Genomic DNA, 457,298 nt, shown 5'->3' with positions numbered 1-457,298 from the left:
GCGATCGGCGCGCGGATGTTGGTGAATTCCAGGTTGAGCTTGGCGTCGTTGACCGCCGCCTGGTTGGTCTTGACCGTACCCTGGTACTGCCCCACCAGCGCCGCGGCGGTGTCCAGGGTCTGTTTGGCGATGCTGTCCTGGGCGTACAGCCCGCGGTAACGCTCAAGGTCGACCTGGGCGTTCTTCAACTGGGCCTGGTTCTGCAGCAAGGTGCCTTCGGCCTGGAGCAAGGCGTTCTGGTACGGACGCGGATCGATCTGTGCCAGCAGGTCGCCGGCCTTGACCATCTGCCCTTCCTCGAAATTGACCTTGACCAGTTCTCCCGCCACTCGGCTGCGCACGTTGATGGTGTTCAGTGCCGTCACCGTGCCCAGGGCCTTGTAGTACACCGCGAAATCCCCCTGGGTCACCGGTGACACCCGCACCGGGATCGGCCCGCTGGCGCCGCCGAAACCGGGACGCACGCTGCCACTGCGCCCGGTATGCCCGGTCGCGGCTTTCTGCCCGGCGGCCTCCTGGTGGGTACTGGCCGGCCAGAATTTCCAGCACAGGCCAACGACCAGCAGCAGGACGAACAGGCCGAACAGCCAGCGACGGGAGTTGCGGGGAGCAGAGGATTGCATGGAGTGATCAACCATTGGGCGCGTGGGAGGCTTCTTTGAGAAGGCTGAAAGATAAGCACTGGAACCGTTTTAGCAAAGCGCCTTTACCGGCAATTTACCTTTGACTGACGTTTCAAGGAGCGGTGCTAAGCCACTGAAGCACAAATAAAAACGGCCTGGACAGAGCCAGGCCGTGAATAATTGTAAAACCTGTTACTTGAGCACGGCCAGGGCCGCGTCGTAGTTCGGCTCTTCGGCGATTTCCTTGACCAGCTCGCTGTGCAGCACCTTGTCGTTTTCATCCAGCACCACCACGGCGCGGGCAGTCAGGCCGGCCAGCGGGCCGTCGGCGATGGCCACGCCGTAGTTCTCGATGAACTCGCGGCCACGCAGGGTCGACAGGTTCTGCACGTTTTCCAGGCCTTCGGCGCCGCAGAAGCGTGCCTGGGCGAATGGCAGGTCGGCAGAGATGCACAGCACCACGGTGTTGGCCAGCTCGTTGGCCTGGGCGTTGAACTTGCGCACCGAGGTGGCGCAGGTCGGGGTGTCGACGCTTGGGAAGATGTTCAGCACCTTGCGCTTGCCGGCGAGGCTGCTCAGGGAAACATCGGCCAGGCCTGCGCCCACCAGGGTGAACGCTGGGGCTTTGGAACCGACTTGCGGCAATTGGCCGTTAACCTGCACCGGGTTGCCTTTGAGAGTGACTTGAGCCATGAACGGAGTCCTTATTGAACAGTGATGATGGAACAGCAATGAGAAATTCCTGAGAGGCCGAAGTTAAGCATGAAACGGCCCGGGCACCTATGCCCCACGGGCAAATTGTCCAACAACCCACCCCGACACCGGCATTACCGGATGCAGGGGCTGGCTTGCCAGCGAAAGCGATTTCGAGACTTGAGCAAGCCTCAAGGGCCCCTTCGCCGGCAAGCCGGCTCCTACAGGGGCGAATTTGGGTGTTTCGGTGTAGGAGCTGGCTTGCCAGCGAAAGCGATTTCGAGACTTGCGCAAGCCTCAAGGCCGCCTTCGCCGGCAAGCCGGCTCCTACGGTTATTTGTTGAGGTGCGCCAGGAGCAGATCGGCCACCGGGCCGCCGGACGCCGGGTTCTGCCCGGTGATCACCCGCTGATCCTCCACCGCGAACGGCGCCCAGGGTGCAGCGGCCTTCTGGTAAAGGGCACCGCGCTTGACCAGTTCGGTTTCCGTCAGGTAGGGCACGTACTGGTCCAGTTCGGCGAGTTTCTCCTCTTCATTGGAGAAACCGGTGACCTGCTTGCCGGCGATCAGCAGCCTACCGTCGCCCAGCTTGATGTTGAGCAAGCCCACCGCGCCATGGCACACCGAGCTGACATAGCCCCCCTGCTCATAGATCTCCCGGCTCAGGGCCTGCAGCTCCGGGTTGTCGGGAAAATCCCAGACCACGCCGTGGCCACCGGCGTAATAGATCGCCACATAATCCCCGGCCCTGACCTGGGAAGGCTTGAGGGTCGAGCCCAGGCGGCTCATGAAGGCGCTGTCCTGGTACCACTGCCAGTCGGTGTCGTCTGCCATGGCCAGGCTATGGGGGTCGATGGGTACGTAGCCCCCTTGGGGCTGACGTAGTCCACCTCGAAGCCCGCCGCCTCGACCTTCTTCACGAAATGCACCGCCTCACCCAGCCACAGGCCAGTGGCGCGGGCCAGGTTGGGGTATTTGGCCACGCTGGTCAGGACCACCAGTATCTTCTTGCTCATGGGCATGCTCCTTGGCATTGGAAAACAGGGCAAGGCACGGCAATCAACCGAGCAACCGCAGCATGTTGCGGTGCCGGGCATCGAAAATCCGCGCCATGTAGGCGTTGACCATCAACCACTCCAAAGGTGCACCACCGATGGCCCTGTAGGTCACCCGGTCGGTGTACAGGGTGCCCCCTTCGGCGGCCTCGACCCGGTGCTCATGACGAAAGGCCCGCAGCGGCCCCTTGAGCATCTCGTCGACAAAATGCCGATCGCCGACCTCACGTATAACCACCGTCCATTTCGCCGGTATGACACCGAACATCCAGTGCAGGAAGCTGAACTGGCGCCCGACACTGATGCGCAGGTCATTGATATCGAGGCCCCCCAAGGGCGTGACACGCTCGGGGAAAATCTTCGGAAAGTTGGCGCCTTCGAGGCAGAAATCCAGCACCTGCTGCGGGCTGTATCCGGCCAGGAAAGTCGTGCGTTCGACCACGGGCATTCTGGTTCATCCTTGCTGATTCTGTTGAGAGGGCACCCACACAAACCTACAAACCACTTCATTAAAAACAAATAACTCATTGTTTTTAATAGATTTTATACACATAAAAAATCAATCACCATAACCCTACAAACAACATAGAAATAATCACAAAACACTTTAAGAAAGATTCGCCAACGCTCACCTTCAAAGGGCCGCCCGCCACGCACTGACTGTCCACCGCCCGGCAGTGATCCTGTGCACAAAAACCAACGAATTAATCCTTTCGACTGGCTAAGCGAAAGTTAGCTGCTAGCGTCATCAGACAATTCCTACGGGTATTAGAGAGAAACACTATCAGTTGACCCACGGCTCAAGAAGTGCCGCTCGGTGACCGTTCGCAAAAGGATTGAACCTGCATGTCCAGAGCATTTTTTGCGCCCGCCGTCTGGGCCGTAGTCGCCCTGAGCTCATCGCTGCCGGCCCTGGCCGACAACGCGGAAACCGCCAACAAAAGCAACAACCCGCTGAACCTTGCACCCGGCCTCAACCTGCAGGATTACTACACCCCGCGCCTGTACGACAGCAACGCCCACACCAACGACACCCTGCTGCGGGGCACCCTGCCCATCGCCCCCTCGGATTTCATCGGCGTCCCCCAGCTGCTGCGTGCCACCCTGCCGGTCAGTACCCGCCCCGATCCGCACCACGGCTACAGCACCGGCATCGGCGACCTCAACCTGTTCGATATCTTCCTGCTCAAGACCGACGGCGTGCAACTGGGCATCGGCCCACAGATCACCGCACCCACCGCCGAACAGGACGAACTGGGCACCGGCAAATGGCAGGCCGGGCTGGCCGCAGTGGCCATCGATGCCTCGCCCCGGGGCCTGCTGGGGGCCCTGGTGCAGTACCAGAGTTCATTTGCCGGCGACCATGACCGCGCCCATGTCGAAAGCGCCACCCTGCAGCCCTTCATCATCCACAACCTGCCCCGGGGCTGGTACCTGCGCTCCACCGGCACCTGGACCTTCGACCTGAAGAACAACACCCACTACATCCCCATTGGCCTGGGGGTGGGCAAGGCCTGGAAAGCCGGTGACAACATTCTCAACGCCTTCGTCGAGCCGCAGTGGACCGTGGAGCGCAAAGGCGACGGCTTGCCCCAGTTCACCCTGTTCGCCGGGATCAATGTCACTTTCGGAAAATAAGGACGCGCCATGCAGCCACTACTGCGCACTGCCGGTTTCAGCCTGTTGCTCCTGGCCGCCAGTTGCGGGGTCGGCGCCCAGCCCGAGCCGCAGAACAGCCGCCTGACGGCGATCAAGATGGATGGCGAACTGCCGGCCCGGGCCGCCATTGCCGGGCTGTTTGCCGAGCTGGACTTCCAGCAGGCCACGCAAAGCTACCTGTGGGCCCTGCCGCTGGTGTCCTACGCCCAGTGGCAGGGGGAATTTCGCGACAAGCTGCACGCCGGCAATGGCGACCTGATGGTCCTGGAAAGCTACGAAGACAAGCTCGGGGTGATCACCGCCAACGCCACCACGCCCTACATCCTGGGTTTTGTCGACCTCAACCAGACCGGGCCGATGGTCGTCGAGCTGCCCCCCGGCCCCACCGCCGGTGGAGTCGGCGACTTCTGGCAACGGGCGATCACCGACATGGGCCAGACCGGCCCGGACCAGGGCAAGGGCGGCAAGTACCTGGTGCTGCCGCCGGGCCATCCGGAACCTTCCGACGCCGACCAGTACTACCTGGCCAAGTCGCAAACCATGAACGTGCTGGTGGGCTTTCGCGTGCTCGACCCGGACCCGGCCAAGGGCAAGGCGCTGGTGCAGCAATTCAAGATGTACCCCTACGCCCAGCGCGCGACGCCGCCGGCGACCCGCCTGCTGTCCCCCGGCGGCAAGCCCTGGTCCGGCACCCAGCCGCGGGGCATGGCCTACTGGGAGCGCCTGCACCAGATCATCCAGCAGGAGCCGGTCAACGAGCGCGACCGCTTCTACATGGCCATGCTCGCCAGCCTCGGCATCGAGAAGGACAAGCCCTTCAACCCCAACGAGCACCAGCGCCAAGCCCTGGAACAGGGCGCGCGCATGGGTGAGCTGATCGCCCAGGCCAATACCTTCGCCAAGCGCTTCGCCGATGCCCAGTACTGGCCAGACCGGCAATGGGACAAGGTGCTGAACATCGCCGACCCGTCCCAGCGCGTGGCCTATTACGACCAGTTGTGGGAACGCAGCGCCTGGTTCTACGAAGCGGTCACCAACACCAAGGGCATGGTGTCCAAGACCCCGGGCCTGGGCCAGACCTACCTCGGCGCCTACACCGACCACAACGGCCAGTGGCTGGACGGCGGCAAGCACTATCGCCTGCACCTGGGCAGCAACCCGCCGGCCAGGCAGTTCTGGTCGCTGACCGTCTACGACAGCGCCAGCCGCTGCCTGATCGACAACCCGCAGCGCAAGGCCGATCTGTCCTCGCGCCAGGACCTGAAGAAAAACCCCGACGGCTCCCTGGACCTGTATTTCGGCCCCAGCGCTCCCAAGGGCCTGGAAAGCAACTGGGTGCAGACCCTGCCGGGCAAGCACTGGTTCAGCTACTTCCGGCTCTACGCCCCCACCGAGGCCTACTTCGACAAGCGCTGGAAACTCGATGACATCACCCTGGTGCAGTAACGCCTGCCCCCCTGACTTTGGCGCAAGGATTCGAACGATGATCATCAAGGCTGTGATGCCCAGCTTGCTCGGGGTCTTGACGCTGGCCCTCAGCGGCCCGTCCCTGGGCGCCTTCAGCGCGACCGCGGAGCAGGCCCGGGGTATCGCCAAGCAGGCCTACCTCTACGGCTTTCCGGTGGTGGAGATGTACAAGACCCTCTACACCCAGGCCGTGGATCAGGGGGGCCCAACTTCAAGGCACCGTTCAACCGCATCGGCGGTACCGCCCAGGTCTTCAGCCCCAAGGACACGGCCTTCGTCACCCCCAACTCGGACACCCCCTACTCCTTCGCCTGGCTCGACCTGCGGGCCGAACCCCAGGTACTGAGCCTGCCGGCCATCGATGCCCAGCGCTACTACTCGGTGCAGTTGATCGACCTCTACACCCAGAACTTCGACTACCTGGGCACCCGCAGCACCGGCAACCAGGGCGGCCACTACCTGATCGCCGGGCCTGACTGGCAAGGCCCCACGCCAGCCGGTATCGACAAGGTGCTGCACAGTGAAAGCAACATCGCCTACGCCCTGTACCGCACCCAATTGTTCGATGAAAAAGACCTGGAGCAGGTGCAGAAGATCCAGCAGAGCTACCAGGTCCAGGCGCTGAGCCAGTTCCTCGGCCGGCCGCCGCCCCCGGCACCGCCAGCGATCCACTGGCCCCCGCCCACCGCCACCATGAGCGACAGCCCGGAACTGTTCGGCTACCTGAACTTCATGCTGGCCTTCGCCCAGCCCCAGCCCGAGGAAAAGGACCTGCTGGCACGCCTGGCCAGTATCGGCATCATTCCCGGCCAGCCCTTCCCCCTCAAAGAGCTGGGCAGCGCGCAAAAGCAGGCCCTGGAAGACGGCATCAGCGACGGCAAGGCCGAATTCGCCGCCTTCAAGAAAGAACAGGTCGATACCCACAAGATCACCAGTGGCGACCTGTTCGGCAGCCGCCAGCACCTGCAGGACAATTACCTGTACCGCTACGCCGGGGCCAACATGGGGATCTTCGGCAACTCCGCCGAAGAGGCCAGCTATATCGGCTACTTCGTCGATGACCAGGGCCAGCCGCTCAACGCCGGCCAGCACCGCTACCGCCTGCACTTCGCCAAGGGCCAGTTGCCCCCGGCCAATGCCTTCTGGTCGCTGACGATGTACGACGGCAAGAGCAAGCTGCTGGTGGCCAACCCGCTGCAACGCTACCTGATCAACTCACGCATGCTGCCCTCGCTGAAAACCGACGCCGACGGCGGCCTGACCCTCCATGTGCAGCACCAGCCGCCGGCCAAGGAGCTGCAAAGCAACTGGTTGCCGGCCCCCGACGGCCCCTTCTACGGGGTGCTGCGGATCTACCTGCCCAAACCCGACGTCAGCAACGGCCAGTGGAAGATGCCGCCGCTGACGCCGGTCGCCCCTGAACAACAATAAGCGGAGCCCGTCATGCCCAGCCCTTCGCCCCTGCGTTCATCCCTGGCCCTTTGCCTGCTGGCGGCCAGCCCCTTGCTGCATGCCGCCGAAGGCGGGGTCGGCCGGCCCATCACCGGCCAGCAGATCTACTCCAATGCCGGGATCATCCCCCCGGAACCGGGCTGGGTGATGTCCCTGACCAGCATCTACTACGACGGCGAGCTCAAGGGCAGCGGCCAGGTGCCGATCATCGGCGATCTCAGCTCGGGGCTGAAAATGAAGGTGTCCTACACCATGGGCAACTTCACCCGGGTCTGGGACACCGGCAAGGGCCGCTGGAACTACGCCTCGGCCATCGGCGTGCCGGTGCAGTACACCGACATCCAGGCCAGCCTCACCGGCCCCCGCGGGCGCACGGTGGGCACCCAGGACAGCGGCACCCAGTTCGCCGACCTGCTGGTCACGCCGATCGCCGCCGGCTACCACATCAACGAGCGCGACCATATCGCCCTGTCGCTGCCGATCTACGTGCCCACCGGGGCCTACAACGACAACCGCCTGGCCAACCCCGGGCAGAACAACTACACCTTCATGCCGACCATCGCCTTCACCCATCTGGACGGCAAGGGCGGCGAATTCAGCCTGATGGGCGCCCTGGAGTTCTACACCCGCAACGACGCCGCCGACTACCGCAACGGCGACATCCTGCGCCTCGATGGCTTGTGGACCCACGGCTTCGGCAGCGGCTGGAACGCCGGGCTGGTGGTCGGTTACATCCAGCAGATCAGCGACGACCAGGGCCCCACCGCAGACAAACTCAACGGCTATCGCGGGCGCTCCGTGGGCGCCGGGCCAACCCTGGGCTGGAGCGGCAAGTTCGCCGACGCCCAGGCCAACATCAGCGCGCGCTGGATCCCCGAGTTCGACACCAAGAACCGCCCCGAGGGCAACGGCGTCAGCGTCAACCTGACCCTGGCCTTTTTCTGACAGGAGTGCGCCATGCCGCCTTATCCAAGGGTCCTTGTCGCCCTGCTCGGCCTGCTCTGGGCCGGTACCCCGCTGCACGCCGCCGATGAGCTGGAACCTCGTGCCCTCGGCGCCCTGCAGCAGATGGGCAGCTACCTGCGCAGCCTGCGCCAGTTCGCGATCCAGGCCGACAGCGTCACCGACCAGTTGCTGGAAAGCGGCCAGGCCGTGGAGTTTCGCCACCACACCGAACTACTGGCCCAGCGACCCGACAGGCTGCGGGTCAGTGTCGAAAGCCAGGGCGCGCGGCGCAGCCTGTACTACGACGGCGAAGCCTTCACCCTCTACGACAGCCGCGGCCCCTACTATGCCCGAGCCCCGGCGCCCGCCAGCATCGACGCTCTGGTACAGCGCCTGAGCGACAGCTACGGCATCGAACTGCCCCTGGCGGACCTGTTCCGCTGGGACGCCGACACCGCGCAGAAGGTCGGCCTGACGTCGGCGCTGTACATCGCCAGCGAGACCCTGGGCGACCAGCGTTGCGCCCACTACGCCTTCCGCCAGAGCGACATCGACTGGCAGCTGTGGCTGCGCGAAGGGCCCCGGCCCTTGCCCTGCCGCCTGGTCATCAGCCGCCGCGACAGCCCCGAGCAGCCGCGCCACAGTGTCGATTACCGCTGGCAACTCAAGTCGGCGCCAAGTGCCGCAAGCTTCGCCTTCAAGCCCCCGGCCGGCGCCACGCAGGTGCCATTGCGGCGCCTGGAGCGCAGCGCAGCACAGGGGGAGGTACAGCCATGAAGCGCAATCACTGGTTGCTGTACAGCGTCCTGACCCTTGGCCTGCTGCAAGTGTCCGCGGCCCAGGCCTGGCAATTGCGCGGCGGTGGCGGCGGTGCCCGCACCTTCGTCGTGCCCCACGGTGGGGGCGGCCCGGCGCCGAGGCCCATGCCCCAGCCGCGGCCGATGCCGCACCCCATGCCCCAGCCACCGCAACCGGCGCCGCATCCCGAGCCCCATCCCTATCCGCAGCCCCATCCCGGGCCAGGACCAGGGCCCGGCCCGCATCCTTATCCCGGCCCGGGCCCTGAGCCACACCCCTATCCAGGGCCAGGGCCCCAGCCTTATCCGGGGCCGCCCGGGCCACCGCCACCACCCCCCGATCACGGCGACGACTGGTACCACCCCTGGGCCGCAGCGGCGGTGGTCGGCGCCACCACCGCCGCGGCATTCGCCATCGGCACCCAGGTCGACAACGTGCCGCCGGACTGCGTTTCGGTAGTGGCCAGCGGCGTGGCCTACCAACACTGCGGCAACACCTGGTACCAGCCGCAATACATCGGCGGCAGCCTGCGCTACGTGGTCGTGGCGGCCCCCTGGTAATGGCTATGCACAAGGAACCGAGCATGAGCACACGTAACGATATACAGGCCCTGCAAGCCAGCATCAGCGAAGCGGTGCTGGGCCAGGAAGCGGTGATCCGGCAGATCGTCATCGGCCTGCTGGGCAACGGCCACCTGCTGCTGGAAAGCCTGCCCGGGCTGGCCAAGACCCGCACGGTCAAGGCCCTGGCCCGGCACCTGGAGGCCAGCATGCGGCGCATCCAGTTCACCCCCGACCTGCTGCCCTCGGACATCACCGGCGCCGAAGTGCTGCACCAGGAACAGGGGCAGAACCAGATCCGCTTCCAGCCCGGGCCGCTGTTCGGCAATCTGATCCTGGCGGACGAGATCAACCGCGCTCCGGCCAAGGTCCAGGCAGCGCTGCTGGAAGCCATGGAGGAACGGCAGATCACCGTGGCCGGCACCAGCCATGCCCTGCCCGAGCTGTTCATCGTCCTGGCGACCCAGAACCCCATCGAGCAGGAAGGCACCTACCCCCTGCCGGAAGCGCAGATGGACCGCTTCCTGATGAAGGTGCTGCTGGACTACCCCCAGCCCGAGGACGAAAGCCAGGTGCTGCGCCTGCTGCGCGCCGAGGAACAGGCCCTGGGCAGCGCCACGCCCGGGGTGCCGGGCTTTGCCTTGTCCCAGCAGGTGATCTTCGATGCCCGCCGCGAAGTCGGCGCGGTGGCCGTGGCCCCGGCCATCGACCGCTACCTGATCGACCTGGTCAACGCCACCCGCCACCCCGCCGACTATCACCCGGACCTGGGGCGCTGGATCGCCATCGGCGCCAGCCCCCGGGGCGGCATCGGCCTGGATCGCTGCGCCCGCGCCGATGCCTGGCTGCAGGGCGAGGATTTCGTCAGCCCGGACAACGTGCGCAGGGTGCTGCACCCGGTGCTGCGCCACCGCCTGCAACTGAGCTACGACGCGGTGGCCGACGGCGTCGGCGCCGACCAGGTGCTGGACCTGCTGCTCGACAGCGTGGCCATCCCGGCCTGAGGAGAACCGCCATGGCAACGCCACTGCACGAAGCCGACGGGCAGGTCTATGTCGCCCTGAGCCAGCTGATGGCCCTGGAGTTCCAGGCCCGTTCCCTGAGTTTTGTCGCCCGCCAGCCACAAGCCAGCATCCTCGCCGGCAACCACGCCTCGCGCCTGCGCGGGCGCGGCCTGAACTTCGACGAACTGCGCCGCTACCAGCCCGGCGACGATCTGCGTCACCTGGACTGGCGCGCCACCTTGCGCACCGGCAAGGCGGTGGTGCGTACCTTCACCGAAGAGCGCGACCGCCCGGCGCTGATCCTGGTGGACCAGCGCATGTCGATGTTCTTCGGCTCGCGGCGGGCCTTCAAGTCGGCCCTGGCCGCAGAACTGGCGGCGCTGGCGGCGTGGATGGTGTTCCAGGCCGGTGACCGGGTCGGCGGCCTGGTGTTCAACGACCAGGGCATCGACAGCCTCGCCCCGCTGCGTAGCCGCAAGCGGGTGGAAGCCCTGTGCAGCCGGATCGTCCAGCACAACCAGCAACTGCACGCCGGCAACCCCGACCATGAGGGCGACGCGCAGTTGGACCGGGTGCTGCAGCAATGCCTGAACCTCGCCGCCCACGACCATCTGGTCTGTATCGTCAGCGACTTCGCCGGCACCAGCCCGCGCACCCTGCAGTACCTGCGCCAACTGGCCCGGCACAACGACGTGATCGCCCTGCAGGTCTATGACCCCCTGGCCCTGGAACTGCCGCACAACGGCCGGCTGCTGGTGACCCAGGGCCAACTGCAAGTGGAACTGGCGGTGGAGCAGCGCCAGGTGCGCCGGCCCCTGGGGGACTTCCTCAGTGGCCGGCTCAAGGACGTGGCCAGCCTGCTGCGCCGCAGCCAGGTGCCGCTGATGATGTTCAGCACGGCCCAGGAGGCCCTGGGACAACTGCGCAGCGAGCTGGGCAGGCTGGGAACGCCGCGGCGATGAACCCGACCCTCCCCAGCATCGACCAGTTGCAGGAAATGCCCCTGCCACCACCGCCCGCCTACCTGCCGCAGACCTGGGGCTGGGCCGTGCTGCTGGCCCTGCTGCTGCTCGGCGCCCTGGCCTGGGGCGCCCGGCGCTACTGGCGCTGGCGCCGGGATGCCTATCGGCGCGAAGCGCTGGCACAACTGGCCCGGCTGCAAGCCAGCGACGAGCGCATCCATGCCCTGCGCGCCTTGCCCGAACTGCTCAAGCGCGTGGCCCTGTCCATGCCCCCCGCCCCCCACACATCCCGTGGGCGCCGGCTTGCCGGGGAAGCCCTTGCCACAGCCACCCGCGCTTTCACGGGCAAGCCAGCGCCTGCAGGCCCGCGGGGGGTGGCGGGGCTGCGAGGGGCGGATTGGCAGGCCTTTCTGCAACAGCATTGCCCGCTACCGCTGCCCGATGATTTCAGCCAGCAACTGGCCCTGCTGGCCTACGCCCCCCAGGCGCAATTGCAGGCCCTGTCGCCCGCCCAGCAACAACAGCTGTTCGAGCAGTGCCGCACCTGGGTGGAGCAGCATCATGTGGCAGCTTGACTCTCCCTGGCTGTTGCTCCTGCTGCCGCTGCCCTGGTTCGGCTACCGCTGGCTGCCCGCCTACCGCGAGGCCCGCAGCGCGGTGCGGGTGCCGTTCTTCGCCGCCATGAGCCGCGCGGTCGGCCAGGCGCCGCAACTGTCCGGCAGCCGCCGCAACCGCGGGCAGTTGCTGCTCAACCTGCTGGTCTGGGCCCTGCTGGTGCTGGCGGTGGCGCGGCCGGTGTGGGTCGAGCCCCCCCTCGAACAGCAGCGGCCGGTACGCGACCTGATGCTCGCCATCGACCTCTCGCAATCGATGCAGACCCAGGATTTCAACGACGCCAACGGCCAGCGGGTCGACCGTCTGAGCGCAGTGAAAGAAGTGGTCCAGGGCTTTATCCAGCGGCGCAAGGACGATCGCCTGGGGCTGATCGTGTTCGGCAGCGGCGCCTTTGCCCAGGCGCCCCTGACCCTGGACCACGCCAGCCTGAGCCTGTTGCTCGAAGACAGCGGGATCGGCATGGCCGGGCCCAACACCGCGATTGGCGACGCCATCGGCCTGGCGCTCAAGCTGCTGGAACAGGCCAATGAACCAGAAAAAGTGCTGATCCTGCTCACCGACGGCAACGACACCAGCAGCGCCATCACCCCACAACACGCCGCCGCCATGGCCGCAGCCAGAGGCGTAGTGATCCATACCATCGGCATCGGGGACCCCAGCGCCGAAGGTGAAGCCAAGGTCGACCTGTCGGCCCTGGAGCAGATCGCCCGGACCACCGGTGGCCGTTACTTCCGCGCCGAGGACCGCAGCGCCCTGGACCAGGTCTACGCCACCCTCGACCGCCTCACCCCCCATCAAGTGCAGACCCTGCGCCACCAGCCCAAGCGCGATTTGTTCCATTGGCCCCTGGGCGCGGCCCTGGGCCTGCTGGTGCTGTATCACCTGCTGGCCTGGCTGGCGCCGCGCCTGCGCCCGAACCGGGTTCGCCCGCCGCAGGAGGCCTGAAATGCAGATCAACCTCAGCGACCTGCACCTCCTGCGCCCACTGTGGCTGCTGCTGATCATTCCCGGGGCCTTGCTGCCCTGGCTCTGGCAGCGCCGGCATGACCTGCAGGCCCGCCTGCGGGGCACCATTGCCCCACACCTGCTGACGCACCTGCTGGTCACCCCGCAGGACTCCCAGCGCCTGCGGCCGGTGCATCTGCTCAGCGCGCTGCTGGTGCTGGGCGCCCTGGCCGCTGCCGGCCCCACCTGGGAACAGGACCGCCCGGATTTCCTGCACAACCGCGCACCGCTGATCATCGCCCTCGACCTGTCCCCCTCGATGAACGCCAGCGACCTGCCGCCCAGCCGCCTGGAGGCCGCCAAGCACAAGCTGCAGCAACTGGTGCAGCAACGCCGTGGCGCCCGCACCGGGCTGATCGCCTACGCCGGCAGCGCCCACCTGGTACTGCCGGCCAGCGACGACCCGGCCTTGCTCGACAGCTTCATCCAGGCCCTGGGCAGCGAGCTGATCCAGCGCCCGGGCAAGGATGTGCTGGGGGTGATCCGGCAAGCCCAGCGCCTGCTCCAGGCCGAGCACAGCCCCGGCAGCCTGCTGCTGATCAGCGACGGCGCCGACACCTCGCAATTGGCGGCGATCAAACAGCAACTGGCCGACAGCCCCTTGCAGGTACTGATCCTCGCGGCCGGCAGCAGCGACGGCGGGATCATCCGCGACGCCAACGGCCAGCCGCTCACCGACAGTGACGGCCGCCCGCAACTGGGGCGTTTCGACAGCGCCGCGCTCAAGCAACTGGCCGCCGCCAGCGACGCGCCCCTGGGCAGCCTGACCCTGAATGACGACGACCTGGACTGGGTGCAGTTGCATGCCCAGCAGCATTTCACCGCGGCCAGCGCCCCCGACCGGCAACTGCAATGGAAAGACGCCGGCTACTGGCTGTGCTGGCCACTGCTGCTGTTGGCGTTCTGCTGCGTGCGCCGCGGCTGGAGCCTGAACTGGCTGGGTGCCCTGCTGCTGGGCCTGGGCTTGAGCCTGCAAGCGCCGACGGCCCGGGCCAATACCTTGGTCGACGCCTTCTTCAGCGCCGACCAGCAAGGCCGCTGGGCCTTCGAACACGGCCACTACCCGGCCGCCGCCGCGCTGTTCACCGACCCCTACTGGAAAGGCATCGCGGCTTATAAAGCGGCGGACTTCGACCTGGCCCTGGCCAGCTTCGCCCGCCTGGACAGCGCCGCGGCGTATTTCTACCTGGGCAATATCCATGTGCGGCGCTTCAAGTTCGACGAGGCCATCGCCGCCTATCAGCAAGCCCTGAAGTTGCAGCCCCGGTTTGCCGAGGCCCGCGCCAACCTGGCCCTGGCCCAGGCGCTGAAAAAAGACACCGAGAGCGCGCAGCAGAACGCCCCCGAGGTCAAGCCCGATGCCATCAAGTTCGACAAGCCTGCGGGCAAGGGCCAGAGCAAGAAGGTCGAGACCCAGCAGGCCGCCAGCGACGAGCTTTGGCTGCAGAACCTCAGCACCTCCCCGGCGGCGTTCCTGCGGCAGAAGTTCAGCCTGCAGGACCTCGACAACACCACGCCGCAGGTGACGCCATGAACCCTGTAGCGTTGAGAGGTCTGTGGGCAGTGGCGCTTGGGCTGATGCTCTGGGGCTGGCAGGCGCTGGCGGCAGAGCCGCAGTTGCGGGTGCAGGCCCAGTTGCAGCCCGATACCTCGGTGATGGTCGGGCAAACCCTGCAGTTGCAGGTCGATGTGCTGACCAATACCTGGTTCACCCAGGCCGCGACCCTGCCGGAGCTGCAACTGCCCGGGGCCCTGGTGCTGGCACCCGACGGAGAAGCCGAGCACTTGAACCAGACCCTCGACGGGCAGCCGTTCTTCGGCATGCGCTACCGCTACCGGATCACCCCGCAACAGGCCCGCTCGTTCCAGATCCCGCCCCTAGTGGTGCGCGCCACCCCGGCCCAGGCCAGCGCCGAACAGTCGGCGCAGACCCCGCCCCTGGCCTTCAGCGCCAGCCAGCCGCCGGGCTTCGCCCCGAGGGAAACGGTGCTGGTGGCCGATGATCTGCGCCTGACCCAAACCCTGCGCTTGTCCACGACACCAGCGGCGGTGGGCGACACCCTGGTCCGCGAACTGACCCTGCAGGCCGACGGCCCGCCGGGGTTGTCCCTGCCGCCGCCGCAAACGGCCGCCGTGGCCGGCCTGGAGGCCTACCCGGTGGCCCCGCGCATCAGCAACCTGGATGACGGTCGCGGGCATATCAGCGGTGGCCAGCGCATCGATCGCCTGAGTTACAGGATCCAGCGCCCCGGGCACTACCAACTGCCGGCGCTGCGGATCAAATGGTGGAACAGCCAGGCGCATCGGGCCCAGGTCAGCGAGTTGCCGGCCTTGAGTTTCGAGGCCACGGCCGCCAGCCGCTATCAACCGGTGTTTTCCATCCGCGACGATCTCCAGGCCCTGGGCCGGCAAAACCCCTGGCGCATTTCCCAGTACCTGGTCGGCCTGGCCCTGCTGCTGGCGCTGGGCGTTGTGGCGCTGTACCTGGGCCGCCCCTGGTGGCAACGCGGGCAGCAGGCCTGGCAACACTGGCGGGCCGCCCGCCAGGCCGCCTGGGAGCGCTCCGCCGCCTGGGCCTGGGAAGAGGTGCCGGGCCAGCTCAAGCAGCAGCCGCCGCAACTGGGTGCCCTGTACCTGTGGTGTCGGCGCAGCAGCGGCCGCCTCGATCTGGCCAGCCTGGGCCCGCGCCTGCGCGCCCTGCTGCAGGCCTGCTATGGCCCGGCGCCCCACGCCGGTGCGGCGCTGGAGCAACTGCGCCAGGCGCTGCCGGCGCTGCACGCCGAAGGTACGCCGCAAGCCCCTCCTCAAGGCCACGGCCTGCGCCCCCTCAACCCCCGTCACGAGAAGGATTTCCCATGACACTTCCAGCCCCCTGGCGCGTGCGCCACCTGCCCCTCCTGCTGCTGTTGCTGGCCGCCCCGCTGCTGGCCCTGGCCAACAGCGACCCCTTGCCCTCGTGGAAGGACGGCCCGAGCAAGCAGGGCATTCTCGCCTTCGTCCAGGCCGTGACCACCCAGGGCGGCCCGGACTACGTGAAACCCGCCGAGCGCATTGCCGTGTTCGACAACGACGGCACCCTGTGGAGCGAGCAGCCGGCCTATTTCGAGGTGCTGTTCGCCTTCGACGAAATCAAGCGCCTGGCGCCCCAGCACCCCGAGTGGAAGACCCGCCAGCCGTTCCAGGCCGTGCTCGAAGGTGATCACCAGGCCCTGGCCGCCAGCGGCATGCACGGCCTGCTGCAGATCATCGGCGCCACCCATACCGGCATCAGCAGCGAGGCCTTTATCGACAATGCCCGGCGCTGGCTGGCCGAGGCCCGCCACCCGAAGACCGGGCGGCCGTTCAACCAGATGATCTACCAGCCCATGCTGGAAATGCTCGACTACCTGCGCAGCCAGGATTTCAAGACCTACATCGTCTCCGGCGGCGACACCGCCTTCATGCGCGCCTTCGCCGAAAGCGCCTACGGCATCCCGCCGGAACAGGTGATCGGCAGCAACTTCGTCACCCAGTGGCAGTTCCAGGACGGCCAGCCGTCGATCCTGCGCACCGCCAAGCTGGCCCACAACGACGACGGCCCGGGCAAGCCGGAAAGCATCGACGGGATCATCGGCCGGCGCCCGCTGCTGGCCTTCGGCAACTCCGACGGCGACCTGCAGATGCTGCAGTGGACCGCCGCCGGCAGTGGCAAGCGGTTCATGGCCCTGGTGCACCACACCGACGCAGCGCGCGAGTGGGCCTACGACCGCAAGTCCCAGGTCGGGCGCCTGGACCAGGCCCTGGATCAAGCACAGCAGCACGGCTGGACGCTGGTGGACATGGCCGCCGAATGGCGGCGGATCTACCCCTTCGAGCCCCTGGCACCCGAGCAAGCGCAATGACCACAGGAGAAGCAACAACAGACGCAAGGCAGGACAGCACTCAACGTGGCTCGCCCCAGGCGAGCGAACCCGAAAAAGGAGCAAGTCAGATGACTCGCATACGCAAGTGGCTACCCAAGGCCGCCCTGGTGGCGACCGCGGTGATGGCGTTCTCGGCAACTGCCGGGGCGGCAGAGAAACCCAATATCCTGGTGATCTTCGGCGACGATATCGGCCAGACCAATATCAGCGCCTATTCCATGGGCGTGGTCGGCTACAAGACACCGAACATCGACCGCATCGCCAAGGAAGGCATGCTGTTCACCGACTACTACGCGGAGAACAGCTGCACCGCCGGGCGCTCTTCCTTTATTACCGGGCAGACGCCGCTGCGCACCGGGCTGTCCAAGGTGGGCATCCCCGGGCCCCGGTGGGCCTGCAAAAACGCGACATCACCATCGCCCAGGCGCTGAAGTCCCAGGGCTACGCCACCGGCCAGTTCGGCAAGAACCACCTGGGCGACCGGGATGAGTACCTGCCCACCGCCCACGGTTTCGACGAGTTCTTCGGCAACCTCTACCACCTCAACGCCGAAGAGGAGCCCGAGCGCCCCTACTGGCCCAAGGACGACCCGGACTTCGTCAAGGCCAACTCGCCACGCGGGGTGATCCACAGTTTTGCCGACGGCAAGATCGAGGACACCGGCGCCCTGACCAAGAAACGCATGGAGACCATCGACGACGAAACCACCGCCGCCGCCCAGGCCTTCATCGAGAAGCAGGCCAAGGCCGACAAGCCGTTCTTCGTCTGGATGAACACCACGCGCATGCACGTGTTCACCCATGTGCGCGAGTCCATGGCGGGCCAGAGCGGCATGCCCGGCAACGAATACGCCGACGGCATGGTCGAGCACGACAACGATGTGGGCAAACTGCTCAAGACCCTCGACGACCTGAAGATTGCCGACAACACCATCGTCGTCTACACCACCGACAACGGGCCCAACCAGTTCTCCTGGCCGGATGCAGCGACCACGCCATTTCGCAACGAGAAGAACTCCAACTGGGAAGGCGCCTACCGGGTGCCGGCGATGGTTCGCTGGCCGGGCAAGGTCAAGGCCGGGGAAGTCTCCAACGAGATGTTCTCGGGGCTCGACTGGTTCCCCACCCTGCTGGCGGCGGCCGGCGACAGCGGGGTCAAGGACAAGCTGCTCAAGGGCTGGGCCCCCACCACTGGTGGCGCCAGCTTCAAGGTGCACCTGGACGGCTTCAACCAGTTGCCCTACCTGACCGGCCAGCAGCCCAAGGGGAACGCCACGAGTTCTACTACTTCAACGATGACGGGGTGCTGGTGTCGATGCGCTTCGACAACTGGAAAGTGGTGTTCTGCGAACAGCGCCAGCCCGGCGGGTTCAGGGTCTGGAGCGAGCCGTTCGTATGCCTGCGGGTGCCGAAGATCCTCAACTTGCGGATGGACCCCTACGAGCGGGCGGACGTGGTGTCCGACCAGTTCTATGACTGGAACACCAAGAACGTCTACCTGGCCGGGGTGGCGGTGACCAAGTCGGCGAAGTTCCTCGAGACCTTCATCGAATACCCACCGAGCCAGAAACCGGCGAGCTTCAGCATCGACCAGATCCGCGCCGCGGTGGATGCCAAGATCGCCGAGAAAATGAAGGCTCAACCGGCCCAATGACCCGACGCCGCCTGGCCCACCGGGCGGCCTCTCCCCCCCACACAGCAGGCGTCGGCTTGCCGACGAAGAGGCCCGCAAGCCCTGCGTCATCCTCGCCAACGCCTTCGCTGGCAAGCCAGCTCCTACGGGCGGGTACGCATATTCCCTGTAGGAGTCGGCTTGCCGACGAAGACGTCCGCCAGTCTTGTACTACGCTTGAGTCCGCATTCGCCGGGACTCCGGCACCTGCCCATCCGTAGGGCATTTCGATTTCTGCATAAGGCCATGGAACATGAGTTCTCCCCTCTCGCGGCCACACCTTGCCAGCCACAGCCTCGATACCCGCGCGCAGTGGTTTCCGGCACTGCTGTTATTTGTCTCCGGCGCTGCGGCGCTGATCTTCCAGGTGCTGTGGATCAAGCAACTGTCCCTGGTGGTGGGGGTCGAGGTCTATGCCATCACCACTGGTATCAGCGCCTTCTTCGCCGGGCTGGCCCTGGGCGGCTGGCTGTTCGGCCGCCTGGCCGACCGGGTGGCCAATCCCTGGCGCCTGTACGCGCTGCTGGAATTGCTGGTGGCGCTGACGGCCGTGGGCGCGACCCTGGCCCTGGCCGGCGCCGCCGCACCCTTCGCTGAACTGGCCCTGCACCTGGGCCTGCTGGCCTGGGGCCTGCCACTGCTGCTGGTGGGCGCACCGGCGGTGCTGATGGGCGGCACCCTGCCGGTGCTGGTGCGAGCCCTGGCGACCGACCCGGGGCAACTGGGCCGCGCCGGTGGCAGGCTGTACGCAGCCAACACCGCCGGGGCAATTGCCGGCACCCTGCTCAGCGCCTTTGTGCTGATTGCCACCCTCGGCGTGCGCGGCAGCGCCCTGGCCGCCGCGCTGCTGAACCTGCTGGCGGCCCTCGGTGCCCTGGCCCTGCAACAACAGCAGGCCCTGCCCGCCAGCGCGCCGGTAAAGCTGGCCCGCAACCCGCGGCCGGCACGCCTGGCCCTGCTGCTGTACAGCCTCGCCGGCGGCGTGGCCCTGGGCTACGAGGTGGTCTGGTCGCAGTCCATCGTGCCGTTCATGAGCACCCGCACCTACGCCTTTGCGGTAGTCCTGGCCACCTACCTGGGCGGGCTGTTCCTGGGCAGTAGCCTGATGGCCCCGCGGGCCGACCGGGTGCGGGACCCCTGGGGCCTGTTCGGCCTGCTGATTGCCGGTGCCGGGCTGCTGGCCCTGCTGGAAATGGCGCTGCTGGGGCGCTGGCTGATCCTCGCCCAGACCCAGGTCGAAGCCCTCATCCTCAGCCTGGGGGGCAGCCCGCTGCTGGGCATGAGCGGGCGCTTTGCCGTGGCCGCGCTGTGCATCGTGTTCGTGCCCACCCTGCTGCTGGGGGCGGCCTTCCCCCTGGCCCTGCGCCTGTGCTGTGACGGCCGCGCAGTGGGCCGCGACGTTGGCGCCGTGCTGGCCTGCAACACCCTGGGCGGGATCATTGGCGTGGCCCTGTGCGGCTTCGTGCTGATCCCCTGGCTGGGGCTGGTGCGCACCCTGGGGCTGCTGGCGCTGATCGCAGCGCTGGTGGGCCTGCTTGCCGTGCGCCAGGGCCCCGGGGTGAACAAGGGCCGGCGCCAGGGGGTGGTTGCCCTGGGGCTGCTGTCCCTGGCCGTGGCCCTGCTGACCCCGCCCCAGCGCCTGGCGCAACTCCTGCCCGGGGCCCGCCACGCCGAACTGAGTTTCTACCAGGAAGGCCGCGGCGCCACGGTGGCGGTGGTGACCCAGGGCCAGCCCGAGCGGCGCTTCCATCGCCTGTATATCCAGGGCGTGTCGAACACCGGCGATGCCATGCCGTCACTGCGCTACATGCGCATCCAGGCCCTGCTGCCGCTGCTGATCCACAACGGCGAGCCGCGCTCGGCGCTGGTGATCGGCTTCGGCACCGGGATCACCGCCGGGGCCCTGCTGCGCTACCCGGGGCTGGAACAGCGGGTGGTGGCGGAATTGCTACCGGCGGTACTGGACGCCGCGCCGCTGTTCCAGGGCAACTTCAATGCCGCCAGCGACCCGGGCATTCAGATCCGCCTGCAGGACGGGCGCCAGGAACTGCTGCGCAGCCCGCAGAACTATGACCTGATCACCCTGGAACCGCCGCCGCCCTCCGCTGCCGGGGTGGTCAACCTGTACTCCCGGGACTTCTACCAACTGGCCGCGCGGCGCCTCAACACCCAGGGCCTGGTGGCCCAGTGGCTGCCCCTGCCGACCCAGAACACCGAAGACTCCCGCGCCCTGGTGCAGAGCTTCCTCGAGGTCTTCCCCTACGCCACCCTGTGGACCAGCGAGTTCCACGAGATGCTGCTGGTGGGTTCCCCGGACCCCATCGAGCTGGATGCGGCCAGGATCGAGCGGCGCTTTGCCCAGGACAACGTGCGCAGCGCCCTGGGGGAAGTCGGAGTCAATTCCGCCCAGGCGCTGCTGGCCACCTGGGTCAGCGACCGCGACGGCCTGCAGCGCTTTGCCGGCGATGCCCCGGCGGTCACCGATGACCGGCCGCGCATCGAGTACGCACCCTGGGTGCGGCCACGGGAGATCAACCGGGTTCTGCCGGAGCTGCTGAACCTGCGCCATCCACCGGTGCTGGTGAATGTCAGCCCCGAGTTTCGCCAGCGGATGAACCAGGAAAGCCGCAACCTGATGCAGTTCTACCGCGCAAGCCTGCACGCCTATGATGGCGACCGCGAAGCCTGGGCCCGGGAGATCCGCGAACTGCTCCAGGTGGATGGCGGCAACCCCTACTACCGCTGGTTCGTCGGCCAGTGAGCTGAAGCGCCCATCCCGGGCCGTTGCATGCGGCCTGGGACTTTTTTTCAGGAAACCGGTAGGGTGCGCAGTTTCAGCGCGCCACTGCCCGGGCGCGGCGGTCTTTCATGGAGTCGTACCGCCCAATGAGTTGCTGGACCCTGCTCGGCCTGCCGGCCACCGCCGATACCCGCACCATCAAACGCCACTACGCCAGGCTGCTCAAGCAGACCCGCCCGGATGAAGACCCGGTGGCGTTCCAGCGCCTGCGCGAAGCCTATGAATCGGCGCTGGAGCAAGCCCGGTGGCTGGGCATGCAGGAGCAGGATCTACATTCGGACGAAGATCCGGTGCCGCTGGCCGGGCAGGCGCCGCAGGGCCCAAAGCCGCTGTCGCCGGCGCAGCGAGTCGCCCCCTTGCTGGAGGGCATCCGCATCGAGCAACTGGACCTGCGCTATCAGCAGGCGATCCAGAGCGACTGCCTGCTGGAGTTCGAGCTGGGCCTGTTGCGCCACTGCGTGGAACGCCCGGACCAATCGCAACAGCTGCTGGCCTGGGCCTTTGCCACGTTCCACTGGCTCAGCGCCTGGCAGCGCCTGGAACTGCCGGAATACCTGATCGATGCATTGCTGGAACAGTGCCAGGAAAAGCTCTTGCAGCCCCTGCAGGAAGCCCTGGCCCAGCGCGACGACCAGGCTCTGCTCCAGGCCTACGCGCAACGCCAGCAGCAGCCCTGGCTGAACAGCCTGGACCAGGGCCAGTGGTTCAACCTGCAACTGGTGGAGCTGCTGCTCAACAGCCCCTACTGGTCCAGCCAGGGGTTCGCCGCGGTGTGTGCCGGCCAGGGCTGGCACAACGGTGCGGACAACGCCTGTCCGGCGCTGGAATGGGAGCGCCTCAAAGCCCGTGACGAAGCACCGGTATTCATTGCCCGCCAGCAGGCCCTGGCCACCCAGGCGCCGGCCAGCCCGCAACAGCGCGCCGCCTACCTGCTGCTGGCGCCCATCAGTTTCACCCGCCGGCGCAACTTCGCCCGGCGCCTGCGCCCCGATGACTGGGCCTGCTGCCGCCAACTGAGCTCGCGGCTGCACGCCAATCACCCCGAGGTATCGGCCGGCATGCCCGGCGGCACGCCGTTCTTCTGGCGCGACTGGGAGTTCGCCTTCAACGCCTGGCCCATGTACCTGGGCATTGTCCTCGCCTGTCTGGCGGGGGCCGTGGCCCGCTATGCGCCGCAAGCCGGCAGCCTGGGGGAAATCATCGGCGTGACGCTGTTCTGGAGCACCTGTTTTGCCGGCGCCGGGGCCCTGCTGGGGTGGCTCTGGCAGCCTCTGGCTCACCGCCTCTGGGTACGCGACCAGGCACTCGGCGCACGCCTGCCGCACTGGCTCGACCCGGACCGTGAGGTGCTGGTCCTGCGCGACCTGCTGCCGGCCCTGCTGATCAGCGGTGCCCTGGGATATTTCTGCGGCCCGGTCAGCGCCGCCACTTACCTGGCCGTGCTGCTGGGGGTGGCGAGCCTGCGGCGCCGCGAACTCAAGGCCCAGGCTTCCTGGGAAAAACCCGCTCCCTGGCGCCGGCGGCTGTTGATCGGCCTGGGCTGCATGGTGCTGGTGGCAGGCCTGGGCAGCCTCCAGCTGTTCACCAGCCAGCGCACGCTCAACCCCAACCAGGGCCTGCAGCAATGGAGCGAACGCCTGTGCGCGCGCATGCCCGCCAATGCCGAGGGCTGCGCGGCCCCGGCCACCGCCCGCCAGTGGTACGGCCAGGAGGGGCAGCCATGAACCCCAATTGGTTGCTGCCCATCAGCCTGGTTCTGGGGTTGACGCTGGTCGGCCTGGCCGGGGCCAGCAAGCCCCTGGGGCGCCTCGACCTGTGGCTGGACCACCAGGACAGCCCGAGCACCGCCCAGGCCAATGCCCTGGCGCCGATCGTCAATTGCATGAACCAGGTGGATGTGCCCTGGCGCCTGGCCCACCAGGCCTTCATGACCGAGGGTGCGCCCCGGGCCAAGGCGCCCGAAGCCTACGACCTGTATGCCTACAGCCACCAGGACATCGACGCACTGTACCGCCTCAACTGCCCCGGCAGGATCACCGACAAGTTGCAGGTCCTGGCGCCGGACAGCCCTTTGCTCCCCGCCACCGTGCGCTATCTGCAAGTGCTCGGGCCCTTCGCGGCCCTGACCAAGGATTCCTTCATGCGCAAAATGGGCATCGGGCGGCCCCTGACCGAGGCGCAACTGGATGAGTTTGCCCGCCAACTGGCGCAACAGAGCGAGGCTTACCTGGAAGCTTCCAATGCCGTGCGCCGGCTGCTCCCGGCCCTGGATATCGAACCGCGCAGCCAGCAACTGCTGCGCCTGGAGCAACGCCTGGGGCGCAATGCCCATTGGGCATTGCTCGATTACATGATCCAGGCCCGCAGCACCGTGGAATTTGTCGAGGCAGGCGTACGCCAGCAAAGCCTGACCCCGGACCAACTGGCGCAGGTCACCCGGCAGTTGCGCCAGACCTGGGACGCTCGGCAGCAGTACCTGAAAACAGGCCAGCCGGACAAGAACACCGAGCAGGTGCTGTACCTCTGGCAACTGATCGCCCAGCCCGGCGAACAGTACCTCAAGGCGCTGGACACCCTGCACCGCGACTGGCAGCAACATGCCGAGCCGCAACGCCTGAGCGACGACTACCACGCAGTGACCCAGGGTTACGACCAGATGCTCTACCACTACAACAAACTGGCGCGCAGCCAGTACTGAAACCGAACGATGGCCGCGGCACCTTTCAAGATGCCGCGGCCATCAACGGTCCGTCACTTTTTCTTCAGTTGCAGGTAGGACTGGTGCATGTCATAGGCCCAGCCGTCGATGACGTTCTTCACGTCGCTGGCCTGCATCACCTGGGTGTCGTTTTCCAGGGGCTTGCCGGTGCCTTTGCGGACCACTTCGGCAATCACCGCGTGGGTGCTGCCATCCAGGAACGCCGCCTCGGTGGCCAGGGTGGTTTCCTGGTCGCGGATGCCACTGGCGGTGCTCACCGCCGCCGCCACCAGGGCCACGGGAATGATTTCATAGGGCTTCAGGCCCTCGGTCTTGCTGGTGACTGCGGTAATCGCCGCGCGCACCACGATCACTCCCGGGCCCGGGCCGGTGGCCAGTGGCAGGGATTTGCTCACCTCGCGCTGCAGTGCCTGGTCGTAGTAACGGGTGATGGCGGTCAGGGTGCTCTGGGGGATCTTCGCCGTCGGCTGCGGCTGCGGGTAGAACTGGGTCGGTTCGATGTACACGCTGCTGTAGTTGCTCAGCTTGAGCTTGGGATCGATCCAGCGCATCACCTCCACGCCGGAGGGTGACTTGGCTTCCTTGAGCTGGCTGTAGTCGCTGAGAAACCCGGAGTACTCGTCAGGCTGGGGCACTTTGCTGGAACAGCCCACCATCCCGAGGGTGGCAAGGCACAGCGTGCTGAGGGTCAGAGCAAGCTTCATGTGTAACTCCTGTAGGTGCAGCAGCCAGGGACTGGCTAGGGGAAATTAAGGTATAGCCAAAAGCCGGCGCTTTGCCCCGCCGGCGCGGGTTGTTTGTCACGGCTTGCGGGCTGATTCACAGCCCGGATTTGACAGACCGGCAGCTGCCGTCAAAGCTCCATCGAGCCTGAGAGTGCCGATCAAGGCACCGCATTCTGGATACGGACGTCGCAATGCCCAAGCCGAAGAAGAATAACCCACGCCCGACACCCCCTGCTTCAACTGCACCTTCGCCCCACCGCTACCTGTTCCCCTTCGGCGCCCTGCTGTTGCTGCTGGTGCTCGGCGGGCTCGCCTGGTTCCTGCTGGCCGAACCGCCCCGGCTGGCGGCGCCGCAGGTGGCTGCGGCCCCGCCCCCCGCCCAGCCCAAGGCCGTGCCGGCGCTACCAGCCGCCCAGTACGTCGATGAGCAGGCCTGCCAGGGCTGCCACCAGGCCCAGGCCAGGGACTGGCAAGGCTCGCACCATCAACTGGCAATGCAAGAGGCCAACCCGCAGACGGTGCTGGGCAATTTCAATGAACAGCGTTTCAAGGCCGAAGGCGAAAGCACCCGGTTGTTTCGCCGCGGGGCCGAGTTCTGGGTCAACACCCCCGGCGCCGACGGCAGGCCCGCGGACTTCAAGGTGGCCTACACCTTCGGCATTGAGCCCTTGCAGCAATACCTGATCGAGGTCGGCCAGGGGCGCCTGCAAGCCCTGGGCGTGGCCTGGGATACCCGCAAGCAGCAGTGGTTCCACCTGTATCCGGGCCAGGGCGTTAACTTCAAGAACCCGCTGCACTGGAGCAAGCCCAGCCAGAACGCCAACTTCATGTGTGTGGAATGCCACACCACCGGCTACCAGCGCAATTTCAGCGCCAGCCAGGAACGTTTCGACAGCCACTGGAACAGCCTCGGCGTTGGCTGCCAGGCCTGTCACGGCCCGGCCTCCAACCACCTGCAGGCCACGGCCAGCAAGGCCACCCTGGCCAACGCCGGCTTCGCCGTGGACCTCAAGGCCGCAAGCGCCACCCAGGAGATTGAGACCTGCGCCCGCTGCCACGCGCGGCGCGCGCCCCTGGGCGACGGCTACCACGTCGGCCAGCGCCTGATGGATGACTACCTGCCCAGCGCCCTGACCCGGGAGCTGTACGCCCTGGACGGCAAGATCAAGGACGAGGTGTTCGAATACGGCTCCTTCGCCCAGAGCAAGATGTTCGACAAGGGGGTGCGCTGCAGCAATTGCCACAACCCCCACAGCACCCAGCTCAGGGCCCCGGGCAACGCCGTATGCCTGCAATGCCACAACCCCGCCGGCACGAGCGCGGCAGCCGGCATCGACGGACGCGGGTTGCAGGCCAAGGATTACGATTCCCCCGACCATCACCGGCACACCCCCGGCCAGCCCGGTGCGCAATGCGTGGACTGCCACATGCCGGGCAAGGTCTACATGGGCAATGACTATCGCCATGACCACAGCTTCAGCCTGCCCAACCCGCTGCGGGCGCAGAAGCTTGGCACGGCCGATGCCTGCCTGAGCTGCCACCAGGGGCAACAGGCCGGCGAACGCATCAGCCGGCAGTTCCAGTTATGGACCGCCAACAGCCCACCCCAGCCACCGCGCTACGACGACAGCCTGTGGTTGATCCGCGGCGGCCACCCAGGGGCAGCCCAGGCGTTGCAGGAACAACTGCAGCGCAGCGATCTGCCACCGATCCGGCGTGCCACCCTGCTGGCCGAGCTGGCCAACTATCCCAATGCCCAGGCACTGCAACTGGCTACCCAGGCCCTCGGGCATGCGGACCCCCAGGTGCGCGAAAGCGCGGTGCGAGCCACCAGCGCCCTGGTGCCGCCAGCCGAACGTGGCCCGCTGCTGGTGCCCCTGCTGCAAGACCCGGTCAAGGCCGTGCGGATCACCGCGGCTCGCGATCTGCTGGGCGCCGCGCGCAGTGGCCTGGGCCCGGTTCAAGGGGCCTGGGACAAAGCCCTTGGCGAATATGAAGCGGTGCAGTTGAGCCTCGTGGAGCGGGCCGAAGCCAACCTCAACCTGGCCATGCTCTACCAGGCCAGCGGGCGCGGTGCCGAGGTCGAACCCTACCTGCGCGCAGCCTTGCGCCGCGACAGCGACTTCTTCCCGGCCCTGGTAACCCTGGGACAGTGGCTGGAAGCCAATGGCCGCAGCCAGGAGGCGCAGCAACTGCTGGCCCAGGCCCTGCAACAGCACCCGGAGTCGGCGCTGCTGCAACACACCCGGGGCCTGAGCCTGATTCGTGGGGGCGACACTGCCCGGGCCATGGCCGCCTTGAAAAAGGCCGCCGAGCTGGAACCGCAGAATGCTCAGTACGCCTATGTGCTGGCAGTGGCCCTGCACGACAGTGGCCAGCAGGACGCTGCCAACCGTCAGTTGCAAGCCCTGCTGCAGCGCCAGCCGACCCAGCGCAATGCGCGCCTGAGCCTGATCCAGTACTACTTGGAGAGCGGCCAGGAACCCAAGGCCCAGGCACTGATGCAGCAATGGAAGCAGCTCAACCCCGGGGACCCGGCGTTGCAATAGGTAGGGTGGCAAGGAAGGCTCGGTTACCCGAGCCCCCTAAAACCAATCAAACAAGATTAACTATCAATTTTAATCTATTGATTTTAAACGACTATTTATTCTAGAAATTACATTAACCAGCGCAACCGCGCGCCACCTTCAGCGCCGACGAAACAGCGGCCGCGGCTCGATCACCGAGCGGCCATACAGCACGCTCATCCCCGCCAACCCTTTGAGTGCGTCCAGCGCGCACTTGTCTTCACGCACGGCAAAGCTGTCGAAACCGCATTGGCGCATATGGCTCAACTGGTCGCGCAGCACATCGCCAATCGCTCGCAATTCGCCCATCCAGCCCAGGCGAGTGCGCAGCAGGTAGGCCTGGCTGTAACCCCGGCCATCACGAAAGCTGGGGAAGTCCACGGCAATCAGCGGGATCAGCTTGAGCCAGGGCTTGAGGCTTTCCACTTCGTCATCCGGGCCTATCCATACGCCGTCCCGGGCCGGGTGATGCTCGATGCGGCGCATCAGCCACAGGGCCAGGGGCAGAATCAGCGGCCCGTCCGGCAATGCGTCGTCGACCCCGCGCACCAGGCTCCAGGCATCGTCTTCCACCAGTTGGGCTTCGCCTTCGTGCAAACGCAGCAGGTTGTTCATGCCAGCGCCTCCACGGCCTTGGGATAGACCCGCTCCTTGAACGGCTCCAGGCCGATGCGCTGCAGGGTCTCGACGAAGGGTTCGTCGCTTTCCCGGTAGCGTACGAAGGTGGCGATGATGCGTTCGATCACTTCGGGGATTTCCTCGGCGCTGAAGGACGGGCCTATCACCTTGCCCAGGGCGCTGTCACGGCCCTTGGCCCCGCCCAGGGTGACCTGGAACCACTCACTGCCGTTCTTGTCGACGCCGAGGATGCCGATATTGCCGATGTGGTGATGGCCGCAGGCGTTCATGCAGCCGGAAATGTTCAGGCTGATGTCCCCCAGGTCGTGGAGGTAGTCCAGGTCGTCGAAGCGCTGCTGGATGGCCAGGGTAATCGGCAGCGACCGGGCGTTGGCCAGGGCGCAGAAGTCACCGCCCGGGCAGGCGATGATGTCGGTCAGCAAGCCCGCGTTGGCGGTGCCCAGACCGTGTTCGCTGGCACACTGCCAAAGCTCGAACAGCTGCGACTTGGGCACATCCGGCAGGACAATGTTCTGTTCATGGGCAATACGGATTTCGCCAAAGCCGAAGCGCTCGGACCAGTCGGCCACCGCGTCCATCTGCTGACCGGTGACGTCCCCCGGCGGCGAGCTTGGCCCCGGTTTGGTGGACAGCACCACGCAGGTATAACCCGGCACCTTGTGCGGGTGCACATTGCGCGCCACCCAGCGGGCGAAGGCCGGGGACTCGGCCAGGTGGCTGCCGTAATCCAGATCGGTGTCCGCCAGGCGCTCGTAGATCGGCGGCACAAAGGCGCTGGCCACCCGCTGGAATTCGTCCTCGGTGAGCTGCGCCGGGCCATCCTTGAGGTGCTGCCACTCCTCCTCCACTTCCTTGGCGAAGGCCTCGATGCCCAGGGCCTTGACCAGGATCTTGATCCGCGCCTTGTACTTGTTGTCACGCCGGCCGTAGCGGTTGTAGACCCGCAGCACCGCCTCGACGTAGGACAGCAGGTGCTGCCAGGGCAATCCGTCGCGAATCTGCAGGCCAAGGATCGGCGTGCGCCCCAGGCCCCCGCCGACGATCACGCGCAGGAGCATTTCGCCGCTGCGGGCGCGGTAAAGATAGAGGCCGATGTCATGCATCATGATCGCCGCGCGGTCCTGCTTGGCCGAGCAGATGGCGATCTTGAACTTGCGTGGCAGGAACAGGAATTCCGGGTTGATGGTGGACCACTGGCGCAGGATCTCCGCCAGGGGACGCGGGTCCAGGTACTCATCGGCGGCGACCCCGGCAAAGGCCTCGGTGGTGATGTTGCGCACACAGTTGCCGGAGGTCTGGATGGCATGCATCTCCACCTCGGCCAGGCGCTGCAGGATGTCCGGCACCTGGGCCAGCTCGATCCAGTTGAACTGCAGGTTCTGCCGGGTGGTGAAGTGGCCGTAGCCGCGGTCGAAGTCCCGGGCGATGCTGGCCAGGGTACGCATCTGCCGGGCGCTGAGGGTGCCGTAGGGAATCGCCACCCGCAGCATGTAGGCGTGCTTCTGCATATACAGGCCGTTCTGCAGGCGCAGGGGCAGGAACTCCTCCTCGCTCAGTTGGCCGCCCATGAAGCGCTCGACCTGGTCGCGAAACTGCGCCACCCGCTCAAGCACCAGGGCCCGGTCATAGTCGTCGTACTGATACATGTCCCTACCTCATCGAAGCTGATCGTGCTCTAAACGGCGCGTGTTGTGAGGGGGCGACTATGCGCGTACGGCGCAGAGCGTTACAGATTCAGGTAAAAACTAAAAAACCATATCAGCCAAGGCTGCACCACCGTAGGCATGAGGAAAATCTGATCCGTATTAATGTGGTTTTTCTGAGCCTGTTTTGTTTCCCCGCTGATTCCTACAGTGCACCCCGTGCCAGACCGGGTGGCCTGGCAAGACTTTGCAACCGTGGAAGCATTGACCATGAACTCAGCAACAATCGGACAGGCCTACAACTACAAGGTGGTTCGCCAATTCGTCGTCGCAACAGTGGTATGGGGCGTGATCGGCATGGCCATGGGGGTGTGGATTGCCTCGCAGCTGGTGTGGCCGGAGATGAACCTCGACCTGCCCTGGAGCACCTTCGGCCGGCTGCGGCCGCTGCACACCAGCCTTGTGATCTTCGGTTTCGCCGGCAGCGCGCAGTTCGCCGCCAGCTACTACGCGGTCCAGCGCACCTGCCAGGTGCGGCTGTACTCCGACACCCTGGCCGCCTTCACCTTCTGGGGCTGGCAGTCGGTGATCGTGATCATGCTGATCACCCTGCCCCTGGGCTACACCACCACCAAGGAATACGCCGAGATCGAATTCGCCGGCGCGGTGTGGATGGCGGTGGTCTGGGTCGCCTACGCGATTGTGTTCTTCACCACCGTGGTGCGGCGCAAGAGCCAGCACATCTACGTCGGCAACTGGTTCTTCGGCGCCTTCATCCTGGTGATCGCCATGCTCCACGTGGTCAACCACCTGTCGATCCCGGTGGACTGGTTCAAGTCCTACCCGGTGTATTCCGGGGCCACCGACGCGATGGTCCAGTGGTGGTATGGGCACAACGCCGTAGGCTTTTTCCTGACCACGGGCTTTCTCGGGATGATGTACTACTTCGTGCCCAAGCAAGTCGGGCGCCCGGTGTACTCCTATCGCCTGTCCATCGTGCACTTCTGGGCGCTGATCACCCTGTACATCTGGGCCGGCCCGCACCACCTGCACTACACCGCGCTGCCGGACTGGGCCCAGTCCCTGGGCATGGCCATGTCGCTGATCCTCCTGGCCCCGAGCTGGGGCGGCATGATCAACGGCATGATGACCCTCTCCGGGGCCTGGCATAAGCTGCGCACCGACCCGATCCTGCGCTTCCTGGTGCTGTCCCTGGCGTTCTACGGCATGTCCACCTTCGAGGGCCCGATGATGGCGATCAAGACCGTCAACGCCCTGTCCCACTACACCGACTGGACCATCGGCCACGTACACGCCGGTGCCCTGGGCTGGGTGGCGATGATCACCTTCGGGGCCATCTACCACATGGTGCCCAAGGTCTTCGGCCGCGAGCAGATGTACAGCGTGCCGCTGATCAACCTGCACTTCTGGCTCGCCACCATCGGCACCGTGCTGTACATCGCCTCGATGTGGGTCAATGGCATCACCCAGGGCCTGATGTGGCGCGCGGTGAACGAAGACGGCACCCTCACCTACTCCTTCGTCGAGGCCCTGGTGGCCAGCCATCCGGGGTTCGTGGTGCGTTTCGCCGGCGGCGTGTTCTTCCTCAGCGGCATGCTGCTGATGGCCTACAACACCTGGCGCACCGTGCGCGTTGCCGATGAGCGCCTGGCGCTGAGCGACGCCCGGATCGCCTGACCCACCTGCCCCACGCCGGCCCCCGTGGCCGGCGTGTTGCGTTTCAGGGAGCCTGAAAACCCATGGATATACTGCTCAACCTGCTGGGGGTGGCGTTTCTCTACCTCTGCATCGAGTACTGCCTGCGTCACCAGAGTGCCAAGAGCCTGGACGACGCCAGCCTGATCCCCTTCGCCGACGACCCCGACGTAGCCCGCCGGGTGGAGCTGGCCACGGGCAAGAAAATCAACGCCGTGGCGCCGGAGGAAGCCAAGCCGGGTTGGATAAACCTGGATATGTAGAGCGCTTTGGCTGGCAAGCCAGCTCCTACAGTGGGGGTATTGGCCGGGTCAGGCGCGCTCGCGGGGGATCAGGCTCTGCAACTGAGCGGCGAGGAAATTGCCGTCAAAGGCAAAGACGTCAGGGTCCTTCAAGCCGTTGGTCTTGCGCCATTGCCAGCCGCCCGAAGCCTCGCCGACCAGGGACACGCTGCCCAGCCGCGCCGCAGTCAGGCCGATCACCGCCAGGGAAATCTGCCCTTGGGGGCCCATCACATCCGGCACGAACTCCACCGGTTTGCCGGCGATATGGATGGTCAGCTTCTCGCTCTTGAAGGTCGAGACCTCCAGCGGCACCGCCGGGCTGAAGGCCACATAGGGCTCGCGTTGCAACGCCAGCAGGTCCGGCAGCAATACCGGCGCCAGCCAGTCTTCGATCTGCCCGAACAATTGATGAATGCGACGCGCCCAGACCACCGACTGGCTGTCGAACAGCTGCTTCTTGTGGGCTTCACTGGCCGCGTAGTGGCGCAGCATCTCGCCCAGTTGCTGGATATCGTCCATTGTGCTGTGTCCCTGGCTTCGACCTTTGAGAACAGCAGGTCGCCGGCCCTGAGCATGGCAGATGCCGGTGTCGGGCGTTGAGTTGTTTGCCCGCCGGCTCGCCGAGCCCTGTAGCTGCGCCCACCGATGATGATCCTGCGGGCCGCTGGCGACGATCACTGGCGAGGCGTTACCAGGGTATCCGCCGCTCGGCGCTGAAACTGCAGCCGGTACTGACGCGGCGTCAGGCCGATGGCTTGGCGCAAGGCGCTGCCCAGGTGGGACTGATGGGCAAAACCACAGTCCTGGGCAACCGCCGCCAGGGGCAGGTCCGTGTGCTCCAGCAGCCGCCGGGCCGCTTGCAGCCGCACCTCGGTGATCCAGGCATGGGGCGTGATGCCTACAGCACGACGAAAGTCGCGCAGCAGGCGCAGTTCGTTGTGGCCGTAGGTCAGGGCCAGTTGCGCCAGTGACAGGGGCCGGGCGTATTCATCGGCCATCTGTTGCAGCACCTGCCCCAGCTCCGGGGCCCGGGCTGGCGCTGCCCGCCCGGGCTGGGCCAGCCCCAGAAACGCCAGCGCGCATTGCTCAAGAGCCAGCTCATCGGCCTCGGGCGCCAGCAGCAGGCGCCTGGCTTCGCGCCCCAGGGCCAGGGCGCGGGCATGCCCCGGGCTCTGCATCCGGCGCTGGCCAGGAACCAGCGGCGTCGCGCCCTGCCAGCGCAGCAGCAGGTATTCGCCGCCCATGGCGGATTCGGAAAACACCTCAATGCCTGCGGGCGTCAGGGCCAGGGTGCCGGGCCAGGTATCGAAATCCTCGCGGCGGTCGGAGTCGATGGCATGCACCCCGCGCTGGCGTTCCAGGGTCACCCCCAAGGTCTGCCACTGGGCCGGATCGCGGGCGCTGTAGGCCGCGGCCGGCAGCAGTTGCAGCAGCAGGCGGCCGTCCAGCAGGCGATGTTCGAGCACCTGGGGCATGTGAAATTTCCTGATAGATCGCCACCCGTGGCGGCGTGAAACTGAGGCTTACCCAACCGCACCACAGAGGAGTTGCCCATGCGCACCATCGGCCTGATCGGCGGCATGAGCTGGGAGTCCAGCGCCGAATACTATCGCCTGATCAATCAGCAGGTTCGCGATCGACTGGGGCCGCTGCGTTCAGCGCGGCTGTTAATGTACAGCGTCGACTTCGGGCCTGTCGAACAGGCCCAGCATGCCGGGCGCTGGGACGACGCGGCGGCGATCCTGGTGGAGGCAGCCCGGCGCCTGGAAGCCGGCGGCGCCGAATGCGTGGTGCTCTGCACCAACACCATGCACAAGGTCGCCGGGCAAATAGAGGCCGCCATTGGAGTGCCCTTTGTGCATATTGCCGACCCCGTGGTGCAGGCCGCCCAGGCAGCCGGCACCCTGAGCGTGGGGCTGCTGGGCACAGCCTTCACCATGGAGCAGGCGTTCCTCAAAGGCCGCCTGGAAGACCAGGGCCTGAAGGTGCTGGTGCCCGATGCAGCGCAGCGCCAGGCGGTGCACCGCATCATCTATGAGGAGCTGTGCGTGGGCGTTGTCAGCGAGAGCTCGCGGCGGCTGTACCAACACGTGATCGACGGGCTCCAGGCCCGTGGTGCCGAGGCGATCATCCTCGGCTGCACGGAAATCGGCCTGCTGCTCAAGCCCGAGCACAGCGCCCTGCCCCTGTTGGACACCACCGAATTGCATGCCCGGGCGGCGGTGGATTTCGCTTTGCTGGAGTGAACGTCAAGGCCCGCAGGGCCTTGCAGGGCGATCGCCTGCCAAACCTCGGGCGGCCACAGGATCCCTGCCTCTGCTGCGGAGCCGGTCTCAGCCTGCGGCAGCGGCTACACGAACCCGGTCTCAACGACGCAAGCGCGCCATGCTCAGCACATCGACATAACCGCCGTCGCGTACGGCGTAGTCGCGCAACTGGCCTTCGGTTTCGAAGCCGAACTTGCGGTACAGGCCGATGGCGGCCTGGTTGTCGGCATACACCGTCAACTCCACCCGGCGCAGGTTCATCCAGTTGTCGGCCACCTCCAGCACGGCCGCCAGCAGGCGGCTGCCGATGCCCTGGCGTTGCCAGGCCGGGGATACGCCCATGCCGATATCGGCGCAATGGGCCCGGCGCACCCGCGCCACCTGCAGCAGGCTGCAACTGCCGATCACCGCACCCTGGTGCAGGGCAACCAGGGGCACCAGCCCCTCGTTTTCCTGCCCCAGCCCGACGCGCTTGCGCCACAACTCGCGGGACTGGTAAGGCAGTTGCAGGGTCTGGGCCGCCACACTGGGTTCGCTGTACAGCGCCGTCAGGCCGTCGATATGAGCTTCGTTGCACCGCTCGATGACGATGGTGGGATGGGCGTTGGGCATGGCGAGGTCATCCTTGAAGTCGAAGTGGCCATCGAGTGTACGGGCATGCGCCTCTGGATGACGAGGGCAATGGTGCTCGTTCGCCGCCAAGGAACCGTCGCGCAGGCACACCCGTAGGAGCTGGCTTGCCAGCGAAGGCGTATCTGAAACCGGCGCAGGGTTTGCGGGCCCCTTCGCCGGCAAGCCGGCTCCTACATGAAATAGCGGTGGGTGCCCCTGGTAGGAGCTGGCTTGCCAGCGAAGGCGTTTCCGGAACCGGCGCAGGGCTTGCGGGCCCTTTCGCCGGCAAGCCGGCTCCTACATGGAATAGCGGTGGGTGCCCCTGGTAGGAGCTGGCTTGCCAGCGAAGGCGTTTCCGGAACCGGCGCAGGATTTGCGGGCCCTTCGCCGGCAAGCCGGCTCCTACATGTAATAGCGGTGGGTGCCCGCTCGTGGGCGCGGGGGTGAATCTCTGCAAGAGCGGGCGGGTCCGTTCAGACGAACCAGTCCTGGCGTTCGCTGAAGGTGTTGAGGATCAGTTCCACCAGTTGCTGTACCTGCTCTTCATGCTCCACCTGGGCATTGACCGCCAGCCAGGCGCGGCGTTGCATGCTTTCCTCGAACAGGCCCGGCAAGGCGGTGAGGCCGCGGTCGAAGCGGCTCATGTACTGCGGCAGCAGGCCAATGCAGGCGCTGCAGCGGATCATCTCCAGCATCAGTTCATAGGAATGCACCTGCACCACCCCGGCCAGGCGCTGTTCCACCAGGTTGTTCCAGGGCCGGAACGGCTCGATATGACGGTCGTGCTGCCACTGCACCAGCATGTAGTCCGCCAGGTCGTCCAGGCTGTCGGGGCGGGCCGCGACCCGGGAGTAGCGCTTGGCGATGTGCGGCAGGTAGTCGATGCGCGCCAGGGGCATGGGTTCGCGGGTGGCGAAGCTGGGGCCCGGCAGGGGTGAATCCTCGGCCGCCAGCCACAGCACCAGGTCGGCGCTCAGGGCCTGCAGGGACAGGTCGCTGTCGATGGAGATGATTTCCAGCCGGGCGCTGGCGTTGCGCCGCAGCAAGGCGATCAGGTCACGGCCAAGGATGTCGTGGAGGATGGTTTCCGCCACGGCCACGCGGATCAGGGGTTGCTCGATCACCGGCAGCCGCCGCTGGTGGGCCAGGGCAATCAGCTGGGCCTGCAGTTGCAGGCCTTCGCGGCTCAGGCTCAAGGCATTGCCCTGGTAGCAGAACAGCGAACGACGCAGGTGCTCCTCCAACTGCGCCAGTTGCTTGCGCAGCAGCGTGGCCTTGATATTCAGGCTGCGGGCCGCCTGCATGAAGCAGCCGCAACGGGCGCTGACCAGAAAATACTGGGCCACCGCAGGTTCGATGCCGGCGGCCAGGGCCAGCCAGGCTTCCCGGGGTTCCTGGGGCGCGGTGTATGGCGCAAAGCCCTGGAGTGGAGCGGGTTCGAGAAATGACATTGATGACTCCCTGTCTTGTTGAGTGTTGCTTCCTTGGCGGGCGGACGGCGGGGCCGTGGGATCGCCTTCGCTGGCAAGCCAGCTCCTACAGCTTGTCCTCCAGGACCTGGTTCAACACCGCGCCATCGATGCTCAGGGTCGCAGTGTTGAGCATGCCTTCCAGGTAGGCCTTGGCGATCTGCTCCTGGCGCTGGGCGCGCAGGGCCTGGGTCAGGCGATCACGCAGTTCGTCCAGGCTGGCGGTCCGTGCCGGCTGCTGTTCGGTGAGCTTGAGCACGTGGAAACCCGCCGCGCTCTGCACCACCTCGGACACCCCGCCCACCTTGAGCCGGGCCACCGCGCTGCGCACCTCCGGCAGCAGTTGCTGCAAGGGCTGCAGGCCGGAGTCGCCACCGCGCTGGGCGCTGTCCCGGTCCTGGGAGTACTGCGCCGCCAAGGCGGCAAACTCCCCCGGCGCGGCCTGGGCCTTGCGGCTCAGCTCCTGCGCCTGGCGGCGTACCTGCTCGGCCGCCTGGGGCTCGGCGACCCCGAGGAAGATCTGGCTGACCCGGTACAACGGCGGTGTCATCCACGCCGACTTGCCGCTGTCATAGGCCTGCTGCAACTCCGCCGGGCTGGGGTAGTCCGCCGGCACCTGGCTGACCGACTGCAGATAGTCGCGAAACACGATCTGTTCGGTGGCGGCGCGGGTCTGCTGCTCCACCTCCGGGCGCTGGCGCCAGCCCTGGGCATCGGCCTGCTCCAGCACGGCCTTTTCCGCCAGCCGTGAACGAATCCAGGCTTCCAGCGCCGGGCGATTGCCGCGCAATTGCCCCCGGGATTCCTCGGGCAGGCTGGCGAACAGGCGCTTGAGCTCCTCGGCCGCCACCTGCTGATTGCCCAGGCGCGCCACGGCGGGCGTAGACGCCACTTGTTGTTGCAGCAGGGTCGGGGCCGGCTGCTGCGCCGCCACCGGGTCGTTGCCCGGGCGCAGGGCCAGGCCCAGCGCCAGGCCGAGCAAGGTCAGTGCCCCGGCACCGACCACCAGGGTGGGCTTTTTCACAGGGTGGCCGCCTCTTCCCGGGGTTGGCTTTGCGCCGCCTGGGGCGCTTCGGCCTGGGCCTGCAACTGGGCCGCCTGCTGGCTGTATTCGCGCAGGTAGACGATGAACTCCTGCAGCAACCGATCCCACAGCTCCAGCTGGCTGCGCAGGTGGGTCTCGCCGACGCCGGCCACCACCACGTCCATCTCCATCACCAGGAATTCGCCCTGCAGCGACAGCCGGGCAAAGCGCCGTGAGGCGTTCCACAGTTCCGCCAGCCCGGCCGGCAATTCGCCCTGCACCCGCAGCGCGCAGCTGTAGGTGAAGTCCACGTAGTGCCCGGCTTCGCTGCCCGGGTTACCGAAGCGCACGGCGTAGCCGATGCCCTGGCTGGCGCTGAGCAGTTGCACGATGCCGTTCTGTTCGGTCTGGTTGACCCGGTAGCCGGCGCCTTGCAGCAGGTCGGTGAGGCTTTCGGTGGTGACGCTGTTAATCAAGGTCATGGTCATCTCTTCCCTGGTGATCAGTGGGTGCTCGCCGCCCGCGGGGCGTCGAACTGGGTCTGGTAAAGCTCGTCGCCAAAGCCCTGGGCCAGTTCCTCGAACTTGACCCGGGCGCTGCCGGCGAAGGGCTGGCGGATTTTCACCACCTCGGCCACGTCGATGTTTTCGTAGGCCGCCAGGATCTGCTTGGCGATGCCGTACATCTGCTGATTCTTGACCGCACATTGCTGCACTTGTGTGTCACGCTCGCTCAATTGCGCCTGCAACCTGGCCCGTTCGGCTTCCTTGCCCCGGGCCAGCACCAGCAGGTCCTCATAGGCCTTCTTGAACTTGCCCAGTTGCTCGCTGCTGGCGGCCGCCTGGGCCTGGGCCTGGTTGTGCAGGTTCTGCTGCTGGCCGGCCAACTGCTCTGCCACACCGCGGGTCTTGGCCAGCTCGGCCGTCAGTTGCTTGACCTGGGCCTGGGCCTCCCTGGCCGCGTTCTCGGCGGCAACCCGCGCCGCCGCGGCCTGGGCCTGTTCGCTTTGCAGGGCCTGCAGCTGCTGGGTGGTGCTGCGCAACTGGGTGCGCAGGCGCTCCTCCATGCCTTCGGCACTGGCGCCGACACTGGCCAGCACGCCCCAGACCAGCAACAGGCTCGCCGCCCCTGCCCTCGCTCGGCTGTTCATAACCTTCCTCCTGACGCTTAGAAGCGCGTGTTGAGTTCAAGCTGCATCACGTCCACCTCGTAGCGCGGCCCGTAGACTTCCGAGGCGCTCATGTAGCGGGCCGTGGCGTAGATGTTCTTGTCGATGCCATAGTTGCCGCCCAGGAAATAACCCTTGGCGTTGGTGCCCCCCAGGTGGAACGAGGAGTCGTTGAAGCCGTCGGGCAAGGCGTCGGGCTGGATGTACTTGTAGCCGGCCAGCAGGTTCCAGTCCCCGGCCTTCTTCATTTCCAGGGCATTGCCTAGGGTGAACTGCACCATCAGCGCGTTGCCGCCGCTTTCGAACTGGCCCTGGCTGTTGATGTTGTTGACGATCTCGCCTTCGCTGCGCTTGAGCATCTCGCCCTTGTCGTAGGCCAGGTTGCGAATGAAGTTGGTCTGGCTGCGCAGGCGCAGGTCGTCCGGCAATTCGGTGTCCCAGGCCAGGTTCAGGTCGAGCACGTCGAACTTCGAGGCCAGGCCCACGAACTGCGGCTGCGGGGTCAGGCCCGGCGTGGCCGGGTTGTGGGTGATGTCGCGCAGCAGGAACACGCTGTTGCCCTTCTGCATGAAGGCGACCCGCGAACCATCGGTGTCGCAGCCCGGGGCCCCGGCCCAGGGCGCGCAAGGGCTGGAGCGCTGGCCCTCGATGTCGTCGAAGCGGTAGTAGGCCAGGGCACCCTTGAGGCTGTTGCTGCGGTTGATCTTCCAGTTGGCGCCGACCTGCCCGCCGAACAGCCACTTGGTGTCGCTCTCGTTCTTGTCGAAACCGTTGCTGGTGGCGGTGTCGTTGGTGTACTCCACCGGGAACACCCCGAGGGTGCCGAACAGGCCCCAGTTGCTGCTCAGCTTGTGGTTGAAGATCGCCGCCACGCCGTCGAAATTGAGGTCGTTGGAGTACAGCATGTCGGTTGCATAGAACGGGTTGGCGATCCGCCCGCCGGTCAGGGTCAGGTCCTGGGTGGCCTTCCAGGTCAGGTAGCCCTGGTCGAGCCAGATGTCCTTCTTGCCGAAGCCGCCGCCCAGGGTCTGGGTGGTGGACACCGGATTGTTGTCCGAGCCGGTGCCGATGCGGATGCCGGCGGTCCATTCCGGCGAGATCACCGCCTTCATCCCCAGGCGCGCGCGCAGGCGGAACAGGTTGTCGCGGTCCTCGCGGGTGTTGAGCAGCGGCGGCAGCTTGCTGTTGGTGTCCTTGTTGACGTCGTAGGGCCCACTGTCGTTGAGCTTGGCGTAGTCGACGACCTCGTTGCTGTTGTTGTCGGCGAAGAACCGCGACTCGTCGCGCAGGCGGATGTCGCCGTCGAAGCTGATGCGCGAGATCCAGTCCGGGAAGGTGTTGGGCTGGGCCCAGTTTTCCTGCTTGGCGGTGGCCATGACCTCGGCCTTGACCTGATCGCGGATCTGGTCGCGGACGATGGCCGGCACGTATTGCACTCGCACATCACCGGGCGCCGCAGCCGGGCCGGTTGCCGCCACGGCGGTGGCCGCGCGGGCCTGCTGGGCTTCTTTCTCGGCCTGGGCGATCAGCCCGTCGGCCTGCTCCTGCTTCAATACCCCCTGCTGCACCAACAGACGGATCAGGTTGATCGTGGCGTTCTCCGAGGGCGCGGCCGCGGCGGCCGTGGCCTGTCCGGCCAGGGTCAGGGCGACCATGCCGAGCGCCAGGGTCAATCGATTCACGGTGGAAATCATCTGCACACAACTCCTGTAGAAACTGCAAATAGGGGTTCGCTCATTCCGGTCGCCGGCCCTTGAGGGACAGGCGCACCGGCAAGGTCAGGGAGGCCGGCATGCGCTCTTTCAGGCGCGGCGTGGCCCGCAGCGCCGCCAGCACCTGCTGGTCGGTCTCGGGGTTGCCACTGGAGCCGGCCAGCTCGGCGCGGGTCACCTGCCCGTCGGCGCCCAGCCACAGGTCCACCTGCAAGGCATAGGCTTTCTTGCGCAACTCCGGGTCTTCGCGCAGCGCGCGCTGGAAGGTCGCCGCCAGGTACTGCTTGTAGGTGCCGGTGCCCAGCCCGCCGCCACCGGCGCCGGCCATGCCGCCGCCCTTGCCGGCACCGACGTTGAAGCCGTCGTTGCCGGACTGGGCGTCGCCATCGATCTGCATCGGGTTGGCCAGATCGTCCGCCGGCGATGGTGGTGCTTCCTCCTCCGGCTTGACCTCCTCCGGGGTGGGCGTGGGTTCGGGCTCCGGGATCTTTTCTTCCACCGGCTCCGGCTCCTTGGGTTTCTCCGGCGGCGGTGGGGGTGGAGGCGGCGGAGGCGGCAGCGGGATGATGGTCGGCACCTTCGGCGCTTCCCGGCGCACCCCGGCCATGTCATTGGCCCACTGCCACAGCAGCCAGGCCGCCACGGCACCCAGCAGCAGCCCCGCGCCCCACTTGAGCAGGCGCAGGGCGCGCGGCTTGTTCTGTACCGGCGGCAGCTCGAACGGTTGATGTGCGCTCATGGCTCAGCCCTGGCTCGGTTTGCCGGTGACCAGGCCGACCTGGGACAACTCCAGGCGGCGCAGCAGGTCGAGGACTTCGATGACCTTCTGGTACTGCACCGTGGCATCGCCGCGGACGATGATCGGGAAGTCCGGGTTCTGCGCTTTCTCGATGCGCAGGCGCTCTTCCAGCTCGCCCAGGGTCACCGGGTAGGCGTCGAGGAACACCTGGCCGCCATCGTTCACCGAAATGGCCTTGGTCTTGGCCTCGGAGAGCGACACCGAGGCACTGGCCTTGGGCAAGTGGATCTGGATGCCCGAGACCTGGGCGGTGGCGGTGAGGATGAACATCACCAGCACCACCATCAGCACGTCCACCAGGGGCGTGATGTTGATGCTGTCGACGGCGGCATCGTCTTCGTCGTCATGGGAGGCATTCACGGAAGCCATGGCAGTTCTCCTCAGGCCGGAACCGACGCGTTGCTGTGGCTGACCCGCCAGTGGGCGTTCTCGCTGTGCTGGCTCTCGCCATGCAGCTCCGCCAGCCGGGTGATGAACTCGTCGACGAACACCCGCATGTCGGCGCCGACTTCCTTGTTGCGGGTGATCAGGCGGTTGTAGCCAAACAGCGCCGGAATCGCGACGAACAGGCCCATGGCGGTGGCCAGCAGGGCCGCGGCCATGCCCGGGGCGATGGCGTTGATGTTGACGTCACCGGCCATGGCGGTGCCGAGGAACACCACCATGATCCCCAGCACCGTGCCCAACAGGCCGATGTAGGGGCCGCCGGCAATGGCGTTGGACAGGGTCGAGAGCTTGGAACTCAGCTGCTGGTTTTCCCGGGTGCGCACGCCATCCATGGAGCAGCGGATGGCTTCGATGGTGGCCGCCGACACCGACGAGGTATCGGCGCCCTGCTCGCGCCGGGTGCGAATTTCTTTCACCGCCACCAGGTACAGGCGCCACAGCGAGGAATGCTCCAGGCGGCTGGCCAGCACCTGGTCGTCGGCGAACATCTCCAGGCGGGTGCCGACCTTGGCGAACTGCTCGCGAAACAGCGCATTGGCAGCGCTGACCCGGCTGACCATGCGGTTCTTGCGCAGCATGATCACCCAGGACTGGATCATCATCCCCACCAGCACCAGGATGATCACCCAGGCATCCACCGGCACCGCCTTGAGCAGGAAGCCCAGGCTGCCGAAACCAAAACCCGACTGTTCTTCATCGACGCCATAGGCCACCAGCTTCGACTCCGCGCCCTGGGCGCTGGCATCGGCCAGGATCAGCGCCGCCGGACGCGCCACCTTGGACAGGCGCAGCTCGTCCAGGGCCCCGGTGAACGGCTGGAAGCGGCTGGCCTCGACCCCGGCGGCCGGCGGCAAATCGGCACCGATGGCCAATGGCGAATTGAAGGTGGGAATGGCTTGGGCCAGGCTCGCGGTTTCGCGGCCGTTGACGTACAACCCCAGCCGGCTGCCCTCGCCGCTCAGGGCCAGGTGCTGCCACTGCCCCGGGTTCAGCGGCTGGGTGGAGGCGGCGCGCTGGCCGTCCACTTCGACGAAGGGCATGCCCTGGTTGATGCCGATCAGCAGGCTGCCGGCGCCTTCGCGGCGGGCCAGCAGCAGTTGTTCGCCGCTGGCCTGATCCAGGCGCACCCAGGCGCTGAAGGTGAAGGCGCCGCCGGCGTTGTGCTGCAGCGACGGGCTGGCCGGCAGCAACAGCGGCTGGCCGCTGAACTGCAAGGCCCGGCCGATGACCCCGTCAATCGCCGCGCCGGTGGCGTTCTGCGTGGTGTTGCCGTAGGCCGTGGTGTCTTTGGCCGGAGTGCCGTTGCTGCCGTCGAAGTGGTAGATCGCGGTGTAACTGGGGTCGAAGGTCAACTGGCCGTTGGCAGTGCTCGGGGCCTTCTGGTTGCCGTAGTACATCCAGATGTCCTGGCGCTGGCCGCCTTCGACCTTGGGCACATCGACCCAGATCAGCGCCATGCCCATCAGCGGGTCGAAGCTTTCGATCTGGTGATTGAGCAGGGTCTTGTCATCGGCGGCGACAAAGCGCAGGTCGGCGCCGTCTTCCTTGACCCCGTCGAAGGTGAAGTTGCCGGTGTGCAGGCGCACCAGCAACGCGGTGCGGCCCAGAGCTTCATTGATGGCGGCGCCTTGCGGGGTGGTGTCCACACTGATCTGCTTGCGGTAATGCCAGTCGTCCTGCCACCAGGCATGGGCCGTGGCCGGGAGCACGAAGCCCAGGCAGATCAACAGGCTCAGGAATAAGCGTTGCATGTGAAGGGTCTCCGTAAAGTCAGAACGTCGCTTGCACACTGAAGTGCAGGCGCGGGTCGTATTTCTGGGTGTTGGGGCCGTCTTTGAGCGGGTAGCCCCAGTCGAGGCTGCCGGACAGCCACTTGCTCAAACTGGCGCGGGTGCCCAGGCCGACGCTGGCCAGGCTGTATTCGTCCTCCTGCTCGGGCAGCGGGTCGTGCAGCGACAGGTGCGCGCCTTCAGCAAAGGCATAGAAACGCCACTCCTGCACGTAGCTGCCGAGGAACTTGGCCAAAGACGGCGTGCGCAGCTCCTGGGAAAACAGGTAGCCCTCGTCCCCGGTGCGCTCGGCGGCCAGGTAGCCGCGCACCGAGGTGGCGCCGCCGGCGGAATACTGCTCGTTGGACACCAGCGGCCCCGAGGCCAGCTGGAACGCCGCCTTGGACGCCGACTGCCAGTCGTTGGCGAAGGTGTAGGTGAAATTCAGATCGCCCTTGAGCACCGAGAAACTGGCGCTGGCTTCGTCGCGCTTGTAGTGAAACTCCTCGGCGTCGCTGCCGTAGCCGAAGAAGCGCCGGGTGCCGACGATCAGGTTCAGGCCCAGGCCCAGCTGGGCTTTCTCGCTGTAGCGATAGCCGTTGTAGCCAAAGGTCATGGGGGCGTACTTCAGCGGAATCTGGTCGCTGCTGCGGCCAAAGCGCATCTCTTCGTCGAAGTCCTTGAAGTCCACCCCCACCGACAGCGAGTTGGCCCAGTTGCCGGCCGCGGGCAAGGTGTAGATCGCCGACACCCCGTAGGAATGGCCCTTGCCCAGCACGTTGCTGCCGCCGATGGTGGCGATGTTGCTGTCGGACTGGTAGCCGGAGAACTGCAGGGCCCAGCGATCGCTCAGCGGCGCGGTGTAGGAACCAGACCAGACCTTGGCGTTGTCGGTGTCCTGGGGCGCGGTGAAATAGGTCAGGGAAATGCTGTGGCCCAACTGCCAGAGGTTGTCGTAGCCGACGTTGACCACAGTGCGCAGCTTCTCGGTGTCGGCGCTGTAGTCGTTGTTCAGGCCGACGCTGGCGTGCCAGGGGTTCTGGTCTTCCACTTGCAGGTCCACGTCCATGGTCCCCGGGCGCTGGCCTTCACGCACCAGCGGCATGACCTGGCGCCCGGCGCCGCGATTGAGCCCGGCCAGCTGGCTTTGCACCGTGGCAAAGTCCGGTACCTCGCCTTCTTTCAGCGCCGGCACCTGGTCGCGGATCTCCACCGGCGAATAATGCTTGGCCCCCACCACCCGCACCCGACCGACCTTGGTTTCACTGACCTGCAGATAAACGATACCGTCCTCGACCTTCTGCTCCGGCAGCTCGACGAACACCGACTGGTAGCCGCGCTCCTGATAGACCTTCTGCAGCGCATCCCGGGCGCCTTCGATATCGGCCAGGGCCTTCTGCGGGCCAAGGAAGGGATACACCGCCTCCTCGATGGCCCGGGCATCGAGCACCGTATTGCCGCGCACGAAGTACTCATTGACGTCCACCAACCGCGCCGCAGCCGTGGCCTCGACCGGAACCGGTTCACCCTCCTCGGCCTGCACCGCCGGCACCAGCGCCGCCAGCGTCAACCAGCCGCACAACGGCCACCAGCGCCCGCCACTGCCGGGTCGCCCTGATTTGCCCAGATGCTCCACACCGCCCCCTAAAAAACTGAAAATTGGCGCGCGTACGCGCATTGCCGTCGCCGTCTGCACAGCGTTTGGCCGCTTCAATTGCTGCTGATCGAGGTGTTTTCGTGGCGCGCCAGCCAGGTGTGCAACAGCGCAAAATTCAGCGAGAACTCGGGCATTTGCAGCAGAGCGCCGCAAAACACTTCACCGATGATTTTCTGGATCAACTGCACCGCCCGCGGGTTGTTCAACAGCGTGGCGATATCGCGACTGAGGACACTGAAGCTCCAGACCTTCTGGTTCAGATCGAGACCGACGAACCAACGGAACAACAGGTTGTAACTGAGCTGTTCATAGAGCTGCTGCTCGCTGGGCACCGAATACAGCAACTGCAGCAACAGAATGTGCATCACCGTACGCGGCGCGATCAGCATGCCGGGCTCGGCATTGAGGCCCTGGAGCAGATCGCGGTGCTGATCCAGCAACTCATCGATCTGCGGGCGCAGCAGCACCAGCGAATGCCCCGGCGGGATATAGCTGGCCACCTCCTTCAAGGCGCCCTGCCAGTCATCCTGGGAGACGATCCAGACCCACGGCGCGCCGTAGCGATAGACCGACACCGGCTTCTTGCGCGCGGCCTCGACAATCTTCGACAGCCGTTGATCCAGCTCCTGCATGCCCACTTTCGAGTAGCGTTCCATAGTCCCCATAGCCTCACTCCCGGCGTCCCGCCTCGGCTTAAAAAAGTGGCCTGGCGGCCCCCTCAAGCGCGTTACATACCCAAGACGTGCGTGGCCATGTGCTACCGAACTTTTGTCATAAAAGCTTCATTCACAAGAGGAACGCGCGAACGTTGTAGGAGCCGGCTTGCCGGCGAAGACAGCCGACCGGACAACGCTGAACTGTCTTTATTCCGCGCACGACCAGACCGCCCTCTTCGCCGGCAAGCCGACTCCTACGAGAGGGAATTGTTGTGCTGGGGAAGGCATTGAAAATGCGCCGCCCGGACGGGGGCTCTGTTTCATAAGCAAGACCGCACCATTGGACGTGCTACATGCCAAGGGTGCGGCACCTTTACTGGCCATGACTCAACTGCTGGAAAGCCTCTCCCGCGCAGAGCCGGGGAATGCTGACGACGCCAATCTGCAACAGATCTCCAACGCAGCGGCAATCGTGCTGCGTGACAGTTGCGCCCTGTTGGGTGTGATGGGCCGGCGGCTGCAAGCCTGATGCGTTGCGCTCCGTACTGCTGGGCGGCGCGGAGCGCTTCAAATGGGGACGGTGATTTGTTTTTTAGAGGGAAAGAAGTTTTAAAAAGTGGTTGAAAACGGCCAATAGCGGATGTTGGATCAAATCCGATCTTACAAATTGTGGACAGTTGCCTGCCTTACTCAGTCTGCCTTCTATTAAACCTGGTTTCGCGATGTGAAAAAGGCCATCACTGCCGCGAGTACCAGCAAGACAGAGCTTGCGAGAAATGTCGTGCGATAACCGCTGCCGTCGAACAGCAGCCCACCGAGGGTAGAGCCCAGCGCAATGGATAGCTGAATGACTGCCACCATCAAGCCGCCACCGGCTTCAGCATCCTTGGGCAGCGCCTTGGCCAACCACGACCACCACCCCACAGGTGCCGCCGTCGCGATCAGGCCCCACAGCCCAAGCAGTACAAAAGCTGCCACGACTTTGCCGCCAAGGACAATCAAAGAAAGTGCAATCGCGGCCATCAAGAGTGGAATGCAGACCAGGACGCGGTACATTCCGGTTTTCAGGAAAGTGCCGATCAGAACGGTCCCGACAAAACCCGCCACGCCGATGACCAGCAGGACCATCGACAACAGGGATACATCTGCACCTGTGACGGTTTCCAGGAACGGGCGCAGATAGGTGAACAATACAAACTGCCCCATGAAGAAAATGCCCACACTCAACATGCCGAAACTGACCAATGGGCTCTTAAACAATCGGAAGACATTGCCAGCGCCCGGTTTGCGCGGCGCCGGCGCCATGGCTGGCAGGCTGATCCACTGCCAGATCAACGCGATAATCGCTACCGGAATAAGGCAGAAAAAAGCACCCCGCCAACCGATGACACTCCCCAGATAGCTTCCCAGCGGAGCGGCCACTACGGTTGCCAAAGCATTGCCGCCGTTGAAGATTGCCAGAGCCTTGGTCACGCTATGGGCAGGTACCAGGCGCATGGCCATTGCCGCCGACATCGACCAGAATCCACCGATCACCACGCCGATCAGCGCACGACCAATCATGTACACCGTATAGTTCGGCGCCAGACCGACCACCAGCCCCGACACACACATAATCCCGGTCAGTACAAGCAACAGCGTCTTGCGGTCCATTGAACCCACTAGCCTGGAAATCGCAAGGCTTGTCAGCACCGCGAAGGCGCCGGAGATGGCGATCCCATACCCGGCCAGTCCTTCACTGATTTGCAGATCCGATGCAATCGGCGTGAGCAAACTGACAGGCATGAACTCCGAGGCGATCAACGCGAATACGCACAGTGTCATCGCAAAGATGCCACTCCAGTAAGCCGGCAGTTCACCAGTCTCCGGCGTGCCGAGGGCCTCACCTGCCGGGGTGTCGAATACTTGAGCCGTCATTCAAAAACCTCTCATCAAACAATTGCAGGCGTTTTAGCGTTTCTATCCAGATTTTTGGGCGTTACAAGATTGCCCACAATTTGAAGACTGTATGAGCTCTTGAAGGTCACCTTTTGCACAGTGACCTTGTCACTTTTGTAAAAATTGTTGGCGCCTTCCGACACGCTCACAGCGCTTTTCGAGTCAGTTGCTAAGGCAGCACTGCCTGCGACTGAAAGGACGCCCAGGGCCGCAATCCTGACGCCGCTGGCCTTTACGAATGCGCGCCGATCAAGCCCTGGAGAGTTCAAGGCTTCTGCAGCTTCGAGGAGGGTTACAGGTGTCTCGCTCATCATCAGTACTCCGTTCCAGATATGTGACAGAGCTTGACGGATTAGAAATATCTTGATTAGTAGGCGTAATCTTCATGTGGTTTTGAGAAAAACTCAGCAATGGCCAGTACTAAAGTCAACGATCTCCAAGCTTTTCTTGCGGTGGCGCGAGATCAAAGCTTTACGAAAGCCGCCGCTAAACTGGGCATTACTCCCTCTGCGCTGAGTCATACGATCCGGGCACTTGAACAAAGACTGGGGATACGACTGCTGGCCCGCACGACACGCAATGTGTCGCCCACAGAGGCGGGAGAAAGATTGATGCGCTCGATCGCTCCGCTTTTTGATCAGATCACCGCCGAGCTTGAAGCGCTGGGCGAGCTGCGGGACAAGCCCAGTGGCACGATTCGTATTTCCTGTACTGATGATCAGATTGAGTTGTGCATTCGGCCGATGCTTGCAAGCTTCCTGAAGAGCTACCCGGATATCACACTGGAGTTCTACGTCGACTATGGATTCACCAACGTGGTCGAGGAGCGATTCGATGCTGGCATTCGCATGGGCGAATCGATCAGCAAAGACATGATCGCCGTTCGCATAGGCCCAGATTGGCGGTTGGCTGTGGTGGGCTCTCCAGAATATTTCGAACGCAACCCGGCACCAACAACCCCCATGAGCTGACCGGGCATGACTGCGTGAATATCCGACACAGACCATCAGGGGCGATCTACGCATGGGAATTTGAAAGTAATGGCCAGGCTTTTACCGTCAAGGCAGATGGACAACTTGTTTTCAACAGCATCATGCACGTACTCAATGCCGCGGTTGATGGCGTTGGCTTGGCCTACGTACCAGAGGAATTGGTAGCACCCTATCTGGCTGACGGCCGGCTCAAAGAAGTCTTGGCCGACTGGTGCCCTGAGTTTCAGGGTTACCATTTGTATTACCCGAACAGGCGACAAGCGTCTCCCGCCTTTTCTGCATTGGTGGAGGCGCTGAAATATAGAAACTGAGCCCTCTGCATTCGACGCGCGACAACGTCTGCTATGGATCGATTGCGGCCGATCGTGACAGGCAACAATCGGCCAGGAGCTGCCGCTCGTAAGCGGCAGTTTCCGCAGTCAGTCAACCGTCGATCAATCCTGCAGAGCTTGGACAGTCGCACTTCCCATACTCGCGAGAAAAATGCCGATATCCCGATTAGACCGCAGACAAACCACGCGGCAAGCTGATGGCGCTGTTGCCACAAGTTGCTGCATTTTTTCTCGCGCTGATTTTTTCGTCCGCCACATGAATCTAAAAAACTCCGGCAGGTTCGCCAGCAGTTCGGGGCAGTTCTCCGGCAAGTCGGGCCGAGACTGACCGCGTTGGAGCAGCGTTCTGCGCAGTACGCGCAAGAATCGAAGCGTCGCCGAACGATCAATCCATATCAAAAGATCGGCACGGGCCACCCGGTTGTCCCAAGTGGCTGAATGGCCACCTTCGAATATCCAGCGATCTCGAGCCTCTACATCGAGACAAAGCCGCGTCTTCTCGTCCGGGCTTCGTTCGATCCACCCTGGCTGCCAGTGGATAGTGTCGATATGAACGACCGGCAAGCCCGTGCGCTGACCAAGCTCACGCGCCAAAGTGCTTTTGCCTGATCCAGGTTGACCAACAATCATCACCCGTTGCATCGAAGCTCCTTCTCGCTATGCAAGCTGATTTTTTGGGGCGGCGATTTTACGTCAATGCTTACCTCGGTCAACAACAGGCGCTCATCACGACAGGCAACTTCTGACCGAAAGCGGTCAGCCCAAACGACAAAGCATCGACACAGGTGAGTCCAAACGGTTAGCCGCCAAGGGCCACAGATACTTAGGTCAGGCCCCGACCAAGGGATAGAGCATTGGCCCTCTCCGTCGATCTAGAAGCATCTCAACTGGCATTGTTCGAGCAGCGCCCGTTCACGCAGTCAAACGCCCTTTCAGCGAAGATCGCTGGCCTGGCCGTTGCTTTCGATAGCGCCACCTCCCCTACCCCAACTGCAAAAAGAACCGACCAATCCCCGCGCCTATCCGCTCTGAAAAATCCTCATCCAGAAACAGATACCCCATGCCATCCGAGAGCACGCCTTTGTGCTCAGGCAGCGCTCTATCCAGATCACCCCCATAAATGGATACCCTTCTGCGCCCTGCCTCCGCTGAAACAGGCGCCTGCAGCCAAGCGTCCACGCCATCCAGCTTCGAGGCCAGGTTCTCGTCATCGTCCACGTCGCAGTTCACCCCCAGCCGTACCGCCCCGCGATCTGAAATCGGCTGAGCCGCCTCATTCCGCTCGGAACCGGCTCGAACATAGCCCATGACAACCGCTTGCGAGCGTCCCTGGATGGCACGCAACTTTCGATAGTGGCCGACTTCGCCCGGCAAGTACGGCACAAAAACCGAAACCCAATAACTCCTGTCGATCAGGGCCTCTGAAAACCAATGTCCAGGAAAGGCCATCAGGTGTGTCAGCGGTACTCCATCAGGCGAACAGGGCCAAGCCAGCTCTGTGGGCAGGCAGGCCCCACCACCGACATAGGCATCCTCTTTTGCAGGCGTTTCACCGGTAAATATCAGCTCGTCAAACATCCGTTTCTCTCCACTCCATCACAGGTTGCCGCATTCGTTAACAGCCTCTGGCCAATACTTGGGTCAAGACTTCACGCCACGCACCGCACGTCCACAATCCACCATCAGTTCCTCCAGAAAGGGGCGCAACTGCGCCTCGCCCACCGCCAGCACCCGCTTGTACTCATCCTGCCCGTACCATTCCCAGACAGTGGTGGAAAACCCCATGTTTTCGGCTCCGAAATTTGTCCGGGCGAATATACCGATATCAACGTACTGGCGCGCATCCAGCACACTCGCCGCTTGTATCGCGCCGCAATCTCTGAAATCTTCTGCCCCCTTGCCCACGATGCCAATGCCCATGAACCCGCACCTCGCCCATCTTGTTTCCGACTACCAAGCCAGCATCCGCATGGCTGTCGAACTGATGCAACAATCCGCCATTCCCCTCCCTGCCAGCAACGCCGATTGGGTGGGAACCGATATCCCGGATCAAGGAGAACTGGCTGGCGGTATTCGCTACTTCAAGCACGGCTATGGCTGCGCCGTTCACCTGCCAACGGCAACGGTGAGCTTTGACTTTGGCGAGCAGGGCGAAATCGACGGAATAACCCTATCGAGGCTGGCCGGCTTTGCCGAGAATAGACTCGTGGAATACGGCTTTACGGATGAGGATGAACTAAAGCAGTGCTTTGACCAAGAAGTGGCAGCAGGCTCGCTGGTGTATTCGGGCTATATCCTTTATTACGTCGCAACCGTTAGATCCCAAGCGCGCACGCTCGAAGATAGCGACAGTCCTTCACCCCCCGAGCACCCCGGAAGCCCATCATGAAGTTCACCTCAGCCGGCCAAATCATCGACCCACGAACCGTCGGCTATCGCAGCCTGGGCTTCGGCGAGGCACTGACGATCCCGGTAACGCCCTATGAACTGCGCATCCACCACGGCGATCTGCCGCAACGCTTTCTTGACTGCGCGGACACCTTTGCCGCCGAATGCAAAACCGACGATATCGACCAGGGTTTTGTCGACATCCCGGAACTTGCAGAGCTGGGCTACCCAAGCTTCAGGACGCTGTTGAAGGACCATCCCGATCAGGCCGCGCGCCTGGTCCAGGACTACCTGTATTTCGAGTTGCTGTTTTCGCTGTTCCCGCATTCAAGCGGCCTTAAAGTCGTGATCAACAGCATCACCCGCGTCTGCTCAAAAGAAGGTGTCATCCTGCTGACGGGCCAGACCTACGCGGCCAGACACTCATGAGAAAGCCCTGGCGTCAGGACCGAGGCCTGGGATCAGGCCACTGATGGCAACCGACGATTCACTATCGAGTGTGGTCCGGGCCTTCTCCCTGGCGGCTTGATGCGCGTTCAGGGCAATGGCGTATCAGCCGCAACACAGGCAACCGCTGATCAGCGGTTGATCGGGGTCGTTTTCAAGAAATGCGACTTTGACCTCCACACCGGGTCGCAGCGGCGTCACTTCACAGCGCCAATTGGCAGTACCGGCCAGCCAACAACTGCTCTTGTCGTCGAACCGACCTTCGCGGTCCCAGGGAAACTTGACCTTGACCCTTTCGAAGCGCTGACCACGCGAGTTCGCCTGGTCTTCCAGGGCGATGACCAGCGCCGTCTGGTTGCCTGGCGCCAGAGGCTTCTCATGAGCCAAAGGCGGGCGATAGCAAAGGTCCAACGCAAGCGCGGTGAAACGGTTGCGATAACCCTGGCGCAGTTGAACCTGGTTGTCAGTGTTGACATTGGCGACGCTCTCACCCGCAACCTGTGGTTGCTTGCCCTCATGAATGACCTGAGTCAGTAGCCAGAGGTCGCTGCCCTGGCCCGAGGTTTCCAGGACATGACCACTGAGCAGCCCGCTCTGCGTACCTTGCCCTTCAACCTGGCGCGACTCCCTGGCACGCAGGCTTGTCGGCGTGCCGTGACCGATCGGTAACAGGGTGGTGAGCCCATCGTGCCCGGGGGCAAAAGCCGTGGTCGGCCCGATCGCGGGGAATACTGCCTGCTGATCGCCAAAGACCAGCACGTGGCCTTGAGCGCTGTGCTGGAAGTGGAAGTGAATTCCCTCTTCCTCGCACAGACGCTGAATAAAATGCAGATCGGTTTCATCGTACTGGGTGCAGCAGTCACGCTCGGGGTAACTCGCCCCGAGCTCAAAGCGGTAGGCATCCCCCAGAATCCCATGCTCCTCCAGGACCAGGGCGACGATAGCGGGCACCGAGAACTGCTGATAGATCCTCTTGTTGATACGGTGACGCAAGTAGGACAGGTGCGGCACCAGGGCCAGGTTGTAGTGCGTCAAGCCTTGAGCGTCCGGGCCTCGCGCAATGTGATAGATGCGCCCATGAATGCCATTGCCCCAAGTGTCGAATGCCAGAAAAGCCGACACATCGAAGAGGCATTGCAGGTCCAGATCCGGTCGCTCGCTCACACACTCCACATTGAAGAAATAGGGCTTGCTGATCGCCTCTTCTCCGGTGAACGCGCGCACCTTGAAGTCGTGCGCAAAACCGTCGATTGTCAGGCTGAACCGGGGTGCATTGGCTGGGCTTAACATCCACTGTTCTCTTATTGCATAACCTGTTGAATGGGCACGGTCGTGCAGCGCCTTGCGCAAAAGTTCATCTTGCACAAGACGCGTACATGTCTCCGAGTGTTTGAACAATGCGCTCACACACAATGAAGATGTGCATGAAGCAGCAAGCGAAGAGTCAACTCAGATCAGATACTGCTCTTCACCTTGGTCCAGACCCGAGTACGGATTCTTTCCAGTTTCAAAGGCAGCGGCTCAAGCGGAACCAATGTGGCGATGGTCTGCTTGTCTGGATAAATCCAGGGGTTATCGCGCAACTTCTGCTCAACGAACTCGGTGGCATCTTTATTGCCATTAGGATAAAGCGTGTGATTCGAGGTCTTGGCAATCACTTCCGGGCGCAACATATAGTTGATGAAGGCCAGCCCTTCCTTGGGGTGAGGAGCATCTTTCAACAGCACCAGGTTTTCCGACCAGACCAGCGCACCTTCACGAGGAAGGCTGTAGTTGATCCTGCGCCCGGTATTGGCGCTTTCATTGGCAGCCTGCGCAGCCAGGGCGCCATTGGCCCAGCCCACAACGACACAGATGTTGCCGCCCGCCAAGTCGGTGTCGATTCTGGAGGAGTCGAAATAAAGGATATAGGGGCGAATCTTCAACAGCAGCGCTTGAGCTTTCTGGTAATCATCCGGGTTCTTGCTATTGCTGGGCAGCCCGAGGTAATTCAAGGCAATCGAGATGATCTCGCTGGGAGAGTCGAGCATGGCCACACCACAAGACTGCAGCTTGCTGATGTTCTCTTCCTTGAAGATCAGGTCCCAACTGTTGACCGGGGCATTGTCGCCCAGGGCTGCCTTGACTTTATCGACGTCATAACCAATGCCGGTGGTACCCCACAAGTAGGGCACGGCGTAGCGATTGCCCGGGTCATTGACCGCCAGTTGCGCCAGGATGGCGGGATCGACATGGGACAGGTTACTTAGTTGACCTGAATCAAGTGGCTGCAGGACTCCGGCCTGGATCAGGCTGGGCAGTACATTGGAGGTCGCCACCACCACGTCATACCCCGTGCGCCCGGCCATGACCTTGCTCTGCATGATATCGGCGCTGTCGAAGGCATCCATGTGGATACGGGTGCCGGTGGCCTGTTCGAACTCCTTTGGAGTCTCTGGTGCGAGCAGCCCGAACCAGTTGTAGAGGTACATGGCAGGCTCTGCGGCACCCGCCGTTGTGCTTATTCCGGCATAGAGAAACGCAGCCGAAAAAATGGTTCGCAAACGTGACTTTCTCATGCAACATCCTTGTCCAGACGACGTGCCCTCATGGCGGTCGTAAACCTGTGCCAGCGAATATACCGGGCATCAGCCAATAGTAAATACCTACGATTACTTAGCTCCGGCCGACCATTCCCTAACCCTAAAGGGGTAGAAAATGCCACTCGATCTTCATAGCCTGGCCTGGCACCGTTCGATTGGAAAACTGATTCTGCAGTTGAATCGCCCAGAGTTCTGGAGCTCACTTATCCGCACACTCAATGAATATGTGCAGATTGATAACTGGGTGGTTTTGATCTTCAGCAATCAACAAGTGCAAGTTGTCAGCCTGCCCGAGGTGGCAGATGCAGAAGAAGTGGATGCGTTCATTCACCTCTATGTAAAAGGCCTGTATTTGCTGGACCCCTTCTATATCGCCAATCGAGAAAACCCGCAGAGCGGCTTCTTTCATCTACTGGATATAGCGCCGGAGTACTTTGTTGAAACCGAGTACTACCACAAGTACTTTGCACAATATATTTGCGTAGATGAAGTGCAATACAACATCCAGCTCGATGCTGACAGAACACTGTGCATTTCCATTGGCAGCAACGCCCATTTCAGCCAGGAACACATCACCATGCTGGACATCATCAAGCCGTGGGTCACGGCACTCATGCATCAACGCATGTGCTTCGAAGTCGATGTGGAAAAAAGCCTCAGCGAACCGCCGCAATGGCCGGAGACGATCACCCAGTTTGGTACCCAGATAACCACGCGGGAAAGTGATGTGCTCAGGCTGCTGCTCAGTGGCTTTTCCAACAAGGAAATCGCAGGAAAGCTCTCCCTCTCCACAGAGACGATCAAAGTGCACCGCCGCAACATCTACGCCAAGTTGAACATCAAGTCACAGTCCGAACTCTTTGCACGCTTCTTCATGCCCAGGCAGGATGTGCTCTCTTTAAGCTAGGCCCCGGGCCTGGAATGAACTCACAGGCCTGGCACGAACAGCGAGAGCACCAGCAGGCTCACGTACGTTCGACCAAGCGTTGCTCATTCGCCTGAACACCCACATGGAGCCGGTAGCCATTCGATGGATATCCAATTTCGCGGTAACGCAATGCCTGGCAACCCCGCCGCTGGCACCTGCGATGAATACAGCCTGAGCGCCATTTCCAGCCTGGATGAGCTGATCGACGCCTACCGCAAGATCGCGGGCGACCACCCGGGTTTCCAGCCCCTTCTCTCGCTGGATGATCTGCCCCAGGCCCGCTACACCTCCGGGCATGCCCGCAACAACCTGGGGCTGGACGATGCCTCGGAGCAGGAGATCGCCCTGCTACCTGCAGAGTGCTTCGAACAGGGTGAATACCTGGGCTACCCCACCACCAAGGCCGAGTTCGCGATCTGCTTGCGCAACTTCACTGACCTGGTGGCAGGCAGCTCGTTCGAAGACGCTTGCGCCCACGGCCTGACCCTTGATGCGCCAGCCCTGCGCGAATGGGTGGACTATCAGCAAAACCCTGTATCACTGCTCGACCAGCCCCTCTCGGCACTCCTGGTGCCCGTCGAGCAGTCCTATCAGGCGCTCGCCGCTTTTCCCAACGGCTACTTCAGTTGCGACCTGGGCCCCGCGCAAAACTTTGCGGTGGCCCGCCACTTCGCCCAGGCCCATGGCTATGAGTTGATCGGGGTGGGCGCGTCCTACCTCGGCTTCCTGCGTGCAGAGCCTGCCGACCTTTGCGTCGCCAGCGCGGTGGCGAGCGATTTTTGTGCGCTCTACAACACCCCCGAGGAGGACCGACAAGCCGTGGTTTCAACGGTTGTCGAGGCTGTTCGCGGTCGCACCCATTTGTGGCTGCGCTACGTGGAATGACGCTCGGAGAAAAGACGATTGAGGTTGGCTGAGCAAGGATCTAGGCATGTCAGACATGTGCGGTATATGTGGTCGAAAACTGGGCCTCAAAGACGATCCGCTTTCGGTCGATTGTGGCGGTGACTGTTGGGGTTGCATTGGCCCCATTGAGGCTGATCTTGGAAATGCCGAATCGTCAGTCAAGGTGAAGGAAGAATTTGACACTGGTGTGCGCCCAGGCAGATCCGAGACACGTTTCAAATCATAATTGACGCCGACGTGCGCTCAACGACCGCAAGCGCACAACCCTGGCATGCCCCCCTTTATGCCGGCTTGCCTTTATCAACCGGCAACGAAGCAAACATCTCAGCGCGGCACACCTCAAGAATCTCATCCGCCAGCGCGGAATCATCCGGGCAGGCACGCGACAACATAATCGCACCCACCGCACGGGACAGCAGGTCGATCATTTTCCGTCTGCCCTCCTCCGGAGCGGCATCCGGCCGGGTCGGGTATTTGTCCCCCAGGGTTTGCAGGGTGTGCTCGACCCCTTCGGCAAACGTCGCTTTCACATCATCCGATTGGCGCGCCGCATCGCCACACAACGCGGCCATGATGCAACCGCTGCCACGTCCGTCGCGATGTTCTCTGGTCACATAGACGTCGATGAAGCCAGGCACATCCAGCGCCTGCACGCCTGCCAGCGACTTGGCAAGGCTGCAGGCTGAGGCCTCGGCCATGAGGTCGGCCTTCGAGCCGAAATGCTTGTAAAAGCCGCCGTGGGTGAAACCGGCCGCCGCCATGAGATCCGACACACCCACACCGTCGAAGCCGCGCTCACGGAACAACTCTGAGGCCGTTTCAACGATGTGCTCTCGATTGGCCTGCGCCTGGGCCTTGCTCACTCTCACGTGCAATACCTCCTGTTCATTGGGAAATCATCGGCCCAATCATACATAGATGTCGACCATAATCAAAACCGTTGACAGTTTAGATTTCGATCATCATCCTAATTGCACGCACCACCGACCTCCACCCACGGGCACGGAAGAGACACCAGATGACCGATCAGAATCTGTTCACCCCTTACACCCTTGGCGCCCTCGCGCTGGCGAACCGCATCGTCCTCGCGCCACTGACCCGCAACCGCGCGGGCGCAGGCTTTGTTCCCAGCGAATTCGCCGCCACCTATTACAGCCAACGCGCTAGCGCAGGCTTGCTGATCAGCGAAGCCACGCAGATTTCCCAGCAGGGCCAGGGCTATCAGGACACCCCCGGGATCTACACCCAGGCGCAGATTGATGGCTGGCGCACGGTGACCGACGCGGTCCACGCCCAGGGCGCAAAGATCTTTGTGCAACTGTGGCATGTCGGCCGCGTGTCCCACGTTGATCTGCAAGAAAACGGCGCCGCCCCCGTGGCCCCTTCCGCGCTGCGTGCGGCCACCCAGGTGTTCGTCAATAACCGCTTTGAAGACGCCTGCGAGCCCCGCGCACTGGACATCAACGAACTGCCGGGGATCGTCGCCGATTTCCGCCAGGCCGCGGCAAACGCTATCGCTGCCGGGTTCGATGGCGTGGAAATTCACGGCGCGAACGGCTATTTGCTGGATCAGTTCCTCAAGGACAGCGCCAACGTACGCACCGATGCTTACGGCGGCTCGATTGAAAATCGTGCGCGTCTGTTGCTCGAAGTCACCGCTGCCGTGGTCAATGAAATCGGCGCGGATCGCACCGGGGTGCGCTTGTCGCCGGTGTCGCCGGCCAACGGTGTCTCCAGCAGCAATCCGCAGGCGCAATTCAATTACGTCGTCGATCAACTCGACGCCCTCGACGTCGTTTACCTGCACATGGTCGAAGGCGCGACCGGTGGCCCGCGTGACGTGGCGCCATTGGATTTCGCCGCCCTGCGCCAGCGCTTCAAAAACACCTACATCGCCAACAACGGCTATGACCTGGAGCTGGCGACCTCGCGGCTTGCCGAAGACCAGGCCGACCTGATCGCGTTCGGTCGCCCGTTCATCGGCAACCCGGATCTGGTGGAGCGTCTCAAGACCGGCGCCGCCTTGTCCGCATTCAATCCCGCCACCCTCTACGGCGGCGGCGCGGCAGGCTACATCGACTACCCGACGCTGGTTGATTCGAGCGCCAGCGCAAGCTGAGCAAGCAGAAACCGAGCTGTCCGTTTTCACCCATTCTGAAAGAGAGATGATTCCATGAACACTCGCTCTACCGTTCTCATCACTGGCGCCTCCACTGGCATCGGCGCCATCTACGCCGAGCGCTTCGCGCAACGTGGCCACGATCTGGTCCTGGTCGCCCGCGACCGGGCACGCCTGGACGCACTTGCCGCCCGCTTGCACAGCGAACACGGGGTCGCCGTCGATGTCATGACGGCGGACTTGACCCAACTCAGCGATCTGACAACCGTTGAAAGCCGCCTGCGCGACGACGCCCGTATCGGCATCCTCATCAATAACGCCGGCGCCGCGCTGTCCGGCAACTTCATCGAGCAAAGCACCGACAGCGTTGCGCAACTGGTTGCCCTCAACACCACGGCACTGGTGCGGCTGGCCAGTGCCATTGCCCCGCGCCTGGCCAAAGCCGGTGACGGCGCGATCATCAACATCGGTTCGGTGGTGGGCCTGGCGCCGGAGTTCGGCATGACGGTCTATGGTGCAACCAAGGCTTTCGTGCTGTTCCTGTCCCAGGGCCTGAGCCTGGAACTGTCGCCCCGGGGCGTGTACGTGCAGGCCGTGCTGCCGGCCGCCACCCGCACGGAAATCTGGGACCGCTCCGGCGTCGACATCAATACCCTGGACGAAATCATGGAAGTGGGCGATCTGGTGGATGCCGCACTGGTCGGTTTCGATCGGCGCGAACCGGTGACCATCCCGCCACTGCAACAGGCTGAACCCTGGGATGACCTGCAGAGCGCACGTCAGGGCCTGCTGGGGCACATCCGTCAATCCGAGGTTGCCCAGCGTTACCAGACCCAAGAGTGATCTTCAGGTAGCGAGCATTCGCGGCGGATTCGCGGCAGGCACTGCGACGAATCCGGTCCGCTGTTCGGAGTAGCAATGAATCCAACGCAGACAACCTTCCCCCCGGCTTTGCAGACGTCGTTCATCAACGCGGCGAACCAGTCGATCATGGTCAGGGGCATTCCCTTCGCCTATCGCGATACCGGTCCCGCGGGCGGCGTGCCCCTGGTGCTGTTTAACCACTGGGGCGCGGTGCTGGACAACTTCGACCCGGCAATCATCGATGGGCTGGCACAGACCCGGCGAGTCATCACCACCGACTATCGCGGCATCGGCGGCTCGGGTGGAACCGCCCCGCTGACGGTCGGCGAAATGGCAGAAGACGCCATTGGGCTGATACAGGCCCTGGGGTTCAAGAGCGTCGATGTGCTGGGCTTTTCACTCGGCGGCTTCGTCGCTCAGGACATCGCCCTGCAAGCCCCCCAATTGGTGCACCGCTTGATTCTCACCGGCACCGGACCGGCCGGCGGCATCGGTATCGACAAGGTCGGCTCGGTGACCTGGCCCTTGATGCTCAAAGGCTTGCTGACCTTGCGCGATCCCAAGTACTACCTGTTCTTTACCTCGACGCCCAATGGTCGTCGAGCCGCCTCGGAATATCTGCAACGCCTGAAAGCCCGCAGCAAGCATCGCGACAAGGGCCCAACGCCCGGCGCCTTCCTGCGCCAGCTGCAAGCCATCACCGCGTGGGGCAGACAGGCGCCGCAGGATCTCGGGCGCTTGCGGGCGCCGACGCTGATCGTCAATGGCGACAACGACATCATGGTGCCCAGCATCAACTCTCATGCCCTGGCCAAGCGTGTCCCCAACGCACAGCTAGTGATGTATGAGGACGCCGGGCACGGCGGCATTTTCCAGTACCACGCGGACTTCTTGGCCAAGGTCCGGGCGTTCCTTGACGACTGAGCCCCCATGACAGCAACCCCACCCAAGCACCGCCCACACCTATTCCAACCGACAAGAGCCGCACCACGATGAAAGCCTTTCTAATTGATCGCTATGGCAAGAACAGTGGGCGCATGGGCGAAGCGCCCACGCCCACGCTGGGTGCCCACGACGTGTTGATCGAGGTCCACGCCAGCAGCGTCAACGTGCTGGACTCGAAGATCCGCAACGGCGAATTCAAGCTGATCCTGCCCTATGCATTGCCGCTGATACTGGGCAACGACCTGGCGGGCGTCGTGGTTGAGGTTGGCCCCCAAGTGCAACGCTTCAAGCCGGGAGACGAAGTCTACGCGCGCCCGCCTGAAACAAGGATCGGGACGTTCGCCCAGTGGATCGCCGTGAACGAAAACGCAATCGCCCTGAAACCTGCCAACACCAGCATGACCGAGGCCGCGTCGATCCCCTTGGTCGCACTCACCGCCTGGCAAGTGCTGGTGGAAACCGCCCAACTGAAAAAGGGCCAGAAAGTGCTGATCCACGCAGGCGCAGGCGGTGTCGGCACCCTTGCCATCCAGCTGGCCAAACACCTCGGCGCTTTCGTCGCGACCACCACCAGCACGGCGAATGTCGAATGGGTCAAAGCCCTGGGCGCCGATCAGGTGATCGACTACAAGCAGCAGAACTTCGAAAGCCTCTTGCATGGCTACGACCTGGTGTTGAACAGCCTGGGCAGCGACGTACTGGAAAAGTCCCTCAAGGTCCTCAAGCCCGGCGGACAGCTGATTTCCATCTCCGGGCCACCCACGGTGCAATTCGCCCAGGAGCAAGGGCTGGCCTGGCCGTTGCAGCAGGTCATGCGCCTCTTGAGCTTCGGTATCCGGCGCAAGGCGCGCCAGCGGGACGTCCGCTACGCCTTTGTGTTCATGCGGGCCGATGGCGCCCAGCTGCAACAGATCACCGCGCTGATCGAGGCCGGAATCATCAAGCCTGTGGTTGACCGCAGCTTCAGTTTCGAATCGACGGCAGAGGCCTTGCAGTACGTCGAGCAGGGACGAACCAAGGGCAAGGTGGTGGTCAGGATCAAATGACCCCATCGCCGACCGATGACCCGACCGAGTCGACAAGAGCGCCTGGGCCCCGCGAGGCAACGTCAGCCCAGGCGCCGGAGAGGCCGGAGCCGCAAGCGCCAGCCGATGCTGTCGCGCTGCCACAGATCCTTTGGCGCCGCTTGATGCTGGAGCCGTAGCGAAACCGCGTGAGTTCGCCGGCGGTTCTGGCCGCGACCCAGGCCGGCTAAACCTCGGCCGACGCCCCCTCATCGGCTTCGCGCAGAATCCGTTCAAGCGCCGGCCGCGTCCACTTTTCCCAAGGCAACTCATCCTGCCCATCCCCCGGGTGACGATACTCTCCCGCATCAAACGCGAGGTAGATGGAATAGGCCGGCTCGGGCATGTCAGCGTTCAAGGACACATCAACAATGTCACTGAACAAGGTATTCATGACCGCATCACCGTAATGAAAGTCGCGCTGCCCCTCGATAAAGAGCCGGGCCACCGCCTTGGCGACTTGATTGAAAAGAGCACACCGGTCTATCTGCATCCCGTCATACAGACGATTCAGGTCATGGCAGGAGTCGCTTTGAATCGCTTCCAGCACCTTGTGAAGCTCGGCTTCACTCAACATCCTCTGCATCCACTGGCCCACCGTTTGTCCGGGAGGCGCAGATTAACATCCGCCAAACGCCCTGTTCATCGGATCAAGGCCACCGAGGAGGACCGGCAAGCCGTGGTTTCAACGGTTGTCGAGGCTGTTCGCGGTCGCACCCATTTTTTCCTGCGCTACATGGAATGAGCCCCCCGGGTGTTGGCGACAACAGAGCGGTGCTGGAACACGGGGGTACAAGGGCCTCTCTCAGCAGCGCCATTGCCCCAGCCTCACCTGGGTGCTGAAAGCCGCGGCAAAGACACCTACACCGCACGAACCACGGTGTAAGTGAGGGTGGCGGAAAACAGCGCCAGAACGACGGCGGTGCCCCGGGAAAACAGCGGTCCAGAAACCCGCCCCAGGTATTGGGCTCGAATGCCCGCCCCCAGCGAGACCCAGAGCAAGGCTATTGGCGCCAGTGCCAGGAAGAAAGCGCTCAATGACGGCAGGAAATCCCCCAGGCTGGCGAATGAGCTGGCCGGGAAGATCACACTGGCGAAGATCAGCCCCTTGGGGTTGAGCAAGGTCGCAATCAACAGGTGCCGTGGCCAGCTCTCAAAGCGCTCGGTGTGCTGGGCTCCGGTGGTGGAGGTCTTCCAGGTCTTCAAGGCCAGCGCCGCTATGTACAAGGCGCACAGCAGCTTGATCAGGTGGATCAGCCACGGGTAGTCGTGGGACAGCAGCACAAGCCCCCAGCCCCAGGTGCAGATCGAAACGGTGTAGCCGAGCATTTCGATCAACACCAGTGGCAGCGAGCGCAACACGCCGAACTTGAAGCCCGAGGCCAGCAGCAAGGTGTTTGAGGGCCCCGGCACTACCAGTATCAGGGACGAAAAAAGCGCGATCTTGTAGAGGTCATCCATTTGCATGGCTTCCTATTCCGTTAGGAAAGTGGGTCTGGGGGGAGTGCTGCCAGAGGCAGCGTTTCAGGGGCTCAGGTGGAATGCCCACCCATGGATTTGTAAATGCTGATCAGGTGAGTACGCAGTTGACTGTCGCTATTGACCAGGTCGCGCTGCGCCTCCAGCACGGTGCGCTGCGCTTCCAGTTCCTCCAGGTAGCTGGCCTCCCCGGCCGCGTACCGGACGCGGGTCCACTCATAGGTGCGGGCCTTGCTGTCATAGCTGTCCTTGAGGTGCGCGGCACGCTGGTATTCGTTGTGGTAGCGGCTCATCGCATCGTCCACTTCCTGCCAGGCTGCCAGTACGGTCTGGTGAAATGCCACGGCCGCCTCTTGCTGTTCGAGTGTGCGCAGGACCACGGTCTTGCTGCGCCGCCCACGGTCGAACAGCGGCAGGTCCAGGCGCGGCCCTACCGACCAGGTGCGGCTGCTCCAGTCGGCAAACTGGCCGCTCTTGTAGGATTCGAAGCCGAAGTCGGCCCCCAGCATCACGCTCGGGTACAGTTCGGCCTCGGCCACTCCGATGCCCGCCGTCGCCCGGTGCAAGCGGGCCTGGGCCGCGCGGATGTCCGGACGCTCCCGGGCCAGGTCGCCAGGCAGGCCCAACTGCAGGTTGGGCAGCGGGCGGCTCAAGGCATTATCAGGCCGCTCCGCGAGCAAGGTTTCCAGGGCTCCGGGATGCTCCCCCAGCAACAGCGCAATACGGTTGCCCGCCTGGGTGTGCAGCGCCTTCCAACCCGGTATCTGTGCATGCAGCGAGGCCAGCCGTGCCTCTTGGCGTTCCACCGCGAACCCATCTTCCTCGCCCTCCCGGGCCTGGACGGCAACCACTTGCAGGTGCGCGGCCAGGATCTGTGCCTCCTGCTCCAGAAGACGGGTCTGGCGCTGTGCGGTACGCACTTCGAAGTAGTTTCGCGCCAGCTCGCTGGAGACACTGAGCAACACGTCGTCCAGGGTCGCGGCCGCACCATCGACCTCGGCCTGGGCGGCTTCACCCAGGCGTGACACCCGCCCCCAGAGATCCAGCTCCCATGAAACGTCGAACCCGGCCTGGTACAGGCTATAAGGGTCGGTAAGCACCTTTTCCAGGGCATCACTGTCGCTGCCCAAGGCTTCAAGCATTCGATTGTTCGGCGCATACCGGCTTTGCCGGTTTCGCGAAGCCGCCGCGGAAAAGGACACTTCGGGCGTTTCCAGGGAAGCGACTATCTGGCGTTGCAACCGCACCTGGGCAAACCGCAGCAAGGCCGTGTGCAGGTCCGGGCTGCCTTCGCGCACCTGGGCCTGCAGCTGGTCCAGCACCGGGTCGCCAAACACCTGCCACCAGTTGCCGTCTGCGGTTTGCGAGGTGGTCGCCGGGGCTTTGCCCGGCACCGAAGACGCTGGCGGACCACTGTGCCAATCCGTCCAGCGTTCCGGGCTGGGAACTGCCGGGGCCTTGAAATCGGGCCCGACGGTGCAGGCGGTGATGGCCAGCAGCATGGCCAGCGTCAGCCCATTACGCAGGTATCCAGAGTGAGTAGTTTTCATGACGTTCCTTATCACACCAATCGATTGCGAAACAGCCACGCAGCCAGCGGCAGGGTCACCAGCGCAACGGCAAACATGGGCACCAGGTTCCAGGACACATCCGCCAGCGTTGCCCCCTCCAGGTAGATCCTCCTGACCAGGTCGATGGCAAAGCGCAGCGGATCGAGATAGGTCAGCAGTTGCAGGGCCTCGGGCATGCTGTGCACCGGGGTGATCAGGCCGGAGAGCAGGATCAGCGGCATCATCAGCACGAAGGTGTACACCATGGCCTGCTGCATGTTGGCCGACAGCGCCGAGATCGACAGCCCGATGCCCACGCAGGCGCTGGTGAAGACGAACAGCCCCAGGTACAGGTCCAGCACGGAGCCGATCATGGGGATCTTGAACCAGAACAGGCCGATGAGGAGGATCAGGCTGGACTGCAAAAGACCGATCAGTACCGACGGCAGGGCCTTGCCCAGCAGGATCACGAAAGGCGTCAGCGGAGTCACCAGCAGTTGGTCGAAGGTGCCCTGCTCGCGCTCCCTGGCTACCGACAACGCCGCCAGCATCAGGGTCTGGATCATGCTCAGCGCGGCGATCAGGCCCGGCACTATGTTCCAGCGGGTTTGCAGGTTGGGGTTGAACCAGGCACGGGTCTCCAGGCGTACCGGCGCGTTGTCCACCGCCAGGAACTGCTGGTTGAAGTCAGCCACCAGGTTGGCGATATGCCCGGCCGCCATTCCCGCGGTCGTCGAGTTGCGCCCATCCAGGATCAACTGCAAGCCGGCGTTTTCATGCCGGCTCAGGCGCTCGTCGAAGTCTGCGGCGATATGCAGCACCAGCAAGGCACTGCCCCGGTCGATTACCGGGGCGATCTCATCGACGCTGGTCAGGGTCGACACTCGGGCAAATACCCCGGAGGCATCGAAGCGTGCCAAAAGCTCTGTCGAAGCGCGCCCCTGGCTCTGATCCAGCACGGCATAAGGCACGTAGTTCAGGTCGTAGGTGGCGCCGTAGCCGAACAGCAATGACTGGACGATCGCAGGGGCAATCAGGATCACCCGGTTGGCCGGGTCCTTGACGATGGCCAGGAACTCCTTCTGAAACAGGAACAGCAACTCGCGTAGGAAATTCATCAGCTTGTCCATGGCTTCAATCCAGCTTCTTGCGGGTGCACAGGCGTGCAGCGTTCAACAGGAACACGGCGTAGGCCGCGAGGATTGCGAGGTTCTTGGCGATCAATGGCCAGTTGTTGCCAGCCAGGAACAGGGTCTTGACCAGTTCCATGAAGTAAGTCGCCGGCAGGATCGAGCCCACCACGCGGATGAACGTCGGCACATTGCGCAGATCGAAGAGGAACCCCGAGAGCATCAGCGCCGGCAGGAAGCTGAAGATGATCGCGATCTGGCTGGCCAGGAACTGGTTGCGTGTCTTCGCCGAAATCAGCAGGCCAATGCCCAGGGTGACCAGCAGGTAGAGCATGGAGCTCAACAGCAGGAGCACCAGCGAACCCTGGATCGGTACCTCGAACAGCAACCGCGCCGAAACCAGGCACATCACCAGGCCCAGCAGGCCCACCAGGAAATAGGGAATGATCTTGGCCAGGAGTATTTCGATCGACCTGACCGGGGTGACGAACAGTGATTCGAGCGTGCCCCGCTCCCACTCCCGGGCCAGTACCAGAGAGGTCAGGAAGGCACCCACCAGGGTCATGATCAGGGCGATGAGCCCGGGCACCAGGTACCAGGTACTGCTGTTGGCAGAGTTGAACCACATGCGTTCGACGACCAGCACCCGACCGGCCGACTGGGGCTGCCGGGAGCGGTCGAACTGCTGCTGTTGCCAGACATTCAGCGCGCCCCTGACATAGCGTCCAAGGGTCGCCGCGCTGTTGGCATCGGCGCCATGCAGGAGCAATTGCAAGCGCGCATCCTGCTGTTCGAGGCGCCTGGAAAAATCCGCCGGCACGCGCACGATGCCGTCGACCCGACGCTTGTCCATCAGCGCTTGGGCCTCGGCCATGCTGGTCACCTGGACCACCGAGAAGTAGTCCGAACTCGCAAGCTTCGCCACCACGCTGCGGGCGCTGGGGGAGCTGTCTTCCAGGACCACGGCCAGCGGCGTGTTGCGAATGTCCAGGGACAGGCCGTAGCCAAATATCAGGATCAGTACGATGGGCAGGACAATGCCTATCGCCAGGTTGCTCTTGTCACGCATCAATTGGCGCAACTCCTTTCGGGTGAGCGCAATGAGCCTGCGCCTGAACCCTGAGGCGGATCGATTGGAGTCAGTCATGGTCATTCCTCACTGCACCGGGGCGCTGGCCTGGGCCCGAGCACGCTCGACCACGGCAATGAAGGCGCTGTTCATGTCGGCAAGCGACTCGCTGCCCTGGTGGCGTACCTGTTCCGGAGTGCCCAGGGCCAGCAGCCGTCCGGCATCCTGGATGACGATACGGTCGCAGTACTCGGCCTCTTCCATGAAGTGGGTGGTGATCACGATCGTCGTGCCGCTTTGCGCCAGGGCGGTGATACGGCGCCAGAACGCCCGACGGGCCAAGGGGTCGATACCGCTGGTGGGTTCGTCGAGAAACAGGATCTGCGGCTCGTGCAGCAGCGCGACCGCCATGGCCAGGCGCTGCTTGTAGCCACCGGGCAGCTCGCCGCTGCGCAGGTGCTTGTGTTCGTCGAGGTCGAACTGTTCGAGCATCAACGCCACCCGCGCTTTCAGCTTCGCGCCGTGCAGGCCATAGGCGCCGCCGAAGAAGCGCAGGTTCTCCAGGGCCGACAGGTTCGCGTACAGGGCGAACTTCTGCGAGACGTAGCCGATCTTGCGCCGCGCCGCCGCCCGTGCGGTGCGCAGGTTGACGCCGGCCACCTCAAGGTGCCCGCTGGAGGCGGGAAGCAAACCGCAAAGCATGCGAAACGTGGTGGTCTTGCCGGCTCCGTTGGGGCCCAGCAAGCCGAATATCTCGCCCTTCAACACCTCGAACGAGGTGCTGGCAACCGCGGTGAAGTCCCCGAACTTGCGCACCAGGTCGCGGACCTCGATGACCACCGCACGCCCAGAGGCAGCGTCGCCCTGGCCGTCGCTGGCGGGCGCCTGCGCCGGCTCGTCCAGGCTTGCAACACTGCCAACCTGTTGCCGGAGCAACACCATGAAGCCATCTTCGAGGCGGGCCTCCAGCGCCTGGGGAGAGGCCTGGCCAGCCAGGGATGGAATGGCCTGCAGAGGCACCTGGGCGCTGCGGATAAAGCGAACCATGCCGCCTTCGGGCACGGCATCGATGATGTGTTCATTGTCGTCAAGCAAGCGCGCCTGCAACAGCCTGGCCGGGGTGCCGGCCTCGGGGCCGACGCCATAGCACAGGCCCTGCGCCAGATGGCACAACTGCGCCGGTGGCCCCTGGGCGATCAGCCGCCCCTGGTACAGCACAAAGACCTGGGCGCAACGCTGGGCCTCGTCCATGTAGGCAGTGCTGATCAGCACCGTGAGGTTTTCCTGCTCGATCAGTTGTTCGATGATGCTCCACAGTTCCCGCCGCGACAGCGGATCCACCCCCACGGTGGGCTCGTCCAGCAGCAACAGTTGCGGTGAACGGACCAGAGTACAGGCCAGCCCCAGTTTCTGTTTCATGCCGCCGGAAAGCTGTCCGGCCAGCCGGTCGCGAAAACGCGTCAGGTCCATCATCTGCAGCAACCGGGAAAAGCGCTCCTCGCGCTGCTGGGCGCGCACGCCATGCAGGTCGGCGTAGAGTTCGAGGTTTTCCTGGATCGTCAGGTCTTCGTACAGGCCGAACTTCTGGGGCATGTAGCTGATGAGGTCCTGCACCTGCTGCGGATCTGCGGCGACGTCCAGCCCCAGCACCTTCAACAGCCCTTCGTCGGCCTTGAGCAAGCCGGCAATCATCCGCAACAGGGTGGTTTTTCCGGCCCCGTCCGGCCCCACCAGGGCACTCAACTTGCCACTAGGCACCTCCAGAGAAACCTGCTCTAGAGCCAACTGTTCTCGCGTTCCACTGCGAAAGCGCTTGACCAGTTCAACAGCCTGAACCGTTACCGCTGGCGCACTCATGGCGTGGCCCCGGCCACCGGTGCCTGGTCAAGGTAGACGGTCGCCGGCATACCGAGCCGCAGGCGATCGTCAGGGTCCTTGACCAGCACCCGGATCTCGTAGACCAGGCTGGTGCGCAGGTCTTCCGTTTCCACCGACTTGGGGGTGAATTCGGCAACCGAGGAGATGTAGCCGACTTTGCCGTCGATGGCCTGGTCAGGAAAGCTGTCGGTGTAGACCCGCGCCATCTGGTCCGCACGTATGTGGCCCAACTGGCGCTCGTTGACATAGGCCCGTACCCACTTGGGGTCGGTCAGGGCCAGGGCAAACACCGGGCGCTGCGGCGAGGCCATATCCCCCGGCTCCAGCAGGCGCGTGCGGATCCGGGCCTGGGTCGGCGCCTTGAGCTGAGCGCGCGCCAGGTAATGTTCCAGCAGGTCCAGGTCGGCCCTGGAGGCTTGCAGGTCGGCCGTGGCCTGGGCGATGTCTTCATTGCGTGGGCCGATCTTGGCCAGGGTCCAGGATTCGCGCTGCTCCTGCGACTGGGCCTTGGCCACTTGCAAGCGGGCGGCTGCCTGGTCCAGGCGTTGCTGGCTGACGCCCTTGCCCTGGGTGTCGTCGGCGATCCTGCGCAGGCGCTGCATGTGCAGTTGAGCCAGCTGCATTTGCGCCTGGGCGGCATCAAAACGTGCCTTGGACTGCTCGACCTCTTGAGGCCGTGTGCCATTTTTCAAGCGCAGCAGCGCCTGTTCCTGGGCGCCGATCCTGGCCTTGGAGCGATTTATTTCCAGGCGCAGTGTGCGTGTGTCGAGTTCCGCCAGGACCTGGCCTGGCTGCACCAGGTCGCCCTCTTCGGCATACAGCGCGGCGATTCGCTCACTGCCGTCGAACGCCAGTGACACCTGGCGAATGTCGACGTTGCCATGGAGCTTGAGGTGGTCGTTCTGCTTCTCGGGGCGAAGGAGAAACCAGGAAACACCCGCTGTGGCCACCAGCAGTACGGCAACCCCTACAATCAACTGCTTCTTCATCCATGAGTCCTTTGTTTGCCAAGGCCTAATTAAAATTCAATTTGAATTTAAATTAGAAAATAACAGATACTGGCCATGAAGCAACCCCCCGCTCAGACCACGAGGAACATCATGAACACGCGACGCAGAACCAGCAGAAGCGACGGCGAACACACTAAAATCCGCATTCTCGAAGTGGCTGCCCGCCTGTTTGCCCAGCATGGCTATGCCAACACCGCGAGCAAGCTCATCTGTGAAGAAGCCGGCGCCGACCTCGCCGCCATCAACTACCACTTCGGTAGCCGGGAAGCCCTGTACAAGGCGGTGCTGATCGAGGGACACAAGCAGCTGGTGAGCTTCGAAGCCCTGTCGCAGCTGGCGCAAAGCGAAGAGCCGGCGCTGATCAAGCTCGATAGCTTCATCGATGCCATCGTCACCCGGGTGCTCGATGAGCAGAGCTGGCAAAGCAAAGTCTGTGCACGGGAAATACTGGCGCCCACTGTCCATTTCACCAGCCTTGTGCAAGAAGAAGTGATGCCCAAATTCCGTCTGCTGGAAGCGCTCATCAGCGAGATCACCGGCTTTCCGATCGGTGACCCGGCGCTGGCGCGTTGCACCATCAGCATCATCGCGCCCTGCCTGATGCTGGCGGTGATAGATCGCCAGCAGCCCAGCCCGCTGCAAGCCGTCCTGCAACACGACGCCAACGCCCTGAAAGCCCACTTCAAGCTGTTCGCCAGGTCCGGCCTCGCGGCCATTGCCCAATAGTCGGCTCACACCGCCAGACTGCCAGGCTGATTGTGCAGGGCGCTGCCCAGCACTGTTTTGACCCGCGACATGACCTGGGTGTCGAGAAAGAAATGGCCACCGGCAAACACGAACTGCTCGAAGCCGCCCAGGGTGTAGCGCCGCCACTGCTGCATCTGCGCAGGCGGCGCAATCAGGTCCTGGGCGCCGCTCAGGCAGATCATGCGGGTGTCCAGCGGCTGCGGCTGGGCACCGGCGTAGGAGTAGACCATCTGTATGTCGGCCTGAATGATAGGCAGGTACATCTGCATCAGGTCCTCCTCGGCCAGCACCACCGCCGGCACGCCCCCCATGGCCTGCAGCGCGGCGATGGCCTGCTCTGCCGGCAGCTGGTGCAGCGGTGCTACCCGTTGCCGCACATGGGGCGCAACCATGCCCGAGAGCATCAGTTGCTGCGGCATCGGCAACCGCCGCTCCTGCAGCACACCGGCGACCGCAAAGGCCAGCAAGGCGCCCATGCTGTGGCCGAAGAAACAGCAGGGGATGTCATCGCCAAACTGCTCCAGGCAGTCGGCCACGTCATTGGCCGCCGCCTGCATGTCGCTGTAGCAGGCCTCCTGGCTGCGACCCTCGCGGCCCGGCAACTGCAAGGCATACAGGTCGACCTGGTCGTACAGGGGCAGGAACCAGCGATGAAAGACCGAGGCCCCGCTCCCGGCATAGGGAAAGGTGAACAGGCGCATCTTGCCCCGAGGCCGGCTGGCATAGGGAAACCAGGCGTCCTTGGCCACGCGTGATGGAGTTCCCATGGGTCAGCCCTCCACCTGCCTGGCCAGGGCGAAGCGATCGACCTTGCCATTGGCGTTGCGTGGCAGTGCGTCCAGGCACAGCACCTTGTCGATGATCATGTAGCGAGGCAGGCGCTGGGCGCAGTGGCGCTTGAGGTCGATCAGCGAAAGAGCGTCCCGGGTGTGAGCGACCAGCACGCCCCACAACTGCGCGTTCATCCCCTCCCCGACCACCAGCACGGCGGCCTCGCTGACCTGGGGATGGGCCAGCAGCGCGGCTTCGACTTCCCCGCGCTCGATCCGGTTGCCACGCACCTTGAGCATGTCGTCACGACGCCCCAGGTATTCGTAGTTGCCGTCAGGCCGCTGCCTGACCATATCGCCGGTCTTGTAGGGCCCCTCCTGAGCCGGCTTGGCGAAATAGCCCAGCATGACCGTAGGCCCCTGCACCACCAGCTCACCTTCTTCACCCACTGCGCAGCGGCTGCCATCAGGCTTTTGCGCCCACACCTGGTTGCCGGAGGCGGCCGTGCCGATGGGCACCGGGAGCACGCGCTCGGGATCGATGGCGCCGACCTCGAATGCGGTGCACACATTGGTTTCCGTGGGGCCGAAGAGATTGGCCAGACGCACATCGGCATAGGCCGCGCGCAGGTCACGCAGGTGCTTGATCGGAAAAGGCTCGCCGGCGAACAACAGTACCCGCAGGGTGTCCTGAATATCGCTGAGCAAGTCGCCGTCTTGCATCATCATCATGAGTACCGAGGGCACCGAGTACCAGATGCTGATTTCGTGCTGGCGGATGAAGTCGGTCAGCAGCCGCGGCGAGAACGCGATCGACTCGGGAACCAGGCACACCGTCGCGCCCACATTGAGCGCGCAGTAGATGTCCAGGACCGACAGGTCGAAATGCAGGGGGGCATGGTTGGCGAAACGCTCGCCAGGCTGGAAGCAATAGCGCTCGCACGCCCAGTCGACGAAGGCCAGGGCATTGCCGTGGCTGAGCGCAACCCCTTTGGGCACGCCGGTGGACCCGGAGGTGTAGAGGATGTAGGCCAGATCGTCCGGCTGGATGCGCAGCGTAGGCACTACGCTGGAGCCGGTATCGATGTTGCGCCAGTAGCCGGCGCTGGCCGGGTCGTCCAGGACCACGCTGCGCACCTGGGCAAGCGCGGAGCCGGCGAGTTCTTCCAGGCGTGCCGCGGTGCAGAGGACCAGCACGGCCTGGGAATCCCCGGCGATCTTTTCCAGGCGCGACACCGGGCTCAGTGGGTCCACCGGCACATACACCACCCCAGCCGCAGGGCCGCCTGCATGACCGCCACCAGGTCCACCGACTTGTGCGCCCAGAGCAGGATCCGCTGCCCCTGGCCGACCCCCAGGGCACAGAGCATTGCCACGAATTCCCGGGTCCTGAGCTCCAGCGCCTCGTAGCTCAAGGCATCCTGCTCATCCACCACCGCCGTCTGCCGCGGGTAGCGGGCAAGGCTGTGCATCATCCGTTCATGGAGCAGCTTCATAGCTTCAGCTCCCGGGCAATGATCTCGTGCTGCATGTCGCTGGTGCCGGAAAAGATCGTAGTGCCGATGGAATCGCGCAGCATCGCCTCGATCCCGAAAGACTCCAGGCAGCCCCGGCCGCCGAAAATCCTCACCGCATCGATGCTCGATGCCAGCGCCCCTTCACTGATGGCCAGTTTCGACAGGGCAATGTTGAGCTGCCCCGGATCGCCCTGGTCCATGCCCCAGCACGCCCGGAACAGCAGCAACCGCGCCGACTCCAGGCGCAGCTTCATTTGCGCGATACGGTGCGAAACCGCCTGGTTGTCGCCAATCGGCTTGCCAAACTGGCGCCGGGTGCGCGCATGCTCGATGGTCTGTTCCAGTTGCCGCTCCATCATCCCCAGGAACGCTGCGAACAGGCAGGCACGCTCCCAGCCCATGGAGCTCTGGAACACCTGCCGGCCCTGCCCCTCCTCACCCAGGCGGTTGACCTCAGGAACCCTGCAATCGTCAAAGAACACTTCACCCGCGGGGCAGCTTCTCAGGCATACCTTGTCCAGGGGCTCACTGACCCTGAGCCCCGCACTGCTGCGGTGGACGATAAAACCGCTGCCCCCCAGGGCACCGTACTCGGGCTGGGTGGTGGCATAGGTCACGAAGATGTCGGCAATCGGCGCATTGCCGGCAAAGCTCTTGTGGCCGTCAAGGCGATAACTGCCATCGGCCTGGGGCCAGGCACGGCTCTTCAAATTGCTGGAGTCGGAGCCGGCCTCGGGTTCGGTGATCGCGTTGGAGCCGATGAATTCACCGCTGGCGAGTTTGGGCAACACATCGCGTTTGGTTTCCGCTGTTGCGAACTCGACGATCGGCATCGCACAGGCAAACTGGTGGGCCGCCGCCGCGAACACCAGGCCCATGTCTGTGCAACCCAGGCCAAAGGCGTGCATGGCAATGGCCGTCGACAGTGCACCCAGGCCCTGGCCACCGTATTCCCGGGGAATCGACAGCCCCAGCAATCCGGCCTCGCCGCAGATCGCCCATTGCCGGGCGGTGAAATACCGCGAGTGTTCATTGCCACAGGCCGCCAGTTGCTCGGCACACACCTGGGCGATCATGGCCGCATGTTTTTTCTGGGTATCGTCGTAGTTGAAGTCCATTTCAACTCTCCTTGCGCAGGGAAGGTTTTCTGAAGGATCGATAGAAAATCAGCCGCCCGACCTCTGAGGGCACTTGCATCAGGCCCCACCAGAGCGCCTTGAGCTTTCTCAAGGTGGTCAGTTGATAGACACGAGCGTGAGGATTAGCAAAATCAAAAATAGGCGGAACAAAACTGGCGTTGGCAAGCTCCGCAAAGATGCTGCTCGCCGCGTGCGCAGCAGAGACCTTGGCGCTTTTGACGTCATCACAAAGGCCCAGCGTAGTGTTGAGAATATCCTTGTACCCCTGATACAGAGGCATCCAGAAACCGTCCTCTGCGAGCTGGTCGATTTCATCGAACACTTGCGGGTCCAGGTCCTTGGCAAAGGCATCGTTGATCTTGCGCGCGGTGATGGTGGCGGCAATCGACTGCAGCAGCCAGACACGGGCGAAGGCATTCCACAACTCGGGGTCGCGAAACGACACATAGGCCGCTGAGGCGATCCGGTCACTCAAGCTGATGATGCTGTCCTGGGTCAGGACAAAATCATTCAGGGCCGGGCTGCGGTAGTCACCGCTGTGCGCCGCCTTGATCAGCCGGTGCGCCAGGGCCAGAACCAGTTCCGCAGCATTGGACAGCTTGCGCGAGAACAACAGATCGTTGCTCGCGGCGCCCTCGTCGAACATCAGGCAGCGGCGTTCGAGCGCCGTGCGATAGACCTGCCGGGGCGGCTGGCGCAGCGCCCACTCGCGAACCCGCCGGGCGCCGGACAGGTGCCGCCCCAGGCCGGGGTACAACTCGATCAGGCCGGCCAGGACCTGGTCGCCGTCCATGCTCGGGCAGAGGTCCTCACGCAGTGAAACCAGCACGCTGACCAAAGGGTTGCGCGAGTGCTGATGGTTGTTGAACGGGATGACCCCCACCCAGCCCCCATCGAACACGTGATGCAGAGTGCCGCCATGCCACTGGCCGGGAAAATCGCCCTGCACGCACTCATCGAACGGCACCACCCCGAGCATATGAGTGGAGAATTCCAGGGTCCGGGTCTTCTGCGTCGAAGCCTGGCTGACCAGGCCAGCCTGCCGCGCCAGCACCTGGCCGCCCTGGCTGCCATCAACCATGAAATCGGCAGTGACCCAGCGCCCCAGTGCCGTAGCTACCTTGACCCCGCTGTCCTCAACCAGCACCTCTGGGCTGTTGTCGATCTCCACCAGCTGCGCGCCATAACCGATGGCCGCCGCCAGCAGATAGGCATCGATATCGGGCCTGAACAGATGGTTCTCGCCATGCTCGGAGGGCACGTTGAATTGCAGCGCCTGGCCCAGGTCCACCGCCCGGCTGCGCTGGTGATAGATGAACCCGAGGTTCTTCTTGACCCCGGAAGACGGCATCACCTTCTGCTGGATATCCCGGGTGCGGGCGATATTCTTTATTTCCGGCACGCCATAGCGGTCGGCAATCAGCTCGAAAATCATCGAGGTATAGGGAATCGTCGCCTCACCGGTAAGGTCGGGGGCATCTGCCGGTTGCGCAACAAACCGACCCGGACCTTGTTCCGGGCCAGGCAGGCGGCGAGCATGATCACGCTGATGCTGTTGCCCGCCAAGAGAATGTCGTAATGCTCTGGCGCCTTGCCAGACTGCACATCGTTCATAACCACCTCAATCACAGATCATGGGTCTGGGTTGCACTGCCCGCGGCCCGTCAGGCCTCGGCCACGCAGCCCTGTTCCTTTATCGAACGGGCCAGGAAGTCCGGCCACATCAGGCCCGGACACTCAAGAAACTCGCGGGCCTTGATCTCCAGCTTCAGATCGCGCCGGCAGCGGGCGACCATGTCCATCACCAGCAGCGAGTCCAGGCCGTAGTCCATCAGGCTGCCGCCATCCTCGAGCTTGGCCCGCACCTGTTCGGTCTTGACCCCGAGCAACTGCGCGTACTGCTCCCACACGTAGTCATCCAGCAATGCCAGGGCAGTGGCTTCGTCGGCGCCCGCCAGTTGCTGCAGGATCTCCACGTTGCTGCTGTCGCCGGCCCTGGCGGTCGGAGCCTGGCTGCGGATGTACTGCAGCAGCGGTTGCGGGCCGCGGGATTCGAGCAGTGGCTTGAAGCGATTCCAGTCCACCCCTGACACCACCATCTGGGGCAGCTCGCTGGCCAGAATCCGCGACAGCAGGCCGACGTTCTGTACCGGGGCGATCTGTTTCAAGCCAACGCTGGTGAGGAAATTCAGCACCTGCTCGTCGAACAGGTGACTGCCGCCGGCCCACAGCCCCCAGTCGATCACCAGGGCACTCAGGCCCATGGCCCGACGCTGCCACGCCAGGCTGTCGAGGAACTGATTGGCGGCTGCGTAGCTGGCGACATGCTGCGAACCCCAGACACTGGCGATGCTCGAACACAGGACAAAGAAGTCCAGGTCCAGCCCCAGGGACAGTTCGTGCAACAACCAGGTGCCCTCGACCTTGGGCCGCATCACCTGGTCGAAACTGTCACGGTCGACGTCCTTGAGATCCTGCGGAATTGAAATTCCGGCGGCATGGAAGATGCCCTTCAGGCTCGCGCCCGACGCCTCCAGACCGCAGAACAGCCGCTGCATGTCCTGGGGCGAGGTGATGTCGGCCTGGACGTAACTCACCCGCGATGCCGCAGCGCCGAAGCGCTCCAGGCCCGTGGCGACATCCTCCAGTGGCCGCCGGCCGGTGATCAGCACAGCGCCAGCGCCTTTATCCAGAAGCCACTGGGCCATGGCCAGGCCAATTCCACCCATGCCGCCGGTAATCAGGTAACTGCCCTGCGGGCAAGGTGCATAGGCCTGTGCTGGCAACTGCGCAGTGCTGAAATGGTTCAGGCGCTGGACATAACGCTTGCCCGGGCGCAGGCAGATCTTGTCCTCGCCATCGGGGTCACTGACTTCTTCGGCCAGCGCCCTTGCCCAGTGAGGATCGTCGGGGGCCAGGTCGATCAGCCCGCGCCAGTGTTCGGGGTGCTCCAGGGCGAGCGTCTTGCCCAGCCCCCACAACGGCCCGGTCGCCACTTGCAGGGGCTGGTCGCGATCCAGGCCAACGGCGTTTGCCCCTTGGGTCACCAGCCACAACCGGCCACCGCGCGGGCCCAGTTCGATGAGCGCCTGGACCATCTCCAGCAACGGGTGGAACAGCGTCGCCTGCAGGCTCGACAGGCTCTGCAGCGTGGTCGAGCCGGCATCCTCGATGTCTTTGCCATCGAGCACGATGATATCGGCGGCCAAGGCCTCGCCTTCATCGGTCAATGCCTGGCTCGGGTCCTGGGCCAGCACCCTCCGCGCGCTATCGAGCAACTGCTGCGGGCACAGGACCCGGGCACGATGCCCGCCACGCTGCAGGTGTTCGACCAGGGGAGCGGCGGTCTCCGGCGAGCGGCTGACCAGGGTGAACAAGCGGCCCTGCTGCGGCACTTCGGCGCGCTGGCGAGGGCGTTCGAGCCAATCCAGGCTGTAGAGCACGTCGGGCTGGTAAAGCATGCCACGCAGCGCCTCCTCACTCGGGGCGGCAGCCAGGGTCAGCCCTTCCAGGCTGCCTACACACTGGCCGTGCGCATCGTACAAGGCGCAGTCGAACTGCTGCGGATGTGCCTGGCTCGTGGCAATCACCAGGCTTTGTGCCCGGGGCGAAGCGGACCGGCTGGCGACCCAGCGGCGGATGCCGCTTATCGAGCCCGGCGCATCGCCCGGCACCGCCTGCCCCAGGTACTCGAGGACCTGCCCAAGGTGATTGCCGTGCGGATCGGGTTCTGCCGGCAACTGCATGTGGTAGACAAAGCCTGCGTCCTGGGTGGCGGCATGGCCCGGGTCCGGCAGGCCGCCCCGGACAGCCGCCGGCAGGCCTTCCAGGGTCAGCGACAGGACCGGCTGCCAATCGGCACCGGCAACCTTGGCCGCTGCGCTCAGGGCCGAACAGTTGACCTCCCAGGCCGCCCCGGACAGCGGCTTGAGTTCGGTGAACAGATGCAACTGGTCATCGACATGGAACGCCAGGGCCGGGGTGATGCTGGCGAGGCTCACCCCATAGGTGTCCAGCTGCAAGTGGCCGGCCAGCTCATCGCTCAGGGCTGCCAGCAACCGGTCAGGACGCAGCAGCGCCAGGTCATCGCGGATCTCGCCGCCCACGGCCTGCAGGAGCCCGCTATCGAGCGTCGACTCGAATGCCGGAGTGGGTGCATTGACCGAATGCCCCAGCAGCCGGCCGACCGCTCCCGCAGTGACCTGTTGCAGGGGCGAGCCGCTGGCGTTGTCGAACCAGTAGCGCTGGCGCTGAAACGCATACCCGGGCAAGGCCTGGCGCAAGGCCCCGTCATGCTCGTGCAGCCGGGCCCAGTCGAGGTTATGGCCGCCCACGTAGAGCTGCGCGGCGGCCAGGCGCAGGTCCCTGGACGGATCGCCGGCCCGGCGCAGGCTGGCCAGGACCAGGCTGTCGTCCGCCAGGGGGTGACGGCCGATCAGCGGCGTCAACACAGCATCGGAGGCCACTTCAAGGAAGGTTTTCACCCCCAGCTCTGCGATCAGGGTGTTGACCCCTTCGCTGAACCTCACGGCCTGGCGGGTGTGCGTACACCAGTAATCGGGCGAGCTCAGGCTGGAGAGCGTATGCACCCGGCCAGTGACACTGCTGATGACCGGCAAGCGCGGCTCGCTGAAGGTGATCTGCGCCACCGTCTGGCGGAACGCTTCAAGCATCGGCTCGGTGGCTGCGGTATGGAAAGCATGGGAAACCGCAAGCTTCTTGACCTTGCAACCGCTGGCGAGCGCCGCTTCGGCCAGCGCCTGGACCTCGGCTTGCGGCCCGGCCACCACCACGTCCTGCGGGCTGTTGACCGCCGCCAGTTCGATCGCGCTGCCGGGCCGGTCCTTGAGCAGCTCCAGCAGTTGCGCCTCGCTCATGCCCAGTGCGTACATCGCGCCGCCGGCCGTCATCAGTTGCTGGGCCAGGCGCCCACGCGCCTCCACCATACGCAGCGCGTCAGCCAGGGATACCGCCCCGGCCACACAGATTGCACCGATCTCGCCGAAACTGTGTCCGAACAGCGCATCGGCAGCGACCCCCCAATGCATCCACAACCGCGCCAGGGCATATTCGACCGCGAATATCGCCGGCTGGGCATAGCGGGTCTGTTGCAGGTAGCTGTCACTGGCCGCTCCCGCGTCCAGCACCAGGGTCAGCAGGTCCACGTCCATCAGCGGCTGCAACAGGGCGCGGCATTCATCGATCTGCGCCTTGAAGAATGGTTCGCTGTCATACAGTGCCTGGGCCATCGCCCGGTACTGGCAGCCCTGCCCCGGAAAGAGCATCACCAGCGGCGCCGCCGCTCCCTGGCAGCGCCCTTCGAATACATGCCCCACCACCTTGCGTGACGCATAGGCTGCCAGTTGCTCGCGCAGCCCCTCACGGCTATCGGCCACGGCCGCGAAACGATGGCCAAAGTGCGCCCGCCCGACGTTCGCCGTGTAGCACAGGTCCTTGAGTTCGAGCTGGCTGTTGTCGGCGATAAAACGTTCATAGCGTCCGGCAATCTGGCGCCGGGGCGTCTCGCCCTTGGCCGACAGAGTGATCAGCTGCCAGGGGTTGTCGCGCCCCTGGGCACGTTCGCGCAGCGGCGCGTCGCCCACTAGCACATGGGCGTTGGTGCCGGTGACACCAAACGAACTGACACCGGCGTGCCGCGCCTTGCCCTGGCGTGGCCAGGGCGTGGATTCGGTGACCACCTTCAGGGCCAGGCGATCCCATTCGATCCGCGGGTTGGGCGTGTTGAAGTGCACCTGGGGCACCAGGGCCTCTTGTTGCAGGCACAGCAGGACCTTGGCCAGCCCGGTCACCCCGGCGACCGGTTCGAGATGCCCCATGTTGGCCTTGATCGAGCCCACCAGCAGCGGCGTATCCACGGGCCGCTGCTTGCCCAGTACCGCATGCAGGGCGTGCAGTTCGATCGGGTCGCCCAGCGCGGTGCCGGTGCCATGGGCCTCGACATAGTCGACCTCGCTGCCCTGGAGCCCGGCCTGGCCGAGCGCCAGCCTGATCACCTCTTCCTGGGCGTGGATGTTGGGCACGGTGATGCCGCTGCTGGCGCCGTCGTTGTTGACCGCACTACCCTCGATCACGGCCAGCACCGGGTCCTGGTCGCGTACCGCATCGCTCAGCCGCTTGAGCGCAAGGATCACGCAGCCTTCGGCGCGCCCGTAGCCATCGGCCGCCGCGTCGAAGGTCTTGCAGCGGCCATCGGGGGCCACGGCCCGCAGCTTGCTGACCAGGATGAAACCGTAGGGCGACAGGATCAGGTTGACCCCACCGGCCAGCGCCAGCTCGCTCTCGCGGCTGCGCAGGCTGTTGCAGGCCTGGTGCAGGGCCACCAGGGATGAGGAGCAGGAGGTGTCGAGCACCACCGCCGGGCCCCTGGAGCCCAGGGTGTAGGCAATGCGCCCGGCCACGAAGCTGGTTTCGCCATAGAACTGGTAGGCGTTGACGTCCTCGACCGCGCCCAACTGCTGGCGCAGGCGCACGTAATCATTGGTACTGACCCCCATGAACACGCCGAGCTTCTTGCCATGCAGGCTGTCGGGGGCGATCGCGGCGTTCTCCAGGGCCTCCCAGGCAACCTCCAGGGCCAAGCGCTGCTGGGGGTCCATGCCTTCGGCTTCCTTGGGCGAAATGCCGAAGAAGCCCGGGTCGAACTGATCCACCCCCTCGATGAAGCCACCGCGCATGACGTAGGCCTTGCCGGGTGCCTGGGGATCAGGATGGTAATAGTCGGTGCCGTACAGACGGTCGCTGGGCATGTCGCCCACCGCATCGGTGGCATGTTTCAGCAGGCTCCACAGCCGCTTCGGTGTGTCGGCACTGCCCGGCAGCCGGCACCCCAGGCCCACTACGGCGATCGGTTCGACAGGCGCCGAGCTCTTGCCGGCCACCTTTTCCTTGAGCGCACGGATGGTGGTGATTGCCTGAGCAAGACTCTCTTGCAGCTGTTCCTTGCTTACATCGCGGACATCGTTATCCATAAAGGCCTCGATCAGTGATTCTCTGGCAGTTGTCATCCAGCCCCAGGGCTAGTAATTGGCGATATCGCGCAGCTCGTCTTCGAGAGCACCAATCAGCTCGGCCCGTGACAGTTCATGCAGGTCCTGATGCCGCGACGCTGGCGACACAGGTTCGGGCGCCGCCACCGGCTCCCGGGTTTCAGGCGCCAGGAGCTGGCCCATGAGGTAGTCCGTGACCTGTTCGATGGAGGTGTATTCGAAGCCGAAGGTCGAAGGCAGGTCGATGCTCAACGCCCGGCCCAGCCGTGAGCGCAGGTCCAGCGACATGACCGAGGACATGCCCATGTCGAAGAAGCCCTTCCTGACATCGAGCTCCAGGCCATCGGCAACGCCGAACACCTGCCCCACTACCTCGCAGACCAGCGCCTGCATGGCCCGGCGCTGCTGCAGCGGTGGCAGGCCAATCAGCTCGGCCAGACGCTGATCCGCTGCGCTATCCGCTGCACCCAGGTGTTCGAGCAAGGGCCAGGGCAGCACGCTCAGGTACAGCCCTTTGAGTTGTTGCCAGTCGACATTGAGCAGCCCGCACTGGCCCTGGCCACCCAGCACGCGGGCTATGGCCTGCACTATCTGCGAGCGCTGCAAAGGCTGCAGGCCGCTGCCTTGCATGGCCGTGCGGGCTGCGGCGTCCTGCTCAAGCTCCTGTTCGCTCTGCGTCAGGTGCAGCAGCTGGCAGTTCAACCCCTGGCGCCGGCGCTGTGCATGCACCCACAAGGCATATGCATCGGCAATCGCCGAGCGGGCGAAGCCGGCCCCGCCAAGCAGGGAAGACACGCTGCCCAGGATCAGGAAGAACGCTTCAGGGTCATCGATCAGCTGGTGAACCTGCTGCAAGACCTCAAGCGGCCGAACGCCTTCCTGCATTCGCACGACAAACTCTGGCTCCTTGAGCGCAACCGTGCGCCAGTCAAGATCGTGGTGGATAAAGCCGGCGATGCGGTCTTGCGCTCGCAGCGTCGCGAAGGTGTCAGCCAGGTTTTCCCGGCTCAGGTCCGAGAGGCTGCTGATCGCCATCGCTTCGGGCATCCGCTCAGGCATGTGCAGTTGCCCGGGGCCTCGCAGAGCAGCAGCACACGCTGCACACCCCGCTGCCCGAGCGCCGTCAGCACAGGCTCCAGGTCAGATCCCGGGACGGCATGCAGCACAACGGTTCCGTTCAGCGCCGGCGGCTCCAGGCGCTGTAGCGGGTCGGCTTGATCCTCCACCAGGTATTGCACCTCGACCCGGGCGCCGCTGATCGCAAAGTGATCATGGCCAGGTTGGCCGTGCAACAGCCGGCAGAGGCTGGCGTAGCTTCTTCTGTCGCTGCCCTGCAAAGTCACCAGACCGCCCCACCAGGCAGGCTGCTCCAGGGCGAAGATATGTGCGGCGCCCTGCCAGGTGGCCTGGACAGCGGCCATGGCCGGCGACGCAGCATCACTGGCATGAAGGGCGAACCAGACCGGCTTTGCCGGTGTTCCGACGCTGCCGATCGCACCGGCGAAGGCCTGTACCAGCGCCGCAGAGGCCACCAGGGATATACCGAGGCCGTCGGCCTCCTGAGCCTCAACGCCGGCAACGATCACCCCCAGGCAGGACGGATCGGCCACTGCCCCGCGCAACGCCGAGGACAGTTTGCGGGCCAGAGGTTGTTGCCCGGCGTGCAGCTCGATGACTTCGACCGGACGCTGTTCAGCCGCAAACGCCGCAGCCAGTGGCTGGACCTCGGCAGTGCTCCAGGCCAGCACCATCCAGTAGCCCTCGCGTTGCCGAGCGCCCTCGCCCGGCATCGGATAGTCCTGCCATTGGCGAGCGATCATCGGCAGGTCGAGGGGTGCAGTCTGGAGGTCGGGCAAGTACCACGAACCAGGATGGCCAAACTGCGGACCTTCGAACAGCGCCAGCTGGCAACCCCGGGCATCCACTACCTGCAGGCTGTCGGGTTTGTCGGCGTCATGGCCGGCCAGCACAATCCATACCTGCGCCGGCAGGTCTGCCCATACCTGGAGCCCGGAGAACCCGACCAGCGCGGCGGCGTGGGCGCCTTCAAACAGCTCGACCACACTGGCCAGCAACTGGGTCTGGCGCTCGGCCGCCGTCAGGGAGTGGGCAAAGCGGTACAAGGCCCGCTGCCCGCCCGTGGCCGCACACCCGGACCATGGGCACAGGCCAACGTCCGGCGCCGGCGGTGAAGGCTCATCGAGCATCGACACCCCGCACAGGGTTTCCTCCTGCAACTGCGCTGCACAGTCAACCAGGGTTCCGCTCATGCAGACCTGGCGGCGCTCGTCGCCGGCCCCTTGCAAGGCCAGTTCGAAGCAGGCGTCAGGCGCCTGGGTGAGGTGGATGCTCAGGTGCGAAGTGAGGTGCTGTTCGCCGTGCAGGCGCAGCTGGGCAATCTGCAAGTCGCGGATCTGCTGCACGCCCCGTGGTGTTTCCCGCACCGCCTGGAGCACGGCATCCAGCAACAGGTGAGTCTTGACCCTGTACCCCTGTTCGCCCAGCGGGTCGTAATGCCCGGCCTGGGGAGCGAGAGCCCCCGACCAGTACCAGAGCTGCGCGGCCGGCCGTACCAGCCCCTGCAGGCAAGGATGGCCCGAGGCTGCCCGGGCGGGCTGCACCGCCGTAGCCGGCTGGCCAGCATCGATCCAGTAGTCGTTGAGCTGCCAGGGATAGGTGGGCAACCCGATGGCCTGACAGCCGTCCGGCAAGCGCTCGGGGCCCGGCGGCTGGGCGCCGCGGCCAAAGGCCTCGGCCAGGGTTGCCCAGGGTTCGCCGGCCGCGGGTTTGCGGTCATTGGCGATGGGGCTGCCGGCCAGCCAGGCCTGTAGTGCCTGAGCCAGCTCGCGGCAATCCTGGCCGTGGACGACCAGGCGTTCCTTGAACGCCGTGCGCCGCATCAGCGCGTTGTAGCAGATGGTCTGTGGGCAGTGCTCGGTAGCGCCCAGGAAGGACACATAGCGCTGGGCCAGCTCCGCCAATGCCGCCGGGGTGGCCGCGGACAGGCACAAGGCCACTGGTGCTGTGGCGGGTGGCAAAGGCGCTGTCGCGGGCGCCGTATAGCCCTTGAGCAGCACATGCACGTTAGTCCCGGTGAAACCAAAGGCACTCACCCCGACCACCCGCGACTCCGGCCGGCCCGGCCAGTCCATGGCCTGATGCGCCAGCTTGAGGTTCATGGTCGCCCAGTCGACACGGGTGTTGGCCCGCTGCAGATGGGCTTGCGGGGCAATCCGGCCGTGCTCCACCACCAGGCAGGCCTTGATCAGCGAAGCGATGCCCGCTGCCGCCTCGAGGTGCCCGATATTGGCCTTGACCGAGGCCACCGTCAGCGGCGGACTGTCGGGGCTGGCCTGGCGATAGGCGTTGTGCAGGGCGTTGAGCTCGATGGGGTCACCCAGCACCGTGCCGGTGCCATGGGCCTCGACGTAGCTGACTTGCCCCGGATGCACGCCGGCGTTGGCCAGTGCTTCGCTGATCAGCGCCTCTTGCGCCGGACCATTGGGCACTGTCAGCCCGGCACAGGCACCGTCGTGATTGACCGCCGAACCGAGAATCGTCGCGACAATCGGGTCACGCTCCCGCTCGGCCTGGGCCTGGCGCTTGAGAATGACCACGCCGCAGCCCTCCCCTCGACCGTAACCGTCGGCACTGTCGTCGAAGGCCTTGCTGATGCCGTCCGGGGCCAATGCGCCGGCCTGCCCCATGGATTGAAAGATCGACGCCGAGGCGATGACATTCACCCCACCCACAATCGCGATGTCGCACTCCGCGGCACGCAAGCTGTTGCACGCCAGATGGATGGCCGTGAGCGATGACGAGCATGCGGTGTCCACCGTCAGGCTCGGCCCACGCACGCCGAGAAAATGCGAGAGGCGCCCGCAGATCGCCGAAAACGAACTGCCAGTGCCGTAGTGGGCATCCACGCCTTGCGCGCTACCCAGGACCCGGGTTTCGTAGTCGTGGGAGTTGGCCCCGACAAATACCCCGACCCTCTGTTCCAGCAGCTTCTCCTGAGGGATACCGGCCCGTTCCAGAGCCTCCCAGGCCACCATCAGCAACAGCCGTTGCTGGGGGTCCATGCTCCGGGCTTCCTTGGGGGAAATGCGGAAGAACGCTTCGTCGAACCCTTCGGGGCGCTGGATAAGGCTGGCAAACCGCGGGAAGGTTTCCTCCGGCTTGGCGCCGGCGAGCCGGGACGGCGGTACCGGCCCCACGGTGTCCGTCTGTTCCAGCATCAGCTTCCAGAGTGCCTCGGGGCTGTCGGCCTGGGGAAACCGGCACGCCATGGCCACCACGGCGACGCTCCCCGCGGCGTCGGTCGCCCCGGCATCGACCGTTATCGGGGTGCTGGCCGGCTCCCGGGACAGCAGCCCTTCCAGGTACTGGCCCAGCCGGTTGATGGTGGGATAGTCGAAGCCCACGGTCGCCGACAGCTTGAGGGCGAACTGGCGCTCCAGCATGCGCTTGAATTCAACCAGGGAAATCGAGCTCAGGCCCAGTTCGAAGAAGCCTCGATCCGGGTCCGGGTCGGCACAGGCCACGCCGATGATCTGCGTCAGCAGTGCACCAATCTGCGCCCGCACATCCCCCACCGGCTGCGCCGCTGCGGGCACCTTGGCCGGTGCCGGCACAGCGGCCTGTGCCAGCTGCGGCACGCTCAGCGCCACATCGTTGGCCTGGGCGCAGAGATTGCCCTGGGCGTCATACACCAGTACCTGCGCCCGCAGCTGGGACACGAGCCCTGCCGGCTGCGGCCGCGGCGCCGGGGCAAACCAGAAACGCTCCTGCTGCCAGGGATAGGCCGGCAGCTCCAGCGCCGCCTCCCTGGGTTGGAAGGCTTGCCAGTCGGGACCTGCGCCCCACTCGTACAGGCGGGCAACAATACTGGCCAGCTCCAGGGCGGCGTCGCCCTGCTTATGCAAGGCGCCGCACACCAGCCCCTGGGTTCCCTTATCGGCCAGGGCCTGGTTGATCGACGCCGCCAGCACGGTGTGCGGGCCGATCTCGACGAACAGCCGGTGCCCCTGCTCGATCAACTGTTCGATGGCGCGATCGAAGCGCACGATGCCACGGGCATTCCTCGCCCAGTAGTCGGCATCTGCCAGGATCGGTTCCTCGGGCATCGCGCTGGTGGAAATCCAGGGCGTGTGCGCGGCAACCACCGGCAAATCCTCCAGCCCCGCGCGGATCTGCGTCAGGCACTCATCCATCTGGCAGGAGTGGAAGGCATATTCCGCCGGCATCAGGTAAGTGAAGATGCCTTCGTCATGCAGTTGCTGATCCAGAGCCTGTACAGCCTGCGGGCTGCCGGACACCACACAGCTGTTTCGACTGTTGACCACCGACAGTTCCAGTTGCGGGTTGTTCGCCAGACGCGACTGGAGCGTCGGCGCGGGCAAGCCCACCACCAGCATCCGCCCCTGCCCCAGGGTGTCCTTCATGGCCTGGGCCCGATGGTGGATGACCCGCACCGCCGACTCCAGGTCCAGTGCTCCGGCGCAATAGGCCGCGGCCACTTCCCCCATGGAGTGGCCGACCACCGCCGCCGGGATCACACCCCACTGGCGCAGGCATTCACTGATCGCCACCTGGATGGCAAAGATGCAGGGCTGGGCAAATTCGGTCAGGTGCAGGCGGGACCCACTGGCGTCGCTGCGCAGCTCGGCCTCCACCGACCAGCTTGCCCACTGGGCCAGCGCCTGGTCGCAACGCCGGATCATCGCCAGGAAGGCCGGCTCCCGTTCAAGCAGGTCGCGGCCCATTCCCACCCACTGGGCGCCCTGCCCGGTAAACACCAGCACGGGCCCGCGCCGATCCTCTTCGTCCGTCGTGCAGGCCAAGGTCGGGGCCGGCAACTGCTCCAGCTGGCTCTTCAATTGCGCGGCGTTCGCACCCACCACGGCCGACCGGTAGGGAAAGTGATCACGACGATGAATGGCGCTGGCGACAAAGGCTTGCAATTGCCCATCGTCCTGCTGCGGCAGATGAACGGCATAGGCCCTGGCCTGCTCCACCACGGCCTGCGCGGACCTGGCCGATACCGGCAGGACCCAGGGCCGGCCCTGTGCCGATCGTTCCTGCTGCGGCTGTGCCTGCCGATAGGCGCTGGCATCTTCGAGAATCATGTGGACGTTGGTGCCACTGAGCCCGAAACCACTGATTCCAGCCAGGCGCGGCCGGTCGGGCAACGACTCGATCGCCGTGGGCACCGCCAGCCGGGAACGCTTCCAGTCCACCAGTGGGTTCAACTGTGCAAGATGCAGTTGCGCAGGCACCTCGGCGTGCTTGAGAACCATCATGGTCTTGATCACGCTGGCCATTCCGGCGGCCGCATCCAGATGGCCCATGTTGGCCTTGACCGAGCCCACCCACAGCGGCCGCTCACGCCCCTGGAAGGCACTGTCCAGCGAAGAGAGTTCGATCGGATCGCCCAGGGGCGTACCGGTGCCGTGGGCCTCGACATAGTCGATGTCGTCCACGCTCAAGCCGGCCACTTTCAGGGCCTGGCTGATCACCGCAGCCTGGGCATTGGCGTTGGGCACGGTCTGGCCGGCACTGGCGCCATCCTGGTTGATCGCCGAGCCCCTGATCACCGCCTGGATCGGGTCGCCATCGCGCAGGGCATCTGCCAGGCGCTTGAGCACCGTGACCCCGCAGCCCTCGCCCCGGACGATCCCGTCGGCCGCCGCATCGAATACCCGGCAGCGGCCACTGGGCGAGATCGCCCTGATCTGGCTCATGTAGATCGTCAGGTCCGGCGCCAGCATCAGGTTCACCCCTCCGGCCAGGGCCATGTCCGCCTCCCCTGCCTGCAAGGCGCGACAGGCCAGGTGCATGGCCACCAGGGAAGAAGAGCATGCAGTGGTCACGGTCATTGCCGGCCCATGAACACCCAGGTGGTAGGCAATACGCCCGGCGGCGAAGCTGAATTCCTTGCCGGCGGCATAGTAGGGGTTGATCTGTTCGATGCCGGCCTCGCGGGAGTGCAGTGCCAGGTAATCCATGCCCAGCATGCCGACATAGACCGCGGTCCTGCTGCCTTTGAGCTGCTCGCGGGTCAGGCCGGCACGGGCCACGCTTTCACAGGCGACCTCCAGCAGCAGGCGCTGCTGGGGGTCCATTTCCTTGGCTTCAGAGGCCGAGATGCCAAAGTAATGCGCATCGAAGCGGTCGATGTGCTCGAGGAACGCCCCCACCTTGCTGTAGGTCGTACCGGTTTCAGCAGCGCTCTCATCGTAGATCGCCGCTGTGTCCCAGCGCTCTGCGGGAACCGGTCCGACAAAATCGGTCCCAGCACGAAGGAGCTCCCAGAATGCCTCGGGGGTCGATGCACCTTTGGCAAAGCGGCATCCACTCCCGATGATTGCAATGGGTTCAAAATCCATGGGCGCACGAGCATCCATTCAGTCATCTCCTTCGACTGGGTGTTTAGTGTTTAGAACGCGGGTTTGGCGGTAGGAACCTGCATGTCGCCCAGGTACTTGTGCCAGAGGTGTTCCGGGTCGCTTTCAACCGCAGCGATGATTTCGCGCATCTTGTCCAGCACTTCCAGGCGCTTGCCGCTGTAGACGTCCCCTTGCAGCAATTGCAGGATGTCCAGGCGGTAGCGTGGGTCTTGAACGAACGCGGTGAAGAGGATGTTCAGGCGGTAATAGAGCGTGATGAACTCATACCAGTTCTTGATGCCATTCCTGATCATGCCTTCGTAGTGAGTGAAACTGGACTTGCTAAAGTCGTTGTTCTTCACCGCCTCGATGATGTCGCCGCTGGCGATGCGCGCACTATTGAGTGCAACGCTGACGCCGCTGGAGAAGATCGGGTCGACGAACCGTGCGGCATCGCCGATCAGCACGAAGCTGTCGCCACAGACTTCTTTCATGCCGTAGCTGTAGTCCGCCTCTTTCTTGAACGGGCGGACCTGCTCCGATGCCTTCAGCGCGTCATGCAGGTTTTCCCGGGTCTTCACCGCTTCCCAGAAGAACTCTTCATAGGTGAGGTCGGAGTTGGTGTAGTTCTGCTTCTGCGTAACCACGCCCACGCTGGTAATGGTTTCGGTGATCGGGATCTGCCAGACCCAGGTATTGGTCATCGGCAGGAAGTGAATGAAGATGTAGTCGACCTTGTCCGGGCTTTGCGTCGCCGACTTGCGGTCGAAGTTGTCGAACCAGGAGTGAATCGCGAACTGGTTGAAGACCGGGTCCTTTTCTCTCAAGCCCAGCCGGCGGCCCAGCAGCACGTTGCGACCGCTGGCATCCACCACCATCTTCGCCTTGATCTCCACGCTGCGCTTGCCCAGCTTGGCATTGACAATGACATTGCCCGGGCTGAGAAACTCGACGTCAGCGATCTCCACGCCCTGGAAGACCTTGGCCCCCAGCGAACCTGCGTGCTCCAGAAGAATGCGGTCGAACTTGCCGCGGTCGACGTGGAACGTGAAGTCGCGATCGACCCCTTCCTGCTTGCGCTCGTTGAAGAGGATTTCCGCCGAACGGAAATCGTGGTCCAGCCCCTGGAAGCCCATCTTGTCTTCGGGGCCGGAATCTGCCGAGGTCCAGGCAGCGCCGAACTTCTTCGGGAAGTTGGCTTTCTCGATCTTTTCCATCACCCCGATTTCCAGCAGCACCGGAGTGGTGGCCGGTACCAGCGACTCGCCAACATGCTCGCGCTCGAACAGTTCTTTTTCGAACACCGCGCATTTGACACCGGCTTTTGCCAGGTAGGAGGCCATGGTCGAACCCGCCGGCCCGCCACCGATAATCACTACATCATAATCATGATCGCTCATTGCCCACTCCCTGTTAGGCGCACTCGGCCTTTAGTTGCTCGACAGTCCTGGATATTGCATTCAGGTCTTTAAAATATTTGCCGGTGATATGGGTACTTGGAATCAAGACACCCATTTCATCCCTGATGTAGACCATGAGCTTGACGATATTCATCGAGTTGAGAATGCCCCACTCCAGTAGTGGAGTCTGGTCATCAAGCTCATCTTCCTTTGCACTTGGCCCGATCAAATCTTCCATGATGTAGCGACGAATCTTTTCTTTAACTTCCTCTCCGTCCATAGACGTACGCTCCTGCATTCGACAATCGTGGGTTGGGAAAACCCGTCTACAATCCTCAATAAGAATGCACTTGTGAATAGCCGTTTTTGCAAAAGGCCTTTGCATATCCGCAAAGGCAAAACAGCCCCGACAACATCGAAGCCAACACAACTTAACGATGTTCCACAGGCCTATATGACAGCCTTCAGAAAGTCATCTTCGAGCGCCCAAGCATAGTTTTGGCGTTCTGCGCAATTAGCCACTAGAACTATTTTTGTATCCAGATAGTGCAAACCAAGCCTTGCACTTGGACGGTGTTCCGCTCTGCGCCGGGTAGAGCTGTGGCGCCTGAAATGTTATGAATCAATTTTTCCAAAGCCAACTAATCATGGCCCCAGCACTGCTTGACAAACAAAAAGCCTAGTCGTACTAAGGAGGCTGTCATGATCTATTTGTAATTTGCCTTTACAAAAATAAGACACTAAAAATTCTAAAAGGATTTAGGAATGAAGGCGCTAGGCGTTGTCAATGACATAGACCTTTATATATCCGTAACTAAAACGGGTAGTTTCTCCGAAACAGGAAGACTACTTGGCATCCCACCTTCTTCGGTGATGCGCAGAATCAATAGCCTCGAAAAAGAACTTGAAACCTGTCTATTCAATCGATCGACAAAATGCTTGATACTTACCGAAACAGGCCTGCTCTTTCTCGAACATGCAAAGAACATCTCGAGATGCATTGGGCATGCTAGATCAGAAGTAAAAGAACACACTGCATCGACCCTAGGCGTTCTCAAGGTTTCAGCACCCGTGGCCTTTGGACGGCGCCATGTAGCGCCTTTATTGAGCAGAATACTGAACCATCATCCCGGTTTGAAAATTGAATTCTCGCTTAACGACAAAGCTCTCGACCCCAGCATCGATAACGTCGATATCTGTATCAAGCTGGGCATATTGCCGGACAGCAATCTGATTCCAACGAAACTTGCGGATATGCGGCGCGTGCTCTGCGCAAGCCCGGAATACATCCGGCAACACGGCTGTCCGCAAACTCTTGAAGACCTGTACCAACATGCCTGCCTGATCCACAGCACCTGCAGCAACTTCTCACTGACCTGGCAATTCAAGGTCGATGGCCTGCTCAAGAAGCTCATGCCCAGCAGCCGGCTATCGGTCAACAGTTCCGAGTTGCTGGTGGACGGCGCCCTTCAGGGCATAGGAATCATCCACGCGCCCACCTGGCTGGTGCATGAACAGATCGCCAGCGGCCAACTGGTGTCGCTGCTCGACGAATATTGCGAGGCCGATCCGCAACAGGGAGCGATCTACGCACTGAGGGCACGCAGCAGCGTTGTCCCGGCCAAGACCCGCCTGTTCATCAATGAGTTGAAACGCTCGATCGGCAGCACGCCTTACTGGGACTTGCCGTTTGAAAAGGAAATACCGCAGACCCTGGCCACCCTGCATTTCGATACCGCAATGCATTCAGCGCTTTCCAGAGCGACCACCTTGCAAGACAAGAGCCAGACATCATGAATCAGTACGACGTCATTATCATCGGTAGTGGTATCGCCGGCGCGCTGACCGGCGCCGTCCTCGCGAAGTCCGGGCTGAACGTTCTGATCCTCGACTCGGCCCAGCACCCACGATTCTCCGTCGGCGAAGCGGCGACACCGGAAAGCGGTTTTCTGCTGCGTTTGCTCTCAAAGCGCTTCGACATCCCTGAAATCGCCTACCTCTCGCACCCCGACAAGATCATCCAGCACGTCGGTTCGAGCGCCTGCGGGATCAAGCTGGGCTTCAGTTTTGCCTGGCATCAAGAGAACGCGCCGTCGTCCCCCGACCACCTTGTGGCCCCGCCGCTGAAGGTGCCGGAAGCCCATCTTTTCCGGCAGGACATCGACTATTTCGCCCTGATGATTGCCCTGAAACACGGCGCCGAATCCAGACAGAACATCAAGATCGAGTCGATCAGCCTCAACGACGACGGGGTCGAGGTGGCATTGTCCAACGCCGCCCCCGTCAAGGCCGCGTTCATCATTGACGCTGCTGCCCAGGGCTCTCCGCTTTCCCGCCAACTTGGCTTGCGCACCACCGAAGGGCTGGCGACCGACACCTGCTCATTCTTCACCCACATGCTCAATGTGAAGAGCTACGAAGATGCCCTGGCTCCGTTGTCCCGCACTCGTTCCCCCATCGAACTGTTCAAGAGCACCTTGCACCACATCTTCGAAGAGGGCTGGTTGTGGGTCATCCCCTTCAACAACCACCCGCAGGGCACCAATCAGTTGTGCAGCATCGGCTTCCAGTTCAACAACGCCAAGTACCGTCCCACCGAGGCGCCGGAGATCGAGTTTCGCAAACTGCTGAAAAAGTACCCGGCCATCGGCGAACACTTCAAGGATGCGGTCAATGCCCGGGAGTGGATCTACGCGCCGCGCATCAACTACCGCAGCGTGCAAAATGTCGGGGATCGCTTCTGCCTCCTGCCGCAAGCCACAGGGTTTATCGACCCGCTGTTCTCCAGGGGGTTGATCACCACCTTCGAGTCCATCCTCAGGCTGGCCCCCAAGGTGCTGGACGCCGCCCGCAGCAACCGCTGGCAACGGGAACAGTTCATCGAAGTCGAGCGCCATTGCCTGAACGCGGTGGCGACCAATGACCAGTTGGTCTCCTGCTCCTATGAAGCCTTCAGCGACTTTCACCTGTGGAACGTGTGGCATCGGGTCTGGCTCAGCGGCTCCAACCTGGGCAGTGCCTTTCTGCAAAAGCTGCTGCACGACCTGGAACACAGTGGCGACGCCCGCCAGTTCGATGCAGCGCTTGAGGCGGTGCGCTTCCCTGGCTGCCTGTCCCTGGACTCGCCCGCCTACGAAAGCCTATTCAGGCAGTCGTGCCAGGTCATGCAACAGGCCAGGGAGCAAGCCAGGCCGGTGGCCGAAACCGCCAACGCGCTGCATGAGCTGATCAAGGAGCACGAAGCCGAGTTGTTGCCCCTGGGCTATTCACGGATATCCAATCGTTTCATCCTCAAAGTCTGAATGCCTGAGTGATGCCCGGGGCCGGGTGCCGGTGTCTGTGACCGGCAGCCAGCCCTGGCGATCCACCCGTCCGCCGAAAACCACAACACTTCCCGCGCAAAAACCCGGATAATGCCCGCCATTTTTTGCTTTGTGATGCCGGTGCCCCCCATGGAAATCAAGGTCAACTTTCTCGACAACCTTCGACTTGAAGCCAAGTTCGACGACTTCACGGTGGTGGCCGACCAACCTATCCGCTACAAGGGCGATGGTTCGGCGCCGGGTCCGTTCGATTATTTCCTGGCTTCTTCGGCGCTGTGCGCGGCGTACTTCGTCAAGCTGTACTGCCAGACCCGCAATATCCCCACCGACAATATCCGCCTGTCGCAGAACAACATTGTCGATCCGGAAAACCGCTACAACCAGATCTTCAAGATCCAGGTCGAGCTGCCGGCGGACATCAGCGACAAGGACCGCCAGGGCATCCTGCGTTCCATCGACCGTTGCACGGTGAAGAAGGTGGTGCAGACCGGCCCCGAATTCATCATCGAGGAAGTGGAAAACCTCGACGCCGATGCCCAGGCGCTGTTGATGCCGCAATCGGGCTCCAGCGAAGGCACCTACATTGCCGGCAAGGACCTGCCCCTGGAGCAGACCATCGCCAACATGTCCGGGATCCTCGCGGGCCTGGGGATGAAGATCGAAATCGCTTCGTGGCGCAATATCGTGCCCAACGTCTGGTCGCTGCATATCCGCGATGCGCAGTCGCCGATGTGCTTCACCAACGGCAAGGGCGCCACCAAGGAAAGCGCACTGGCGTCGGCCCTGGGCGAGTTCATCGAGCGCCTGAACTGCAACTTCTTCTACAACGATCAGTTCTGGGGCGAAGAGATCGCCAACGCCGAGTTCGTGCATTACCCGGACGAGCGCTGGTTCCAGCCGGGGCGCAAGGATGAGCTGCCCAAGGAGATCCTCGACGAGCACTGCCTGGCCATCTACAACCCGGATGGCGAGCTGCGCGGCTCGCATCTGTACGACACCAACTCGGGCAATATCGAGCGCGGTATCTGCTGCCTGCCCTATGTGCGCCAGTCCGACGGCGAGGTGGTGTATTTCCCCTCCAACCTGATCGAGAACCTGTACCTGAGCAACGGCATGAGCGCCGGCAACACCCTGGCCGAAGCCCAGGTGCAGTGCCTGTCGGAGATCTTCGAGCGGGCGGTCAAGCGCCAGATTCTCGAAGGCGAGATGGCCCTGCCGGATGTGCCTCAGGAAGTGCTGGCCAAGTACCCGAGCATTCTGGCCGGCATCCAGGGCCTGGAAGAACAAGGCTTTCCGGTGCTGGTCAAGGATGCGTCCCTGGGCGGTGAGTTCCCGGTGATGTGCGTGACCCTGATGAACCCGCGCACCGGCGGCGTGTTCGCCTCGTTCGGCGCCCACCCAAGCTTGGAGGTGGCGCTGGAGCGCAGCCTCACCGAACTGCTCCAGGGCCGCAGTTTCGAAGGCTTGAACGACCTGCCGCAGCCGACCTTCGAAAGCCAGGCGCTGATGGAGCCGAACAACTTCGTCGAGCACTTCATCGACTCCAGCGGCGTGGTGTCGTGGCGTTTCTTCAGTGCCAAGGCGGATTTCGAATTCGTCGAGTGGGACTTCACCAGCCAGGGCAGCAGCGGTGAAAGAGCGGCGGCCAACGCCGAGGAGGCCGCGACCCTGTTCGGCATCCTCGAGGGCCTGGGCAAGGAAGTCTACATGGCGGTGTACGAACACCTGGGGGCCACGGCCTGCCGCATCCTGGTGCCGGACTACTCGGAAATCTACCCGGTGGACGACCTGATCTGGGACAACACCAACAAGGCGCTGTTCTTCCGTGAAGACATCCTCAACCTGCACAGCCTGGACGAAGACGGCCTGCGCTCGCTGGTGGAGCGCCTGGAAGAAAGCGAACTGGACGACTACACCGACATCACCACCCTGATCGGCATCGAGTTCGACGACAACACCGCCTGGGGCCAGTTGACCATCCTGGAGCTGAAGCTGCTGATCCACGTGGCCCTGGGGCAGTTCGACCCGGCCAAGGAACTGGTGGAGATGTTCCTGCAATACAACGACAACACCGTCGAGCGCGGGCTGTTCTACCAGGCCCTGAACGCGGTACTGGAAGTGGAGCTGGACGACGAGCTGGAACTGGGCGACTACGAGGCCAACTTGCGGCGCATGTTCGGCAACGAACGGATGGACGCGGTGATCGGCTCGGTGCAAGGCAGCGTGCGCTTCTACGGCCTGACCCCGACCAACCTGCAGCTCGAAGGCCTGGACCGCCACCTGCGGCTGATCGACAGCTACAAGAAGCTGCACGCAGCGCGAGCCAAGTGGAGCGCAGCAAACCGCTGATCAACAGCCCCTTGTAGGAGCGAGCTTGCTCGCGAAGCACTCAAGCACGCCGCGCGCCCCCAGTGAACGCGGCGTTTTTCGTTAACGAGCATCGCGAGCAAGCTCGCTCCTACAATTGGCCAGCCAGTATCCGGGCAAGCTGCTGGCGCAATGGGCCGTGCTCGGCCTCGACATAGGGCGGCGCGGTCTTCCAGTCGTAGAACCACACCGGCATCCGGCGCTTGCCTTCCGGCTCCGAGGCGTAGCGGGGAAAGATATGGCAATGCAACTCAGGCTCCGAGTTGCCGAGGATTTCATAGTTGATGCGCAGCGCTCCGGTGGCCTCGAGCAGCGCATCGCCGATGCGGGCCATGTCCAGCAGGTAGGTGGCCCGGGCCTGGGCATCCAGGTCGTTCAAGCTGGCCACCACCGGGTCCGGCAACAACAGGCAATAGCCCTCAAGAAACTGCACATCGCCCATCACCGCCCAGCCCGAAGCCATGCGGCAAATCACCTTGTCGTTGGCACCCTGGCGGGCCAGTTCTACACGTTGCGAAATCAGCGACATTCATAATCCTTGATGAGGGGGTTCGTCGTTTCGAAGCCATAGTGCCCGAGGCTTGTATCCAGCCGTCGAAAAACCTAGGCCACGCCGGCTGGCCAGGGCTTGCTGTCGTCCCGGTCGGGCGGGCCGTACAGCTCCTGCTCCCAGTCCTCGAACGCCGGCCGTGCCTGGTAGCCCGGATCGCAATACTGGCGGATGTACTGCGCCGCCCGGTGCTCGGCGTACTTGGCATTCACCGGTACGCCCTGCTCGTCCAGCTCCAGCACATTGGCAAAAATGGCATAGGCCATCTCCAGCATGCTCGGCTCGTCCCCGAGGCAACTGCGGTAGTCGACGCCTTCCAGCAACGGATAGCCCAAGGTGCCGTTGGCGACCCAGAAACTGAAGGTTCTCAGTGCCCCGGAAAACTCCGGACTTAGCTTCTTCGGGTAAGACATGCTGATCACTTTCCTTGATAGCGGACCGGGGCGGATTCTCGGGCAGCCACACCGGTAAGGCAAGGCTTCGTGCAACTTGCATCCGTCGGTTTCCATGGGCACGGCAAACCCGTCACAATGTGCCCCCTCTTTCTACCCCTGTGCTGTGCGCCTTGTGCAACGCACTTGCCCCGCAAGGATCGCCCGATGAATTTCCTGGAAAAACTGCTCAGCGTGTTCAAAAAGCCGGCGCCACAAAAGGCCGAGCCCACCCTGCCCGCCGGCGAGCCGGCCGCCGCAGAGGAGCCCTACGCCCAGTACCAGCCAACCCAAGCAGAGCTGGCCGGCATTGCCCTGATGGAGGCCGGTGCCGCCTGCCTCGATCGCCACTGGCAAGCGGTCGGCCACTGTGAGCAAGACGTCCTGGGCTTCGCCATCAGCCCCAGTTTCATGGGCGGCTCGCACTGGCCCTCCACGCGCCAGGCCTATCGCATCGTGCGTCGCAACAACGGCATCATTCTCGCCACCGAGGGCCTGTCCGACCCGTTCGATGGGGTCACAGGTGATGATCTGGGCAATGGTTTCGAGATGGAACTGTTCGTCGAAACCCCGGACATCCCACCCCATGCCCAGGGCGCGGTGGGTGATGTCTATCCGTTCGCCGATAGCTGGGCTTTCGAACTGCTGCGCTGCGTGGCCAACACCACGGCCGATGCCGGTGGCCTCACTGCCCGCCTGCAGCGCTACGGGGTGCTGTCCCTGGAACTGCCCGGCGTCAGCCAGTCCCGCGCCATGAGCGAGCAACTGCCAGCGCATTTCATCAGCGCCGACGACTGCGCCGGGGTACTGGTGGGCGGCCCGGCCCCGGACTTCCCGACACGCCTGGAAGACATGCCGCTGTCCCCCGTGACCCTGGTGCCGGTGGTGCTGATCACCGCCGCGGAGCTGGAGTACGTGCGCAGCGGCGGGGCCCAGGCCCGGGAAGACCTGGCCGCACGCTTGAGCGCCGCCGGCCATGGTCATGTCAGCCATTTGCAGCGCGCCAGCCTGATCTGAACCAAGGAGCCTAGCCGTCCATGTCAGAAGCCGATGCCTACTTTCCTTTCTACCTGTTCGCTGCCCGCTTCCCGAACCAGGCAGAGGCCGAACGGTTTGCCTTCGAACAGTGGGAGCCCGAACCCGCGGCCGACGCCAGCGACGCCGAGTTCAGCGCCTGGGAAGCACGCAACCCCAGCTGGCGCCTCAAACAGGAGCTGGGTTACTACATGGACTCCGATTTCGTCGAGCTGATCGGCAGTGAAGACTGCCCGCAATACCTGGAGTCGCTGACCCGCAGCGACGCCGGAAAACAGCAGCTGCGCACGCGCATCGACTCCGGCTACAGCCATTTCATCATCGTTGGCTGCGAGTCGATTTACGGTGACCACAAATCGATCTCCGGCGGCGCCAATCAACGCCAGCCCGCAAGCACGGCAACCCTGGACTACCTTGGCGAGTTCAACGTGGAGCCCGCATGAGCGAGCTCTTGCAATCAGCGATTGCATTCAGCAGCCCGTAAGGAAGGTGGCTAGATGGACCTCGATTTTGACGATGAAGAAGCGCAGTTCAACGAGTACTACGCTGACTGCACCCCTGCCCTGTATGCCTGGCTCTATATCGCCATCGACATCCGCGACATGGGCCTGACAAAGATCGGGCTGACCACCAAGCGAACTCCGCAGCAACGGATTGCCGAAGGCAAGACCTACAATCCTTTCCTTACCCTGTTCACGGTCTATGAACTGTCCAAGTGCTCCAACGGGACTTCGCGCCGGGAGCTGTCCGACATCGAGCGTTACATCCATTCAAGATCCGTCTTTGGAGAGCCGATCAAGCACTTGGACACCGGCCGTGACTCTGAATGGTTCCCCATACATCCCGAGGAGGCAGAGGCTCAAGTCGACTGGATTCTGGCTCGCCGCGGGTTCTCGGTCGGTGGAAAGAATCTCTACAGCCACTATGAGCGAGATCAAAAATTCAACGGCATCGATGTGCAGCGAATGCGCCAGATCAAGAAAATCTTTCGTCCCAATCCACGGGATCTCCACGATCGGGCTGACAAGGCCGGCATGGACTTCCATGACTATCGTGACTACCACGCTTTCCTGCAGCAGTTTCACGCAAGGGACGCCGAGGGAAAGATCTACCTCTAGCCCGCAGGCCCTGGCGCAGCTGGCCTGAAGCAATAATCCATCAAGCCGATTCCTCTGCCCCGCACTAGATGCTAAAAAGGCCCCCAGCGTTCCCATGCCACCCTTGTCGTGCCAGCCGTACCACGAGAACCACCATGCACAGCCAATACCCGAAAACCCGCGCTCCGTTGCGCCCTCTGCACCTCATCACCCACCAGCCAACGGCGGTAGCAGCATGATCGAAGTCACCGAAGTCTCCATTGCCCACCTGCGCGCCGCCCTGGAATCCGGGCAGACCACCTCGGTGGAACTGGTCCAGGCCTATCTGGCGCGGATCGAGGCCTATGACGGCCCGAACACCGCCACCGCCCTCAACGCCGTGGTGGTGCGCAACCCCGAGGCGCTGAACGAGGCGCGGGCCGCCGATGAACGCCGCGCCAAGGGCCAGACCCTGGGCCCGCTGGACGGCATTCCCTACACCGCCAAGGACAGCTACCTGGTCAAGGGCCTGACGGCTGCTTCCGGCAGCCCGGCCTTCGCCGAGCTGGTGGCCTACCGCGACGCCTTCACCATTGAGCGCCTGCGGGCTGCCGGGGCCATCTGCCTGGGCAAGACCAACATGCCGCCCATGGCCAACGGCGGTATGCAGCGTGGCGTGTATGGCCGCGCCGAAAGCCCCTATAACGCCGCTTACCTGACCGCGCCCTTCGCCTCGGGCTCGTCCAATGGCGCCGGCACCGCCACCGCCGCCAGCTTCGCCGCCTTCGGCCTGGCCGAGGAAACCTGGTCCAGCGGCCGTGGCCCGGCCTCCAACAACGGGCTGTGCGCCTACACCCCGTCGCGCGGGGTGATCTCGGTGCGCGGCAACTGGCCGCTGACCCCGACCATGGACGTGGTGGTGCCTTTTGCCCGGACCATGGCCGACCTCCTGGAAGTGCTGGACGTGGTGGTGGCCGAAGACCCGGACACCCGCGGCGACCTGTGGCGCCTGCAGCCCTGGGTGCCGATCCCCAGCGTCGCTTCGGTGCGCCCGGCCTCCTACCCGCAACTGGCGGCCGGCGCCGCGGCGCTCAAGGGCAAGCGCCTTGGCGTGCCGCGCATGTACATCAATGCCGACCCTGAGGCCGGCACCAGCGAGAAACCGGGCATCGGCGGCCCCACCGGCCAGCGCATCCATACCCGGCCCTCGGTGATCAGCCTCTGGGAACAGGCGCGCCAGGCCCTGGAGGCCGCCGGCGCGCAAGTGCTGGAAGTGGACTTCCCCCTGGTGTCCAACTGCGAGGGCGACCGCCCCGGCGCGCCGACCGTGTACAACCGCGGCCTGGTCAGCAAGGAGTTCCTCCACGACGAGCTGTGGGAGCTCTCGGGCTGGGCCTTCGACGACTTCCTGCGGGCCAACGACGACCCCAAGCTCAACCGCCTGGCGAATGTCGACGGGCCGCAGATCTTCCCCCACGACCCCGGCACCCTGCCCAACCGCGAAGACGACCTGGCCGCCGGCATGGACGAATACGTGAACATGGCCAAGCGCGGGCTCAAGACCTGGGACCAGATCGCCACCCTGGCCGACGGCCTGCGCGGCCTGGAACAGACCCGGCGCATCGACCTGGAAGACTGGATGGACCGCCTGGGGCTGGACGCCGTGCTGTTCCCCACCGTGGCCGACGTTGGCCCGGCCGACGCAGATATCAACCCCGAGTCGGCAGACATCGCCTGGAGCAACGGCGTGTGGGTGGCCAACGGCAACCTCGCCATCCGCCACCTGGGGGTGCCCACCGTTACTGTGCCCATGGGAGTGATGGCGGACATCGGCATGCCGGTGGGGCTGACCTTCGCCGGGCGCGCCTATGACGACTCGAGCCTGCTGCGCCTGGCTTCGGCCTTCGAGGCCACCGGCAGCAAGCGCCTGATTCCACCGCGCACGCCGGCCTTGCATAGCGGCCAGTGACAAACCGGGACCGGGGCCGCAACGGCCCCGATTCACGCCGCGGGTAATCCACTTGCCATTTGACTTGCCTGCACCAGGCTCAGACAACCACCTGACTCTCAACGGCCACCTGGAGCCTATGGAGCAGGTCTTCCAGCGCTGCATCGGCCAGCCGATTCAAGCCTGATCCGGGCGTTTCAAACGCCCCTCATGCAGGCTCCGGCCCAGGGTCTGCAAACCCTGGACTTAACCTCACTCCCTCACTGCTCATCCTCTGGCCGCAATGGCGAGTGCTGCCAATCGAAGTGGGTGAGCAACTGCCGGCACAGGTCATCCAGCTGCGGGTGGTAGTGGTGGGTATGGGGCACGGGCAACTGCGGCTCGCCATGGCCGAAGCCCAGTGCGCGCAGGGCCGTGGCGTAGTCTTCCAGCGGCCCGTAGCCATAGATCAGGTTGTGCCGGTCCCAGACCACGGTGGCCTGTTGCTCGGGCGAGTGGACCCACAGGTCGAAACGGCTGTCGCCACAGAGCAGTGGCTTGAAGTCGTAGATGAAATCCTGAACGTCCTCACGCGACAGCTGCGGGCTCCAGTAGCGTCCGGCTTGCGATTCGTCCCGGGGCGTGTGCAGCACGAACAGCAGCACCAGCGGTTCGGCCAGGCAGCCCAGCAGGCTGAGCAGGACCTGCGGGTCCGAGCCTGGAACGCCCGCCACCACGCGCTGCCCCTCGCCAACGGGGGCCACCACGAATACCGGCGGATAACTGTGCTCGACCCACTGGTTGTCTATCATGTGCCCAAGTCTGTACATAGCCAGCCTGATCCTCCTGATCAATTCCTAGGTTTAGCCAAAACGGCCGCGCATTATGCCGTACCCTGTAGGGCCGCTCACGGCCTGATTGACCCAACAGCCCGCGGCAACACAGCCCATCAAGGACATCCCCTCCGTGCTTCATGCCCTGATCCACAACGGCCAACCACTGGCCCCACAGCAACCCCAGCCACTGGTGCCCTGGTGGAGCTTCACCAAGACCGTGCTTTGCGCAGCGGCCCTGACCCTGGTGCGCGACGGCCTGCTGGGGCTGGATGAGCCGCTGCCCCAGGGCCCCTTCACCCTGCGCCAGTTGCTGCGGCATCAGGCCGGGCTGGCGGACTACAGCGAGCTGAGCGACTACCACGACGCGGTTTTGCGCAACGAGGATGCATGGCCCGGTGCACAGATGCTGCAGCGCCTGGACGCCAGCCGCCTGCGCTACGCCCCCGGCAGCCAGTGGCGCTACTCCAATGTGGGCTACCTGTTCGTGGCGCAGCTGATCCAGCAGGCGACGGACCTGCCCCTGCACCTTGCCCTGCAACAACGGGTACTGGCGCCCCTGGGCCTGTCCCGCACGCGCCTCGCCGTGACCCGCGAAGACCTGCGGGATGTGGACCTGGGCCAGTTGGGCGACTACCACCCCGGCTGGGTCTACCACGGCCTGCTGGTGGGGCCCCTGGCGGAGGCGGTGCTGCTGCTGGATCGGCTGTTGAGCGGCGCGCTATTGCCCCCGGCACTGCTGGCAGGCATGCAGCAGGCCCAGGTTCTGGGCGGGCCGATGGCCGGCCGGCCCTGGGTCGCTCCCGGCTATGCCATGGGCCTGATGGTGGGCAGTGTCGAGTCTGGGCTGACGCTCTACGGCCACACCGGCAGCGGCCCCGGCAGCACGCTGGCGGTCTATCGCGCCAACGTCGCCGGCACCAGTGCCTGCTGCGCGGTCTTCAATCCGGGGAGCGACCAGGGCCAGGTCGAAACCCGGGCCCTGGCGCATCTGCGCCACGCACTGGCGAACTAGCCACAGGGCACGGCCACAGTCACAGTCACAGGACAGCTCGCATGCTGGCATGACTGACCGGGCGCCACGGGCCCTGCCGTTTCGCACAGCGGCTGACGTACAATCCCCAGCCTTCAGGGACAGCCATCACCAGGACGACAATGACCACACACAGCATTACCCTTGCCAACGGCTGGACTGCCGAATATACCGAGCAGGGCGAGTTCCGCATGGGCGCCGTCGGCTGGAACCTGCAGTTGCGCGGCCCCGAGCAACAGGCCATCCGCTATTTCGAAAGCCAGATCGTGCTGGTCAACGATGAGGATGGGGTACAGGCACGAAAAGCCATCAGCCTCTCCGAGGATGGGGTCTACGGCTACCTGGGCAGCGACATGAGCCATGGCTGGGTGATCGACTTCTCCCGCTGCATGATCGCGCCCCATCGGGTGACGATTTCCCACTACCACTACGCCTATGACGAATACATCTCGCTGCTGGAACAGCCGGCGTACAAGCGGGTGCGGGAGTACATCAGTGTCAGCGGTCGGACTTACTACCTGACCTTCCCCCTGACCCGGGACGAGGATTTCCCCAAGGTCTGGGAGGAGTACCTGGTGATACGCCGGCGGCAGCTGGACGAGCTGTATTTTCGCAACTGAGCCTGGGCCGGGCGGCACAGTGATGCGCATGGGCCATTAGCACATTCGGGCTAATAGTGCCGGGGGCAGCACGGGCCTATAGTCCGCAGCAGCCCCCCTTCAGGACGGCGCCTACAAGAACGTGCGGATTCATAACAAGGAGTTTTCCCATGTCGCTCAAGAAAATCGTCTATGCCTCGGCCATCGCCCTGGCCCTCACCGCCTCCAACGCCCACGCCTTTGCCAGCGACTGCGGCGACTCGCTGTGGAAGTTCAGCGCCATCGAAGCGCTGACCTGCGTGTTCTCGGGCCAGTGGTAAATCACTGCCGCCCGGGCTGACACCGCCCGGCATGAACCAGGTGCCCGCTGCTGCGGGCACTTTCATTGGCGGGTGTCGGCTCGCTCGCGGCCCTGCTTTCAGCGCAGGCTCCAGGACACCCCCAGGTACACCCCCAACCCTTCCCCCGGCGTTGAACGCGCCGCGTCCAGCCCCTTGTCGTCATAACCCGGGGTCACGGTGGCGGCGTAGCGCTTGTCGGTCAGGTTGCGCACATCGACCCAGGTCTGCCAGTCGTTCTTCGGCGCGTTGTAGCCCAGGGTGGCGCCGAATAGCGCATAGGGATCGGCGTGGTAGCTGTTGGCGTAATCCACCGCCACCTTGGACACCAGCTGGGTATTGACCGCGGCGAAGAAGCCCAGGGGCCAGTCGTAGCGCAGCTCGCCCTGGTAGTAGTGCATGGGCAGGCCCGGCAGGCGGTTGTCGGCGAAACGCTGATCGTCGCGGTAGTGGAAATCACTGAAGGTATAGGCCTGGCGCAGGCTCAGGCGGCCGACGCCCGGGCGCGACCACAGCTCGCTCTGCAGGCTGGCCTCCACGCCCTGGTGCACGGTGGGGCTGGCGTTGAGTTCGTAAGGCGTGATGGCGTTGGCATCCGGCAGCACCGAAAGCAGTTCGTGGCGCACCTGGGCGTAGTACCAGGCCAGGCTCCACTGGCCCAGGCTGCTGTCGCCACGCCCGCCCAGTTCCAGGGTGGTAGCGGTCTGATTGCGCAGCTTGACCGGATTGCTTTGAGCACCGTAAGCGACGCCGCTGGTTTTCGGAAAACGCAGGTTCGAGCTATAGATCAGCGACCAGGGGTGTGGCGCTTCCACCGAGCGGCTGAGGTTGGCGAACAGTTGCAGATCCGGGTTCAACTGGTAGCGCAGGCCCAGGCGCGGCGCGTAGTCCCAGTCGCCAAGGCTGGTCTTGCCGCCGCCCTCGGGGTAGGTCACCGCGCTTTCGCGGCGGGTGTAGATGGCCGCCAGCCCGGTGGTCAGCCACAGGTCGTCGGCGATCTCCAGGTCATTGCCAACGTGCAGGACGGTGTCCGAGCCCTGGTAAGTGAAGTTGCGGATCCGCGTGCCCGGCGCGTAGTTCGCGGTATTGCCGGTGGGAATCCGCACGAACTCGCTGGCACCGTCATTGGGCAGGTGCTTGGTCACCCGCAGGCCCAGGGTGCTGCGGCTTTCCAGGCCCCAGAGGCTGTAGCGGCGCTTGTAGTCCAGGGTGCCGCTGACGTCGCTGTAGGCCACCTTCAGGCGGTTGGGGCCTTCGCGCAGGTCCATGGGGTAGTCGTGGTACACCAGCCCGGCCTGGATACTCGAATCGTCGTCCAGGTAATAGGTGGTCTTGTTGCCGACAAAGGTACTGCCCGGCTGCTTGCGCCGGTCGTCGCGGCTGACGTAGGCCGGGTTGGCCGCCCGCGGGTCGTGTTCGATGGAGCGCTTGGTCACGCGCCCGGCCAGATCGTTGTCGGTCTCGCGGTAGCGCAGGTAGAAGCGGGTTTCCAGGTTCGGGTTGAAGCGGTAGCCGAAGTTGCCGATCAGCCCCTTGCTCTGGCTGCGGGTGTGATCCTGGTAGCCGTCGGCATTGGAGTCGGTCAGTGACACGTAATAGTCGAAATCCCCCAGCACTTGCCCGGAACTGACCTGACGCTGCTGATAACCGTGGCTACCGGTGGCGTAGCGTACCTGCAACAGCGGTGCGTCATAGCCGGTGTGGCTGACGTAATCGATGGCGCCACCCAGGGCCAGGGCGCCACGGTCGAACCCGTTGGCGCCGCGCAGCACTTCCACGTGGTCGACCCACAAGGGCTCCAGCAATTCATAGGGCGTGCCACCGGGGCCGGTCAGGGGCAAGCCGTCGAGCATCGTATACAGCCCCGAGGCATGGGCACCCGGCGCGCGGTTGATGCCCGAGCCGCGGATCGAGATCTTCACCCCTTCGTTGCCCGCCGACTGGGCATAGACCCCGGGCTGGTAGGCCAGCACATCCTGGTTGCTGGCCACCCGGCCCTGCAGCGGGCGGCGCATGTCCACCACATTGGTGCCGCCGGGCACCTGGGCCAGCCGCGCCGAGGCCTCCTGCGCCGGCTGCCCCTCACCGCCCTGTTCCTGCCCCAGGACCTGCGCCGGAGCCAGCTCCACGGCACGGGTTTCGGCAAATGCCGGGCAGGCCAGGGCCAGGCCCAACAGGGCCGTGGGCAAGGATCTTGGCGAAGACATCGAGAAAACTCCGACAGGCAGAAAGAGGGCAATGCAAGGTGCGACGTAGGAAAGAACGAAGAGAACACAGGGGAATTTGGCTTTTTTCGCCAGGAAAGCGGATGTCGGCAGTCAGGCTTTCACTGGCGAAGAATGGCGCCCCGGGGACTAGCGGCCCTTGCTGGCCGCCAGGAAGTGCGCCACCAGGGCATTGGCGTGGCCATGGCCCATGCCGTGTTCGGTCTTGAGCCAGGCCACCAGCTCCATATGCTTTTTGCCGTCGACCGTTGCCAGCAGCTCCAGCCAGTGCCCGATGGGCTGGCCGTAGTGCCTTTCAATGGAGGGGAAGTACGACGCCGGCCCTTTGCTCTGTTCACTCATGGCTGATTCTCCGTCTTCTGGCTGCCCTTGATGTTGTCGATCAGGTCCACCACGTAGTTCTGGTTGAACCCCGCGACAAAGGACCAGAACAATAGCTTGGCGTAGGCGGCATAGCCACCGGCGTGCTGGCAGAAGATCACATAGAAGCTGTTCTCGCTGTAGCGACAGGTTTCATCGGCGACGATCTTTGGAAACAGCTCCCCTTGCACCACCCCGGAAATGAACAGGATATACAGCAGCCCCGCGAGGATGCCGCCGATGAATGACGGCAGCACCAGGCTGAACCAGGAACTGCACAGCCCGATGATTTCCTCCTCGCTGAGGCTGGAAAGCTGGCGGTGAAAACCGACATAGCCGCCGATGTTGCCGGCAATGAACACCACCGAGGGAATGGTGTAGCCATCGGCCATGGCCACCGACACCAGGGATGCCGCCAATAGCAGCACAAAGATGAGGAACAGTCGCTTCCACAGGATGTTCAGCGCTTCCTGGCGGTTCATGCTCGTCTCGCAGGCGTGGGGGGTCGAAGGGGCCCTGCCCCTTGATCACGATAGATCAGCCCTGGCGCCTGGAAGAACTTTTTATCCCGCAGAGGTTCGCCCCCCCTGCCGGCCGCTGGCCGGCGCTTTCACTAAGCCGGGTAACCGGTAATCTCGCGAATGCTCTGGTACAGCGGCTTGAGCTGGCGGTACATGCGCAGGTAGACCTCGCTGTACAGCCGCTGGTACATCTGCTGCGCCTGGGGCTGGGGCTCGAACACTGCGCCAACCCGGGTCATGGCGCTGATGGCCGTGGCGAAGTCCGGGTACAGCCCCAGGCCCACCGCGCAGGCGATCACCGCACCCAGCCCCGAGGCTTCATAGACATGGGGCCGCTCCACCGGCAGGCCGAAGATGTCCGCCGTCAGTTGCATGGCCGCGTCGCTCTGGGAGCCGCCGCCGGCCACCCGCAGGCGGCTGATCTTCAGCCTGGAGCGCTTTTCGATGCGCTCCATGCCCTGGCGCAGGGCATAAGCCAGGCCTTCGAGAATGGCCCGGTAGATGTGCGCCCGGGTGTGCACGTCGCCAAAGCCGATCATCGCCCCCTTGGCTTCCATGCCCGGCTCGCGGATGCCCGGCGACCAGTAGGGTTGCAGGGTCAGGCCCATGGACCCGGGCGGCACCGCCTGGACCAGGGCGTCGAACAGCTGCTCCGGCTCCAGCCCCTGCTCCGCCGCCTGCTGCACTTCGCGCAGGCCGAACTGCTGCTTGAACCAGCTGACCATCCAGTAGCCGCGAAAGATCATCACCTCGCAGTTGTAGTGGTCCGGCACCGCCGCCGGGTACGGCGGTATCAAAGGCACTACCTCCAGGTAGCGCGAACGGGTGGTGGTGATGGTGGCCGTGGTGCCGTAGGACAGGCAGGCGGTGGTGGAGTCCTGGACGCCCGAGCCCAGCACTTCGCAGGCCTTATCGGCACCCGCGGCAATCAGCGGCAGGCCTTCGGGTATGCCGGTATGGCGGCTGGCCTCGGCGGTGATCCGGCCCAGGGTTTCCCCGGGCTTGAGCAGGGTCGGCAACTGCTCCTGGCGCACCGCCAGGGCCTGCCACTTCCAGTCACTGGGGGCGGCCCAGCGCAGGCGTTTGTAGTCGAACGGCAGGTAGGCCACGCAACAGCCCACCGAGTCGACGAAATTGCCGGTCAGGCGATGGGTGAGAAAGCCCGAGAGCAACAGGAACTTGTCGGTGGCGGCCCACACTTCGGGCTGCTCCTGAGCCACCCAGTTGGCCTCGGCCTGGGCGCGAAAATAATCCACCGTGGCCTCGGCGCCGATCAACTTGAACAACCAGCCCCAGGGCCCCTTGATCTTGCCTTCGACCTCGGCCTGGCGCTGGTCGAGCCAGAGGATCGCCGGGCGCAGCGCGCGGCCCTGGGCATCGACGTTGATCAGGGTGCCGCGCTGGGTGGTCAGGGACACGCCGCGGATCTGCGAACGGTCGATGCCGGTCTGCTGCCAGAGCAGTTGGCAGGCTTCGCCGAGCTTGGCCCAGTAGTAGTCCGGGTGCTGTTCGGCCCAGCCGGGCCGGCTGGAAAAATAGGCTTCAAGCTCCACCTTGCCCTTGCCCAGCAGGTTGCCTTTGAGATCGAACAGCAGCGCACGAACGCTCTGGGTGCCGTTGTCGATGGCCAGCAGGTAGTCCTGCTTATTGTTGTTGTGGTTATCCATGGGGCTCTCTTGGTTGAGCATCGTTAGGCGAGTGGCGGCAGGCTGTGATGGCGTTGCCACAGGGCCCGGTAGCGCTGTTCCTCGGCCTGCCAGCGCTCGTCGTCCCAGCCCAGCTGCGGCTGGCACAGGCGGCGGATGGCCGGCAGGTACTGGACGGCGCCCTCGGCCAGCAGCAAGCCGATGCGGGTGCGGCGCAGCAGCAGGTCGTCCAGGTGCAGGACCATTTCCGCCTCGGCGGCAAACGCCAGCTCGGCCCACAGGGTGTCGCTGGCGCCGACGCAATCGCCGCCCAGGGTCGCCACCCACTGCGCCAGCCGCGGCAGATGGCGGCCGTGGCGGCCAGCCAGGCGCCGCACCTGGGCGCCGCTCAGGCCGGGGATATCCAGGGGCGCCACAGGCGTGAAGACCGGGGCGCCGTCGTCCACCACTTCACGCCCGAGCATCGCTCCGCAGGCCTGCAGCACTTCGATGGCCTGGGGCCGGAAGGTGGTGAGCTTGCCGCCGGCCAGGGTCACGCAGCCGGGTTCCTGCCACAGCACATGCTCGCGGGTTTCATTGGAAGGCTTGCCCTGCTGGCCGTCGCTGCTGGCCACCACCGGGCGCACCCCGGCCCAGGTCGACAGCACGTCGCCGGCAGTGATCAGGGCCTGGGGAAACTGCTGGGCGCAGGCGGCCAGCAGGTACTCAAGCTCTTCCTGGCTGATGCTGGCGCTCTGGTCCAGGTCATCGCGGTGATCCAGGTCGGTGGTGCCGACCACGGTGGCGCCCTCCCAGGGGAAGACGAACACCGGCCGGCCATCCTCGGCATGCATGAAGCTGAAGGCCTGGGCCACCGGCAAGCGCCAGCCCGGCAGCAGCAGATGGCTGCCGCGCAAGGGCCGCAGCTGGCGCACGCGGTCCGCCGGGCGCAGGCGCTCGGCCCAGGCGCCGGTAGCGACCGCCAGGGCCGCGCAGCGCACCTGCTGCGGCTGCCCGCCTTCGCTGTCCTCGATCTGCACCCCGCAGACCCGCCCGTTCTCGCGCAAAAGGCGGGTGACCCGAACGCCGTTGAACACTTGGGCGCCATCGGCCCGGGCCTCGGCCAGCACCCGCATCACCAGCCGCGCATCGTCGGTCAGGGCGTCGAGAAAACTGGTCCCCCCAACAGCCCCGACTCCTTGACCCCGGGGGCCAGGAAAGCCAGCTGCCGGGCATCGTGAAAGCGATGATTGCGCCGCCCGGCCAGGGCGTCATACACACTCAGCAGGCCGCCGAACACCCTGGGCCCGGGAAACTTGCCGCGGTAATGGGGCATCAGGAAGCTCATGGGCTCCACCAGCCCCGGGGCCTCCTGCAACAGGCGCTGGCGCTCGCGCACCGAATCCCGGGTCAGGCGCCACTGGCCCTTGGCGATATAGCGCAAGCCGCCATGGACCATCTTCGAGGAGCGGCTGGAGGTGCCCCAGGCAAAGTCTCGCTGTTCCAGCAGCAGGCAGCGCCAGCCGCGCCGCGCCGCTTCGCGCAGGATGCCGGCGCCGCTGATGCCGCCGCCGATCACGATCAGGTCCCAGGCTTGCGCCGCCAGCCCGGGCAGCGCCTGTTGGCGCCATTGGGCATTCCAGTCCTGGCTCATGGTTCACGGCTCCAGCAGGGTGCCGGGGTTGAGGCGCCCGGCCGGGTCGAAGTGGCGGCTCAGGGCCTGCAGCGCATCGATGGCCAGCGGGCCCTTCTCCCGCAGCAGGTACGGCGCATGGTCCTTGCCCACGCCGTGCTGGTGGCTGATGGTGCCGCGGTGGTTGACGATGGTCTGGCTGGCAGCGTGCTTGAGCGCCTGCCAACGGGCCAGGGTCGCCGGGTACTGGGCATCCGGGCGGAACACGTAGGTGGTGTAGATGCTCGACCCTTCGCCATAGACATGGGACAGGTGGGTGAACACATGCACCTGCTCGCCCTCGGCGGCCAGGCCGTCACGCAGGCTCTGCTCGATGCGTTGCAGCAGGCGGTCGACATTGCTCCAGTCAGTGGCGGTCTCCAGGGTGTCCACCAGGTAGCCGGCGTTCCACAGGCTTTCGCGCAGGTAGGGAAAGCGAAAGCGGTTCTGCGCCCATTTCTTGCCCAGCAGGGTGCCGGTGAACACCCCGCCGAAAGCCTTCAGGTGCTGGCGCGCCTGGCGCAGGGACAGGGCATTCTGCCGGCGGTTGCCGGTCACGCCGAAGGTCAACAGGCACTTGCCCGCCCCGGCGCCGCGCAAGGCCAGGTACTTTTCCAGCCAGGCGATCTGCGTCGGGTGGCCGGCCAGGGCCAGCTGGGTTTCGGTCTCCAGGGCATTGGACAGGCGCAGCATCGACAGCGGCACCCGGGCCTGGGCCAGGGCGCGCACCGCCTGCAGGGCCTGCTGCCAGTCGGGCAGGAACACCCCGTAGAAACGTTCGTCATCGGGCAGGCGGCTGACCCGCACCTTGACCTCGGAAATGATCCCGAAGCGCCCTTCGCTGCCCAGCACCACCTCGCGCAGGTCCGGCCCGGCGGCGGACGCCGGAAAGGTGGCGATGGGCATTGGCCCGGCAAAGGTTTCCAGGGTGCCGCCGGCGAACAGCTGCTCGATGCGCCCGTAGCGCAACGACTGCTGGCCGCTGGAACGGCTGGCGACCCAGCCGCCCAGGGTCGACAGCTCCCAGGACTGGGGAAAGTGCCCCAGGGTGTAGCCCCGGGCCCGCAGCTGGCTTTCCACCTGAGGGCCGCTGGCCCCGGGACCGAAGGTCGCCAGCAGGCTGTCTTCGTCCAGGTCCAGCAGGCGGCTCATGCGCGCCAGGGACACCGTCAGCACCGGCCGCTGGGACCCGCCGGGGTTGATGTGCCCGGCCACCGAAGTGCCCCCGCCGTAGGGAATCAGGCACAGGTCGCGGTCCTCGGCCAGGGCCAGCAGCTGGCGGATCTGTTCGGCGGTTTCCGGGAACGCCACGGCGTCCGGGTAGGCCCCCAGCTCGCCCTCGCGCAGCGCCAGCCAGTCCGCCAGGCTCTGGCCGCGGGCGTGCAGCAGCCGGTCCTCGGCACTGATGCTGTACAAGTCATGGGCTTGCAGGCGCGATGCCGGCACCCGGGCCAGGGCCTGCTCCAGGGTCGCCTCCGGCAACCTGTGTCCCGGCCCCAGGCGCTCGGCGAGAAACCCCGCGCCCTGGGCCGGCAATTCGACCACCGTGGATGCATCCCCCCAGCCGTTCCAGCGTCGCATGCGTGTGTGTCCTTCTGCTGTTCTTATAGGTCTTGCCCAAGGCTCCCTATACTAGTGCGCGGCAGCGGGCTGTCACGGTCACATTGAGCCAGCGGATGTAGCCGATTGAGTCAGACAGAGGTGACATCCGGCGCCAGTTACCGAAGAATCCTCCCCTTCCCCATCACAGGCTCGCGTCCATGCCGGCACCCCTGAGAACCTGCACCCCCCTGTTCTGGTCCACCGACCTTGGCATCGACTACGGCGCGCCGACCTTGCAGCTGCGCGACCTGCTGCCAGTGGTGGGCGAGCAAAGCTCGGCCTTCTTCCAACGCCAGGACGGCATCGTGCTCGGTGAAACCCTGCAACTGATCTGGTGCCCGCCGCTGGCGGACCTCAATGGCTGGAACGAGCAACCCTCGGAAATCGCCCTGAGCCACCTGCTGCACGTGCGGATCACCGGCCCGGCCGCCGAGCCGCCCGCGCCACGGCATGCCAACCACCACGGCAGGCTCAGGTACCGCTTCCAGGTGCTGTCCTGCCAGCCGCTACCGGAGGCCCTGCGCGCCCAACCGCTCGCACCGAACGCCTGGCACCTGCCGCTGATCAGTGGCGAACAGGGCAGTTGCCTGACCTGGGATGACATTCACGAGTGCGAGCGCGCCGAGGTCCAGGGGCTGATCTACCTGTGCGCCTACGGCCGTTACGAAAGCTATATGGAAATGTTCATCGAAGCAGTGGGCGAGCAGCTGTTCGGGCTGCTTTCGGTGCACCTGGGCCCGGGGGGCGACGACTATCAATTTGGCCGGCGCGCCCTTGAAGGGGCGGAGTTGCGGGCCATCCGCCGCGCACTGGACATGGCCCGGCCGCTGAAGGATTCACAGCCCGGCTACCTGGTCCCTTGAACCCCGGGACGGATAAAATCGCCCTGAAAAAGACTAAGCAGCTGTTTTCAAACTCATTTTTTTCACCAGGGGGCTTCCCAGCCCGCCGATAAGTTGATAAATTTGCGCCCGTTCTTGCAGCGGCCCTCCCCGGGCCGGCAGTTCAGGCAAGTAACGTCGCAACAGCTACAGGGGCGTCGCCAAGCGGTAAGGCAGCAGGTTTTGATCCTGCCATGCGTTGGTTCGAATCCAGCCGCCCCTGCCATTTTTTCTCATCGTTATCCCCGCAGATTCCGTTCCAGCATCTCCAGCAATGCACTGACCTTGGGCAACCCCTGCCGGCTTTTCAGCCACAGCAGATGGATCGCCTGCCCTTCGCTGGCCCATTGCGGCAGCACCTCCACCAGACTTCCGTCCTCCAACTGGCGCTTGACCAGCCAGGAAGGCAATTGCGCAATGCCGTAGCCTTGCTGCACCGCCATCAACAGCCCCTCGCCATCGCCCACCACGCAACTGGCGGACATCACCCGGCGCTCACTCTCGCCCGGGCGGCCGCTGGCGAAGTTCCAGGGGCTGACCCGGCCATCCACCCAGCCATAGGCAATGCACTGATGGCGCTCAAGGTCCTGGTCGGTCAGCGGCACGCCATGGCTGCGCAGGTAGTCGGGCGAGGCGCAGAACAGGTGCCATTCGCGGCCCAGGCAGCGGTGCCCCAGCGCCGCCGGCCACTGCCCCGAGCCGCCAAGGCGCACGGCGATGTCCGCACCGGCTTCAAGCGGCTCGACACCGGGATCGGAAAAGGTGATGTGCGGCTGCAAGCCCGGATGCTCCCGGGCAAAGCGCAGGACGGCGCCCAGCACCTGGGAGCGGCCGAAGGTCCCGGGCAGGTCGATGCGCACCCGCCCCCGCAGCTCGGAATTTTCCGCGTTCAGCGCCAGCTCGGCCTCTTCCAGGTCTGCCAGCACCCCGCTGCAGGTGCGGTAGAAGGCCGTGCCCGCGTCGGTCAGCGCCAGGCTGCGGGTGGTGCGCTGGAACAGCCGCGCCTGCAGGCGCCCTTCCAGCCGGGCGATGGCCTTGCTGACGGCGGAAGCCGTAAGGTTGAGCCGTTCGGCGGCGGCCTTGAAGCTGCCGCAGTCGGCCACGCAGACAAATACATCGATCCCCTTCAAGCGTTCGGAAGAAAACATCGGCGCCTCTTATTCATGAATCTGATTCCATTCACTGGGTAAAAAACATCATAAAACAGAACCAGATTCCCCAGTAAGCTGGCTGCCATTCTCAAAAACGCCGTTACAGACCGATGAGGCACGGATGCTGCGCACCCTGAAAAGCTACCCGAAAGCAATCAACCTGCTGCTGGCCGGCACCCTGGTGCTGACCCTGGCCCGGGCAATCACCCTGCCCTACCTGGTGATCTACTTGAGCAGTGCTTTCGGCCTGCAAGTGAGCGACATCGGGCTGGTGATCGGCAGCAGCATGATCCTCGGCTCGCTGCTGAGCCTCTACGGTGGTTTCCTGGTGGACCGCACGCCCAGCTACCGGCTGATCCTGGCCTGCTGCGCGCTGTTCACCCTGGGCTTCATCGGCGCCTTCAGTGCCCGCCAGCTGTGGCTGTTCTACCTGTGCCTGGTGCTGGTCAACCTGGCCTATGCGGTGATCGACATCGCGATCAAGGCCGGCTTTGCCCAGCGCCTGTCGGTGGAACAGCGCAGCGAAGCCTTCTCGATCAAATACACCCTGACCAATATCGGCTACGCCGTGGGCCCGTTCCTCGGCGCCGGGCTGGCGCGCCTGGACATCAGCCTGCCGTTCCTGATCTCCGCCGCCCTGGGCGCCGGGTTCCTGGCGATCCATATGCGCTGGGGCGACAGACAGCTGAGCGCCGCCGGCCCGACACCAGCGCCGCTATCCTTCGCGGCCCTGGGCAAACAGCTGCTACGGGATTACCGCCTGGTGTGCTTCACCCTGGGCGGCCTGCTCAGCGCCGTGGTCTTTGGCCAGTTCTCGGCGTACCTGTCGCAGTACCTGGTGGTCACCACCTCGGCCGAGGCCACCTACCGCATCATCAGCACCTTGGTGGCGACCAATGCGCTGCTGGTGATCGCCCTGCAATACGCCATCGGCCGCAGGATTACCCAGCGCCACCTGAGCCGCTGGCTGGCACTGGGGCTGGGCCTGTTCCTGCTGGGGGTCAGCGGCTTCGGCCTGGCCACCAGCCTGGCGCTGTGGGTGCTGTCGATGGTGGTGTTCACCCTGGGGGAAATCATCGTGTTTCCCGCCGAGTACATGTTCATCGACCTGATCGCCCCCGAACACCTGCGAGGCCTGTATTACGGCGCGCAGAACCTCTCCAACCTCGGCGGCGCACTGGGCCCGATACTCTGCGGCATGCTCCTGGCCAGCCACCCGGCGCACTGGATCTTCTACATGCTGGGAGCGTTCATAGTCGCCGGCGGGCTGTTCTACTGGCTGGGCGCGGCCAACCTGGAACAGGCCAGGAGCAGGACCGGCGCGTGATCATTGATGCCCAGGCGCGCGGCAATCTGCGCCTGGGCTGCCCGACAGGGGGGCGAGGCCGCCAGTGGCGGCACATTGCTCATGCACAGCAGATGCTCAAAGGCGATACCGGCCTCGCGGGCTGGCCCGGCATGCGGCGACACTCCATGAGTGATGACCTTGTGGAACTTGCCGGCCTGAAGGCGTGCCAGGCATGTTCGAGCGGCCCCTCAGCGACTCTTGCGGCTCAGCCAGGCGCCCCAGAACAGGCTGCTGAAGAAACGTGTTCCCGCGCTGAAACCGCCCTCTTCGAGCAACCGTTGCACCGCCGCCTCGGAATGGGGCGGGTCGGCGCCCTGAAGGATTTTCCCCAGCTTGGCTTGTACCTCATCCGCCGTCGCGCCCTGCTGGCGCCAGCGTTGCCCCCAGGCCGCCAGCAGCAGGGGCTGGCTGGCGTAGGCGTAGTGATTGCCGGCGACGATCAGCGGCGCGCCGGGTTTGAGGCGCCGGGCGATGGCCCGCAGCAATTGCCGCTTGGCTTCATCACCGGGCAGATGGTGCAGCACGCCGATCAGCGTGGCCCCGTCGAAGGGTTCGTCCGCCGCCAGTTCGTCCACCGTGGCCAGACGCACTTCGGTCCTCTCCAGCAAACCCTGCGCCTGCAACTGCTGGCGCGCTGTCTCCAGCATCGGTGCCGAGGGGTCTACAGCGGTAAAGCGCCAGCCCGGTTCCAGGGAAGCCATGGCGATAATCTCCTGGGCCGTGCCACCGGCCCCACGGCCAGGATGTGGGCCGCACGCCCCTCACCCAGGCTGGCCGCCAACATGCAGGCGGCAAGGTCATGGCAGGCGTCGTAGCCCGCCAGGGCGATACGGCTCTGGCGGGCGTATTCGTCGGCCCGCGAGCGGTCGAATTTTTCAGCCGGGTTTACCGAGGATGAGGTCATGGCAGGGCTCCATTCAAAGGATCGGGACAGGCTAGGCCCTGCGGTTTGATAATTAAAATTCATTGCTTTTATTCATTGCATTCCCACCTGGAATAGCACCTCCCCTGCTTCAAAAAAAAGGGGCGATCGACGATCGCCCCCAAGCCTTGCTACCACGAGAGAACCTACAGCGTCAGTTGCCCGCGCTCCTCGTCGGTCAAACGCGCCCGGGCCTGGTCGCTCAAGGGCCCGGCGCCCAGCACCTGCACCGGGCTGTCGGGGTTGTAGCCCGGGGCGCGGCTGGCGTCTTCACGGGGGCGTTGCACCGGTTCGCTACCAAAGCCCAGCACTTCCACGGTGACGATGGACGCCCGGCCCTGCTTGGCCGCCGCCTGCTGGTTGCGGGCCGCATCTTCCGCGGCCTGGGACGCGGCGGAGCCGGCGGCGCTGGCCGAGGTCATGGCGCCGGTGTTGACCGCCGCCGTGACCGGCACCCCGCTGGACTTGCCCTGGGTCTGGATGTTCGCCGCGTTGACCACCCGCAGAGCGGCGATGTTGACGTTGCCCGAGACCCGGATCCCCGCCTCGCCGGCATCGATGGTGCCCAGGGGCGCGATCAGGTCGATGTCGCCGGCCGCCACTTCCGGTATCGGGTTGAGAGTGGCGATCCCCGCCCCGGTGCTGGGCACCGACGGGGACAGGCTGACGTTGCCCCAGTTGTCGTAGACCCGCTTGGGCGGTGTATAGACCACGGTGGTCTTGGAACCGCGGCCTGCGTTGATGTCGCCCGCCGCCGACCAGCCCATGATCGAGCCGCCGAAGGTGGTCATGATCCGGCTCTGGCCCAGCAGGATGCTGCCCAGGGAGTACAGCTGGATGTCCCCCGCGCCCTGGGTGATGATCCCCGCCGAGGCCGGTGGCGCCGTGCCCTCGATGCCGAAGGTCTGGTTGCCGCCGGGGGTCAGCATCTGGATGTTGCCGCCAAAGTCGGTGTGCACCCCGGCACCGCCGAACAGGGTGATATCGCCCTGGTAGGTGATCGGGTTGCCCGCCACGTCGGTGCTCGGGAACAGCCCGGCAATCGCCGCCCGGCCCCGGGCATAGCTGCCCTGGCGCATGCCGCCTTCCTCGGTGTACTCGCGGCCGGCGGCCTTGAGCTCGGCAAAATACACATTCCGGGCAAACACCCGCTGTTGTTCCGCGGGCAGGGCCGCGTAATAGGCCCGGGCCTGGGCGCTGTCGCCGACAAAGCCGAAGCGCTCGGCCAGCCAGTCCAGCAGTTCGCCCTCGTAGGTCTTGGCCACCCGGGCGCCCGACAGGCTTTCGCCCGGCTGGGCGAGGTTGGCCGGGTCCAGGTAAGCCTCGACGAAGCGCCGGTAGTCCGGGCCGTTGGGGCCGAACCCGGCCTGCATCACGATGCTCGCCCCAGGCCGGCGGTCCCCCGGCGCCACGGCGCCGATGCTGGTGACGCTGACCTTGTCCTCCATGAGGATGTTGCGCCCCGCGGTCAGTTCCAGGGTGCCGGGGCCGGCGACGTTGAAGTTGCTGTAGAGGATGTCGCGCCCGGCGCTGACGACGGAGATGTCGCTGGGGTTGTTGTGCACGAACAGGTTGCCCTGGGAGGTCGAGCCATTGACCGGGTCCTCGACGCCGAAGGTCCGGCCACTGCTGACGATATCGCGCCCGGCCATCATCCACACCGGGCGGCTGCCCTCGTACCAGGTCTGCCCCGAGTGCAACTGGGAGGCCGCCTGGCCGAAGGTGATGATCCGGCCGCTGTTGACCCCCATCAGGTCGCCGTTCACCGCATAGAAACGCGCCGGATCGGCCGGGCCGGCAACCAGCCCGGAGACGCTGCCGGAACCGAAGGCGAACAACGGCAGGATCGAGCCGATGACCGGGTTGCCGTTGACCGACAGGTTGCTGGCCACCACTTCACCCTCGATGCTGCCGATAAATGCCGGACGCCAGGGCGTGGCCACCGAAGCGGCCGCGGCGCCCGACTGGCTGACGGTGAAACCGCCCGCGTAGATCGAGTCCTGGGCCAGGAACTGCAACTGCCCTGCGGCGCCCGGCGCCAGGAACAGCGGCACCCGGTAGTTGAGGTCGCCGACTTGCGCGCTGGCGGCCTTGCCATAGTAAAGGCTGCCGCTGGCTGCCACGGCCCTGAGGATCGACGGATAGACCACCGCCAGATCGGTGCTGCCAGGGCTGGTGAGCGGGGTCAGGTTGCCGCCCAGGGACATCAGGTCGATGGCGGTACGCTCGGTCCACAGGGTGAACCAGCTCCGGCCGCTGCCTTGCTGGCTGCCACGGCTGAAGAGCGCGGTGTTGAACTGGCGGACCCGGCCCGGGTCCTCGACGTTCTGCACCACCAGGTCGCCGCGGCTCTGCAGGTTGAAGGTGGCATCGCCGGGCACCAGGGTCAGGCCGCCCTGGGCCAGGCCACGGGTGGCGCGCAACGGGTCGAAGGCCCGGGCTTCGCTGGGGTTGTGGTCAACGGCGGTGCCGCCATAGTGCAGGTCGATGCTGCCCAGGGAGGCACTCTGCAAATGGCTGCTGCCACGCAGGTTGACCACGACCCCGTTGCGATGCTCGATGACCAGGTTGCTGGCCGGGTTCAAGGCGCCCGCAATGTTCACCCGCAGGTCGCCACCGCCGGTCAGTTGCAGGCTGCCATCGCTGGCGACCCGGCCGGTACTGCCCACGGCCAGCACCAGCCCCTGGCTGCGGGGCGCCACGGTGGAGGCGCCGGCGCTGTCCGTCAGGCGCTGGAGGATGCCCGCGTCACCGCCGACATTCAGCTCCAGGTTGCCGCCGCCCAGGGTGCCGAACCCGGTAAAGCCCAGCATCCGGTCGGCGCTGCCGTTGGCCGCATAGGTGCCGAAGTTGATCCACCAGGCACCGGGTTGCGCCGAACCGCCGGTGGCGACATCGCCGCTGCCCTGGCGCCACAGCCAGTTGCCCACTTCGGCCGAGTCCTGGCCGTTGTCCTTGGGGTTGGGCCAGGCACGGCTGTCGTTGGCGGTACTGCTGATATTGCCGGTCAGGTCGCCACCGGCACTGACCCGCAGGTTGCCCCCCGCCTCCGGGTACCAGGCGCGGTACAGGCTGGTGCCGCTGCCATTGACGAACTGCTCGAAGTAACTGCCCGGGTCATTGAGCACCGTGGCTCCCGTTCCCAGGGCCCGTGGCTGGTTGTAGGGATCGCCGGCCGTCGTCGCCGTGGAGGAAGTACCGGCGGTATAGACCCCGTACAGCGAGTCCATGCTCAGGTTGCCGGCGCTGAGCAGTTCAAGGTCGCCGGTGCCGGTGCGGATCACGCTGAAGCGGCTGCTGGACGGCGTTGCGCCATAGGTCTTGCTGTCCAGGGCCATGCAGAAGGCGGGCGACTCTTCACAGAAGGCCGCGACGGACGACTGCCCCAGGTCCAGCAGGAGTTGCTCATCGATCGGATCGCCGGCCTTGACCACCACCCCGGCGCCCGCCAGCTCGTCCACCGCCAGCTGGGTCCAGGCGTAGCTGGCCTTGATCGCGCAATAGGCCGGGCTGTCGGCACAGAACTGCTCGATCGAGGTCTGCCCCAGATCCACCAGCAGTTGTTCGTCGATCGGATCACCGGCCTTGACCACTATCCCTACGCCGGCCAGGTCATCCACCGCCACCTGGGTCCAGGTCCGCACCACCTGGCTGGGCAGTTCCTTGGCGAACATCCCGTAATGGCTGTCCGCCAGATGCAAGTCACCGCTGCGTGGGTTGGCCTGCACGATGCGGCTGTCGGCTGCGCTGGTATCGGCCCCGGCCACCAGGCGCAGGGACCAGGATTGCGAGCCTTCGGCAAGCATCGGCGCAATGGCCCAGAGCTTGCCCTGGCGCCCGACGTCTTCGGGCCGCAACTGCACCGAGTCGACGCCGCTCGGCAGCTTGACGTTGGTGCCGGCCGGGATCAGCCCGCCCTTGGGCAGGGCCTTACTGCCGTCGAGCATGACGATGTTGTTGTTCACATTGGCCAGGTGTACTTGCGGCAGCGGCACGCCCTTGGGCCAGGTCATGGACCGCAGCTGGGTGCCCTGGGTCAACAGCGTCCCGGCCTCCAGACGGGTGCCGGCGACCAGGGTCCGGGGCTCGCCGAGCAGGGTGCCGGCGGCGAACAGCAGGTTGCCCGAGGCATCGCGAATCGCCGCCGCCAGTACCGTACCCGCCGGCAGTACCAGGGTCTGGTCCAGGGTCGCCGTGACCGGCAGGCGCGTGCCCGCGGCCACGGTCAGCCCCTTGATCGGCAGGTCGTAGTTGAGGGTGCTGCCCGCCGGGAAGGCGGTGCCGTCGGCGATGGTCACGCCGTTGCCCGGCACGATGATAGTGCCGCCGGTGAAGTCCACGCCCGGCAGCAGCACCCAGCCCTTGTCGTCCACGGTGGCAGGCGGCGGCGCGAAGCCGTCGTTGATGCTGCCATAGACATTCAGGTCGCCCCCGGCGCGCAGGGTCAGGCTGCCGACCTCGCCGGAACCGTAGACCGAGGTCTTCTGGCTGTGGGGGTTGAGGCTGGCATAGCGATAGCCCGACAGGTCCAGGTCGCCCTGCACCACCAGGTCGCCGTCTGCGCTCTTGCTGACGATCTCGACCCCGGGCCGCAGATGGAAGGCGTCGGCATAGCCGGCGTTGTTCAGGCCGGCCAGCTTTTTCTGCAGCAGGTCGCTGTTTTGCAGGGCCGCGTTGATAAAGGCCGTGCTCTGGGCATGCTTGGCATCCAGGTAGGCCTGGGTGATTTCCTGGTAAGGGCGGCCGCTGGCGGTGGCGTCGGTTTTTTCCGGAGCATCGTCGTAGCGCAGCATGCCGTTGACCGCAATCGAGCGCGCGCCCTGGATATCCAGCGGGCCGCGGGCATCGATGTCGATGTCGTTGCTGCTCTGGTCCGCCTGGACGAGGCGCGGCGCGTTCAGCTCCAGGGTGCCGCGGCTGCGACCGTCGTTCTGCCCCGCCGCGCTGCCCACAGCAACGTCGGTGCCGTGGCGCAGGTCGATGCGCGCACCGTCGGCCAGGGTCAGGCGGCCCTGGCCCGAGCTGAGCACCACGCTGGCGCGGTTCGGTGAGTCGATGATCTTGCCGTAGCTGTCCACCCGCAGCTTGCTGCCGTGGGCATCGAGCACCGCGCTGCCGTCCAGAGTCAGGCCCTTGCCGGCCGCCAGGTTGATACTGCCGACCCGTTCGCCGCTGGCGTCCACTCGCCCGGTAACCCGCAGGCTGCCGTTGTCCACCGAGACGTTGACGGTGCTGGCCCTGACCCCGTCGCCGATGGTCAGGTCGCCCTGCTTGAGCTGGAAGCTGCGTGCGCCAAAGACCTGGCCCTGGTTCAGGCGCTGGTTGAGGGCGGCGAACTGCTCGTCCAGGGTGCCGCTGCTGCCCAGGTGCTGGGCCTGGATTTCCACCGTGGCGCCGAGGAACGGCACCAGGGTGCCGCCGGCATCGTAGTAGCCGCTGCTGCCGCCAAGGACCTTGCCCGCCAGGTCTACCCGGCCGGCCACACTGTCCAGCGCCACCGCCCGCAGTTTGCCGGCCTGGTTGTGGGTGGCCGAAAGGTCGATGGTCGAGCCCGTGGCCTGCAGCACATTGCCGGTAGCACTCTGCAGCAGCACTTCGCCGCCGGCGCCGTATTTGCTCAGGTCATTGAAGGCGATGGTGCGGCCGGCCACATCGATCAGCGCCGCATCGGTCAGGCTGACATCACCCCGGGCCCCCAGGGTCACCTTGCCGCTGGGCAGCACCACGGCACTGGCCAGGCGGATGCTGTCGCCCTGCAGAGACAGTTCCGCGCCCTGGCCATTGGCCTGGCCACGAGGGCCGGCCGAGGCGCCGATATCCATGGCGCCGCCAGCAGTGATGCGGTTCACCGAGCCGGCCTCGCCGGTCATCAGTGGGGTGAGGATATTCAGGTTGCCGCCGCTGTAGGCAAACCCCTTGAGCGGATCGAAGGCGCCCTGGCTCTGGTAGACCGACAGGCTGCCCTTGTGGTTGGCGGTAATGCGCTGGCTGGCATTGAGGTCGACGTTGGCAAAACCCAGGGCCAGGCGGTCGAAACTCTTGGTGGTGCTGGGCTGGGCAAAGGCCCCGTAGCCGAACTCGATGCGTTCGGCATTGATTTGCAGGCGGCCGCTGCCGGTTCCGGCACCGCCGGCCACCACCGCGCCTGCCGGGGTCTCGGAACCCTGCCAGATCAGGTTGGCGGTGTGGATGCTGGCCACATCATTGGCGCCCCCGGCACCGTAGATCGCCGGGGTGGAGAGCATCAGGTTGCTCAGCAGCGACTTGCCGGTCGCCGGGTCGTAGGTGTCCAGGCTGGCGCTGCCGTAGAAGTTGAAGCCGTCCCGGGCCGAGAGCTGCAAGGTCTCCAGGGCCGGGGCGCCGAACTGGGTATCGCCGCGCAGCAGGCGGTCGAGCAGTTGCTGGGTCAGGGTCATGCCGCTGGGCAGGCGATTGCCCGCCGCCGCTGCCGCCAGCGCCTCCGGGCTGCCGACGTTGATGTTGTTCAGGCCCAGGTTCAGGTGGCGGGTGCCGTAGCGCACCTGGTCACCCAGCTCGAAGGCGTTGTCGGTCAGGGCAACGAGGCTGCCATCGGAATACAGTGCGGTCTGCCCGCTGCACGGCGCGCTGGCGCACACCCCGAGCCGGATGCCGCCGCTGGTCTGTCCGCCGGCCTGGGCCTTGCTGATCACGTTGAGCAGGCCGTTGGACACCGCCAGCATATTGGCCACCTGGTAGGTGAAACCGTCACGGGCGTCATAGCTGGCCTTGCCTCGGCCCAGGGTATTGATCGACGCGCCCTGCTCCAGGACGATCTCGCCGGTGTTGCTCACCAGGAACACTTCCGGCGCGGCCAGGGTGGCGCCCTCGCGCAAGGTGATCGAGCCCTTGGGCGTGTTCACGCCTTCGGCCACGGTGATGTAGTTGCCGCCCTGGCCGTACTTGACCAGCGTCAGGCCGCCCAGCATCAGGCGCGCTGCGCCCATGGCGTTGAGGCTGTCGGCATCCAGGGTAACGCCGTTGAAACCCTGGGTGGCCGACTTGCCGGCCGCCACCACTTCGATGTTGCCACTGCCCATGTTCAACACCGCGACGGTGCCGCCATAGCCCCCCGCAGCGGCATCGAAACGGCCAATGCCCTTGAACGAGAAGGCATCCGCACCGGCCCCCGGCTCCAGGGCCAGCTTCAGGGTCTTGGCGTCCACCGGCAGCATCGGCCGTGGCACCCCGAGCTTGGCGGCATCGGCCCGGGCGAACTGGGCATAGCCGGTTTCGTTGTACTGGGAATAGCGGCGCAGGGTGTCGGCCGAGGTCAGGATCAACTGGCTGGCGACGCTGTTGCTGATCCCGGTATGGGCAATCGACAGGCGCCCGGCGGTGGACCAGGAGCCATTGCGCAACGGCTGGGTCGCGCCTTCGGTGCCGAGCCCGGCCAGGCCGTTGATCTCGACGCGAAAGGCCCCCGGCATCAGCGCATAGGTGGACGGCATCAGGGTGTAGGTGCCCGCCGCCAGCCCCGGAACCCCGGCGCCAATGGTGATCTGCTGGCCGATCAGCGGGTCCACCGCGCCGCCCTCCGGTGCCACCGGCGCATAGCCCGGCTGCACCCCGGGCACTATGGCGTAGATCGGGTTGCTGCCCAGGCCCGGGAGGATGAAGCTGCCGTTGGCGCCGATCTGCACCAGCGGGCTGTAGCGCGCATCGGTGGAGCCGCCGCGCCCGGAAATGAACCCGGCGCCCAGCAGTTCGCCACCACCGGACAGGTCCACGGTGGCATCGGGCTGTACCTGCACCGACTTGCCGCCCAGGATCACCCCGACGCTCAGGTCGCTGTTCTCATTCACCAGGGCGCCCTGGCCGAGGAAGGTCACGGTCTTGCCGTTGTACTTGTAGACCTGGCCATCGACGGTGCCGCCGTAAGGCAGTACCAGGCCCTTGCCGCTGACCGAAGTCAGGCTGCCGGGCAGCAGCTCGACCTTGCTCGCGCCCAGGTTGCCGATCTCGATCAGCCCCAGGGGCGCACGGACCACCCCGCCCTGCTGGATGTTGGCCGCGCCCAGCTGCAAGCGGCCGAAGGCCGAATACGGCACAGGCGCCTCGCCATGGCCGGTGCGGCCGATGGCCAGGGTGCGCGTGGGGTCGAAGTTGATGCTGGTGCCGGAAATATCGTTGAGGTAGCCGGCAATCACCCGGGCCCCGACCTCGGTACCCGGGTACAACTGCGCGGCCCGCAGGGTCATGTCGCCCTGGGTCAGCAACTGGGTGCTGATGCCCTTGGCGATCACATCGGCCCCGGCCCCGGCGAGAAAGCGCAGGTCGCCCTGGCTGGTCAGTTGCACATGGTCGAACCCGCGGCGCTCGACGCTCAGCAGGCTGTTGTCGGCCTGGCGCAACGTGCCCTTGCTGCCGAACACCACGTTGCCACGCACATCGATCAGGTTGCCGCTGGCATTGAACTGCGCCTGGGTGGCCTGTTGCGACGGCGTGCCGGTGGAGACCGGACGCACGTACTGGTCCTTGGCTTCCAGCGGCGCGAGGATGCCCGCCAGCAGCAGGTAGGGTGCCGACAGGTCGACCCGGCTATTGGCCGCGGCGCTTTCGCTGAGGTTCAGGGCACCGCTGTACAGGCGCAGGCTCTGGCCCATGTTCAGCGACACATCGCCATCGAAGCTCAACAGGCCGTTGCTCAGCAGTGCCAGGTTGTCGAAGCCGCCGGCGGTGACCTGATCCACCCCGAGACGGCCGTGGCCATACTCCAGGCTGGCGGCCGCGGCGTCGGCGCTCGCGGGCAGCGCACTGCCCTGGTGGGTCTGGCTGAGCACCAGCTCCCGGGCCTTGAGCACCCGGTCGTTGACCGCGTTCTTGATGTAGTACGGGCTTTCCAGGGCCAGCGACAAGGTGCCCCCTGCAGCGCCAGCGCCTCCGGCCCGGGCGACGAAGCTGCCGTCCAGGTACAGGCCGTTGTTGGACGCGAAGCTGATGCTGCCACCGTTGCTGGCCACCTGCACCCGGCCCTGGCCGGGAATGTCCAGGGCCGCCTGGGCGCCGGAAGCGTCGAGACGCGCACCCTCGCGCACCACCACAAACAGGTCGCTGGCCTTGGCGATACCGGTGGCCAGGTCGATCTCGCCGCCGATGGCGATCTTGCCGCCATTGCGCACCTGGCCGTAACGGCGGCCACGGTTGTCCACGGCGCTCACCGCCCGCGCCGCCACATCAATCACCGCCTGCTCGCCGACCCAGATCGAGCGCCCGTGACCGGCGGCATTGGCGGCCTCGGAACTGGCCACCGTCAGGCCGCCCAGACTGACGCTGCCGCCCCAGGCATTGAGCGTGCCGTTCAGGGTCAACTGGCCGACGCTGCGCAGGTTGATGGCCTGCCCCGGGTCGACACTGATCACCGCGCCCTGCCCCACGCTCAGCGCCGTGGTGGCCAACTGGGCGGCCGTGGAGTACTGGTTGCCGGCGCTCAGGGTCAGGCCGGCGCCACGGCGCTGGGTCAGCACGCCCCTGGTTGCATCCTGCTGGTACAGCTGCGGCAACCAGCGCTCCAGCACCGTGGCCGGGTCGCTGCCAGTGGCACTGCTGCTGGCCTGGGCCCCGAAGCGGTAGACCGGCATGTTGACCTCGACCTGCGCGCCCTCGGCCACGGTCAGCCCTTCGTTGCCGGTGATGTCGTAGGCGCCGAAGCCCTTGTTGAAGAAGTCCCCCGCCAATTGCAGGGTGCCGGCCTCGGGGGCCGGATCATGGGCGCCAATCAGCACCTTGTGCGCCTGCAGGGCCAGGGTGCCGCCACCGTTGACCCCATACCCGCGTAGCTCGCCATTGAGGTCGAGCTTGCCGTCGGCGGCCAGGGTCACGTCGCCGCCCTTGCCACCGCTGGTCTTGCCGTCATAGGCAATGCTGGCGCCGGAGCTGGCATCCACCAGGGTGCCGTTGGCCAGGTTGAGGTCGCCGCTGCTGCGCAGCGACACCTTGCCCCCGTTGATAAAGGCCAGGCCGCTGCTGTCCGAGGGGTCCAGGGCCAGGTTGTTCCAGCGCCCGCTGGCATCCAGCTTGACCCCGCTGGCTACATCGACCCGGGCCTGGGCGCCGCCGGTGGGCGCGAGGATCACATCGCCGACCACGAAGTTGCGGTTCACATCCACCTGGTTCAGCACGTTGCCGGCGTTGATGCTGCCACCGTGGGCGGTGAGGTTGGCGTTGATCTTGACCTCTGGCCCGAACAGGGTGATGTCGCCGCCATCGGCTACCTTCAGCGCGCCGTTGACCTGGACCTGCTGCCTGGCGCCGACCTTGATCGCCCCCAGCTGGAAGCCGTTGAGCTGGTCGCTGTCCAGCACCAGCTGGCCCTGGCGGTTGGCCGGCAGGGCTGTGGCGAGGTCCAGGCCGTCGGCGATCTTCTGCTGGTTGGTCTCGATCAGCACCTTGTCCACGCTGGGGCTCAGGGCGTAGCGCAGGGTGCCGCTGGTCTTGTTGTAGATCGGCGTGTAGTTGCCAATGATCAGTTGCGCGCGCTGGGCCGCGGCCTTGTGCGATTGCTGGTAGCCGTCGAGGTTGATGTTCGGCGCCTGGGTCTGGCGGTCGCCCTTGAACACTTCGCTCACCAGCTGGCCTTCGAGCACGGCGTTGCTGGTGCCGATTACCAGCTTGCCGGCGTCGCGGCCGACGCTGTAGCCGGCCTCGTAGCGGCGCTGCTGGGCGATCAGCGGGTTGTAGTAGTAATCGGTGCGGCCCCAGCGCGGGCTGCTGTCCACATAGCCCTTGTAGATGCCGGTGTAGAGCAGGTCCCCCGGCGCCCTGGAGAGCTCGTACAAGCGCCCGTCGGCGCCCTTGAGCCAGGTCTGCTGGATGTAGCCGCCCTGCACATCGACGGTGCCGCCGGAGAGGTTCAACTGGGCGCCGGACTGGGTCACCACGTCCTTGCCGGTGAAGGTCAGGGTACCGCCCTGGGCCATCCACTCGCCGATGTTGTGGCCCTGGGTGCCCAGGTAGCCGCCCACTTCCAGCAGGCCGCCGGCGGTGTACCAGCGATCGGTGGCGTAGCCGTTGGTGCCCGCCGGGACGAACACCAGCTCGCGCAGGTCGACCCAGACGTCGTTGTTGATCAACTGGCCGCTGTCGCGGTTGCCCGCCGAATCGCGCTGCTCGTTGCCCTGGACGTTGATCTTGATGTTGTTGGACTCCATCGCCACCTTGACCCCGACGGCGCCGGCCACATCGATCACCGCGCCATCGCGCACCAGGCTGCGCTGCCCGGCACTGACCGCCACCTGGCCACCGGTGGCCAGGGTGATGGAGCCGTCCTGGAAATCCACGGTGCCGCCGCTGACGATCTCCACCCGGGACTGGTCGCTGCGGTCGGCCACGCTGCTGAGGTTGTTGAACTGGCCGGTGATCAGGTTGGTCGGGGTGCCGTCGAGGTTGATCAGGCCGTTGTTGCGCTGGCTGTCCAGAGCGCTGCTGCCACTGCTGTCCAGAAGGATTGCGGTGGTGCTGCCCTGCCCCAGGGTCACGCTGCCGGTGCTGTCGCTGGCGGAGTTGAGCAAATGGATGGTGCCGCGGGTGTCCACCGAAGTGCTGGCCAGGGCCACGCCGTTCTGCGCCACCTGGTGCCCGGTGAGGGTGATGTCGCCCGTGGAGGCCATGATCAGGCCGCTGTTGCTGACCTTGCCGGCGCTGCTGCCGGCCTTCAGCGAAGTGGCAACTTCATTGCCCCGGGTGGTGGAGTGCTGGTTGCCGCTGGTGCCGACCCCGCGGCGGATGTAGAAGCTGTCGCCGGCCGCCAGGGTGGTCTGGCCCTTGGCAGTGACGATGGTGCCGGCGTTCTCCACTTCCGAGCCCAGCAGCAAGGCATAGCCGCCGGATTCGGTGGAGGTGGCCGCCGGGTGGGTCTGGATCAGCGCGCCACGCTGCACCTGGACCTTGCCCAGGGCATCGCTGAAGGTCGGCTGGGTGCCGTTGGCGTCCACATAGAGCCCGCGCTGGGTGAACTGCTCGTCGCTGATGGTGGCTGCGGCCGCCACCAGGTTGCGCACATTGACCTGGCTGGTGCCGGTAAAGATCACCCCGTTGCGGTTCATGATCATCACCGTACCGGCGCCCTTGATCTGGCCCTGGATTTCACTGGGCCGTCCATTGGGGTCGTTGACCTTGTTCAACAGCGCCCAGTTGGACTGCTGCTGGAAGTCGACGGTGGTGTTGCGCCCGACGTTGAAGGTCTCCCAGTTGAGAATGGCCTTGTCGGCGGTCTGCTCGATGGTCACCGTGGTCTTGCCGCCGGACTGGCTCTGCACCGGCCCTTTGGCATTGAGCCAACCCTGGGTCAGGCTGTTGTCGACCTTCAGCCCGCCTTCGCCGAGGCCATCGGGAATGGTGCTCACCGTGCCGAATGCGGCCTGGCGTGCGGCAGCCTGGGCCGCTTGCTGGGCGGCGATGGCGGCAACGCTGGAATTGAGGTTGCTCAGGGAGCGCTGCAACTGCTGGTTGGCGCGGGTCTGCTGGGACAGCGGCGGGATCCCCGGAACCTGGCCGTTGGTGCGCGCGGCGGTGGCGGCCTGGGACGCGCCCTTGTCGGCGAACCAGCCGGAACTGAAGGCCGTGGCGCCATGGGCACTGCCCGCCACCATCAGCAGGGCGATGGCCTGGGCCAGGGGCTTGAGCCGCAGGATCGGCAACTCGCCATCAGGGCGCAGCGCGGGGGATTTGACCGGTGGTTTGCAGCGAACCATTACTACTCATCCTTTGTTATGACGCCCACGGGAGCGCGACGCTTGTAGGGCCCAGGGCGCGCGTCACTGCTTTAGGGGATAGGCCGTTGGCGCGAGGCGCGACCGAACGGATGTCACGGAAAATTCATCTTTGGGGTGCAGGGTGTCGCCCCTGCCCCTGCGTGCCACGGCGGCAGGCAGGGGCAAGCGGCGCTGGCCGGCTAGAAAGGTCGGCCAATGGCGTTGCAGATATTGGGGTTGCCGATACTGCGCAGGCTGGCGGGCGTCACGAAGGCGTTCCGTATCGCGGCCTTCCAGATCGCCGGCAAGGGTTGCAGGTTGTTGTTGAGCAGTGCCGCATCGTTAGTGACCAGCGAACCGTACTGGCGGGCAAAGAACGCCCGCACCTGGGCGGTTTGCGTCGCATCGGCGTAGCACTGGCTGAAAATCGCGGTGCTAAAGCCCAGGATCGGATAACCGACGCTGGGAAATGGCACCACCGAGGGGTCATTGCCATCGAACGAAGCGGCGAACACCGGTACCCACCTGATGGGGTCGCTGAACGGGCCGGTCGATAGGTTCGCCGTCGGCGGGCTGATCAGGCTGATGGCGTTGACGATGTTCGCCGGTGTCGGGGCTATCCCCCCTACCCGCGCTACCTTGCTGCCATCTTCCAGCCCGGCAAGGGTGCTGGATGCGTGGCTCGAACCGATGAAGGTCACACTCCCCGGGGTTGCATTGAGCACTTCCATGATCTGGGGGCTGCCCTGCGCGCTCTTGGCGGTCTGTGGCACCGAGGCTGGATAAGCGTTGGCGAAGAACCGGGTCACCGCGAAAGGCCCGGCCGGTTCAGAGCACTTGGCATTGAGAAAACGGGTAAACAGCTCGGTGGTGCCACTGGGCCCTTGCGGGTAGACCACCGTCAGTGGTCCGTAAGTGCCTGCACCGCTCGACAGGTACTCCCAACGGTCCAGCCGGCCCGAGAAGATCCCGCACACGTCATTGACGCTCAGGTCCAGGTTGCCAATGCCGGCCTTGTTGAAGCGGATCGCCACCGCCGTGGCGGCGACGGGCACCTGGATCAACGGCCCCCAGCTCGCGCCATGGGCCATGGAGTAGCCGTCGAGCTCGCTGCCTCTCAACTTCGATTCAGTGGCCACCCAGTGCACGTTCCGGGCAGGGGCGCCCGGAATCAGGCGGTTGTAGTCGTTGTTCAGAAAGGCTTCCTTGTCCCCGAGATCAGAGCCGATGTAGGGCGCAAAACCCGCCGTCAGTACGCCGGGCGCCAGGTAGTACGACTGCGGCAGCGTCGACCCGCCACCGTTGATATCCGCCAGGGCCAACTGGGCACATAGGGCGCTGCCCACCAGTGACGTGGCTAACCAATGCATTTTGAACATGACATGACTCCTGTCGTATCAGGACGGGCGAGCACTCGTGCCGGACCGTTGTGCCGAGCATGAAAAAAATCAGCAACGGTCGAAACCGTTGCTGATCCGGGTGCTGCAGGTATCGGACGCGAAAGTTACAGCGGACGGCCGATGGCGTTGCAGACGCTGGCGTTACCGATGCTCAGGCCGCTGGAGGCAGTGACGAACGAGTCACGTACTGCGGTTTTCCAGGCAGCTGGCAGAGGCACGAAGCGGTTGTTGTTGATGGCGGTGTCGTTGTTCACCAGGGCACCGTAGTGACGGCTGAAGAAAGCCCGTACTTGCGAAGTCTGGTTAGCGTCGGCGTAGCACTGGCTGAAGATCAGGTTGGTGAAGCCCAGGATTGGGTAACCGCTGGTTGGGTACAGGCGCAGGCTCTTGTCGCTTGGGTTGGCGTCGATGTTGGCCTGGGAAGTGAAGACAGGAACCCACAGGTTCTGGTCGCCACGAACAGTGGTATCAGGCACGGCAACCGCGGCGATAGCCGAGGAAACGTTGGCAGGCGCCGGGGAAACGCCAGCCACCTTGGCCACCTTGGTAGCGTCGTCCAGGCCGGCCAGGGTCGGCGCGGCGTAGTCCGGGCTCATGTAGGTGATGCGACCGTCGCCAGCGTTCAGCGCGTCCATGACGCCTTGGCTGGTAACAGCGGCAACCGCACCGGCAGGCAGGCCGCCCGAGTAGCTGGAAGCGAAGTTGGTGGTCACGGCGAAGGTGCCGGTCTCGGCGCACTTGGCGTTCAGGAAGCGGGTGAACAGCTCGGTGGTGCCGCTGCTTTCATTGCGGTAAACCACGGTGATGGCGCCGGTACGGCCCGAAGTCGGAAGCTGCTCCCACTTGGAAACGCGCCCCGAGAACACGCCGCACAGGTCATTGACGCTCAGGTCAACGGCGGTGGAACCCGCCTTGTTGAATGGAACGGCAACCGAAGTGGCCACCGAAGGCACCTGGATCAGCTTGCCCCAGGCCGCTTGGTGATTGTCTTCATAACCTTTGAGCTCTGCTGCGCTGAGCTTGGAATCGCTACCGGCCCAGTGCACGTTCTTGCCGGTGGTGCCGGCCACGAACTTGGTGTAGTCGTTGTTCAGGAAGGCAGCCTTGCCGTTGCCGCTGCCTACGCCGATGTAGGGAGCGAAGCCGGCGGTCAGTACGCCAGCGGTCTGGTACAGCGGTTGTGGCAGGGTTGCGCCACCGCCGTTGATATCAGCCATTGCAGCCTGTGCCGAGCACAGGGCAGCCAGGGTCAGGGATGCCGCGAGAACGTTGCGCTTAAACATGAAGAATCTCCTTTCGTCGTGTTCGTACGTTGGGTGAATAGCTCTTGCATGACGCCATGGCACTCGGGCCAGAAGCCTTGATCCAGACGGCTTGATGGGTGAGGCCATGGGGAGAGAAGTTCGCAGTTTCCGGTGACAGATAAAGGAAAAAACCTCGGGAGAAAGCGGCTGTTTTTGCAAAAGATTCTCGGGTGTTTGTCGGAGGTTTTCGCGCCTTTCCCGGGAAAATGACCGCCAGGTTGCCGGGGCTGGAAGCGGCATTGCCCTGCAAGCGCCGAGGGGGCTGGCCACCGGGTCTGAACATGACAGAACGAGGAACCCGAGGTTGGCGGCTTGCCCGGTCGGGAGTGAGGCACGCGGCGCGAAATTTTATGGCTGCCCTGCCCTGTGCTTCGCACCACCGCTTCGCTCTCGTAGGAGCCGGCTTGCCGGCGAAGAGGCCCGCCAGCCCTGCATCGCCGCTGCCGACGCCTTCACTGGCAAGCCAGCTCCTACGGACCGGGCCGGACGGGGTCAGGTCAGGTCGGGTCGTGCGGTTCAGGTGACCAGCTGGTTGATCTCGATGATCGGCAGCAGTACCGCCATCACGATCACCAGCACCACACCGCCCATCACCACGATCATCAAGGGTTCGAGCAAGGCGGTCATGCCCATGGCCCGGCGCTCGATATCCCGCGACAGGGTCTGCGCCGCCCGTTCCAGCATCGGCGGCAAGGCGCCAGTCTTCTCGCCGCTGGCGATCAGGTGGATCAGCACCGGCGGAAAGACTTTTTCCACCCGCAGCGCCGCCGCCAGGTTGGCGCCTTCGCGCACCTTGGCCGTGGCCTCGATCACGCTCTGGCTCAGGCGGTCGTTGGACAGGGTCTGGCGCGCCGCTTCCAGGGCCCGCAACAAAGGCACCCCGGCGCTGCCGAGGATCGCCAGGGTCGAGGCAAAACGCGCGGTGTTCAGCCCCAGGACAAAGCGCCCGATCAGCGGCAGGCGCAGGATCCGGCTGTGCCAGTTCAAGCGCGCCCGGGGGTTGCGCAGGTACACCCGCCAGCCCCAGAACCCGGCGACCATGGAGGCAAAGCACAGGCCGCCCCAGGCACGGATGAAATCACTGGCATTGAGCATGGCCAGGGTCAGCCCCGGCAGGTCCTGGCGCGCCTGGGAGAAGGCACTGACCACCTGAGGCACCACATAGCTGAGCAGGAAGATCACGATGCCGATGGACACCAGCCCCACCACCCCCGGGTAGATAAAGGCGGTGAGGATCTTGCCCCGCAGGCCGTTGCGCTCTTCGATGTAGTCCGCCAGCCGCTCCATGACCTGGGCCAGGTCGCCGGACTCTTCGCCGGCGGCGATCAGCGCCCGGTAGATCTCCGGAAAATCCCTGGGCCGCGCCGCCAGGGCCTCGGCCAGGCGCATGCCGCTGCGCACATCCGCGCGCACCGCGCTCAGGGTCTGGGCGATGTGCTTGCGCTCGGCCTGCTCCACCGTGGCGCTCAGCGCGGCCTCCAGCGGCAGGCTGGCCCCCAGCAGGCTGGCCAGCTGGCGGGTGGCCCAGGCCAGGTCGTTGTCCGAGAGCCTGGGGCGCAGCAGCCCCCCTGCTCCGCCGTCGCCGCCGTTGCCATCGAGCTGCACCAGCAAGGCGGTCAGGCCGCGGCTGCGCAGGCTGGCGAAGGCCGCACCCTGGCTGTCGGCTTCCAGGTGCCCGGATTCGATCTTGCCGAGGGCGTCGGCGGCTTCATAGCGATAGCGATTCATCAGGCGTCCCGTGTCACACGCAGGATTTCTTCCGGCGCGGTGGCGCCGCTGCGCACCCAGCGTTCACCGTCCTCGCGCATGCTGAACATCCCGGCCCGGCGCGCGGCGGCACGCAGGGCCTGCTCCTCGGCGCCCTGGTGGATCAGGCTGCGCACATCGTCATCGATGCAGAACAGCTCATGGATCCCGGTTCGCCCGCTGTAGCCGATGTGGTTGCAGGCCGGGCAGCCCACCGGGCGCCAGGTGCCGGGGTTGGCCGGGTCCTGCTCCTTGCACTGGCTGCACAGGCGCCGCACCAGGCGCTGGGCCAGCACCCCGAGCATCGACGAGGCCAGGAGAAACGGCTCCACCCCCATGTCGATCAGGCGGTTGACCGCCGATACCGCGTCGTTGGTGTGCAGGGTCGCCAGCACCAGGTGCCCGGTGAGCGAGGCCTGGACCGCGATCTGCGCGGTCTCCAGGTCGCGGATCTCGCCGATCATGATGATGTCCGGGTCCTGGCGCAGGATCGCCCGCAGGGCCAGGGCGAAGGTCATGTCGATCTTGGCGTTGACCTGGATCTGGCTGATGCCCGGCAGGTCGTATTCCACCGGGTCCTCGACGGTGAGGATATTGCTGGTGCTGGCATCCAGCCGGGCCAGGGCCGCGTAGAGGCTGGTGGTCTTGCCGCTGCCGGTGGGCCCGGTGACCAGGACGATGCCGTGGGGCTGGCGGATCAGGGTATCCAGGCGCGCCAGCAGGTCCGGGTCCATGCCCAGGGTCTCCAGTTGCAGGCGCCCGGCCTGCTTGTCCAGCAGGCGCATCACCACCCGCTCGCCATGCCCGGTGGGCACCGTGGACACACGGATATCGATGGGCCGCCCGGCCACCCGCAGGGCGATGCGCCCGTCCTGGGGCAGGCGTTTTTCGGCGATGTCCAGCTGGGCCATGATCTTGATCCGCGACACCAGCGCGCCGTGCAGCGCCTTGCGTGGCGACACCACGTCGCGCAGGGTGCCGTCGACCCGGTAGCGCACCACCGAATAGGTCTCGAAGGGTTCGATATGGATATCGCTGGCCTCGTCCCGCGCGGCCTGGGTGAGCAAGGCGTTGATCATGCGGATTACCGGGGCGCCGTCCTGGGTGTCCAGCAGGTCGGTGATTTCCGGCATGTCCTGCATCAGGCGGTCCAGGTCCACCTCGTTCTCCGCCGCCCCGACCACCGCTGCTGCGCTGCCGGTGTCGGCGTAGGCGGTGGCCAGCAGGCCGTCGAGTTCCTCGTCGCGAATCCGCTCCAGGCGCGCCGGGCCGAACTGGCGGCGGGCTTCGCTGATGGACCAGCCAGGCGTCGAGGGGCACACCAGCAGCACCGCGCCCTGCTCGGTGTGGCGCAGGAGGATGCGCTGGGACTTGGCCCAGGCGTAGGGCAACTGGGTGGTCATGGCTGTGGCTCCTTGTGGGGTGCGGCGCCATTGCGTGGGCTGCCACGGTGAAACCCGCGATGCCCGACGGCCTGGAAATGAATGGGGGCATCCCCCATAAGGCGCCGGCTTGCCAGCGCAGGCGCCAGCAAGATCAGCGCCCGATCCACGGGCCTCATCGCCGGCAAGCCGGTGCCTACGAAGGGCTTGGCAGCCCGGATTTGGGACCCCTTTGCCCCGTTCATTGCACCGGCACCGCGCGAATCGGCGCCCGCGGCGTCTGCGGTACGCCCTGCAGGGACACCGGCACTGCCCCGGGGATCGCCTTGCTCGCCGCCGGCAGTTGCGGCGCCTGGATATCCGGCATCACCCAACTGCGCTCCGGCTGCAACTGGCCCTGTACCCGGCGCATGAAGTCATAGCGATTGAGGGTAATGCTGCGCCCCGCGCCACTGTCGCGAATGATGTAGGGCCGCAGGAACACCATCAGGTTGGTCTTGGTCACGCTGCGCTTGTCGTTGCGAAACAGCACCCCGAGCCCGGGGATGTTCGACAGCCACGGCACTGCGTCGTTGCTCTGGCTGTAGCCGTCCTGCAGCAGGCCGCCGAGCACCATGATCTGCCCGTCATCCAGCAGGATGCTGGTGTCGATCGCCCGCTTGTTGGTCACGGTGCCGGCGTCCACCGAAGCCCGCTGGTCGACGCTGCTGACCTCCTGGTAGATATCCAGCTTCACCGTGCCGCCTTCGGAGATCTGCGGCCGCACATTGAGCTTCAGGCCCACTTCTTCACGCTGCACGGTCTGGAACGGGTTGTTGCTGGTGCCGCCACCGCCGGTCACATAGCTGCCGGTGACAAAGGGAATGGTCTGGCCGACGAAGATGCTCGCCGCCTCGTTGTCCAGGGTCAACAGGTTGGGCGTCGACAACACGTTGGTGCCGCCCTTGCTCTTCAATGCCCGGGCCAGGACCTTGAGGTCCAGCACCTTGCCGATCCCCGGGATGTCCACCGTGCCGTTGACCACGCCGACGTTCAGGCCCTTGGGCAACACGTCGATGCTGGTCTTGCTCGCCGGCGTGCCCACCAGCCCGCTGCCGCCGAGGTTGACCCCGCCAAAGCCGCCGCGCCCGGCGAGATTGCCGGCCTGCCACTGCACGCCGAACTCGCTGGCATCGTCTTCGCTGACTTCGACGATCAGGCTCTCGATCACCACCTGGGCGCGACGCTGGTCGAGCTGGTCGATGACCTCCCGCAGGTTGCGGTACAGCGGGTCCGGCGCCGAGATCAGCAAGGTGTTGGTGGTGGCATCGGCCTGGATGGTCACGCCACCGGCACTGAAGGCGGTGTTCTGGTCATTCTGCTGGCCCGTGCCGCCCTGGCCGGCGCTGCTGCCCTGGCCGTAGGCACCACTGCCGCTGCTGCTGTTGTTGAGGTTGCCACTGGCGGTGGGCGTGCCGCTGCTGTTCTGGCTCGCTCCCTGGGCGCCCTGGCTGTTGCCGCCCATGCCGCTGAGCATGGCCCGGGCGCCGTCGCTGCCGGCGCTGTCGCTTTCCCCGGTGAGCAGCCCGCGTAGGGCCTGGGCCAGCTTGCCGGCCTGGGCGTTGCGCAGGTACACCACGTGCAGGTTGCTGGGGTTGCTCTGGGCGTTGTCCAGTTTGTAGATCAGGTTGCGCGCCAGTTCGGTGCGCTCCGGGCTGCCGGCGCGGATGATGATGGAGTTGGAGCGCGGGTCGCCGATCACGCTGATCTTCTGGGTCTGGTCGGCGCCCTGGGTTTCCAGCAGTTCGGCGACCATGGTGGCGATGTCCACGGCGATGCCGTTCTGCACCGCCACCACATCGGTGTCGATGGCGCTCGGGGTGTCGATGCCGTTGATGATCTGCGCCACCCGCTGCAGGTTCTCCGCGTAGTCGGTGACCACGATGGTGTTGTTGCCCGGGTAGGCATTGATCGGGTTGTTCGGCGAGACGATGGGCCGCAGCACCGGAATCAGGTTCACCGCATTTTCATATTGCAGGCGGAAGGTGCGGGTCAGCATGCCGTTGCCCGCCGGCTTGTCGGCGCTGTAGATCGGCCCGCCCAGCAGCTTGGCGTCGGCTTCGGGCACCACCTGGGCCACCCCGCCCACGTCCACCACGGAGAAACCCTGCATGCGCAGGGCCGCCAGCAGCATGTCGTAGGCCTGGTGCGCCGGCACCTGGCCTTCGCTGACCAGGGTCAGGTTGCCCTTGACCCGTGGGTCCACCAGGAACTGCTGGCCGGTGGAACGGGACAGCGCGCGCACCACCGCCTGGATATCGGCGTCGACGAAGTTCAACTGCACCGGCTGATCCCCCAGAGGATTGCGCGGCACGCTGGTGCTGCGCGACGTGCCCTGGGCGCGGCTGCTGCTGGTCACCGGGTGCAGGACTTTCGGCCGTTGCGCCTGTTGCGCCTGCAAGCGCTCGCGGTCCGCCAGCAGATCGCCGCTGCGCCGGGTGTCGGCCAGGGGCTGGCCCAGCTCGCTGTCCACCAGCAAGGGCGGCGGCGTGGTGGAGGTGGTGTTGCTGCAAGCCCCCAGCGCCAGCAGCAGAAAAGGTGCGGCCTTGCGACACTGGCGCACGTAGTTGGAACCTGACCACTTCATGAAGCTTCCTTAGCGCCCTGCGCCTGATCCATGCGAACGGTCCCGGACAGTGTGCCTGCCGAGTCTTGGGCGGCGGCCGCGTCTGCGCGTTGCAGACGAGCCTCCACCACCTGCAGTGAAAACTGCCGGGGAGCCCCCAGCAGCCAGCCGACCACGGCATCCGCCGGGGCCTGCTCAAAGGTCAACCGCCAGCTCTCGGGGCCGGCTTGATCCGCGTGTTGCAACTGGTAGCGGCCCTGGAGCCCGGCCGCATCCAGGGCCTGGCGCAGGGCCTGTTCCAGGCTTTCGCCCGGGGCATTGCGAGGGCCCGCCGCGACCTCGTGCAGCAGCACTTCCAGGGCCTCGGCCTGGGAGCGCAGCTTGGGTGTCTCGGCTTGCCAGTAGTCGATCTTCTTCAGCGGCGGCTGGATCAGCAGCAACCACAGCAACAGCCCCAGCAACCCCAGGGCAGTGGCCCCCAGCAAGCGCTTTTCCCGCAGGGCCAGGCCGTTCCAGTGGCCCAGGGCCTGGGCCCGCAGGCGCGACCAGCGCGCCCGATACGGCGCCAGCATGGCCTTATTCATTGTCTTCTCCCGTTGCCTCGGCTGTGCTCTCTTCGGCTGGAGCCTGCCCCGGGGCCAGGCTCCAGCCATTGCCCTGGGCCTGGACGCTGTAGCCGGCCTGGATCAGGGCCCCCTGCCAGGCGCTGTCGGCGGTTTTCGGGGTGTCTGGCAACAATTGGAGCTGCAAGCGCTGCCCGGAAAACTCCAGGCTTTGCACGCTGCCCACCATGAACGGCATGGCCAGCCCCGCCTGGGCCAGCAGGTGGGCGAAGCCCTGGCTCGGGTCCGCCGCAGCGCCGCTCTGGCGCGCCGCCAGTTGCTGGCGAGCCTGTTGCAACGGATTGAGCACCACCGGCAATTCGGGGAATACCTGCTTCACCCGCTGGCTCATCTGCGCCTTGAGCCGCTGCCCCTGCTCTGCCTCGCGGGCGGCGTACAGGTTCAGGCCCAGCACCCAGACCGCCACCGCCAGGGCGCAGCAGCCCAGGGCCCGGCCCCAGCCCTGGGGGGCGCGGGTGCCGGCCAGCGCGCCGCTGTGCAGGCCCCAGGAAGGCGGCGTGCCGCTCCAGCGCAATTGCGCCGGCAGGGGTTGTGGCGCTGGCAATGGTTGCCCCGGCAGCGCTGGCACTTCGCCGATCCAGCACAGCTCGCTGGCGCTGGCGCGCAACTGCTCCAGGGTCTCGGCCACCAGGGGCTGCACGCTGCCCTGGGTGGCGCTCTGGCGCACCAGCAACTGCTCGTCCAGCAGGCACAGGTTGATCTGCCCCGGGGGCGGCACCGGCAAGGCGTAGGGCGCCGGGTACAGGCCGGCGAGCTTCAACCCGGCCTGCTCCAGCAGCCGCCCCAGGGCCTGCAGGCGTTCCCGGGGCAGCCAGCTCAGCGCCACCTGACCCTCTGCATCGCGGGGGCCGTGGGCCACATGCATCTGTTCACTGGGGCCGAGGATCAGCGCCTGGGCAGCGCAGGCCACCGCGGCCTTGATCCGCGCAGCGGGCAATTGCGGCAATGGGATCTGGGTCAGCAGGCTGTCCAGTGGGTGCAGGAAACACTCCACTGCGGGCGGCTTGTCCCCCTTGCCCGGCAACCCCAGCTGGCCCAGGGCACAGCAACCGGTATCCGTGACCCGCCCGCCGCGATCGAGCCTTGCAAAATCCACCCGGCACTGCTGCGGCTGCTCGGTGCCGAGCAACAAATCCAGGGGCGGCAGGCCGATGCGCAGGCGGCTCATGCGCCCACCCGCGACCAGATCACCTGGGGCATGCGGTCCTCGGGACGGTGCAGCAGCGCTTGCAGGCTGACCCGGCGCTGATCACGGCGGGCCTGGCCCTGAAGCAGGAACCACTCGCTGGTGATGCCGACCTTGATCTGGTCCACCTGCAACTGCGGCAGGCGCAGGCGATTGACGAAATCGCCACGGTTGATGAACCAGTGCCCGGCGTCACGCTCGGCCACCAGGGCCCGGGCCCGGGACAGATCCAGGCCTGGCACCGCCGCCACCAGCACCTCGGCGCTGGCGGTGTTGCCGTTGATCCAGGTATTGCCCGGCAGGATGCTCACGTACGGCTCCAGGCGCGCCAGCAGTTCCGGGGTCACGCCCTCAAGGCCCAGCAAGTCGTCCAGGCTGCGCAGCATCGGCTGCCTGGGCGCCAGGGTCTGCGCCGCAGCGCCTGCCGAGGTCTGGCGACCGCTGTTGAAACTGCCATGGCTGCTGGTGGCGGCTGGCGCCTGCAGGCGCTGGGGGTAGGAAGCGATCACCCGCTGGCTGATGCGCCGGCCCAGGGCGCCGTCGATGCCGATCAGTTGGCACAACTGCTGGAAGCTCTGCAGTTGCCCCGCATCCACCTGCTGGTTGAACACCAGGTTGCGCAGGTTGAACTTGCCCTGCAGGTCTTGCAGGTGGCCCTGGAACCCGGCGTTGAATCCACCCAGGGCCTGGTCGCCGATGGGCCGCGCCCAGGCCTGGTCGAGGCGTGTCAACACATCACGCTGGCGCGCGTCCCAGAGCAGTTGCCGGCTGTATTCCAGGCCGCCCTGAAGCACCCCGGCAGCGACGATCCGCGCCTGTTCGGCTTCCACCGCACGGGTGAAAGAGGTTTGCCGGGTAAGCATGCCCCCGGCGATCACCGCCACCACCGCGGCGATCAGCAAGGCGCTGATGATGGCCATGCCACGCTGCTTCGCCGCACTGGGCGAATGGGCTTTCACGACCGGCCCTATAGTTGCCAGGAGCCGATATCGGCATTCACGCCGTCGCCGTCGGGCTGGCCATCGGCGCCGAGGGAAAACACATCCACTTCGCCGTTGGCACCGGGGTTGAGGTAGTGATACGGGCGGCCCCAGGGGTCATTGGGCAGACGTTCCAGGTAGGAGCGCCAGTTGCTGTCCTTGGCATTGGCCGGGCGCTCCACCAGCACCTTCAGGCCCTGGTTCATGTTCGGGTAGCTGCCGTGGTCCAGGCGATAGAGCTTGAGGGCCTGCATGAGCCCGGCGATGTCCTGTCTGGCCGCCGTGGCCCGTGCCTGGTCCGGGCGATCCAGGACTTTGGGCACCACCATGGCTGCCAGGATCCCGAGGATCACCACCACGACCATGATCTCGATCAGGGTGAAGCCACGCTGGCCGCGCAGGCCTCGGGGCGGGGATGTTACAGGCGCGATATCCATCTCGACATTCCTTGGCGTAAGTTCGATTCGTCGCGCAGTGTTGCAAGAAGATATGTCAGTGGTATTGAAAAACCTCGGGAGTTTCGGTCGCCATTCGGTCAAGCCCGCAGGCTAGTCTGCGAGGCTGTTTCCCGGTCTCGAGCGGCCCATGCAAGCCCTGCGCAAACAAGCTGGTTTCACCCTGATCGAAGTGCTGGTGGCCCTGGCCATCATTGCCGTGGCGATGGCTGCGGCGGTGCGCGTGGCGGGCCTGATGACCCAGAGCAACGGCCTGCTGCGGGACAAATCCCTGGCCTTGCTGGCGGCCCAGAGCCGGGTCGCCGAAGTGCGCCTGGAAGGCCGCCTTAACAGCGGCGTGAAGAACCTCGACTGCGACCAGGGACGGCTCAAGCTGCGCTGCGAAACCCGCATCGCCCCGGGCAGTGCGCCGGGGCTGGTGCGGGTGCAGGTGCAAGTCAGCGACCGCAGCCGCGAGGCGCCGCCGCTTGCGCGCCTGGAAACCCTGGTCAGCCGGCCGCAGGTACAACGCCAGTGAGGCCTAGCGGGTCAACCGCGGCAGCTCCGGTGAGTCCGGCAGCTTGCTGACCTTGATCCGCGACTGCTCGGCGCCGCGCTCGATCAGCACGCCGTCGGCCTCGATCGCAGCCAGGCGCACACCCTGGGTCAGGGTTTCCCCGGCCAGGAAGCTGCGCGGCGGGCCATCGTTCAGATGCAGGATCGCCACTGCGCCACGGGCCCCGGCCATGACCCCGGACACCTTGATCTGCACCTGGGCCGGCTGGTTGGCAAACCACTGCAGGGCCGGGTTGTCGGAACGCGCGGCCAGCACCTGGGGCGCCACCGCCGGGGTCTGGGATTCGGCCGGGGTCAGCAGCAGCGACGACCAGGTGGCGACCCCACCCAGGGCCGCCAGCAAGGCCGCGTACTGCAGCAGTCGAGGGGCATCAAGGCGCGGGGCGAATGACATGGCACGTAGCATCGGGGGGACCTCCTGTTTGTCCGTGCCCCCAGCCTACCGCTCAATTCTCACGGTTTTATTTCACCGGACGATCATCTGCGTCTGGCAGGCTGGCCCGAGGGCCAAGGAGTGCAATCCGATGCAGGCAGGCAAGCAACAAGGCTTCACCCTGATCGAGCTGATGGTGGTACTGGTGATCATCGGCATTGCCAGCGCGGCCGTGGGCCTGAGCATCAAGCCCGACCCGCTGCAACTGCTGCGCAAGGACGCCGAGCGCCTGGCGCAACTGCTGCAAGTGGCCCAGGCCGAAGCCCGCGCCGATGGTCGGCCGATCACCTGGCGAGCCACGGCCAAGGGCTTTGCCTTCAGCCGCCACAGCGAATCCGGAGGCGGCATCGATGACTTGCGTGACGACCCCCAACTGCGCCCCCGGGCCTGGGAAACCCCGGCGCTGCAAGTGCGCATCGAACCCAGGCAGCGCCTGGTATTGAACGCCGAATGGATCAACCCGCCGCTGCGCCTGGTGTTGTCCGACGGCCAGCACAGCCTGAGCCTGGAACGCAGCGCCGCCGGCCAACTGCGGGTGGTGACCCAGCCATGAAGCGTCGGCAGCAGGGGTTCACCCTGATCGAAGTGATGGTGGCGATCATGCTGATGGCGGTGGTCAGCCTGATTGCCTGGCGCGGCCTGGACAGCGTCACCCGGGCCGACAGCCATCTCAAGGCCAGCACCGAACAGACCGAAGAACTGCTGCGCACCCTCAACCAGCTGGAACGTGACGTGGCCCTGCGTGCTGGCACCCAGCTGCGCGAGCCGGCCCTGGGCGACAGCGAAGAAGCCGAGCCCGACAGCCCGGCCCCACTGAGCGTGCGCAGCTCCGACAGCAAGGGCTTTCGCCTGGAGGTGATACGCAGCGCCGCCACCCCGGGGGAAGGCTTGCAACGGGTGCGCTGGTGGCTCAAGGGCGACACCCTGTACCGCGCCGTGGCCGAGCCCCGCGACCGCTACCCTTTGCCCGCGCCGCGCGACGGCGTGGCGGTGCTGAACCGGGTCAGCGACCTGCAAGTACGGGTCTGGGATGCCGACAAAGGCTGGCGCCAGCTCAGCGGCAACCGCCAGGACAGCCCCCTGGGCCTGGAGATCCGCCTGGTGCGCCAGACGCCCCAGGGCGAAGAGCGCTACCGGCAAGTGCTGGGGCCGTTGCAATAACCCTCTCCCGTAGGAGCCGGCTTGCCGGCGAACCGCGTAGCGGCCAGGCCCTGAGAATTCGGCAAATAGCGCCGGCCCCTTCGCTGGCAAGCCAGCTCCTACAGGGGGCTGTTGGTGTTTCGCGGATCAGCTCAGGAGCACCACGCCGCCGGGCAATTCGGTGCACTTGGCACCGTAGGCGTCGCGGATCAGCAAGGCCACGCCAGCCAGCTGGTTGAGGTTGAAACGCGCCTGGACCTTGCGCTTGCCCAGTTCGGCATTGAGCAGCACCAGCATTCCCGGGCGGTAGCGATTGATCTCGCTGATCACCGTGTTGAGGCTGGCGTTGTCGAACACCAGGACCTGCTCGCGCCAGGCAATCACGCTGTGGATGTCCACCACCTGGGGCTCGCCGATGCTGCGCGGGTCGTAGGTCAGCTGGCGGCCGCTGTCCAGGCCAATGCTGCGCCCGGCCACGTCCACTTGCAGGCTGCCTTCGATGCAGGTGACGCACACCTGGTGGTCGGTGTTGCGCAGGTTGAAGCGCGCCTGGCGCGCGCTGAGCCAGCCCTCGCCGGCCTGGACCTTGAGCGGCTGCAGGCGCTGGCTGAAGACTTCCACTTCGCCTTCCAGCAGTTCGATGCCCTGCTCGCCCGCGCCCAGGTCACGCCGGCTGATGCGGGTCTGGGTGTTGAGCTCCAGGCTCACGCCCTCGGCCAGATCCACCCGGCGCTGTTCGCCGACTTCGGTGGCAAAGTCGGCGGTCAATCCGGCAAAGCCGCCCGGCACCGTGAGCCGCACCATGAACAGCGCCGCCGAGGCCGCCAGGGCGCCGCCAAGAAAGGCCCGACGGCCAAAGTGCCGCGGCCGCGCTTGCTGTTCCAGCAGCGCCGCGGCCGGTTGCAGGCAATGCCACAGGGCCTTGGTCTGCTCGAAGGCGGCCGCGTGCTGCGGGCTTTGCCCACACCATTGGCGCAGCGCCCGGGCATCGGCGGCGGTGGCCTGCCCCGACGTCAGAAGGACCAGCCAGTCCCGGGCTTCGCTCAGCAACTGCTGGTCCGCCGAGGCCTGGGAGGTGGAGATGCTAAAAATGTTCAAGCGCGCAGGTACTCACGGATTGATCAGGGCTCTTTGTCTAGGACGGTTTTCCGGCCCCGGGACCGAACCGCTGAATGACTTTTCTTTCCAGGCGCAGGGCGCAATGGCCGAGGGCCGCCTTGAGTTCCTTCTCCACCATCCGTGTGGAAATGCCGAAGCGCTGGGAAATTTCCAGGTGCGGCGCCTCTTCCAGGCGCGCGGCAATGAAGATCTTGCGGCGCCGCGCCGGGAGTTCGTAGAGGGCCTTGAGCAGGGTCTGGATTTCCTTCTGGCCACCCACCACCCGCGAGGGGTCCTGGGCTTCGTCGGCGATCTGCAACAGCTCCTCGACCTCATCGCCGGTGAGCAGGCGGGCATCGGACTGGCGCCGGTCGGCGGCAATGTTCAGCGCCATGCGGTACAGGTAGGCATTGGGTTGCGCCAGGTTCGGCGGCTCTTCCATGCGGTCGACCCGCAGGTAGGTTTCGTGCAGGACGTCGTTGGCCAGGTCCTCGGACCCCAGGCGCCTGCGCAAGCGCACCCGAAAATCCTCGTAGGACGTCAGGAACAGCCTGACCATCGCACTGTGTCCGGTATTTTTCATACCCCGGAAGCTCCTTCCCATTCCTTGCAGTCCATGCGTTTCCCTGTCGTGTCCGGTATCAAGAGTAAGGTCAGCGGCTGGCGCAACGAGCTCGGTGCCTGGCGCTCGACCCGAGTCTGGGCCAGGCGCTGCACCAGCGCCTCATCCCGTTGCAGGTCGCCGGTGGAACTCACCAGGCGGCTGTGTTGCACCGCTCCGTCGCCGCCGATCCACAGTTGCAGCAAGGCGCGAAAGCTCCCCGGCCGAGTCAGCGCCGAGCCGCACAGGCTGCGTTCCACCGCCCGTTGCAGGGCGCTGGCGTAGCTGCTGTTGAGCCGCGCCGCACGACTGCCCGCCGCGCCGGGCTGCACGGCCGGCTGTGTGGCCTGCGGCACCTGCAGGGTGAAAGCATCGCTGCGGGCGTAGCGGGCCATCAGGCCACTGCCGGCCAACAACCGGCTCAGGCCTTCCCGGGCGCTGTAGTGACCGTTGATCCCCACCGAGCGCCGGCCCCGGGTCAGTTCCCGGTCCACCAGCACCGCCATCCCGGTGGCGCGGCTGAACAGCTCCAGGGCATCCGCCAGGTTCTGCGCCGGTATCTCCAGTGCCAGCAGGGCCTGTGAATCCACCCGCGGCGGCCCGCCGGGAGGGCCCTGGGCCCAGCCCGCCGGCATCCACAGCAGCAGCCCGAGCGCCACCACACAGGTCGCCAAGCCCCCGTGCAATGAAGTCCATCGCCCGACCTGCGCTCTGCGTCGCTGCACTGCGGTCCAATCCCTGAAAAGCGTCATCCTGAGGCCAGTTTATGAATCTGGTGTTACGGCCACGGCAAAAAAACCATCACTTTTTCAGGCCGGGCTTTGCACTACACTCGGCCGGCATCGAAGCCCGATTCCCCGGGCCAGCCAGGAGGCCAGGATGAAACGATTAAGCCGATACAGCGCAGCCCTGTGGCTGCTCAGCGCCCTGCCCTGGACGCTGCATGCCGAAGAAGCCAGCGAGGGCTGTGTGGAAGTCAGCGTCGGCGGCTACAAGGCACCCGACTACAACTGCCTGAGCAAACAGATGGGCAACAACCCGGACGCAGTGAAGGCGGCCCAGGCCAACCAGCAGGCCCTGGAGGACCCGGTGAACAAGCGCCCACCGAACCAGGTCGGGCTCTCGACGCCGGCGGCCACCGGCGTGCGCATGGGCAACACCTTCGGCACCTCGGTCAAGCCGCAACGGCCCTGAACGGCGCCGCGGGCGGCCGATTGCCGGGCCGCTACCCGCCACCCGGCCCGTCCCAGGGCCCGCCTGGACAGCGGCGAAGGCAGCGGGCGACGGTCGCCCCGTGGCCAATCGCGCACTGCGCCGCGCCCCCTTGATCAGCCCCTGCCCGTATACCGGGCGTTAACCCCGGGCGCGCTAGATTGCCGAGCCTTGAACCCCGGTGCCGGCAACGGCCCCGAACACGGCGCGTGGATGGCGTTCGCCTGCCGGCCACCCTATCATTGGTGTTTTTTTTGCGTGTTGGACGCATGGAAGACTATAAAAAGCTGATCCTGCAGCGCCCCTGCCAAAGCATTTTCCTGATTGCCCTCGCGCTGTTCATGGCGCTGCAGTACAAACCGGCAGTCCTCAACTACACCACGCGCTTCGTCGACTTTGCCGACTACATGCTGCAGCACGGCATGACGCTGTTCCCCATTGCCGACGATCTGCAGCCCTACCCCGACTACACCATTGCCAACACGGTGCTGGTCTATCTGGCGTCGCTGCCCTTCGGCCAGCTGTCCGTGCTGTCGATGGGCCTGCCCTTCTGCATCGCTGCGTCGCTGATGCTGGTGTTCATCTACAAGCTGGGGGCCCTGCATGAGCGCAAATGGGGCCTGTGCGGCGTGCTCTTTGCGCTGTTCACCTGGGCCTTCGTGGATAGCGTCAACTCCCTGGCCCTGGACATCTACCCCGCCCTGATCACCGCGGGCTGCTTCTACCTGGCCTACTCCGCCGACCTCAAGCAGCAGCGCGGACGCCTGGCGCTGGTGTTCCTCGGCCTGATCCTGGGCTTTGCCCTGCGCGGCCCGATCGGCATGATCGGCCCAGCACTGGTGGTCGGCAGCTATTACCTGCTGAGCCGGCAGTGGCGAACCCTGGTCGGATTCTCGCTGGTGAGCGGCCTGCTGTTCGCCGCCGGGGTCGCGCTACTGGCCTGGGCCGCCCACGTGCAGGGCGGCGATGCCTTCATGCAGCAAGTGCTGGAGATGCAGGGCCTGGGCCGGATCGCCAGCGATCACTCGCCGCGCTACTACTTCTACTTCAGCGCCGGGCTGATCACCTACAGCTTCACGGCGTTCTACGCCCTCTGCGTGATGGCCAGGAGCGGCCGCCAGTGGCTCGGCGCCCCGTCGCTGTCGGCGCCGCGCCTGCTGCTGCACCTGGGCGCCTGGTTCGTGGTGCTGATTGTGTTCTTCACCATCCCCAACTCGAAGAAGGCGCGTTACGTGCTGTCCATCACCCCGGCCATTTCCCTGCTGGCGGCCTACATCTTCATCGACCCCAACGGCCTGTTCAGCGCCACCCGCAGACGCCTGCTGCGCCTGTGCCTGAACCTGCCGGCCATCGGCGCGCTCCTGGCGCTGCTGGTGCTGGGCTACAACAGCTTTGCCGCCCGCCCCCTGCAGCCCGACTTCGCCGGGGTGTTTTCAAGCTTTGCCCTGCTCAGCGGCGTGCGCTACTGGATCGGCCGGCAGTACACCGGGCACCGGCATTACGAGGTCATCGTCCTGGCATTCGGCGTGGCGGCCTTTCTTTTGCTGGATGGGTTCTTCTTCAACGCCATCACCTATCATCTGGAACTGGCCAAAGAACCCACTCCCAAATTCCTGCCTTACTGGTTCTGGTAAGGCGGGCGTCCACACCTGGCCCGCAGCGCCCGGCCGGAAGCAGGCAACGGCGCTCACCGGCAGCGTGCAAGATTTGGTAACACTCCCGGGCACCCCCGGCGATGAAACCGAACTGGCACAGTGCTGTCACATCGCAATCGGTAACGGCGGAGGTCGCCCTGCGGCGGCTTGCGGCCCACGCAGCACTGGCCCGACGACCTCACCGCCACAGGTTACCGGCCTGGGCCTGCCCCCCATGCGGCAGGCCATACTCCATCAAGGCTGAAAGAGCGAACCATGAAGCAAAACATCCTCCTCGTATCCGTCTGTGCCGCCCTGCTCCAGGCCTGCACCCCGGCTTCCACCACCCCTGAAGGATCTTCTTCCATGCCCGCCAGTACTGCCTCCGTCAGCGCCCAGCCTGCGCTGTCCGCCTACTACTGGCAGCTGGTTGCGGCCCGCGATGCGGCGGGCAAGCCCGTCGCCGCCCTGGACAAGGGCATCGAGCGCCAGCTGCGCCTGACCTTCGCCGGGCAGAACCTGAGCATCAGCGGCGGCTGCAACCGCCAGTTCGGCGGCTTCCAGCATGAAAATGGCGTGCTCAAGGTACAGCCACTGGCCGCCACCCTGATGGCCTGCGAGCCGAAACTGATGGCCCTGGACGCACAAATCGCCAACCTGCTCAAGGGCGACCTGCGCACCACCTTCGGCGGCGACCAGTCGACCCCGACCCTGCAACTGGCCACCCAGGACGGCACCCTGCTCACGTTCGAAGGCCAGCCCACCCCGCAAACCCGCTACGGCAGCCAGGGCCAGACCCGCTTCCTGGAAGTGGCGGCCAAGACCGTCAAGTGCAGCCACCCGCTGATCCCCGACTTCCAGTGCCTGCAAGTGCGTGAGCGCCGCTACGACGACGCCGGCCTGCAACTGCCGACCCAGGACACCTGGCACCCGCTGTACCAGTCCATCGAGGGCTACGAGCACCAGGACGGCGTGCGCAATGTGCTGCGGGTCAAGCAGTACGAGTGGAAGAATGCACCCGCCGATGCCCCGTCCAGCGTCTATGTGCTGGACATGGTGGTCGAGCAGGACGCCTCGGCGGCCCACTGAGCCGAGCCACCCGCCAACCGGTACAAACCGGCAGGCAATAAAAAAGCCCCGTATCGCAAGATACGGGGCTTTTTTGGTTCTGGGCGGGGTCAGGCCGTTACAGCACCGACTGACCGCTCATGGCCAGGTCCAGCAACTCGCGGTTGGCCACCGCATACATGGCGTAGTCGGTGCCGCTGGCGGCACGGATTTCCACCATCATGGCGCGCCAGCGATCGGCCATGCTCGCGTTCTGCTCCAGCCACAGGGCCACGCGGGCCTCCATGTCGTCCGGCGCATCGGCCATCTGCAGGACCTTGATGGTGATCGCCCGCTGCTGCCAGTCCACGTCATCGCGGAAGGCTTCGCGCGCCGCCGCCTGCCAGTTGTTGGCCACCGGCAGATCGCTGATCTGCTGCAGGTACCACGGCAGGTCGAGGGCACTGCCCACGGCGAAGTAGGCCTTGGCCACTTCCGCCGCATCGTGGCCGGTCACATCAGCGGCCTCGATGATCGGCAGCAGGGTGTACAGGTGGGTAGTGCCTGCAACCATGCGCGCCAGCAACTCCGGCACACCGGCTTCGACATAGGCGGTGTAACGGGCTTGCCAGCCCTCGCGGGTCGGGCCTTCGAGCAGCTCGTCGAGCTTCAGGCCCAGCGCCGCCAGGTGCGGACCGAAGTGCGCAACGTCACGCGCCGCATCCTGCTCGTTGCGCCGGCTGCGCAGGAACCAGCGGGTGGCACGACGGCCCAGGCGCATCAGCTCGTCCATCAACGCCAGTTGCACTTCAGCCGAAACCTGGTGGTCCAGGGCTTCGATCTGACGGAACCAGTGCGGGAGGTGGAAGATGTCCCGCACGATCACATAGGCACCGGCGACGTTCGCCGGGCTCATGCCGGTGGACTCCTTCAGACGCTGCACGAAGGTGATGCCCATGTGGTTGACCAGGTCGTTGGCGATCTGGGTGCTGACGATCTCGCGCTTGAGACGATGGCGACGCATGGCCTCGGAGAACTTGGCCACCAGGCTTGGCGGGAACGCGGTCTCCATGTCGCGGGTCAGGTAGTCGTCATCCGGTACCAGGGACTTGAGCAGGGCTTCCTTGAGGTCGATCTTGCTGTAGGAAATCAGCACCGACAGTTCCGGACGGGTCAGGCCCTTGCCGGTGGCGGCGCGCTCGGTGAGCTGCTCCTCGGTCGGCAGGTACTCGATGGCGCGGTCCAGCTTGCCACGGCCTTCCAGGTCGCTCATCAGGCGCTTGTACTCGGCGGCACGCTCGTAGGCACGGCGCGCAGCCAGGGACAAGGCCTGGGTCTGCTTGTAGTTGTTGCCCAGCACCAGGCCGCCGACTTCGTCGGTCATGCTCGCCAGCAGCTGGTTGCGCTGCTTGTCGGTCATGTCACCGGCCTGCACCACTTCGTTGAGCAGGATCTTGATGTTCACTTCGTGGTCGGAGCAGTCCACGCCACCGGCGTTGTCGATGAAGTCGGTGTTGGAACCGCCGCCATTGAGGCCGAACTCCACACGACCCAGCTGGGTCATGCCCAGGTTGCCGCCCTCGCCCACCACCTTGCAGCGCAGCTCGTTGCCATTGACGCGCAGGGCGTCGTTGGCCTTGTCGCCGACATCGGCGTGGCTCTCGGTGCTGGCCTTGACGTAGGTGCCGATACCACCGTTCCACAGCAGGTCCACCGGCGCCTTGAGCAAGGCGTTGAGCAGCTCGGTCGGGGTCAGCTTGTCGGCCTGGATGTCGAAGCGCTCTTTCATCTGCGGCGAGATGGCGATGCTCTTGGCGCTACGCGAGAAGATACCGCCGCCTTCGGACATGATGCTGGTGTCGTAGTCGCTCCAGGCCGAACGCGGCAGCGCGAACATGCGCTGGCGCTCGACGAAGCTGGTGGCCGGATCCGGGTTCGGGTCGATGAAGATGTGCAGGTGGTTGAACGCCGCCACCAGTTGCAGCTTGTCGGACATCAGCAAGCCGTTGCCGAACACGTCGCCGGCCATGTCGCCGACGCCGACCACGGTGATGCTGTCTTCCTGGACATTGATGCCGCGCTCGCGGAAGTGGCGCTGCACGCCAACCCACGCGCCCTTGGCGGTGATGCCCATCTTCTTGTGGTCGTAACCGGCCGAACCACCGGAGGCGAATGCATCACCCAGCCAGAAGCCGTAGTCGATGGCAATGCCGTTGGCGATGTCGGAGAAGGTCGCAGTGCCCTTGTCCGCCGCGACCACCAGGTAGGGGTCATCGTCGTCATGGCGCACGACGTTGGCCGGCGGCACCAGGGCGCCGTCCTTCAGGTTGTCGGTGATGTCCAGCAGGCCGGAGATGAAGATGCGGTAGCAGGCGATGCCCTCGGCCGCGATCTCGTCCCGGCTGCCGCCCAGTGGCAGGCGACGGGGCAGGAAGCCGCCCTTGGCGCCCACCGGCACGATCACCGAGTTCTTCACTTGCTGGGCTTTGACCAGGCCCAGGACTTCGGTGCGGAAGTCTTCTTCACGGTCGGACCAGCGCAGGCCGCCACGGGCAACGTTGCCGAAGCGCAGGTGCACGCCTTCGACCCGTGGCGAGTAGACGAAGATTTCGAACTTGGGCACCGGCTTGGGCAGCTCGGGGATCAGGTGCGGGTTGAACTTGAAGCTGAAGTACGACTTGTTCTGGCCGTTGGCGTCGGTCTGGTAGAAGTTGGTGCGCAGGGTGGCCTTGATCAGGTCCAGGTAGCGCCGCAGGATGCGGTCTTCGTTGAGCACCTGGACGTCGTCCAGGGCGGTGAGGATCGCCTGCTCCAGACGCTGCTGCTTGTCTTCCAGGTCGTCGCTGGTGAGCTTGCGCGCCAGGTAGAAGCGGGTCTTGAACAACCGGGTCAACTCGCGGGCGATGTCGGTGTGGTTGTTCAGGGTGCTGGCGATGTAGCCCAGGTCGAAGCCCAGGCGGATCTGCTTCAGGTAGCGGGCGTAGGCACGCAGCAGCGCCACGTCGCGCCATGGCAGGCCGGCGGTCAGCACCAGGCGGTTGAAGGCATCGTTCTCGGCATCGCCGCGCACGATATGGACGAAGGCGTCCTGCAGCGTGTCGTTGAGCTGCTGGATATCCAGGTCCAGGCCTTCGGCGGCGGTGAAGGCGAAGTCGTGGATCCAGAACTCACGGCCATTGTTGTGACGCAGGCGGTACGGGAATTCGCCCAGCACGCGCAGGCCGAGGTTTTCCAGGATCGGCAGCACGTCGGACAGCGCCAGCGGGGTGTCGGCGTGGTACAGCTTGCAGTGCAGCTCGCGCTGGCCGGAGACCTGGCCCAGGGGCTGGTAGAAGCTCATCACCAGCGGGTTGGCTTCGGTGAGGCTCAGCAGGTGCTGCATGTCCACCACCGCCGAATGGGCAGCGAAGCGCTCGCGGTAGCCGGCCGGGAAGCCTTTGGGGAAGTCCGCCAGCACATTGGTGCCGTGGGCTTCGCCGAAGCTTTCCACCACCAGGCTGGCGTAGTCGTCCTGCCAGCTGCGGCAGGCCTGCACCACTTCTTTTTCCAGCAGCAGCGGATCGATGTCGATGCGCTGTTTGGGGTCCACCCGCAGGATCAACTGCACACGGGCCAGTACCGACTCGGAGAAGAAGGTCCAGAACTCGCAGTCGGTGGCTTGCAGGCGATCCATCAGCACTTGCTGGATCTTCTGCCGCACTTCGGTGGAATAGATGTCGCGCGGCACGTAGGCCAGGCAGTAGCAGAAGCGGCCGTAGGGGTCTTTGCGCAGGAACACGCGGATCTTGTTGCGTTCCTGGATCTGCACGATGGACATCACGGTGCTGAACAGCTCGTCCACCGGGGTCTGGAACAGATCGTCCCGGGGCAGCACTTCCAGGACCTGGGCCAGTTCCTTGCCCAGGTGCGCCTTGGCCTGGAAGCCCGAGCGCTGCTCGATGGCTTCGACCTTGCGGCGGATGTAAGGAATCACCCGCACGCTCTCGCCGTACACCGAAGAGGTGTACAGGCCCATGAAGCGGCATTCCTTGATGACCTTGCCGTCGGCATCGATCTGGCGGATCGAGACGAAATCCGGGTAGGCCGGACGGTGCACACGGCTCGGGTGCGCGGCCTTGGCGAAGGACAGCGGCGTCGGTTCGCGCAGGTAGTTGACGGCGTAGTCTTCGATGCGCAGGTCGTCGCTGGTCAGGCCGGCGCGCAGCAGCTTGGCCAGGCCGAGGAAGGAGTTCGGGTCATATTCGATATGCCCGCCGTCCTGGTCGGCGCCGACCACGAATTCTTCATAGCCGAGGAAGGTAAAGTGGTTGCCCACCAGCCATTCGAGGAAGCTCTTGATCTCGGTCTTTTCTTCGGCAGCGATCGGGAACTGGCTGTTGTCGATGCTCTGGATCAGTTCCTGGACCTTGGCCTTCATCGGCTCGAAGTCGGCCACGGCGACCCGCACTTCGCCCAGTACCTGTTCCAGCTCCTTGCCCAGCACGCTGAGTTCGGCGGCGTTGGCGCAACGGTCGATCTCCAGGTACATCAGCGACTCTTGCTGGATGCCTTCGCCCTGGGTGCCCTTGGGCAGGATTTCCAGCAGCTCGCCCTTGCTGCCACGGCGTACGCTGAGCACGGTGGTCTGCAGGGTGTGGATGCTGTAGCCGCGACGGTTGAGCTCGGTGCGTACCGAGTCCACCAAAAACGGCAGGTCGTGGTGCAGGACTTCCACAGCAGTGTGGGTCGACTGCCAGCCATGGCGTTCGTAATCGGGGTTGTAGACGCGGACCTGCGGTTGCCCGTGGTCGAAGCGCTCAAGCAGGCGCCAGGCAGAAAGGGTGCAGCCCGCCAGGTCGGACATGCGACGCTGGGTGAGTTCGTCCAGGGAAATGATGCCGAAGAATTGTTCAGCGAACAGCGCCACTTGTGGCAGTGCCTGTTCACTGATGTGCTGCGCCAGTGCCGCTTGCAGTTGGTGCTGGAAGTCGGCTTTGCTGGCTGCGGTGAAGAACGCCATCTGTGGTACTCCGCTTGGGCTTGTTATTGATGGAAGCGTCGCGTGCAAACCCCTCGCGGGGCGGTGCTGCATCCTGCTCCTGGTCTCGGGCAGAGGTAGCAGGATGACAGGTGGGTGAAGCTGGACGAGACGCACAGGTCACATTCACCTTCCGGGGATGGGCATCTGCAAAAACGACTGACGCTTGCCGGGAAACCGAGCGCAATGCCTTTACAGGTGACCATCGCAAATCAGACGCAACCTATTGCACTAAGAACAAATTGTCCGCTGCGCAGCTTAACGAGTGCGATGTGACAGCTGCTTGCGATGCTGCGACATATTCGGTCAACGGCACGCAGCAGAACGCTCACGCTTTGAGCAACACTAGCAGCCGCGGTGGAAAAACCGGTTTTTTTCCCCGGATTCACGGTACTTGCGTACCAAAAGTGACTGCCGCAGCGATTGTGTTCACGACCTGTTCTCTGACAGACAAGCCAGCAGAAATTCCATCGGGCTGGCAGAATTGTTTCCTTTCTGCCCGCCCGGCCACTCTCTCAGGAATGCCCCCATGCACATGACCACCGCCCACCTGATCGCGAACCCCTGCGACGACGAAGAAGACAACATGGCCATGCTCTGCTGCCACAGCACCCAGGGCGAGATGTTCCTGATGAGCCGCTACCCGGACGAGGACGAACTGGAAATCACCCTCGACGGCGAGCCCTCGACCCTCGATGGCGTCAAGGTGACCCTGAGCCCCACCACCCTGCTGATCGAAATCGCCGCGGCCGACGCCGACGCCCTGAACGGCGCCGACCACCTGGAGATCCGCCACACCACTGCTGCCTCGGACCTGGCCGAAGTGGAGGAAACCCTGCAGAACATCCTCAAGGGCACCGGCACCTACATCAGCCAGTTGTCCTGACCCGCCGCCCTTCCCGGTAGGAGCTGGCTTGCCAGCGAAGGCGTCTTCGGCCCCGCCGCAAACCTTGCCGGCCTCTTCGCCGGCAAGCCGGCTTCTACCGGGGGTGCGCGTGGTGCTGAATAAAACACGGATTTTTTTCGACTAATTCGCCAAATCAGGTTTTCCCCGTTAGTCGCCGACCCCCGCTATGGATTAAAGTATCGCCCCCAGCCCCGACGTTCCCTCAACGCCCGGGGCGCACCCTCTCCAGGAACAGTCACCGATGGAACATCGTGAAGCGCTTTTGGCGCTGCGAACCTTTCTTTCAACGCAGATTCTCGGCCAGGAAAAACTCATCGAGCGCTTGCTCATCGCCCTGCTCGCCGACGGCCACATGCTGGTCGAGGGCGCTCCGGGGCTGGCCAAGACCAAGGCCATCAAGGAGTTGGCCGAAGGCATTGAAGCGCAATTCCATCGGATCCAGTTCACCCCCGACCTGCTGCCCGCCGACATCACCGGCACCGAGATCTATCGCCCGGAAACCGGCAGCTTCGTGTTCCAGCAAGGCCCGATCTTCCACAACCTGGTGCTGGCGGACGAAATCAACCGCGCCCCGGCCAAGGTCCAGTCGGCCCTGCTCGAAGCCATGGCCGAGCGCCAGGTCAGCGTCGGGCGCAGCACCTATGAACTGTCGCCGCTGTTCCTGGTGATGGCGACCCAGAACCCCATCGAGCAGGAAGGCACCTACCCGCTGCCCGAAGCCCAGCTCGACCGCTTCCTGATGCACGTCAAGATCGGCTTCCCGGACGCCGCCGTGGAGCGGCGGATCCTCCAGCAGGCCCGCGGCGAAGCCCTGAACGGCGAGACCAAGCCCGAGCGCCGGGTCAGCCAGCAGGCGATCTTCGCCGCACGCAAGGAAATCCTCGGCCTGTACATGGCCGATGCGGTGGAGGAATACCTGGTGCAACTGGTGATGGCCACCCGCACCCCGGCCAAGTTCGACCCGGAGATGGCCGAGTGGATCGCCTACGGCGCCAGCCCCCGCGGTTCCATCGCCCTGGACCGCTGCGCCCGGGCCCACGCCTGGCTCGCCGGCCGCGACTTCGTCAGCCCCGAAGACATCCAGGCCGTGCTGTTCGACGTACTGCGCCACCGCATCATCCTGTCCTTCGAGGCTGAAGCGGCCGGTATCGACCAGGACCGTGTGGTACAGCGCATCCTCGACGTCGTTGCCGTCGCCTGAAGCCCATGACCCAGCCCGTTGCCGAACCCGGCATTCGCATCACCCTCGGCGAGCTGATCGAGATGCGCCATCGCGTGCGCGAGGTGCAGCTGTTCTCCACCCCCAGCCAGCGCAGCCCGCTGATCGGCCTGCACCACTCCAAGCTGCGCGGGCGCGGCGTGGACTTCGACCAGGTGCGGGTCTACCAGGCCGGCGACGACGTGCGCACCATCGACTGGCGGGTTACCGCGCGCACCCAGGAACCGCACACCAAGCTGTTCCACGAAGAGCGCGAGCGGCCGATCTTCATCATGGTGGAACAGAGCCGCCAGCTGTTCTTCGGCTCGGGGCTGATGTTCAAGTCGGTGCTCGCCGCCCAGGCCGCGAGCCTGATCGGCTGGGCCGCCCTGGGCCATAACGACCGGGTCGGCGGGCTGGTCTACGGCGACGACGAGCACTACGAGATCAAGCCGCGGCGCAGCAAGCAGAGCCTGTTGCAGCTGCTCAACCGCCTGGTGCGGGTCAACCAGTCGCTGCACAGCGAAGCCCGGCCCCAGCGCGACGCCCTGGGCACCGCGCTGCTGCGCGGGCGCGAAGTCCTGCGCCCCGGCAGCCTGGTGATCGTGATCTGCGACGAACGCGCCCTGAGCGACGCCGCCGAGCAGCAACTGAGCCTGCTGTCGCGCCATTGCGACCTGCTGTTGATGCCCCTTTCCGACCCTCTGGACCACGCCCTGCCCGCCGCCGGCCTGCTGCGCTTTGCCGAACGCGGCGCCCAGCTGGAGCTGGACACCCTGAACTACGACCTGCGCCAGGCCTACCGCGCCATGAGCGAAGCGCGCATCGCCCGCTGGGAACGCCTGGCGCAAAAGCTGCGGGTGCTGCTGATGCCCCTGAGCACCCAGAGCGAGATGGTCGAGCAGCTGCGCGAGTACCTCAACCCGCAGCGCCCCGGAGCCGGCCGATGAGCAGCCTGGAACAACTGCAACCGCTGCTGCCGCCGCCCGCGGTGAGCCTGTGGCCACCAGCCCCGGGCTGGTGGCTGCTGGCGATCCTGCTGCCGCTGCTGGGCCTGGCCCTCTGGCACTGGCGCCACCTGTGGCCGCGCAAGGCCGTGCGCGCCCGCAGCGAGCAGCCCCTGGACCCGGTGCGCCTGGCCGCCCTGGCAGAACTGGCGCTGCTGCCCAAGCCCTATGACGGTGCCCCCGCCGGCGCCTGGCTGCAGGCCTTGAATGCCCTGCTCAAGCGCCTGTGCCGCAACCATTACCCCTACAGCCAGAGCCACACCCTGAACGGGCGCAAATGGCTGGCGTTCCTCGACAACCGTTGCCCGGCCGCCGGCCTGACCCGCTGGATGGTGCTGGTGGAAGGCGCCTACAAGCCCGAGTGCAAGCTCGACGACAAAGCCATCGCCGGCCTGACCCAGGCGGTGGACACCTGGATTCGCAAGCATGTTTGAGTTCGCCTGGCCGTGGGTCTTCGTCCTGCTGCCGCTGCCCTGGCTGCTGCGCCTGGTGCTGCCGGTGGCCGACAGTGGCGAGCCGGCGCTGAAAGTCAGTTTTCTCAGTGACCTGGAAGGCCTGTCCAAGCGCCGGGCCCGCGCCCACCTCCCGGCCTGGCGCCAGCAGGTACGTTTCATCCTGCTCTGGCTCCTGCTGCTGTTGGCCGCCGCGCGCCCGCAATGGCTGGGCGACCCCTTGCCGGTGGCCGCCAGCGGCCGCGACCTGCTGGTGGCGGTGGACGTTTCCGGCTCCATGGATTTCCCCGACATGCAATGGCAGGACGAGGACGTCAGCCGCCTGAACCTGGTCAAGCACCTGCTGGGGGACTTTCTCGAACACCGCGAAGGCGATCGGGTGGGCCTGATCCTGTTCGGCAGCAAGGCCTACCTGCAGGCACCCCTGACCTTCGACCGGCACACGGTGCGGGTCTGGCTGGATGAAGCGAAGATCGGCATCGCCGGCAAGAACACCGCCATCGGCGATGCCATCGGCCTGGCCCTCAAGCGCCTGCGCCAGCGCCCGGCCCAGAGCCGGGTGCTGATCCTGGTCACCGACGGCGCCAACAACGGCGGCGAGATCGCCCCCATCACCGCCGCCCGGCTGGCCGCCGAGGAAGGGGTGAAGATCTACCCCATCGGCATCGGCGCCGACCCGGAACAGAGCGCCACCCTCGGCGTGCTGGGCATCAACCCGAGCCTGGACCTGGACGAACCGGCCCTCAAGGAGCTGGCGCAAGTCACTGGCGGGCGCTATTTCCGCGCCCGGGACGGCCAGGAGCTGCAAGCGATCAAGCAAACCCTCGACCAACTGGAACCGGTGGCCCAGCAACCGACCCAGGCACGCCCGGCCCAGGCCCTGTACCACTGGCCCCTGGCCACGGCGTTGCTGCTCAGCGTGCTGCTGGTGCTGCGCGAGCGCTGGCCGCAGAACCCGCTGCAACGCTTCTTCACCCAGTCGAACTTCCTGCTGCCTGCCCATGACTGGCGCCAGCGGCTCAAGCGCCTGCGCTTGCGGAGGCGTCGATGATCAGCCTCTGGCCCCATTGGTTCCGCCCCGGCTGGTTGCTGGTACTGCCCCTGCTGGCGCTGCTGCTGTGGAAGCTCTGGCACCGGCAGAAACGCGCCGGGCGCTGGCAGATGATCCTGCCCCCGGCCTTTCACGCCGCCCTGCTCAGCGGCGGCAATGGCCGCGAAAGCAAGCTGCCCTGGGTGGCCCTGGGCCTGGCCTGGCTGCTGGCGGTGCTGGCCCTGCTGGGCCCCAGCTGGCAGCGGGTGGAACAGACCAGCCAGAAACCCGCCGACCCGCTGGTGGTGCTGCTGGAGCTGACCCCGCAGATGCTCGCCAACGACGTGCCGCCCGATCGCCTGGAGCAGGCCCGGCACAAGCTGCTGGACCTGTTGCAACTGCGCAGCGACGCGCAGACCGCCATCGTGGTCTACGCCGGCAGCGCCCACACCCTGGTGCCGCTGTCCGATGACCTGGCCACCAGCCGCAACCTGCTGGACGCCCTCAAGCCGTCGATCATGCCCCAGGCCGGCCAGCGCGCCGACCTGGCCCTGCTCAAGGCCCTGAAGCTGCTGGACCAGGGGGCCCTGGGCCAGGGCCGGGTGCTACTGATGGCCTCCTCCCTCAACGAAGAGGAACGCCAGGGCATCCGCCAGGCGCTCAAGGGCGACGCCCCGCAGTTGCTGATGCTCGGCTTCGGCAGCCGCGACGGCGCCCCGGTGGCCCAGGAAGACGGCAGCTACCTCAAGGACGACCAGGGCGCGATCCTGGTATCGCGCCTGGACAGCCCGGACCTCAAGCACTTCATCGGCGACGTGGGCGGGCGCTACCGCCAGGCGCGCCTGGACGACAGCGACCTGCGCGGCCTGGGCCTGCTGGGCGGCCCGCAAGGCCTGCGCAGCGACGGCCAGACCCTGCGCCTGGATACCTGGGCCGACCAGGGCTACTGGCTGCTGCTGCCGCTGTTGCTGCTGGCCGCCTGCGCCGGGCGCCGGGGCTGGCTGTTCTGCCTGCCCCTGCTGCTGTTCGCCGTGCCGCAACCGAGCTACGCCTTCGACTTCAATGACCTGTGGCTGCGCCCCGACCAGCAGGGCCAGCGGCTTCTGCAACAGCAGCGCCCGGCGGAGGCCGCGCGGCATTTCCAGGACCCGCAATGGCAAGGCGTGGCCTTGTACGAAGCCGGCAACTACACTGCCGCCGCCGAGCGTTTCGCCGAGGGCAACGACGCCCGCGCCCACTACAATCGCGGTAACGCCCTGGCCCGCAGCGGCGAGCTGGAAGCCGCCATCGACGCCTACGAGCAGGCCCTGGAACGCCAGCCGGATCTGCAACCGGCGTTGCAGAACAAGGCCCTGGTGGAAAGCCTGCTGCAACAGCAACAGGCCCAGGCGCAAACACCGCCACCGGCGAAGAAGCCGGACACCCCCGAAGGCGACGACACCCGCCCGGGCCCCAGCGGTGCAGCCACCCAGCAACCACCGGGCAGCGATGGCCCGCAGGACCCGGCGCAGACGCCGGCCAACGAAGGTGACACGCCGCCGCCGGATCCACAGGCCGCCGGCCACAGTGAAGTGCCCGGCAGCGAGCTGGACGACCAGCACACCACCACCCCGCTGCGCCCGGTGGAGGACAGCCTGGACGCTGAACACCAGCAGGCGCTGGAACAATGGCTGCGCAAGATCCCCGACGACCCGGGTGAATTGCTCAGGCGCAAATTCTGGTACGAACAGCAACAACATCAGGATCAGGGAAAAACTCGATGACCCGCTGCACCGCCCTACTGCTTGCCCTCGCGTTCTGCACTGGCCAGTCCCAGGCTGCCGGCCTGCTCGCCAGCCTGGACCGCAGCCAGGTCAATTCCGGGGAAACCGTCGAGCTGACCCTGGAGTCCACCGATGTCACCCAGTTCGGCAAGCCGGACCTGGCGCCCCTGGAGGCACAATTCGAGGTGCGCGGCACACGCCAGGTCAACCAGCTCAACGGCCTGGGGGACAACCACGCCAGTACCCGCTGGATCGTCACCCTGCTGCCGCGCCACACCGGCACCCTGGAAATCGCCCCGCTGCAACTGGGCAGCCTGCAGAGCCAGCCCCTGAGCCTGCAGGTCAACACCAGCCCGGCCCAGGACCAGAACGCCCGCCTGGAACCGGTGTTCATCGAAGCCGAGCTCGACCAGCCCAGCGTCTATGTCCAGGCCCAGGCCCTGCTGACCCTGCACATCTACCACTCGGTGCCGCTGTTCGACGACAGCAGCCTGAGCCCGCTGCTGCTGAGCGACACCCGGGTGGAACAGCTGGGCGAGCCGCGCACCTACGAAAAGCTCATCAATGGCGTGCGCCACGGGGTGATCGAGATGCGCTACGCGCTCTATCCCCAGCGCAGCGGGCCGTTGCAGATTCCCGCGCTGACCTTCAGCGCCACCCTGGCCAACCCGGACCCGGGCCAGGAAACCAGCTCGCAGACGCCCCGGGCCGGCAAGCTGATCCACGTCAGCTCCAGTGACATCAGCCTGCAGGTCAAGGCCAAGCCCGCCACCTACCCGGCCGACGCGCCCTGGCTGCCGGCCCGCAGCCTGAGCCTGAGCGAAAGCTGGAGCCCGGAGCCCGAGCACCCTCAGGTCGGAGACTCCCTGACCCGCAGCCTGACCCTGCGCGCCGAAGGCCTGTCCAGCGCCCAGTTGCCGCCGCTGCCCCTGGCCGACGTCAATGGCCTGCGCAGCTACCCGGACCAGCCGCAGTTGAGCAACCAGCACGTTGAACAGGGCCTTCTGGGCATTCGCGAAGACCGCCAGGCGCTGGTGCCCACCCGCCCCGGCAACGTCGAACTGCCCGCCATTGAAGTGACCTGGTGGAACACCGTCGAAGACCGCCTGGAAAGCACCAGCCTGCCGGCGCGGGCCCTGCAGGTGGCGAACAACCCCAGCCTGGTGGTGGACACCCCGGCAGGCAACGCCTCGGCCGCGCCCGACAGCGGCAACCTGTGGCTGTGGCAACTGAGCACCCTGCTGCTGGCTTGCACCACCCTGCTGGGCTTCGGCCTGTGGTGGCGCGCCCGCTGGCAGCCGGCGGTGCTGCGCGCCACCCAGACCGGCCCCAGCCCGCGCTCGCTGCTGGACGACCTCAAGCGTGCCTGCCAGGCCAACGACCCCCAGGCCACCCGCCAGGCCCTGGACGCCTGGGCCCGGCAACAGCCCGAAACCCTGGCCGAAATGGCCGCGCGCTTCGTGCCGCTGTCCGACGCCCTGGACGGCCTCAACGGCGCGCTCTACAGCGAGACCGGCCAGTACTGGCAGGGCGAGGAACTGTGGCGAGCGATACGCGCCATCCCGATCGACGAACGGGTCCAGGACCCGGTGGCGGACACCACCAGCCTGCCGCCGCTGTACCCCAAGTGACAGCAGCCGCGCAGCCCCCTGCCACGTAGGAGCCGGCTTGCCGGCGAAGAGGCCCGTAAGTCATGCAGCGCCCGGGCGGGCCCTTTCGCTGGCAAGCCAGCTCCTACAGCCACCTACCTGGAGCCAAGCCGTTGGGCCAATCTCGCCTGCATTTACCGCAGCGCCGGGCATGAACACGCATTTGCCAGTAAACTCTCTGCCCTTTCGCCGCGGTCACCCTTATGTGCGGCCAAGCCTTTTGCATGCGGAGCCTGCCTTGCGTCTGTTTCACACCTCCGACTGGCACCTGGGCCAGAACCTCCACGGCCAGGAACGCGACTTCGAACACGCCTGTTTCCTGGAGTGGCTGCTGCGCCAGCTCAAGCACGAACAGCCCGATGTGCTGCTGATCGCCGGCGATATCTTCGACACCGTCAACCCGCCGGTCAGCGCCCAGGAGCGGCTCTACGACTTCATCGTCAGCGCCCACGAGCAGCAGCCGGCCCTGACCGTCGTGATGATCGCCGGCAACCACGACTCCGGCTCGCGCATCGAGCTGCCGGCGCCCTTGATGCGCCGCCTGCGCACCCACGCCCTGGGCCGGGTGCTGTGGCTGGATGACGGCCAGCTGGATGCCGAACGCCTGCTGCTGCCCTTGCCCGACGCCAGCGGAGCGATTGCCGGCTGGTGCCTGGCCCTGCCCTTTCTGCGCCCGGCGGAAGTCACCGGCCCGCACCTGGGAGACGACTACCTCAAGGGCATCGCCCAGGTCCATGAATGGCTGATCGCCGCGGCCAATGCCAAGCGCCAGCCGGGGCAGGCCCTGATCGCCGTGAGCCATGCGCACATGGCCGGTGGCTCGGTGTCCGAAGACTCCGAGCGCAGCCTGATCATCGGCAATGCCGAGGCCCTGCCCGCCAGCCTGTTCGGTGCGGACGTCAGCTACGTGGCCCTGGGGCACCTGCACAAGCCGCAGAAGGTCAATGGCGAGGAGCGCATCCGCTACAGCGGCTCGCCGATTCCCCTGTCGTTTTCCGAGATCAACTATCAGCACCAGATCCTCGACGTGCGCCTGGACGGCGAGACCCTGGTCAGCGTCGAACCGCGGCTGATTCCCCGGGCGGTCAACCTGCAACGCCTGGGCCCGGCCCCCCTGGGGGACATCCTGGCCCAGCTCGGCGAGCTGCCGGACATCGACCTGCTGGCCGAAGAACAGCGCCAGCCCTGGCTGGAAGTGCGGGTGCGCCTGGACGAGCCCCAGCCGGACCTGCGCCAGCAAGTGGAAAGCGCCCTGCAAGGCAAGGCCGTGCGCCTGGTGCGGATCGCCGCCGAATACGCCGGCAAGGGCGCAGGTGACGGTGAAGAGGCCAGTGCCGAGCTGATCGAGCTGGACCAGCTGACCCCCGAAGAGCTGTTCCGCCGCGCCTGGCGCGACGCTTACGCCAACGAGGTGGACGAAGCCACCCTCAAGGATTTCGCCCTGCTGTTGCAGGACGTCCAGCAAGAAGGTGAACAGCCATGAAGATCCTGGCCATCCGCCTGAAGAACCTGGCCTCCCTGGCCGGCCCCTTCGAGATCGACTTCACCGCCGAGCCCCTGGCCAGCGCCGGGCTGTTCGCCATTACCGGGCCCACCGGCGCCGGCAAGAGCACCCTGCTGGATGCCCTGTGCCTGGCGCTGTTCGGCGCGGTGCCGCGGCTGAACAACATCGGCCGCGAGACCAAGGTCCCCGAGGTCGACAGCGAGATCCTCACCAGCGACCCGCGCACCCTGCTGCGCCGCGGCACCGGCAGCGGCTATGCCGAGGTGGATTTTGTCGGCATCGACGGCCGTCGCTACCGCGCCCGCTGGGAAGCCAACCGCGCCCGCGACAAAGCCACCGGCAAGCTGCAAGGCAGCCGGCAGAACCTCACCGACCTGGACAGCGAACAGCTGCTGAGCAACCAGAGCAAGAGCGAATACAAGCAACTGATCGAGGCCCGCCTGGGGCTCAACTTCGAACAGTTCACCCGGGCGGTGATGCTGGCCCAGAGCGAGTTCAGCGCCTTTCTCAAGGCCGACGACAAGGAACGCAGCGAGCTGCTGGAAAAGCTCACCAACACTGCGGTCTACAGCCAGTTGGGGCGCCGCGCCTACAGCAAGAGCAAGGAGGCCGAAGACGCCCACAAGGAGCTCAAGGCCCAGGCCAGCGGCATCAGCCCGCTGGAGCCCGAGGCCCGGGCCGAGCTTGAACAGCAGTTGAGCCAGGCCCAGCAACAGCTCAAGGAGCAACAGGCCCAGCTCAGGCAGTTGGAAGCCCAGCACGTCTGGCTCAAGGAACTACGCCAGTGGCAGGAAGCCCGGCAGAGCGCCGCCGAACAACTGCAAGCGGCCGAACAGGACGCCCAGGCCCTGGCCCCGGAGCGCCTGCGCCTGCAACGCCTGGAACAACTGGCGCCGCAGCGGCACCAGTTCCTGCGCCAGGCAGAGCTGGGCGCCAGCCTGCTGCCGTTGCGCCAGCAGATCCAGCAGCAGGTCGAACAGCAAGGCGCCCTGCAACAACAGCAGGAACGCCTGCAACAGCAACTGCAGGACGCCGGCACGGCCCTGTCCCAGGCCCAGGAACAGCACAGCACCAGCGCCCCGTTGCTGCGCGAAGCCTTTGCCGAACAGGCCAACCTGGAGCGCCTGGGGCAGAGCCTGGCCCAGGCCGAGGCCCAACGCAGCCGCGCCGAGCAGGCCAGCACCGAGGGCCAGCAAGGCATCCAGCAACTGCTGGAAAAACAGCGCCTGGTGGGCGAACGCCTGGAGCGGATCGCCGGGCAACTGGCCCACAGCGTCGCCCTCGCCCCCTTGAGCGACGCCTGGAACGCCTACCGCGAACGCCTGCAACAGCTGATGCTGATCGGCAATCGCCTGCACCAGGGCCAGGCCGAACTGCCGGCCCTGGAACAGCGCGCCAGCAGCGCCGCCCAGCAACTGAGCGAGCAACGCACGCAGCTCGAACTGCTCTACAGCGAAGCCGGGGCCGAGCCCCAGGCGGTGGCCGAGCAGATCCAGTTGCTCGGCACCCTGCTCCAGGACAACCGCAAGCAGCAGCGCGCCGTCGAAGAGCTGGCCCGGCTCTGGGCCCAGCAACGCGAACTGGACCAGCGCGGCCAGGCCCTGCAGGACAGGCAGCAGGCGGTGGCCGCCCAGCGCGAGGAGCTGAACAAGGTCGGCCTGCAGGCGAAGGCCGAGCTGGTGGTGGCCGAGCAGACCCTGAGCGTCACCCAGGCCCTGCTGGAGCGCCAGCGGCTGGCCCGCAGCGCCAGTGTCGAGGAACTGCGCGCCCAATTGCAGAGCGACCAGCCGTGCCCGGTGTGCGGCAGCGTCGAGCACCCCTACCACCAGCCTGAAGCCTTGCTGCAGAGCCTCGGGCGCCACGACGAGAACGAGGAAGCCAGCGCCCGCAAGACGGTGGACAGCCTCAAGGAACAGCTCAACGAACTGCGGGCCCAGGTCCAGGGGCTGATCGCCCAGCAGAAGGAATTCCTCCAGCAGCAGGAACAACTGGCGAGCCAGCAGCAAGCCCTGGCCCCAAGCCTGCAAGCCCACCCCTTGAGCGCCAGCCTCCTGGACCAGGACCCGCCCAAGCGCGACGCCTGGCTGCAACAGCAACTCGACCAGCTGCAGCAGAGCATCACCCAGGACGAAAACCGCCAGGGCGCCCTGCTGACCCTGCAAAAAGATGCCGCGCGCCTGCAAAACCAGCTGCAGGCGGCAATCGACGCCAGCCAGCAGGCCGCCCAGCACCTGGACAAGCAACAGCAGCAACTGAGCGCCGACCGCCAGCGCCTGGACGAGGAACTGGCCAGCTTCAGCCACCTGCTGCCGGCAGAGGTCCTCGACGGCCTGCGCCGCGACCCGGCCAGCACCTTCATGCAGCTCGACCAGCAGGTGCTGCAACGCATCGAGCAACTGCGCGAGCAGCAGGAAGAGGCCGAAGAACAGCAACAGCGCCAGCTGACCCTGGAAAAGGAACAGGACCGCCAGTTGACCCGCCAGCAGCAACTGGCCGAGGCCCAACAGCAGTTCGACACCCTGCACCAGCAGCAACAGGCCTGCCAGCACAGGCTCGCCGAACTGCTGGGCCAGCAGCCCAGCGCCGAGCACTGGCAGCAGCACCTGGAGCAAGCCGTGGACCAGGCCCGCAGCGCCCAGGCCCTGGCCCAGCAACAGCAGCAGGCACTGCACCAGCAAGCGATCGAGTTGGGCGCCGAGCTCAAGGCCCGGGAAGAACGCCTGCAAGCCCTGGAAAGCGAACAACAGCAGCTGGCCGCCAGCATCGAGCAGTGGCGCGCCGGGCACCCGGAACTGGATGACGCCGGCCTGCAACAGTTGCTGGAGCTGGACGAAGAACAGGTGCAGCAACTGCGCCAGCGCCTGCAAGACAACGACAAGGCCATCGAGCAGGCCAAGGTCCTGCTGCAGGAACGCCAGCAGCGCCTGGAACAGCATCAGGCCCAGCACAACGGCAACCTGGAGACCGAACAACTGGCCCAGGCCCTGGAACAGCTGCAGCAACAGGCCCAGGCCAGCGAACAACAGGTGGCGGACCTGCGTGCACGGCAAAGCGAGGACCAGCGCCGCCAGGCCGCCAACCAGGCCCTCAACCAACGCCTTGAACAGGCCTACGCCCAGTGGCAGCGCTGGGCCCGGCTCAGCGCCCTGATCGGCTCGGCCGAAGGCGACAAGTTCCGCAAGATCGCCCAGGCCTACAACCTCGACCTGCTGGTGCACCACGCCAATGCCCAACTGCGCCAACTGGTGCGCCGCTACCGCCTCAAGCGTGGTGGCAGCATGCTCGGCCTGCTGGTGCTGGACACCGAAATGGGCGACGAACTGCGCTCGGTGCACTCGCTGTCCGGCGGCGAAACCTTCCTGGTGTCCCTGGCCCTGGCCCTGGGGCTGGCCTCCATGGCTTCCAGCACCCTGAAGATCGAATCGCTGTTCATCGACGAAGGCTTCGGCAGCCTCGACCCCGAGTCCCTGCAACTGGCCATGGATGCCCTCGACGGCCTGCAGGCCCAGGGCCGCAAGGTGGCGGTGATCTCCCACGTACAGGAAATGCACGAACGGATTCCGGTACAGATCAAGGTCAGCCGCCAGGGCAATGGCCTGAGCACCCTGGAGGTGAAATGAGCACGCTGCAAACGCCGGGGGCGACCCTCTACTCCTTCCGCCGCTGCCCCTACGCCATGCGTGCGCGGCTGGCCCTGCGCTATGCCGGGGTGCCAATGCGGATTGTCGAAGTCAGCCTCAAGGCCAAGCCGGCCGAGATGCTCGCGCTGTCGGCCAAGGGTACGGTGCCGGTGCTGGCACTGGAGGATCGGGTGATCGATGAAAGCCTGGAGATCATGCACTGGGCCCTGGCCCAGCATGACCCCGAGGATTGGCGGCTCACGGCGGACCCGACGGCCCAGGCGCAGATGGCGGCGCTGATTGCCGAGAATGACCAGGTGTTCAAGGTGCACCTCAATCGCTACAAGTACGCCGAGCGCTACCCCGAGGCGCCCATGGAGCACTACCGGGCCCAGGGCGAGGCGTTTCTGGCGCGCCTCGATAGCCTGTTGCAGCAGCGCCGCTATCTGCTGGCGGCGCATCCGAGCCTGGCGGACATGGCGCTGCTGCCGTTTGTTCGCCAGTTTGCCCATGTGGACCGGGAGTGGTTTGCCCAGACGCCTTATCGCTCCTTGCAGGAGTGGTTGCAGGAGCAACTCGCATCAGAGTTGTTCCTGGCAGTCATGGCCAAACAATAACTTTCACAAGATGCGCGCATCGGCAGCCTCAAATAGATTGAGCTGCCGAAATAACCGGCTTTCAGAATTTTCCTAAAGACTTCATCCGCAACTAATAACTAAACTAATTCGACACACAAAGTTCATATCCAACACAGCGATTAGTTAAACACCCAGTTACTACCCGCATGTAAGCAAGACAACTTCGACTCACGCCATCGCGCCCCGCCCGGCCCCAAACCCCAAGCCATCCGGGCATCACGCCCTCATCACTGCGTAAACCAAGCCTTTACCTCGGCAGTAGCCTGCTCGCCCATAAAAAACTTCCATTACTCAGGCCGCTGTAATCATTTCCTTTTTCGCCAGGTTCATTACATTGAAATCGCCTTTTGCAACAGCCGCACTAACACTGATCTATGGAATGATTTATTCAGCACAGTCCTGTGCCGACACTACTATCGACCTGAGTTCTTTGGGCGCTGATGGCTCGGTAGCCTATGGCGTATCGGCTGACGGCCATTTCATCGTCGGCACTGCGTTCGCGAACGGCAATCAATATGCGTTCAAGTACAGCGATGCGACCGGCATGGTCAATCTGGGCACACTGGGTGGCGTTCAATCCTATGCCAAGGCCGCATCCGCTGATGGCAAGGTGGTCGTGGGGTTCGCCGGCGTCTCCAGTAACAACCCTCACGCCTTCAAGCACACCGACGCCACCGGCATGATCGACCTGGGCACCTTGGGAGGACTTACCTCACAGGCCACGGGCGTGTCCGCTGACGGCTCCGTTGTCGTAGGCGATTCGACTACCACCAAGGGCGACTATCGTGCGTTCAAGCACACCGATGCGATGGGCATGATCGATCTGGGCACCCTGGATGCGGGCAACAGCGGCTACTCCTTTGCCACCGCCGTGTCCGCGGACGGCAGCATCGTCGTGGGATACGCTGATATCGATGCCAGCACAGACACGCAACACGCCTTCAAGCACACCGACGCGAACGGCATGATCGATCTGGGCACCCTGGGAGGGCAGACCTCACAGGCATTCGGCATCTCCGCTGACGGCCATGTTGTCGTGGGAATGGCCCAGACAGCTACAGGCGGCACTCAAGCGTTCAAGCACACTGACACTGCCGGCATGGTCGGCCTGGACTCCTGGGGTGGCGATTCCTTCGCTTATGGCACTTCCTCCGACGGTAGCGTCATCGTAGGTGTAGCCGCGACGGCCACTGGCTATGTCCATGCATTCCGGCACACCGATGCCAGCGGCATGGTCGACCTGGGCACCCTGGGCGGTGAAACGTCAGCGGCGACCGGCGTCTCCGCTGACGGCAATGTTGTCGTGGGCCTCAGCCTTACGGGTGAAGGAGCCATGCACGCCGCGCTATGGAAAATCACCGAAACAGGTTCCCACCTTGTCGACCTGGACAACACCCGCACCGCCATGGCCAGGAACGCCAATCGGGCCTGGGGGATGCTCGATTTGCGCAGCGAACAACTGGCTCGATTGATGAGCCAGGAATGCCAGATCGACAGTGGCTCGTTCTGTATCGGTGTGGGCCCAAGCTACAGCCGCAACGGCGTGGCCAGGCAGACCAGCATGAGCCTGACCCTGGGGGTTCGTCCCACCGAGCATCTGCGCCTTGGCGTGACCCTGGATCAGGACCTCGATCGGCAACTGCCGGACAACTACGCCAAGGCAGGCTCGGCAGCACCGGCGGTCGCCCTCTTCGCCGCCGTTGATGAAACAGGCCACGGGCTGGGTTGGCAGGGCCGTGTGGCCGCAGCCTATGTGTCTTCCAAGGTCGATATCACACGCGAACAACTGGCTTACACCGAGGCCGGCCAAGGGCGTTCGAGCCTACGCGGCAAGTCCTTGAGCATCGAAGGCGCCTACGGCGTGATGCTCAATGCAATGACCCTGACGCCGTATCTGGGCCTCAGCCAGACTCAGGTCAGCCGCCAGGGCTATCGTGAAAACAGCGGCGCGGTGTTTGCGGCCAGCTACGCGAAAATGGGCCGCACGACCACCAGCCTGAACCTCGGTGTGCGGGGCGCCAAAAAGCTCACCCGGCAGCTGGAACTCAGTGCCAACCTGGAGCTGACCCAGGACCTGCGCAACAAGCGCGATGCCTTTCACGCCCAAATGGAGTACCTGGGGCGCTACACCTACCAGGCCGGAAAACAGCACGACGCTCGCCTGGGGGCCGGCACGGGAGTGAGCTATGCCCTGAACGAACACAGCGCCGTGCATACGGGCGTGTTCTGGGCGCAGCAACCAGGTGGCAATGATGTGACCGGCATTCAGACAGCCTTTACTTACCAGTTCTGATAGCAGCCTGCCCCGCCGGCCTGAGTTCGAGGCCGGCCGGGGACGCGGATGCACGTTCGCCATTCCGTGATTCGGGCAGGCCCGGGAGCCAGGCGCCATGCTAAGGTTTGGCCACTTCCACTCTCGCGAAAATGCCCATGTCCGTCGTCATCCGCACCCACCCCCGCTTGACCATCGGCGTCCTGATCGGCTGCGCCATTGGTCTGCTCGCTCCTGCCCAGAGCCTGACCGGCAAGATCCTCATTGGCTGGAACGCCGCTGTCTGGAGCTACCTGGCACTGATGTTCTGGCTCACCGTTCGGGCTCGCGCCGATGAGGTCAGGCGCATCGCCGAAGCCGAGGATGAAAACGCCGGCCTGGTGCTGTTGATCGTCTGTGTGGCGGCCATTGCCAGCCTGGTGGCGATCACCCTGGAGCTGGTGGGCAGCAAGAACCTGGACAGCACCCAGCGCCTGGTCCACTACGGCTTCACCGGGCTGACGGTGATCGGCTCGTGGCTACTGGTGGGGGTGATCTTCAGCCTGCACTACGCGCGCCTGTACTACACCTGGGACGGCAAGGAACCGGCGCTGCGCTTTGCCGAAGGCCCGACCAACCCGGACTACTGGGACTTCCTGTATTTCTCCTTCACCATCGGCGTGGCGGTGCAAACCTCGGACGTCGGCGTGGCCACCCGCGAGCTGCGCAAGATCGTCCTCGCCCAATCGCTGATCGGCTTTCTGTTCAACACCGCGATCCTCGGTTTCTCGATCAATATCGCCGCCGGGCTGTTCAGTTGAGGCTGCACAAAACTTCTAGACCCCAGCCCTGGCACCGGCGTTAACTGCCAGGGTTGCCGCCACGCCCCACGGACCGCCCCATGACCACGCCCAACTGGATCGACCTGGCCCAGGATGCCGACACCGGCATCGAGACCCTGCGGGCCCATTTCACCGGCCACGCCTATGACCCGCACTGGCACGACAGCTACCTGGTGGGCGTCACCGAGCAAGGGGTGCAGCAGTTCAACTGCCGCCGGGCCCGGCACCAGAGCACGCCGGGCAAGGTGTTCCTGCTGGAACCGGGGGAAATCCACGACGGCGAGGCCCCCACCGAGGGCGGCTTTACCTACCGCATGCTGTACCTCGACCCGCAGTGGCTGGAGCGCGAACTGGGGGCGCTGTTCGCCGAGGCGCCGGCCAATGCCCAACTGGCATTCGGCAGTACCCTGGCCAGCGATCCGCGCCTGGCCCGGGCCACCAGCGCGGCCTTTCACAGCCTGCACCATGGCGAGTTGCGCATCGTCCGCCAGAGCGCCCTGGACCAGTTGCTGGAACAACTGACCGGGCACTTGCACTGGCGCCGGCGCTACGCCCAGGACCCGCGCCTGCCGCTGGTGGCGCAACGGGCCCGGGACTACCTGCATGCGCACCTGGCCCAGGACCTGAGCCTGGAAGCCCTGAGCCAGGCCTGCGGGGTCGACCGCTTTCGCCTCAGCCGCGCCTTCAAGGCCGCCTTCGGCCTGCCACCCCATGCCTACCTGGTGCAACTGCGCCTGAGCCGGGCACGCCGCCTGCTGGCCGGAGGCGCAGCGCCGGCCGAGGTCGCCACGGCCCTGGGCTTTGCCGACCAGAGCCACCTGGGGCGCTGGTTCATGCGTGCCTACGGGCTGAGCCCGGCGTTGTATCGCAAGCGCTGCACAAAGCTTCCAGACGCCTGAAAGCACCTGGGCCAGGATCAACTGCCGATCACTTCCCAAAGTTGCCCGCCATGCCCCTGTCTCTCTCGACCCTGCTGCCCTTTGTGCTGTTTGCCTTTGTCGCCTCCATCACCCCGGGGCCGACCAATATCCTGGTGCTGAACAACAGCGCCCGCCATGGCCTGCGGGCGGCGCCGCCGATCATCCTCGGCGCAGCGCTGGCCGCGGCCGGGATCGTGCTGCTGGTGGGCGCCGGCCTGGGCGACTGGCTCGCCGGCAGGCCCAAGGTGCAGCAGGCCATGCAGTGGCTCGGGCTGCTGTGGCTCAGCTACCTGGCCTGGCAGATCTGGCAGGCCCCGGCCAGCGCCCTGGATGCCAGTGCCGGGCAGCCGCGCCGCCTGGGGCTGGCCGGCGCCGCCGCGTTGCAACTGGTGAACCCCAAGACCTGGATGATGGCCCTGGCGGTGGTCAGCGTGTTCGCCGGTACCGAGGCCGACCGACAGTGGCGGGCGCTGTGGCTGTCCCTGGTGTTTTTCCTCATCGCCCTGCCGTGCCTGGGCGCCTGGGCACTGCTGGGGGCCGGTTCGGCGCGCTGGCTACGCTCGCCCCAGGCGCTGAAGGCATTCAATCGGGGCATGGCCCTGCTGTTGCTGGCATCCACCTGGATGAGCCTGTGGGCCTGAGGTCGCCACAGTGCAACGGGCGGTCGCTCCAGTGCCTTTGGCTCGGCACCGGGGCGCTGTAGGGTGGCGCACACGGCGCAACAAGACGCCGCCCCGAACAAAAACCACTGCCCCACGAGAGCCTCCGATGAAAACACCGTTCAAGCGTTGTTTCCTGGCCTGTTGCGCCAGCGCCCTGCTGAGTGCCCCGACCTGGGCCGCCGAGCCCGCCGCCTGCAAGACCGTGCGCATGGGCGTGGTCAACTGGACCGACGTGATCGCCACCAGCGCCATGGCCGACGTGCTGCTCGGCGGCCTGGGCTACGACAGCAAGCAGACCAGCGCGGTGCAGCAGATCATCTTCGCCGGCATTCGCGACCGGCGCCTGGACATCTTCCTCGGCTACTGGAAACCGGCCATGGACCAGAACATCGCGCCCTTCCTGGCCGCCGGGCAGGTCAGGGTCATGGCCCAGCCCAGCCTGGCCGATGCCCAGGCGACCCTGGCAGTGCCGGACTACGTGGCGCAAGCGGGCCTGAAGACCTTCGCCGACATCGCCCGCTTCAAGGAGCAGCTGGGGGGCAAGATCTACGGCATCGAACCCGGCAGCGGCGCCAATACCACGATCAAGACCATGATCGACACCGACCATTTCGGCCTCAAGGGCTTCAAGCTGATCGAGTCCGGCGAGGCCGGGATGCTGGCGGCGGTGCAGCGGGCGATCAACCGCAAGGAGTTCGTGGTGTTCGTCGGCTGGACCCCGCACCCGATGAACATCAACCTGCCCATCACCTACCTCACCGGCAGCGAGGACGTGTACGGGCCCAACGAAGGCGCGGCCACGGTGTCCACGGTGACCGCCCCGGACTATGCCGAGCGCTGCCCCAACGTCGACCGGCTGCTGAAGAACCTGAGCTTCACCGCAGCCCAGGAAAGCCAGCTGATGGTGCCCATCATGCAGCGCCAATCGCCCCAGGAGGTGGCCCGGCAATGGTTGCGCGAGCATCCCGAGGACCTGCAGCGCTGGCTGGCGGGGGTGACCACCTTCGACGGCCGCGATGGCGTGGCAGCGGTCAAAGCGAGCCTGTAGCCCCCTCTGCAGGAACCGGCTTGCCGGCGCAGGCGGTCTCACGGGCCCTTCGCCGGCAAGCTGGCTCCCACACTCCAGGACTGTCCATGAACCATTACCCGCTTTCTGCCGAGCTGGCGGCCTTTGTCCAGCGAACCCTGAGCTACACCAGCGTCGACAGCAGCTTCCAGGGCCTGCGCGACAGCTACGAGCGCATGTGCCGGGCCTTCACCCCGCCTCGCCCTGCCGGGCTGGCGGTACAGGAGCTGCAACTTTCCGGGGTGCCACTGCGCCTGTATCACCCCGAGCGCCCGGCTGCGCCTTCGGGCTGGCCCTGGCTGTTGTACCTGCACGGCGGCGGCTGGGTGCTGGGGGCCTGGACTCCCACGAGTTCATCACCGCCCGCTTGGCCAGCGAGCTGGGAATACTGGTGATCGCCGTGGACTACCGGCTGGCCCCGGAGCACCCGTTCCCCGCCGCCTTCGACGATTGCCTGGGGGTCTGGCGGGCCCTGGAACAAGGGCTGCTGCCCCTGCCACTGGACCCGCAGCGCCGGGTGCTGATGGGCGACAGCGCCGGCGGCAACCTGGCGGCGGCGCTGTGCCTGGCCCTGCGCGATGCCGGCGAACCCGGGCCGGCGGCCCAGGTGCTGGTCTACCCCGGCCTGGGTGGCGCCGCCAACCTGCCCTCGCGCAGCCAGTGCGCCGACGCGCCCTTGCTCAGCAGCAGCGACCTGGACTGTTTCCAGGCCCTGTACCTGCCCGGCCCGCAGCAGCGCTCGGCCTATGCCCGGCCGCTACTGGCGCAACAGTTCGCCGGCCTGCCCGCGGCCTTTATCGCCCTGGCACAGTTCGACCCGCTGCGCGATGACGGCGAGCGTTATCACCAGCACTTGCTCGCAGCCGGTGGGCAAAGCCAGCTCTACCCGGGCCTGGGGCTGGTGCACGGTTGCCTGCGCGCCAGGGGCCTGGCCCCTGAAGTGGACGCCCTGTACAGCGCCCTGCTGGCCTACCTGGAACAGCACCTGGGCCGCCCCTGAACGCGACCGTTGGTCAGCCACCGACCTGCGTGGATGCTATTTCCTGCCTCTGCACTATTGACGGCCGAAGCGCTTTTGCGGTTTCCTGAAACCGGTTTCATCGCAACTGGAACCCATAATTCCAAAAACAAGGTCGTCGCCCGTGAATCAGTTTTCCGCCGCCCAGCGCAGCCGCGTCACCATGCTCGATGTCGCCCGCCGCGCCGGGGTCTCCAAGGCCAGCGTGTCGCGCTTTATCGGCGAGGACCGGGCCCTGCTCTCCGATGCCATTGCCCTGCGCATCGATCAGGCCATCAGCGAACTGGGCTACCGCCCGAACCAGATGGCCCGCGGCCTCAAGCGCGGGCGCACCCGCCTGATCGGCATGCTGGTGGCCGATATCCGCAACCCCTATTCGATTGCCGTGATGCATGGCGTGGAAACCGCCTGCCGCCAGCACGGCTACAGCCTGGTGGTGTGCAACACCGACCGCGACGACGAACAGGAAGCCCGGCACCTGGCCAACCTGCGGGCCTACAACATCGAAGGCCTGATCGTGAACACCCTGGGCCACCACCTGGAACAGTTGCAGCAATTGCAGGAAGAGATGCCCATGGTCCTGGTGGACCGCAAGCTCTCGCAGTTGCAGGCCGACCTGGTGGGCCTGGACAACCCGGCGGCGGTGCGCAGCGCCCTCGACCACCTGCAACAGCAGGGTTATCGCGACCTGCTGCTGGTCAGCGAACCCCATGACGGCACCAGCTCGCGGTTGGAGCGCAGCACCAGTTTCCAGGCCGAGATCGAGCGCCGTCCGGCCTTGCGCGGCCAACTGCTGGAAACCGGCAGCCACCTGACCAGCCAGTTGCAAGCCTTTCTCGCCGCCCCCGGCCCCGGGCCCAAGGCGCTGTTCTGCGCCAACGGCGTGGCGACCCTGGCCGCCACCCGCGCCCTGCGTGAGCTGGAGTGCCCGCTGTTCGAAGGCGTGGGCCTGATCGCCCTTGACGACCTGGACTGGTACCCCCTGGTGGGCAATGGCATCACGGCCCTGGACCAGCCCACCGAAGCCATAGGCACCAGTGCCTTCGAATGCCTGCTCAAGCGCCTGCGGGGCGACGATGCCCCGGCGCGGGTGGTGGATTTTCCGGCGCAGTTGATCGTGCGCGGCTCCACCCGGTTGTAACGGTGAGGGCAAGACCCACCACTTTTTTCTCGAACAAAAATGAAACCGGTTTCAGAGGTCAGGAACATGCAGCAATCCCCCGTCTCCATCAGTTTGTCCAGCTACGGCGCAGACCTTGTGCGCGCACAGGGTCAGGCGCATTTCATTCCCCTGGTGGCCGCCGCCGGCGCGTCCTGCATCGAATGGCGCGAAGAACTGCTGACCCATGAGCAGCCTGCCGAGCTGGCCCGCAGCGCTGCGGAGCACGGCCTGGAAAGCGTGTTTTCCTCGCCCCTGGAGTTGTGGCAGGCCGAGCGCAGCGAGCCCAACCCGCAACTGAGCGCCACCCTGCAACGGGCCCGGGAGTTCGGCGCCAAGCGGCTCAAGGTGTCCCTCGGGCACTTTCGCGAACACCACGACCTGCGCAGCCTGGCCAGCCTGCTGTTTCGCCAGCCCCTGGCCCTGCTGGTGGAGAACGACCAGACCGCCCACGGCGGGCGCATCGAGCCGTTCCAGCGCTTTTTCAGCGCGGTAGAGGCGCTGAACCTGCCGCTGCGCATGACCTTCGACATCGGCAACTGGCAATGGCAGGAGCAATCGGCGCTCAACGCCGCGCGCCTGCTGGGCCGGCACGTGGCCTACGTGCACTGCAAGGCGGTGCGCCTGCGGGTCGACGGCAAGCTGGTGGCCATACCGCCCGGCGCCCCGGAGCTGCATCAATGGGAACAACTGCTGCGGCACATGACTCAAGGTATTACCCGGGCCGTGGAATACCCCTTGCAAGGCACCGACCTGCTGCAAGTGACCACCGAGCAGGTCAGCCTGCTGGCCCACCTTGGCCAATCGCGCCTGGAGCATGCAGATGCCTGATATCGATATCCTCTCGTTCGGCGAAACCATGGCGATGTTCGTTGCCGAACACGGCGGCGACCTGGCCCAGGTCCAGCACTTCCACAAGCGCATCGCCGGGGCCGACAGCAACGTGGCCATCGGCCTGGCACGCCTGGGCTTCAAGGTGGCCTGGCTGAGCCGGGTAGGCAACGACTCCCTGGGGCGCTTCGTGCTCGACACCCTGCGTGCCGAAGGCCTGGACTGCCGTTTCGTGCGCTGCGACCCGATCCATCCCACCGGCTTTCAGCTCAAGTCCCGGGAAGACGGCGGCGACGACCCGCGGGTCGAGTATTTCCGCCGCGGTTCGGCGGCCAGCCACCTGGCCATCAGCGACCTCGACCCGGCCCTGCTGCGGGCCCGCCACTTGCACGCCACCGGCATTCCCCCGGCGCTCTCGGACTCGGCCCGAGAGCTGTCCGGCCACCTGATGCACACCCAGCGCAGCGCCGGGCACAGCGTGTCGTTCGACCCCAACCTGCGCCCCGCCCTGTGGCCCAGCGAAGCGCTGATGATCCGCGAGATCAACCGGCTGGCGGCGCTGGCCCATTGGGTACTGCCGGGGCTCGCCGAAGGCCGCCTGCTCACCGGCCGCGACGACCCGGCGGACATCGCCGCCTTCTACCTGGACCAGGGCGCCGAAGCCGTGGTGATCAAGCTCGGCGCCCATGGCGCCTACTACCGCACCCAGCTGGATGCCGGCTTCGTCGACGGCGTGCCGGTGGCCCAGGTGGTGGACACCGTAGGCGCCGGCGACGGCTTTGCCGTGGGCCTGATCAGCGCCCTGCTGGAAAGCCGCGGCATCCTCGAAGCGGTGCAGCGGGCCAACTGGATCGGCAGCCGCGCGGTGCAGAGCCGTGGCGACATGGAAGGCCTGCCCTTGCGCCACGAACTACCGGAGCACACGCCCAGCCTGAAAACCGCCAGCGCCCTGTAGGCGCTGGCTTGCCAGCGAAGACGCCCGCCCGGCGACACACGCCCCAAGGGCCCCTTCGCCGGCCAGCCGGCTCCTGCAGTGACCGAACACCACGAACCACCTGCTGCGACAAAAACAACAAGCTCAGGAGAACTTTCATGGACACGCTCAAACTCGCCACCCGCCGCTGGTGGTACATCATGCCCATCGTCTTCATCACCTACAGCCTGGCCTACCTGGACCGCGCCAACTACGGTTTCGCCGCGGCCTCGGGCATGGCCGATGACCTGCAGATCACCCCCGGCCTGTCCTCGCTGCTGGGGGCGCTGTTCTTCCTCGGCTATTTCTTCTTCCAGGTGCCCGGGGCGATCTACGCGCAAAAGCGCAGCGTGAAGAAGCTGATCTTCGTCAGCCTGATCCTCTGGGGCGGCCTGGCCACCCTCACCGGGATAGTCGCCAACGCCTACATGCTGATCGGCATCCGCTTCCTGCTGGGGGTGGTAGAGGCCGCGGTGATGCCGGCGATGCTGGTGTACCTGTGCCACTGGTTCACCCGCGCCGAACGCTCCCGGGCCAACACCTTCCTGATCCTCGGCAACCCGGTGACCATGCTCTGGATGTCGGTGGTCTCCGGCTACCTGGTGCAGCACTTCAGCTGGCGCTGGATGTTCATCATCGAAGGCCTGCCGGCGGTGATCTGGGCCTTTATCTGGTGGCGCCTGGCCGATGACCGGCCCAGCCAGGCGCAGTGGCTGAGCCAGGACGAAAAACGCGACCTGGAAAGTGCCCTGGCCGCCGAACAGCAAGGGATCAAGGCGGTGAAGAACTACGCCGAGGCGTTCCGCTCGCCCAGGGTGATCATCCTCGCCCTGCAATTCTTCTGCTGGAGCATCGGGGTCTACGGCTTTGTCCTGTGGCTGCCGTCGATCCTCAAGCACGGCGCGCAGATGGACATGGTGGAAGCCGGCTGGCTCTCGGCCCTGCCTTACCTGGCGGCGGTGATTGCCATGCTGGCGGTGTCCTGGGGCTCGGACCGCACCCAGAAGCGCAAGCGCTTCGTCTGGCCGCCGCTGCTGGTGGCGGCCATCGCTTTCTACGGTTCCTACCTGCTGGGGGCCGAGCACTTCTGGTGGTCCTACAGCCTGCTGGTGATCGCCGGGGCCTGCATGTACGCGCCCTACGGGCCATTCTTCGCCATCGTCCCGGAGATCCTTCCGGCCAATGTCGCCGGTGGCGCCATGGCCCTGATCAACAGCATGGGCGCCCTGGGCTCTTTCGGCGGCTCCTACCTGGTGGGCTACCTGAACAGCGCCACCGGCTCCCCCGGCGCCTCCTACCTGCTGATGAGCGGCGCGCTGCTGCTCTCGGTACTGCTGACCCTGTTGCTCAAACCCGGTGCCGACCAGCCGCAGGCCAAGGCCCTGCCCCTGCGCCGGCGCCTGGCCCACCCTTGAAACGGTCTAGAGAACCCCATGAAAAAACACCTGGTGCTGTACAAGAAACTCTCCCCAACGCTGATGGCCCGCCTGCAGGAGCAGGCGCAGGTGACCCTGATCGAAACCCTCGACGCGGCGGGGCTGAATGCCCTGCGCCAGGCGCTGCCGAGCGCCGACGGGCTGCTGGGTGCCAGCCTGCGCCTGGACGCCGAACTGCTGGACCTGGCGCCCCGGTTGCGGGCGGTGGCCAGCGTTTCGGTGGGGGTCGACAACTATGACATCGACTACCTGACCCAGCGCCGCATCCTGCTCAGCAACACCCCCGACGTGCTCACCGAGACCACCGCCGACACCGGCTTCGCGCTGATCCTGGCGACCGCCCGGCGGGTGGTGGAACTGGCCAACCTGGTGCGCGCCGGGCAATGGCAGCGCAACATCGGGCCGGCGCACTTTGGCACGGATGTCCACGGCAAGACCCTGGGCATCATCGGCATGGGGCGCATCGGCGAAGCCCTGGCCCAGCGCGGGCATTTCGGCTTCGGCATGCCGCTGATCTACCACAGCACCCGGCCCAAGCCCGCGGTGGAGCAACGCTTCAATGCCCAGTACCGGAGCCTGGAGCAACTGCTTGAGGAAGCCGACTTCATCTGCCTGACCCTGCCCCTGACCGAACGCACCCAGGGCCTGATCGGCGCCCGGGAGTTCGCCCTGATGCGCCCCGAAAGCATCTTCATCAATATTTCCCGGGGCAAGGTGGTGGATGAAGCGGCGCTGATAGAAGCCCTGCAACAACGGCGGATTCGCGGCGCCGGGCTGGACGTCTTCGAACGCGAGCCGCTGGAACACGACTCCCCACTGCTGCAACTGCCCAACGTCGTGGCCACCCCGCACATCGGCTCGGCCACCCACGAAACCCGCGAAGCCATGGCCCGCTGCGCGGTGGACAACCTGCTGGCGGCCCTGGCCGGCCAGCGCCCGCCGAACCTGGTCAACCCCGCGGCGTGGACCGGCCCGCGCCCCTAACGGCCAGCCTGCGCAGCGCCCCCGAAGAACTCCCTATCGCCGGGAATGCTCGTGTAGGAGCTGGCTTGCCAGCGAAGGCGGCCACAAGAGCAGCGCAAGGCTCAAGGCCCTGTTCGCCGACAAGCCGGCTCCTACGGAGGAGGGCGTATCGGCGCGGATGCTCATGTAGGAGCTGGCTTGCCAGCGAAGGCGGCCGCAAGAGCAGCACACGGCTCAAGGGCCTGTTCGCCGGCAAGCCGGCTCCTACGGAGGAAGGCGTATCGCCGCGGACGCTCGTGTAGGAGCTGGCTTGCCAGCGAAGGCGGCCGCAAGAGCAGCACAAGGCTCAAGGGCCTCTTCGCCGGCAAGCCGGCTCCTACCGAGGAAGGCGTATCGCCGCGGACGCTCATGTAGGAGCTGGCTTGCCAGCGAAGGCGGCCGCAAGAGCAGCACAAGGCTCAAGGGCCTGTTCGCCGGCAAGCCGGCTCCTACGGAGGAAGGCATATCGCCGCGGACGCTCGTGTAGGAGCTGGCTTGCCAGCGAAGGCGGCCGCAAGAGCAGCACAAGGCTCAAGGGCCTGTTCGCCGGCAAGCCGGCTCCTACGGAGGAAGGCGTATCGGCGGTGGGGATTTCAGACCGGCAAGGGGTACAGGGCTTCGTCGAACTGGTCCAGGCGCGGGAAGACCAGGGGCTGGTCGTCCGCCAGGTGCTGCAGGCGCTGGCGGTAGCTATGCAGGAAGGCTTCGCGAGCCTCCTGGCTGATGTAGGGCACGTGCCAGGCCACGAACGGTTCCAGTACGTCACAGCCCACATAGGCCAAAGTGCCCCGCAGCAACGGGCGCAACATCTCTTCGAGCGGTCCATGGATCGCACCCTCGCCAAACATGTGCTCGCGCCCGCCCAGGGTCAGGGTCACCAGGGCTTTCTTGCCCGCCAGCCCGCCCTGGTCATAGAACCGCTTGCCGCCATAACACACCCCCGACACCAGCACCCGGTCGATCCAGCCCTTGAGCATGGCCGGCACCGAGAACCAGAACACCGGGAAGTTGAGGATCAACAGGTCGGCCCACAGCAGCTTGTCCAGCTCGGCCTGGATATCCGCGGCAATGCTCTGGTTCTTCACCCCCAGGCGCTGTTCCAGGGCATACACCAGGTAGTCCGGGTTGTCCCGGGAGGCAAAATCCGCGGCGCTGGCCACCGGGTTCCAGTTCATCGCGTACAAGTCACTGACCTGCACCTGGTGCCCCTGGGCCTCCAGGGTGCTGCGGGCCTGGTCGCGCAAGGCGGCGGTGAAGGATTGCGGCTCGGGGTGGGCGTGAACGATCAGTACCTTCATGAAGACTCCTCAAACAGTAGGCAAAGTGGCGGGGGCAACGCGGCGGCTCAGGCAGTGCTCGGCGCACAGGGCAATGCGCCGGCAGGCTTCGCGCAAGTCATCCGGCTGCAGCACCAGCCCCAGGCGGATATGCCCAGCGGCGCTGGGGCCGAAGGCTTCGCCGGCCAGCACCGAGACGCCCTGCTCGTCCAACAGGCGCTCGCTGAAGGCCTGGGCGCTGAGCCCGGTGGCGCGGATGTCGACCATGACGAACATGCCGCCATCGGGTTTCAACGGCCGGGCACCGGGGCAATCGGCCAGGCAGTCGCACACCAGATCCCGCCGCTGGCGATAGGCCTCGGCCATCTCCCGCAACTGCGGCAAGGGTTGCTCCAGGGCCACCACGGCGGCGTCCTGGATGAATTCCGGCGAGCCATAGAGCATGCACAGGGCGAGGTTTTCCAGGTGCGCGGCCAGGGCCGTCGGCGCCACCACCCAGCCCAGGCGCCAGCCGGTCATGGCATGGGACTTGGAGAGGCTGTTGAGGGTCGCGGTGCGCTCGGCCATGCCCGGCAGGCTGGCCGGGCTGACATGCTCGCCCTCGTACAGCAGTTCGCTGTAGACCTCGTCGCAGATCAGCCACAGGTCATGTTCGATGCACAACGCCGCCAGGGCCTCCCAGGTGGCCCGGGGAATGCTGGCGCCGGTGGGGTTGTGCGGGCTGTTGAGCACCAGGGCCCGGGTCTTGCCGGTGATGCGCGCGGCCACCGCCTCGGGCTGTACCCGAAAGCCGTCTTCGGCCCGCACCGGCAGCGGCACCACCCGGGCGTTGCAGGCACCGAACACTGCTTCATAGGTGACGTACATCGGCTCAGCCACTATCACTTCGTCACCCGGGTCCAGCAGGCACTGGGCCACGCTGTACAGGGCGCACTGGGCACCGGCCAGCACCACCACTTGCTCGGCATCCACCACTTGCCCGCTACGCTGCTGATGGCGGCGGGCGATGGCCTCGCGCAAGGCGCGCTTGCCGCGCACATCGGCGTAATGGGTGTGGCCGGCCTGCAGGCTGTCGATGGCCGCCTGGACGATGGGCTGGGGGGTGTCGAAATCCGGGTCGCCCACCGACAGCAACCAGACTTGCTCGCCGCGTTCGCGCTTGGCCAGGGCCCGGTAATGAATGTCCCAGGCGGCGGCGCCGTCTCCGGCAATACGTTGGGTCAGTCGAGAAAAGCGCATGCACAAGCTCCAGGAAAAAGGGATGGTCAGCGCGCGCAGGCGTGCTTGAGTTCGATCAGGGTCACGCCATTGCGGGCAAAGCCCTCGCGCAGTTCCTGTTGCAACTCATCGAGGCTGGCGGGCTGGCTGACGCTGCAACCAAAGGCCCGGGCCAGGGCGGCAAAATCCGGATTGCGCGGCAGCACGCCGATCGGTTCGATGTTCAGATCCAGCATGTCATCGCGGATCTGCCCCAGGGCATCGTTGTTCCACAGCAGCACCACCAGCGGGCTGCGCAGTTCCTCCACCGCCGTGGCCAACTCCTGCAGCGTGTAGAGAAAACCGCCGTCGCCCACCAGCACCAGCCCGGGACGCTCGGGGGCGCCGAGCTTGGCGCCGATGCCCGCCGGCAAGCCGTAGCCGAGGGTGCCGTAGCCGGTGGGGTGCAGCCAGCTGCGGGTGGCCCGGGTCGGGTACAGGTAGTTGCCGCTGTAGGCCAGCTGGGTCATGTCGCTGGCGATAAAGCCGTGCTCCGGCAGCTCGGCGGCAATGCGCTGCAGGATCGAGCGGTGAATCTGCTGCAAGGGCCCCTGCCCGTTCTGCACCGCCTGGCGCAGATCGGCCACCGCATGAATCGCCGCCCCCGCTTCGGCCGGTGTGGGTGGCAAGGCCTGGAGCAAGGCGTCCAGGGTGGCCCGGGCATCGCCGTGCAAGGCCACCGAGCACGGGTAGAAGTCATTGAACTTGCGCGGGTCGATATCCAGGCGCAGCAGCTCGCCGTTCAGCGGCAGGCGCTCGCGCCAGTAGTCGGTGTCGGCCATCTCGGTGCCCACCGCCAGCACCACATCGGCCTGACTGATCAGCTGCCAGCCGGGCTCCACGCACAAGGTCGCCCCGGCGTTCAGCGGCGCTTCATCCGGCAGCAGGCCCTTGCCGGCGACGCTGCTGAAGAACACCGCCCCCAGGCGCGTGCTCAGGGCCCGCAGTTGCTCGGCGGCATGCAACGCGCCGCCGCCGGCAATGATCATCGGCCGCTTGGCGCGGCGCAGTGTGTCCGCCGCCTGCCGGATATCCGCCGCCGCGGCCGGGCCACGCCCGGGCGGCGCACCACCTCGCCGGTCCAGTCCCGGGCGACCTTGGCCGCCAGCACATCCAGGGGCACGCTGATGTGCACCGGGCGCGGGCGCTCGCTGTCGAACACGGCAAAGGCCCGGGCGATCAGCTCCGGCAAATCTTCCGGGCTCAGGGCCAGGGCCGAAAAGGCGGTGATAGGCGCGGTAATGGCGCGCTGGTCCTGGGTTTCGTGCAGCGAGCCGCAGCCCTTGCCCAGGCTGGCGCTGTGGTTGACGCTGGAAATCACCAGCAGCGGGATCGAGTCGGCATAGGCCTGGCCAATCGGCGTGGCGACGTTGGTCACCCCCGGGCCACTGATGACGAAACACACCCCGGGCTTGCCACTGACCCGGGCGTAACCGTCGGCCATGAAGCCCGCGCCCTGCTCGTGACGGGTCAGCACATGGCGGATGCCGCTGCCGGGCAGCCCGCGGTACAGCTCCAGGGTGTGCACCCCGGGAATGCCGAACACCGTGTCGACGCCGTAGCCGGCCAGCAGGCGCACCAGGGCCTGGCCACCGGTCAAGGTCTGATCGTGCATGTCTCTCTCCTCAAGCCTGGCCAAGGCGAATCAACGCATCGACCGCGACGGTACCCTGGGCACCGACCAACAATGGGTTCACATCCAGTTCCAGCAGTTGCCCGGCGTGTTCGCAAGCGTAGTCCGCCACCGCGCCGATGGCCGCCACCAGGGCTTCAAGATCAGCCGTCGGGCGCCCGCGAAAACCTTGCAGCAAGGCGGCGCTGCGCAGGCTCAGCAAGGCCTGGCGGATCGCCCCTTCGGTGGTGGGCAGCAGCAGGCTGCGACTGTCCTTGAGCAGTTCCACCAGCACCCCGCCGGCACCGATCACCAGGGCCAGAGCGAAGTCGTTCTCACGCTTGATGCCGACAATCAGCTCCGCCAGGGGCGGCGCGGCCATGGGTTCCAGCAGCACCCGCTCAAAAGCCACCCCGGGCGCATGCTCGGCGATCCGCGTGTGCATCAGGCGCAGGGCCGCGCTCAGGGCTTCAGGGTCCTTAAGACTCAGGGCCACCGCCCCGGCCTCGGTCTTGTGCGGCAGCTCGGCGCTCACCGCCTTGAGCACCAGCGGGTAGCCAATGCCCGCCGCCGCGCTCAGGGCCTGCCCGGGGGTGGTCAACACGCCTTCCGGGGTGCAAAGGCCAAAGGCGCGCAGGGCCTGCTTGGACTGCCACTCGTCCAGCAGCACAGCGCTACAGTCCAGAGCCTGCGGGCACAGCGGCACCAGGGCCGACTCCCCCAGGGCCAGCAACGCCGGACGCCGCTGTTGATAGGCGACGATCCGCCCCCAGGCCGCCAGGCCGTCCTCCACGCCTTGCAAGGCGGGAATGCCATGGCCGTGCAAACGCTCGCGGGCACTGGCCGGCAGCAGTTCGGGAAAGGCCGAAGTGACAAAACCGCGCTTGCCGTGGCGTTGCAGCGCCGCGCAGAACAGCTCCAGCAGCAGGTCGCATTCCTTGCGCTCGCCGGTAAACTCGGCCGGGTAATCCAGCACCAGCATGGCGCTGTCGGCCTCGGTACGCAGGGCCGTGTCGAGCATGGCTTGCAGGGCCTGGGCGTCGCCCCAGATGGCGGTGGTGAAATCCAGCGGGTTCACCAGGTTGGCGTAGCCCGGCAGCACCTGGGCCAGCTCGGCGCATTGCCCGGCATCCAGCTTGGGCAACTGCAGGCCGTTGCGCTCGGCGTAGTCGGCGATCAGCCCGGCATCGCCCCCGGAACAGGCCAGGGCCATCAGCTGCGGGCCAGCCGGCAACTGCCCGCAGGAGGCGGCCTTCAAGGTTTCGACAAAACTCACCGGGCCGCTGACCCGGATCACCCCCAGGCGCTGGAACAGCGCGTCGTACAGCGCGTCCGATCCCGACAGCGAACTGGTGTGACTCAAGGCCAGCTCGGCGCCGATCTGCGACACCCCGGTCTTCAGGGCAATGATGGGTATGCCCTTCTCCAGGGCTTTATGCGCCGCCCGGGCAAACCCCGGCACGTTCTTCAGGCCTTCCAGGTGCAGACCGATGGCGGTCACCCGCGGCTCGTCCAGCAGCACGTCCATCAGTTCGGCAATGCCCAGCTGCGCCTGATTGCCCACCGACGCCATGTAGGCCACCGGCAGCGAGCGGTCGCTCATGGACAGGTTGTAGGCAAAGTTGCCGCTCTGGGTCAGCACTGCCACACCGCGTTCCACGGGTTGACCGCCATGGGCCACCGGCCACAGCGCGGCGCTGTGCAGGTAGTCCAGCAGGCCGTAGCAGTTGGGGCCCAACAGCGCCATGTCGCCGGCGGCCTGCAGCAGTTGCTGTTGCAGGGCCTGGCCCTCGGCGCCGGTTTCGGCAAAGCCCGAGGCGTAACAGATAGCCCCGCCGGCGCCCTTGGCCGCCAGCGCCGCGACGCAGGTCAGGGTCAGCTCGCGGTTGGTGGCGACGAACACCGCATCCGGGCCGCAGGGCAGCTGTTCGATGCTGGCCACGCACGGCACGCCATCGAGCTCGGCATGCTGCGGGTTGACCAACCACATGGGCCCGGCAAACCCGCCTTCGGCGCAGCGCCTGAGGGCCCGGGCCATGCTACGCCCGCCCACGAAAGCCAGGTGCCGCGGGGCCAGCAGGCGCTTGAGATTGTCACGCAAAGTCTGGGACATGACGGCAATTCTCCAGGGCGCTCAGCGCATCAGCGGCCGCAGCAGTTCACGGGAAATAATGTGGCGCTGGATCTCCGAAGTGCCTTCCCAGATGCGCTCGATCCGCGCGTTGCGCCAGATGCGCTCCACCGGGCCTTCGTCCATCAGGCCCATGCCGCCGTAGATCTGCACCGCCTCGTCGGCCACCCGGCCCAGCACTTCACTGGCGAACAGCTTGGCCATGCCGGCCTCGCCATCGGTCATGCTGCCCTGGTCCATCTTCCAGGCGGTATGCAGGGTCAACAGCTCGGCGGCGCGGATCTGCGTGGCCATGTCCGCCAGCTTGAACGACACCCCCTGGTAACTGCCGATGGCCTGGCCGAACTGCTTGCGGTCCGCGGCCCATTGCAAGGAGGCATCCAGGGCGCGCTGGGCCTGCCCGACGCAGTTGGCGGCGACCATCACCCGCCCGGCGGTGAGCCAGGCGTTGGCCACTTCCCAGCCCTTGCCCACCTCCCCCAGCACCTTGGAAGCCGGTACCCGGCAGTCATCGAAGAACATCTCGAAGGTGTGGTAGCCGCGGTTGCTCACGCACTTGGGGCCACGGCGGATGGTCAGGCCCGGGGTGTCGCGATCCACCAGGAACGAAGTCACCGCGTTGCGCTGGCGGCCGTTGTGCTCATAGGTGCCGGTGACCGCAAAGACAATGGCGAAATCCGCATGCCCGGCGTGGCTGATGAAGTGCTTGCTGCCGTTGAGCACGAAGTCGCCGCCGTCGCGCACGGCGCGGGTCTTGATCGCATTGGCGTCGGAGCCGGCCCCGGGTTCGGTCAGGGCGAAGCAGTCGACCTTGCGCCCCTGCACGCAGGGCAGCAGGTAGTCGCCGATCTGCGAGCCGGTGCAGGCCATGAGGATTTTCGACGGCCGGGCAACGAACACATGCAGGGCCCAGGAACACTTGGCCAGCTCGCGCTCGATCAGCGCCTGGGACAGGTAGTCCAGGCCGCCACCACCCACTTCTTCCGGCATGTTGAAGGCATAGAAGCCAGCGGCGATGGCCTTGCTGCGGATCTCCCCGGCGAGGTCGGCGCTGACCTCATCGGCGCGGTCCACCGCCTCTTCGTGGGGCAGCAACTCCTTGCTGACAAAACTGCGAACCGCGTCCACCAACATTTCTTGTTCTTGGCTGAGTTGGAAATTCATGGCGCTACCTGTGAGTGATTGACGGTGCAAAAAAACCAGTGATCTGGCAGGACGATCTGGCGAAAAACACCTTCCCGTAGGAGCCAGCTTGCTGGCGAACAGGCCCTTGAATCAGGCGCTGTTCTTGCGGGCGCCTTCGCCGGCAAGCCGGCTCCTACAAAATGGGCGCATGGCCCAGGGGCCCTTTCGCCGGCAAGCGGAACGCCGCCCGACCGCCCCTACAACCCTTGGAAACGTGGCGGGCGTTTTTCGCTGACGGCACGCAGGGCTTCGGCGCCGTCGGCGCTGCGCCCGCACAGCAGGCCTGCGGCCAGTTCGGCGGCCAGTTGCTGCGCCAGGCTGCGGTCGGCGCCCTGGCGGATCAGCTTCTTGGTCTGGGCAAAGGCGAAGGTCGGGCCCGTGGCCAGGCGCGCCGCCAGCTCGCTGACGCTGCCGATCAGTTGCTCGTCGGCGCACACCTCGCCGACCAAACCGGCGGCCAGGGCGCGTTCGGCGCTCCACAACTCATCGAGGAACAGCAGGCGCTTGGCCTGTTCGCTGCCGATCAAGCGCGGCAGGTGCCAGCTGGCCCCGGCGTCCGGCGAGTAGGCCATGCTGGTGTAGCCGGCCTTGAAGCGCGCCGACTGCCCCGCCACCCGCAGGTCGCAGCACAGCGCCAGGTCCATGCCACCGCCCACCGCCGTGCCGTTGATGGCGGCGATGGTGGGTTTGTCCAGGCTGTGCAGGCAGGTCATCAAGGCGTGGGCGGTTTCGGTCCAGCCGTAGCTTTCCAGGGCGCCGCGGGCCTCGGCTTCGGCCCATTCCGCCAGATCGGCCCCGGCGCAGAAACTGCGGCCGCTGCCGGTCAGCACCAGCACCCGTACCGCCGGGTCGCTGTTGCAGTGCTCCAGCAAGGCATGCAGTTGCTTGAGGGTGTGGATGTCCAGGGCGTTGCGTTGCTCCGGGCGGTTGAGGGTGATCCAGGCTACGCCGGCTTCGACCCGGCTGAGCAGCGACGATGAAGGGGTCATGTGCGTCCTCGAATTATTGTGGTTGGCGTGAGGGAGGTGACGTGAGGGCCATACTAAACGAGTGTTCAACAAGGCGGCAATTGGTTGATCGAGGCCTGTCCTCATTCTGGCAAACACACATAACTCATTGTTTTAAATAGATATTAATCAGAATCAATCGTTGCTTCGGGCGCCGCTGTTACAACTTCGAACAACCGCCTACAACCTCCCGCGCGGGCTCTGTAGCCGCTGCCGAGCCTGCGAGGCTGCGCAAAGGACCGCAGGGCCTTGCTTGGCGGTCCTCAGGCAGACCCTGGGCGCCTTCAAGACCGCCACGTCTCCTGCGTCGGCATGCCGCCCAAGCCGCTCGCAGCCTGCGGCAGCGGCTACAGGGAAATGTAGGAGCTGGCTTGCCAGCGAAGGCGTCCGACCAGGCGATGCAAGGCTTGCGGGCCCCTTCGCCGGCAAGCCGGCTCCTACGGGGTGGGGCTGTGGGATGTGCCTGCTTGCTGTAGGAGCTGGCTTGCCAGCGAAGGCGTCCGCCCAGGCGATACAAGGCTTCAAGGGCCGCTTCGCCGGCAAGCCGGCTCCTACACGGCGGCTGCAGGTTGCAGTTGGCGTTTGCGCTGCATCAGGTAGTAGGCGCCGTAGCACAGGGCGATAAAGCCCGAGCCCCAGTACAGCGACGGACGCTGGGTTTCATCCAGGGCCAGGAACACGAACAGCGAACTGCACAGGACGATGCACAGCAGCGGCACCAGGGGGAACCAGGGCGCGCGGTACTTGAGCTGCTCCAGTTGCCCGCCTTCGCGCAGGAACTGGCGACGGAAGCGGTACTGGGCCAGGGCGATGACGATCCAGGTCACGGTGCCGGCCATGCCGCTCACCGCCATCAGCACCATGAACAGGGTGTCGGCAGCGATGAAGCTGGTCATCAGCGAGATCAGGGCAAAGCACAGGGTGATGAACAGGGCGCGCAGGGGGACGCCTTGTTTGCTCAGGGGCGACAGGGCCTTGGGCGCCATGCCGGATTTGGACATGGCCCAGAGGATGCGCGTGGAGGCATACAGCCCGGAGTTGCCCACCGAGAGGATCGCCGTGAGGATCACGAAGTTCATCAGGTCGGCGGCGTAGGGAATGCCCACCATGTCGAACACCTGGACGAAGGGGCTTTCCACCAGCCCGGCCTGCTGCCAGGGAATGATCGCCGCCAGCACCATCACTGCCAGCACGTAGAAGATCAGCACGCGAAACACCACGTTGCGTACTGCACGGGGGATGCTTTTTTCCGGCTGGTCGGTTTCACCGGCGGCCACGCCCATGATCTCGCAGCCCTGGAAGGCGTAGACCACGGTCATCATCACCGCGAACACCGCCGGCAGGCCGTTGGGGAACAGTGAGTCGCCCTTGAGGTTGTCGAACATCGGCGCCGGGGCACCGCTGGGCAAGTCGATGACGCCGAAGATCACCAGCGCGCCCACCACGATAAAGCTCAGGATCGCCAGCACCTTGATCCCGGCGAACCAGTATTCGGCCTCGCCAAAGGCGCGGGTGGCCAGGGCGTTGATGCCAAACAGCAAGGCCACGAACAGCGCCGACCAGTACCAGATCGGCACGTCGGGGAACCAGCGCTGCATCAGCATGCCGGCCGCGGTGAACTCCAGGCCCACGGTGGTGGCCCAGCTCATCCAGTAGACCCAGCCGATCATGAAGCCGGTGGCCGGGCCAATGTACTTGGTGGCGTGGGCCTGGAACGAGCCGGACACCGGCATCTGCACCGACAGCTCGCCCAGGCAGACCATCACCAGGTACATCAGGAACCCGGCCACCAGGTAAGAGAGGATCGCCCCCCAGGGCCCGCCCTGGTTGATGGTGACCCCGGAGCCCATGAACAGCCCGGTGCCGATCACGCCGCCCAGGGACAGCATGAAAATGTGCCGGCTCTTCAGCGAGCGCGTCAGTTGGATGCCTTTACGTTCAGTGGTGGTTGTCATGGCGCACCTCAGCAGTCGGTGAGGCGCAGGGCGCGGGGCGAAGGGGTGTGGCGGAAGGCGGAAGCAGCTTGCAGGCAGTTCATTATTATTATCTCCAATAAGCTTCGAAGACCGCGGCGGGCGCGGTTCAAGCGATTATTGGAAAGCCATGTAAGTTCGGATTGAACGCCAGGATCGAAGATGTAAAAAGTCGTAAGGATTTTGTACGTCAGGCCGCCAACAGCTGTTGCAGCAAAGCCCGGGACTGCTGCCAGGACGCTTGCAAATTCGCCCCCAGGGCCGCCAGCGCCGGGCGATCGGCCTGCTCTGCCGCACCTTCCAACTCCCGCAGCACTCGGGCCAGGGCACAGAAGCCCAGGGAGTCGGCGCTGCCCGCCAGGCGATGGGCCAGGTGCAGGACTTCGGTGCAGTCCTCGGCGGCCAGGGCATCGGTCAACAGGGGCCGTTGCTGATCCAGGGCGTCGGCCAGCACCTGGAGCAAGCCCTGCAACTTCTGTTCGCCCAGCAGGCTGCGATGGGTGTCCAGCAAACCCTGGTCGAGCAAACCCTCCTCAGTGTCGGCCTGCGGCATCTGCACCTGCCCGGCCAGCACCTGACGCAGGCTCTCCAGCTGCAACGGCTTGCCAAGAATGCCCTGCATCCCGGCCTGCAGATAACCACGCACCACGGACGGCTGGACGCTGGCGGTGAGAGCGACAATGCGCACCTGCCGGTTGGGCCCGGGACGCTGGCGGATCTCGCGGCACAGCTCGACCCCGCTGATGCCCGGCAAGTGCACATCCAGCAGCAACAGGTCGAAGGCTTGCTGCTGACACAAGGCCAGAGCCGACTCGCCGTCTTCAGCCAGCCAAACTTGATGGCCGTCACGCTGCAGCAGGCCGCTGGCCACTTCGCGGTTCAGGGCCACGTCTTCCACCACCAGGATCTTCAAACCCTGCGCCGGCACCTGCAGCTGTGGCGACGGCAACGATTCTTGAGCCATTCCCAGCAGCAGTTCGAACCAGAAACAACTGCCCTGCCCCAGCTCGCTGTCGACGCCAATGTGTCCGTCCAGTTGCTGCAGCAGGTGCTTGCAGATGGCCAATCCCAGGCCGGTGCCGCCATAGCGCCGGGTCACCTCGTCACTGGCCTGGACGAAACGCTCGAAGATCTTTTCGCGCATCGACGCGGCAATGCCGATGCCGTTGTCGCGCACGCAGCAGCGCAGGCGCTGGCCACCGGCGGCGCTGTGCAGCACCTGCACCTCGACCCGCACCCAGCCGTCTTCGGTAAAACGAATGGCGTTGGCCAGCAGGTTGCTCAGCACTTGGCGCAGGTACTGCTCGGCGCCCTGCTGGCGCGGTGCCAGTTGTTCGTCGATGTGCAATTCCAGGCGGGTGCGGTTGGCCTCGGCCCGGGGCTGCAACAGGGTGGTGACTTCTTCCAGCAACTGACGCAGGGAGAAGTCCCGCACTTCCGGGCGGCTTTCGCCCTCCTCCAACCGGGCAAAGGACAGCACTTCGTTGAGGATGCTCAGTAGTCCCTCCCCGGCCTGGTGCAAGGCCTGCAAGCGCTGGCGATCCTGGCTGCCCAGGGGCGCCGAACGCAGCAGTTCGGCCATGCCGAGGATGCCATTCAAGGGGGTGCGCAGTTCATGGCTCATGGTCGCCAGAAAGCGCGACTTGGCGAGGTTCGCGGCTTCGGCCTCGTCCTTGGCGTGCATCAGGCTGGCGGTGCGGCGCTGGACCATTTTCTGCAATTCATCGCGCTTGTCCTGCAGGGCCAGACGGTCGGCTTCGCGGCGCTGCACATCGTCGAGCACCGCCCGGCGCATGTCGTCCAGGGCTCGGGCTACGGTGTCGATCTCGTCGCCATCCGGGCGCTGACGCTTGTCCAGGTGCAGGGGCTCGTGCAGCTCGCCGGCCGCCACGCGCCGGGCGAAATCGGCCATCACTTGCAGGTGCCGGGTCACCAGGCGGTAGAACAGCCCGGACAAGGCCACCGCCAGCCCGCAGAGAAACACGCTCATCCACAACAGGCTGGCCAGCCCGGTGGCGTACAGGCGCCGGTACACCGCCCCCAGATCGGTGCTGACCTGCAACTCGCCGAGCTCGCGCAGCGGCCCGGACGGCGGCTGGTAGCTCAGGGGGAAACGCTCGACCCGCAGCGGCCCGATCAGCTCGGCACTGCCCTGCTGCAAGTCGAAGTCGTTGCTGATCAGGTGCACCCGGGCCACATCGGAAAAGTCCACCAGCCCCTGCAACTGCACGGTCAGCTGCTCCTGGTTGAGGTCCCACAGGTTGCGTTCCAGGCTGCCCAGGTAACCGGCGCGGATCAGCTCCATGCGGCTGTCGATGTCGCGCATTTCCCGGCGGTATTCGAAGTACAGCTGCACGCTGCTGGCGAGCACGGTGAAGCACAGGCTGAACAGCAGGATAAACAGCAGCAGGCGGCGCAACAGGCCGCTGGGCCGCAGCGCAATCATGGCCGACCCTCCACCTGGGCCTTGAGCATGGCGCGGTAGTCGTCCTGGCTTTGCCCAAGCCAGCGCTGCACCGCGCCGCTGTCCACCTGGCGCTGCAACTGCGCGTCGATCTCGGCCATGCGCGGCGCCAGGGGCGAATGGCGCGACACCGCCAGGCGCAGGTAGTCGACGCTCACCGCCTGGGGCAAGGCGATGATGTCTTCGGCCCCCGGCAACTGCTCGATAAACAGCTGCCCAGTGCGGCGTTCATGGGGAATGAAATCGATGCGCCGGCGGATCAGCTTGCCGAAGTTCTGCTGGCTGCTGGAGACCCATTCGATGTTGCCGTGCTGCACCACTTCGCGGTCGAAATCCTGGCCGTAGCTCTCGCCGAACAGCAGGCCGCCGCGATAGGCCCGCAAGTCCTGCAAGTGCGCAAAGCGCGGCAGGCTGCGGCGGTTGACGAACAGCGCGACTTCTTCGCGCAGCACCGGCACCCGGGAAAACAGCAGGTCCTGCTGGCGCTGGCTGGTGCTGTAGGCCAGCACCACATCCACCCGGCCCGCGGCGGCGTCCAGCAGGCAGCGCTTCCAGTTGCCCAGTACCACAACCTGCACCTGATAACCCAGGTCACCGAGCACCTGACGCACCAAGGTCGGCGCCAGCCCGCGCACTTGCTGGCCGTCGCTCCAGGAAATCGGTGGGTACACCGGGTAGTCGCAATAACGCAGCACGGGCTGGGGCTCGGCCCAGGTCGCGCCGGCCAGCGGGGTCAGGCACAGGCCCAGGCACAGCACCAGCGCGCGACGCAGCAATTCAGGTCGCCACGCTGGCGGTGAACAGGTAACCGGCGCCGTGGATGGTGATGATCAGCTCCGGCTCGGCCGGATCGTCGTGCAGCTTGCGCCGCAGGCGGCCCACCAGCACGTCGATGGAACGGTCGCTGGGCACCCATTCGCGGTTGCGGATCTGGTCCATCAACTGGTCGCGGCTCAGGGTATGGCCGCTGTTGCGCAGGAACACGCTGAGCAATTGGTATTCGCCGTGGGTCAGTAGGGTTTCAGCGCCCCGCGGGTCGATCAGCCGGCGGCGGTCGGTGTCCAGGGCCCAGTCGGCGAACTGCTTGACCGGGCTCGGGCTGTTGGCCGGGGCCTGGGGCGGGCTGGCCTGGCGCACCCGACGGATCAGGTTCTTGGCCCGGGACACCAGCTCGCGGGGGTTGAGGGGTTTGATCACGTAGTCGTCGGCGCCGCATTCCAGGCCGACGATGCGGTCGATGTCGTCGTTGCGCCCGGTGATCAGGATGATCCCCACCTCCGAACGCACCCGCAGCTCCCGGGTCAGGGTCAGGCCGTCCTTGCCCGGCAGGCGGATATCCAGCATCAGCAGATCCACCGTGTGCTGGCCGAGAAAGCTCTCCGCCTGCTCCGCGGTGGCGGCGCAATGCACGTCGTAGCCTTCCTGAGAGAGATAAGCCTGAAGCAGCTCGCGAATCAGCGGATCGTCGTCGACGATCAATACCCGAGGAGTCATCGCCTGTGTTCCTGATTATTTTTATTAGAGAAACCACCTACAGCGCAGCAGCCTAGCCATTACTGAACAACCGATCAACAGCCCTATGTCGGCACAGCGAAACCTCGCCCGCCGCTGGCCAGCAGCCCCTCGACCCAGGCCTCGCAGATCTGCACGCCCTGCTGCGGGCTGAAGGTCCCCGGGTTGAGCCCGGATTCCAGCCACAGGCCGTCGAGCAAGGCGCTGAGACTGATGGCCGCCAGATCGGCGTCGAAGCCTTTCCAGCCCTGAATGCCGGCCAACTGGCCCAGCAGGCCGGCCAGCTCGTTACGGTATTCACCATAGGAATGTTCGTGGGCCAGGTTGATCGCGTCGGCGGTCTTCACCGCGCCCCAGAAGGCCAGCCAGGCATCCAGCAGCCGCGGGTCCAGCAGTTCGGCGCAGAACGAGGCGCGAAAGAACGCCGACAGCCGCTGCCGGGGGTCGGGCGCGGCCTGCTCCATGGCCTCGCGCAGCAGGGTCATGACCCGCCCGGTGATGGCGCGATAGGCCTCGGCCACCAGCTCGTCCTTGCCGGAGTAGTGATGGCTGATCAGCCCCACCGAGACCCCGGCCTCGGCGGAGATCTTGCGGATCGAAGCGCCCTGGAAACCGTGGAGCTTGAGGCAGGTCAGCGTCGCCTCGATCAGCTCGGCCTTGCGCAGGTCGGGTTCCAGGCGGGAAAAGCGCGCTTCCTGGCTCATGGGGCGGGTTCCTTGGACAGTGGCGGGAAGTTGAAACTGAACGACTGTACAACAGGCCTTCCGTGGCTATCCAGCGTTTGTGTGGCCGCCCAAGCCGCACCGCTTCCTGTGGCCGCTGCCGAAGGCTGCGAACGGGCTGGGCGGCATTCCGTCGTAGGGACGCAACGATCTTCAAGGCGACACAGGTTCGGCTGGAGATCGTCAAGCAAGGCCCTGCGGGCCTTTTCGCAGCCTCGCCATGGCTCGGCAGCGGCTACATGTGGTCAGGCGCGGTAGTCGGGGGCGATGCGCTCCAGCAAGCGCAACAGCGCCGCCCAAGCCAGCTGCATGGCGTCCGGGTCGTTGAGTTCACCTTCCTGCAGCGGCCGCCCCGGGTCGTTGAACTGGCGTTCGGTGTGGGCGCAGACCGCGTCCGGCGGTAGCACGATCTCCCCTGCTGCCTGGGCCGCCAGCTGGATCTCGCAGGCCTTCTCCAGGTAGTACATGCGCAGAAACGCCTGGCTCACGGTTTCGCCCACGGTGAGCAGGCCATGGTTGCGCAGCATCAGCACACTTTTGTCGCCCAGGTCGGCCACCAGCCGTTGCTGCTCGCCCAGGTCCAGGGCCACGCCTTCGTAGTCGTGGTAGGCCACGCGGCCATAGAACTCCATGGAAATCTGGTTCACCGGCAGCAAGCCGCATTTGAGCGCCGCCACCGCGCAACCGGCCTTGGTGTGGGTGTGCAGCACGCACTGGGCGTCTTCCCGGGCGCCGTGAATGGCGCTGTGGATCACGAACCCCGCCGGGTTCACCGGGTACGGCGACGGCTCCACGGCTTCGCCATTGAGGTCGATCTTTACCAGGTTGGAGGCGGTGATTTCATCGAACATCAGGCCGTAGGGGTTGATCAGAAAATGATGCTCGGGCCCGGGCAGGCGCACCGAGATATGGGTGAAGATCAGGTCGGTCATGCGAAAGTGCGCGATCAGCCGGTAGCAGGCCGCCAGCTCTTCGCGCAGGCGCTGTTCGGTGGCGCTGCGCTCGGTCAGGGCGTGGGGGCTGGGAGCGATATTGTTCATTGTTGGAGTCCTCCAGGCAGGTGGGCGGGCAAACGGGGCCGGTAAAAAGAGCCGGCAAACAATAGGACCGGACGCCCGCAGGCGTCCAGCCCGTTGCGCTTACTTGCTGGCCCAGGCGTTGAAGCGCTCTTCCAGCTCTTCGCCATGATCGACCCAGAACCCGACGTCCATCGCCAGTGCCCCCTTGAGGTTCTGTTCCGAGGTCGGCACCCACTGCGCCAGCGCCGGGTCGAGCTTGGCTGCGGCCAGGGTGTTGGTGGGGCCATAGGGGATCTGCTTGACGTAGTTGACCTGGGCTTCAGGGGTGTTGGCGAAGGCGATGAAACGCTTGGCCTGATCCACGTGTTTCGAGCCCTTGATGATCGCCCAGTAGTCCATGCCGTAGAGGCTGCCGGGCCAGACCACCGCCAGCGGCGCGCCGGCCTGGGCGGCCACGGCGATGCGGCCGCTGTAGGTCGAGGTCATCACCACATCACCGGCGGCCAGCCACTGCCCCGGCTGGGCGCCGGCTTCCCACCACTGAATGTAAGGCTTGAGCTCGGTCAGCTTGGCAAAGGCCCGGTCCACCCCCTCGGGCGTGGCCAGGACCTTGTACACGTCCTCGACCTTGACCCCGTCGGCCATCAGGGCGAATTCCAGGTTGTACACCGCGCGCTTGCGCAGGCCGCGCTTGCCGGGGAACTGCTTGACGTCCCAGAAATCCGCCCAGGATGTCGGGGCCTTGGCCAGCTTGTTGCGGTCGTAGGCAATGGCCACGCTCCACACCAGCACCGCCGAACCGCAGGGCTGGGCGGCATCGGGAATCAGCTGCTCGGCACGGCCCAGGGCCTTCCAGTCCAGGGGCTCGTACATGCCTTCGTCGCAGCCGCGCATCAGGTCCGGGCCTTCGATCTGCACCACGTCCCAGTCGACGTTGCCGGTGTCGACCATGACCTTGATGCGGGCCATTTCGCCGTTGTATTCGCTCTGGATCAGCTTGCTGCCATCGGCCTTGCTGAAGGGTTGGAACAACGCCACATCCTGGGCTTTTTGTCCGGCTCCGCCGTACGCCACGACCACCATGTCGGGGGCTGCCTGGGCCTTGTTCTGAATCAGCGGCTGGCCCAGGGTCAGACCCAAGGCCAGGCTCAGGGCCAGGAAAGAACAACCGTGCTTGCGGGTGAGCGCTTTCATTCTGTGAATCCTCGTCGCGGTGCCACACCGGCAGGCGCCGGCACAGCCCTTTTTTATTGTTGTGAGGTTCGCGCCAAAAGCGGGCGCAGGTCGAAGCTACTGCAAGCCTTAGTAAAAAAACAAGTTGATTTTTTACTGGAGGTAAATTTTGATAGGCCAACAATAACAACGCCAAGGCTGCGCCCCCTGCCCTTGGCCCGCCTGGAGTCACCGCAATGACCAGCGCCTTCCCGCACCTGTTCGCACCCTTGCAGATCCGTGGCAAACGCCTGAAGAACCGCATCATGTCCAGCGGCCACGACACCTCGATGCCCACCGACAACCTGGTCAACGAACAGCTGATTGCCTACCACCGCGCCCGGGCCGAAGGCGGCGTCGGCCTGATCGTGCTGCAGGTGGCCGGGGTCCACGACAGTGCGCGCTACACCAGCCACGTGCTGATGGCCACCGACGACGCCTGCATCGACGGCTACCGGCGCCTGGCCGAAACCTGCCACGCCCACGGCACCGTGGTGCTGTCGCAGATCTTCCACCCGGGGCGGGAAATCATGGAGTCCGCCGATGGCCTGCTGGCCGTGGCCTACGCCCCTTCGGCGGTGCCCAACGAACGCTTCCGGGTCATGCCCCGGGCCCTGGACCAGGACATGATCGACGAGATCATCCAGGGCTACGCCGATGCCGCCCGGCGCCTGCATCAGGCCGGGCTGGACGGCGTGGAACTGGTGGCCAGCCACGGCTACCTGCCGGCACAGTTCATCAACCCGCGAGTCAACCGCCGCACCGACGGCTACAACGGCGAGCTGGAACAGCGCCTGCGCTTTATCCGGGAAATCCTCGACGCCATGCGCGCCAGCACCGATGCCGAGTTCATCATCGGCCTGCGCATTTCCGCCGATGAACGCGACCCCGAAGGCCTCACCGAAGACGAATCCCTGGCCGCCGTACAGATGCTGCAAGGGCAACTGGACTACGTGCACATCGTCGCCGGCACCTCCGCCTCCCTCGGCGGCGCCGTGCACATCGTCCCGCCCATGGCGGTGGAAGCGGCTTATCTGGCCCGGGAAGCCGGCACCTTCAAGGCAGGGCTGTCGATCCCGCTGTTCGTCACCGGGCGCATCAACCAGCCCCAGGAAGCCGAGGCGATCATCGCCAAGGGCCAGGCCGATGTGTGCGGCATGACCCGCGCGCTGATCTGCGACCCGCAAATGCCCAACAAGAGCGATAGCGGCCGCGCCGAGGACGTGCGCGCCTGCATCGCCTGCAACCAGGCGTGCATCGGCCACTTCCACAAGGGCCTGCCGATCTCCTGCATCCAGCACCCGGAAACCGGCCGCGAACTGCTCTACGGCCAGCCCAAGCCCAGCGCCCGCGGCAAACGCATCCTGGTGGTTGGCGGCGGCCCGGCCGGGATGAAAGCCGCTGCGGTGGCCGCCCAACGCGGCCACCGCGTGACCCTCTACGAAGCCAGCGCGCAACTGGGCGGCCAGATCCAACTGGCGCAACTGCTGCCCCGGCGCAGCGAATTCGGTGGCGCCAGCACCAACCTGCAACGGGAAATGCAACTGGCCGGCGTCGAAGTGGTGCGCAACACCCGAGTCGACCGCGCCCTGATCGAGCGCGAAAACCCCGACCACGTGATCATCGCCACCGGCGCCCAACCCTACTGGCCAAACTTCGAACGCGGCGGCGACCTGCAAGTGGTGGACGCCTGGCAAGTACTGCGCGACGAAGTGCAACTGGGCCGCAGCGTAGTGGTGGCCGACTGGCGCTGCGACTGGATCGGCCCCGGCATCGCCGAGCGCTTGGTGCGCGCCGGGCACCAAGTGCAACTGACGGTCAACGGCACCCACTGCGGCGAAAGCCTGCCGCTGTACGTGCGCGACCAGATGGCCGGCGAACTGCACAAACTGGCGGTCCCGATCATTCCCTACGCCCGCCTCTACGGCTGCGACGACAGCACCGTCTACCTGCAACACACCGCCAGCGGCGAACCCATGCTGCTGGAAAACGTCGACAGCCTCGTCCTGTGCCAAGGCCACCAATCCGTGGACGACCTCGGCCAGCAACTCAAAGGCCTGGTGCCCTTCCAACGCATCGGCGACTGCCTGGCACCGCGCACCGTGGAAGAAGCCATCCACGAAGGCTTGAAAGTCGCCTGGGCGCTTTGAGGCTGCTTTATACTCCAGGGCTTTTGCAGGACGGGCGCCCGGACGCGCCCGCCTTCCAGGCCTGGAGCCCGCCATGAACCAAAGCAGCAAGACGCCGCCTGCGAGCGCCCCGCCCGAGCCCGGCACCGACAACCAAGCCCCTGGCGGCCCACAGTTTCTTGGCACCCGCATCCGCGGCCTGCGCAAACGCCGCGGCCTGACCCTGAGCGAACTGGCCCAGCAGAGCGAACTCACCGCCGGCTACATCAGCCAACTGGAACGCAACCTCGCCTCCCCCTCCATCCCCGCCCTGTTCAACATCGCCCGCAGCCTGGGCGTGACCATTCAGTGGTTCTTCGCCAGCGAAACCCAGACCGCGCCCGAGGATCAGGGGTACGTGGTGCGCAAGAAACAGCGGCTGCAGGTGAATTATGAGAACGGAATTATCGATCAGCTGCTGACGCCACAGCCGACCCGGCAGCTGGAGTTTTTGCACTCGCGCTTTCCGCCGGGGACCTACAGCAAGGAGAGTTATAGCCATGAGGGCGAGGAAGCCGGGTATGTGCTGTCGGGGCGTTTTGAGCTGTGGGTGGGGGAACGGTATTTTCAGTTGAGTGAGGGGGATAGCTTTAGCTTTTCCAGCCAGGAGCCGCATAAGTATGGGAACCCAGGGGAGGAGGATGCGGTGGTGTTGTGGGTGATTACGCCGCCGACGTTTTGAGCGAGCGATGCTGAGCGGCAGCGTCGCGTACCGCTCTTTTGCTTGCTGATAATCAGCTGTTACCGGCTGGGAAGTAGAACTGCTGCCGTAACCACTCGCTGAACTGGGCCTCGGTCAGCGGAGCGCGTTGCTCGCCCATCTCATTCCAGGCTCGGTTAATCATGTGTTCCCAGCCTCTGGCGACGTCCACTAGTGGCGCTGCTGCTCCCCAGAAGTGTCCGGCCTCCAATGTTGCCCTGACTCGGCCGTTTAGCTCCGCGAGAGCGGCGGTGCCTTCCAGATAGCGTCGCCCAGCTTCTAGCAATTTTCTGAACTCGATGATTTCAACGGTCATTTCTGGTCCCTTAAACAGAGCGTTTGGATAAGCCGTCTTTAGGTTGATGCAGAGGACGTCTGATCTTCTATTATGACTTCACCCGGGGCTAGCATATTCGTAGGCAATACCAGAGTCTGCTTCCGGTCGATTCTGTTGAAAAAGTCAGCTTGCCCAAAACGCTCGAATATTGATGGATGAAAACACCTCCTTTGCAAGCTGCTACGTGAAATACGAATCCTGAACCTTCTGCGCAAAACTCAGATTTCTATCTCAGGCGCGTACTTTCCTGCCGTGGAATTCGAAGCCAACTTTTTCAACAGAATTGGCCAATAGCAGAAATTGCATCCGCTTCGCTTTTGGCCCAATGCTTCAGTTCACGCCGGGAGAACTGAAGGCTCTAGAGGAGACTACTCCGGGAGGGTACGCGTCAGGGACATAAGCTTTTGACAAACGGTATACATTTTGTCAGGAGGCTCATGGTGGGATTGCTGAACCAGCGGAACTTTTCAATACTTGACGCTTGTGACGAGCGTGTCAAAAAAACTGGAGTTTCTCCGAGTTTTATTTGCGATGCCTCCAGAGCTACGTGCACCAATGGGCTGCATCCTAATCGATTAGGTTCTGGAAAAATTACGATTCGTGTGCTTAGCAGACAAGGACTACCTAGATGTCTTCAGTATCCAACACTGTCACCTATAGACTTTAATTGAAAAATTCGATTTCTCTGGTAGATTGCCGCCGTTCGCAAGCTAGCTGAGAAAGAAAAACTCCGGATGTCGACACACGAATTGACTGATAACGATACTCAGTATGCTCTAGTTGCCGCTGAGATGGAGAGGCATCGAGAAGATACCGAAACCTCAAAACTAGGTCATTGGGCTGCTGCCGCGACATACGAAAGGCGGCATAAGGTTTACCTAGGATTTCCCGCAACGCTTGGTTCCTTGCTTCTGACGTGGTTGCTTTCCTCGGATGTCAAAAAAATATTCGAGGGTTCTGGGCATGATTGGATTATCGGTATGGTGCCAGTGGGACTCAGTCTCGTTGTTTCTCTCTTAACGGGAGCCGGCGCTTTTCTGAATTTCAGTGAGATGGCGATCAAGCATCGAAGCGCTGCGGAGAGTTTACATGCACTCTGGCGTGACTGTCTTAATTGGAAAACGGATTTCCCGAACTCAACAAAGGCTGCTGAAGCGGTCTTGGCGGTTCAACGCTATCGTCAACGTCTCAATGACATCAATCGAGACGCTCCTCAAATTCCATACTGGGCCTACAAAAAAGGCAACCGACAGAAAGCACAAGGCTCTACTCGCTACACTGAAAAAAACTCGGCTGTCAATAAAGTTCCCGAGACATTCGTTGAATAGATTGCTGTAGTGCTTTATATCCAGCGGGTAGCTTTTTCCTGATATCAGCCAGGAATGTTGTTGTATCGAGTAACACACCTGTGTGCTTAAGTGAACTAAACAAAGAGTTCTGATGCTCTCGGTCAAATGACTGGACCTACACTGAAGCTTGCTACCACATGCCTTCATGATTGCCTGATTCAAACAGGCGCGCGAATGATGCTTTTCCAATTGACTACTTACAATCGAGTAGCTTTGCGAGTAGCCGTGCCAAGTTCCGAGCGTCATCGGATGCTCTGTGATAAGAACCACTCCAAGCGATCCCCATCGATTCCGTAGCCTCCTTCAAACTAGGTGCAGGGATGCAAAAAGCATGACTGTAGAGCTCATCGATACTCAGATGTTCCAGACCTGTCAGTGATGAGGAGAGGTCGAGCTTTATAGAGTCTTGTTTCAGTTGATCTGCATCGTAGCGCCCCCAAGAACACCAGACAGCGCCTTCTATGAGATAAGGTTCTATAAATGCATTGAGTTCTTGATTGATAATAGGAAATGTCATTGCTATATCTACATCTTGCTGTTTGATACCTGTCAGTGTCATGCAAAAGCGTGTCAATATAGGATGAGTGGTCGGACGAACTAGGCGGGAAAACTCCGCTATTGTCGAAAAATCACTCAAGCAGTCTAAGACGATCACACCGACTTCGATGATCTCCATGTCTTTCTGCTGAATAGAAAGCTTTTTGGAAGTTTCTTGGGCGCCGGCCATGACATCATCGCAAGTCGCTTCCAAGTCCACGCACAAAACATAGCGAAACCTTTTGAGGCGACTCTTGATGAGGGTGATAGCCTGTGGGTAGATGAGTTGCATTCTTAATAACCTCATTCACTTCCATTGGATTTCCTAGCATTTGCAAGCTTTTAGCTGTAACGGATGAGCGCTTCCTACATACTCAGATGACTGCGTGAACACCGAATGGTTCGGATGTTGAGAAGAAGTATCGAACGATTTACACTCGTTATGATTTATCGTAGCCCTGAAAGGACATCGTCGATTTGGCGCCAATAGTCCGCCAGAAAATGCTACCCGCTTCACGCACACTGAGACGTAGACACACTCGCACAGGCCGCAGTGGATACCATGGTGTATCCATAATCAACGAACAAGGATCGAGAAATTGAGCATCGCGGAAAAATTTCAGACTTTTCTTTCGAATATAAAAATCGACAATGATGAGCAGATTAGCTCTCGATATGGCGACATAACGGCATGCCTGAATAAGTATTTCCGCGACACTTCCTCACCTACTGCAAACAACTTACAGGTTGGATCGTATGGACGCTGGACAGCTATTCGTGGCGTTTCAGACCTAGATATGATCTACATCATGCCTGCAAGTAAATGGGAAAACTATAATGTTGGCGGCGGCCAAGCCAAATTATTGTCGGACACTAAGGATGCGCTGAAAGCTCGGTATCCGAGAACTGACATTTATGTCGATAGCCCTGTCGTTCGCGTCTTGTATACGAATTTTCACGTAGAGGTTCAGCCAGCGTTCGAACAAGACGACGGAAGCTTCAAATTTCCCGACACCCGTAATGGAGGAAGTTGGAAAATAACAAAGCCTCGGGATGAGATCGAGGCAATGAAGGACACCAATATTGAGAAGAATCGAAACTTGCGTCGCCTCTGCAAAATGGTTCGAGCATGGAAAAATAAGCACGGCGTTGCAATGGGCGGACTGTTAATCGATACGCTAGCCTATAACTTTTTGAAGTCAACAGATGCATACGATACCAAGAGTTACTTGTATTATGATTGGATGAGCCGAGATTTCTTCAACTATCTGGCGAATGAGCCAGAGAAGGAAAGATACGCAGCGCTGGGTAGCGGTCAGCATGTAAAAGTTAAGGACACTTTCCAAAACGAGGCAAGCAAGGCCTATGACCTATGTGTCAACGCCATCGCGGCCTCGGGTAGCGATACAGAAAATGCCAAATGGCAGAAGGTATTCGGTTCTCGTTTTCCTGCACCTGAAAAGCAAATGGCCAAGGCATCGAATCGAGTGTTTCGCGAAACAGAGGAATTTATTGAGGATAGGTTTCCTGTCGACATTCGTTACAAACTAAAGATTGACTGCGAAGTTGCTCAGAACGGCTTTCAACCACGCAGACTCAGAAGTATGCTGGGAAGGAACTTCAAACTCAGTGCTCAAAAGTCACTAAAGTTTGAAGTCGCCGATATCAAGGTGCCAGGCATATATAACATGTACTGGAAGGTCCTCAACAGGGGCGATGAGGCCGAGCGTCGCGACTGTATCCGTGGGCAAATAGTGGAGGATAGTGGGCGTCAAACGGTGTCAGAGCAAACAAATTTTGCAGGTGACCATGTTGTAGAGTGCTACGTGGTCAAGAATGGAGTTGTTGTAGCGAAGGATCGTATTCACGTCCCTATTGAGTGATCTGAAATGAATAGAGATGCATTACTAAAGTCCATTGCTGAGCTAGGCTACAATATTGGAATTGGCTGCAAGAAGCATTGGGCGACACTTGATGTCGTGGATAAGGTTCCTGGTATTATAGGATTCCTCTCAATGGCTGTAGGTATTTTTGCTCTTATTATAGATGAGCTTAGTGCAAAAATTCCATCGGCGATTATGCTGGTATTTGGCATATGCGCTCTTTATATAACTTACTATGATCATAAGAAGGAGGACTATGAAACTGCTGCGCAGAAGCTAACAGAGTTGCTTGATGAACTACGAGATCTTTATCGAGAAGTACAAGGGGTAAGTACGTCGCCCACGCCCGAGCAGATTAACCGCCTACTAGATATTAGAAAGGCCTATTACAAGACCTGCCTGAGTAAGCAAATCATTTTCAGTGACTGGTATGCTCATTATAAATTCTTTTGGCAACACCAGATCAGCTGGATGGATGAGCAGCTGAAATTTAAATTATTTCGTGACAAGCTTCCGTTATCAATGATGCTTTTTATCTTGGTCGCTGTAGGCGTGTCAGCTTACGGACTCCAAGATAAGACACTTAGAGTTGTGAATAAGGTTGAGGTGCGCAACACTCCTGCTAATAGCACGTCGAATGGTCATGCATGGCATTTCAGAATGACTTGGACGGCATGTTCAGTCGATAAGATCGCGCCCGGCGATTTTTTGAAATGGTCTCAAATTGCACCTTAGTTTTTAGAGGGGACACGAGGTTTCATGGTCAGAGTGATGAAGCAGTCAAACAATGTATTCACCGTGTAAGGATCATCTGAGTAACTGTAGAAATCGGAGGAGTCGAAAAGATGCCCAGAGTAGCGATGATAGAGCGGGCGACTTAGGTCCGCTCCTGGCTAAACCGCCTTTCAAGTAATAGAGACACCGCTTATCAAGTAGCGATAAGCGGCGTTTCTATCTATTCCGTGCGATGTCACCCTAACTCAGAGCTACTCCCTCCCCCCTCTTTCCCCCCAACCCCAAACAAACATCATCAATCACCGCCTTGCCCATCTCCGCCAAAAAGTGCGAAGCCCAAGCATAGCGCTCCCCCCGCTCTTCCATAGCAGCATCCAGCGCTAGCTTCTTGGCGTAGTACAACAAAGTAGAGGCCTGCTCCAACGCCTGCTCCAAAGGCACATCAGCGTTCACGCGAAACAGCTCTAGTTCAGGATCGGCACAACTGCCAAAGGTGACGAAACCCAGTGTCTTGACTGAGGCTGAACTGCTCATCGGACACCTCCTACAACAGCCAGGAGACGGGTATTACGAAGGGAAAATCCACACGGATTACGGGCGTACATGATTGAAACTCCCATATCGGTAATGAGAGCTGCCACCTTCGTTCTCAGGCGAGTGGGTGGCAGCTGTGCGCGGGCTGAGAAACCGGAGATACAGGAACCCGGCAGACCCGAAGGTCTCCCACGCACAGCCGCCATAACACGAACAGACGGGCACAAAAATGCGCCTGCATTCATGGGCGGGCGCTTGTGCGCCTGCATCTTACCGGGTTCTCAGGCCCGGTCGCTGATTTTGCAGCGACCGCAGCAGACTAGGCGGCCGCTCACGCTGGGGCAACCGCTAAACCGTAGCCGGTTATGTCGCTCGGATGGGCGAGCCGTTATGCTCTCCCCCACCCCGGATAAGGACATCTGCCCCCTCATGATCGACCGCGAACAACTCCATCAAAACGGTTACCTGTTGCTGCGTCAGGCGGTGCCCGCCGACTGGCTGGATGAGCTGCGGGCCACGTTCGAGGCGGGGGTGATTGGGCCCGAGCAATGGCCGGTGCCTCGGGGGCCGGACTGGCGTCATGCGCTGGTGGATCTGGATGCGCGGGTGCAGGCGGTGTGTCGTTTGCCGGCGGTGTTGGCGGTGGCCGGGGAGTTGATCGGGGAAGGCTTTTTTCTGGCGCAGGTGGAGGGCCGCGAGCCGTTGGCGGGGGGCGGTCATCAGGTATTGCACCGGGATCTGTCGGAGCAGCGCCTCGGTGACCGGGTCACGGCGCTGGTCTATCTCGATGACTATGGGCCGACCAATGGCGCGACGCGCATCGTGCCCGGCAGTCATCGCCCCGGGGAGCGGTTGGCGCCCTTTGATTTCAGTGATGAATCCCGAGCGTTGCAGTTGGCGGGGAATGCGGGGGACGTGCTGCTGTTCGATGCCGATCTGGTGCATGGGGCCAGCCTCAACCCCAGTGGTGCGCGCCGTCGCAGCTTGCTGGTCAGCTATTGCGCCCTGGGGCTGTATGAGTCCCATCTGCAGACGCTGGGCCTGCGTGCTATCCGCATGGACACCCGCGAGCGCTTCGAGCCGGCGGACTTTGTCTGAGTGGGCTCGGGCGCCAGGGGTGCGTCAGCCGCAGCGTGGCGCTCATTCAGTCGGCCAGGCGGCTGGCCAAACGTTGCAGTGCCTGGGCCAGTTCCAAGGCCTGTTCTGCCGTCAGTTCCACGGGGTCGTTGTGCGGGCTGATGGCCTTGAGATGAATGGCACTGCCCTGCTCTATCCATAGGCGCACGGCGCCCTCGCTGCTCTCGAAATAATCCGTTGTGCGCTCAATCGGCATGTTCATTCACCTTGTGCGTGGGCGCTGGCCAGTTCCAGCAGGCGGGTGAAGTCGGCGATGGCGAAATACAGGTCATCGCGGGTGTCGCCGTCCCAGTCTTCGACGGCTTCCCTGTCTGCCTTGAGTGAGGCGATGCGGGTTTTGATCTCGGCGATTTCCGCCGCGCCGCACTGGGTGGCGATGGCCTCCCAGCGTTCCTGGGGAATGTTTTGCTGGACCGACAGCCCGGCTTGGGCTTGGGCGATCAGCGCGGTGAGTTGGCTCATGGGGTATTCGTCCTGAAAATGTAGCCTTTGAATCGGGGCGCGGTCGCGGGCTGGAATGTGCAGAGGCGCAGCTTGTGCGTCAGGCGCTTTGAGGCGGGTCACTTTATCGCGTTCAAGCCCAAACAACGACCTCAAGAGTGCAGCCAGCCCCATGTCCTCCACACCACTGGAGAACTCGTTGCCGGCGTCTCCCCCAGGGTGCCGACAAGGTCACATGTCGCTAAGCGTTCCGTGAATGCAGCGTGCGGTTCTCAACGACAAGGGCAAGGGTGTCCGAGCAACTGCCATGACAATCTTTGGCGTCCATAGCCGGGCAATGCTGACCGGCTATGAGCGGATAGAGAACCTCAACGGCTCGCTTTCAGCGTTTCAAGCATCGCCGCGGCGGCCAGGCTGTGGACTTTGCGGGTCGGGTGCCATTCATCCCAGTAGTAATGGGCATCCGGATCCGCACACACGGGTTTGACATCCGGGTAGGTGGCTTGGCACGGGGTATCCAGATCCTTCAGGCCCGCCACCTCGGGGGCCGCGCGAAGCGTGTTGCTGAAGGCCAGGTGGTCAAAGTAGCCAATACTCACGTGATGGGCGTTAGCCAGTGTTGCCAGCACGGCGGGCAGTTTTTGTTCGAGTATCTGCTGGTAGTGCGTTGCGTTCTTGACTTGATTGCCCTGCACCACAGCCGGCACATGGCTCAAATCCGTGGTCCCCACCACCATCAGGTGCTTCGCCCCTGCGGCGATCAGCGTCTCGGTGCTCTTCTGTATGTTCGCCACGCTGCTCTGGCCAAGCACGTCGATCGTTTCTGGGTGCGCGAAGTCGGCCCATTCAAAAAAGTCGTTGGCTGAGATGAAAATGAAATACAGCGCATCCGGATCCGCCTTGTGTGTTTTAGCGGCTTTCAGGTGATCGGCGATTTGCCCGAAAACCCCAGTGTCGCGAGAGGGCTGCATCCAGGCGTAGTAGTTGCCGTTGCCGCTTTTGGCGCCACCAATGGCGTAGTCGGTCAAGGGGATTTTCAAGGCCTGCGCCAAGTGCTCGACAGCGGTGGGACCATTGCTCCAGCGTCCCTGCCAATACAACGAACCGGGCAGCTCCTGTGCTTCTTTGACCTTCTGCGCGGCCATGGTTCGGGTGAAGGTTTCACCCGCGCCATTGTCAGAGTAGCTGTCACCGAACGCATAGAGATGATCGTAGCCCGGGCCGCCAAAGGCGGTTGCGGCAGTCATGGTCAATAGAGCGGCCAAGCAAGCGCGTCGAATCATTGAAAGTCTCCCGGGTGGTGCTCTTAGACTACCGGTGGCGACGTTTTGCCTCGCCACGCTTGCGACCTGTATTTAGCCGAGGGCGCAAAGAGTGTGCTGTTCGCGACAGGTCAGTGGCGGGTGAGTCCAGCGTGTGCGCCGCTTTTTTTATCCCGCCTGTTGCCTTGGGTGCTTGGCAGCGCCGCACGGGTCGGCTTCAATAACCGCCCCTTTTCATGTTCAGGAGCTAGAAGGATGCAGCTTTATTACCGTTGGGCGGCCGCGTGGGTCATGGCGTGGGTACTGGGAACCGGGCTGGCCCAGGCCGAGGAACGGCCACAGGTGGCGGACAAGATCCTGGCCTACACCGGGCCGCACGGGGTGAAGGTCTGGACCTTGCGCATCGGTGAGCGCAGCGCCAATCAGGCGTTGGTGCAGGTGGAAGACGCCGACCACGACTGGAACATGCGCATTCAGAAAATGAACGTGGAGCAAACCGACCGCGACACCCGTTACTTCACTCAGGTGGACGGGCAGAAGTTCGTGGTGCTGCTGCTTCAGGAAGGCTATGGCGAGCTGCATCTGCCGGGTGAGGCCAAGCCGCTGAAGGTGGGCTATGACAGCAACCTGTCCAGCTATGGCGATGCCCAGGCGTTTCTCAATGAGTACCTCAAGGCCAAGTAGCGCGTCGGGCGGGCGCTGCAAGCGCGGTGCTCGTTGATCGGCGGTGCTCATGGCTGAAGGGCCGCGAGCGCTCTGCAACAACGCCTCCCTAGGGAGGCGTTGTGGTTTTACCCGGTTTGCAAACCTCTCAGCGCAGATCGAACCGATCCAGATTCATCACCTTGTCCCAGGCCGCCACAAAGTCCTTCACGAACTTCTCCCCCGCATCCGCCGCTGCATACACCTCGGCCAGGGCCCGCAGTTGCGAGTTGGAACCCAGCAGCAGGTCGACCCGGGTGCCGCTCCATTTGTATTGCCCCGTGGCGCGGTCGCTGCCTTCGTACAGGTCGCGGGCCTCGGGCTGGGGTTTCCATTGGGTGCCCATGTCCAGCAGGTTGACGAAGAAGTCGTTGCTCAGGGTGCCCGGGCGCGCGGTGAACACGCCGTGGGGCGATTGCCCGACGTTGGCCCCCAGCACTCGCAGGCCGCCCAGCAGCACGGTCAGTTGCGGGGCGGTCAGGGTCAGCAGTTGTGCTCTGTCCACCAGCAGGGCTTCGGCGGTGACGCCGCTGATCGGCTTGAGGTAGTTGCGGAAGCCGTCGGCCACAGGTTCCAGCACGGCGAAGGATTCGACGTCGGTCTGTTCCTGGCTGGCGTCCATGCGCCCCGGGGCGAAGGGCACGCTGATGCTGTAGCTGGCATTTTTTGCCGCCAGTTCCACCGCCGCGCAACCGCCGAGGACGATCAGGTCCGCCAGGGACACGCGCTTGCCATTGCTTTGCGCGCTGTTGAAGGCGCTCTGCACCGCTTCCAGGCCTTGCAGGACCTGGGCCAGTTGCTGCGGTTGGTTGACCTCCCAGTCCTTTTGCGGGGCCAGGCGAATCCGTGCGCCGTTGGCACCGCCGCGCTTGTCCGAGCCGCGGAAGGTCGAGGCCGAAGCCCAGGCGGTGGACACCAGTTGCGCCACGGACAGGCCGGAATTGAGGATCTGGCCCTTGAGCTGCTGGATGTCCTGGGCGTCGATCAGCGGGTGGTTCACGGCGGGAATCGGGTCTTGCCAGATCAGTTCCTCGGCCGGCACTTCCGGGCCCAGGTAGCGGGCGCGCGGGCCCATGTCGCGGTGGGTGAGTTTGAACCAGGCCCGGGAGAAGGCTTCGGCCAGTTGCTCGGGGTGCTCATGGAAGCGCCGGGAGATCGCCTCGTAGGCCGGGTCGAAGCGCAGCGACAGGTCGGTGGTGAGCATCGACGGCGTGCGGCGTTTGTTCGGGTCGTGGGGGTCGGGCACGCTGTCGGCCCCGGCGCCGCCCTTGGGTTGCCATTGGTGGGCGCCGGCGGGGCTGGTGGTCAGCTCCCATTCGAAGCCGAACAGATGGTCGAAGAAGTCGTTGCTCCAGCGGGTCGGGGTGGTGGTCCAGATCACTTCCAGGCCGCTGGTGATGGCGTCGCCACCAACGCCTGTGCCGAAGCTGCTTTTCCAGCCCAGGCCCTGCTCTTCCAAACCGGCGGCTTCCGGTTCCGGGCCGACGTGGCTCGCCGGGCCGGCGCCGTGGGTCTTACCGAAGGTGTGGCCGCCGGCGATCAGGGCCACGGTTTCTTCGTCGTCCATGGCCATGCGGGCGAAGGTTTCGCGGATGTCCCGGGCCGCCGCCAGCGGGTCGGGGTTGCCGTTGGGGCCTTCCGGGTTGACGTAAATCAGGCCCATTTGCACCGCCCCCAGGGGGTTCTCCAGCTCGCGGTCGCCGCTGTAGCGCTGGTCGTCGAGCCAGGTGGTTTCGCTGCCCCAATAGACGCTGTCTTCCGGCTCCCAGACGTCCTGGCGGCCACCGGCAAAGCCGAAGGTTTTAAAACCCATGGATTCCAGGGCGACGTTGCCGGTGAGGATGATCAGGTCGGCCCAGGAGAGCTTGCGCCCGTACTTCTGCTTGATCGGCCAGATCAGCCGCCGCGCCTTGTCCAGGCTGACGTTGTCCGGCCAGCTGTTGAGCGGGGCGAAGCGCTGCTGCCCGCCCCCGGCGCCGCCACGGCCATCGGCGATGCGGTAGGTGCCGGCGCTGTGCCAGGCCATGCGGATGAACAGCGGGCCGTAGTGGCCAAAATCCGCCGGCCACCAGGGTTGGGAGTCGGTCATCAAGGCCAGCAGGTCGCGCTTCACCGCGGCCAGGTCCAGGCTGTTGAATTCGGCGGCGTAGTCGAAGCCCTCGGCCATGGGGTCGGACAGGTGCGAGTGCTGGTGGAGGATCTTCAGGTTCAGTTGGCCGGGCCACCAGTCGCGGTTGCTGGTGCCTTCGCCGGCGGTGTGTTTGAACGGACACTTGGATTCGTTGGACATGGGACTCTCCTTCGGTCATCCCTACCCGGCTGCTCGATATGGGCCCGAGGCTGGACGTGCGTATGAAAAGCGTAGTGAACGGCAAGCGAAGGTAAAAATAGACCCGCTTGATGACCCTGGCAGAAAAAAACCATGACGCCTGCAAGGTTTCTGCGCGGGACGCCCAGCCCCCTGGGAACCTGCCCTGGATGTGGCGAGCTGCGCCCGGGCTTGTTTAGCGCAGCCGATGCTGAACCGCGGCCTGAGCCTGGGCGTCCAGGCGGCGCTGGGTATCGACGTCGATCTGCTGGCGCAGGGCCTGGAACAGTGGGCTGGCGTCGGTGTAGCGGCGGCCGTAGCCGAGGTTGAAGCGGTAGTCGAAACCCGCCGGGTTCTGGCCCTGGGTGTGTTGCAGCAGGGTTTCCAGCTTGTCCAGGGCCTTGACCGCGCGCGCCTCGGCGCTGGCGGCGCCTTCGTATTCGTCCCACAGCTCCAGCAGGTGCTCGCGGGCCGGGGCGTCCAGGGCTCGGGCCAGCAGTTGCAGGTCCGCGCGCTCCTGCTGGCTCTTGTCCGGGTGGGCGGCCTGGGCCACCGCCGGGATGTCGCCATGAATGGCCTCCCCCAGGTCGTGGACGATGCACAGTTTCAGCACCCGCAGCAGGTCCAGGTCCCCCAGTTGGTCTTCGAACAGCAGCGCCATCAGGCACAGGCGCCAGCTGTGCTCGGCCGTGCTTTCCTGGCGGCCGCTGGAGGTGTGGGCGCTGCGCAGCACGTCCTTGAGTTTTTCCGCTTCACGGAGAAAGTCGAGACGGCCGCTGAGAAGTTCACTGTTCATGGAAAGACCTGCGCGGGTGGGCAAAACACAGCCGGCACTGAAAGGCGGCGAGCGATGGCTAACCAGACTAGCCAAGGGGTGCTGCCGGGGCCACGGATAAAATATGCGTGGCGCCGTTTCAGAGGGTTTCCACCAGCCGCACGGCGTTGCCGTCGGACAGGTTGAGGCGGGTCCAGCGGCACTGGCTGGGGGCGATGGGCACGATGGCCGAATCGTTGTGGCCGCTGAAGAACTCCAGGGACGGCGGCGCCAGCACTTCACGCCAGCCCAGGTCATCCAGGGCGGCTTCCTTGCGGGTGATTTCCTCGGTGCAAAAGCCCCACAGGGACTGGCCCAGCAGCTCACTCAGGGGCACGCCGAACTGCCCGGCGCGGGTCGCTGAACAGGCCAGCAGGCGGTGGGTCAGGTCGCACACCAGGTGCACGGCGCGCGGGCTGTCGTTCACCAGCCGCGCCAGGGCCTGGTCGGCGGCGGCGCTGAGGTTGGCCGCCAGCAGTTGTTCCAGGCGCACACGCTCGGCCGGTTCCATGGCCTGCTGGCCGTTTTCCCAACGGGAAATGCTCGACTGCGCCACGCCGAACAGTTCGGCGGCGTGCTGCTGCTTGACCCGGTGCAACAGGCGCCAGCGCCTGAGGGCCAGGCCCAGATGGGGGGAGGTGAACAGAGCTACGGACATGGCCTGGGCGATGCGAGTAAAGGGGCCGGAAGTTTCGCAGCCTCGGCCCACGGCGGGCAACTTGCGCCGACCAATGCAATTGGTCCAGCCCGCCACAAGTTGCTGGACAGTGCAGTAAAAGCCCCGAAAAATCAGCACCTTTGCCCCGCCCTCCAAGGGCCAGGCGTCTGTGCCAAGGAGTTCGGCCCAATGCTCAATGTCCTGTTTGTCTGCAGCCAGAACAAGCTGCGCAGCCCCACCGCCGAGCAGGTGTTTGCCGACTGGCCGGGGATCGAGACCGCTTCGGCGGGCCTCAACCACGACGCCCAGGTGCCCCTGGGCCCGGAGCTGGTGGAATGGGCCGGGCTGATTGTGGTGATGGAAACCCGCCACCGGGAAAAACTGCGCAAGCGCTTCAAGACGCAGCTGCGCGAGCAGCAGATTGTCTGCCTGAACATTCCCGATGATTACGAGTTCATGGACCCGGAACTGATCCAGTTGCTGCGGCAGAAGGTGTCGCAGTTTCTTCCCGATGGCGGCGAGGCTCGCTGATATGCCCCTGATATTCAGGGCCCCACCTGAGCTGCGGGTGGAGCTGGACATCCTTGGCTACCAGTTCCCTGGCAGCCACGATCACCTGGACGCCAACTGGCTGATGGTGCAGGGCCGCATCGAGCATCCCCAGGGCGACTGGCGTTTCAAGGATGCCTGCCTGAGGACTCACGAGCTCGATCAGTTGGCCCAGTGGCTACAGGCCCTGGATCAGCCCGAAGGCCCTCCCCGGCCTTGCTGGTTCACCGAGCCTTGCCTGGCGTTTCACTACCTGGGCGGCCCCGAGCCGCAGATCCAGATCCACTTTTGCCTTGAAGCCGCACCGCCCTGGCTGAACCCGGAGCAACGGCTGGACGGCTGCCAAGTGACGCTGCCCCTGGCCTGCAATTCCGTGCCTCGGCTGCTGGCAGGGCTGGATGCCCTGCGCCGAGATTTCCCCCAGCGCTGAACCACAGCCGCCCGTCTGTAGCCGCTGCCGCAGGCTGCGATAGGCACCGAAGGGGCCTCGGCGCCAGGGGGATCGCCTGCGAGCCTGCGGCTCGTGCGCAGCCTTCGGCAGCGGCTACAAGAAGCGGGGCACGCGCAGGGTTGGACTCTGTGTGGCCGCGAAGGAGCCTCGGTGGTGGTTAGACGGAGCCGAGGGCGGCGATCAACGCTGGGGAGGCGTTGTACAGCGGTGTACTGCCCTGCAGCAGGATCTGCGCGCTGCGCCGGTAGGCAGCGCCATCGATCAGCAGCTCCCCGCCGGCCAGCCGGGCATTGATCAGGGTCTCCAGCACCCCGGCGGGGTTTTCAATTGCCAGCGGGTACTCGCCCGGCTCCTCGCCTATCACCGGCGCCCGCGCCAGCAGGGCGTGGGCCACGGTGCCTTCGGCCAGGCAGGCCGCCGCCAGGCAGCAACCGCCGGACACCGCCAGGGACGGGTGGGCGTTCTGCGGGGTGAAGTAGCGGGTGGCAATATCCCCACCCTCTCGCGCTGGGCTGACGATGCAGATCTTCGGGATGGTTTCGCTGCGCCGCAGGTCGTCGGCGCTCATCAGGCTGCCATCGCGCTTGCGCAGGCCCATGCGCAACCCGCCCAGCACCATCAGTTCCAGCAGGCGCGCCTTGAATTGCGGGTCGGCGTCCAGCTGGGCCGGGGTTTCCTCGCCGTTCTTGCCCAGGTCCGCCGCACGCAGGATGACCATGGGCACCGCCACATCGATGCAGGTGGCGGCAATGCCGTCCAGCAGGTCCACCCGTTTGCCGGTGGGGAACAGCGCGCCGGTCTTGGCCCCCACCGGCTTGTCGAGAAACAGGTCGACCCCGGGAAACACCCCGTTGACCCCGGGAATCCGCGTGTCGCTCAGCAGCCGGCCATTGGCGAAGCCTAAGCGCGCATACATCGTGGTCTGGGTGTTGCTGTTGTAGATCTCGATCTGCCCACCGCCCTCCCCGGGCTCCAGCCAGCCGCGCTGCAGGGCATACAGCGGCAACGCCGCGGACATGTTGCCGCAGTTGACGCTCCAGTCGATGGCGCTCTTGCCCGCCGCCAGTTGCGCCAGGGTGCTGATCATCCGCGTCTCGCCGGGGCGGCGCTCGACGATGAACACCTTGTTGCTGGTGGGCCCGCCGCGCCCCAGGCCGGTGATCTGGGTATTGCCCGGCCACTCGCCCTGCAGCGGCACGCCCATCAGGTGGCGCAGCAACTCTTCCACCAGCGCTTCGTCCCGGGGCAGCGCTTCGCGGGCCAGGATCAGCCCGGTGGAGGTGCCGCCACGGGCGTGGCACACGGGGAATTCAGGGATGGCAGCAGGCTTGGGCAGATCAGGCATGGCGGGCGCCTCCAGGGTGGGCGAATGGAACAGCCCCTTGTCGCACGGGCAACGGGCGGCAGCGCAGCATGATAAACCGTCGCGGCCGATCCCGGGGCCTGTCGCTTGGCGATCCGGGGTCGCCCGATTGCGCATCGTGCCCGGGGCCGATCAGCACCTGGGTCTTGGCACGGGTGCTACAGGCTTGTAGCCCGAAGCGGCCAGGACGCCCTCACGGCGCTTTTTTGACCGGCCCATTTGACTAACAGTCTTGAGCTTCTAGATTCCACTGGCGACCTCATGGAAGTGCATTTCGCCCGGTGCCCGACAGCTGTTGCGCCGCGCCCGGATGCTCGGTGGCCGCACGCTGCACAGCCGATGACACCCGGGCCTGGATCGCCAGGCCCATAGCGCGACAACAGGGAGCCGGACATGAACGAAAACATCGTGGATATCCTTGTCACCATTGACGTGGACACCATTCTGGAAAGCAACGGCAAGACCTTCGACGGCGGCAACACGCTGACCTTGAGCCAGCACAGCGCCACCCCCACCCAGCTCTACAACTACTACAGCAACGGCCAGCGCCTGTCCGACCAGGTGGTCTACATGGTGGCCCGCCGCGACAACACCGACGGGCCGGACGGCGGCTCCGAACTGGCGGTCAACCTGCGTCAGGGGGACATTGTCCGCTGGCGCGCCACCAGCCTGTCCAAGGGCATGTACAACGCGGTGCTGCTGTACCAGTACACCCAGACCAACCCGGTACCGAGTGCCGGCAATCCGCCCTATCTGACCGACGTCACACCAATCGTCCTGGACAGCACGCCGCTGCCCATCATCGACAAGGACAACCCGGCCGGGCAGCCCATCGCGCAAAGCGTGCAGAACTACTACTGGCAGGCCAACGCCACCCGGGTCGGCTCGCGCATTACCTACACCTGGGCCTTCATGATCCTGGACAGCAACAACAAGGTGATCGCCTACTGCTCCTGGGACCCGTACTTCTCCATCCACTGATGGCCATGGCCTCTCCCCGTTGCGGGGAGAGGCTTGCTCCAGGCTTCAGGCGCGCCGGGCCAGCAACAGCACCGAGGCCGCCGCCGACAGCAACGCCGCGCAGCAGCGATTGAACAGGCGCTTGCCCGCAGGCTCGCTGAACCAGCGGCGCATGTGCAGGCCCATCAGCGCATAAGCGCTGATGGCGATCCACTCCAGCAGCAGGAACAACAGCCCCAGCACCAGGAACTGCGAACCCACTGGCGCCCCGGGCTCGACGAACTGCGGCAGAAACGCGGTGAAGATCAGGATCGCCTTGGGATTGCCGATGGCCACCAGAAATTCCTGCCGGCTGAGGGCCAGCAGCCCGGACACCCGGCTGCGCTCCGCACTCTGCACCTGGGGGTCCGCGGTCCACAGCTGATAGGCCAGGTACAGCAGGTAGCCCGCGCCGAGAATCTTGATCCCGTAGAACAACAGCTCCGAGGCTTGCAGCACCACCGCCAAGCCGGCGGCGGCCAGGGCGATCATCAGGGCGAACGCTGCCAGGCGGCCGATGCCCGCCAGGCACGAGGTGCGAAAACCGTAGGTGCTGGCATTGCGCACCGACAGCAGGTTGTTCGGCCCGGGGGCCATGTTCAGGGCGAAACAGGCCGGGAGAAATAGCGCCAGGGTGGCGAGGTTCATAGGCACTCCAGAATCGGCAAGGCGTCGTTGTTGACCGGCAGGGAACATAAAACGCCTGGGCCCCGGGACACAAGCCAGCCCCGGCGATTAAGCCCCGGCCAGGCGCAAGGCATAGGCACGGATGTCCTGCGGCCAGTCCTCGATGCACTGCTGCAGGCGCGCCAGGTCCGCGGCGAACAGCGCCCGGGTGGCTTCTTCATAACCGGGAAGATCGCCGCCCATGGCCAGCATGAACTGGTAGGCCGCCTCTTGCGCGGCCCGCTGGCGCTGCGGTTCGGCGCCATGTCGCCGGGCTTCGTCCACCAGCCGGCGCAGCACCGCCGAGGCGCCACCGGGCTGCTCGGCCAGCCAGTCCCACTGGCGCGGCAACAGGGTCACTTCCCGGGCGATGACCCCCAGCTTGGGTCGCCCCCGCCCCCGGGGCGCAGCCTCTTCGCCCTCGACCGGCGCAGCAGCAGGCTGGCGCGGGCGATAGCGCCCGTTGCCCGGCGCCGGCGTGGCGGCCAGGCGCTGGCGCACTTCGTCCGGGGTGCCCCGCAGGTCGAGGTCGATGACCCGGCCGCTGGCATCGTCGAACACCAGCAACGGCTGCGGCGCCGCCTCTTCGCTGGCACGCTTGACCGCCAGCGCGACCTCCAGCAACGGGCCGGCCGCCAGCACCTGCTGGGCCTGAAACGCAGTGACGGGTTGGGCAAGTGAGTCGGACATGGTTATGGCCTCAAGGAAACGAGGCTGCATATTACCCGGGTATTAATAAGACAAGCAATAATACCCGGGTAATATTTAAACGGCGGTCGGCCCTCGTGACTGCCGCTGTGGGGCCGGCTCGCTGTCGGCGGGCATCTCGATGCCCCAGTCGCCGTCCAGGTACCAGTCCTCCCCGAGCATTTCCGCCGGGTGCATGGTGCGATCGGAACCATTGCCGCAAGCCAGGGCATTGGCCGCGCAGTAGCGGTCGCAGCCCCAGCAGATCCGCTCGGGGTGTTTGGGGCGCAGGGGAAAGGGCTTGGCCATGGCGGCTCCCGGAACCTGGATGAAGGAGCCTGCAGGTTAAGCCCCCTGGGGCTGGAGGAGGTTGATCTCGATCACAGCGCCGGGGTGCGCTCCGGGATGACCTGCTGCGTTCTTCAAGGGGCCTTCGTTGGCCAGCCTGGCCCTACCGGTGCCAGTGCTGGCGGTGAAGCGGGAACGGACGGCAACCGCAGCCTTGCACCGTTCGCATCGCCTGATCCAAGGGGCCCTAGAGGCAGATGCCACCGGGCACAGAATTTTCTCTGACAGCGGCTACGGGATCGCTATGATGGATCACCATGAACCCCAGCCCCGCGATCCGCCAACCCTGTCCGCCCGGCGCCTGCATTTGCGAGCGCGAGCAGTTGCTGGACACCCCCGGAGCCGACCTGCGCATCCTCAATCTGACGCGCCAGGAGGAAAAGCGCCTGCTCGAACGCCTGGAAAACCTCAAGGACCTGGCGGACCTGGAACACATGCAGCGGCGGATGTACGAACAACTGGGCATCCGCGTCCAGATCAGCCCCAGTGACAACGTGGTCCGCAGCATGCGCGGCATCACCATTTCCCTGGGCGAGTTGCCCGGCCTGTGCCGCAAGACCCGGCAATCGATCCCGGCCGCCATCCGCCGGGCCATGGAGCAGCGCCCGGAAATCGCCTACCGCCTGCTGGACTCCCAGGACCTGTTGCGCGGCACCTGAGGGCCGCGCACTCAAGCGCCGCCCATACCGTTCAAGGCTTGCAGCCCGGGGCCTGAACCCGGAAACTTGCCGCTGCTTTTTCCAGGACTTCTCTCATGCAAAACACCCCATTGAACGCCGCCGACTTCGAAACCCTCGAAGACACCCTGCTCAAGTACGGCGACGACCACTCGGTACTCAACCCCTGCGAGCTGGACGGCTATTTCACCGCGCTGGTGTCGTGCCCGACCCAGGTGGATATCGCCGAATGGTTCCCGGCGATCTGGGGCGGCGAGAACCCCAATTGGGAAACCCCGCAAGAGTGCCGGCAGTTCATCGACCTGTGCGTGCGCCACATCAACACCCTGGCCGAACAACTGGCCAGTGATGCCCAGGGTTTCCATGCACGTTTCGAAACCACCGAACACCAGGGCCAGGACCTGTTGCTGGCCGAAGAATGGTGCTTTGGCTACCTGCGTGGCGTGGCCGTGGGCAACTGGCCGCAGATGCCGGCACCACAGACCGGCCTGTTGCAGACGATCATCGACTGTGCCGAACAGGACAACTTCGAACTGCCGGCCGACCTCGACCTGGACCAGCATCGCCAGCAGGTAGCGGCCATCGAACCGGCCGCTCGGGCGCTGCATGCCTATTGGACGGCGCAGCGCTGAGGCTGACGCCAGCAGAAGCACCACGGGGGCCCTAAGGGGCAAAAAAAGGCAGACTTCACGCTCGGGGAAGTCTGCCAGCCAAGGACGGATAATGCTCATGTTCAAATGCATCAAGAGACTTTTCAGCCGGAATGCGCCAGCGCAGCCGCAGCCGCAGGACATTCCCGCACCCGCCGCCCCACCGACATTGGAGGAATATCTGTCCGGCTTGCCAACTTGCGATCATGAGCCCGACGAGGACTTCTATTACCGAACAGAAGCGGCTGACCAATGGACGCGATACTTCTCAAGCGAATTCACCATACCCTGCCGCAACCAGGGAGGAGGTCATTCCCAAGACCTGACGATGAACGAAGCGCTGAAAAATTACGCAGCCGTCCATGGTCTGGTGTACGTGTTCTACTACTACAGCCCATTCCCCTATGCACAAACGAAGATTGCCTCGCACCATAAGGAGTGCATTGAGGCTGCCTCAGGGCTGATCTCGCCTTACAAACATTGGATGCTCCTGTGCTTTCTGGCTCGCTATAAAAAAGACACCGCGGCGTTGACAGGGCGAACAAGCTTTGCCGATGGGACCCAAAACGATCAAGAGTGTCGATACATCATTTGCGATCCCCCCTGCCTGACCATTCCACGACAGGACATCCAACTTCACTTGAATGGTCATTGGTACTCATTGCCGGCCATCACCGATTTAACTCTAGGCCAGCTCATGGTGACTTGGCGCGATGATGCAACCTTCTGCGCTTCACGAGCCGCTTCACTACTCCAGGCCGTGAAAGTCTGATCAAAGGTCCATTCCCGTTTTAAGCAGGCATGGTGTGCGCCATACCTGCAAAGCTGGGTGCGCTTCAACAGGGTAGTAGTAAGGCCCTCAGATCATTGGGTAGGCGCATATTCCTCAATCAGTTTCCACAGCAAACGGCCCATCGGTAGGCGGTAGATATCGCTGTGGGCCCCTCCTCCGGATCCCGGCGAGTTGAATTCGGTAATACCGTTAGAAGCGTCGATATAGGCCACTTTTCTGTCCGGGCCGGTGCTCTTGAACGGCTCGGCGCAGCCTTGCTGACCGTGCTTGCAGACTTCGAACCGACCTCCTGGAACTGCGGATGTGTCAGAAGCCGTCATGCACTCGAATATGCGCTGGTACTGGGGGTCGGTCGTATCGCAGGCCTTGTGGTATGAGCCGATCGATCCGGCAGGATCGGTCCAGACGATAAAGGGGGCGCCGGTCGCCGAATCGTTGGTGGCTGCAGTCAGCACCACCTTGGTCTTTTGAAGATGCCCGTAGTCCCGATAGGGAGCGCCTTCACGTCCGAGGTCCGGGGCAAAACGGTTGATGCTCATCGCCCCTTGCAAGCCAACGGCCAGATCAACCGGGCTGGTGACCATCGGCTGATCGGGGAACTGACTGCCAAGAGGCACCAGGGCCGGTGAACTGAACACCGCGCGAGTCATGGCGCGCGCCCCGAAACTGTGGCCTAGCGCAACAACCCTGGCCTTGCTGCCAGAGGCCGCCAGGCTGCGCGGAATGGTTTCGTTGAGCATCTTGTTCAGCCAGGACAAGCCTACTTCGTCCGCATCATTGGCCTTATTTGAATAGCTGAATACGTTGCCGAAGGAGTTGGACCAATAAGACGGCCAGGTCACGCCAATGACCAAGGGGCGGAAGTGACCAGTCACCTGATCATCGACCAGCGGTTTGATTGCCAGCGTCCTGTCGATCGGACTTTCTTGCTGTCCCTTGGCCGCTTCCAAAGAAGCGGCCATCAAGTTACCAGCCAAGTCATTGAAATTTCGTATTGCTTCTTGTTGGGCAGTGTTCCAGCCCATGACAATCACCAGAACATGGGTGTAACTACCTTGCCGAAGGTCCTGGGTCAAATTATTTTCCAGCGATAACAGCGCATACTTTCCATAATCGTAAAACTGATAGGCATGGGCATCCACCTTGTCCAGGTTGGTGGATATTGAGCAGGCATGCCAGTCACTTATTTTCGCCAGATCATAGTTCTTTTTGACGAGTGATAATTGCTTTGCCGCGTAAGCGTTATATACAAAGCAATGATTCTTTGAAAGATAAGGATCACTTGCCCCGGCGGTGTCCTTGGCTATCGAGTTTTTTATGATGTGCGAAATGAACATCGCCTTAGAGTCACTTTCCTGAAATCTCCTGATCTGACTTGGTGTTCCCCAGCGGCTTGGTTCTTCCGCGCTGATGTATTGGCCGCTCCGTACGAAGCTGACCTGGGGATTAGCCTTGGGGCCGCCGACGATGGCCTGTGGGCTTTTTTCAATGGCCACGACATACCCTGGGTAATGCAAGGCGGTTCCGGATGGAAAATACAGGCTGGAATGGAAGTTTTTTGCATTGGTGCTATCCAGTTGCAATGCCGACTCATAAGGCTCCATGACCGACCCGGGTCCGGAACAACCAGCAACTCCTACTCCCAAGGCAATCAGGCTTAACCATTTGAGACGCATCATAACTAACTCCCTGGATCACTCCTGACCCTTATACTGACCTTCGCGCCGTAGACACATTAGTTAGAGGCAACGTGGACATCTTGCCTAGTCACAACACCACTATAGTCAGCAAGCGGCATTCAGCCAGCATCTCGATATATAAATATTAAGACTTACCTCTAAAGCCTTTTCCACATGAGATCAACTTTACTTCAACACTCCGACCTGCCCTCACTCGCTAGCACAAATCAAATTTAAATCCAGCCACTACTTGAAAAAACCTATTCGATAGCGAACTTATAGTTAGGCGACAATCAACTTTTACTTAATAAACACAAAAATAATCAATTACTACAAGATCAACTACGCCGGGCTCTGGCCAGTGCAGTGGCATGAGAATATTGGTTCCGCCGCTGGCCCTACCCGGGCCAGCGGCGTTTTCATGCCTGCCATCAGGTGCTGCGCGGGGGTTACAGCAACTGGCGTTGCACCGCTTCATCCAGGGTGCTGCGGGCCAGTTGCTGGACCACGTCGCGGGTATCCGCCTGGAAAGGAATCGCCACGATCAGCAGCAGTTGCATCCAGGTGCGCACCGACTCGCTCTTGCGAATCCGCCCCAGTTCCTTGCCGTCCTTGTCCTTGAACACCGTCTCCAGGGTGAAGGTGTTCTTCGCCGTGGACGGGATGATGAAGAAGGTGGCGCCGGTGATGATGGCCGAGGCCATGCTGAACTGCTCGTTGTTGTACAGGGTGGCTTCGGCGTACAGGTCCGACTCGACCTTGTCGGTGCTGACCCGGGCAAAGCGCCCGGACTGGCGGTAGGTATCGGCCACCGCCGCTTCCCAGGCGGCGGCCGGGGCGCCGGCGGCAGCATTGGCCGGGCCGCCATTGACCTGGTTCATCGCGGTGGTGCGCACGAAGGCCGTGGGTTTGTGTTGCTCCGCCTGGGCGGTGGGTGGCCAGGCCGTGACCGGTGCCAGTTCGTGTTGCGAATAGGACACGCAGCCGCTCAGCAGTACCGCGGCCAGCACCAGTACGTGCTTGATGGAACCGAACATGTGACGCTCCTTGATCCTAGTGCGCCAACCGGGCGGTGGCGTTGTCGAGCAATTTGGCAACCAGCTCGTTGAGCTGCTTGGCGCCCTGGGTCGGGGCCCAGTATTCGCGCCCATAGAGACCGACATTGCGCTCGAACTTGAGCTGCTCCCTGGCGCTGGCCAGTTCCTTGCCGTCGCGATCGACGATCGACAGATCACCGGCCAGGTCGAAGCTGTCGACGTAGATCGGGCCATTGACCCAGATCCACAGCGTCAGGGTCAGCAGAGCCCCCGGTACATAGCCCGGGTGCGGCCCGCGATGGCCCTTGAGGGAGGTCATGTTGAACTTCAGCACCACGTCGTTTTCCCCCAGGCGGGTAGGAAATTCGCTGAGTTGCTGGAAGTAGCCGGCGCTCTTGACGTAGGGCGTCAGCTGGGCGGTCAGGGAGCGGCTGATGGCGGTACGGGTGGCTTCGTCGATACCGGCGGCGGAAACCTGCACATCGGCGATTTGCGCGGTGCGCGGGCTGCTGGCAGGCGCGGGATGCAGCGGTGCGCCCAGGGGGCCGGTGACGTTGTAGGACACACAGCCGGTCAGCGCCAGGGTGGCGACAAGGGCGGTGGCCCTGAGGAGGGTTCTGAACACGAAATATCCTTATTGAGGGACGGACAGCACCAACGTCTCGACCCCGGCGCCCAGAACTTTAGGAAAACCTCGCATTCGGTTGGGCGCTACAGGCCCGCTCCCGGGCCTTATTGATAGTCCTCTTCATAGGCCTGGAGCAGATTGAACAAGTGCTCCTGGGGCATCGCGCAGTCCTCCAACGCTTCGGGCGCAACACCGTTCCATTGCTCATCGGGGTCGCTTTCGACAATCAGTAGCGGCACCTGGGCGTTGTTGCAGAAGGCGAGGATGTCGCGCAGTTCCTGCTCACGTTCCACATGGTCGTTGTGAAACAGCTTGGCGCTGTAGAAGAAACCCTCGGCGCCACGGCGCAGATAGCCCTGGGCAACGCTCAGGGACAGGCCCAGGCGCTGATGGAGAAACTTGACCAGCGCCAGGTCAGTGCTGGGAGTCGCGGCGGCGATGCTTATTCTGGACATGGCAGGTTCCTTGATAAATCGGCGGGCAGCCCTCGCCCTGCTACTCGGGCCGCCACAGTTCGAGCCCCTCCACATGGCGCTCGATGTCGTCCATGTCGTCCTCCCCCAGGGTACGGTCGAAGGGTTCGCTGAGAATCCTGCGCACCTGGGCCAGGCGCTGGGTGACCTGCTGGTTATCGATGAAATCGGTGGTGGCGCGCTGGTAGTCGGCCACGGGTTTATCCATGTAGTAGGCGCCCATCTTGTGCAACGAGATCAAGACGAACTCCAGCTCCGCCAGGGCCTGCAGCGCCTGCTCGCCAGAGAGGGTGATGGTGCGGTTGCTTTCCAGCATCGAAACTTCCTTGGTACTCAACAGTTGGACAGAACGCCGCCTGGGCGGCGTGCGGCGCGCGCTTCAATCAGGCAGGCCACCGCCCATGCTGATCATGGCCTGGCCGGGCTGAACAACAGGCCCGGCTGACACCGCTCACCGACTCGGTGCCGGAGCCAGCTTGAGCCGGGTCGGATCGACCGCGCAGGCCATGTTGCGCAGCTCCCCGATCAACGATTGACGGGGAAAGGCGGCCCATTGCGCAAGATCTTCCTTGCGCATGACCTCCACGCCCTGGGCGAAGGGCTCGGAGAAGTACACCCGGCCGAACTGCGCCGACTCATCCTTCTCGCAGTTGATCACCCGGGTCGCGCGGGAGCTGTAGATCGGTGGCTTGCCACCGCCCAGCGCAGCAGGCTTGGCGTAGTTGTTGACCAGATAGAACTGCCGCAGGTTCGGGTTGTTCTGGTAGAGGGCCAGCGAGTTGGCGGCAAAGTAGGTGGCCAGTTCCGGGCTTTCCAGCACCTTGAACATGCCGTCCGGACGCTGCGGCGCCGGGGCCTCCCCGGGGGTACCCGAATGCGCGCAACCGGCGAGCAAAAGCGCCGCGCTCAAGCTCGACAGCTTGTTCATCGGCCCGCTCCCTGGGCCAGGTCCGGCCGCTCCTGCTCCAGCAATGGCTGATCGACAGTGCCCTGCAGCGAGCAGAGCAAACGGGTCTTGCCGTCTTCCTGGCTGAGCATGAGGATCTTTTCCGCGGAGCCCGGCGCCGGGGCGATGCCCGAAGCGGCGGCCGGGTTGTCCTGCCAGGGGGCCGCGGCGTTGAGTTTGATCTGCGGCCGGGAGACGAAGTATTCGCCAGTCTCCTGCCAACTGGCCTGGGGCAGCGCGGCCATGACGGCCTCGCGGCTGGCATCGATTTCAAAGCCCCAGAAGTGAAAGGTGCCCTGCTCGCCCAGGTCGAACTGGCGGTCGTAGTAGGCGGTCAGGGGCAGGCCCTGATCCAGCAGCGGCCGGGAAAACGCCATCAGCGCGGTGGCGCTGTCGCGGCGCTCCGCCACCGGAATCCAGGCGATGCCCTGGCGCTGATTCTCCGCCAGTTTCACCACCTGCCCGAGCTCGGCGCGCTGCTGATACAGGGCCTTGAAAAAGCTCGGCTGGCACTCCAGCAGGCTCTGGCTGAGGCTCGCTGCCTGGGCAGCGCCGGCGCTCAAGCCCAGGAGCAAGGCCAACAGCGGTGAGGTGGAAAGGCGGGGCAAGGTGCGCGTCCGTTGCATGGTCTGGAGCATCCTGAGCAGGCGAAAAAAACGCGACTCTACTCCCGCCGGCACCGCCGAGACAAATCCGCCTGCAGGCACCAGGCCTGCATGGCAGAGCGGCGCCGCAGCCGGTTCAGAGGAAAATACGGCCCTTGAGGTACAAGGCGCCGTAGCCGCTGATGATCACCCGCCCGTTGTCCAGCACCTGACACTCCAGCTGGCCCTTGCGCGCCCCGCCCTGCTGCGCCCGCAGCTGACGCTTGCCCAGGCGCGCGGCCCAGTAAGGCGCCAGGGAGGTATGGGCGGAACCGGTGACCGGGTCTTCATTGACCCCGACCCGCGGGCCGAACCAGCGCGAGACGAAATCGAATGCCCGGGACGGCGCCGTCACGGCGATGCCGCGCACATCGAAGGCGGCCAGTGCGGCGAAATCGGGCTTGAGCGCCTCCACCAGAGATTCGTCGTCCACCACCAGCAGGTAATCGTCGGTGCGATACAGGGCCTCGGCCGCCGGCAACCCCAGGGCTTGCAGCAGGGCCGGAGGAATCGCCACGGCTTCGGGCTGCTTGGCGGGAAAGTCCATGGACAGCAGGCCGCCCTCGCGGCTCACCCGCAACTCGCCGCTGCGGGTGGCAAAGCGCAGCACGTCGAGGCGCTCGCCCAACTGCTCGAACAGCACCCAGGCCGCCGCCAGGGTGGCGTGCCCGCACAGGTCGACCTCCACCGTGGGGGTGAACCAGCGCAGTTCGAAGACTTCGCCCCGGGGCACGAAATAGGCGGTTTCCGACAGGTTGTTCTCCAGGGCGATGCGCTGCAGGACCTCGTCCGGCAACCAGGCATCCAGGGGGCACACCGCCGCCGGGTTGCCACCGAAGACGTGGGAGGTAAAGGCATCCACTTGAAAGATATCGAGCTGCATCGCGGTCATTCCTCGGCGCCTTGGGCGCGGATCTGTTCCAGGTAGTTGTAGATGGTGTAGCGGGTCACCCCCAGGGCCGCGGCGGCCTTTTCGATCCCGCCCTTGACGATGAACACCCCGCGCTCCTGCATCTGGCGCACGGCGTCGAGCTTGTGTTGCTTGCTCATGCGCGCCCCGTTTCCCGGGCAGGCACCCTGGATGATCTGGGCCAGCAACTGTTCCATGTCGGGGGCTTCGTCGCGGCGCGGCGCAGGCGCGCTGCCCAGGCCCAGCAACTGCCCGAGGCAGGCATGAGCGGCGGCGATACCACTCAGGTCGCTGTTGCTGCACAGGCTGGCGAAGGGCTGCCCGCTGCTGTCGCGAAAGATCACCGTGGAACTGCGCAGCTCGCGGCCGTCGGGGGCCAGGGTCGGGTAGTTCTCCAACACCAGCGGGGTCGCCGCGGAGCGGTCTTGCAGGGCACGTCGCACCGCGGCAAAACCCAGGTCCTGGCGCGGCCCGACCAGCACCGGGTCGCCTACCCGGCGTCCAGTGACATGACCGTTGGCGATGGCGACGATCGAGCACTCGGGACGGTCAAGGTCATGCAGGACAATCTCCACATGCCGGCCCACCACGCTGCCCAGCATCTGCAAAGTGCTGTGCAGCACCTGCAGCACCAGCTGACGTTCGGCAAGCAGGGAAGCGCAAGATCGGTTCATGGGTGACTACCAAGGTGAACGGCCAGGAAAAATATCAACACCTTGTTGAATATTCAACTTATTGTTCAGTTGATCCCGGTCATGCCCGCCCATCATGGCAATTGCATAGCCAAGGGCATTGCTGCAATATTCGCAAATGTAAAACGTTCTCATTAAATATTTCCATTCAAGTGCTCTGCCCCATGACCCCCAACCTGCTCCTCGTGGAAGACGACGCCCGACTGCGCGACGACCTGGACCTGCATTTCCGCCAGCGCGGCTTTACCGTCACCACCTGCACCGACGGCCGCCAGGGGCTGGCCGCGGTGCGCGCCGGCCACTTCGACCTGGTGCTGCTGGACATCATGCTGCCGGGCATGGACGGCCTGGCCCTGCTGGAAACCCTGCGCCAGGAACAGGGCACGCCGGTGATGCTGATGTCGGCCCTGGGCGCCGAGCAGGACCGCATCACCGGCTTTACCCGAGGCGCCGACGACTACCTGCCCAAGCCCTTCAGCCTGGCCGAACTGGACGCCCGCGCCGACGCCCTGCTGCGGCGCATGGCCCGGGTGCAACAGCTGCAGGCCACGCGCCAGGACCCGATCCTCAGCTTCAACGAACAGGCCCAGGACGTACTGCACCAGGGCCGCGCAGCGGGCCTCACCGGCTCGGAATACCGGCTGCTGGTGACCCTGCGCGAGCACCCCGGGGAAACCCTGAGCAAGCCGTTTCTCTATCAGCACGTACTGCACCGCATCTACACGAGGCTCGATCGTGGCCTGGATGTGCACGTATGCAACCTGCGGCGCAAACTCGCCGACCTTGGGGTGCAGCACCTGCAGATCCAGGCGGTGCGCGGCGCGGGCTACATCCTGGTGGAAGCGGAACGCCACTGATGCGCCGTCACCCCCTGCTGTGGAAACTGGCGCTGTTGCAGATCGGCTTCTGCCTGCTGCTGACCTGGATCATCTGGACCTGGGGCCTGTCGGCCGAGCGCAGCACCTATTTTCTCGACCCCGCCGACCGCCAGTACCTGGCCAGCTACGCCCAGCAGGCCGAGCACGCCTGGCGCCAGGGCGGCGTGGCTGCGGTCGATGAGTTCCAGCGACAACTGGCAACCCGGGAAGACACCTGGGTCGCGGTGATCGGCGATCGCCTGCAGAGCCTGGGCAGCACGCCGCTGACCGCCGAGGAAGCCAGCCACCTGACCTTCATGCGCAAGCTCGACTGGCCCATGAGCCGGCGCCTGCAGGACGAGTTGCCCTACGTCAGCATCGAATTCCCCGAGCACCCGGAGCAAGGCCGGCTGGTGCTGCAACTGCCCGAACGCCTGCTGCCCAGCGGCCTGACGCCCTGGACCCACCTGCTCAGCCATGGCGTGGTGCCGACCCTGCTGGCCGCCCTGCTCGGCCTGTTGCTCTACCGCCACCTGGTGCTGCCGTTGAACCGCCTGCGCGACCGCGCCGATGCCTTGCGCGCCGACGACCTGGAAAGCCAGGGCCTGGGCACGCCCCTGGTGAACCGCCACGACGAACTGGGGGAACTGGCCCTGGCCTTCGAGCACATGGCCGAGCGCCTGCGCCAGAGCCTGGCCCAGCAGCGCCTGTTGCTGCGCACGCTGTCCCATGAGCTGCGCACGCCCCTGGCGCGGTTGCGCATCGCCCATGACAGCCGGTTGCCGCCGGAGCAGTTGCGCCAGCGCCTGGACCGGGAAATCGCCGACATGCAGCGCCTGCTGGAAGACACCCTGGACCTGGCCTGGCTCGACACCGAGCGCCCGCAACTGCCTACCGAAGCGGTGCAGGTGCTGTCGATCTGGGAAGCCCTGCGCCAGGACGCCTGCTTCGAAAGCGCCTGGGACGCCGAGCGCCTGCCCTGCCTGCTGGACGCCGAGTGCCGGGTCCAGGTGCACCTGGACAGCATCGCCCAGGCCCTGGAGAACCTGCTGCGCAACGCGATCCGCTACTCCCCGCCGGCGGCCGGGTGAGCCTGCGCGGCTGGCGCGAAGGCGCCTATTGGCACCTGTGCCTGGAAGACCAGGGACCAGGGGTCGCCGAACAGGACCTGCAACGCATCTTCCAGCCCTACCAGCGCCTGGACTCGGCCCAGGGCGACGGCTTCGGCCTGGGCCTGGCCATCGCCCGGCGCGCCGTGGAGCTGCACCAGGGGCGGATCTGGGCCAGCAACGGCCACCCCGGGCTGTGCATGCACCTGCTGCTGCCCGCCGCCTAGGCCCGGCACAAGCGCGCCCGGCTCCCTGACAGAACCTCGTACCGACCTGGAAGTGTTTAGAAAGTTAATGCGCTTTACTCGCAAATAGCAGTCATTATCATTCGTGATCTTCTGTTTCTGCCTCTGTCCCGGAGATCACCGATGTCCATGCGCTCGATGCGTCCTTTCGCCCCCTTCCTGCTGTCCACCTGCTGCCTGCTCAGCCAGGCCGTGCAGGCTGCCAATGAAGGCTCGACCCAGCCGGTCCTGGAGCTGGAACCCCAGAGCGTCATCGCCACCGCCAAGGAAGAAACCAAGCAGGCACCGGGGGTCTCTGTGATCACCGCCGAGGACATCCAGAAGCGCCCGCCGGCCAACGACCTGTCGCAGATCATCCGCACCATGCCCGGGGTCAATCTCACCGGTAACTCCACCAGCGGCCAGCGCGGCAATAACCGGCAGATCGACATCCGCGGCATGGGCCCGGAAAACACCCTGATCCTGGTGGACGGCAAGCCGGTGGGCAGCCGCAACTCGGTGCGCTACGGCTGGCGCGGCGAGCGTGACAGCCGCGGCGACACCAACTGGGTACCGGCCGACCAGGTCGAACGCATCGAAGTGATCCGCGGCCCGGCGGCGGCCCGCTACGGCAACGGCGCCGCTGGCGGGGTGATCAACATCATCACCAAGCAGGCCGGCATCCAGACCCACGGCAATGCGACGATCTACAGCTCGTTCCCGACCCACAAGGACGAAGGGGCCACCCAACGCATGAGCTTCGGCCTCAACGGCCCGCTGACCGACAGCTTGAGCTACCGGGTCTACGGCAACGTGGCCAAGACCGATTCCGACGACGCCGACATCAACGCCGGCCATGAATCCCTGCGCACCGGCAACCAGGTCGGCACCCTGCCCGCCGGCCGCGAAGGGGTACGCAACAAGGACCTCAACGGCCTCTTGAGCTGGCACCTGACCCCGGACCAGAGCCTGGACTTCGAAGCCGGCTTCAGCCGCCAGGGCAACATCTACACCGGCGATACCCAGAACACCAACAGCAACAGCACGGTGAAAAACCTGCTGGGCCACGAGACCAACCGCAGCTACCGCGAGACCTATTCGGTGACCCATCGTGGCGAATGGGACTTCGGCAGTTCCATGGCCTACCTGCAATACGAAAAGACCCGCAACACGCGGATCAACGAAGGCCTGGCCGGCGGCACCGAAGGCATCTTCAGCAACAGCGAGTTCTACACCGCGGTGCTCCGCGACCTGACCGCTCATGGCGAGGTCAACCTGCCCCTGCGCGCCGGCTTCGAGCAGACCCTGACCCTGGGCAGCGAATGGTCCCAGCAAAAGCTCGACGACCCCAGCGCCAACACCCAGAGCACCAGCGAAGGCGGCGCCGTGGGCGGCCTGAGCTCAAGCAACCGCAGCACCCAGTCCAGCGCGCAGATCTTCTCGCTGTTCGCCGAAGACAACATCGAACTGCAGCCGGGCACCATGCTCACCCCGGGCCTGCGCCTGGACCACCACAGCATCGTCGGCGACAACTGGAGCCCGTCCCTCAATCTGTCCCACGCCCTGAGCGACACCCTGACCCTCAAGGCCGGCATCGCCCGGGCCTACAAGGCGCCGAACCTGTATCAGCTCAACTCCGACTACCTGCTCTACAGCCGCGGCCAGGGCTGCTATGGCCAGAGCACCAGCTGCTACCTGCAGGGCAACGACAAGCTCAAGGCGGAAACCAGCGTCAACAAGGAACTGGGCCTGGAATACAAGGCCGACGGCTGGGTGGCCGGCCTGACCTACTTCCGCAACGACTACAAGAACAAGGTGGAATCCGGCCTGGCCCCGGTGAGCCATGCCAGCGGCGGCAGCGGCGCTTACCGCAACTCGGCGATCTACCAGTGGGAAAACGTGCCCAAGGCCCTGGTGGAAGGCCTGGAAGGCACCCTGACCATTCCGTTGGCCAGCCAGCTGACCTGGAACAACAACTTCACCTACATGCTGCAATCGAAGAACAAGGAAACCGGCGACTACCTCTCGGTGACCCCGCGCTACACCCTCAACTCGATGCTCGACTGGCAGGCCACCCAGGACCTGTCGCTGCAGGCGACCGTGGCCTGGTACGGCCAGCAGACGCCGAAGAAATACGACTACCACGGCGACCGCGTCACCGGCAGCGCCACCCAGCAACTGGCGCCGTACGCCATTGCCGGGGTCAGCGGCACCTACGCCCTGACCCGCAACCTGAGCCTGACCGCCGGGGTCGACAACCTGTTCGACAAACGCCTGTTCCGTGAAGGCAATGCCCAGGGCGTGAACAACATCGCCGGGGCCGGCGCCGCCACCTACAACGAACCCGGGCGCACCCTGTACACCAGCCTGACCGCTTCGTTCTGAGCCATTACCAAGAGCCATCACCAAGAGCCTGCCGAGAACGCCTGATGAGAACTTTTTTCCTGCCCCTGGCCCTGGCCTGGGGCCTTGCGGGAGCGGCCCTGGCCGCCCCCGCCCCGGACCAGCCCATGGACCGCAGCCTGCTGCAACGCCAGGACCTGCCCTACCGCTTCACTAGCCTGCAACTGGATTCCGCCGACGGCCAGCGGCACTACCAACTGTGGATCGGCAAGCCGTTGCAGGCGCCGCCGCCACAGGGCTACCCGGTGCTGTGGATGCTCGATGGCAACGCCGCCATCGGCGCCCTCGACCCCGAGCAGCTCAAGCGCCTGGACCAGGGCCAGGCGCCGCTGCTGGTGGCAGTGGGTTACCAGACCCCGCTGCGTATCGAGCGCAACGCCCGCACCTATGACTACACCCCGCAGCAACCGGGCCAGGCGCAGCAGCAAGACCCGCTGACCGGGCAACCCAGCGGCGGCGCGCAAGCCTTCCTGCAACTGCTGCGCGAGCGCATGCGCCCGGCCGTGGCGGCCCAGGCACCGATAGATACCGCGCAACAGACCCTGTGGGGCCACTCCTATGGCGGCCTGCTGGTGCTGCAGGCGCTGTTCAGCCAGCCCCAGGCGTTTCGCCACTACGCTGCCGCGAGCCCTTCGCTGTGGTGGGGCGACGGCCTGATCCTGCCCCAGGCCCAGGGCCTGGCCGAGCGCCTGCAGGGCCATCATGCGCAATTGCTGCTGATGCGCGGCGGCGCCGAGCCGGGCAACCCGCGCCAGCCAGCAGGGCCCGAGGCCGACCAGCGCGCCCGACAGTTGCAGGCGCAACTGGCCCAGGTGCCGGGGTTGGCCCTGGACTACCACAGTTTTGAAACACTCAGCCATGGCCAAACCCTGGCGGCCTCGTTGCACTACGTGCTGGAGCGGCTCTACTTGCCGGCGGCCAAGGACTGAAAACCCTGCGCCCGGGTGCAAGGCCCGGGCCGCGAGTTCCAGCGCAAGAGACAGGGTGCAAGCCTTGGGGCGGCGGGCTAATCTGCCGCTCGCCCCGCCACTTGTTCCGGATCGCCAATGCCCACCTGCCCCGCCACTCGTTTTCTTGCCGCACTGGATGCCGACTGGGCCGCGCTGATCGCCGCCGTCGGCCCCTGCCTGCACCAGCCCCGCCCGGAGCGCGAGCCTTACCAGGCGCTGGTGCGCGCGGTGGCCTACCAGCAACTGCATGCCCGCGCGGGCGACGCGATACTCGGCCGCCTGCGCGCTTTGTTTCCCGGCCAGGACTTCCCCACGCCCGGGCAACTGGCCGATGCCAGCCTGGAGAGCCTGCGCGGCTGCGGCTTTTCCGCACGCAAGGTAGCGACCCTGCAGGGCATCGCCCAGGCCACCCTGGACGGCCGCGTCCCCGATGCCGCCAGCGCCCGTGGCCTGGATGACGAACAGTTGATAGAGCGCCTGATCCAGCTGCCCGGCATTGGCCGCTGGACCGTGGAGATGCTGCTGATCTACAGCCTTGAGCGCGAGGACATACTGCCCGTGGACGACTTTGGCGTACGCGAAGGTTATCGCCGCCTGAAAGACCTGGAGAAACAGCCCAGCCCCCGGCAGCTGCGCCAGATCGGCCAGGCCTGGAGCCCCTGGCGCACCACTGCTGCCTGGTACCTGTGGCGCGTGCCGACGGCCTGAACACCGCGCACTTGACCCGGTGCGGACTGGCCGCTGCGCGGTTCGCCGGCAAGCCGGCTCCTACGGGGTTATGCCCACCTGTAGGAGCTGGCTTGCCAGCGAAAGCGCCCGCAAGATCGCCCCATTCCCTCGCCATCAACCGCGCCCAATGGCCGCTACGCGGTTCGCCGGCAAGCCGGCTCCTACGGGGATATGCCCGCCTGTAGGAGCTGGCTTGCCAGCGATGGGGGCGCTACATGCCCAGCCAGTTGGGCAAGGCCAGGGAGATCAGCGGCACGTAGGTCACCAGGATCAGGAACAGCAGCAGGATCATCAGCCACGGCATCGCCGCGCGGATGGTCTGGCCCAGGGTCAGGCCGGTCACCGCCGAGGTCACGAACAGGTTCAGGCCCACCGGCGGGTGCACCAGGCCGATCTCCATGTTGACCACCATGACGATGCCCAGGTGAATCGGGTCGATCCCCAGCTTCATGGCAATCGGGAAGAAGATCGGCGCCAGGATCAGCACGATCGCCGAGGGCTCCATGAAGCTGCCCGCCACCAGCAGCACCACGTTGACCATCAGCAGGAAACCGATCGGCGTCAGGCCTTCGGAAATCACCCAGGCGGTGATTTCCTGGGGGATCTGTTCGGTGGTCAGCACATGGGCGAAGAGCATGGCGTTGGCGATGATGAACATCAGCATGATCGACAGCCGGCCCGACTCCAGCAGCACCTTGGGGCAGTCCCGCAGCTTCATGTCGCGGTACACGAACAGGGCGACGAAGGCCGAGTACACCGCCGCCACCGCCGCCGCCTCAGTGGGCGTGAACATGCCGCTGTAGATGCCGCCAAGAATGATCACCAGCAACAACAGGCCCCAGAACGCCCGGCGCGCAGCACTCAGCCACTGGCCAAAGGTGGCCCGTGGCTGGGCCGGCAGCTTTTTCACCCGGGCCACGATGTAGATCGCCACCATCAGCAGCAGGCCCAGCAGCAAGCCGGGCACCACGCCGGCCATGAACAGCTTGCCCACCGAAGTCTCGGTGGCCGCCGAGTACACCACCATGACGATCGACGGCGGAATCAGGATGCCCAGGGTCCCGGCGTTGCAGATGATCCCGGCGCCGAACTCCTTGGGATAGCCGGAGCGCACCATGCCCGCCACGGCAATCGAGCCTACCGCCGCCACGGTGGCCGGCGAGGAACCGGACAGCGCGGCGAACAGCATGCAGGCCAGCACCGCGGCAATTGCCAGGCCGCCACGGATGTGGCCGACGCAGGCGTTGGCGAAGTCGATCAGGCGCTGGGCCACGCCGCCGGTGGTCATGAAGGCCCCGGACAAGAGGAAGAACGGAATCGCCAGGAAGGTGTAGGCGTCGGAGGTCTCGAACAGCTTGATCGCCAGGGAGCTCAGGGAGTCCTGGCTGAACATCAGGATCGACACCGCCCCCGACAGGCCCAGGGCAATGGCGATGGGCACGCCGAGGAACATGAACACGAACAGCAGCAGAAACAGACAGAGCACGGCCATCAGTGACGCTCCTCATGGCTGCCCGCCAGCTTGCTGGCCTCGCCCGCCTCGTCGGCCAGGCCCAGGCCGAACTGCCGTCGGGTGAAGATGCGGTAGAAGATTTCCAGGTAGCGGATCAGCACCAGGGCGAAGCCGATGGGCACTATCACCACGATATGGCTGACCTGGATGCCGAAGCGGTCCAGGTCTTCGGCACCGATATGGGCGGCCATGATCGCGCTCAGCCACTTGAAGCTGGCGACCATGAACAGCCCGGCGTACACCAGGCAGCACAGGCAGGCGAGCAGCGCCAGGTAGCGCTGCACCGGGCGCGGGGTCAGGCGCACCAGGGCGTCCACCCCCAGGTGCCCGGCGGTGCGCACGCCATAGGAGATGCCGAAGAAGATCAGCCAGCCGAACATCGCCTTGGTCAGGGCCACGCTCCAGGTCATGTCCTGGGCCAGGCCCATGGTGGCGTCGCCCAGAGCGTTGAAGAAGGCGCTGCTGGCGGCCCATTTGTCGGCCAGGGCGAAGAACAGGGTGTAGATGTTGTTGAGCATCACGTAGACGAAGGTCACCAGGGTCATGGTCGCCAGCAGCAGGGCAATCAGGCCCTCCTCCAGGTGCTCCCAGATACGTCTCAGGGACTGCATAGAGATACCTCGCGAAACGGGCAGTGGCCGTCCGCCGCGGACGGCCGGGAGGGCGTATCAGTGGCGCTGGTTGGCGGCGTCGGCGGCCTTGATCAGGTCGGCGCCGATCTCGTCCTCGAACTTGCTCCACACCGGGCGCATGGTGTCGCGCCAGGCCTGGCGCTGCTCGGGGTCAGTTCGATGATTTCGCTGGTCCTGGCCTCGACGATCTTCTGCCTGGCGCTCTGGTTCAGGGCCTCGGCCTGTTTGTTCACCTCTACCGAGACCTCGGCCATGATGGTTTCCAGCTCGCCGCGCACGTCCGCCGGCAGGCCGTTCCAGAAGCTCGCGTTGGTGATCACCATGTAGTCGATCAGGCCGTGGTTGGACTCGGTGAAGTACTTCTGCACCTCGTTGACCTTCTGGCTTTCATAGTTCGACCAGGTGTTCTCGGTGCCGTTGACGGTGCCGGTCTGCAGGCCCTGGTAGACCTCGGCGAAACTCATCTTGCGCGGGTTGGCGCGCATCGCCTTGAACTGCTCTTCGAGCACGCTGGAGGCCTGCACGCGGAACTTCAGGCCACGGGCGTCCTTGGGTTCGTGCAGGGGCTTGTTGGCCGACAACTGCTTCAGGCCGTTGTGCCAGTAGGCCAGGCCGAGAATGCCCTTGCCCTGCATCGAGGTCAGCAACTGCTTGCCCTCGGCGGCCTGGAAGCGGTCCACCGCCGCCAGGTCGTCGAACAGGAACGGCAGGTCGTAGATCTGGATCTTTTTCGTGTACTGCTCGAATTTGGCCAGGGACGGCGCCAGCATCTGCACATCCCCCAGCAGCAGCGCCTCCATTTCCTTGCCATCGCCGAACAGCGACGAGTTGGGGTAGACCTCGACCTTGACCTGCCCCGGCAGGCGCTCCTCGGCGAGCTTCTTGAACAGCAGCGCGCCCTGGCCCTTGGGGGTGTTCTCGGCCACCACGTGGGCGAACTTGATGATGATCGGGTTGCCGGTGGATTCGGCGGCCTGGGCCACCCCGGCAGCGAGCAATGCGGCGGCACAGAACAGCGCTCTTGAGAGCTTGAACATGGACTTCACCTTTTTATTGTTGTGATTGAGGGAAGAGTGCCTAAGGCATGGCGTATAGAGAATTTCGAATTTTTGATACCCGCGTTCACCCCCGCCGAACGCCCCGCCCCATGTAGGAGCCGGCTTGCCGGCGAAAGGCCCCCGAGCCCTGCGCCGCCCCCGCCAGCGCCTTCGCTGGCAAGCCAGCTCCTGCAACGGGCAGTGCCTGCGCAATCGGCGCCGCCCACCACCCCGTAGGAGCCGGCTTGCCGGCGAAAGGGCCCCCGAGCCCTGCGCCGCCCCCGCCAGCGCCTGCAAGGGGCAATTGAACCGCGGGCGCGTAACCCCTAAAGTCACGCCTCCCGATATCACTCTGAGATCGTCGATGACCGCCCTTCGCTTGACCACCCTGCATACCACCCAAGCGGTGCTGGACGCCTTCCGTGACAGCGACGTACCCGCCCAGGTGCTGCTGGAGGGCAGCGGCATCCAGCTGGCGGACCTGGAGCTGCCCAACAGTCTGATCAATATCAGCCAGGAAATGCGCGTGTTCAGCAACGCCGTGCAGTTTCGCCAGGACCTGGGGCTGGTGCTGGGGCGCAACCTGCACATTTCCGCCTACGGCATGTTCGGCCTGACCCTGCTGACCAGCGCCACCCTGCGCGAAGGCTGGTCCCTGGCGCTGCGCTACCCCTTGCTGCTGGGCACCTTCTTCCGCCTCGACCTTGAGGTCCGCGACGGCCTGGCCTGGCTCACCGCCGACCAGTACAGCGAAAGCGAACTTGAGGTGTTCAACACCGATTTCTGCATGTCGTCCTACCGGGTCACCTGCCAGGACCTGCTGGGTTGCTCCCTGCCCCTGCGCCAGGTGCAACTGATGCATGGCCCCCAGCCCTATATGGACAGCTACGAGCAGGCCTTCAATTGCCCGGTGCAGTTCAATGCCGGGCGCAATGCCATCGGCTTCGACCTGGAGTGGCTGGACCGGCGCCTGCCCCTGGCGGACCTGGTGACCCAGAACGACATGCTGCAACGCTGCATCCGCCTCAACGAGGAGCTCAGCGCGCGGCCGACCTGGATCGACCAGGTGCGGCGCATCCTCAATGAACAGCTGCACGCGGTGCCGGATTTCGACAGCCTGGCGCGCCAGGTGCACTGCTCCCCCAGCACCCTGCGCCGGCGCCTGCGAGCCCAGGACACCAGCTATCAGCAGTTGCTGGACGAGTTGCGCTACGCCCGCGCCCAGCAGTTGCTGGGCCAGCACAGCCTGCCCATCTACCGCATCGCCGAAGCCCTGGGCTTCAAGGAAACCGCAAGTTTCCGCCACGCCTTCCAACGCTGGAGCGGCGTCGCTCCCGGGCGCTTCCGCCAGCTGGCCGGCCAGCTCGGGCCGCTCTCGGACTGCGCCGAAGATTGACGCTAAATATCCCCTATTGACCGTTGCAAGCATTCTCTCTGCGACCTATCCGACGAAAAATGTCCGCCACGGATGGTTCCGCTCATTTCGGACATGGAGTTGTCATATGAAATCGTTGCACACCGCCCTCTCCCGCCTCGCCACGGCCTGCACCCTCGGTGCCCTGGCCCTGGCCGCCTCTGTCACCGCCCAGGCCGCCCCGAGCGCACGGTGAACATCTTCAACTGGTCGGAGTACATCGCTCCCAACACCATCAAGGATTTCCAGGCCCAGAGCGGGATCAAGGTCAAGTACGACATCTTCGAAAGCAACGAAGTGCTCGAAGCCAAGCTGCTGACCGGCAACAGCGGCTATGACGTGGTGGTGCCCTCCAGCGGTTTCGTCAGCAAGCAGATCAGCGCCGGCGCCTTCCAGCCCCTGGACCGCGGGCAGTTGCCGAACTGGAAGAACCTCGACCCGGCCGTGATGAAGCTGCTGGAGCAGAGCGACCCGGGCAACCGCTACGTGATTCCCTACATGTGGGGCACCAACCTGATCGGCTACAACCGCGACAAGGTCCAGGAATTGCTGGGCAGCGACGCGCCGGTCAACAGCTGGGACCTGGTGTTCAAGGAAGAGAACCTGAAGAAGCTCAGCCAGTGCGGCGTGACCTTCCTCGACTCGCCCACCGAAATGCTGCCCCTGGCCCTGCACTACCTGGGCCTGGACCCCAACAGCCAGAACCCCGAGGACTACCGCAAGGCCGAGGCCATGCTGCTCAAGCTGCGTCCCTACGTGCGCTACTTCCATAGCGCCAAGTGGATGGGCGATATCGCCAACGGCAACATCTGTGTGGCCGTGGGCTACTCCGGCGGCTTCCTGCAGGCGGCCAACCGCGCCAACGAAGCCAAGAACGGCGTGCACATCGAAATGCGCATTCCCAAGGAAGGCACCCTGGTGTGGATCGACACCGTGGCCATCCCCGCCGGCGCCAAGCACGTGGACACCGCCCACGCCTTCCTCAATTACCTGATGGAACCCAAGGTCATTGCCTCCATCAGCAACTACGTCGGCTACCCCAACGGCGTGACCGATTCCAAGCCGTTCATCCAGCAGTCGCTGCTGGACAACCCGGACCTGTTCCCCAGCGCCGAGACCATGACCCGCCTCTACCCCCTGGCCCCGCTGCCGGCCAAGGCCGAGCGCACCCGGACCCGGACCTGGGTCAAGGTCACCAGTGGCCGCTGAGTCATTCACTGCGAAGGCCCGCCAGGACGCCGCCAACGGCGTCCATGCCGCCTTTCCACGCCGTGGCGCAGCCCGCGCCCGGCGTGCTTGAACAAAGAGCCGAATATGCCGTTGCCCACTTCCAGCCAAGCGGCCCTGCCGCACCTGTCGATCGAGGCGCTGCTGCAGGGTTTCGCCACCTTGCAGTTCACCCCGGTGGACGTGCTGCAGGCCGTGCTGGCGCAGATCGAGCGCCACGAGCCACAGCTCAACGCCCTCTGCGAACGCCAGGACCCGGCCTCGCTGCGCGCTGCCCAGGCGTCCACCGCGCGCTGGGCCGCCGGGCAACCCATGGGCCGGCTGGATGGCATTCCGATCCTGGTCAAGGACAACAACGACGTACAGGGCTGGCAGACCCGCAGTGGTTCCCGGGCCCTGGCCAACCGCCCGGCCATGACCCGGGACTCCAGCCTGGTGGCACGCCTGCGTGAAGCCGGGGCGATCTTCATCGCCAAGACCACCCTGCCGGAACTGGGCAGCACGCCCCTGACCGACAGCCCGTTGACCGGCATCACCCGCAACCCGTGGAACCTGGCCCTGCATGCCGGTGGCAGCAGTGGCGGCAGTACTGCGGGGGTCGCAGCCGGTTATGCCCCGGCCGCGACAGGCAACGATGCCGCCGGTTCGATCCGTACCCCGTCGAGCTTTTGCGGCGTGGTCGGGTTCAAGCCCAGCCATGGCCTGGTGTCCGCCTGCCCGAGCATCGACCCGGGCGGCATGGCCGCCGAAGGCCCGATTGCCCGCCACGTGCGCGACATTGCCCTGTTGATGGAGCTCATGGCCGTGCACGAGCCCGGCGAGCCCTTTGCCTGGCCCCATGGGCCCAGGGATTTCCTCAGTTCCATCGAGGACGGCGTCGCCGGCCTGCGCATCGCCTTCAGCGCCGACCTGGGCTACGCCGCCCATGTCGACCCGCAGATCGCCGCAGCCTGCCTGAACGCTGCCAGGCTGTTGCAGGAAGCCGGCGCCACCCTGGTCCTGGCCTCGCCGGACATCGGCAACCCGGCGCCGAACTACCTGCGGGCCTGGCCGGTGGAAGTGGCCTGCGCCGTGGCCCAGGAAATACCCGCCGAGGACCGCCATCTGGTGGGGGACTTTCTCCAGCAGGCCCAGGTCCGCGCGCGCCAGCTCAATGCCCTGGACTACGCCTGTGCGGTGCAAGAGCGCCATCAGGTGGCGCACAAGCTTCACGGTTTCCTGGGTGAGTACGACCTGCTGCTGACCCCTGCCGCGGTGGTCGAACCCTTCGCCGTGGAACGCCTGCTGCCGCCGGACTGGCCGGAACAGATCAGCGCCATGTGGCAGCCCACCACCTTCCCGTTCAATTTCAGCCGCCAGCCAGCGTTGAGCCTGCCTTGCGCCCTGAGCGAGGCGGGCCTGCCCATCGGCCTGCAGATCGTCGCCCGCTTCGGCCGCGACGCCCTGGTACTGAGGGCCGCACGGGCCCTGGAAAAACGGCTGCCCGAGGGGGTGTTCCGCCACCCCGCCGGGCTGCACGACGCCCCCCAGGCGTCACCCGCAAACCGCTAGACCCGCACAGAACACAATGCCGACGCCGGCCACGGCGAAGGCTCACGGACAAGGAGGTGGACCATGGATTCTTCAAGCAGTTGGTATCAAGACACCCAATTCGACCACGACATCTACGTGATGATCATTCGTGAACCGAGCTCTCCCAGCCTTGATCCCCATCAGTCCGGTTCCAGCTACAGCTACGTCGGCCGCCTCACCGGCCACGGCCAGCACCCGTGCTTTTCCGTGCACTTCGCCTGCCCGCCCTACGGCAATGACTACGCCAGCACTGAAGCCGCGCTGCAGGCCGGCCTGGCCCATGGCCGGGCGCTGATCGAGCACTGGCGCACCCGTGGGCGCAAGCCACCGGCACGCACCGCCGAAGTGGCGCTGTCCAGCTACAGCAACTGACGCACCAAGGCCCCTGGCTGGCAGGAGGGCAGCGGCTGTCGTAGGCTGCCCTGCCGCCCGTCCATGCGCCATCACCTGGAGTGTCGATCCATGCCCTATATCAACCTGCAGATCACCAAGGGCGCCACGCGCCAGCAGAAGGCCCAACTGGTCAAGGAATTCACCGAATCCCTGGTGCGGGTACTGGGCAAGAAGCCCGAGCATATCCACATCGTGATCCAGGAAATCGACGGCAGCGATTGGGGGTTTGCCGGCGAGCTCAGCGACGACGACCAGGCCTGAGCCGCTGCTGGGCGCGGGTATCACGAGCTCAGTCGCGCGCCAGTGAGTTCAGGTAGTCCGTGGCCTGGCGGTACTTCTTCAGGCGCCGCAGGTCTTCGGCACCCGGTTCGGGGATGCGCGACAGGTCGCTGTTTTCCGCCAGATCCGCCAGCTTCACTTGCCGCGCCAGGGGGTTCGCGCCTGCGCGGCGAATGAACGCCGGGTAGTCCTCGCCTGCAACCTTGGTCAGCGCCAGCAGCGCCGCCAGCACCTCTTCGCTGAAGCCCTCGCCCCGCAACTGCTCCGGGGTGATGGGGCAGTCTTCCAGGACATCGTGCAGCACCGCGACAATCCGCGCCTCGGGGTGTGTCAGGCGCAGCATCACGCGCAAGGGATGCAGGATGTAGGGCGCACCGCCCTTGTCGACTTGCCCGGCATGGGCCTGGGCGGCCAGCGCGATGGCCCGCTCCAGGCTGCTCATCGGACGCTACCGCAGGTGAATGGGGCTGAGCCGTGCATGGTGCCACCTCGACAAAAAGACCGCGCCATTCTACCTGCGCCGCGGCCCGGGCGCAGGCTCAGGCCATCGCCAGCAAGCGCTGGGCCCGCAGCAGCACCGGGGCATCGACCATCTGCCCATCCACCTGGTAGGCCCCGGCACCCTCGCGCCCGCCTTCCACCACCCGTTGGGCCCAGGCCAATTCCTCGGCGCTGGGCGCCAGGGCCTGGTGGATCACCGGCACCTGGGCCGGGTGGATGCACAGCGCACCGGCAAAGCCCATGGCGTAGGCGTGGCGGACCGAGGCGGCCAGGCCCTGGCTGTCGGCGATGCCGGGAAACACCCCGTCCAGCGGCGCCTGCAGCCCCGCCGCCCGGGAGTGCAGGATCAGCGCCAGTCGCGCCTGGTCCAGGGCGAACTGGGCCGCCGCCGAGCCGCTGCTGAGGTTGAGGTCCAGGGCCAAGTCCAGGCCGCCGAACGACAGGCGCTGGACCCCGGGGGCGCTGGCGATCTCGCCCAGGGCCAGCAAGCCCCGGGCACTTTCGATGATCGGCCAGACCAGGCGGCCGCTGGCGGCCACCCGCGCCACTTGGGCTGCGCTCTCGACTTTCGGCAGGAGAATGCCCACCACACCGGCATGGGCCTGGCAGAACGCCAGGTCGGCCAGGTGCTGGGGGTGCTCGGGTGCGTTGATTCGCACCCAGGCCCGCACCTGGGGCTGCGCCAGCAGGAAGCGCCCCAGGTGCTCTCGCGCCTGCACCTTGAGGGGTTCCTCGACGGCGTCCTCGAAATCGACGATCACCGCATCGGCGCCACAGGCCAGGGCCTTGGCGAAACGCTCGGGGCGGCTGCCGGGGACGAACAGCGCGGAGCGGACAATGGGGTTGGACATGTTCGGATCCTTGTTATTGGAAGACCAATGGCGGCCAGGCTTGCTGCCCGGCCCCTACGGCAAGAGCCTGGTGTGTCCTGCCCTCCGTAGGAGCCGGCTTGCCGGCGAAGGCGATCTCAGGGGCCCCTTCGCTGGCAAGCCAGCTCCTACGATAAGAGCCTGGTGTGTCCTGCCCTCCGTAGGAGCCGGCTTGCCGGCGAAGGCGATCTCAGGGGCCCCTTCGCTGGCAAGCCAGCTCCTACGATAAGAGCCTGGTGTGTCCTGCCCTCCGTAGGAGCCGGCTTGCCGGCGAAGGCGATCTCAGGGGCCTCTTCGCTGGCAAGCCAGCTCCTACGGCGAGGTTGGGGTTCAGATGACTCCACGGGCCTGCAGTTGCTCGATGCCTTGCGGGCTCAGGCCCAGCTCGGCGAGTATCGCTGCGCTGTGCTGGCCCAGCGCCGGGACTGCGTCCATGCGCGGCGCATAGGCGCTGTTGCGCGCAGGTGGCAACAGCGCCGGCAGGCGGCCCGCCGGGCTGTCCACCTGGCGCCAGGCGTCCCGGGCCGCCAATTGCGGGTGCTGCCACACGCCCTGCATGTCGTTGACCCGGGCGTTGGCGATCTGCGCCTGCTCCAGCCGTTCGATCACCTGGGCGACGCTGAGCCGGGCAAAGCGCTCGACGATGATCTGGCGCAGCGCCTCGCGGTTGGCTGAACGCTTGAAGTTGGCGCCAAAGCGCTCGTCCGTGACCAGTTCGGGCAGCTCCAGCACCTTTTCGCAGAAGGCCGCCCATTCCCGTTCGTTCTGCAGGCCGAGCATCACCGTACCGCCGTCACCCGCGGGAAACGGCCCGTAGGGGTAGATGGTGGAATGGGCCGCGCCGGCCCGGGGTGGCGGTTCGGCGCCTTCGAAGGCGTAGTACAGGGGGTAGCCCATCCACTCCACCAGGCTTTCCAGCATGCTGATGTCGATGCGGCTGCCCAGGCCGGTGCGCCCACGCAGCAGCAAGGCCGAAAGAATGCCGCTGTAGGCGTACATGCCGGCGGCAATGTCGGCGATCGAGCAACCGGCCTTGGCCATCTGCTCCGGTTCGGGGCCGCCGGTCACCGATACAAAGCCGCCTTCGCTCTGGATCAGCAGGTCGTAGGCCTTTTTCCGCTCATAGGGGCCGCCTTCGCCGTAGCCGGAAATATCGCAGACGATCAGCCGTGGAAAGCGCTCATGCAGCGCCTCGAACGACAGCCCCATGCGCGCCGCCGCCCCCGGTGCCAGGTTCTGCACCAGCACGTCGGCCCCGGCCAGCAGGCTGTCCAGCAGGCCCTCGGCTTCGGGCTGCTTGAGGTCCAGGCTCAGGCTTTCCTTGGAGCGGTTGGTCCACACGAAGTGCGAGGCCAGGCCCTTGACCCGCTGGTCGTAGCCCCGGGCGAAATCGCCGCTGCCGGGGCGCTCGACCTTGATCACCCGGGCGCCCAGGTCCGCCAGCTGGCGGGTGCAGAACGGCGCGGCAATGGCGTGTTCCAGGCTGACCACGGTGATGCCGTCCAGGGGCCGTGGCTGTGCTGTGTTGTCAGTCATGTTCGGTCCTCGCCCTGTTCGATGTCGGGCATTCAGAGCAGTGAGTTGAGGTCGGCAGCGTCCCGCAGGGCCCAGACCCGGCGGATCAAGGCATTGCCCTGCTCCGGGGTGCGGGCGCCGGAGAACTGCAGCAGGCGCTGGAACTTGTCTTCCAGCTCGGCCCGGGACAGGCCATTGCCCGGGTCACCCTTGGGCTCATCGATGGCGCCGTGCAGGGTGCGGCCGTCCACGCACTGCACCTCGACCCGGCCCAGCCAGCGCGCTGGATAGGCCGCATCGACTTCAGGGTCCAGCTGCATGCCGACCTTGTCGCGAAACGCCGCGACCCGGGGGTCGTTCAGCCCATGGCGCTGGAACTCCGGCAACCCGGCCTTGCCGTGCACGGCGATCAGGCCGAGCACGGTGCCCATGGAGAACTTGGCCTGGTGCACGGTCTGCGGCACCTGGACCCGGCCCAGCACATCGATGGCGCCCTGGTGCACCCGGGTCAGCACCCGGGCAATCTGCCCGTGTTCCAGGCCTTCGCGCTGCATCACCTCAAGCAAGGCATCGGCGGCGGGATGGGTGTGGCGGCACGAAGCGTGGAACTTGAACGAGGTTTCCAGCAGCGCCCAGCGGCTGCCCAGGCGGGCACTGAGCAGTGCCGGTTCGGCATCCCGGGACATGCCGGCGGCCATGCCCTGCTCGCCTTCGAGGATATTGCGCGCGCCGCTCAGGCCGTCCCGGGTCAGGTAGGCGGCCAGCAGGCCATCGGCGGCGGCCTTGGCGGTGTGCAATTGCTTGGAGTCGGCGGCGTCGCGCAGAAACTCCCAGAGCCCGGCGGCCTGGGTCCCGGCGCTGCCCAGCAGGTTGATGAACTGCTCGCTGTCGAATTCCATCAGCTTGCCCACCGCCACCGCAGCGGCCAGGGTGCCGACGGTGGCCGTGGTGTGGAAGATCCGGTAGTGGGAACGGCCCATGAATTCGCCGATGCGGATCCCTGCCTCATAACCGGCCACCGCCGCCAGCAGCAGCTCGCGGCCGGACTTGCCCAGGTCCTGGGCCGCCGCCAGCGCCGCCGGGAACACCACGGTGGCCGGGTGCAGCACGGAGCTGTTGTGCAGGTCGTCCTGCTCCACCAGGTGCGAGGAGGCGGCGTTGACCAGGGCGGCGAAATACGCCGAGCTGCCGGCCCCATTGACCAGGATGCGCGCCGGGCCACTGGCCGGGCCCATGTGCCGGGCATAGGCCTCGAACAAGGGGATCGGGTGCGCGCCCTGGGCCGCCAGGGCCGAGCCCAGCCAGTCGAGGAACAGCTCTTGGGTGCGCAGCAGGACGCTTTCCGGCAGGTCGGCGTAGCGCAGGCCGGCGAGGAACCCGGCCAGATCGTGGGTATGGCTCATGGGGGCTCCTTAGAAGCTGCGGGGCAGCTCCAGCAAATGCTCGGCGACGTAGGACAGGATCAGGTTGGTGGAGATCGGCGCCACCTGGTACAGCCGGGTCTCGCGGAATTTGCGCTCGACGTCGTACTCGCAGGCAAAGCCGAAGCCGCCGTGGGTCTGCAGGCAGGCGTTGGCCGCCTCCCAGGAAGCCTTGGCCGCCAGGTACTTGGCCATGTTGGCGCTGGCCCCGGCGTTGCCCCCGCTGTCGTATTCCTCGCAGGCGCGCCAGCGCATCAGATCGGCGGCCTCGATCTCGATATGGGCCTCGGCAATCGGGAACTGCACGCCCTGGTTCTGGCCGATGGGCCGGCCGAACACCACCCGGTCGCGGGCATAGGCGCTGGCCTTGTCGATGAACCAGCGGCCATCGCCGATGCACTCGGCGGCGATCAGCGTGCGCTCGGCGTTGAGGCCGTCGAGGATGTACTTGAAGCCCTTGCCCTCCTCGCCGATCAGGCTGTCGGCGGGCAGCTCCAGGTTGTCGAAGAACAGCTCGTTGGTCTCGTGGTTGACCATGTTGGCAATGGGCTGCACGGTCAGGCCGTTGCCGATGGCCTGGCGCAGGTCCACCAGGAAGATCGACATGCCTTCGGACTTCTTGCGCACCTCGGCCAGTGGCGTGGTGCGGGCCAGCAGGATCATCAGGTCGGAATGCTGAATGCGCGAGATCCACACCTTCTGCCCGTTGATCACGTACTTGTCGCCGCGGCGGATGGCAGTGGTCTTGATCTTGGTGGTGTCGGTGCCGGTGGTGGGCTCGGTGACGCCCATCGATTGCAGGCGCAGTTCGCCGCTGGCGAGCTTGGGCAGGTAGTAGTGCTTCTGCGCCTGGCTGCCGTGGCGCAGCAGGGTGAACATGTTGTACATCTGCCCGTGCACGGTGCCGGAGTTGCCGCCGCAGCGATTCACCTCTTCGAGGATCACCGAGGCTTCGGCCAGCCCCAGGCCGGAGCCGCCGTACTCGGCAGGGATCATCGCCGCCAGCCAGCCGGCCTCGGTCAGGGCCTTGACGAAGGCTTCCGGGAAGCCCTTGCGCTCATCGATGCCGCGCCAGTAGGCGGCGTCGAATTCGGCGCACAGGGCACGCACGCCTTCACGGATGGCATTGAGTTCTTCAGTGTCATGGGGGGTCATCAATCGGCACTCCGCCTTTGCTTATTGTTGGAATTCAGTCGAACTGCACTTCGCCGCGCTGGGCCAGCCCGGAGCCGTCGCCGGCCCACAGTTCGGCGTGGCCAGGGGCGCTGATGCGCCCGCCGACCTCGAAAGGCTGCGGGGCAATCAAGGGCCGCAGGCCGCGGTAGGCGAAATGGCGCAGGCGCGCCTCGGGGTGGGCCCGGCAGAAGGCCCCAGGCTCAGGGTGGCGATCAGCGGGCCGTGCACCACCAGCCCCGGGTAGCCCTCGGTGGCGGTGACGTAGGGATAGTCGTAGTGGATGCGATGGCCGTTGAAGGTCACCGCGCTGTAGCGAAACAGCAGGGTCGGCGTGGGCTCCACCGGCTCGCGCCAGTCGCCTTCGGGCAGCAGCTCGCCACTGCTCATTTTCGGCGGGGACGCTTCGCGGTAGACGATGTCCTGTTCTTCGCGCAGCGCCAGTTGGCCGTCCTGAAAATATTCGTGGCACAGGGTGACGAACAGCAGCTTGCCGGTGCGCCCGGCCTTTTCCTCGACCTGGAGGATGGTACTGGTGCAACTGGCCTCGGCGCCGGCCCGCAGCGGCCGGTGAAACGCCAGGCGGCCACCGGCCCACATGCGGTTGCGGTTGGCCGCCGGCGGCAGGAAACCGCCCCGCGCCGGATGCCCGTCGCCGCCCAGGGCCGAGGCCGGCCGTGGCTGCTGGAAGAAACACCAGTGCCACAACGGCGGCAGGGCCTCGCCCGGGCCGGGGCGGGCTGGCCGAACGTGGCGGCGATGCGGGCCAGCAGGTTATGGCTGAGGTGGTCGTCGATCCGCTGGCTGCGGCCGATCCAGGCGCTGGGGTCGGTGGCACTCATGGTGGCAGGGTCCTGTGGCACGAAGGTGATGGCGGCCATCATGCAAGGGGCTGGCGCGTATGGAGAATTTGCATTTCTATAAACCGGCGTTCGTTTATGCTGAACGCCATTCGCCCCTACCCCTGCCTTCAGGAGCCCGGACATGCATTTCGATCTGGCGGACCTGCGCCTGTTTATCCATATTGCCGAATCCCCCAGCCTGACCCAGGGCGCGCGCCGCGCCTTCCTCTCGCCAGCGGCCGCCAGCGCGCGGATCAAGGCCCTGGAAGGCCAGCTCGAAACCCGCCTGCTGTACCGCGACAGCCGTGGCGTGGAAGTCACCCCCGCCGGCGAGCGGCTGCTGCAGCACGCGCGGCTGATCATGCGCCAGGTGGATTACCTGAAAAGCGAATTCACCCAGTACGGCGGTGATTCCTCCGGGCACATCCGCATCTTCGCCAACACCACGGCGGTCACCGAATTCTTGCCGGAAGTGCTGGCGAAATTTCTCTCGGTACGCCCGGGAGTCACGGTGGACCTGCAGGAGCGCCTGTCCCGGGACATCGTTCGCGGTGTGCTGGACGGCACCAGCGACATGGGCATCATCGCCGGCCCGGTGGAAGCCAGCGGCCTGCAGGTGCTGCACTTCAGCACCGACCACCTGGTGCTGATGGTGCCCGTGGGCCACCCGCTGTCGGGGCAGGCTTCAGTGACCCTGGAACAGACCCTGGCCTACCAGCACATCGGCTTGCATGAAGGCAGCACCCTCTTGACCTTCCTGCGCGAGCACGTGGAGCGCCTGGGCAAGCAACTCTCGCTGCGCATCCAGGTGTCGAGCTTCGAAGCGATCTGCCGCATGGTGGAAGCCGGGGTCGGCATCGGCATCATTCCCGAGTCCGCGGCCTTGCGGCACAGCCGCACCATGCAGCTGGTGACGGTGAAGCTGGATGAAAGCTGGGCCGTGCGCGAACGCAGCATCATCGTCCGCGAACTGGAGGCCCTGCCCGGCAGCGTGCGGGCGCTGATCGCGACGCTGATGCCGGCCAGCCAGGAACCTTCTATTGCGGGCAACCCTGGCTGATCCAGGCACTCAGTTCGTCGATCTGGGCCTGAGGCAGAAAGGGGCCGCCGGGGGGCATCTGGCCAAAATCCCCATCCGGCCCCCAGGGGGTGCCCGGGGTACCGCTCAGGGCATAAATCAGGTTGGAATGCGCGCCATCGCCTTTGACCAGGATAGGTACCGCCTGCCCTGTTTCCGGGTTTTGGATACCCGGCACATTACCGGTCACGAACGACTGGTAGGAGGTCTGCCAGAAGGCCCCGTGAGGCGCTCCGGAGATCGGCAGGTTGTTCTGCGCAACGAAGGCATCGAGCAGGTTCTGTACATCCTTGAAGGTGTTGAGTGCCATGACTATTTCCCTGTGCTAGATGGGGTGAACAATTGCAGATAACGCTGGCTGGCCGCTGCCGCCGACTCAGCCCCTGCCGTCTCGGGAGCCCGAACGTTGCCGCCTTTGAGGATGAAACTGAAATCGAAGCCGGCCACCTGGGCATTGCCATGGCAACCCATGCAGCCTCCCATGTTCACCCCATGCACAGCGGCGGAACCGGCGGATTGGGCGAACACGTTCGGAGGGGGTGGCGCACCTGCGGCCTGGAAGGAAGTCGGAGCACCGTTAGCAGCAATCCGGCCCCTGAATTGCTGCAGGGTATAGTCCGTTTCAACCATGATATTGGCCTGGTAGTACACCGCGGCAGAGTGGCTGGGATCGGTTTTCGATAGCTGCGTGGTGTCGAACGGCTGGGCCTGGACCGAGACCAGCTTGTAGTACTGCCAGGGCGAATTCTTGACATTCTTGGCCTGGCTATAGCTCTGGATAGCCTGATGCGCCGCCTGATTGACCTGAATCACGTCAGCCGCAATCGGCTCATAGCGCTGGTTGATGCAGATCGGGCCGCCCGCCGGAGTCCCGCCTTTGGCAATCTCGCGCAGATACAGTTGCTTGCCGGGCTTGCAGAAGGCCCCCTGGGCCTTGACTTGAGGGTTGTTGGGGTCGTCCTGGTAACTCAGCCCGGGATTGGTCGGCATGGGGCCCGGCGCTGGATTGATGATGCGGCCGTTCTCATCCTCAAGCGGCTTGCCACTGGGCAGCAGGATGTTGTCGGCCTGTTCGAAGGTCGCGTAGATAAAACTCGGGGCCGTGGGGGTCTTCTGGATGATGTGCAACGCCACCATCGCCCATTGCGCCTCGAAATAGCAGGTGCCCTTGCCCGGTGGTTGCTCATAGAAGCGCACCGTCTGCCTGTGGAATCGCGAGGGGTCCTCGCCGGGGCCCAGCTGGCGCCAGGCGGACTTGACCTCAATGGTGCCGCTGGGAAAGTTGACCCGCGGCGCGCTGGGGAAAGTCGGAGGTGTCTGCTTGACCGCGTTGAAGAAGTTCCGCGCGGCTTGTGCCAGCGCGGGGTTGGCGTACCAGAACTGGTTGGCGGCGACGTAGGTGTATTGCACCTGATTGGCCTTGGCCAGGAAGCGCACCAGCTGGGGGTTGGAATTGCCTCCGGTGGGAGCAGCCGGAACAACACCGGCATACATCTGGTCGAGGCCGATCTGGGTGCTTTCGTCGAGGTTGATCCAGGCCGGCAGTTTGGGTGCGATCTGGCCAGAGCAGGCAGGCACGGTAAAACTGTAGTCATAGGTTGGCGCAGTGCCATAACCATAACTGGGATCGCCATCAGGCTTGTAGCCCGGGGGGCCGACGTTGGCACTGCCCTTGCCCGGAAAGATCTCAACCTTGCTTCGGTACGTATGCCACACCAGAGGCACGCCCTGGCTGCCGAAAGGCTGGCGGATATCGGGCACATCGCGCTGCCCGCCCAGGGCCGGCCAGTTGAGAGCGATGAACTCCTGCCAGGCGAAGGCCGCAGCCTGTGCCAACGTTGCCTGGGATGCCCCCCGGGTATATCGGCGGGTACCTCGGGCGATACGGTTATCGACACCGGGGCGGCGTTCGAAACGCCGCCCAGAAGCGCCAGACCAACACTGATAGCAATGTAGGAAACCTGCCGCTGCAAACGATTCTTGTCTTGTTGATGCTCCATATCCTGACTCCTCCCTTGGCTGTTCGAGAGCGTAGATCAGCGCTCTCACGGCAACGCGCCAGGAAAAAGAACATTAGGCGCTAGCATTAATAGCCAAATGCCTGTACGCCAGCAGCGGTGGCGGCTTGAACGGCTCGTGACCGGTGATCGCCCTGGCCGGCAGCGCAAGCAGAGACATTGATGCCGATCAAGTGCCCGCCTCGCCAGCGGAGTAAACCTGAAGCCAATCAGGGCTGTGTGCGCAGCCCGCCCTTTGGCTCCGCGGAGACTTGACCATGCCCAGCACCGCTCTCGATACCCTCGCCCACCCGCCGTTCCCGGCGCAGCAAGGCCAATACTGGATCGACGCCCTGAACGATGGCAGCCATGTGCTGATCCGCCCGCTGCGGCCCCAGGACCGGGAGCGGGAAAAGGCCTTTATCGAAAACCTCTCCCCGGCCACGCGGCACCAGCGCTTTCTCGGTGAGATCAAGGAAGTGGGCGAGCAACTGCTCAATCAACTGATGGATGTCGGCACGCCGCAGCGGGTGGCTTATGTGGCCCTGGTCCACGACAACGGCGAACTGCGGGAAGTGGGGATCAGCCGCTACGCCCAGGTAGACGAGCAGCCCTCGCATTGCGAGTTCGCCGTGACCATCGCCGATGAGTGGCAAGGCAAGGGCCTCGGCGCGCTATTGATGCAGCACCTGATCGACGAAGCCCGCAACAACGGTTTCCAGCAGATGTACTCGGTGGATTCCGCCGCCAACTACAGCATGCGCCGCCTGGCAAAACAGCTGGGCATGCGCAGCGCCATCGACCCCGATGACGCCACCCAGGTGATCCACAGCCTGGCGCTGTAACGCCAGAGCGCTCCGCGCCTCGGCCCGAGGCGCGGCCGCATTGCCCGCAGAACCGCCCCGCCGCCGATACTGAAGTCAAGCCACAGCCGACAGGTGCTCGTAGAGAATTCCCGAGCCGACGATGATCAGCACCACCCCGCCCAGCACTTCGGCGCGCTGGCCCATCACCGTGCCAATGGCGCGGCCCAGCATCACTCCCAGGGTGACCATGGTCATGGTGGCCAGGCCGATGGCGCTGGCCGCGATCCAGATGTTGACGTTGACGAACGCCAGCCCCACCCCCACCGCCAGGGCATCGATGCTGGTGGCCAGGCCGGTCACCGCCAGCAGCCAGAAGCCGTGCTGGCGCGGTTTTTCTTCCTCGGCCTCAGCCTGCTGGCGGGTGCCGTTGTAGATCATGTGCAGGCCCAGCAACAGCAGCAGGCTGAAGGCGATCCAGTGGTCCCAGTTGGCCACCCATTGAGTCGCGGCCTGGCCGATGAACCAGCCCACCACCGGGGTGATGGCTTCAATGACGCCGAAGATCAGGCCGATGCGCAAAGCTTCCAGCAGGCGCGGCTTGAGCATGGCCGAACCCTTGCCCACCGCGGCGGCGAAGGCATCGGTGGACATGGCGAAGGCGAGAAAGATGATCGAGGCTGGGTTCACGTTGAGTCTTCCGGTCGGGCTTGAGTCCACGACATGCCCACGCGCCCGACTTCAGCGCAGGTATGTCGATGGTCTCACCAACCGAAACGGTGCCCGTACCACGGCAGGTTGCCGAGAATGTTGATACGGGCGCCACCGCAGGGCGCGGTGGCAGGTTACTCCCCAAAGAGGCGCGCAGCTTAGCCGGCCACATGTGAAAATTTCATCAGCACCGTGTCACGACAGCTGCTCGCACAGCGGCTAGCCTGTGCCATCCACCCGTTGATTCGTGGAGGTACCCCATGCAACTCCAGGGCTCCTGCCATTGCGGCGCCGTGCACTTCAGCCTGTCCAGCCGCCATCCCTATCCCTACCAGCGCTGCTACTGCTCGATCTGCCGCAAGACCCAGGGCGGTGGCGGCTACGCCATCAACCTGGGGGGCGATGCGGCCAGCCTCAAGGTACGTGGGCGCAAGCACATCGTCATCTACCATGCTCGGCTCAAGCCCGCCGGTGCCGCCCGGGCCCACAGCAGCAGCGCCGAACGGCACTTCTGCGGGCGCTGCGGCTCCGGGCTGTGGCTGTTCAGCCCGCAATGGCCGGAGCTGATCCACCCTTTTGCCTCGGCCATCGACACCCCGTTGCCGGTGCCGCCGCAACACACCCACCTGATGCTCGACTCCAGGGCGCCCTGGGTCGAGGTCGATGCCGGGGCGCACGACCTGCAGTTCGCCGAATACCCCGAGGAATCGATTGCCCAGTGGCACCAGCGCCTGGGGCTGGAGGCCTGAGCGCAACCGGGGCTTAACAGTCTTTGACAGTTTCCCGACAAAGCTGTCAAAGACTGCCACGCCCCCCTTCCCTAGCATCCGCTGATCCAATTGGCCCTCGGGTGCTGCATGTCCCGCAAACTTCTCGGCCTGCCGCTGGTGGGCCTGCTCTTGAGCAACCTCGGCTGCAACGGCCAGCCTCCAGCGCCGCCGCCCATCGCGCCCGGCGATTACGCCAGCATCATCGGCTACCTGAAGCAGTACATCCCGCAACAGATGGCCGAACATCAGGTGCCCGGGCTATCCATAGCCCTGGTGGACGGCCAGCAACTGATCTGGGCCCGGGGCTTTGGCTTCGCCGACCAGGCCCGGGGCCTGCAAGTGACCGAAAACACCGCGTTTCGCGCCGGTGCCCTGTCGCAATTGCTGACTGCCACGGCGGTGATGCAACTGGTGGAACAAGGGCGCCTGCAACTGGACGCGCCGCTGCAGGACACCCTCAGGGAGTTCTACGTCCGCTCGCGCTTCCACGAGGACCAGAACGCCGCCGACCGGGCCGTGACTCTGCGCCGCCTGCTCAGCCACCAGGGCGGCATTCCCAGCGAATACCTGCGCGACGCACGCACCCCCAACGCCCTCGACGAACTGCCGGGAAAGCTCAGCGGGCTGTGGCTGAGCAACGCTCCGGGAACCCAGACCGCCTACTCCAACCTCGGTTATGCCCTGCTCGGGCAGCGGTGGAGCGCAGCAGCGGCGTGGATTTCGAACAGCAGTTGCAGAAGAGCCTGCTGCGCCCACTGGGCATGAGCCAGTCGAGCTTTGTCGGGGACAGCCGCGCCCAGCCCTACCGGGCAAGAGGCTATGAAGACGGTGTCAGCAGCGATGCCCTGGTCCGCGACCTTTCCGCCCAGGGCCTGTGGAGCAGCCCGCGGGACCTGAGCCGCTATGTGCGCATGCTGTTCGCCCAGGGCCGGTACCAGGACCGCCAACTGCTCTCGGCGGCATCCATCGACGAAATGGTGCGCACGCAGAACGCCGGCAACCCGCTGGATTTCGACTGCCAGGTAGGCCTTGGCTGGTTCCTGTCGCCCTGCGGCGAGGAATGGGTCCGGCCAGATATGCGCACCTGGCAGCAAAGCGGTTTCGGCGAGGGCTTTCATGCCCGGATCAGCGTGCTGGCCGAGCAGCAGCTGGCGGTGATCGTGATGAGCAATTCCGACAGCGGCGAGGCCCTGGCCCAGCCCCTGGTGCCCCAGGTACTGCGCATGCTGCTGCAGGCCCACGGCGCCCCGCCACCGCCACCGCAACCGGCCACGGCCCCCCAGGCCCAGCAACGTCGGGTTCCGCAAGCGGCGGATCGCCGGCACCTGGCGGGCTTCTATGCCACCCGCTGGGGTGTGCTGCGGATCCGCGACCAGCACCAGCGCCTGTACGCCGAGCTGGCCGGCGAGCGCTACGAACTGCTGCGGGACGAACAGGGCTGGCTGCGGGTGCGCAAGAAGCGCCTCGGGCTCTGGCCCCAGGACCTGGGCCCGCTGGGGCAACTGCAACTGGACGTGATGCAGGTCCAGGGCCATCGGGTGTTCACCGCCAAGAGCCACGGCCAGTTGCTGGCGGTGGGAGAACGGATCGAGCCGGTGCCCCTGACGGACAACTGGCTGGCCACGGTCGGCACCTACCAGGCTCTGAGCGACGACCCCGGCGAACCGCCCATCAACGGCATGGACATCGCCCTGGAGGACGGCTTCCTGATGATCCGCAGCCTGCAGCAAGGCCGTCCCCTTACCGACTACATCCTCGCCCCGGTGGACAATGCCCACGCGGTGATCGCCGGCAACGGCCCGGGCCTGGGCGACACCGTGCGCCGCCAGGTCAACGGCGTGAACGTCCTGGGCTACTCATTCAAACGCACCTATAACGCCAACCACCTGAGGTTCTGACCCTTCATGAAAACCCTGAAACACTCCACCACCGCCGCCTTGTGGGCCGGCACCCTGGGCCTGAGCACGGTCTGCGGCACGCTGCACGCCGAAGACTGGAAGTACGGCGTGCACGCCGGGGTGGCCAGCGTGCCGCGCTACAGCGGCAGTGACGAACGCGCCCTGGCGCCGATTCTCGGCGGCGAGATCATCAGCCCCTGGGGCGTGTTCCTCAATACCGACCAGGGCCTGGGCTGGGGCAACGAATGGGGCGACCTGTCGTTCAGTACCTGGGTCGGCCCGAGCGAATCACGGCGCGACAAGAACCACCTGGGCCAGGGCTCCAAGCGCCTCAAGGGCATGGGCGAAATAAAGACCCGGGCACAGTTCGGCGCGCACCTGGGCTATGACCTGGGGCCGTTCGAACTGGGCGCCACCCTGACCCACGCGGTGAAGAAGAACGACAACCGCGACACCGGCTCGGCCTACAGCGCACTGGAACTGAGCATTGGCAGCAACCTCTACCAGGGCCGCTTCGGCAGCCTGGATGCCAGCCTCAACAGCCTGTTCGGCAACGCCGACTACATGCAGACCTGGTACGGGGTGAGCGACACCCAGGCGGCCCACAGCCGCTTCGGCGCCTACCGGGCCAAGGGTGGACGGGTCAGCAGCGGTGCCGACCTGGCCTGGACGCTGCCCCTCAATGAGCAGACCAAGGTCTCGACCCTGCTGTCGATGAAGTACCTGAGCAAGGAAGCCGGCGACAGCCCGATCGTCGACCGGCGCATGCAGACCAGCATCGCCACTCAACTTGAGTACAGCTTCTAAGAAAGGGAACGCGCGGCCCGTGATCACGGGCCGCGTTGCTGCGCAGGTTCAGGGCTGCGCGCGAACCTCAGTCGAGGTGGGCCCAGGTCATGCGGAACGAGGCACCGCCCCACTCCGAATCCGCCACTTCGACCTTGCCGCCGTGCCATTGCGAGACCCGCCGCACCAGCGCCAGGCCCAGGCCGAAACCGCCGGTACGCCGGTCACGGCTGGCGTCGAGGCGGGAAAACGGCTCGAAGATCTTCTCCCGGCCATCCACCGGCACCCCGGGACCATCATCGTTGACCCGCACTTCGTAGCCATGCTCCAGGCGCACCAGGGACACCTCGACCCGGCGGTCGGCGTAGCGGATGGCGTTGCGCAGCAAGTTGATCACTGCCCGGGCCATGAAGCGCGGTTCGATACGCACGTACTCCACCTGGCAGGAACGGATCAGCAGTTGCACCCCGGCCGCCTCGGCCTCCAGGGCCACGCTGCCGACTACGCTGTCGAGCCAGCTCTGGGCCTGGATGTTTTCCCGGTTGATGGTGGCCGCGCCATGTTCCAGGCTGGCGTAGCTGAGGAGTTCGGAGACCATTTCCTCCAGCTCGCCGAGGTCGGCATACATGTCGGCGATCAACTCGCGGTTTTCATCCGGATCTGGCTGTTGCTGCAACTGGTCCAGCTCGAAGGACAGCCGGGCGATGGGCGTGCGCAGTTCGTGGGACACCGCGTTGGTCAACTCCCGCTGATTGGCGATCAGCCCCTCGATGCGCGCCGCCATGCGGTTGAAGTGCTGGGCCAGGTCGCGGATGTTGGAACGCCGCGACAGGTGCAGCCGGGTGCCCAGGTCGTTGTCGCCAAAACGTTCGGCGGCCAGGCGCAGACGCTCCAGGTCGCGCCAGTGCGGGCGCACCCAGAAGTACAGGACGATGGCCAGCAGCGCGCCGAGCAAGGCATAGGCGGCGATGTTGTAGAGCAGGGTCAGGGGCGGGTCTTCCGGCAGCTTGATGCTCAACAGTTGCTTGCCGCCGTCGATGCTGCCGATGAATTCGGTGAACTCCTCGCGCACCACCAACTGGTTGGAATCCAGCAGGGCCTGTTCGCGCACGCTCAGGTCCAGGTCGTCGGCCTGCACCAGTTTGAGCAGCAGCCCGTAGTGCGGCTTGAGCTGCTCCAGCTGCTGCTGACGCCCGGCCTCGTCGAACGGCCGCAACTGTTCGCTCAGGCTGTAGGCCGGCCCGCGCACCGCATCGCGGTTGTAGGACTCGATCAGGTCGGCGGCCAGGTAGTTGATGAAGATGTGTTGCACCGCGGTCATGGCCCCGGCGAAGCCCAGGGCCAGGAACAGGTAGAGCCCCAGAAACAGACGCAGCATTCAAACCTCCCAGGCGAACGGATTGAACAGGTAGCCCTTGCCCCACACGGTCTTGATGCACACCGGCTCGCGCGGGTTGTCCTTGAGCTTGCCCCGCAGCTTGCTGATGTAGACGTCGACACTGCGGTTGAGGCCGTCAAACTCGATGCCGCGCATGCGGTTGAGGATGTCGTCCCGGGACAGGGTCTTGCCCGGCGCGCTGGCCAGCAGCCAGAGCAGCTCGAATTCCATGGTGGTCAGTTCCACCGGCTCGCCCGCCAGGCGCACCTCGCGGCTGTTGCGGTCGATGCTCAGCACGCCGAATGCCAGGGCCCCGCGCAGGGTGGTGGTTTCCGGCACCTGGCGCCGTTGCAGGGCCCGCAGGCGCGCCAGCAGCACCGCCGGTTTTATAGGCTTGATCACGTAGTCATCGGCGCCGGATTCCAGGCCGAGAATGTGGTCCAGGTCGTCTTCCTTGGCGGTGAGGATGACGATGGGGGTGTCCGCCACGGCGCGGATCTCCCGGCACACGTGCAGGCCGCTCTGGCCGGGCAGCATCAGGTCGAGCACCACCAGTTTCGGTTTGAATTCGAGAAATGCCGCCAGGGCGGTATCACCGCGGTGGACCGTCAGCACTTCAAAGCCGTGCTGGGACAGAAAATGCGCGATCAGCCCGGCGAGCTTCTCGTCATCTTCCACCAGCAACACCTTGCCAAGACCCAGGTTTTCCATATTTGCCAATCTGTGAACGCACAATTTGTGCGCGCGCATTATAGGGGGCAAGAGGTTAAGGAAAGGATAACGCAAGCCACAAAACCCGGGACTTGCAGCGGTTTTGCGCGATATTTCATTCTTTTAAGAGTTTTTAACAATTTGCCCCTGCTTTTACACAAGGGCAGTCGTTCACCAGGCCGGCACGCCACTGTGAAAACGGAACTCCGGATCCGGCGACTCGATCAGTTCCTGCTCCGCCGCCCGCACCCGGTCGATGACCTGGGCGATGTCCTTGGCGTCGCCATACTGATAGGCCAGCTTCAGGTAGCCCTGGTAGTGCCGGGCCTCGCTTTTGAGCAGGCCGAAGTAGAACTTGCCCAGTTCCTCGTCCAGGTGCGGCACCAGGGCTTCGAAACGCTCGCAGCTGCGGGCTTCGATAAAGGCGCCCACCACCAGGGTGTCCACCAGCTTCACCGGCTCGTGGCTGCGCACTACCTTGCGCAGGCCCGAGGCATAGCGCCCGGCATGCAACTGGCGCAGCTCGACCTTGCGCTTCTTCATCAGGCGCAGGACCTGCTCATGGTGCACCAGCTCTTCCCGGGCCAGGCGCGACATCATGTTGATCAGGTCGACATGGGCGTGGTACTTGGCGATCAGGCTCAAGGCGGTGCTGGCGGCCTTGAACTCGCAGTTCTTGTGGTCGATCAGCAGGGTTTCCTGGTCGGCCAGGGCCGCCTGGACCCAGGCGTCGGGCGTGCGGCAGCCAAGAAAGTCGGGAATTTCAGGAAAGTTCATCGGCGCATTTCCGAACAATCAGCCACCACCGCAAAGCGGCAGGCAGCACTATCAGTGATCGTTAACATGAGGCTCACGGGACAAAAGGCTTCATAGCGAAAGGCCGGCGATTATACCGGCCGGGCCGCAGACCACCAGCGGCCGCGATTGATATGCATCAACATCCGGCCCGGGCGCCAGCAACTATAGTTGTGCACGCTAGGGTCTGTTCCCGTTTGGTGACGAGCCGCGTTGCTGGGCCAAACGGGAACAGACCCTAACCGTTCATCCCTTCCTGGAGATCCCGATCATGCAAAGCATCCGCAGTATCCTGGTGGTCATCGATCCCACGCCCGGCGAAAGCCTTGCCCTCAAGCGCGCCAAGCTGATTGCCGGGGTCACCCAGGCCCACCTGCACCTGCTGGTCTGCGACAGAAAGCACGAGCATTCGGCGCTGCTGAGCGTACTCAAGAGCAGCCTCACCGGCGAAGGCTACAGCGTCACCACCGAGCAGGCCTGGAACGAAAGCCTGCACGAAACCATCATCGATGTGCAGCAGGCCGAGGGCTGCGGCCTGGTGATCAAGCAGCACCTGCCGGACGCCCCGCTGAAGAAAGCCCTGCTGACCCCGGCGGACTGGAAACTGCTGCGCTACTGCCCGACCCCGGTGCTGCTGGTCAAGACCGCCACGCCCTGGGCCGGCGGAGTGGTGATGGCCGCCATCGACGTCGGCAACATGGACGGCGAGCACCGGGCCTTGCACGCCAGTATCGTCGACCACGGCTTCGATATCGCCAGCCTGGCCAAGGCCCAGCTGCATGTGATCAGCGCTCACCCGTCGCCGATGCTGTCGGCCGCCGACCCGGTGTTCCAGCTCAAGGAAACCATCGAGGCGCGCTATCGCGAGCAGTGCAAGGCGTTCCAGGCCGAGTTCGACATCGACGACGCCCACCTGCATATCGAGGAAGGCCCGGCCGATGTGCTGATTCCCCACCTGGCCCACAAGCTTGGCGCCGTGCTGACCATCATCGGCACCGTGGCCCGCACCGGGATTTCCGGGGCACTGATCGGCAACACCGCCGAAGTGGTGCTCGACTCCCTGGACAGCGACGTGCTGGTGCTCAAGCCGGCGGACATCATGGATCACCTGGAAGAGCTGGCGGCCAAGGCTTGAGCCCCCTCCCCGCAACGCCATCGCGTAATCTGCGCCGTCCATGACGGCGCTTTCGCCGACAAGCCAGTCCTACAGAGCCCGATCAACCTCACCCCGTAGGAGCCGGCTTGCCGGCGAAGAGGCCCGCAAGCCTTGCACCGCCCTGGCAGCCGTCTTCGCTGGCAAGCCAGCTCCTGCAATGGCATTTGCGTGGGGGGCGCCTTGGCGGCGGAGCACTCAGCCGAGGGCATCCTTGAGAAAGCCGGGGGCGATGTAGCGCTGGTAGTGGGCTTCGGACAGCAGGAAGAATTCCCGATCAATGGCGTCGCGCAACTCCGGCAGGGCCCAGTCGCGAAACTCAGGCAGCAGCACCATCCCATAGGCATCGAGCTGGTTGATCACCCGCGCGCCACGGGCAATCAGCTGGTAGGCCCAGCAATACTCGGACTGATGGGGCACGAAGCGGATCTTGCGCTGCTCCAGTTGCTCGCGCAGGCGCACCGGATCGAAGACTTCCAGCTTGGCCGCCATCACCTGCACCAGCAGGTGCTCAAGACGCAGCCAGACCGCGCGTTTTTCCTCCTCGTTGTAACCATTCCAGTTGATCACTTCATGGTGGAAACGCTTGCAGCCACGGCATACCAGATCGCCGTAAACCGTGGAACAGAGGCCGACGCAGGGGGTCTTGATGGTCTGATTGGGCATAGATAGACGACGCACGCAAAAGCAAAACAGTGGGCAATGTTAGCCCTTTGTCTAAGATTGATCACCCCTCAAACTTCAATACAGCAACTTACGTTGAGGCTTTTTTTACCGTAGAATCAGCCAGCCTTTTTAGGCGCCAATGTCCGTTTGAAGCTGTTTTCAAAGCGTCACGAGCACAGTCGTTCCTTCAGAGCGGTGTTGGCGAGGGGTTTTTCCAGCGGGGAAAAACCCAACGCCAACCCTCATCAGCTCCCCGTTCTGCAGGCGTAAAACTTTGAAAGCAGCTTCTGTAAGGAATTGTCGGTAATTCTGGCTAAGTGGCCCACAACGCCACGCAGCGCATGAGTACGGCAATTTCGGGATGAGCGTCCCGGACACCCATTTGGGACCACTGATGAGGGTAATAACTGTGCTTGAAGCCTACCGCAAACATATCGAAGAGCGTGCAGCACTGGGTATCGTTCCCCAGCCGCTTAACGCCGAACAAACTGCAGGCCTGGTCGAGCTGCTGAAGAATCCCCCGGCTGGCGAAGAAGCTTTCCTCGTTGACCTGATCACCAATCGCGTTCCACCAGGAGTCGACGAAGCCGCCTACGTCAAGGCCGGTTTCCTCTCCGCGCTGGCCAAAGGCGAAGCCTCCTCCCCTCTGATCGACAAGAAGCGCGCCGTTGAACTGCTGGGCACCATGCAGGGCGGCTACAACATCGTGACCCTGGTGAACCTGCTGGACGACGCCGAACTGGCGCCAGTGGCCGCCGCTCAACTCAAGCACACCCTGCTGATGTTCGACGCCTTCCACGACGTCGCGGAAAAAGCCAAGAACGGCAACGTTCACGCCCAAGGCGTACTGCAATCCTGGGCCGACGGCGAGTGGTTCAAGAATCGCCCGGTACTGGCCGACAAGATCAGCCTGCGGGTGTTCAAGGTCACCGGCGAAACCAACACCGACGACCTGTCCCCGGCACCAGACGCCTGGTCCCGCCCGGACATCCCGCTGCACGCCCTGGCCATGCTGAAAATGGCCCGTGACGGCATCGTTCCGGACGAGCAAGGCAAGACCGGCCCGATGAAGCAGATCGAAGAAATGCGCGGTCAAGGCTTCCCGATCGCCTACGTCGGTGACGTGGTCGGCACCGGTTCGTCCCGTAAATCGGCCACCAACTCGGTGCTGTGGTTCTTCGGCGACGACGTGCCTTATGTTCCGAACAAGCGTGCCGGCGGCTTCTGCTTCGGCAGCAAGATCGCCCCGATCTTCTACAACACCATGGAAGACGCCGGCGCCCTGCCGATCGAATTCGACGTGTCGAAGATGAACATGGGCGATGTGATCGACCTGTACCCGCACGCAGGCAAAGTCTGCAAGCACGGTACCGACGAAGTCCTGGCCACCTTCGAAATGAAGACCCCGGTCCTGCTCGACGAAGTCCGTGCCGGCGGCCGTATCCCGCTGATCATCGGCCGTGGCCTGACCGAGAAGGCTCGCGCCGAACTGGGCCTGCCTGCGTTCGACCTGTTCAAGAAGCCCGAAGCCCCTGTTGAAAGCACTAAGGGCTTCACCCTGGCGCAGAAGATGGTCGGCAAGGCCTGCGGCCTGGCAGAAGGCAAAGGCGTTCGTCCTGGCACCTACTGCGAACCGAAGATGACCACCGTGGGCTCCCAGGACACCACCGGTCCCATGACCCGTGACGAACTGAAAGACCTGGCGTGCCTGGGCTTCTCCGCTGACCTGGTGATGCAGTCCTTCTGCCACACCGCGGCGTATCCGAAGCCGATCGACGTGACCACCCACCACACCCTGCCTGACTTCATCATGACCCGCGGCGGCGTTTCCCTGCGTCCGGGCGACGGCATCATCCACTCGTGGCTGAACCGCATGCTGCTGCCAGACACCGTCGGTACCGGTGGTGACTCCCACACCCGTTTCCCGATGGGCATCTCGTTCCCGGCCGGCTCCGGCCTGGTGGCGTTCGCCGCTGCCACCGGCGTCATGCCGCTGGACATGCCGGAATCGATCCTGGTGCGCTTCAAAGGCAAAATGAAACCTGGCATCACCCTGCGTGACCTGGTCCATGCCATTCCTTACTTCGCCATCCAGAACGGCCTGCTGACCGTCGAGAAGAAAGGCAAGAAAAACGCCTTCTCCGGCCGCATCCTGGAAATCGAAGGCCTGGAAGGCCTGACCCTGGAGCAGGCGTTCGAACTGTCCGACGCCTCGGCCGAACGTTCGGCTGCCGGTTGCACCATCAAGCTGTCGAAAGAGTCGATCACCGAGTACCTGCAGTCCAACATCACCCTGCTGCGCTGGATGATCGGCGAAGGCTACGGTGACGCACGTACCCTGGAACGTCGCGCTCAAGCGATGGAAGCCTGGATCGCCAACCCTGAGTTGATGGAAGCCGACGCCGACGCCGAATACGCCGAAATCATCGAAATCGACCTGGCCGACATCAGCGAGCCGGTACTGTGCGCGCCGAACGACCCGGACGACGCCCGTCTGCTGTCCAGCGTTGCTGGCGAGAAGATCGACGAAGTGTTCATCGGTTCGTGCATGACCAACATCGGTCACTTCCGCGCTGCCGGTAAACTGCTGGATCAGGTCAAGGGCCAGCTGCCAACCCGTCTGTGGCTGTCGCCGCCGACCAAGATGGACGCTCACCAACTGACCGAAGAAGGCTACTACGGCATCTACGGCAAGGCCGGCGCACGCATGGAAATGCCGGGCTGCTCGCTGTGCATGGGTAACCAGGCACGCGTCGAGCCGAACAGCACCGTGGTGTCGACCTCGACCCGTAACTTCCCGAACCGTCTGGGCGATGGCGCCAACGTCTACCTGGCTTCGGCCGAGCTGGCGTCGGTGGCTTCGATCCTGGGTCGCCTGCCGACCGTCGAGGAGTACATGGAATACGCTGGCAAGATCGACAGCATGGCGGCCGATATCTACCGCTACCTGTCCTTCGACCAGATCGCCGAGTTCCGTGAAGCGGCTGCCAACGCCAACATCCCGGTGGTGCAAGCCTAAGGCTGTAGCGTTGTAAGAAGGAACGCCGCGTATTCCACGATACGCGGCGTTTTTTTATGCCTGGGAAATAGCCCCGGCCTTCCAGCCCCGCAGGCTCTCCTGCAGCGTGTCGTCGACGCTGGTGCCGCTGAGCAGCACCTGGTACTCGCGGCTCGACGGCAGCAGTGCCAGGGCGTCCTTGGCCTCGTGCTTGAGCCGCGCCAGGGCCAGGTGCTTGTGCTCCAGGCTGACCTGGCGGAAGAACTCGTCCAGGGCCTCGATGCTGGTGCCGTCCAGGTCCGGGGACTCCTCCAGGCTGAGGATGATGCTGTGGATCGGCGCCTGCACATGGCGGATCAGGCGCAGGGCGCCGCCGAGGATGCGTTCGGCGTTGGCGAAGAACAGAGCCTCCCCCGGCCGCAGGATCAGCACGCCGGGCACCTGTCGGGCCTGAGGATGACGGCTGAGATCGACAAAGTCGTGGCCGCTGCCCAGTTGCCCGAGGATCTGGATATCCGCCGCCGACATCTGCCGCAGCAGCAACAGGATGCTGATACCCACTGACAGCAGCAACCCGTCCAGCACCCCCAGCACCAGCACCGCGCTGACCGCGCAGATCACCAGCACCCGGTCACGCCGCCAGATGAAGTAGCGCCCCAGGGGTTGCAGGCTCAGGCCATGGCCCAGGGCGTACATGACAATCGCCGCCAGCACCGGCTCCGGGGTCAGGGCGATATAGGGCAGCACGGTCAGCACGATGAGCAGCATCACCGCCGCCGCGGTCAGCCCTGCCAGGCGCGAGCGCGCCCCGGCCGCTTCATTGGCGGAGGTGGCCGAGTAGCCGGCCCCGGCGGGCATGCCATGGAACAGCCCCGAGAGCAGATTGGAAGCGCCCAGGGCCAGCAGGTCGCGGTTGGAGGAAACCCGGTCGCCATGCTTCAGGGCAAAGGAGCTGATGGAACCATAGGATTCGGCATACAGGATCATCACCAGGGCGAACGCCAGCTCCCCCAGGCGCAGCCAGTCGGCAAAAGGCAGTTGCGGCAGGCTCGGCACCTCCAGCTTGAGTTCGATGACCCCGATCAGGTCGACGCCATGGGCCGGCAGGTTGAACCACTGGCCGGCGCCAATGCCGATCACCACCGCCACCAGCCCGCCGGGCACATAGGGAATTCGCGAGCAGATCCCCAGCACCAGCAGCGCCACCGCCGCCACCGCGGCGCCGGCCCAGTTCCATTGCGGCCACTGCTCCAGCAACTGCGGCAGGAAGCGCACCAGGTTACCGGTGCTCAGGTGCACCCCGACCACGGTGGCGAACTGCTTGAGGACAATGGTCAACGCCAGGCCGAAGGCAAAGCCGCGCAGCACCGGCTTGGCAATGAAGGCGGTCACGCCGCCCAGGCGGAACAGCCCGGCCAGGAGGAAGAACACCCCAGTGAGCAGCACCAGGGCAAAGGCCAGGCTCAGGCGCAGCTGGGCGTCGCCACCGGCCAGGGACAGGGTGGCCGCCGCCAGCACCGCGGCCGACGATGAAGTGGCAGAAACAATGGCAAAGCGGCTGGTGCCCAACAGGCCGTAGCACAGCAACCCGGCAAACAGGGCAATGACCCCGGCCTGGGGCGGCAAGGCGGCGATGCTGGAATAGGCTACGGCTTCCGGCAACAACAGGCCGGCAATGGATAGGCCGGCCAGCAGGTCGCGGGTGCGCTTGGGGGCAGCGGTTGGGTGGGTCAGGGGTTCAGTGGCCAATCGGGTTCATCCGTGACAACGCAAAATCCAGATTCAGGGGGTGTCGCCCAACGGAATAAACGTGTTTGGGCAGACTTGCAGCCAGAGGAGCGGGAATGGCCACGGGCGGGTTCCTGGCAGCAATAAGAGCACCAGCTTAGCCCTTTATTCAAGGCAGCAAACAATCCTGATCAATGCCTTGAACGACAACGCCGCCGGTACAGTGAAGTACCGACGGCGTTGTGTGCAGCAGCGGGTTCGCCAGGGAGGCGTCCGCGCACCTTGCAGTTGGCTTGCGGGCCTCTTCGCCGGCAAGCCGGCTCCTACCGGAAGGCTGTCAGGACGCCAGGGAGTACACCAGGGCAGTAATGGCCACCAGGCCCACCAGGGTCACGAAGACGTTGGAAGCCTGGCCGCGGTAGCGGGCCATGGCCGGCACCTTGCGGATGGCGTACATCGGCATCAGGAACAGGATCGCCGCGATCACCGGGCCGCCCATGGTCTCGATCATCGTCAGGATGCTCGGGTTGAGGGTGGCCACGGCCCAGCAGATCACCAGCATGAAGGCGGCGGTGACGCGGTCCAGGGTTTTCGTGCCCGGGCGCCGGCCGCTCTTGCCGATCAGGCCCTTGAGGCCTTCGCTGGCACCGATGTAGTGGCCCAGGAAGGACTTGGCGATGGCCACGAAGGCAATCAACGGCGCGGCGAAGGCGATGGTCGGATTCTGGAAATGGTTGGCCAGGTAGGACAGGATCGACAGGTTCTGCGCCTTGGCTTCCGCCAGCTGCGCCGGGTTCAGGGTCAGTACGCAGCTGAAGACGAAGAACAGCACCATGCCCACCATCAGCAGGTGGGCACGCGAGAGAATCTGCGAACTGCGCTCTTCGGCGTGCACGCCATAGCGGCGCTTCTGGTCCACGGCAAAGGCCGAGATGATCGGCGAATGGTTGAACGAGAAGACCATCACCGGAATCGCCAGCCACAGGGTATGCAGGAAGGCCGAAGGCGCCGGGACATCGCTGACGGTGGCGAGGATGCCGCCATTCCAGTGCGGGATCAGGAACACCGCGAGGAACAGCAGGGCCACGATGAACGGGTAGACCATCAGGCTCATGGCCTTGACGATCACCTGCTCGCCGCAACGCACCACCACCAGCAGGCCGAAGATCAGCACCAGGGCCAGGATCGCCCGCGGTGGCGGCGCGATGTGCAGTTGGTTGGTCATGAAGCTGTCGACGGTGTTGGTCAGGGCCACGCTGTAGATCAGCAGGATCGGGAAGATCGCCAAAAAGTACAGCAAGGTGATCAGGGCACCGGCGGTGAGGCCGAAATGCTCTTCCACCACGTCAGTGATGTCCGCACCGTCACGCCCGGAAAGCACGAAGCGGGTCAGGCCGCGGTGTGCATAGAAGGTCATGGGGAAGGCCAGCAGCGCCAGGATCAACAGCGGCCAGAAACCACCGATGCCGGCATTGATGGGCAGAAACAGGGTACCGGCACCGATGGCCGTGCCAAACAGGCCGAGCATCCAGGTGGTGTCTTGGCGGTTCCAGCGGGTCAGGGTCGCTGGGGCCGCGGTTTCAAAGCGTTGATCAACGCTGTTGGCCTGATCATTCATCCGGTGGGATCTCCACATTCCGGTCGTTTGCCATTCACCCGGGCGTATCGGAGTACCCGACAGGCAGTGCCCGAGCGAAAAGAGGGGGCGCGATTGTCCGGGATTCCAAGGGCGCTGCATAGACTCAGCTGAGGAACGGTTTATGCGCTGCAGGTATTTTTTCGTTTGATGGGAAAGCGTCTGGTCCGGCCCTCTCCCGCTCAATCCGGGTTCCGCAGGAGCTGGCTTGCCAGCGAAAGGCGCCCGCCTGAAGACGCCATTCGCCGGCAAGCCGGCCCCTAATAGGCCGCGTTGACAAGCCTCACGGGCAGGCGGCATGATCGGCCCCCATGAATATCTACGCGCTGAACCCTACCTCCACCACCACGACTGCCTCCGGCGGGTCGTGTGGTGGCTGTGCGGGATGACACAAGCACAGTAGAACCAAGGCCCCGCCAGCAATGGACGGGGCCTTTTGTTTCTCCGTCCAGCTGGCACTACAAGGAGAGACAAGATGCCTTTATCCAACGCCAAGCGTGCCCTGTTGGTGATCGACATGCAGGTCGGGTTGTTCAATGGACCGGACAAGCCCTACAAGCGCGAGCAGGTTCTGGAAAACATCAACCAACTGATCCGCCGCGCCCGCCAGGCCGGGGCGCCGATCTTCGCCGTGCGCCATACCGGCCCCGCCGAATCCCCGATTGCCGCTGGCAGTGCGTTCTGGCAACTGCTGCCGACTCTGGAAGTAGATGAAGAGCTGGACTGCGTGCTGGACAAGACCCGCCCCAGTTGCTTTGTCGGCACCGAGCTGGCCGAGCGCCTGCAGGAGGCCCAGGTCAATGAACTGGTGATCGTCGGCATGAAGACCCAATACTGCGTCGATGCCACCTGCCGCGCCGCCGGCGACCTGGGCTTTGCCGCCGTGCTGGTAGAGGACGCCCATACTTGCATGGACACGCCGCTGATCGGGGCAAGAACCATCATCGCCCACCATAACGCCACCCTGAACGGCCCCTTCGTGCGCCTGGCCACGACCGCCGACGTAACCTTCTGACCCCATCGTCCCCACACCGCCCCGGGCACGCCGAACATGGCGTGATGCCCCGGGAACGGTGCCGGCGAGCATTGCCAAAATCCCTCGCAACCCGCACCCTTGAGCCTTCGCCCCTGCCCGTATGGAACCCTCCATGAGCGCCACGACGATCGCCGGCTGCCTCCTCTACAGCCTTGATCCACCTTCCCTCGCCCGCTTCTATGCCGAACTGCTGGGCTGGCCCATCACCGAACAGCAAGCCGACTACCAGCAACTGGCCCACCAGGGCTTCGAGCTGACCCTGGTCCAGGTGCCGCCAGCGATTGCTGCGCGCATCGTCCTCCAGGAACCGCCGCTGCCCCGCAGCGATTGCGCCTGCAAGCCGCTGTTCCAGGTAGACGACCTGGCCCGGGCCCGACAGCGCGCTGCCAAGGCCGGTGGCCGGGTGTACGAAGCCGAGCGCGAATGGCAATTCAAGGACGCCCGAGCCTGCGACGGCATCGACCCGGAAGGCAACATCTTTCAATTGCGCCAACCCCTGCCCCGCTAACCCACGAGGAGTCCGCCATGCGCGCCACCGTTCTGGTCCTGGTTGAAAACGTCAACGCCTACCTGCCGCACCTCGAAGACCTGGGTTTCAGGCTGATCCTGGCACCCACCCCACAGACCCGGGCCCAGGCGATCCGGGACCACGCCGGGCAGATCGATGCGGTGCTGACCCGTGGCCCCCTGGGGCTGAGCGCGGCGGAAATCGCCGCCCTGCCCCGATTGCAGATCATCTGCGTGATCGGCGCCGGCTATGAGCAAGTGGACCTGCAAGCGGCGAGCAATCGCGGGATCGCGGTAACCAATGGTGCCGGGGTCAACGCCTCGTCCGTGGCCGATCATGCCCTGGCCCTGCTGCTGGCCCTGGTGCGCGGCATTCCCCAGTCCGACGCCGCGGTACGCCAGGGGGACTGGCCGAAGGTGCTGCGCCCGTCCCTGGCCGGCATGCGCCTGGGGGTGCTCGGCCTCGGCGCCGTGGGCCAGGCCATCGCCCGGCGCTGCGCCCTGGGCTTCGACATGCCGGTGAGCTACCACAGCCGCCAGCCACGCCCCGACCAGCCCTACCGCTTCTGCCCGACCCTGGTGGAACTGGCCCGGGACTCGGACGTCCTGGTAATCGCCACCCCGGGCGGCGCCGACACCCGGCACCTGGTGGACCAGCCGGTGCTGGAAGCCCTTGGCCCCGAAGGTTTCCTGGTGAACATCGCCCGGGCCAGCGTGGTGGACACCAACGCCCTGCTGCAGGCCCTGCAGCAGCGGCGGATTGCCGGCGCGGCCCTGGATGTGTTCGATGACGAACCCCAAGTCCCGGACGCCCTCAAGGTGCTCGACAACGTAGTGCTCACGCCCCACGTCGCCGGCCTTTCGCCCCAGGCCAGCCGCGATACCGTGGCGATGGTCGGCCAGAACCTGCTGGCCCACTTCGAAGGCCGGCCACTGCTGACTCCGCTGGCCCTGCCGGCACCGAACTGACCCAGCCCCGAGTCAACGCCTATGCTCGTGGGGCGGACAACCTCTGTGCCTGCATGACTGGTGTAGGAGCCGGCTTGGTCTCATCGGGTCGTAGACACACGGGGCTAAATTCAAACGCTTGTATCAAAAGCAATGATTGTCCGGCAACACGCGCACCTATAAAGCCCCGCCGCGATTGTGAGGGGCCGGTAGGCGCATTAGATTAGCCAATAATCTCTGGCCTCCAGAATAAGCAGAAGGGATAAGCATGGCGCTTACAGACCAGTCCACCCGCACTCGCTCCGGCGAGGAACTCGATGCCAACCTGATCGACCCGTACCTCAAGGCGCACATTCCCGGCCTGAGCGGTACGCCGCAGATCAGCCAGTTCCCGGGCGGTGCCTCGAACCTCACCTACCTGCTGGAATACCCCGGGCAGGAGTTTGTCCTGCGTCGCCCGCCCTTCGGCCACAAGGCCAAGTCGGCCCACGACATGGGCCGCGAGTTCCGCATTCTCAACCAGCTCAAGGACGGTTTCCCCTACTGCCCCAAAGCCTACGTGCACTGCACCGACGAGTCGGTGATCGGTGCCGAGTTCTATGTCATGGAACGGGTCAAGGGCATCATCCTGCGCTCCGACCTGCCGCCGGAGCTGGGCCTGGATGCCGGCCAGACCGAGGCCCTGTGCAAGAGCTTCATCGATCGTTTCGTCGAGCTGCACCGGGTCGACTACAGCGCCTGCGGCCTGGGTGACCTGGGCAAGCCCGAAGGCTATGTGCAGCGCCAGATCAAGGGCTGGAGCGACCGCTACGAGAAGGCCCTGACCCCGGACGCGCCGCACTGGGAAAAGGTCAAGGCCTGGCTCAACGAGAAGATGCCCGCCGACCACCCGACCTCGAGCATCGTGCACAACGACTACCGCTTCGACAACGTGATCCTCGACCCACAGAACCCGATGCAGATCATCGGCGTGCTGGACTGGGAGCTGACCACCCTGGGCGATCCGCTGATGGACCTGGGCAACACCCTGGCCTACTGGATCGAGGCCGCCGACCCGGCGCCGGTGCAACTGATGCGTCGCCAGCCGAGCAACGCGCCGGGCATGCTGACTCGCCAGGAATTCGTCGATTACTACGCCGAACGCTCCGGCATCCAGATCGGCAATTTCGACTTCTACTACACCTACGGCCTGTTCCGCCTGGCCGGCATCGTGCAGCAGATCTACTACCGCTTCTACCACGGCCAGACCCAGGACAAACGCTTCGCGCAGTTCATTCACATGAACAAACTGCTGGAGCAGATGAGCCTGCAGGTCATTCACAAATCCAGCCTCTGACCGCGCCCCGGCGCTCGACAGCCCAAACAAGGAAAAACCATGTCCAAGACTCAGTTGTTCGACCTCGACGGCAAGATCGCATTCGTCTCCGGCGCCAGCCGCGGCATCGGTGAGGCCATTGCCAAGTTGCTGGCCCAGCAAGGCGCCCATGTCATCGTGTCGAGCCGCAAGCTCGAAGGTTGCCAGCACGTGGCCGACGCGATCATCGCCGCCGGCGGCAAGGCCACCGCCATTGCCTGCCACATCGGTGAAATGGAGCAGATCAGCCAAGTCTTCGCCGGCATCCGCGAACAGTTCGGGCGCCTGGACATCCTGGTCAACAACGCCGCGACCAATCCGCAATTCTGCAACGTCCTGGACACTGACCTGGGGGCCTTCCAGAAGACCGTCGACGTCAACATCCGCGGCTACTTCTTCATGTCGGTGGAAGCCGGCAAGCTGATGCGCGAAAACGGCGGCGGCAGCATCATCAACGTGGCCTCGATCAACGGCATCTCGCCGGGGATCTTCCAGGGCATCTACTCGGTGACCAAGGCCGCGGTGATCAACATGACCAAGGTCTTCGCCAAGGAATGCGCGCAGTTCGGCATCCGCTGCAACGCCCTGCTGCCGGGCCTGACCGACACCAAGTTCGCCTCGGCCCTGGTCAAGAACGACGCCATCCTCAAGACCGCCCTGGCGCAGATCCCCCTCAAGCGCGTAGCCGACCCCAGCGAAATGGCCGGCGCGGTGCTCTACCTGGCCAGCGACGCCTCCAGCTACACCACGGGTGTCTCGCTCAATGTGGACGGCGGCTTCCTCTCCTGAGGCCCGCTTGCACCACAAAAAAGGCAGCCTCCGGGCTGCCTTTTTCATTTCCCGAAGGAGCTGGCTTGCCAGCGAAGAGGGCCTTGAGCCCAGCGCAACCCAAGCGGCCCCTTTCGCCGGCAAGCCGGCTCATGCAAGCGCCTTTCAAAATTTTAATTCCACCAATTGCAATTAAAGAATATTTATTCCATAACTAGCCCTCCCTAGAACAATAATTCTGCAGGTGCGGTTATGGACGAGCTCGGCATTGGTTTGATCGGCACCGGTTTCATGGGGCGTGCCCACGCCCTGGCGTTTCGCAGTGCCGGCGCGGTCTTCGAATTGCCGGTGCGCCTGCACCTGGCGGCCCTGGCCGACGCCGACGCCCAGCGCGGCGAACACTGCGCCGGCGCCTGGGGCTTTGCCCAGGCCCACCGCGACTGGCAAGACCTGATCGCCGATCCCCGGGTCAACCTGGTGGCTATCACCACCCCCAACCACCTGCACTTCCCCATGGCCATGGCGGCGCTGGCCGCAGGCAAGGCGGTGTACTGCGAAAAGCCCCTGGCGGTCAGCGTCGAACAGGCCCGACAGATGCACCACGCGGCCCAGGCCGCCGGGGTGGTGACCCGGGTGGGCTACAACTACCAGCACAACCCGGTGATCGCCCAGGCCAGGGACATGATCGGCAACGGCGAACTGGGGCAACTGGTGAGTTTCCAGGGCGAGTTCAGCGAAGACTTCATGGCCGACCCGGATGCCCCCTGGTCCTGGCGTTGCGAGCCGCAGCACGCCGGCGGCGCCCTGGCGGACCTGGGCAGCCACCTGCTGGCCATGGCACGCTTTCTCATGGGGCCGGTGCAGGCGGTGTGCGCCGATACCCAGACCGTGCACCTGCAACGCCCCACCGAAGCCGGCAGCCAGGAACGCCGCGCCATCGCCGTGGATGACCAGGCCCATGCCCTGCTGCGCTTTGCCAATGGCGCGCGGGGTACGCTGAGCAGCAGCTGGATCAAGCATGGTTACAAGAACCACCTGAGCTTCGAGATCAGCGGCACCCTCGGCACCCTGGCGTTCGACCAGGAACGCCTCAACGAACTGCGCCTGTACCGGGTCGGCCAGAAGGGTTTCCAGCGCCTGCTGGCCGGGCCCGCCCTGCCCGGCTACGCGGCCTTCAGCCCGGCCCCGGGGCACCAGCTGGGCTACAACGAACTCAAGACCCTGGAAGTTCACGAATTGATCATGGCCCTGTGCGGCCAGGGCCGGGACGGCACGGATTTCGCTGAAGCCTGGGAAGTGGAGCGCCTGGCCGCGGCGATCCGCACTGCCGCAGCCGAACAGCGCTGGGTGGCACTGTAGGAAGCGGCTTGCCGGCGAAGGCGATCTTGCGGGCGCCTTCGCTGGCAAGCCAGCTCCTACGGTTGGTGGTTGGCCAGGCGCGCGGCCAGGGCCTTGGCCTGCAGGGCGACGTCGGTGACGGCGGTGCTTTCCCACCACAGGCCGCGCAGGGGCGGCCCCATGGCGAACAGGCGCTCGCAGGCCTGGCCCTGGGCGTTGTGCACGGCACCATCGGGTGCGGCGCTGATGCCCAGGGCCAAAGGCCCGGGTGTCACCAGGCCGCGGGCCAGCAGCTGGCGCGGCAAGGGCCGCGCCACCCGGCGCCAGTCGTATTCGATGCCGCTGGAGTTGATCAGGGCATCGCCCGCCATGCGCACGCTGTCCTGGCTGCCGCGGTAGCGCAGGCGGATCGCCAGCCGGCCTTCGTCGCCCGGCTCCAGGCCCTGGTAGCAAGCGGCATGAATCCGCAACCGCCCTTCTTCATGCAGGCGCGCCACCAGCTCGGCGCTCAGGGGCGGCGAGCGATGGTGATGGCTTTCCCACCAGGGCCGTACATGGCGCACGAACTGGCGTTTGTGCACCTCGCTGGCCTGGCTCCATAGGCGCCCGATATGCACCCGCACCGTATCCAGCGGGGCCTGCCAGTCGATGCCCTGGGCCTCGGCCACGCGGCATTGCTGGCGCAGCGCCCGCAGCAGTTGCCGAGGGCTGCAGATGCTCGGGTCGGCGCCGAGAAAGTCTTCCCAGGCCGGGGGCTGGCGGCGCACGTGCGGCAGCAGCCCATGCCGGGAAAACACCTCGATCGGCCCACGATGCCCGGCCTGCTCCAGGGACACCACGGCGTCCACCATGGTCAGCCCGGAACCGATGATCAGCACCGTCGCCCGGGGATCGAGGCGGGCCATGGCGGCCACATCCCAGGGGTCCAGCGCCGCGGCATTCAGGCCGCTGGAACGGGTCTGCGGGGTACGCGCCGCCGGGAACATGCCGGTGGCCAGCACCGCCACCGCGCCGGGCAGTTGCCGGCCATCGGCCAGGGTCAGCAGCACGCCGTCAGGGCCGGTTTCCAGGTCCACCGCCTCGCCCTGCACATGGCTCAACGAGGAGCCCTGCGCCCGGCCCTGCACCTGGGCCTCGGCCAGGCGCTGCTGGACGTAGACACCAAACAGCCCGCGGGGTGGAAACAGTTCGCTGACCGGCACATGCTGGCGGTCCGACTCGGGCCAGCCGCCCTCGGCAATGTGCCGGGCCAGCCATTGGGTCAGGTCGTCGGCGTTGTCCGGGTCGACGCTCATGCGCGCGGCGTTGCCATTGAGGGTGTGCCCCAGCTCCACGGCGCTGTAGGCCTCGCCGCGCCCCAGCTCGCTGCGCGGTTCTATGACCAGGATCCGTCGCTGGCCCGGCAGGCGCAGCAACTGGGCGGCCAGCAAGGCGCCGCTGAGGCCGCCGCCGACAATCAGGATTGGCGCATCACGGGTGGCAGGGGTTGCCTGTCCGGTGTGGGTTTGGCTCATGGAATGCTCACGGTCAGTGTTTGCCCAGGTAGAAATCCTGCAGGTCGCCCCGGGCCAGCAGTTGCTCGGCGCTGCCGGACAAGGCCACCCGGCCGGTGTCCAGCAGGTAGGCATGGGAAGCGTACTTGAGCGCCAGATTAATGCTTTGCTCGGCGATCAGAAAGCTCACCCCCGCCTCGCGATTGAGCTGGGCGACGATCTGGAAAATCTCCTGGACGATAATAGGCGCCAGGCCCATGGACGGTTCATCCAGCAGTACCAAAGTAGGACGAGTCATCAACGCCCGGCCGATGGCCAGCATCTGCTGCTCGCCACCGGAGGTCAGCCCGGCGCGCACCCGGCGCTTGGTCAGCAGCCGCGGAAACCAGCTGTAGATGCGCTCCAGGTCCTGTTCCAGCTGGCGCCGGCCCAGGCCACGGACAAAGCCGCCGGCGCGCAGGTTGTCTTCCACCGTCAACTGGGGGAAGACGTGGCGCCCTTCCAGCACATGCACCATGCCATGGCGCACCCGCTGGCTGGGGTCGACCCCGGCCAGGTCCTGCCCGGCAAAGGCGATGGCGCCGCGGCTGAGCTCGGCACGCTCGGCCCGCACCAGCCCGGAAATGGCCTTGAGGGTGGTGCTCTTGCCGGCGCCATTGGCCCCCAGCAAGGCGACGATGGCCCCCGGGGCACGCTCAAAGATACCCCGGCCAGCGCCAGGATCACGCCGTCGTAGATCACCTCGATGTCCTGTACCTGCAGCAAGGTCTCGGCCGTCGCGGCCGTAGCGCTGTGGCTCATGGTTCAGTCACCCTCGTTGCATGTACGGGGCACCAGGCGCTTCTCCTTGGCAAAGGCCGCGGCCTTTTCGTCGATCAGCGGCCGTAGCAGCGCGCGGTCGGCGGCAATCCACTCGCTGATCAGGGTCCAGTTGGCGCCGTCCCATTGCTGCACCCGGGCCGCGCCGCCGCCTTCGTGATCGCGGCAGGACAGCTTGAGGTTCTGCATCAGCCCCAGGTAACCCATGTCCTTGAGCCGGGCGTCGTCGATGTTCAGGTGTTCCAGGCCCCAGCGCCCTTCCTCGCCATTGAGCGGGTGCTTGCCGAACTTGCCCTGGGCGGTCCGGATCGCCTCCACCGCCACCGCCGCGTTCACCAGGCCGGAGTTGTAGTACACGCTGCCGAAATTCTTCAGGTCCTTGAGGTCGCTCTTGCCGGTATCGAGGATGTACTCCTTGAGGCGCTTGTGGATCTCGAAGTCACTGCCCGCCGGGTAGGGCGTCAGCGCCAGGTAGCCCTTGGCCGCGGCGCCGGCCGGCAGCACGTCTTCGCTGGAGCTGGCCCAGATATCGCCGATGATGTGGTCCACCGGGAAGCCGAAGCGCGCGGCGGTCTTCACCGCCACCGGGGTGGACACGCCCCAGGTGCGCAGGAACACCCAGTCCGGGTTCTGCTGGCGGATCTGCCGCCATTGCGCCGACTGCTCGTTGCCCGGGTCGGCCACCGGGATCTGGATGTTCTCGAAACCGTACTTCTCGGCCAGCAGCTTGAGTGGCCCGAGGGTTTCCCGACCATAGGCGGAGTCGTGATAAAGCGTGGCGATCTTCTTGCCCTTGAGCCGGTCGAACCCGCCCTCGCGCTGGGCGATGTAGTTCACCAGGGTCGAGGCCTCGCTGTAGAAAGTCAGCATCACCGGGAAGTTGTAGGGGAACACCGTGCCGTCGGTGGCTTCGGTGCGGCCGTAGCCCAGGGTGATCAGCGGGATTTTGTCCACCTCGGCACGCTCACTCAGGGCATAGGCCGCCGGTGCGCCGTTGGGCTGGTAGACCGCCACCGGTGCGCCATCCAGGCCGTTCTTGAAGCGCTCGTAGCACTCGATGCCCTTCTCGGCGGTCCATTCGGTCTCGCACTCCTGCCACACCAGCTTGACCCCGTTGATGCCGCCCTCCACCTGGTTGATGTAGTTCAGGTAGTCGATCATCCCGGCCCACACCTGCACCCCGCTGGAGGCGTAGGCGCCAACCCGGTAGGTGGCCAGGGGGAAGAACTGCTGGTCCGGCCCGGCCTGGGCTGCCGGGGCAACGGCCGCCGCCAGCAGCAACGCCGCGCCGGCCAGGGAAGCTTTCAAGGATGCACGCATGTTGTCTCTCTGTTCTGGGAGGAGGAATTCAGAAGCGCAGCGGCCAGTGCCGCAGGCGCTCGCGCAGGTTGCCCAGCAAGCGGATCAGGCCCTCGGGTTCCTTGATCAGGAACAGGATGATCAGCACGCCGAAAATGATTTTCTGCAGGTTCTGCAACTGCCCGGCGTCCACCGCCCCGCCCAGCAGTGCCTGCCCGGCATGGCTGAGGAGAATCGGCAACAGGCTGATGAAGGCCGCGCCGACGAAGTTGCCGGCCACGCTGCCCATGCCGCCGATAATGATGATGAAGAGGATCTGGAACGAACGATTGATATCGAAGCTGCTGGCGCTGGCGGTGCCCAGGTAGGCGAAGGCCCACAGCGCACCGGCGATGCCCAGGTAGAACGAGCTGACGGCAAACGCCTGGCGTTTGTAGCGGGCCACCGGGATGCCAATCACTGCGGCGGCGGTGTCCATGTCGCGGATCGCCATCCAGTTGCGCCCGACCTGGCTGTGCACCAGGTTCTGCGCGACCCAGGTCAACAGCAGCACCGTCACCAGGGTCAGCAGGTAGCGCCCCTGGGGGTGGTTCAGGTCATGGCCCAGCAGGCTCAACTGCGGCGCCGAAATGGTGCCCGAGGAACCGTAGTTGTAGAACCAGGGAAACTTGACGAACAGCCACTCCAGGAAGAACTGCGCCGCCAGGGTGCTGACCATCAGGTAGAAACCCTTGATCCGCGAGCTGGGCAGGCCGAACAGCCAGCCCACCAGGGCGCTGATCAGGCCGCCGCCGAGCAGGGCCAGGGGCAGCCCCAGCTGCGGCAGGCGCAGCAGAATACCGTAGGTGGCAAAGGCCCCCACGGCCATGAAGCCGGCGGCGCCCACCGAGGTCTGGCCGGTGTAGCCGGTCAGCAGGTTGAGCCCGAGCCCGGCCAGGGACAGCACCAGGAACGGAATCAGGATCGCGTTGAGCCAATAGTCGTTGCCCAGCACCGGCACCACGCCGAAGGCCAGCAGCAACAGGCCGGCCAGGCCCCAGGGCAGGCGGCGCTGGACCAGCAGCAAGGGGGCGGTTTGCCGCGTCAGAAGAAGGGACATCAATTCACACTCGCTCGATGGCCCGCTCGCCGAACAGGCCGGCGGGGCGGATGTAGAGGAAGGCCAGGGCCAGGACATAGGCGAACCAGGGGCTGATGCCGCCGCCAATCAGCGGGCCGATATAGACCTCCGCCAGGTTTTCGGCGGCGCCGACGATCAGGCCGCCGGCAATCGCCCCGCCGATCGAGGTGAAGCCGCCGATGATCAGCACCGGCAGCGCCTTGAGCACCACCAGCGATAGAGAGAACTGCACCCCCTGGCGTGCCCCCCAGAGCAGCCCGGCCACCAGCCCCACCACCCCGGCCACCGCCCAGACGATCTGCCAGATGCGGTTGAGGTTGATGCCGATGGACAGCGCCGCCGTGGTGTCGTCGGCCACCGCCCGCAGCGAGATGCCGATGCGGGTCTTGTTGAACAGCAGCGCCAGCACCGTCACCAGCACCAGGGCGGTGGCCGCGGCAATCAGGTCGAACTGGCTGACCATCAGCGGCCCGAGGAACAGCGGCACATCGTCGATGCCCAGGTCCAGGGCCCGCACCTGGGAGCCCATCAGGCCCTGGGCCAGGCCCTCGATGATGAACGACAGGCCCAGGGTGGCCATGAACAGGGTGATCGGCGAACGGTTGACCAAGGGTCGCAGCACCAGGCGTTCGATCAGCCAGGCGCCGAGGATCATCACCAGCACCGTCAGCAACAGTGCCAGGGCGAAAGGCACGCCCTGCTCGTGCAGGCTGACGAAGGTCAGCGCGGCGAACAGCAGCATCGAGCCCTGGGCGAAATTGAACACGCCACTGGCCTTGTAGATCAGCACGAAGCCGATGGCCACCAGTGAATACAGGGTGCCGGCCAGCAGACCGCCGAGCAGGGTTTCGAAGAAGAATGCCATCAGTGCACGGCCCCCAGGTAAGCGGCGATCACCTCGGGGTTGGCCTGGACCTCGGCCGGTGTGCCATCGCCCACCTTGCGTCCGTAGTCGAGTACCACCACGTGGTCGCACAGGTCCATGACCACCGCCATGTCGTGCTCGATCAGCACCACGGTGGTGCCCAGGTCACGGTTGATGTCGGCGATGAAGCGGGCCATTTCCTGCTTCTCCTCGGCATTCATTCCGGCCAGGGGTTCGTCCAGCAGCAACAGGCTGGGCCCGGCGATCAGCGCCCTGCCCAACTCGACGCGCTTTTGCAGGCCATAGGCCAGGTTGCCCACCGGCACATCGCGCAATGCCTGCAATTCCAGAAACTGCAGGATGCCCTCGGCCAGCTGGCGGAATGCCCGGGCTTCACGGCGGGCCCGGGGCAAGCCCAGGGCCTGTTCGATGAAGCGCGCGCGGGAGTGGCGCGAAAGGCCGGTGAGCAGGTTGTCCAGCACGCTCATCTTCTTGAACAGCGCGTTGTTCTGGAACGTGCGGCCGATGCCCCGGCGCGCGGCGTCCAGCGGGTCGATGCGCTGCAACGGCTGGCGCTCGAACACGATGGTCCCGGCGTCAAAGCGATAGACCCCGTTGAGCACGTTGAGCAGCGAACTCTTGCCCGCGCCATTGGGGCCGATCAGGGCACAGATCTCGCCCCGGCGCACCTCGAACGACAGTTGATTGATGGCCTTGACCCCCTTGAACGACAGGGAGATGTCACTGACTTGCAAAATGGATTCGGCGTGGCTCATGCAATGTTCCGTGTGAATTCGACGATCCAGGCCGGGGTGGCCGGTGGCGTCGTGGCCTGGGGGGCCTGCCAGATGAATTGCAGGCGAGAAAAGCCCAGCAGGCGGCGCACCCGATGCTTGAGCAGGCGCGCCAACAGGCCCTGGGGATGGGCCAAGGCCCACTCGCACAGGCGTCGGCGCCAGCTGTCGGGGGGCGCCAGGCGGCTCTCGATCTCGTCCGCCAGGCGTTGCAGGCGCTGGGGCGACAGCAGCAGGCCGCTGGGGCCACCTCCCGCCGGTCGCGGCTGGTCGAGCCGCGGCTTTCGGCGAAGGCCAGGCACTGGCCACTGCCCAGCCATTGCTCCAGCAGCACCGTCAGGCCCTCCTGCCATTGCGTGCCCTCCTCGCTCCACAATTGGCCGCTGCCGACCGGGGCGCGCCAATTGGCCTGGCGCCGGGGTGGCTCGCCCCGGCCCAGCAGCTCGCGCAATTCCAGCAGGGGCAGATGCGCGCCTTCCGGCAGGCGCGGCAAGGCTTGCCCGGCAATCAGCAACTGCGGGGCCAGAGCGTTTTCACTGGCGGCGACCCAATCCAGCACCTGCTGACGCGAATGCACGAAGGCGTGGCTCGGTTGCAGGCGCCACAGGGTCTGGCGCAGGGCTTGGGGCGGCAGCTCGTCGTCCAGGCTCAGCACCTCGGCGCCAAGGCTGTGGGCCGCCAGGGCCAGCAGGAGCAGGTCCGGTTCGAAGCGGGCGCTGACTGCCAACCGCGAATCCGGCGTCAGGCCCTGCTGGCGCAGGCCGTCGGCCAGGCGCTCGACGTCCCGCAGGGCGTCGATCCAGCGCCAGGCGTACCAGTGGCCGTGGCGCTTGTGGCGCAAGGCGTTGTGCAACGGGCTGACCTGGGCCCAGTGGCGCAACCGCTCCAGGGCCCCGCTCAACTGCAGCCGGGCCTGGGGCGCTGGCGAATCCGCGCTCGGCGCACGCTTGAGTTCATGCACGCTCATGAGTTGACCTCGATCTCTTGGCAATCGCGTGCGGTGGTCCGCTGGCTGGAAATGAACGGGGGGCCTTGTGGGCCTTTTCGCTTGTAGGAGCCGGCTTGCCGGCGAAGGCGTGGGCCCCTTCGCTGGCGAGCCAGCTCCTACAGGGCGCGGGGTTCAGGCGCTGGCACGTTGTGCGGCTGTTTGGCGTTGCCCGCCCAGGTTGCGCCAGGCGCTGCCCGGGTGGCTTTCGGGCAGGCGCGGGCCGGCGCCGAAGAGTTTTTCCCGCAGGGTGCCCGGGGCGTATTCGGTCTTGTAGACGCCCCGCTTCTGCAACTCCGGCACCAGCAGTTCCACGGCGTCGATAAAGCTTTCGTGGGTCAGCGCATACGCCAGGTTGAAGCCGTCGACGTCGGTCTCTTCCACCCATTCCTGAAGCAGGTCGGCGACGGTTTCCGGGCTACCGACGAACAACGGGCCAAAGCCGCCGATGCCCACCCAGTCCGCCAGTTCATGGGGTGTCCAGACCTTGTTCGGGTCTGCCGTGGAGAAGGCCTCCACCGCCGACTGGATGGCGTTGGTGTGCACGTGCTTGAGGGGCTCGTCGGGCTTGAAGCGGCTGAAGTCGATGCCGGTCCAGCCGGAAATCAGCGCCATGGCGCCCTCGTAGCTGACCCAGGATTTGTATTCCTCGAACTTGGCCTTGGCCTTGGCGTCGGTCTCGCCCAGGATCACCGTCTGCAGGTTGAAGATCAGGATCTTCGACGGATCGCGCCCGGCCTCGGCGGCCCGGCGGCGGATGTCGGCCACGGTCTTTTTCAGCAGCACCTTGGACGGCGCGGCGACGAACACGCATTCGGCCTGCTCGGCGGCGAACTGCTTGCCCCGGCTGGACGCCCCGGCCTGGTAGAGCACCGGGGTACGTTGCGGCGACGGCTCGCAGAGGTGGATGCCCGGCACCTGGAAGTGTTTGCCGACATGGCGGATCTCGTGGATCTTGCTCGGGTCGCTGAAGATCCGTCGCTCGCGGTCGCGCAGGATCGCGCCGTCTTCCCAACTGCCTTCCCAGAGCTTGTAGCAGACCTCCAGGTACTCCTCGGCGTAGTCGTAGCGAGCGTCGTGTTCGGTCTGGGCCTGCTGCCCGATGTTCTTGGCCCCGCTCTCCAGGTAGGAGGTGACGATGTTCCAGCCGGCGCGGCCCTTCGTCAGGTGATCGAGGGTGGATAGGCGCCGGGCGAAGGGGTACGGGTGCTCGAAGGACAGCGACGCGGTGAGGCCGAAGCCCAGGTGCTCGGTGACCAGGGCCATGGGCGGGATCAGCTGCAGCGGGTCGTTCACCGGGACCTGGGCGGCCTGGCGGATCGCTGCCTCGCCGTTGCCGTTGTAGACGTCGTAGATACCCAGCACATCGGCGATGAACAACCCGTCGAACTTGCCCTTTTCAAGGATTTTCGCCAGGTCGGTCCAGTACTCCAGGTCCTTGTACTGCCAGGAGCGGTCCCGGGGGTGGGCCCAGAGGCCCGGCGACTGGTGGCCGACACAGTTCATGTCGAAGGCATTGAGGCGGATTTCACGGGACATCACACAACACTCCTGAAACCTTGGGGTGGCACGCCATTGAGGCGGTAGTTGCCGATCAGTTGGTATTTCCAGCGCAGCGGGTCATCCAGGGTCTGGGGCTGCGGGCTGCGCTGACCGGTGAGTTCGAACTCGGCGTCGCTGGCCGCCAGCAGCGCCTGGCCCGCGGCAATCGCCGCCTCGGCCAGGGCCACCGCAACTTCCGCCGGGTCCGGCTCTTGTTCTATCTGGCGCAGGGCCCGCTCCTGCAGGGCCGCGGCCAGGTCGATGCGGATGTTCAGGTCGCCAAAGCGGCTGATCACATAGGGGTCGTCGCTGGCCCTGGCCAGGCCGCTGCCGCTCCAGGGCCGGGCCTGCTCGCGGATGAAATCCAGGGTTTGCTGCAGCAGGACGCGGGCCCGCTGCAGGACCTGGGCGTTGTGTTCCAGGGCCGCTTGGGGGGTGTCGGGGCGGGTCAGTGCATTCATGGCGCAGTCCTTCAGTTCCAGGCGTGGCGGGCCGGCTTGATGCCGTTGAGCAGGTAGTTGCCGATCAGGTGATATTTCCAGCGCGCCGGATCGTGCAGGGTGTGGGTGCGGGCGTTGCGCCAGTGGCGGTCGAGGTTGTACTTGCCCGACACCGAACGGGTGCCGGCCAGTTCGAAGAGTTTGCTGGCGGCGAGCAAGGCACTCTCCGCCGACAGCACCTTGGCCTGGGCCACCACCAGGGAGGCCTGGGCGACGCTGTCTTCACCGGGCTGGGCCAGGGCCTGATCGACCGCCTCGGCGGCCTTGGCGAGGATCGCCTCGGTGCCGTGCACCCGCCATTCCAGGTCGCCGATGGCGGCAATGGTGAACGGGTCCTGCCAGCCATGGTCCAGGCCGCTGTCGATCCACGGCCGGGATTGCCGGGCATGGTGCTTGGCGTCTTCCAGGGCGGCGACGGCGATGCCGGTGTCCACCGCGGCCTGGATGATTTGCGAGATCGGGCCATCGGCGGTGGGCTGGTCGAAGGCCCGATGGGCCGGGATCACCGCGCTGCGCGGCACCCGCACCGCCTTGAGGCTGACCCCGCCGCTGGCGGTGGTGCGCTGGCCGAAGCCGTCCCAGCTGTCGATCACCGTGAGGCCAGGGTTGTCGCGCTCGATAAAGGCAATGTGCGCCTGGTTGTGTTCGTCCACCGCCACCGCCGGGACGATGTGGGCGAACAGCGCCCCGGTGCAGTAGAACTTCTCGCCGTCGATCTGCGCCTGTTCGCCGTCGAAACGGATCTGGGTTTCAAAGGCGCCGACGTGCTTGCTGCCGGCCTCGGAAAACGCATTGCCGAAGCGGTAGCCCTGCAACACCTTGGCGAAGTAATGGCGCTTCTGCTCTTCGCTGGCGGTCTGCAGCAGGATGTCCACCACCCCCAGGTGGTTCTGCGGCAACTGGCCGAGAGACGGGTCGGCGGCGGAAATGAGCTTGATGACTTCCACCAGGGTGGCGTAGGACACCCCGGCGCCGCCGTACTCTTTGGGGATGGTGATGCCCCACAGGCCGCTGGCGGAAAATTCGTCGAGCTCTGCCCGAGGCAGGCGCCGCTCGCGATCACGCAGCGCCGCCTCCACGGCAAAGCGCTGGGCCAGGGCCCGGGCCACGCTGATGGCTTGCGCATCGTTCTGGATGAGATGGGCACTGCGAGAGGGTTGGGCTGGGGCTGTCATGGGCCGACTCCGCTTCCTGAACATCAAGGTGAACACCCGTCGCGGGGTTCTTTCCAGGACAATTGCAGGAGTCGTGCCTAAATATAAAAACCTTTAATATCAGTAAGTTGCTTGATAATTCAGCTAAAAGACATCAACTGAAAACAGGCAAAATGTCCAACTGCTGTTGCTGGGCAAACAGCGCTTGCCGGGCCAAGGGGCGTCAGATCACCACGTTGCGCACGAAGCGCGTGGCCCGGGTGCCGTCGTTGCGGTAGCCGTGGGGCACGTGGCTGGCGAACATGAAGAAGTCACCGCATTCCAGGCGCCGTTCAGTGTCGCCGAAGAACACCGTCAGGCAGCCTTCGAAGACGTAGATCTGCTCGCTCCAGCCCTCGGCGTCGCACTCCGAGTGATAGACCTCGCCAGGCTCCAGCTGCCATTCCCAAAGCTCCACTTCACGGGTGGCCTCGGCCTTGGCCAGGAGCAGCGCCTTGCTGCCGGGGATAGCACCGGCCCAGGCCAGCTCGTTGATGCGGCTCGAATCCCGGGATTCCGGGGCCTGGATCAGGTCGCTGAAGGCCACGTCCAGGGCTTCGGCCACCCGGTCCAGGGTGCCGAGGCTGACGTTCTTCTCCCCCGCCTCTATCGCCACCAGCATCCGCCGGCTGACATTGGATTTTTCCGCCAGGGCGCTCTGGCTCAAGCCCGCGGCATTGCGCAGGCGGCGGACGTTGAGGCTGACATGTTGCAGGACCGAGGCCCGCTGGCCGTTTTCTTTGTGCACTATATTGCTCACTCCCGGGGCCTGCGCAGTATACTGCCCAACTTCCGGCGCATTGTGCGTCCCCCTCAGGTAGCACGCAAGGCCATGACAGCAACGCCCTCCCGCGGATTCCAGTTCAAGTTGAGCAAGGCCGAAGCCGTGCTGGTGCTGATCACCATGATCTGGGGCGGCACCTTCCTGCTGGTGCAGAACGCCATGAGCGTCAGCGGGCCGATGTTCTTCGTCGGCCTGCGCTTTGCCGCAGCGGCCTGCATGGTCGGTGCATTCTCACTGCGCCACTTGCGCGGCCTGACCCTGTTCGAACTGCGCGCCGGGGCCTTTATCGGTACCGCGATCATGCTCGGCTACGGTTTGCAGACCGTGGGCCTGCAAAGCATTCCCAGCAGCCAGTCGGCGTTCATCACCGCCCTTTATGTGCCCTTCGTGCCGTTGCTGCAATGGCTGTTCATGGGCAAGCGCCCGGGTTGCTGCCGAGTATCGGCATCATGCTGGCGTTCACCGGGCTGATGCTGCTGTCCGGGCCCAATGGCGCGTCCCTGGACTTCAGCCCCGGGGAGATCGCCACCCTGATCAGTACCGTGGCCATTGCCGCAGAGATCATCCTCATCAGCAGCTTCGGCGGGCGGGTGGATGTGCGCCGGGTCACCGTGGTGCAACTGGCGGTCACCTCGCTGCTGGCGTTCGCCATGGTGTGGCCGACCGGGGAAGCGCTGCCGGGGTTTTCCTGGCTGCTGCTGGCCAGCGCCCTGGGCCTGGGGGCTGCCAGCGCGGTGATCCAGCTGGCAATGAACTGGGCGCAGAAAAGCGTCTCGCCGACCCGCGCCACCCTGATCTATGCCGGCGAGCCGGTGTGGGCCGGGATTGTCGGGCGCATCGCCGGGGAGCGCCTGCCGGGGCTGGCGTTGCTGGGCGGCGCCTTGATCGTGCTGGCGGTGATCATCAGCGAATGGAAGCCCAAGGCAGAAGCCGGACAGCAGAGCGGCGAGGCGGTGGAGTCCTGAGCAACGGCCCGCTGCGGGGGGTGGCTTGCTGGTGAGGGAGCTCTTGAGGGCCCTTTCGCTGGCAAGCCAGCGCCTACGGCTGGCTGGGGTAGTGGTGGGGACTGTAGGAGCCGGCTTGCCGGCGAAGGTGCTCTTGCAGGCGCTCTCGCTGATAGGCCAGCGCCTACAGTGCGGGGTCCCCGGGGGCGTAGAGCCAGGTGGGGACGGTCAGGGAGCCCTTGTGCTTGGGCTCCAGCAGTACCCGGTCATTTTCAGGCTCGCCGTGATAGTAGAAGTAGGCGTGGTAGAGCGCATGCCCCTCGGCAAAGGCGCGGTCGAAATAGAGCACCGTGCCAGGCGGCAGCACATAGTTGCGCTCATCCCCCTGCGGGCCTTCGATGACCAGCGCCTGGCGGGTCTTGAGCATATCGGGGCGGTCCAGATAATGCTCCAGGCCAATGCCCGATGCCGCACCGAAGGCGGTGAACAGCACGGCGAACGCGCCCCGTCGAAACAGCCGGCCCAAGGCCGATCCTTTAATCATGTGCACCCTTGTCGATCCTTGTGGCGGCTTGAGCTGGGCAGGGCATTTGCCCCACAGCACCCGGTGAACGGGCGCATCAGGCATTTGTCTCCTACCTTTGAAAGCGTATGTAACATTTCTTAGGGGGCCCGGGCCGCGCATGGCGGTTGGTGATCCAGGGCCTGGCACGTATTATGCGTCATACTTTTCCGCAGATTAGAAGCCTATGTCCCTGATAGTTCTACTGCTTCTGCCATTCATCGGCAGCTGTCTGGCGGCCCTGTTGCCGCACAACGCACGTAACACCGAATCTCTGCTGGCCGGCCTGGTGGCACTCATTGGCACCATCCAGGTGGCTCTGCTGTACCCACAGATCGCCGATGGCGGGGTGATTCGCGAGGAGTATGCCTGGCTGCCGAGCCTGGGGCTGAACTTCGTGCTGCGCCTGGACGGCTTCGCCTGGCTGTTCTCGCTGCTGGTGCTGGGCATCGGCAGCCTGGTGGCGCTCTACGCGCGTTATTACATGTCGCCGCAAGATCCGGTGCCGCGTTTCTTCGCCTTCTTCCTGGCCTTCATGGGGGCCATGCTCGGCCTGGTGATTTCCGGCAACCTGATCCAGATCGTGTTCTTCTGGGAGCTCACCAGCCTCTTCTCCTTCCTGCTGATCGGCTACTGGCACCACCGCTCCGATGCCCGCCGCGGCGCCTACATGGCGTTGATGGTCACCGGTGCCGGGGGCTTGTGCCTGCTGGCCGGGGTCATGCTGCTCGGCCATGTGGTGGGCAGCTACGACCTGGACCAGGTACTGGCTGCCGGAGACAAGATACGCGCCCACGCACTCTACCCGATCCTGTTGCCCCTGATCCTGCTGGGCGCCCTGAGCAAGAGCGCGCAGTTCCCCTTCCATTTCTGGCTACCCCACGCCATGGCCGCACCGACCCCGGTCTCGGCCTACCTGCACTCGGCGACCATGGTCAAGGCCGGGGTGTTTCTCCTGGCCCGCCTGTGGCCGTCGTTGTCCGGCACTGAAGAATGGTTCTACATCGTCAGCGGCGCCGGGGCCTGCACCCTGGTGCTGGGCGCCTACTGCGCGATGTTCCAGAACGACCTCAAGGGCCTGCTGGCCTATTCCACCATCAGCCACCTGGGGCTGATCACCCTGCTGCTGGGCCTGAACAGCCCGCTGGCCGCGGTGGCGGCGGTGTTCCACATTCTCAACCACGCCACGTTCAAGGCCTCGCTGTTCATGGCGGCCGGGATCATCGACCACGAAAGCGGCAGCCGTGACATCCGCAAGCTCAACGGCCTGATCAAGCTGATGCCCTACACCGCGACCCTGGCCATGGTGGCCAGCGCCTCCATGGCCGGGGTGCCGCTGCTCAACGGCTTCCTGTCCAAGGAGATGTTCTTCGCCGAGACGGTGTTCATCAACTCCAGCGCCTGGGTGGAAATCGCCCTGCCGGTGATCGCTACCATCGCCGGGACCTTCAGCGTGGCCTACGCCCTGCGCTTCACGGTCGACGTGTTCTTCGGGGAGCCGGCCACCGACCTGCCGCACACGCCCCACGAGCCGCCGCGCTGGATGCGTGCCCCGGTTGAACTGCTGGTGTTCACCTGCCTGCTGGTGGGGATCTTCCCGGCGCAGATCATCGGCCCGCTGCTGGCCGCCGCGGCGCTGCCGGTGGTGGGCGGAACCCTGCCCGAGTACAGCCTGGCCATCTGGCACGGCCTCAATGCCCCGATGATCATGAGCCTGATCGCCATGTCCTGCGGCATCGTCCTCTACCTGCTGCTGCACAAACCGCTGGTGGCGGGCCGTTTCGCCTACCCGCCGGGCGTGGGCCGTCTCAACGGCAAGCTGTTGTTCGAGCGCAGCCTGGTGGGCATGACCCGCCTGGCCCGGCGCCTGGAACGCCGGTTGAGCACCAAGCGCCTGCAGACCCAGCTGTTCGTGCTGATCCTGGCGGCGGTGATCGCCGGGCTGATCCCCATGCTCTACAGCCAGCTGACCTGGGGCGACCGGCCGAAGATCCCCGGTTCCATCGTCTTCGTGACCTTCTGGCTGCTGGCCATCGCCTGCGCCCTGGGCGCCGCCTGGCAAGCCAAGTACCACCGTCTGGCCGCCCTGACCATGGTCAGCGTCTGCGGCCTGATGACCTGCGTGACCTTCGTCTGGTTCTCGGCGCCGGACCTGGCCCTGACCCAGCTGGTGGTGGAAGTGGTGACCACGGTGCTGATCCTCCTCGGCCTGCGCTGGCTGCCACGGCGGATCGAGGACGTCTCGCCCCTGCCCAGCAGCGTGCCCAAGGCGCGCATCCGCCGCCTGCGCGACCTGAGCCTGTCGGTGGCCGTGGGCCTGGGCATGGCAGTGCTGTCCTACGCCATGCTGACCCGCCCCACTCCCAACGACATTTCCTCGTTCTACCTCAGCCGCGCCCTGCCCGAAGGCGGCGGCACCAATGTGGTCAACGTGACCCTGGTGGACTTCCGCAGCTTCGACACCCTGGGCGAGATCACCGTGCTGGCGGCGGTGGCCCTGACCGTGTTCGCCCTGCTGCGCCGCTTCCGCCCGCCCAAGGAAAGCATGCAGTTGCCGGCGCAGCAGCGCCTGCTGGCCCCGGACGTGGTCACCGACCTGGTCAACCCGCGCCAGGCCAGCGACACCGCCCTGGGCTTCATGATGGTGCCGGCGGTGCTGGTGCGCCTGCTGCTGCCGATTGCCCTGGTGGTGTCCTTCTACCTGTTCATGCGCGGGCACAACCTGCCGGGTGGCGGTTTCGTCGCCGGGCTGGTGATGTCGGTGGCCTTCATCCTCCAGTACATGGTGGCGGGCACCCAGTGGGTCGAGGCGCAGATGAGCCTGCGGCCGCTGCGCTGGATGGGCACCGGGCTGCTGGTTGCCCTGGCCACCGGCCTCGGCGCCCTGGCCTGGGGCTACCCGTTCCTGACCACCCACACGCTGCATGTGGACCTGCCGCTGTTCGGTGATATCCACATCGCCAGCGCGCTGTTCTTCGACATCGGCGTGTACGCCGTGGTGGTGGGTGCGACCCTGCTGATCCTCACGGCCCTGGCGCACCAGTCGGTGCGGGCCCACAAGCCGGCCAGCCAGGCCAAATCCCTGACTCAGAACGGAGCCGCCTGATGGAAGAAGTCATCGCAATCGCCATTGGGGTCCTCGCCGCTTCCGGAGTCTGGCTGGTGCTGCGCCCGCGGACCTTCCAGGTGGTGATGGGCCTGTGCCTGCTGTCCTATGCGGTCAACCTGTTCATCTTCAGCATGGGCAGCCTGTTCATCGGCAAGGAGCCGATCGTCAAGGACGGGGTGCCCCAGGACCTGCTGCACTACACCGACCCGCTGCCCCAGGCGCTGGTGCTCACGGCCATCGTCATCAGCTTCGCCATGACCGCGCTGTTTCTGGTGGTGCTCCTGGCTTCCCGGGGCCTGACCGGCACCGACCACGTCGATGGCCGGGAGCCCAAGGAATGAATCCGTTGTCGCACCTGATCGTCGCCCCCATCCTCCTGCCGCTGCTGACCGCGGGCATCATGTTGCTGCTGGGGGAAAAGCATCGCCCGCTGAAAGCCCGGATCAACCTGCTCTCCACCCTGCTGGGCCTGTGCCTGGCGGGCTACCTGCTGTACTGGACCCAGGTCCAGGGCGCCACCGGCTCCTTCGGCGTGTACCTGCCCAGCAACTGGCAGGTGCCGTTCGGCATCGTGCTGGTGGTCGATCGCCTGTCGGCGCTGATGCTGGTGCTCACCGGTATCATCGGGGTCAGCGCGCTGCTGTTCGCCATGGCCCGCTGGGACGGCGCCGGGGCCAGTTTCCATGCCCTGTTCCAGATCCAGCTGATGGGCCTCTACGGGGCCTTCCTGACCGCCGACCTGTTCAACCTGTTCGTGTTCTTCGAGGTGCTGCTGGCGGCGTCCTACGGCCTGATGCTGCACGGCTCGGGGCGCGCGCGGGTGTCTTCGGGGCTGCACTACATCACCATCAACCTGCTGGCCTCGTCGCTGTTCCTGATCGGCACGGCGATGATCTACGGGGTCACCGGGACCCTGAACATGGCCGACCTGGCGATGAAGATCCCCCTGGTGCCGGAAGCCGACCGCGGCCTGCTGCACGCCGGTACGGCGATCCTGGCGATCGCCTTCCTGGCCAAGGCCGGGATGTGGCCACTGAACTTCTGGCTGGTGCCCGCCTACTCCTCGGCCAGCGCGCCGGTGGCGGCACTGTTCGCCATCATGACCAAAGTCGGTGTGTACACCGTACTGCGCCTGTGGACCCTGCTGTTCTCCGGGCAAGCCGGGGCCTCGGCCTATTTCGGCAGCCAGTGGCTGGTGTACGGCGGCATGGCGACGATCTTCTGCGCGGCCCTGGCGATTCTTCCGGCCCAGCGCCTGGAGCGCATGGCCAGCCTGAGCATCCTGGTGTCGGCCGGCATCCTGATCTCGGTGATCGGCTTCGCCCAGCCGGCCCTCACCGGCGCGGCGCTGTTCTACCTGTTCAGCTCGACCCTGGCGATGTGCGCGCTGTTTTTGCTGGCAGAACTGATCGAGCGTTCGCGCTCGGCCAACGAGATCCCCCTGGAGGATGAAGGCGAGATCCTGCCGCGGCCCATGGAGTCGCTGCACCCGCCACGGGGCAGCAACCTCGACGATGAACAGAAAGTGGTGGTCGGCCAGGTGATCCCCTGGACCATGGCCTTCCTCGGCCTGAGCTTCATCGCCTGCGCCTTGCTGATCATCGGCATGCCGCCGCTATCGGGCTTCATCGGCAAGCTCAACCTGATTGCCGCCCTGCTCAACCCCGAGGGCCTGGGGGCCAGCGAGGGCGCGCCGATCACCCCGGCGGCCTGGTGCTTCCTGGCGCTGTTGATCCTCTCGGGCCTGGCCTCGCTGATTGCCTTTGCCCGCCTGGGCGTGCAGCGCTTCTGGACCCCGGAGGAACGCCCTTCGCCGGTGCTGCGGCGCCTGGAGTGCCTGCCGATCGTGGCGCTGCTGGGGCTCTGCGTGCTGCTCAGCTTCAAGGCCGAGCCGTTGCTGCGCTTCAGCCAGGCCACCGCCGACAGCCTCAACCACCCGGAGCATTACGTGATGGCGGTGCTGGGCACCCGCACCGTGCTCAGCCCTGAATCCAAGACCGCAGCGGCAGTGGAGGTGCACCCATGAAGCGCCTGTTCCCCGCGCCATTCCTGTCCCTGGCACTGTGGCTGCTCTGGCTGGTGCTGAACCTGTCCCTCAGCCCGGGCAACCTGCTGCTGGGCGCCCTGCTGGGCTTTCTCGCGCCGCTGCTGATGCAGCCCCTGCGGCCCCTGCCGATCCGCATCCGCCGCCCGGGCACCATCCTGCGCCTGTTCCTGGTGGTGGGCCGCGACGTGCTGGTGTCCAACCTGCTGGTGGCCTGGGGCGTGCTCAACAACGGCCGGCGCCCGGTGCACTCGGCCTTCGTCAAGATCCCCCTGGACCTGCGGGACGCCAATGGCCTGGCGGCGCTGTCCACCATCACCACGGTGGTACCGGGCACGGTCTGGTCCGAGCTGTCCCTGGACCGCAGCCTGCTGTTGCTGCACGTCTTCGACCTGAAGGACGAGGCGCAATTCATCCAGCACTTCAAGGCCACGTACGAGCGCCCGCTGATGGAGATTTTCGAATGAGTGTCCTGCTGACCAACGCGATCTTGCTGAGTCTGTTCATTTTCTCCCTGGCCATGGTCCTGACCCTGGTGCGCCTGTTCAAGGGCCCCTCGGCCCAGGACCGGGTTCTGGCCCTGGACTACCTGTACATCCTGGCGATGCTGATGATGCTGGTGCTGGGCGTGCGCTACGCCAGTGACACCTACTTCGAGGCGGCGCTGCTGATCGCCCTGTTCGGCTTTGTCGGCTCCTTCGCCCTGGCCAAATTCCTTCTGCGTGGCGAGGTGATCGAATGAACAGCCTGGAACAATTGCCACTGTGGGTGGAAGTGCTGGTGGCCCTGCTGCTGGTGATCAGCAGTGTGTTTGCCCTGATCGGGGCCCTGGGCATCCTGCGCATGAAGAGCTACTTCCAGCGCATGCACCCGCCGGCCCTGGCCTCCACCATGGGCTCCTGGGCCGTGGCCCTGGCGTCGATCCTGTACTTTTCCGCGCTCAAGTCCGGGCCGGTGCTGCACGCCTGGCTGATCCCGGTGCTGATGTCCATCACCGTACCGGTGACCACCCTGCTGCTGGCGCGGGCCGCGCTGTTTCGCAAGCGCATGGCCGGCGACGATGTGCCGGCGGAAATCAGCAGCAAACGCAGCGAAACCGGCAACTGAGCACATCCGCTGCACCTAGGAGCCGGCTGCCGGCGACGAGGCCCGTGAGCCTTGCGGCGACTTCGAAAACGCCTTCGCTGGCAAGCCAGCTCCTGCACTGGCCAGCGCCGGCTGACTGCCCTCAGGCCCAGGCCAGCACCAGCAACCCGGCCCCCAGCACCACGCACAGGGGGGAATAGAACAGGGTGTCGAGGCGGGCGAATTTCGAATCCCGGACTTCCTTGAAAAAACCCACCAGCTCGGAGTCGCCGATGGCCCGGGCGAACATCAGCAAGGCAATGGCGCTGATCACCCACTGCAGAGACGGATGGGTCACGGTCGGCAGGTAGAGCCCGACCCTCAGGCACACCAGCATCGCCACCAGCAACAAAGCCACTGCCACCAGCATCGTGGCCAGGGCCGGCGGGCGGAACGCCGGCTGGGTCATGCCGGGCCCTGGCCCCGGCACTTCGGGGATCACTGCATCACTGCCACGCTTGCCACCCGCAGCCCAGTACAGATGGATCAGACTGATCAACAGGAAGCTGCCAGCCACCCCCTGTGCGAGCAGAAGATTCATGTTCAGACGTCCGTGCAGAAAATGTCGCTGAAGAATGGACTCGATTGACCGTTTTTGTAAGTACGTTCGTCGCCTTCGATGATAAAGTGCCGCCCCATGAAATTTGCCCGTTCCGATCGCTCGCTCGTTGCCTGGATGCTCTATTGCTGCGTCCTGTTCAACGTGTTCGCCTGCAGCATCGGCCACGGGCAGATGCTCGGCATGCAGCTCAACGGCATCGGCGGGCAGTTCTGCAGCGTCGACCCGGCCACCCAGGCGCCGCTGCAGAAACCGGCCGACCAGGGCTCCCTGCCCACTCTCTCCAAGGCCTTCGGTTGCCCGCTGTGCTCCACCGGCGGCATGGGCCCGGCCCTGAACTCCAGCCTGACCCTGGCCCTGCTGCCGCAGCCCCAGGCCCCGCCTGCGCGCACCCTGGCCAAGACCGACCTCCCCGCCCGCTCCACCTGGCCCGCGGCCCATCCCCGGGCACCGCCTCTCGCCTGATTCCTGCTCGTGCTCAACCTGCCCACTGCGCTGTCGCGCGGCGCGCGTTCGTGGGCCTTTTCCTAGCCAAGAATTCAGGATGCACCGATGAAACACCTTCCTTTGCTGGCGAGCCTGCTGGGCTGCCTGTCGATCAATGCCTGGGGCCAGCCGAGCCTCGAACTGGCCCCCACCACCATCGGCGCCGATGAGGCCGATGCCGAGCCGGGCCTGAACCTGGACCAGTCCAGCGGCATGGCCTCGCGCCTGGGCCTGAGCCTGCGCGAAACCCCGGCCTCGGTGGCCGTGGCCAGCCGCCAGGACCTGGAGCGAAGCGGCGCCCGCACCTTCCAGGAAGCGGCCAACGCCCTGCCCGGGGTCAACGCCAGTGCGCCGCCGGGGTTCGGCGGCTTCGTCTCCTACCGTGGTTTTACCAGCAGCCAGATCACCCAGATGTTCAACGGCATCAACGTCGCCACCGGCCTGGCCCGGCCCGTGGACGCCTGGATCTACGACCGGGTGGAACTGGTGGGCGGCCCCTCGTCGCTGATCAATGGCGCCGGCTCCGTGGGCGGTTCGCTGAACTACGTGACCAAGCTCGCGGACCGCCGCGAACAGGCTGCCGAAGGCCTGCTCGGCTACGGCAGCTACGACACCACGCAGACCGCTTTCGGGGTCAACCACGCCCTCAGCCCGGCCGGTGCCGAGGTGCAGCACTACGCGCGCTTGGACGTCAGCCACAACACCAGCAACGGCTACATCGACCGCCAGGAAAGGGATGCCTGGAGCCTGGCCTTCTCCCTGCTCAGCGACCTGACCCCGGACCTGTCCCACACCCTGGCGGTGGAATACCAGGATGAACACGAGGACAGCCCCTACTGGGGCACCCCGGTGCTCAATCCCAAGGCCGGTGAGCTGAAGATCGACAAGCACAACCGCTTCAACAACTACAACGTCGCCGATGGCCTGTATGAACAGCGCACTGTGTGGCTGCGCTCGATCATCGACTACCGGATCAACCCCAGCACCAGCCTGCGCAACACCCTCTACCACCTGGACAGCCAGCGCGACTATCGCAACCTGGAGACCTACCAGTACAACGCCGACAACAGCCGGGTGAACCGCTCGACCGCCTACCTGGTACGGCACCAGGGCCAGCAGGACGGCAACCAGTTCGAACTGCGCCACGACGATCAGCTGTTCGGCCTCGACACCACCTGGTCCGGGGGTTTTGAGTACAAGGTCAACAGCACCACCAACTCGCCCTGGAACGTGCCGGCCAGCAACAGCGTCGATCCCGGCAACTTCCAGCCGGGGGACTTCTATGACCTGAAGGGCACCCGCCAGGGCTGGGCCAAGGACAAGACCAACCAGGTCACCACCCGCGCCCTGTTCGTCGAGAACCGCCTGGCCCTGACCGACGAGCTGTCACTGCTCAGCGGCCTGCGCTACGACGCCATCGACCTGGACGTGACCAACCACCGGCTGATCACCGCCAGCAACCCGCGCCACCTCAAGCACAGCTGGGAACCGGTCACCGGGCGCCTGGGCCTGACCTGGCAGTTCCTGCCCAGCGCCAATGTCTACGTGCAGTACAGCACCGCCGCCGAGCAGCCCAGTGGCACTCAGAACTTCGAGGTGTCCACGGGCAAGCAATGGGAAGTGGGCAGCAAGTTCGACTACCTGCAAGGACGGGGTTCGGCGACCGTTGCCGCCTATCGCATCGAGCGCAAGGACTTTGCCGTCACCGATCCCCTGGACCCGGCCAACAGCATCCCGGTAGGCCAGCAGACCTCCAGGGGCATCGAGCTGGCCAGTTCCCTGCACATCACCCCCAAGCTACTGGCGCAAGCCAACTTCGCCTGGGTGGATGCCGAGTACGGCGAGTTCAACGAGAAGATCGCCAGCGGCGCGGTGGTCTCCCGCAAGGGCAACACGCCGACCAACGTACCGGACCGGCTGGCCAACCTGTGGCTGACCTATGACCTGTCGCCCAACTGGCAGACCGGGGTCGATGCGCGCTACGTGGCCTCGGTATACGCCGACAACGCCAACACTCTGCGGATGCCTGCCTACACCCTGTACGGCAGCTTCCTGCGCTACAAGGTCGACAGCCACACCACAGTGACCGGCCGGGTGCGCAACCTGACCAACGAGGTCTATGGCCAGTTCGCCCATGTGTCCCCGGCGTACTACCTGGGCCAGCCGCGAACCTTCGAGGTGGCGGTGCAGACCCGCTTCTGACCCCTGCCTTGCACCCGCCGGGCGCAAGGTTCAAGGGCCCATTCGCCGGCACGCCGGCGCCTACAAGGTGGCGGCGATCCTGTCCGCCACGTCCCGGGGCACCCAGGCGCGCCAGACGTCGGGGTGCTGCTTGAGGAAGGCCCGGGCCGCGTCCCGCGGGGCGCTGTGGTTCTCGCTCATCTGCGCCAGGGCGCGGTTCAGGGGCTCGATGGGCAGGTCGACCTTGGCGAAGAACTGCGCCAGTTGCGGGTACTGCTTCTGGAATGGCGTGGACACCCCGATCGACAACCTGGAGGCCAGGGAACGGGTTGGCCGGGGGTTGGGGTTGGCGGCGTCGGTCAGGGTCTTCCAGGCTTCGGCGTCAAAGGGCGGTTCTTGCAGTTGCACCAGCTTGAAGCGCCCGAGCAGCGGCGTGGGCGACCAGTAATAGAACAGGATCGGCTTGCCGCGACGGATCGCCGAGCTGATCTCCGCATCCAGGGCCGCTCCGGAACCGCTGCGAAAATTCACGTAGCTGTCCTGCAGGCCATAGGCCTTGAGCTTCTGCTGGTTGACGATCTCCGAGGTCCAGCCGATCGGGCTGTTGAGGAAACGCCCCTTGTCCGGGCTCTCCGGGTCCTTGAACACGTCCTTGTAGCGGGCCAGGTCGGTCACGCTGCGCAGCTCCGGCGCCAGGGGCTTTATACCCTTGGCCGGGTCGCCCTTGATCACGTATTCCGGCACCCACCAGCCTTCGGTGGCGCCCTTGACCGTATCCCCCAGGGCCTGCACCTTGCCTTCGGCCTCGGCCTTGACCCACACCGGGCTGCGCCCCGCCCACTCTTCGCCGATCACCTGGATGTCGTTGTTGGCCAGGGCCGTTTCCAGGGTGATGGTGGTGCCGGGCAAGGTGTCGGTGGGCAAGCCATAGCCCTGCTCCACCATGATCCGCAGGATCTCGGTGATCAGGCTGCCGCTTTCCCAGTTCAGGTCGGCGAAATGAATCGGTTGCGGCGCCGCCACAACCGGCTGCGCCGTACTCAGGGCGGCAAGGCTCAACAGGCTGCTGGCCAGCAGCGCGCGGATTCCTTTCATCGGGGTACACCTCTTGGGTCAGGACCTGGGCTACGGGGGCAGGCAGCGCCTAAGCGCACGGCCCCCAAAGCATTAAGTCAACTGACTGTAGTAGAGGTTCAGTAGTTTCAACCCCAGGCCATTCCCGGATGGCCGCTCAAGAGGCCGGAGGCTCCTGCAACCGCTGCAACTCGCGGCGCACCATGCTGGCGTAGGCCGCGGGGCGCAGGTTGTACAGCTGGGCGGCGACCCAGTTCAGCCAGGCGCCCTGGAGCACGGTCTTCTGCGCGAACAGGCGCTGGGCTTCAGCGCTCGCGGCCTGTTGATGCTCATGGTGAAACGCGGCGCGGCCCTGGCTCATCACTCGCTGGCCTTGAAGCTCACCAGTTCGCCCTTGCGCCATTTGGCGGCCTTGGCGGTCACCGCCTTGAGGGTCTTGGTCAGGCCTTCCTGCAACTGCTCGTTGGCGGCAAACACGGTCACCACCGAATGGCCTTCCTTGAACAGGATGCCCTGCCCCAGGGGGCTGCTGACAAAGGCGTAGTCGCCCAGGCCGTAGACCGTCAGCTTGATCTCGCGAAAGCGGATCTCCATCTTGCCGCCTTCACGGCTGGGCAGCACGGCGGCGCGAAAATGATCGCCGACCTTGAGTTCAAGGCGCGGCTTGTCGTCCACCACCAGGGCCGTCTCGGTGTCGATCTCGGCGACGTAGATGCCTTCGGCGGACTGTTCGGTGAGGTAGACAAAACGAGATTGGAACTGCTTGACCAGCTTTGCGCGCAAATCACCCAACACGAACAATGCATGCATTTCAAGATTACTTACTGCCAAGGAACACTCCCCGATACTCAAAATGATGTCGCCCGGAAAAAAACGGACGGCACGAAAAAACCGCCATGACGGCGTAGTCACCCCAATCGGTTACCCAATACACACAAGTGCAGCTGGCACTCCTGGCCACGACGCTGGCGGCGGCACTGAGCAAGGGGCATTTCGCCGATGCATCAGGCACATGTCGAAGGCGTGAGGAGTGAGCTCTGACCCGCAAAGCGTGGCGGCGCGTCGTCGGGGGTGGGTGCTGGAACAGGCCTGCTGGCCGGATGCACCCGGGTCACGATTCCCCCGGTCGGCAGCCACTTCGGGTTGCAGAGGCAATTCTAGAGCAACTTTGTGCATTTCGACTATTTAAAGCGCACACCGGCTTCGCGCGCCCCCACTTCAGCAAAAGCCGGAGTTGACGCGCAGCCGGTAATATTACCCAGCAACAGAAGCAGGAAGTTTCAGATTAGATCATCAGAATAATCGCCACCTAGAATCCAAATGATATAACTCAGCCCGCCATCACCCAACAACTGCCATACTCCGCCATTGATTGAATGCCCCCCTCTTGGGGGGCGTTCAAGCACTCACTCATCTCCAAGGGAAGGCTAGAAGTGACCGAACTAGATATTGGCGAGTTTTTCATTCGTGGCGAGTGCAGAGAAGTCGAAGGCGAGTTCCAGGCCGTGATTGCCATGCGCGCCAAACCCCCACTGACCCAGGTCACCTTCCACCAGGTGGAACGCGATCGCTGGTTCAAGACCTCGGAAGACGCTGCCGCGGCAGCCAGAGCGTCGGCCAAGGCCCTCAAGCAGGCCATCGACCAGGGCGCCCTGAACGCCTGACAGACAGCGCCAGTCAAGGATCCGACAGCGCGACCGATACAAAGGCGAGATCCGTTTAAGAGCATCATGATGATCGACTTCAAACCCCCATCTCGCCTGGCCGACTTCCTCAAGCCGGATCCAAGCACTGCGGTACTGGAAGCCTCGGACGATGGCGAGACCCTGGTCCTGAGCCGCTCCAGCGCGCAAACCCCGGAAGAGGCGCTGTTGCTGGCGAAGAAGAAACGCATCCGCCAACTGAAAAAGCAGATCGAGCTGCTGCAACAGAAACTGCAGCGGGCCAAGGCCCGCCTGGCCACAGTCAAGGAAGCCAGTTCCGGCTCCGACACCGGCCGGGCCATGGCCCTGTCGTCCGCCCGGGCCCAGGTCATGGCCTACAGCACTGCCCTGTCCATGGCCCAGACGGCGTTGTTCCAGGCCGAGAGCGGCACCCTGGCCTGAACCCTTGGATCGAACTTGCGCGCCTGCCATGCCTCAGATGCACTGAGGCAGCGCCGGTGCTGCCCGTCACCCAAGGAGATCACCATGGAAGCGCCCACCCATAACCTCGAAGGGCTGTTCGACCAGTTGGGCCTGGATTCCAGCCCCGCCGCCATCGATGGTTTCATCGCCCGGCACTCGCCCCTGGACGAAGACCTGAAAATGATCGACGCCCCCTTCTGGACGCCCCAGCAAGCGGCCTTTCTCAAACAGCAACTGCGCGAAGACGCCGACTGGGCGCCCGTGGTGGACGAGCTCAACCTGCGCCTGCACCAGGCCGGTTAAGCCGAATGCCGCAGGTGCCGGCCGCCGGGCAGCAGCACCTGCAGCTGCTGCTGCCAGGCCAGCCGGCACTCCTCGGCCTCGGCGCGGCTGGCAAAGGCCGTGCCGCGCTGCTCGCCATTGACCAGAACCACCCAGCACGCACGACGGCCCTGGGCCCGCAGGCTGGCTGGCACACCGCTGCCAATCATCACCGCTACATCGACTTTGCTGTACATGGAGCTACCTCCAGAAAATTAGTTAGCTGCCTAACGATGTTGGCATACTAACTAACTTGCCGGCCCCTGGAACAGCCTGTTCCTGCATTGCAGCATTACCGATAGCGTAACAATGGAGGCCTCAGCCCTTGCCCGAGCCTGGCGCCTGCTCGGGTTTGTAACCCAGGCGCAGCCCGCCCCAGTGCCGGCCGCGGACCATGATTGGCACCGAAAGGTCATGCATCAGCTCGCCGGTATCCCGGGTATAGGTCTGCAGAAGCAGCGGTTGCTGGTGGCTGCCACAACGGATCCCCGTGCGGTCGGCGAACTTGCGCTTGCTGCGGTTATGCAGGTTGTCCACCTCGGGGTCGCCGGTCAGCGGCTGGGAAAAAACCTTGTTGTGGGTCGGCACGTAGCCTTCCTGGGTACAGGCGATGGCGAACACCAGGCCATCGTGGCGCGGCAGCAGGGATTCCTGGATCGGCGGCAGCACCTGATCGGTGTAGCGGTCGAAGCGGGTCTGGTATTTGGCCGGGTCGGTGTTGGCGATCAACTGGTAGTGACGATCGAACAGATCGTCGAGGCTGATGCGGTTCTGCTCCAGGTCGGCCTCGAACTGCTCGGCAATGCGCCGCGCGCCTTCGCGGGCCAGGTCGTAGATGCGCTGGTGATAGTCATCCAGGCCCACCGCCGCCAGGCGTTCGCTGATGGTTTCCGCCTGCCCTTCCATCTGCACCGCGGCCTGCGCCAGGCTGCGGGTCTGCTGGTCGCTGACCGCCAGGTCGCTGCGCATCTGCTCCACGGCATGAAACAGGCTGTCCAGTTGCTCGCGGTTGGTCTCGGCGCCCCGGGCGATCTCGCTGACCTGCCCTTCCACCCCGGCCGCCAGGCGCGCGATGTTGTCCAGGTGACGACCGGTGTGCTCCACCTGCTCGACCCCCAGGTTGAGGTCGTCGGCCAGCTGGCGGATCTGCTCCACCACGTCGCTGGTGCGCTGCTGGATATCCGCCACCATCACCCCGACCTCGTCGGTGGCCGCGGCGGTGCGCCCGGCCAGCCCGCGCACCTCATCGGCCACCACCGCGAAACCGCGCCCGTGCTCCCCGGCCCGGGCTGCCTCGATGGCCGCATTCAGCGCCAGCAGGTTGGTCTGGCTGGCGATGGACTGGATCACCAGGGTCACCCGCTGGATCTCCTCGCTGCGCTGGCTCAGGGCCTCGATCAGCTCACGGCTGCCATTGGCGCGCTGGCTGAGCAGGTGCATGCGGCTGATGGATTCCCCCAGCACCGTGCGCCCTTCGGCGCTGCTGGCGTGGGCCTCGCTGGCGGCGCCCAGGGCCTGCTGGCTGAGTTGGGAGGTGACCTGCTCGGTCTTGATCATCACTTCGGCGTTGCCGACGATGCGCGCGGCGGCGTCGAGCTGGGATTGCAGCTTGCCTGCCAGCTGGGTCACCGAGTAGGCCACGCCCGCCGCGGACAGTGCGTTATGGGTGGTGCCGTAGGACAGGTCGCGGGTCAGCGCCGACAACTGATCGTCAGCCGTCGCGTTCGCCACCAGGGGCCGCCCGCGCCCGCGCAACCGCGGCAGCCAGATCACCAGCACCGCCACGGGCAGGCACAGGTACAGCGACCAGCCGCCCAGGGCCTGGCCGGCGAACAGCGCCATCAGCGCCGCGCTCTGCAAGGACGGCGTCCACCAGCGGGCGGCGGTTTCGGGTGTTGCCAGCGGCTGCGCGACCGGCGCCGCTAGAGATCCATCTCTTGACATCTGTGTCACCCCACATCGTTCTAATTGTTTGCGGCATTAGACGCCACTAGAGGGCCATTATCCATGGTCCCTTAGTCGCGGGTTTGCAGCAGATCAAGAGAATGTGCGGGCGGGCACTGCCCGAAAAAACAGAGCCCCCGCTGTGGCGGGGGCTGGCGATCAGGCTTGACGCTGATGCTTGTCGATCTGCTCGTGGCGCTCTTGGGCCTCGATGCAGTACTTGGTGGTGGGGCTGATCAGCAGGCGCTTGAGGCCGATCGGCTCGCCGCTGTCGTCGCACCAGCCGAAGCTGTCGTCGCTGATCCGGCCCAGGGCCTGTTCCAGTTGCGGCAGCATGCGCTGGTCGCGATCAATGGCGTTGACCAACCAGGTGCGCTCTTCTTCGACGGAAGCGGCGTCGGCCGGGTCAGCCGGGGTGTCCAGGCTTTCAATGGCGATCCGGTTCTGTTCGATGCGCTCGTGGGTTTCCACCTTCATGGCTTGCAACAGGTCGCTGAAAAAAGCGTGCTGCTCGGCATTCATGTAGTCATCCGCCGGCATGGCCAGCAACTTTTCCTTGGTCATTGATTTCTCTATAAAAAATACGTGCATTAAGGCGAATTCAAACTGTTTCCGGTTGACCCGTCAGGTCATCAGAAAGGCGCCATACCTTCCAAGCGCCACCCGGCACTCAATTTACGAGGGGCGGCAGTCTAAGGCCGGTTTGAGGGCGCAGCAACTGAAATGACAGCGAATCTGTCCGACAAACCGCACAAAGCCCGCAAATGCGGGCTTTGGTGGCGTTTATTGGAGTGCGTTTATAACAAAAAATTCCATAGCCATGGGTCTTTTAGAAGACAAACGGCAGTGCCGGACGGCGGATTCTGGCCGTTTTCAACGATTTCCAGGGGCACCGGCCGGCGCCTCTCCCCTGCTCAGCGCTTGAGCTTGCGCTTGTTGCGGTACTGGTCGATGACCACCGCCACCACGATGATCAGGCCCTTGATGATGTCCTGGATGTAGGCATCGACCCCGACAAAGGTGAAGCCACTGGCCATGACCCCGAGGATCAGCGCGCCGATCACGGTGCCGGTGATGCGCCCCACCCCGCCGGCCAGGCTGGTGCCGCCGATCACTGCCGCGGCAATCGCGTCCAGCTCGTAGGACATGCCCATCCCCGCCTGCCCGGTGGCGGCCCGCGCCGAGGCCACCACCCCGGCCAGCCCCGCCAGCAGCCCGGCAATGCTGTAGACAATCACCAGGTGGCGCTTGACGTTGATCCCCGAAGTCCGCGCCGCCTGCATGTTGCCGCCGATGGCATAGGTGTACTTGCCGTACTTGGTGTAGCGCAGGGCGATATGAAAGATCAGCGCCACCACCAGGAAGATCACCACCGGCATCGCCCCGTGGCCGATGGCGGTGTAGGAATCGGAGAGCATGCTCACCGGCTGGCCCTGGGTGTAGTAACGCGCCAGCCCCCGGGCCGAGACCATCATCCCCAGGGTGGCAATAAAGGGAGGAATGCCGGTCAGGGCAATCACACTGCCGTTGATCGCCCCCGCCAGGAGGCCGACCCCGAGCCCGGCGAGCACCGGGATCCACACCGGCAGGTCGGTCAGCGAGGGAAACACCGCCCGGGTGAAGTCCGAGGTCTGGGCCAGGCTGGCGGCAATCATCGCCGACAGGGCCAGCACCGAACCGGAAGACAGGTCGATGCCGGTGGTGATGATCACCTGGGTCACGCCGATGGCCAGCAGGCCGATCACCGAGACCTGGAGAATCATCAGCACCAGGCGCTGGGAATTGAGCAGGAAACTCTGGTCGCGGACGATCCAGCCAAACAGCTCGAACACCAGGCCGATACCGATCAGCACCAGGAAGATGCTCAGCTCGGTGGGCAGTCGTCGCCGGGGCTTGACTGCCACCGCCGCGGGTTTGTTGTCGATTATCGCGTTCATTGCCAGCCACCACCCTTGGGTTGAATGTCGTCTAGTTCAGGCCCGAAGCCAGTTGCATGACCCGTTCCTGGGTCGCCTCGTTGCGGTCCAGGGTGCCCATCAGTTGCCCTTCGTGCATGACCATGACCCGGTCGCTCATGCCCAGCACCTCGGGCAGTTCCGAGGAAATCATGATCACCGCCATGCCCTCACCGGCCAGACTGGCGATCAGGCGGTAGATCTCAGCCTTGGCTCCCACGTCAATGCCCCGGGTCGGCTCGTCGAGAATCAGGATCCGCGGCTGGGTCATCAGCCAGCGCGCCAGCAGGGCCTTCTGCTGATTGCCCCCGGACAGGGTGTCGATGCATTGCTCCAGGGACGGGGTCTTGACCCGCAGCTTCCTGCACATGTCCTCGCACAAGGCGCGCAAGGCCTTCTGCTGGACAAAACCGCCGCCGGCGTAGTGCGGCAGTACCGCCACTTCCATGTTTTCCAGGACCGACAGGCAGGGGAACAAGCCACTGAGCTTGCGATCCTCGGTCAGCAGGGCAAGGCCCTTCTCGATCGCCCGGTGCGGGTCGCCGATGCGCAGGGGCTGGCCGTCGAGGACAATCTCGCCGCCATCGCTTGGGGTGATGCCGAACAGGGTTTCGGCGACATTGGTTCGCCCCGAGCCCATCAGCCCGGCAATGCCGAGGATCTCCCCGGCATGCAGATCGAAGGACACGCCCTTGAACACCCCGTCCAGGCGCAAGTCGCGGACCTTGAGCAGCAGCTCGCCGATAGGCTTCTCGCGCTGGGGAAACAGCTGGCTCAGCTCGCGCCCCACCATCATCGAGATCAGGCTGTCGCCGTCCAGGCTGTCGGCCCGTTGCAGGCCGATGTAGGCGCCATCGCGAAACACCGCCACTTCATCGGCAATGGCGAACACTTCGTTCATCTTGTGGGTGATATAGACGATGCCCTTACCCTGGGCCTTGAGGTCGGCAATGATCGAGAACAGGTGCGCCACCTCCTTGTCGGTGATGGCCGAGGTCGGCTCGTCCATGATCAGCACGTCGGAGTCATAGGACACGGCCTTGGCGATCTCCACCATCTGGCGCTCGGCGATGCTCAGGTTGCCCACCTGCTCCTCGGGGTCCAGTTCGATGCGCAGGCGCGCCAGCAAGGCGGCGGTGCAGCGGTGCATTTCCCGGTGGTCGATCAGGCCCAGGCGGTTCTGTTGCTCGCGGCCGATCCAGATGTTCTCGGCGATGCTCATGTGCGGCATCAGGTTGAGTTCCTGGTGGATCATGGCGATCCCCGCCTGCAGCGCCGCCAGCGGCGTGGCGAAGGTCACCGGCCGGCCCTTGAGGCGCAGTTCGCCGGAGTCGGGCTGATAGATGCCCGCGATGATCTTCATCAGGGTCGACTTGCCGGCACCGTTTTCGCCCATCAGCGCCAGGACCGTGCCGGGGCGTACCCGCAGTTGCACGTTGGCCAGGGCCACCACCCCGGGAAAGCCCTTGCTGACATTCAGCACTTCCAGCAGGTAGGGCTCCTGGGGCGCCACGGCCGGGCTCAGGGAGTGCAGGCTCGAAGCAGTAGCACAAGCGTTCATGATCAGCTACTCCAGCGGCCGGGCAGCCAGCGCCGCCCGACCCGCGTGTGATTGAAGGGCCGGCGCCTACTTGAACTGGGCGACCGTTTCCGGGGTGATCAGGCGGTAGGGAATCCACACCGCGGCGTCCACCGGCTGCTTGTTGGCCATCTTCACCGCGGTTTCCACCGAGCCGTCGGCCTGGCCCTTGGCGTCCTGGAACACCGACACCGCCAGCTCGCCGCGCTGCACCGCGCGCAGCCCGTCGGGGGTGCCGTCGACCCCGGCGATCAGCACGCTGCCCTTGGCCACCCCGGCCTGGTTCAGGGCCATGGCCGCACCGATGGCCATCTCGTCGTTGTTGGCCACCACCGCATTGAACTCGCGGCCCTGGGTCAGCCAGTCGTTGACCAGGGTCATGCCCTTGTCCCGCAGCCAGACGCCTGTCTGTTCCTGGTCGACCTTGATCCCGGGGTACCGGGCCAGCACCTCCTTGACCCCCTTGGTGCGATTGGTGGTGGAGTTGTTCGCCAGGTCGCCGAGAAGGATCACGATGCTGCCCTTGCCGCCCATTTTCTCGGCCAGGTACTGCATCTGCATCTTGCCTGCCTCCAGGTCGTCGGAGGCCACGGTGACCACGCCCTTGGGCAGGTTCAGGTCGTCCGGGCGACGGTTGACGTAGACCAGGGGAATCCCGGCCTTGACCGCCGCCTCGGTGATCTTGCGAGTGGCGGCGGTATCCACCGGGTTGACCACGATGGCGTCCACCTTCTGGCTGATGAAGCTTTCCACCTGGCTCAGTTGCTTGACCACATCACTGCGGGCGTCCTCGAACTGCAACTGCACGCCTTCGGGCATGGACCTGGCCTTCTGGTCCATGGACTCGCGCAGGTAGGTCAGCCAGGTGTCGTCGAACTGCGACATGCTCACGCCGATGCGCACCTGGGCCAGCGCCGCGCCACTGAACAGCATCAGCGACAGGGCAAGACACGCCACTCGGTTCTGAATGTTCATTAAGAGTCGTTCTCCACATGCTTGTTGGTGGGTGGCCGTGCTCAGGCCGGCGAATACAGAACCGGGGCCCCGGGCATGCAGCCCAGCAGCGCGCCCTGGTGTTCGACACACAGGCCGCTGAGCAGGGTCAATAAACGAGAGGACCAGGGAGTGACGGGCAGATCGCGGGAGGCGGCGCCCCGGGTACGGGACAGCCATTGCAGAGCAGAGCGGAAGGTTTTCATCGACGGCACCTGTTTGTTCTTGTTGGTGGGTTCTCCAGGGCTCAAGCGGGGCTTGAAGGCCATGGGAACCTTGTAGGGTCGGCTACCTGGAAACGACTTTATTGGAAAATAATTTCTATATCAACTCATTTTAGAATTTTACTGCAATTGCATTTCCAGCAGCCCGATCCCTCGCTTCCCGCAGGAGACGGCTTGCCGGCGAAGGGGCCCGCACGCCTTGCAGCGCCCTGGAAAACACCTTCGCTGGCAAGCCGGCGCCTACAGAAATCCCGGGGTTCAGGCGTAGAGCGCCGGGCGCTGGGGCAGGCTGATGGGGACGATCGCCCCGCTCTGCTGGGCCTTGATGCAGGCGTCGGCCGCCACCGCCGCGGCCAAGCCGTCCCAAGCCGAGGGCCCACCCACCCGGCCAGCGCGCACGCCATCGACAAAGGCCTGCAGCTCGACGTCATAGGCGGCGATGAAGCGCTCCTTCCAGTCCATCAGGATCGCGCTGGACAGGCTGGCCGCGCTGCGCAGCTGGACCTGGGGCGGCTCCGGCAGGCGGGCGATGCCGCTCTCACCCACCACTTCGCACTGGATGTCGTAGCCGTACTGGCAGTTGACGAAGATCTCCACGTCAATCCGCGTGCCCCGGGCGGTTTCCAGCAGCACGATCTGCGGGTCGCGCAGTTGAGCGTGGGCCTTGCCGGTCTTGCGCGGGAACAGCACCTGCACCGACACATAGTCGTCCGCCAGCAGCCAGCGCAGCACATCCAGCTCGTGGATCAGGGTGTCGGTGATGGCCATGTCGGTCTTGTAGTTCTCCCCCACCCGCGGGTTGCGGTGAGCGCAGTGCAGCATCAGCGGCTCACCGATGCGCCCACTGTCCAGCACCGCCTTGAGCGCCTGGTAGCCGGCGTCGTAGGGGCGCATGAACCCCACCTGCACCAGGCGCCGGCCGTGGGCAATCTCGGCCTCGACGATGCGCCGGCAGCCGGCGGCGGTCACCGCCAGGGGCTTTTCGCAGAACACCGGCTTGCCGGCGGCGATGGCCGCCAGCACGAACTCTTCGTGGCTCGGGCCCCAGGACGTCACCAGCAGCGCCTGGACCTCCGGCGCCTGGATCAGGGCATGGCCGTCGGGGTAGACCTCGGCCTCAAGCGTGAGCCCGGCCAGCACCCGGGCCGCCTGCTGCGGGTCGATGTCGGTCACCGCCACCACCCGGCAGCCCTGCAGGGTCTGGCTGCAACGCCGAATGTGATCCTGACCTATGGCACCAGTGCCGATAACGCCTAGCTGCAAAGACATGGGTGTACTCCTGTGGTTGTTCGGTTAGGGAGCTTCAGTACTGGCGCGCCTTGGCCAACTGCTGATCGATGGCGGCGGCCGCGGCGGCCACCCTCTCACTGCCGCTGACCTCGGCCACCGCCACATGCCACCAGGACAGGTAGCCGTGGAGCATGGTCTTGGGCAGCACCTTGATATCGATCAGGGTCGAGACCCGCTGCAGCCGGGCGTCCGCCAGGGCGGCGTGGAGCTGCTCCAGGTTCCTCACCTTGTAGGTCTTGCAGCCGTAGGCCGCGGCGCTCATGGCGTAGTCCACCGGGATCAGGCCGCCGTCGAGCTGGTCGCTGTCTGGGTTGCGGTAGCGGAACTCGGTGGCGAAGCTGTCCAGGCCCTGGCCCAGTTGCAGGTTGTTGATGCAGCCGAAGGCCATGTTGTCCAGCAGCACCACGTTGATCTTGCGTTGCTCCTGGATCGAGGTCAGCAGTTCCGAATGCAGCATCAGGTAGGAACCGTCGCCCACCAGGGCATAGACCTCGCGCTCGGGGGCGGCGAGCTTGACCCCCAGGGCCGCGGCAATTTCATAACCCATGCACGAATAGCCATATTCCACGTGGTAGGTGTTGAGCCCCTTGCTGCGCCAGCTGCGTTGCAGGTCCCCGGGCAAGCTGCCGGCAGCGGCGACAATCACCGCATCGTCGGCCAGGCTCTGGTTGAGCATCCCCAGCACCTGGCTCTGGGTCAGGCAGGAGCCGGTCAGCTCGATGAACTCGCGCAGCACCGCCGGGTCCAGCGCGTCGTTGACCTCCGGCACAAAATCCTCACCCTGATAATGCACGCCGTGGACCCGCTCCAGCTCGGCATCCAGCTGCGCCCTGGCCTCGGCCACCCGAGTGCCCCAGCCGGCGCGGTAGGCGCTGCCGGCCAGGGCCTCGCCCAGTGCATGCAAGCCGGCCCGGGCATCGGCCAGCAGTTGCACGCCATCGAGCTTCATGGCATCGCCGGAGTTGATATTGAGGTTGAGAAACTGCACCTGGGGGTGCTGGAACAGCCACTTGGACGATGTGGTGAAATCGCTGTAGCGGGTGCCGACGCCAATGATCAGGTCGGCCTCCCGGGCCAGCAGGTTGGCCGCCAGGCAGCCGGTTTCACCGATGCCGCCCACGTTCAATGGATGGCTGGACAGCAGCGCGCTCTTGCCGGCCTGAGTCTCGGCCACCGGGATCGCGAAGCGCTCGGCGAAGGCCTGCAGGGCCTGGTTGGCCGCGGCGTACTTGACCCCGCCACCGCAGATCAGCAACGGCTTGCGCTTGCCCCGCAGCAGCGCCACGGCGTCCGCCAGCATCGCTTCGGTGGGGGGCCGCCGGTCGATGCGATGCACCCGTCGGGCGAAGAAGCTCAGCGGGTAATCGTAGGCCTCGGCCTGCACATCCTGGGGCAGCGCCAGGGTCACCGCGCCGGTCTGGGCAGGGTCGGCCAGCACCCGCATCGCCTGCAGCGCCGCGCTCATCAACTGCTCCGGGCGGTTGATCCGGTCCCAGTATTTGCTCACCGCCTTGAAGGCATCGTTGGTGCTGATGCCCAGGTCATGGAACTGCTCGATCTGTTGCAGCACCGGGTCCGGCTGGCGGCTGGCGAACACGTCGCCGGGCAACAGCAGCAAGGGAATGCGGTTGGCCGTGGCGGTGGCCGCGGCGGTCAGCATATTGGCCGCGCCGGGGCCCACCGAAGCGGTGCAGGCATAGACCTTGCGCCGCAGGTGCTGCTTGGCAAACCCGATGGCGGCATGGGCCATGCCCTGCTCGTTGCGGCCCTGGTGCACCCGCAATTGGCCCGGGTCCTGCTGCAGCGCCTGGCCGATGCCCAGCACATTGCCGTGGCCGAAGATCGTAAAGACCCCGGCAACGAACCGGCTCTGCTGCCCGTCCACCTCGACGTACTGGTTATCGAGGAATTTCACCAGGGCCTGGGCCATGGTCAGTCGAATCGTGCTCATCTGTGTTCCTTCAATGGCCATACAGCACTCTCACTGTTCTTTGTGCAGAAGCCGGCTTGCCGGCGCCTACAAGGGGGTCAGGCCAGGGCCTGGCGCAGGTGCTGGATACTGCGCTCCAGAGCCTGCTGCAGGTCCGGTCGATCGTGAACGCTCGCGGCAAAGGGCTCGAAGGACAGGTAGCCGCGGTAACCGCCCGCCAGCAACGCGGCGATCTGCGTCGTGGTGCCCAGCCGGTCCGCCGCGCCCACCAGCACCCGATGACCGTCCCGCAGCGTTGCCAGAGGCAGTGGCGGGCCCTCGACACCGGAGAGATGCACCAGCCCGGTGAGCTCGGCGAACAGCTGGGGTTCGCCGGCCAGTGTGTGGTGGAAGGTATCGTGCACCAGGCTCAGCACATCCAGCGCGCCAACGGCGCGGATCGCGTCCACGGCGCTGCGCTTGTCACGCAGGGCGCACTCGGCAAACCCCAGGGGTTCGACAAAACCGCGCAGGCCATGCTGGCGAAGAACCTCCGCGATCCGGGTCAGGGCGGCCGCCAGCCCCTGGGCCCGCTGGCCCGCGCTGCGCCGGTCGCCGGGGTCGTTCAGCGGGCACAACACCAGGCCCTCGGCACCGCAGGCGCGGGCATAACCGGCCAGGCGCAGCAACTGCTGGCGGCGCTGTTCATCCCACAGGTCGAAGGGGTACAGGGCATTGATCGACAGCAGCCGGATGCCACGCTGCTCACACAGCTCGCGGACCTGCTCGGGGGGCGTGCCATCCTCGATCTCCACACCCTTGAGGTCATTGCGCAGCTCCACTGCATCGATCTTCAAGGCCAGTGCCAGGTCAAGAAAATCCGCCAGAGGCAGGTGCGGTGCGACCATTCGGTTCAAGGCAAAACGCAAAGGCTGAGTCATGTTCCAACTCCCCGAAAATCGGCAAAGGTGCGTCGTTCACAGATCCAGCAGCCAGCTGTGCCGGGGGTCGTTATGGAACTGCCAGACCCGCTTCGGCCCAGCCATCACGTTCAGGTAATAGGACTCGTAGCCATAGGGCACGCTGACCGGGTGGTAGCCCCTGGGCACTACCACCAGGTCGTGGTGCTCCACCGCCATGGCCTCGTCCAGGCTGCGGTCGTCGGTGTAGACCCGCTGGAAGACAAAGCCCTGGGGCGGGTTGAGCTGGTGGTAATAGGTCTCTTCCAGAAAGCTCTGGTGCGGCAGGTCGTCGGTGTCGTGCTTGTGCGGCGGGTAGCTGGAGGAATGCCCGGACGGCGTGCGCACCTCCACTACCAGCAGGGAATGGGCCGGCTCGCTGTCGGGCAGGATGTCGCAGACGTAGCGAGTATTGGCGCCCTTGCCGCGCACGCTGCGCTTGCATTGTTCCGGGCGGATCAGCCGTGGGCCGAGGTCGTTATCGACTGCCCCCGGGGCGGCACACACAGCGATCTGCACATCGCTCAAGGCGGTGACCCGGGCCCGACTGCCCGGCGGCAGGTAGGCTGCAAAGGGGGATTTGTCTTCGAACACCGATTGCCGGTCACCCAGGTTGGGCCACTGGAAGGCGCCCTGGGACGCTTCGCCCTGCACATCGATGCGGCCGCTGAGCAGCACCAGGCACAGCTCCTTGTCGCCGGCGCTGACCGGCAGGCTTTCCCCCAGGCCCAGGCGGTAGGCACTGAACCCCACGTATTCCAGGGCGCCCTCTTGCAGCTGGACCATGGTCCGGCCCTTTGCAGCGCTTTTAACCAGCAGGCTCATTGGGCAGCCCTCCTGCGTTGCAGCGCGGCATCCAGCAGGGCCCGCAGGGTGTCGTAACCTTTTTTCGCATAGACGTAGCTCGGCGCCACCGCCGGGTCCTGCTCGGCCTCCACTACCAGCCAGCCCTGGTAGCCAGCGTCCAGCAGCACATCGAGCAAGGGAGCGAAGTCAATGTCGCCATCGCCCGGCACGGTAAAGGTGCCGTTGACGATGCAGTCGGGGAAGCTCCACAGGTTGTTGCGCGCCAGTTGCACCACCGGCTTGCGCACGTCCTTGAAGTGCACATGGCACACCCGCCCGATATGCCGGCGCAGCACCTCCAGGGGTTCGCCGCCGCCCATGTAGCAATGGCCCGAATCGAACAGCAGGCCGACTTCCTCGCCGGTCAGGCGCATCAGCGTGTCGATGTCCGCCGGGGACTCGACGTAGGCGCCCATGTGGTGGTGATAGGCCAGGCGCACGCCCTGGGACAGGGTGAAACGCGCCAGCTCCGTGAGTTTGTCGGCGTAATCCTGCCAGGCCTGTGCACTGTGCCAGCGCGGGCGCTCGATCAGACGCACCGGCAAGCCCTGGATCGAGTCGGCCACTTCGCCGTAGACCAGCACCGAGGCGCCGTTGCGTTTGAGCAGTTCGACGTGGCTGGCAATGGCGTCGATTTCCTCGGCCACCGAACGCCGGGCCAGGCGGCTGGAGTACCAGCCCGAGACCAGCGCCAGGTCATAAGGGCGCAACACATCGCCCACGCCCTTGGCGTCCTTGGGGAACTTGCCGTTGAGTTCGAAGCCTTGGTAACCGATCTCGCGGCCTTCGCTGAGGGCGGTGCTCAAGGGCGTTTCACCGCCCAGGGCCGGCAGGTCGTCGTTGCTCCAGGAGATCGGGTTGATGCCAATTCGGATGGCGGGCATGGCTGCACCTTTTGTTGTTATTCATGAAAGCGTGGAGAACGGCCTTGTACTTGTAGGAGCTGGCTTGCCAGCGAAGGCGCCGGCGAGCCTGGCACCAGGCTCAAGACCCTCTTCGCCGGCCAGCCGGCTCCTACAGCGGGCGGGCGCTGCGCCAGGCGTTGATCAGTTGTTCGAAGGTGCCCTGCACTTGCCGGATCAGGGTGTCGTCGTCGATCTCCCCCGCCAGCCACGCTCGGCTGGGCTCCTGGAAAATCGTGCGGCCCACGGCAAACCCCCGGCAGGTGCGGCTGTCGGCCGCTTGCCGGAAGCCCTCGGCGAGGGCTTCGGCCGAGGCATTCAGGCCCAGCAGCACCACGCCACGGCAATAGGGGTCGCGCTCCTGGATCAGCTCATCGAGCTTTTTCCATTCCTCGGCCGACTGCGCCTCGATCTTCCACCACGCGGGGTAGATGCCCAGGTTGTACAGGCGCTTGAGGCTGCGGTAGAGCACCTCGGGATGAGCGCCGGGCAGGTCCCTGGGCGGGATGATTTCCAGCAGCAGCTCATGCCCGCTGACCTGGGACGCCTGGTACAGGCCACGGATCTGCGCTTCCTGTTCCAGGCGCAGCAAGGGTTCGTCGTCCGGGTGAAATTGCACCAGGCACTTGATGATCTGTTCCTGGGGCCAGGCGATCAGATTGCTGCCCACCGAGCGCCCGTGCTCGAACGCCAGGGGCCGCGAGCCCTGCACTTCCACCGGCCGCGCCACCCACCAGCCGCGCCCGGTGGCGGCGTTCAGCGCCTCCTGGCCGAAGCGCTGGTCGGCCAGCAGGCCGACATCGGCCTCGATGCCCCGGCGCCGCAGGTCGGCTTCGACCCGCTGCACCGCTTCTATGAAGAGTTGCTTGAGCTGACCGATGGCCTTGAGCTCGCGACCACCTTGCTGCGCCAGTTCCACCAGTTGCCCACGGTGGTCGAAGGCGAAGACGAACAGGGGCTTCCAGGCCTTGCGCGGCACACTGACCTGATGCAGGCGTTGCAGCACCGGGTCCTGGTCGGGACGGGTGATGGGCACCGGGCTGCTGAACAGATAGTCCAGTTCGGCCCGGGTCGGCATCGCCGGGGCGCAGGCGTGGCGCGACACCACCAGGCCGCCGCAGGCGTTGGCCAACTGGCAGCAGCGCTCGTCACTGGCCTCTTCCAGCCAGCCACTGAGGAAGCCGGACATGAAGGCATCGCCGGCGCCCAGTACGTTGAGCACCTCCACCCGCACGCCGGGGTAGATCGCCCCGTCTTCCAGGCGCTCCGGAATCTCACCGTGGATCACCGTGCACCCTTGCGGGCCAAGCTTGACCACCAGGGTCGCGGCACTCAGTGAACGCACGGTGCGCAAGGCCGTCAGCAGGTCGTCGCTGCCACCGGCAATCAGGAACTCCTCTTCGGTGCCGACGATCAGATCGAAGCGCGGCAGGATGCCCTGCACATGCTGGCTGACTTGCGGGTCGGCCACGAACCGGGTCTGGCCGTCGGCCTTGCCCGCCAGGCCCCAGAGCACCGGCCGGTAGTCGATGTCCAGGACCCGCTTGACCCCATGCCTTTGCGCGTAGTCCAGGGCCTGCAGGCTGGCCCGGTAGACGCCGTCAGTGGAAAAATGAGTACCGGTGATCAGCAGGGCCTTGCTGGAGGCGATGAAGGCTTCGTCGATGTCGGCGGCGCACAGCGCCATGTCCGCGCAGTTCTCGCGGTAGAACACCAGGGGGAAGGTTTCACGGTCCTTGAGGCCCAGCAGGACCAGGGCGGTGAGGCGCTGCGGGTCGACCTTGACGGCACTGACGTCGCAGCCTTCGCGCACCAGCGACTCCAGCAGGAAGCGCCCCATGTGGTCGTCACCAACCCGGCTCAGCATCGCCGACTTGAGGCCCAGCCGCGCAGTGCCAAAGGCAATGTTCGCCGACGAGCCGCCGAGGTATTTGGCAAAGCTTGCGACATCCTCCAGCCGGGCCCCCACTTGCTGCGCATAGAGGTCGACGCCCAGGCGTCCGAGGCAGATCAGATCCAATTGACGCCCACTGGCAAAACGAGTCTGGCCCATGCTGGCTCCTGTTATTTTTATCAGCCGCTGCCTGCCGTCGCGCACTGCCCCGGCAGGCCTACTTGGTGGATGCAGACTAGAACGTCTCCCGACACCAATCAATATTTATTCTATAAATTTTTTACGTGGAATATTTTTTCCATTAAACTTTTCTGCAATGCCCAAGGCTGCGCCGTGCATCGTTTCAGCAAGGCGCCCGGGGCCCGGCCCCTCAAGATTTTCCCGGCGCCGACCCTGTAGACTGCCCGCAGCCCATTTATTGTCAGGGGGCGACGCCCGCGGTCGCTCCCATCAGTACCCTCAGAAGGATCCGTTATGTCCCGCACCGATCAGCCGGCCCTGTCCGATCGCACGCCCGAGAGCGACCTTGCCAGCCCTCCGGCCAATGCCGAGCGGCTGCTGCAGTTGATCACCGAGGAGTACGAGAGCCTGCCGCGCCAGCTCAAGCGCATCGCCAGCTACATGAGCCAGCAGAGCGACCGGATCATGGTCGACCGGATCAGCGACATCGCCCGCGAGTGCGAGGTGCACCCTTCGGCCATCGTGCGTTTTTCCCAGCGTTTCGGCTTCAGCGGCTTCAGTGAAATGCAGGCGCTGTTCCGCCAGGCCTACACCCACAAGGCCACGCCGGTGCAGAACTACCAGCAGCGCATCCGCAGCCTGATCGCCAACAAGTCGCAGAAGGCCAGCGACGGCGACCTGGCGCGCGACTGCATCAGCGCCACCCTGTCGGGGATCGAGCGCCTGGGCCTGGAGCTGGACGACGCGGCCTTCGAGCAGGCCGTGGACCTGGTGGTCAACACCGACAATATCTATGTGGTGGGGGTGCGCCGCTCCTTCGCCGTGGCCGACTACCTGGTGTACAACCTGCAGCACACCAACAAGCGCATCCACCTGGTGTCGGGGCTGGGGGGCAGCTACCGCGAGCAGATGCGCAGTATCCGCCCCAACGACCTGGTGATCGCCATCAGCTTCACCCCCTACGCCAAGGAAACCCAGCACTGCCTGCGCATTGCCCAGCACAACCAGGCCAAGACCCTGATCATCACCGACAGCACCCTGTCGCCCCTGGCCAAGCGCGCCAACAGCGTGCTGCTGGTCAACGAGGGCAGCTCCTTCGCCTTCCGCTCACTGAGCGCCACCCTGTGCCTGTGCCAGGCGCTGTTCATTGCCGTGGCCTACCGCCTGGAACTGAAGATGGACGAGATTCACGAACAGGGCGGCTTCGACGACTAGCCCTTCGGCTGGCGCGGCGCTATTCGTAGATCTTGCCGCAGTACAGGAACACCGCGAAGCGCTGCCAGGGCGAAGCCTCCACCAGCCCCTGGGTGGCACCGATGCCGGTGGCCTCGGCCCAGGCGTGGGCGCCGTCGAGAAAATCCTCGATGCAATGGTTCTGCCAACTGTCGGCCTCGCCGGCCTGGGCCATGCGCTGCGCCTGGCGGCGGTCGGCAATCAGCGCCTGAACGAAGTCGAGGAAGCTCTGCTCGTCATGCACCTGCTGCAAGCGTTGTTCAAGGTCCATTGGGGCTCTCCGGGGTCAGGACGTTGCCTGGAGCGCCAGGCCCTTGCGCAGCAGTTCCTTGCGCAGGATCGGCCGGCCCGGGCAATGCACGCCGTCCAGGGTGCTGCACTCTAGCAGCCGTTCCAGCTTGCGGGCACTGCCCGGGCTGCCGGTCAGCAGGTAGCTCGTGCCTTCGCCGAGGCTGATCAGGTTCAGCAGCCAGTCATCGCCCCACTGCCCCAGCACCTGCTCGATCAGGCTGCGCTGGCGCACCAGCAGGCCCTGGGCATGCCACAGGGTCAGTTGGGCGAAACGCCGCGGCAGGTTGCTGGACGCTTCGAACACTTTCAGGTCCTTGAGCAGGGCCTCGGGCAGTTGTGCTTCGATCTGCTGCTGGCACTCCTTGAAATAGTCTTCGGGCCAGTCGGGGCCCAGGCCGGCCAGCGCGGCCAGGTCGGCGTAGGCCTGGCGGTCCGCCGCGGTGCACCCCTGGTCGGTGAAGTTCAGGGTGTTGTCGAGAATGCCCGCCGCCAGCAGTTGCGCGCTGTCGCGGCTGATCCTGGGCAGCAACCCGGAGTCGCGCCAGCGCTGGTAGACCTGGGTACAGGCGGCACCGATCTGGCGGATATCCGCGTGCTGGCCCAGGCGCTCGTTCCAGAAGGCCTCGAAACCCGGGTGATGGTCGATGACCTCCACCACCCGGTCCAGGTCCACCAGCGGGTCCAGGTGCAGGTGGTTGGAAATGTCCACCAGCACGAACTGCTCGGTCCCTTGCGGAACATGGGCGTCCAGCCCCTTGAGACGCTGGCGGAAAGTGCCCGGGATGCTCTCGTTGAGCGGCGCGCTGCTCAGGGCCCGGGCCGGGCGGCCGTTGAGGTTGAGCCATTCGGCATAGGCAATGCAGCCGGCGTAGGCGTCGATATCCAGATAAGCCGCGCCGGCGGTGACAATGATCATGACGTCCCTGTAATCCACAAAGGCCGGAGGCCGGGGCGCCGAGGGTGCCTGAGCCACATGACAGCCAGATGACAGTCAGCGGCCCTCTACAGGCCCTGCCTCGGCCACCAGCAGCGCCGCCAGCCGCGAGCCGCTGAAGCGGATCTGCGCCAGGCTCAGGGCCGCGTAGCCGACGATCACCGCCGCCGGCCGGCGCACCTGCTGGCAGTGCTCGGCCAGGCCCTGCAACAGCAGGCCCTGCTGGGCCGCGCGCTGGCGAAAGCGCGCCTCATCGCTGCCCGGCGGCAACGTCAGCAGCAGATGCAGCCCGGCCTGCTGGCCGCTGATGCTGTAGCAGCCTGGCGCTTCACTGGCGAGGATCGCCAGCAGCAGGTCGCGGCGTTCCTGATAGGCCTGGCGCGCCGCCCGCAGATTGCGCAGGAAGGCGCCGCTGGCGATGTAGTCGGCCAGGGCCAGTTGCTCGATCACCCCCACCGAGCGCCCGGTGTCCTGCAAGGTGGCCAGCAACCGCGGGCGCAGGCGCTCGGGCAGCAGCATGAACCCTACCCGCAGGCCGGCGAACAGGGTCTTGTTGAAGCTGCCGCAGTAGATGACGCGGTCGTCCCGGTCCAGGGACTTGAGGGCCGCCAGGGGCGCGCTCTGGTAGTTGAATTCGCTGTCGTAGTCGTCCTCCACCACCCAGGCCTCGCTGTGCCGGGCCCACTCCAGCAGGGCCAGGCGCCGGGACACCGGCATGGTCATGCCCAGGGGCGCCTGATGGGCCGGGGTGACATAGACCATGCGGGCATCCTGATGGTGTTGCAGCTGCTGTACATCGATCCCGTCCTCCTCCACCGGAATCGGCACCAGCCGCGCTCCGGCCAGGGCGAACAGGCTCCGGGCCGACAGGTAGCCGGGGTCTTCGAGGCACACCTTGTCGCCCGCTTGCAGCAGGCTGCGGGCCAGCAGGTCGAGGCCATGGCGGATGCCGGTGGTGATCATCACCTGCTGCGGCTCGCAGGCGATGCCCCGGTGCTGCCCCAGGTACTGGGCGATCTGCTGGCGCAGGGCCGGCAGGCCGCCGGGGTCGGCGTCCCACAGCGACTGCGCCGAAGCATTGCCCAGGGCCCGGGTCAGGGAGCGGGTCCAGCGTTGCAGGGGAAACAGCGCCGGGTCGGCCAGCCGGGCGACAAACGGCTGGCCGGCCCGCACGCTGAGCGGCGGGTACGGTGGTTCGCTCTCGCTGACGATGGGTGCCGCCGCCCGTGCCGGGGCGCTCAGGTACAGGTCCGGCACCACCGCGCAGACCCGGGTCCCGGAACCGCTGGCCCGGCTCACATAACCTTCGCTGCGCAAGCGGTCGAAGACCACTTCCAGGGTGCCCCGGGACAGGCCCCAGCGCTGGGCCAGGGTGCGGGTCGAGGGCAAGCGGCAGCCGGCAGGCAGGCGTTTTTCCAGGATCGCCTGGCGCAGGGCACTGTAGGCGCTGTCCTGTTTGCCCGGGGCTTCATCGCAGTGCTGGGGCAGCGGCAGGTCGAGGGGCACGGGGTGTTTTCCACGGCTCATAGTGGTCCAGTCAAAAGCGGCCTAAATGGTGCTCGGCATTAAACCACAAACCCCTTAATTTCAGCGCCATCGCCCTCTGCCCCGAGCCTGCCATGCCGCCCGCCAGCCCCATCACCACCCGCTCCATCGCTGTTGAACGCCCCCTCGCCCCCTGGCTCTGGACCCTGTTGCTGCTGGTGGTGGTCTGCCTGCCGCGGATCAGCATCGACCTGTACCTGCCGGCGCTGCCGGCCATGGCCGACCAACTGGGGGCCAGCGACGCCCAGCTGCAACTGACCCTGAGCCTGTACATGCTCGGCTATGCCCTGTCGATGCTGCTGGGTGGCCCGCTGTGCGACCGCTATGGCCGGCGCCCGGTACTGCTGGCGGGCACAGCGCTGTTTCTCGCGGCCAGCCTGGCCTGCATGCTGGCCGCCAGTGTCGAAGTACTGATGGCCGCCCGCCTGCTGCAGGCCCTGGGCGGTTGCTGCGGCACCCTGGTGGGCCGGGTCATGGTCCGCGACCGCTGCCCGCCCGAGGAGCAGCCGCGGCTGCTGGGGCTGTTGTCCATGGGCATTGCCCTGTCGCCAATGCTGGCACCGCCCCTGGGCAGCTTGATCGACCAGTTGCTGGGCTGGCGTGGCCTGTTCCTGTGCCTGAGCCTGGTGGCCGCTGCGGCCTGGCTGCTGATGTTCAAGCGGCTGGCCGAAACCCGCCCGCCGCAGCTCGCGCCAGTGGCCGTGAAAAGCCTGCCGAGCCTGTACCTGCGCCTGCTGGGCGAGGCCTACTTCATGCGCTATTCCCTGGCCATCGGCTGCCTTTACTGCACCTACTTCCCGTTCATTGTGCAATCGCCGGCCCTGTTGCAGCGCCAGCTGGGGCTGTCGCCCACGGCCTACGCCCTGGTGTTCGCCGCCACCGTGGCCGGCTACCTGATGGGGTCGCGGCTGTTCCAGCGCCTGGGGGTACGCCACAGTGCCGACCGCCTGATCACCGCGGCCTGCCTGTTGAACCTGGCCGGCGCCGGCCTGTTGCTGCTCACCCGCAGCCTGTGGCCCGACAGCCTGTGGGCCATCGTGCTGCCGATGCTGGCGCTGATGCTCTCGGTGGGCCTGGCGATTCCCGCCTGCCAGCTGGCGATTCTGCAGCCCTATGCGGCGGTGGCCGGCACCGCCTCGGGGCTGTTCTTCTTTATCCAGATGGCCATGACCGCCGGCTGCGGGCTGTTGGCCAGCCTGCTGGCGGACAGCCCGGCGGGCTCGCTGCAGGCCCTGACCGGCCTGTTCAGCCTGGCCCTGGGGCTGGCCTGGTGGTGCCTGCGGCCACGGCGGTGGTAGGCGCCGGCTCAGAACGCCTTCCTGCACCCCTGTAGCCGCTGCTGAGCCTACAAAGCTGCGAAAGGCCGGGCCGCGTTCGGTACGCGGGGCCTTGCTTGGCGGCCTCCTGCCGAACCTCGGGCGCCCTCAAGCCTCCCGCGTCTTCTTCGCAGCCTGCGGCAGCGGCTACAGGTTTGCACTGTGCAAGGTTGCTTCAATACCGCTAAATTGACCGCGCCTTTCCCATCCGTTGTGCCGTTCAAGACAAGGAAATACGTGATGAAGCTTATTGGAATGCTCGATTCACCCTACGTGCGCCGCGTCGCCATCAGCCTCAAGAGCCTGGGCCTGCCCTTCGAGCATCACTCGCTTTCGGTGTTCAGCACCTTCGAGCAGTTCAAGGCGATCAACCCCGTGGTCAAGGCCCCGACCCTGGTCTGCGAGGGCGGTGAAGTGCTGATGGATTCGAGCCTGATCATCGACTACCTGGAAACCCTGGCCGGCCCGCAACGCAGCCTGATGCCCACCGCCCTGCCCCAGCGCCTGCGTGAGCTGCGGCTGGTCGGCCTGGCCCTGGCGGCCTGCGAGAAGTCGGTACAGATCGTTTACGAGCGCAACCTGCGCCCTGCGGAGAAACAGCACGGCCCCTGGCTGGAGCGGGTTGGCGGCCAGTTGCAGGCCGCCTATGGCGAGCTGGAGCAGGAGTTGCAGAAACAGCCCCTGCCCCGGGACGGTTCCCTGGGCCAGGCCGGCATCAGCCTGGCGGTGGCCTGGAGTTTCAGCCAGATGATGGTGGCGGACCAGTTCAACCCCGGACAATTCCCGGCAGTACGCGGCTTTGCCGAGTACGCCGAACAATTGCCGGTGTTCCTCGCCACCCCCGCCACCTGAGCCACACCCTCCCCGTAGGAGCCGGCTTGCCGGCGAAGAGGCCTGCAAGCCTTGCAGCGCCTTCGAAGACGCCTTCGCTGGCAAGCCAGCTCCTACAGCAGCGGTCAGGCCGGTTCGGGCTGTTTCTTCACGGGGGCAGTGGCGAAGCGCCGGGCCAGGAAGGGGGTGATGTCCAGCGGCAGGGCTTCTTCGTTCACCAGTTTGTCCAGCAACACGCCGGTGATGGCCGAGGTCAGGATGCCGGTGCGGAAGTGCCCACAGGCATTGAGGTAGCCTTCGACCCCATCCATCGGCCCGAGGATCGGCAGCTCATCCGGCGAACCCGGGCGCAACCCCGCCCAGCAGCGCTTGAGGTTGACATGGGCCAGCTCCGGTACGCAGCGCACTGCGCCCTGCACCAGGCCGTTGATCTCCGGGTAGGTGGTGGTGACGTCGAAGCCCTTGTCCTCGGTGGTACTGCCGATCAGGATCTCGCCGTTGTCCTTCTGCGCCATGTAGCAGTCGCTGGTGGTGAGGCAGCCGTTGAGCAGCTTGGGCATGCGCTCGGTGAGAAGGATCTGGCCCTTCACCGGCTTCACCGGAATCTCGATGCCGGTGGCCTGCAGGCTCAGCTCGGCGGCCCAGGCGCCGGCAGCGTTGATCAGGGTCGTGCAGCGGAACAATCCGGCAACGTCGGTTTTCACCCCGCTGACCCGATTGCCCTGGTGCAGGACCCCGGTGACGTTGGTGTTGAAGTACACATCCACGCCGTTCTGGCGTGCGCCTTCGGTGTAGGCGTCGGTGAGGCGGAACGGGTTGACCTGGTGGTCGCAGAGGAACTCCAGGGCGCCCTGGGCTTCATGGCTGACATTGGGTTCCGAGGCGCGCAGGGCCGCCTGGTCGAGCCAGCGCACCTGGTCGCTCAGGTGCGGGATGCAACCGACGATGTGCTCGGCGTACAGGCGATCTTCCTCGTCATAGATGACGAACTTGAGCCCGGTCTGCTCGAACTTGAAATCCATGTTGTGCAGGCCCATCAGCTCGCGGTGCAGGCGTGGGTACAACTCGTTGGACTGCAGGGCGAAGTCGAAGAACGACTGCGGCAGGATGTGCGGAGTGCTGGAATCCACCACCACCGCCGAACCCTGGGCCTCGCGCTTGCGGTTGGCCGACATCATGCGAAAGAAGATCACCCCGCAGCCCAGCCCCACCGACTCGCCGATGGCCCACAGGCCGCCGGCCGAAGCGCGGCTGGCGTTGCCCGGGCGCTTGGCGTCGATCAGCGCCACCTTCAGGTCCTTGCGCTTGGACAACTGGTAGGCGCAGGAAGCGCCGATCACGCCGCCACCGGCAATGACCACGTCGTAATGCTTAATCATGCTGGGAGACCTCCTGGTCAGACGGCGGGAACGCGGAAAATGGAATCGGGTCCAGGGGGAAGCGCGGGCGGATCCAGCCCACGTCCTTGCGCCCGGTGGCCTGGCGCAGGCGGTCGCTGCAATAGCCCACGCACATCCGCCCCTGGCAGTCGCCCATGCTCACCCGGGTGCGCATTTTCAGGCTGGCCATGTCCTGCACGCCCTGGCTCAGGGCACGCTCGATGTCGTTGCGGGTGGTGTGTTCGCAACGGCAGATCACGGTGTCGCCCTTGGGCAGCTCTACCTGCCCGGCGCCACGCGCGGTATAGCGGTCCACCGCACCACGAAAACGCAGGATCGAGGCCAGCTTGCGCTCGTAACCCTGGCGCCGTTGCAGGGCCGCTTCGTTGCTCAGTACGCCACGCTGCATGAGGATCGACAGCGCGGCGATACGCCCGCTGAGCATGGCCGCCTCGCCGCCGCGGATGCCGCCCATGTCGCCGGCCAGGTGCACGTGGGGCTCGCTGCTCTGCTGCCAGGCGTTGGCGCTGGCGCGCAGGTAGCCGTCGTCGCTGAAGTTGTGTTCCAGGCCCATCTGCTGGCTCAACTGGGTGCGCGGGATGAAGCCGTAGCCCACCGCCAGGGTCTGGGCAGCAATGCGCTGGGCCTTGGCCATGTCCGGCTGCCAGTCGCTGGAGTACGGCGCCACGGTGACCACGCTCAGGGCGTCCTGGCCCTGGGCTTCGACCACGCCCCAGCCATAGCGCAGGGCAATGCCGTGCAGCTTGAGGTAGGCGAGCATGCTCAGGCCGTCGAGAAACAGTTGCGGCTTGTTGAGCATGGCCAGGCTCTGCTTGGCGATCTTGCCCAGGGCACAAGCCTCGTAGACCCCCGCCACGCGCACGCCGGAAGCATGCAGCTGGCACGCCACCAGGGGCAGCAAGGGGCCGGTACCGGCGATCACCACCGGGCTCTGGGGCTTGACCACCCCGCTCTTGATCTGCAATTGCAGGCCACCCAGCAGCTTGACCCCGGGCAGGGTCCAGCCGGGGAACGGCACACTGCGCTCATGGCAGCCGGCGGCCAGTATCAACTGCTCGTAGCTGACCTGCTGCACCTGCTCTTCGCCATCGAGCAGCACCAGGCTCTGGGTGCCCTCGGCGCCCACTACCCGGCTGTTGAGGCGCACGTCGATCATCTGTTCGTGGTCGGCGAAATCGCCGTGCAGCTTGGCCAGCATTTCGCAGTAGCGCGGCCCCAGGTAATCCAGCTGCACGCCGTCGCGCAACGGCCCGCGGTAGACCACGCCCCCCAGGCGCGAGGCCTCTTCGATCAGGGTGCTGCGCACGCCGTGCTCGGCCAGTTCGATGGCGGCCGCCATGCCCGCCGGCCCACCGCCGACGATCACCGGGTTCAGGCTCATAACGTGGGCTCCGTTTCAGTGATGCGGTTGCTCAGGGTCTGCACCTGCATCCCCGGCTTGACCAGGGTCTGGCAGGCGCGGCGCTTGTGCCGGCCGTCGATCTGCACCAGGCAGCAATGGCACACGCCCATGCCGCAGTAGGCGCCGACCAGTTGCCCGTGATCGTTACGCGCCACCTGGCGCAGGCCGGTGGCCTGGATCACGCTGAGGACGGTTTCACCCAGGGCGGCAGTGACTGGCTGGCCATTGAGGCTGATGGTCATGTCCGCATGCTGCAGCGGCTGAATATCGAAGTTGCGGTCTATCTGACGCATTGTGGGTTCATCCGTGAAAAATGAATGGGGTTGCCGGCGTCCCGCCGTCCATGCTGCTGCGGTCGGGACCGGGCAACGTCCCGGTCCCAAGCTGTTTGTCAGAACCGAGCGCGGGCCAATCTAGTCGGTTTGTCGGACACGGATATTGATCTGGGCCAAGCAAACGGCTGCCTCGCACCCGACGGTGGCCAGCCCTTGCAAAACTGCGATACCGCGCACAAAAACGCCGCTGGCGGCAATGGCCGGCAGCGGCGTTCGGGAAGGCCCGGGCCCGTTCGGGCCGGGCTTTATAGCTTGAATCAGTGCATGAACAGGGCGATCAGGATAATCACCGGGATCGGCACACCGAGGAACCACAAGAGTAATGAGCGCATGGGAAATCTCCTGGATCAGTGAACGGGGGTGGGGGCTACGGTGCGCGGCTGGACATCGCTTTCAAGCCAGACCACGGCGTCCCGACGACGACCGCCAAAGGTCGCCGCGAGGCTGGCGAAGAAGGCCCCGCACAGCAGCGCGATAAACATCCACAGCGACGACCAGGCAGCCACCTTGGCTGCGGTGTCGGCAGCTTCCTTGGCGGCCTGCTTGGCTTCTTCCACGGCCTGGCGGGTCTTGGCGAAGACTTCATCGACCCGACGCTCGGCATCGGCCTGGCTGAGGTTGGTACGCTGGGCCACCAATTGCGCCAGGTAGCTGCGGTCCTCAGGGGCCAACTGGCCGTCGTTGCTCAGGGTGCGCACGAAGATCCGCGATACCGTGCCACGGGCCGCGTCATCGCTGACCGCCGCCGGGCGATCGTCGCGGAACAGGCTGTCGACGAAGTAGCCGTAGTCATCCTGGGAACCCTGGGCGGCAGCATGGCCGGCCACCTGGGTCATGGCACCGGCGGCGCCGGAAGCCACCTGGGCGCCGGCATGCACGCCGCCGCTGATGACGCTGCTGACCGACCCCACCACCAAAGTCGCGGTGACCAGGGTGGCCACGGCCCAGGCCAGGAAGCCATGGGCGGTGTCGCGGAAATACACTTCATCGCCATGCAGGTTGGCCCACTTCACCCGCAGGCGCCCGGCGATGTAACCGCCCAGGCCGGCAGCGATGATCTGCGTCACGGCCAGCCAGACAATGCTGGAAATGCCCAGGCCCTTGGCGCTGATGCCGCTGCCGGCCCAGGGCGAAACCGCGGAAAAGCCCAGGCCGAAGCCCAGCAACAGGAGGATCAGCGAAAGAGCGGCGGCCGCCGCGGCGCCAGCAAAGATCGCCGCCCAGGACACGCCCGAGTGATGACTCGAGGCATCTGCGGTGGCCAGCAGGTGTTCAGAGGGTCTGTTCATTGTTGTTCAGCTCCAGGCATGAAAAATGGTGTTACACGTCTCGAAGGGACAAGTGCAGCCACCGTGCCAGTTGCACGAACTTTATAAGCGCTTTTATTTCAATGACTTGCGATAAGCAGATAATCCCGGATCGTGCAATTTACCGGCCCGGGAGTTTTCGGGCGGGCGTTCTGCACGGCCCGCCCGGTGCTCAGGCCTGCCGGCTCCGGTAGAGCTCCCGGCCGCGGGTCCAGCACAGGTGCACCACCAGTACCAGGATCCAAAGGGCCAGCAGCAGGTTGCCCACCAGGGTCAATTGCGCGATGCCCTGCCCCCACAAGGTAAAGAGCGGCAATGCCAGCCAGGCCGAACGACGAAAATCCAGCAGCCGCATGATTCCCGGCACGGCCACCGCCATCAGGGCGATGACCAGGACGTCCAGGCCGCGATACGCCAGCATCCAGCGCGCATAGCGGGGGTCGGCAGCATAGGCCTCCAGATAACCCGGCAGGCGCAGCGCCAGATCCACGGCGAGACTCAACAGCAGGCTGGCCACCAAAAGCCACAGCAGGCCTTTGAAACGTGATGCGTAGTTCATTGCACAACACCTTGATACACAGAAGGTCAATCGGGTTTTCAATGTCGCTTGTAGCTCTTGTTGCCACTGGGGGTCAGGCAGTACACCCCGCCCCGGGGCCCAGTGCAGAAACTGCCGCTGCCACAGCTGCATCCCTGGGCGTCGCGCAGCAGGGGCTCGGCCCGGGGGGTAGTGGAGCGCTGGCCGGACATCAGGGCGCAGTTCTTTTTCGACGCGCTGATGGAACCGTCGTTGCACAGGAACAGCTCGCCGTCGCAACGGGCGATACCGCCCTTGCGCCCGGAACAGGGCTGGTTGGCCGCCAGCACCGCGCTGCTGCACAGCACCATCAGGCAGAGAAAGGACATTGGCTTCCAGCCAACCCGGGGCAGGCCCGTCATGGATGTGCCTCCTGGCCATAAAAGTGGCGCGATAATATCAGGCAGCGCGGCCTCTGGCAGGGGCTTGTTCAAGGTCTGGACAGAGGCCTGGAGGCGCAGATGAAAGTTTTTTTAGAATTGCGGCCGCCGTTTCTTGGCAAAATGCCCGCCTGTGTCACGAACCGCCAAACAGGTAACGCCTATGACCCGCATTCTGACCATCGAAGACGACGCCGTGACCGCCCGGGAAATCGTCGCCGAACTGAGCAGCCACGGCCTCGACGTGGATTGGGTGGACAATGGCCGCGAGGGCCTGGTGCGCGCCGTGAGCGGCGACTACGACCTGATCACCCTGGACCGCATGCTGCCGGAACTGGACGGCCTGGCCATCGTCACCACCCTGCGCACCATCGGTGTGTCGACACCGATCCTGATGATCAGCGCCCTCTCCGACGTCGATGAACGGGTGCGCGGCCTGCGGGCCGGGGGCGACGACTACCTGACCAAGCCCTTCGCCTCCGACGAGATGGCGGCCCGGGTCGAAGTGCTGCTGCGGCGCAAGAACACGGTCAAGGATTTCGACACCAGCCTGCGGGTGGCGGACCTGGAACTGAACCTGATCAGCCGCGAGGCAACGCGCGCCGACCAGTTGCTGAGCCTGCTGCCCACCGAATACAAGCTGCTGGAATTCCTCATGCGCAACACCGGGCAGATCCTCTCGCGGATGATGATCTTCGAGGAGGTCTGGGGCTATCACTTCGACCCCGGGACCAATCTGATCGACGTGCACATCGGCCGCCTGCGCAAGAAGATCGACCCGCCCGGCATGACCCCGTTGATCCGCACCGTGCGAGGCTCGGGTTATGTCATTGCTGAACCCCTCTAAAGGCTGGCGTTCCTCCAGCAGCCGCCTGCTGGCGCTCTACAGCACGCTGTTCGTGGCCTGGAGCTGCATCCTCATGGGGGTGCTGTACTACGAGGTCTCCACCTACCTGGACAGCCTGGCCAAGCACTCGCTGATGCAGCGCCAGCACCTGTTCGCGCGCTTCGAGGGCGACCAGCTGGTGGAAGCCCTGACCACCAGCATGACTTTCGACATGCGCGCAATCGACGCCTACGGCCTGTTCGATGAGCAGCGCCGGCCCCTGAGCGGGCCGATCCGGCAGATACCCGACGACCTGCCCCTGGACGGCAAGATCCACGAACTGAAGAACTGCATCGACTCCGACGACCCGAGCCTGCCCCGCGACAGCTGCGACGCCGTGGCCACCCACACCCGGGATGGCCGCTGGCTGGTGCTGGTGCGCGACAACGGCTCGCTGTTCGCGGTGACCCGGATCATTCTCCACGCCCTGCTCTGGGGCATTTCCCTGACCATCATTCCCGGCGCCGCCGGCTGGCACCTGCTGCGCCGCCGGCCCTTGCGACGCATCCGCCAGATCCAGGCCAGCGCCGAAGCCATAGTCGCCGGCGACCTGACCCGGCGCCTGCCACTGTCGGACCGGCGCGACGAGCTGGACATGCTGGCGGCCATCGTCAACGCCATGCTCGAACGCATCGAACGGCTGATGCATGAGGTCAAGGGCGTGTGCGACAACATCGCCCACGACCTGCGCACCCCGCTGACCCGCCTGCGGGCCCAGCTCTATCGCCTGCAGCAACAGGCCGAGGAAGGCTCGCCCCAGGCCCTGCAGATGGACCAGCTGCTGGCCGAGGCCGACACCCTGATGGCACGCTTTCGCGGGTTGCTGCGGATTTCCGAACTGGAGGACCAGCAGCGGCGCTCGGGCTTCCTGGTGCTCGACCCCCTGCCCCTGCTGCACGAGCTCTATGACTTCTACCTGCCCCTGGCCGAGGAAGGCCAGTTGACCCTGGTGCTGGATGTACCGGCGAGCCTGCCCAGCCTCACCGGTGACCGCGCCCTGTTGTTCGAGGCCCTGGCCAACCTGCTGAGCAACTCCATCAAGTTCACCCCACCGGGGGGCGAAGTGATCCTGCGGGGGATTGACGACGACGGCAGCCCGCGCCTGGAAGTGCTCGACTCAGGCCCCGGAATACCCGCAGCGGAACGGGCGGCGGTGTTCCGGCGCTTTTACCGGGTGGATGAAAACAATGCCCAGGGCGGGTTTGGCCTTGGCCTGTCGATCGTCGCGGCGATTGTCAGCCTGCACGGCTTCAAGCTTGAGGTGGGCAGCAGCGAACGCGGCGGCGCGCGCCTGAGCCTGGACTGCCGGCCGAGCCTGATTGCCGACAATTGATCCCGGCCTCCACGCCCCTATGATCCGGTGCCTGTGGCCCTGTGACCCTGTGATCCTGTAGCCGCTGCTGAGCCTGCGAAGCTGCGAAAGGCCGGGCCGCGTTCGGTACGCAGGGCCTTGCTTGACGATCTTGCGCCAAACCTTCCGCGCTCTCGCGCTCCCGGTGTCTTCTGCGTCGCAATGCCGCCCAAGCCGTTCACAGCCTGCATCAGCGACTACAAGGCCTTGGGCAGTTGCCAGCCGTAGCGCACCGAGAGCATGCGCAGGGCGAAACAGACGGTGCCCGCCAGCCAGGCCGACCATAAAGGCGGCACGCCCAGGCGCCGGGCGATGACCAGGCTGGCCGCGCCGACAAAGGCCGAGCTGGCATACAGGTCGACCTGCAGCACCAGGGGAATGCGGGCCAGGACAATGTCGCGAATCACCCCGCCCCCCACCCCGGTCACCGTGCCCATGAGCATCGAGACAAAGGGCGAGATGCCGAAGTTCTGCGCCTTCTGCGTGCCCGCCACGGCAAACAGCCCCAGCCCCGCGGCGTCCAGCAGAATCAGCATCGGCCCGGACCACCCCAGCACCCAGTCCCGTGCCACGAAGGCCAGCCCGCCCATCAGCAGCGCCAGCGCCGGGTACCGCCAGTCGGCCACGGCCTTGGGCGGCGTGGCGCCAATCAGCAGGTCACGGGTCACCCCTCCGCCAAGGGCGACGATAAAGGCGATCACCATCACCCCCAGCAGGTCCAGTTGGGCGCGCATGGCGCTGATCGCGCCCTCTACGGCAAACACCGCAGTGCCCGCCAGATCCGCCACCAGCACGATGTTTTCCAGGCGCCGGGGCAAGCCCTGGGCCCGGGCGTTCATGGGCCCATCCAGAAAAGCGAGGTGATCAGGAAAATACGGCGCGGCAACAGGGTTGAAGGCATGCCCGGGCACCTGCAAAAGGCTGGAGATGACGGCCAGGAACCCGACCGTCGACCCTTTGCTTATAGTTCAGGCCGTGGGCTGTCGCCATCGACCGGCCCCGGTGCAAGGCCGGGTTCAGGGCGCCAGATCGAGCTGGCCCAGGGAGTTGCTGCCCAGCTCATAGAGCAGTTCGTCGATGATCTTCTGCACATCGGCCTCGCTCTGCAGCGCCCGGGCGCTGAGCCCGGTCACCACCAGGTCGACCCGGCCGCTGGCCGGCTCGAACACCCGCAGGGTCAGGGTGCCGTCACCGGCGTTGCTGAAGCTGCAGGCCAGGGGCGCCAGGCGCTGCTCGATACAAGCGCGCAACTGCGCCAGGGTGATGGCCGCCGGCATTTCAGCGGCGCCGCAGCAGCAGGCCCGCCAACAGGCCGACGCCGGCCAGCAGGGCCACGCTCAACAGCGGTTTGTCCCGTACCCAGCGAGCGCCCTGGTCCAGGGCCTGGCCGTACTTTTCCTGCAATTGCCCGGCGGCTTCCCGGGCCATGCCGCGGGCTTGCAGTTGCTCATCATCCAGCCACTCACCCACCACGGCCTCGGCCTTGCCGGCCACCTTGCCCACTGTGCCCTTGATCTGTTCGCTAGCCATGCTGGCGCTCCTTCTACTGCGGTTCATGAATGGCAGAGGCCCGATACAGAGCCCTGCGCAGAATCACAGGATAGAAAGGCCCGCCCCTGGGCAAAAGGCGCATTTGCACTGGTTGCACTGGTGCATTTGCACCGGGTCAGCCGGCACTGCCGGCAAACAGCCCGCGCTCCCGGGCCCAGACAATGGCCTCGCCGCGGCTGTGCACATCGAGCTTGGAGTACAGGGTGGCCACGTGATTGCGCACGGTGTTGGGGGCCAACTGCAGTTGCGCGGCAATTTCCTTGTCCGCCAGCCCCTGGTAGATCAGCCCCAGGACCTCGCGCTCGCGGGTGGTGAGCTCGGCAGAGGTTACCGCCGGGGCTTGCGCGCTGCGAGTATTGCGCACATTGGCGAGCTTTTCGATCAGGGTCTGGCTGAACCAGGAGGCATCGCGCATCACCTCCTCGATGGCGCCCACCAGCTCCAGCTCCGAGCGCTTGCGCTCGCTGATGTCCATCAGCACCAGCAGGTAACAGGGGCTGTCCTGGATCAGCACCGTATCGGCGTAGGCCACGCAGTCCACCTGCTCGGCGCCCTTCTTGCGCACCTTGAGGTCCAGGCCCATGACGTTGCCGCTCTTCTCCAGGCGGCCGAACAACTGCTCGGCGGCCTGGGGCTCGGCGATAAAACCGATGTCCTGCACGGTCTTGCCGAGCAGCTCTTCGCTGCTGTAGCCGCAGGTGTCGAGAAAGGCTTCGTTGACATCGACGATCTGCTGCTCGGCGCTGCACACCAGGGTCGGCACCGGGGTCAGGCGGAACGACTTGGCGAAACGCTCCTCGCTCTGGCGCAGGGCGATCTCGGCCTTGCGCCGCGGCTCCAGGTCCATGAAGGAAAACAGCATGCAGTCCTCGTCGTTGATGTCCAGCGGCTGGCCGGCGACGATCACCAGCTTGCTGCCGCCCTCGGGCAGGCGCAGCTCGGCCTGCATCTGCGGGATGGTCGCGCCCTGCCCCAGGCGTTCGACGGCCAGTTCCTTGTGCTCGGCGTCTTCCAGCACGTCCAGCTCGTAGACCGAACGGCCGATCACCTGGTCCCGGGCATAGCCGGTCATCTCCAGGAAGCCCTGGTTGACCTTGATGTAGCGCAAATCCCCCAGGCGGCAGATCACCGCCGGCGCCGGGTTGGCGTTGAAGGTCTTCTCAAAGCGCTGCTCGGCGCTGGCCCAGTCGGTGGCGTCACTGAGGATCAGCACCAGGGACTCCGGCGCGCCATTGCGGTCCTCGAGGATCATGCTGCGCACCCGGTGCACCCAGTGCCGGGGTTCGCCATCGATCTCGGCCTGGACCTCCACCACCACGTCGCTGAAGGTTTCTCCGGCAGCCACCCGGTTGATGGGGTAGCTGTCCAGGCCCAGTGGATGGTTGTTGCGGTAGCGCAAGGCATAGCGCCGGGCGTATTCGCGCAGATTGCCGCCCAACTGCTCGACCGTGCTGACGCCGTGCATGGCCAGGGCCGCTTCATTGGCCCAGAGCAGGGTACGGGGCTTGTCGGTCTCGATCAGGATCACCCCGTCGGACAGGCCGGAGATGATCTGCTGCAATTGGCGGCGGTTGGTTTCGGTGGCAAGTACGGCCTGGCTCATGGCATCTCCGGAAGAACCCGACGCTGCGCCAAACATCCCGCACGCCGGAAAAAAGGGGGCTGCAACTACGACCACGGCGCGCCGCCATCGTGCCCCGGCCCGAGCGCTGGAGCCCCTTTGGGCAACGGAGTAAGCTGCCCCGTCCGGATTGCGGGCCAGCCGCCAGCCCGGCGACACCGGCCAGCCGCCCCTCGAGGAATGACGCATGATCACCATCCGTGAAGCCGACAGCCGCGATATCGACATCCTCCAGGCCATTGGCTGCGCCACCTACCGCGAGCACTTCGCCGCGATCTGGAGCACCGAAGGCATGCAGCAGTTCCTGGGCCAGGACTTCGCTCCCGCCCCCCTGGAACAGTCCCTGGCCGACAAGCACCTGCACCTGTGGCTGCTGGCCCTGGACCCGCAGCAGCAGCCCATCGGTTTTGCCAAGCTCAACTGGAACCGGCCACTGCCCGATGGAGCCCGGCGCGGGGCCGAACTGCAGAAGATCTACCTGCTCAAGTCCGAGGCCGGCAAGGGCTATGGCCGCCGGTTGCTGGAGCATGTGCTGCAACGGGCCAGCGCTGCCGGTGAGCCCTGCCTGTGGCTGGACGTTCTCAAGAGCAACAGCGGCGCCCGGCGCTTCTATGAAAGCGCCGGCCTGCGGCAGGTCGACGAGGTGCCGTTCAGCACCGACCTGGAACAGATCGGCATGTGGGTGATGGCCTGCGACCTTCCGCGCACCGGCGAACGCACGGCCTGAGGCTCAAGATCCCGTCCAGGGGCAGCGCCTGCTCCGTCCCCCCCTCCCTCCAGAACCCCGCACGTTCAGCCCTTCCGGCGGCCTGAACGTGCGGCGCCCGCAACAAAGCGACTAGTCCGAATAGACGATGTCCAGCCCCCGCTGCATTTCCGATAGTCCCTTCCCCCCCTCCACAACCCTACGGTACCTCGACGCAAAAACAGACATTCAGAGGCAGCAATGAAAAAAACAACAACGCCTTACGCTTTCTCCACCTTGCTCGCAGTTCCCGGTTCCTTGCTCCTGTTCAGTTCCCCGCTGGCCGCCCTGGTCTTCGAAATCGGCGACGACCTCAAAGTGCAGAACAGCAACGTCGTCTCCTATGGCCTGGCCTGGCGCACGGCAAAGCCGGCCCATGCCCTTGGCGGGCGCAACAATGCCAACGGCAACGACGGCAACAACGCTTTCGACCGGGGCAGCCTGATCACCCATCGCCTGGGCCTGGTCAGCGACGCCGACTTCAACTTTCGCCGTGACTTCGGCCTGTTCGTGCGCGCCAGCGCCTACTACGACAACGTCTACCATCGCCGCAATGACAACCACACCGGCACCTCGAACTGCTATGCCGCCGGGCAATGCTCGCGCCCCGACCAGTTTTCCAGGCCCACCCGCGACGCTCACGGCGGTGCCGTGGAAATGCTCGACAGCTACCTGTATGGCAGTTGGCAGGTTGCTGACAGGCCCTTCAACCTGCGCCTCGGGCGCCAGGTGGTCTACTGGGGCGAGAGCGTCTACAACGGCAACGGCATTGCCTCGACCATGAGCCCGTTTGATGCCAGCAAATCCAACGTGCCCGGGGTCGAGATCAAGGAGCGTACCCTGCCGACCGGCCAGCTGTTCGCCTCCTACAGCCTCACCGACGCGCTCGACCTGCAGTTCTACTACCAGTACGAGTGGAAGAAGAGCCGACTCAACGCGGTCGGCAGCTACTTTTCCACCACCGACCTCCTCGACAGGGGCGGCTACAGCAACTCCACCGGTCAACTGGTCCGCTTGAAAGATGACGAACCCCGCGACAGCGGGCAGTTCGGCCTGGCCCTGCGCTATGTCGCCCAGAGCCTGAACAACACCGAGTTCGGCCTCTACCGCCTGCGCTATCACAGCAAGACACCGGTGGTGGACAACCTAAGCCGCCGCGGCAGCTACCAGGCGCGCTACTTCGAAGGCATCGAACTGTATGGCGCAAGCTTCGCCACGGTCGTGGTCGACACCAACATCAACGGCGAGATCAGCATCCAGGATCGCCTGCCCCTGGCGATCGACCTCGGCGGCGCCCGCCACACTGCCCGCGGCAGGACCGGCCAGGTACTGCTGTCGATGACCCACGGCTTCGGCCAGACGCCCTTTTCCGACAATTTCACCCTCAATGGCGAGGTCGGCTACAACCGCGTCTTGAGCAACGACAGTGCCTACCTGCCCCAGCGCAACCCCAGTGAAAAGCTCTGGAACGACCGTTCTGCCTGGGGTTACACCTTGCGCGCCAGTTCGCGCTACATCGAGATCATGCCCGGCTGGGACCTGACCATTCCGCTGTCCTTCAACCAGGGGGTTAACGGCAACTCCTCTCTGGGCAGCTACAACCAGGGCAGGAATCGGCTGTCCCTGGGCGGCACCCTGGAGTACCTCGGGAACCTCTCCCTGGAGGCCGTCTACAACGCCTACCTGGGCAGCCCCCGGTACAACAACCAGAGCGATCGCGACCACATCGCCCTGAACGCCAAGTACAGCTTCTGACCCTCGCCCAGACAACCGGAGAACATTCCATGTCCTGCCAAACGCAATTCCCTGCCTTTGTGCTCGCCGGCCTGCTCGGCCTGTGCCCCCTGGCCCAGGCCGCGCTCAGCGAGGCCGAGCTGGCTCGCCTCGATCAAGATCTCACGCCCGTCGGCGCGGAGCGTGCCGGTAACGCCGACGGCAGCATTCCTGGCTGGTCCGGCCAGTGGCGCGGCACTCCGCCCCATGTGCAGTTCGCCGGCAGCTGCTCGCTGTACCCCGATCCGTACGCCAAAGAGCGCCCGTTGTTCAGGATTACCGCGCAGAACCTGGAGCAGTACCAGAACCGCCTCAGTGACGGCCAGATCGCCCTGTTCAAGCGCTATCCACGCAGCTACTGGATGGACATCTATCCCAGTCATCGCGACATGCGTCCGAGTGCGAAAATCGAAGAGCAAATCCGCGAAAACGGGCGCACCGCTCGACTCACCGAGGATGGCAACGGCGTCACCGGGGCCTGGGGGGCGTCGCCGTTCCCGATCCCGAAAAACGGCAACGAACTGATCTGGAACCACGCCCTACAAGGGCGGGGGCCCGGCGAGGAAGGCGTCTACAGCCTGGTCGTCACCCTGGCCAACGGCAAGCAGGCACGTCAGGTCCAGCATCACCAGACGCTCAATATCTGGACCAACCCGGACAGCCCCCGGCAAGACGACCGCGACGCCATCAACAGCTACTTCATGTACCGGACCCTGGAACCGGCCCGGGAGCTGGGCAAGATCACCTTCGGCCACGGCTTCGTCGATCCGGTGGCCAACGCCCAGCAGAGCTGGCAATACGACCCGGGCAGCCGACGGGTGCGGCGCGCGCCCAACGTCGGCTACGACAACCCTTCCAGTGGCGCCAGCGGCGGCCTGCGGGTCAACGATGACAGCCGCATGTTCAATGGCGGCACCGACCGCTACCAGTGGACGATCATCGGCAAGCGCGAGCTGTTCATCCCCTATCACAACTATGCAATCAGCGACCCCGCGACCACCCTGGCCAAGCTCACCGAAACCATTGGCCACCCCAACCCCGAAGCACTGCGCTACGAATTGCACCGGGTATGGGTACTGGAGGCCAGCCTCAAGCCCGGCAACCGTCATGTGTATGCCAAACGCCGCTTCTACATCGACGAAGACACCTGGGGCGCGGTCATGGCCGACAGCTATGACGCCCGCAACCTCCTCTAGCGCACCAACCTGCAGACCACCTTCTACGCCTATGACACCCAGAGCTATCAGGCGGGCCCATCGGTGTATCACGACCTGATGTCCGGGGCCTATCTGGTGGATCGCCTGACCAATGATCACGGCCCGATCCGCCTGACGGACCTGGCCCACGATGCCAGCGATTTCACCCCCGCCGCCGTGCGCAAGCGCGCCAAATGAAGACTCACGGAGAGCACAACATGACCCGATTCGACCTGGCCCTCGGGGCCGCCCTGCTGTGCACCATCGCTACAGCCAATGCGGCCCCTGCCGAGCAGCCAGCGCCCCCGCAAGAACTGCCCGCCAGCGAACCCCAGGCGCTGCGCGACCTGAACCTGGCAAGCGCACCCAACCTGCGCGACCTGGGTGGCTACCGCACGGCCGACGGACGTAGCGTGAAGTGGGGCCTGCTGTATCGCGGTGGAGCCCTGGACACACTCAGTGCCGAAGATCAACGCAGGCTGCAAGGCCTGCAACTGCAGCGTGTGGTGGACCTGCGCAGCCGCGAGGAAATCGCCGACGCCCCCGACCGCCTGCCGCCGGCGCTGATGGAGCGGCGGATCGAGATGCCGATCAGTGCCGGCAACATCGACATCCGCGAGCTGACTCGGCGCATCAACAGTGGCGACACCGCCGAGCTGCACCTGGACGATGTGCTGGTTCGGGCCAACATCCAATTCGTCCGCGAGCAGAGCCCGCTCTTTCGAGCCTGGCTGCATGGCCTGCTCGATGACCAGGGCACCCCGGTTCTCTACCACTGCACCGCGGGCAAGGATCGCACCGGCTTCGCTTCGGCCATGGTGTTGCTGGCCTTGGGGGTGCCGGAAGCTACGGTGATGGAGGACTATCTGGCGTCCAACCGCTACCTCGGGGGAAAAAACCGCCGGATCGCCGAACAAGTCCGGCTCGCGTCAAAAGGCCGTACCGATCCTGCCCTGCTACAGCCCTTGCTAGGCGTCGAGGCGCGCTACCTGCAAGCGGCGTTCATGGCCATGCGCGAAGACTACGGCTCGGTGGAGAACTACCTGCGCGAGGGGCTGGGGGTCGATGCCGCATTTCGCTCGCGGCTGCAAAGCAAGTTCCTCGAAACCGCCACCCCCTGATCAGCACCGGCACTCAGAGACCCAGGGCCTTGAGCCGCCGGTACAGGGTCCGCTCGCTCAGGCCCAGGGCCCTGGCCAGCTCACTGCGCGAACCCTCGAACACCTCCAGGGCATGGGCCAGTTGCTCCAGGTCCTTGCTGCCGCGGCGGCGGCCCGGCGGCGCTGGTGCCGGCGTGCTGCGCAGCTCCGGCGGCAGGTCCGCCAGGCGGATCACCCCGTCGTCGCTGAACAGCCGCGCCCGCTCGAGGATGTTGCGCAGCTCGCGGATATTGCCCGGGTAGGTGTACAGGCTCAGTTGGGCCAGGGCCTGGGGATCGACCCGCGGCACTACCCCGGGGTCAAGCCGGCGCAGCAGGCTGTCGATCAGCAGTGGCAGGTCGTCGCTGCGTTCGCGCAAGGCCGGCAAGCGGATCGGGAAGGCGCTGATGCGGTAGTACAGGTCCTGGCGGAAGGTGCCGGCGGCGACCATTTCCTTGAGCGGCTTGTGGGTCGCCGCCACCAGGCGGAAATCCGAGTGCACGGTGCGCAGGCTGCCCACCGGGCGAAAGCTGCCGGACTCGATCAGGCGCAGCAGTTTGACCTGCATGGCCAGGGGCACTTCGCCGATCTCGTCGAGAAACAGGGTGCCGCCATGGGCGGCTTCGGCCAGGCCGATCTTGCGCTGCAGGGCACCGGTGAAGGCGCCCTTTTCATAACCGAACAATTCGCTTTCCAGCAGGCTTTCGGTAAGCCCGGTGCAGTCCACCACCACCAGCGGCCCGCTGGCCCGGGGGCTGCCGTCGTGCAGGGCACGGGCGAACAGCTCCTTGCCGGTGCCGGATTCACCCTGGAGCAATACCGGGATCGGCGCCGGCGCCGCCCGCTGCAAGGCGCCCAAGGCTTCGTTGAAGGCCGGCGAGCGCCCCACCAGGCCCTTCTGCTGGGGTTGTACCGAGGCCACGGCCACCGAACTCAGGCGCTCGACATAGGCCACCACCGTGCCGTCTTGGCCAATGATCGGCCGCAGCTCCACGTCCACATGCTCCGGCCCCCGGGGCGTGTGGTGGATGTGCAGCATGCGTTCCGGTACGCGGCTGTCATGGGCCTTGCGCATCGGGCAATGCTCGCCGGCCTGGTCGCAGGGCACGGCGAACTGGTGGGACACCCGGTAGCACTTGGCGCCCACGTGGGGCTTGCCGGCCACGCCGAACTGACGCTGGTAGGCGGTGTTGGCGGCGATGATGTTGTAGTCGGTGTCCAGCACTATGGTGGGCTGCGGGTCGTGTTCGAGGTAGGACACCAGGGCGGACATCGGTGGCGGGACTAGGTCGGTGGCAATCAGGGACATGGGCAACTCCGGGGCAGAGGCGGCAGCTTAAAGCATGGGCGCCATCACTGCCATTTTCTGCCAGCAACTGCCAAATGACTGCCAAGCCCGGATGACAGTCCTGGCGACAACACATCACCAAGGGGTTGAAAAAGCGTCTAAACCAACGAACATGCGCCAAACGACGCCGTTTCGGGTTGGCACGCTTATTGACACTTCAAGAAACGAGCGTCAGCGCAGACTGCCCTCACCTTCATTGCCTGGAGTGCCCCATGATCATCAGCGACACGCTGCGTGTAGAAGCCTTTTTCGACAGCCATACCTGGACCATCAGCTACCTGGTGATGGACCTGGCCAGCCGCCACTGCGCATTGATCGACAGCGTGCTGGACTACGACCCGAAATCCGGCCGCACCCACACCGAGTCCGCCGACCGCCTGATCGCCCGGGTGAAAGAGCTGGACGCCCGGGTCGACTGGATCCTGGAAACCCATGTGCATGCCGACCACCTGTCGGCCGCCGCCTACCTCAAGGCGCAGCTCGGGGCCCAGGTGGCCATCGGCAACCAGATCACCCGGGTGCAGAAGACCTTCGGCGCGCTGTTCAACGAAGCCCCGGCCTTTGCCCGGGACGGCAGCCAGTTCGACGTGCTGCTCGAAGACGGCGCCGAATTCGCCATCGGCGGCCTCACCGCGCGGGCCATGCACACCCCGGGGCATACCCCGGCCTGCATGACCTACCTGGTACAGGTCGGCGACGAAACCCTGGCCTTTGTCGGCGACACCCTGTTCATGCCCGACTACGGCACCGCCCGCTGCGACTTCCCCGGGGCCGACGCGCGGACCCTGTACCGCTCGATCGGCAAGATCCTCGCCCTGCCCCCCAGCACCCGGCTGTTCATGTGCCACGACTACCTGCCCAACGGCCGCGAGCTGCAGTACATGACCACCGTCGCCGAGCAGCGCGCCAACAACATCCACATTCACCAGGGGGTCGACGAAGACAGCTTCGTGGCCATGCGCGAAGCCCGCGACGCGACCCTGGACATGCCGGTGCTGATCCTGCCTTCGGTGCAGGTCAACATGCGCAGCGGGCACTTCCCCGAGCCCGAGGACAACGGCGTGAGCTACCTGAAGATTCCCCTGAACACCCTATAACTATTACCTACTCCACACGGAGACCTTGCCATGCGCCCCTTCAACCCGGCCCTGCCCACTGTCGACGGCAGCCACCAGGTGCTGATCGTCGGTGGCGGTGCCGCCGGCATCGCCGTTGCTGCCAGCCTCTTGACCCGCGATCCACACCTGGACGTGGCACTCATCGACCCTGCCCGGCACCACTATTACCAACCCGGCTGGACCCTGGTGGGCGCCGGAGTATTCAGCGCCCAATCCACCGAGCGCGCCATGGCCGAGCTGATGCCCCAGGGGGTCAAGTGGATCCAGGACGCGGTCAGCCGCTTCGACCCAGAACACAACGCCCTCGTGCTGGAGGACGGCCGGGTGCTGGCCTATGACCAACTGATCGTCTGCCCCGGGCTCAAGCTCGACTGGGCCGCCATCGACGGCCTGCCCCAGGCTCTGGGCAATCACGGCGTGACCTCCAACTACCGCTACGACCTGGCGCCCTACACCTGGCAACTGGTGCAGCAACTGCAACAGGGCGAGGCGCTGTTCAGCCAGCCGCCGATGCCGATCAAGTGCGCCGGAGCGCCACAAAAGGCCATGTACCTGTCCTGCGACCACTGGCTGCGCCACGGCCGCCTGGGGCAGATCAAGCCGCGCTTCCTGAATGCCGGCGGTGTGCTGTTCGGCGTCGCCGACTACGTGCCGGCGCTGATGGAATACGTGAAGAAATACGGCATCGAACTGGATTTCGGCCATAACTTGGTGGCGGTGAACGGCCCGGCCAAACGCGCGACCTTTGTCCGCACCCTGGCCGATGGCCGCCAGGAAACATTGGAACGGGCCTTCGATATGCTGCACGTGGTGCCTCCCCAGTGCGCCCCGGACTTCATCCGCCAGAGCCCCCTGGCGGACGCCGCCGGCTGGATCGACGTCGACCCGGGCAGCCTGCGCCACAAGCGCTACGTGAACATCCACGGCCTGGGGGACGCCACCAATACCAGCAATGCCAAGACCGCCGCCGCGGCACGCAAACAGGCACCGGTGGTGGCCAACAATGTGCTGGTTGCCCTGAAGCGCCTGACCCGCCTGGCTGAATACGACGGCTACGGTTCCTGCCCGCTGACCGTGGAACGGGGCAAGATCGTCCTCGCCGAATTCACCTATGGCGGCAAGCTGGCACCGAGTTTCCCGCGCTGGCTGCTGGACGGGCGCCAGCCAACCCGTCGCGCCTGGTGGCTGAAGGAACGGATCCTGCCACCGCTGTACTGGCGCGGCATGCTCAAGGGCCACGAATGGCTGGCCCATCCGACCCTGGCCACGGACACCCCGAAAGCATGAGCGAACACAGTCTTCTGGGCGCCGGGCTGGGGGCGATCATCGGTGCGATCCTGGCCCTGACCGGGGCCGGTGGCGGCATCCTCGCCGTGCCGCTCCTGGTCTTCGGCCTGGGCCTGAGCATGGTCGAGGCCGCGCCCATCGGCCTGCTGGCGGTGGGCCTGGCAGCCAGCGTCGGCGCGGTGCTGGGCTTGCGCCAGGGCATCGTGCGCTACCGCGCGGCGGGGTTCGTGGCCGGCATCGGCATCCTCATGGCGCCGCTGGGCCTGTGGCTGGCCCACCGCCTGCCCAACCTGCCGCTGGCGCTGCTGTTCTCCCTGGTGCTGCTGTACGCCTGCGGGCGCATCCTGCGCAAGGCCAGCCTGGAACTGAAACAGGGCCAGCCGGCGCCGCGCCCGGCCTTCATGCCCTGCGTGCTCAACCCGGCCCAGGGCCGCCTGCGCTGGACCCTGCCCTGCGCCCGGGCGCTGACCTTCACCGGAATGCTCTCGGGGCTGCTTTCCGGGCTGCTGGGGGTGGGTGGCGGCTTCGTCATCATCCCGGCCCTGAGCCGCTACACCAACCTGGACAGCAAGAGCATCGTCGCCACCTCACTGGCGGTGATCGCCCTGGTCTCCCTGGGCAGCGTGGTCACCGCCAGCCTCAGCGGGATCATGCACTGGGCGGTGGGCGCGCCCTTTGCCCTGGGGGCGGTCCTGGGGCTGGTGCTGGGACGCCAGGTAGCCAGCCACCTGGCCGGCCCGCGGTTGCAACAGCTGTTCGCCATCACCGGGATCCTCGCTGCCCTGCTGCTGGCCGGCGGCGCCCTGGGGCTGATTGCCCCTTGACCCCTTCGCCAGCCGGCTCCTGCAGCACCGTGTACGCCCCCCCCGTAGGAGCTGGCTTGCCAGCGAAGGCGTACTCACAGGCGCCCCTGTCCTGAAGCAAGATTCACGGCGCCTGGTCCGGCCCTTTCGCCGGCAAGCCGGCTCCTACAGCATCATGTGCGCACCACCCGTAGGAGCTGGCTTGCCAGCGAAGGCGTGCTCACAGGCGCCCCTGTCCTGAAGCAAGATTCACGGCGCCTGGTCCGGCCCTTTCGCCGGCAAGCCGGCTCCTACGCTGAGAACGACCGGGGAAATATTGGCCTCTGCCGGTCCAGCGCTCGGGTGGCGACCATGACCTGGACCCATGTCCCCCAGGAGTGCGCCATGTCCACCGCCCAGTCCCTTGAACTCTGTTTCTGGCGCAAGATCGGCCGCTACGCCTCGCGCATCGGCCGGACCTTGATCCAGAAAGCCCTATGGCTCTACTACGCGGCGCAACGGCCGCAAACCCCGATCTGGGCCAAGACCACCATCTATGCCGCCCTGGGTTACTTCGTGCTGCCGCTGGACATCATCCCCGACCTGATCCCCGGGGCCGGGTACGTCGATGACCTCGGCCTGTTGACCGGCTCAGTGGTGACAGTAGCCGCCCACATCAACGCCGAGGTCCGGGAACAAGCCAGCGCGCGCCTGGCCGACTGGTTCGGCAGCGAGTCGGAATGAGCCAGAGGTCGGCGCCAGGCTGGGCATTCGACTCACCAAGGCAGTGCAGCGCCCCCGACACCATGGCCACCCGACTCACCGCGCCTGGGTGTCCAGGGCATAGAACTCCTGCAACTTGGCCTGCAGCAGTTGCTTGTCCGGCAGTTGGGTCCGGTACTCGGCGATCAGCGCCGGTGACAGGGAACGGTTGAGGGCATATTCCACCACCTCGTCCTCCTTGCTGGCACAGAGCAACACGCCCAGGGCAGGGTTCTCGTGGGGCTTGCGCACCTGGCGATCCAGGGCCTCCAGGTAGAAGTCCAGCTTGCCCAGGTACTCCGGCTCGAAGCGCCCGACCTTGAGCTCAACGGCCACCAGGCAATTCAACCCACGATGGAACAGCAGCAGGTCCAGGGCGAAATCGCGCCCGCCGACCTGCAGCGGATAGCCTGAAGCGACAAAGCAGAAGTCGCGCCCCATCTCGATCAGGAAATCCTTGAGTTGGCGCACCAGCCCCTGGTGCAGGTCGGCTTCGTCATGCCCCTGGGCCAGGCCGAGAAACTCCACCATGTAGGCATCCTTGAAGACCTTCAGGGCCTCGGGACGGGCCTGCTTCAAGGTTGCCGAGGCATTGGCCGGGCGGGTCAGCGTGCGTTCGAACAGCGCGGATTTGATCTGCCGTTCCAGTTCTCTGCGTGACCATTGTTCCTGGACCGCCAAGCGCAGGTAGAACTCACGTTCACTGGGCCCTTTGCTCTGCCCCATCACCACCAGATGGTGGCTCCAGGACAATTGTCGCACCAGTGGTGCGACTTTCTCGTCAGCACGATAGGCCTCATAAAACTGGCGCATGCGAAACAGGTTTGCCCGGGTAAAACCCCGCAGGCCCGGCTGCTGCCGCGCCAGGTAATCCGCCAATTGCCGGACCACGCCATCACCCCACTCCGCCGCCTCGATCTTGCGGCTGATATAGGCCCCGACCTGCCAATACAGCTCCACCAGTTCAGTATTCACCGCGCGCACTGCCCGCTGTCGCGCGGCGGTGATCATTTGCGCCACTTCGCCAAATGCCACTTCGGTGGAAGAGATCGCCGCTTCAGCCTCTTGCTTCATGACGCACGCCCGCTTGCTGGGAGACAGGCCCCTATCATCCCGTGGCTCGCCATGGGCCTGAAGTCAGGCCCGTCTCTTTGTGGTGAGCGAAATGTCCTTGTTTGAGCGCGGTAAACAGCCCCGTCAGCCGGGCATGCAATTGAAGTCGTGGGTACTGGCTACCTGCTTGCCCTTGGCGTCATACAGGCGCGCCGACACCTCGTTCCCCAGGCTCGACTCCACCAGTGTGTAATGCTCCCCGGCCTTGAAGCCGCCGTAGCTGATGTGGCCGTCGCAGTCTTGCTGGTTGGAGTCGCCGACGTTCTCTTCAAACAGGGTCACGTCCAGGCGGTGAGCACCGGGCTTGACCTGGAAATAGCGACCATCGTCGATCTTCTGCCCGTCCACCCGTTCGGCCATCAGGTCGTTGGGCGCCTCTTCCTGCAGGCCGATCCAGGCCTCGCTGGGATCAGGCCGGGGCATGGGCCCGGCGCAAGCGCCGAGCAGGCACGCGAGGCCCAGGACGGGTATCAGCAGCAGCGGTTTGAGTGTCATGAAAATCTACCTTGGCAATGGAAAAAAAAAGCCCTACAGGCAACTGAACGGCCGGCTCTGGGCCACCTGCCGGCCCTGGGCGTCCAGCAGCTCGGCGCTGACGTCCTGGCCCTGGCTGGACTCCACCAGTCGGTAATGGCCCCCCGCCTGGAACCCGGCATAGTCCAAGCGCCCCAGGCACTCGGGTTGCGCCGAGTTGCCGTTGGCCCCTTGCAGCAAGGCCATCCGCAAGCGGTGCTGGCCGGGGCTGACCTGGAAGTAGCGGCCATCGTTCAGGCGCTTGCCATCGACGCTGTCGGCCAGCAAGTCGTTGGGCGACTCAGGAGCAAGATCGATCCAGGCCTGCTGAGGATCGGCCTTGGGCAGCGGCCCGGCACAGGCCGAAAGCAGGCACACCAGGCCCAGGCCCGGCAGCAGCAACAAGGGTTTGAGGGACATGGAAGAAACCTCGCAAATGACAGTCATGAGTGCGGCGCAAGCCCGGAAAAATCCCCTGCGCCGATGGCCACCAAGCTTGTCGAGGCCCCGGTGCGAGAACAAATGAATCCACATGAAAGGAAATACAGGCCTTACCTAAAACTTCCTTCACCTGGCTGAAAGCCGCGTGTTAGGTGGGTCGCTGCAGGCTGCCGAGGTTTGCAACCCCACTCCCTCGGAGGTTTTCGGCATGCTCGGGCTGGTCAAGACCGCACTGCTCAAGCCCTACACGTTCATCGTGCTGGCGATATTCATCTGCATCATCGGGCCCCTGGCGGCCCTGCGTACCCCCACCGACGTGTTCCCGGATATCGGCATCCCGGTGGTGGCGGTGGTCTGGCAGTACAACGGCCTGTCGCCGGACGCCATGGCCGGGCGGGTGATCTACACCTATGAGCGCTCCCTGAGCACCACGGTCAACGACATCGAGCACATCGAGTCGCAGTCGCTGCCGGGCATGGGCATCGTCAAGATCTTCTTCCAGCCCGGGGTCGATATCCGCACCGCCAACGCCCAGGTGACCGCGGTGTCACAAACCGTGCTCAAGCAGATGCCGCCGGGCATCACCCCGCCGCTGATCCTCAACTACAGCGCCTCGACGGTGCCGATCCTGCAGATGGCGTTTTCCAGCCCGACCCTGTCGGAGGCGAAGATCCGCGACCTGGTGCAGAACAACATCCGCCTGCCCCTGAGCTCCCTGCCCGGCCTGGCCGTGCCCACCCCCATGGGCGGCAAGCAGCGCCAGATCACCCTCGACCTGGACCCGCAAGCCCTGGCCGCCAAGGGCCTGTCGGCCCAGGACGTGGGCAATGCCCTGGCGGCGCAGAACCAGATCATCCCGGTGGGCACCGCCAAGCTGGGCAGCGATGAATACACGGTGCTGCTGAACAACAGCCCGACCGCCATCGAGGAGCTCAACGACCTGCCGATCAAGACCGTGGACGGCGCGCTGATCACCATCGGCCAGGTGGCCCACGTGCGCGACGGCTCGCCGCCGCAGACCAACATCGTGCGGGTCGACGGACGCCGCGCGGTGCTGATGCCGGCCCTGAAGAACGGCAATATCTCCACCCTGTCGATCGTCGACGGCATCCGCCAGATGCTGCCGCGCATCAATGAGACCCTGCCGCCAGCGCTGAAGACCTCACTGCTGGGGGACGCCTCGGTGTTCGTCAAGCAGTCGGTGGGCAGCGTGGCCCAGGAAGGCATCATCGCCGCCCTGCTGACCAGCGCGATGATCCTGCTGTTCCTCGGCAGCTGGCGCTCCACACTGATCATCGCCGCCTCGATTCCCCTGGCGGTGCTCTCGGCCATTGCCCTGCTGGCGCTCAGCGGCCAGACCCTGAATGTGATGACCCTGGGCGGCCTGGCCCTGGCGGTGGGGATCCTGGTGGACGATGCCACCGTGACCATCGAGAACATCAACTGGCACCTGGAGCAGGGCAAGGCGGTCAAGCAGGCCATCCTCGACGGCGCCAGGCAGATCGTCGGCCCGGCCTTCGTCTCGCTGCTGTGCATCTGCATCGTCTTCGTGCCGATGTTCCTGCTGCAGGGCATCGCCGGCTACCTGTTCCGGCCCATGGCCCTGGCGGTGATCTTCGCCATGGCCAGCTCGTTCATCCTCTCGCGGACCCTGGTGCCCACCCTGGCCATGTACCTGCTCAAGCCCCATACGCCGGAAGCCGGCCCCGGGCACCACCCGGAAGATGCCTTCATCAACCACCACGAAGGCGAACAGCACGCCAAGCCGCGCAATGCCCTGATACGCGGGCTATTGGCCTTCCAGCAGGGCTTCGAGGCGCGTTTCTCCACTGTGCGCGACACCTACCACGGCCTGCTGCACCTGGCCCTGGGCCGGCGCAAGACCTTCATCCTCGGCTTTCTTGCCTGCGTGCTGGCCTCCTTCGCCCTGCTGCCGAGCCTGGGCCAGGACTTCTTCCCCGCCACCGACGCCGGGGCCCTGGCCCTGCACGTGCGCCTGCCCCTGGGCACACGGATCGAGGAAAGCGCGGCGGCCTTCGACCGTATCGAAGCGCGGATTCGCGAAGTGATTCCGGCCGAGCAACTGGACAGCATCATCGACAACATCGGCATCCCCTTGAGCGGCATCGACATGGCCTACAGCAACAGCGGCACCATCGGCCCCCAGGACGGTGATATCCAGGTCACCCTCAAACCCGGCCACGCCCCTAGCGCCGACTATGTGAAACAGCTGCGTGAAGCCCTGCCGGAAAGCTTCCCCGGCAGCCAGTTCGCCTTCCTGCCGGCAGACATCAGCAGCCAGATCCTCAACTTCGGCGCCCCGGCCCCCCTGGACGTGAAAATCTCCGGACCCGACGCCGCGGCCAACCGCGCCTACGCCCTGCAACTGCAGCGGCGCCTGCAGCATGTGCCGGGCATCGCCGACCTGCGCATCCAGCAGTCCACCGGCTACCCGTCCTTGCAGGTCAAGGTCGATCGCCTGCGGGCCAATGGCCTGGGCATCACCGAGCGCGACGTGACCAACAGCATGGTGGCGTCGCTGGCCGGCAGCTCCCAGGTGGCGCCGACCTTCTGGCTCAACCCGAAGAACGGCGTGTCCTATTCCATCGTCGCCGCCACCCCGCAATACCGCCTGGACAGCCTTCCGGCCCTGGAGGCGCTGCCGGTCACCGGCAGCAACGGCCAGTCGCAGATCCTCGGCGGCCTGGCGGACATCTCCCGGGTCGAGAGCCCGGCGGTGGTCAGCCACTACAACATCCAGCCGACCCTGGACCTGTACGCCAACGTGCAGGGCCGCGACCTGGGCGCCGTGGCCCACGACATGCAAAAGGTCCTGGACGACGCTGCGGCCCTGCGGCCCAAGGGCGCCACGGTCAGCCTGCACGGGCAGATCGACGCCCTGCACGAAGCCTTCAGCGGCCTGAGCCTGGGCCTGCTGGGTGCGGTGGTGCTGATCTACCTGCTGATCGTGGTCAACTTCCAGTCCTGGGTCGATCCGTTCGTGATCATCACCGCGCTGCCGGCAGCCCTGGCCGGGATCGTGTGGATGCTGTTCTTGAGTGGCACCTCGCTGTCGGTGCCGGCGCTGACCGGGGCCATCCTGTGCATGGGGGTGGCCACCGCCAACTCGATCCTGGTGGTGAGTTTTTGCCGCGAGCGCCTGGCGGAACACGGCGATGCCCTCAAGGCCGCGCTGGAAGCCGGCTACACGCGCTTTCGCCCGGTGTGCATGACCGCCCTGGCGATGATCATCGGCATGCTGCCCCTGGCCCTGTCCGAGGAACAGAACGCCCCACTGGGCCGCGCGGTGATCGGCGGGCTGATCCTCGCCACCGTGGCCACCCTGATCTTTGTCCCCGTGGTCTTCAGCCTGGTCCACGGCCGCCGTCCCCAATCCGCTGTTGCTGGAGAAAACACCCATGTCGCCTGATCACACCCCTTCGCGCAAACGCCTGATGCTGCTGGGCATCGGCGGCCTGAGCCTGGCTGCCCTGCTGGTGGCCAGCGGCCTGGCCGCGCGCACCCGGCATGAACGGGCCGTCGTTGCCTGGACCGAGACCGCTGCCGTGCCGCAGGTGCTGGTGTTCCAGCCGCAGCACAACGTGCTGGGCGACACCCTGCGCCTGCCGGCGCACCTGGAAGCCTGGAGCAAGGCGCCGATCCATGCCCGGGTCAGCGGCTACCTCAAGGACTGGACCCAGGACATAGGCACCCACGTGGCCGCCGGGCAGGTACTGGCCCATATCGACAGCCCCGACCTGGACCAGCAAGTGGCCCAGGCCCGGGCGCGGATGACCCAGCAGCAAGCCAATGCCCGGCTGGCCCAGACCACCGCCGAGCGCTGGCAGAACCTCTTGGCCAGCCACTCGGTATCGCGCCAGGAAGCCGATGAAAAGACCTCCAACGCAGCCGCCGCCAAAGCCAATGCCGAGGCGGCCGCCGCCGACTATGCGCGGCTCTCGGCGCTGGAGGACTACAAGACCATTCGTGCGCCGTTCGCCGGCACCATCACCGCCCGCCACACCGATATCGGCCAGTTGATCAAGGCCGACAACGACAGCGACCCGGAGCTGTTCGACCTGGCGGACACCCACAAACTGCGGCTCTACGTGCCGATTCCGCAGAACTACGCCAGCGTGATCCACCCTGGTCTGCAAGCGCAGCTGACCGTGCCCGAGCACCCTGGCCAGCACTTCAGCGCGCAACTGCTGGGCGATTCCACCGCCATCGACCCACGCTCCGGCACCCTGCTGGCACAGTTCGTCGCCGCCAACCCGGACGGCGCGCTGATGCCCGGCGACTATGCCGAAGCCACACTGGCCATCCCTGCCGACACCCACGGTGTGAGCATCCCCGCCAGCGCCCTGATCTTCCGCGCCCAGGGCACCCAGGTGGCGGTGATCGACAGTTCCCGCCACGTGCACCTGCGCAGCATTCATATCGGCCTGGACCTGGGCGAGCGGCTGGTGATCGACCAGGGCCTGCAAGCGACCGACCAGGTCATCGACAACCCGCCGGACGCCCTGCGCGAAGGTGACCTGGTGCAACTGGCGGACGCGGGAGGCGAACATGCGCCCAAGGCTTAAGCCCCTCGCCGCCCTGCTGTTGCTGGCCCTGCACGGCTGCTCCCTGGCCCCCCAGTACCAAGTGCCGCCTATCGACCTGCCCGCGCACTATCGCGAACAGAGCGCCGACGGCCCCTGGCACCCGGCCGCCGCGCCCCAGGTGCTCGCCGAACAATGGTGGCGGCTGTACCAGGACCCACAGTTGGATGACCTGCAACAACGCCTGCTCCGAGCCAACCCGGATCTGGCGGCGGCCCTGGCCCACTACGACGCTGCCCAGGCCTACGCCAGCCAACTGCATGCCGGGCTGTTCCCGCAGATCAGCGCCAGCGCCCAACCGCTGCGCCAGCGTCAGTCGGACAGCCGCCCGCTGCGCGGCAGCACCCAGCCTTCGGTATACAACAGCAACACCGCCGGTTTTGCCCTGGGCTTGGACCTCGACCTCTGGGGGCGGATTCGCAATCAAGCGGCTGCCGGAGATGCCCAGGCCCAAGCCTCCGGCGACGACTTGGCAGCGGCGCGCCTGAGCCTGCAAAAACAATTGGCGAGCCTGTATGTGCAACTCAATGGCCTGGACGCCCAGAGCCGCATCCTCAGCCACTCCCTGGAGGATTACGCCCAGGCCCTGCAACTGACCCGCGACCGCTACCAGGGGCAGATCGCCTCGGAACTGGACCTGACCCGGGCCCAGAGCCAACTGGCCAGCGCCGAAGCCGAACTGGACGAAGTGCGCGCCCAACGCAACCTCACCGAACACGCCATCGGCGAACTGGTGGGCGAGCCGGCCAGCCAATTCCACCTGACGCCCTCTGCGCAACTCTTGAGCCTGCCGAGCATTCCCCGGCAACTGCCCAGCACCCTGCTGCAACGAAGGCCGGACATTGCCGCCGCCGAACGCCGTGTGTATGCCGCCAATGCCGGCATCGGCATCGCCCGCGCCGCCTGGTACCCGGATTTCAGCCTGACCGGCATGCTCGGTAGCCAGACCCAGGGCGTGGGCAACCTGCTGGCCGCGGGCAATCGTTATTGGGCCCTGGGGCCGTTGGTGAACCTGCCGATTTTTGACGGCGGCCGGCTGAGCGCCAATGAGCGCCAGGCCCACGCCGAGTTCGAAGAGGCCGCCGCCCATTACCGTGGGCAAGTGCTGCGGGCGGTGCGCGAGGTGGAGGATAACCTGGGGCAACTGCGGGATTTGCACCAGGAAGCGCTGGACCAACAGGCGGCGGTGAATGCTGCCGAGCACACGCAGACCTTGGCGATGAACAGCTATCAGGCCGGAGCAGTGAGTTATCTGGATGTGGTGACGGCGCAGACCGCAGCCTTGCAGGCCCAGCGGGGGTTGCAGGCGGTGCAGACAAGGGAGTTGCAGGCCAGTGTGGGGTTGGTGGTGGCGTTGGGTGGGGGGTGGAACGGGTGAGTTTTTGAGGAGGGTGTACATATCCGTTGCTGCGGGTGTGGCGGATATTGGTTCCGCTCTTACAGCGGCTCACTTTTGAAAAGCGCAAAAGTAAGCAAAACGCTCTGCCCCTCCACTCGGTGCCTCGCCTAGGCTCGGCATGCCCTCACTCCGGCATTGATCCGTGGGCCGCCGCCACAGGCCATCCATGGCCTGGGGCGGCTAACCCGGCATCCCTGCCGGGTTACCCACGGCTCAATGCCTGCGTTCGGCCATCGTGGTTAACGGGGCATTCAGATCAAGATCAAAATCAAGAGCGCGACGGCGGCCTGCCGGCCTGGAGCTGGAGCTGGAGCGGCGTGTAGCGCCCCCCGTGTAGGAGCTGGCTTGCCAGCGAAAGCGTCCGCCCAGGCGCTGCATGTCTCACGGGCCCTTTCGCCGGCAAGCCGGCTCCTACGAAAAGCGCGTAAAACGCGCTTGGCTTTTGCTTTTGATCTTGATCTTGATCTTCAGGCCCCTTCCCAGCCGGCCGAGCGTAGGCGTTGCGTAGGGGGCAGCTCGGCAGGGATGCCGAGCTAGCCGCCACCCGGCCAGGGATGGCCGGTTGGCGGCGGCCCCCGGAGCAATGCCGAAGTGAGGGAACCCCGAGCCTTAGCGAGGGGCCCATGGAGGGGCAAGCGTTTTTGGTTCCTTTTTAGGCGTTTGTAAAAAGGGACTCGCCGTAAGGGCGAAACCATAAGTGGCCACACCCGCAGCAACGGATATGTCCCCTATCAAAACCCAACCACACCCACCACACCGAACACCCGGTGTTCTACCTCGACACCGAAGCCCCCTTGAGCGACCTGGCCAGCCCCTACAAAAGCCTGCGTACCTGCAAACGATCAAATGTGGCAACTGCTCAGGCCGTTCTTCTCCAGGTAACGCTGGTGCGCTTCATCCGCCAGGTCGAAGCGGCCCAGGGGCACGATCACCGTGGCCACGGGTTTGTTGAGGCGGCCGGAGTCTTGCAGAGCGGTCTTGGCCGCCCTCGCCTGTTCGGCTTGCGCGGCGTTGGTGTGGAAGATCGCCGAGCGATATTTCACCCCGCCATGCTCGCCCTGGCGATCCACCGAGGTCGGATCATGCAGATCCCAAAAGTGTTCAATCAGGCGGGTATACGCCAGCACCTGCGGGTCGAAATCCACCTGCACCACTTCAATCTGCAAGGCTTCGTCCGCCGCTTCCACGGCGTAGCCGACGCGGCTGTCCACGACCCCAGGCAGCGCCCGAAACGCGGCTTCCGCGCCCCAGAAACACCCGGCGCCGAAGGTCGCCTGTTCGAGGCTGTTCACCGGCGCCCCACTCATTGCGCCACTCCCACTTTCTCGCCGCTGGCACCCAGCCAGCCATCAACGATCTGCGGGTGCGCCGCGACCCATTCCTTGGCCGCCTGCGCCGCCGGTTGCTGTTCCTTTTCGATCTTGAGAATCAGGTCGTTCAGGGCCTGAGGTTCGATGCTGAAGTTCTCCAGGAACGCGGCAATTCGCGGTGCGCGTTTTTGCAGGGCGGTGGACGCCAGGACATACACCCGGGCATCCGGGTAGGCGCAGGTGATCTTGCTCTTGCTCAGCCAATCGGCATCCACCGTCGGGCTGATGAATTTCCAGCAACCGTCCGCCTTGTACAGCGGGTCGCCCTTCTTGTTGTCCTGGGCGTAGCCGTCGAACGCCGGTTCATCCAGGCGGCGCAGGTCGAAGGCGGAGAAGATCCAGTCCGGGGTGTAGGCGTAGAACACCACGCCGCGCTGGGCCTTGTAGGCCGCGGCGAGTTTGGCGTAGGTTACCGAGGCTTCGGTGGACACAGACTCGAATTTGTCGGCAAAGCCAAAATCCTTGGCCTTGATCTCGCCGATGTAGGTCGACTCCCAGCCCGCCGGACCCACCAGCAGTTGCGCCTTGCCGCCGCCCAGGGGTTCGAAGAGTTTCGCCACTTCAGGCTTTTGCAGGTCGTAGACCGACTTCACGCCGTATTTGTCTTGCAGGTAGCCGGGGATGTAGAAGCCCTGCACCCCCAGGTACGGCTGCTTGTTGGGCACCAGGGAGCGGGTGCCGCCGGTGACGTATTTGGCCCAGGCGGCGGACTGGTTGGGCAGCCAGATATCGGTCAGCACGTCCACCGAGCCATCGCCCTTGGCAGCGGCGGCGAACAGCACCGGCACGTCACCGGCGAGGTAGGAAACCTCGCCGTCGAGGCGACTCTTGATCACTTCGCCAAGGATGTTCTGGATGGCGATGGCGCCGGTCCAGTTCTGCTCGCCAATGACGATCTTGTCCTTGGCCAGCACCGGCAGGGACAACCCCAACAGCAGCGCGGCAGCGCCAAGGGTACGGGTAAACGACTTGTTCAAGGGACACCTCATGATTGATGCAATGTGCGATCCCGCTGGCGCAGGGTCGCTTGAATGATGCGGTCGGGAATCAGCGCGCAGAACACGATCGCGGCGCCGGCCAGCATGCCCTCGCCGCCCTTGATGTTGCGCAGCGCGGTCATCACGTCGTAGCCCAGGCCGCCGGCGCCGATCAGCGCCGCCACCACCACCATCGACAGGCTCATCACCAGGGTCTGGTTGATCCCCAGCAGCAAGGAGCCCGCAGCCAGGGGCAGTTCGACCTTGGTCAGGATCTGCCACGGCGTGGCGCCGTGGGCCAGGGCCGCCTCGACGGCGGTCTTGGGCACTTCCTGAATCCCCAGGGCGGTGAGGCGGATCATCGGCGCCAGGGCGAAGATCACCGTGGCGATCACCGCCGGGGTCTTGCCCACCGAGAAGAACGCCACCGCCGGGATCAGGTACACGAAGGTGGGCAAGGTCTGCATCACGTCCAGGAGCGGAGTGATCAGGCGCCGGGCCAGGGCGCGCTTGGCCAGGAGGATGCCGGCGGGTACGCCGATCAACAGCGAGATCAGCACCGAGGAGCCCACCAGGGCCAGGGTGGCGATGGTCCGTTCCCAGAAACCGAACAGGCCGATGTAGAGCAAGGCCGCGGCACTGGTCAGGGCCAGGGCGGCGCCGGCGCTGCGCCAGGCCAGCAGCACCAGGGCCAGGGCCGGCACCGGCCAGGGCAACCAGCCCAGCAGGCTTTCGATGCTTTCGATCACCGTGCGCACGGCGACTATCACGCCGACGAAGGTGCTTTCGAACGTCACCTGGGACCAGGCAATCAGTTGATCGATGGCCGCGGCGGTGCCCAGCAGCACTTGCCGGTCGGCGGGAAATTGCAGCCAGGGGCCAGAGGCATCGGTGGCCAACACCCGCCACAGCACCAGGGCCTGGGACAGCAGCAACACCAGCCACGGCAGACGCCAGTCCGAACGCCCCAGGCGGCTGGGGCGGCGGGCCAGGGCCAGGCTCAACAGGCGGCTGAGCAGCAAGCCGATGAGCGCCAGGGCGGCCCAGGCGAAACTGGCCGTGGCCAGCCCTTGCCCCAAGGCTGCGGCCGCCCCCAGTTCCAGGGCGAAGCCCAGCCAGTACAGGCCACCGCGACCGCTGGCGGCCAGGGCGGCGGGCCCCAGCAGCAGGGCCTGGGCAAAGGACAGTCCGGGGCTGACCGGCGCCGGGGTCGTCGCGCTCTTGCGCGGGGCAATCGTCGCCACCGGCGTGGCGCTGCGGGCGCCGTGTTCCTGGAAGAAGTCCGCCACTTCGGCATCCGCCGGCTGCTTCAGCAATTCCTCGGGCGTGCCGACCTGAATCAGCTGGCCGTGGCGCAGCACGGCGATGCGGTCCGCCAGGTGCAGGGCTTCGGCCGGGTCGTGGGTCACCAGCAAGGTGGTGATGCCGCGCTCGCGCACCACCTGCAGAAAGTGGCTTTGCAGGTCGCGGCGGATGGTCGGGTCCAGGGCGCTGAAGGGTTCGTCCATCAGCAGGATGTCCGGCTCGCTGACCAGGGCCCGGGCCAGGCCGACCCGCTGCTGCATGCCGCCGGACAGCTCATGGGGATAGTGCTCGCCCCAGCCTTCCAGGCCCATGGCCTGCAGTTGCACGTCGGCTGCGGCATGGCGCAGGGCCTCAGGCTCGCCGCGCAGTTCCAGGGGCAAGGCGACGTTGTCGCGCACGCTGCGATGGGGCAGCAGGCCGAAGTGCTGGAACACCATGCCGATGCGCCGCGAACGCAGGGTGCGCAGTTCCCTGGCCGAAAGCTGGCTGATGGCCGAACCGTCGATCAGCACCTCGCCGCTGCTGGGCTCGATCAACCGGTTGATATGGCGCAGCAAGGTGGACTTGCCGCTGCCGGAGGTGCCCATCAGGCACAGCACTTCGCCACGGCGCACCTTGAGGCTGACCTGCTCAACCGCAGGCGGAGCGGACTGGCCACGGCGGCGGGCGTAGTGCTTGGTCAGGTGGCGCAATTCCAGCACCACGTCGGTGTTAACCGCAGGCGGGCTGATTGAGGCAGGGACGGCAAAGGCCTCTTGGGGATGAACGGCAGACACGGGAACTCCTGACGCCGGGCGCGGGATGGCGTAATCGGCGGTGAACAAGAAAAAGGGGGGCCTGTTCGCCGGCAAGCCGGCTCCTACAAGCGAAAGCGACCTAACGACCCACTACAAGGATTTGGGGCTCCACAACTGCACGGCCCGGGCATCCACCGGCTTGGGCAACAGCTTTTCCTGGTAGAAGGCATCGGCGATTTTCTGCTGCTCGCCCAGGGCGTCGGGCTTGACCGCTTCCACCTTGTAGGTGCGGCGGCTGTTGGCCAGTTCCACCGTCGGCACATCCAGGTTGCCCCACAGCGGGCCCAGCAGTTTTGCCGCCTCGGCCGGGTGCGCCTTGACCCAGGTGCCGGTCTTCTGCAGCTCGGCGAACACTTGCTGCAGCACCTCGGGATGGGCCTTGGCGTAGTCATTGGAAGCCAGGTAGTAACGGCGATAGCTGGCCAGCCCCTGGCCGTCGTGCAGCACCCGCGCGCCCTGCTGGCGCTGGGCGCTGGCGACAAAGGGTTCCCAGGTGACCCAGGCATCGACCTTGGCGGTTTCCAGCGCCGCGCGGCCATCGGCCGGGGTCAGGTACACCGGCTGGATATCGGCGAAGCTCAAGCCCGCTTCGCGCAAGGCGGCGATCAGCAGGTAGTGGCTGCCGGCGGCCTTGGTCACGGCGATGCGCTTGCCCTTGAGGTCGGCCAGGGACTTGAGCGGCGAATCCTTGGGAATGACGATGGACTGGGCCGCCGGGGAGGGAGTTTCGCTGGCGAAATAGGTCAGCTGGGCCCCGGCGGCCTGGGCGAAGACCGGCACCGTGTCGGCGACATCGGCGCTGATATCGACATTGCCCACATTCAGCGATTCCGCCAACGGCAGGCCGCTGGTGAACTCGTGCCAGGTGATGTTGACGCCCTGCCCCGCCAGCTGTTTTTCCAGGGTGCCCTGGGCCTTGAGCAAGGCCAGCAGGGTCGAGGATTTCTGGTAGCCGATGCGCAGGTCGGTATCGGCCTGGGCATTGAGGGCCATGCCCAGCGCCAGGCCGGCCAGGGCGGTGATCGACAAGCTACGACGCAAAGCAAAGGGCAGGCGCATGGGGGCGAACCTTCTGGGAGACAGGAAAGTCGCTAAAAGCTAATCGATCTAACAAATCTAAAATAAATACTTTTTAGGAATTAGCTTAGGTTCGGCTGGCAGCTCTATCTCGGCCCTGCCCCCTACGCCCGTGCCGGGCGTGCGCAGCCTGCGGCAGCGGCTACAAAAACCCAGCTCACCACAGACCCTGTAACCGCTGCCGAGCCCGCGAGGCTGCGAAAGGTCGGGCCGCGTTCGGTACGCAGGGCCTTGCTTTTGGCTACCGACCGCACGGTGTCGAGCCGCCGAACTTTGTAGCCCGCAGGCAGAAGAAACTGTCCTTTTTCAGGGTCATCGGCGCCACTGCGCAGGGCAGCAAGGCCTGGTTGACCTCGATCGACAGCTGTTCGCCCTGCAACTCGCGCGGGCCCAGGTCGATGATGCATAGGCCTTCGCCGCTACGCCGCGAGAAGCCAACTGCCTGAATGGGCCGGTTGTCCAGCTTCAGCAGCAGAGGGTTTTGCGCAGGCGAAGCACATGCCATCAGGCTGGGGTGACTGGCCCTGATCCATACATGGCCGTCATCGTCCGACGCGGAAAACAACGGGATGAAGAACAGCGATAAAAGTTGATGGGAGGCGCGGGTCTCCACGTTCACATAGAGTGGGCTGCCCCCGCAGGCCAGCTGGAACGCCGTGCCTTTGTCGAAACCGACAACGCTTGCGTCTTGCCAGCCGCCCGGACTGTCGGCCTTCCAGTCGTGGCCCCATTTGTAATCGATACAACCGCCGAGACTCAGAGCCAGGGCCAGGCAGAGCACCATCCTGTGCATATTCGGCATCCCATGGGAAAAGTTCGCCAGTGTACGCCAGGCAAAGCCCACCACAAGGCCCCTTGCAGGAACTGGCTTGCCAGCGAAGGCGTCGGCATGGGCGATGCATGTCTTGCCGGCCTCTTCGCCGGCAAGCCGGCTCCTACGGGAATGGTGGTGTGGGCGGATTCGTGGAAACACCACAAGCCCCCTGTAGGAGCTGGCTTACCAGCGAAGGCGTCGGCACCGGCGATGCACATCTTGCGGGCCCCTTCGCCGGCAAGCCGGCTCCTACGGGAATGGTGGTGTGGGCAGGTTCGTGGAAACACCACAAGCCCCGTGTAGGAGCTGGCTTGCCAGCGAAGGCGTCGGCACTGGCGATGCACATCTGAGGGGCCTCTTCGCCGGCAAGCCGGCTCCTACGCTTGGCGCTGGGCTATGGCCTGGGAGGCGGCGAGCATGGCGCGCAGCAGCACCGCGCAGCCGGCGGCGAGGTCGTCGGGGTCGGCGTTCTCGATTTCGTTGTGGCTGATGCCACCTTCGCAAGGCACGAAGATCATCCCCGCCGGGCCCAGCTCGGCGACGAAGATCGCGTCATGCCCGGCACCGCTGACGATGTCCATGTGGGACAACCCCAAACCCTGCGCGGCGCCGCGCACCGCATCGACGCACACCGGGTCGAAGTACAGCGGCGGAAAGTCCGCGGTGGGGGTCAGTTCGAAGCTCAGGCCGTGTTCTTCGCAGGTGTTGTCGATCACCTGGCGCACCTCGGCAATCATCGAGTCCAGGCGCGCCGGCTCCAGGTGGCGGAAGTCCAGGGTCATGCGCACCTCGCCCGGAATCACGTTGCGCGAACCCGGGTAGGCTTGCAGGCAGCCAACGGTGCCGCAGGCGTGAGGCTGGTGGCCGAGGGCGGCGCGATTGACCGCCGCCACCACGGCGGCGGCGCCCACCAGGGCGTCCTTGCGCAGGTGCATGGGGGTCGGGCCGGCGTGGGCTTCGACACCGCGCAGCTTGAGGTCGAACCATTTCTGCCCCAGAGCGCCGAGGACAATGCCGATGGTCTTGCGCTCGTCTTCCAGGATCGGGCCTTGCTCGATATGCGCCTCAAAATAGGCGCCCACCGGGTGCCCGCTGACCGGGCGCGTGCCGGCGTAGCCGATGGCGTTCAGCGCCTCACCGACGCTGACGCCATCGACGTCGGTCTTGGCCAGGGTGTCTTGCAGGGTGAATTTCTCGGCGAACACTCCGGAACCCATCATGCACGGCGGGAAACGCGAGCCCTCTTCGTTGGTCCACACCACCACTTCCAGGGGCGCTTCGGTTTCCAGCTTGAGGTCGTTGAGGGTGCGCAGCACTTCCAGCCCGGCCAATACACCGAAGCAGCCGTCGAACTTGCCGCCGGTGGGCTGGGTGTCGATATGGCTGCCGGTCATCACCGGCGGCAGGTGCGGATTGCGCCCGGGGCGGCGGGCGAAGATGTTGCCGATGCCATCCACCGTGACCGCGCAACCGGCCTCCTTGCACCATTGCACGAACAGGTCGCGGGCCTGGCGGTCAAGGTCGGTCAGGGCCAGGCGACAGACCCCGCCCTTGACCGTGGCGCCGAGCCTGGCCAGTTCCATGAGCGACTGCCACAGGCGGTCGTGGTTGATGTGCTGATGGCTGGATTGCAGAACCTCGACGGCAGCGTTCATGGTGATTTCCTCAGGCGTTTCTTCTGGTTTTGTCGGGGGATGCGTGGCGCAATCGCCCGGGATAACGGCCTAGCAACAATCGGTAGGAGCCGGCCGGGCGGCGTTGCGCTTGCCGGCGAAGGGGCCCGCAAGAGGTGCATCGCCCTTGCCGACGCCTTCGCTGGCAAGCCAGCTCCTACGGGACGGGGGTGGTGCCCGCGAGCACGCTGGCTGGGTGTTCATGTTGGGGTCTTGGCGGTCGCCACCTGGGGGCTGCGCAGGCTGCACAGACCGTAGTAGATCAACCCGCCCAGGGCCGAGCCGGTGAACCAGCCGTAGCTGTAGAACCAGTTGAAGGCGCTGCTGCCCAGAGACATCAGGGTCAGGGCCACCGGTACGCCGAAGGCGATGAAGCCGTGCCAGTTCCACGCCGGGTAGACGTCGTCGCGGTACAGGCCGGCCAGGTCCAGGCGCTGTTTCTTGATGATGAAGTAGTCCACCACCATGATCCCGGCAATCGGCCCCAGCAGGCTGGAATAACCCAGCAGCCAGTTGGAATACACGGTCTCCAGGCTGACGTCGGAAATCAGCAGGCCGAGCTTTTTCAGCAGTTCGTGGCCCATCAGCGCCAGCCCCACCAGGCCGGTGAGGATCACCGCGGTGGTGCGGCCGATCAGCTTGGGCGCCAGGTTCTGGAAGTCGTTGGTGGGCGAGACGATGTTGGCCGCAGTGTTGGTGGACAAGGTGGCGATGATGATCAGCGCCATGGCCAGGGCCACCCAGCCCGGGCTCTGGATGTGGCCGATCAGGCTCACCGGGTCGGACACCGTGACCCCCACCAGTTTCACCGAGGCGGCGGTCATCACCACCCCCAGGGCGGCGAACAGGAACATGGTCAGCGGCAGGCCGAAGAGCTGTCCGAGGATCTGGTCCTTCTGGCTTTTCGCGTAGCGGCTGAAGTCGGGAATGTTCAGCGACAAGGTGGCCCAGAAACCCACCATCGCCGTGAGCCCGGCCATGAAGTAACCGGTGACACTGGCGCCCTCGGGACGCTTGGGCGGGATCGCCAACAGCTCAGTCAGCGACACGCTGGGCAAGGCCCATACCAGCAGGCCGATGCCCACCGCCACCAGCAGCGGCGCGGACAGGGTTTCCAGCCACTTGATCGACTCGGCGCCGCGCAGCACCACCCACAGGTTGAGGGTCCAGAAAATCATGAAGCCGATCACCTCGCCGGTGCCGCCCAGGGCCTTCCAGCCCTCGAAGATCGAGCCCAGGAACAGGTGGATCGCCAGCCCGCCGAACATGGTCTGGATGCCGAACCAGCCGCAGGCCACCAGGGCGCGGATCAGGCACGGCACGTTGGAGCCGATGATGCCGAACGAGGAGCGCAGCAGCACTGGGAACGGAATGCCGTACTTGGTGCCGGCAAAGGCGTTGAGGGTCAGGGGCACCAGCACCACGATATTGGCCAGCAGGATCGCCAGCAGCGCCTCGCCGACACTGAGGCCGAAGTAGGCGGTGAGCACCCCGCCCAGGGTGTAGGTGGGCACGCAGATCGACATGCCGATCCACAGTGCGGTGATGTGCCATTTGTTCCAGGTGCGTTCCTGGACCTTGGTCGGTGCGATGTCGTGGTTGTAACGGGGGCTGTCGAGTACGTCGCTGCCGGCGTCCAGCTCGTACAAGCCGGCGCGCTCGGTCACCTGGGATCTGATCTGTTGCATGGCCGCTCCACTGTTGTTCTGATTATTTTGCTCATCAGGCCGGCGCACCAAGGGACAGCGCGCCGGACGATGGCCGGAGAACTTACGACTTCCACCCTCCGGCACATCGACCTGCGGCGGCACTCAATAAAGATGCCAAGTACTTGCGCGGTCGTTGCTGCACGGCTGGCGGAATCCATGTAAACAACTGATGTCATTGGGTTTTATGCAAGCAACTTTCAAGCCCCTGGTTAGTTGCCAATCCACTCAGGCCGGGTGTTTGGCAAGTTGTCCATTCAATCAGGACCCAAAGCAGTGCACGGTTATTTTCCTAGTTATTTCCCGGCCTTCCCAGCGCCTCCTCAAGCAGCTGATTTGACATAGGAAATCTCGACTATTTTTTGATCCTGTCAAGTGCGTCAAAATGGTGAGAGGCTGCACCATTTTGCAGATTTGAACTTTTAATCGTTATATTTCAACAAGTTATATTGAATATAAGCTTATAAAAAATATTCTTGATGTTTCTTTGAAGTGCGACTAGCTTCTAATCCTGTCACCGCTGACAGGATTGTTTAAGTTATCAGTGCGTTCAATAAAAAAGTTAGAACCGACAGCAGTCGGTCATGCCTGCGAGGAACTCGGAATGTCTCTGTTTATCCGTGGCGCCACCGTTATTACCCATGATGAAAGTTATAAAGCCGATGTGCTCTGCGCAGACGGTCTAATTCGCGCCATCGGCAACAATCTGGATATTCCCGTCGGTTGCGAAGTGCTCGATGGCAGCGGCCAATACTTGATGCCCGGCGGCATCGACCCCCATACCCACATGCAACTGCCCTTCATGGGCACCGTGGCCAGCGAAGACTTCTTCAGCGGCACGGCGGCGGGTCTGGCGGGGGCACCACCTCGATCATCGACTTCGTGATTCCCAACCCCCAGCAGTCGTTGCTGGAGGCCTTCCAGCAGTGGCGCGGCTGGGCGGAAAAATCCGCCAGCGACTACGGCTTCCACGTGGCCATTACCTGGTGGAGCGAGCAGGTGCGCGAGGAAATGGCCGAGCTGGTGCAGCACCACGGCATCAACAGCTTCAAGCACTTCATGGCCTACAAGAACGCCATCATGGCCGCCGACGACACCCTGGTGGCGAGCTTCGAGCGCTGCCTGGAACTGGGGGCGGTACCCACGGTGCACGCGGAAAACGGCGAGCTGGTGTATCACCTGCAACGCAAGCTGCTGGCCCAGGGCATTACCGGGCCGGAAGCCCACCCGTTGTCGCGGCCTTCGCAAGTCGAAGGCGAAGCCGCCAGCCGGGCCATTCGCATCGCCGAGACCCTGGGCACGCCGCTGTACCTGGTGCACGTCTCGACCCAGGAAGCCCTGGACGAAATCAGCTATGCCCGGGGCAAGGGCCAGCCGGTCTACGGTGAAGTGCTGGCCGGGCACCTGCTGCTGGACGACAGCGTGTACCGCGACCCGGACTGGCAAACCGCCGCCGGCTACGTGATGAGCCCGCCCTTCCGCCCCCGTGGCCATCAGGAGGCCCTGTGGCGCGGCCTGCAATCGGGCAACCTGCACACCACCGCCACCGACCACTGCTGCTTCTGCGCCGAACAGAAAGCCGCCGGCCGCGATGATTTCAGCAAGATCCCCAACGGCACCGCCGGCATCGAGGACCGCATGGCCGTGCTGTGGGATGAAGGGGTGAATACCGGGCGCCTGTCGATGCAGGAATTCGTCGCCCTGACCTCCACCAACACCGCGAAGATCTTCAACCTCTACCCGCGCAAGGGCGCGATCCGCGTCGGCGCCGACGCCGACCTGGTGCTCTGGGACCCGCAAGGCAGCCGCACCATTTCCGCCAAGACCCACCACCAGCAGGTGGACTTCAACATCTTCGAAGGCAAGACCGTGCGCGGCGTGCCCAGCCACACCATCAGCCAGGGCAAGCTGGTGTGGGCCGACGGCGACCTGCGGGCCGAACGCGGTGCCGGGCGCTACATCGAACGCCCGGCCTACCCGGCGGTGTTCGACCTCTTGAGCAAGCGCGCCGAGCGGCATCAGCCGACGGCGGTTAAACGCTGATCCCGGGAGGGGGCGTTGCCCCCCCTATCGCGAGCAAGCTCGCTCCTACAGAAACCCATGCCCCCTGTAGGAGCTGGCTTGCCAGCGAAGGCGCCCGCAAATCCCTTGTAAGAGTCAAAGGCCTATTCGCCGGCAAGCCGGCTCCTACGGATATGGGTGATCCCAGCTATAGAAAATGCCCGTCAGAGGCAACCAAGAAACGAACCGTGAGGCCAAAACCGTGATCAAGACCTTGAACCACTTGCCCCACCCGACCCTGGACAACGCCACCCTGGCCGGCCACTTCAGCGACCTGGCGCCGCCGCTCAACGCCCGCCAGGCCCACCTGGAAGCTTCGCGCTGCCTGTATTGCTACGACGCGCCCTGCGTCAACGCCTGCCCCAGCGAGATCGACATTCCTTCGTTCATCCGCAATATCCACACCGACAACGTCCAGGGTGCGGCGCAGAAGATTCTCTCGGCCAACATCCTCGGCGGCAGCTGCGCCCGGGTCTGCCCCACGGAAATCCTCTGCCAGCAGGCCTGCGTGCGCAATAACGCCCAGGAGTGCGCGCCGGTGCTGATCGGCCTGTTGCAGCGCTATGCCGTGGACAACGCGCACTTCACCCAGCACCCGTTCCAGCGCGCCGCGCCCACCGGCAAGCGCATTGCCGTGGTCGGCGCCGGCCCGGCGGGTTTGTCCTGCGCCCACCGCTGCGCCCTGCACGGCCATGAGGTGGTGATTTTCGAAGCCCGGGACAAGGCTGGCGGCCTCAACGAATACGGGATCGCCAAGTACAAGCTGGTGGATGACTTCGCCCAGCAGGAGCTGGAGTTTCTACTGGGCGTTGGCGGCATCGAGATCCGCCACGGGCACAAACTCGGCGCCAACCTGAGCCTGACCGAGCTGCACCAGCAGTTCGACGCGGTGTTCCTCGGCCTCGGGCTGGCCGCCAGCAAGCAACTGGGGCTGGAGCATGAAGACGCCCCCGGGCTGCTGGCCGCCACCGACTACATTCGCGAATTGCGCCAGGCCGACGACCTCAGCCAACTGCCCCTGGCCGAGCGCTGCATCGTGCTCGGCGCTGGCAATACCGCCATCGACATGGCGGTGCAGATGGCGCGCCTGGGTGCCAGTGACGTCAACCTGGTGTACCGCCGGGGCGTCGAGGACATGGGCGCCACCGAGCATGAACAGGACATCGCCAAGGCCAATCAGGTGCGCCTGCTGACCTGGGCCGCGCCGCAACAGGTGCTGCTGGATGACCAGGGCCGGGTGCGCGGCATGCGCTTCGCCCGTACCCGCATGGTGGAAGGCCGCCTGCAAACCACCGGCGACACCTTCGAACTGGCCGCCGATGCGATCTTCAAGGCCATCGGCCAGAGCTTCGACGCTACAGCTCTGAGCGACCCGCTGGCCCGGGAGCTGCAACGCAGCGGCGAACGTATCCAGGTGGACGAACACCTGCGCACCAGCATTCCCGGAGTCTACGCCGGCGGCGACTGCGTCAGCCTCGGCCAGGACCTCACCGTGCAGGCGGTACAACACGGCAAGCTGGCCGCAGAAGCCATGCATGCCCGACTGATGCTCAACCAGGAGGCGGCATAAATGGCCGATCTGTCGATTGTCTTCGCTGGTATCAAGGCGCCCAACCCGTTCTGGCTGGCCTCCGCGCCGCCCACCGACAAGGCCTACAACGTGGTCCGCGCGTTCGAGGCCGGCTGGGGCGGTGTGGTCTGGAAAACCCTGGGTGAAGACCCGGCGGCGGTCAACGTGTCGTCGCGCTACTCGGCGCACTTCGGGCCCAACCGCGAGGTCATGGGGATCAACAACATCGAGCTGATCACCGACCGCTCCCTGGAGATCAACCTCAAGGAAATCACCCAGGTGAAGAAGGACTGGCCGGATCGGGCGCTGATCGTCTCGCTGATGGTGCCCTGCGTCGAAGAGTCGTGGAAAGCCATCCTGCCGCTGGTGGAAGCCACCGGTGCCGACGGCATCGAACTGAACTTCGGCTGCCCCCACGGCATGCCGGAACGGGGCATGGGCGCGGCGGTGGGCCAGGTGCCGGAGTATGTCGAGCAGGTGACCCGCTGGTGCAAGACCTACTGCTCGCTGCCGGTGATCGTCAAGCTGACGCCGAACATCACCGACATTCGCATGGCCGCCCGCGCCGCCCATCGTGGCGGGGCGGACGCGGTGTCGCTGATCAACACCATCAACTCCATCACCAGCGTCGACCTGGAGCGCATGGTGGCCCACCCCATGGTGGGCAGCCAGAGCACCCACGGCGGTTATTGCGGCTCGGCGGTCAAGCCGATCGCCCTGAACATGGTCGCGGAAATTGCCCGCGATCCGCAGACCCGCGGCCTGCCGATCTGCGGCATCGGCGGCATCGGCAGCTGGCGCGATGCGGCGGAGTTCGTCGCCCTGGGCTGCGGCGCGGTGCAGGTGTGCACGGCGGCGATGCTGCATGGCTTTCGCATCGTCGAGGAAATGAAGGATGGGCTGTCGCGGTGGATGGACAGCCAGGGCTACCACAGCCTGCAGGACTTCTCCGGGCGCGCGGTGGGCAACACCACCGACTGGAAGTACCTGGACATCAACTACCAGGTGATCGCCAGGATCGACCAGCAGGCCTGCATTGGCTGCGGCCGCTGCCATATCGCCTGCGAAGACACCTCGCACCAGGCGATTGCCAGCCTCCGGCAAGCCGACGGCAGCCATGTATATGAAGTGATCGACGACGAATGCGTGGGCTGCAACCTGTGCCAGATCACCTGCCCGGTGCAGGACTGCATCGAGATGGTGCCCCAGGACACGGGCAAACCGTTCCTCGACTGGCTGCACGACCCGCGCAACCCCTACCGCGAAGCTGTTTGAGAGAGAGGCCTGCTCTTGCCGGCGAAGGTGGTCTTGCGGGCCTCTTCGTTGGCAAGCCAGCTCCTACGGCTGGCAGGAATATCGCGGGAGGTTCTGTAGGAGCCGGCTTGCCGGCGAAGGCGGTCTTGCGGGCCCCTTCGCTGGCAAGCCAGCTCCTACGGGAAGCGGCGATGCAGGTTCAGGGTTCCAGGCCGATGCCGCGCAGGATGACGCTGGTGACGGTCTGGACTGCGCGTTCAAATTGCAAATCCGATAAAGGTTGATGGTCGTTGAGGATCATCACTTGATGATCGAAGTCGGCATAGTGCTGGGTCGAGGCCCAGATCATGTACAGCAGGCTCGACGGCTCCACCGGCAGGATCCGCCCGTCCTCCACCCACTGGCGGATCTTCGCTTCCTTCATCTTCGCCCAGTCGTACAGGCTGGCATCCAGGGTCTCGCCCAGGGTCGGGGCGCCGTGCATGATTTCGTTGGCCCAGACCTTGGAGCCATAGGGCCGGCTGCGTGAATGCTGCATCTTGGCGCGGATGTAGCTGCTGAGCACCACCCGCGGGTCATCGAACATCTCGAAGCACAATGCGTCCTGTTTCCACACATCCAGCAGGTCCAGGAGCACAGCGCTGTACAGCTCGTTCTTGGTGCTGAAGTAGTAATGCAGGTTGGAGCGCGGCAGTTGCACTTCTTCGGCGATGTCGGCCATGGCGGTGCCGGCATAGCCCTTTTCAGCGAAGATTTTCTCGGCACCCAGGAGGATCTTTCCCACGTTGCTGCGACGAATCTCGATCTTGTGATTGCCCATGAGGGCTCCTACGAAAACAGTCTGGGGCAAGACTAGCATCCGCCCGCCCGCTGCGGGGAGCTGTCAAGCCTGCGACATCGCCGGCCTGCGTCGGTCTTTCACCACCCGGCCATATTGGGTAGGATCGGCCTCCCGCTCATTTGCAGCAGCCACTGCGGTGCTCCGTCCAGGCGTTAATTCGCGACACGGGCATACAGGTCTCTGCCCGAATGCCGGCCCTGCACCATCGCCGGCCATCTGTCCTGTTACCGATGGAACATGCTCATGAAGATTCGCCCTCGCGTCGCTGCGGACGACGCCCTGCTGACCGCGCTCTGGGAGCGTTCGGTCCGCGCCACCCATGACTTTATCGCTGAAGACGATATCCAGCGCCTGTACCCGCTGGTACGCGACAGCTACCTGCCGGCCCTTGAGGCCTGGGTCTGGGAGAACCCCGACGCCAGCCCCGGCGGTTTTATCGCCACCAGCGACGACACGGTACAAATGCTGTTCATCGAACCGGCCCAACGGGGCCAGGGCATCGGTCGAAAGCTCCTGGATCACGTACGCCGTCCCGGCCTCAAGGTCGACGTCAACGAACAGAACCCCCAGGCCCATGGTTTCTACCGTCGCTACGGCTTCGTCGACTGCGGTCGTTCGGAAACCGACGGTGAAGGCCGGCCGTTTCCGATCATTCACATGCAGTTGCAAGACCAATGAGCCCCATTCTCTTTAAAGGTAAACCTGCCATGTCCCTGAAAAACCTCTTCACCACCACCGCCCTGCTGACCTCCCTGCTGGCCGCCAGTTCAGTGTTCGCCCACGCCCACCTGAAAAGCTCGACCCCGGCGGCCCAAGGCAGTGTCAGCGCGCCCAGCGAGCTGCGTCTTGTATTCACCGAAGGCGTGGAAGCGGCCTTCACCCAGGTCAAGCTGAGCAAGGACGGCGCCCCGGTGGAGGTCAAAAGCGTCGCCACCGAAGGCGCGGACAAGAAGACCCTGGTGGTCACCCCGGCCGCCACGCCGCTGCGCGCCGGCGAGTACAAGGTGGAATGGCACGCCGTGTCGGTGGATACCCACAAGAGCGAAGGCAGCTACAGCTTCAAGGTGAGCCAGTAATCCATGGCGTCATGGCTGGTGCTGTGCCGCTTCGTGCACTTTGCGGTGGTGTTGACCCTGGTGGGCGCCTGGGTGTTTCGCCCGCTGTTGCTGGGCCGAGATTCCGCGCAGAGCGGCCATGGCGCCGTGTATCGACAGCTCGATCGACTCAGCCGCTGGTTGACGCTGATCGGCCTGGGCAGCGGCCTGTGCTGGCTGCTGCTGATCACCGCCAGCATGGCCGGCTCCTGGTCGGCAGCGCTGGACCCGGCGACCGTGCAGTTGGTGCTGGGCAAGACCTTCTTCGGCCAGGTCTGGACCTGGCACCTGCTGCTCAACCTGCTGTTGCTGGGGCTGCTGCTGACCCCGCTGGGCCGGCGCCTGCCACTGCAACTGGGCCTGGGCGCCCTGCTCCTGGCAACCCTGGCTCCGGTGGGCCACGGTGCCATGCTCGATGGGTTGGCGGGGCAGATGCTGATCCTCAATCAGATCGTGCATTTAAGCTGCGTCGCCATCTGGTTGGGGGGCTTGCTGGTGTTGTTGCTGGTGTTGCGGCAACCCGCTGGGCTGTCTGTCGAGCCCTTGTTAAAGCGCTTCAGCGGCGTGGGTTATGGGCTGGTAACCGGCTTGCTGCTAACCGGCCTGATCAACGTGCGGGTGCTCACCGGGCAATGGTGGCCGACTCCATTGTTCAATGGTTTTGCCCTGATCCTGCTGATCAAGGTGCTGCTGGTGGCGGGGATGCTGGGGCTGGCGCTGTTCAACCGCCTGCGAATCCGCGGTTGCGACCAGCGCCTGTCGAGCCTGCGCAACAGCGTGCAGGTGGAATGGCTGCTGGGTGTGGCCGCAGTGGCGGCGGTCTCGTTGCTGGGCACCTTGCCGCCGATGCAGGCGGTCTAAACCTCAGCCTGTAGGAGCTGGCTTGCCAGCGAAAGCGTCGGCAGCATCGCTGCAAATCTTACGAACCGCTTCGCCGGCAAGCCGGCTCCTACGCAAAGCATCGAGCCTTGGGAAAACCCAGCCCTTGCAGGAGCTGGCTTGCCAGCGAAGGCGTTTGCAGCATCGGTGCAAATCTTGCCGGCCCCTTCGCCGGCAAGCCGGCTCCTACGTGAGGTGCTGTGTCGGCTATTGGCTGGTATCAATGCTGACCACCACCGACAACCCCGGGCGCAGGCGTTCAAGCTCTGGCTGGTCCGGGTCGACGGTGATCCGCACCGGCACCCGCTGGGCAATCTTGACGAAGTTGCCGGTGGCATTGTCGGCCTGCAGCAAGGCGAACTCGGAACCGGTGGCCGGGGAGATCCGCTGCACCTTGCCGGTGAATTTGCGGTGGTTCAGGGCGTCCACGGTAAAGCTCACCGGCTGCCCGACCCGGACGTTGTCCATCTGGGTTTCCTTCATGTTGGCAATCACCCACAGCTGGTTCGGCACCAGGGCCATGAGCTGGGCGCCGGAGTTGACGTAGGCCCCCAGGCGCACGCCGATCTGCCCCAGCTGGCCGTCCCGCGGGGCGAGGATGCGGGTGTTGGACAGATCGATCCGCGCCAGTTCCACCGCGGCTTCGGCGCTGGCCACCGCCGCTTCCAGGGAGCCGCGGTTGACGATCACGGTCTGCAGGTCCTGGCGGGCTATTTCCAGTTGCGCCTGGGCCTGGGCCACGGCGGCCACGGTCTGGGCATTGGCCGCGCGGGTCACGTCCAGTTCACGCCGGGACACCGAGCCGTCGGCAATCAGTGCTTCGTTGCGTTGCAGGTCGGCTGCGCTCTTGCGCGCCTGGGCCTGGCTGTCGGCCAGGGCCGCCTGGCGCAGCTTGATGGTGGCTTCGGCGCTGTTGCGCTGTTGCAGGGCATTGGCCAGGGCCGCCTTCTGCACCGCCAGTTGCGCCAGGGACTGGTCCAGGCGCTGCTGGTAGATACGGTCGTCAAGGCGCACCAGCAGGTCGCCGGCCTTGACCTGCTGGAAGTCCTGCACCGGCACTTCGAACACGTAGCCACTGAGCTGCGGGCCGATGATGGTCACCTGCCCCCGCACCAGGGCGTTCTCGGTGCTTTCGATGGCGCTGGAGAAGGGTGGCAGTTGCCAGGCGTAGAGCACGATCAGCACACCAACGATGGCGATGGCGGCAAAGCCCAGGGACGAGATGATGCGCACCGCCAGCGGCCGTGGCTCGGTGGCCGGCATGGTCGGCGGGCCGCTGGGCTCGGGAGTCGAGGCAATGGCGTTGGTGGTGGGGTTGACGGTTTCGCTCATGAAGAAGAGGCACCACTTTGTTGAACGGGAGCCGGGGCGGCAGGCGCGACCGCTTGGGTCGTGCTCATCAGCCACAGGCTGCGAATGAATATCCAGATCATGGTCAGTACCGCAATCACCGCGATCAGCATGAATACATCGTTATAGGCCAGTACGTTGGCTTCGCGCGTGGCCGCGGTGGCCAGGCTGCGTATGCCTTGCAGGGTGCGCAGGTCCGGGTCGGCGATGACCTTGCCGTAGGCCGCCCCGCCGCTCTGTACCCGGGCCAGGACCTGGGGATCGAGCAGAGTCAACTGCTCGACGATATGGCTGGAATGGTACTTCTCGCGCACGATCTGGAAGGTCCCGAGCAAGGCCGAGCCGATCAGCCCGCCAAGGTTCTGGCAGATGCCGAACAGCACCGAGAAGCTCACCAGGTTGCGCGGGTTGGTCAGCACGTTGCGGGTGCCCAGGACCATGGTCGGGCCAAGAAAGAACGTACCGCCGAAGGCCAGCAGGAACTGGCTGAAGTACATGTTGGCCGGGCGCGTGAGGTTGCTCGAAAAGCTGTCCATTACCGACCCCACGGCCATCAGCGCCAGGGAAATGACCAGTGGCATCAGCAGGTGCGCCGGGTTGATGGTCAGGGCGCTGGTGGCCAGCCCGGCAATGCTGCCCAGCAGCATCACCCCGTAGAGCATGCGCATCTGCTGGCTGCTCATGTTCAGCGCCTGGAGAAAGCCTACGGCGCCGGTGGACTGTTCCGACAGCACCATGCGAATCAGTATCACTGCCAGGGCCAGGCGGATTATCGCCCCGCTGCCCAGCCAGCGGGTCATCAGCATCGGGTTGCTGCGGTTATGTTCGATGCACAGCCCCGCCATGATCAGCAGGATCGAGGCGGCGCTGGCGTAGCCGATCCACGGCGCCTCCAGCCACCAGTCGATGCGCCCCAGGGACAGCACCGCGCACAGCAGGGCCACGCCAGTGGCCAATAGGGCAAAGGTCAGGAAATCGAGCTTCTCGAAGGTACGGAAGCGGTCCCCCGGCGGCAGCTTGAGCATGAACACGCAGCCCAGGGAGGTCAGCGCCAGGCCCAGTTCGAACAGGTACAGGCCGCGCCATTCGGCGATCTGCAGCAGGTCCTCGGAAAACAGCCGGGCCAGGGGCAAGGCCAGTTGCGAGGCGCCCAGCCCCAGCACCAGGGCCTTGAGCCGCCACTTCGCCGGGAAGGCCTGGACCATGTAGTACAGGCCCAGGGAGCTCAGCGCCGCGCCGACCATGCCGTGGGCCGCCCGCACGGCGATGGCCGAGCTCAGGTCGTTGACGAACAGGTGGCCGAAGGTCACCAGGGCGTAGAGCACCAGGAACACTTCGGTGAAGGCGCGCAGGCCGAACTGCTGGCGAAACTTCACCAGCAACAGGTTCATCGACACGTTGGTCATCACGTAGGCGGCCGGCAGCCAGGCCATTTCCGCGGTGGTCGCCCCCAGCGCCCCCTGCAGGTACGGCAGGTTGGCGATCACCAACGAGTTGCCCAGGCCACCGGTGATGGCCACCAGCAAGCCCACCAGCGCATAGGCCAGGCGCTTGTGGGTGGGGTGCAACGGTGTCGAGGGGGAGCCGGGCAAGCTGGGCTTTTCGTGGGGCTGCCAGTTGCGCGGGGCGTAGTGATCCATGCCATGACCTTGTGCTGTGCCGGCCGCTGTTGCGGCGGTCGGCGATATTCCCGGTGGTCCGGCAGTGTGCCGGAAAATCCCGCCGCCCAGGCAATGCCCGGGCTTGCAGGATGAATTTTATTTTAAGGCGCTGGCGTCGGTGGCTTTTTTTCGGAATCCTGCATGCGCTGGCCCCCGCCCTTCCCTGCCCTCGCCTGTTGGAGCCCGAATGCCCCTGAACTTTGTGAAGATGCACGCCAATAGTGACGACTTCGTGCTGATCGATGCCCGTGGCCGCACCAACCCGATCACCCGCGAGCTGGCCAGGGCCCTGGGGGACCGCCGGCGTGGCATCGGTTTCAATCAGTTGGTGGTGCTCGGCGATTGCAGCGACAGCGCGGCGCAACTGACCTTCTTCAACGCCGATGGTTCCAGCCTGGACACCTGCGGCAGTGCCACCCGGGGCGCCGCCGACCTGCTGATGCAGGAAAGCGGCGTCACCTCGGTGCAGGTGAAAACCGCCCGCGGCCTGCAGCAATGCCTGCGCCTTGAGGATCGGTCGGTGTCGGTGGAAATGGGCCTGCCTTCGTTCGACTGGCAGTCCATCCCCCTGGTCCGAGAGCTGGACAGCCTGCACCTGCCACTGCCGGGAACACCGGCGGCGTGCAGCATGGGCAACCCCCATTGCAGTTTTTTCGTCGACGACCTGGCACCGCTAGACATTGCCACGCTGGGCCCACAGATCGAGAGCGACCCGCTGTTTCCACACAAGACCAATGTGCATTTCATTCAGGTGATCGACCGCCAGACCATCCGCCTGCGCATCTGGGAGCGCAATGGCGCCATCCCCCTGGGTTCCGGCTCCTGCTCCTGCGCAGCGGCAGTCAACGGCATCCGCCGCGGCCTGCTGGACAGCCCGGTGCGGGTGCTGTGCGATGGCGGGCCGGTGACGGTGAGCTGGGACGGCCAAGGCAAGGTGCGCCTGGCCGGCAGCGTGACCCGGGTGTTCAGCGGGTCACTGTGAAGGGATTTACTTTTCCTACATCCAGCCCAGCCATTTCCACCAGGTCATGGCGAACACCAGCATCAGCAGGTAGCCGATCAGCGTCACCAGCAGCCCGACCTTGGCGAACTGCCGGGCATTGAAGGTCTCGGTACCCAGGCAGACCATGTTCTGCGGCGCGTTGATCGGCAGGATGAAGCCGTAGCTGACCACAAAGCCCAGGAGCATGGTCATGCCCAGGCGGCTGAACTCACCCGGCAGGGTCTGCAGCACGGCGATCAGGATCGGCAGCAAGGCCGAAGTCAGCGCCGTGGCGCTGGCGAACCCCAGGTGGATGAGGATCAGGAACGCCGCGAGAATCGCGAACACCGCCAAAGGCCCCACCTGGTCCAGGCCGGTATGGGCCACTACCTGGCTCCCCAGCCACTGCCCGGCCTGGGTGCTGAGCAGCGCCGACCCCAGGCTGATGCCGACGCCGAAGACGATCACCGTGCCCCAGGGAATGCGCGACTGCACATCCTTCCAGGTCATGATGCCGATCCGCGGCAGCAGCAGTATCACCAGCCCGGCGTAGGTGGTGGTCGTGGTGTCGAAGGGGTGCAGCTTGCCTTCGGTGGACCAGGCCAACAACAGCAGCACCGACACCGCCAGCAGGCGTTTCTGCGGCCCGGTCATGGGCCCGATGTCCGCCAGGGACTGGGCCACCGCCTCCTTGCCGCCGGGAATGCTGTCGGTTTCAGGCGGCAGCAGTTTCAGCACCAGCCACAGCAGCACCAAAGACATGATCACCGCCCAGGGCGCGCCGGCGATCAGCCAGTCGAGCCAGGCCACGCGCTGGCCGAGCATCTTGTCCATGAAGCCCACGGTCAGCAGGTTCTGCGCCGCGGCGGTCTGGATGCCGACGTTCCAGATGCTGGTGCCCTGGGCGACCACGATCATCAGCCCGGCGGCGATATTGGAGCGCTTGTCGACGCCGAAGGCGGCAATCACCCCCATCATGATCGGCACCACGCAGGCACTGCGGGCGGTGGCGCTGGGCACCAGCAGGCTGAGGAGGATGGTCACGGCAATGGCGCCGATAAGGATGCGCCGGGTGCTGGTGCCGACCCGGGTCAGGGTCACCAGGGCGATGCGCCGGTCGAGGCCGGTGTGGGTCATGGCGGCGGCGATGAACAAGGCACCGGCCACCAGGGCCAGGGCCGAGTTGGAGAACCCGGTGAGGGCCAGGCCGATGGCCGCCGAGCTGCCATAGAGCTGGCTCGGGTCCTGCAGGGTCGGCGCGGTGCCGATGAGGAAGGCCATCAAGGCGGTGATCATGATCGCGCTGGCCTCGTAGGACACCGCCTCGCTGATCCACACCACCACGGCAAAGGCCAGGATCGCCAGCATCCGGTGCCCCGCCACCGGCAGGTCGGCGGGCAGTGGCAACAGCAACACGACAACCATCGCCAGCACGGCGATCAGCAATCCAATCGGTAATACAGCCTTGGCCGTGGGCGCCGTTGTTTCAGGCTTGGACATGGGCCTTTTCCTTTTCAATTGGACAGGCGCCGAGCATGGCGCAAAACCCCGGAAAGCGCCTTGATGAAGGTCAAGCACGGCGTCCTGCAAGGGCTCAAGCTGTCTGCGGGCTGAACAGGAAAACACCCGTAGAAATATTTTTTTACATCTATGCAGATTTTTCACAACTTTGAGATCAGAGTGATATCAAGGCGACAAGGAGTCGAAACGTACTTGGCTGTATCACTCCAACCTGCAAGGTGCCTTTATGGTGACAAGAAACATGAAACTGACTTCCAGGGCGCTACTGAGTTTCGGCGCCATCTGTGTACTGCTGATTGGTCTGGGAGGGCTGGCACTGTGGAAAATGGGACAGATTCACGACGCGGCACTGGATCTGCAAACCAACTGGCTGCCCAGCGTCAGGCAAGCCACGAAAATCGAATCCGGCACCTTGCGCGTGCGCCTGGAAGCACTGCACTACGCCACTGAGAACGATGCCCAGAAAGCCGCTTCCCTGGACAAGCTGGGGACCCTGAAGGCCAGCCTGGCCCAGGCCATCAAGGATTACGAACCGCTGGTTTCCAGCGCCGAGGAAAAAACCACCTTTGATCAGGTCAAGCGCGGCGCCCAGGACTACCTGGACAAGCTGGCGGTGCTGATCGAGAGCAGCAAGACCAACACTGCGCAACAGACCAGCGACTACATCAACCAGGTCACCGTGCCCCTGGCCAATACACTGCAGTCCGCCATCGAGGCACTGATCGCCATCAACGAAAACGGCGCCGAGCACTCCGCCAACCAGGCAGGCCAACAGTTCGACACCGGCCTGACCCTGACCTCGGTGATCATCGTCCTGGCGATTGTCCTGACGATCCTCATCGCCACCCTGTTCACCCGCAGCATCATCCGCCCGGTGCTGTCGCTGCTGGCCACCACCCAGAAGATCGCCGAGGGCGACTTGCGGGCCCAGGTGGACGTCAGCGGCCAGGACGAGCTGACCGACCTGCAGAAATCCACCCAGGCCATGCTCGACAGCCTGAAATCCACCATCCGCCACATCGCCGATTCGTCCACCCAACTGGCTTCCGCGGCCGAGGAAATGAGCGCCATCACCCGCGAGTCCAACGCCGGCATCCAGCAACAGAGCATGGAGACCGACCAGGCCGCCACCGCGGTCAATGAAATGACCGCTGCGGTGGAGGAAGTGGCACGCAACGCGGTGTCCGCCTCGCAATCCACCCAGGCCTCCGAGCGCTCGGCCGGGCTGGGCAAGGAGCGGGTCGAGCAGACCATCCACTCCATCGAGAAACTCACCGGCACCGTGGAACACACCCGGCTGGAAATGGCCGGCCTGGCCCAGCAGGCCCAGGACATCACCAAGGTCCTGGATGTGATCCGCGCCATTGCCGAGCAGACCAACCTGCTGGCCCTGAACGCCGCGATCGAGGCCGCCCGGGCCGGGGAACAGGGCCGCGGCTTCGCCGTGGTGGCCGATGAAGTGCGCGCCCTCGCCCACCGCACCCAGCTCTCGACCCAGGAGATCGAGCAGATGATCCAGGGCATCCAGAGCGGTTCGAGCAAGGCTATGCTGTCTATGCAGCAAAGCAGCGAGGACGCCAGCCAGACCCTGGCCATCGCCCACGAGGCCGGCGCCGCCATCGGTCATATCACCCAGGCCATCAGCGAAATCAACGAACGCAACCTGATGATCGCCACCGCCTCGGAGGAACAGGCCCAGGTGGCACGCTCGGTGGACCAGAACCTGATGAGCATCCGCGACCTGTCGCTGCAAAGCTCGTCCGCCGCCAGCCAGACTTCCATCGCCAGCAGTGAACTGTCGTCACTGGCGGTCAGTCTGAACAAACTGGTGGCACGCTTCTCCCTCTGACCGGGCGCGACCGGTCAAGCGGTTCAGGATAAGTAACGGCAAGGAGCGTTATCGATCAGCCAGCCCGGGCCGCCTCTTGGCGCCGGGGCCGGTCTGAATCAGGTGGGGGGCTCGACCGTGCTCAAACTCATTTCCGTGCAGCAGTTGCAGATGGGCATGTATATCCACCAGTTCTGCGGTTCGTGGCTGGACCATTCGTTCTGGAAAGCCGGCTTCGTGCTCAATAGCCACGCCGACCTGCAGCGCCTGCGCCAGTCCAATGTCAGCAGCCTGTGGATCGACTCGGACAAGGGCCTGGACCTGCCGGCGAACCCGCAGCCCATCGCGCCGGCCGCCCAGCCGCCGCTCAAGAGCGAAGCCCCGCTGCGGGTCGAGCGGGCCGAGGAAATCCAGCGTGCGCTGAAGATCTGCGCCCACTCCAAGAAGGCGGTGATGCAGATGTTCCAGGAGGTGCGCATGGGCCAGGCCATCGAGCTGGTCCAGGTGGACGAGCTGGTGCACAACATCTCCAGCTCGCTGCTGCGCCACCCCGACGTGCTGATCAGCCTGGCCCGGCTCAAGACCGCCGACGACTACACCTACATGCACTCGGTGGCGGTCTGCGCGCTGATGGTGGCGGTGGCCCGGCAACTGGAGCTGCCGGTGGAGCAGGTGCACCAGGCCGGAGTCGCCGGGCTGCTGCACGACATCGGCAAGCTGACCATCCCCGACAGCATCCTCAACAAACCGGAAAAACTCTCCGCCGACGAGTTCGAGCGGATCAAGCTGCACCCTGCCGCCGGTGGTGCCATCCTGCGCCAGAACCCGCAGCTGGACGCGCTGGTGCTGGATGTGTGCCTGCACCATCACGAAAAGATCGACGGCAGCGGCTACCCGCACCACCTGGCGGGGGAGCAGATCAGTCTGTTCGCACAGATGGGTGCGGTCTGCGACGTGTATGACGCCGTGACCTCGACCCGCCCCTACAACCGGGGCTGGGACCCGGCCGAAGCCTTGCAGCGCATGTCCGGCTGGACCGGGCATTTCGGCCCGCGGGTGTTGCAGGCCCTGGTCAAGTGCGTGGGCATCTACCCGGTGGGTTCCCTGGTGCGCCTGAACAGCGGCAAGCTGGCTGTGGTCCTGGAGCAGAACAGCGAGTCGCTGCTGCTGCCCAAGGTCAAGGTGTTCTTTTCCACACGCTCGAAGATGCCCCTGCCGCAACGGGTGCTGGACCTTTCACGGCTGCAGGGCGAGGAACACATCGTCGCCCGGGAAGCGCAAGAGGCCTGGGACTTCAAGCAACTGCAACAGCTGTGGAGCGAAGTCCCGGCCTGAACCTCAGGTGCCCAGTGTCAGGCCGTTGGCCGGCAAAGGCAGCGCGGTCTTGTAGCGCACCTGCTTGAGGGCAAAGCTGGAACGGATATTGGCCACCCCGGGGACCTTGGTCAGGAAGTCCATCATGAAGCGTTCCAGGGACTGGATGCTGGGCACCAGCACCCGGATCAGATAGTCCGGATCACCGGCCATCAGGTAGCACTCCATCACCTCCGGGCGGTCGGCGATGGCCTCCTCGAAGTGCTGCAGGGCCTCTTCCACCTGCTTCTCCAGGCTGACGTGGATGAACACATTGACGTGCAACCCCAACAGGTCGGCATCCAGCAGGGTCACCTGCTCGCGGATCAGCCCCAGCTCCTCCATGGCCTTGACCCGGTTGAAGCACGGGGTGGGCGAAAGATTCACCGAGCGGGCGAGGTCAGCGTTGGTGATGCGGGCATTCTCCTGAAGACTGTTGAGAATGCCGATATCGGTACGGTCCAGTTTGCGCATGAGACAAAACAACCTGTTTTTTATGTTTATGCAGATTTTTTATCTGCAAATACCGTCCAGCGCAATGAAACAGAGATAAATATTCTTCTACGCCCGGCCTATGATGTTTGTAGGACAAGATTTCTCTTACCCAGGGAATGACTGTCAGCTAGCGCGCCCAATTACAAGAAATCCACAAGATCGAGCGTAGAAAGCCATGACCCCAGCGTATGCACCGCTACGCCTGCACGTTCCCGAGCCCTCGGGGCGTCCCGGCTGCAAGACCGACTTCACCTACCTGCGTCTGAACGATGCCGGCCTGGCCCGCAAACCTCCTATCGATATCGAACCTGCCGACTGCGCCGACCTGGCCCGTGGCCTGATCCGCGTGCTCGACGATCAGGGCAACGCCCTGGGCGACTGGGCCGCGGACGTGCCTGTGGAGATCCTCCGCCAGGGCATGCGCGCCATGCTCAAGACGCGGATCTTCGACAACCGCATGGTGGTCGCCCAACGGCAGAAGAAGATGTCCTTCTATATGCAGAGCCTGGGCGAGGAAGCCATCGGCAGTGCCCAGGCCCTGGCGTTGAACATCGACGACATGTGCTTCCCCACCTACCGCCAGCAAAGCATCCTGATGGCCCGGGAAGTGCCGCTGGTGGAGATGATCTGCCAACTGCTGTCCAACGAGCGCGATCCGCTCAAGGGGCGCCAGCTGCCGATCATGTACTCGGTGAAGGAATCCGGGTTCTTTACTATCTCCGGCAACCTGGCGACCCAGTTCGTGCAGGGCGTGGGCTGGGGCATGGCCTCGGCGATCAAGGGCGATACCAAGATCGCCTCGGCCTGGATCGGCGACGGCGCCACCGCCGAGTCGGACTTCCACACCGCCCTGACCTTCGCCCACGTGTATCGCGCACCGGTGATCCTCAACGTGGTCAACAACCAGTGGGCGATCTCCACCTTCCAGGCCATCGCCGGCGGTGAAGCCACCACCTTCGCCGGACGCGGCGTGGGCTGCGGCATCGCCTCCCTGCGGGTCGACGGCAACGATTTCATCGCCGTCTACACCGCCTCGCGCTGGGCCGCCGAACGTGCCCGCCGCAACCTTGGCCCGACCCTGATCGAGTGGGTCACCTACCGCGCCGGCCCGCACTCCACCTCCGACGACCCGTCCAAGTACCGCCCGGCCGACGACTGGAGCCACTTCCCCCTGGGCGATCCGATTGCCCGCCTCAAGCAGCACCTGATCAAGATCGGCCAGTGGTCCGAAGAGGAACACGCCGCGGTCAGTGCCGAGCTGGAAGCCCAGGTCATCGCCGCCCAGAAGGAAGCCGAGCAGTACGGCACCCTCGCCGGCGGCCAGATCCCCAGCGCCGCGACCATGTTCGAGGATGTCTACAAGGACATGCCCGAGCACTTGAAACGCCAACGCCAGGAACTGGGGATCTGAAATGAACGATCACAACAACAATATCCAGCTGGACACCGCCATGACCACCACCACCATGACCATGATCCAGGCCCTGCGCTCGGCTATGGATGTGATGCTCGAGCGTGACGACAACGTCGTGGTGTTCGGCCAGGACGTGGGCTACTTCGGCGGCGTGTTCCGCTGCACCGAAGGCCTGCAGGCCAAGTACGGCACCTCGCGGGTGTTCGACGCGCCGATCTCGGAAAGCGGCATCGTCGGCGCGGCCATCGGCATGGGCGCCTACGGCCTGCGCCCGGTGGCGGAAATCCAGTTCGCCGACTACGTCTACCCGGCCTCGGACCAGATCATTTCCGAGGCCGCGCGCCTGCGCTATCGCTCCGCCGGCCAGTTCACCGCGCCCATGACCCTGCGCATGCCTTGCGGCGGCGGCATCTACGGCGGGCAGACCCATAGCCAGAGCATCGAGGCGATGTTTACCCAGGTCTGCGGCCTGCGCACCGTGATGCCGTCCAACCCCTACGACGCCAAGGGCCTGTTGATCGCCTCCATCGAGAACGATGACCCGGTGATCTTCCTCGAACCCAAGCGCCTGTATAACGGCCCCTTCGACGGCCACCACGATCGCCCGGTAACCCCCTGGTCGAAACACCCGGCGGCCCAGGTGCCGGACGGCTACTACAAGGTGCCGCTGGACGTGGCGGCCATCGCCCGCCCGGGCAAGGACGTGACCATCCTCACCTACGGCACCACCGTCTACGTGTCGCAAGTGGCGGCCGAGGAAACCGGCATCGACGCCGAGGTCATCGACCTGCGCAGCCTGTGGCCCCTGGACCTGGACACCATCGTCAAGTCGGTGAAGAAGACCGGCCGTTGCGTGGTGGTGCATGAAGCCACCCGCACCTGCGGTTTCGGCGCCGAACTGGTGTCGCTGGTGCAGGAACACTGCTTCCACCACCTGGAAGCCCCGATCGAGCGCGTCACCGGTTGGGATACGCCGTATCCCCACGCGCAGGAGTGGGCATATTTCCCAGGGCCGTCCCGAGTGGGCGCGGCGCTGCAACGGGTCATGGAGGTCTGAATGGGCACGCACGTTATCAAGATGCCGGACATCGGCGAAGGCATCGCGGAAGTTGAACTGGCGCAGTGGCACGTCAAGGTCGGCGATCAGGTAGTGGAAGATCAGGTTCTGGCAGACGTGATGACCGACAAGGCGATGGTCGACATCCCCTCCCCGGTGCACGGCAAGGTCATCTCCCTGGGCGGCGAGCCCGGTGAAGTGATGGCGGTGGGCAGCATCCTCATCAGCATCGAGGTCGAAGGCGCGGGCAACCTCAAGGAATCCGCCCAGGCAGCCGCACCGGCGGCAAAAGAGCCGGCAGCTATTAATAAGCCCGTGGCCGCCGCGCCAGTGGCCCAAGCCCCCAAAGCGGAAAAACCCGTCGCCAGTCCCGCAGCAGCCTGCCGCCCAGCGCCCCAGGCACCGGTGGCCCGGGAAGCCGACGAGCGTCCGCTGGCCTCGCCGGCGGTGCGCAAGCACGCCCTGGACCTGGGCATCCAGCTGCGCCTGGTGCAAGGCAGCGGCCCGGCCGGGCGCATCCTGCACGAAGACCTGGACGCCTACCTGGCCCAGGACAGCCAGCCGCTCAAGGGTTACTCGGCGCCAGGGGCCGGCTATGCCGAGCGCCATGATGAAGAGCAGATCCAGGTCATTGGCATGCGCCGCAAGATCGCCCAGCGCATGCAGGAGTCCAAGCATCGCGCCGCGCACTTCAGCTATGTCGAGGAAGTGGACGTCACCGCCCTGGAAGAGCTGCGCATCCACCTCAATGAAAAGCACGGCGCCACCCGCGGCAAGCTGACCCTGCTGCCGTTCCTGGTGCGGGCCATGGTCGTCGCCCTGCGCGACTTCCCGCAGATCAACGCCCGCTATGACGACGAAGCCCAGGTCATCACCCGCCACGGCGCGGTGCATGTCGGGGTCGCCACCCAGAGCGACGTCGGCCTGATGGTACCGGTGGTGCGCCACGCCGAAGCCCGCAGCCTGTGGGGCAACGCCGAGGAAATCGCGCGCCTGGCCCAGGCCGCTCGCAGCGGCAAGGCCGCCCGGGATGAACTCTCCGGTTCCACCATCACCCTCACCAGCCTCGGCGCGCTGGGCGGGATCGTCAGCACGCCGGTGCTGAACCTGCCGGAAGTGGCGATTGTCGGGGTCAACCGCATCGTCGAGCGGCCCATGGTGATCAAGGGCCAGATCGTGATCCGCAAGATGATGAACCTCTCCAGCTCCTTCGATCATCGGGTGGTCGACGGCATGGACGCTGCGCAATTCATCCAGGCCATTCGCGGCCTGCTCGAACAACCCGCCACGCTGTTTGTGGAGTAAGACATGCAACAGACTCTCAATACCCAACTGTTGATCATCGGCGGCGGCCCTGGCGGTTATGTGGCGGCCATCCGCGCCGGCCAGCTGGGCATCTCCACCATTCTGGTGGAGGGCCAGTCCCTGGGCGGCACCTGCCTGAACATCGGTTGCATCCCGTCCAAGGCGCTGATCCATGTCGCCGAGCAGTTCCACCAGACCCGCCACCACAGCCAGGGCTCGGCCCTGGGCATCGAAGTGGCGGCGCCAACCCTGAACATCGGCAAGAGCGTGGAATGGAAGGACGGCATCGTCGACCGCCTGACCACCGGGGTCGCCGCGCTGCTGAAGAAAAACAAGGTCCAGGTGATCCAGGGCTGGGCCAGGGTCATCGACGGCAAGACCGTGGAGATCGAAGGCGCCGATACCCGCATCCAGTGCGAGCACCTGCTGCTGGCCACCGGTTCGAAAAGCGTCAACCTGCCGATGCTGCCCACCGGCGGGCCGATCATTTCCTCCACCGAGGCCCTGGCACCCAAGACCCTGCCCAAGCGCCTGACCGTGGTCGGCGGCGGCTACATCGGCCTGGAACTGGGCATCGCCTACCGCAAGCTCGGGGTCGAGGTCAGCGTGGTGGAGGCCCAGGAACGCATCCTGCCCGCCTACGACGGCGAACTGACCCAGCCGGTGCTGGACTCGGTGAAGCAGTTGGGGATCAAGCTCTACCTCAAGCACAGCGTGCTGGGCTTCGATGCCGCCAGCAGCAGCCTGCAGGTACGCGAACCCAATGGCGACACCCTGAACCTGGCCACCGACCAGGTACTGGTGGCGGTGGGCCGCAAGCCCAACACCCAGGGCTGGAACCTGGAAAGCCTGAACCTGGACATGAACGGCGCGGCCATCAAGATCGACCACCGGTGCCAGACCAGCATGCGCAACGTCTGGGCCATCGGCGACCTGAGCGGTGAGCCGATGCTCGCGCACCGGGCCATGGCCCAGGGCGAGATGGTCGCCGAGCTGATCGCCGGCAAGCACCGGGAATTCAACCCGGCAGCGATCCCCGCGGTGTGCTTCACCGACCCGGAACTGGTGGTGGTGGGCAAGACCCCGGACGAGGCCCGCGCTGCCGGCCTGGATTGCATCGTCAGCAGCTTCCCGTTCGCGGCCAATGGCCGGGCCATGACCCTGGAATCGAAAAGCGGTTTCGTGCGGGTGGTGGCCCGAAGTGACAATCACCTGATTGTCGGCTGGCAGGCAGTGGGAGTCGGAGTCTCCGAGTTGTCCACGGCGTTCGGCCAATCCCTGGAAATGGGCGCGCGCCTGGAAGACATCGGCGGCACCATCCACGCCCACCCGACCCTGGGTGAAGCGGTCCAGGAAGCGGCGCTGCGGGCACTGGGCCACGCCCTGCATCTGTAACCATTCAAGGGGCACACAGGACAGTGCCCAGGTAGGAGCGCGGCTGGCCCGCGAAAGGGCCAGCGTGGACAGCCAAGCGGCCTTCGCGAGCAAGCTCGCTCCTACAGGGGTATGGGGCTGTTAGGGGGGAAGCTTCATAAGCAGGCTAAGTTTTTTTTGCGCCCCCTCCCATCGTCCGGGATGCGGCACGCCCCCGGAATGCAGTATTGTTGTGCCCATCCAAAAAAACGTCAGAAGCCTTGAGCCGTTCCGACGGTTGTTAAGCGATAGAGGGTGTCATGGGTAACGAAAGCATCAATTGGGACAAGCTGGGTTTTGACTACATCAAGACAGACAAGCGCTATCTGTCGCACTGGCGTAACGGCGAGTGGGACGCAGGCACCCTGACTGAAGACAATGTGCTGCACATCAGCGAGGGCTCCACCGCCCTGCACTATGGCCAGCAATGTTTCGAAGGCCTCAAGGCCTACCGCTGCAAGGACGGTTCGATCAACCTGTTCCGTCCGGACCAGAACGCCGCACGCATGCAGCGCAGCTGCGCCCGCCTGCTGATGCCGCAGGTCTCCACCGAACAGTTCATCGAAGCCTGCAAGGCCGTGGTCAAGGCCAACGAACGCTTCATCCCGCCCTACGGCACCGGCGGCGCGTTGTACCTGCGCCCGTTCGTGATCGGCGTCGGCGACAACATCGGCGTGCGCACCGCGCCGGAGTTCATCTTCTCGATCTTCGCCATCCCGGTCGGCGCCTACTTCAAGGGCGGCCTGACCCCGCACAACTTCCTGATCTCCAGCTACGACCGCGCGGCGCCTCAGGGCACCGGCGCGGCCAAGGTCGGTGGCAACTACGCCGCCAGCCTGATGCCCGGCGCCCAGGCCAAGAAGGCCAGCTTCGCCGACTGCATCTACCTCGACCCGCTGACCCACAGCAAGATCGAGGAAGTGGGTTCGGCCAACTTCTTCGGCATCACTCATGACGACAAATTCGTCACCCCCAACTCGCCATCGGTACTGCCGGGCATCACCCGCCTGTCGCTGATCGAGCTGGCCAAGACCCGCCTGGGCCTGGAAGTGGTCGAAGGCGACGTGTTCATCGACAAGCTGGCGGACTTCAAGGAAGCCGGTGCCTGCGGTACTGCCGCGGTGATCACGCCGATCGGCGGCATCGAGTACCAGAACAAGCTGCACGTGTTCTACAGCGAAAAAGAAGTCGGCCCGATCACCCAGAAGCTCTACAAAGAGCTGACCGGTGTGCAGACCGGCGACGTCGAAGCGCCAGCGGGCTGGATCGTCAAGGTCTGATTCCCCCCCTGCTTCAGCCGAGCCCGCCCCTGGTTGCCAGGGGCGGGCTTTTTCATGCCTGGAGCCTGCAGAATGCCAGCCGAAGGAGGGGCTCCCCTCAGAGGCTGATACCGAACAACATCAGCACCTGTTGCGTTCCATCCACCACCAGCAGCGCGGCCTGGGATGCCATCAAGGTGTAGAAAAAGCTCGCGATCAACACGCAGAGCTCGAACCAGACGAACATCGGCCAGTTGCTGGCGCGCAGCGGCCGCTCCTGCATGAGCTGCCTCACGCCGTTGCGTGGCAGGTGATAGACGATCTCGAACACCTTGGTCTCGCGAAAATTCTTGAACACTGCATACATCACGGCAAAGCCGGTGACAGCCGCCATCCACCAGAAACCGACCAGTTCCACCCCGCTCTGCCCCTGGAACTGGAGGCTGGCGCTCTGTTGGAAAAAAGGAATGCCCACCGCTGAAACCAAAGGCATCACGACCCCGAAGTAGACCACCAGCCCCAGGCTGGCCATGGCCACACCGCTGGCAAACACACTGATGCGGATCACCCAGGCAAGAAACCCGGGGGAAAACTTCGAATAGGCCCTCTGGGTTTCGATCACCAGCAAGGGGATCAGCATGGTCAGCACTCCAACCGCGATGTCCACGACCTTGAACCCGGTCTTGGGCAGCAGCAGCGCCGCCAGGAAGGTCACGCCGCGGCTGCCCACCCGCCACATCATCTTCGCGTCGTCAGTCACTCCCTTCGACCAGAACTCCTCGGTAATGCCCTTGCCGTCATCCACGCCGTCATCCATTGGCTGCCTGCCTCATTGTTCAAAGCCGCCCATTGTCAGGGAAGGCCCTGGGGCCTGCCCAGCGCTATCGCCGCGCGGCTGGCCGATCCGCTTGCCTGGCCGTGCTGCCACCTGGCTGGCCTGGCCGTCGCGCTGCTTGCCGTGGCGAGCCTGGTTGATCAGTGCCGGAATCAACGGCCCCTCCGGCAGGTGCTTCCAGAAGCGCGCCGGCAAATGCCCCTGCATCACCCGGGGGTTGAGCCGCGCCGGGTTGAAGATATGGCTGTAGTAGGCCAGCCACAGCTCGCCCCCGGGGTCTTCACCGGCCTGGGCCAGTTGCCGCCAGGCGCTGGGGCAGCGCCTCTGGTGGTGCAGTTGCGTACCGTCGAAATACACCCCGTCCCGGGGCGTGGCGATCATCCAGCGGTGGCGCCCCATGCGCCCGATGAAATGCCGGCTGGCCTGGGCCAGGATGTCGTGGGCCGGCTCGTGCCAGGCCACGTATTCAGGCTGCTCGGCCAGCTGTGAGCGGCCCGCGGGCAAGCTGACGAAGCGCACGAAGGCATGCAGGTGATGGGCCTCGCGGTCGACTTGCTTGATTCGCCGCTGCAACTCGCTGCCCAGTTGATCGCCGCTGAGCATGGCCGTGCGGTCGCCATGGCTGACCCGCCACAGCACCTCGTACAACAGGCTCCAGCGCTGCTCGCCGCGATAGCAGGCGGCCCGTTCCAGCAGCTCCAGCAGGGCCAGGGGAATCCGCGCACGAAACGGACCGGGCTGCTCAGGGCAAGCCTCATCGCTGGCGAACAGATCGGCGTCCTGCGTCCCGGACCAACTGACCCGGCTCGGGTCGATGGAATGGCTGAGCAGCCAGCGCGCCTGCTGGCGCCAGGTGTCGAACAGGTCGTCACAGTCCAGGCTGATCATCCCCAGAGCCCCATCTGCTGCGGTTGCGGGCGTTCCCGCAGTTGCTGGTAGAGCAGCGCGCTGCTGGTCTCCGCCTGCTGCGGGTGATAGTCGCTGGTGATAAAGAACGGCCTGGCCTTGCTCAGCACACAGCGCATGCGCGCCAGGTCCTCGTAGCGGATACGCCGCTCGCGGCGCAGTTCCACCAGGCGCTGGGTAGTGCGCAGGCCGATCCCCGGAATGCGCGAGATCAGCGCCGGTTCGGCACGGTTCAGGTCCAGGGGAAACACGCTGCGGTTGTCCAGGGCCCAGGCCAGCTTGGGGTCCATGTCGAGGGCCAGGTGCCCCGGCCCCTGGAACAGTTCGTTGGCGCTGAAGCCATAGCCGCGCAGCAGGAAGTCGGCCTGGTACAGGCGGTGCTCGCGCATCAGCGGTGGCGCGGCCAGGGGTACGCTTTTCGGGCTGTTGGGAATCGGGCTGAAGGCCGAGTAATAGACCCGGCGCAGGCGGAAGTTGCCGTACAGCGCCTCGGCGCTGTGGAGGATGGTGCTGTCGTCGGTGTCATCGGCGCCGACGATCATCTGGGTGCTCTGCCCGGCCGGGGCGAAGCGCGGCGCCCGGGGCTCGTTGAGCACCGTCTGCTCGCCGGTATAGATGGTGCCCATGGCCTGCTTGATCGAACCCAGGTGCTTTTCCGGGGCCAGGGCCTTGAGGCCCTGGTCGGTGGGCAGCTCGACGTTGACGCTGAGGCGGTCGGCGTAGCGCCCGGCCTGCTCGATCAGCAACGGGTCGGCGTCGGGGATGGTCTTGAGGTGGATGTAGCCACGGAACTCGTGCTCTTCGCGCAGCAGCCTGGCCACCTGCACCAGTTGCTCCATGGTGTAGTCCGCCGAGCGGATGATCCCCGAGCTGAGGAACAGCCCGCTGACGCAATTGCGCCGGTAGAAATCCAGGGTCAGGCGCACGACTTCCTCGGGGCTGAAGCGTGCCCGGGGTACGTCGCTGGAACGGCGATTGACGCAGTACTGGCAGTCGTAGAGGCAGAAATTGGTCAGCAGCACCTTGAGCAGCGAGACGCAGCGCCCGTCCGGCGTATAGCTGTGGCAGATGCCCATGCCATTGCTCGAACCCAGCCCGCTCTTGCCTTCGGAACTGCGCTTGGGCGCGCCGCTGCTGGCGCAGGAAGCGTCGTACTTGGCGGCGTCGGCGAGGATGCTCAGCTTGTCGATCAGTTGCATGGTCGGGCCCGGATACTGTTTTTATATACAGTACAGAGTAAAACCCCGGGACCACAAGAGAGCTGCCGGGGGGAAATTGAAAAAAAACGTCTCGCCACCCCGTCGGCAGCCTGGAGCTATTGGCGAAAATCCTTAAGATACCCCCCGCGCCCACGCCCCCTGGAAAGGACTCTGCCCCATGCATCGCCTCTACCGTTTCTGCCTGTTCGGCATGGCCTTGCTGTCGAGCATTGCCGCCAGCGCCGCGCCCACCGACCAGGAACTGATCGCTGCCCTGTACGCCAAAGTCCAGGCCCGGCAGGACTGGCAGGCCCAGGCCAGGCAATGCCCCGGCGACAACATGCCGGCCAGGGCCGCGATACGGGCCACGCAGGCCAACCGCTGCGAACCCCCGGAGCAGCTGGGGGCCTGCCTGCAGCGCTGCGAGGCCGGCGACGGCAACGATTGCTACTGGCTGGCAACCACCCTGCAACAGGCCAAAGGGCCGGTCGAAGGCTATGAACCGCTGTACCAGCGCGCTTGCAGCCTGGGCCTGGTCTCCGGCTGCACCAACCGCGCCGCCGGCATGCTCACGGCCGACGCCGACAGCCAGGGCACCCGGCACTGTGCAGTGCAGACCTTCAACAAGGCCTGTGAGCTGGATGACCCCTGGGCCTGCACCATGTACGGCTTCCACCTGAGCCGGGGCATAGGCGTAGCGCCCGACGCCGATCTGGCGCTGAAGGTGCTGGATAAATCCTGCAAGCACGGCCCCGCCGACCCTGCCTGCAGCGGTGCCCGCCAGTTGCAGGAAGACATTCGCAACGCCCTTGAGGCGGCGAAACGCTGAATCGTCCCGGGAACGGTCTCGCTGGCAGGAGCCAACTTGCCAGCGCCCGGGCGTTCAAGAACTGCGCGGCGCCACCGGGCTTTCGCGATTGCGCTTGAAACGCTGGCGCAGCCACTCGTAGCCGCTGACCATGACAATCCCCGCCAGCACCAGCAACGCGCCGAAAATGAAGTTCGGCTCCAGCGGCTCATGCAGCAGCCAGACCCCGAAACCGATGCCGAACAGCGGGGCCATGAACGACAGCACGCCCAACCGCGAGGCCGGGTAGCGGCGCAGCAGGGTGAACCAGATCAGGAAGCTGGCGAACGACACCACCAACACCTGGAAGCCCAGGCTGGCGACCACCAACGGAGTGAAATGGATGCTGGTCTGATCGCTCAGCAGCGCCGCCAGCCCGAGCCAGACAAAGGCCCCCAGCAGTTGATACTGCAGGGTCCGGGTGGTGGGGCTGGAGGCTAGCCGCGAACAGCGCACCACCACGGTGGTCGCGCCCCAGGCGACCCCGCCCAGCACCCCGAGAAAATCCCCCAGCAGCACATGGCTGCCACCGCCGTGCCCGGCCGCGGCGGGGCCGCTAAAGGCCACGACTATGCCGCCAAAGGCCACACCGATACCCAGCCACTGCGCGGGTTTCAACCGCTCGGCCGGCATCAGCCAGTGCAGCCCCAGGGCGGCGAAGATTGGCGCGGTATAGAGAAAGATCGCCATGTGCGAGGCCGTGGTGTAGCGCAGCCCTTCACCCACCAGCAAAAACTCCAGGGCGAACAGCCCGCCCACCAGCAGGCCCGGGCGCCAATGGCCGTCGCCCAGCCCCAGGCGCTCGCCGCGCCAGCACATCAGCAGGCCCACCAGCAGCGCCGCGCCGCCGGAGCGCAGGGCAATCTGCAGCACCGGGGCGATGTCCGATGCAGTGGCCTTGAGCGCCACCTGCTGCAGGCCCCAGATCGCGCACAGGCCGACCATCAGGCTGCAGGCGGTGGCATCCAGGGGTTGGCGAGTGGCCATGGCAGATCCTTCATCGAGAAAAAGTGATGAAGGATTGTCCGCCTGACAGTTTTCCTAGATATAGTTTTAATCCGCCAGCCCATAGCACTTATCCGCCAACCGGTGCCCGCCGTGAACAAAGCCGCGCAACAGTTGCACCTGCCGCCTTTCAGCGAAGCCCTGCCGGCGCCGATCTTCTTTCGCGCGGCCAACCTGCCGGCCCACGCCACCTACCCGCGCCACCGCCATCCGTGGGGCGAGTTCGTCTATGCCTACAGCGGGGTGATGGAAATCGAGCTGGGTGACCACCATTACCTGGCGCCGCCGCAGTACGGCATCTGGCTGCCGCCGAATGTCGAGCACATGGGCTTCAACCGCCACGAAGCCTGCCACTGCTCGCTGTACCTGGCGCCCGAGCTGTGCGCCGCCCTGCCCGCCCGGCACTGCGCCCTGAGCCTCAGCCCGCTGGTCCTGGCGCTCCTGGACGACCTACGCCAGGCGCCACCGGGTCTGCCCCAGAGCGACGAGCAACAGCGCCTGTTGCAGGTGCTGGTGGACAAGCTGGGGCATGCCTCCTGCGCCGGCAGCTACCTGCCCTCGTCCGACGACCCGCTGCTGGGCCCGGTGCTGCGCACCCTCAAGGCCAACCCAGGCGACCCGCGCTCGCTGCCGCAACTGGCCCATGCCGCCAACACCAGCGAACGCACGCTGATGCGGCGCAGCCAGCGCGAGCTGGGCATGTCACTGGTGGAATGGCGCCAGCGCCTGAAGGTGGTGCAGGCCCTGGCCCTGCTGGAACAGGGACGGACCGTGGAAAGCATCGGCCTGGACCTGGGCTACAGCAGCGCCTCGGCCTTTATCAGCATGTTCCGGCGGATGATGGGTACCACCCCGGATGAATACCGCCGCCAAGCCATGGGCCGCGACTGAGCCCGACGCGCCTATTGATGCTGCACCTGCATCATGGAACTGACCTGCACTTGCGCGTGCATCTGCTCCGCCCCGCCACCGCGACGCATGCCGCGTACCGGGCAGGCGTCCAGATAATCCAGGCCCACCGCCAGTTTCAGGTGGCGCTCGGGGCGGTCCAGGCGGTTGGTCACGTCGAAGCTGTACCAGCCGTCATCCAGCCAGGCTTCGGCCCAGGCATGGCTGGCCAGGTGGCTCTGGTCCTCGGTGCACAGGTAGCCGGACACGTAGCGCGCCGGTATGCCCAGGCTGCGGGCGCAGGCCAGGAACGCATGGGTGTGGTCCTGGCAGACGCCGGCACCGCCGGCAAAGGCTTGCGCGCCGGTGCTGCCAACCCCGGTGGCGCCAGGGCTGTAGGGCATGTGCTCGGCCAGGGCCTGCATCAGCTCGATCAGCGCGGCGCGATCGCGGCGCTCGCCACAATGCTGTCGGGCAAAGTCGCTCAGGGCCGGGTCGGCCTTGCTCAGGTGGCTGCTGCGCAGGAACGGCAGCGGCGACTGGCTGTCGCCCTCCACTTCGCGCAGCGGGTCGATCTGCACTTCGCCGAAGGCGCTGAGGACGATCGCGCCGTGGGGCTCGTCCAGGGTCATGACGTGGAGGATGTTGCCGTAGGGATCGCGCTGGGCACGCACCCGCCGCGGCAGCTCCAGGTGCCATTGGAGGATCTGCTGGCGCAGGCTGTTCTGGGGCGTCAGGCGCAGGAACTGGATGCTGGTGCAGACTTCATCGGTGTAGCTGTAGGTCGTGTCGTGACGAATGGACAGTTTCATACCACCTCCAGATAGGACTCGTGCACGGTTTGCCCCAGGTGGCGGATCTGAGCGATGCAGTCGGTCAGCCACTGGTGCAGCCCGGAGTCGAGAATCTCGTTGATCCCGGTGTAGCGCAGCCGCGCATTCAGCTCGGCGGCCAGGCGCTGTGCCGGGCGGCCGTTGTCCCCCGGCAGGGCGGCGAGGATCTGGTCCAGCTCCTCGACGCAGGCGTGCAGCGAGCGCGGCACATCGGCGCGCAGCAGCAGCATTTCGGACACCTGCTCGGCCCCGGGGCGTTGCGGTAGATCTCGTTGAACGCCTCGAAGGAGGACAAGGCGCGGAGCAAGGCGCTCCACTGGTAGTAGCCGCGGGCCGAATCGTCGCTGACCTCCTCGGACTCCTCGCCGAACATTTCATAGCGCGCATCCAGCAGGCGCAGGGTGTTGTCGGCGCGCTCGATAAAGGTCCCCAGGCGGATGAAGCGATAGGCATCGTTGCGCATGATGGTGCCGGCGGTAGCGCCGCGGAACAGGTGCGAACGCTCCTTGACCCACTCGCAGAACTGGCTGATGCCATAGCGCCCCAGGCCGTTGCGGGCGATGTTGCGCATCTCCAGCCAGGTGGCGTTGATGTTTTCCCACATGTCGGCGGTGATCCGCCCGCGCACCGCGTGGGCGTTGCTGCGTGCCGCGCGCAGGCAGCAGTAGATGCTGCCCGGGTTGCTCTCGTCGAGGGCGAAGAAATGCAGCATGCGCTCGCTGTTGAGTTCGCCGTGGCGCTGGTGGTAATCGTCCAGGGTGCCGGCGGCCAGCAGCGACATGGCCAGTTCGGCCTGGCCGTCGCCGCGCCCGGCCTGGGGCATCAGCGACAGCGAATAACTGACTTCGAGCATGCGTGCCAGGTTCTCGGCACGCTCCAGGTAGCGGGACATCCAGTACAGATCGGCTGCGGTTCTTGAAAGCATGGTTCAGTCCTCCACCACCCAGGTGTCTTTGGTGCCGCCGCCCTGGGACGAGTTGACCACCAGCGAGCCCTCGCGCAACGCGACTCGGGTCAGGCCGCCGGGCACCAGGCGGGTTTCCCGGCCCGAAAGCACGAACGGCCGCAGGTCGATATGCCGCGGCGCGATGCCGCTTTCGACAAAGGTCGGGCAGGTGGACAGCGACAGGGTCGGCTGGGCGATATAGGCCTCGGGCCGGGCCTTGATCCGCACGCGGAATTCCTCGATCTGCGCCGCCGTGGCCGCCGGCCCCACCAGCATGCCGTAGCCGCCGGAACCCTGGGTTTCCTTGACCACCAACTGCGCCAGGTTGGCCAGCACGTGGGACAGTTCGGCGGGCTTGCGGCACTGCCAGGTGGGCACGTTCTTGAGGATCGGTTCCTCGCTGAGGTAAAAGCGGATCATCTCGTCCACATAGGGGTAGATCGACTTGTCGTCGGCCACCCCGGTGCCCACGGCATTGGCCAGCACCACGTTGCCGCAGCGGTAGGCGGCGATCAGCCCGGGCACCCCGAGCATGGAATCGGGGTTGAACGACAGCGGGTCCAGGTAGGCGTCATCCAGGCGTCGGTAGATCACGTCCACCGCCTGGGCACCGGCGGTGGTGCGCATGTACACCCGGTCGTCACGCACGAACAGGTCGGCGCCTTCCACCAGTTCCACGCCCATCTCCCGGGCCAGGAACGCATGTTCGAAATAGGCACTGTTGAAGCGCCCCGGGGTCAGCACCACCACGGTCGGGTTGTCCAGGGGGCTGGAGCTTTTCAGGGTGTCCAGCAGCAGGTTCGGGTAATGGTCGATGGGCGCGATGCGCTGGGCGGCGAACAGTTCGGGGAACAGGCGCATCATCATCTTGCGGTCTTCGAGCATGTAGCTGACACCGCTGGGGGTGCGCAGGTTGTCTTCGAGCACGTAGTAGCTGCCGTCGCCGTCGCGCACCAGGTCGACCCCGGCGATATGGGCATAGATGCCGCGGTGCAGGTCCAGGCCCTGCATCGCCACCTGATAGCCCTCGTTGGCCAGCACCTGTTCGGCGGGGATGATGCCTTCCTTGAGAATCCGCTGGCCGTGATAGAGGTCGGCGAGGAACAGGTTCAGCGCCTGCACCCGCTGGATGCAGCCGCGCTCCACGGTGCGCCATTCGCTGGCCTTGATGCTGCGGGGAATGATGTCGAAGGGAATCAGGCGCTCGGTGCCCTGCTCGTCGCCGTACAGGGTGAAGGTGATACCGGCGCGGTGGAACAGCAGGTCGGCTTCGCGCCGGCGCTGGTCCAAAAGTTCCAGAGGAGTGTCCGCCAGCCAGCGGGCAAACCCCTGGTAGTGAGGCCGGCAGACGCCATCGGCAGCATACATTTCATTAAAGAAAGCGCGGGACATAGCCAACTCCTTGCCGTGACGTGAACGGCTTTTTATTTGAACCCTGTGTGTGCGTGACCCGGCTTCGAGCGTGAGGGGCCCAGCCCCCCCTGAAAGAGTGATAGCAATCGCTATGCCGCAAATGCACGGTGCGCCGCCCCGGAGGTGGCCCGTGGCAAAAATGACCGCTTAGCGACAAATAGATTCAAAAAAGAGACACAAAGAAAGCTGGAGAACACCCAGCAGCAAAGCCCCAGCAGCGTAGCCGGCGCCGCTCGCGGCCCTGCGCGAACAGAATCGGTGCACAAAGCCCCCGCGCTGAATGTTTTGCCCCGTTATCGGGAGTTTTCCGGCCAATGCCGCCCCACAGCGCGGCCTTGAGGCGCCATCGCGGGGCCCTGAGCACTGACCATCAGCGCACCATCAAGGTTCAAAGACTTGGCGCCGCTGCCCCCGGCAACCTCAGGCGCCCGGCAGGCACGCCAGAATCACGGCCAGCGCCTGCTGCGGTGAGAGCTGCGCGGTGTCCAGGCGCAGCGGCGAGCTCGCCCAGGGCTGATAGTCATGCTCGAGCACCGATTTCCAGCTGGGCGGGCGCAGGCCCGGCACGTCCAACTGGCGGGTCTCGACCCGGCGCCGATGCTCCGCAAGATCGGAGCACACCACCTCGATCTCCAGCAGCCTCACCCCCTGTCTGCTGGCCAGGGCCTGCCAGGCCTGGCGGCTTTCCTGCACCGGATTGACGCAGTCGGCCAGTACCCGATTGCCCAGGGCCAGGTTGGCCTCCGCCAGTTGCAGGGCAATCTGGTAGCCGGCCTTGCCCACCTGCGCCAGGCCAGCGTCACGCAGGCCCTGTTCGATGCTGTCGATGCGCAGGTAGGTGGCCGCCAGGTGTGGCGCCAGGGTACGGGCGATGGTGGTCTTGCCGGTGCCCGGCAAGCCGCTGAAAACGATGAGCATGCAAGGCCCTGCCAACGTTGAAGGACGCACAGCTTTACCACTATTGCCACAGGCGTCCAGCCCCGGGCTTGAGGACGGGCCGCCACTAGCCCTGATCCAGGGACGCCCGACCACCGCCCGGCAGCGCACTTGCCCAAGCCCCGGCAACCCAGGAAAATGGGCCGATTTTCTGCGCCCTCCCGTGATCTATATTGACTTCCAGCATTGACGGTAGGCTCTTGTATGGTGGCTGCTCAGCCTGCCACTCCTTCTCGACTCATCCTTGGGCCGTTATTCGTTCAGGAGCCCCAATGCCTCGCTTCATCCTGCCCATGCTGATGTGGCTGACATGCCTCCCGGCGATGGGCGACCCCGCGCGCGCCTTGCAACTGCTCAACTATGAATCTCCCCACCACCAGCCACTGCCATTGAGCGGCGACGATTGGCAATGGCTGCGCAACAAGCGTGAACTGGTTCTGGGCACCTCGCAGCAAAACCTGCCACCGCTGGAAATGGTCAACGAAGCCAAGGAATACGAAGGCATCACCGCCGACTATGCCGGCCTGCTGGGCGATGCCCTGGGCGTGAAGATCAGCGTTCGCGCCTATGACACCCGCGAGCAGGTGTTCAGTGCCCTGGCCAAGGGTGAGATCGACTTCATGGGCAGCGTCACTCAAGGCGAGGCCGAGCGACGTCAACTGTTGCGCAGCCAGACCTATCTGGCCACTCGCCCGACACTGGTCGCTCGCCTGGGGGATTCACCGTCGCTGAAAAACGGTTTGCAGGGGTACAGGCTGGCCATTTCCCTGGACACCATCAGCCTGCCCGTGGCCCAGGCCATGTACCCCAAGGCCCGGATCGAAAGCTATACCAGTGCCGATGCGGCCATGGCCGCGGTAGCCTTCGGCGATGCCGACATGCTGCTTGGCGACGCGGTGCTGGCGCAGTTTCTGATCTCGCGCAACTACAGCGACTACCTGCGGATCATCTACAGCGGCCCGGCCAGCACCAGCGGCTTTAGCTTCGCGATGGCCCCGGACAACCAACGCTTGCAGCACCTGCTCGACAACGCGCTGCAAGCAGTCCACAAGGAGCAAGGCACCAGCATCCGCAATCGCTGGGGCGACCGTCTGCTGCTGAGCATGGAGAAAACCAGCCTGACGGCCGAGGAACAGCGCTGGATCGAAAACAACCCGGTGGTGCGCATCGGCATTCACCGCTACCTGCCGCCGATGTCCTACTTCGACGCCGACAACAATTACCTGGGCATTACCGCCGACCTGCTGACCATGCTGGAGGCCAAGACCGGGCTGAGCTTCGACATCACTGCGCTGCCCAGCTTCAAGGACCTCAACGAGGCCGTGCGCAACGGCCGGGTGCAGATGGTTGCCGACCGGGCGCGCACCCCAGAGCGCGAAACCTACCTGCAATTCACCCGGCCCTACCTGGTCGGGCCCTACATGCTGGTCACCCGCGACGCCGCCGATGCGCCGAAAAGCCTCGAAGACATGGCCGGCAAGACCCTGTTGATCGGCAGCGGGCATGCCCTGGTATCGCAGTTGCGCCAGCGCTATCCACAGATCCGCATCAAAGAGGTGCAGACCAACTTCGAAGCCCTGTCGCTGCTGCGCGACCACAAGGCAGACGGCACGGTGCAGGCGGAAATCGCCGTCAGCTTCAACCTGCCGCGCATCAAGGAGGACCAGCTCAAGGTCAGGCCAGCCCTCGACCTGCCGTTGCTCAATGAATCCTTTGCCGTGCGCCGTGACCAGCTGGAGTTGTTCAGCATCATCGACAAGTCCTTGCGCAGCATCTCGCCCGACGCCATCACCGAGCTCAACAATCGCTGGCGCTCCAAGGCCGCCGTCGCCCCGCCCTCCTGGCGCGACTACCGCACCACCCTCTACCTGGCCGGGGCCGGTTCGATACTCCTGTTACTGATCTCCCTGGCCTGGGGCTACGCCATGCGACGCCAGGTTCGCCAGCGCGAACAGGCCGAACACGCCCTCAACGATCAGTTGCGCTTCATGGACGCACTGATCAACGGTACGCCCAACCCGATCTACGTGCGCGACCTGAAGCGGCGCCTGGTGATCTGCAACGACAGTTACCTGAAGAGCATGGGCAGCGATCGCCAGAGCATGCTGGGGACCGATCTGGAACAACTGACGGTGCCCGAAGCCGAGCAGTTCGCCAAGGACCTCCAAAGCATCTTCGACGGTGGCCCGCCCTTGCTGATCGACCGTACGGTGCATATCCGCGGCCAGGAGATGCGGATCTACCACTGGATGCTGCCCTATCGAAATGCCGAGGGCGAAATCCAGGGCATCATCGGCGGCTGGCTGGACATCAGCGAGCGCCAGCAACTGCTGCAAGAGCTGACCCAGGCCAAGGATGAGGCAGACAAGGCCAACCGGGCCAAGACCACCTTCCTGGCCACCATGAGCCATGAGATCCGCACGCCCATGAGCGCGGTGCTGGGCATGCTCGAACTGGCGCTCAAGCGCGCCGACCAGGGCCAGCTCGACCGGCCTTCGATCGAGGTGGCCTACGGTTCGGCGCAAACCCTGCTGGAACTGATCGGCGATATCCTCGACATTGCCCGGATCGAGAGCGGCCACCTGAGCCTGAGCCCTGCGCGAGCCAACCTGCGGGGGCTGGTGGAGCCGGTGTTCCGGGTCTTCGACGGCCTGGCCCGGCAAAAGGGCCTGCGCCTGGAGTTGGAGCTGGACAGCCACGCCGGTGACGATGTGCTGGTGGATCCACTGCGCTTCAAGCAGATCCTCTCCAACCTGATCAGCAATGCCATCAAGTTCACCCAGCAAGGCGGTGTACAGGTGCGCCTGGCGACCGGGCCCAGCGAACCGGAGTACCTGGCGTTGCTGCTGACGGTCAAGGACAGCGGCATCGACATCGCCGCCGACGACCTGCAACAGTTGTTCAAGCCGTTCAGCCAGGTGCTCGGGCAGCATCAGGATGCCCGTTCCGGCACCGGCCTGGGGCTGGTGATCTGTCGCACCCTGTGCGAAATGATGGGCGGCACCCTGACCCTGCACAGCCAGCCCGGGCAGGGCACCGAGGTGCAGGTGCAACTGCGCCTGAGCCGCCTGCCCGCCCTGCCGCAGGCCCCCACCGTGCTCCCGCCGGCAGCGCCAGCGGTCGCCGCGCGGCAGGCGCTGCACATCCTGGTGGTGGATGACAGCCAGGCCAACCGGCAGTTGCTCTGCGAGCAGTTGAAGTACCTCGGCTACTCGTTGAGCCAGGCATGCAATGGCGCCGAGGCGTTCGAGATCTGGCACCAGGAGCCCTTCGACCTGGTCATCACCGACTGCAACATGCCGGTCATGAGTGGCTATCAACTGGCCCGGCATATTCGCGCGAGCGAACGCGAACAGCAGCGCACGCCAGTGCACATCCTCGGCTTTACCGCCAATGTCCAGCCTGAAGAGGAACAGCGCTGCCGCGATGCCGGAATGAACGGTTGCCTGTTCAAGCCCATCGCCCTGCCCGACCTCGACCTGCGCCTGCGCGACCTGGCCGCGCTGCCCCGCGTGCAATCGCAGGCCCCCCACGAGCGCTATGACATCCAGCAGCTCGACTACCTCACCGATGGCGACCCCAAGGTCATCCAGCGAGTACTGCGCAGCTTGCACCAGAGCAACCAGCAAGACCTCATGCACATCCGCGAACTGCTGGCCAGCGAGACCCACCAGGGGGTTGCCGACCTGGCCCATCGGATTCGCGGCGCGGCACGAATCATCAAGGCGCAGGCGCTGATCCAGGAATGCGAATACCTGGAGCAAGCCTGCCTGCAGGGCGCCGCCAGCACCGAGATCAAGGCCGCACTGGCTCGCCTGGAGCAGGCCATGCTGGGGCTCGATCGCGACCTGCTCGATGCCCTGCAGCCCGAATGAAGCACGGCCCGGGCTTTCGAACTGGAGCTTGCAGACGTCAGCCGCCGAGGCGTTGCAATTCAATGACGGCCGAGGACGACAGCGGCCGGGCCGGCTGGATCAGGGCCATGCCAAAGCGCTTGCTGATGTAGCGACCGCCGGTGCCGGTCAGGCTCAGGGCACGGCTGTCCAGGTCCTGGATCAGCCATTTGCGCTCCAGCAAGGCCTGCAACAGCGCCGCCCCCAGGGCGCCCCCCAGGTGCGGACGGCGCATGCTCCAGTCCAGGCACGGGCAGGCGAAGCGTCGACGCAAGGCCTTGAGCCCGGCCACCTCGATCCCCAGGCTGCGGAAAAATTCTTCGCCGCTGTCGCTGACCCGGTAGGCCTCGCCCTCCCCGGCCGCCAGCAGCCAGCCGGCCTCGAACATCCGGTCGTGCAGCTGCACCCCCAGGGTGCCCGCCAGGTGGTCGTAGCAGGTGCGGGCGAACTGCAGGCGGTCCGGGGTGCGCGGGGTGAAGCGGGGCGCGCGGCCCTGGCCAATCACCATCAGCGCCTCAAGGGCCTGGGCCACCAGCGGGTCGCCGAGGCAGTAGTAACGGTGCCGGCCCTGGACCTGCACCCGCAATAGCCCCGCCTCCTTGAGCTTGGCCAGATGGGCGCTGGCGGTAGAGGTGCTGACCTCGGCAATCGCCGCCAGCTCGGTGCTGGTGCGTGCGTGGCCGTCCATCAGCGCACAGAGCATGCGGGTGCGCGCCGGCTCGGCGATGGCCGCCGCCACTTGGGATACCCCGACGTCGTTCTGCACTACATTCATATTTCGCTCCCTGACGAATCGTGTCTTCGAAAGGGTCAGGATAGTAGCAGCCTGGATATCTGCCGAACAAAGAGATAAATCATGGACGCGATCAGCGCTGCTACTCACTCAGACCCGTACTTCTACTACACCCGCCTCCGCGCCCGGGGCGGCCTGACCTACGATTGCGCCCTCAGGCTATGGGTCGCCAGCAGCGCCGCGGCGGTGGCAGCGGTGCTCGACCACCCTGCCTGCCAGGTGCGTCCCAGTACCGAGCCGGTACCCCAGGCCATTGCCGGAAGGCCGGCCGGGCAGTTGTTCGGCCGCCTGATGCGGATGAACGATGGCCCGCGCCAGCGTTGCCCGCGTGCGGCCATCGAACCGGCCTTGCAGGGCCTCTGTACCGCCGGGCTGGAGACCCATCTGGCCCGGTGGCAACCGGCCCTTGTGGCTCCGGCCTGCGCTGGCGACCTGCAACGCTGGCAGTTCGTACTGCCGGTGGCGCTGCTGGCCAGCCTGCTTGGCGTCCCCGCCGGACAGTGCGAAACACTCGCCCGGCGCACCGGGGAATTCGTCGCCTGCTTCTCGCCCCTGAGCGATCAACCCCGATTGCAGGCCGCCGACCGGGCAGCACTGGAGCTGGACGCGCAAATGCAGGCCCTGGTGCAGGCCCCGCAACACAGCCCGCTGCTGCGGCAGATTCTCGACCGCAGTGGTGAGCTTGCTCCAGCGGACCTGCGGGCCAATCTGGCGGGCTTGCTGGCGCAGACCCATGACGCCTGCGCCGGCCTGGTCGGCAACAGCCTGGTCGCCCTGCTGGCTGCACCGGCCATGCGGCAGCGCCTGCGCCAGGAACCGAGCCTGCTGGGCGACTGGCTGCTGGAGCGCCAGCGCCTGGACCCGCCGGTGCAGAACACCCGGCGCTTCGTCACCGCGCCCTGCACCGTGCACGGCGTGGAACTGCAAGCCGGCGAAACCATTCTGGTGCTGCTGGCCGCGGCCAACCAGGACCCGGCGCTAGCCGCCATTACCGGCAGCAACCCGGCGCATCAGGGCTTCAGCTTCGGCGCCGGAACCCACCGCTGCCCGGGCCGGGAGCTGGCCTTGGGCATAGTCCAATGCCTGTTGCACGCCCTGCTGCAGGGCCCCGGCCTGGATGCACTGGCCCTGGACTGGCAGTACCAGGCCTCGGTCAACGGCCGTATTCCGCTGTTCAGCGACCGCGGGGAGGCCGAACAATGATCGCGGTGATCTTCGAAGTGCTGCCAGCTTCGGGCCAACGCGACGCCTACCTGGAGCTGGCGGCCGGGCTGAAAAACCAGCTGGAGGAGATTGACGGTTTCATCTCCATCGAACGCTTCCAGAGCCTGGCCCAGCCGGAAAAACTGCTGTCCCTGTCGTTCTGGCGTGACGAGCAGGCCGTGGCCCAGTGGCGCAACCTGGAATGCCACCGCCAGGCGCAGGCCCGGGGCCGCGGTGAGGTATTTGCCGACTACCGGCTGCGGGTGGCGACGGTGCTGCGCGACTATGGACTGCAAGAGCGTTGCCAGGCCCCTGCGGACAGCCGCCGGTTGCATGGCCGCTGAAACCGTCGGCCTTGGCCCGGCGCCCGGCTTGAGGTAAAACGTGCGCCCGCGGTGGCGGCACGCGCCACCACCTAGCCCGGAACAAGGAGCCTGCATGCTGTTTGTGGTGATGCTGGGGGGCAAGCACCCCAGAGCGAAAATCGAAGTCCATGATGTGCAGTTCGTGGTCGCCGACAGCCTCGAAGCGGCCTACCCGCAACTGCGCGAAGGCTGGTTCGGCAGCCCGGCGGGGTTGCACATCGACTCATGGATGCGGGTGGACGGTATCGAAGACTACAGGCTCGAACTCAGCGCCCTGGCCCCGGCGGCGGATGCGCCACGCCTGTACTTCATCAACCTGGGCGGCTATGAAGCAGCGACCTTCGGCGAAGCCCACCGTTACCTGCTGGTGGTGGCCCGGGACAAGGCGCAGGCCAAGGCCAAAGGCAAGCAGCAGATGCTTGCCCACTGGCACAAATCCCACACCGATGCCCTGCTGGACGTCGACGACTGCCTGCCCATCGACCTGGCGGACGGCCGCTACGTGCACCTGGTGAAGGGCCCTCACCAGGGCATCGTGCAGCACAACGACTACATCATCCTGTAGCGGCCGGCTGGCAGGCCAGTGAAGCGCGCACAGGCCGGCTATGCTGGCGGTTTTCTTCAGGGAGCAGAGCCATGCCGCTATGTTTGCGCAACGCACCGCAAGACGACACCCAGCGCCTGACCGTCAACGAACACAATGCCCGGGCGATCCGTTTCTACCAGCGCAACGGCTTTGTGAGGGGCGGCGAAACCCTGTTCCCCTGCGGCGCCGACCTGCACCGCGACTGGGTCATGCTGCGCCGTTGAAGCGGCCCCGCCATCAGCCCGCGCCAGGCGTCAGGTCACCCAGCTCAAGGTCATCGATGGATACCACTTGCTCCAGCAGAAAGGCGCGCAGGCCGTCGATCTGTTCCCGGCGCGGGCTGTCCCGCAGCCACACCAGGTAATAGCCGTCCCCCGACGCCAGCGCACGGGGAAACGGCAGGCTGACCAGGCCCTGGCGGATGTCCTCGGCCACCAGGTACAGGTCGGCGATGGACAGCCCGTGGCCACGCATGGCCGCGCAGATCGCCTGGTCCAGGGTGTCGAAGACGTTGCCCCGGTCCAGCCGTACCTGCCCCAGCAGGCCCTGGGCCTGCAGCCAGCGCCGCCAGTCGCGGCGGTCCGCCGAAGGGTGGATCAGTGGCGCCTCCCTGAGCCGTTCCAGGGTCCAGGGCGGCGCATCCACAGCCTCCGGAGGGCCGATGGGAATCAGCCACTCATCGAACAGCTTGCAGGCCTCGACCCCGGCGCCGAACTGCCCGTTGCCCAGCAGAATCGCGCAGTCATAGGGCTCGGCATGAAAATCCACATGATCGAAATCCATCCACACGCTGGCCAGTTGCACCGCCAGCGACGGCTGCTGGTGCTTGAGCTGGTCCAGGGCCCGCAGCAGCCAACGCATGGTCAGTGTCGAAGGGGCCTTGAGGCGTAATTGGCCACTGCCGCTGCGCAGCGGCAGACAGGCGTCCTCGATGATCCGGAACCCGGCCTTGAGCTCCCGGGCCAGGCGCTGCCCGACGTCAGTGAGTACCAACCTGGGGCCGTGGCGCTCGAACAGGCGGCAGCCGAACTGGCTTTCCAGGGTGCGGATATGCCGGCTGATTGCGCTTTGGGTCAGGGACAGCTCCTCTGCGGCCCGGGTGAAGGAGCTGGAACGGGCCGCCACTTCAAAGGCGCGCAAGGCATAGAGCGGCGGCAGGGACTCGACCATCGGCAAGCACTCAGCATGATTAAAAATCATAGTAGGTCACAGCTTTTTGCGTTTTTCAACGCAGGCTCAAGCCTTCAGGCTAGGGCCTTTGCCAATGACCGAGGAGTTGCCGGGTGGATGTGAACATGTCGTTATTGCTGGCCTATACCCTGAGCGTGCTGATGCTGGTGGCGACCCCGGGGCCGGTGGTGGCGCTGATCGTCAGCACCAGCATGAACGCCGGCCCGCGCCAGGCGCTGCTGACCGCCCTGGGCACCAACGCGGCGTCGTTGCTGCTGGCCCTGCTGGCGGTGCTGATGCTCTCCGGCGGGCTGGCCCTGGACCCACGGCTGATCCACTGGATCAGCGTGCTGGGCTGCTGCTTCATTGCCTGGCTGGCCGTGCAGGGGTTGCGCGAGGCGGCCGCCCAACCCGCTGCGCAAGCACCGGCCAAGCCCCTGGCCGGGCGCGGCAGGGGCCTGGCCACCGGCTTTGTGGTGGGCATCGGCAACCCCAAGGACATCATCTTCTTTGTCTCGTTCTTCCCCCAGTTCATCCAGGTCGGCCGTACCTTCGAACACAGCGCACTGCTGCTGACCCTGGTCTGGGTACTGATCGACCTGGCGGTGCTGGGGGCCTATATCCTGGTGGCACGCCAGGGCTTCTCGCTGAAGTACAAGCGCCTGGTGACGGGGGTGTCGAGCCTGGTGCTGCTGGCAGTGGCCGTGGTGGGGCTGGCCTATTCGCTGCTGGAACTGTACCGCCCGGGCGCCACCTGAGGCGCCCGGCTTCAGACGCTGCGCAATTCCAGGGTCAGGTGCGACAGCCCCGGCAGCGCGGCCAGGCGCGCACGCACGGTCTCGGCACTGAGCGAGGCCCGGGCCACCACACTGACAATCGCCGCCCGGGCCCCGGGGCCCACCTGCCACACGTGCAGGTCGACGATACTGGCATCCCCCGGCCCTTCCACCGATGCGCGGATCTGCCCGGCCACCTGCTCATCGCTGGCATCGAGCAACACCGCGGCGCTGGACTTGATCAAGGCATAGGACCAGCGGGCAATCACCAGCGCGCCGACAATGCCCATCGCCGGGTCGAGCCAGACCCAACCCAGGTAGCGCCCGGCCAGCAGCGCGGCAATGGCCAGCACCGACGTCAGGGCATCGGCCAAAACATGCACATAGGCCGAACGCAGGTTGTTGTCGCCCCCGGCCCGGTGCGACTGGTGATGCTCGTGATGCTCGTGATGCTCGTGATGCTCGTGATGCTCGTGATGCTCGTGATGCTCGTGATCATGAGAGTGGCCGTGGGAATGGCCATGATGGTCGTGCCCCCCGCCCAGCAGCCAGGCGCTGAGAATGTTCACCAGCAACCCCGCCACGGCGATCAGCGTGGCTTCGCCAAAGGCCACGCGAGTGGGCTGGAACAGCCGCACCAGGGATTCGCCGGCAATGCCCAGCGCCACCAGGCCGAGAATGATGGCCGAGGCAAAGCCCGCCAGGTCGCCGACCTTGCCGGTGCCGAAACTGAAACGCCGGTTGCCGGCATTGCGCCGGGCAAAACCGTAGGCCGCCGCCGCGATGCCCAGGGCCCCGGCGTGGGTGGCCATGTGCAGCCCATCAGCCAGCAGGGCCATGGAACCGGTGAGGTAACCGGCGACGATCTCCCCCGCCATCATCACCACCGTCAACAGCACCACCCACAGCGTGCGGCGGGCGTTGTCGTCGTGATCAGCACCGAGAAACTGATGATCGTGGGCCAGGTGTGCAGCCTGCTGAGACAGGTTCATGAGCGGCTCCTACTTGGAATAACGGCGGATGGCTTCAAGCAGTTCATCCACGCCCCGGGCCCGCTCGGCATCGCTGAGCTCGGGGTTGGCCACGTGCTCCAGGGCATGGGCTTCGATGATCTCGCCCATCAGGCCGCTGATGGCGCCCCGAGTGGCGGCCACCAGGTGCAGGGTCTTGCCGCAGTCGGCCCCGCTTTCCAGGGCTCGCTCCACAGCCTGGACCTGGCCGAGAATGCGCCGGACCCGCTTGAGCAGCTCATCTTTCTGCGCGTGAGTGTGCGACATACCTATACCCCCTATACCTATATAGAGCGCATCTTGCTCCCCTGCCCTCGACAACGCAAGCCGGCCCGACGATGCCGAACGGTTCAAGCGCAGCCAGTATTTTGCGCGGATCGACACCTGGGACTGGGAGGTCGATACCCAGCGCCTGTACTGGTCGGAGGCGATCTACGGCATGCTCGGCTTCCAGGCGATGTACGAGGCCCGGCGCAGCGGCAACAACCACTACCGTCTAGGGCAATAAGCCGCTGCCTAGGCCTCGGCGCCTTCGCCCAGCAGGCGTTGGCGCAGGAATCCCAGGGCGCCCTGGAACAGCGGGTGCCATTGCTCCGACGGCAGGCTGGCCAGGGGCTGCCAGAAAAACTCGAACCGATGGCCGCCGTCATCCGCGGTGAAATGGCTCCAGCTTTCCGGCAACGGCGCTGGCACCCGGCATTCATGGAAGGCCCACACCTGGCCGCAGAAACCCGAATGCCAGAGCCCCAGGAAACCGCTTTCCCCGGCCTGGACACCGGCCTCTTCCGCCAGCTCGCGAACGGCTGCAGTAGCCGTGGACTCCCCCGCCTCCACCGTGCCCTTGACCAGTTGCAGGCCGGCCAGCGGATGGCGGAAAGCCAGGATCTCCAGCTCGGTGGAATGGCGCAGCACCACCGGGCAGGCTTTATTGGCACGCATAGGCCCCTCGCTCCTCAAGCCTTCAATCGTCCCGGGTCAGCACTTCCAGCAACTCGATCTCGAAGATCAGGTTGGAATTGGGCGGGATGGCGCCCATGGAACGCTCGCCATAACCCAGGTGCGCCGGCACCAGCAGCTTGCGCTTGCCGCCCACCTGCATGCCCATCAGGCCCTGGTCCCAGCCCTTGATCACCCGGCCGGTGCCGATCACGCACTGGAACGGCTTGCCACGATCATAGGAGGAGTCGAAGCTGCTGCCGTCCTCCAGAAAGCCCCGGTACTGGGTGGTGATCAAGGCGCCCTTGACCACAGTCTTGCCGTCGCCCGGCTGGATATCGATGACCTGCAATTCGTCGCTCATGGTTCACTCCCGTTCAAGCATTGCCCCGTCACGGGACTGCGGCGCGCTTTTTCGCAGAATTGCCCCGGCTTGGCAATCACTGTGGCGCCACCTCGATCAGGGTATCGGTATCGAGAAAGATCGCCCCCAGCGCCATCGCGACCTCCTCGACGCTGGCGAGCCCCGGCTTCCAACTGATCTCAAGGCTGGGCAAGCCCCGGCACCAGGCCTGGGAATCGCCAAAATGCAGGGTCAGGCGGCCCGGGGCCAGCAGCACCTGGCGGATGCCGCCATAGCCGGACACTGCCTGGCCGCCCAGTTCCACATGGTAAGTGTCCATGCCCAACTGCCGGTCCTGCTCGTCAAAGCATTCGGCGCGCTGCAACAGCAGGTAGTGCCCGGGCTGCTGCCCGTCGTCGGCAAAGCCCAGGATCTGCACCTCGTCTTCAGTGCAGGCACTGTAGCCAGTGGCATGAAATTTCAAACTCATCGCTCCTTGCTCCTTATTCGCGGTCACTGGCGCAACAGCCCGCTTTCATAATCCAGCCAATCCTGCTCAAAGCACTCCTGCAGGTACTCCAGCACGCTGTCCAGCGACACCGAGGCAGGCACATTGACAGCAAGGAACGCCTTGCTCATGCCCTCCCAGCTGCAGCCCAGGGCGTTGATCCGCGCCAGCACCTCGGGGGTCCGGGCCCTGCCGGCGTCAAAGAACACCAGGCGCAACGTGCTGTTGCCACTGCTGCGCCCGACCCGCCTGAACCACTTCAGGCCATCGGCCTCCACCTGGACTTCGACGTCGTCCTCGTAACAGGCATCCTGGGAGTAGAACGGAAGGTTGGCGATACGGTACAGGCCATCGGGCTGGCGTTCGGCCCAGACCCCTTCGCTGGCCACCGGCGGATAGTCGTCCACCACCGTCAACCTGAGCATGATCTTGTCCATCACCTGTCCCTGGTTCATTGAATAAAAGGCAGCGGAGCCCTTCGGTCCCCGCGCAAGCCGAGCGCTTTTTCGCAGAATTGCCGCCCCTTGGCAATCATTGACGGGTCGCCGGCGAAGGTGTGTCACCGAACAGGAAGATTCCGTTACCATTGCCGCCCCCACGCCTCACTCGATAAGGACATCCCATGGCCACCGCCGATATCGTCGCCCTGGTGCTGCTCGCCGCTCTGGCGCTGTACCTGGTCAGCCTCTACAACCGCCTGACCACCCGGCGTACCCGTCTGCGCAATGCCTTCGCCCAGATCGAGGTGCAACTCAAGCGCCGCTACGACCTGATCCCCAACCTGCTGGAAACCGTCAAGGGCTACCTGCAGCACGAGCGCCAGACCCTGACCGCCCTGGCCGAGGCTCGCAACAGTGCCCGGGACAGCCTGCAAGCGGCTGCTGCGCAACCCGGTGACAGCGCCAGCATCGCCCGCCTGGGCCAGGACCAGGGTGCCCTGGACCAGGTCCTCGACCGCCTGCACCTGAGCCTGGAGGCCTACCCGGAACTCAAGGCTTCGCAGAACATGGCGCAACTCAGCGAAGAACTGACCAGCACCGAGAACAAGGTCGCCTACGCGCGCCAGGCCTTCAACGACGCCGTGACCGACTACAACCTGTGCAAGCAGCGGGTGCCGGCACTGTTTTTCGCCGGGCTGTTCGGCCACCGGGCCGATGCCGCCCTGCTGCAATTCGCCGACAGCGCGCGCATTCAAGACGCCAGCAAAGTCTCCTTCCAGTAACTGCACCTGCCCCCGGAAACCTGCATGAAGTTCTTTCAACACCAGGCCCGAGCCCGGCGCCACACCCTCAAGCTGGTGCTGTTGATGACCCTGGCGGTAGCCACCCTGGTCAGCCTCAGCAGCCTGGGGCTGGGCCTTGCATGGCGCGAGCTGAGCCAGGAATACAAGCAGCCCAAGGTCTTGAGCTGGACCGCAGTGGCCGTGGTGGCGCTGCTGATGCTGCTGGTGGTGCTGCTGGGCAGTTGGTACAAGAGCTGGCGCCTGCGGGCCGGCGGCAAGGTGATCGCCGAGCATCTGGGCGGGCGCCTGATCAACGATTCGCCCCGGGGCAGCGAGGAACAGCGACTGCTCAATATCGTCGAGGAAATGGCCCTGGCCTCGGGCGCCACCATGCCTGCGGTGTATGTGCTGCCGGAAGACGGGATCAACGCCTTCGCCGCCGGACTGACACCGCAGCAGGCGGTGCTCGGCATCACCCGCGGAGCCCTGGTCCACCTCGACCGCGACGAATTGCAGGGCATGGTGGCCCATGAGTTCAGCCACATTCACAACGGCGACATGCGCCTCAACACCCGCTTGCTGGCGGTGATCCACGGCCTGCTGGTGTTCAGCCTGGCGGGCATCGCGGTGCTACGCCAGGCTGAAAAGCAGCACCTGGGCAGCGACCGCCACCGCTTCTTCTGGCAGATCATCTTCGCCGTGCTGGGCCTGGCCCTGCTGGTCTTCGGTTCCCTGGGCAGCCTGCTGGGCAACCTGATCAAGGCCGCCATCTGCCGTCAGCGCGAGTTTCTCGCCGATGCCTCGGCGGTGCAGTTCACCCGCAACCCCCAGGGCATTGCCGGCGCCCTGAAAAAGATCGGCGGCAGCAGCGCCGGTTCGCGCCTGCGCGCCTTCGCCGCCGCGCAGTACAGCCACCTGTATTTTCACCAGGGGGTGAAACTGCGCCTGGGCCGCCTGATGGCCACCCACCCACCGCTGGCTGCGCGCATCCAGCGCCTGGACCCGCAGTGGGATGGGCGCTTCAAGCCGCTGTAAGGGCCCTACCAGAGGGCAATGTCGTAAGTGATGTAGAGGCGGTTGCTGTCCCGCCCACGGGCGTAGTCGGAGCGATACACATAATTGCGCAGCTTCACCCCCAGCCCCTTGAACGAACCTTGCTGAAGCACATAGGCCAGTTCGCTGTCGCGCTCCCACTCATCGACCCGGGTCCTGGACTTGCCGCCATTGCCACTCAGGTAGCGGGAACTGAAGGTCAGGCCGGGGACACCGAGGCCAGCGAAGTTGTAGCCGTAGCCGAGCATCCAGGTCTTCTCGCCCTCTTCGATGAACTTGCCGATGCCGGCGTTACTGAAGGAGTAGACCGTGGCGCCGCTGATATACGGCAAGCCGGCATCGCCACTGAGACGCTGATAACCACCGCCAAGGGAATGCCCGGCGATCGCGTAGGTCAGTTGCCCGCTGAGCATGCGGTTGTCGATCTTTCCGTCAAAGGCCGCGCCTGAATCGGCGCTGCGAAAGTAGCGCAGGTCGCTGGTCAAGGTGCCCCGCCCCAGCGCCAGGTCATGCTGGAGGCCGACGAAGTCCTGCCGATAGAAGTTCTCAAGCTCGCCATGGAAATAGCTCAGGCGCAGGCTCTTGCTCCACTTGTATTCGGCCCCGCCGTAGCGGAAGTCCCCGGACTGGCCGCCGCTGTAGCCGTCGGGGACCAGCCCCACGCTGTCGGTGGAATCGCGCAGTTTGAAGCGCTGCAGATAGCCGCCGGTCAAGCTCAGGCCGTCGATATCCGTGCTGGTGAGCTGGGTGCCCTGATAGGTCTGCGGCAACAGACGGGCATCGTTGTAGACCAGCACCGGGGTCTTGGGCAGCAGGGTGCCGTACTTGAGCGTGGTCTTGGCCAGCCGCACCTTGGCCGTGGCGCCGGCACTGGCAAATTCGCCTGCGGCGCGACCGTCGTCGTGCACCGGCAACAGCCCCGTTCCACTGCGCCCCTTGCCGGAGTCGAGCCTGACACCCAGCAGCCCCAGGGCATCGACCCCGACCCCCAGGGTACCCGGGGTGAATCCGGACTGATAATCGAGCAGGAAACCCTGAGCCCACTCAGTGCGCTCGCTCTTGGCGCTGCGCGCAGCCTTGGCGCTGAGCCCATGTTCGTCGCGGAAGTTTTCGTTGAAATAGACGTTGCGCAGCTGCAGCTTGAGACTGCTGTCGTCGATGAATCCAGCGCCCTGGACCGCCGCCAGGGGCAGCAGGCTCAAGCTGGACAGAATCAGGGTGCGACTTTGCCAATGGCTCATGAGGTAGTTCTCGTTGTTGTTATTCAAGGCGCAGTTGTCCCTGGCGCCCTTGAAACAAGCGCGCCGGGCCACCAAAGAGGGTTTCGAACGAATCAGACGAACAGGGTCAGGGCGCCGGTCAGCAAGGCCAGGGCGGTAATCACCAGAGAGGTCAGCACCGCCCACTTCACCGTGGCCTTCTGGAAGTCGCCAATGTCACGGTCCACCATGCCCACCAGCAGCAGGGTCGAGGCCACCAGCGGGCTCATCAGGTGCACCGGCTGGCCGAGGATCGAGGCCCGGGCGATTTCCAGGGGAGAAATGCCATAGGCCGCCGCCGCGTTGGCCAGGATCGGCACCACGCCGAAGTAGTAGGCATCGTTGGACAGGACGAAGGTCAACGGCATGCTGGTCAGCGCCACCACCAGCGGGAACAGGTGGCCCCAGGACGGCGGAATCCAGTCCACCAGGGTCTGGGCCAGTGCGTCGACCATCTTGGTACCGGAGAAAATCCCGGCGAAGATCCCCGCGGCGAACACCAGCAGCACCACGGTCATGGCGTTGCCTGAATGGGCAAGAATGCGCTCCTTCTGAATGTCCAGCTGCGGGTAATTGATCATCAAGGCCAGGACAAAACCGATCAGGAACAGCACCGCCGAGTGCATCAGGCCCAGCACCAGCGCGGTCATCACCGCCACCACCAGCAGCAGGTTGACGTAGGCCAGCTTGGGCCGCTTATGCGGCGTGTCCTCCAGAATCGCCTTGATGTAGCAGTCACCGCCACCGCTTTGCAGTTGGGTATTGCCGATACGCTTGCGCTCGGCTCGGCCCAGCAGGTAGGCGGTAAACACCACCCAGGCGGCGCCGCCGATCATGGTCGGCAACAGTGGTACAAAGTACTCGCCGGCATCCAGGCCCAGGGCGGCGATGGCTCGGGTTGCCGGCCCGCCCCACGGGGTCATGCCGCTCATGATGCTCAACGACAGCATGGAGATGGTGGCGAGAATCATCGGGTTCATGCCGATGCGCTTGTACAACGGCAGCATGGCCGCGCAGGTAATCATGTAGGTGGTGGTGCCGTCGCCGTCCAGGGCGACCACCAGCGACAGCAACGCGGTGCCGATGGCGATCTTGGTCGGATCGCCATTGACCCGTTTGAGAATCTTGCGGATCAGCGGATCGAACAGCCCCGAATCGATCATCAAGCCGAAGAACAGAATGGCGAACAGCAACAGCGCCGCCGACGGCGCGACCATTTTCAGGCCGTCGAGCATCATCTTGCCGGTGCTGCCGGCAAACCCGCCGAGCACCGCGAAAATGATCGGCACCAGGGTCAACGCCACAATGGGCGACAGGCGCTTGGTCATGATCAGGAAGGTGAAGACCACCACCATGGCGAGGCCGAGTAAGGCGAGCATAAGTCGATTCTCTTGTTTTTATGGTGAGCGTGACCGGCACGCAGGCGCGGCCACCCGGGCACCGGGCGCCCCTCAGGGGCGCCCGGCACAGGTGTTGAGTCGGTACTTGGGGTAAAGCGCTGGTGCTTGGCGGGTCTAGCCGAGCTTGCTCGCCAGAGCGGCGGCTGGGCTGTCATCGGCGGCAGCAGCCTGGGCCGCAAGCGGCTGGCCATCGAGCGTGCGCAACAGCACCTGGCGGTCGCAGGCCTGCTCCGAAAGGGCGATCACCACGGTTGCCACTGCGTTGCTGGCCAGGCTGGTCAAGGCCCGGGCCTCGGACATGAAGCGATCAATACCGATCAGCAATGCCAGGCCTGCCAGGGGAATGTCATGAATCACCGTCAGGGTCGAGGCCAGGGCCACGAAACCGCTGCCGGTCACCCCGGCGGCGCCCTTGGACGACAGCAGCATGATCGCCAGCATGGTGACCACCTGCCCGGCACTCAGCTCGATATTGCACGCCTGGGCAATGAAGATCGCCGCCAGTGACAGGTAGATCGCCGTGCCGTCGAGGTTGAACGAATAGCCGGTGGGCAGCACCAGCCCTACCACGCTCTTCTTGCAGCCCAGGGCCTGGAGTTTTTCCAGCATGCGCGGCATCACCGGTTCTGTGGACGAGGTGCCGAGCACCACCAGGAACTCTTCACGCAGGTAGCGCAGCAGCTTCCAGAGGCTGAAGCCGTTGGCCCGGCAAATGCCGCCCAGCACGACGCAGACAAAGAAGCCGCAGGCGACATAGAGGGTCATGATCAGTTTGGCCAGGGCGCCCAGGGAGGTGATGCCGTACTGGCCCACCGTAAAGGCCAGGGCCCCGAAGGCGCCGACGGGGGCAAAACGCATCAGGTAGGAGAAGATCTTGAACACCATCTGCGAGGCCGACTCCAGCACCACCAGCACCGGCTTGCCGCGCTCGCCCAGGGACGACAGGGCAAACCCGCACAGCACCGCGATAAACAGCACCGGCAGCACCTCGCCCTTGTTGAAGGCACCGACAAAGGTCTCGGGAATGATGTGCATGAAGAACTCCACCACCCCCAGCTTGGCCGCCGAATCGGTGTACTGGGACAGGCCCTGGGTGCTCAAGCGGGTGGGGTCGATGTTCATCCCCGCGCCGGGCTGGAACAGGTAGACCGCCGCCAGGCCGATGAACAGGCTGATCAGGGTCAGGCCCAGGAACAGCAGCATGGTCTTGCTCAGCAGGCGCCCCAGGGAACGCTTGTCGCTCATGCCGGCGATGCCGGTGACGATGGTGCAGAACACCACGGGGGCGATCATCATCTTGATCAGCTTGATGAAGGCATCTCCCAGAGGCTTCAGGGCAATGGCTTGCGCGGCCCAGAAGTGCCCCACCAGGACCCCGAGGAACACGGCGCAGAGGATCTGGAAATAGAGCGATTTAACAACTTTCATGGCATCACCCATTTTTAGAATTGTGTTGATGCAACGCGGGTCGACAGCAACGACTAACCGGCCAGGCGCTGTGAAGCCGGCGCGTAGACATACCCGGAGAACAACCGGCGGGCGGTGCGGACCACCGAGGCGCGGATGGTCTCAGGGCTTTTTCCGCTGTAGGACAATACGACATCTATTGCCCCGCTGGGATGCTCGATACGGACCTTTTGCAGACGCGGTTCGTGGACCCCGCCCAGCATCTCGGCCGCCACACTGCCGGCGGTGACACAGGCGGTAGCCAGGCCGATGGAGCCGGTGATGGCCAGGGCCCGATGGCAGTTGTGGGGCATGAAATAGCGCACCGCGAGGGTGCCCCCCGCCCGGGCCTGGGACACCAGGACCGGCTTGGGAATCACTTTGTCGCTGACATCCCCCAGGCCCATGGCCAGCCCGGCCTTCAGGCGCAGGTTTTCCAGGCGCTTGAGAAAGTCCGCGTCGGCGTCCAGCTCGGCCGGGGTTTCATCGCCGCGCTTGCCCAGGCAGGCAGCCTGCACCAGCACCATGGGCATGGCCATGTCGATGCACGTCACGGCAATGCCGTCGATCAGGTCCTGAGGCCGGCCGGTGGGAAACAACTGGCCGGTCTTGCTGCCGGCGGCATCGAGAAAGGTCAGGGCCACCGGCGCCGCGCTGCCCGGCACGCCGTCAATGGTGGTGTCGCCTTCGTAGCTGACCTTGCCATCGGGGGTCTGGACCTGGGCATTGACCAGGGTGCCGGTGTTGAGGTTGCGAATCCGCACCTGGGTCTGTGCCCCCGTGGCCTTGACCAGCCCCTGCTCGATCGCGAAAGGCCCGACGGCGCAGAGCATGTTGCCGCAGTTGGGCGCGGTATCGACCCGCCGCTGCGACACCATGACCTGGACGAACAGATAATCGACATCCGCGTCCGGGTGCAGCGACGGACTGACGATCGCCACCTTGCTGGTTTGCGGGCTGCCGCCGCCGATGCCGTCGATTTCCAGCTCATGGCCGGAGCCCATCAGGTTGAGCAACAGCTCATCACGTTCGGACACCGCCACAGGCAGATCCCAGGCCAGAAAAAACGGCCCTTTGGAGGTGCCGCCGCGCATCAACACACAAGGAATTCGTTGCATGAACACTGACTCTTGTTGATCAATCGAGGTAATTGATGTTCTGGACACAAGAGTGTCAGGGATTAAAAAGTGTTTCCAATGCAAAGATCAGAGAGATTATTGCGTTACGAGCATGAATTAAATATCGTGTCCGGCACCGCCACACCCGACGCCCGCCTTGAGAAACCAGCATGGAATATGAGCTCCAGGACATAAGATCTTTCGTGAAAATCGCCGAACTGGGGAGTTTCCACGAAGCCGCCGACGCTTTGCACCTGTCCCAGCCCGCCCTGAGCCGACGTATGAAAAAGCTCGAAGAGGGCCTGGGCACCGCGCTCCTCGACCGCACCACGCGCAAGGTCAGCCTGACCAGCGTCGGTCGCGACTTCCTGCCCAAGGCCCGACGACTGCTGGACGACTTCGACGACTCGATCCTCAACATCCGTGAGCTGGCAGAACGGCAGATCGGTCAGGTGACCCTGGCCTGTATCCCCACGGCGGCCTTCTACTTCCTGCCGTCAGTGATCCGCCTGTATAACCTGCGCTATCCGAAAATCCGCATCCGCCTGCTCGACCTCAGCGCCAACGAGGGCCTTGAAGCGGTGCTGCGCGGCGAAGCGGACTTCGGCATCAACATGATGAGCGGCCAACACCCGGACATCGAGTTCGTGCCCCTGGTCAACGAGCCCTTTGTCCTGGCCTGCCGGCGCGACCATGAACTGGCCGAGCGCAGCTCGGTGACCTGGTCGGAACTCAGCGATTATCGCTTGATCGGCGTCGGTCGCCTGAGCGGCAACCGCATGTTGCTGGACCATGCCCTGTCCGGCTTGAGCTGGCGTCCCCAGTGGTTCTACGAGGTGCAGCACCTGTCCACGTCACTGGGCATGGTGGAGGCCGGGCTCGGGGTTTCGGCGATGCCGAGCCTGGCCATGCCGGCCGCCGATCACCCGACCCTGGTCAGCGTTCCGCTGACCGAGCCCGTGGTCAATCGCACCCTGGGGCTGGTGTCCCGGCGCGGCGCGTCGCTATCGCCGGCCGCGGAAAAATTTGTCTCGATTCTGCTGGAGCAGTGGCCGCACTGACCCGCCCGCCCCCCTGCTCTCCCGTACTCCGACGTGCCTTGCAGGGCGCACCGCCAGTCTCAGAACATCCACGCCGTTTTTATCCGGGCGCAGACTGGCAATACCAATCCGCTCATCGTCACCGACGAGCCTTTATCATCACCTGCGCCCCGTTCTCCCTGGAGTCCCCCCGATGCCCCATGAAGGCAACCTGCTACAAGCCGCCGTCGTGTTCCTCTGCGCCGCCGTGCTCATCGTGCCCCTGGCCAAGCGCCTGCAACTGGGGGCCGTGCTCGGCTACCTGCTGGCCGGGGTGCTGATCGGCCCCTCGGTGCTGGGCCTGGTGGGCAACCCCCAGAGCGTCAGCCATATCTCCGAACTGGGGGTGGTGCTGCTGTTGTTCATCATCGGCCTGGAGCTGTCGCCCAAGCGCCTGTGGGTGATGCGCAAGGCGGTGTTCGGCGTCGGCCTGGCACAGGTGCTGCTGACCGGGATGCTGATCGGCGTGGTGGCGCTGTTTCTGTTCGGCCAGTCGCTCAACAGTGCCATTGTCCTGGGCCTGGGCCTGGCCCTGTCGTCCACCGCCCTGGGCCTGCAAAGCCTGGCCGAACGCAAGGAGCTGAACAGCCCTCATGGGCGCATGGCCTTCGCCATCCTGCTGTTCCAGGACATCGCCGCCATTCCACTGATCGCCATGGTCCCGGTGCTGGCCGGTGGCGATCACCACACCAGCAGCGCCGAGGACCTGCGCCACGGCCTGCAAGTGCTGGGCAGCATCGCCGTGGTGGTGGTGGGCGGGCGCTACCTGCTGCGCCCGGTGTTTCGCATCGTGGCCAAGACCCGCTTGCCGGAAGTCTCCACCGCCACTGCCTTGCTGGTGGTGATCGGCACCGCCTGGCTGATGGACCTGGTGGGCGTGTCCATGGCCCTGGGCGCCTTCCTCGCCGGCCTGCTGCTGGCGGACTCGGAATACCGCCACGAGCTGGAAGCACAGATCGAACCCTTCAAGGGCCTGCTGCTGGGGCTGTTCTTCATCAGCGTCGGCATGGGCGCCAATATCAGCCTGCTGCTCAGCGCGCCCATCGCGGTGCTGGGCCTGACCCTGCTGCTGATCGCCCTCAAGCTGCCGCTGCTGTTCGTGGTCGGGCGCCTGGCCGGTGGCCTGGGACGCGAAAGTGCGGTGCGCCTCGGGGTGGTGCTGGCGGCGGGCGGCGAGTTCGCTTTCGTGGTGTTCAAGATCGGCCGCGACCAGGGCCTGTTCGAGCCCCGCCTGTATGACCTGCTGGTGCTGACCATCACCCTGTCCATGGCCCTCACCCCACTGCTGTTGCTGGCCTGCACCCGCTGGCTGAAACCCAAGGCCAAGCCGGTGGAAATGCCCGCCGAGTACCGCCGGATCGATTCCGACGGGCCGCGGGTGGTGATTGCCGGCATGGGCCGCATGGGGCAGATCGTGGCGCGGATCCTGCGGGCACAGAAAGTGCCCTTCGTGGCCCTGGACACCTCGGTGGAAACCATCGAACTGATCCGCAGTTTCGGCGGCATGCCGGTGTTCTACGGCGACCCGTTGCGCCCGGAGATCCTCAGCGCGGCCAAGGTCGGCGAAGCGGAGTACTTCGTCATTGCCACCGACGACCCGGAAACCAATATCAAGACTGCCGAGCAGGTCAGCCGGCTCTACCCGCACCTGAAGATCATCGCCCGGGCGCGCAACCGCCAGCACGTACACCGGCTGGTGGACCTGGGGGCCCAGGCGGTGCGGGAGACCTACTATTCCAGCCTGGAAATGAGCCGCCGCACCCTGGTGGGGCTGGGCTTGAGCCAGGCCCAGGCCGATTCGCGGATCCAGCGTTTCACCCAGCACGACGAACAACTGCTGGCGTCCCAGCATGCCGTCTACGACGACGCCGCCAAGGTCCTGCAAAGCGCCCAGGAAGCCCGCGCCGAACTGGCCCGGCTGTTCGAAGCCGACGAACAGGACGAACAGATCGAAAGCCCGCTGCCGCCGATGCGCTGAGGCGCCAGGCCCTGCGCCACCTCGCAGGAGTCGGCTTGCCGGTGAAGGCGGTCTCAAGGACGCCGGGGAATGATCTGAGGGCCGTGGTGTACCCTTCGCTGGCAAGCCAGCTCCTACAGGCCCGGCACGACACACCGTAGGAGCCGGCTTGCTGGCGAAGGCGGCCTCAGCAACACCGGAAAACGATCTGCATGACGCAACACGCCCTCCGGCGGCTACCGACAGATTCTGTCAGCAGAGGGCGTGTAGAGTGGACGCCGCCCCGGCTTTGAATGGATACGCCCCATGAGTTCTACCCAAGAGCAGGCCCCCGCCCTCAAGGAAATTTTCAACCCGCAGCGCCTGATGCATATCGCCGACGCCATGCACGCGGTGCATCCGGCCTTCGATCGCCAGGGGTTCCTGCAACGGGCCGGCCACGGCCTCGCCGAGCTGTCGCTGATGCAGCGCCTGGCCCGGGTCAGCGAGAGCCTGCACCAGGTACTGGGCCTGGACTACCCCAGCAGCCTGGAGCTGCTGCAAGCCCTGGCGCCGCGCCTGAACAGCCGCTTCGTGTGCATCTTCCTGCCCCACTACGTGGCCAGCTACGGCCTGCATGACTTCGAACTGTCCATGGCGGCGCTGAAGTATTTCACCGGCTTCGGCTCATCGGAGTTCGCCGTGCGCCACTTCTTGCGCCAGGACTGCCAGCGCACGCTGGCCGTGATGCACGAGTGGGCCACGGACAGCGATGAACACGTACGCCGCCTGGCCAGCGAAGGCAGCCGCCCGCGCCTGCCCTGGTCGTTCCGCCTGGAACAGTTGCAGGCCGACCCGCAACTGGCGGCGCCGATCCTCGAACGCCTGCGCAATGACCCCAGCCTGTACGTGCGCAAGTCGGTGGCCAACCACCTCAACGACATCACCAAAGAGCACCCGCAGTGGGTCCTGGAACGTCTTGAAGGCTGGCCCCTGGAGCAGCCGCACAGTGCCTGGATCGCCCGTCATGCCTTGCGCAGCCTGATCAAGCAGGGCGACCGCCGGGCCCTGGCGCTGATCGGCGCCGGGGCCCGGGCCGAGGTCCAGGTTTGCCGCTTCCAGGTGGCCCCCGGGCAATTGCGCCTGGGGGACAGCCTCAACCTGTCCCTGACCCTGGTCTCCACCTGCTCGCACGAACAGCGCCTGGTGGTGGATTACGCCATCGACTACGTCAAGGCCTCCGGCGCCACCGCGAGCAAGGTGTTCAAGCTCAAGACCTTCACCCTGCAAGGCCTGGCCCAGGTGGAGCTTGGCCGCAGCCAGCAGATCCGCGAACTGACCACCCGCCGCCACTATCCGGGGCGCCACGGCGTGCGATTGCTGGTCAACGGCGACCCCCTGGCCACAGGCCATTTCGACTTGCTCGTCCCCTGATCCCCAAGGAAGCCCCATGGCAATCATCAGCAAATGGGCGAAATCCATCGCCCGGGTCCTGGAAAGCAGCTTCAGCGTCAGCAGCACCATCGCCAGCCACTCCGGCGTCCTCGGTGACGCCCGGGAGAGTTTCATCCGTGACGTCCTCAAGCGCTTTCTGCCGAGCAACATCAGCATCGGTGCCGGGCAGATCATCGACTCCGAAGGGAGCATCTCCAAGCAGATCGACCTGATCATCTACCGCAACGACTTCCCCACGCTGCGTACCTTCGGCTCGGCGGACGTGTACCTGATCGAAGGGGTGATCGCCACCGTGGAGGTCAAGTCCCAACTCAACGAGAAGAGCCTGTTCGAGGCGCTGGAGAACGGCAAGTCGGTGCGCAACCTCAAGCCCTCGGTGCTGCGCCACTCCCTGGACGAGTACAGCGCCCGCATCTATGGACGCGACTATCAGAACCTGACGGTGTCGCAGATGAATTCGGTCATGGGCCTGGTGCTGCCGCCAGCCTATGTGTACGGGTATCGAGGTTACCCCGGCAGCAGCCTGGAGCTTTTGCGCAACAGCCTGAACGCCTGGCACAACATCCCCGACCGTGCCGGCGAACTGGACGTGACACTGATGCCCGAGGTCATTGCCACCCAGGGCTGTGTGACCCTGAAGAACCTCAACAACCACCTGGCCCTGCCCCGGCCCGGCGCCGCCGACCTGGAGGCCTGTCGCCAGAGCTACAACACGGCCATGTCCAGCAGCATGAGCAAGCAGGAGTTCTTCGGTTGCTTTCGCGAAAGCAACGCCGAGAGCTTCGACTACGGCATCGCCATCAAGGCCTACGAAACGCCGCTGCAATACCTGATTTCCAGCTTGCTGGAGGCGGTGACCTCACGCATCGGCTACCAGCAACTGGGGGGGACGGCGATCCAGTACAACCTGTTGAAATACCACCTGACTGAAGAGATGGAGGGCGGCTGGTCCGGCGCCGCGATCAACCTGACCCGGGTGCGTGATCCCAAGCTGGATCTGGCGGGCAAGTTCGGCTTGTGGAAGGCCGGGGCCTGAAGCGATCGACAGGGCCCGCAAACCGCGACTGGGCGCTCAGCCCGTCGTGGCCTTCGTGGGCAGCGCGATCAAGTGCTCGCTGCAGCCGAAGCCACCCACTGCGTCGTCGTACCAGAACACTTCCACCACCGCGATGCAGCCGTCATAGGACTGCCCTACCAGCGTGCCGTCGGCCTTGAACACCCGCAGGTAGCCGCCAACGCTGTAGCGCGAGCTGTCGCCATCGCCGGGCATGGTCATGGTGGGAATCCAGGTGCGCCAGCTGAACAAGCGGTACTTCTGGTAGTAGAAGGCCTGGTCGGCGCTGTAGTCGCGGCCCTGATACGGCGTGCCGTAGTAGAACGAGCCATAGGCCTGGTACGCCAGGTACAGCGCCAGCGCGGCGCCGAGAATGAGGTTGATCTTTTTCATTGCAGGGTCGTTCCTTTTACCCGTGGAAACATCAAGAAGGAGGCAGGCCCAGCATGCGCAGGCACGCCTGGACAATGGCCTCGGCCAGGGCCCGGCCATCGTCCTCGCCGGCGGCGATCACATCGTCGGTGGCGCCATGCACCCCGGCGTAGATCAGCGAAGCAATCACCCCTGGCTGGGCCAGGGACCAGCAGCCGGCGCGCTGGCCGCCTTCGAGAAGGCCCAGCAACTGCTCGAGGATCGCGTTCTTTTCCGGGTTGCCGCGGTCGTGATGATGGTGGTTGGGGTAGACGATGTCGTGCAGGCGGTAGGTGTCGAGGTAGGCCTGCACGCTGGTGCGGATCCAGCTGCTGAGCTGCGCCACCCAGTCGTCCTCGGGGCAGGCCGCCACCGCCTGCTCCAGGCGCTGCAGGTAGTGCTGGGTATAGCGTTGCCCCAGGGCCACCAGCATGTCGTTCTTGGATTGGAAGTAGTGATAGAAGGTGCCCTTGGCCACCTCGGCGCGCTCGACGATCTCGCTGATGGTGGTGGCTTCCACGCCCTGGCTGAGGAACAGGTCTTGGGCGGCGGCCATCAGCTCTTCCAGGCGTACTTCGGCCGGTTTGGTGCGCGGCCGCGGCTGGGCAGCGCGCTGGGCAACCGGGGAGGTTTTGACACTCATGAACGAATCCGGGCTGTTCGACAAAGGTCGCCATTCTAGGGGATTTGTGGGGGAAAAGAGAGTTGAGAATCTTTTTCACTCTCCATTGACCGACGGTCAGTCAAAATACTATGCTCGCCCTGCAAGCCCATTCCAGACCTTGCGGGAGATACACCATGCAGCGCTATCGTCGCCCGGCCCTGGTCGCCGCCGCCTACCTCGGGACCTTCCTGGCGTCCCTCGACATCAGCATCGTCAACGTCGCCCTGCCAACCTTGCAGCAGGCCCTGGCCACCGAGCTGGGCGGTCTGCAATGGGTGGTCAATGCCTACGCCATCTGCCTCTCGGCGTTCATGCTCTCGGCAGGCCCCCTGGGGGATCGCTTTGGTCACAAACGCTGCTGGCTGATCGGTGTGCTGCTGTTCTGCCTCGGCTCGGCGCTGTGCGCGCTGGCCCAGGAGCTTTCGCTGCTGCTGGCCGGGCGCGCAGTGCAGGGGCTGGCCGGGGCCCTGCTGATTCCCGGAGCGATGCCGATCCTCAGCCACGCCTTTCCCGAGCCTCGGCAACGGGCCCACGTGATCGGCGGCTGGTCGGCCTTCAGCGCCCTGGCCCTGATCCTCGGCCCGCTGCTGGGTGGCCTGTTGCTGGAGCACCTGGGCTGGCAGAGCATTTTCCTGATCAACCTGCCCATCGGCCTGCTGGCCCTGGCCCTGGGCGGCTGGGGCATCAGCGAGCGCAAGTACCCCCAGCACGCCGCGCTCGACCCCCAGGGCCAGATCCTCAGCGTGCTCTGCCTGGGGGCCCTGACCTACGGCCTGATCGTCGCTGGCGAGGACGGTTTCGGCAGCCGCGAGGCGCTCACCTCATTGCTGCTGGCGACGCTGGCGCTGCTGGCCCTGATCCAGGTCGAGCGTCGAGTGCAGCGGCCCCTGGTGCCCGTCACCCTGTTTCGCCAGCGGCCCTTTGCGGTGGCCAACCTGGCCTCGTTCATCCTCGGGTTTTCCTGCTACAGCAGCCTGTTCTTCTTCTCGATCTTCCTGCAGCAGATCCAGGGCTGGTCCGCCGCCGACACCGGCCTGCGCATACTCCCGCAGTTCGTGGTCACAGGCGTTGTATCGATGCTCTTTGGCCGCTTGCACCGGCGCATCCCCCTGCCCTGGCTGATGGTTGGCGGCTATGGCCTGGTAGGCCTGGCCATGAGCGCCATGGCCGGCTTCGATGCCCACACGCCCTACTGGCGGGTGGGTTCGCTGTTCGGTCTGCTGGGGCTGGGCATGGGCCTGGCGGTGCCGGCCACCGGGCTGGTGGTGATGGCCTGCGCACCGGCAGAGCGCGCCGGCATCGCCTCGGCCAGCATGAACGCCCTGCGCCAGACCGGCATGAGCGTCGGCATCGCCCTGCTCGGCAGCCTGATGAGCACCCGGGCAGTGCAAGTGCTCAGCGAATCCGGCGCCGCGGCCGGGTTCGACGGCGCCGCCGAACTGGCCCGGCAAGCGGTGACCGAACACCGCCTGCCGCTGCACGACCCGCTGTTCGCCGACCTCTATGGCGCCGCCATGACCAGCGGTTTTCGCCTGGCCATGGCCCTGGCCGGTTGCGCCAGCCTGCTGGCCATGGGGCTGTTGCTGGGAACTCGCCAGCAAGCGGTCCGCGAGCCTGCCGGCAGCCCCGGCACCAGGCCGGCTCGTTGACAAGCGCCGTGGTGGCACCGACCCTCCAGGCCCGGGACCGCTACATCCGGCCTGACGACTAAGGCGCCGTCCTCCCTGCCCGATGTCGCAAAGGCGTTGCTCAAGGTCGAATCCAGCCTGCCGCCCCAGCGCGCACTGTCCATACTCAAGGGCCTTGTCCCCTGGTAATGGAATACCCCCGTGAACCTGCCACCGGTCCTGCCTGACACCGCCCCTGCCCTGGTCAACCCGCTACGCCTGGGCCAGGACGATCTACGGCATTTCAAGGAGCGTGGCTTCATCAAGCTGCGGGGGTTGTTGACGCCTGCGGCCATCCTGCAACTGCGCGAGCTGGCCAACAGCCAACTGCGCCCGACCTCCTCGGGCACCTCGGCCCATGGCGACGGTTTCAGTCGCCTGACCCACCGGGTGACCCAGGTCGGCATCCTCGAACGCCTCTACCGGCAACCGGCCTTCGCCCAGGTGCTGACCCGCCTCAGCGGCTGCCGCCTGATCATGAGCGAGGCCCAGAGTTTCGAGCTGGGGGTGGGACGCTCGGGCTTTGCCTGGCACTACGACTCGCTGAACTTTCGCTACATCCGCCCCCAGGACCCGGCCTTCAGCCTGTGGATGCCGTTGCAGCCGATCCGCCCCGAAGTGCAAGGTGGCGGCATGGCCTGGGTGCCCCTGTCGCAATTCTCGGCCCAGGAGAATTTTCAGTTCTCGCGCCTGCTGGCAGGCAAACTGGCACGGGGCGAGTCGGTGGCCGAATTTTCCGCGCACCTGCACCAGACCTACTGCACGCCCGGGATGCTCACCGACAGCTTCGAAGCACAGCGCATCGAAGACTCGTTCGAACCCGGCGACGCCCTGCTGTTCAGCAAGTACCTGTGGCACCGCTCCAGCCCCTTGCTGGCCGGCGACCTGGAACGCCGCCAGGCTGTGACCCTGCGCCTGCTGGACTGGCGCGCATGCCTTGATCCACTGATGCAGGAAGGCGAAACCCGCAGCGCCGGAGGCCTGGGCATGGGCCTGGACGGTGGCCCGCTGAACCCAGTGTCCTACGGCTCGCGCTTCGTCGATATCACGCCCGGGGCACCGATCCGCAGCTCGGTCCATTGCGGGCCGATCCTCTGAACCAGGCTAGATCTCAGGCCCTAGCAACACCTGCTGCTGCGCCGCACACTGCTCCACCAGGTAATCCCAGACCACCCGCAGCCGCACCGATTTGTGCAGTTCGCGGCGGGTGCTGATCCAGTAGGCGCGCTGGATGCTTTCCGCCGGCAGCAGCGGCACCAGTTGCGGATCGGCGGCGGCCATGTAGCACGGCAGCACGGCGATCCCCAGGCCGGAACGGGCCGCTTCCTGCTGGGCAATGACACTGGTGCTGTGGAACACCACCTGGGGGTTGCGGCAGAAGCTGTTGAGGAACATCAGCTCCTGGCTGAACAAGAGATCATCGACGTAGCCGATCCAGGCATGCCGGCCCAGGTCCTCGCGGCTGCGCAAGGGCGGCGCGCGGTCCAGGTAGGCCTGGCTGGCGTACAGCGCCAGGCGGTAGTCGGTGAGCTTGCGGGTCACCAGCATGTCGGCGCTGGGGCGCTCCAGGTGGATGCTGATCTCCGCCTCGCGGTTGAGAATGCTGACAAAGCGCGGCACCGCCACCAGTTCCACTTCCAGCCCTGGATACCGCTCGAACAGCCCAACCATGCGGCTGGCGAGAAACTTCACCCCCAGGCCCTCGGTGACCCCGACACGGATCTTGCCCAAAGGCGCGCTGGACTGGGTGATCTCTTCCTGCACCAGCAAGGCGACGTTTTCCATGGCCTCGGCGTGCTTGAGCAGCGCTTCGCCGGCCGGGGTCAGTTCGTAGCCCTGGGCGTGCTGGACGAACAGTGCGGTGCCCAGGGCCTTCTCCACCGCCTCGATGTGCCGGGCCACCGTGGCGTGGGTGGTGTTCAGCCGTCGCGCGGCGGTCAGCAGGCGGCCGCTGCGTTGCAGCTCAAGAAAGAAGCGCAGGTCATTCCAGTCGAACATGGGGTTTCCTTGCCGGAGTCGAAGGCCAACGCTGTTAGAAAACGCACAGCGGGTGGGTAAAAACTAACATTCTTTTAACGAAAGCTAACAACTAGGATGGCTCCCAATAAGAACGAAAAACGAGGTTAAGGATGCTCCCTGCCTTTGACGCCTACGACTACATCGTGGTCGGCGCCGGCCCCGCCGGCTGTCTTCTGGCCAATCGCCTGTCGGCCAATCCCCAGCACCGTGTGCTGCTGCTGGAAGCCGGTGGCCGCGACAACTATCCCTGGATCCACATCCCCGTGGGCTACCTGTTCTGCATCGGCAACCCGCGCACCGACTGGTGCTTCAAGACCGAGGCCGAGCCCGGCCTGCAGGGCCGCAGCCTGAGCTACCCGCGGGGCAAGGTGCTGGGAGGCTGCTCGTCGATCAACGGCATGATCTACATGCGTGGGCAGGCTGCCGACTACGACAGCTGGGCCGCTGAAGGCAACCCGGGCTGGGGCTGGGACCAGGTGCTGCCGCTGTTCAAGAAAAGCGAGAACCACTTTGCCGGCGGCAGCGAACTGCACGGCGCCGCCGGTGAATGGCGGGTCGAGCGCCAGCGCCTGTCGTGGCCGATCCTCGATGCCTTTCGCAGCGCTGCCGAGCAGAGCGGCATTCGCAACATCGACGACTTCAACGGCGGCGACAACGAAGGGTGCGGCTACTTCCAGGTCAACCAGAAGGCCGGGGTGCGCTGGAACGCCGCCAAGGCCTTTCTCAAACCCATCGCCCAGCGCCCGAACCTGGTAGTGCTGACCGGCATCGAGGTGCAGCGGCTGATCCTCGAGGACGGCCGCGCCACAGCGGTGCGGGCCAGTTGCCAGGGGCGCCTGGAGAACTTCAAGGCGCGCCGCGAGATCATCCTCTGCGCCGGCTCCGTCGGCTCGCCGAGCATCCTGCAGCGCTCGGGGATCGGCCCGGCGCCGCTCCTGCAACGCTTGGGGATCGGCGTCAGCCATGCCCTGCCCGGGGTGGGCGGCAACCTGCAGGACCACCTGCAACTGCGCCTGATCTACAAACTGGAGAACGCCCGCACCCTGAACCAGATCGCGGGCAGCCTGTGGGGCAAGATGGGCATGGGCCTGCGCTACCTGTATGACCGCAGCGGCCCGCTGTCCATGGCCCCCAGCCAGCTTGGCGCCTTTGCCCGCTCGGGCCCGGAACAGACCCGGGCCAACCTGGAGTACCACGTGCAGCCGCTGTCCCTGGAGCGTTTCGGCGAACCGCTGCACGCCTTCCCGGCCTTTACCGCCTCGGTCTGCGACCTGCGCCCGCAGAGCCGTGGCCGGGTCGAGATCCGTTCCGTGGAGGCCGGCGATGCGCCGCTGATCCAGCCCAACTACCTGAGCCACCCCGAGGACCTGCGGGTCGCCGCCGACGCCATCCGCCTGACCCGACGCATCGTCGGCGCCCCGGCCCTGCAACCCTTCAAGCCCAGCGAATACCTGCCCGGCCCCGAGCTGCAAAGCACCGAGCAACTGCACGAGGCCGCGGCCCGCATCGGCACCACCATCTTCCATCCGGTGGGCACCTGCCGCATGGGCAGCGATGCCCAGGCGGTGGTGGACGCACAACTGCGGGTGCACGGCATTGCGGGGCTGCGCATCGCCGATGCCTCGATCATGCCGCGCATCACCTCGGGCAATACCTGCTCACCGACCTTGATGATCGCTGAAAAGGCCGCTGAACTGATCCTTGCCAGCGTCCCCAGGAGCACCGTCCAGCACAAGGAGCCCGCCACCCCGGCATGAGCGCAGGAGCCGGCTTGCCGGCGAAGGCGCCTCCAAGGCCGGCACCTGGCTCACGGGCCTCCTCGCTGGCAAGCCAGCTCCTACGGATGAGGGAAACGAGGGTTCATCGTGCGGTCGCGGTGAATCTGCAACAGCGGCGCCGGAAACGGCGTCGGCAGTGGAACAACAACAATAATCACTGTAAGGAAGCCCCCTATGTCAGAACACGCACAGCCCCTGAACGCGCCCCTGCAGGACTCCACTGCCAAGGGCAGCCAGAAGGTCATCTTCGCGTCGTCCCTCGGCACGGTGTTCGAGTGGTACGACTTTTTCCTCTACGGCGCCCTGGCGGCGGTGATCAGCAAGCAGTTCTTCGCCGGGGTCAACGACACCACGGCCTTCATCTTCGCCCTGATGGCCTTTGCCGCCGGCTTCGTGGTGCGCCCCTTCGGCGCCCTGGTGTTCGGCCGCCTGGGGGACATGATCGGGCGCAAGTACACCTTCCTTGCCACCATCATCCTCATGGGCGTTGCGACCTTCGCCGTGGGCCTGTTGCCCAACTACGCCAGCATCGGCATCGCCGCACCGATCATCCTGGTGGCCCTGCGCATGCTCCAGGGCCTGGCCCTGGGCGGCGAGTACGGCGGCGCCGCCACCTACGTGGCCGAGCACGCGCCCCAGGGCAAGCGCGGCTTGCACACCAGCTGGATCCAGTCCACCGCGACCCTGGGCCTGCTGCTGTCGCTGCTGGTGGTGCTGGCCTGCCGTTACTTCACCGGCGACCAGTTCGAGGTCTGGGGCTGGCGCCTGCCGTTCCTGCTGTCCATCGTGCTGCTGGGCATCTCCACCTGGATCCGCATGAGCCTGCACGAGTCGCCGGCCTTCCTGAAAATGAAAGAGGAAGGCCGCGCCAGCAAGGCGCCGATCCGCGAATCCTTCGGCAAGTGGGAAAACCTCAAGGTGGTGCTGATCGCCCTGTTCAGCATCAATGCCGGGCAGGCGGTGACCTTCTATGCCGCGCAGTTCTACGTTTTGTTCTTTCTCACCCAGTTCCTCAAGATGGACCCGGCCCTGGCCAACAGCCTGCTGATCATCAGCGTGGTGATCGGCGCGCCGATGTTCATCTTCTTTGGCTGGCTCTCGGACAAGATCGGCCGCAAGCCGGTGCTGATGCTCGGCCTGCTGCTGGCCACGCTGCTGTACTTCCCGATCTTCAAGGCCCTGGCCCACTACGCCAACCCGGCCATCGACCAGGCCAGCCGCCAGGCGCCCATCAGCGTCACCGCCGACCCGGCCACCTGCACCTTCCAGTTCGACCCGGTGGGCAAGGCGCGCTTCGACAGCCCCTGCGACAAGGTCAAGACCTTCCTGGTGAAGCAGGGCCTGCCCTACAGCAGCATCGCCGCCCCCGCCGGCAGCCCGGTGCAGGTCAGCGTCGGTGATGTGAAGATCAACGGCTTCGACGAGGCCGCCCTGCGCGGCGCAGTGACCCTGGCCGGTTATCCGCAGCAGGCCGACAGCCAGAACGTCAACAAGACCATGGTGGTGGTGCTGATCGTCGCGCTGATCCTGATTGCCGCCATGTGCTACGGCCCGCTGGCGGCGCTGATGGTGGAGCTGTTCCCGACCCGTATCCGCTACACCTCCATGTCCCTGCCCTACCACATCGGCAACGGCTGGTTCGGCGGTTTCCTGCCGACCGTGTCCTTTGCCCTGGTGGTCTACACCGGCGATATCTTCTATGGCCTGTGGTACCCGGTGCTGATTACCGGGGTCAGCCTGGTGGTGGGGTTGTTGTGCCTGCGGGAAACCCGGGACGTCGACATCAACCACAACTGAGCAGCGTGCTCGGGCTTGCCGACGGGGGTGGTCTTGCGGGCCTCTTCGCTGGCAAGCCAGCTCCTACGGTGGCCGGTGATAGTGCGGGGAGCCCGTAGGAGCCGGCTTGCCGGCGAAGGCGGTCTAGCGACCCTCAGGTGTTGTTGCAGCCCTTGGCGATGGAGTCTTCGTTGGAGGTGTAGGGCCGTGAAGGCTCCAGGTTCCACTCCGGCTTGTTGCGCGCAATATTGAAGTGGCAGACCAGTTGCCGGCGCATGCTGCCCACGCTGCTGTCGCGGTTGTCCGGGTTGTTCTTCCACTGGGCGTCCAGGTAGTGGTCGCTGGCCAGTTCGTTGAAGAAGTTGTTGGTCTGGTTGTCCTTGACGTTGCGCCCGCAATCGGTGGGCGTGACTTCCAGGGTCATGACTTTCTTGCCGAAGCCCGGGTCATCACGTTCGATCCACACCGCACTCTGCACATAGCGATCGCAGCTGTTCTTCTCGGTGATCGGGTAGATCACCTGCTTCTTGTTGTCGTAGACGAAACTCGCGTCCTGCGCCGGCGTCTGCGGCAGCTTCATGTTGATCACCGGCAGGTACTGCTGCACGGCCTTGTACCACTGGATCTGGTTCAGCCGTGCACCTTCCAGGCCGCCATCCTCGGTGTAGAACAGGGCCAGGATCGAGGGCGATTGCGGCGGTTTTTCCTCCCACTTGGCCAGGCGCAGCTCATTCTGAGTGCCGAAGGATTCTGCGGCGATCTGCGCCATGGAACGGATGCTCTGGTAGAACGCCGGGCCGGCGGCGCTGTTGCGTTCGTCACGTACATCGAAGGAACACTGGCGCGAGTGGTCGCCACGGTTCTGTCGGTAGTTGGCGCCCCATTGCTCGGCGGTGGTCACACCGATCTCGTGGCAGTACTTCTCGACATTGCCCGGGGTGCGCCGCGAGTCGGTGCAGCCCTGCTGCCCGCGGTCGTCGGTGGCGGCGTCGATGGGGAAGGAACAGAGCACCGCATAGTCCTGGTGATCCTTGGGGTTGCCGAAGATGGTGTCGAAGATGAAGCCGCTCTGCAGTCCGTAGGCCAGCTTGCGGAACTTCGAATCCTTGCGCAGGTAGGACGCCGATACGCCGCCGCTGGCCTGGCTTTTCGGGCTGATGCTGTAGAACTGGTAGTCGGTGGACGGCCAGGTGGCGCGAAACAGCACCCCGGAACACAGGAATGCCGGTTTCGACGGGCCGCCGCAATCCTGGCGGGTGTCGTTGTACAACTGGTTGAGGCGGGCCACCGTGTCGCTGCCCTGGTCGGCCTGCACCGTGGGCAACAGGCACAGGCCGGCGAGGCCGATGGCAACGGCAATGGAGGTTCTGCGTGCTTTCATGGGGTGACTTCCGTGTGGTGTGTAAACCCTGGCCAGCCAAGTCGTGGTCCGGCAATAAGCAGAAGATAGAAGTGCTGGTTGGCCCTGATGGACTTTTCCCGGCCTGTGTCCCCGATCCCCACCACCGGCAGCAGGCGCACGGCGATGGCTTGAATAAAACGCCGCATTGCGCCACTGTCTCGGCACTTTTTCCGGCGGAGACCGAACATGCTGTTGATCTTGCCCGCAGTGGTGGCCCTGGCCCTGATCCTGGTGTTCTGGCGCCGTCAGAAAGCCCTCACGGCCTTGCGTCGGGAAGCCCACATCCGCAATTTCACCCTGCCGCCGCGCTTGTTCGAGCCCCTGCGCACCCAGCACCCGCACCTGAACCTCAAGGACTGCCAGCTGGTGGCCCAGGGCTTGCGCCAGTTCTTTCTCGCCTACCTCAAGAGCGGCCAGCGCTACGTGTCGATGCCGTCCCAGGTGGTGGACGACCTGTGGCACGAATTCATCTTGCATACCCGGGACTACCAGCAGTTCTGCAACCAGGCCTTCGGCCAGTTCCTCCACCACACCCCGGCGGCGGTGCTCGGCCAGAACGCCGCGCAACAAAGCGACAACGGCCTGCGCCGGGTCTGGCGCCAGGCCTGCCTGGAAGAGAACATCAACCCGGCCCAGCCCAGCCGCCTGCCACTGCTGTTCGCCCTGGACGCCAAGCTGAAGATCGCCGGGGGCTTTCACTACGTCGCCGACTGCCAGTCCCTGCGCCGCCTGACCGACAACGGCGGCAGCGCCACCCTGGTGCACTGCGGCAGCGAGCTGCACAGCAGCTCCCTGGACAGCGACTCTTCCGGCAGCAGCAGCGACAGCGACAGCTCGCGTTTCGGCGGTGATGGCGACAGTGGCGGCAGCGATGGGGGTGGGGGCGACAGCAGTGGCTGCGGGGGCGGAGGTTGTGGCGGCGGGGGCGGTGACTGAAATTCGCCAAAGAGCGGCACCTTGAGGCGCCGCTCCCGTTACCCAGGGTCGATCAGGCGATGATGTCGGTGACCGCCGCCTGGCCCACGGTACCCACGGCGAAGTCCACCGCGCCATGACCGGTCAGGTCGATCATCAGGCTGGTCTGGTTGGTTTCGGCGTAGTAGGTGAGGATCGCGTCGCCGGCATGCCCGGTGAAGCCGCTGACGAAGTTCAGGGTGGCGCCACCGGAGGCGAATTGCGGGATCCCGGTGAGGTCGATCTTGTCCTCGCCGCTGACGAAATCCATGATCCAGTCCGGGGCGTCGAAGGTCGAATCCGCGGCCGCGCCGTAGACGAAGGTATCAGCCCCTGCCCCACCCCACAGGGTGTCGCCACCGCCACCGCCATAGATGATGTCGTTGCCGGCACCGCCTTCGAGGATGTTCGCCGCGGCGTTGCCGATCAGCAGGTCATTGCCCGAGCCGCCGATGGCGTTTTCCACGGTCACGCCATGGGCGATGGACACGTTGCCCACCAGGCCGCCGACATCGGAGAAGCCCCCTTCATTGAGATTGATCTTCTGGTTCTGGGTGAAACCCGAGAAATCCAGGGTATCGTTGCCGCCGCCGTCCCAGACCGCGAACACCAGCTTGTCCGAAGCGCTGTGGGCGCTGTAGAAGTCCCGACCGGTGTTGGAGTTGAAGCCGTAGACAGTGTCGTCGGCACGGGTTTCCAGGTTGGCGCCATAGAGCTTCTGCACCGCAACGATATCGTCCAGCAACGGCGCCGAGGCGTAGGCACCGCCGCCGTCCTTGCTGAAGTCCTGCCCGGTGTTGCTCTCACTCCAGTAGCTCATCAGGCTGTAGCCGCGGGTGTCCTGGGCGTAGGTCACGTCGTTGTAGGTAGGGCTGCCGCTGCCGGCGTTGTACACGCCCGGGTGGGACAGGCCCAGGCTGTGGCCAATTTCGTGGGTCAGGGTCTGGCGGCCGTAGTTGCCGTTGCCCGGGGTTTCGTTGACCCGGTACTGGTCGTTGATCAGGTACCAGGACTGGCCGTCGTAGCTGCTGCCGGACGGCAGGTAGGCAAAGGCCGCGCCGCCGGTGCTGACGTTGTAGTTGCCGAAGCTCATGTGGCCGTCGCCACCCTTGGCCGCTTCAGTGAAGGTCACGTTGGCCACGTCCGCCCAGGATTGCAGAGCCAGCAGCGCCTGGGCTTTTTGCAGTGCGCTGAACTCGCTGAAGCTGCCCAGGGCCGGGTTGTAGTTGGCCGGTTTTTCGGTGAGGAAGCTGTAGCTCAGGTCGATCTTGCCGTCGCCGTTCTGGTCGTGCCAGGACAGGCCTTTGCGCAGGATCGAATCCGCCGCCTGGTCGGCGGTGAAGGATGGCTTGCCGTTCACCAGCTCGCTGCCGCCACGGTCATACAGGTGGCTGAAGGCCAGAACTTGCTGGTAGGCATGGCTGGCCTGAGCGGCCGAATCGATGCCGTTGCCGACTGCTTCCGAGAGTGCTTTTGACATTGCTACGTCCTTGTTCCAGACAAAAAATCCGATAGGACAGCTGCGACCCCGCCTGCGAGATCGTCCTATCACTCGCCCATTGAGGCGCTGGAAACCTGACATATCCGTCAGCCGTGAGTCCACGGTTTTTTTTGTCCTACAAAGCCCCCGGGACGCTCTGGCACGGGGTAAATTTTCCACTCGCACGAGGGGGCGCCAAGGGATAGGCTAGACACCGCACCGGGGCCCCGCGGCCCTCTTTGGATAGGAGTCTGTGATGCGCAAAATCCTGTTTCTGGGCACCTTGATGATCCTTGCCGGCTCGGCCCACGCCGAAGGCATTCCACTGTTCAACGTCTCCTGCCCGGGCAATCTGGCAGTCAGCGCCGACCAGGGCGGCCCGGTTTACATCAACGGCAAAGCAGTCAAGAACAGTGCCGTGGATGACCGGCATTTCCAGGTCAAGACGGCAGAAATCAGCCTGTCCATCAGCGTCGAGGACGACGAATCGGTGACCGTCAAGTACACCGACAAGCATGGCGCCAGTGGTCTCTGCGAAGCCGTGGACGACTGAGCCCTCTCCCCTTTTGCCTCACAACCTCAAGAGCCGTGCATGCACATCAGCGCAATTCCCTTCGCCACCACCGACTGGTCGAACATCGAACCCACCGAGCATCGCGGCGAAACCGGCAGCGCCTTCTGGCGCACCCGGCAGTTCGATGAAATTCGCGTGCGCATGGTGGAATACAGCCCCGGCTACCTGGCCGACCACTGGTGCTCCAAGGGCCACATCCTGTTGTGCCTGGAAGGCGAGCTGCACACCGAACTGGAGGACGGCCGGCGGTTCGTCCTGACCCCGGGCATGAGCTACCAGGTGGCGGACAACGCCGAGCCGCACCGCTCCTTCACCGCCGTGGGGGCCAAGCTGTTCGTGGTGGATTGAAGCGCTTCAGAACAGGCCCATCTGCCCACCCACCAGGGTGCTGAAATCGTCCTGCACGAACGGCAGGATGGCGTCCGCCACCGGTTGCAACTGGCGGGTCAGGTAGTGCTCGTAGTCGATGGTCGCGCGGCGGTTTTCCAGGGGCTCGGGGCCGGCCAGGGTGATCACGTAACTGATCCAGCCGCCGTTCTGGTACTGCAGCGGGCGGCCCTGCTCGCGGTTGTATTCGTCCGCCAGGCGCGCTGCGCGGACATGGGGCGGCACGTTGCGCTCGTAGTCGTCCAGGGGCCGGCGCAGGCGCTTGCGGTAGATCAACAGGTCATCCAGTTGCCCGGCCAGGGTGCGTTGCACGTAGTCGCGCACATAGTCCTGGTAGGGCTGGCGGTGGAAGATGCGCTGGTACAGCTCCTGCTGGAATTCCCGGGCCAGGGGCGACCAGTCGGTGCGCACCGTCTCCAGGCCCTTGTAGACCATCTCCTGGCTGCCATCGGCGCGCTGCACCAGGCCGGCGTAGCGCTTCTTGCTGCCCTCCTCGGCGCCACGAATGGTGGGCATCAGAAAGCGTTTGTAGTGGGTTTCGAACTGCAACTCCAGGGCGCTTTCCAGGCCGTATTGCTGCTGCAGGTGATCACGCCACCACTGGTTGACGTGGGCCACCAGGGCACGGCCGATCAGGCCTGCCTGTTCCTCGTCATGCAGGCCGCCGAGCCAGACGAAGGTGGAATCGGTGTCGCCGTAGATCACCTGATGCCCCTGGGCCTCGATCAGTTGCCGGGTGCGGGCCATGATCTCGTGGCCACGCAGGGTGATGGAGGACGCCAGGCGCGGGTCGAAGAAGCGACAACCGCTGGAACCCAGCACGCCGTAGAAGGCGTTCATGATGATCTTCAACGCCTGGGACAGCGGCGCATTATGCTCGCGCTTGGCCACTTCGCGGCCCTCGGCGACCCGGGTCACGATCGACGGCAGGCAATGCCGGGTGCGGGAGAAACGCGCGCCGCGAAAGCCGGCTACCGAATACTGCTCGTCCGGTTGGCGCAGGCCTTCCACCAGCCCCACCGGGTCGATCAGGAAACTGCGGATGATCGACGGGTACAGGCTCTTGTAGTCCAACACCAGCACCGACTCGTAGAGCCCGGGCCGCGAATCCATGACGAAACCGCCGGGGCTGGCCTGGGGCGGCAGCTCGCCCAGGTTGGGGGCGACAAAGCCCTGGCGATGCATCAGCGGCATGTACAGGTGGGTGAAAGCGGCCACCGAACCGCCACTGCGGTCGGCGGGCAGGCCGGTGACGGTGGCCCGCTCCAGCAGAAAGGTCAGCAGCTCGGTCTTGGCGAAGATCCGCGTCACCAGTTCGCAGTCCTTGAGGTTGTAGCGGGCCAGGGCCGGCTTGTCCTCGGCGAACATGCGGTTGATTTCGTCCATGCGCTGGTAGGGGTTGTCGATCGACTTGCCCTCCCCCAGCAGGGTCTGGGCGACGTTTTCCAGGCTGAAGGACGGGAAGCTCCAGGTCGCCGAACGCAACGCCTCGATGCCGTCGATGATCAAGCGGCCGGCGGCCGAGGCGAAATAGTGGGTACGGCTGCCGTGCTCGCGCCACTGCATTTCCTCGCCACCACGCCCCAGGCGCAGCGGCACCGCCAGGCGCCGGGCATGTTCGTGGAGTACGCGCAGGTCGAACTGCACCAGGTTCCAGCCGATGATCGCGTCGGGGTCATGCTCGGCCAGCCACTGGTTGAGCCTCTCCAGCAACTGCTCGCGGCTGGCGCAGAACTCCAGGTCGAAATCCACCGCACTGTCGTCGTCCCGGGCCTTGCCGAGCATGTACACCTGGCGCTGGCCGCAACCTTCCAGGGCAATGGAATACAACTCGCCGCGCTCGCTGGTCTCGATGTCCAGGGACACCAGCTTGAGGCTCGGCCGGTAGTTTGGCGCCGGCTTCATCTGCGCTTCCAGCAACAAGCCATCGGGGCCGGGCTGGCCGCCGAAGGACACCGGCGCGGTGATGAAGCGCTCCATCAGGTAGCGCTCGGGCGGCCGCACATCGGCTTCGAACACCTCCACCCCGGCGCGCCGCAGGGTCTTCTCCAGGCGCATCAGCTGATTGTGCTGCGGGCAGTACAGGCCCAGCACCGGACGCTGGTGGAAGTCACGCAGCTGCAAGGGGCGCAGTTGCACATCCGGGTCGTCGCTCAGCAAGCGCTCGGCCTGGGCGCGCTGCGCCGCCGGGACGAAGGCCACGCAAGTCTGCAACGGCAGGCGGATCTGGCGCGGCCCCTGGTCGGTGGCCAGCCAGAAATCGACTTGCGTGCCCGCCGGCGTATCGCGCCAGTGCCGAGTCAGGACGAAGCCTTGTTGTACATCCACCGCTGCAACCTCAGAACATTTCAAGGCGCCGATTCTACCTGCCCAGCCCTGCGTTGGGGGGGCCGGATGATGGCTTTTCGGCTTTTGTCAGACAATATGTAGTGCCTGAAAATTTTCACTACAAAACCGTTGACGAGAGGATTTCGGCCTTGCATGATGCAGACGTCTCCCCGATCGGGGGACGAGGCAAAGGTGTTATGAGCAAGCTCGTCTGACCGCCGAGCTGTGACCCGGATGTGTACTGCCCACAAGGCAGATTGATGAAACTGACCTGGCATTGACCGTCCAGTACCACGACGGGAAGCCGGCGAAAACTCTTCAAGATGCTTGTGGCCGATGGTGGGAATGTCGGCAGCTTCATCCAGGTTTACGCTGCTTCTCTTCGTTGTGACGCTATTGCGTAGCAGTTAATCAAGGCAACTACACGCATCAGGCTCTGGGCCTTATCTGTATCCGACAGACACCCTCTGTCGCCCTGTTTCCGGTATCAGGGTTCAACTTACCGACGTAGCAAGATGAATTAGCGAATCAACTTAGATAGATCGATAAATGGTCAAGGGGGCTACAAATGAATCTTAATAACCAACCCACTATTGATGAATTGGCACGTATGTTCGCCGCACAGAAAGACAGCCACGACAGCCACATCCTGTGGATCGCCAAGTCGGGCCAAGTGCATATCGACTGCCTGTCGCCCCATAGCCATGAAGCAGAGTTCGACCAGAACAACCGGGAGCTGGCAGCCCGCCTGAAGATGTACCGCCGCGGCCAGGGCTACGTCGGCAAGAAAGCCGCCGCCGACAAGGACTTCATCGGCCGGGTCCTGGAGACCCTGAAAGCCGAATGGCAATCGCTGCGGGATAAATCGGAAGTTCGGGTTATTGATCGGTTTTGCTGAGATAAGTTAACACTGGGTATAAGCCAACAAGGGGCGCTGAACTTTCAGCGCCCCTTTTTATTGTCTGCAACGAACTTGAATTGCCTTTTCCGGACACCGAAACCACTTCAAAAGCCCCATCTGCTAAGGGTTGGACACCATAATGGCTAATTAGTATCATTCGTCCATTCAAGCCGACCTAAAGGTTGGAATACGGACTTTCAGGATCATGCTGAGACTCAGTACAACCATCAGGAGGTCTACTCGATAGCTAAGCCAAATCTGGGAAAAGGATTTTTTGTGACTGATCGCTGCGGTGTTTTGCGTTACATCATTGAACAGTATTACTCGGGAGACATAGAAACTGCCTGTTCCCATACCGGGTACAGCAGCAAGCAGATCGCGGACTGGTGTTCTGGCCAATGCCAGCCACAGCACCTCACAGTTGAACACTTCATACACTGTGCTTTTACGCCTGAATTCCAGTCAGTGGTGGAGTTCGCCGAGTTCAAGCAAGACCAGCCGGTGATGGCTCAGTTGAGAACCCTGTTCAAGGGCCACGAAGAGCGGGCAGGCATCTATGCCTTTTATGACTCGATGGCCAACCTCATCTACCTAGGCAAAGCCACCAACCTGTTGAAAGAAACCTACTCGGCCATTCGCCGGGACGTAGACATCCAGTTCCCGGCAGGGATCAAGAAGAAGCCCGATAAACGCTACGAAATCGTTCGCTACATCTCAGCCTACGACGTCGGCAGCTCCGATTGGTTGGATTTCCCAAAACACGTTGAATCACTGATCCTCAGAATTTCCAAGCCTATCTTGAACAAGAACATCGGCCATATCGAACAGGCGTATACGCCTCCTGGCATCGACTGACACGCATCCTACCCCTCCTGCAGCCGGGAGATCTTCCCAAATAACAGGTGACAGGACGGTCTACCGCCCTGCCGCCTTTTAAGGGTTTGCTTCAGAACGCAAAACACGAACACCCAAACGCCCCCCAGAACCCCTGGAAGTCACTCACCGGCACATTGGACATGCGCGCTTTCTGGTGCCCGTGGGCATGCACTGCGCACGGTCCGCTGCACTGGTGCACCTGGTTCTGCAGCGGTGCGTTGGGCTTCCAATGCCCTGGCACCTTGGCCACCGGCGACCAGTCCGGGGTCACCGGCAGGCTCGGTGGGGCCAGTTTTTCGAAGTCACCGGCGGCATGCACCACCTTGCCATCCACCACGGTGAGCAAGGATTCGATCCACTTGATCGCCTCTTCCTCGACGCTGAAGTAGTCCGCCGACAGGGCCACCAGGTCCGCCAGTTGCCCGACCTTGATCTGGCCCTTCTTGCCCTGTTCCGAGGAGAACCAGGCGCTGCCGTGGGTGTAGAGCTCCAGCGCGGTATCGCGGCTCAGGCCCTGGGGGTACAGCTCCAGCCCGCCGACAGTCCGGCCGCTGACCATCCAGTACAGCGAGGTCCAGGGGTTGTAGCTGGAGACTCGGGTGGCGTCGGTGCCGGCGCCCACCGGAATGCCTTCGGCGAGCATGCGCTGGATCGGCGGGGTCATTTCGGCGGCCTTGGCGCCGTAGCGCTCGACGAAGTACTCGCCCTGGAAGGCCATGCGGTCCTGGATCGCGATGCCGCCGCCCAGGGCCCTCACCCGTTCGATGTTCTTCGGGCTGATGGTTTCCGCATGATCGAAGAACCACGGCAGGCCGTTGAAGGGAATGTCGCGGTCGACCTTTTCGAACACATCGAGCATCCGCGAGATGGATTCATCGTAGGTGGCGTGCAGGCGGAACGGCCAGCGCTGCTCCACCAGGTGGCGCACCACCGGTTCCAGCTCCTGCTCCATGCTCTGCGGCAGGTCGGGACGCGGTTCGAGGAAGTCCTCGAAATCCGCAGCGGAAAACACCAGCATCTCCCCTGCCCCGTTGTGCCGCAGGAAGTCGTCGCCCTGGCCGTAGGTGACGCTGGAGGTCCAGTGCTTGAAGTCCGCCAGTTCTTCCTTGGGCTTCTGGGTAAACAGGTTGTAGGCGATGCGCACGGTCAGTTGCTGCTGGGCCGCCAGCTGGTTGATCACCTGATAGTCGTCGGGGTAGTTCTGGAAGCCGCCACCGGCATCGATGGCGCTGGTGACCCCCAGGCGGTTGAGCTCGCGCATGAACTGGCGGGTGGAGTTGACCTGGTACTCCAACGGCAGCTTGGGGCCCTTGGCCAGGGTCGCGTACAGAATCATCGCATTAGGGCGGGCGATCAGCATGCCGGTGGGGTTGCCGTTGCCATCGCGGACGATCTCGCCCCCCGGCGGGTTCGGCGTGTTGCGGTCGTAGCCCACCACCCGCAGCGCGGCGCGGTTGAGCAAGGCGCGGTCATACAGGTGCAGGACGAACACCGGGGTATCCGGCGCCGCCTGGTTCAGTTCTTCCAGGGTCGGCATGCGTTTCTCGGCAAACTGGAATTCGTTCCAGCCGCCCACCACCCGTACCCATTGCGGCGCCGGGGTGCGCAGGGCCTGTTCCTTGAGCAGGCGCAGGGCATCGGCCAGGGACGGCACGCCTTCCCAGCGAAGTTCCAGGTTGTAGTTCAGGCCGCCGCGGATCAGGTGCAAGTGCGAGTCATTGAGCCCGGGGATCACCGTGCGCCCCATGAGGTCGATGACCTGGGTGCCGGCGCCGCGCAGGGCCATGGCCTGGGCATCATTGCCCACGGCGATGAAGCGCCCGTCCTTGATCGCCACCGCGCTGGCCCGGGGTTTGGCCCGGTCCACGGTGTGCAGGCGGCCGTTGAACAGAATCAGGTCGGCAATTGCATCGGGTTTCATGGCATTGCTCCAAACGAAGGTCGGGAAGGAATCAGGCCGCACTACGTGGCTGCAGCCAACGGCTGAACAGGCGCGTGACCCGGGGCATGAAGACGTAGACCACCAGCAGCACGATGCTCAGGGTGATCAGCACCGTGGCCGGCACATAGCCGCCAAGCCAGGGCAGTTGGGCGAATAGCGGCTTCCACAATTGCGGCACCAGGAAGCTCAGCGGCAGGATCACCAGGAAGGTCACACACGCCTGTTTCCAGCGCGGTGGCGGGGTCGGTGCGCCGCCGTCCTGGGGGGTAAACCAGAATTCGCGATCGGCGTTGATTTCGGTCTGGTCACCGTCGGCCAGCAGGTGCTGGGCCTGTTGCACCAGCTCGCGGCGGTCGGCGGAATCCAGCCAGTGCTGCAACTGTTCGGTGCTGGCAAAGCGCAGCACGCTGGTGAACAACCCGAGGCCGCCGCTGTGGCCACGCACCACGTCGATGCCCAGGTGCCCCGGATAGCTGCGGGCCTTGGCGATGATCTGCCGCAGCCAGGTTTCATAGGCCTGATCCTGGCCCTGCTTGATCCGGTGGCGGACCAGCAGGGTCACGACACCGTCGGTGAGTTCGATGTTCATCAGAAGGCTCCAGGGTCTGCGAGGAGATGCATTTGCGCATCACAGTTAAGGCCCGTAAGCGCTGGCTTGCCAGCGAAGCGGTCGGTGCGATCGCATTCGCCGGCCAGGCGGCGCCTACAGCTGACGTTGCGGGGCCTTGTGCACCATGCTGTAGGCGTAGTCCACGCCCATGCCGTAGGCACCACTGTGTTCCAGTACCAGGCCCATGACCGCGTCGTAGCTGTCCTTGTGCGCCCAGTCGCGCTGGTACTCCAGCAGCACCTGCTGCCAGGTCACCGGTACCGCGCCGGCCTGGATCATCCGCTGCACGGCCATGTCGTGGGCCTCCTGGCTGGTGCCGCCGGAGGCGTCGGTGACGATGTACACCTCGTAACCTTCGGCCATGGCCTCCAGCGCCGGGAAGGTCAGGCAGACCTCGGTCCACAGCGCCGCCATCACCAGTTTCTTGCGCCCGGTGGCCTTCACCGCGTCCACCAGCTTGCGATCTTCCCAGGAGTTCATCGACGTGCGCTCGATGGGCTGCTGGCCGGGAAACACCGCCAGCAGTTCCGGCCAGATGTAGCCGCTGAAGCTTTCGGTCTCCACCGAGGTGAGGATGCTCGGCACGTTGAAGATCCTGGCCGCCTTGGCCAGGGCCACGGTGTTGTTCTTCAGGGTCTGGCGATCGATCGATTGCACGCCGAAGGCCATCTGCGGCTGGTGGTCGATGAGGATCAGGGCGGAGTTGGTCGGGTTGAGCAATTCACGAATGGACATGGCGCGTTCCTTTTGCAGTCAGAGAGTGAGGGTCGAACATGACCGGCTGATGGCGCTGCTTGCGCCCCGTGGCGTCCGGCTTGGTGGCTAATCTAGGGCCTGGCCGAAAAAGGAACAATTACCTAAAATCGAGAATCATTGATTCTTAAACAGGGACAATCATGGACCGTATCGAATGCATGCGCGCCTTCGTCGTCACCGTCGACGAAAACGGCTTTGCCGCAGCCGCCCGCGCCATGGACGTGCCCCGTTCCAAGGTCAGCAAACAGATCCAGGCGCTGGAAGAAGCCATCGGCGTGCAACTGCTGCAACGCACCACCCGCAGCCTGCGCCTGACCGAAGCCGGTGCCGAGTACTACGAAAGCGTTCGGGAAGTGCTGGCCACGGTGGACGAGGCCGAACAGCGCGCGCGCGATGGCATCGCCGAGTTGCGCGGAGTGCTGCGAGTCAATGCACCGATGTCCTTCGGTCTGCGTCGGCTCGGGCCGCTGGTGCCGCTGTTCCACGAACAGCATCCGCTGATCGAGTTGCAACTGGTGCTCAGCGACCAGCAGGTGGACCCGCTGCGCGGCGGCTTCGATGTCACCCTGCGCATTGCCAGCCTGCCGGACTCGTCCATGGTGGCCCGCCAGCTGGCACCGGCACCGCGGATCATGGTGGCCTCCCCCACCTACCTGGCCCGGGCCGGCATCCCGCGCCAGCCCAAGGACCTGAGCAGCCACCAGTGCCTGAACTACGGCTACCTGCAAAGCGGCGTCAGCCTGCAATTGAGCAACGGCAGTGACGTGCAGCGGGTGCATGTCACCGGACCGCTGCACGCCAACAACGGCGACCTGCTGGCTCAGGCCGCCGAGGCCGGCATGGGCATCGCCCTGCTGCCGGATTTCATCGTCGAGGACGCCCTGGCGGCCGGGCGCCTGGTGCCGGTGCTCTGCGAATGGCAGGCGCCGCCCATCAGCATCAACGTGGTCTACCCCTCTGCACGGCGGGTGCCGCAGAAGACCCGGGCCTTCATCGACTTTCTGGCGGGGCACCTGACCCAGAAAACCGCGGGCTGAACCTTGCAGCGGACGAACGTACGCCTTCACCCGCAGGCGGGCTCCTACACTCAACACAGGTTCCCGCTACTGGCGCAGCGCATCATGAAAATCTCCCTCAGGCTGGCCGTTTCCAGCATCCTCGGTGCCCTCGCCTACCTGGGCCTGGCGATCTGGGGCATGGGCGGTTTCTCCGCCTTCTTCGGCCATCCACAGTTGACCCTGATCGCCATCGCCACCCTGCTGATGGTGGTCGCCACGCTGTACAGCGAAGTCAACCTGAGCAGCGGCGAGCAGGAAGACCAGGGCAACCGCTGGGTGCTGCCGGTGTTCGGGGTGATCGGCCTGTTGAGCGGCTTCGTCCCGGCCTACAGCGACCGCATCGATTTCTGCACCTTCGGCGGCGAAGGCCTGCGCTGGCTCGGGGCCTTGCTGTTCATCCTCGGCGGCGGGCTGCGGCTGTGGCCGGTGTTCATCCTCGGCCGGCGCTTCAGCGGGCTGGTGGCGATCCAGCCCAACCACCACCTGGTGGTGGACGGCCTCTACCGCCACCTGCGCAACCCCAGCTACCTGGGCCTGCTGGTGAATGCCCTGGGTTGGGCCCTGGCGTTTCGCTCGGGGCTGGGGTTGTTGCTGGCAGCACTGACCCTGGTCCCGCTGATCGCGCGGATTCATGCCGAGGAGGCCTTGTTGCTCAAGCATTTCGGCGATGAATACGAGGCCTATTGCGCCCGCAGCTGGCGCCTGCTGCCGGGCCTCTACTAAGGTTCTGTAAAAAAAATCAGACACGCCTGGCAGCCGGGACGCGCCGCTCTAGCACGCGGTTTTCACCATGAGCGAAAGCCCCATGCCAAGGGGCTTGCGCCCTTTACCCCCCTTACATTGGCCTGCGCTTTCTTGCAGTATTGATCCGCCCTGGAGGCTCGCCGCAGCAGTTCGCATCCTCCAGCGCCCGGTGTAAACCAAGAATAATCACCCCGAACTCGACAGCGAGATCACCCGGCAGATGCATCCCCAGAGCCCGTTCCACGGATTGGCCTGCACCCGCTCCACGGCCCCGCGCCTTGGCGGTGGTACGCTTGTCGACGCTCGTATCGCACTGCCCTGCCACTCCCCGCTGCACCCTGCCCAACGCCCTTGTGAGGTGCATGAGGTGCGCGCTGGCGTCATCGGTTTTCTCTTCCTGGACAGGCCCTGCCCATGAAGCTTCTGGTCAACCTGCCCATGGCCCTGTGCCGTTCCCGCCTGCGCCATTCCTCACGCCCTCCGGATCACTCGCCGCTGGCCTGATCGCGCTCCTGCGTGGTCCCTCCCAGACCTGATTTCTGCCCTTGCAACCGGCCCGTGCGCGGCGTCGTTGCAGGACCTGAAAACCTGCGCGCCCCACGGGCGCCAAGCGAGCACAAACATGAATTTTGCAGCCCTAGACGAAGCCCGGAGTTTCCTCGCCGCCAACCCAGATATCGACATGATCGAGCTGTTCATTCTCGACGCCAACGGCGTGCCCCGGGGCAAGCTGTTGCACCGCGAAGAACTGCTGGCGGTGTACGAAAGCGGCCGGCCCCTGCCCAGCACCATCCTTGGCCTGACCCTCAACGGCGATGACGTGGAGAACTCCGGCCTGGTCTGGGATGTGGGCGATATCGACTGCCGTGCCTACCCCCTGGCCGGCAGCCTGGTACGCCTGCCCTGGCGGCAGATCCCTACCGCCGCGGTGCAGGTCAGCATGCACCCTCAGGAGGGCCTGCCCGCCAGCATCGCCGACCCGCGCCACCTGCTGATCAAGGTGATCGACGGCCTCAAGGCCGAGGGTTACCACCCGGTGATGGCCTGCGAGCTGGAGTTCTACCTGCTGGACGCCAAGCGCGACGGCAATGGCCGGCCGCAACCGGCGCTGGACGCCGATGGCGGTCGCCCGCGCAGCACCCAGGTCTACGGCCTGCGCGAGCTGGAGCAGATCGAACCGTTCCTCGCCGACCTCTACGCCGCCTGCAAGCTGCAAGGCATTCCGGCGCGCACGGCGATCTCCGAATACGCCCCCGGGCAAGTGGAGATCACCCTGGAACACGGCGACGCCCTGGAAGCCATGGACCAGGCCGTGCGCTACAAGCGCCTGGTCAAGGCCGTGGCCCACAAGCACGGGATGCAGGCCACCTTCATGGCCAAGCCTTTCGATCACCTGGCCGGCACCGGCATGCACATGCACGTGAGCATCGCCGACGCCGCGGGCCGCAACCTGTTCGCCAGCCAGGACCCGGCCGGCACCCCGCTGTTGCGCCAGGCGGTGGGTGGCATGCTCGCGTCCCTGTTGGAGTCGCTGCTGCTGTTCTGCCCCAACGCCAACTCCTACCGGCGTTTCCAGAGCAACAGCTACGCGCCCCTGGCCCCCACCTGGGGCGTCGACAACCGCACCGTGAGCCTACGGGTGCCCGGCGGCCCGGCCAATAGCCGGCACATCGAGCACCGCATCTGCGGTGCCGACGCCAACCCCTACCTGGCAGCGGCGGCGATTCTCGCCGGCATCCATCGCGGCCTGCGGGAAAACCTCGACCCCGGCGAGCCGGTACAGGGCAATGGCTACGCCCAGGCCACCGAACTGCTGCCCACCGACTGGCTGACCTCGCTGGTGGCCCTGGAGCAATCGGCCTGGGCACGGGATGCCCTGGGCTCCGAATTCCTCGGTGTGTACCTGGCGGTCAAGCGTGCCGAGTACCGCCAGTTCATGGCCGAAGTCGGCGAGCAGGACTGGCGCTGGTACCTGACCCAGGCCTGAGGTCCGTCGCCGATCTGCCGCGCAGGGCTCAGGCGCATCCACTGCGTGCCGGACCCGCCGGCCCATCGACCGATTTCAAAGCCCTGGCCGCTGCCTGCCCGCAGCGGCCCGGCTCACTTTTTTGCGAGGTTCTATCCATGACAGCCGCCTTCGATCCGCGGACCCCGGCAGCCGAGCGCTGCCCCAGCTACTACAGCGCCACCCTGAACCAGGAAACCCACTACCCGACCCTGCAAGGCACTCATCAAGTGGATGTGGTGATCATCGGCGGCGGCTTCACCGGCGTCGCCAGCGCGGTGGAACTGGCCGAGCGCGGCCTGAAAGTCGCCATCGTCGAAAGCCACAAGATCGGCTGGGGCGCCACCGGGCGCAATGGCGGCCAGGTCACCGGCAGCCTCTCCGGCGATGAAGCCATGCGCAAGCAGATGCGCCGCCACCTGGGCGAGGAAGTGGACGATTTCATCTGGCACCTGCGCTGGCGCGGGCACCAGATCATCCAGCAGCGAGTGGAAAAATACGCCATTGCCTGCGACCTCAAGCACGGCCACCTGCACGCGGCCTACAAGCCCAGCCACCTGCCGGGCCTGCGCGCCGACTACGAAGAAGCGGTGCGCCGCGGCATGGGCGACGAGGTCAGCCTGCTGGACCGGGCCCAGGTCCGCGGGCTGCTGGAAAGCGAGCTCTACCACGGCGCCATCAAGAACACCCGCAACCTGCACCTGCATCCGTTGAACCTGTGCATCGGCGAAGCCCGGGCCGCCGAAAGCCTGGGGGCGCTGATTTTCGAACACAGCGAAGTGCTGGAGATCATCCACGGTGAGCGCCCGGCGGTGGTCACTGCCCAGGGCCGCATCGATGCCCGGCAAGTGCTGCTGGCGGGCGATGTGTACCACAAGCTGGAACCGAAGAAACTCAAGGGCAAGATCTTCCCCGCCATGGGCGGCATCGTCACCACCGAGCCCTTGGGCGACCTGGCCAAGCGCCTCAACCCCGAGGACCTGGCGGTCTACGACTGCCGCTTCGTGCTCGATTACTACCGCATGACCGCCGACGGCCGCCTGCTGTTCGGCGGCGGCGCCAACTACAGCGGCAAGGACTCGCGGGACATCGCCGGCGAACTGCGCCCGTGCATCGAACGCACCTTCCCCGCGCTCAAGGGCGTAGGCATCGATTTCCAGTGGAGCTGCGCCATGGGCATCGTGATCAACCGCATCCCGCAACTGGGCAAGCTCTCGGACAACGTCTGGTACTGCCAGGGCTACTCCGGGCATGGCGTGGCCACCACCCACATCATGGGCGAGATCATGGCCCAGGCCCTGACCGGCCACCTCGGCCACTACGACACCTTCGCCGCCTGCCAGCACATCCGCGTGCCCTTCGGCGACCAGTTGGGCAACCCGATGCTGGCGGCGGGCATGTGGTACTACCAGATGCTGGAGAAATTGCGCTGAGGGCACGACGCGAGTCGGGCGGCAGCCGAGGCTCCAGCAAAGCTTGATGAGCCGGCCCTTTGTTCAGTAGGCTGCCCGCCCCTCGAAGGCATGGACCGCCCCGAACCCGCGGGCGGTCCCTGTGCTTCGTCTTGTAAAGACCCGCCCAAGCCTGAGGCTTGGGCCCAGCGAGACCGCCGTTATCCGAGTCCTCGACCAGGAAAGAATCGACCGCATCAATCAAGACCTCACCCGCGCCTGGAAGGCTGATGTTGAAACCACGTGCGTCCTCTCGGGCATCCTGCTGCTCCCCTGCCTCATCCTCATCTGCCTGCTGGATGGCCCGCTGTTTGCCAAGGTCATCCTGTGCACCTTCCTCTGCCTGATGGTCGGTGGCTGGTGCACCGCCAAATGGCTCAACGCCCAGGCGCAACCCAGGACCGACATCACGGGCGTACAGGTGGAGCAACTGGAAGGCTACTTCGACCGCCGCTGGGTTCGGAACGGCGGCAAGCCCTATATCGAATACAGCTTTGGCAAGCATTGGTTGCACATCCAGACCTCGGCCTGCAGCTTCTTCAGTGGCGACACCCAGTTGAAGCTCAACCGCCGCTATCGCGTCGACGCCCTGTACCTCACAGGCCATTCCAGCGCCTACACCGGCTATTACCTTCTGGAAGAAACCTTCAAGGAAATCTTCGATGACAGCGACCTCAGCGCTACGGAGAAAATCCAGATCGCCGAGCGTGAGAAGCGGATCAACCAGGACCTAGAGGAACAACACAAACGCCTCTACCGCCTCTATCGCAACCCCCAGGGCGAACTGGAAGCCGTGGCCATCGGCTTCAATTTTGCCGCCTGCTTTCTCACCGTACTCTGGTCGTACTGCGTCAGCCTGTACTGGGTGACCGGCCTCACCCTGGCTGCCCTGGGCCTGACCCTGCTGATCCCTGATACAGGCGCCGGCCACCACGGGTTCGCCCTGGGCTGGCTGCTCAGCGCCGGGGTATTCGGCGCGTGCGGCAACCTGTGGCGAGAAAGGCAGGTGCTGTCCAAGGGTTTTGTCCAGGTCGATGCCCTGCTGTCCTGCAACCCCGACCAAGCCAAGGTGCAGTACAAAAGAAAGGTCGAAGAGGCAGCGCCGGGGTTCGGTCAATAGCGCCGCCGGGCAGGTCATTCCGGGTAACGCGCTACACAAAGCCCTAAGGTTCTCGTACCATCGCGCCGCTCACGAGCGGCGCCAGGGAAGGCCATGTACAGACACTCATACCTCCCTCCCTACCTGCGCCTTGTCCAAAGTCACTTTCAGGGTTCCCCATGTTCCGCGTACTCAAGGCTTCGTCCTTGCTGCTGGCCACCAGCATAGTTTCTGGCTGCATCAGCCAACCCGCCGCCATCGTCAGCGCCCCTCTGCAACCCGCAGCCAACGAACCCACGACCTATCTGGTGGGCGCTATTGGCCCGCAGTACCTGGGCGGCGGCGGTGCCGCCACCAACCTGCGCCTGCTGATTCGCAAGCGCGGCTCAATCAATGGCGCCGCGGCACTCTGGGAGGGCGACCCACGACCAACGCCTGAGGACATCCATGAACCCCGCGCCGCCGGCAGTGTATTTGTCATGCCGCTCAAACCGGGTGACTACGAGTTCTACAACTTCCAGTTCTGGTCCATGGTCTACACCCCGGGGCTCGGCTCACGACTGCAATCCCAGGAAGCGCGCGAAGAGTTCGTACTGCCGCTGCGCCTGGAGGCGGGCAAGGCGTATTACATCGGCGAGTTTCGCTCGGTCTGCAGCCAAGTGACCCAGTGCTTCTTTGCCTGGAGCAATCAGATGCCCCGTGACGCCGTGATTGCCCAGCGCCAGGTACCGGGGCTGCCGGAGCTGCAATGGATGCCGCTGGATCTGGACAAGGCCAAGCCCTTCATCCTTCCCGTCGACAAGCAAACCAGCCCAGCCAACGCCACTGCGGAGATTCATCCATGAAATCCTGCCTGAGCCTTTGCGCCCTTGTGCTGCTCGCGGGCTGCGCGGCAACCGACACCTTGCCCGACCGTCCGCTGACGGATGGCCAAGCCTATTTGATGCCCCTGCATGTGATGGTCGATGACCCATTACGCGCCGCTGAGTTACGTAACGCCTTGCGTGCCACCGGGGTGTTCGAAGATGTCCAGACCGGCGCCGGACAAGCTGGCGACTACAGCGCCCGAATTCAATTCAAGTCCGAGCGGGACATGCCGCCAATGCCGTTGATCTTCCTCAGTGCCGCCACTCTGTTCCTGATGCCGCTCTCCAATGGCATCGACACCCACACCGACATCAGCCTGCTGCACGAGGGCAAGCTCCTCAAGCGCTACAGCTATCGCAACCTGACGCATAAATACACCTGGCTGCTGGATCAAGGCGGTGAAATGCAAGAGCAGAATATCCAGCGCATCGCCCGCGCCTTTGCTGGCGATCTGCGTCAGGATCAACTGTTGCCAACCGCGAGTCAGGCCCAATGAACCCCATAGGTTTGACCGCCCTGCTGTGCAGCGCACTGATCATCACCGGTTGTGGCACCCGAATGGCGCCGCTGGACTACCGCAGTCAACATCCCTATGTACCGCTGACCCTGGACCTGGGCCCGGTGAAAAGTCGCTTCGACGAACAGGAGCAACGGGAGACCATCGCCGCCCTGCGTCAAACTGGAGCCTTCTCCTTTCTCGATGGTGGCTATAGTCGCAGCGGCTACAGCCTCCTGATCAGCGAGCCTGGAGGCAAGAGTGCGGGACTGCTTGGCGCGTTGAATGCCATCACCCTGCTGACCTTCCCCATGCCCTACTCCTACCAGAGCAACTTGCGCGGCAGCCTGCTCAAGGACGGCCAACTGCTCAAGACCTACGACTACCGTCGTGAAGGCTATAGTGTGGCGGCCTGGTATGTACCGCCGGTGCAGATCGAAAGTCGCAGAGAGATGCTCGATGAACTGCTGCGCGATTTGGAAAAGGACCGTTTGATTCCTCAGGAGAACCCACGCTGATGACTGCCAGCCTGTACCAGGGCGGCTGCCTGTGCGGCCAGGTCCGCTTCGAAGCCCGCGGGCCTGCCGCCAATCCCCATACCTGCTCGTGCCAATTGTGCCAGCGCCACAGTGGCGCGCTGACGCTGGCGTGGGTCGAATTCCCCCGAGAGCGGGTGACCTGGACCGGCCCCGCCGGCGCTCCGGCGACCTTCAGGTCGTCAGACTCTTCGAGCCGGGCCTTTTGCCGGGCTTGCGGCAGCTCCCTGGGGGCCATCGATGATCAGCCGACCATTGCCTTGCTCCTGGGCTGCTTCGATGACAACCGCGACCCGGAGCTGATGCCGCACAGCCATTCGTTCAGCGACCGCTGGCCCGAGGGCTGGCAGCCCGCACCGACAACGCAGGATAAAGGCGGACAGCATGAGTGAAGCACCCACTCGCTGCAGCTCCCCCTCGCCTCGAACGTCTGGACCTGGTACGGCCAGGACGAGTACCGAAAGATCATCCTGCTGGGAGAGCTGGGCCCGGCCCTGGAGTTCCTGGCCTCGGAGGCCGACCGCCAGCGCACGGAGGTCGGCTGCTGCGCCGAGTGTGGCCTGTGGTCCAACCACCTGGATTACCTCGAGGGCTTCGTGAAGCACTTTCCGGCGTACCTGGCGCCCACTCTGCACCCGCGCCTGCAAGCCCTGTTGAGCGGCTGTGAAGCGCTGTGCCGAGAGGCCTACGGGGTAACGCTGGAGGACAACGGCTTCAAACACCCGCAGTGGCTGCCCCTGCGCCAGGAGGCGCGTGAGCTGCTGGGCATGCTGGGTTGGCAGGACGTGCGCGAGCATATGCCCGAGCTGATTGAAGAATGCCGGGCGAGCTTGAGGAAATGGCCGGATTGAAGGGCGGGTGGCCGCGCTTGGCTGGCGCGGTTGTTCGCTGGCAAGCCAGCTCCTACGGCCGGGGGTGATGGAGTAGGAGCCGGCTTGCCGGCGAAGGCGTCGGCTCAGGCGGGACTGCGGGGCAAGGCGCGTTTGTGAGCGGTGCGCCGGTAGGCGCTTTCAATCAGTTGGCGCACGCTATCGGGCACCGGTTGGCCCATCAGGTAGGCATCGATTTCTGCGTAGCTGCAACCGTACGCCGTTTCGTCCAGCTTGCCCGGCGCCAGTTCCTCCAGGTCCGCGGTGGGCGCCTTGTACACCAGATGCCTTGGCGCGCCGAGGGCCTCGGCCAGCAGCCGCACCTGGGTCTTGGTCAGCCCCGACAGCGGGGCCAGGTCGCAGGCGCCGTCGCCGTACTTGGTGAAGAAACCCATCAGGGCCTCGGCGCCGTGGTCAGTGCCCACCACCAGGCCGTTGCTGAAGTTGGCCACCGCGTACTGGGCCAGCATCCGCGCCCGGGCCTTGACGTTGCCCTTGACGAAGTCCGTGAGGGCCGGCGAAGGCTGCAGGCCGTCGATCCGCACCTGGTTCATCAGGCCCTCGACGCTGTCGGCAATGTTGCAAGTGCTCACCGCGTCCGGGCCAATGAAGTCCAGGCAAGCCTGGGCATCACTTTCATCCGCCTGTTGCCGATAAGGCAGGCGCATGGCGATGAAACGGGCCTCCTGCCCCGCGGCGCGCATCTGCTCCACCGCCAACTGGCACAGGCGGCCGGCGGTCAGGGAATCCACCCCGCCACTGATGCCCAGTACCAGGGTGCTGCAGCCAGACTCGCGCAGTACCTGCTGGATAAAGGCCACACGCCGGGCAATCTCGGCGGCCTCGCCACCGCGAACCAGTTGCCGGTCGATGCCCAGTTCCCGGGCGATGCGTGCTTGGGTTGAATTGCTCATGTCAGGCCTCCAGGGGCGAGTGGGCAAGATCGACGTTGAACACCTGGGCCGCGTACCGGAGGAACGACGGATCTTCGCAGACGTTCTTGATCGGGTCGTCGGAGAACTTCACCACCGGTTCGCCATGCACCCGCACCAGCTTCATCACGATGCTCAGCGGCTCCACGCCCTCCACATCGCAGGCCAGGCTGGTGCCCATGCCGAAACCGAAGCGGGCCTGGCCACGCACGTGGCGCAGGATCGGCAGGCATTTCTCGAAGTTCAGGCCATCGGAAAACATCAGGTCCTTGGTCCGCGGGTCGATGCCCAGTTCCCGGTAGCGGGCCAGGACCTTGTCGGCCCAGAGGATCGGGTCCCCGGAATCCTGGCGCAGGCCGTCGTAGAGCTTGGCGAAGTACAGGTCGAAGTCCTTGAGGAAGAAATCGGTGCTGATGCAGTCGGTCAGGGCAATGCCCAGGCGCCCGCGATACTCGTGCACCCAATTCTCCAGGGCCGCATTCTGGCTCTCGCGCAGCCGCCCCAGTTGCTGGTGCACCATCAGCCATTGGTGGGCCATGGTGCCGATCAGTGGCAGGTCGAACTCATAGGCCAGGTGCGCATTGCTGGTGCCGACGAAGACCCCGGGGAAATCGCTGCGCATGATCTTCACCACTTCGCGCTGGGCCTTGAACGACAGGCGCCGGCGGGTGGAAAAATCCGAAACGCGGAACTCGGCAAGCTCGTCGCGGCTGGCGTTTTTCTCCAGCCATTCGAACTTCTGATAGAGCCGGCGAGTGACATCCTCAAGCTCCACCTCGGGGTACTTATCGCGGTTGCGCAACTCGCTGACCATGGCCAGCACCGGCTGCTCGAACATGATGCAGTGCAGCATCGGGCCGCGGACGCGGATGCTCAGTTGGCCGTCGACCGCCGCCACGTGGATGTAACGCAGGTTGAAGCGGAACAGACCGAGGAACTGTTCGAAGTCAGGGGTCAGGTATTCACGAAAGCGCTTGTTGAACAAAAAGCGCTGTTCGCCTTCGCGCATCTGCAGGCCGGCGAGCTTTTCCAGTTCCTGGCGGATCTCGGGGATCAGGTGCACCAGGGACTCTTTGGAGCGAACGATGAACTGGTATTCCACGTCCACATTGGGGTGCTGGTGCAACACCGCCTGCATCATGGTGAAGGTGTAGTAGTCGGTATCCAGCAGGCTCTGGATCACGCCGTTGTTGCGGTCAAATGCACTTTCCATGGTGACTCCTCAAACCTTGGCCAATCTGGCGGTTTCTTCGCGGGTCGCGGCAACCGTGATGCCCGCTTGTTGCATGTCGGCGATGGCCTGGGTAGCGCCCTCGGCGCTGATGGCCCGGCACGCCGGCAGGTGAATGAGCACCTTGAAACCGGCAGCGGCCAGTTGCAGGGCAGTGGTCTTGACGCAGAAATCCAACGCCAGGCCGCCGACTATGACTTGCTGTACGCCCTGGCCCTTGAGGTACTCGATGACCCCGGTCGACAGCTTGCCGTGCAGGTCGTGGTAGCAGGCGCCATAGGGGTGCAGGTCAGGCTCCACGCCCTTCCACACGAAGTAGTCGTAGTCATAGGGCGCAGGCAGTTCGTCCAAAAGGGTGAAGCCTTCAGTGCCCGGAACGCAGTGGCTGACCCAGGTCAGATCGGCATGTTCAAGGCCCGTGGGCTGGAGCATCTGGTCGTGCCCGGCCACCACCCAGGGAGCCCGGGGACTGTGGGCGTCCTTGCTGCCGATGCGCAGGCTGGCCAGGGTCGCCATGAAATTCAGCTCGCCGCCGATGCGATCGCCTTCGGTCACGGGCAACTCGTCCGGGCACAGCGGGGTGAAGCTCTTTTGCGCATCGACATCGAAGGAAGCGGTCTTCATCGTTTGGCTGTTCATGCTGGGTCTCTCCTCTGCATGGAGCACAAAGTACATGTCATGTACTTTCATAGCAAGACCCTGCACGTTTTATTTTTCTCGAACCAAATTCAATAAACATGTACACATAAGGTGCAGAAGATTATTTCCCACTGACAAAAGCGATGCTAAGGTACACGTCATGTACCTAACAAGGAAAAGCAGATGTTTGAACTGGCCCTCTATGGCGGCGCCTTCAACCCGCCCCACGCCGGGCACGCCCAGGTGATGCTCGAAGCCGCCCGCCATGCCCGCCGGGTACTGGTAGTGCCCAGCTTCCGCCACCCGGACGGCAAGCACATGGCCGACTTCGAGCAGCGCGCCGGCTGGTTGCAGGCAATCACCGCGCACCTGCAGCCAGAGTGCGACGCCGAGCTGGCGGTCAGCCGCCTGGAACGGCAACTGGCCCTGGCCGACCCGGGCCCGGTCTACAGCTTCACCCTGTTGCAACGCCTGGCCGACGACCTGGCCCTGGACGGCAAACGCATCGCCCTGGTGGTGGGCGAAGACGTGGCGCGCCAGTTGCCCAGGTTCCATCGCGGCGAGGAACTGCTGCGGCGCTTTTCCATCCTCTGCATCGAAGAGCAGCCCGGGGTGCGCAGCAGCGTGTTGCGCCAATGCCTGGCCCGTGGCGAAACGCCGCCCGGGCAATGGCTGGCCCCGGGAATGAATCCGCTAAACTACGGCCTCTACGCCGTCCACGGAAGTTGATATGCACGACCGCACCACCCTCCCCAGCGCCTACCTGCACACCATCGACCTGTGCCTGCTGCGCTATCACCGCGAACGCGGCGAGCTGCAGATCCTCCTCCATCAACGGGATGCTGAGCCCTTCGCCGGGCACTGGGCGCTGCCGGGCATCGTGGTCAACGGCGACGTCGAAGACCGCAGCCTGAATGACGCAGTGGAACGCCTGCGCCGTTCGAGCAAGGTGGACATGCCCCTGGCCTGGCTGGAACAGGTGGGCACGGTGGGCGACGCCTTTCGCGACCCGCGCTGCTGGTCGTCCTCGACCTTCTACCTGGGAATCCTCAGCGAGCCGGTGGAGCCCGCCGCGCAACAGGGCTTCTTCGCCCTCGACGAGGTGGCCAGCGGTGCCTTCAAGCTGCCCTTCGACCACAACGCCCTGGTAGCCCAGGTGCACGAGCGGCTGTTTTCCAAATCCCTGTACAGCAGCCTGCCGCTGATGTTTCTCGGCAACGAGTTCAGCGCCCCCGAGGCGGTGAGCATCTTCTCCCTGGTGCTGCAGCGTCCGGTGCTCAAGACCAGCATCCGCCAGCGCCTGCTGAAGATGAGCGAGGCCGGCTACCTGCGCGACACCGGGCGCAAGAAGAGCGGCGACGGCGGCCGGCCCCAGGCCACCGTGGAGCAGCTCAAGCCCGCCGAGCTGTATTTGTTCGATCGTTGTTTCCTGGAGTGATAGCCCCATGAGTTCCACCCCCGACACCCAGTGCCTGCTGGAAACCCCGTACTTCAAGGTGGTCCGTGAAAACGGCTACTTCATCATCAAGGAAGCCCAGGCGGTGAACGGCGTCGTGGCCGTGCCGACCCTGGCCGATGGCCGACTGATGCTGGTCAACCTGCGGCGCCGGGCCATCGGTGGCCAGTCCATCGAGTTTCCCCGGGGCGCCATCGATGCCGGGGAAAGCGCCTGCGACGCGGCGGCCCGGGAACTGCTGGAGGAAACCGGCTGGCAAGCCTCAGAGGTACGCCAGCTGGGGCTGCTGCACAGCAACACCTCGCTGATCGCCAGCGCCGTGGCGGTGTGCCAGGTGCAGATCGCCGAGCAGCAGGCCGCCGCCACCGATGGCGAAGTGGACCATGTGCTGTGGGCCAGCCGCCAGGAGTTGCTGGCAATGATCGCCGCCGGCCAGATCACCGATGGTCACACGCTGTCGGCGGCGATGATGCTGCTGGCCAGCGAGTCGGCCTGACGCCCCCACTTCTCCAGGGCAAAGTCGACAAAGCTGCGCAGCTTGGGCAGGCGATAGCGGTCCTGGGCATAGAGCAGGTGCATCGTCCGAAAGGGCAACTGATAGTCCTGCAGCACCGGCACCAGCCGGCCCTGCTGCAGGTCTTCCTCCACCAGCGCATCGGGCATCATCACCAGCCCCAGGCCACCCCGCGCCGCACGATGCAGGCCGGACGAGGTGTTGGCCAGCAATGACCCCGACACCGGAACCTGCACATCGCCTTCAGGCCCGCGCAACGGCCACAGGGTGGCGGTGGCGCTCCACTCATCACCGGCCGGGTAGGCGAATGCCAGACAGTTGTGCCGCTGCAGGTCCTCGGGGACCTGGGGCGTGCCGCAGCGCTCCAGATACTCCGGCGCAGCGCAGATCGTCAGGGTGTAGTCCTGCAGGCGCCGGGCAATCAGCGAGGCGTTGTCCAGGTTGCCCAGGCGCACCGCCACATCGAAGGTGCCATCGGTCAGGTCGAAGCGCTGGTTGGCCAGGGTCAGCTCGACCTTGACCTGGGGGCAGCGCTGGCGGAACTCGTCCAGCGCTGGCGCCAGGCGTTCGGTGCCGAAGGTCAGGGGTGCGGTGATGCGCAAGGTGCCGGTGGGTTCGCCCTGGGCCTGCTCCGCCAGGCGCTCGGAATCCGCCACCAGCCCCAGCACTGCCAGGCAGCGCTGGTAGTAATCACGGCCAAAATCGGTCAGCCGCTGGCGCCGTGTCGTGCGGTTGAGCAGACGCACCCCGAGGCGCTGCTCCAGGGCCCGCAGGTGATTGCCCACCATGGTGGTGGACATGCCGCACTCCCGGGCCGCGGCGGTCATGTTCCCCGCCTCCACCACCTTGACGTACACCGACATTGCCTGGAACAGATCCATTATCAACCCTGACTTCAAGATGATTAAAGAAATAGCGAGTTTATCTAGCCTGGGTGGCTAACGATACTGATAGCACACCCCCCAAGATGGAGCCGCCCGCCATGACCGCCGCCTGCCTGATGAGCACCTACCAACCCCTCGCGCTGAGCTTCTGCAAAGGCCTGGGCAGCCGTCTCTGGGACCAGGCCGGGCGAGAGTACCTGGACGCCATCGCCGGGGTCGCGGTGACCGGCATCGGCCACAGCCACCCACGGCTGGTCGGCGCCATCAGCGAACAGGCCGGCCTGCTGCTGCACAGCTCCAACCTCTACGACATCCACTGGCAGCAGCAACTGGCCGCCAAGTTGACCCAGTTGAGCGGCATGGACCGGGCGCTCTTCAACAATTCCGGGGCCGAGGCCAACGAGACCGCCCTCAAGCTGGCACGCCTGCACGCCTGGCACAAAGGCATCGAGCAGCCCCTGGTGGTGGTCATGGAAAACGCCTTTCATGGCCGGACCCTGGCCACCCTGGCCGCCAGCGACGGCCCGGCAGTGCGCTTGGGCTACGGCCAGTTGCCAGGCGGTTTTCTCAAGGTGCGCTTCGGCGATCTGGCCGCCCTGGAATCGGCCGTCGCCGAGCATGCTCCACACATCTGTGCCGTATTGATGGAGCCGATCCAGGGGGAAAGCGGCATCCAGCTGGCCCCACCCGGCTACCTCAAGGCCGTGCGCGAGCTGTGCACCCGGCGCAACTGGCTGCTGATGCTCGACGAGATCCAGAGTGGCATCGGCCGCACCGGGCGCTGGTTTGCCTGCCAGCATGAAGACGTGGTGCCGGATGTGATGACCCTGGCCAAGGGCCTGGGCAACGGCATTCCCATCGGCGCCTGCCTGGCCCGGGGCAAGGCTGCCCAGCTGTTTACCCCGGGCAGCCACGGCAGCACTTTCGGCGGCAACCCCCTGGCCTGCCGCGCGGCCTGCACCGTACTGGACGTCATCGAGGACCAGCAGTTGCTGGCCAACGCCGAACAGCGCGGTGCCCAACTGCTGCGGCGGCTGCGCGAGGAACTCGCGGCGCATCCGGCGGTGCGGGAGATTCGCGGACTGGGGCTGATGGTGGGTATCGAACTGCGGCAGCCGGCCCGAGAGCTGGTGCAGGTCGCCGCCCGTGACCACGGGCTGCTGATCAATGTCACACGGGGCACCACCATCCGCCTGCTGCCGCCCTTGGTGATCGATGGGCAGGAAGTGGAGATGATCGTCGATGGGCTGCGTCAGACCCTGGAGGCGCTCTAGCCTGGGCGAGGCGGGGCAATGCAGTCGGCAGGCACCGGGGCGGTCAGCGCCTGCCCCGGCCTCTGCCCATGGGCTTCAGTCGTCCAGCGCCTTGGGCGCTGCGGCGGGCTTGGCCGCCTTGCCGGCCTTGGCATTGGCCGGCTTGGCCTCCGGCTCGGGGGCCGGAGCCGGAGCTGCGGCCTGTTTCTCCGCCGCCGGCAACTGGTCGACGGCACTGAAGACTTCCTTGAGCTCGATGGCCCCGGAGTGCTCCAGCTTCTTCTCGCCGTCCTTGCCCACCAGGATCACCTTGGTCTGCGCCCCGGCGCCCAGCTTGAGGCTGCGGATCAGGGCCATGGTGGATTGCGGGTCGATGTCCTTGCCATCGCGCTGGCCGATGGTGTTGATCACCGTATACAGGACCATGTTGCGTTCGTTGAAGGCTTGACGGGTGGCCGGCTCTTCCAGGGACTTCTTCAGGCTCACCAGGGTCGGGTCCACGGTGCTGGGGGCAATCACGATCAGTGGCCGTGACTTGCCCAGGTCCTGGGTCAATGGGCCGTCGTTGTCGGCCGCCAGGACAGGGCCGGCAACAGCGAGCAGAGTAGCGAAGGTCAATGACCGAATGAACATGCGTCTCTCCTTATGTTTTCCACGCAGTAATGATTGCGCATTGCGGGAAAAGGTCCAGGCCGGGACTCAAAATCTGACATTTTTTTGCCCACGGCGCAGCGCTGGTCATCGGTTTGCCACAGGCCGCGCACGACCGGGGCTGGCGCCCTTCGAGCGGTCGGCACAACCAGGTTCGCGGTAAGGTTTTGTTGCATATGCAGCAGGAGCGCAGCCCGACAACGACGCCCCTGCAGCACTCGTTCCAACAGCCTTGCGCCCGTTCTTTAATATTCGAATCAATACAACAGCGGCCCTGGGTTGTTTATAAGAACCGCTGCACGACACATTCAACCCACACAACTCCAGCGCTCTTAACAACCATTGAAACGAACCACTCGCAGAACCTCCGGCAACAATCAACAAGAAGATTCCGAAAGTTTGAAACTTATACCTAAAGTGTCATTTTTCAAACGTCAGAAAACAGGCGCTCACTCCCTACCCCGATAGAAAAATCGGTCTATATCAAGGCTTACAGAGGCCTCTCAGTTTATTGCCACAGCCCACGCCACGGGCCGCCGCGGCCTTTTAACTGCTGCTCTGCAACAACTCTAAGTTACATGCCCAGGCCTGCTTGAATTGCAGCAGACAATGATCTGGAGCAAATAACCGAAGCCATCACTACTTGTTCTTTTATTGCCGAGGGAACTATAGTGCGGCGCGGCACGGACAGCCCGATACAGCACAACTATAAAGCGGCAACTCGCCCTATTACCGAACACTATCCCTTACGGGTTTTTTCGAATGAGCGTCCGATACCGATGATCCCCCTCCTCATCTGCGATGACTCGAGCATGGCCCGCAAGCAGGTGCTGCGGACCTTGCCCAGCGAGTGGCGGGTGTCCGTGACCCAGGCCTGCAACGGGCGCGAAGGCCTGGAAGCCCTGCGCCGCGGGCTGGGCAAGGTGGCGCTGCTGGACCTGACCATGCCCGTGATGGACGGCTACCAGGTCTTGAGTGCGGTGCAGGAAGAAGGCATCGAGGCGCAGATCATTGTCATCTCTGGCGACATTCAAGAAGAAGCCGTGCGCCGCACCCGCGAGCTGGGCGCCCGGGCCTTCCTCAAGAAGCCCTTCGACCCGCAGCAACTGCGCGCCCTGCTCAACGAACTGCAACTGCTGGACAGCACTGACGCCAAGCCACTGGCAGCCCCTTCGCCAGCACCGGTGGTGACCTTTCGCGACGCCTTCCGGGAAACCGTCAACGTTTCCATGGGCTACGCCGCGGCGCTGATCGCCAAGGTCCTGGATGTCTTCGTGCACCTGCCGATTCCCCACGTCAATGTGCTGGAAGCCGGCGAGTTGCAGATGCTGCTGGCCGATGCCAACCGCGCCCGGCAACTGACCGCCATCTGCCAGAGCTACATCGGCAGCGGCATCGCCGGCGAAGCCTTGCTGATGTTCTACGACTCCGAAGTGGCCGACATCGCCCAGTTGATAGAGCAAGGCACCGACCCCTACCAGGAAATGGAAGTGCTGATCGACCTCTCCAGCGTGCTGATCGGCGCCTGCCTGAGCAGCATCGCCGACCAGCTGGACGTGTTCTTTTCCGTGGGCCATCCCCAGGTACTGGGGGAACACACCACCATCGACGAGCTGATCGTGCTCAACCAGCAGCGCTGGAAAAAGACCCAGGCGGTGGAGATCAGCTACAGCCTGGAAGAACAGAACATCCACTTCGACCTGTTGCTGTTGTTCACCGAAGGCTCCATGGCCTTGCTGGAACAGAAGCTCGCCTACCTGATGAGTTGAGCCATGCCCAAGAGAATGGATTTCAGTGAATTGCACTGGTTGCTGGCGGTGGTCCAGAGCATCGACGTGGGTATCGTCGTGCTCGACCTGGAGTGCCGGGTCCAGGTGTGGAACAGCTTCATGGAGAACCGCTCCGGGGTGCCCTCCAAGCAGGCCATCGACCAGTCGTTCTTCGAGCTGTTCCCCGAGGTCGAGCGCCCCTGGTTCACCCGCAAGGTGGGGCGCGTGGTGGCCCTCGGCACGCCGGCCTTCACCATCTGGAAGCAGCGGCCGTACCTGGTGCATTTCAACAACTACCAACCGATCACCGGCCAGGGCGAGTTCATGTACCAGAACACCACCCTGCTGCCGCTGCGCTCCTCCAACAGCGAGATCCACCACGTCTGCCTGGTGATCTACGACCTGACCGACGTGGCAATCAACAGCCTGGCCTTGCAGAAGGCCAACCAGCAGTTGCAGCACCTGTCGCGCACCGACCACCTGACCCAGCTCTACAACCGCGGCCACTGGGAACAGCGCCTGCAGTTCGAATACAGCCGCCACGGCAGCAGCATCGCCCTGCTGATGCTGGACATCGATCACTTCAAGTCTATCAACGACCGCCATGGGCACCAGGCCGGCGATGCAGTGATCAAGCGCGTCTCCGAGCTGATCCACCAGCATGTGCGCGACAGCGACGTGGCCGGGCGCTATGGCGGCGAGGAGTTCGCCATTCTCCTGCCCCACACCGACCTTGCCGGGGCCCGCACCCTGGCCGAGCGCTTGCGCCAGTCGGTGGAAGAGCAGGAGGTGATCCACAACGGCCAGGCCATCGCCTTCACCATCAGCCTGGGCATCGCCTGCCTCGACCGTCCGGCCCGGGATCATCGCTGCCTGATCGAGTGGGCCGACCAGGCGCTGTACGCCTCCAAGCGCGCCGGGCGCAACCGGGTCAGTACCTACGCGCCTTGAACGGCAGCACTGGAAAAACCTGAAAAAAACTCGCTCCCGAGGGATAAACTGCGCGCTTTTCCGGTCCATCCCCCGGTCTGCTACGCCTTTCCCAGCGCCACAAGGAGTCCTGCGCGCATGTCCCAGTCGAATTCGAACCACTCCCCGCAAGAGCAATGGCAGCAAGCCGTGCTGACCTATGCCCGCGACATCAATCGCTATGTCGAGACCGGCAACCGCGACGGCTGGAAGGGCTTGAAGGAACCGCACTTGCCCGATACCGAGCACCTGCTGCCAGACTGGCAGGCGGCCCTGGAAGCGAGCAACCAGGAGCCCTACGACGCAGCCCGGCGCCAGGCATTCCGCCAGGAGTGGCCGCCGGCGCACTTCCCATTGTCGCCACGCCTGGAAAGCCAGGGACGGATGATTCCGACCCTGGCCCTGTTGCCGGACGGCAGCCTGCTGGCGCGCATCGGCGCACCTTACGAGGCTGGCGAGGTGGTGCATATCGACGACGCAAGGATCCAGACCCTGGAGCAGGTGGAAGGCTTCGGCATGTGCCCCCAGCGGCGCTATTTCGCTTGGGCCCGGGCGGACGGCATCCAGCTCACCGACGGCTGGAACGGGCCAGAGGTGGCAAGTTTTGCCTGGCCCGATCCCCACGCGAACCTGCCGGCGGGGGTGGCGCTTGAAGACACCGGGCGCCCTCGCCCCAGCAGCCTGATTCCCTTCCCCGACGGGCGCCGGGTACTGCTGGTGAGCTCCGACGGCATCTTCGTCCTGCAGGCCGAGGGCGCCACGCGCCTGCTGCCGAGCCTGGAAGACCTGCAGCAAGAACTGGCCGATGGCGTCGCCCCCGAGGACCTGGGCATCGGCCTGAGCATGGAGCATGGCGCGGTGTCGCCCGATGGCCAGTGGATCGCCGTGGGCGAGCAAAGCAGCTCGCACCTGGTGTTCGATGCAAGGTTGCAACGGGTAGCGCAGATCGGCCCCGCCAGCGAGTACCCGCATTTCGCCCATTTCAACCAGCGCGGCGATCGCCTGCTGCTCAATGCCTGCCACTTCTATGGCGGTGCCAGCGTGGGAGTGGCGGTGGCCGACCTGCCAGGGCTGTCCACCGATTTCTACAGTGACGATGCGCGCACCCCGGTGCTGCAGGAAGGTGCCCGGGTGTATGCCGCGGCGTCACGGGGCGACGAATTCATCATCGGCGACGCCTACGGCTACCTGCGGGCCTTCAGCGAAAACGGCGAGGAACGCTGGCAGCACTATATCGGCTCGACCCTCACCGCCATGGACATCAGCCCCGATGGCAAGACCCTGGTGGCCGCCACCTATGCCGGGATCATCGTCAAGCTTGACCTGGACGCCGGGCGCCCGGACTGGCAGATCGGCACCGGCGAGCACCTCGAAGTGCAGCGCTGGCTGTTCTGGAAGGACTTCGCCAAGCCGCTGCTGTGGTGACCGGGGGTTAAACCGGCGGGCGCGAGAAACTCACTTGCAGTTGCAGGTGATCCGGATCGTCGATCGCCCGCAGGTACTCCTCCACGCTGACCTCGCCGGCACTGGACCGGGCCCCCGGGGCCGGCACATGGCCGGCGAGCAGCTTGTGCACCACCGCCACCGCCGCGCAGCTGGGAATCTCCGGCCCGTGGTCATGGGTTGCGGTGAGCTGCACGCTCATCGACAGTGGCTGGCCGTCCTGGCCCAGGCCGTGCACGTCGATGTACAGGGCACTGAGCCCATCTCCGAAACCTTCGAACCAGGTGCCGCAGCGATGCAGGCGCGCCGCCCAGGGCGCCGGGTCGCGCACCAGGCCGAGCTTCACCGCCTGGGCCAGCAGCGCATTGGCCAACCCGGCGATCTTCAGCCCGGCGCCGGCCTGGAAGCTCAGGGTGTGGGCACCGTAGCGCTCGGCGAACAGATCCAGGTCCGGCACATCGACATTGGCCACCAGCCGCGTGCCCAGCCTGGGCAGCTTGCGCAGGGTCAGGCCCTGCCAGCCGATCACCGGGTGCGGCCGGCCGTCCTTGAGTTGCAGGATGGGTTTGCCGGCATAGGCCAGTACGCCCTGGATGGTGGACAGGCCGGGCATCTTCGCCGAGGAGGAAATGCCGTGCTCGATGCGCTCGATGCGGGAAAAACGCTCACGGTGCTCATCGATCATCGCCGCCGACAGGGTCGGCACCGAGCTGCAGCCGCTGAGCAGCGTCACCCCGGCGGCCCGGGCGGCCTCATCCAGAGTGCCAATGCCGCGCACGAACTGGCGACAGTCGGCCAGGTCGCAGTAGTTGACCCCGGCCTCGATGCAGCCCCGGGCCACCGCGTAGGACTGGCCCTGGAACGGCCCGCCGGTATGGATCACCCAGTGCACCTTAAGGGCCTTGAGCGCCGGCACCCATTGCGGCCCCATGGCATCGCCGCACCAGCCTTCGCAGGGCTGCCCGCCTTCAGCCTGCAAGGCCTGAACCTTGGCCGCGAGCTTGTGCGGGTCGCGCCCCGAAATCAGCAGATGCACCCCAGGGGTATGGATCAGATAGCGGCAGACGATGCTGCCGAAATTGCCATAACCACCCACCACCAACACCCTGAGCGCCATTGCCTGCATCCTTGAACTAAGCCGTTGCGCAGCGTGAACGCTGCCATTCGAGGCGCGGCAGCTTGGTGGATTTGCCAGCGCTCGACAAGCCCCCGCCAACCTTCGACATGCCCCCGAAACGCCCCTGGCAAGTGCTTGTAATATTCAGTTAGAAAAAAAATGCCAATGCCGGTCCGGCATAATGCTATGCAAAATCCTCATCATCTACGGCCCTGGAGCGTGATAGCCTCGTCCTGCTATGTCGGCCTCGCATAATAAACCCGTCGGTTCGCGCAACCGAACGGGATAAAGACGCCTTGCTACCCACCTTGTTTCATCTTCATCTGCCCAACTAACGTTTCGCTGTGAGCCGCTCTTTCCCCGGCTCGCCAAGGGAACTGATTGCAAAATTTGACTCGACCTCAAGGTCGATCTCTCGATCCTATCTCGGAGCTGTTATGTCCAGGCTTTCCCATCAAGATTTGCGCCGCGGTTTCCGTGAACTGATCGCTTCCAACTCCTGCTACCACACCGCTTCCGTATTCGACCCGATGTCTGCCCGTATCGCCGCCGACCTGGGTTTCGAAGTGGGCATCCTCGGCGGCTCGGTGGCTTCGCTGCAAGTGCTGGCGGCCCCCGACTTCGCCCTGATCACCCTCAGTGAATTCGCCGAACAGGCCACCCGCATCGGCCGCGTGGCGCAGTTGCCGGTCATCGCCGACGCCGACCACGGCTATGGCAACGCGCTGAACGTGATGCGCACCGTGGTCGAACTGGAACGCGCCGGCATTGCCGCGCTGACCATCGAAGACACCCTGCTGCCGGCCCAGTTCGGGCGCAAATCCACCGATCTCATCTCGGTGGCCGAAGGCGTCGGCAAGATCCGCGCCGCCCTGGAAGCCCGGGTTGATCCGGAACTGGCGATCATCGCCCGGACCAACGCCGGCATCCTTCCGGTGCAGGAAATCATCAGCCGTACCCAGCAGTACGAGCGTGCCGGCGCCGACGCCATCTGCATGGTGGGCATCCGTGATTTCGAACAGCTGGAACAGATCTCCGAGCACCTGAGCGTGCCGCTGATGCTGGTGACCTACGGCAACCCGGCGCTACGGGACGATGCGCGCCTGGCCGAGCTGGGCGTGAAGATCGCCGTGGACGGTCATGCCG

At 65.1% G+C, this 457,298-nt stretch carries 386 protein-coding genes, 1 tRNA gene, 22 pseudogenes and 1 riboswitch (2 of these 410 running past the window's edge); of the genes and pseudogenes, 192 read left to right on the top strand and 217 right to left on the bottom strand.

Annotated elements, in window-relative coordinates; all coding sequences use genetic code 11:
* The 4 genes and pseudogenes from KI242_RS15150 to KI242_RS15135 all read right to left on the bottom strand — a co-directional run.
* A protein-coding gene (locus KI242_RS15150) for an MdtA/MuxA family multidrug efflux RND transporter periplasmic adaptor subunit (RefSeq protein ID WP_212806338.1) crosses the window boundary here: on the bottom strand, positions 1-638 show its beginning. It extends 682 nt beyond the left edge of the window; only the first 638 of its 1,320 coding nucleotides appear in the window; it begins with the start codon at positions 636-638; its stop codon lies beyond the left edge, outside the window.
* 177 nt (positions 639-815) lie between these two features.
* Positions 816-1,316 (bottom strand): thiol peroxidase, encoded by a 501-nt coding sequence (gene tpx, locus KI242_RS15145; RefSeq protein ID WP_011061148.1) that lies wholly within the window; start codon positions 1,314-1,316, stop codon positions 816-818.
* A 333-nt stretch (positions 1,317-1,649) separates the two neighbouring features.
* Positions 1,650-2,332 (bottom strand): annotated as a pseudogene (locus KI242_RS15140) (type 1 glutamine amidotransferase domain-containing protein).
* Positions 2,333-2,375: 43 nt separating this feature from the next.
* On the bottom strand, positions 2,376-2,819 hold the full coding sequence (locus KI242_RS15135) for a polyketide cyclase (protein WP_072441941.1): 444 nt from the start codon (positions 2,817-2,819) through the stop codon (positions 2,376-2,378).
* Between the two features lie 398 nt (positions 2,820-3,217).
* On the opposite strand from KI242_RS15135, the gene KI242_RS15130 reads away from it, so the two are divergent.
* The 17 genes and pseudogenes from KI242_RS15130 (at position 3,218) to KI242_RS15050 (ending at position 23,909) form a co-directional block, all read left to right on the top strand.
* On the top strand, positions 3,218-4,009 hold the full coding sequence (locus KI242_RS15130) for a hypothetical protein (protein ID WP_065363978.1): 792 nt from the start codon (positions 3,218-3,220) through the stop codon (positions 4,007-4,009).
* Between the two features lie 9 nt (positions 4,010-4,018).
* Positions 4,019-5,476: a DUF1254 domain-containing protein gene (locus KI242_RS15125; protein WP_011061144.1), complete on the top strand. Its 1,458-nt coding sequence runs from the start codon at positions 4,019-4,021 to the stop codon at positions 5,474-5,476.
* A gap of 55 nt (positions 5,477-5,531) precedes the next feature.
* Positions 5,532-6,928: pseudogene (locus tag KI242_RS15120) on the top strand (DUF1254 domain-containing protein).
* 12 nt (positions 6,929-6,940) lie between these two features.
* Positions 6,941-7,894 carry a transporter gene (locus KI242_RS15115; protein WP_011061142.1) on the top strand — a complete coding sequence of 318 codons (954 nt, stop codon included), beginning with the start codon at positions 6,941-6,943 and terminating at the stop codon, positions 7,892-7,894.
* Between the two features lie 12 nt (positions 7,895-7,906).
* Positions 7,907-8,671 carry a DUF2092 domain-containing protein gene (locus KI242_RS15110; RefSeq protein WP_212806337.1) on the top strand — a complete coding sequence of 255 codons (765 nt, stop codon included), beginning with the start codon at positions 7,907-7,909 and terminating at the stop codon, positions 8,669-8,671.
* The gene (locus KI242_RS15105; RefSeq protein WP_212806336.1) at positions 8,668-9,252 is read left to right on the top strand and encodes a hypothetical protein; all 585 of its coding nucleotides are present in this window, start codon (positions 8,668-8,670) and stop codon (positions 9,250-9,252) included. Before KI242_RS15110 ends, KI242_RS15105 begins: the two co-directional genes overlap by 4 nt.
* 23 nt (positions 9,253-9,275) lie before the next feature.
* Positions 9,276-10,256 (top strand): AAA family ATPase, encoded by a 981-nt coding sequence (locus KI242_RS15100; RefSeq protein WP_212806335.1) that lies wholly within the window; start codon positions 9,276-9,278, stop codon positions 10,254-10,256.
* 11 nt (positions 10,257-10,267) lie between these two features.
* Entirely contained in the window at positions 10,268-11,218 is a 951-nt protein-coding gene (locus tag KI242_RS15095) for a DUF58 domain-containing protein (protein ID WP_212806334.1), read from the top strand.
* Complete coding sequence (locus KI242_RS15090; protein WP_077934065.1) at positions 11,215-11,793, top strand: DUF4381 domain-containing protein; 579 nt, start codon at positions 11,215-11,217, stop codon at positions 11,791-11,793. The genes KI242_RS15095 and KI242_RS15090 overlap by 4 nt, the downstream gene beginning before the upstream one ends.
* Positions 11,780-12,778 carry a VWA domain-containing protein gene (locus KI242_RS15085; RefSeq protein ID WP_077934064.1) on the top strand — a complete coding sequence of 333 codons (999 nt, stop codon included), beginning with the start codon at positions 11,780-11,782 and terminating at the stop codon, positions 12,776-12,778. Before KI242_RS15090 ends, KI242_RS15085 begins: the two co-directional genes overlap by 14 nt.
* A gap of 1 nt (position 12,779) precedes the next feature.
* Positions 12,780-14,372, top strand: coding sequence for a VWA domain-containing protein (locus KI242_RS15080; RefSeq protein WP_212806333.1), 1,593 nt, complete (start codon positions 12,780-12,782; stop codon positions 14,370-14,372).
* Positions 14,369-15,697 carry a BatD family protein gene (locus KI242_RS15075; protein ID WP_212806332.1) on the top strand — a complete coding sequence of 443 codons (1,329 nt, stop codon included), beginning with the start codon at positions 14,369-14,371 and terminating at the stop codon, positions 15,695-15,697. Before KI242_RS15080 ends, KI242_RS15075 begins: the two co-directional genes overlap by 4 nt.
* A complete protein-coding gene (locus KI242_RS15070; RefSeq protein ID WP_123430842.1) occupies positions 15,694-16,719 on the top strand; it encodes an HAD family hydrolase in 1,026 nt (341 codons plus the stop codon). The genes KI242_RS15075 and KI242_RS15070 overlap by 4 nt, the downstream gene beginning before the upstream one ends.
* Positions 16,720-16,808: 89 nt before the next feature.
* Positions 16,809-18,393, top strand: a pseudogene (locus tag KI242_RS15065) (arylsulfatase).
* A gap of 271 nt (positions 18,394-18,664) precedes the next feature.
* On the top strand, positions 18,665-21,172 hold the full coding sequence (locus KI242_RS15060) for a fused MFS/spermidine synthase (protein ID WP_212806331.1): 2,508 nt from the start codon (positions 18,665-18,667) through the stop codon (positions 21,170-21,172).
* Positions 21,173-21,297: 125 nt separating this feature from the next.
* Positions 21,298-22,935, top strand: coding sequence for a J domain-containing protein (locus tag KI242_RS15055; RefSeq protein WP_212806330.1), 1,638 nt, complete (start codon positions 21,298-21,300; stop codon positions 22,933-22,935).
* Positions 22,932-23,909: a DUF3829 domain-containing protein gene (locus KI242_RS15050; RefSeq protein WP_210456715.1), complete on the top strand. Its 978-nt coding sequence runs from the start codon at positions 22,932-22,934 to the stop codon at positions 23,907-23,909. The genes KI242_RS15055 and KI242_RS15050 overlap by 4 nt, the downstream gene beginning before the upstream one ends.
* A gap of 53 nt (positions 23,910-23,962) precedes the next feature.
* Here KI242_RS15050 and KI242_RS15045 read toward each other — a convergent pair whose 3' ends face one another.
* A complete protein-coding gene (locus tag KI242_RS15045) occupies positions 23,963-24,634 on the bottom strand; it encodes a DUF3313 domain-containing protein (protein WP_011061129.1) in 672 nt (223 codons plus the stop codon).
* A gap of 212 nt (positions 24,635-24,846) precedes the next feature.
* On the opposite strand from KI242_RS15045, the gene KI242_RS15040 reads away from it, so the two are divergent.
* Positions 24,847-27,204 carry a tetratricopeptide repeat protein gene (locus KI242_RS15040; RefSeq protein ID WP_212806329.1) on the top strand — a complete coding sequence of 786 codons (2,358 nt, stop codon included), beginning with the start codon at positions 24,847-24,849 and terminating at the stop codon, positions 27,202-27,204.
* Positions 27,205-27,342: 138 nt separating this feature from the next.
* On the opposite strand, the gene KI242_RS15035 is transcribed toward KI242_RS15040, so the two are convergent.
* Complete coding sequence (locus tag KI242_RS15035) at positions 27,343-27,837, bottom strand: DUF934 domain-containing protein (protein ID WP_212806328.1); 495 nt, start codon at positions 27,835-27,837, stop codon at positions 27,343-27,345.
* The gene (locus KI242_RS15030; RefSeq protein ID WP_212806327.1) at positions 27,834-29,507 is read right to left on the bottom strand and encodes a nitrite/sulfite reductase; all 1,674 of its coding nucleotides are present in this window, start codon (positions 29,505-29,507) and stop codon (positions 27,834-27,836) included. Before KI242_RS15030 ends, KI242_RS15035 begins: the two co-directional genes overlap by 4 nt.
* A 267-nt stretch (positions 29,508-29,774) precedes the next feature.
* Here KI242_RS15030 and ccoN point away from each other — a divergent pair, with 267 nt between their 5' ends.
* A complete protein-coding gene (ccoN, locus tag KI242_RS15025) occupies positions 29,775-31,202 on the top strand; it encodes a cytochrome-c oxidase, cbb3-type subunit I (RefSeq protein ID WP_011061125.1) in 1,428 nt (475 codons plus the stop codon).
* Between the two features lie 62 nt (positions 31,203-31,264).
* Positions 31,265-31,483 carry a hypothetical protein gene (locus KI242_RS15020; protein ID WP_011061124.1) on the top strand — a complete coding sequence of 73 codons (219 nt, stop codon included), beginning with the start codon at positions 31,265-31,267 and terminating at the stop codon, positions 31,481-31,483.
* 48 nt (positions 31,484-31,531) lie between these two features.
* On the opposite strand, the gene KI242_RS15015 is transcribed toward KI242_RS15020, so the two are convergent.
* The gene (locus tag KI242_RS15015) at positions 31,532-32,023 is read right to left on the bottom strand and encodes a hypothetical protein (RefSeq protein WP_015635490.1); all 492 of its coding nucleotides are present in this window, start codon (positions 32,021-32,023) and stop codon (positions 31,532-31,534) included.
* Positions 32,024-32,178: 155 nt separating this feature from the next.
* Positions 32,179-32,979, bottom strand: coding sequence for a helix-turn-helix transcriptional regulator (locus tag KI242_RS15010; protein WP_053151399.1), 801 nt, complete (start codon positions 32,977-32,979; stop codon positions 32,179-32,181).
* A gap of 78 nt (positions 32,980-33,057) precedes the next feature.
* Here KI242_RS15010 and KI242_RS15005 point away from each other — a divergent pair, with 78 nt between their 5' ends.
* Complete coding sequence (locus KI242_RS15005) at positions 33,058-33,750, top strand: aspartate/glutamate racemase family protein (protein ID WP_011061121.1); 693 nt, start codon at positions 33,058-33,060, stop codon at positions 33,748-33,750.
* 120 nt (positions 33,751-33,870) lie between these two features.
* Here KI242_RS15005 and KI242_RS15000 read toward each other — a convergent pair whose 3' ends face one another.
* From KI242_RS15000 to KI242_RS14950, 11 genes are all read right to left on the bottom strand, one after another.
* Entirely contained in the window at positions 33,871-34,383 is a 513-nt protein-coding gene (locus tag KI242_RS15000; protein ID WP_123473318.1) for a GNAT family N-acetyltransferase, read from the bottom strand.
* 473 nt (positions 34,384-34,856) lie between these two features.
* Positions 34,857-35,834, bottom strand: coding sequence for a LysR family transcriptional regulator (locus KI242_RS14995; protein WP_041118052.1), 978 nt, complete (start codon positions 35,832-35,834; stop codon positions 34,857-34,859).
* Positions 35,835-35,919: 85 nt separating this feature from the next.
* Complete coding sequence (locus KI242_RS14990; protein ID WP_011061118.1) at positions 35,920-36,876, bottom strand: peptidylprolyl isomerase; 957 nt, start codon at positions 36,874-36,876, stop codon at positions 35,920-35,922.
* Entirely contained in the window at positions 36,873-37,358 is a 486-nt protein-coding gene (locus tag KI242_RS14985) for a YbjN domain-containing protein (RefSeq protein WP_011061117.1), read from the bottom strand. Before KI242_RS14985 ends, KI242_RS14990 begins: the two co-directional genes overlap by 4 nt.
* A gap of 20 nt (positions 37,359-37,378) precedes the next feature.
* Entirely contained in the window at positions 37,379-38,026 is a 648-nt protein-coding gene (locus KI242_RS14980) for a DNA repair protein (RefSeq protein ID WP_065363956.1), read from the bottom strand.
* Between the two features lie 17 nt (positions 38,027-38,043).
* The gene (locus KI242_RS14975; protein WP_212806326.1) at positions 38,044-39,738 is read right to left on the bottom strand and encodes a putative porin; all 1,695 of its coding nucleotides are present in this window, start codon (positions 39,736-39,738) and stop codon (positions 38,044-38,046) included.
* A gap of 40 nt (positions 39,739-39,778) precedes the next feature.
* Complete coding sequence (locus KI242_RS14970) at positions 39,779-40,495, bottom strand: energy transducer TonB (protein WP_011061114.1); 717 nt, start codon at positions 40,493-40,495, stop codon at positions 39,779-39,781.
* A 3-nt stretch (positions 40,496-40,498) separates the two neighbouring features.
* Positions 40,499-40,924 (bottom strand): biopolymer transporter ExbD, encoded by a 426-nt coding sequence (locus tag KI242_RS14965; protein WP_011061113.1) that lies wholly within the window; start codon positions 40,922-40,924, stop codon positions 40,499-40,501.
* Positions 40,925-40,935: 11 nt separating this feature from the next.
* Positions 40,936-42,753: a MotA/TolQ/ExbB proton channel family protein gene (locus tag KI242_RS14960; RefSeq protein ID WP_212806325.1), complete on the bottom strand. Its 1,818-nt coding sequence runs from the start codon at positions 42,751-42,753 to the stop codon at positions 40,936-40,938.
* 19 nt (positions 42,754-42,772) lie between these two features.
* Positions 42,773-44,485, bottom strand: a complete 1,713-nt coding sequence (locus KI242_RS14955) for a ShlB/FhaC/HecB family hemolysin secretion/activation protein (protein WP_244868204.1) — start codon at positions 44,483-44,485, stop codon at positions 42,773-42,775.
* A complete protein-coding gene (locus KI242_RS14950) occupies positions 44,482-45,084 on the bottom strand; it encodes a transposase (protein ID WP_019093945.1) in 603 nt (200 codons plus the stop codon). Before KI242_RS14950 ends, KI242_RS14955 begins: the two co-directional genes overlap by 4 nt.
* Positions 45,085-45,370: 286 nt before the next feature.
* Between KI242_RS14950 and KI242_RS14945 the strand changes: the two genes are divergently transcribed.
* Positions 45,371-45,613, top strand: a complete 243-nt coding sequence (locus KI242_RS14945; protein ID WP_041752750.1) for a hypothetical protein — start codon at positions 45,371-45,373, stop codon at positions 45,611-45,613.
* Between the two features lie 176 nt (positions 45,614-45,789).
* Here the strand turns inward: KI242_RS14945 and KI242_RS14940 are convergent, their stop codons facing one another.
* Together KI242_RS14940 and KI242_RS14935 are read right to left on the bottom strand one after the other, a co-directional pair.
* Entirely contained in the window at positions 45,790-47,001 is a 1,212-nt protein-coding gene (locus KI242_RS14940) for an MFS transporter (RefSeq protein WP_212806324.1), read from the bottom strand.
* Positions 47,002-47,015: 14 nt separating this feature from the next.
* A complete protein-coding gene (locus KI242_RS14935; protein WP_212806323.1) occupies positions 47,016-47,333 on the bottom strand; it encodes a hypothetical protein in 318 nt (105 codons plus the stop codon).
* 99 nt (positions 47,334-47,432) lie between these two features.
* Between KI242_RS14935 and KI242_RS14930 the strand changes: the two are divergent.
* Positions 47,433-48,325 (top strand): annotated as a pseudogene (locus KI242_RS14930) (LysR family transcriptional regulator).
* Positions 48,326-48,448: 123 nt separating this feature from the next.
* On the opposite strand, the gene KI242_RS14925 reads toward KI242_RS14930, so the two are convergent.
* The 3 genes from KI242_RS14925 to KI242_RS14915 all read right to left on the bottom strand — a co-directional run bounded on the left by KI242_RS14925 (position 48,449) and on the right by KI242_RS14915 (position 50,266).
* Positions 48,449-48,988 carry an AAA family ATPase gene (locus KI242_RS14925; RefSeq protein WP_077934046.1) on the bottom strand — a complete coding sequence of 180 codons (540 nt, stop codon included), beginning with the start codon at positions 48,986-48,988 and terminating at the stop codon, positions 48,449-48,451.
* A 339-nt stretch (positions 48,989-49,327) separates the two neighbouring features.
* Positions 49,328-49,924: a hypothetical protein gene (locus KI242_RS14920; protein WP_053151366.1), complete on the bottom strand. Its 597-nt coding sequence runs from the start codon at positions 49,922-49,924 to the stop codon at positions 49,328-49,330.
* A 63-nt stretch (positions 49,925-49,987) separates the two neighbouring features.
* On the bottom strand, positions 49,988-50,266 hold the full coding sequence (locus KI242_RS14915; protein ID WP_011061106.1) for a hypothetical protein: 279 nt from the start codon (positions 50,264-50,266) through the stop codon (positions 49,988-49,990).
* On the opposite strand from KI242_RS14915, the gene KI242_RS14910 reads away from it, so the two are divergent.
* Both KI242_RS14910 and KI242_RS14905 read left to right on the top strand, forming a co-directional pair.
* Positions 50,265-50,735, top strand: a complete 471-nt coding sequence (locus KI242_RS14910; RefSeq protein ID WP_103291159.1) for a hypothetical protein — start codon at positions 50,265-50,267, stop codon at positions 50,733-50,735. The genes KI242_RS14915 and KI242_RS14910 overlap by 2 nt on opposite strands.
* The gene (locus KI242_RS14905; RefSeq protein ID WP_015635475.1) at positions 50,732-51,163 is read left to right on the top strand and encodes a hypothetical protein; all 432 of its coding nucleotides are present in this window, start codon (positions 50,732-50,734) and stop codon (positions 51,161-51,163) included. The genes KI242_RS14910 and KI242_RS14905 overlap by 4 nt, the downstream gene beginning before the upstream one ends.
* Before the next feature lie 123 nt (positions 51,164-51,286).
* On the opposite strand, the gene KI242_RS14900 is transcribed toward KI242_RS14905, so the two are convergent.
* Together KI242_RS14900 and KI242_RS14895 are read right to left on the bottom strand one after the other, a co-directional pair.
* A complete protein-coding gene (locus KI242_RS14900) occupies positions 51,287-52,471 on the bottom strand; it encodes a contractile injection system protein, VgrG/Pvc8 family (protein WP_212806381.1) in 1,185 nt (394 codons plus the stop codon).
* A 164-nt stretch (positions 52,472-52,635) separates the two neighbouring features.
* Positions 52,636-53,739: an extracellular solute-binding protein gene (locus KI242_RS14895; protein WP_015635473.1), complete on the bottom strand. Its 1,104-nt coding sequence runs from the start codon at positions 53,737-53,739 to the stop codon at positions 52,636-52,638.
* A gap of 139 nt (positions 53,740-53,878) precedes the next feature.
* On the opposite strand from KI242_RS14895, the gene KI242_RS14890 reads away from it, so the two are divergent.
* Together KI242_RS14890 and KI242_RS14885 are read left to right on the top strand one after the other, a co-directional pair.
* Positions 53,879-54,670, top strand: coding sequence for a LuxR C-terminal-related transcriptional regulator (locus KI242_RS14890; protein WP_011061102.1), 792 nt, complete (start codon positions 53,879-53,881; stop codon positions 54,668-54,670).
* A 123-nt stretch (positions 54,671-54,793) separates the two neighbouring features.
* A complete protein-coding gene (locus KI242_RS14885; protein ID WP_053151358.1) occupies positions 54,794-55,576 on the top strand; it encodes a hypothetical protein in 783 nt (260 codons plus the stop codon).
* A 302-nt stretch (positions 55,577-55,878) separates the two neighbouring features.
* On the opposite strand, the gene KI242_RS14880 is transcribed toward KI242_RS14885, so the two are convergent.
* Complete coding sequence (locus KI242_RS14880) at positions 55,879-56,466, bottom strand: TetR family transcriptional regulator (protein WP_212806322.1); 588 nt, start codon at positions 56,464-56,466, stop codon at positions 55,879-55,881.
* A gap of 149 nt (positions 56,467-56,615) precedes the next feature.
* On the opposite strand from KI242_RS14880, the gene KI242_RS14875 reads away from it, so the two are divergent.
* The 4 genes from KI242_RS14875 to KI242_RS14860 all read left to right on the top strand — a co-directional run bounded on the left by KI242_RS14875 (position 56,616) and on the right by KI242_RS14860 (position 60,571).
* Positions 56,616-57,716, top strand: a complete 1,101-nt coding sequence (locus KI242_RS14875) for an alkene reductase (RefSeq protein ID WP_212806321.1) — start codon at positions 56,616-56,618, stop codon at positions 57,714-57,716.
* A 54-nt stretch (positions 57,717-57,770) separates the two neighbouring features.
* Positions 57,771-58,559, top strand: coding sequence for an SDR family oxidoreductase (locus tag KI242_RS14870; RefSeq protein ID WP_212806320.1), 789 nt, complete (start codon positions 57,771-57,773; stop codon positions 58,557-58,559).
* Positions 58,560-58,634: 75 nt separating this feature from the next.
* On the top strand, positions 58,635-59,504 hold the full coding sequence (locus KI242_RS14865) for an alpha/beta hydrolase (protein ID WP_212806319.1): 870 nt from the start codon (positions 58,635-58,637) through the stop codon (positions 59,502-59,504).
* Positions 59,505-59,572: 68 nt separating this feature from the next.
* Positions 59,573-60,571, top strand: coding sequence for an NADP-dependent oxidoreductase (locus KI242_RS14860; RefSeq protein ID WP_212806318.1), 999 nt, complete (start codon positions 59,573-59,575; stop codon positions 60,569-60,571).
* A 205-nt stretch (positions 60,572-60,776) separates the two neighbouring features.
* Here the strand turns inward: KI242_RS14860 and KI242_RS14855 are convergent, their stop codons facing one another.
* The 7 genes from KI242_RS14855 to KI242_RS14825 all read right to left on the bottom strand — a co-directional run bounded on the left by KI242_RS14855 (position 60,777) and on the right by KI242_RS14825 (position 68,684).
* A complete protein-coding gene (locus tag KI242_RS14855; protein ID WP_227454069.1) occupies positions 60,777-61,166 on the bottom strand; it encodes a hypothetical protein in 390 nt (129 codons plus the stop codon).
* A gap of 284 nt (positions 61,167-61,450) precedes the next feature.
* Positions 61,451-62,050: a LysE family transporter gene (locus KI242_RS14850; protein WP_169891728.1), complete on the bottom strand. Its 600-nt coding sequence runs from the start codon at positions 62,048-62,050 to the stop codon at positions 61,451-61,453.
* A 71-nt stretch (positions 62,051-62,121) separates the two neighbouring features.
* Positions 62,122-63,618 carry an efflux transporter outer membrane subunit gene (locus tag KI242_RS14845; RefSeq protein WP_123430858.1) on the bottom strand — a complete coding sequence of 499 codons (1,497 nt, stop codon included), beginning with the start codon at positions 63,616-63,618 and terminating at the stop codon, positions 62,122-62,124.
* An 11-nt stretch (positions 63,619-63,629) separates the two neighbouring features.
* A complete protein-coding gene (locus KI242_RS14840; protein WP_015635464.1) occupies positions 63,630-64,748 on the bottom strand; it encodes an ABC transporter permease in 1,119 nt (372 codons plus the stop codon).
* Positions 64,749-64,752: 4 nt separating this feature from the next.
* On the bottom strand, positions 64,753-65,901 hold the full coding sequence (locus tag KI242_RS14835; protein ID WP_174394777.1) for an ABC transporter permease: 1,149 nt from the start codon (positions 65,899-65,901) through the stop codon (positions 64,753-64,755).
* A gap of 3 nt (positions 65,902-65,904) precedes the next feature.
* Positions 65,905-67,674, bottom strand: coding sequence for an ATP-binding cassette domain-containing protein (locus tag KI242_RS14830; RefSeq protein WP_041117996.1), 1,770 nt, complete (start codon positions 67,672-67,674; stop codon positions 65,905-65,907).
* A complete protein-coding gene (locus tag KI242_RS14825; protein WP_011061087.1) occupies positions 67,671-68,684 on the bottom strand; it encodes an HlyD family efflux transporter periplasmic adaptor subunit in 1,014 nt (337 codons plus the stop codon). Before KI242_RS14825 ends, KI242_RS14830 begins: the two co-directional genes overlap by 4 nt.
* A gap of 111 nt (positions 68,685-68,795) precedes the next feature.
* Between KI242_RS14825 and KI242_RS14820 the strand changes: the two genes are divergently transcribed.
* Positions 68,796-69,431, top strand: a complete 636-nt coding sequence (locus tag KI242_RS14820) for a TetR/AcrR family transcriptional regulator (protein WP_026020031.1) — start codon at positions 68,796-68,798, stop codon at positions 69,429-69,431.
* A 5-nt stretch (positions 69,432-69,436) separates the two neighbouring features.
* Here KI242_RS14820 and KI242_RS14815 read toward each other — a convergent pair whose 3' ends face one another.
* The 10 genes and pseudogenes from KI242_RS14815 to KI242_RS14780 all read right to left on the bottom strand — a co-directional run bounded on the left by KI242_RS14815 (position 69,437) and on the right by KI242_RS14780 (position 88,953).
* The gene (locus tag KI242_RS14815; RefSeq protein ID WP_212806317.1) at positions 69,437-70,219 is read right to left on the bottom strand and encodes an alpha/beta fold hydrolase; all 783 of its coding nucleotides are present in this window, start codon (positions 70,217-70,219) and stop codon (positions 69,437-69,439) included.
* A 3-nt stretch (positions 70,220-70,222) separates the two neighbouring features.
* Positions 70,223-71,718 (bottom strand): annotated as a pseudogene (pltF, locus tag KI242_RS14810) (L-proline--[L-prolyl-carrier protein] ligase).
* Entirely contained in the window at positions 71,715-72,857 is a 1,143-nt protein-coding gene (pltE, locus tag KI242_RS14805) for an L-prolyl-[peptidyl-carrier protein] dehydrogenase (RefSeq protein WP_212806316.1), read from the bottom strand. The pseudogene pltF and the gene pltE overlap by 4 nt, the downstream one beginning before the upstream one ends.
* 1 nt (position 72,858) lies before the next feature.
* Positions 72,859-74,313, bottom strand: coding sequence for a halogenase (locus KI242_RS14800; RefSeq protein WP_244868203.1), 1,455 nt, complete (start codon positions 74,311-74,313; stop codon positions 72,859-72,861).
* A complete protein-coding gene (locus tag KI242_RS31795; protein WP_225368764.1) occupies positions 74,310-74,492 on the bottom strand; it encodes a hypothetical protein in 183 nt (60 codons plus the stop codon). Before KI242_RS31795 ends, KI242_RS14800 begins: the two co-directional genes overlap by 4 nt.
* A 50-nt stretch (positions 74,493-74,542) precedes the next feature.
* Entirely contained in the window at positions 74,543-79,867 is a 5,325-nt protein-coding gene (locus tag KI242_RS14795) for a type I polyketide synthase (protein WP_212806315.1), read from the bottom strand.
* A gap of 48 nt (positions 79,868-79,915) precedes the next feature.
* Complete coding sequence (locus KI242_RS31790; RefSeq protein WP_244868202.1) at positions 79,916-80,920, bottom strand: beta-ketoacyl reductase; 1,005 nt, start codon at positions 80,918-80,920, stop codon at positions 79,916-79,918.
* The gene (locus KI242_RS14790; RefSeq protein WP_244868201.1) at positions 80,893-87,291 is read right to left on the bottom strand and encodes a type I polyketide synthase; all 6,399 of its coding nucleotides are present in this window, start codon (positions 87,289-87,291) and stop codon (positions 80,893-80,895) included. The genes KI242_RS31790 and KI242_RS14790 overlap by 28 nt, the downstream gene beginning before the upstream one ends.
* 32 nt (positions 87,292-87,323) lie before the next feature.
* Positions 87,324-88,673 (bottom strand): tryptophan 7-halogenase, encoded by a 1,350-nt coding sequence (locus tag KI242_RS14785; RefSeq protein WP_011061079.1) that lies wholly within the window; start codon positions 88,671-88,673, stop codon positions 87,324-87,326.
* Positions 88,674-88,686: 13 nt separating this feature from the next.
* The gene (locus KI242_RS14780) at positions 88,687-88,953 is read right to left on the bottom strand and encodes a phosphopantetheine-binding protein (RefSeq protein ID WP_212806314.1); all 267 of its coding nucleotides are present in this window, start codon (positions 88,951-88,953) and stop codon (positions 88,687-88,689) included.
* 485 nt (positions 88,954-89,438) lie between these two features.
* Between KI242_RS14780 and KI242_RS14775 the strand changes: the two genes are divergently transcribed.
* The 3 genes from KI242_RS14775 to KI242_RS14765 all read left to right on the top strand — a co-directional run bounded on the left by KI242_RS14775 (position 89,439) and on the right by KI242_RS14765 (position 94,345).
* Positions 89,439-90,470, top strand: coding sequence for a LysR family transcriptional regulator (locus tag KI242_RS14775; RefSeq protein WP_011061077.1), 1,032 nt, complete (start codon positions 89,439-89,441; stop codon positions 90,468-90,470).
* Positions 90,467-91,975, top strand: a complete 1,509-nt coding sequence (locus tag KI242_RS14770; protein WP_011061076.1) for a tryptophan 7-halogenase — start codon at positions 90,467-90,469, stop codon at positions 91,973-91,975. Before KI242_RS14775 ends, KI242_RS14770 begins: the two co-directional genes overlap by 4 nt.
* Positions 91,976-92,125: 150 nt before the next feature.
* Positions 92,126-94,345, top strand: a complete 2,220-nt coding sequence (locus KI242_RS14765) for an OsmC domain/YcaO domain-containing protein (protein ID WP_015635456.1) — start codon at positions 92,126-92,128, stop codon at positions 94,343-94,345.
* Positions 94,346-94,454: 109 nt separating this feature from the next.
* Here the strand turns inward: KI242_RS14765 and KI242_RS14760 are convergent, their stop codons facing one another.
* Positions 94,455-94,892, bottom strand: a complete 438-nt coding sequence (locus tag KI242_RS14760; protein ID WP_011061074.1) for an HIT domain-containing protein — start codon at positions 94,890-94,892, stop codon at positions 94,455-94,457.
* A 74-nt stretch (positions 94,893-94,966) separates the two neighbouring features.
* A complete protein-coding gene (locus KI242_RS14755; protein ID WP_015635455.1) occupies positions 94,967-95,326 on the bottom strand; it encodes a hypothetical protein in 360 nt (119 codons plus the stop codon).
* 69 nt (positions 95,327-95,395) lie between these two features.
* Between KI242_RS14755 and KI242_RS14750 the strand changes: the two genes are divergently transcribed.
* The 4 genes from KI242_RS14750 (at position 95,396) to KI242_RS14735 (ending at position 99,424) form a co-directional block, all read left to right on the top strand.
* Positions 95,396-96,361: a suppressor of fused domain protein gene (locus KI242_RS14750; RefSeq protein WP_053158234.1), complete on the top strand. Its 966-nt coding sequence runs from the start codon at positions 95,396-95,398 to the stop codon at positions 96,359-96,361.
* Positions 96,362-96,381: 20 nt separating this feature from the next.
* Complete coding sequence (locus KI242_RS14745) at positions 96,382-96,822, top strand: hypothetical protein (RefSeq protein WP_053158230.1); 441 nt, start codon at positions 96,382-96,384, stop codon at positions 96,820-96,822.
* A 54-nt stretch (positions 96,823-96,876) separates the two neighbouring features.
* Positions 96,877-97,497: a GIY-YIG nuclease family protein gene (locus KI242_RS14740; protein WP_015635452.1), complete on the top strand. Its 621-nt coding sequence runs from the start codon at positions 96,877-96,879 to the stop codon at positions 97,495-97,497.
* Between the two features lie 214 nt (positions 97,498-97,711).
* Positions 97,712-99,424 (top strand): amidase, encoded by a 1,713-nt coding sequence (locus KI242_RS14735; RefSeq protein ID WP_053158227.1) that lies wholly within the window; start codon positions 97,712-97,714, stop codon positions 99,422-99,424.
* Positions 99,425-99,663: 239 nt separating this feature from the next.
* On the opposite strand, the gene KI242_RS14730 is transcribed toward KI242_RS14735, so the two are convergent.
* The gene (locus KI242_RS14730) at positions 99,664-100,194 is read right to left on the bottom strand and encodes a hypothetical protein (RefSeq protein WP_047336651.1); all 531 of its coding nucleotides are present in this window, start codon (positions 100,192-100,194) and stop codon (positions 99,664-99,666) included.
* Between the two features lie 136 nt (positions 100,195-100,330).
* On the opposite strand from KI242_RS14730, the gene KI242_RS14725 reads away from it, so the two are divergent.
* From KI242_RS14725 to KI242_RS14715, 3 genes are all read left to right on the top strand, one after another.
* On the top strand, positions 100,331-101,230 hold the full coding sequence (locus KI242_RS14725; protein ID WP_280517150.1) for a serine hydrolase domain-containing protein: 900 nt from the start codon (positions 100,331-100,333) through the stop codon (positions 101,228-101,230).
* Positions 101,231-101,370: 140 nt separating this feature from the next.
* The gene (locus KI242_RS14720; RefSeq protein ID WP_019094881.1) at positions 101,371-101,868 is read left to right on the top strand and encodes a hypothetical protein; all 498 of its coding nucleotides are present in this window, start codon (positions 101,371-101,373) and stop codon (positions 101,866-101,868) included.
* 149 nt (positions 101,869-102,017) lie between these two features.
* Positions 102,018-102,167 carry a hypothetical protein gene (locus KI242_RS14715; RefSeq protein ID WP_015635448.1) on the top strand — a complete coding sequence of 50 codons (150 nt, stop codon included), beginning with the start codon at positions 102,018-102,020 and terminating at the stop codon, positions 102,165-102,167.
* A 98-nt stretch (positions 102,168-102,265) separates the two neighbouring features.
* Here KI242_RS14715 and KI242_RS14710 read toward each other — a convergent pair whose 3' ends face one another.
* The 6 genes and pseudogenes from KI242_RS14710 to KI242_RS14685 form a co-directional block, all read right to left on the bottom strand.
* Positions 102,266-104,392 carry a TonB-dependent receptor gene (locus tag KI242_RS14710; RefSeq protein ID WP_212806313.1) on the bottom strand — a complete coding sequence of 709 codons (2,127 nt, stop codon included), beginning with the start codon at positions 104,390-104,392 and terminating at the stop codon, positions 102,266-102,268.
* Positions 104,393-104,539: 147 nt separating this feature from the next.
* Positions 104,540-104,752: a DUF4287 domain-containing protein gene (locus tag KI242_RS14705; RefSeq protein ID WP_053151294.1), complete on the bottom strand. Its 213-nt coding sequence runs from the start codon at positions 104,750-104,752 to the stop codon at positions 104,540-104,542.
* Positions 104,749-105,252, bottom strand: a complete 504-nt coding sequence (locus KI242_RS14700) for a hypothetical protein (RefSeq protein ID WP_011061062.1) — start codon at positions 105,250-105,252, stop codon at positions 104,749-104,751. Before KI242_RS14700 ends, KI242_RS14705 begins: the two co-directional genes overlap by 4 nt.
* A gap of 131 nt (positions 105,253-105,383) precedes the next feature.
* Entirely contained in the window at positions 105,384-106,958 is a 1,575-nt protein-coding gene (locus KI242_RS14695; RefSeq protein WP_011061061.1) for an FGGY-family carbohydrate kinase, read from the bottom strand.
* Positions 106,959-106,981: 23 nt separating this feature from the next.
* Positions 106,982-108,570, bottom strand: a pseudogene (locus KI242_RS31980) (glycerol-3-phosphate dehydrogenase/oxidase).
* 3 nt (positions 108,571-108,573) lie between these two features.
* Positions 108,574-110,169, bottom strand: coding sequence for an FAD-binding oxidoreductase (locus KI242_RS14685; RefSeq protein WP_212806312.1), 1,596 nt, complete (start codon positions 110,167-110,169; stop codon positions 108,574-108,576).
* Between the two features lie 179 nt (positions 110,170-110,348).
* Here KI242_RS14685 and KI242_RS14680 point away from each other — a divergent pair, with 179 nt between their 5' ends.
* Both KI242_RS14680 and KI242_RS14675 read left to right on the top strand, forming a co-directional pair.
* On the top strand, positions 110,349-111,053 hold the full coding sequence (locus KI242_RS14680; protein WP_123430866.1) for a hypothetical protein: 705 nt from the start codon (positions 110,349-110,351) through the stop codon (positions 111,051-111,053).
* Positions 111,054-111,222: 169 nt separating this feature from the next.
* Positions 111,223-111,297, top strand: a tRNA-Gln gene (locus KI242_RS14675).
* A gap of 13 nt (positions 111,298-111,310) precedes the next feature.
* On the opposite strand, the gene KI242_RS14670 is transcribed toward KI242_RS14675, so the two are convergent.
* The gene (locus KI242_RS14670) at positions 111,311-112,219 is read right to left on the bottom strand and encodes a LysR family transcriptional regulator (protein ID WP_011061057.1); all 909 of its coding nucleotides are present in this window, start codon (positions 112,217-112,219) and stop codon (positions 111,311-111,313) included.
* 124 nt (positions 112,220-112,343) lie between these two features.
* Here KI242_RS14670 and KI242_RS14665 point away from each other — a divergent pair, with 124 nt between their 5' ends.
* On the top strand, positions 112,344-113,549 hold the full coding sequence (locus KI242_RS14665; RefSeq protein WP_072442043.1) for an MFS transporter: 1,206 nt from the start codon (positions 112,344-112,346) through the stop codon (positions 113,547-113,549).
* 209 nt (positions 113,550-113,758) lie between these two features.
* Here KI242_RS14665 and KI242_RS14660 read toward each other — a convergent pair.
* From KI242_RS14660 to gspG, 11 genes and pseudogenes are all read right to left on the bottom strand, one after another.
* Positions 113,759-114,474 (bottom strand): annotated as a pseudogene (locus tag KI242_RS14660) (class I SAM-dependent methyltransferase).
* 164 nt (positions 114,475-114,638) lie between these two features.
* A complete protein-coding gene (locus KI242_RS14655) occupies positions 114,639-127,202 on the bottom strand; it encodes a filamentous haemagglutinin family protein (RefSeq protein WP_212806311.1) in 12,564 nt (4,187 codons plus the stop codon).
* Positions 127,203-127,402: 200 nt separating this feature from the next.
* Entirely contained in the window at positions 127,403-128,581 is a 1,179-nt protein-coding gene (locus KI242_RS14650; RefSeq protein WP_077934022.1) for a substrate-binding domain-containing protein, read from the bottom strand.
* A 125-nt stretch (positions 128,582-128,706) separates the two neighbouring features.
* Entirely contained in the window at positions 128,707-129,885 is a 1,179-nt protein-coding gene (locus tag KI242_RS14645; protein WP_011061052.1) for a substrate-binding domain-containing protein, read from the bottom strand.
* 537 nt (positions 129,886-130,422) lie between these two features.
* Positions 130,423-131,634 (bottom strand): type II secretion system inner membrane protein GspF, encoded by a 1,212-nt coding sequence (gene gspF, locus KI242_RS14640; protein WP_212806310.1) that lies wholly within the window; start codon positions 131,632-131,634, stop codon positions 130,423-130,425.
* Positions 131,634-133,055, bottom strand: a complete 1,422-nt coding sequence (gspE, locus tag KI242_RS14635; RefSeq protein WP_212806309.1) for a type II secretion system ATPase GspE — start codon at positions 133,053-133,055, stop codon at positions 131,634-131,636. Before gspE ends, gspF begins: the two co-directional genes overlap by 1 nt.
* A 220-nt stretch (positions 133,056-133,275) precedes the next feature.
* Entirely contained in the window at positions 133,276-135,660 is a 2,385-nt protein-coding gene (gene gspD / locus KI242_RS14630; RefSeq protein ID WP_065363918.1) for a type II secretion system secretin GspD, read from the bottom strand.
* Complete coding sequence (gene gspM / locus KI242_RS14625; protein ID WP_015635434.1) at positions 135,657-136,223, bottom strand: type II secretion system protein GspM; 567 nt, start codon at positions 136,221-136,223, stop codon at positions 135,657-135,659. Before gspM ends, gspD begins: the two co-directional genes overlap by 4 nt.
* Entirely contained in the window at positions 136,216-137,430 is a 1,215-nt protein-coding gene (gene gspL / locus KI242_RS14620) for a type II secretion system protein GspL (RefSeq protein WP_065363916.1), read from the bottom strand. The genes gspM and gspL overlap by 8 nt, the downstream gene beginning before the upstream one ends.
* Entirely contained in the window at positions 137,427-138,407 is a 981-nt protein-coding gene (gspK, locus tag KI242_RS14615) for a type II secretion system minor pseudopilin GspK (protein ID WP_019094873.1), read from the bottom strand. Before gspK ends, gspL begins: the two co-directional genes overlap by 4 nt.
* 8 nt (positions 138,408-138,415) lie before the next feature.
* Complete coding sequence (gspG, locus tag KI242_RS14610) at positions 138,416-138,865, bottom strand: type II secretion system major pseudopilin GspG (protein WP_011061045.1); 450 nt, start codon at positions 138,863-138,865, stop codon at positions 138,416-138,418.
* 148 nt (positions 138,866-139,013) lie between these two features.
* Between gspG and gspI the strand changes: the two genes are divergently transcribed.
* Entirely contained in the window at positions 139,014-139,400 is a 387-nt protein-coding gene (gspI, locus tag KI242_RS14605) for a type II secretion system minor pseudopilin GspI (RefSeq protein WP_011061044.1), read from the top strand.
* 3 nt (positions 139,401-139,403) lie between these two features.
* Here the strand turns inward: gspI and KI242_RS14600 are convergent, their stop codons facing one another.
* A complete protein-coding gene (locus KI242_RS14600) occupies positions 139,404-139,844 on the bottom strand; it encodes a type II secretion system protein N (RefSeq protein ID WP_015635431.1) in 441 nt (146 codons plus the stop codon).
* Between the two features lie 118 nt (positions 139,845-139,962).
* Between KI242_RS14600 and KI242_RS14595 the strand changes: the two genes are divergently transcribed.
* Positions 139,963-140,424 carry a GspH/FimT family pseudopilin gene (locus tag KI242_RS14595; RefSeq protein WP_041117922.1) on the top strand — a complete coding sequence of 154 codons (462 nt, stop codon included), beginning with the start codon at positions 139,963-139,965 and terminating at the stop codon, positions 140,422-140,424.
* Positions 140,421-141,032: a type II secretion system minor pseudopilin GspJ gene (gene gspJ / locus KI242_RS14590; protein ID WP_041117921.1), complete on the top strand. Its 612-nt coding sequence runs from the start codon at positions 140,421-140,423 to the stop codon at positions 141,030-141,032. The genes KI242_RS14595 and gspJ overlap by 4 nt, the downstream gene beginning before the upstream one ends.
* A gap of 126 nt (positions 141,033-141,158) precedes the next feature.
* On the opposite strand, the gene KI242_RS14585 is transcribed toward gspJ, so the two are convergent.
* From KI242_RS14585 to KI242_RS14575, 3 genes are read right to left on the bottom strand one after another with little or no spacing between them, the layout of a single operon-like run.
* The gene (locus KI242_RS14585; protein ID WP_212806308.1) at positions 141,159-142,109 is read right to left on the bottom strand and encodes a FecR domain-containing protein; all 951 of its coding nucleotides are present in this window, start codon (positions 142,107-142,109) and stop codon (positions 141,159-141,161) included.
* A gap of 37 nt (positions 142,110-142,146) precedes the next feature.
* Positions 142,147-142,692, bottom strand: a complete 546-nt coding sequence (locus KI242_RS14580; RefSeq protein ID WP_011061039.1) for an RNA polymerase sigma factor — start codon at positions 142,690-142,692, stop codon at positions 142,147-142,149.
* A complete protein-coding gene (locus tag KI242_RS14575; protein ID WP_050783811.1) occupies positions 142,689-143,345 on the bottom strand; it encodes an STN domain-containing protein in 657 nt (218 codons plus the stop codon). The genes KI242_RS14580 and KI242_RS14575 overlap by 4 nt, the downstream gene beginning before the upstream one ends.
* Positions 143,346-143,589: 244 nt before the next feature.
* Here KI242_RS14575 and KI242_RS14570 point away from each other — a divergent pair, with 244 nt between their 5' ends.
* From KI242_RS14570 to KI242_RS14560, 3 genes are all read left to right on the top strand, one after another.
* Positions 143,590-143,904, top strand: a complete 315-nt coding sequence (locus KI242_RS14570) for a hypothetical protein (protein ID WP_011061037.1) — start codon at positions 143,590-143,592, stop codon at positions 143,902-143,904.
* Positions 143,905-144,191: 287 nt separating this feature from the next.
* On the top strand, positions 144,192-145,556 hold the full coding sequence (locus KI242_RS14565) for a glycosyltransferase family 39 protein (RefSeq protein WP_212806307.1): 1,365 nt from the start codon (positions 144,192-144,194) through the stop codon (positions 145,554-145,556).
* A gap of 366 nt (positions 145,557-145,922) precedes the next feature.
* Positions 145,923-146,645 (top strand): META and DUF4377 domain-containing protein, encoded by a 723-nt coding sequence (locus KI242_RS14560; protein ID WP_232512109.1) that lies wholly within the window; start codon positions 145,923-145,925, stop codon positions 146,643-146,645.
* A gap of 97 nt (positions 146,646-146,742) precedes the next feature.
* Here the strand turns inward: KI242_RS14560 and KI242_RS14555 are convergent, their stop codons facing one another.
* Entirely contained in the window at positions 146,743-151,602 is a 4,860-nt protein-coding gene (locus KI242_RS14555; protein WP_011061034.1) for an NAD-glutamate dehydrogenase, read from the bottom strand.
* A gap of 547 nt (positions 151,603-152,149) precedes the next feature.
* Here KI242_RS14555 and KI242_RS14550 point away from each other — a divergent pair.
* From KI242_RS14550 to KI242_RS14450, 21 genes and pseudogenes are all read left to right on the top strand, one after another.
* Positions 152,150-152,506: a hypothetical protein gene (locus tag KI242_RS14550; protein ID WP_041117913.1), complete on the top strand. Its 357-nt coding sequence runs from the start codon at positions 152,150-152,152 to the stop codon at positions 152,504-152,506.
* Between the two features lie 262 nt (positions 152,507-152,768).
* Positions 152,769-153,728, top strand: coding sequence for a MoxR family ATPase (locus KI242_RS14545; RefSeq protein ID WP_003218556.1), 960 nt, complete (start codon positions 152,769-152,771; stop codon positions 153,726-153,728).
* Between the two features lie 5 nt (positions 153,729-153,733).
* Positions 153,734-154,675, top strand: a complete 942-nt coding sequence (locus KI242_RS14540) for a DUF58 domain-containing protein (protein ID WP_011061032.1) — start codon at positions 153,734-153,736, stop codon at positions 154,673-154,675.
* The gene (locus KI242_RS14535; protein ID WP_011061031.1) at positions 154,672-155,166 is read left to right on the top strand and encodes a DUF4381 domain-containing protein; all 495 of its coding nucleotides are present in this window, start codon (positions 154,672-154,674) and stop codon (positions 155,164-155,166) included. Before KI242_RS14540 ends, KI242_RS14535 begins: the two co-directional genes overlap by 4 nt.
* A complete protein-coding gene (locus KI242_RS14530) occupies positions 155,159-156,235 on the top strand; it encodes a VWA domain-containing protein (RefSeq protein ID WP_011061030.1) in 1,077 nt (358 codons plus the stop codon). Before KI242_RS14535 ends, KI242_RS14530 begins: the two co-directional genes overlap by 8 nt.
* Positions 156,232-157,977, top strand: coding sequence for a tetratricopeptide repeat protein (locus KI242_RS14525; RefSeq protein WP_212806306.1), 1,746 nt, complete (start codon positions 156,232-156,234; stop codon positions 157,975-157,977). The genes KI242_RS14530 and KI242_RS14525 overlap by 4 nt, the downstream gene beginning before the upstream one ends.
* The gene (locus KI242_RS14520; RefSeq protein WP_210672069.1) at positions 157,974-159,608 is read left to right on the top strand and encodes a BatD family protein; all 1,635 of its coding nucleotides are present in this window, start codon (positions 157,974-157,976) and stop codon (positions 159,606-159,608) included. The genes KI242_RS14525 and KI242_RS14520 overlap by 4 nt, the downstream gene beginning before the upstream one ends.
* A gap of 256 nt (positions 159,609-159,864) precedes the next feature.
* Positions 159,865-161,109, top strand: a complete 1,245-nt coding sequence (locus tag KI242_RS14515; RefSeq protein WP_212806305.1) for an exonuclease SbcCD subunit D C-terminal domain-containing protein — start codon at positions 159,865-159,867, stop codon at positions 161,107-161,109.
* Positions 161,106-164,750 carry an AAA family ATPase gene (locus KI242_RS14510; RefSeq protein WP_212806304.1) on the top strand — a complete coding sequence of 1,215 codons (3,645 nt, stop codon included), beginning with the start codon at positions 161,106-161,108 and terminating at the stop codon, positions 164,748-164,750. The genes KI242_RS14515 and KI242_RS14510 overlap by 4 nt, the downstream gene beginning before the upstream one ends.
* Positions 164,747-165,367, top strand: coding sequence for a glutathione S-transferase (locus tag KI242_RS14505; RefSeq protein WP_015635417.1), 621 nt, complete (start codon positions 164,747-164,749; stop codon positions 165,365-165,367). The genes KI242_RS14510 and KI242_RS14505 overlap by 4 nt, the downstream gene beginning before the upstream one ends.
* Positions 165,368-165,767: 400 nt before the next feature.
* The gene (locus KI242_RS14500) at positions 165,768-167,681 is read left to right on the top strand and encodes an HAF repeat-containing protein (protein WP_212806303.1); all 1,914 of its coding nucleotides are present in this window, start codon (positions 165,768-165,770) and stop codon (positions 167,679-167,681) included.
* Positions 167,682-167,818: 137 nt separating this feature from the next.
* On the top strand, positions 167,819-168,460 hold the full coding sequence (locus tag KI242_RS14495; protein ID WP_152686178.1) for a DUF1345 domain-containing protein: 642 nt from the start codon (positions 167,819-167,821) through the stop codon (positions 168,458-168,460).
* An 80-nt stretch (positions 168,461-168,540) separates the two neighbouring features.
* Entirely contained in the window at positions 168,541-169,380 is an 840-nt protein-coding gene (locus tag KI242_RS14490) for an AraC family transcriptional regulator (RefSeq protein ID WP_015635414.1), read from the top strand.
* A 50-nt stretch (positions 169,381-169,430) separates the two neighbouring features.
* The gene (locus tag KI242_RS14485) at positions 169,431-170,042 is read left to right on the top strand and encodes a LysE family translocator (protein WP_015635413.1); all 612 of its coding nucleotides are present in this window, start codon (positions 169,431-169,433) and stop codon (positions 170,040-170,042) included.
* Positions 170,043-170,169: 127 nt separating this feature from the next.
* Positions 170,170-171,111 carry a choline ABC transporter substrate-binding protein gene (locus KI242_RS14480; protein ID WP_015635412.1) on the top strand — a complete coding sequence of 314 codons (942 nt, stop codon included), beginning with the start codon at positions 170,170-170,172 and terminating at the stop codon, positions 171,109-171,111.
* 86 nt (positions 171,112-171,197) lie between these two features.
* Positions 171,198-172,129: pseudogene (locus KI242_RS14475) on the top strand (alpha/beta hydrolase).
* 142 nt (positions 172,130-172,271) lie between these two features.
* Positions 172,272-173,288 (top strand): LacI family DNA-binding transcriptional regulator, encoded by a 1,017-nt coding sequence (locus KI242_RS14470; protein ID WP_280517149.1) that lies wholly within the window; start codon positions 172,272-172,274, stop codon positions 173,286-173,288.
* 66 nt (positions 173,289-173,354) lie between these two features.
* Positions 173,355-174,137 (top strand): TIM barrel protein, encoded by a 783-nt coding sequence (locus KI242_RS14465; RefSeq protein WP_072442074.1) that lies wholly within the window; start codon positions 173,355-173,357, stop codon positions 174,135-174,137.
* A complete protein-coding gene (locus KI242_RS14460) occupies positions 174,130-175,092 on the top strand; it encodes a sugar kinase (protein ID WP_212806301.1) in 963 nt (320 codons plus the stop codon). Before KI242_RS14465 ends, KI242_RS14460 begins: the two co-directional genes overlap by 8 nt.
* A 137-nt stretch (positions 175,093-175,229) precedes the next feature.
* Positions 175,230-176,525: an MFS transporter gene (locus KI242_RS14455; RefSeq protein WP_053158148.1), complete on the top strand. Its 1,296-nt coding sequence runs from the start codon at positions 175,230-175,232 to the stop codon at positions 176,523-176,525.
* 18 nt (positions 176,526-176,543) lie between these two features.
* A complete protein-coding gene (locus KI242_RS14450) occupies positions 176,544-177,530 on the top strand; it encodes a D-glycerate dehydrogenase (RefSeq protein WP_125063257.1) in 987 nt (328 codons plus the stop codon).
* Between the two features lie 611 nt (positions 177,531-178,141).
* Here KI242_RS14450 and KI242_RS14445 read toward each other — a convergent pair.
* The 13 genes and pseudogenes from KI242_RS14445 to KI242_RS14385 form a co-directional block, all read right to left on the bottom strand.
* Positions 178,142-178,846, bottom strand: a complete 705-nt coding sequence (locus tag KI242_RS14445; RefSeq protein ID WP_212806299.1) for an NAD(P)H-dependent oxidoreductase — start codon at positions 178,844-178,846, stop codon at positions 178,142-178,144.
* Between the two features lie 9 nt (positions 178,847-178,855).
* Positions 178,856-180,064, bottom strand: coding sequence for a pyridoxal phosphate-dependent aminotransferase (locus KI242_RS14440; RefSeq protein ID WP_212806298.1), 1,209 nt, complete (start codon positions 180,062-180,064; stop codon positions 178,856-178,858).
* A 26-nt stretch (positions 180,065-180,090) separates the two neighbouring features.
* Positions 180,091-181,697 (bottom strand): annotated as a pseudogene (locus KI242_RS14435) (5-guanidino-2-oxopentanoate decarboxylase).
* Positions 181,698-181,707: 10 nt separating this feature from the next.
* Positions 181,708-183,807, bottom strand: coding sequence for an acetate--CoA ligase family protein (locus tag KI242_RS14430; RefSeq protein WP_212806297.1), 2,100 nt, complete (start codon positions 183,805-183,807; stop codon positions 181,708-181,710).
* A gap of 21 nt (positions 183,808-183,828) precedes the next feature.
* Entirely contained in the window at positions 183,829-184,989 is a 1,161-nt protein-coding gene (locus KI242_RS14425; protein WP_011061007.1) for an acyl-CoA dehydrogenase family protein, read from the bottom strand.
* Positions 184,990-185,207: 218 nt separating this feature from the next.
* Complete coding sequence (locus KI242_RS14420) at positions 185,208-185,999, bottom strand: enoyl-CoA hydratase-related protein (protein ID WP_212806296.1); 792 nt, start codon at positions 185,997-185,999, stop codon at positions 185,208-185,210.
* Between the two features lie 569 nt (positions 186,000-186,568).
* Positions 186,569-187,972, bottom strand: a complete 1,404-nt coding sequence (locus KI242_RS14415) for an amino acid permease (RefSeq protein WP_212806295.1) — start codon at positions 187,970-187,972, stop codon at positions 186,569-186,571.
* Between the two features lie 208 nt (positions 187,973-188,180).
* The gene (locus KI242_RS14410; protein ID WP_212806294.1) at positions 188,181-190,436 is read right to left on the bottom strand and encodes an ATP-binding protein; all 2,256 of its coding nucleotides are present in this window, start codon (positions 190,434-190,436) and stop codon (positions 188,181-188,183) included.
* Complete coding sequence (locus KI242_RS14405) at positions 190,433-191,203, bottom strand: transporter substrate-binding domain-containing protein (RefSeq protein WP_244868219.1); 771 nt, start codon at positions 191,201-191,203, stop codon at positions 190,433-190,435. The genes KI242_RS14410 and KI242_RS14405 overlap by 4 nt, the downstream gene beginning before the upstream one ends.
* Positions 191,204-191,231: 28 nt before the next feature.
* Complete coding sequence (locus KI242_RS14400; RefSeq protein ID WP_212806292.1) at positions 191,232-191,948, bottom strand: response regulator; 717 nt, start codon at positions 191,946-191,948, stop codon at positions 191,232-191,234.
* Positions 191,949-192,031: 83 nt separating this feature from the next.
* Complete coding sequence (locus KI242_RS14395) at positions 192,032-192,670, bottom strand: TetR family transcriptional regulator C-terminal domain-containing protein (RefSeq protein ID WP_161466927.1); 639 nt, start codon at positions 192,668-192,670, stop codon at positions 192,032-192,034.
* Positions 192,671-192,933: 263 nt separating this feature from the next.
* Positions 192,934-193,728, bottom strand: a complete 795-nt coding sequence (locus KI242_RS14390) for a class II aldolase/adducin family protein (RefSeq protein WP_093408513.1) — start codon at positions 193,726-193,728, stop codon at positions 192,934-192,936.
* Positions 193,729-193,827: 99 nt separating this feature from the next.
* Complete coding sequence (locus KI242_RS14385; RefSeq protein WP_212806291.1) at positions 193,828-194,901, bottom strand: ABC transporter substrate-binding protein; 1,074 nt, start codon at positions 194,899-194,901, stop codon at positions 193,828-193,830.
* A gap of 215 nt (positions 194,902-195,116) precedes the next feature.
* Between KI242_RS14385 and KI242_RS14380 the strand changes: the two genes are divergently transcribed.
* Both KI242_RS14380 and KI242_RS14375 read left to right on the top strand, forming a co-directional pair.
* Positions 195,117-197,069, top strand: a complete 1,953-nt coding sequence (locus tag KI242_RS14380) for an FAD-dependent oxidoreductase (protein WP_212806290.1) — start codon at positions 195,117-195,119, stop codon at positions 197,067-197,069.
* 73 nt (positions 197,070-197,142) lie between these two features.
* Positions 197,143-197,769, top strand: coding sequence for a cupin domain-containing protein (locus KI242_RS14375; protein WP_212806289.1), 627 nt, complete (start codon positions 197,143-197,145; stop codon positions 197,767-197,769).
* Positions 197,770-197,821: 52 nt separating this feature from the next.
* On the opposite strand, the gene KI242_RS14370 is transcribed toward KI242_RS14375, so the two are convergent.
* Positions 197,822-198,103, bottom strand: coding sequence for a hypothetical protein (locus KI242_RS14370; RefSeq protein WP_212806409.1), 282 nt, complete (start codon positions 198,101-198,103; stop codon positions 197,822-197,824).
* Between the two features lie 755 nt (positions 198,104-198,858).
* Between KI242_RS14370 and KI242_RS14365 the strand changes: the two genes are divergently transcribed.
* On the top strand, positions 198,859-199,452 hold the full coding sequence (locus KI242_RS14365) for an SLATT domain-containing protein (protein WP_212806288.1): 594 nt from the start codon (positions 198,859-198,861) through the stop codon (positions 199,450-199,452).
* Between the two features lie 214 nt (positions 199,453-199,666).
* Here KI242_RS14365 and KI242_RS14360 read toward each other — a convergent pair whose 3' ends face one another.
* Positions 199,667-200,302, bottom strand: coding sequence for a 3'-5' exonuclease (locus tag KI242_RS14360; RefSeq protein ID WP_212806287.1), 636 nt, complete (start codon positions 200,300-200,302; stop codon positions 199,667-199,669).
* Between the two features lie 307 nt (positions 200,303-200,609).
* Here KI242_RS14360 and KI242_RS14355 point away from each other — a divergent pair, with 307 nt between their 5' ends.
* Positions 200,610-201,893 (top strand): nucleotidyltransferase, encoded by a 1,284-nt coding sequence (locus KI242_RS14355; protein WP_212806286.1) that lies wholly within the window; start codon positions 200,610-200,612, stop codon positions 201,891-201,893.
* A 6-nt stretch (positions 201,894-201,899) separates the two neighbouring features.
* Positions 201,900-202,628 carry an SLATT domain-containing protein gene (locus KI242_RS14350; protein ID WP_212806285.1) on the top strand — a complete coding sequence of 243 codons (729 nt, stop codon included), beginning with the start codon at positions 201,900-201,902 and terminating at the stop codon, positions 202,626-202,628.
* A gap of 240 nt (positions 202,629-202,868) precedes the next feature.
* Here the strand turns inward: KI242_RS14350 and KI242_RS14345 are convergent, their stop codons facing one another.
* Positions 202,869-203,162, bottom strand: coding sequence for a DUF3077 domain-containing protein (locus tag KI242_RS14345; RefSeq protein WP_212806284.1), 294 nt, complete (start codon positions 203,160-203,162; stop codon positions 202,869-202,871).
* Between the two features lie 429 nt (positions 203,163-203,591).
* On the opposite strand from KI242_RS14345, the gene KI242_RS14340 reads away from it, so the two are divergent.
* Positions 203,592-204,260: a phytanoyl-CoA dioxygenase family protein gene (locus KI242_RS14340; RefSeq protein WP_212806283.1), complete on the top strand. Its 669-nt coding sequence runs from the start codon at positions 203,592-203,594 to the stop codon at positions 204,258-204,260.
* A 46-nt stretch (positions 204,261-204,306) separates the two neighbouring features.
* Here KI242_RS14340 and KI242_RS14335 read toward each other — a convergent pair whose 3' ends face one another.
* The 3 genes from KI242_RS14335 to KI242_RS14325 form a co-directional block, all read right to left on the bottom strand.
* Positions 204,307-204,495: a DUF6360 family protein gene (locus tag KI242_RS14335; RefSeq protein ID WP_244868199.1), complete on the bottom strand. Its 189-nt coding sequence runs from the start codon at positions 204,493-204,495 to the stop codon at positions 204,307-204,309.
* Positions 204,496-204,497: 2 nt separating this feature from the next.
* Entirely contained in the window at positions 204,498-204,761 is a 264-nt protein-coding gene (locus tag KI242_RS14330; protein ID WP_072442108.1) for a hypothetical protein, read from the bottom strand.
* 347 nt (positions 204,762-205,108) lie between these two features.
* Positions 205,109-206,023, bottom strand: coding sequence for an SGNH/GDSL hydrolase family protein (locus KI242_RS14325; protein WP_212806281.1), 915 nt, complete (start codon positions 206,021-206,023; stop codon positions 205,109-205,111).
* A gap of 234 nt (positions 206,024-206,257) precedes the next feature.
* Between KI242_RS14325 and KI242_RS14320 the strand changes: the two genes are divergently transcribed.
* A complete protein-coding gene (locus tag KI242_RS14320; RefSeq protein ID WP_011060992.1) occupies positions 206,258-206,686 on the top strand; it encodes a hypothetical protein in 429 nt (142 codons plus the stop codon).
* Positions 206,687-206,813: 127 nt separating this feature from the next.
* On the opposite strand, the gene katG is transcribed toward KI242_RS14320, so the two are convergent.
* The 3 genes from katG to KI242_RS14305 all read right to left on the bottom strand — a co-directional run bounded on the left by katG (position 206,814) and on the right by KI242_RS14305 (position 210,484).
* A complete protein-coding gene (gene katG / locus KI242_RS14315; protein ID WP_212806280.1) occupies positions 206,814-208,994 on the bottom strand; it encodes a catalase/peroxidase HPI in 2,181 nt (726 codons plus the stop codon).
* 214 nt (positions 208,995-209,208) lie between these two features.
* Positions 209,209-209,808 carry an HD domain-containing protein gene (locus KI242_RS14310; protein ID WP_212806279.1) on the bottom strand — a complete coding sequence of 200 codons (600 nt, stop codon included), beginning with the start codon at positions 209,806-209,808 and terminating at the stop codon, positions 209,209-209,211.
* Positions 209,809-209,926: 118 nt separating this feature from the next.
* Positions 209,927-210,484 carry a helix-turn-helix transcriptional regulator gene (locus KI242_RS14305; RefSeq protein WP_123725179.1) on the bottom strand — a complete coding sequence of 186 codons (558 nt, stop codon included), beginning with the start codon at positions 210,482-210,484 and terminating at the stop codon, positions 209,927-209,929.
* 189 nt (positions 210,485-210,673) lie between these two features.
* Here KI242_RS14305 and KI242_RS14300 point away from each other — a divergent pair, with 189 nt between their 5' ends.
* Complete coding sequence (locus KI242_RS14300; protein WP_212806278.1) at positions 210,674-211,015, top strand: low molecular weight protein tyrosine phosphatase family protein; 342 nt, start codon at positions 210,674-210,676, stop codon at positions 211,013-211,015.
* A gap of 1 nt (position 211,016) precedes the next feature.
* A complete protein-coding gene (locus KI242_RS14295) occupies positions 211,017-211,463 on the top strand; it encodes a hypothetical protein (RefSeq protein WP_228102409.1) in 447 nt (148 codons plus the stop codon).
* Positions 211,464-211,641: 178 nt separating this feature from the next.
* Here the strand turns inward: KI242_RS14295 and KI242_RS14290 are convergent, their stop codons facing one another.
* A complete protein-coding gene (locus KI242_RS14290; RefSeq protein ID WP_161466914.1) occupies positions 211,642-212,829 on the bottom strand; it encodes a PrpF domain-containing protein in 1,188 nt (395 codons plus the stop codon).
* A gap of 411 nt (positions 212,830-213,240) precedes the next feature.
* Here KI242_RS14290 and KI242_RS14285 point away from each other — a divergent pair, with 411 nt between their 5' ends.
* A complete protein-coding gene (locus KI242_RS14285) occupies positions 213,241-213,828 on the top strand; it encodes an AidA/PixA family protein (RefSeq protein ID WP_011060980.1) in 588 nt (195 codons plus the stop codon).
* 45 nt (positions 213,829-213,873) lie between these two features.
* Here KI242_RS14285 and KI242_RS14280 read toward each other — a convergent pair whose 3' ends face one another.
* From KI242_RS14280 to KI242_RS14270, 3 genes are all read right to left on the bottom strand, one after another.
* Complete coding sequence (locus KI242_RS14280) at positions 213,874-214,494, bottom strand: LysE family translocator (protein ID WP_011060979.1); 621 nt, start codon at positions 214,492-214,494, stop codon at positions 213,874-213,876.
* 87 nt (positions 214,495-214,581) lie between these two features.
* Complete coding sequence (locus tag KI242_RS14275; RefSeq protein WP_103291076.1) at positions 214,582-215,232, bottom strand: DUF2239 family protein; 651 nt, start codon at positions 215,230-215,232, stop codon at positions 214,582-214,584.
* Between the two features lie 45 nt (positions 215,233-215,277).
* Complete coding sequence (locus tag KI242_RS14270) at positions 215,278-215,508, bottom strand: DUF3079 domain-containing protein (protein ID WP_072442137.1); 231 nt, start codon at positions 215,506-215,508, stop codon at positions 215,278-215,280.
* A 296-nt stretch (positions 215,509-215,804) separates the two neighbouring features.
* Here KI242_RS14270 and KI242_RS14265 point away from each other — a divergent pair, with 296 nt between their 5' ends.
* From KI242_RS14265 to KI242_RS14255, 3 genes are all read left to right on the top strand, one after another.
* The gene (locus tag KI242_RS14265) at positions 215,805-216,206 is read left to right on the top strand and encodes a hypothetical protein (protein WP_212806277.1); all 402 of its coding nucleotides are present in this window, start codon (positions 215,805-215,807) and stop codon (positions 216,204-216,206) included.
* Positions 216,207-216,301: 95 nt separating this feature from the next.
* Entirely contained in the window at positions 216,302-216,856 is a 555-nt protein-coding gene (locus KI242_RS14260) for a UPF0149 family protein (protein ID WP_212806276.1), read from the top strand.
* Positions 216,857-216,947: 91 nt separating this feature from the next.
* The gene (locus KI242_RS14255; protein WP_053158053.1) at positions 216,948-217,646 is read left to right on the top strand and encodes a hypothetical protein; all 699 of its coding nucleotides are present in this window, start codon (positions 216,948-216,950) and stop codon (positions 217,644-217,646) included.
* Positions 217,647-217,738: 92 nt separating this feature from the next.
* On the opposite strand, the gene KI242_RS14250 is transcribed toward KI242_RS14255, so the two are convergent.
* The 9 genes from KI242_RS14250 to KI242_RS14210 form a co-directional block, all read right to left on the bottom strand.
* Entirely contained in the window at positions 217,739-219,346 is a 1,608-nt protein-coding gene (locus KI242_RS14250) for an alpha/beta hydrolase (RefSeq protein ID WP_053158051.1), read from the bottom strand.
* Between the two features lie 449 nt (positions 219,347-219,795).
* Positions 219,796-220,383 (bottom strand): hypothetical protein, encoded by a 588-nt coding sequence (locus tag KI242_RS14245; protein ID WP_053158049.1) that lies wholly within the window; start codon positions 220,381-220,383, stop codon positions 219,796-219,798.
* A gap of 16 nt (positions 220,384-220,399) precedes the next feature.
* The gene (locus KI242_RS14240) at positions 220,400-221,008 is read right to left on the bottom strand and encodes a hypothetical protein (RefSeq protein WP_041752195.1); all 609 of its coding nucleotides are present in this window, start codon (positions 221,006-221,008) and stop codon (positions 220,400-220,402) included.
* Between the two features lie 107 nt (positions 221,009-221,115).
* Complete coding sequence (locus tag KI242_RS14235; RefSeq protein ID WP_053158044.1) at positions 221,116-221,466, bottom strand: hypothetical protein; 351 nt, start codon at positions 221,464-221,466, stop codon at positions 221,116-221,118.
* A gap of 40 nt (positions 221,467-221,506) precedes the next feature.
* Positions 221,507-221,800: a hypothetical protein gene (locus tag KI242_RS14230; RefSeq protein WP_011060967.1), complete on the bottom strand. Its 294-nt coding sequence runs from the start codon at positions 221,798-221,800 to the stop codon at positions 221,507-221,509.
* A 135-nt stretch (positions 221,801-221,935) separates the two neighbouring features.
* Positions 221,936-222,412, bottom strand: a complete 477-nt coding sequence (locus tag KI242_RS14225; protein WP_015635370.1) for a surface-adhesin E family protein — start codon at positions 222,410-222,412, stop codon at positions 221,936-221,938.
* Positions 222,409-223,056 (bottom strand): hypothetical protein, encoded by a 648-nt coding sequence (locus tag KI242_RS14220; RefSeq protein WP_212806275.1) that lies wholly within the window; start codon positions 223,054-223,056, stop codon positions 222,409-222,411. The genes KI242_RS14225 and KI242_RS14220 overlap by 4 nt, the downstream gene beginning before the upstream one ends.
* A gap of 115 nt (positions 223,057-223,171) precedes the next feature.
* Complete coding sequence (locus KI242_RS14215) at positions 223,172-223,957, bottom strand: PhzF family phenazine biosynthesis protein (protein WP_212806378.1); 786 nt, start codon at positions 223,955-223,957, stop codon at positions 223,172-223,174.
* A gap of 5 nt (positions 223,958-223,962) precedes the next feature.
* On the bottom strand, positions 223,963-224,658 hold the full coding sequence (locus KI242_RS14210) for a PAS domain-containing protein (protein WP_011060962.1): 696 nt from the start codon (positions 224,656-224,658) through the stop codon (positions 223,963-223,965).
* Between the two features lie 182 nt (positions 224,659-224,840).
* Between KI242_RS14210 and KI242_RS14205 the strand changes: the two genes are divergently transcribed.
* From KI242_RS14205 to KI242_RS14185, 5 genes and pseudogenes are all read left to right on the top strand, one after another.
* The gene (locus tag KI242_RS14205) at positions 224,841-225,533 is read left to right on the top strand and encodes a response regulator transcription factor (RefSeq protein ID WP_123430909.1); all 693 of its coding nucleotides are present in this window, start codon (positions 224,841-224,843) and stop codon (positions 225,531-225,533) included.
* A pseudogene (locus tag KI242_RS14200) lies at positions 225,533-226,869 on the top strand (sensor histidine kinase). Before KI242_RS14205 ends, KI242_RS14200 begins: the two are co-directional and overlap by 1 nt.
* A gap of 141 nt (positions 226,870-227,010) precedes the next feature.
* Entirely contained in the window at positions 227,011-229,251 is a 2,241-nt protein-coding gene (locus KI242_RS14195) for a TonB-dependent siderophore receptor (protein ID WP_053151107.1), read from the top strand.
* Between the two features lie 44 nt (positions 229,252-229,295).
* On the top strand, positions 229,296-230,198 hold the full coding sequence (locus KI242_RS14190) for an alpha/beta hydrolase (RefSeq protein WP_047286221.1): 903 nt from the start codon (positions 229,296-229,298) through the stop codon (positions 230,196-230,198).
* A gap of 117 nt (positions 230,199-230,315) precedes the next feature.
* Positions 230,316-230,927, top strand: a complete 612-nt coding sequence (locus KI242_RS14185; RefSeq protein ID WP_015635362.1) for a DNA-3-methyladenine glycosylase — start codon at positions 230,316-230,318, stop codon at positions 230,925-230,927.
* Positions 230,928-231,159: 232 nt separating this feature from the next.
* Here KI242_RS14185 and dctM read toward each other — a convergent pair whose 3' ends face one another.
* From dctM to KI242_RS14170, 3 genes and pseudogenes are all read right to left on the bottom strand, one after another.
* Positions 231,160-232,440: a C4-dicarboxylate TRAP transporter large permease protein DctM gene (gene dctM / locus KI242_RS14180; protein WP_011060956.1), complete on the bottom strand. Its 1,281-nt coding sequence runs from the start codon at positions 232,438-232,440 to the stop codon at positions 231,160-231,162.
* On the bottom strand, positions 232,440-233,072 hold the full coding sequence (locus KI242_RS14175) for a TRAP transporter small permease (protein WP_011060955.1): 633 nt from the start codon (positions 233,070-233,072) through the stop codon (positions 232,440-232,442). Before KI242_RS14175 ends, dctM begins: the two co-directional genes overlap by 1 nt.
* 57 nt (positions 233,073-233,129) lie before the next feature.
* Positions 233,130-234,130 (bottom strand): annotated as a pseudogene (locus tag KI242_RS14170) (TRAP transporter substrate-binding protein).
* Between the two features lie 364 nt (positions 234,131-234,494).
* On the opposite strand from KI242_RS14170, the gene KI242_RS14165 reads away from it, so the two are divergent.
* The 5 genes and pseudogenes from KI242_RS14165 to KI242_RS14145 all read left to right on the top strand — a co-directional run bounded on the left by KI242_RS14165 (position 234,495) and on the right by KI242_RS14145 (position 238,997).
* Positions 234,495-235,526: an AraC family transcriptional regulator gene (locus KI242_RS14165; protein WP_036996300.1), complete on the top strand. Its 1,032-nt coding sequence runs from the start codon at positions 234,495-234,497 to the stop codon at positions 235,524-235,526.
* Between the two features lie 106 nt (positions 235,527-235,632).
* A pseudogene (locus KI242_RS14160) lies at positions 235,633-236,753 on the top strand (polyamine ABC transporter substrate-binding protein).
* A gap of 105 nt (positions 236,754-236,858) precedes the next feature.
* Positions 236,859-238,322, top strand: coding sequence for an amidase family protein (locus KI242_RS14155; RefSeq protein ID WP_015635358.1), 1,464 nt, complete (start codon positions 236,859-236,861; stop codon positions 238,320-238,322).
* A 63-nt stretch (positions 238,323-238,385) separates the two neighbouring features.
* Positions 238,386-238,715, top strand: a complete 330-nt coding sequence (locus KI242_RS14150) for a hypothetical protein (protein ID WP_011060950.1) — start codon at positions 238,386-238,388, stop codon at positions 238,713-238,715.
* Between the two features lie 90 nt (positions 238,716-238,805).
* A complete protein-coding gene (locus KI242_RS14145) occupies positions 238,806-238,997 on the top strand; it encodes a 2-hydroxymuconate tautomerase family protein (RefSeq protein ID WP_015635357.1) in 192 nt (63 codons plus the stop codon).
* A gap of 28 nt (positions 238,998-239,025) precedes the next feature.
* Here the strand turns inward: KI242_RS14145 and KI242_RS14140 are convergent, their stop codons facing one another.
* From KI242_RS14140 to KI242_RS14115, 6 genes and pseudogenes are all read right to left on the bottom strand, one after another.
* Positions 239,026-239,457: an HD domain-containing protein gene (locus KI242_RS14140; protein WP_015635356.1), complete on the bottom strand. Its 432-nt coding sequence runs from the start codon at positions 239,455-239,457 to the stop codon at positions 239,026-239,028.
* Positions 239,458-239,554: 97 nt separating this feature from the next.
* The gene (locus tag KI242_RS14135; protein WP_011060947.1) at positions 239,555-240,367 is read right to left on the bottom strand and encodes a CoA ester lyase; all 813 of its coding nucleotides are present in this window, start codon (positions 240,365-240,367) and stop codon (positions 239,555-239,557) included.
* Between the two features lie 348 nt (positions 240,368-240,715).
* A complete protein-coding gene (locus KI242_RS14130) occupies positions 240,716-241,921 on the bottom strand; it encodes a CaiB/BaiF CoA-transferase family protein (RefSeq protein ID WP_053158015.1) in 1,206 nt (401 codons plus the stop codon).
* A gap of 32 nt (positions 241,922-241,953) precedes the next feature.
* Complete coding sequence (locus KI242_RS14125) at positions 241,954-243,303, bottom strand: MmgE/PrpD family protein (RefSeq protein ID WP_015635353.1); 1,350 nt, start codon at positions 243,301-243,303, stop codon at positions 241,954-241,956.
* A gap of 9 nt (positions 243,304-243,312) precedes the next feature.
* Complete coding sequence (locus KI242_RS14120) at positions 243,313-244,476, bottom strand: acyl-CoA dehydrogenase family protein (protein WP_015635352.1); 1,164 nt, start codon at positions 244,474-244,476, stop codon at positions 243,313-243,315.
* A 34-nt stretch (positions 244,477-244,510) separates the two neighbouring features.
* Positions 244,511-245,336: pseudogene (locus KI242_RS14115) on the bottom strand (MaoC family dehydratase N-terminal domain-containing protein).
* A 142-nt stretch (positions 245,337-245,478) separates the two neighbouring features.
* Here KI242_RS14115 and KI242_RS14110 point away from each other — a divergent pair.
* On the top strand, positions 245,479-246,396 hold the full coding sequence (locus KI242_RS14110; RefSeq protein ID WP_011060942.1) for a LysR family transcriptional regulator: 918 nt from the start codon (positions 245,479-245,481) through the stop codon (positions 246,394-246,396).
* Here the strand turns inward: KI242_RS14110 and KI242_RS14105 are convergent.
* A complete protein-coding gene (locus KI242_RS14105; RefSeq protein WP_011060941.1) occupies positions 246,374-246,724 on the bottom strand; it encodes a hypothetical protein in 351 nt (116 codons plus the stop codon). The genes KI242_RS14110 and KI242_RS14105 overlap by 23 nt on opposite strands.
* A gap of 2 nt (positions 246,725-246,726) precedes the next feature.
* Positions 246,727-248,463: a hypothetical protein gene (locus tag KI242_RS14100; protein WP_244868198.1), complete on the bottom strand. Its 1,737-nt coding sequence runs from the start codon at positions 248,461-248,463 to the stop codon at positions 246,727-246,729.
* A gap of 226 nt (positions 248,464-248,689) precedes the next feature.
* On the opposite strand from KI242_RS14100, the gene KI242_RS14095 reads away from it, so the two are divergent.
* Positions 248,690-249,256, top strand: coding sequence for a GNAT family N-acetyltransferase (locus KI242_RS14095; protein WP_011060939.1), 567 nt, complete (start codon positions 248,690-248,692; stop codon positions 249,254-249,256).
* Between the two features lie 75 nt (positions 249,257-249,331).
* Here the strand turns inward: KI242_RS14095 and mntP are convergent, their stop codons facing one another.
* Positions 249,332-249,904 carry a manganese efflux pump MntP gene (gene mntP, locus KI242_RS14090; RefSeq protein WP_212806274.1) on the bottom strand — a complete coding sequence of 191 codons (573 nt, stop codon included), beginning with the start codon at positions 249,902-249,904 and terminating at the stop codon, positions 249,332-249,334.
* A 5-nt stretch (positions 249,905-249,909) separates the two neighbouring features.
* Positions 249,910-250,075: riboswitch (yybP-ykoY riboswitch) on the bottom strand.
* A 110-nt stretch (positions 250,076-250,185) separates the two neighbouring features.
* Between mntP and KI242_RS14085 the strand changes: the two genes are divergently transcribed.
* The 3 genes and pseudogenes from KI242_RS14085 to KI242_RS14075 all read left to right on the top strand — a co-directional run bounded on the left by KI242_RS14085 (position 250,186) and on the right by KI242_RS14075 (position 253,400).
* The gene (locus KI242_RS14085) at positions 250,186-250,674 is read left to right on the top strand and encodes a GFA family protein (RefSeq protein WP_011060937.1); all 489 of its coding nucleotides are present in this window, start codon (positions 250,186-250,188) and stop codon (positions 250,672-250,674) included.
* A 108-nt stretch (positions 250,675-250,782) separates the two neighbouring features.
* A pseudogene (locus KI242_RS14080) lies at positions 250,783-252,593 on the top strand (serine hydrolase domain-containing protein).
* A gap of 6 nt (positions 252,594-252,599) precedes the next feature.
* Positions 252,600-253,400 carry a MipA/OmpV family protein gene (locus tag KI242_RS14075; protein WP_019093779.1) on the top strand — a complete coding sequence of 267 codons (801 nt, stop codon included), beginning with the start codon at positions 252,600-252,602 and terminating at the stop codon, positions 253,398-253,400.
* 67 nt (positions 253,401-253,467) lie between these two features.
* Here the strand turns inward: KI242_RS14075 and KI242_RS14070 are convergent, their stop codons facing one another.
* From KI242_RS14070 to miaE, 3 genes are all read right to left on the bottom strand, one after another.
* On the bottom strand, positions 253,468-254,757 hold the full coding sequence (locus KI242_RS14070) for an ATP-binding protein (protein ID WP_011060934.1): 1,290 nt from the start codon (positions 254,755-254,757) through the stop codon (positions 253,468-253,470).
* The gene (locus KI242_RS14065; protein ID WP_011060933.1) at positions 254,758-255,468 is read right to left on the bottom strand and encodes a winged helix-turn-helix domain-containing protein; all 711 of its coding nucleotides are present in this window, start codon (positions 255,466-255,468) and stop codon (positions 254,758-254,760) included. It abuts the gene before it with no gap.
* A gap of 171 nt (positions 255,469-255,639) precedes the next feature.
* Positions 255,640-256,245: a tRNA isopentenyl-2-thiomethyl-A-37 hydroxylase MiaE gene (gene miaE / locus KI242_RS14060; RefSeq protein WP_011060932.1), complete on the bottom strand. Its 606-nt coding sequence runs from the start codon at positions 256,243-256,245 to the stop codon at positions 255,640-255,642.
* Between the two features lie 289 nt (positions 256,246-256,534).
* Between miaE and KI242_RS14055 the strand changes: the two genes are divergently transcribed.
* Positions 256,535-257,398, top strand: coding sequence for a universal stress protein (locus tag KI242_RS14055; protein ID WP_047336557.1), 864 nt, complete (start codon positions 256,535-256,537; stop codon positions 257,396-257,398).
* A 216-nt stretch (positions 257,399-257,614) separates the two neighbouring features.
* Here the strand turns inward: KI242_RS14055 and KI242_RS14050 are convergent, their stop codons facing one another.
* Positions 257,615-258,082: a DUF1289 domain-containing protein gene (locus KI242_RS14050; protein WP_011060930.1), complete on the bottom strand. Its 468-nt coding sequence runs from the start codon at positions 258,080-258,082 to the stop codon at positions 257,615-257,617.
* Between the two features lie 409 nt (positions 258,083-258,491).
* Here KI242_RS14050 and acnB point away from each other — a divergent pair, with 409 nt between their 5' ends.
* Complete coding sequence (gene acnB / locus KI242_RS14045; RefSeq protein WP_019094305.1) at positions 258,492-261,101, top strand: bifunctional aconitate hydratase 2/2-methylisocitrate dehydratase; 2,610 nt, start codon at positions 258,492-258,494, stop codon at positions 261,099-261,101.
* Positions 261,102-261,155: 54 nt separating this feature from the next.
* Here the strand turns inward: acnB and KI242_RS14040 are convergent, their stop codons facing one another.
* On the bottom strand, positions 261,156-262,829 hold the full coding sequence (locus KI242_RS14040) for a SulP family inorganic anion transporter (RefSeq protein ID WP_019094304.1): 1,674 nt from the start codon (positions 262,827-262,829) through the stop codon (positions 261,156-261,158).
* A 316-nt stretch (positions 262,830-263,145) separates the two neighbouring features.
* A complete protein-coding gene (locus KI242_RS14035) occupies positions 263,146-264,426 on the bottom strand; it encodes a serine/threonine transporter (protein WP_011060927.1) in 1,281 nt (426 codons plus the stop codon).
* Between the two features lie 493 nt (positions 264,427-264,919).
* On the opposite strand from KI242_RS14035, the gene KI242_RS14030 reads away from it, so the two are divergent.
* The 6 genes from KI242_RS14030 (at position 264,920) to KI242_RS14005 (ending at position 270,416) form a co-directional block, all read left to right on the top strand.
* Positions 264,920-265,459 carry a cysteine hydrolase family protein gene (locus KI242_RS14030; protein WP_212806273.1) on the top strand — a complete coding sequence of 180 codons (540 nt, stop codon included), beginning with the start codon at positions 264,920-264,922 and terminating at the stop codon, positions 265,457-265,459.
* Positions 265,460-265,592: 133 nt separating this feature from the next.
* A complete protein-coding gene (locus KI242_RS14025; RefSeq protein ID WP_019094301.1) occupies positions 265,593-265,988 on the top strand; it encodes a VOC family protein in 396 nt (131 codons plus the stop codon).
* Positions 265,989-266,005: 17 nt separating this feature from the next.
* On the top strand, positions 266,006-266,956 hold the full coding sequence (locus tag KI242_RS14020; protein ID WP_041752188.1) for a 2-hydroxyacid dehydrogenase: 951 nt from the start codon (positions 266,006-266,008) through the stop codon (positions 266,954-266,956).
* A 247-nt stretch (positions 266,957-267,203) separates the two neighbouring features.
* Positions 267,204-268,271 carry a phosphotransferase family protein gene (locus KI242_RS14015; protein WP_212806272.1) on the top strand — a complete coding sequence of 356 codons (1,068 nt, stop codon included), beginning with the start codon at positions 267,204-267,206 and terminating at the stop codon, positions 268,269-268,271.
* 39 nt (positions 268,272-268,310) lie between these two features.
* Positions 268,311-269,078: an SDR family oxidoreductase gene (locus KI242_RS14010; protein ID WP_011060922.1), complete on the top strand. Its 768-nt coding sequence runs from the start codon at positions 268,311-268,313 to the stop codon at positions 269,076-269,078.
* A 231-nt stretch (positions 269,079-269,309) separates the two neighbouring features.
* Positions 269,310-270,416 carry a Gfo/Idh/MocA family oxidoreductase gene (locus KI242_RS14005; RefSeq protein ID WP_123473250.1) on the top strand — a complete coding sequence of 369 codons (1,107 nt, stop codon included), beginning with the start codon at positions 269,310-269,312 and terminating at the stop codon, positions 270,414-270,416.
* A 56-nt stretch (positions 270,417-270,472) separates the two neighbouring features.
* On the opposite strand, the gene KI242_RS14000 is transcribed toward KI242_RS14005, so the two are convergent.
* From KI242_RS14000 to KI242_RS13950, 11 genes and pseudogenes are all read right to left on the bottom strand, one after another.
* On the bottom strand, positions 270,473-271,909 hold the full coding sequence (locus KI242_RS14000; protein WP_212806271.1) for an FAD/NAD(P)-binding protein: 1,437 nt from the start codon (positions 271,907-271,909) through the stop codon (positions 270,473-270,475).
* 13 nt (positions 271,910-271,922) lie between these two features.
* Positions 271,923-272,689, bottom strand: a pseudogene (locus KI242_RS13995) (ABC transporter ATP-binding protein).
* A 3-nt stretch (positions 272,690-272,692) separates the two neighbouring features.
* Entirely contained in the window at positions 272,693-274,027 is a 1,335-nt protein-coding gene (locus KI242_RS13990; protein ID WP_212806270.1) for an ABC transporter substrate-binding protein, read from the bottom strand.
* A gap of 28 nt (positions 274,028-274,055) precedes the next feature.
* Positions 274,056-275,105 carry a branched-chain amino acid ABC transporter permease gene (locus tag KI242_RS13985; RefSeq protein ID WP_047336614.1) on the bottom strand — a complete coding sequence of 350 codons (1,050 nt, stop codon included), beginning with the start codon at positions 275,103-275,105 and terminating at the stop codon, positions 274,056-274,058.
* 4 nt (positions 275,106-275,109) lie between these two features.
* Complete coding sequence (locus tag KI242_RS13980) at positions 275,110-275,991, bottom strand: branched-chain amino acid ABC transporter permease (RefSeq protein WP_011060916.1); 882 nt, start codon at positions 275,989-275,991, stop codon at positions 275,110-275,112.
* The gene (locus KI242_RS13975; RefSeq protein WP_011060915.1) at positions 275,991-276,767 is read right to left on the bottom strand and encodes an ABC transporter ATP-binding protein; all 777 of its coding nucleotides are present in this window, start codon (positions 276,765-276,767) and stop codon (positions 275,991-275,993) included. Before KI242_RS13975 ends, KI242_RS13980 begins: the two co-directional genes overlap by 1 nt.
* Positions 276,764-277,752, bottom strand: a pseudogene (locus KI242_RS13970) (AMP-binding protein). Before KI242_RS13970 ends, KI242_RS13975 begins: the two are co-directional and overlap by 4 nt.
* Positions 277,753-277,905: 153 nt before the next feature.
* Entirely contained in the window at positions 277,906-279,309 is a 1,404-nt protein-coding gene (locus tag KI242_RS13965) for an LLM class flavin-dependent oxidoreductase (RefSeq protein WP_011060913.1), read from the bottom strand.
* A complete protein-coding gene (locus KI242_RS13960; RefSeq protein ID WP_212806269.1) occupies positions 279,309-279,773 on the bottom strand; it encodes an acyl-CoA dehydrogenase in 465 nt (154 codons plus the stop codon). The genes KI242_RS13965 and KI242_RS13960 overlap by 1 nt, the downstream gene beginning before the upstream one ends.
* Positions 279,774-279,784: 11 nt before the next feature.
* The gene (locus KI242_RS13955; protein ID WP_011060911.1) at positions 279,785-280,987 is read right to left on the bottom strand and encodes an SfnB family sulfur acquisition oxidoreductase; all 1,203 of its coding nucleotides are present in this window, start codon (positions 280,985-280,987) and stop codon (positions 279,785-279,787) included.
* Between the two features lie 202 nt (positions 280,988-281,189).
* Complete coding sequence (locus tag KI242_RS13950; protein WP_212806268.1) at positions 281,190-281,753, bottom strand: XRE family transcriptional regulator; 564 nt, start codon at positions 281,751-281,753, stop codon at positions 281,190-281,192.
* On the opposite strand from KI242_RS13950, the pseudogene KI242_RS13945 reads away from it, so the two are divergent.
* Positions 281,748-282,754: pseudogene (locus KI242_RS13945) on the top strand (DMT family transporter). The gene KI242_RS13950 and the pseudogene KI242_RS13945 overlap by 6 nt on opposite strands.
* A gap of 163 nt (positions 282,755-282,917) precedes the next feature.
* On the opposite strand, the gene KI242_RS13940 reads toward KI242_RS13945, so the two are convergent.
* Positions 282,918-283,277: a hypothetical protein gene (locus KI242_RS13940; RefSeq protein ID WP_169891825.1), complete on the bottom strand. Its 360-nt coding sequence runs from the start codon at positions 283,275-283,277 to the stop codon at positions 282,918-282,920.
* A 205-nt stretch (positions 283,278-283,482) separates the two neighbouring features.
* Here KI242_RS13940 and KI242_RS13935 point away from each other — a divergent pair, with 205 nt between their 5' ends.
* The 6 genes from KI242_RS13935 to KI242_RS13910 are packed head-to-tail and all read left to right on the top strand — an operon-like array spanning position 283,483 to position 289,555.
* On the top strand, positions 283,483-286,401 hold the full coding sequence (locus KI242_RS13935) for a monovalent cation/H+ antiporter subunit A (RefSeq protein WP_011060907.1): 2,919 nt from the start codon (positions 283,483-283,485) through the stop codon (positions 286,399-286,401).
* Positions 286,401-286,745 (top strand): Na+/H+ antiporter subunit C, encoded by a 345-nt coding sequence (locus tag KI242_RS13930; protein WP_011060906.1) that lies wholly within the window; start codon positions 286,401-286,403, stop codon positions 286,743-286,745. The genes KI242_RS13935 and KI242_RS13930 overlap by 1 nt, the downstream gene beginning before the upstream one ends.
* Complete coding sequence (locus tag KI242_RS13925; protein WP_212806267.1) at positions 286,742-288,430, top strand: monovalent cation/H+ antiporter subunit D; 1,689 nt, start codon at positions 286,742-286,744, stop codon at positions 288,428-288,430. Before KI242_RS13930 ends, KI242_RS13925 begins: the two co-directional genes overlap by 4 nt.
* On the top strand, positions 288,427-288,915 hold the full coding sequence (locus KI242_RS13920) for a Na+/H+ antiporter subunit E (RefSeq protein ID WP_011060904.1): 489 nt from the start codon (positions 288,427-288,429) through the stop codon (positions 288,913-288,915). Before KI242_RS13925 ends, KI242_RS13920 begins: the two co-directional genes overlap by 4 nt.
* The gene (locus KI242_RS13915; protein ID WP_011060903.1) at positions 288,912-289,190 is read left to right on the top strand and encodes a K+/H+ antiporter subunit F; all 279 of its coding nucleotides are present in this window, start codon (positions 288,912-288,914) and stop codon (positions 289,188-289,190) included. The genes KI242_RS13920 and KI242_RS13915 overlap by 4 nt, the downstream gene beginning before the upstream one ends.
* Entirely contained in the window at positions 289,187-289,555 is a 369-nt protein-coding gene (locus KI242_RS13910) for a Na+/H+ antiporter subunit G (protein WP_011060902.1), read from the top strand. The genes KI242_RS13915 and KI242_RS13910 overlap by 4 nt, the downstream gene beginning before the upstream one ends.
* Positions 289,556-289,676: 121 nt before the next feature.
* Here KI242_RS13910 and KI242_RS13905 read toward each other — a convergent pair whose 3' ends face one another.
* Positions 289,677-290,114 (bottom strand): DUF3995 domain-containing protein, encoded by a 438-nt coding sequence (locus KI242_RS13905; RefSeq protein ID WP_019094294.1) that lies wholly within the window; start codon positions 290,112-290,114, stop codon positions 289,677-289,679.
* 96 nt (positions 290,115-290,210) lie between these two features.
* On the opposite strand from KI242_RS13905, the gene KI242_RS13900 reads away from it, so the two are divergent.
* On the top strand, positions 290,211-290,597 hold the full coding sequence (locus tag KI242_RS13900) for a DUF2946 domain-containing protein (RefSeq protein ID WP_026020110.1): 387 nt from the start codon (positions 290,211-290,213) through the stop codon (positions 290,595-290,597).
* Positions 290,598-290,684: 87 nt separating this feature from the next.
* Positions 290,685-292,820, top strand: a complete 2,136-nt coding sequence (locus KI242_RS13895) for a TonB-dependent receptor (protein ID WP_194237821.1) — start codon at positions 290,685-290,687, stop codon at positions 292,818-292,820.
* Between the two features lie 60 nt (positions 292,821-292,880).
* On the opposite strand, the gene KI242_RS13890 is transcribed toward KI242_RS13895, so the two are convergent.
* From KI242_RS13890 to KI242_RS13880, 3 genes are all read right to left on the bottom strand, one after another.
* The gene (locus KI242_RS13890) at positions 292,881-293,894 is read right to left on the bottom strand and encodes an ABC transporter substrate-binding protein (RefSeq protein ID WP_015635323.1); all 1,014 of its coding nucleotides are present in this window, start codon (positions 293,892-293,894) and stop codon (positions 292,881-292,883) included.
* 136 nt (positions 293,895-294,030) lie between these two features.
* Positions 294,031-294,234: a hypothetical protein gene (locus KI242_RS13885; RefSeq protein WP_015635322.1), complete on the bottom strand. Its 204-nt coding sequence runs from the start codon at positions 294,232-294,234 to the stop codon at positions 294,031-294,033.
* A complete protein-coding gene (locus KI242_RS13880; protein ID WP_036996569.1) occupies positions 294,234-294,683 on the bottom strand; it encodes a hypothetical protein in 450 nt (149 codons plus the stop codon). Before KI242_RS13880 ends, KI242_RS13885 begins: the two co-directional genes overlap by 1 nt.
* 623 nt (positions 294,684-295,306) lie before the next feature.
* On the opposite strand from KI242_RS13880, the gene KI242_RS13875 reads away from it, so the two are divergent.
* The 3 genes from KI242_RS13875 (at position 295,307) to KI242_RS13865 (ending at position 296,302) form a co-directional block, all read left to right on the top strand.
* Complete coding sequence (locus tag KI242_RS13875) at positions 295,307-295,537, top strand: hypothetical protein (protein ID WP_026020108.1); 231 nt, start codon at positions 295,307-295,309, stop codon at positions 295,535-295,537.
* Between the two features lie 69 nt (positions 295,538-295,606).
* Positions 295,607-295,978 carry a hypothetical protein gene (locus KI242_RS13870; RefSeq protein ID WP_123473245.1) on the top strand — a complete coding sequence of 124 codons (372 nt, stop codon included), beginning with the start codon at positions 295,607-295,609 and terminating at the stop codon, positions 295,976-295,978.
* Positions 295,979-296,062: 84 nt separating this feature from the next.
* A complete protein-coding gene (locus KI242_RS13865) occupies positions 296,063-296,302 on the top strand; it encodes a DUF2789 domain-containing protein (protein ID WP_011060895.1) in 240 nt (79 codons plus the stop codon).
* On the opposite strand, the gene KI242_RS13860 is transcribed toward KI242_RS13865, so the two are convergent.
* The 13 genes from KI242_RS13860 to iolC all read right to left on the bottom strand — a co-directional run bounded on the left by KI242_RS13860 (position 296,299) and on the right by iolC (position 310,974).
* A complete protein-coding gene (locus KI242_RS13860; RefSeq protein ID WP_212806266.1) occupies positions 296,299-296,517 on the bottom strand; it encodes a hypothetical protein in 219 nt (72 codons plus the stop codon). The two genes, KI242_RS13865 and KI242_RS13860, sit on opposite strands and share 4 nt — an antisense overlap.
* A gap of 121 nt (positions 296,518-296,638) precedes the next feature.
* A complete protein-coding gene (locus KI242_RS13855) occupies positions 296,639-298,264 on the bottom strand; it encodes a methyl-accepting chemotaxis protein (protein ID WP_125063791.1) in 1,626 nt (541 codons plus the stop codon).
* Positions 298,265-298,423: 159 nt separating this feature from the next.
* Positions 298,424-298,828 carry a TraR/DksA family transcriptional regulator gene (locus KI242_RS13850; RefSeq protein WP_011060892.1) on the bottom strand — a complete coding sequence of 135 codons (405 nt, stop codon included), beginning with the start codon at positions 298,826-298,828 and terminating at the stop codon, positions 298,424-298,426.
* A gap of 350 nt (positions 298,829-299,178) precedes the next feature.
* Positions 299,179-300,201, bottom strand: a complete 1,023-nt coding sequence (locus tag KI242_RS13845) for an ABC transporter permease (protein ID WP_011060891.1) — start codon at positions 300,199-300,201, stop codon at positions 299,179-299,181.
* A gap of 31 nt (positions 300,202-300,232) precedes the next feature.
* Positions 300,233-301,780: a sugar ABC transporter ATP-binding protein gene (locus KI242_RS13840; protein WP_072452259.1), complete on the bottom strand. Its 1,548-nt coding sequence runs from the start codon at positions 301,778-301,780 to the stop codon at positions 300,233-300,235.
* Positions 301,781-301,846: 66 nt separating this feature from the next.
* Positions 301,847-302,773 (bottom strand): sugar ABC transporter substrate-binding protein, encoded by a 927-nt coding sequence (locus KI242_RS13835; RefSeq protein WP_011060889.1) that lies wholly within the window; start codon positions 302,771-302,773, stop codon positions 301,847-301,849.
* A 41-nt stretch (positions 302,774-302,814) separates the two neighbouring features.
* Positions 302,815-303,060 (bottom strand): hypothetical protein, encoded by a 246-nt coding sequence (locus KI242_RS13830; protein ID WP_011060888.1) that lies wholly within the window; start codon positions 303,058-303,060, stop codon positions 302,815-302,817.
* A gap of 213 nt (positions 303,061-303,273) precedes the next feature.
* Positions 303,274-304,284: a Gfo/Idh/MocA family oxidoreductase gene (locus KI242_RS13825; protein WP_212806265.1), complete on the bottom strand. Its 1,011-nt coding sequence runs from the start codon at positions 304,282-304,284 to the stop codon at positions 303,274-303,276.
* Positions 304,285-304,318: 34 nt separating this feature from the next.
* The gene (gene iolD / locus KI242_RS13820; RefSeq protein WP_212806264.1) at positions 304,319-306,256 is read right to left on the bottom strand and encodes a 3D-(3,5/4)-trihydroxycyclohexane-1,2-dione acylhydrolase (decyclizing); all 1,938 of its coding nucleotides are present in this window, start codon (positions 306,254-306,256) and stop codon (positions 304,319-304,321) included.
* A gap of 77 nt (positions 306,257-306,333) precedes the next feature.
* The gene (locus tag KI242_RS13815; RefSeq protein ID WP_174395524.1) at positions 306,334-307,155 is read right to left on the bottom strand and encodes a TIM barrel protein; all 822 of its coding nucleotides are present in this window, start codon (positions 307,153-307,155) and stop codon (positions 306,334-306,336) included.
* Between the two features lie 36 nt (positions 307,156-307,191).
* Entirely contained in the window at positions 307,192-307,998 is an 807-nt protein-coding gene (iolB, locus tag KI242_RS13810; RefSeq protein ID WP_015635313.1) for a 5-deoxy-glucuronate isomerase, read from the bottom strand.
* Positions 307,995-308,903 (bottom strand): myo-inosose-2 dehydratase, encoded by a 909-nt coding sequence (gene iolE, locus KI242_RS13805; RefSeq protein WP_015635312.1) that lies wholly within the window; start codon positions 308,901-308,903, stop codon positions 307,995-307,997. Before iolE ends, iolB begins: the two co-directional genes overlap by 4 nt.
* A 130-nt stretch (positions 308,904-309,033) precedes the next feature.
* Positions 309,034-310,974 carry a 5-dehydro-2-deoxygluconokinase gene (gene iolC / locus KI242_RS13800; RefSeq protein ID WP_212806263.1) on the bottom strand — a complete coding sequence of 647 codons (1,941 nt, stop codon included), beginning with the start codon at positions 310,972-310,974 and terminating at the stop codon, positions 309,034-309,036.
* 315 nt (positions 310,975-311,289) lie between these two features.
* Here iolC and KI242_RS13795 point away from each other — a divergent pair, with 315 nt between their 5' ends.
* A complete protein-coding gene (locus KI242_RS13795; RefSeq protein WP_011060881.1) occupies positions 311,290-312,210 on the top strand; it encodes a MurR/RpiR family transcriptional regulator in 921 nt (306 codons plus the stop codon).
* Positions 312,211-312,229: 19 nt separating this feature from the next.
* On the opposite strand, the gene KI242_RS13790 is transcribed toward KI242_RS13795, so the two are convergent.
* From KI242_RS13790 to KI242_RS13780, 3 genes are all read right to left on the bottom strand, one after another.
* On the bottom strand, positions 312,230-312,499 hold the full coding sequence (locus tag KI242_RS13790) for a hypothetical protein (protein ID WP_011060880.1): 270 nt from the start codon (positions 312,497-312,499) through the stop codon (positions 312,230-312,232).
* A gap of 15 nt (positions 312,500-312,514) precedes the next feature.
* Positions 312,515-313,435 (bottom strand): DHH family protein, encoded by a 921-nt coding sequence (locus tag KI242_RS13785; RefSeq protein WP_015635310.1) that lies wholly within the window; start codon positions 313,433-313,435, stop codon positions 312,515-312,517.
* Between the two features lie 75 nt (positions 313,436-313,510).
* Positions 313,511-314,980, bottom strand: a complete 1,470-nt coding sequence (locus KI242_RS13780; RefSeq protein WP_011060878.1) for a PLP-dependent aminotransferase family protein — start codon at positions 314,978-314,980, stop codon at positions 313,511-313,513.
* A gap of 92 nt (positions 314,981-315,072) precedes the next feature.
* Here KI242_RS13780 and KI242_RS13775 point away from each other — a divergent pair, with 92 nt between their 5' ends.
* Positions 315,073-316,296 (top strand): multidrug effflux MFS transporter, encoded by a 1,224-nt coding sequence (locus KI242_RS13775; protein ID WP_015635309.1) that lies wholly within the window; start codon positions 315,073-315,075, stop codon positions 316,294-316,296.
* Positions 316,297-316,554: 258 nt separating this feature from the next.
* Positions 316,555-317,166 (top strand): glutathione S-transferase, encoded by a 612-nt coding sequence (locus KI242_RS13770; RefSeq protein ID WP_011060876.1) that lies wholly within the window; start codon positions 316,555-316,557, stop codon positions 317,164-317,166.
* Positions 317,167-317,270: 104 nt separating this feature from the next.
* Here KI242_RS13770 and hcnC read toward each other — a convergent pair whose 3' ends face one another.
* The 6 genes from hcnC to KI242_RS13740 all read right to left on the bottom strand — a co-directional run bounded on the left by hcnC (position 317,271) and on the right by KI242_RS13740 (position 322,528).
* Positions 317,271-318,524 (bottom strand): cyanide-forming glycine dehydrogenase subunit HcnC, encoded by a 1,254-nt coding sequence (gene hcnC / locus KI242_RS13765; protein ID WP_015635308.1) that lies wholly within the window; start codon positions 318,522-318,524, stop codon positions 317,271-317,273.
* Positions 318,517-319,926, bottom strand: a complete 1,410-nt coding sequence (gene hcnB, locus KI242_RS13760; protein WP_011060874.1) for a cyanide-forming glycine dehydrogenase subunit HcnB — start codon at positions 319,924-319,926, stop codon at positions 318,517-318,519. The genes hcnC and hcnB overlap by 8 nt, the downstream gene beginning before the upstream one ends.
* Entirely contained in the window at positions 319,923-320,240 is a 318-nt protein-coding gene (gene hcnA, locus KI242_RS13755) for a cyanide-forming glycine dehydrogenase subunit HcnA (RefSeq protein WP_011060873.1), read from the bottom strand. Before hcnA ends, hcnB begins: the two co-directional genes overlap by 4 nt.
* Before the next feature lie 389 nt (positions 320,241-320,629).
* A complete protein-coding gene (locus KI242_RS13750; RefSeq protein WP_011060872.1) occupies positions 320,630-321,571 on the bottom strand; it encodes a membrane protein in 942 nt (313 codons plus the stop codon).
* 190 nt (positions 321,572-321,761) lie between these two features.
* Positions 321,762-322,148, bottom strand: coding sequence for a hypothetical protein (locus KI242_RS13745; RefSeq protein WP_041117737.1), 387 nt, complete (start codon positions 322,146-322,148; stop codon positions 321,762-321,764).
* A gap of 38 nt (positions 322,149-322,186) precedes the next feature.
* Positions 322,187-322,528: a hypothetical protein gene (locus KI242_RS13740; protein ID WP_041117735.1), complete on the bottom strand. Its 342-nt coding sequence runs from the start codon at positions 322,526-322,528 to the stop codon at positions 322,187-322,189.
* Positions 322,529-322,709: 181 nt separating this feature from the next.
* Here KI242_RS13740 and KI242_RS13735 point away from each other — a divergent pair, with 181 nt between their 5' ends.
* Positions 322,710-323,393, top strand: coding sequence for a response regulator transcription factor (locus tag KI242_RS13735; RefSeq protein WP_011060869.1), 684 nt, complete (start codon positions 322,710-322,712; stop codon positions 323,391-323,393).
* Positions 323,371-324,765: a HAMP domain-containing sensor histidine kinase gene (locus tag KI242_RS13730; protein WP_011060868.1), complete on the top strand. Its 1,395-nt coding sequence runs from the start codon at positions 323,371-323,373 to the stop codon at positions 324,763-324,765. The genes KI242_RS13735 and KI242_RS13730 overlap by 23 nt, the downstream gene beginning before the upstream one ends.
* 215 nt (positions 324,766-324,980) lie before the next feature.
* Here the strand turns inward: KI242_RS13730 and KI242_RS13725 are convergent, their stop codons facing one another.
* From KI242_RS13725 to KI242_RS13710, 4 genes are all read right to left on the bottom strand, one after another.
* Entirely contained in the window at positions 324,981-325,622 is a 642-nt protein-coding gene (locus KI242_RS13725) for a trimeric intracellular cation channel family protein (protein WP_244868197.1), read from the bottom strand.
* Positions 325,623-325,799: 177 nt separating this feature from the next.
* Complete coding sequence (locus tag KI242_RS13720; protein ID WP_015635301.1) at positions 325,800-326,060, bottom strand: DUF1652 domain-containing protein; 261 nt, start codon at positions 326,058-326,060, stop codon at positions 325,800-325,802.
* A 1-nt stretch (position 326,061) separates the two neighbouring features.
* Positions 326,062-326,313, bottom strand: coding sequence for a CsbD family protein (locus tag KI242_RS13715; RefSeq protein ID WP_011060865.1), 252 nt, complete (start codon positions 326,311-326,313; stop codon positions 326,062-326,064).
* Positions 326,314-326,449: 136 nt separating this feature from the next.
* Entirely contained in the window at positions 326,450-327,937 is a 1,488-nt protein-coding gene (locus KI242_RS13710; RefSeq protein WP_041117729.1) for a helix-turn-helix transcriptional regulator, read from the bottom strand.
* A 205-nt stretch (positions 327,938-328,142) separates the two neighbouring features.
* Between KI242_RS13710 and KI242_RS13705 the strand changes: the two genes are divergently transcribed.
* From KI242_RS13705 to KI242_RS13690, 4 genes and pseudogenes are all read left to right on the top strand, one after another.
* Positions 328,143-328,682 carry a GNAT family N-acetyltransferase gene (locus tag KI242_RS13705; RefSeq protein WP_212806262.1) on the top strand — a complete coding sequence of 180 codons (540 nt, stop codon included), beginning with the start codon at positions 328,143-328,145 and terminating at the stop codon, positions 328,680-328,682.
* A 219-nt stretch (positions 328,683-328,901) separates the two neighbouring features.
* Complete coding sequence (locus tag KI242_RS13700; protein WP_081002102.1) at positions 328,902-330,455, top strand: DUF1302 family protein; 1,554 nt, start codon at positions 328,902-328,904, stop codon at positions 330,453-330,455.
* A 29-nt stretch (positions 330,456-330,484) separates the two neighbouring features.
* A pseudogene (locus KI242_RS13695) lies at positions 330,485-331,867 on the top strand (DUF1329 domain-containing protein).
* A 20-nt stretch (positions 331,868-331,887) separates the two neighbouring features.
* Complete coding sequence (locus KI242_RS13690) at positions 331,888-332,790, top strand: tyrosine-protein phosphatase (protein ID WP_212806260.1); 903 nt, start codon at positions 331,888-331,890, stop codon at positions 332,788-332,790.
* Positions 332,791-332,803: 13 nt separating this feature from the next.
* On the opposite strand, the gene KI242_RS13685 is transcribed toward KI242_RS13690, so the two are convergent.
* Positions 332,804-334,117 carry a sigma 54-interacting transcriptional regulator gene (locus tag KI242_RS13685; protein ID WP_015635297.1) on the bottom strand — a complete coding sequence of 438 codons (1,314 nt, stop codon included), beginning with the start codon at positions 334,115-334,117 and terminating at the stop codon, positions 332,804-332,806.
* Between the two features lie 251 nt (positions 334,118-334,368).
* Here KI242_RS13685 and KI242_RS13680 point away from each other — a divergent pair, with 251 nt between their 5' ends.
* The 4 genes from KI242_RS13680 (at position 334,369) to KI242_RS13665 (ending at position 338,087) form a co-directional block, all read left to right on the top strand.
* Positions 334,369-335,253 carry an MBL fold metallo-hydrolase gene (locus tag KI242_RS13680; RefSeq protein WP_011060861.1) on the top strand — a complete coding sequence of 295 codons (885 nt, stop codon included), beginning with the start codon at positions 334,369-334,371 and terminating at the stop codon, positions 335,251-335,253.
* 30 nt (positions 335,254-335,283) lie between these two features.
* Positions 335,284-336,561, top strand: coding sequence for an FAD/NAD(P)-binding oxidoreductase (locus KI242_RS13675; RefSeq protein WP_015635295.1), 1,278 nt, complete (start codon positions 335,284-335,286; stop codon positions 336,559-336,561).
* On the top strand, positions 336,558-337,385 hold the full coding sequence (locus KI242_RS13670; RefSeq protein WP_011060859.1) for a sulfite exporter TauE/SafE family protein: 828 nt from the start codon (positions 336,558-336,560) through the stop codon (positions 337,383-337,385). Before KI242_RS13675 ends, KI242_RS13670 begins: the two co-directional genes overlap by 4 nt.
* A gap of 330 nt (positions 337,386-337,715) precedes the next feature.
* Positions 337,716-338,087, top strand: a complete 372-nt coding sequence (locus KI242_RS13665; protein ID WP_244868196.1) for a YkvA family protein — start codon at positions 337,716-337,718, stop codon at positions 338,085-338,087.
* A gap of 75 nt (positions 338,088-338,162) precedes the next feature.
* Here KI242_RS13665 and KI242_RS13660 read toward each other — a convergent pair whose 3' ends face one another.
* The 3 genes from KI242_RS13660 to KI242_RS13650 all read right to left on the bottom strand — a co-directional run bounded on the left by KI242_RS13660 (position 338,163) and on the right by KI242_RS13650 (position 340,151).
* On the bottom strand, positions 338,163-339,179 hold the full coding sequence (locus KI242_RS13660) for a PDDEXK nuclease domain-containing protein (RefSeq protein ID WP_212806259.1): 1,017 nt from the start codon (positions 339,177-339,179) through the stop codon (positions 338,163-338,165).
* A 123-nt stretch (positions 339,180-339,302) separates the two neighbouring features.
* Positions 339,303-339,713, bottom strand: a complete 411-nt coding sequence (locus KI242_RS13655; protein WP_015635291.1) for a hypothetical protein — start codon at positions 339,711-339,713, stop codon at positions 339,303-339,305.
* A gap of 33 nt (positions 339,714-339,746) precedes the next feature.
* Positions 339,747-340,151 carry a hypothetical protein gene (locus tag KI242_RS13650; RefSeq protein WP_077933944.1) on the bottom strand — a complete coding sequence of 135 codons (405 nt, stop codon included), beginning with the start codon at positions 340,149-340,151 and terminating at the stop codon, positions 339,747-339,749.
* Positions 340,152-340,380: 229 nt separating this feature from the next.
* Here KI242_RS13650 and KI242_RS13645 point away from each other — a divergent pair, with 229 nt between their 5' ends.
* From KI242_RS13645 to KI242_RS13635, 3 genes are read left to right on the top strand one after another with little or no spacing between them, the layout of a single operon-like run.
* Positions 340,381-343,602, top strand: coding sequence for an efflux RND transporter permease subunit (locus tag KI242_RS13645; protein ID WP_212806258.1), 3,222 nt, complete (start codon positions 340,381-340,383; stop codon positions 343,600-343,602).
* On the top strand, positions 343,592-344,758 hold the full coding sequence (locus tag KI242_RS13640) for an efflux RND transporter periplasmic adaptor subunit (protein WP_212806257.1): 1,167 nt from the start codon (positions 343,592-343,594) through the stop codon (positions 344,756-344,758). Before KI242_RS13645 ends, KI242_RS13640 begins: the two co-directional genes overlap by 11 nt.
* Positions 344,742-346,154, top strand: coding sequence for an efflux transporter outer membrane subunit (locus tag KI242_RS13635; RefSeq protein ID WP_212806256.1), 1,413 nt, complete (start codon positions 344,742-344,744; stop codon positions 346,152-346,154). Before KI242_RS13640 ends, KI242_RS13635 begins: the two co-directional genes overlap by 17 nt.
* Positions 346,155-347,017: 863 nt before the next feature.
* On the opposite strand, the gene msrA is transcribed toward KI242_RS13635, so the two are convergent.
* The 7 genes from msrA to KI242_RS13600 all read right to left on the bottom strand — a co-directional run bounded on the left by msrA (position 347,018) and on the right by KI242_RS13600 (position 355,876).
* On the bottom strand, positions 347,018-347,467 hold the full coding sequence (gene msrA / locus KI242_RS13630) for a peptide-methionine (S)-S-oxide reductase MsrA (protein WP_065363814.1): 450 nt from the start codon (positions 347,465-347,467) through the stop codon (positions 347,018-347,020).
* An 11-nt stretch (positions 347,468-347,478) separates the two neighbouring features.
* Positions 347,479-348,534, bottom strand: coding sequence for a glycine betaine ABC transporter substrate-binding protein (locus tag KI242_RS13625; protein ID WP_053150975.1), 1,056 nt, complete (start codon positions 348,532-348,534; stop codon positions 347,479-347,481).
* Positions 348,531-350,603, bottom strand: a complete 2,073-nt coding sequence (locus KI242_RS13620) for an ATP-binding cassette domain-containing protein (protein WP_212806255.1) — start codon at positions 350,601-350,603, stop codon at positions 348,531-348,533. Before KI242_RS13620 ends, KI242_RS13625 begins: the two co-directional genes overlap by 4 nt.
* A gap of 111 nt (positions 350,604-350,714) precedes the next feature.
* The gene (locus KI242_RS13615; protein ID WP_019093858.1) at positions 350,715-351,683 is read right to left on the bottom strand and encodes an aliphatic sulfonate ABC transporter substrate-binding protein; all 969 of its coding nucleotides are present in this window, start codon (positions 351,681-351,683) and stop codon (positions 350,715-350,717) included.
* Between the two features lie 259 nt (positions 351,684-351,942).
* Positions 351,943-352,545, bottom strand: coding sequence for a hypothetical protein (locus KI242_RS13610; RefSeq protein ID WP_244868195.1), 603 nt, complete (start codon positions 352,543-352,545; stop codon positions 351,943-351,945).
* A 347-nt stretch (positions 352,546-352,892) separates the two neighbouring features.
* Entirely contained in the window at positions 352,893-354,170 is a 1,278-nt protein-coding gene (locus KI242_RS13605) for a Zn-dependent hydrolase (protein ID WP_212806254.1), read from the bottom strand.
* 218 nt (positions 354,171-354,388) lie between these two features.
* On the bottom strand, positions 354,389-355,876 hold the full coding sequence (locus tag KI242_RS13600) for an NCS1 family nucleobase:cation symporter-1 (protein ID WP_212806253.1): 1,488 nt from the start codon (positions 355,874-355,876) through the stop codon (positions 354,389-354,391).
* Between the two features lie 622 nt (positions 355,877-356,498).
* On the opposite strand from KI242_RS13600, the pseudogene hydA reads away from it, so the two are divergent.
* The 3 genes and pseudogenes from hydA to preA all read left to right on the top strand — a co-directional run bounded on the left by hydA (position 356,499) and on the right by preA (position 360,800).
* Positions 356,499-357,937: pseudogene (hydA, locus tag KI242_RS13595) on the top strand (dihydropyrimidinase).
* Between the two features lie 220 nt (positions 357,938-358,157).
* Positions 358,158-359,525, top strand: a complete 1,368-nt coding sequence (locus KI242_RS13590) for an NAD(P)-dependent oxidoreductase (protein WP_187682877.1) — start codon at positions 358,158-358,160, stop codon at positions 359,523-359,525.
* Positions 359,526-360,800 (top strand): NAD-dependent dihydropyrimidine dehydrogenase subunit PreA, encoded by a 1,275-nt coding sequence (gene preA, locus KI242_RS13585; RefSeq protein WP_194237802.1) that lies wholly within the window; start codon positions 359,526-359,528, stop codon positions 360,798-360,800. It abuts the gene before it with no gap.
* Positions 360,801-360,978: 178 nt separating this feature from the next.
* On the opposite strand, the gene KI242_RS13580 is transcribed toward preA, so the two are convergent.
* Positions 360,979-361,599, bottom strand: a complete 621-nt coding sequence (locus tag KI242_RS13580; RefSeq protein WP_183000491.1) for a TetR/AcrR family transcriptional regulator — start codon at positions 361,597-361,599, stop codon at positions 360,979-360,981.
* Between the two features lie 264 nt (positions 361,600-361,863).
* Between KI242_RS13580 and KI242_RS13575 the strand changes: the two genes are divergently transcribed.
* From KI242_RS13575 to copD, 3 genes are read left to right on the top strand one after another with little or no spacing between them, the layout of a single operon-like run.
* Entirely contained in the window at positions 361,864-362,298 is a 435-nt protein-coding gene (locus KI242_RS13575) for a GNAT family N-acetyltransferase (RefSeq protein WP_011060840.1), read from the top strand.
* 29 nt (positions 362,299-362,327) lie between these two features.
* Positions 362,328-362,696 carry a copper homeostasis periplasmic binding protein CopC gene (copC, locus tag KI242_RS13570; protein WP_011060839.1) on the top strand — a complete coding sequence of 123 codons (369 nt, stop codon included), beginning with the start codon at positions 362,328-362,330 and terminating at the stop codon, positions 362,694-362,696.
* Positions 362,697-362,699: 3 nt separating this feature from the next.
* On the top strand, positions 362,700-363,575 hold the full coding sequence (gene copD / locus KI242_RS13565; RefSeq protein WP_212806252.1) for a copper homeostasis membrane protein CopD: 876 nt from the start codon (positions 362,700-362,702) through the stop codon (positions 363,573-363,575).
* A 225-nt stretch (positions 363,576-363,800) separates the two neighbouring features.
* Here the strand turns inward: copD and KI242_RS13560 are convergent, their stop codons facing one another.
* Both KI242_RS13560 and KI242_RS13555 read right to left on the bottom strand, forming a co-directional pair.
* A complete protein-coding gene (locus KI242_RS13560; protein WP_019094312.1) occupies positions 363,801-364,925 on the bottom strand; it encodes an HlyD family secretion protein in 1,125 nt (374 codons plus the stop codon).
* Positions 364,922-366,583, bottom strand: coding sequence for an MFS transporter (locus KI242_RS13555; protein ID WP_011060836.1), 1,662 nt, complete (start codon positions 366,581-366,583; stop codon positions 364,922-364,924). Before KI242_RS13555 ends, KI242_RS13560 begins: the two co-directional genes overlap by 4 nt.
* A gap of 208 nt (positions 366,584-366,791) precedes the next feature.
* Between KI242_RS13555 and dapF the strand changes: the two genes are divergently transcribed.
* Positions 366,792-367,586, top strand: a complete 795-nt coding sequence (dapF, locus tag KI242_RS13550) for a diaminopimelate epimerase (RefSeq protein ID WP_015635273.1) — start codon at positions 366,792-366,794, stop codon at positions 367,584-367,586.
* Positions 367,587-367,601: 15 nt separating this feature from the next.
* On the opposite strand, the gene KI242_RS13545 is transcribed toward dapF, so the two are convergent.
* On the bottom strand, positions 367,602-369,086 hold the full coding sequence (locus tag KI242_RS13545) for a DASS family sodium-coupled anion symporter (RefSeq protein ID WP_212806251.1): 1,485 nt from the start codon (positions 369,084-369,086) through the stop codon (positions 367,602-367,604).
* A 247-nt stretch (positions 369,087-369,333) separates the two neighbouring features.
* Here KI242_RS13545 and KI242_RS13540 point away from each other — a divergent pair, with 247 nt between their 5' ends.
* Both KI242_RS13540 and KI242_RS13535 read left to right on the top strand, forming a co-directional pair.
* Positions 369,334-370,956: a methyl-accepting chemotaxis protein gene (locus KI242_RS13540; protein WP_015635271.1), complete on the top strand. Its 1,623-nt coding sequence runs from the start codon at positions 369,334-369,336 to the stop codon at positions 370,954-370,956.
* Positions 370,957-371,073: 117 nt separating this feature from the next.
* Positions 371,074-372,270 (top strand): HD-GYP domain-containing protein, encoded by a 1,197-nt coding sequence (locus KI242_RS13535; protein ID WP_053157878.1) that lies wholly within the window; start codon positions 371,074-371,076, stop codon positions 372,268-372,270.
* A gap of 3 nt (positions 372,271-372,273) precedes the next feature.
* On the opposite strand, the gene bkdR is transcribed toward KI242_RS13535, so the two are convergent.
* The gene (gene bkdR / locus KI242_RS13530; RefSeq protein ID WP_011060831.1) at positions 372,274-372,762 is read right to left on the bottom strand and encodes a Bkd operon transcriptional regulator BkdR; all 489 of its coding nucleotides are present in this window, start codon (positions 372,760-372,762) and stop codon (positions 372,274-372,276) included.
* Positions 372,763-372,958: 196 nt separating this feature from the next.
* Here bkdR and KI242_RS13525 point away from each other — a divergent pair, with 196 nt between their 5' ends.
* From KI242_RS13525 to KI242_RS13505, 5 genes are all read left to right on the top strand, one after another.
* Positions 372,959-374,194 carry a 3-methyl-2-oxobutanoate dehydrogenase (2-methylpropanoyl-transferring) subunit alpha gene (locus KI242_RS13525; RefSeq protein ID WP_065363800.1) on the top strand — a complete coding sequence of 412 codons (1,236 nt, stop codon included), beginning with the start codon at positions 372,959-372,961 and terminating at the stop codon, positions 374,192-374,194.
* Between the two features lies 1 nt (position 374,195).
* The gene (locus tag KI242_RS13520) at positions 374,196-375,254 is read left to right on the top strand and encodes an alpha-ketoacid dehydrogenase subunit beta (protein ID WP_011060829.1); all 1,059 of its coding nucleotides are present in this window, start codon (positions 374,196-374,198) and stop codon (positions 375,252-375,254) included.
* The gene (locus tag KI242_RS13515; RefSeq protein WP_053150929.1) at positions 375,255-376,559 is read left to right on the top strand and encodes a dihydrolipoamide acetyltransferase family protein; all 1,305 of its coding nucleotides are present in this window, start codon (positions 375,255-375,257) and stop codon (positions 376,557-376,559) included.
* Between the two features lie 3 nt (positions 376,560-376,562).
* On the top strand, positions 376,563-377,954 hold the full coding sequence (lpdA, locus tag KI242_RS13510; RefSeq protein WP_053157866.1) for a dihydrolipoyl dehydrogenase: 1,392 nt from the start codon (positions 376,563-376,565) through the stop codon (positions 377,952-377,954).
* Positions 377,955-378,232: 278 nt separating this feature from the next.
* Positions 378,233-379,252 (top strand): branched-chain amino acid aminotransferase, encoded by a 1,020-nt coding sequence (locus tag KI242_RS13505; RefSeq protein ID WP_011060826.1) that lies wholly within the window; start codon positions 378,233-378,235, stop codon positions 379,250-379,252.
* 97 nt (positions 379,253-379,349) lie between these two features.
* Here KI242_RS13505 and KI242_RS13500 read toward each other — a convergent pair whose 3' ends face one another.
* The 3 genes from KI242_RS13500 to KI242_RS13490 are packed head-to-tail and all read right to left on the bottom strand — an operon-like array spanning position 379,350 to position 382,171.
* On the bottom strand, positions 379,350-380,048 hold the full coding sequence (locus KI242_RS13500) for a hypothetical protein (protein ID WP_019094318.1): 699 nt from the start codon (positions 380,046-380,048) through the stop codon (positions 379,350-379,352).
* Between the two features lie 12 nt (positions 380,049-380,060).
* Positions 380,061-380,954 (bottom strand): TIGR03915 family putative DNA repair protein, encoded by an 894-nt coding sequence (locus tag KI242_RS13495; protein ID WP_053150924.1) that lies wholly within the window; start codon positions 380,952-380,954, stop codon positions 380,061-380,063.
* Positions 380,951-382,171, bottom strand: a complete 1,221-nt coding sequence (locus KI242_RS13490; RefSeq protein ID WP_015635263.1) for a putative DNA modification/repair radical SAM protein — start codon at positions 382,169-382,171, stop codon at positions 380,951-380,953. Before KI242_RS13490 ends, KI242_RS13495 begins: the two co-directional genes overlap by 4 nt.
* Before the next feature lie 178 nt (positions 382,172-382,349).
* On the opposite strand from KI242_RS13490, the gene KI242_RS13485 reads away from it, so the two are divergent.
* Positions 382,350-383,000, top strand: a complete 651-nt coding sequence (locus KI242_RS13485; RefSeq protein ID WP_212806250.1) for a sel1 repeat family protein — start codon at positions 382,350-382,352, stop codon at positions 382,998-383,000.
* A gap of 54 nt (positions 383,001-383,054) precedes the next feature.
* Here the strand turns inward: KI242_RS13485 and KI242_RS13480 are convergent, their stop codons facing one another.
* A complete protein-coding gene (locus KI242_RS13480; protein ID WP_123473214.1) occupies positions 383,055-384,005 on the bottom strand; it encodes a DMT family transporter in 951 nt (316 codons plus the stop codon).
* A gap of 111 nt (positions 384,006-384,116) precedes the next feature.
* Here KI242_RS13480 and KI242_RS13475 point away from each other — a divergent pair, with 111 nt between their 5' ends.
* Positions 384,117-384,914: a helix-turn-helix domain-containing protein gene (locus KI242_RS13475; protein ID WP_015635259.1), complete on the top strand. Its 798-nt coding sequence runs from the start codon at positions 384,117-384,119 to the stop codon at positions 384,912-384,914.
* Between the two features lie 11 nt (positions 384,915-384,925).
* Here the strand turns inward: KI242_RS13475 and KI242_RS13470 are convergent, their stop codons facing one another.
* From KI242_RS13470 to KI242_RS13455, 4 genes and pseudogenes are all read right to left on the bottom strand, one after another.
* On the bottom strand, positions 384,926-385,723 hold the full coding sequence (locus KI242_RS13470; RefSeq protein ID WP_011060817.1) for a transglutaminase family protein: 798 nt from the start codon (positions 385,721-385,723) through the stop codon (positions 384,926-384,928).
* Positions 385,720-386,669, bottom strand: a pseudogene (locus tag KI242_RS13465) (alpha-E domain-containing protein). The gene KI242_RS13470 and the pseudogene KI242_RS13465 overlap by 4 nt, the downstream one beginning before the upstream one ends.
* Before the next feature lie 3 nt (positions 386,670-386,672).
* Positions 386,673-388,082, bottom strand: a complete 1,410-nt coding sequence (locus KI242_RS13460; protein ID WP_212806249.1) for a circularly permuted type 2 ATP-grasp protein — start codon at positions 388,080-388,082, stop codon at positions 386,673-386,675.
* 441 nt (positions 388,083-388,523) lie between these two features.
* Positions 388,524-389,021 (bottom strand): AAA family ATPase, encoded by a 498-nt coding sequence (locus KI242_RS13455; RefSeq protein ID WP_065363793.1) that lies wholly within the window; start codon positions 389,019-389,021, stop codon positions 388,524-388,526.
* Between the two features lie 290 nt (positions 389,022-389,311).
* On the opposite strand from KI242_RS13455, the gene KI242_RS13450 reads away from it, so the two are divergent.
* On the top strand, positions 389,312-392,914 hold the full coding sequence (locus tag KI242_RS13450) for a transporter substrate-binding domain-containing protein (RefSeq protein ID WP_212806248.1): 3,603 nt from the start codon (positions 389,312-389,314) through the stop codon (positions 392,912-392,914).
* 37 nt (positions 392,915-392,951) lie between these two features.
* Here the strand turns inward: KI242_RS13450 and KI242_RS13445 are convergent, their stop codons facing one another.
* The gene (locus KI242_RS13445; protein WP_041117618.1) at positions 392,952-393,707 is read right to left on the bottom strand and encodes a metalloregulator ArsR/SmtB family transcription factor; all 756 of its coding nucleotides are present in this window, start codon (positions 393,705-393,707) and stop codon (positions 392,952-392,954) included.
* A gap of 81 nt (positions 393,708-393,788) precedes the next feature.
* Here KI242_RS13445 and KI242_RS13440 point away from each other — a divergent pair, with 81 nt between their 5' ends.
* The 4 genes and pseudogenes from KI242_RS13440 to KI242_RS13425 all read left to right on the top strand — a co-directional run.
* Positions 393,789-394,928, top strand: a complete 1,140-nt coding sequence (locus tag KI242_RS13440) for a cytochrome P450 (RefSeq protein ID WP_077933919.1) — start codon at positions 393,789-393,791, stop codon at positions 394,926-394,928.
* Positions 394,925-395,272, top strand: a complete 348-nt coding sequence (locus KI242_RS13435; RefSeq protein WP_015635252.1) for an antibiotic biosynthesis monooxygenase — start codon at positions 394,925-394,927, stop codon at positions 395,270-395,272. Before KI242_RS13440 ends, KI242_RS13435 begins: the two co-directional genes overlap by 4 nt.
* 94 nt (positions 395,273-395,366) lie before the next feature.
* The gene (locus KI242_RS13430) at positions 395,367-395,858 is read left to right on the top strand and encodes a DUF1543 domain-containing protein (protein ID WP_015635251.1); all 492 of its coding nucleotides are present in this window, start codon (positions 395,367-395,369) and stop codon (positions 395,856-395,858) included.
* A gap of 113 nt (positions 395,859-395,971) precedes the next feature.
* Positions 395,972-396,103 (top strand): annotated as a pseudogene (locus KI242_RS13425) (GNAT family N-acetyltransferase); the annotation flags it as partial.
* Positions 396,104-396,116: 13 nt separating this feature from the next.
* On the opposite strand, the gene KI242_RS13420 reads toward KI242_RS13425, so the two are convergent.
* Positions 396,117-397,049 (bottom strand): LysR substrate-binding domain-containing protein, encoded by a 933-nt coding sequence (locus KI242_RS13420; protein WP_183000480.1) that lies wholly within the window; start codon positions 397,047-397,049, stop codon positions 396,117-396,119.
* Positions 397,050-397,168: 119 nt separating this feature from the next.
* On the opposite strand from KI242_RS13420, the gene KI242_RS13415 reads away from it, so the two are divergent.
* Positions 397,169-397,807 (top strand): LysE family translocator, encoded by a 639-nt coding sequence (locus KI242_RS13415; protein ID WP_041752745.1) that lies wholly within the window; start codon positions 397,169-397,171, stop codon positions 397,805-397,807.
* Positions 397,808-397,818: 11 nt separating this feature from the next.
* On the opposite strand, the gene dmeF is transcribed toward KI242_RS13415, so the two are convergent.
* Positions 397,819-398,817, bottom strand: a complete 999-nt coding sequence (dmeF, locus tag KI242_RS13410) for a CDF family Co(II)/Ni(II) efflux transporter DmeF (protein ID WP_212806247.1) — start codon at positions 398,815-398,817, stop codon at positions 397,819-397,821.
* Between the two features lie 9 nt (positions 398,818-398,826).
* Positions 398,827-399,102 (bottom strand): metal/formaldehyde-sensitive transcriptional repressor, encoded by a 276-nt coding sequence (locus KI242_RS13405; RefSeq protein WP_011060804.1) that lies wholly within the window; start codon positions 399,100-399,102, stop codon positions 398,827-398,829.
* Between the two features lie 70 nt (positions 399,103-399,172).
* Here KI242_RS13405 and KI242_RS31775 point away from each other — a divergent pair.
* Positions 399,173-399,289 (top strand): annotated as a pseudogene (locus KI242_RS31775) (diguanylate cyclase); the annotation flags it as partial.
* A gap of 62 nt (positions 399,290-399,351) precedes the next feature.
* Here KI242_RS31775 and KI242_RS13400 read toward each other — a convergent pair.
* From KI242_RS13400 to KI242_RS13385, 4 genes are all read right to left on the bottom strand, one after another.
* Positions 399,352-399,774 carry an NUDIX domain-containing protein gene (locus KI242_RS13400; RefSeq protein WP_019094389.1) on the bottom strand — a complete coding sequence of 141 codons (423 nt, stop codon included), beginning with the start codon at positions 399,772-399,774 and terminating at the stop codon, positions 399,352-399,354.
* A 22-nt stretch (positions 399,775-399,796) separates the two neighbouring features.
* The gene (locus tag KI242_RS13395; protein WP_015635244.1) at positions 399,797-400,135 is read right to left on the bottom strand and encodes an FKBP-type peptidyl-prolyl cis-trans isomerase; all 339 of its coding nucleotides are present in this window, start codon (positions 400,133-400,135) and stop codon (positions 399,797-399,799) included.
* 76 nt (positions 400,136-400,211) lie between these two features.
* Complete coding sequence (locus KI242_RS13390; RefSeq protein WP_015635243.1) at positions 400,212-400,604, bottom strand: Imm10 family immunity protein; 393 nt, start codon at positions 400,602-400,604, stop codon at positions 400,212-400,214.
* A 23-nt stretch (positions 400,605-400,627) separates the two neighbouring features.
* Positions 400,628-401,059 carry a DUF4265 domain-containing protein gene (locus tag KI242_RS13385; protein WP_019094391.1) on the bottom strand — a complete coding sequence of 144 codons (432 nt, stop codon included), beginning with the start codon at positions 401,057-401,059 and terminating at the stop codon, positions 400,628-400,630.
* Positions 401,060-401,244: 185 nt separating this feature from the next.
* On the opposite strand from KI242_RS13385, the gene KI242_RS13380 reads away from it, so the two are divergent.
* Entirely contained in the window at positions 401,245-401,844 is a 600-nt protein-coding gene (locus KI242_RS13380; protein WP_015635241.1) for a LemA family protein, read from the top strand.
* 24 nt (positions 401,845-401,868) lie between these two features.
* On the top strand, positions 401,869-402,879 hold the full coding sequence (locus KI242_RS13375) for a M48 family metallopeptidase (RefSeq protein WP_015635240.1): 1,011 nt from the start codon (positions 401,869-401,871) through the stop codon (positions 402,877-402,879).
* 5 nt (positions 402,880-402,884) lie between these two features.
* Here the strand turns inward: KI242_RS13375 and KI242_RS13370 are convergent, their stop codons facing one another.
* The 4 genes from KI242_RS13370 to KI242_RS13355 form a co-directional block, all read right to left on the bottom strand.
* Positions 402,885-404,138, bottom strand: coding sequence for an OprD family porin (locus KI242_RS13370; RefSeq protein ID WP_011060797.1), 1,254 nt, complete (start codon positions 404,136-404,138; stop codon positions 402,885-402,887).
* Positions 404,139-404,230: 92 nt separating this feature from the next.
* Positions 404,231-405,535 (bottom strand): citrate:proton symporter, encoded by a 1,305-nt coding sequence (locus KI242_RS13365; RefSeq protein ID WP_015635238.1) that lies wholly within the window; start codon positions 405,533-405,535, stop codon positions 404,231-404,233.
* 135 nt (positions 405,536-405,670) lie between these two features.
* Positions 405,671-406,996 carry a C4-dicarboxylate transporter DctA gene (dctA, locus tag KI242_RS13360; RefSeq protein WP_011060795.1) on the bottom strand — a complete coding sequence of 442 codons (1,326 nt, stop codon included), beginning with the start codon at positions 406,994-406,996 and terminating at the stop codon, positions 405,671-405,673.
* Positions 406,997-407,037: 41 nt separating this feature from the next.
* On the bottom strand, positions 407,038-408,120 hold the full coding sequence (locus KI242_RS13355; RefSeq protein WP_077933913.1) for a 4-oxalomesaconate tautomerase: 1,083 nt from the start codon (positions 408,118-408,120) through the stop codon (positions 407,038-407,040).
* A 170-nt stretch (positions 408,121-408,290) separates the two neighbouring features.
* Between KI242_RS13355 and KI242_RS13350 the strand changes: the two genes are divergently transcribed.
* From KI242_RS13350 to KI242_RS13335, 4 genes are all read left to right on the top strand, one after another.
* Positions 408,291-409,181: a LysR family transcriptional regulator gene (locus KI242_RS13350; RefSeq protein ID WP_011060793.1), complete on the top strand. Its 891-nt coding sequence runs from the start codon at positions 408,291-408,293 to the stop codon at positions 409,179-409,181.
* A gap of 172 nt (positions 409,182-409,353) precedes the next feature.
* Positions 409,354-411,177 (top strand): monovalent cation:proton antiporter-2 (CPA2) family protein, encoded by a 1,824-nt coding sequence (locus KI242_RS13345; RefSeq protein WP_212806246.1) that lies wholly within the window; start codon positions 409,354-409,356, stop codon positions 411,175-411,177.
* 285 nt (positions 411,178-411,462) lie between these two features.
* Positions 411,463-412,569: a DNA alkylation repair protein gene (locus tag KI242_RS13340; protein ID WP_212806245.1), complete on the top strand. Its 1,107-nt coding sequence runs from the start codon at positions 411,463-411,465 to the stop codon at positions 412,567-412,569.
* Positions 412,570-412,585: 16 nt separating this feature from the next.
* Positions 412,586-413,626 (top strand): DUF6602 domain-containing protein, encoded by a 1,041-nt coding sequence (locus KI242_RS13335; RefSeq protein WP_011060790.1) that lies wholly within the window; start codon positions 412,586-412,588, stop codon positions 413,624-413,626.
* Between the two features lie 36 nt (positions 413,627-413,662).
* Here the strand turns inward: KI242_RS13335 and KI242_RS13330 are convergent, their stop codons facing one another.
* Together KI242_RS13330 and KI242_RS13325 are read right to left on the bottom strand one after the other, a co-directional pair.
* Positions 413,663-414,037: a hypothetical protein gene (locus tag KI242_RS13330; protein ID WP_019094398.1), complete on the bottom strand. Its 375-nt coding sequence runs from the start codon at positions 414,035-414,037 to the stop codon at positions 413,663-413,665.
* A 31-nt stretch (positions 414,038-414,068) separates the two neighbouring features.
* Entirely contained in the window at positions 414,069-414,698 is a 630-nt protein-coding gene (locus tag KI242_RS13325) for a TetR/AcrR family transcriptional regulator (protein ID WP_123473590.1), read from the bottom strand.
* Between the two features lie 155 nt (positions 414,699-414,853).
* Here KI242_RS13325 and KI242_RS13320 point away from each other — a divergent pair, with 155 nt between their 5' ends.
* The gene (locus KI242_RS13320; RefSeq protein ID WP_244868194.1) at positions 414,854-416,368 is read left to right on the top strand and encodes an MFS transporter; all 1,515 of its coding nucleotides are present in this window, start codon (positions 414,854-414,856) and stop codon (positions 416,366-416,368) included.
* A 180-nt stretch (positions 416,369-416,548) separates the two neighbouring features.
* On the top strand, positions 416,549-417,484 hold the full coding sequence (locus KI242_RS13315) for a phytanoyl-CoA dioxygenase family protein (RefSeq protein ID WP_053150884.1): 936 nt from the start codon (positions 416,549-416,551) through the stop codon (positions 417,482-417,484).
* 6 nt (positions 417,485-417,490) lie between these two features.
* Here the strand turns inward: KI242_RS13315 and KI242_RS13310 are convergent, their stop codons facing one another.
* Complete coding sequence (locus tag KI242_RS13310; protein ID WP_011060785.1) at positions 417,491-418,384, bottom strand: LysR family transcriptional regulator; 894 nt, start codon at positions 418,382-418,384, stop codon at positions 417,491-417,493.
* 131 nt (positions 418,385-418,515) lie between these two features.
* On the opposite strand from KI242_RS13310, the gene KI242_RS13305 reads away from it, so the two are divergent.
* Both KI242_RS13305 and KI242_RS13300 read left to right on the top strand, forming a co-directional pair.
* Positions 418,516-420,162: a GMC family oxidoreductase gene (locus tag KI242_RS13305; RefSeq protein ID WP_015635229.1), complete on the top strand. Its 1,647-nt coding sequence runs from the start codon at positions 418,516-418,518 to the stop codon at positions 420,160-420,162.
* 195 nt (positions 420,163-420,357) lie between these two features.
* Positions 420,358-421,980, top strand: coding sequence for an MFS transporter (locus KI242_RS13300; RefSeq protein ID WP_011060783.1), 1,623 nt, complete (start codon positions 420,358-420,360; stop codon positions 421,978-421,980).
* Positions 421,981-422,113: 133 nt separating this feature from the next.
* Here KI242_RS13300 and KI242_RS13295 read toward each other — a convergent pair whose 3' ends face one another.
* A complete protein-coding gene (locus KI242_RS13295; RefSeq protein ID WP_053150880.1) occupies positions 422,114-423,340 on the bottom strand; it encodes a DUF2599 domain-containing protein in 1,227 nt (408 codons plus the stop codon).
* 207 nt (positions 423,341-423,547) lie between these two features.
* Here KI242_RS13295 and KI242_RS13290 point away from each other — a divergent pair, with 207 nt between their 5' ends.
* The gene (locus tag KI242_RS13290; RefSeq protein ID WP_019094405.1) at positions 423,548-424,297 is read left to right on the top strand and encodes a hypothetical protein; all 750 of its coding nucleotides are present in this window, start codon (positions 423,548-423,550) and stop codon (positions 424,295-424,297) included.
* A gap of 52 nt (positions 424,298-424,349) precedes the next feature.
* Here the strand turns inward: KI242_RS13290 and KI242_RS13285 are convergent, their stop codons facing one another.
* Positions 424,350-425,795 carry a serralysin family metalloprotease gene (locus KI242_RS13285; protein WP_015635227.1) on the bottom strand — a complete coding sequence of 482 codons (1,446 nt, stop codon included), beginning with the start codon at positions 425,793-425,795 and terminating at the stop codon, positions 424,350-424,352.
* Between the two features lie 256 nt (positions 425,796-426,051).
* Here KI242_RS13285 and KI242_RS13280 point away from each other — a divergent pair, with 256 nt between their 5' ends.
* Both KI242_RS13280 and KI242_RS13275 read left to right on the top strand, forming a co-directional pair.
* Positions 426,052-426,348: a hypothetical protein gene (locus tag KI242_RS13280; RefSeq protein WP_011060779.1), complete on the top strand. Its 297-nt coding sequence runs from the start codon at positions 426,052-426,054 to the stop codon at positions 426,346-426,348.
* Positions 426,349-426,387: 39 nt separating this feature from the next.
* Positions 426,388-426,717 (top strand): DHCW motif cupin fold protein, encoded by a 330-nt coding sequence (locus KI242_RS13275; RefSeq protein WP_077933910.1) that lies wholly within the window; start codon positions 426,388-426,390, stop codon positions 426,715-426,717.
* Between the two features lie 6 nt (positions 426,718-426,723).
* Here the strand turns inward: KI242_RS13275 and KI242_RS13270 are convergent, their stop codons facing one another.
* Positions 426,724-429,084 carry a DNA polymerase II gene (locus KI242_RS13270; RefSeq protein WP_212806243.1) on the bottom strand — a complete coding sequence of 787 codons (2,361 nt, stop codon included), beginning with the start codon at positions 429,082-429,084 and terminating at the stop codon, positions 426,724-426,726.
* 568 nt (positions 429,085-429,652) lie between these two features.
* Between KI242_RS13270 and KI242_RS13265 the strand changes: the two genes are divergently transcribed.
* Both KI242_RS13265 and KI242_RS13260 read left to right on the top strand, forming a co-directional pair.
* Positions 429,653-429,982 (top strand): hypothetical protein, encoded by a 330-nt coding sequence (locus KI242_RS13265; protein ID WP_041117563.1) that lies wholly within the window; start codon positions 429,653-429,655, stop codon positions 429,980-429,982.
* Positions 429,983-430,261: 279 nt separating this feature from the next.
* Positions 430,262-430,840, top strand: a complete 579-nt coding sequence (locus KI242_RS13260; protein WP_041117561.1) for a hypothetical protein — start codon at positions 430,262-430,264, stop codon at positions 430,838-430,840.
* Positions 430,841-430,931: 91 nt separating this feature from the next.
* Here KI242_RS13260 and KI242_RS13255 read toward each other — a convergent pair whose 3' ends face one another.
* The 3 genes from KI242_RS13255 to KI242_RS13245 all read right to left on the bottom strand — a co-directional run bounded on the left by KI242_RS13255 (position 430,932) and on the right by KI242_RS13245 (position 434,148).
* Complete coding sequence (locus KI242_RS13255) at positions 430,932-432,782, bottom strand: amidohydrolase (protein ID WP_053150865.1); 1,851 nt, start codon at positions 432,780-432,782, stop codon at positions 430,932-430,934.
* A 31-nt stretch (positions 432,783-432,813) separates the two neighbouring features.
* Entirely contained in the window at positions 432,814-433,392 is a 579-nt protein-coding gene (locus KI242_RS13250) for an antibiotic biosynthesis monooxygenase (protein WP_011060774.1), read from the bottom strand.
* A 114-nt stretch (positions 433,393-433,506) separates the two neighbouring features.
* Positions 433,507-434,148, bottom strand: a complete 642-nt coding sequence (locus KI242_RS13245; RefSeq protein ID WP_015635223.1) for a hydrolase — start codon at positions 434,146-434,148, stop codon at positions 433,507-433,509.
* 161 nt (positions 434,149-434,309) lie between these two features.
* On the opposite strand from KI242_RS13245, the gene KI242_RS13240 reads away from it, so the two are divergent.
* The 10 genes from KI242_RS13240 (at position 434,310) to KI242_RS31770 (ending at position 443,276) form a co-directional block, all read left to right on the top strand.
* Positions 434,310-435,206, top strand: a complete 897-nt coding sequence (locus KI242_RS13240; RefSeq protein ID WP_019094407.1) for a LysR family transcriptional regulator — start codon at positions 434,310-434,312, stop codon at positions 435,204-435,206.
* An 84-nt stretch (positions 435,207-435,290) separates the two neighbouring features.
* Positions 435,291-435,950 (top strand): isoprenylcysteine carboxylmethyltransferase family protein, encoded by a 660-nt coding sequence (locus tag KI242_RS13235; RefSeq protein WP_212806242.1) that lies wholly within the window; start codon positions 435,291-435,293, stop codon positions 435,948-435,950.
* Between the two features lie 643 nt (positions 435,951-436,593).
* The gene (locus KI242_RS13230; RefSeq protein ID WP_053150859.1) at positions 436,594-437,958 is read left to right on the top strand and encodes a glutamine synthetase family protein; all 1,365 of its coding nucleotides are present in this window, start codon (positions 436,594-436,596) and stop codon (positions 437,956-437,958) included.
* Positions 437,959-438,095: 137 nt separating this feature from the next.
* Entirely contained in the window at positions 438,096-439,409 is a 1,314-nt protein-coding gene (locus tag KI242_RS13225) for an FAD-binding oxidoreductase (RefSeq protein WP_011060769.1), read from the top strand.
* 121 nt (positions 439,410-439,530) lie between these two features.
* A complete protein-coding gene (locus KI242_RS13220; protein ID WP_212806241.1) occupies positions 439,531-440,547 on the top strand; it encodes a DUF2628 domain-containing protein in 1,017 nt (338 codons plus the stop codon).
* Between the two features lie 158 nt (positions 440,548-440,705).
* Positions 440,706-441,371 carry a hypothetical protein gene (locus KI242_RS13215; protein ID WP_015635215.1) on the top strand — a complete coding sequence of 222 codons (666 nt, stop codon included), beginning with the start codon at positions 440,706-440,708 and terminating at the stop codon, positions 441,369-441,371.
* Positions 441,368-441,889 carry a hypothetical protein gene (locus KI242_RS13210; RefSeq protein ID WP_015635214.1) on the top strand — a complete coding sequence of 174 codons (522 nt, stop codon included), beginning with the start codon at positions 441,368-441,370 and terminating at the stop codon, positions 441,887-441,889. Before KI242_RS13215 ends, KI242_RS13210 begins: the two co-directional genes overlap by 4 nt.
* A complete protein-coding gene (locus KI242_RS13205; protein WP_015635213.1) occupies positions 441,886-442,407 on the top strand; it encodes a hypothetical protein in 522 nt (173 codons plus the stop codon). The genes KI242_RS13210 and KI242_RS13205 overlap by 4 nt, the downstream gene beginning before the upstream one ends.
* Entirely contained in the window at positions 442,407-442,817 is a 411-nt protein-coding gene (locus KI242_RS13200) for a GFA family protein (protein ID WP_015635212.1), read from the top strand. The genes KI242_RS13205 and KI242_RS13200 overlap by 1 nt, the downstream gene beginning before the upstream one ends.
* 204 nt (positions 442,818-443,021) lie before the next feature.
* Positions 443,022-443,276 (top strand): hypothetical protein, encoded by a 255-nt coding sequence (locus KI242_RS31770; protein ID WP_244868193.1) that lies wholly within the window; start codon positions 443,022-443,024, stop codon positions 443,274-443,276.
* A 104-nt stretch (positions 443,277-443,380) separates the two neighbouring features.
* Here KI242_RS31770 and nadE read toward each other — a convergent pair whose 3' ends face one another.
* Genes nadE through KI242_RS13180 form a run of 3 tightly spaced genes read right to left on the bottom strand, consistent with a single transcriptional unit; the run spans position 443,381 to position 446,096 of the window.
* A complete protein-coding gene (nadE, locus tag KI242_RS13190) occupies positions 443,381-444,208 on the bottom strand; it encodes an ammonia-dependent NAD(+) synthetase (RefSeq protein WP_041117545.1) in 828 nt (275 codons plus the stop codon).
* A gap of 1 nt (position 444,209) precedes the next feature.
* A complete protein-coding gene (gene pncB, locus KI242_RS13185) occupies positions 444,210-445,439 on the bottom strand; it encodes a nicotinate phosphoribosyltransferase (protein ID WP_077933899.1) in 1,230 nt (409 codons plus the stop codon).
* Positions 445,440-445,448: 9 nt separating this feature from the next.
* Positions 445,449-446,096 carry a nicotinamidase gene (locus KI242_RS13180; protein WP_123473195.1) on the bottom strand — a complete coding sequence of 216 codons (648 nt, stop codon included), beginning with the start codon at positions 446,094-446,096 and terminating at the stop codon, positions 445,449-445,451.
* Between the two features lie 183 nt (positions 446,097-446,279).
* Here KI242_RS13180 and KI242_RS13175 point away from each other — a divergent pair, with 183 nt between their 5' ends.
* Genes KI242_RS13175 through KI242_RS13165 form a run of 3 tightly spaced genes read left to right on the top strand, consistent with a single transcriptional unit; the run spans position 446,280 to position 448,048 of the window.
* Positions 446,280-446,825, top strand: coding sequence for an adenylyltransferase/cytidyltransferase family protein (locus KI242_RS13175; protein ID WP_212806240.1), 546 nt, complete (start codon positions 446,280-446,282; stop codon positions 446,823-446,825).
* A gap of 1 nt (position 446,826) precedes the next feature.
* Entirely contained in the window at positions 446,827-447,534 is a 708-nt protein-coding gene (locus tag KI242_RS13170) for an NUDIX hydrolase (protein ID WP_015635207.1), read from the top strand.
* A 7-nt stretch (positions 447,535-447,541) separates the two neighbouring features.
* Positions 447,542-448,048: an NUDIX hydrolase gene (locus KI242_RS13165; protein ID WP_011060760.1), complete on the top strand. Its 507-nt coding sequence runs from the start codon at positions 447,542-447,544 to the stop codon at positions 448,046-448,048.
* Here the strand turns inward: KI242_RS13165 and KI242_RS13160 are convergent.
* A complete protein-coding gene (locus KI242_RS13160; RefSeq protein ID WP_077933897.1) occupies positions 448,000-448,947 on the bottom strand; it encodes a LysR family transcriptional regulator in 948 nt (315 codons plus the stop codon). The two genes, KI242_RS13165 and KI242_RS13160, sit on opposite strands and share 49 nt — an antisense overlap.
* A 101-nt stretch (positions 448,948-449,048) precedes the next feature.
* On the opposite strand from KI242_RS13160, the gene KI242_RS13155 reads away from it, so the two are divergent.
* Positions 449,049-450,224, top strand: a complete 1,176-nt coding sequence (locus tag KI242_RS13155; protein WP_212806239.1) for an aspartate aminotransferase family protein — start codon at positions 449,049-449,051, stop codon at positions 450,222-450,224.
* Positions 450,225-450,299: 75 nt separating this feature from the next.
* Here the strand turns inward: KI242_RS13155 and KI242_RS13150 are convergent, their stop codons facing one another.
* Positions 450,300-450,836 carry a DUF4174 domain-containing protein gene (locus KI242_RS13150; protein ID WP_011060757.1) on the bottom strand — a complete coding sequence of 179 codons (537 nt, stop codon included), beginning with the start codon at positions 450,834-450,836 and terminating at the stop codon, positions 450,300-450,302.
* 797 nt (positions 450,837-451,633) lie between these two features.
* On the opposite strand from KI242_RS13150, the gene KI242_RS13145 reads away from it, so the two are divergent.
* The 3 genes from KI242_RS13145 to KI242_RS13135 all read left to right on the top strand — a co-directional run bounded on the left by KI242_RS13145 (position 451,634) and on the right by KI242_RS13135 (position 455,017).
* A complete protein-coding gene (locus KI242_RS13145; RefSeq protein ID WP_011060756.1) occupies positions 451,634-452,623 on the top strand; it encodes a response regulator in 990 nt (329 codons plus the stop codon).
* A gap of 3 nt (positions 452,624-452,626) precedes the next feature.
* A complete protein-coding gene (locus KI242_RS13140; RefSeq protein WP_011060755.1) occupies positions 452,627-453,574 on the top strand; it encodes a sensor domain-containing diguanylate cyclase in 948 nt (315 codons plus the stop codon).
* Between the two features lie 117 nt (positions 453,575-453,691).
* Positions 453,692-455,017 (top strand): hypothetical protein, encoded by a 1,326-nt coding sequence (locus KI242_RS13135; RefSeq protein WP_212806238.1) that lies wholly within the window; start codon positions 453,692-453,694, stop codon positions 455,015-455,017.
* A 7-nt stretch (positions 455,018-455,024) separates the two neighbouring features.
* Here KI242_RS13135 and KI242_RS13130 read toward each other — a convergent pair whose 3' ends face one another.
* Positions 455,025-456,152: a saccharopine dehydrogenase NADP-binding domain-containing protein gene (locus KI242_RS13130; protein ID WP_011060753.1), complete on the bottom strand. Its 1,128-nt coding sequence runs from the start codon at positions 456,150-456,152 to the stop codon at positions 455,025-455,027.
* 437 nt (positions 456,153-456,589) lie between these two features.
* On the opposite strand from KI242_RS13130, the gene KI242_RS13125 reads away from it, so the two are divergent.
* Positions 456,590-457,298 carry the 5' portion of an oxaloacetate decarboxylase gene (locus tag KI242_RS13125; RefSeq protein ID WP_011060752.1) on the top strand. Its footprint extends 161 nt past the window's final position, so only the first 709 of its 870 coding nucleotides appear in the window; its start codon is at positions 456,590-456,592; its stop codon lies beyond the right edge, outside the window.

The sequence above is a fragment of the Pseudomonas sp. Eqa60 genome, from assembly GCF_018326405.1.
In the GTDB taxonomy this organism is placed as follows: domain Bacteria; phylum Pseudomonadota; class Gammaproteobacteria; order Pseudomonadales; family Pseudomonadaceae; genus Aquipseudomonas; species Aquipseudomonas protegens.
Note: the sequence above shows the minus strand (reverse complement) of the source record. Positions and strands in the feature narration are given on the sequence as shown.

Excerpts from the sequence above, each read along its gene's own strand:
- tpx (WP_011061148.1), bottom strand. The coding sequence starts at position 1,316 with ATGGCTCAAGTCACTCTCAAAGGCAACCCGGTGCAGGTTAACGGCCAA.
- KI242_RS15135 (WP_072441941.1), bottom strand. The coding sequence starts at position 2,819 with ATGCCCGTGGTCGAACGCACGACTTTCCTGGCCGGATACAGCCCGCAG.
- KI242_RS15130 (WP_065363978.1), top strand. The coding sequence starts at position 3,218 with ATGTCCAGAGCATTTTTTGCGCCCGCCGTCTGGGCCGTAGTCGCCCTG.
- KI242_RS15125 (WP_011061144.1), top strand. The coding sequence starts at position 4,019 with ATGCAGCCACTACTGCGCACTGCCGGTTTCAGCCTGTTGCTCCTGGCC.
- KI242_RS15115 (WP_011061142.1), top strand. The coding sequence starts at position 6,941 with ATGCCCAGCCCTTCGCCCCTGCGTTCATCCCTGGCCCTTTGCCTGCTG.
- KI242_RS15110 (WP_212806337.1), top strand. The coding sequence starts at position 7,907 with ATGCCGCCTTATCCAAGGGTCCTTGTCGCCCTGCTCGGCCTGCTCTGG.
- KI242_RS15105 (WP_212806336.1), top strand. The coding sequence starts at position 8,668 with ATGAAGCGCAATCACTGGTTGCTGTACAGCGTCCTGACCCTTGGCCTG.
- KI242_RS15100 (WP_212806335.1), top strand. The coding sequence starts at position 9,276 with ATGAGCACACGTAACGATATACAGGCCCTGCAAGCCAGCATCAGCGAA.
- KI242_RS15095 (WP_212806334.1), top strand. The coding sequence starts at position 10,268 with ATGGCAACGCCACTGCACGAAGCCGACGGGCAGGTCTATGTCGCCCTG.
- KI242_RS15090 (WP_077934065.1), top strand. The coding sequence starts at position 11,215 with ATGAACCCGACCCTCCCCAGCATCGACCAGTTGCAGGAAATGCCCCTG.
- KI242_RS15085 (WP_077934064.1), top strand. The coding sequence starts at position 11,780 with ATGTGGCAGCTTGACTCTCCCTGGCTGTTGCTCCTGCTGCCGCTGCCC.
- KI242_RS15080 (WP_212806333.1), top strand. The coding sequence starts at position 12,780 with ATGCAGATCAACCTCAGCGACCTGCACCTCCTGCGCCCACTGTGGCTG.
- KI242_RS15075 (WP_212806332.1), top strand. The coding sequence starts at position 14,369 with ATGAACCCTGTAGCGTTGAGAGGTCTGTGGGCAGTGGCGCTTGGGCTG.
- KI242_RS15070 (WP_123430842.1), top strand. The coding sequence starts at position 15,694 with ATGACACTTCCAGCCCCCTGGCGCGTGCGCCACCTGCCCCTCCTGCTG.
- KI242_RS15060 (WP_212806331.1), top strand. The coding sequence starts at position 18,665 with ATGAGTTCTCCCCTCTCGCGGCCACACCTTGCCAGCCACAGCCTCGAT.
- KI242_RS15055 (WP_212806330.1), top strand. The coding sequence starts at position 21,298 with ATGAGTTGCTGGACCCTGCTCGGCCTGCCGGCCACCGCCGATACCCGC.
- KI242_RS15050 (WP_210456715.1), top strand. The coding sequence starts at position 22,932 with ATGAACCCCAATTGGTTGCTGCCCATCAGCCTGGTTCTGGGGTTGACG.
- KI242_RS15045 (WP_011061129.1), bottom strand. The coding sequence starts at position 24,634 with ATGAAGCTTGCTCTGACCCTCAGCACGCTGTGCCTTGCCACCCTCGGG.
- KI242_RS15040 (WP_212806329.1), top strand. The coding sequence starts at position 24,847 with ATGCCCAAGCCGAAGAAGAATAACCCACGCCCGACACCCCCTGCTTCA.
- KI242_RS15035 (WP_212806328.1), bottom strand. The coding sequence starts at position 27,837 with ATGAACAACCTGCTGCGTTTGCACGAAGGCGAAGCCCAACTGGTGGAA.
- KI242_RS15030 (WP_212806327.1), bottom strand. The coding sequence starts at position 29,507 with ATGTATCAGTACGACGACTATGACCGGGCCCTGGTGCTTGAGCGGGTG.
- ccoN (WP_011061125.1), top strand. The coding sequence starts at position 29,775 with ATGAACTCAGCAACAATCGGACAGGCCTACAACTACAAGGTGGTTCGC.
- KI242_RS15020 (WP_011061124.1), top strand. The coding sequence starts at position 31,265 with ATGGATATACTGCTCAACCTGCTGGGGGTGGCGTTTCTCTACCTCTGC.
- KI242_RS15015 (WP_015635490.1), bottom strand. The coding sequence starts at position 32,023 with ATGGACGATATCCAGCAACTGGGCGAGATGCTGCGCCACTACGCGGCC.
- KI242_RS15010 (WP_053151399.1), bottom strand. The coding sequence starts at position 32,979 with ATGCCCCAGGTGCTCGAACATCGCCTGCTGGACGGCCGCCTGCTGCTG.
- KI242_RS15005 (WP_011061121.1), top strand. The coding sequence starts at position 33,058 with ATGCGCACCATCGGCCTGATCGGCGGCATGAGCTGGGAGTCCAGCGCC.
- KI242_RS15000 (WP_123473318.1), bottom strand. The coding sequence starts at position 34,383 with ATGCCCAACGCCCATCCCACCATCGTCATCGAGCGGTGCAACGAAGCT.
- KI242_RS14995 (WP_041118052.1), bottom strand. The coding sequence starts at position 35,834 with ATGTCATTTCTCGAACCCGCTCCACTCCAGGGCTTTGCGCCATACACC.
- KI242_RS14985 (WP_011061117.1), bottom strand. The coding sequence starts at position 37,358 with ATGACCTTGATTAACAGCGTCACCACCGAAAGCCTCACCGACCTGCTG.
- KI242_RS14980 (WP_065363956.1), bottom strand. The coding sequence starts at position 38,026 with ATGAACAGCCGAGCGAGGGCAGGGGCGGCGAGCCTGTTGCTGGTCTGG.
- KI242_RS14975 (WP_212806326.1), bottom strand. The coding sequence starts at position 39,738 with ATGATTTCCACCGTGAATCGATTGACCCTGGCGCTCGGCATGGTCGCC.
- KI242_RS14970 (WP_011061114.1), bottom strand. The coding sequence starts at position 40,495 with ATGAGCGCACATCAACCGTTCGAGCTGCCGCCGGTACAGAACAAGCCG.
- KI242_RS14965 (WP_011061113.1), bottom strand. The coding sequence starts at position 40,924 with ATGGCTTCCGTGAATGCCTCCCATGACGACGAAGACGATGCCGCCGTC.
- KI242_RS14960 (WP_212806325.1), bottom strand. The coding sequence starts at position 42,753 with ATGCAACGCTTATTCCTGAGCCTGTTGATCTGCCTGGGCTTCGTGCTC.
- KI242_RS14950 (WP_019093945.1), bottom strand. The coding sequence starts at position 45,084 with ATGGAACGCTACTCGAAAGTGGGCATGCAGGAGCTGGATCAACGGCTG.
- KI242_RS14940 (WP_212806324.1), bottom strand. The coding sequence starts at position 47,001 with ATGACGGCTCAAGTATTCGACACCCCGGCAGGTGAGGCCCTCGGCACG.
- KI242_RS14935 (WP_212806323.1), bottom strand. The coding sequence starts at position 47,333 with ATGAGCGAGACACCTGTAACCCTCCTCGAAGCTGCAGAAGCCTTGAAC.
- KI242_RS14925 (WP_077934046.1), bottom strand. The coding sequence starts at position 48,988 with ATGCAACGGGTGATGATTGTTGGTCAACCTGGATCAGGCAAAAGCACT.
- KI242_RS14920 (WP_053151366.1), bottom strand. The coding sequence starts at position 49,924 with ATGTTTGACGAGCTGATATTTACCGGTGAAACGCCTGCAAAAGAGGAT.
- KI242_RS14910 (WP_103291159.1), top strand. The coding sequence starts at position 50,265 with ATGAACCCGCACCTCGCCCATCTTGTTTCCGACTACCAAGCCAGCATC.
- KI242_RS14915 (WP_011061106.1), bottom strand. The coding sequence starts at position 50,266 with ATGGGCATTGGCATCGTGGGCAAGGGGGCAGAAGATTTCAGAGATTGC.
- KI242_RS14905 (WP_015635475.1), top strand. The coding sequence starts at position 50,732 with ATGAAGTTCACCTCAGCCGGCCAAATCATCGACCCACGAACCGTCGGC.
- KI242_RS14900 (WP_212806381.1), bottom strand. The coding sequence starts at position 52,471 with ATGTTAAGCCCAGCCAATGCACCCCGGTTCAGCCTGACAATCGACGGT.
- KI242_RS14895 (WP_015635473.1), bottom strand. The coding sequence starts at position 53,739 with ATGAGAAAGTCACGTTTGCGAACCATTTTTTCGGCTGCGTTTCTCTAT.
- KI242_RS14890 (WP_011061102.1), top strand. The coding sequence starts at position 53,879 with ATGCCACTCGATCTTCATAGCCTGGCCTGGCACCGTTCGATTGGAAAA.
- KI242_RS14885 (WP_053151358.1), top strand. The coding sequence starts at position 54,794 with ATGGATATCCAATTTCGCGGTAACGCAATGCCTGGCAACCCCGCCGCT.
- KI242_RS14875 (WP_212806321.1), top strand. The coding sequence starts at position 56,616 with ATGACCGATCAGAATCTGTTCACCCCTTACACCCTTGGCGCCCTCGCG.
- KI242_RS14870 (WP_212806320.1), top strand. The coding sequence starts at position 57,771 with ATGAACACTCGCTCTACCGTTCTCATCACTGGCGCCTCCACTGGCATC.
- KI242_RS14865 (WP_212806319.1), top strand. The coding sequence starts at position 58,635 with ATGAATCCAACGCAGACAACCTTCCCCCCGGCTTTGCAGACGTCGTTC.
- KI242_RS14860 (WP_212806318.1), top strand. The coding sequence starts at position 59,573 with ATGAAAGCCTTTCTAATTGATCGCTATGGCAAGAACAGTGGGCGCATG.
- KI242_RS14855 (WP_227454069.1), bottom strand. The coding sequence starts at position 61,166 with ATGTTGAGTGAAGCCGAGCTTCACAAGGTGCTGGAAGCGATTCAAAGC.
- KI242_RS14850 (WP_169891728.1), bottom strand. The coding sequence starts at position 62,050 with ATGGATGACCTCTACAAGATCGCGCTTTTTTCGTCCCTGATACTGGTA.
- KI242_RS14845 (WP_123430858.1), bottom strand. The coding sequence starts at position 63,618 with ATGAAAACTACTCACTCTGGATACCTGCGTAATGGGCTGACGCTGGCC.
- KI242_RS14840 (WP_015635464.1), bottom strand. The coding sequence starts at position 64,748 with ATGGACAAGCTGATGAATTTCCTACGCGAGTTGCTGTTCCTGTTTCAG.
- KI242_RS14835 (WP_174394777.1), bottom strand. The coding sequence starts at position 65,901 with ATGACCATGACTGACTCCAATCGATCCGCCTCAGGGTTCAGGCGCAGG.
- KI242_RS14830 (WP_041117996.1), bottom strand. The coding sequence starts at position 67,674 with ATGAGTGCGCCAGCGGTAACGGTTCAGGCTGTTGAACTGGTCAAGCGC.
- KI242_RS14825 (WP_011061087.1), bottom strand. The coding sequence starts at position 68,684 with ATGAAGAAGCAGTTGATTGTAGGGGTTGCCGTACTGCTGGTGGCCACA.
- KI242_RS14820 (WP_026020031.1), top strand. The coding sequence starts at position 68,796 with ATGAACACGCGACGCAGAACCAGCAGAAGCGACGGCGAACACACTAAA.
- KI242_RS14815 (WP_212806317.1), bottom strand. The coding sequence starts at position 70,219 with ATGGGAACTCCATCACGCGTGGCCAAGGACGCCTGGTTTCCCTATGCC.
- pltE (WP_212806316.1), bottom strand. The coding sequence starts at position 72,857 with ATGGACTTCAACTACGACGATACCCAGAAAAAACATGCGGCCATGATC.
- KI242_RS14800 (WP_244868203.1), bottom strand. The coding sequence starts at position 74,313 with ATGATTTTCGAGCTGATTGCCGACCGCTATGGCGTGCCGGAAATAAAG.
- KI242_RS31795 (WP_225368764.1), bottom strand. The coding sequence starts at position 74,492 with ATGAACGATGTGCAGTCTGGCAAGGCGCCAGAGCATTACGACATTCTC.
- KI242_RS14795 (WP_212806315.1), bottom strand. The coding sequence starts at position 79,867 with ATGGATAACGATGTCCGCGATGTAAGCAAGGAACAGCTGCAAGAGAGT.
- KI242_RS31790 (WP_244868202.1), bottom strand. The coding sequence starts at position 80,920 with ATGGCGATCAGCAGCCTCTCGGACCTGAGCCGGGAAAACCTGGCTGAC.
- KI242_RS14790 (WP_244868201.1), bottom strand. The coding sequence starts at position 87,291 with ATGGATGCTCGTGCGCCCATGGATTTTGAACCCATTGCAATCATCGGG.
- KI242_RS14785 (WP_011061079.1), bottom strand. The coding sequence starts at position 88,673 with ATGAGCGATCATGATTATGATGTAGTGATTATCGGTGGCGGGCCGGCG.
- KI242_RS14780 (WP_212806314.1), bottom strand. The coding sequence starts at position 88,953 with ATGGACGGAGAGGAAGTTAAAGAAAAGATTCGTCGCTACATCATGGAA.
- KI242_RS14775 (WP_011061077.1), top strand. The coding sequence starts at position 89,439 with ATGAAGGCGCTAGGCGTTGTCAATGACATAGACCTTTATATATCCGTA.
- KI242_RS14770 (WP_011061076.1), top strand. The coding sequence starts at position 90,467 with ATGAATCAGTACGACGTCATTATCATCGGTAGTGGTATCGCCGGCGCG.
- KI242_RS14765 (WP_015635456.1), top strand. The coding sequence starts at position 92,126 with ATGGAAATCAAGGTCAACTTTCTCGACAACCTTCGACTTGAAGCCAAG.
- KI242_RS14760 (WP_011061074.1), bottom strand. The coding sequence starts at position 94,892 with ATGTCGCTGATTTCGCAACGTGTAGAACTGGCCCGCCAGGGTGCCAAC.
- KI242_RS14755 (WP_015635455.1), bottom strand. The coding sequence starts at position 95,326 with ATGTCTTACCCGAAGAAGCTAAGTCCGGAGTTTTCCGGGGCACTGAGA.
- KI242_RS14745 (WP_053158230.1), top strand. The coding sequence starts at position 96,382 with ATGTCAGAAGCCGATGCCTACTTTCCTTTCTACCTGTTCGCTGCCCGC.
- KI242_RS14740 (WP_015635452.1), top strand. The coding sequence starts at position 96,877 with ATGGACCTCGATTTTGACGATGAAGAAGCGCAGTTCAACGAGTACTAC.
- KI242_RS14735 (WP_053158227.1), top strand. The coding sequence starts at position 97,712 with ATGATCGAAGTCACCGAAGTCTCCATTGCCCACCTGCGCGCCGCCCTG.
- KI242_RS14730 (WP_047336651.1), bottom strand. The coding sequence starts at position 100,194 with ATGATAGACAACCAGTGGGTCGAGCACAGTTATCCGCCGGTATTCGTG.
- KI242_RS14720 (WP_019094881.1), top strand. The coding sequence starts at position 101,371 with ATGACCACACACAGCATTACCCTTGCCAACGGCTGGACTGCCGAATAT.
- KI242_RS14715 (WP_015635448.1), top strand. The coding sequence starts at position 102,018 with ATGTCGCTCAAGAAAATCGTCTATGCCTCGGCCATCGCCCTGGCCCTC.
- KI242_RS14710 (WP_212806313.1), bottom strand. The coding sequence starts at position 104,392 with ATGTCTTCGCCAAGATCCTTGCCCACGGCCCTGTTGGGCCTGGCCCTG.
- KI242_RS14705 (WP_053151294.1), bottom strand. The coding sequence starts at position 104,752 with ATGAGTGAACAGAGCAAAGGGCCGGCGTCGTACTTCCCCTCCATTGAA.
- KI242_RS14700 (WP_011061062.1), bottom strand. The coding sequence starts at position 105,252 with ATGAACCGCCAGGAAGCGCTGAACATCCTGTGGAAGCGACTGTTCCTC.
- KI242_RS14695 (WP_011061061.1), bottom strand. The coding sequence starts at position 106,958 with ATGGATAACCACAACAACAATAAGCAGGACTACCTGCTGGCCATCGAC.
- KI242_RS14685 (WP_212806312.1), bottom strand. The coding sequence starts at position 110,169 with ATGCGACGCTGGAACGGCTGGGGGGATGCATCCACGGTGGTCGAATTG.
- KI242_RS14680 (WP_123430866.1), top strand. The coding sequence starts at position 110,349 with ATGCCGGCACCCCTGAGAACCTGCACCCCCCTGTTCTGGTCCACCGAC.
- KI242_RS14670 (WP_011061057.1), bottom strand. The coding sequence starts at position 112,219 with ATGTTTTCTTCCGAACGCTTGAAGGGGATCGATGTATTTGTCTGCGTG.
- KI242_RS14665 (WP_072442043.1), top strand. The coding sequence starts at position 112,344 with ATGCTGCGCACCCTGAAAAGCTACCCGAAAGCAATCAACCTGCTGCTG.
- KI242_RS14655 (WP_212806311.1), bottom strand. The coding sequence starts at position 127,202 with ATGGTTCGCTGCAAACCACCGGTCAAATCCCCCGCGCTGCGCCCTGAT.
- KI242_RS14650 (WP_077934022.1), bottom strand. The coding sequence starts at position 128,581 with ATGTTCAAAATGCATTGGTTAGCCACGTCACTGGTGGGCAGCGCCCTA.
- KI242_RS14645 (WP_011061052.1), bottom strand. The coding sequence starts at position 129,885 with ATGTTTAAGCGCAACGTTCTCGCGGCATCCCTGACCCTGGCTGCCCTG.
- gspF (WP_212806310.1), bottom strand. The coding sequence starts at position 131,634 with ATGAATCGCTATCGCTATGAAGCCGCCGACGCCCTCGGCAAGATCGAA.
- gspE (WP_212806309.1), bottom strand. The coding sequence starts at position 133,055 with ATGACCACCCAGTTGCCCTACGCCTGGGCCAAGTCCCAGCGCATCCTC.
- gspD (WP_065363918.1), bottom strand. The coding sequence starts at position 135,660 with ATGAAGTGGTCAGGTTCCAACTACGTGCGCCAGTGTCGCAAGGCCGCA.
- gspM (WP_015635434.1), bottom strand. The coding sequence starts at position 136,223 with ATGAATAAGGCCATGCTGGCGCCGTATCGGGCGCGCTGGTCGCGCCTG.
- gspL (WP_065363916.1), bottom strand. The coding sequence starts at position 137,430 with ATGAGCCGCCTGCGCATCGGCCTGCCGCCCCTGGATTTGTTGCTCGGC.
- gspG (WP_011061045.1), bottom strand. The coding sequence starts at position 138,865 with ATGGATATCGCGCCTGTAACATCCCCGCCCCGAGGCCTGCGCGGCCAG.
- gspI (WP_011061044.1), top strand. The coding sequence starts at position 139,014 with ATGCAAGCCCTGCGCAAACAAGCTGGTTTCACCCTGATCGAAGTGCTG.
- KI242_RS14600 (WP_015635431.1), bottom strand. The coding sequence starts at position 139,844 with ATGCTACGTGCCATGTCATTCGCCCCGCGCCTTGATGCCCCTCGACTG.
- KI242_RS14595 (WP_041117922.1), top strand. The coding sequence starts at position 139,963 with ATGCAGGCAGGCAAGCAACAAGGCTTCACCCTGATCGAGCTGATGGTG.
- gspJ (WP_041117921.1), top strand. The coding sequence starts at position 140,421 with ATGAAGCGTCGGCAGCAGGGGTTCACCCTGATCGAAGTGATGGTGGCG.
- KI242_RS14580 (WP_011061039.1), bottom strand. The coding sequence starts at position 142,692 with ATGAAAAATACCGGACACAGTGCGATGGTCAGGCTGTTCCTGACGTCC.
- KI242_RS14575 (WP_050783811.1), bottom strand. The coding sequence starts at position 143,345 with ATGCCGGCGGGCTGGGCCCAGGGCCCTCCCGGCGGGCCGCCGCGGGTG.
- KI242_RS14570 (WP_011061037.1), top strand. The coding sequence starts at position 143,590 with ATGAAACGATTAAGCCGATACAGCGCAGCCCTGTGGCTGCTCAGCGCC.
- KI242_RS14565 (WP_212806307.1), top strand. The coding sequence starts at position 144,192 with ATGGAAGACTATAAAAAGCTGATCCTGCAGCGCCCCTGCCAAAGCATT.
- KI242_RS14560 (WP_232512109.1), top strand. The coding sequence starts at position 145,923 with ATGCCCGCCAGTACTGCCTCCGTCAGCGCCCAGCCTGCGCTGTCCGCC.
- KI242_RS14555 (WP_011061034.1), bottom strand. The coding sequence starts at position 151,602 with ATGGCGTTCTTCACCGCAGCCAGCAAAGCCGACTTCCAGCACCAACTG.
- KI242_RS14550 (WP_041117913.1), top strand. The coding sequence starts at position 152,150 with ATGCACATGACCACCGCCCACCTGATCGCGAACCCCTGCGACGACGAA.
- KI242_RS14545 (WP_003218556.1), top strand. The coding sequence starts at position 152,769 with ATGGAACATCGTGAAGCGCTTTTGGCGCTGCGAACCTTTCTTTCAACG.
- KI242_RS14540 (WP_011061032.1), top strand. The coding sequence starts at position 153,734 with ATGACCCAGCCCGTTGCCGAACCCGGCATTCGCATCACCCTCGGCGAG.
- KI242_RS14535 (WP_011061031.1), top strand. The coding sequence starts at position 154,672 with ATGAGCAGCCTGGAACAACTGCAACCGCTGCTGCCGCCGCCCGCGGTG.
- KI242_RS14530 (WP_011061030.1), top strand. The coding sequence starts at position 155,159 with ATGTTTGAGTTCGCCTGGCCGTGGGTCTTCGTCCTGCTGCCGCTGCCC.
- KI242_RS14525 (WP_212806306.1), top strand. The coding sequence starts at position 156,232 with ATGATCAGCCTCTGGCCCCATTGGTTCCGCCCCGGCTGGTTGCTGGTA.
- KI242_RS14520 (WP_210672069.1), top strand. The coding sequence starts at position 157,974 with ATGACCCGCTGCACCGCCCTACTGCTTGCCCTCGCGTTCTGCACTGGC.
- KI242_RS14510 (WP_212806304.1), top strand. The coding sequence starts at position 161,106 with ATGAAGATCCTGGCCATCCGCCTGAAGAACCTGGCCTCCCTGGCCGGC.
- KI242_RS14505 (WP_015635417.1), top strand. The coding sequence starts at position 164,747 with ATGAGCACGCTGCAAACGCCGGGGGCGACCCTCTACTCCTTCCGCCGC.
- KI242_RS14500 (WP_212806303.1), top strand. The coding sequence starts at position 165,768 with ATGATTTATTCAGCACAGTCCTGTGCCGACACTACTATCGACCTGAGT.
- KI242_RS14495 (WP_152686178.1), top strand. The coding sequence starts at position 167,819 with ATGTCCGTCGTCATCCGCACCCACCCCCGCTTGACCATCGGCGTCCTG.
- KI242_RS14490 (WP_015635414.1), top strand. The coding sequence starts at position 168,541 with ATGACCACGCCCAACTGGATCGACCTGGCCCAGGATGCCGACACCGGC.
- KI242_RS14485 (WP_015635413.1), top strand. The coding sequence starts at position 169,431 with ATGCCCCTGTCTCTCTCGACCCTGCTGCCCTTTGTGCTGTTTGCCTTT.
- KI242_RS14480 (WP_015635412.1), top strand. The coding sequence starts at position 170,170 with ATGAAAACACCGTTCAAGCGTTGTTTCCTGGCCTGTTGCGCCAGCGCC.
- KI242_RS14465 (WP_072442074.1), top strand. The coding sequence starts at position 173,355 with ATGCAGCAATCCCCCGTCTCCATCAGTTTGTCCAGCTACGGCGCAGAC.
- KI242_RS14460 (WP_212806301.1), top strand. The coding sequence starts at position 174,130 with ATGCCTGATATCGATATCCTCTCGTTCGGCGAAACCATGGCGATGTTC.
- KI242_RS14455 (WP_053158148.1), top strand. The coding sequence starts at position 175,230 with ATGGACACGCTCAAACTCGCCACCCGCCGCTGGTGGTACATCATGCCC.
- KI242_RS14450 (WP_125063257.1), top strand. The coding sequence starts at position 176,544 with ATGAAAAAACACCTGGTGCTGTACAAGAAACTCTCCCCAACGCTGATG.
- KI242_RS14445 (WP_212806299.1), bottom strand. The coding sequence starts at position 178,846 with ATGAAGGTACTGATCGTTCACGCCCACCCCGAGCCGCAATCCTTCACC.
- KI242_RS14440 (WP_212806298.1), bottom strand. The coding sequence starts at position 180,064 with ATGCGCTTTTCTCGACTGACCCAACGTATTGCCGGAGACGGCGCCGCC.
- KI242_RS14430 (WP_212806297.1), bottom strand. The coding sequence starts at position 183,807 with ATGTCCCAGACTTTGCGTGACAATCTCAAGCGCCTGCTGGCCCCGCGG.
- KI242_RS14425 (WP_011061007.1), bottom strand. The coding sequence starts at position 184,989 with ATGAATTTCCAACTCAGCCAAGAACAAGAAATGTTGGTGGACGCGGTT.
- KI242_RS14420 (WP_212806296.1), bottom strand. The coding sequence starts at position 185,999 with ATGACCCCTTCATCGTCGCTGCTCAGCCGGGTCGAAGCCGGCGTAGCC.
- KI242_RS14415 (WP_212806295.1), bottom strand. The coding sequence starts at position 187,972 with ATGACAACCACCACTGAACGTAAAGGCATCCAACTGACGCGCTCGCTG.
- KI242_RS14410 (WP_212806294.1), bottom strand. The coding sequence starts at position 190,436 with ATGATTGCGCTGCGGCCCAGCGGCCTGTTGCGCCGCCTGCTGCTGTTT.
- KI242_RS14400 (WP_212806292.1), bottom strand. The coding sequence starts at position 191,948 with ATGACTCCTCGGGTATTGATCGTCGACGACGATCCGCTGATTCGCGAG.
- KI242_RS14395 (WP_161466927.1), bottom strand. The coding sequence starts at position 192,670 with ATGAGCCAGGAAGCGCGCTTTTCCCGCCTGGAACCCGACCTGCGCAAG.
- KI242_RS14390 (WP_093408513.1), bottom strand. The coding sequence starts at position 193,728 with ATGAACAATATCGCTCCCAGCCCCCACGCCCTGACCGAGCGCAGCGCC.
- KI242_RS14385 (WP_212806291.1), bottom strand. The coding sequence starts at position 194,901 with ATGAAAGCGCTCACCCGCAAGCACGGTTGTTCTTTCCTGGCCCTGAGC.
- KI242_RS14380 (WP_212806290.1), top strand. The coding sequence starts at position 195,117 with ATGACCAGCGCCTTCCCGCACCTGTTCGCACCCTTGCAGATCCGTGGC.
- KI242_RS14375 (WP_212806289.1), top strand. The coding sequence starts at position 197,143 with ATGAACCAAAGCAGCAAGACGCCGCCTGCGAGCGCCCCGCCCGAGCCC.
- KI242_RS14370 (WP_212806409.1), bottom strand. The coding sequence starts at position 198,103 with ATGACCGTTGAAATCATCGAGTTCAGAAAATTGCTAGAAGCTGGGCGA.
- KI242_RS14365 (WP_212806288.1), top strand. The coding sequence starts at position 198,859 with ATGTCGACACACGAATTGACTGATAACGATACTCAGTATGCTCTAGTT.
- KI242_RS14360 (WP_212806287.1), bottom strand. The coding sequence starts at position 200,302 with ATGCAACTCATCTACCCACAGGCTATCACCCTCATCAAGAGTCGCCTC.
- KI242_RS14350 (WP_212806285.1), top strand. The coding sequence starts at position 201,900 with ATGAATAGAGATGCATTACTAAAGTCCATTGCTGAGCTAGGCTACAAT.
- KI242_RS14345 (WP_212806284.1), bottom strand. The coding sequence starts at position 203,162 with ATGAGCAGTTCAGCCTCAGTCAAGACACTGGGTTTCGTCACCTTTGGC.
- KI242_RS14340 (WP_212806283.1), top strand. The coding sequence starts at position 203,592 with ATGATCGACCGCGAACAACTCCATCAAAACGGTTACCTGTTGCTGCGT.
- KI242_RS14335 (WP_244868199.1), bottom strand. The coding sequence starts at position 204,495 with ATGCCGATTGAGCGCACAACGGATTATTTCGAGAGCAGCGAGGGCGCC.
- KI242_RS14330 (WP_072442108.1), bottom strand. The coding sequence starts at position 204,761 with ATGAGCCAACTCACCGCGCTGATCGCCCAAGCCCAAGCCGGGCTGTCG.
- KI242_RS14325 (WP_212806281.1), bottom strand. The coding sequence starts at position 206,023 with ATGATTCGACGCGCTTGCTTGGCCGCTCTATTGACCATGACTGCCGCA.
- KI242_RS14320 (WP_011060992.1), top strand. The coding sequence starts at position 206,258 with ATGCAGCTTTATTACCGTTGGGCGGCCGCGTGGGTCATGGCGTGGGTA.
- katG (WP_212806280.1), bottom strand. The coding sequence starts at position 208,994 with ATGTCCAACGAATCCAAGTGTCCGTTCAAACACACCGCCGGCGAAGGC.
- KI242_RS14310 (WP_212806279.1), bottom strand. The coding sequence starts at position 209,808 with ATGAACAGTGAACTTCTCAGCGGCCGTCTCGACTTTCTCCGTGAAGCG.
- KI242_RS14305 (WP_123725179.1), bottom strand. The coding sequence starts at position 210,484 with ATGTCCGTAGCTCTGTTCACCTCCCCCCATCTGGGCCTGGCCCTCAGG.
- KI242_RS14300 (WP_212806278.1), top strand. The coding sequence starts at position 210,674 with ATGCTCAATGTCCTGTTTGTCTGCAGCCAGAACAAGCTGCGCAGCCCC.
- KI242_RS14295 (WP_228102409.1), top strand. The coding sequence starts at position 211,017 with ATGCCCCTGATATTCAGGGCCCCACCTGAGCTGCGGGTGGAGCTGGAC.
- KI242_RS14290 (WP_161466914.1), bottom strand. The coding sequence starts at position 212,829 with ATGCCTGATCTGCCCAAGCCTGCTGCCATCCCTGAATTCCCCGTGTGC.
- KI242_RS14285 (WP_011060980.1), top strand. The coding sequence starts at position 213,241 with ATGAACGAAAACATCGTGGATATCCTTGTCACCATTGACGTGGACACC.
- KI242_RS14280 (WP_011060979.1), bottom strand. The coding sequence starts at position 214,494 with ATGAACCTCGCCACCCTGGCGCTATTTCTCCCGGCCTGTTTCGCCCTG.
- KI242_RS14275 (WP_103291076.1), bottom strand. The coding sequence starts at position 215,232 with ATGCAGCCTCGTTTCCTTGAGGCCATAACCATGTCCGACTCACTTGCC.
- KI242_RS14270 (WP_072442137.1), bottom strand. The coding sequence starts at position 215,508 with ATGGCCAAGCCCTTTCCCCTGCGCCCCAAACACCCCGAGCGGATCTGC.
- KI242_RS14265 (WP_212806277.1), top strand. The coding sequence starts at position 215,805 with ATGAACCCCAGCCCCGCGATCCGCCAACCCTGTCCGCCCGGCGCCTGC.
- KI242_RS14260 (WP_212806276.1), top strand. The coding sequence starts at position 216,302 with ATGCAAAACACCCCATTGAACGCCGCCGACTTCGAAACCCTCGAAGAC.
- KI242_RS14255 (WP_053158053.1), top strand. The coding sequence starts at position 216,948 with ATGCTCATGTTCAAATGCATCAAGAGACTTTTCAGCCGGAATGCGCCA.
- KI242_RS14250 (WP_053158051.1), bottom strand. The coding sequence starts at position 219,346 with ATGATGCGTCTCAAATGGTTAAGCCTGATTGCCTTGGGAGTAGGAGTT.
- KI242_RS14245 (WP_053158049.1), bottom strand. The coding sequence starts at position 220,383 with ATGTTCGGTTCCATCAAGCACGTACTGGTGCTGGCCGCGGTACTGCTG.
- KI242_RS14235 (WP_053158044.1), bottom strand. The coding sequence starts at position 221,466 with ATGTCCAGAATAAGCATCGCCGCCGCGACTCCCAGCACTGACCTGGCG.
- KI242_RS14230 (WP_011060967.1), bottom strand. The coding sequence starts at position 221,800 with ATGCTGGAAAGCAACCGCACCATCACCCTCTCTGGCGAGCAGGCGCTG.
- KI242_RS14225 (WP_015635370.1), bottom strand. The coding sequence starts at position 222,412 with ATGAACAAGCTGTCGAGCTTGAGCGCGGCGCTTTTGCTCGCCGGTTGC.
- KI242_RS14220 (WP_212806275.1), bottom strand. The coding sequence starts at position 223,056 with ATGCAACGGACGCGCACCTTGCCCCGCCTTTCCACCTCACCGCTGTTG.
- KI242_RS14215 (WP_212806378.1), bottom strand. The coding sequence starts at position 223,957 with ATGCAGCTCGATATCTTTCAAGTGGATGCCTTTACCTCCCACGTCTTC.
- KI242_RS14210 (WP_011060962.1), bottom strand. The coding sequence starts at position 224,658 with ATGAACCGATCTTGCGCTTCCCTGCTTGCCGAACGTCAGCTGGTGCTG.
- KI242_RS14205 (WP_123430909.1), top strand. The coding sequence starts at position 224,841 with ATGACCCCCAACCTGCTCCTCGTGGAAGACGACGCCCGACTGCGCGAC.
- KI242_RS14195 (WP_053151107.1), top strand. The coding sequence starts at position 227,011 with ATGTCCATGCGCTCGATGCGTCCTTTCGCCCCCTTCCTGCTGTCCACC.
- KI242_RS14190 (WP_047286221.1), top strand. The coding sequence starts at position 229,296 with ATGAGAACTTTTTTCCTGCCCCTGGCCCTGGCCTGGGGCCTTGCGGGA.
- KI242_RS14185 (WP_015635362.1), top strand. The coding sequence starts at position 230,316 with ATGCCCACCTGCCCCGCCACTCGTTTTCTTGCCGCACTGGATGCCGAC.
- dctM (WP_011060956.1), bottom strand. The coding sequence starts at position 232,440 with ATGGCCGTGCTCTGTCTGTTTCTGCTGCTGTTCGTGTTCATGTTCCTC.
- KI242_RS14175 (WP_011060955.1), bottom strand. The coding sequence starts at position 233,072 with ATGCAGTCCCTGAGACGTATCTGGGAGCACCTGGAGGAGGGCCTGATT.
- KI242_RS14165 (WP_036996300.1), top strand. The coding sequence starts at position 234,495 with ATGACCGCCCTTCGCTTGACCACCCTGCATACCACCCAAGCGGTGCTG.
- KI242_RS14155 (WP_015635358.1), top strand. The coding sequence starts at position 236,859 with ATGCCGTTGCCCACTTCCAGCCAAGCGGCCCTGCCGCACCTGTCGATC.
- KI242_RS14150 (WP_011060950.1), top strand. The coding sequence starts at position 238,386 with ATGGATTCTTCAAGCAGTTGGTATCAAGACACCCAATTCGACCACGAC.
- KI242_RS14145 (WP_015635357.1), top strand. The coding sequence starts at position 238,806 with ATGCCCTATATCAACCTGCAGATCACCAAGGGCGCCACGCGCCAGCAG.
- KI242_RS14140 (WP_015635356.1), bottom strand. The coding sequence starts at position 239,457 with ATGAGCAGCCTGGAGCGGGCCATCGCGCTGGCCGCCCAGGCCCATGCC.
- KI242_RS14135 (WP_011060947.1), bottom strand. The coding sequence starts at position 240,367 with ATGTCCAACCCCATTGTCCGCTCCGCGCTGTTCGTCCCCGGCAGCCGC.
- KI242_RS14130 (WP_053158015.1), bottom strand. The coding sequence starts at position 241,921 with ATGACTGACAACACAGCACAGCCACGGCCCCTGGACGGCATCACCGTG.
- KI242_RS14125 (WP_015635353.1), bottom strand. The coding sequence starts at position 243,303 with ATGAGCCATACCCACGATCTGGCCGGGTTCCTCGCCGGCCTGCGCTAC.
- KI242_RS14120 (WP_015635352.1), bottom strand. The coding sequence starts at position 244,476 with ATGACCCCCCATGACACTGAAGAACTCAATGCCATCCGTGAAGGCGTG.
- KI242_RS14110 (WP_011060942.1), top strand. The coding sequence starts at position 245,479 with ATGCATTTCGATCTGGCGGACCTGCGCCTGTTTATCCATATTGCCGAA.
- KI242_RS14105 (WP_011060941.1), bottom strand. The coding sequence starts at position 246,724 with ATGGCACTCAACACCTTCAAGGATGTACAGAACCTGCTCGATGCCTTC.
- KI242_RS14095 (WP_011060939.1), top strand. The coding sequence starts at position 248,690 with ATGCCCAGCACCGCTCTCGATACCCTCGCCCACCCGCCGTTCCCGGCG.
- KI242_RS14085 (WP_011060937.1), top strand. The coding sequence starts at position 250,186 with ATGCAACTCCAGGGCTCCTGCCATTGCGGCGCCGTGCACTTCAGCCTG.
- KI242_RS14075 (WP_019093779.1), top strand. The coding sequence starts at position 252,600 with ATGAAAACCCTGAAACACTCCACCACCGCCGCCTTGTGGGCCGGCACC.
- KI242_RS14070 (WP_011060934.1), bottom strand. The coding sequence starts at position 254,757 with ATGCTGCGTCTGTTTCTGGGGCTCTACCTGTTCCTGGCCCTGGGCTTC.
- KI242_RS14065 (WP_011060933.1), bottom strand. The coding sequence starts at position 255,468 with ATGGAAAACCTGGGTCTTGGCAAGGTGTTGCTGGTGGAAGATGACGAG.
- miaE (WP_011060932.1), bottom strand. The coding sequence starts at position 256,245 with ATGAACTTTCCTGAAATTCCCGACTTTCTTGGCTGCCGCACGCCCGAC.
- KI242_RS14055 (WP_047336557.1), top strand. The coding sequence starts at position 256,535 with ATGCAAAGCATCCGCAGTATCCTGGTGGTCATCGATCCCACGCCCGGC.
- KI242_RS14050 (WP_011060930.1), bottom strand. The coding sequence starts at position 258,082 with ATGCCCAATCAGACCATCAAGACCCCCTGCGTCGGCCTCTGTTCCACG.
- KI242_RS14035 (WP_011060927.1), bottom strand. The coding sequence starts at position 264,426 with ATGAATGATCAGGCCAACAGCGTTGATCAACGCTTTGAAACCGCGGCC.
- KI242_RS14030 (WP_212806273.1), top strand. The coding sequence starts at position 264,920 with ATGCCTTTATCCAACGCCAAGCGTGCCCTGTTGGTGATCGACATGCAG.
- KI242_RS14025 (WP_019094301.1), top strand. The coding sequence starts at position 265,593 with ATGAGCGCCACGACGATCGCCGGCTGCCTCCTCTACAGCCTTGATCCA.
- KI242_RS14020 (WP_041752188.1), top strand. The coding sequence starts at position 266,006 with ATGCGCGCCACCGTTCTGGTCCTGGTTGAAAACGTCAACGCCTACCTG.
- KI242_RS14015 (WP_212806272.1), top strand. The coding sequence starts at position 267,204 with ATGGCGCTTACAGACCAGTCCACCCGCACTCGCTCCGGCGAGGAACTC.
- KI242_RS14010 (WP_011060922.1), top strand. The coding sequence starts at position 268,311 with ATGTCCAAGACTCAGTTGTTCGACCTCGACGGCAAGATCGCATTCGTC.
- KI242_RS14005 (WP_123473250.1), top strand. The coding sequence starts at position 269,310 with ATGGACGAGCTCGGCATTGGTTTGATCGGCACCGGTTTCATGGGGCGT.
- KI242_RS14000 (WP_212806271.1), bottom strand. The coding sequence starts at position 271,909 with ATGAGCCAAACCCACACCGGACAGGCAACCCCTGCCACCCGTGATGCG.
- KI242_RS13990 (WP_212806270.1), bottom strand. The coding sequence starts at position 274,027 with ATGCGTGCATCCTTGAAAGCTTCCCTGGCCGGCGCGGCGTTGCTGCTG.
- KI242_RS13985 (WP_047336614.1), bottom strand. The coding sequence starts at position 275,105 with ATGTCCCTTCTTCTGACGCGGCAAACCGCCCCCTTGCTGCTGGTCCAG.
- KI242_RS13980 (WP_011060916.1), bottom strand. The coding sequence starts at position 275,991 with ATGGCATTCTTCTTCGAAACCCTGCTCGGCGGTCTGCTGGCCGGCACC.
- KI242_RS13975 (WP_011060915.1), bottom strand. The coding sequence starts at position 276,767 with ATGAGCCACGCCGAATCCATTTTGCAAGTCAGTGACATCTCCCTGTCG.
- KI242_RS13965 (WP_011060913.1), bottom strand. The coding sequence starts at position 279,309 with ATGTCCCGTGAAATCCGCCTCAATGCCTTCGACATGAACTGTGTCGGC.
- KI242_RS13960 (WP_212806269.1), bottom strand. The coding sequence starts at position 279,773 with ATGAATGCACTGACCCGCCCCGACACCCCCCAAGCGGCCCTGGAACAC.
- KI242_RS13955 (WP_011060911.1), bottom strand. The coding sequence starts at position 280,987 with ATGACAGCCCCAGCCCAACCCTCTCGCAGTGCCCATCTCATCCAGAAC.
- KI242_RS13940 (WP_169891825.1), bottom strand. The coding sequence starts at position 283,277 with ATGATTAAAGGATCGGCCTTGGGCCGGCTGTTTCGACGGGGCGCGTTC.
- KI242_RS13935 (WP_011060907.1), top strand. The coding sequence starts at position 283,483 with ATGTCCCTGATAGTTCTACTGCTTCTGCCATTCATCGGCAGCTGTCTG.
- KI242_RS13930 (WP_011060906.1), top strand. The coding sequence starts at position 286,401 with ATGGAAGAAGTCATCGCAATCGCCATTGGGGTCCTCGCCGCTTCCGGA.
- KI242_RS13925 (WP_212806267.1), top strand. The coding sequence starts at position 286,742 with ATGAATCCGTTGTCGCACCTGATCGTCGCCCCCATCCTCCTGCCGCTG.
- KI242_RS13920 (WP_011060904.1), top strand. The coding sequence starts at position 288,427 with ATGAAGCGCCTGTTCCCCGCGCCATTCCTGTCCCTGGCACTGTGGCTG.
- KI242_RS13915 (WP_011060903.1), top strand. The coding sequence starts at position 288,912 with ATGAGTGTCCTGCTGACCAACGCGATCTTGCTGAGTCTGTTCATTTTC.
- KI242_RS13910 (WP_011060902.1), top strand. The coding sequence starts at position 289,187 with ATGAACAGCCTGGAACAATTGCCACTGTGGGTGGAAGTGCTGGTGGCC.
- KI242_RS13905 (WP_019094294.1), bottom strand. The coding sequence starts at position 290,114 with ATGAATCTTCTGCTCGCACAGGGGGTGGCTGGCAGCTTCCTGTTGATC.
- KI242_RS13900 (WP_026020110.1), top strand. The coding sequence starts at position 290,211 with ATGAAATTTGCCCGTTCCGATCGCTCGCTCGTTGCCTGGATGCTCTAT.
- KI242_RS13895 (WP_194237821.1), top strand. The coding sequence starts at position 290,685 with ATGAAACACCTTCCTTTGCTGGCGAGCCTGCTGGGCTGCCTGTCGATC.
- KI242_RS13890 (WP_015635323.1), bottom strand. The coding sequence starts at position 293,894 with ATGAAAGGAATCCGCGCGCTGCTGGCCAGCAGCCTGTTGAGCCTTGCC.
- KI242_RS13885 (WP_015635322.1), bottom strand. The coding sequence starts at position 294,234 with ATGAGCCAGGGCCGCGCCGCGTTTCACCATGAGCATCAACAGGCCGCG.
- KI242_RS13880 (WP_036996569.1), bottom strand. The coding sequence starts at position 294,683 with ATGCATGCATTGTTCGTGTTGGGTGATTTGCGCGCAAAGCTGGTCAAG.
- KI242_RS13870 (WP_123473245.1), top strand. The coding sequence starts at position 295,607 with ATGATCGACTTCAAACCCCCATCTCGCCTGGCCGACTTCCTCAAGCCG.
- KI242_RS13865 (WP_011060895.1), top strand. The coding sequence starts at position 296,063 with ATGGAAGCGCCCACCCATAACCTCGAAGGGCTGTTCGACCAGTTGGGC.
- KI242_RS13860 (WP_212806266.1), bottom strand. The coding sequence starts at position 296,517 with ATGTACAGCAAAGTCGATGTAGCGGTGATGATTGGCAGCGGTGTGCCA.
- KI242_RS13855 (WP_125063791.1), bottom strand. The coding sequence starts at position 298,264 with ATGTCAAGAGATGGATCTCTAGCGGCGCCGGTCGCGCAGCCGCTGGCA.
- KI242_RS13850 (WP_011060892.1), bottom strand. The coding sequence starts at position 298,828 with ATGACCAAGGAAAAGTTGCTGGCCATGCCGGCGGATGACTACATGAAT.
- KI242_RS13845 (WP_011060891.1), bottom strand. The coding sequence starts at position 300,201 with ATGAACGCGATAATCGACAACAAACCCGCGGCGGTGGCAGTCAAGCCC.
- KI242_RS13840 (WP_072452259.1), bottom strand. The coding sequence starts at position 301,780 with ATGAACGCTTGTGCTACTGCTTCGAGCCTGCACTCCCTGAGCCCGGCC.
- KI242_RS13835 (WP_011060889.1), bottom strand. The coding sequence starts at position 302,773 with ATGAACATTCAGAACCGAGTGGCGTGTCTTGCCCTGTCGCTGATGCTG.
- KI242_RS13830 (WP_011060888.1), bottom strand. The coding sequence starts at position 303,060 with ATGGCCTTCAAGCCCCGCTTGAGCCCTGGAGAACCCACCAACAAGAAC.
- KI242_RS13825 (WP_212806265.1), bottom strand. The coding sequence starts at position 304,284 with ATGTCTTTGCAGCTAGGCGTTATCGGCACTGGTGCCATAGGTCAGGAT.
- iolD (WP_212806264.1), bottom strand. The coding sequence starts at position 306,256 with ATGAGCACGATTCGACTGACCATGGCCCAGGCCCTGGTGAAATTCCTC.
- KI242_RS13815 (WP_174395524.1), bottom strand. The coding sequence starts at position 307,155 with ATGACTCAGCCTTTGCGTTTTGCCTTGAACCGAATGGTCGCACCGCAC.
- iolB (WP_015635313.1), bottom strand. The coding sequence starts at position 307,998 with ATGAGCCTGCTGGTTAAAAGCGCTGCAAAGGGCCGGACCATGGTCCAG.
- iolE (WP_015635312.1), bottom strand. The coding sequence starts at position 308,903 with ATGCCCGCCATCCGAATTGGCATCAACCCGATCTCCTGGAGCAACGAC.
- iolC (WP_212806263.1), bottom strand. The coding sequence starts at position 310,974 with ATGGGCCAGACTCGTTTTGCCAGTGGGCGTCAATTGGATCTGATCTGC.
- KI242_RS13795 (WP_011060881.1), top strand. The coding sequence starts at position 311,290 with ATGTCCCGCACCGATCAGCCGGCCCTGTCCGATCGCACGCCCGAGAGC.
- KI242_RS13790 (WP_011060880.1), bottom strand. The coding sequence starts at position 312,499 with ATGGACCTTGAACAACGCTTGCAGCAGGTGCATGACGAGCAGAGCTTC.
- KI242_RS13785 (WP_015635310.1), bottom strand. The coding sequence starts at position 313,435 with ATGATCATTGTCACCGCCGGCGCGGCTTATCTGGATATCGACGCCTAC.
- KI242_RS13780 (WP_011060878.1), bottom strand. The coding sequence starts at position 314,980 with ATGAGCCGTGGAAAACACCCCGTGCCCCTCGACCTGCCGCTGCCCCAG.
- KI242_RS13775 (WP_015635309.1), top strand. The coding sequence starts at position 315,073 with ATGCCGCCCGCCAGCCCCATCACCACCCGCTCCATCGCTGTTGAACGC.
- KI242_RS13770 (WP_011060876.1), top strand. The coding sequence starts at position 316,555 with ATGAAGCTTATTGGAATGCTCGATTCACCCTACGTGCGCCGCGTCGCC.
- hcnC (WP_015635308.1), bottom strand. The coding sequence starts at position 318,524 with ATGATTAAGCATTACGACGTGGTCATTGCCGGTGGCGGCGTGATCGGC.
- hcnB (WP_011060874.1), bottom strand. The coding sequence starts at position 319,926 with ATGAGCCTGAACCCGGTGATCGTCGGCGGTGGGCCGGCGGGCATGGCG.
- hcnA (WP_011060873.1), bottom strand. The coding sequence starts at position 320,240 with ATGCGTCAGATAGACCGCAACTTCGATATTCAGCCGCTGCAGCATGCG.
- KI242_RS13750 (WP_011060872.1), bottom strand. The coding sequence starts at position 321,571 with ATGAACAGACCCTCTGAACACCTGCTGGCCACCGCAGATGCCTCGAGT.
- KI242_RS13745 (WP_041117737.1), bottom strand. The coding sequence starts at position 322,148 with ATGAACTACGCATCACGTTTCAAAGGCCTGCTGTGGCTTTTGGTGGCC.
- KI242_RS13740 (WP_041117735.1), bottom strand. The coding sequence starts at position 322,528 with ATGACGGGCCTGCCCCGGGTTGGCTGGAAGCCAATGTCCTTTCTCTGC.
- KI242_RS13735 (WP_011060869.1), top strand. The coding sequence starts at position 322,710 with ATGACCCGCATTCTGACCATCGAAGACGACGCCGTGACCGCCCGGGAA.
- KI242_RS13730 (WP_011060868.1), top strand. The coding sequence starts at position 323,371 with ATGTCATTGCTGAACCCCTCTAAAGGCTGGCGTTCCTCCAGCAGCCGC.
- KI242_RS13725 (WP_244868197.1), bottom strand. The coding sequence starts at position 325,622 with ATGAACGCCCGGGCCCAGGGCTTGCCCCGGCGCCTGGAAAACATCGTG.
- KI242_RS13720 (WP_015635301.1), bottom strand. The coding sequence starts at position 326,060 with ATGCCGGCGGCCATCACCCTGGCGCAGTTGCGCGCTTGTATCGAGCAG.
- KI242_RS13715 (WP_011060865.1), bottom strand. The coding sequence starts at position 326,313 with ATGGCTAGCGAACAGATCAAGGGCACAGTGGGCAAGGTGGCCGGCAAG.
- KI242_RS13710 (WP_041117729.1), bottom strand. The coding sequence starts at position 327,937 with ATGAGCCAGGCCGTACTTGCCACCGAAACCAACCGCCGCCAATTGCAG.
- KI242_RS13705 (WP_212806262.1), top strand. The coding sequence starts at position 328,143 with ATGATCACCATCCGTGAAGCCGACAGCCGCGATATCGACATCCTCCAG.
- KI242_RS13700 (WP_081002102.1), top strand. The coding sequence starts at position 328,902 with ATGAAAAAAACAACAACGCCTTACGCTTTCTCCACCTTGCTCGCAGTT.
- KI242_RS13690 (WP_212806260.1), top strand. The coding sequence starts at position 331,888 with ATGACCCGATTCGACCTGGCCCTCGGGGCCGCCCTGCTGTGCACCATC.
- KI242_RS13685 (WP_015635297.1), bottom strand. The coding sequence starts at position 334,117 with ATGTCCCTGATTGCCACCGACCTAGTCCCGCCACCGATGTCCGCCCTG.
- KI242_RS13680 (WP_011060861.1), top strand. The coding sequence starts at position 334,369 with ATGATCATCAGCGACACGCTGCGTGTAGAAGCCTTTTTCGACAGCCAT.
- KI242_RS13675 (WP_015635295.1), top strand. The coding sequence starts at position 335,284 with ATGCGCCCCTTCAACCCGGCCCTGCCCACTGTCGACGGCAGCCACCAG.
- KI242_RS13670 (WP_011060859.1), top strand. The coding sequence starts at position 336,558 with ATGAGCGAACACAGTCTTCTGGGCGCCGGGCTGGGGGCGATCATCGGT.
- KI242_RS13665 (WP_244868196.1), top strand. The coding sequence starts at position 337,716 with ATGACCTGGACCCATGTCCCCCAGGAGTGCGCCATGTCCACCGCCCAG.
- KI242_RS13660 (WP_212806259.1), bottom strand. The coding sequence starts at position 339,179 with ATGAAGCAAGAGGCTGAAGCGGCGATCTCTTCCACCGAAGTGGCATTT.
- KI242_RS13655 (WP_015635291.1), bottom strand. The coding sequence starts at position 339,713 with ATGACACTCAAACCGCTGCTGCTGATACCCGTCCTGGGCCTCGCGTGC.
- KI242_RS13650 (WP_077933944.1), bottom strand. The coding sequence starts at position 340,151 with ATGTCCCTCAAACCCTTGTTGCTGCTGCCGGGCCTGGGCCTGGTGTGC.
- KI242_RS13645 (WP_212806258.1), top strand. The coding sequence starts at position 340,381 with ATGCTCGGGCTGGTCAAGACCGCACTGCTCAAGCCCTACACGTTCATC.
- KI242_RS13640 (WP_212806257.1), top strand. The coding sequence starts at position 343,592 with ATGTCGCCTGATCACACCCCTTCGCGCAAACGCCTGATGCTGCTGGGC.
- KI242_RS13635 (WP_212806256.1), top strand. The coding sequence starts at position 344,742 with ATGCGCCCAAGGCTTAAGCCCCTCGCCGCCCTGCTGTTGCTGGCCCTG.
- KI242_RS13625 (WP_053150975.1), bottom strand. The coding sequence starts at position 348,534 with ATGAGGTGTCCCTTGAACAAGTCGTTTACCCGTACCCTTGGCGCTGCC.
- KI242_RS13615 (WP_019093858.1), bottom strand. The coding sequence starts at position 351,683 with ATGCGCCTGCCCTTTGCTTTGCGTCGTAGCTTGTCGATCACCGCCCTG.
- KI242_RS13605 (WP_212806254.1), bottom strand. The coding sequence starts at position 354,170 with ATGAACGCTGCCGTCGAGGTTCTGCAATCCAGCCATCAGCACATCAAC.
- KI242_RS13600 (WP_212806253.1), bottom strand. The coding sequence starts at position 355,876 with ATGCAACAGATCAGATCCCAGGTGACCGAGCGCGCCGGCTTGTACGAG.
- preA (WP_194237802.1), top strand. The coding sequence starts at position 359,526 with ATGGCCGATCTGTCGATTGTCTTCGCTGGTATCAAGGCGCCCAACCCG.
- KI242_RS13580 (WP_183000491.1), bottom strand. The coding sequence starts at position 361,599 with ATGGGCAATCACAAGATCGAGATTCGTCGCAGCAACGTGGGAAAGATC.
- KI242_RS13575 (WP_011060840.1), top strand. The coding sequence starts at position 361,864 with ATGAAGATTCGCCCTCGCGTCGCTGCGGACGACGCCCTGCTGACCGCG.
- copC (WP_011060839.1), top strand. The coding sequence starts at position 362,328 with ATGTCCCTGAAAAACCTCTTCACCACCACCGCCCTGCTGACCTCCCTG.
- copD (WP_212806252.1), top strand. The coding sequence starts at position 362,700 with ATGGCGTCATGGCTGGTGCTGTGCCGCTTCGTGCACTTTGCGGTGGTG.
- KI242_RS13560 (WP_019094312.1), bottom strand. The coding sequence starts at position 364,925 with ATGAGCGAAACCGTCAACCCCACCACCAACGCCATTGCCTCGACTCCC.
- KI242_RS13555 (WP_011060836.1), bottom strand. The coding sequence starts at position 366,583 with ATGGATCACTACGCCCCGCGCAACTGGCAGCCCCACGAAAAGCCCAGC.
- dapF (WP_015635273.1), top strand. The coding sequence starts at position 366,792 with ATGCCCCTGAACTTTGTGAAGATGCACGCCAATAGTGACGACTTCGTG.
- KI242_RS13545 (WP_212806251.1), bottom strand. The coding sequence starts at position 369,086 with ATGTCCAAGCCTGAAACAACGGCGCCCACGGCCAAGGCTGTATTACCG.
- KI242_RS13540 (WP_015635271.1), top strand. The coding sequence starts at position 369,334 with ATGGTGACAAGAAACATGAAACTGACTTCCAGGGCGCTACTGAGTTTC.
- bkdR (WP_011060831.1), bottom strand. The coding sequence starts at position 372,762 with ATGCGCAAACTGGACCGTACCGATATCGGCATTCTCAACAGTCTTCAG.
- KI242_RS13525 (WP_065363800.1), top strand. The coding sequence starts at position 372,959 with ATGACCCCAGCGTATGCACCGCTACGCCTGCACGTTCCCGAGCCCTCG.
- KI242_RS13520 (WP_011060829.1), top strand. The coding sequence starts at position 374,196 with ATGAACGATCACAACAACAATATCCAGCTGGACACCGCCATGACCACC.
- KI242_RS13515 (WP_053150929.1), top strand. The coding sequence starts at position 375,255 with ATGGGCACGCACGTTATCAAGATGCCGGACATCGGCGAAGGCATCGCG.
- lpdA (WP_053157866.1), top strand. The coding sequence starts at position 376,563 with ATGCAACAGACTCTCAATACCCAACTGTTGATCATCGGCGGCGGCCCT.
- KI242_RS13505 (WP_011060826.1), top strand. The coding sequence starts at position 378,233 with ATGGGTAACGAAAGCATCAATTGGGACAAGCTGGGTTTTGACTACATC.
- KI242_RS13500 (WP_019094318.1), bottom strand. The coding sequence starts at position 380,048 with ATGGATGACGGCGTGGATGACGGCAAGGGCATTACCGAGGAGTTCTGG.
- KI242_RS13495 (WP_053150924.1), bottom strand. The coding sequence starts at position 380,954 with ATGATCAGCCTGGACTGTGACGACCTGTTCGACACCTGGCGCCAGCAG.
- KI242_RS13490 (WP_015635263.1), bottom strand. The coding sequence starts at position 382,171 with ATGCAACTGATCGACAAGCTGAGCATCCTCGCCGACGCCGCCAAGTAC.
- KI242_RS13485 (WP_212806250.1), top strand. The coding sequence starts at position 382,350 with ATGCATCGCCTCTACCGTTTCTGCCTGTTCGGCATGGCCTTGCTGTCG.
- KI242_RS13480 (WP_123473214.1), bottom strand. The coding sequence starts at position 384,005 with ATGGCCACTCGCCAACCCCTGGATGCCACCGCCTGCAGCCTGATGGTC.
- KI242_RS13470 (WP_011060817.1), bottom strand. The coding sequence starts at position 385,723 with ATGAAACTGTCCATTCGTCACGACACGACCTACAGCTACACCGATGAA.
- KI242_RS13460 (WP_212806249.1), bottom strand. The coding sequence starts at position 388,082 with ATGTCCCGCGCTTTCTTTAATGAAATGTATGCTGCCGATGGCGTCTGC.
- KI242_RS13455 (WP_065363793.1), bottom strand. The coding sequence starts at position 389,021 with ATGCTCATCGTTTTCAGCGGCTTGCCGGGCACCGGCAAGACCACCATC.
- KI242_RS13450 (WP_212806248.1), top strand. The coding sequence starts at position 389,312 with ATGCCTCGCTTCATCCTGCCCATGCTGATGTGGCTGACATGCCTCCCG.
- KI242_RS13445 (WP_041117618.1), bottom strand. The coding sequence starts at position 393,707 with ATGAATGTAGTGCAGAACGACGTCGGGGTATCCCAAGTGGCGGCGGCC.
- KI242_RS13440 (WP_077933919.1), top strand. The coding sequence starts at position 393,789 with ATGGACGCGATCAGCGCTGCTACTCACTCAGACCCGTACTTCTACTAC.
- KI242_RS13435 (WP_015635252.1), top strand. The coding sequence starts at position 394,925 with ATGATCGCGGTGATCTTCGAAGTGCTGCCAGCTTCGGGCCAACGCGAC.
- KI242_RS13430 (WP_015635251.1), top strand. The coding sequence starts at position 395,367 with ATGCTGTTTGTGGTGATGCTGGGGGGCAAGCACCCCAGAGCGAAAATC.
- KI242_RS13420 (WP_183000480.1), bottom strand. The coding sequence starts at position 397,049 with ATGGTCGAGTCCCTGCCGCCGCTCTATGCCTTGCGCGCCTTTGAAGTG.
- dmeF (WP_212806247.1), bottom strand. The coding sequence starts at position 398,817 with ATGAACCTGTCTCAGCAGGCTGCACACCTGGCCCACGATCATCAGTTT.
- KI242_RS13405 (WP_011060804.1), bottom strand. The coding sequence starts at position 399,102 with ATGTCGCACACTCACGCGCAGAAAGATGAGCTGCTCAAGCGGGTCCGG.
- KI242_RS13400 (WP_019094389.1), bottom strand. The coding sequence starts at position 399,774 with ATGCGTGCCAATAAAGCCTGCCCGGTGGTGCTGCGCCATTCCACCGAG.
- KI242_RS13395 (WP_015635244.1), bottom strand. The coding sequence starts at position 400,135 with ATGAGCGACGAATTGCAGGTCATCGATATCCAGCCGGGCGACGGCAAG.
- KI242_RS13390 (WP_015635243.1), bottom strand. The coding sequence starts at position 400,604 with ATGAGTTTGAAATTTCATGCCACTGGCTACAGTGCCTGCACTGAAGAC.
- KI242_RS13385 (WP_019094391.1), bottom strand. The coding sequence starts at position 401,059 with ATGGACAAGATCATGCTCAGGTTGACGGTGGTGGACGACTATCCGCCG.
- KI242_RS13380 (WP_015635241.1), top strand. The coding sequence starts at position 401,245 with ATGGCCACCGCCGATATCGTCGCCCTGGTGCTGCTCGCCGCTCTGGCG.
- KI242_RS13375 (WP_015635240.1), top strand. The coding sequence starts at position 401,869 with ATGAAGTTCTTTCAACACCAGGCCCGAGCCCGGCGCCACACCCTCAAG.
- KI242_RS13370 (WP_011060797.1), bottom strand. The coding sequence starts at position 404,138 with ATGAGCCATTGGCAAAGTCGCACCCTGATTCTGTCCAGCTTGAGCCTG.
- KI242_RS13365 (WP_015635238.1), bottom strand. The coding sequence starts at position 405,535 with ATGCTCGCCTTACTCGGCCTCGCCATGGTGGTGGTCTTCACCTTCCTG.
- dctA (WP_011060795.1), bottom strand. The coding sequence starts at position 406,996 with ATGGGTGATGCCATGAAAGTTGTTAAATCGCTCTATTTCCAGATCCTC.
- KI242_RS13355 (WP_077933913.1), bottom strand. The coding sequence starts at position 408,120 with ATGCAACGAATTCCTTGTGTGTTGATGCGCGGCGGCACCTCCAAAGGG.
- KI242_RS13350 (WP_011060793.1), top strand. The coding sequence starts at position 408,291 with ATGGAATATGAGCTCCAGGACATAAGATCTTTCGTGAAAATCGCCGAA.
- KI242_RS13345 (WP_212806246.1), top strand. The coding sequence starts at position 409,354 with ATGCCCCATGAAGGCAACCTGCTACAAGCCGCCGTCGTGTTCCTCTGC.
- KI242_RS13340 (WP_212806245.1), top strand. The coding sequence starts at position 411,463 with ATGAGTTCTACCCAAGAGCAGGCCCCCGCCCTCAAGGAAATTTTCAAC.
- KI242_RS13335 (WP_011060790.1), top strand. The coding sequence starts at position 412,586 with ATGGCAATCATCAGCAAATGGGCGAAATCCATCGCCCGGGTCCTGGAA.
- KI242_RS13330 (WP_019094398.1), bottom strand. The coding sequence starts at position 414,037 with ATGAAAAAGATCAACCTCATTCTCGGCGCCGCGCTGGCGCTGTACCTG.
- KI242_RS13325 (WP_123473590.1), bottom strand. The coding sequence starts at position 414,698 with ATGAGTGTCAAAACCTCCCCGGTTGCCCAGCGCGCTGCCCAGCCGCGG.
- KI242_RS13320 (WP_244868194.1), top strand. The coding sequence starts at position 414,854 with ATGCAGCGCTATCGTCGCCCGGCCCTGGTCGCCGCCGCCTACCTCGGG.
- KI242_RS13310 (WP_011060785.1), bottom strand. The coding sequence starts at position 418,384 with ATGTTCGACTGGAATGACCTGCGCTTCTTTCTTGAGCTGCAACGCAGC.
- KI242_RS13305 (WP_015635229.1), top strand. The coding sequence starts at position 418,516 with ATGCTCCCTGCCTTTGACGCCTACGACTACATCGTGGTCGGCGCCGGC.
- KI242_RS13300 (WP_011060783.1), top strand. The coding sequence starts at position 420,358 with ATGTCAGAACACGCACAGCCCCTGAACGCGCCCCTGCAGGACTCCACT.
- KI242_RS13295 (WP_053150880.1), bottom strand. The coding sequence starts at position 423,340 with ATGAAAGCACGCAGAACCTCCATTGCCGTTGCCATCGGCCTCGCCGGC.
- KI242_RS13290 (WP_019094405.1), top strand. The coding sequence starts at position 423,548 with ATGCTGTTGATCTTGCCCGCAGTGGTGGCCCTGGCCCTGATCCTGGTG.
- KI242_RS13285 (WP_015635227.1), bottom strand. The coding sequence starts at position 425,795 with ATGTCAAAAGCACTCTCGGAAGCAGTCGGCAACGGCATCGATTCGGCC.
- KI242_RS13280 (WP_011060779.1), top strand. The coding sequence starts at position 426,052 with ATGCGCAAAATCCTGTTTCTGGGCACCTTGATGATCCTTGCCGGCTCG.
- KI242_RS13275 (WP_077933910.1), top strand. The coding sequence starts at position 426,388 with ATGCACATCAGCGCAATTCCCTTCGCCACCACCGACTGGTCGAACATC.
- KI242_RS13265 (WP_041117563.1), top strand. The coding sequence starts at position 429,653 with ATGAATCTTAATAACCAACCCACTATTGATGAATTGGCACGTATGTTC.
- KI242_RS13255 (WP_053150865.1), bottom strand. The coding sequence starts at position 432,782 with ATGAAACCCGATGCAATTGCCGACCTGATTCTGTTCAACGGCCGCCTG.
- KI242_RS13250 (WP_011060774.1), bottom strand. The coding sequence starts at position 433,392 with ATGAACATCGAACTCACCGACGGTGTCGTGACCCTGCTGGTCCGCCAC.
- KI242_RS13245 (WP_015635223.1), bottom strand. The coding sequence starts at position 434,148 with ATGTCCATTCGTGAATTGCTCAACCCGACCAACTCCGCCCTGATCCTC.
- KI242_RS13240 (WP_019094407.1), top strand. The coding sequence starts at position 434,310 with ATGGACCGTATCGAATGCATGCGCGCCTTCGTCGTCACCGTCGACGAA.
- KI242_RS13235 (WP_212806242.1), top strand. The coding sequence starts at position 435,291 with ATGAAAATCTCCCTCAGGCTGGCCGTTTCCAGCATCCTCGGTGCCCTC.
- KI242_RS13230 (WP_053150859.1), top strand. The coding sequence starts at position 436,594 with ATGAATTTTGCAGCCCTAGACGAAGCCCGGAGTTTCCTCGCCGCCAAC.
- KI242_RS13225 (WP_011060769.1), top strand. The coding sequence starts at position 438,096 with ATGACAGCCGCCTTCGATCCGCGGACCCCGGCAGCCGAGCGCTGCCCC.
- KI242_RS13215 (WP_015635215.1), top strand. The coding sequence starts at position 440,706 with ATGTTCCGCGTACTCAAGGCTTCGTCCTTGCTGCTGGCCACCAGCATA.
- KI242_RS13210 (WP_015635214.1), top strand. The coding sequence starts at position 441,368 with ATGAAATCCTGCCTGAGCCTTTGCGCCCTTGTGCTGCTCGCGGGCTGC.
- KI242_RS13205 (WP_015635213.1), top strand. The coding sequence starts at position 441,886 with ATGAACCCCATAGGTTTGACCGCCCTGCTGTGCAGCGCACTGATCATC.
- KI242_RS13200 (WP_015635212.1), top strand. The coding sequence starts at position 442,407 with ATGACTGCCAGCCTGTACCAGGGCGGCTGCCTGTGCGGCCAGGTCCGC.
- nadE (WP_041117545.1), bottom strand. The coding sequence starts at position 444,208 with ATGAGCAATTCAACCCAAGCACGCATCGCCCGGGAACTGGGCATCGAC.
- pncB (WP_077933899.1), bottom strand. The coding sequence starts at position 445,439 with ATGGAAAGTGCATTTGACCGCAACAACGGCGTGATCCAGAGCCTGCTG.
- KI242_RS13180 (WP_123473195.1), bottom strand. The coding sequence starts at position 446,096 with ATGAACAGCCAAACGATGAAGACCGCTTCCTTCGATGTCGATGCGCAA.
- KI242_RS13175 (WP_212806240.1), top strand. The coding sequence starts at position 446,280 with ATGTTTGAACTGGCCCTCTATGGCGGCGCCTTCAACCCGCCCCACGCC.
- KI242_RS13170 (WP_015635207.1), top strand. The coding sequence starts at position 446,827 with ATGCACGACCGCACCACCCTCCCCAGCGCCTACCTGCACACCATCGAC.
- KI242_RS13165 (WP_011060760.1), top strand. The coding sequence starts at position 447,542 with ATGAGTTCCACCCCCGACACCCAGTGCCTGCTGGAAACCCCGTACTTC.
- KI242_RS13160 (WP_077933897.1), bottom strand. The coding sequence starts at position 448,947 with ATGGATCTGTTCCAGGCAATGTCGGTGTACGTCAAGGTGGTGGAGGCG.
- KI242_RS13155 (WP_212806239.1), top strand. The coding sequence starts at position 449,049 with ATGACCGCCGCCTGCCTGATGAGCACCTACCAACCCCTCGCGCTGAGC.
- KI242_RS13150 (WP_011060757.1), bottom strand. The coding sequence starts at position 450,836 with ATGTTCATTCGGTCATTGACCTTCGCTACTCTGCTCGCTGTTGCCGGC.
- KI242_RS13145 (WP_011060756.1), top strand. The coding sequence starts at position 451,634 with ATGATCCCCCTCCTCATCTGCGATGACTCGAGCATGGCCCGCAAGCAG.
- KI242_RS13140 (WP_011060755.1), top strand. The coding sequence starts at position 452,627 with ATGCCCAAGAGAATGGATTTCAGTGAATTGCACTGGTTGCTGGCGGTG.
- KI242_RS13135 (WP_212806238.1), top strand. The coding sequence starts at position 453,692 with ATGTCCCAGTCGAATTCGAACCACTCCCCGCAAGAGCAATGGCAGCAA.
- KI242_RS13130 (WP_011060753.1), bottom strand. The coding sequence starts at position 456,152 with ATGGCGCTCAGGGTGTTGGTGGTGGGTGGTTATGGCAATTTCGGCAGC.